At 71.1% G+C, this 447,246-nt stretch carries 431 protein-coding genes, 8 tRNA genes, 3 pseudogenes and 1 riboswitch (2 of these 443 cut by a window edge); of the genes and pseudogenes, 235 read left to right on the forward strand and 207 right to left on the reverse strand.

Annotated features, from left to right (window positions below; all coding sequences use genetic code 11):
- The 4 genes from ACZ3IJ_RS12835 to ACZ3IJ_RS12850 form a co-directional block, all read right to left on the reverse strand.
- A protein-coding gene (locus ACZ3IJ_RS12835) for a tape-measure protein (protein ID WP_467467715.1) crosses the window boundary here: on the reverse strand, positions 1-456 show its 5' end (the start). Its footprint begins 798 nt before the window's first position; only the first 456 of its 1,254 coding nucleotides appear in the window; the start codon lies at positions 454-456; its stop codon lies beyond the left edge, outside the window.
- A complete protein-coding gene (locus ACZ3IJ_RS12840; RefSeq protein WP_467467716.1) occupies positions 453-1,655 on the reverse strand; it encodes a phage tail protein in 1,203 nt (400 codons plus the stop codon). Before ACZ3IJ_RS12840 ends, ACZ3IJ_RS12835 begins: the two co-directional genes overlap by 4 nt.
- Positions 1,656-1,682: 27 nt before the next feature.
- The gene (locus tag ACZ3IJ_RS12845) at positions 1,683-2,822 is read right to left on the reverse strand and encodes a hypothetical protein (protein ID WP_467467717.1); all 1,140 of its coding nucleotides are present in this window, start codon (positions 2,820-2,822) and stop codon (positions 1,683-1,685) included.
- Positions 2,823-2,923: 101 nt separating this feature from the next.
- A complete protein-coding gene (locus tag ACZ3IJ_RS12850) occupies positions 2,924-3,136 on the reverse strand; it encodes a hypothetical protein (RefSeq protein ID WP_467467718.1) in 213 nt (70 codons plus the stop codon).
- A gap of 349 nt (positions 3,137-3,485) precedes the next feature.
- Here ACZ3IJ_RS12850 and ACZ3IJ_RS12855 point away from each other — a divergent pair, with 349 nt between their 5' ends.
- Both ACZ3IJ_RS12855 and ACZ3IJ_RS12860 read left to right on the forward strand, forming a co-directional pair.
- Positions 3,486-4,340 carry a hypothetical protein gene (locus ACZ3IJ_RS12855; RefSeq protein ID WP_467467719.1) on the forward strand — a complete coding sequence of 285 codons (855 nt, stop codon included), beginning with the start codon at positions 3,486-3,488 and terminating at the stop codon, positions 4,338-4,340.
- 62 nt (positions 4,341-4,402) lie between these two features.
- Entirely contained in the window at positions 4,403-4,858 is a 456-nt protein-coding gene (locus ACZ3IJ_RS12860) for a hypothetical protein (protein WP_467467720.1), read from the forward strand.
- Here ACZ3IJ_RS12860 and ACZ3IJ_RS12865 read toward each other — a convergent pair.
- From ACZ3IJ_RS12865 to ACZ3IJ_RS12890, 6 genes are all read right to left on the reverse strand, one after another.
- Positions 4,819-5,109 (reverse strand): hypothetical protein, encoded by a 291-nt coding sequence (locus ACZ3IJ_RS12865; protein ID WP_352188374.1) that lies wholly within the window; start codon positions 5,107-5,109, stop codon positions 4,819-4,821. The two genes, ACZ3IJ_RS12860 and ACZ3IJ_RS12865, sit on opposite strands and share 40 nt — an antisense overlap.
- An 88-nt stretch (positions 5,110-5,197) precedes the next feature.
- The gene (locus tag ACZ3IJ_RS12870) at positions 5,198-5,803 is read right to left on the reverse strand and encodes a phage tail tube protein (protein ID WP_467467721.1); all 606 of its coding nucleotides are present in this window, start codon (positions 5,801-5,803) and stop codon (positions 5,198-5,200) included.
- Positions 5,804-5,996: 193 nt separating this feature from the next.
- The gene (locus ACZ3IJ_RS12875) at positions 5,997-6,404 is read right to left on the reverse strand and encodes a hypothetical protein (protein ID WP_467467722.1); all 408 of its coding nucleotides are present in this window, start codon (positions 6,402-6,404) and stop codon (positions 5,997-5,999) included.
- Positions 6,405-6,970: 566 nt separating this feature from the next.
- Positions 6,971-7,183: a MerR family transcriptional regulator gene (locus tag ACZ3IJ_RS12880; protein ID WP_352188377.1), complete on the reverse strand. Its 213-nt coding sequence runs from the start codon at positions 7,181-7,183 to the stop codon at positions 6,971-6,973.
- On the reverse strand, positions 7,177-7,896 hold the full coding sequence (locus ACZ3IJ_RS12885; protein WP_467467723.1) for a hypothetical protein: 720 nt from the start codon (positions 7,894-7,896) through the stop codon (positions 7,177-7,179). Before ACZ3IJ_RS12885 ends, ACZ3IJ_RS12880 begins: the two co-directional genes overlap by 7 nt.
- Complete coding sequence (locus ACZ3IJ_RS12890; RefSeq protein ID WP_467467724.1) at positions 7,889-8,167, reverse strand: WhiB family transcriptional regulator; 279 nt, start codon at positions 8,165-8,167, stop codon at positions 7,889-7,891. Before ACZ3IJ_RS12890 ends, ACZ3IJ_RS12885 begins: the two co-directional genes overlap by 8 nt.
- Before the next feature lie 251 nt (positions 8,168-8,418).
- Here ACZ3IJ_RS12890 and ACZ3IJ_RS12895 point away from each other — a divergent pair, with 251 nt between their 5' ends.
- The 5 genes from ACZ3IJ_RS12895 to tuf all read left to right on the forward strand — a co-directional run bounded on the left by ACZ3IJ_RS12895 (position 8,419) and on the right by tuf (position 13,826).
- Positions 8,419-8,868, forward strand: a complete 450-nt coding sequence (locus tag ACZ3IJ_RS12895; protein WP_391798971.1) for a helix-turn-helix domain-containing protein — start codon at positions 8,419-8,421, stop codon at positions 8,866-8,868.
- Positions 8,869-9,467: 599 nt separating this feature from the next.
- Positions 9,468-9,839, forward strand: a complete 372-nt coding sequence (gene rpsL / locus ACZ3IJ_RS12900) for a 30S ribosomal protein S12 (RefSeq protein WP_003948652.1) — start codon at positions 9,468-9,470, stop codon at positions 9,837-9,839.
- 2 nt (positions 9,840-9,841) lie between these two features.
- On the forward strand, positions 9,842-10,312 hold the full coding sequence (gene rpsG, locus ACZ3IJ_RS12905) for a 30S ribosomal protein S7 (protein WP_003966970.1): 471 nt from the start codon (positions 9,842-9,844) through the stop codon (positions 10,310-10,312).
- A gap of 39 nt (positions 10,313-10,351) precedes the next feature.
- Positions 10,352-12,481 carry an elongation factor G gene (fusA, locus tag ACZ3IJ_RS12910; protein ID WP_385145122.1) on the forward strand — a complete coding sequence of 710 codons (2,130 nt, stop codon included), beginning with the start codon at positions 10,352-10,354 and terminating at the stop codon, positions 12,479-12,481.
- A 151-nt stretch (positions 12,482-12,632) separates the two neighbouring features.
- Positions 12,633-13,826 (forward strand): elongation factor Tu, encoded by a 1,194-nt coding sequence (gene tuf / locus ACZ3IJ_RS12915; RefSeq protein WP_147980746.1) that lies wholly within the window; start codon positions 12,633-12,635, stop codon positions 13,824-13,826.
- 149 nt (positions 13,827-13,975) lie between these two features.
- Here tuf and ACZ3IJ_RS12920 read toward each other — a convergent pair whose 3' ends face one another.
- The gene (locus tag ACZ3IJ_RS12920; protein WP_467467725.1) at positions 13,976-16,030 is read right to left on the reverse strand and encodes a PIG-L family deacetylase; all 2,055 of its coding nucleotides are present in this window, start codon (positions 16,028-16,030) and stop codon (positions 13,976-13,978) included.
- Between the two features lie 168 nt (positions 16,031-16,198).
- A complete protein-coding gene (locus tag ACZ3IJ_RS12925; protein ID WP_467467726.1) occupies positions 16,199-17,017 on the reverse strand; it encodes an RNA repair domain-containing protein in 819 nt (272 codons plus the stop codon).
- A gap of 487 nt (positions 17,018-17,504) precedes the next feature.
- Between ACZ3IJ_RS12925 and rpsJ the strand changes: the two genes are divergently transcribed.
- The 31 genes from rpsJ (at position 17,505) to truA (ending at position 34,840) form a co-directional block, all read left to right on the forward strand.
- Positions 17,505-17,813: a 30S ribosomal protein S10 gene (gene rpsJ, locus ACZ3IJ_RS12930; RefSeq protein ID WP_003948644.1), complete on the forward strand. Its 309-nt coding sequence runs from the start codon at positions 17,505-17,507 to the stop codon at positions 17,811-17,813.
- Between the two features lie 13 nt (positions 17,814-17,826).
- Positions 17,827-18,471: a 50S ribosomal protein L3 gene (gene rplC, locus ACZ3IJ_RS12935; RefSeq protein WP_361965481.1), complete on the forward strand. Its 645-nt coding sequence runs from the start codon at positions 17,827-17,829 to the stop codon at positions 18,469-18,471.
- Positions 18,472-18,475: 4 nt separating this feature from the next.
- Positions 18,476-19,126, forward strand: coding sequence for a 50S ribosomal protein L4 (gene rplD, locus ACZ3IJ_RS12940; protein WP_352188384.1), 651 nt, complete (start codon positions 18,476-18,478; stop codon positions 19,124-19,126).
- Positions 19,126-19,449, forward strand: coding sequence for a 50S ribosomal protein L23 (gene rplW / locus ACZ3IJ_RS12945; protein ID WP_352188385.1), 324 nt, complete (start codon positions 19,126-19,128; stop codon positions 19,447-19,449). The genes rplD and rplW overlap by 1 nt, the downstream gene beginning before the upstream one ends.
- Positions 19,450-19,488: 39 nt before the next feature.
- Positions 19,489-20,325: a 50S ribosomal protein L2 gene (rplB, locus tag ACZ3IJ_RS12950; RefSeq protein ID WP_046908246.1), complete on the forward strand. Its 837-nt coding sequence runs from the start codon at positions 19,489-19,491 to the stop codon at positions 20,323-20,325.
- 12 nt (positions 20,326-20,337) lie between these two features.
- Positions 20,338-20,619 (forward strand): 30S ribosomal protein S19, encoded by a 282-nt coding sequence (gene rpsS / locus ACZ3IJ_RS12955; RefSeq protein WP_019888752.1) that lies wholly within the window; start codon positions 20,338-20,340, stop codon positions 20,617-20,619.
- Between the two features lie 42 nt (positions 20,620-20,661).
- Positions 20,662-21,009, forward strand: a complete 348-nt coding sequence (rplV, locus tag ACZ3IJ_RS12960) for a 50S ribosomal protein L22 (RefSeq protein ID WP_041662774.1) — start codon at positions 20,662-20,664, stop codon at positions 21,007-21,009.
- Positions 21,009-21,845, forward strand: coding sequence for a 30S ribosomal protein S3 (rpsC, locus tag ACZ3IJ_RS12965; protein ID WP_260229395.1), 837 nt, complete (start codon positions 21,009-21,011; stop codon positions 21,843-21,845). Before rplV ends, rpsC begins: the two co-directional genes overlap by 1 nt.
- A gap of 5 nt (positions 21,846-21,850) precedes the next feature.
- Positions 21,851-22,270, forward strand: coding sequence for a 50S ribosomal protein L16 (gene rplP, locus ACZ3IJ_RS12970; protein ID WP_015035580.1), 420 nt, complete (start codon positions 21,851-21,853; stop codon positions 22,268-22,270).
- Positions 22,270-22,494, forward strand: a complete 225-nt coding sequence (gene rpmC / locus ACZ3IJ_RS12975) for a 50S ribosomal protein L29 (protein WP_361445390.1) — start codon at positions 22,270-22,272, stop codon at positions 22,492-22,494. The genes rplP and rpmC overlap by 1 nt, the downstream gene beginning before the upstream one ends.
- Complete coding sequence (gene rpsQ / locus ACZ3IJ_RS12980) at positions 22,494-22,775, forward strand: 30S ribosomal protein S17 (protein WP_352188389.1); 282 nt, start codon at positions 22,494-22,496, stop codon at positions 22,773-22,775. The genes rpmC and rpsQ overlap by 1 nt, the downstream gene beginning before the upstream one ends.
- Before the next feature lie 103 nt (positions 22,776-22,878).
- Positions 22,879-23,247: a 50S ribosomal protein L14 gene (rplN, locus tag ACZ3IJ_RS12985; RefSeq protein ID WP_003956455.1), complete on the forward strand. Its 369-nt coding sequence runs from the start codon at positions 22,879-22,881 to the stop codon at positions 23,245-23,247.
- A 2-nt stretch (positions 23,248-23,249) separates the two neighbouring features.
- Entirely contained in the window at positions 23,250-23,561 is a 312-nt protein-coding gene (gene rplX, locus ACZ3IJ_RS12990) for a 50S ribosomal protein L24 (RefSeq protein ID WP_015035583.1), read from the forward strand.
- Positions 23,561-24,118 carry a 50S ribosomal protein L5 gene (rplE, locus tag ACZ3IJ_RS12995; protein WP_260229393.1) on the forward strand — a complete coding sequence of 186 codons (558 nt, stop codon included), beginning with the start codon at positions 23,561-23,563 and terminating at the stop codon, positions 24,116-24,118. The genes rplX and rplE overlap by 1 nt, the downstream gene beginning before the upstream one ends.
- Before the next feature lie 5 nt (positions 24,119-24,123).
- Entirely contained in the window at positions 24,124-24,309 is a 186-nt protein-coding gene (locus ACZ3IJ_RS13000; RefSeq protein ID WP_003948630.1) for a type Z 30S ribosomal protein S14, read from the forward strand.
- Between the two features lie 211 nt (positions 24,310-24,520).
- A complete protein-coding gene (gene rpsH / locus ACZ3IJ_RS13005; RefSeq protein ID WP_158989430.1) occupies positions 24,521-24,919 on the forward strand; it encodes a 30S ribosomal protein S8 in 399 nt (132 codons plus the stop codon).
- Between the two features lie 21 nt (positions 24,920-24,940).
- Positions 24,941-25,480 carry a 50S ribosomal protein L6 gene (gene rplF / locus ACZ3IJ_RS13010; protein ID WP_467467727.1) on the forward strand — a complete coding sequence of 180 codons (540 nt, stop codon included), beginning with the start codon at positions 24,941-24,943 and terminating at the stop codon, positions 25,478-25,480.
- Positions 25,481-25,483: 3 nt separating this feature from the next.
- Positions 25,484-25,867, forward strand: a complete 384-nt coding sequence (gene rplR, locus ACZ3IJ_RS13015) for a 50S ribosomal protein L18 (protein WP_352188391.1) — start codon at positions 25,484-25,486, stop codon at positions 25,865-25,867.
- 46 nt (positions 25,868-25,913) lie between these two features.
- Complete coding sequence (gene rpsE, locus ACZ3IJ_RS13020) at positions 25,914-26,516, forward strand: 30S ribosomal protein S5 (RefSeq protein WP_015035588.1); 603 nt, start codon at positions 25,914-25,916, stop codon at positions 26,514-26,516.
- Complete coding sequence (rpmD, locus tag ACZ3IJ_RS13025; protein WP_005313525.1) at positions 26,516-26,698, forward strand: 50S ribosomal protein L30; 183 nt, start codon at positions 26,516-26,518, stop codon at positions 26,696-26,698. The genes rpsE and rpmD overlap by 1 nt, the downstream gene beginning before the upstream one ends.
- Before the next feature lies 1 nt (position 26,699).
- Positions 26,700-27,155: a 50S ribosomal protein L15 gene (gene rplO, locus ACZ3IJ_RS13030; protein ID WP_361445400.1), complete on the forward strand. Its 456-nt coding sequence runs from the start codon at positions 26,700-26,702 to the stop codon at positions 27,153-27,155.
- A 213-nt stretch (positions 27,156-27,368) separates the two neighbouring features.
- A complete protein-coding gene (secY, locus tag ACZ3IJ_RS13035) occupies positions 27,369-28,688 on the forward strand; it encodes a preprotein translocase subunit SecY (RefSeq protein WP_352188393.1) in 1,320 nt (439 codons plus the stop codon).
- Positions 28,688-29,335, forward strand: a complete 648-nt coding sequence (locus ACZ3IJ_RS13040; protein ID WP_467467728.1) for an adenylate kinase — start codon at positions 28,688-28,690, stop codon at positions 29,333-29,335. Before secY ends, ACZ3IJ_RS13040 begins: the two co-directional genes overlap by 1 nt.
- Before the next feature lie 96 nt (positions 29,336-29,431).
- Positions 29,432-30,268, forward strand: a complete 837-nt coding sequence (gene map / locus ACZ3IJ_RS13045) for a type I methionyl aminopeptidase (RefSeq protein ID WP_467467729.1) — start codon at positions 29,432-29,434, stop codon at positions 30,266-30,268.
- A 371-nt stretch (positions 30,269-30,639) separates the two neighbouring features.
- Entirely contained in the window at positions 30,640-30,861 is a 222-nt protein-coding gene (gene infA / locus ACZ3IJ_RS13050) for a translation initiation factor IF-1 (protein ID WP_003956442.1), read from the forward strand.
- A gap of 62 nt (positions 30,862-30,923) precedes the next feature.
- Complete coding sequence (gene rpmJ, locus ACZ3IJ_RS13055; protein ID WP_003956441.1) at positions 30,924-31,037, forward strand: 50S ribosomal protein L36; 114 nt, start codon at positions 30,924-30,926, stop codon at positions 31,035-31,037.
- Between the two features lie 185 nt (positions 31,038-31,222).
- Positions 31,223-31,603: a 30S ribosomal protein S13 gene (rpsM, locus tag ACZ3IJ_RS13060; protein WP_005313488.1), complete on the forward strand. Its 381-nt coding sequence runs from the start codon at positions 31,223-31,225 to the stop codon at positions 31,601-31,603.
- 66 nt (positions 31,604-31,669) lie between these two features.
- Entirely contained in the window at positions 31,670-32,074 is a 405-nt protein-coding gene (gene rpsK, locus ACZ3IJ_RS13065; protein ID WP_003956432.1) for a 30S ribosomal protein S11, read from the forward strand.
- A 149-nt stretch (positions 32,075-32,223) separates the two neighbouring features.
- Positions 32,224-33,246: a DNA-directed RNA polymerase subunit alpha gene (locus tag ACZ3IJ_RS13070; RefSeq protein WP_003966937.1), complete on the forward strand. Its 1,023-nt coding sequence runs from the start codon at positions 32,224-32,226 to the stop codon at positions 33,244-33,246.
- A 162-nt stretch (positions 33,247-33,408) separates the two neighbouring features.
- Positions 33,409-33,906 (forward strand): 50S ribosomal protein L17, encoded by a 498-nt coding sequence (gene rplQ / locus ACZ3IJ_RS13075; protein WP_361965454.1) that lies wholly within the window; start codon positions 33,409-33,411, stop codon positions 33,904-33,906.
- 79 nt (positions 33,907-33,985) lie between these two features.
- Positions 33,986-34,840, forward strand: coding sequence for a tRNA pseudouridine(38-40) synthase TruA (gene truA, locus ACZ3IJ_RS13080; RefSeq protein WP_467467730.1), 855 nt, complete (start codon positions 33,986-33,988; stop codon positions 34,838-34,840).
- 64 nt (positions 34,841-34,904) lie between these two features.
- Here the strand turns inward: truA and ACZ3IJ_RS13085 are convergent, their stop codons facing one another.
- Positions 34,905-35,864, reverse strand: a complete 960-nt coding sequence (locus tag ACZ3IJ_RS13085; protein WP_467467731.1) for a hypothetical protein — start codon at positions 35,862-35,864, stop codon at positions 34,905-34,907.
- 56 nt (positions 35,865-35,920) lie between these two features.
- Here ACZ3IJ_RS13085 and ACZ3IJ_RS13090 point away from each other — a divergent pair, with 56 nt between their 5' ends.
- The 4 genes from ACZ3IJ_RS13090 (at position 35,921) to glmM (ending at position 40,291) form a co-directional block, all read left to right on the forward strand.
- A complete protein-coding gene (locus ACZ3IJ_RS13090; RefSeq protein WP_467467732.1) occupies positions 35,921-37,543 on the forward strand; it encodes an ABC-F family ATP-binding cassette domain-containing protein in 1,623 nt (540 codons plus the stop codon).
- A gap of 219 nt (positions 37,544-37,762) precedes the next feature.
- Positions 37,763-38,206, forward strand: a complete 444-nt coding sequence (gene rplM / locus ACZ3IJ_RS13095; RefSeq protein WP_015035600.1) for a 50S ribosomal protein L13 — start codon at positions 37,763-37,765, stop codon at positions 38,204-38,206.
- A gap of 43 nt (positions 38,207-38,249) precedes the next feature.
- Entirely contained in the window at positions 38,250-38,768 is a 519-nt protein-coding gene (rpsI, locus tag ACZ3IJ_RS13100; protein WP_361859316.1) for a 30S ribosomal protein S9, read from the forward strand.
- A gap of 164 nt (positions 38,769-38,932) precedes the next feature.
- Positions 38,933-40,291, forward strand: coding sequence for a phosphoglucosamine mutase (gene glmM, locus ACZ3IJ_RS13105; protein WP_467467733.1), 1,359 nt, complete (start codon positions 38,933-38,935; stop codon positions 40,289-40,291).
- 12 nt (positions 40,292-40,303) lie between these two features.
- Here the strand turns inward: glmM and ACZ3IJ_RS13110 are convergent, their stop codons facing one another.
- From ACZ3IJ_RS13110 to ACZ3IJ_RS13120, 3 genes are all read right to left on the reverse strand, one after another.
- Positions 40,304-41,263 carry a DUF389 domain-containing protein gene (locus ACZ3IJ_RS13110; RefSeq protein WP_467467734.1) on the reverse strand — a complete coding sequence of 320 codons (960 nt, stop codon included), beginning with the start codon at positions 41,261-41,263 and terminating at the stop codon, positions 40,304-40,306.
- Between the two features lie 2 nt (positions 41,264-41,265).
- A complete protein-coding gene (gene coaA, locus ACZ3IJ_RS13115) occupies positions 41,266-42,261 on the reverse strand; it encodes a type I pantothenate kinase (RefSeq protein WP_467467735.1) in 996 nt (331 codons plus the stop codon).
- A gap of 173 nt (positions 42,262-42,434) precedes the next feature.
- A complete protein-coding gene (locus tag ACZ3IJ_RS13120; RefSeq protein ID WP_467467736.1) occupies positions 42,435-42,578 on the reverse strand; it encodes a hypothetical protein in 144 nt (47 codons plus the stop codon).
- Between the two features lie 329 nt (positions 42,579-42,907).
- Between ACZ3IJ_RS13120 and ACZ3IJ_RS13125 the strand changes: the two genes are divergently transcribed.
- From ACZ3IJ_RS13125 to ACZ3IJ_RS13165, 9 genes are all read left to right on the forward strand, one after another.
- On the forward strand, positions 42,908-43,669 hold the full coding sequence (locus tag ACZ3IJ_RS13125) for a hypothetical protein (RefSeq protein WP_467467737.1): 762 nt from the start codon (positions 42,908-42,910) through the stop codon (positions 43,667-43,669).
- 15 nt (positions 43,670-43,684) lie between these two features.
- Positions 43,685-44,554 carry a hypothetical protein gene (locus ACZ3IJ_RS13130; RefSeq protein ID WP_467467738.1) on the forward strand — a complete coding sequence of 290 codons (870 nt, stop codon included), beginning with the start codon at positions 43,685-43,687 and terminating at the stop codon, positions 44,552-44,554.
- Positions 44,555-44,593: 39 nt separating this feature from the next.
- Positions 44,594-46,441, forward strand: a complete 1,848-nt coding sequence (gene glmS, locus ACZ3IJ_RS13135; RefSeq protein WP_467467739.1) for a glutamine--fructose-6-phosphate transaminase (isomerizing) — start codon at positions 44,594-44,596, stop codon at positions 46,439-46,441.
- Positions 46,442-46,445: 4 nt separating this feature from the next.
- Entirely contained in the window at positions 46,446-46,814 is a 369-nt protein-coding gene (locus ACZ3IJ_RS13140; RefSeq protein ID WP_391798955.1) for a holo-ACP synthase, read from the forward strand.
- Between the two features lie 320 nt (positions 46,815-47,134).
- Entirely contained in the window at positions 47,135-48,562 is a 1,428-nt protein-coding gene (locus tag ACZ3IJ_RS13145; protein WP_467467740.1) for an NAD(P)H-hydrate dehydratase, read from the forward strand.
- 209 nt (positions 48,563-48,771) lie between these two features.
- Positions 48,772-49,920, forward strand: a complete 1,149-nt coding sequence (alr, locus tag ACZ3IJ_RS13150) for an alanine racemase (RefSeq protein ID WP_467467741.1) — start codon at positions 48,772-48,774, stop codon at positions 49,918-49,920.
- 36 nt (positions 49,921-49,956) lie between these two features.
- Entirely contained in the window at positions 49,957-51,129 is a 1,173-nt protein-coding gene (locus ACZ3IJ_RS13155) for an alpha/beta fold hydrolase (protein ID WP_467467742.1), read from the forward strand.
- Positions 51,130-51,139: 10 nt separating this feature from the next.
- Complete coding sequence (gene tsaE, locus ACZ3IJ_RS13160) at positions 51,140-51,631, forward strand: tRNA (adenosine(37)-N6)-threonylcarbamoyltransferase complex ATPase subunit type 1 TsaE (protein WP_391798950.1); 492 nt, start codon at positions 51,140-51,142, stop codon at positions 51,629-51,631.
- A 110-nt stretch (positions 51,632-51,741) separates the two neighbouring features.
- The gene (locus ACZ3IJ_RS13165; RefSeq protein ID WP_467467743.1) at positions 51,742-51,936 is read left to right on the forward strand and encodes a hypothetical protein; all 195 of its coding nucleotides are present in this window, start codon (positions 51,742-51,744) and stop codon (positions 51,934-51,936) included.
- An 83-nt stretch (positions 51,937-52,019) separates the two neighbouring features.
- Here the strand turns inward: ACZ3IJ_RS13165 and ACZ3IJ_RS13170 are convergent, their stop codons facing one another.
- Positions 52,020-52,580 (reverse strand): hypothetical protein, encoded by a 561-nt coding sequence (locus ACZ3IJ_RS13170; RefSeq protein WP_467467744.1) that lies wholly within the window; start codon positions 52,578-52,580, stop codon positions 52,020-52,022.
- A 110-nt stretch (positions 52,581-52,690) separates the two neighbouring features.
- Between ACZ3IJ_RS13170 and tsaB the strand changes: the two genes are divergently transcribed.
- The 8 genes from tsaB (at position 52,691) to ACZ3IJ_RS13210 (ending at position 58,642) form a co-directional block, all read left to right on the forward strand.
- Positions 52,691-53,344 carry a tRNA (adenosine(37)-N6)-threonylcarbamoyltransferase complex dimerization subunit type 1 TsaB gene (gene tsaB, locus ACZ3IJ_RS13175; protein WP_467467745.1) on the forward strand — a complete coding sequence of 218 codons (654 nt, stop codon included), beginning with the start codon at positions 52,691-52,693 and terminating at the stop codon, positions 53,342-53,344.
- Between the two features lie 140 nt (positions 53,345-53,484).
- Positions 53,485-53,964: a ribosomal protein S18-alanine N-acetyltransferase gene (gene rimI / locus ACZ3IJ_RS13180; protein WP_391799040.1), complete on the forward strand. Its 480-nt coding sequence runs from the start codon at positions 53,485-53,487 to the stop codon at positions 53,962-53,964.
- The gene (gene tsaD / locus ACZ3IJ_RS13185; RefSeq protein ID WP_467467746.1) at positions 53,954-55,093 is read left to right on the forward strand and encodes a tRNA (adenosine(37)-N6)-threonylcarbamoyltransferase complex transferase subunit TsaD; all 1,140 of its coding nucleotides are present in this window, start codon (positions 53,954-53,956) and stop codon (positions 55,091-55,093) included. Before rimI ends, tsaD begins: the two co-directional genes overlap by 11 nt.
- Entirely contained in the window at positions 55,090-55,344 is a 255-nt protein-coding gene (locus ACZ3IJ_RS13190; protein ID WP_352188417.1) for a hypothetical protein, read from the forward strand. Before tsaD ends, ACZ3IJ_RS13190 begins: the two co-directional genes overlap by 4 nt.
- A 36-nt stretch (positions 55,345-55,380) precedes the next feature.
- Positions 55,381-56,238: a polysaccharide deacetylase family protein gene (locus ACZ3IJ_RS13195; RefSeq protein ID WP_467467747.1), complete on the forward strand. Its 858-nt coding sequence runs from the start codon at positions 55,381-55,383 to the stop codon at positions 56,236-56,238.
- Between the two features lie 120 nt (positions 56,239-56,358).
- A complete protein-coding gene (locus tag ACZ3IJ_RS13200) occupies positions 56,359-56,715 on the forward strand; it encodes a YciI family protein (RefSeq protein ID WP_385853657.1) in 357 nt (118 codons plus the stop codon).
- Positions 56,716-56,748: 33 nt separating this feature from the next.
- The gene (locus tag ACZ3IJ_RS13205; protein WP_467467748.1) at positions 56,749-58,014 is read left to right on the forward strand and encodes an RNA polymerase sigma factor; all 1,266 of its coding nucleotides are present in this window, start codon (positions 56,749-56,751) and stop codon (positions 58,012-58,014) included.
- A gap of 10 nt (positions 58,015-58,024) precedes the next feature.
- On the forward strand, positions 58,025-58,642 hold the full coding sequence (locus tag ACZ3IJ_RS13210) for a hypothetical protein (RefSeq protein WP_467467749.1): 618 nt from the start codon (positions 58,025-58,027) through the stop codon (positions 58,640-58,642).
- Positions 58,643-58,695: 53 nt separating this feature from the next.
- Here ACZ3IJ_RS13210 and ACZ3IJ_RS13215 read toward each other — a convergent pair whose 3' ends face one another.
- Positions 58,696-59,901: a THUMP-like domain-containing protein gene (locus tag ACZ3IJ_RS13215; protein WP_467468383.1), complete on the reverse strand. Its 1,206-nt coding sequence runs from the start codon at positions 59,899-59,901 to the stop codon at positions 58,696-58,698.
- 109 nt (positions 59,902-60,010) lie between these two features.
- On the opposite strand from ACZ3IJ_RS13215, the gene ACZ3IJ_RS13220 reads away from it, so the two are divergent.
- The 4 genes from ACZ3IJ_RS13220 (at position 60,011) to groL (ending at position 63,510) form a co-directional block, all read left to right on the forward strand.
- A complete protein-coding gene (locus ACZ3IJ_RS13220) occupies positions 60,011-60,934 on the forward strand; it encodes a polysaccharide deacetylase family protein (RefSeq protein ID WP_467467750.1) in 924 nt (307 codons plus the stop codon).
- Positions 60,931-61,188 (forward strand): hypothetical protein, encoded by a 258-nt coding sequence (locus tag ACZ3IJ_RS13225; RefSeq protein ID WP_467467751.1) that lies wholly within the window; start codon positions 60,931-60,933, stop codon positions 61,186-61,188. Before ACZ3IJ_RS13220 ends, ACZ3IJ_RS13225 begins: the two co-directional genes overlap by 4 nt.
- A 267-nt stretch (positions 61,189-61,455) precedes the next feature.
- Positions 61,456-61,764 carry a co-chaperone GroES gene (groES, locus tag ACZ3IJ_RS13230; RefSeq protein WP_057584642.1) on the forward strand — a complete coding sequence of 103 codons (309 nt, stop codon included), beginning with the start codon at positions 61,456-61,458 and terminating at the stop codon, positions 61,762-61,764.
- A 117-nt stretch (positions 61,765-61,881) separates the two neighbouring features.
- A complete protein-coding gene (gene groL, locus ACZ3IJ_RS13235) occupies positions 61,882-63,510 on the forward strand; it encodes a chaperonin GroEL (RefSeq protein ID WP_352188422.1) in 1,629 nt (542 codons plus the stop codon).
- A 162-nt stretch (positions 63,511-63,672) separates the two neighbouring features.
- Here groL and ACZ3IJ_RS13240 read toward each other — a convergent pair whose 3' ends face one another.
- Both ACZ3IJ_RS13240 and ACZ3IJ_RS13245 read right to left on the reverse strand, forming a co-directional pair.
- Positions 63,673-64,386, reverse strand: coding sequence for an ester cyclase (locus ACZ3IJ_RS13240; RefSeq protein ID WP_467467752.1), 714 nt, complete (start codon positions 64,384-64,386; stop codon positions 63,673-63,675).
- 97 nt (positions 64,387-64,483) lie between these two features.
- Complete coding sequence (locus ACZ3IJ_RS13245; RefSeq protein WP_467467753.1) at positions 64,484-65,638, reverse strand: substrate-binding domain-containing protein; 1,155 nt, start codon at positions 65,636-65,638, stop codon at positions 64,484-64,486.
- A 180-nt stretch (positions 65,639-65,818) separates the two neighbouring features.
- Between ACZ3IJ_RS13245 and ACZ3IJ_RS13250 the strand changes: the two genes are divergently transcribed.
- Entirely contained in the window at positions 65,819-67,666 is a 1,848-nt protein-coding gene (locus ACZ3IJ_RS13250) for a DUF2264 domain-containing protein (RefSeq protein ID WP_467467754.1), read from the forward strand.
- Positions 67,667-67,810: 144 nt separating this feature from the next.
- On the opposite strand, the gene ACZ3IJ_RS13255 is transcribed toward ACZ3IJ_RS13250, so the two are convergent.
- Complete coding sequence (locus tag ACZ3IJ_RS13255) at positions 67,811-68,584, reverse strand: SDR family NAD(P)-dependent oxidoreductase (protein ID WP_467467755.1); 774 nt, start codon at positions 68,582-68,584, stop codon at positions 67,811-67,813.
- A gap of 38 nt (positions 68,585-68,622) precedes the next feature.
- Positions 68,623-69,300: an MOSC domain-containing protein gene (locus ACZ3IJ_RS13260; protein WP_467467756.1), complete on the reverse strand. Its 678-nt coding sequence runs from the start codon at positions 69,298-69,300 to the stop codon at positions 68,623-68,625.
- An 81-nt stretch (positions 69,301-69,381) separates the two neighbouring features.
- On the opposite strand from ACZ3IJ_RS13260, the gene ACZ3IJ_RS13265 reads away from it, so the two are divergent.
- Positions 69,382-70,272, forward strand: a complete 891-nt coding sequence (locus ACZ3IJ_RS13265; protein ID WP_467467757.1) for a LysR family transcriptional regulator — start codon at positions 69,382-69,384, stop codon at positions 70,270-70,272.
- A 120-nt stretch (positions 70,273-70,392) separates the two neighbouring features.
- Here the strand turns inward: ACZ3IJ_RS13265 and ACZ3IJ_RS13270 are convergent, their stop codons facing one another.
- On the reverse strand, positions 70,393-70,728 hold the full coding sequence (locus ACZ3IJ_RS13270; RefSeq protein ID WP_467467758.1) for a WhiB family transcriptional regulator: 336 nt from the start codon (positions 70,726-70,728) through the stop codon (positions 70,393-70,395).
- A gap of 451 nt (positions 70,729-71,179) precedes the next feature.
- Between ACZ3IJ_RS13270 and ACZ3IJ_RS13275 the strand changes: the two genes are divergently transcribed.
- The 4 genes from ACZ3IJ_RS13275 to ACZ3IJ_RS13290 all read left to right on the forward strand — a co-directional run bounded on the left by ACZ3IJ_RS13275 (position 71,180) and on the right by ACZ3IJ_RS13290 (position 75,606).
- The gene (locus ACZ3IJ_RS13275) at positions 71,180-71,791 is read left to right on the forward strand and encodes a response regulator transcription factor (RefSeq protein ID WP_003948568.1); all 612 of its coding nucleotides are present in this window, start codon (positions 71,180-71,182) and stop codon (positions 71,789-71,791) included.
- A gap of 340 nt (positions 71,792-72,131) precedes the next feature.
- A complete protein-coding gene (locus ACZ3IJ_RS13280; protein ID WP_467467759.1) occupies positions 72,132-72,734 on the forward strand; it encodes a sigma-70 family RNA polymerase sigma factor in 603 nt (200 codons plus the stop codon).
- Positions 72,735-72,873: 139 nt separating this feature from the next.
- Positions 72,874-74,376, forward strand: a complete 1,503-nt coding sequence (guaB, locus tag ACZ3IJ_RS13285) for an IMP dehydrogenase (protein WP_391798932.1) — start codon at positions 72,874-72,876, stop codon at positions 74,374-74,376.
- A 105-nt stretch (positions 74,377-74,481) separates the two neighbouring features.
- Complete coding sequence (locus ACZ3IJ_RS13290) at positions 74,482-75,606, forward strand: GuaB3 family IMP dehydrogenase-related protein (RefSeq protein WP_361596371.1); 1,125 nt, start codon at positions 74,482-74,484, stop codon at positions 75,604-75,606.
- Between the two features lie 76 nt (positions 75,607-75,682).
- On the opposite strand, the gene ACZ3IJ_RS13295 is transcribed toward ACZ3IJ_RS13290, so the two are convergent.
- Both ACZ3IJ_RS13295 and ACZ3IJ_RS13300 read right to left on the reverse strand, forming a co-directional pair.
- Positions 75,683-76,174 (reverse strand): hypothetical protein, encoded by a 492-nt coding sequence (locus ACZ3IJ_RS13295; protein WP_467467760.1) that lies wholly within the window; start codon positions 76,172-76,174, stop codon positions 75,683-75,685.
- A gap of 90 nt (positions 76,175-76,264) precedes the next feature.
- Positions 76,265-77,506 carry a nucleotide sugar dehydrogenase gene (locus ACZ3IJ_RS13300; RefSeq protein ID WP_467467761.1) on the reverse strand — a complete coding sequence of 414 codons (1,242 nt, stop codon included), beginning with the start codon at positions 77,504-77,506 and terminating at the stop codon, positions 76,265-76,267.
- Positions 77,507-77,731: 225 nt separating this feature from the next.
- Between ACZ3IJ_RS13300 and ACZ3IJ_RS13305 the strand changes: the two genes are divergently transcribed.
- The 6 genes from ACZ3IJ_RS13305 (at position 77,732) to ACZ3IJ_RS13330 (ending at position 90,588) form a co-directional block, all read left to right on the forward strand.
- Entirely contained in the window at positions 77,732-79,438 is a 1,707-nt protein-coding gene (locus tag ACZ3IJ_RS13305; protein ID WP_467467762.1) for a glycerol-3-phosphate dehydrogenase/oxidase, read from the forward strand.
- Positions 79,439-79,727: 289 nt separating this feature from the next.
- Positions 79,728-82,094, forward strand: coding sequence for a serine/threonine-protein kinase (locus ACZ3IJ_RS13310; protein ID WP_467467763.1), 2,367 nt, complete (start codon positions 79,728-79,730; stop codon positions 82,092-82,094).
- A gap of 165 nt (positions 82,095-82,259) precedes the next feature.
- Positions 82,260-85,103 (forward strand): protein kinase, encoded by a 2,844-nt coding sequence (locus ACZ3IJ_RS13315; protein WP_467467764.1) that lies wholly within the window; start codon positions 82,260-82,262, stop codon positions 85,101-85,103.
- 139 nt (positions 85,104-85,242) lie between these two features.
- On the forward strand, positions 85,243-86,931 hold the full coding sequence (locus ACZ3IJ_RS13320) for a serine/threonine-protein kinase (RefSeq protein WP_467467765.1): 1,689 nt from the start codon (positions 85,243-85,245) through the stop codon (positions 86,929-86,931).
- A gap of 155 nt (positions 86,932-87,086) precedes the next feature.
- Positions 87,087-88,715 carry a succinic semialdehyde dehydrogenase gene (locus ACZ3IJ_RS13325; protein ID WP_467467766.1) on the forward strand — a complete coding sequence of 543 codons (1,629 nt, stop codon included), beginning with the start codon at positions 87,087-87,089 and terminating at the stop codon, positions 88,713-88,715.
- 43 nt (positions 88,716-88,758) lie between these two features.
- Positions 88,759-90,588 (forward strand): GMC oxidoreductase, encoded by a 1,830-nt coding sequence (locus tag ACZ3IJ_RS13330; protein WP_467467767.1) that lies wholly within the window; start codon positions 88,759-88,761, stop codon positions 90,586-90,588.
- A gap of 727 nt (positions 90,589-91,315) precedes the next feature.
- On the opposite strand, the gene ACZ3IJ_RS13335 is transcribed toward ACZ3IJ_RS13330, so the two are convergent.
- A complete protein-coding gene (locus ACZ3IJ_RS13335) occupies positions 91,316-91,606 on the reverse strand; it encodes a chorismate mutase (RefSeq protein ID WP_467467768.1) in 291 nt (96 codons plus the stop codon).
- Positions 91,607-91,933: 327 nt separating this feature from the next.
- On the opposite strand from ACZ3IJ_RS13335, the gene guaA reads away from it, so the two are divergent.
- The 4 genes from guaA to ACZ3IJ_RS13355 all read left to right on the forward strand — a co-directional run bounded on the left by guaA (position 91,934) and on the right by ACZ3IJ_RS13355 (position 96,596).
- Complete coding sequence (guaA, locus tag ACZ3IJ_RS13340) at positions 91,934-93,535, forward strand: glutamine-hydrolyzing GMP synthase (RefSeq protein WP_467467769.1); 1,602 nt, start codon at positions 91,934-91,936, stop codon at positions 93,533-93,535.
- 124 nt (positions 93,536-93,659) lie between these two features.
- The gene (locus tag ACZ3IJ_RS13345; protein WP_467467770.1) at positions 93,660-94,448 is read left to right on the forward strand and encodes a class II aldolase/adducin family protein; all 789 of its coding nucleotides are present in this window, start codon (positions 93,660-93,662) and stop codon (positions 94,446-94,448) included.
- A 191-nt stretch (positions 94,449-94,639) separates the two neighbouring features.
- Positions 94,640-95,869 (forward strand): hypothetical protein, encoded by a 1,230-nt coding sequence (locus ACZ3IJ_RS13350; RefSeq protein ID WP_467467772.1) that lies wholly within the window; start codon positions 94,640-94,642, stop codon positions 95,867-95,869.
- An 88-nt stretch (positions 95,870-95,957) separates the two neighbouring features.
- Entirely contained in the window at positions 95,958-96,596 is a 639-nt protein-coding gene (locus tag ACZ3IJ_RS13355) for a DoxX family protein (RefSeq protein ID WP_467467774.1), read from the forward strand.
- A gap of 156 nt (positions 96,597-96,752) precedes the next feature.
- On the opposite strand, the gene ACZ3IJ_RS13360 is transcribed toward ACZ3IJ_RS13355, so the two are convergent.
- The gene (locus ACZ3IJ_RS13360) at positions 96,753-98,105 is read right to left on the reverse strand and encodes a PspC domain-containing protein (protein ID WP_467467776.1); all 1,353 of its coding nucleotides are present in this window, start codon (positions 98,103-98,105) and stop codon (positions 96,753-96,755) included.
- A 171-nt stretch (positions 98,106-98,276) separates the two neighbouring features.
- Between ACZ3IJ_RS13360 and ACZ3IJ_RS13365 the strand changes: the two genes are divergently transcribed.
- Together ACZ3IJ_RS13365 and ACZ3IJ_RS13370 are read left to right on the forward strand one after the other, a co-directional pair.
- Positions 98,277-99,545 carry a PspC domain-containing protein gene (locus ACZ3IJ_RS13365; RefSeq protein WP_467467778.1) on the forward strand — a complete coding sequence of 423 codons (1,269 nt, stop codon included), beginning with the start codon at positions 98,277-98,279 and terminating at the stop codon, positions 99,543-99,545.
- Positions 99,542-100,249, forward strand: a complete 708-nt coding sequence (locus tag ACZ3IJ_RS13370; protein WP_467467780.1) for a LuxR C-terminal-related transcriptional regulator — start codon at positions 99,542-99,544, stop codon at positions 100,247-100,249. Before ACZ3IJ_RS13365 ends, ACZ3IJ_RS13370 begins: the two co-directional genes overlap by 4 nt.
- Positions 100,250-100,402: 153 nt before the next feature.
- On the opposite strand, the gene ACZ3IJ_RS13375 is transcribed toward ACZ3IJ_RS13370, so the two are convergent.
- Positions 100,403-101,488, reverse strand: coding sequence for a C40 family peptidase (locus tag ACZ3IJ_RS13375; protein WP_467467782.1), 1,086 nt, complete (start codon positions 101,486-101,488; stop codon positions 100,403-100,405).
- A 345-nt stretch (positions 101,489-101,833) separates the two neighbouring features.
- Here ACZ3IJ_RS13375 and ACZ3IJ_RS13380 point away from each other — a divergent pair, with 345 nt between their 5' ends.
- Complete coding sequence (locus ACZ3IJ_RS13380; RefSeq protein WP_467467784.1) at positions 101,834-102,187, forward strand: hypothetical protein; 354 nt, start codon at positions 101,834-101,836, stop codon at positions 102,185-102,187.
- 79 nt (positions 102,188-102,266) lie between these two features.
- Here ACZ3IJ_RS13380 and ACZ3IJ_RS13385 read toward each other — a convergent pair whose 3' ends face one another.
- Positions 102,267-103,442, reverse strand: a complete 1,176-nt coding sequence (locus ACZ3IJ_RS13385) for a C40 family peptidase (RefSeq protein ID WP_467467786.1) — start codon at positions 103,440-103,442, stop codon at positions 102,267-102,269.
- Between the two features lie 277 nt (positions 103,443-103,719).
- Between ACZ3IJ_RS13385 and pcrA the strand changes: the two genes are divergently transcribed.
- Positions 103,720-106,176, forward strand: a complete 2,457-nt coding sequence (pcrA, locus tag ACZ3IJ_RS13390) for a DNA helicase PcrA (RefSeq protein ID WP_467467788.1) — start codon at positions 103,720-103,722, stop codon at positions 106,174-106,176.
- Between the two features lie 65 nt (positions 106,177-106,241).
- Here pcrA and ACZ3IJ_RS13395 read toward each other — a convergent pair whose 3' ends face one another.
- Positions 106,242-107,798, reverse strand: a complete 1,557-nt coding sequence (locus ACZ3IJ_RS13395) for a M23 family metallopeptidase (protein ID WP_467467790.1) — start codon at positions 107,796-107,798, stop codon at positions 106,242-106,244.
- A 255-nt stretch (positions 107,799-108,053) separates the two neighbouring features.
- Positions 108,054-108,860 carry an esterase/lipase family protein gene (locus ACZ3IJ_RS13400; protein ID WP_467467792.1) on the reverse strand — a complete coding sequence of 269 codons (807 nt, stop codon included), beginning with the start codon at positions 108,858-108,860 and terminating at the stop codon, positions 108,054-108,056.
- Positions 108,861-109,153: 293 nt separating this feature from the next.
- On the opposite strand from ACZ3IJ_RS13400, the gene ACZ3IJ_RS13405 reads away from it, so the two are divergent.
- Entirely contained in the window at positions 109,154-109,561 is a 408-nt protein-coding gene (locus ACZ3IJ_RS13405) for a cobalamin B12-binding domain-containing protein (protein ID WP_391798907.1), read from the forward strand.
- Between the two features lie 326 nt (positions 109,562-109,887).
- On the opposite strand, the gene ACZ3IJ_RS13410 is transcribed toward ACZ3IJ_RS13405, so the two are convergent.
- Together ACZ3IJ_RS13410 and ACZ3IJ_RS13415 are read right to left on the reverse strand one after the other, a co-directional pair.
- A complete protein-coding gene (locus ACZ3IJ_RS13410) occupies positions 109,888-111,552 on the reverse strand; it encodes a DUF5691 domain-containing protein (protein WP_467468384.1) in 1,665 nt (554 codons plus the stop codon).
- Positions 111,549-112,907, reverse strand: a complete 1,359-nt coding sequence (locus ACZ3IJ_RS13415; RefSeq protein ID WP_467467794.1) for an SWIM zinc finger family protein — start codon at positions 112,905-112,907, stop codon at positions 111,549-111,551. Before ACZ3IJ_RS13415 ends, ACZ3IJ_RS13410 begins: the two co-directional genes overlap by 4 nt.
- 147 nt (positions 112,908-113,054) lie before the next feature.
- Here ACZ3IJ_RS13415 and ACZ3IJ_RS13420 point away from each other — a divergent pair, with 147 nt between their 5' ends.
- The 6 genes from ACZ3IJ_RS13420 to sucD all read left to right on the forward strand — a co-directional run bounded on the left by ACZ3IJ_RS13420 (position 113,055) and on the right by sucD (position 120,850).
- Positions 113,055-113,465 carry a hypothetical protein gene (locus ACZ3IJ_RS13420; RefSeq protein WP_391798904.1) on the forward strand — a complete coding sequence of 137 codons (411 nt, stop codon included), beginning with the start codon at positions 113,055-113,057 and terminating at the stop codon, positions 113,463-113,465.
- Positions 113,466-113,576: 111 nt separating this feature from the next.
- Positions 113,577-114,746: an ATP-binding protein gene (locus ACZ3IJ_RS13425; RefSeq protein ID WP_467467796.1), complete on the forward strand. Its 1,170-nt coding sequence runs from the start codon at positions 113,577-113,579 to the stop codon at positions 114,744-114,746.
- Positions 114,747-114,826: 80 nt separating this feature from the next.
- On the forward strand, positions 114,827-117,196 hold the full coding sequence (locus tag ACZ3IJ_RS13430; RefSeq protein ID WP_467468386.1) for a DUF5682 family protein: 2,370 nt from the start codon (positions 114,827-114,829) through the stop codon (positions 117,194-117,196).
- Positions 117,193-118,389 carry a VWA domain-containing protein gene (locus ACZ3IJ_RS13435; RefSeq protein ID WP_467467798.1) on the forward strand — a complete coding sequence of 399 codons (1,197 nt, stop codon included), beginning with the start codon at positions 117,193-117,195 and terminating at the stop codon, positions 118,387-118,389. Before ACZ3IJ_RS13430 ends, ACZ3IJ_RS13435 begins: the two co-directional genes overlap by 4 nt.
- A gap of 377 nt (positions 118,390-118,766) precedes the next feature.
- Positions 118,767-119,945, forward strand: a complete 1,179-nt coding sequence (gene sucC, locus ACZ3IJ_RS13440) for an ADP-forming succinate--CoA ligase subunit beta (RefSeq protein WP_391798901.1) — start codon at positions 118,767-118,769, stop codon at positions 119,943-119,945.
- A gap of 20 nt (positions 119,946-119,965) precedes the next feature.
- Positions 119,966-120,850, forward strand: coding sequence for a succinate--CoA ligase subunit alpha (gene sucD / locus ACZ3IJ_RS13445; protein WP_260229316.1), 885 nt, complete (start codon positions 119,966-119,968; stop codon positions 120,848-120,850).
- Between the two features lie 123 nt (positions 120,851-120,973).
- Here the strand turns inward: sucD and ACZ3IJ_RS13450 are convergent, their stop codons facing one another.
- Positions 120,974-122,266 (reverse strand): sigma factor-like helix-turn-helix DNA-binding protein, encoded by a 1,293-nt coding sequence (locus ACZ3IJ_RS13450; protein ID WP_467467800.1) that lies wholly within the window; start codon positions 122,264-122,266, stop codon positions 120,974-120,976.
- 116 nt (positions 122,267-122,382) lie between these two features.
- Here ACZ3IJ_RS13450 and ACZ3IJ_RS13455 point away from each other — a divergent pair, with 116 nt between their 5' ends.
- Entirely contained in the window at positions 122,383-123,948 is a 1,566-nt protein-coding gene (locus ACZ3IJ_RS13455; RefSeq protein WP_467467801.1) for a cell division protein PerM, read from the forward strand.
- Positions 123,949-123,955: 7 nt separating this feature from the next.
- Here the strand turns inward: ACZ3IJ_RS13455 and ACZ3IJ_RS13460 are convergent, their stop codons facing one another.
- Complete coding sequence (locus tag ACZ3IJ_RS13460; protein ID WP_467467803.1) at positions 123,956-124,735, reverse strand: hypothetical protein; 780 nt, start codon at positions 124,733-124,735, stop codon at positions 123,956-123,958.
- Between the two features lie 219 nt (positions 124,736-124,954).
- On the opposite strand from ACZ3IJ_RS13460, the gene purN reads away from it, so the two are divergent.
- From purN to ACZ3IJ_RS13475, 3 genes are all read left to right on the forward strand, one after another.
- Positions 124,955-125,569, forward strand: a complete 615-nt coding sequence (purN, locus tag ACZ3IJ_RS13465; RefSeq protein WP_467467805.1) for a phosphoribosylglycinamide formyltransferase — start codon at positions 124,955-124,957, stop codon at positions 125,567-125,569.
- Positions 125,566-127,152, forward strand: a complete 1,587-nt coding sequence (gene purH / locus ACZ3IJ_RS13470) for a bifunctional phosphoribosylaminoimidazolecarboxamide formyltransferase/IMP cyclohydrolase (RefSeq protein WP_467467807.1) — start codon at positions 125,566-125,568, stop codon at positions 127,150-127,152. Before purN ends, purH begins: the two co-directional genes overlap by 4 nt.
- Before the next feature lie 132 nt (positions 127,153-127,284).
- Positions 127,285-128,736, forward strand: coding sequence for a DUF2079 domain-containing protein (locus ACZ3IJ_RS13475; protein WP_467467809.1), 1,452 nt, complete (start codon positions 127,285-127,287; stop codon positions 128,734-128,736).
- A gap of 116 nt (positions 128,737-128,852) precedes the next feature.
- On the opposite strand, the gene ACZ3IJ_RS13480 is transcribed toward ACZ3IJ_RS13475, so the two are convergent.
- On the reverse strand, positions 128,853-129,416 hold the full coding sequence (locus tag ACZ3IJ_RS13480; RefSeq protein ID WP_467467811.1) for a hypothetical protein: 564 nt from the start codon (positions 129,414-129,416) through the stop codon (positions 128,853-128,855).
- Between the two features lie 247 nt (positions 129,417-129,663).
- Between ACZ3IJ_RS13480 and ACZ3IJ_RS13485 the strand changes: the two genes are divergently transcribed.
- The 4 genes from ACZ3IJ_RS13485 (at position 129,664) to ACZ3IJ_RS13500 (ending at position 133,936) form a co-directional block, all read left to right on the forward strand.
- Positions 129,664-130,524 (forward strand): bifunctional methylenetetrahydrofolate dehydrogenase/methenyltetrahydrofolate cyclohydrolase, encoded by an 861-nt coding sequence (locus ACZ3IJ_RS13485; RefSeq protein WP_467467813.1) that lies wholly within the window; start codon positions 129,664-129,666, stop codon positions 130,522-130,524.
- A 167-nt stretch (positions 130,525-130,691) separates the two neighbouring features.
- Positions 130,692-131,201, forward strand: a complete 510-nt coding sequence (locus ACZ3IJ_RS13490) for a DUF3017 domain-containing protein (protein ID WP_467467815.1) — start codon at positions 130,692-130,694, stop codon at positions 131,199-131,201.
- A 258-nt stretch (positions 131,202-131,459) separates the two neighbouring features.
- A complete protein-coding gene (locus ACZ3IJ_RS13495; RefSeq protein ID WP_467467817.1) occupies positions 131,460-132,758 on the forward strand; it encodes a helix-turn-helix domain-containing protein in 1,299 nt (432 codons plus the stop codon).
- Positions 132,759-132,946: 188 nt separating this feature from the next.
- Entirely contained in the window at positions 132,947-133,936 is a 990-nt protein-coding gene (locus ACZ3IJ_RS13500) for a malate dehydrogenase (protein ID WP_467467818.1), read from the forward strand.
- A 154-nt stretch (positions 133,937-134,090) separates the two neighbouring features.
- On the opposite strand, the gene ACZ3IJ_RS13505 is transcribed toward ACZ3IJ_RS13500, so the two are convergent.
- The gene (locus ACZ3IJ_RS13505; RefSeq protein WP_467467820.1) at positions 134,091-134,840 is read right to left on the reverse strand and encodes an isocitrate lyase/PEP mutase family protein; all 750 of its coding nucleotides are present in this window, start codon (positions 134,838-134,840) and stop codon (positions 134,091-134,093) included.
- Entirely contained in the window at positions 134,837-135,349 is a 513-nt protein-coding gene (locus tag ACZ3IJ_RS13510; protein ID WP_467467822.1) for a carboxymuconolactone decarboxylase family protein, read from the reverse strand. The genes ACZ3IJ_RS13505 and ACZ3IJ_RS13510 overlap by 4 nt, the downstream gene beginning before the upstream one ends.
- A 47-nt stretch (positions 135,350-135,396) precedes the next feature.
- On the opposite strand from ACZ3IJ_RS13510, the gene pdxR reads away from it, so the two are divergent.
- Positions 135,397-136,809, forward strand: a complete 1,413-nt coding sequence (pdxR, locus tag ACZ3IJ_RS13515) for a MocR-like pyridoxine biosynthesis transcription factor PdxR (protein ID WP_467467824.1) — start codon at positions 135,397-135,399, stop codon at positions 136,807-136,809.
- Positions 136,810-136,860: 51 nt separating this feature from the next.
- Here the strand turns inward: pdxR and ACZ3IJ_RS13520 are convergent, their stop codons facing one another.
- Complete coding sequence (locus tag ACZ3IJ_RS13520; protein WP_467468388.1) at positions 136,861-137,679, reverse strand: hypothetical protein; 819 nt, start codon at positions 137,677-137,679, stop codon at positions 136,861-136,863.
- 89 nt (positions 137,680-137,768) lie between these two features.
- Between ACZ3IJ_RS13520 and ACZ3IJ_RS13525 the strand changes: the two genes are divergently transcribed.
- Positions 137,769-138,053: a hypothetical protein gene (locus tag ACZ3IJ_RS13525; RefSeq protein WP_467467826.1), complete on the forward strand. Its 285-nt coding sequence runs from the start codon at positions 137,769-137,771 to the stop codon at positions 138,051-138,053.
- Positions 138,054-138,086: 33 nt separating this feature from the next.
- A complete protein-coding gene (locus tag ACZ3IJ_RS13530; RefSeq protein ID WP_467467828.1) occupies positions 138,087-139,271 on the forward strand; it encodes a glutathionylspermidine synthase family protein in 1,185 nt (394 codons plus the stop codon).
- A 15-nt stretch (positions 139,272-139,286) separates the two neighbouring features.
- Here ACZ3IJ_RS13530 and ACZ3IJ_RS13535 read toward each other — a convergent pair whose 3' ends face one another.
- Both ACZ3IJ_RS13535 and rocD read right to left on the reverse strand, forming a co-directional pair.
- The gene (locus ACZ3IJ_RS13535; protein ID WP_467467830.1) at positions 139,287-139,988 is read right to left on the reverse strand and encodes a polysaccharide deacetylase family protein; all 702 of its coding nucleotides are present in this window, start codon (positions 139,986-139,988) and stop codon (positions 139,287-139,289) included.
- A gap of 92 nt (positions 139,989-140,080) precedes the next feature.
- Positions 140,081-141,286, reverse strand: coding sequence for an ornithine--oxo-acid transaminase (gene rocD / locus ACZ3IJ_RS13540; RefSeq protein WP_467467831.1), 1,206 nt, complete (start codon positions 141,284-141,286; stop codon positions 140,081-140,083).
- A 109-nt stretch (positions 141,287-141,395) separates the two neighbouring features.
- Positions 141,396-141,486: riboswitch (ZMP/ZTP riboswitch) on the forward strand.
- A 79-nt stretch (positions 141,487-141,565) separates the two neighbouring features.
- On the opposite strand from rocD, the gene ACZ3IJ_RS13545 reads away from it, so the two are divergent.
- Positions 141,566-142,855, forward strand: a complete 1,290-nt coding sequence (locus ACZ3IJ_RS13545; RefSeq protein WP_467467833.1) for a serine hydroxymethyltransferase — start codon at positions 141,566-141,568, stop codon at positions 142,853-142,855.
- Between the two features lie 69 nt (positions 142,856-142,924).
- On the opposite strand, the gene ACZ3IJ_RS13550 is transcribed toward ACZ3IJ_RS13545, so the two are convergent.
- Together ACZ3IJ_RS13550 and ACZ3IJ_RS13555 are read right to left on the reverse strand one after the other, a co-directional pair.
- A complete protein-coding gene (locus ACZ3IJ_RS13550) occupies positions 142,925-143,707 on the reverse strand; it encodes a hypothetical protein (protein ID WP_467467835.1) in 783 nt (260 codons plus the stop codon).
- Entirely contained in the window at positions 143,670-144,293 is a 624-nt protein-coding gene (locus ACZ3IJ_RS13555) for an RNA polymerase sigma factor (RefSeq protein ID WP_467467837.1), read from the reverse strand. Before ACZ3IJ_RS13555 ends, ACZ3IJ_RS13550 begins: the two co-directional genes overlap by 38 nt.
- A 78-nt stretch (positions 144,294-144,371) precedes the next feature.
- On the opposite strand from ACZ3IJ_RS13555, the gene trpS reads away from it, so the two are divergent.
- Both trpS and ACZ3IJ_RS13565 read left to right on the forward strand, forming a co-directional pair.
- Entirely contained in the window at positions 144,372-145,385 is a 1,014-nt protein-coding gene (trpS, locus tag ACZ3IJ_RS13560) for a tryptophan--tRNA ligase (RefSeq protein WP_352191950.1), read from the forward strand.
- 90 nt (positions 145,386-145,475) lie between these two features.
- Positions 145,476-146,069, forward strand: a complete 594-nt coding sequence (locus tag ACZ3IJ_RS13565; RefSeq protein ID WP_467467839.1) for a 2'-5' RNA ligase family protein — start codon at positions 145,476-145,478, stop codon at positions 146,067-146,069.
- Positions 146,070-146,135: 66 nt separating this feature from the next.
- Here the strand turns inward: ACZ3IJ_RS13565 and ACZ3IJ_RS13570 are convergent, their stop codons facing one another.
- Together ACZ3IJ_RS13570 and ACZ3IJ_RS13575 are read right to left on the reverse strand one after the other, a co-directional pair.
- Positions 146,136-146,891 (reverse strand): decaprenylphospho-beta-D-erythro-pentofuranosid-2-ulose 2-reductase, encoded by a 756-nt coding sequence (locus tag ACZ3IJ_RS13570; protein WP_467467841.1) that lies wholly within the window; start codon positions 146,889-146,891, stop codon positions 146,136-146,138.
- Positions 146,892-147,040: 149 nt separating this feature from the next.
- Positions 147,041-148,405 (reverse strand): FAD-binding protein, encoded by a 1,365-nt coding sequence (locus tag ACZ3IJ_RS13575; RefSeq protein WP_467467843.1) that lies wholly within the window; start codon positions 148,403-148,405, stop codon positions 147,041-147,043.
- 171 nt (positions 148,406-148,576) lie between these two features.
- Between ACZ3IJ_RS13575 and ACZ3IJ_RS13580 the strand changes: the two genes are divergently transcribed.
- From ACZ3IJ_RS13580 to ACZ3IJ_RS13590, 3 genes are read left to right on the forward strand one after another with little or no spacing between them, the layout of a single operon-like run.
- A complete protein-coding gene (locus tag ACZ3IJ_RS13580) occupies positions 148,577-149,137 on the forward strand; it encodes a phosphatase PAP2 family protein (RefSeq protein ID WP_467467845.1) in 561 nt (186 codons plus the stop codon).
- Positions 149,130-150,095 carry a decaprenyl-phosphate phosphoribosyltransferase gene (locus ACZ3IJ_RS13585; protein ID WP_467467847.1) on the forward strand — a complete coding sequence of 322 codons (966 nt, stop codon included), beginning with the start codon at positions 149,130-149,132 and terminating at the stop codon, positions 150,093-150,095. The genes ACZ3IJ_RS13580 and ACZ3IJ_RS13585 overlap by 8 nt, the downstream gene beginning before the upstream one ends.
- 52 nt (positions 150,096-150,147) lie before the next feature.
- The gene (locus tag ACZ3IJ_RS13590) at positions 150,148-151,188 is read left to right on the forward strand and encodes a YihY/virulence factor BrkB family protein (RefSeq protein WP_467467849.1); all 1,041 of its coding nucleotides are present in this window, start codon (positions 150,148-150,150) and stop codon (positions 151,186-151,188) included.
- On the opposite strand, the pseudogene ACZ3IJ_RS13595 reads toward ACZ3IJ_RS13590, so the two are convergent.
- Positions 151,142-152,569: pseudogene (locus ACZ3IJ_RS13595) on the reverse strand (D-alanyl-D-alanine carboxypeptidase); the annotation flags it as partial. The gene ACZ3IJ_RS13590 and the pseudogene ACZ3IJ_RS13595 sit on opposite strands and share 47 nt — an antisense overlap.
- Between ACZ3IJ_RS13595 and ACZ3IJ_RS13600 the strand changes: the two are divergent.
- The 3 genes from ACZ3IJ_RS13600 to ACZ3IJ_RS13610 all read left to right on the forward strand — a co-directional run bounded on the left by ACZ3IJ_RS13600 (position 152,508) and on the right by ACZ3IJ_RS13610 (position 155,918).
- Positions 152,508-152,753, forward strand: coding sequence for an SCO4848 family membrane protein (locus tag ACZ3IJ_RS13600; RefSeq protein WP_467467851.1), 246 nt, complete (start codon positions 152,508-152,510; stop codon positions 152,751-152,753). The pseudogene ACZ3IJ_RS13595 and the gene ACZ3IJ_RS13600 overlap by 62 nt on opposite strands.
- 12 nt (positions 152,754-152,765) lie before the next feature.
- Entirely contained in the window at positions 152,766-154,118 is a 1,353-nt protein-coding gene (locus tag ACZ3IJ_RS13605; RefSeq protein ID WP_467467853.1) for a metallophosphoesterase, read from the forward strand.
- Between the two features lie 243 nt (positions 154,119-154,361).
- Positions 154,362-155,918, forward strand: a complete 1,557-nt coding sequence (locus ACZ3IJ_RS13610; RefSeq protein WP_467467855.1) for an ABC transporter substrate-binding protein — start codon at positions 154,362-154,364, stop codon at positions 155,916-155,918.
- A 214-nt stretch (positions 155,919-156,132) separates the two neighbouring features.
- On the opposite strand, the gene ACZ3IJ_RS13615 is transcribed toward ACZ3IJ_RS13610, so the two are convergent.
- The 3 genes from ACZ3IJ_RS13615 to ACZ3IJ_RS13625 are packed head-to-tail and all read right to left on the reverse strand — an operon-like array spanning position 156,133 to position 157,800.
- Positions 156,133-156,915, reverse strand: coding sequence for a TetR/AcrR family transcriptional regulator (locus ACZ3IJ_RS13615; protein WP_467467857.1), 783 nt, complete (start codon positions 156,913-156,915; stop codon positions 156,133-156,135).
- Between the two features lie 20 nt (positions 156,916-156,935).
- Complete coding sequence (locus ACZ3IJ_RS13620) at positions 156,936-157,358, reverse strand: thiol-disulfide oxidoreductase DCC family protein (protein ID WP_467467859.1); 423 nt, start codon at positions 157,356-157,358, stop codon at positions 156,936-156,938.
- A gap of 10 nt (positions 157,359-157,368) precedes the next feature.
- A complete protein-coding gene (locus ACZ3IJ_RS13625) occupies positions 157,369-157,800 on the reverse strand; it encodes a hypothetical protein (RefSeq protein WP_467467861.1) in 432 nt (143 codons plus the stop codon).
- 179 nt (positions 157,801-157,979) lie between these two features.
- Between ACZ3IJ_RS13625 and ACZ3IJ_RS13630 the strand changes: the two genes are divergently transcribed.
- Entirely contained in the window at positions 157,980-158,765 is a 786-nt protein-coding gene (locus ACZ3IJ_RS13630; protein WP_467468390.1) for an alpha/beta fold hydrolase, read from the forward strand.
- Here ACZ3IJ_RS13630 and ACZ3IJ_RS13635 read toward each other — a convergent pair.
- Together ACZ3IJ_RS13635 and ACZ3IJ_RS13640 are read right to left on the reverse strand one after the other, a co-directional pair.
- Positions 158,737-161,253, reverse strand: coding sequence for a DUF4132 domain-containing protein (locus tag ACZ3IJ_RS13635; RefSeq protein WP_467467863.1), 2,517 nt, complete (start codon positions 161,251-161,253; stop codon positions 158,737-158,739). The genes ACZ3IJ_RS13630 and ACZ3IJ_RS13635 overlap by 29 nt on opposite strands.
- Before the next feature lie 45 nt (positions 161,254-161,298).
- Positions 161,299-162,537, reverse strand: a complete 1,239-nt coding sequence (locus tag ACZ3IJ_RS13640) for an MFS transporter (protein WP_467467865.1) — start codon at positions 162,535-162,537, stop codon at positions 161,299-161,301.
- An 87-nt stretch (positions 162,538-162,624) separates the two neighbouring features.
- Between ACZ3IJ_RS13640 and ACZ3IJ_RS13645 the strand changes: the two genes are divergently transcribed.
- On the forward strand, positions 162,625-163,170 hold the full coding sequence (locus ACZ3IJ_RS13645; protein ID WP_467468392.1) for a MarR family winged helix-turn-helix transcriptional regulator: 546 nt from the start codon (positions 162,625-162,627) through the stop codon (positions 163,168-163,170).
- Positions 163,171-163,257: 87 nt separating this feature from the next.
- On the opposite strand, the gene ACZ3IJ_RS13650 is transcribed toward ACZ3IJ_RS13645, so the two are convergent.
- From ACZ3IJ_RS13650 to ACZ3IJ_RS13675, 6 genes are all read right to left on the reverse strand, one after another.
- Positions 163,258-163,800 carry a hypothetical protein gene (locus ACZ3IJ_RS13650; RefSeq protein WP_467467867.1) on the reverse strand — a complete coding sequence of 181 codons (543 nt, stop codon included), beginning with the start codon at positions 163,798-163,800 and terminating at the stop codon, positions 163,258-163,260.
- Positions 163,801-163,926: 126 nt separating this feature from the next.
- Positions 163,927-164,685: a succinate dehydrogenase iron-sulfur subunit gene (locus ACZ3IJ_RS13655; protein ID WP_391798864.1), complete on the reverse strand. Its 759-nt coding sequence runs from the start codon at positions 164,683-164,685 to the stop codon at positions 163,927-163,929.
- Positions 164,685-166,439, reverse strand: coding sequence for a succinate dehydrogenase flavoprotein subunit (gene sdhA / locus ACZ3IJ_RS13660; RefSeq protein ID WP_467467869.1), 1,755 nt, complete (start codon positions 166,437-166,439; stop codon positions 164,685-164,687). Before sdhA ends, ACZ3IJ_RS13655 begins: the two co-directional genes overlap by 1 nt.
- Before the next feature lie 25 nt (positions 166,440-166,464).
- Complete coding sequence (locus ACZ3IJ_RS13665; protein ID WP_260229269.1) at positions 166,465-166,938, reverse strand: succinate dehydrogenase hydrophobic membrane anchor subunit; 474 nt, start codon at positions 166,936-166,938, stop codon at positions 166,465-166,467.
- A gap of 8 nt (positions 166,939-166,946) precedes the next feature.
- Positions 166,947-167,327, reverse strand: coding sequence for a succinate dehydrogenase, cytochrome b556 subunit (gene sdhC / locus ACZ3IJ_RS13670; RefSeq protein WP_352191932.1), 381 nt, complete (start codon positions 167,325-167,327; stop codon positions 166,947-166,949).
- 172 nt (positions 167,328-167,499) lie between these two features.
- Positions 167,500-168,129 (reverse strand): 2-oxo-4-hydroxy-4-carboxy-5-ureidoimidazoline decarboxylase, encoded by a 630-nt coding sequence (locus ACZ3IJ_RS13675; protein WP_467467870.1) that lies wholly within the window; start codon positions 168,127-168,129, stop codon positions 167,500-167,502.
- 356 nt (positions 168,130-168,485) lie between these two features.
- Between ACZ3IJ_RS13675 and ACZ3IJ_RS13680 the strand changes: the two genes are divergently transcribed.
- The 3 genes from ACZ3IJ_RS13680 to ACZ3IJ_RS13690 all read left to right on the forward strand — a co-directional run bounded on the left by ACZ3IJ_RS13680 (position 168,486) and on the right by ACZ3IJ_RS13690 (position 171,456).
- Positions 168,486-170,099, forward strand: coding sequence for a beta-N-acetylhexosaminidase (locus ACZ3IJ_RS13680; protein ID WP_467467872.1), 1,614 nt, complete (start codon positions 168,486-168,488; stop codon positions 170,097-170,099).
- Between the two features lie 96 nt (positions 170,100-170,195).
- Positions 170,196-170,846 (forward strand): DUF4328 domain-containing protein, encoded by a 651-nt coding sequence (locus ACZ3IJ_RS13685; RefSeq protein ID WP_467467874.1) that lies wholly within the window; start codon positions 170,196-170,198, stop codon positions 170,844-170,846.
- 58 nt (positions 170,847-170,904) lie between these two features.
- Positions 170,905-171,456 carry a hypothetical protein gene (locus tag ACZ3IJ_RS13690; RefSeq protein ID WP_467467876.1) on the forward strand — a complete coding sequence of 184 codons (552 nt, stop codon included), beginning with the start codon at positions 170,905-170,907 and terminating at the stop codon, positions 171,454-171,456.
- A 71-nt stretch (positions 171,457-171,527) separates the two neighbouring features.
- Here the strand turns inward: ACZ3IJ_RS13690 and ACZ3IJ_RS13695 are convergent, their stop codons facing one another.
- A complete protein-coding gene (locus tag ACZ3IJ_RS13695) occupies positions 171,528-172,262 on the reverse strand; it encodes a Clp protease N-terminal domain-containing protein (protein ID WP_467467878.1) in 735 nt (244 codons plus the stop codon).
- A gap of 75 nt (positions 172,263-172,337) precedes the next feature.
- On the opposite strand from ACZ3IJ_RS13695, the gene ACZ3IJ_RS13700 reads away from it, so the two are divergent.
- The 6 genes from ACZ3IJ_RS13700 to ACZ3IJ_RS13725 all read left to right on the forward strand — a co-directional run bounded on the left by ACZ3IJ_RS13700 (position 172,338) and on the right by ACZ3IJ_RS13725 (position 176,646).
- On the forward strand, positions 172,338-173,030 hold the full coding sequence (locus ACZ3IJ_RS13700) for a maleylpyruvate isomerase N-terminal domain-containing protein (protein WP_467467879.1): 693 nt from the start codon (positions 172,338-172,340) through the stop codon (positions 173,028-173,030).
- A 56-nt stretch (positions 173,031-173,086) separates the two neighbouring features.
- Positions 173,087-173,530 carry a hypothetical protein gene (locus tag ACZ3IJ_RS13705; RefSeq protein ID WP_467467881.1) on the forward strand — a complete coding sequence of 148 codons (444 nt, stop codon included), beginning with the start codon at positions 173,087-173,089 and terminating at the stop codon, positions 173,528-173,530.
- Positions 173,531-173,646: 116 nt separating this feature from the next.
- Positions 173,647-174,225: an RNA polymerase sigma factor gene (locus ACZ3IJ_RS13710; protein ID WP_467467883.1), complete on the forward strand. Its 579-nt coding sequence runs from the start codon at positions 173,647-173,649 to the stop codon at positions 174,223-174,225.
- Entirely contained in the window at positions 174,222-174,560 is a 339-nt protein-coding gene (locus ACZ3IJ_RS13715) for a hypothetical protein (protein WP_467467884.1), read from the forward strand. Before ACZ3IJ_RS13710 ends, ACZ3IJ_RS13715 begins: the two co-directional genes overlap by 4 nt.
- A gap of 272 nt (positions 174,561-174,832) precedes the next feature.
- Entirely contained in the window at positions 174,833-175,498 is a 666-nt protein-coding gene (locus ACZ3IJ_RS13720; protein WP_467467886.1) for an RNA polymerase sigma factor, read from the forward strand.
- Positions 175,498-176,646, forward strand: coding sequence for a hypothetical protein (locus ACZ3IJ_RS13725; protein ID WP_467467888.1), 1,149 nt, complete (start codon positions 175,498-175,500; stop codon positions 176,644-176,646). Before ACZ3IJ_RS13720 ends, ACZ3IJ_RS13725 begins: the two co-directional genes overlap by 1 nt.
- Before the next feature lie 162 nt (positions 176,647-176,808).
- Here the strand turns inward: ACZ3IJ_RS13725 and ACZ3IJ_RS13730 are convergent, their stop codons facing one another.
- Entirely contained in the window at positions 176,809-177,654 is an 846-nt protein-coding gene (locus ACZ3IJ_RS13730; protein WP_467467890.1) for a L,D-transpeptidase family protein, read from the reverse strand.
- A gap of 168 nt (positions 177,655-177,822) precedes the next feature.
- Between ACZ3IJ_RS13730 and ACZ3IJ_RS13735 the strand changes: the two genes are divergently transcribed.
- The 3 genes from ACZ3IJ_RS13735 (at position 177,823) to ACZ3IJ_RS13745 (ending at position 181,073) form a co-directional block, all read left to right on the forward strand.
- Entirely contained in the window at positions 177,823-179,403 is a 1,581-nt protein-coding gene (locus ACZ3IJ_RS13735; RefSeq protein WP_467467892.1) for an acyl-CoA mutase large subunit family protein, read from the forward strand.
- A 151-nt stretch (positions 179,404-179,554) separates the two neighbouring features.
- A complete protein-coding gene (gene leuE, locus ACZ3IJ_RS13740; protein WP_467467894.1) occupies positions 179,555-180,211 on the forward strand; it encodes a leucine efflux protein LeuE in 657 nt (218 codons plus the stop codon).
- A 37-nt stretch (positions 180,212-180,248) separates the two neighbouring features.
- Positions 180,249-181,073: a MerR family transcriptional regulator gene (locus ACZ3IJ_RS13745; RefSeq protein WP_391798849.1), complete on the forward strand. Its 825-nt coding sequence runs from the start codon at positions 180,249-180,251 to the stop codon at positions 181,071-181,073.
- A gap of 91 nt (positions 181,074-181,164) precedes the next feature.
- On the opposite strand, the gene ACZ3IJ_RS13750 is transcribed toward ACZ3IJ_RS13745, so the two are convergent.
- Both ACZ3IJ_RS13750 and ACZ3IJ_RS13755 read right to left on the reverse strand, forming a co-directional pair.
- Positions 181,165-182,478, reverse strand: a complete 1,314-nt coding sequence (locus tag ACZ3IJ_RS13750) for an alpha-2,8-polysialyltransferase family protein (protein ID WP_467467896.1) — start codon at positions 182,476-182,478, stop codon at positions 181,165-181,167.
- Entirely contained in the window at positions 182,475-183,467 is a 993-nt protein-coding gene (locus tag ACZ3IJ_RS13755) for a glycosyltransferase family 2 protein (RefSeq protein ID WP_467467898.1), read from the reverse strand. The genes ACZ3IJ_RS13750 and ACZ3IJ_RS13755 overlap by 4 nt, the downstream gene beginning before the upstream one ends.
- A 187-nt stretch (positions 183,468-183,654) precedes the next feature.
- Between ACZ3IJ_RS13755 and ACZ3IJ_RS13760 the strand changes: the two genes are divergently transcribed.
- The 11 genes from ACZ3IJ_RS13760 (at position 183,655) to ACZ3IJ_RS13810 (ending at position 197,070) form a co-directional block, all read left to right on the forward strand.
- Positions 183,655-184,953 carry a DUF6716 putative glycosyltransferase gene (locus ACZ3IJ_RS13760; RefSeq protein ID WP_467467900.1) on the forward strand — a complete coding sequence of 433 codons (1,299 nt, stop codon included), beginning with the start codon at positions 183,655-183,657 and terminating at the stop codon, positions 184,951-184,953.
- A complete protein-coding gene (locus ACZ3IJ_RS13765) occupies positions 184,953-186,158 on the forward strand; it encodes a cytidylyltransferase domain-containing protein (protein WP_467467901.1) in 1,206 nt (401 codons plus the stop codon). The genes ACZ3IJ_RS13760 and ACZ3IJ_RS13765 overlap by 1 nt, the downstream gene beginning before the upstream one ends.
- Positions 186,159-186,172: 14 nt before the next feature.
- Complete coding sequence (locus tag ACZ3IJ_RS13770) at positions 186,173-187,066, forward strand: N-acetylneuraminate synthase family protein (RefSeq protein WP_467467903.1); 894 nt, start codon at positions 186,173-186,175, stop codon at positions 187,064-187,066.
- Between the two features lie 8 nt (positions 187,067-187,074).
- The gene (locus ACZ3IJ_RS13775; protein WP_467468394.1) at positions 187,075-188,415 is read left to right on the forward strand and encodes a hypothetical protein; all 1,341 of its coding nucleotides are present in this window, start codon (positions 187,075-187,077) and stop codon (positions 188,413-188,415) included.
- A gap of 116 nt (positions 188,416-188,531) precedes the next feature.
- Entirely contained in the window at positions 188,532-189,752 is a 1,221-nt protein-coding gene (locus tag ACZ3IJ_RS13780) for an amidohydrolase (protein ID WP_467467905.1), read from the forward strand.
- Between the two features lie 276 nt (positions 189,753-190,028).
- Positions 190,029-191,066 (forward strand): BMP family lipoprotein, encoded by a 1,038-nt coding sequence (locus tag ACZ3IJ_RS13785; protein ID WP_467467906.1) that lies wholly within the window; start codon positions 190,029-190,031, stop codon positions 191,064-191,066.
- 196 nt (positions 191,067-191,262) lie between these two features.
- Complete coding sequence (locus ACZ3IJ_RS13790) at positions 191,263-192,915, forward strand: ABC transporter ATP-binding protein (RefSeq protein ID WP_467468396.1); 1,653 nt, start codon at positions 191,263-191,265, stop codon at positions 192,913-192,915.
- Complete coding sequence (locus tag ACZ3IJ_RS13795; RefSeq protein ID WP_467467908.1) at positions 192,912-194,024, forward strand: ABC transporter permease; 1,113 nt, start codon at positions 192,912-192,914, stop codon at positions 194,022-194,024. Before ACZ3IJ_RS13790 ends, ACZ3IJ_RS13795 begins: the two co-directional genes overlap by 4 nt.
- Entirely contained in the window at positions 194,021-195,310 is a 1,290-nt protein-coding gene (locus tag ACZ3IJ_RS13800) for an ABC transporter permease (protein ID WP_467467910.1), read from the forward strand. Before ACZ3IJ_RS13795 ends, ACZ3IJ_RS13800 begins: the two co-directional genes overlap by 4 nt.
- The gene (locus ACZ3IJ_RS13805) at positions 195,307-195,711 is read left to right on the forward strand and encodes a cytidine deaminase (protein WP_467467912.1); all 405 of its coding nucleotides are present in this window, start codon (positions 195,307-195,309) and stop codon (positions 195,709-195,711) included. Before ACZ3IJ_RS13800 ends, ACZ3IJ_RS13805 begins: the two co-directional genes overlap by 4 nt.
- Positions 195,712-195,792: 81 nt before the next feature.
- Positions 195,793-197,070 carry a thymidine phosphorylase gene (locus tag ACZ3IJ_RS13810; protein ID WP_467467914.1) on the forward strand — a complete coding sequence of 426 codons (1,278 nt, stop codon included), beginning with the start codon at positions 195,793-195,795 and terminating at the stop codon, positions 197,068-197,070.
- Between the two features lie 76 nt (positions 197,071-197,146).
- Here ACZ3IJ_RS13810 and ACZ3IJ_RS13815 read toward each other — a convergent pair whose 3' ends face one another.
- On the reverse strand, positions 197,147-197,794 hold the full coding sequence (locus tag ACZ3IJ_RS13815; RefSeq protein WP_361442860.1) for an HAD family hydrolase: 648 nt from the start codon (positions 197,792-197,794) through the stop codon (positions 197,147-197,149).
- Positions 197,795-197,848: 54 nt separating this feature from the next.
- Here ACZ3IJ_RS13815 and ACZ3IJ_RS13820 point away from each other — a divergent pair, with 54 nt between their 5' ends.
- Positions 197,849-198,127, forward strand: a complete 279-nt coding sequence (locus ACZ3IJ_RS13820; RefSeq protein WP_467467916.1) for an STAS domain-containing protein — start codon at positions 197,849-197,851, stop codon at positions 198,125-198,127.
- A gap of 11 nt (positions 198,128-198,138) precedes the next feature.
- Here the strand turns inward: ACZ3IJ_RS13820 and ACZ3IJ_RS13825 are convergent, their stop codons facing one another.
- From ACZ3IJ_RS13825 to ACZ3IJ_RS13835, 3 genes are all read right to left on the reverse strand, one after another.
- The gene (locus ACZ3IJ_RS13825) at positions 198,139-199,113 is read right to left on the reverse strand and encodes a sigma-70 family RNA polymerase sigma factor (protein ID WP_467467917.1); all 975 of its coding nucleotides are present in this window, start codon (positions 199,111-199,113) and stop codon (positions 198,139-198,141) included.
- Positions 199,114-199,195: 82 nt separating this feature from the next.
- Positions 199,196-199,843 carry a L,D-transpeptidase family protein gene (locus ACZ3IJ_RS13830; RefSeq protein WP_467468398.1) on the reverse strand — a complete coding sequence of 216 codons (648 nt, stop codon included), beginning with the start codon at positions 199,841-199,843 and terminating at the stop codon, positions 199,196-199,198.
- A 125-nt stretch (positions 199,844-199,968) separates the two neighbouring features.
- Positions 199,969-201,231, reverse strand: a complete 1,263-nt coding sequence (locus tag ACZ3IJ_RS13835) for an MFS transporter (protein ID WP_467467919.1) — start codon at positions 201,229-201,231, stop codon at positions 199,969-199,971.
- Positions 201,232-201,293: 62 nt separating this feature from the next.
- Between ACZ3IJ_RS13835 and ACZ3IJ_RS13840 the strand changes: the two genes are divergently transcribed.
- A complete protein-coding gene (locus ACZ3IJ_RS13840) occupies positions 201,294-202,247 on the forward strand; it encodes a LysR family transcriptional regulator (protein ID WP_467467920.1) in 954 nt (317 codons plus the stop codon).
- A gap of 116 nt (positions 202,248-202,363) precedes the next feature.
- Here ACZ3IJ_RS13840 and ACZ3IJ_RS13845 read toward each other — a convergent pair whose 3' ends face one another.
- Positions 202,364-203,140: an alpha/beta hydrolase gene (locus ACZ3IJ_RS13845; protein ID WP_467467922.1), complete on the reverse strand. Its 777-nt coding sequence runs from the start codon at positions 203,138-203,140 to the stop codon at positions 202,364-202,366.
- 115 nt (positions 203,141-203,255) lie between these two features.
- Between ACZ3IJ_RS13845 and ACZ3IJ_RS13850 the strand changes: the two genes are divergently transcribed.
- Together ACZ3IJ_RS13850 and ACZ3IJ_RS13855 are read left to right on the forward strand one after the other, a co-directional pair.
- Positions 203,256-204,410: an adenosine deaminase gene (locus tag ACZ3IJ_RS13850; RefSeq protein WP_467467924.1), complete on the forward strand. Its 1,155-nt coding sequence runs from the start codon at positions 203,256-203,258 to the stop codon at positions 204,408-204,410.
- Between the two features lie 172 nt (positions 204,411-204,582).
- On the forward strand, positions 204,583-204,939 hold the full coding sequence (locus ACZ3IJ_RS13855; protein WP_391798831.1) for a hypothetical protein: 357 nt from the start codon (positions 204,583-204,585) through the stop codon (positions 204,937-204,939).
- A gap of 80 nt (positions 204,940-205,019) precedes the next feature.
- Here the strand turns inward: ACZ3IJ_RS13855 and ACZ3IJ_RS13860 are convergent, their stop codons facing one another.
- The 5 genes from ACZ3IJ_RS13860 to afsQ1 all read right to left on the reverse strand — a co-directional run bounded on the left by ACZ3IJ_RS13860 (position 205,020) and on the right by afsQ1 (position 208,738).
- Positions 205,020-205,220 (reverse strand): PspC domain-containing protein, encoded by a 201-nt coding sequence (locus tag ACZ3IJ_RS13860; protein WP_467467925.1) that lies wholly within the window; start codon positions 205,218-205,220, stop codon positions 205,020-205,022.
- Positions 205,221-205,313: 93 nt separating this feature from the next.
- Positions 205,314-205,895, reverse strand: coding sequence for a VanZ family protein (locus ACZ3IJ_RS13865; protein ID WP_467467927.1), 582 nt, complete (start codon positions 205,893-205,895; stop codon positions 205,314-205,316).
- A gap of 58 nt (positions 205,896-205,953) precedes the next feature.
- Entirely contained in the window at positions 205,954-206,583 is a 630-nt protein-coding gene (locus ACZ3IJ_RS13870; RefSeq protein ID WP_467467928.1) for a hypothetical protein, read from the reverse strand.
- Positions 206,580-208,064 (reverse strand): ATP-binding protein, encoded by a 1,485-nt coding sequence (locus tag ACZ3IJ_RS13875; RefSeq protein WP_467467929.1) that lies wholly within the window; start codon positions 208,062-208,064, stop codon positions 206,580-206,582. Before ACZ3IJ_RS13875 ends, ACZ3IJ_RS13870 begins: the two co-directional genes overlap by 4 nt.
- Complete coding sequence (gene afsQ1, locus ACZ3IJ_RS13880) at positions 208,061-208,738, reverse strand: two-component system response regulator AfsQ1 (protein ID WP_181019089.1); 678 nt, start codon at positions 208,736-208,738, stop codon at positions 208,061-208,063. Before afsQ1 ends, ACZ3IJ_RS13875 begins: the two co-directional genes overlap by 4 nt.
- Positions 208,739-208,898: 160 nt before the next feature.
- Between afsQ1 and ACZ3IJ_RS13885 the strand changes: the two genes are divergently transcribed.
- A complete protein-coding gene (locus ACZ3IJ_RS13885; protein ID WP_467467931.1) occupies positions 208,899-209,624 on the forward strand; it encodes a SigE family RNA polymerase sigma factor in 726 nt (241 codons plus the stop codon).
- Positions 209,625-209,774: 150 nt separating this feature from the next.
- Here ACZ3IJ_RS13885 and ACZ3IJ_RS13890 read toward each other — a convergent pair whose 3' ends face one another.
- Positions 209,775-210,470: a uridine kinase family protein gene (locus ACZ3IJ_RS13890; RefSeq protein WP_467467932.1), complete on the reverse strand. Its 696-nt coding sequence runs from the start codon at positions 210,468-210,470 to the stop codon at positions 209,775-209,777.
- Between the two features lie 54 nt (positions 210,471-210,524).
- Here ACZ3IJ_RS13890 and ACZ3IJ_RS13895 point away from each other — a divergent pair, with 54 nt between their 5' ends.
- Positions 210,525-210,914 (forward strand): hypothetical protein, encoded by a 390-nt coding sequence (locus tag ACZ3IJ_RS13895; protein WP_391798825.1) that lies wholly within the window; start codon positions 210,525-210,527, stop codon positions 210,912-210,914.
- Here ACZ3IJ_RS13895 and ACZ3IJ_RS13900 read toward each other — a convergent pair.
- Positions 210,844-212,397: an MDR family MFS transporter gene (locus ACZ3IJ_RS13900; RefSeq protein ID WP_467467934.1), complete on the reverse strand. Its 1,554-nt coding sequence runs from the start codon at positions 212,395-212,397 to the stop codon at positions 210,844-210,846. The two genes, ACZ3IJ_RS13895 and ACZ3IJ_RS13900, sit on opposite strands and share 71 nt — an antisense overlap.
- Positions 212,398-212,400: 3 nt before the next feature.
- On the reverse strand, positions 212,401-212,988 hold the full coding sequence (locus ACZ3IJ_RS13905; protein WP_467467936.1) for an NADPH-dependent FMN reductase: 588 nt from the start codon (positions 212,986-212,988) through the stop codon (positions 212,401-212,403).
- A gap of 112 nt (positions 212,989-213,100) precedes the next feature.
- Here ACZ3IJ_RS13905 and ACZ3IJ_RS13910 point away from each other — a divergent pair, with 112 nt between their 5' ends.
- Positions 213,101-213,835 carry a TetR/AcrR family transcriptional regulator gene (locus ACZ3IJ_RS13910; RefSeq protein ID WP_467467938.1) on the forward strand — a complete coding sequence of 245 codons (735 nt, stop codon included), beginning with the start codon at positions 213,101-213,103 and terminating at the stop codon, positions 213,833-213,835.
- A gap of 43 nt (positions 213,836-213,878) precedes the next feature.
- On the opposite strand, the gene ACZ3IJ_RS13915 is transcribed toward ACZ3IJ_RS13910, so the two are convergent.
- Genes ACZ3IJ_RS13915 through deoC form a run of 3 tightly spaced genes read right to left on the reverse strand, consistent with a single transcriptional unit; the run spans position 213,879 to position 217,154 of the window.
- Positions 213,879-214,763, reverse strand: coding sequence for an aldehyde dehydrogenase family protein (locus ACZ3IJ_RS13915; RefSeq protein ID WP_467467939.1), 885 nt, complete (start codon positions 214,761-214,763; stop codon positions 213,879-213,881).
- The gene (locus ACZ3IJ_RS13920) at positions 214,756-216,192 is read right to left on the reverse strand and encodes an aldehyde dehydrogenase family protein (RefSeq protein WP_467467941.1); all 1,437 of its coding nucleotides are present in this window, start codon (positions 216,190-216,192) and stop codon (positions 214,756-214,758) included. The genes ACZ3IJ_RS13915 and ACZ3IJ_RS13920 overlap by 8 nt, the downstream gene beginning before the upstream one ends.
- 5 nt (positions 216,193-216,197) lie before the next feature.
- Positions 216,198-217,154 carry a deoxyribose-phosphate aldolase gene (gene deoC / locus ACZ3IJ_RS13925; protein WP_467467943.1) on the reverse strand — a complete coding sequence of 319 codons (957 nt, stop codon included), beginning with the start codon at positions 217,152-217,154 and terminating at the stop codon, positions 216,198-216,200.
- Between the two features lie 231 nt (positions 217,155-217,385).
- Between deoC and ACZ3IJ_RS13930 the strand changes: the two genes are divergently transcribed.
- From ACZ3IJ_RS13930 to ACZ3IJ_RS13940, 3 genes are all read left to right on the forward strand, one after another.
- Positions 217,386-218,516, forward strand: coding sequence for a hypothetical protein (locus ACZ3IJ_RS13930; RefSeq protein WP_467467945.1), 1,131 nt, complete (start codon positions 217,386-217,388; stop codon positions 218,514-218,516).
- 123 nt (positions 218,517-218,639) lie between these two features.
- Positions 218,640-219,263: a class F sortase gene (locus ACZ3IJ_RS13935; protein WP_467467947.1), complete on the forward strand. Its 624-nt coding sequence runs from the start codon at positions 218,640-218,642 to the stop codon at positions 219,261-219,263.
- Positions 219,264-219,297: 34 nt separating this feature from the next.
- Positions 219,298-219,918, forward strand: a complete 621-nt coding sequence (locus ACZ3IJ_RS13940; RefSeq protein ID WP_467467948.1) for a PH domain-containing protein — start codon at positions 219,298-219,300, stop codon at positions 219,916-219,918.
- A 161-nt stretch (positions 219,919-220,079) separates the two neighbouring features.
- Here ACZ3IJ_RS13940 and ACZ3IJ_RS13945 read toward each other — a convergent pair whose 3' ends face one another.
- The 5 genes from ACZ3IJ_RS13945 to pdhA all read right to left on the reverse strand — a co-directional run bounded on the left by ACZ3IJ_RS13945 (position 220,080) and on the right by pdhA (position 226,828).
- Positions 220,080-221,264, reverse strand: a complete 1,185-nt coding sequence (locus tag ACZ3IJ_RS13945; protein ID WP_467467950.1) for a hypothetical protein — start codon at positions 221,262-221,264, stop codon at positions 220,080-220,082.
- Between the two features lie 195 nt (positions 221,265-221,459).
- A complete protein-coding gene (locus ACZ3IJ_RS13950; protein ID WP_467467951.1) occupies positions 221,460-223,127 on the reverse strand; it encodes a phospho-sugar mutase in 1,668 nt (555 codons plus the stop codon).
- Positions 223,128-223,254: 127 nt separating this feature from the next.
- On the reverse strand, positions 223,255-224,640 hold the full coding sequence (locus ACZ3IJ_RS13955; protein ID WP_467467952.1) for a dihydrolipoamide acetyltransferase family protein: 1,386 nt from the start codon (positions 224,638-224,640) through the stop codon (positions 223,255-223,257).
- Positions 224,640-225,668, reverse strand: a complete 1,029-nt coding sequence (locus tag ACZ3IJ_RS13960) for an alpha-ketoacid dehydrogenase subunit beta (RefSeq protein ID WP_467467954.1) — start codon at positions 225,666-225,668, stop codon at positions 224,640-224,642. The genes ACZ3IJ_RS13955 and ACZ3IJ_RS13960 overlap by 1 nt, the downstream gene beginning before the upstream one ends.
- Positions 225,668-226,828: a pyruvate dehydrogenase (acetyl-transferring) E1 component subunit alpha gene (pdhA, locus tag ACZ3IJ_RS13965; RefSeq protein WP_467468400.1), complete on the reverse strand. Its 1,161-nt coding sequence runs from the start codon at positions 226,826-226,828 to the stop codon at positions 225,668-225,670. The genes ACZ3IJ_RS13960 and pdhA overlap by 1 nt, the downstream gene beginning before the upstream one ends.
- Before the next feature lie 177 nt (positions 226,829-227,005).
- Here pdhA and ACZ3IJ_RS13970 point away from each other — a divergent pair, with 177 nt between their 5' ends.
- Entirely contained in the window at positions 227,006-227,530 is a 525-nt protein-coding gene (locus ACZ3IJ_RS13970) for an Lrp/AsnC family transcriptional regulator (RefSeq protein WP_391800093.1), read from the forward strand.
- Positions 227,531-227,788: 258 nt separating this feature from the next.
- On the opposite strand, the gene ACZ3IJ_RS13975 is transcribed toward ACZ3IJ_RS13970, so the two are convergent.
- Together ACZ3IJ_RS13975 and ACZ3IJ_RS13980 are read right to left on the reverse strand one after the other, a co-directional pair.
- A complete protein-coding gene (locus ACZ3IJ_RS13975; protein ID WP_383224243.1) occupies positions 227,789-228,382 on the reverse strand; it encodes a TetR/AcrR family transcriptional regulator in 594 nt (197 codons plus the stop codon).
- A complete protein-coding gene (locus ACZ3IJ_RS13980) occupies positions 228,379-230,022 on the reverse strand; it encodes a 3-hydroxyacyl-CoA dehydrogenase (RefSeq protein ID WP_467467956.1) in 1,644 nt (547 codons plus the stop codon). Before ACZ3IJ_RS13980 ends, ACZ3IJ_RS13975 begins: the two co-directional genes overlap by 4 nt.
- 177 nt (positions 230,023-230,199) lie before the next feature.
- Here ACZ3IJ_RS13980 and paaN point away from each other — a divergent pair, with 177 nt between their 5' ends.
- Positions 230,200-231,894, forward strand: coding sequence for a phenylacetic acid degradation protein PaaN (gene paaN / locus ACZ3IJ_RS13985; protein ID WP_467467958.1), 1,695 nt, complete (start codon positions 230,200-230,202; stop codon positions 231,892-231,894).
- A gap of 113 nt (positions 231,895-232,007) precedes the next feature.
- On the opposite strand, the gene ACZ3IJ_RS13990 is transcribed toward paaN, so the two are convergent.
- The 3 genes from ACZ3IJ_RS13990 to ACZ3IJ_RS14000 all read right to left on the reverse strand — a co-directional run bounded on the left by ACZ3IJ_RS13990 (position 232,008) and on the right by ACZ3IJ_RS14000 (position 234,732).
- The gene (locus ACZ3IJ_RS13990; RefSeq protein WP_467467959.1) at positions 232,008-232,670 is read right to left on the reverse strand and encodes a TrmH family RNA methyltransferase; all 663 of its coding nucleotides are present in this window, start codon (positions 232,668-232,670) and stop codon (positions 232,008-232,010) included.
- On the reverse strand, positions 232,667-233,941 hold the full coding sequence (locus tag ACZ3IJ_RS13995) for an HTTM domain-containing protein (protein WP_467468402.1): 1,275 nt from the start codon (positions 233,939-233,941) through the stop codon (positions 232,667-232,669). Before ACZ3IJ_RS13995 ends, ACZ3IJ_RS13990 begins: the two co-directional genes overlap by 4 nt.
- A 62-nt stretch (positions 233,942-234,003) precedes the next feature.
- The gene (locus tag ACZ3IJ_RS14000; protein WP_467467962.1) at positions 234,004-234,732 is read right to left on the reverse strand and encodes a DUF5819 family protein; all 729 of its coding nucleotides are present in this window, start codon (positions 234,730-234,732) and stop codon (positions 234,004-234,006) included.
- Between the two features lie 113 nt (positions 234,733-234,845).
- Between ACZ3IJ_RS14000 and paaA the strand changes: the two genes are divergently transcribed.
- From paaA to ACZ3IJ_RS14030, 6 genes are all read left to right on the forward strand, one after another.
- On the forward strand, positions 234,846-235,928 hold the full coding sequence (gene paaA, locus ACZ3IJ_RS14005) for a 1,2-phenylacetyl-CoA epoxidase subunit PaaA (RefSeq protein ID WP_467467964.1): 1,083 nt from the start codon (positions 234,846-234,848) through the stop codon (positions 235,926-235,928).
- A complete protein-coding gene (gene paaB, locus ACZ3IJ_RS14010; protein ID WP_331918405.1) occupies positions 235,925-236,212 on the forward strand; it encodes a 1,2-phenylacetyl-CoA epoxidase subunit PaaB in 288 nt (95 codons plus the stop codon). Before paaA ends, paaB begins: the two co-directional genes overlap by 4 nt.
- Entirely contained in the window at positions 236,209-236,964 is a 756-nt protein-coding gene (gene paaC, locus ACZ3IJ_RS14015) for a 1,2-phenylacetyl-CoA epoxidase subunit PaaC (protein WP_467467967.1), read from the forward strand. The genes paaB and paaC overlap by 4 nt, the downstream gene beginning before the upstream one ends.
- Positions 236,958-237,461 (forward strand): 1,2-phenylacetyl-CoA epoxidase subunit PaaD, encoded by a 504-nt coding sequence (gene paaD, locus ACZ3IJ_RS14020; RefSeq protein WP_385852106.1) that lies wholly within the window; start codon positions 236,958-236,960, stop codon positions 237,459-237,461. The genes paaC and paaD overlap by 7 nt, the downstream gene beginning before the upstream one ends.
- Positions 237,462-238,550 (forward strand): 2Fe-2S iron-sulfur cluster-binding protein, encoded by a 1,089-nt coding sequence (locus ACZ3IJ_RS14025; protein ID WP_467467968.1) that lies wholly within the window; start codon positions 237,462-237,464, stop codon positions 238,548-238,550. It abuts the gene before it with no gap.
- 82 nt (positions 238,551-238,632) lie between these two features.
- Positions 238,633-239,766 (forward strand): acyl-CoA dehydrogenase family protein, encoded by a 1,134-nt coding sequence (locus ACZ3IJ_RS14030; RefSeq protein WP_467468404.1) that lies wholly within the window; start codon positions 238,633-238,635, stop codon positions 239,764-239,766.
- Between the two features lie 68 nt (positions 239,767-239,834).
- On the opposite strand, the gene ACZ3IJ_RS14035 is transcribed toward ACZ3IJ_RS14030, so the two are convergent.
- From ACZ3IJ_RS14035 to ACZ3IJ_RS14050, 4 genes are all read right to left on the reverse strand, one after another.
- Positions 239,835-240,179 (reverse strand): rhodanese-like domain-containing protein, encoded by a 345-nt coding sequence (locus ACZ3IJ_RS14035; protein WP_391800083.1) that lies wholly within the window; start codon positions 240,177-240,179, stop codon positions 239,835-239,837.
- 63 nt (positions 240,180-240,242) lie between these two features.
- On the reverse strand, positions 240,243-241,142 hold the full coding sequence (locus ACZ3IJ_RS14040) for a hypothetical protein (RefSeq protein ID WP_467467970.1): 900 nt from the start codon (positions 241,140-241,142) through the stop codon (positions 240,243-240,245).
- Positions 241,143-241,257: 115 nt separating this feature from the next.
- Positions 241,258-242,706 carry a DUF2252 domain-containing protein gene (locus ACZ3IJ_RS14045; RefSeq protein WP_467467971.1) on the reverse strand — a complete coding sequence of 483 codons (1,449 nt, stop codon included), beginning with the start codon at positions 242,704-242,706 and terminating at the stop codon, positions 241,258-241,260.
- Positions 242,707-242,850: 144 nt separating this feature from the next.
- A complete protein-coding gene (locus ACZ3IJ_RS14050; RefSeq protein ID WP_467467973.1) occupies positions 242,851-243,927 on the reverse strand; it encodes an ABC-2 transporter permease in 1,077 nt (358 codons plus the stop codon).
- 107 nt (positions 243,928-244,034) lie between these two features.
- Between ACZ3IJ_RS14050 and ACZ3IJ_RS14055 the strand changes: the two genes are divergently transcribed.
- Positions 244,035-244,484: a MarR family winged helix-turn-helix transcriptional regulator gene (locus ACZ3IJ_RS14055; protein WP_467467974.1), complete on the forward strand. Its 450-nt coding sequence runs from the start codon at positions 244,035-244,037 to the stop codon at positions 244,482-244,484.
- On the opposite strand, the gene ACZ3IJ_RS14060 is transcribed toward ACZ3IJ_RS14055, so the two are convergent.
- From ACZ3IJ_RS14060 to ACZ3IJ_RS14075, 4 genes are all read right to left on the reverse strand, one after another.
- A complete protein-coding gene (locus ACZ3IJ_RS14060) occupies positions 244,481-245,023 on the reverse strand; it encodes a GNAT family N-acetyltransferase (RefSeq protein WP_467467976.1) in 543 nt (180 codons plus the stop codon). The genes ACZ3IJ_RS14055 and ACZ3IJ_RS14060 overlap by 4 nt on opposite strands.
- A 264-nt stretch (positions 245,024-245,287) precedes the next feature.
- On the reverse strand, positions 245,288-245,947 hold the full coding sequence (locus ACZ3IJ_RS14065) for a response regulator (RefSeq protein WP_391800077.1): 660 nt from the start codon (positions 245,945-245,947) through the stop codon (positions 245,288-245,290).
- 39 nt (positions 245,948-245,986) lie between these two features.
- Complete coding sequence (locus ACZ3IJ_RS14070; RefSeq protein ID WP_467467977.1) at positions 245,987-247,726, reverse strand: sensor histidine kinase; 1,740 nt, start codon at positions 247,724-247,726, stop codon at positions 245,987-245,989.
- Between the two features lie 187 nt (positions 247,727-247,913).
- Positions 247,914-248,000 (reverse strand) — tRNA-Leu (locus ACZ3IJ_RS14075).
- A 702-nt stretch (positions 248,001-248,702) separates the two neighbouring features.
- Here ACZ3IJ_RS14075 and ACZ3IJ_RS14080 point away from each other — a divergent pair.
- The 6 genes from ACZ3IJ_RS14080 to pknB all read left to right on the forward strand — a co-directional run bounded on the left by ACZ3IJ_RS14080 (position 248,703) and on the right by pknB (position 256,836).
- Complete coding sequence (locus ACZ3IJ_RS14080; RefSeq protein WP_391800075.1) at positions 248,703-249,557, forward strand: FhaA domain-containing protein; 855 nt, start codon at positions 248,703-248,705, stop codon at positions 249,555-249,557.
- 10 nt (positions 249,558-249,567) lie between these two features.
- A complete protein-coding gene (locus tag ACZ3IJ_RS14085; protein ID WP_391800074.1) occupies positions 249,568-250,089 on the forward strand; it encodes an FHA domain-containing protein FhaB/FipA in 522 nt (173 codons plus the stop codon).
- A 176-nt stretch (positions 250,090-250,265) separates the two neighbouring features.
- A complete protein-coding gene (locus ACZ3IJ_RS14090) occupies positions 250,266-251,777 on the forward strand; it encodes a Stp1/IreP family PP2C-type Ser/Thr phosphatase (RefSeq protein WP_467467979.1) in 1,512 nt (503 codons plus the stop codon).
- A gap of 26 nt (positions 251,778-251,803) precedes the next feature.
- Complete coding sequence (locus ACZ3IJ_RS14095) at positions 251,804-253,234, forward strand: FtsW/RodA/SpoVE family cell cycle protein (protein WP_391800072.1); 1,431 nt, start codon at positions 251,804-251,806, stop codon at positions 253,232-253,234.
- Positions 253,231-254,697, forward strand: a complete 1,467-nt coding sequence (locus tag ACZ3IJ_RS14100; RefSeq protein ID WP_467467982.1) for a peptidoglycan D,D-transpeptidase FtsI family protein — start codon at positions 253,231-253,233, stop codon at positions 254,695-254,697. Before ACZ3IJ_RS14095 ends, ACZ3IJ_RS14100 begins: the two co-directional genes overlap by 4 nt.
- 153 nt (positions 254,698-254,850) lie before the next feature.
- Entirely contained in the window at positions 254,851-256,836 is a 1,986-nt protein-coding gene (pknB, locus tag ACZ3IJ_RS14105; RefSeq protein WP_467467983.1) for a Stk1 family PASTA domain-containing Ser/Thr kinase, read from the forward strand.
- A gap of 99 nt (positions 256,837-256,935) precedes the next feature.
- On the opposite strand, the gene ACZ3IJ_RS14110 is transcribed toward pknB, so the two are convergent.
- Genes ACZ3IJ_RS14110 through ACZ3IJ_RS14135 form a run of 6 tightly spaced genes read right to left on the reverse strand, consistent with a single transcriptional unit; the run spans position 256,936 to position 261,174 of the window.
- A complete protein-coding gene (locus ACZ3IJ_RS14110; RefSeq protein WP_467467985.1) occupies positions 256,936-257,607 on the reverse strand; it encodes a class E sortase in 672 nt (223 codons plus the stop codon).
- A gap of 45 nt (positions 257,608-257,652) precedes the next feature.
- Positions 257,653-258,837: a class E sortase gene (locus ACZ3IJ_RS14115; protein WP_467467987.1), complete on the reverse strand. Its 1,185-nt coding sequence runs from the start codon at positions 258,835-258,837 to the stop codon at positions 257,653-257,655.
- A complete protein-coding gene (locus ACZ3IJ_RS14120) occupies positions 258,834-259,472 on the reverse strand; it encodes an aminodeoxychorismate/anthranilate synthase component II (protein ID WP_383779454.1) in 639 nt (212 codons plus the stop codon). Before ACZ3IJ_RS14120 ends, ACZ3IJ_RS14115 begins: the two co-directional genes overlap by 4 nt.
- The gene (locus tag ACZ3IJ_RS14125) at positions 259,469-259,639 is read right to left on the reverse strand and encodes a hypothetical protein (protein WP_260228500.1); all 171 of its coding nucleotides are present in this window, start codon (positions 259,637-259,639) and stop codon (positions 259,469-259,471) included. Before ACZ3IJ_RS14125 ends, ACZ3IJ_RS14120 begins: the two co-directional genes overlap by 4 nt.
- 55 nt (positions 259,640-259,694) lie before the next feature.
- A complete protein-coding gene (locus ACZ3IJ_RS14130; protein WP_467467989.1) occupies positions 259,695-260,387 on the reverse strand; it encodes a class E sortase in 693 nt (230 codons plus the stop codon).
- A gap of 19 nt (positions 260,388-260,406) precedes the next feature.
- Entirely contained in the window at positions 260,407-261,174 is a 768-nt protein-coding gene (locus ACZ3IJ_RS14135) for a DUF881 domain-containing protein (protein WP_467467991.1), read from the reverse strand.
- 151 nt (positions 261,175-261,325) lie between these two features.
- Between ACZ3IJ_RS14135 and crgA the strand changes: the two genes are divergently transcribed.
- Complete coding sequence (crgA, locus tag ACZ3IJ_RS14140; protein ID WP_137988265.1) at positions 261,326-261,580, forward strand: cell division protein CrgA; 255 nt, start codon at positions 261,326-261,328, stop codon at positions 261,578-261,580.
- Positions 261,581-261,886: 306 nt separating this feature from the next.
- On the opposite strand, the gene ACZ3IJ_RS14145 is transcribed toward crgA, so the two are convergent.
- Entirely contained in the window at positions 261,887-262,753 is an 867-nt protein-coding gene (locus tag ACZ3IJ_RS14145) for a rhomboid family intramembrane serine protease (protein WP_467467993.1), read from the reverse strand.
- 138 nt (positions 262,754-262,891) lie between these two features.
- Positions 262,892-263,419, reverse strand: coding sequence for a peptidylprolyl isomerase (locus ACZ3IJ_RS14150; RefSeq protein ID WP_383166763.1), 528 nt, complete (start codon positions 263,417-263,419; stop codon positions 262,892-262,894).
- A gap of 168 nt (positions 263,420-263,587) precedes the next feature.
- On the opposite strand from ACZ3IJ_RS14150, the gene ACZ3IJ_RS14155 reads away from it, so the two are divergent.
- A complete protein-coding gene (locus ACZ3IJ_RS14155) occupies positions 263,588-264,340 on the forward strand; it encodes a DUF5324 family protein (protein WP_467467995.1) in 753 nt (250 codons plus the stop codon).
- 101 nt (positions 264,341-264,441) lie between these two features.
- On the opposite strand, the gene ACZ3IJ_RS14160 is transcribed toward ACZ3IJ_RS14155, so the two are convergent.
- The gene (locus tag ACZ3IJ_RS14160; protein ID WP_467467997.1) at positions 264,442-264,807 is read right to left on the reverse strand and encodes a DUF6344 domain-containing protein; all 366 of its coding nucleotides are present in this window, start codon (positions 264,805-264,807) and stop codon (positions 264,442-264,444) included.
- 316 nt (positions 264,808-265,123) lie between these two features.
- Positions 265,124-265,196 (reverse strand) — tRNA-Ala (locus ACZ3IJ_RS14165).
- A gap of 129 nt (positions 265,197-265,325) precedes the next feature.
- On the opposite strand from ACZ3IJ_RS14165, the gene ACZ3IJ_RS14170 reads away from it, so the two are divergent.
- Both ACZ3IJ_RS14170 and ACZ3IJ_RS14175 read left to right on the forward strand, forming a co-directional pair.
- A complete protein-coding gene (locus ACZ3IJ_RS14170) occupies positions 265,326-265,874 on the forward strand; it encodes a helix-turn-helix domain-containing protein (protein WP_352187237.1) in 549 nt (182 codons plus the stop codon).
- A gap of 55 nt (positions 265,875-265,929) precedes the next feature.
- Positions 265,930-267,264, forward strand: coding sequence for a serine/threonine protein kinase (locus ACZ3IJ_RS14175; protein ID WP_467467998.1), 1,335 nt, complete (start codon positions 265,930-265,932; stop codon positions 267,262-267,264).
- Positions 267,265-267,325: 61 nt separating this feature from the next.
- On the opposite strand, the gene ACZ3IJ_RS14180 is transcribed toward ACZ3IJ_RS14175, so the two are convergent.
- The 11 genes from ACZ3IJ_RS14180 to dnaA all read right to left on the reverse strand — a co-directional run bounded on the left by ACZ3IJ_RS14180 (position 267,326) and on the right by dnaA (position 281,869).
- Positions 267,326-268,732: a hypothetical protein gene (locus ACZ3IJ_RS14180; protein ID WP_467468000.1), complete on the reverse strand. Its 1,407-nt coding sequence runs from the start codon at positions 268,730-268,732 to the stop codon at positions 267,326-267,328.
- Between the two features lie 324 nt (positions 268,733-269,056).
- Positions 269,057-269,191 carry a DLW-39 family protein gene (locus ACZ3IJ_RS14185; protein ID WP_003958712.1) on the reverse strand — a complete coding sequence of 45 codons (135 nt, stop codon included), beginning with the start codon at positions 269,189-269,191 and terminating at the stop codon, positions 269,057-269,059.
- A gap of 144 nt (positions 269,192-269,335) precedes the next feature.
- Positions 269,336-269,409: transfer RNA gene (locus ACZ3IJ_RS14190), tRNA-Ile, on the reverse strand.
- Positions 269,410-269,505: 96 nt separating this feature from the next.
- The gene (locus tag ACZ3IJ_RS14195) at positions 269,506-270,171 is read right to left on the reverse strand and encodes a DUF3566 domain-containing protein (protein WP_467468002.1); all 666 of its coding nucleotides are present in this window, start codon (positions 270,169-270,171) and stop codon (positions 269,506-269,508) included.
- 3 nt (positions 270,172-270,174) lie between these two features.
- The gene (gyrA, locus tag ACZ3IJ_RS14200) at positions 270,175-272,781 is read right to left on the reverse strand and encodes a DNA gyrase subunit A (protein WP_467468003.1); all 2,607 of its coding nucleotides are present in this window, start codon (positions 272,779-272,781) and stop codon (positions 270,175-270,177) included.
- Positions 272,782-272,822: 41 nt separating this feature from the next.
- Positions 272,823-274,871 (reverse strand): DNA topoisomerase (ATP-hydrolyzing) subunit B, encoded by a 2,049-nt coding sequence (gyrB, locus tag ACZ3IJ_RS14205; protein WP_467468005.1) that lies wholly within the window; start codon positions 274,869-274,871, stop codon positions 272,823-272,825.
- Between the two features lie 486 nt (positions 274,872-275,357).
- Positions 275,358-275,921 carry a DciA family protein gene (locus ACZ3IJ_RS14210; protein WP_467468007.1) on the reverse strand — a complete coding sequence of 188 codons (564 nt, stop codon included), beginning with the start codon at positions 275,919-275,921 and terminating at the stop codon, positions 275,358-275,360.
- Entirely contained in the window at positions 275,918-277,039 is a 1,122-nt protein-coding gene (gene recF, locus ACZ3IJ_RS14215) for a DNA replication/repair protein RecF (RefSeq protein ID WP_391800055.1), read from the reverse strand. Before recF ends, ACZ3IJ_RS14210 begins: the two co-directional genes overlap by 4 nt.
- A 56-nt stretch (positions 277,040-277,095) precedes the next feature.
- Positions 277,096-277,974: a phosphogluconate dehydrogenase (NAD(+)-dependent, decarboxylating) gene (gnd, locus tag ACZ3IJ_RS14220; RefSeq protein ID WP_383224318.1), complete on the reverse strand. Its 879-nt coding sequence runs from the start codon at positions 277,972-277,974 to the stop codon at positions 277,096-277,098.
- A 109-nt stretch (positions 277,975-278,083) separates the two neighbouring features.
- A complete protein-coding gene (gene dnaN, locus ACZ3IJ_RS14225; protein WP_383166701.1) occupies positions 278,084-279,214 on the reverse strand; it encodes a DNA polymerase III subunit beta in 1,131 nt (376 codons plus the stop codon).
- 828 nt (positions 279,215-280,042) lie between these two features.
- Complete coding sequence (dnaA, locus tag ACZ3IJ_RS14230) at positions 280,043-281,869, reverse strand: chromosomal replication initiator protein DnaA (RefSeq protein WP_467468010.1); 1,827 nt, start codon at positions 281,867-281,869, stop codon at positions 280,043-280,045.
- A 384-nt stretch (positions 281,870-282,253) separates the two neighbouring features.
- Here dnaA and rpmH point away from each other — a divergent pair, with 384 nt between their 5' ends.
- The 9 genes from rpmH to ACZ3IJ_RS14275 all read left to right on the forward strand — a co-directional run bounded on the left by rpmH (position 282,254) and on the right by ACZ3IJ_RS14275 (position 289,021).
- On the forward strand, positions 282,254-282,391 hold the full coding sequence (rpmH, locus tag ACZ3IJ_RS14235; RefSeq protein ID WP_060891143.1) for a 50S ribosomal protein L34: 138 nt from the start codon (positions 282,254-282,256) through the stop codon (positions 282,389-282,391).
- A gap of 21 nt (positions 282,392-282,412) precedes the next feature.
- A complete protein-coding gene (gene rnpA, locus ACZ3IJ_RS14240; RefSeq protein ID WP_361670128.1) occupies positions 282,413-282,784 on the forward strand; it encodes a ribonuclease P protein component in 372 nt (123 codons plus the stop codon).
- On the forward strand, positions 282,781-283,107 hold the full coding sequence (yidD, locus tag ACZ3IJ_RS14245) for a membrane protein insertion efficiency factor YidD (protein WP_352187225.1): 327 nt from the start codon (positions 282,781-282,783) through the stop codon (positions 283,105-283,107). Before rnpA ends, yidD begins: the two co-directional genes overlap by 4 nt.
- A gap of 3 nt (positions 283,108-283,110) precedes the next feature.
- The gene (gene yidC, locus ACZ3IJ_RS14250) at positions 283,111-284,412 is read left to right on the forward strand and encodes a membrane protein insertase YidC (RefSeq protein ID WP_467468012.1); all 1,302 of its coding nucleotides are present in this window, start codon (positions 283,111-283,113) and stop codon (positions 284,410-284,412) included.
- A 13-nt stretch (positions 284,413-284,425) separates the two neighbouring features.
- The gene (locus ACZ3IJ_RS14255; RefSeq protein WP_391800052.1) at positions 284,426-284,938 is read left to right on the forward strand and encodes a Jag family protein; all 513 of its coding nucleotides are present in this window, start codon (positions 284,426-284,428) and stop codon (positions 284,936-284,938) included.
- A 115-nt stretch (positions 284,939-285,053) separates the two neighbouring features.
- A complete protein-coding gene (gene rsmG / locus ACZ3IJ_RS14260) occupies positions 285,054-285,770 on the forward strand; it encodes a 16S rRNA (guanine(527)-N(7))-methyltransferase RsmG (protein WP_385852082.1) in 717 nt (238 codons plus the stop codon).
- Between the two features lie 290 nt (positions 285,771-286,060).
- Complete coding sequence (locus tag ACZ3IJ_RS14265; RefSeq protein WP_391800223.1) at positions 286,061-287,137, forward strand: ParA family protein; 1,077 nt, start codon at positions 286,061-286,063, stop codon at positions 287,135-287,137.
- Positions 287,134-288,240, forward strand: coding sequence for a ParB/RepB/Spo0J family partition protein (locus ACZ3IJ_RS14270; RefSeq protein WP_467468016.1), 1,107 nt, complete (start codon positions 287,134-287,136; stop codon positions 288,238-288,240). The genes ACZ3IJ_RS14265 and ACZ3IJ_RS14270 overlap by 4 nt, the downstream gene beginning before the upstream one ends.
- A 163-nt stretch (positions 288,241-288,403) precedes the next feature.
- Entirely contained in the window at positions 288,404-289,021 is a 618-nt protein-coding gene (locus tag ACZ3IJ_RS14275) for a GNAT family N-acetyltransferase (protein WP_352187219.1), read from the forward strand.
- Positions 289,022-289,120: 99 nt separating this feature from the next.
- Here ACZ3IJ_RS14275 and trxA read toward each other — a convergent pair whose 3' ends face one another.
- The 7 genes from trxA to ACZ3IJ_RS14310 form a co-directional block, all read right to left on the reverse strand.
- Entirely contained in the window at positions 289,121-289,456 is a 336-nt protein-coding gene (gene trxA / locus ACZ3IJ_RS14280; protein WP_352187218.1) for a thioredoxin, read from the reverse strand.
- A gap of 47 nt (positions 289,457-289,503) precedes the next feature.
- Positions 289,504-290,478 (reverse strand): thioredoxin-disulfide reductase, encoded by a 975-nt coding sequence (trxB, locus tag ACZ3IJ_RS14285; RefSeq protein WP_467468018.1) that lies wholly within the window; start codon positions 290,476-290,478, stop codon positions 289,504-289,506.
- A gap of 127 nt (positions 290,479-290,605) precedes the next feature.
- The gene (locus ACZ3IJ_RS14290) at positions 290,606-291,535 is read right to left on the reverse strand and encodes an anti-sigma factor (RefSeq protein ID WP_467468019.1); all 930 of its coding nucleotides are present in this window, start codon (positions 291,533-291,535) and stop codon (positions 290,606-290,608) included.
- Entirely contained in the window at positions 291,532-292,236 is a 705-nt protein-coding gene (sigM, locus tag ACZ3IJ_RS14295; protein ID WP_467468021.1) for an RNA polymerase sigma factor SigM, read from the reverse strand. Before sigM ends, ACZ3IJ_RS14290 begins: the two co-directional genes overlap by 4 nt.
- Before the next feature lie 25 nt (positions 292,237-292,261).
- Positions 292,262-293,971, reverse strand: a complete 1,710-nt coding sequence (locus ACZ3IJ_RS14300) for a protein kinase family protein (RefSeq protein WP_467468023.1) — start codon at positions 293,969-293,971, stop codon at positions 292,262-292,264.
- A 118-nt stretch (positions 293,972-294,089) separates the two neighbouring features.
- Positions 294,090-296,300 carry a murein biosynthesis integral membrane protein MurJ gene (gene murJ, locus ACZ3IJ_RS14305; protein WP_467468024.1) on the reverse strand — a complete coding sequence of 737 codons (2,211 nt, stop codon included), beginning with the start codon at positions 296,298-296,300 and terminating at the stop codon, positions 294,090-294,092.
- Between the two features lie 45 nt (positions 296,301-296,345).
- The gene (locus tag ACZ3IJ_RS14310; protein WP_467468026.1) at positions 296,346-298,664 is read right to left on the reverse strand and encodes a DUF6049 family protein; all 2,319 of its coding nucleotides are present in this window, start codon (positions 298,662-298,664) and stop codon (positions 296,346-296,348) included.
- A 183-nt stretch (positions 298,665-298,847) separates the two neighbouring features.
- Between ACZ3IJ_RS14310 and ACZ3IJ_RS14315 the strand changes: the two genes are divergently transcribed.
- Positions 298,848-300,290, forward strand: coding sequence for a CCA tRNA nucleotidyltransferase (locus ACZ3IJ_RS14315; RefSeq protein WP_467468027.1), 1,443 nt, complete (start codon positions 298,848-298,850; stop codon positions 300,288-300,290).
- A 74-nt stretch (positions 300,291-300,364) separates the two neighbouring features.
- Here ACZ3IJ_RS14315 and ACZ3IJ_RS14320 read toward each other — a convergent pair whose 3' ends face one another.
- The 3 genes from ACZ3IJ_RS14320 to ACZ3IJ_RS14330 form a co-directional block, all read right to left on the reverse strand.
- The gene (locus ACZ3IJ_RS14320) at positions 300,365-301,624 is read right to left on the reverse strand and encodes an MFS transporter (protein WP_467468029.1); all 1,260 of its coding nucleotides are present in this window, start codon (positions 301,622-301,624) and stop codon (positions 300,365-300,367) included.
- Between the two features lie 77 nt (positions 301,625-301,701).
- Positions 301,702-302,784 (reverse strand): inositol-3-phosphate synthase, encoded by a 1,083-nt coding sequence (locus tag ACZ3IJ_RS14325; RefSeq protein WP_391800044.1) that lies wholly within the window; start codon positions 302,782-302,784, stop codon positions 301,702-301,704.
- Positions 302,785-302,832: 48 nt separating this feature from the next.
- The gene (locus ACZ3IJ_RS14330; protein ID WP_356887272.1) at positions 302,833-303,522 is read right to left on the reverse strand and encodes a PadR family transcriptional regulator; all 690 of its coding nucleotides are present in this window, start codon (positions 303,520-303,522) and stop codon (positions 302,833-302,835) included.
- A gap of 532 nt (positions 303,523-304,054) precedes the next feature.
- Between ACZ3IJ_RS14330 and ACZ3IJ_RS14335 the strand changes: the two genes are divergently transcribed.
- From ACZ3IJ_RS14335 to ACZ3IJ_RS14345, 3 genes are all read left to right on the forward strand, one after another.
- On the forward strand, positions 304,055-304,228 hold the full coding sequence (locus tag ACZ3IJ_RS14335) for a hypothetical protein (protein WP_467468434.1): 174 nt from the start codon (positions 304,055-304,057) through the stop codon (positions 304,226-304,228).
- On the forward strand, positions 304,225-306,606 hold the full coding sequence (locus ACZ3IJ_RS14340; RefSeq protein ID WP_467468406.1) for a transglycosylase domain-containing protein: 2,382 nt from the start codon (positions 304,225-304,227) through the stop codon (positions 306,604-306,606). The genes ACZ3IJ_RS14335 and ACZ3IJ_RS14340 overlap by 4 nt, the downstream gene beginning before the upstream one ends.
- A 126-nt stretch (positions 306,607-306,732) precedes the next feature.
- Positions 306,733-308,253, forward strand: coding sequence for a glycosyltransferase family 87 protein (locus ACZ3IJ_RS14345; RefSeq protein WP_467468030.1), 1,521 nt, complete (start codon positions 306,733-306,735; stop codon positions 308,251-308,253).
- 15 nt (positions 308,254-308,268) lie between these two features.
- Here the strand turns inward: ACZ3IJ_RS14345 and ACZ3IJ_RS14350 are convergent, their stop codons facing one another.
- The 3 genes from ACZ3IJ_RS14350 to ACZ3IJ_RS14360 form a co-directional block, all read right to left on the reverse strand.
- Complete coding sequence (locus ACZ3IJ_RS14350) at positions 308,269-309,300, reverse strand: alanine racemase (RefSeq protein WP_391800042.1); 1,032 nt, start codon at positions 309,298-309,300, stop codon at positions 308,269-308,271.
- A gap of 97 nt (positions 309,301-309,397) precedes the next feature.
- Positions 309,398-310,516 (reverse strand): lipid II:glycine glycyltransferase FemX, encoded by a 1,119-nt coding sequence (locus tag ACZ3IJ_RS14355; protein ID WP_391800041.1) that lies wholly within the window; start codon positions 310,514-310,516, stop codon positions 309,398-309,400.
- Between the two features lie 126 nt (positions 310,517-310,642).
- On the reverse strand, positions 310,643-310,942 hold the full coding sequence (locus tag ACZ3IJ_RS14360) for a hypothetical protein (protein WP_467468031.1): 300 nt from the start codon (positions 310,940-310,942) through the stop codon (positions 310,643-310,645).
- A 283-nt stretch (positions 310,943-311,225) separates the two neighbouring features.
- On the opposite strand from ACZ3IJ_RS14360, the gene rpsF reads away from it, so the two are divergent.
- The 4 genes from rpsF (at position 311,226) to rplI (ending at position 312,938) form a co-directional block, all read left to right on the forward strand.
- Complete coding sequence (rpsF, locus tag ACZ3IJ_RS14365) at positions 311,226-311,516, forward strand: 30S ribosomal protein S6 (protein WP_004950685.1); 291 nt, start codon at positions 311,226-311,228, stop codon at positions 311,514-311,516.
- 76 nt (positions 311,517-311,592) lie between these two features.
- Entirely contained in the window at positions 311,593-312,177 is a 585-nt protein-coding gene (locus tag ACZ3IJ_RS14370; RefSeq protein ID WP_361435422.1) for a single-stranded DNA-binding protein, read from the forward strand.
- Between the two features lie 59 nt (positions 312,178-312,236).
- Positions 312,237-312,473, forward strand: coding sequence for a 30S ribosomal protein S18 (gene rpsR / locus ACZ3IJ_RS14375; protein WP_005315025.1), 237 nt, complete (start codon positions 312,237-312,239; stop codon positions 312,471-312,473).
- Between the two features lie 18 nt (positions 312,474-312,491).
- On the forward strand, positions 312,492-312,938 hold the full coding sequence (gene rplI, locus ACZ3IJ_RS14380) for a 50S ribosomal protein L9 (protein ID WP_158988579.1): 447 nt from the start codon (positions 312,492-312,494) through the stop codon (positions 312,936-312,938).
- 79 nt (positions 312,939-313,017) lie between these two features.
- On the opposite strand, the gene ACZ3IJ_RS14385 is transcribed toward rplI, so the two are convergent.
- Positions 313,018-314,355, reverse strand: a complete 1,338-nt coding sequence (locus ACZ3IJ_RS14385) for an MATE family efflux transporter (protein ID WP_467468032.1) — start codon at positions 314,353-314,355, stop codon at positions 313,018-313,020.
- Positions 314,356-314,780: 425 nt separating this feature from the next.
- Between ACZ3IJ_RS14385 and dnaB the strand changes: the two genes are divergently transcribed.
- Positions 314,781-316,265: a replicative DNA helicase gene (gene dnaB / locus ACZ3IJ_RS14390; protein WP_352188559.1), complete on the forward strand. Its 1,485-nt coding sequence runs from the start codon at positions 314,781-314,783 to the stop codon at positions 316,263-316,265.
- An 11-nt stretch (positions 316,266-316,276) separates the two neighbouring features.
- Here dnaB and ACZ3IJ_RS14395 read toward each other — a convergent pair whose 3' ends face one another.
- Positions 316,277-316,981 carry a DUF4232 domain-containing protein gene (locus ACZ3IJ_RS14395; RefSeq protein WP_467468033.1) on the reverse strand — a complete coding sequence of 235 codons (705 nt, stop codon included), beginning with the start codon at positions 316,979-316,981 and terminating at the stop codon, positions 316,277-316,279.
- Positions 316,982-317,258: 277 nt separating this feature from the next.
- Here ACZ3IJ_RS14395 and ACZ3IJ_RS14400 point away from each other — a divergent pair, with 277 nt between their 5' ends.
- Entirely contained in the window at positions 317,259-318,641 is a 1,383-nt protein-coding gene (locus tag ACZ3IJ_RS14400) for a serine hydrolase domain-containing protein (RefSeq protein ID WP_467468034.1), read from the forward strand.
- Between the two features lie 36 nt (positions 318,642-318,677).
- On the opposite strand, the gene ACZ3IJ_RS14405 is transcribed toward ACZ3IJ_RS14400, so the two are convergent.
- The 3 genes from ACZ3IJ_RS14405 to ACZ3IJ_RS14415 form a co-directional block, all read right to left on the reverse strand.
- A complete protein-coding gene (locus tag ACZ3IJ_RS14405) occupies positions 318,678-319,133 on the reverse strand; it encodes a MarR family winged helix-turn-helix transcriptional regulator (RefSeq protein WP_467468036.1) in 456 nt (151 codons plus the stop codon).
- 74 nt (positions 319,134-319,207) lie between these two features.
- Positions 319,208-320,071: a GNAT family N-acetyltransferase gene (locus tag ACZ3IJ_RS14410; RefSeq protein ID WP_467468037.1), complete on the reverse strand. Its 864-nt coding sequence runs from the start codon at positions 320,069-320,071 to the stop codon at positions 319,208-319,210.
- A 5-nt stretch (positions 320,072-320,076) separates the two neighbouring features.
- Positions 320,077-320,604, reverse strand: coding sequence for a DUF2269 domain-containing protein (locus tag ACZ3IJ_RS14415; RefSeq protein WP_467468038.1), 528 nt, complete (start codon positions 320,602-320,604; stop codon positions 320,077-320,079).
- Between the two features lie 77 nt (positions 320,605-320,681).
- Between ACZ3IJ_RS14415 and ACZ3IJ_RS14420 the strand changes: the two genes are divergently transcribed.
- Both ACZ3IJ_RS14420 and ACZ3IJ_RS14425 read left to right on the forward strand, forming a co-directional pair.
- Positions 320,682-321,335 (forward strand): HAD family hydrolase, encoded by a 654-nt coding sequence (locus tag ACZ3IJ_RS14420; protein ID WP_467468039.1) that lies wholly within the window; start codon positions 320,682-320,684, stop codon positions 321,333-321,335.
- A 17-nt stretch (positions 321,336-321,352) separates the two neighbouring features.
- The gene (locus ACZ3IJ_RS14425) at positions 321,353-322,660 is read left to right on the forward strand and encodes a globin domain-containing protein (protein WP_467468040.1); all 1,308 of its coding nucleotides are present in this window, start codon (positions 321,353-321,355) and stop codon (positions 322,658-322,660) included.
- A gap of 45 nt (positions 322,661-322,705) precedes the next feature.
- Here the strand turns inward: ACZ3IJ_RS14425 and ACZ3IJ_RS14430 are convergent, their stop codons facing one another.
- The 5 genes from ACZ3IJ_RS14430 to ACZ3IJ_RS14450 all read right to left on the reverse strand — a co-directional run bounded on the left by ACZ3IJ_RS14430 (position 322,706) and on the right by ACZ3IJ_RS14450 (position 326,390).
- Entirely contained in the window at positions 322,706-323,185 is a 480-nt protein-coding gene (locus ACZ3IJ_RS14430) for an NUDIX domain-containing protein (RefSeq protein WP_467468041.1), read from the reverse strand.
- 35 nt (positions 323,186-323,220) lie between these two features.
- Positions 323,221-324,117, reverse strand: coding sequence for a LysR family transcriptional regulator (locus tag ACZ3IJ_RS14435; protein WP_391800028.1), 897 nt, complete (start codon positions 324,115-324,117; stop codon positions 323,221-323,223).
- Positions 324,118-324,342: 225 nt separating this feature from the next.
- On the reverse strand, positions 324,343-325,515 hold the full coding sequence (locus ACZ3IJ_RS14440) for a cystathionine gamma-lyase (RefSeq protein WP_467468042.1): 1,173 nt from the start codon (positions 325,513-325,515) through the stop codon (positions 324,343-324,345).
- The gene (locus tag ACZ3IJ_RS14445; protein WP_467468044.1) at positions 325,512-326,000 is read right to left on the reverse strand and encodes a low molecular weight protein-tyrosine-phosphatase; all 489 of its coding nucleotides are present in this window, start codon (positions 325,998-326,000) and stop codon (positions 325,512-325,514) included. Before ACZ3IJ_RS14445 ends, ACZ3IJ_RS14440 begins: the two co-directional genes overlap by 4 nt.
- A 9-nt stretch (positions 326,001-326,009) precedes the next feature.
- Complete coding sequence (locus tag ACZ3IJ_RS14450; protein ID WP_467468046.1) at positions 326,010-326,390, reverse strand: phage holin family protein; 381 nt, start codon at positions 326,388-326,390, stop codon at positions 326,010-326,012.
- A 51-nt stretch (positions 326,391-326,441) separates the two neighbouring features.
- Between ACZ3IJ_RS14450 and ACZ3IJ_RS14455 the strand changes: the two genes are divergently transcribed.
- From ACZ3IJ_RS14455 to ACZ3IJ_RS14475, 5 genes are all read left to right on the forward strand, one after another.
- The gene (locus tag ACZ3IJ_RS14455) at positions 326,442-326,759 is read left to right on the forward strand and encodes a cupin domain-containing protein (protein WP_355110745.1); all 318 of its coding nucleotides are present in this window, start codon (positions 326,442-326,444) and stop codon (positions 326,757-326,759) included.
- A 184-nt stretch (positions 326,760-326,943) separates the two neighbouring features.
- Positions 326,944-327,162, forward strand: coding sequence for a DUF5326 family protein (locus tag ACZ3IJ_RS14460; protein WP_352188573.1), 219 nt, complete (start codon positions 326,944-326,946; stop codon positions 327,160-327,162).
- 276 nt (positions 327,163-327,438) lie between these two features.
- Positions 327,439-328,209 (forward strand): IclR family transcriptional regulator, encoded by a 771-nt coding sequence (locus ACZ3IJ_RS14465; RefSeq protein WP_467468049.1) that lies wholly within the window; start codon positions 327,439-327,441, stop codon positions 328,207-328,209.
- A gap of 100 nt (positions 328,210-328,309) precedes the next feature.
- On the forward strand, positions 328,310-328,378 hold the full coding sequence (locus tag ACZ3IJ_RS14470; protein ID WP_391800220.1) for a hypothetical protein: 69 nt from the start codon (positions 328,310-328,312) through the stop codon (positions 328,376-328,378).
- The gene (locus ACZ3IJ_RS14475) at positions 328,348-328,782 is read left to right on the forward strand and encodes an SsgA family sporulation/cell division regulator (protein ID WP_467468051.1); all 435 of its coding nucleotides are present in this window, start codon (positions 328,348-328,350) and stop codon (positions 328,780-328,782) included. The genes ACZ3IJ_RS14470 and ACZ3IJ_RS14475 overlap by 31 nt, the downstream gene beginning before the upstream one ends.
- 58 nt (positions 328,783-328,840) lie before the next feature.
- Here the strand turns inward: ACZ3IJ_RS14475 and ACZ3IJ_RS14480 are convergent, their stop codons facing one another.
- Positions 328,841-330,202: a YibE/F family protein gene (locus ACZ3IJ_RS14480; RefSeq protein ID WP_467468052.1), complete on the reverse strand. Its 1,362-nt coding sequence runs from the start codon at positions 330,200-330,202 to the stop codon at positions 328,841-328,843.
- A 211-nt stretch (positions 330,203-330,413) separates the two neighbouring features.
- Here ACZ3IJ_RS14480 and thiC point away from each other — a divergent pair, with 211 nt between their 5' ends.
- Positions 330,414-332,198, forward strand: a complete 1,785-nt coding sequence (gene thiC / locus ACZ3IJ_RS14485; RefSeq protein WP_391800023.1) for a phosphomethylpyrimidine synthase ThiC — start codon at positions 330,414-330,416, stop codon at positions 332,196-332,198.
- A gap of 236 nt (positions 332,199-332,434) precedes the next feature.
- Here thiC and ACZ3IJ_RS14490 read toward each other — a convergent pair whose 3' ends face one another.
- The 3 genes from ACZ3IJ_RS14490 to ACZ3IJ_RS14500 form a co-directional block, all read right to left on the reverse strand.
- Positions 332,435-333,265, reverse strand: coding sequence for a hypothetical protein (locus ACZ3IJ_RS14490; RefSeq protein WP_467468054.1), 831 nt, complete (start codon positions 333,263-333,265; stop codon positions 332,435-332,437).
- A gap of 159 nt (positions 333,266-333,424) precedes the next feature.
- On the reverse strand, positions 333,425-334,840 hold the full coding sequence (locus ACZ3IJ_RS14495; protein ID WP_467468056.1) for a metallophosphoesterase: 1,416 nt from the start codon (positions 334,838-334,840) through the stop codon (positions 333,425-333,427).
- Between the two features lie 308 nt (positions 334,841-335,148).
- On the reverse strand, positions 335,149-336,255 hold the full coding sequence (locus ACZ3IJ_RS14500) for a LacI family DNA-binding transcriptional regulator (protein WP_362467928.1): 1,107 nt from the start codon (positions 336,253-336,255) through the stop codon (positions 335,149-335,151).
- Between the two features lie 378 nt (positions 336,256-336,633).
- Here ACZ3IJ_RS14500 and hisC point away from each other — a divergent pair, with 378 nt between their 5' ends.
- Complete coding sequence (hisC, locus tag ACZ3IJ_RS14505) at positions 336,634-337,749, forward strand: histidinol-phosphate transaminase (protein WP_467468409.1); 1,116 nt, start codon at positions 336,634-336,636, stop codon at positions 337,747-337,749.
- 87 nt (positions 337,750-337,836) lie between these two features.
- On the opposite strand, the gene ACZ3IJ_RS14510 is transcribed toward hisC, so the two are convergent.
- Positions 337,837-338,217, reverse strand: coding sequence for a cyclophilin-like fold protein (locus ACZ3IJ_RS14510; RefSeq protein ID WP_467468059.1), 381 nt, complete (start codon positions 338,215-338,217; stop codon positions 337,837-337,839).
- A gap of 204 nt (positions 338,218-338,421) precedes the next feature.
- Between ACZ3IJ_RS14510 and ACZ3IJ_RS14515 the strand changes: the two genes are divergently transcribed.
- From ACZ3IJ_RS14515 to ACZ3IJ_RS14530, 4 genes are read left to right on the forward strand one after another with little or no spacing between them, the layout of a single operon-like run.
- Complete coding sequence (locus ACZ3IJ_RS14515; RefSeq protein WP_467468061.1) at positions 338,422-339,930, forward strand: cytochrome ubiquinol oxidase subunit I; 1,509 nt, start codon at positions 338,422-338,424, stop codon at positions 339,928-339,930.
- Between the two features lie 18 nt (positions 339,931-339,948).
- Positions 339,949-340,956, forward strand: coding sequence for a cytochrome d ubiquinol oxidase subunit II (gene cydB, locus ACZ3IJ_RS14520; protein WP_467468062.1), 1,008 nt, complete (start codon positions 339,949-339,951; stop codon positions 340,954-340,956).
- Positions 340,957-340,971: 15 nt separating this feature from the next.
- Positions 340,972-344,589, forward strand: a complete 3,618-nt coding sequence (gene cydD, locus ACZ3IJ_RS14525; RefSeq protein WP_467468064.1) for a thiol reductant ABC exporter subunit CydD — start codon at positions 340,972-340,974, stop codon at positions 344,587-344,589.
- Positions 344,590-344,609: 20 nt separating this feature from the next.
- Positions 344,610-346,322 (forward strand): sensor histidine kinase, encoded by a 1,713-nt coding sequence (locus ACZ3IJ_RS14530; protein ID WP_467468066.1) that lies wholly within the window; start codon positions 344,610-344,612, stop codon positions 346,320-346,322.
- Between the two features lie 182 nt (positions 346,323-346,504).
- Here ACZ3IJ_RS14530 and ACZ3IJ_RS14535 read toward each other — a convergent pair whose 3' ends face one another.
- From ACZ3IJ_RS14535 to ACZ3IJ_RS14565, 7 genes are all read right to left on the reverse strand, one after another.
- Positions 346,505-347,362, reverse strand: a complete 858-nt coding sequence (locus ACZ3IJ_RS14535) for a Cof-type HAD-IIB family hydrolase (RefSeq protein WP_467468067.1) — start codon at positions 347,360-347,362, stop codon at positions 346,505-346,507.
- 177 nt (positions 347,363-347,539) lie between these two features.
- Positions 347,540-348,442, reverse strand: coding sequence for an LLM class flavin-dependent oxidoreductase (locus ACZ3IJ_RS14540; RefSeq protein ID WP_467468069.1), 903 nt, complete (start codon positions 348,440-348,442; stop codon positions 347,540-347,542).
- Positions 348,443-348,500: 58 nt separating this feature from the next.
- Entirely contained in the window at positions 348,501-348,953 is a 453-nt protein-coding gene (locus tag ACZ3IJ_RS14545; protein ID WP_467468071.1) for a hypothetical protein, read from the reverse strand.
- Positions 348,954-349,039: 86 nt separating this feature from the next.
- Positions 349,040-349,582, reverse strand: a complete 543-nt coding sequence (locus tag ACZ3IJ_RS14550) for an RNA 2'-phosphotransferase (protein WP_467468410.1) — start codon at positions 349,580-349,582, stop codon at positions 349,040-349,042.
- A 152-nt stretch (positions 349,583-349,734) separates the two neighbouring features.
- Positions 349,735-350,694 carry a MerR family transcriptional regulator gene (locus ACZ3IJ_RS14555; RefSeq protein WP_467468073.1) on the reverse strand — a complete coding sequence of 320 codons (960 nt, stop codon included), beginning with the start codon at positions 350,692-350,694 and terminating at the stop codon, positions 349,735-349,737.
- Positions 350,695-350,794: 100 nt separating this feature from the next.
- On the reverse strand, positions 350,795-352,576 hold the full coding sequence (locus tag ACZ3IJ_RS14560; RefSeq protein ID WP_467468075.1) for an SDR family oxidoreductase: 1,782 nt from the start codon (positions 352,574-352,576) through the stop codon (positions 350,795-350,797).
- Positions 352,573-353,424: a M24 family metallopeptidase gene (locus ACZ3IJ_RS14565; protein ID WP_467468077.1), complete on the reverse strand. Its 852-nt coding sequence runs from the start codon at positions 353,422-353,424 to the stop codon at positions 352,573-352,575. The genes ACZ3IJ_RS14560 and ACZ3IJ_RS14565 overlap by 4 nt, the downstream gene beginning before the upstream one ends.
- 250 nt (positions 353,425-353,674) lie before the next feature.
- Between ACZ3IJ_RS14565 and ACZ3IJ_RS14570 the strand changes: the two genes are divergently transcribed.
- From ACZ3IJ_RS14570 to ACZ3IJ_RS14585, 4 genes are read left to right on the forward strand one after another with little or no spacing between them, the layout of a single operon-like run.
- Positions 353,675-354,637 (forward strand): ABC transporter ATP-binding protein, encoded by a 963-nt coding sequence (locus tag ACZ3IJ_RS14570; protein WP_467468412.1) that lies wholly within the window; start codon positions 353,675-353,677, stop codon positions 354,635-354,637.
- A complete protein-coding gene (locus ACZ3IJ_RS14575) occupies positions 354,634-355,530 on the forward strand; it encodes an ABC transporter permease (protein WP_467468079.1) in 897 nt (298 codons plus the stop codon). Before ACZ3IJ_RS14570 ends, ACZ3IJ_RS14575 begins: the two co-directional genes overlap by 4 nt.
- Complete coding sequence (locus ACZ3IJ_RS14580) at positions 355,527-356,438, forward strand: ABC transporter ATP-binding protein (protein ID WP_352188592.1); 912 nt, start codon at positions 355,527-355,529, stop codon at positions 356,436-356,438. The genes ACZ3IJ_RS14575 and ACZ3IJ_RS14580 overlap by 4 nt, the downstream gene beginning before the upstream one ends.
- Positions 356,439-356,452: 14 nt before the next feature.
- Positions 356,453-357,172: an ABC transporter permease subunit gene (locus tag ACZ3IJ_RS14585; RefSeq protein ID WP_391800008.1), complete on the forward strand. Its 720-nt coding sequence runs from the start codon at positions 356,453-356,455 to the stop codon at positions 357,170-357,172.
- 91 nt (positions 357,173-357,263) lie between these two features.
- Here the strand turns inward: ACZ3IJ_RS14585 and ACZ3IJ_RS14590 are convergent, their stop codons facing one another.
- Both ACZ3IJ_RS14590 and ACZ3IJ_RS14595 read right to left on the reverse strand, forming a co-directional pair.
- Positions 357,264-358,640 (reverse strand): CynX/NimT family MFS transporter, encoded by a 1,377-nt coding sequence (locus tag ACZ3IJ_RS14590; protein ID WP_467468082.1) that lies wholly within the window; start codon positions 358,638-358,640, stop codon positions 357,264-357,266.
- Complete coding sequence (locus ACZ3IJ_RS14595) at positions 358,637-359,317, reverse strand: FadR/GntR family transcriptional regulator (protein ID WP_467468414.1); 681 nt, start codon at positions 359,315-359,317, stop codon at positions 358,637-358,639. Before ACZ3IJ_RS14595 ends, ACZ3IJ_RS14590 begins: the two co-directional genes overlap by 4 nt.
- Before the next feature lie 130 nt (positions 359,318-359,447).
- On the opposite strand from ACZ3IJ_RS14595, the gene lpdA reads away from it, so the two are divergent.
- The 3 genes from lpdA to ACZ3IJ_RS14610 all read left to right on the forward strand — a co-directional run bounded on the left by lpdA (position 359,448) and on the right by ACZ3IJ_RS14610 (position 361,844).
- Positions 359,448-360,851, forward strand: a complete 1,404-nt coding sequence (gene lpdA, locus ACZ3IJ_RS14600; RefSeq protein ID WP_467468084.1) for a dihydrolipoyl dehydrogenase — start codon at positions 359,448-359,450, stop codon at positions 360,849-360,851.
- Positions 360,852-360,955: 104 nt separating this feature from the next.
- The gene (locus ACZ3IJ_RS14605) at positions 360,956-361,573 is read left to right on the forward strand and encodes a rhomboid-like protein (protein ID WP_467468086.1); all 618 of its coding nucleotides are present in this window, start codon (positions 360,956-360,958) and stop codon (positions 361,571-361,573) included.
- 186 nt (positions 361,574-361,759) lie between these two features.
- A tRNA-Ser gene (locus ACZ3IJ_RS14610) sits at positions 361,760-361,844 on the forward strand.
- Positions 361,845-361,852: 8 nt separating this feature from the next.
- Here ACZ3IJ_RS14610 and ACZ3IJ_RS14615 read toward each other — a convergent pair.
- The 9 genes from ACZ3IJ_RS14615 to ACZ3IJ_RS14655 form a co-directional block, all read right to left on the reverse strand.
- Positions 361,853-362,659: an HAD family hydrolase gene (locus ACZ3IJ_RS14615; RefSeq protein WP_467468088.1), complete on the reverse strand. Its 807-nt coding sequence runs from the start codon at positions 362,657-362,659 to the stop codon at positions 361,853-361,855.
- Entirely contained in the window at positions 362,656-363,945 is a 1,290-nt protein-coding gene (serS, locus tag ACZ3IJ_RS14620; RefSeq protein ID WP_467468090.1) for a serine--tRNA ligase, read from the reverse strand. Before serS ends, ACZ3IJ_RS14615 begins: the two co-directional genes overlap by 4 nt.
- Before the next feature lie 562 nt (positions 363,946-364,507).
- Positions 364,508-365,443 (reverse strand): prephenate dehydratase, encoded by a 936-nt coding sequence (gene pheA, locus ACZ3IJ_RS14625; RefSeq protein WP_467468092.1) that lies wholly within the window; start codon positions 365,441-365,443, stop codon positions 364,508-364,510.
- Between the two features lie 27 nt (positions 365,444-365,470).
- Positions 365,471-366,751 carry an iron uptake transporter deferrochelatase/peroxidase subunit gene (gene efeB, locus ACZ3IJ_RS14630; RefSeq protein WP_467468094.1) on the reverse strand — a complete coding sequence of 427 codons (1,281 nt, stop codon included), beginning with the start codon at positions 366,749-366,751 and terminating at the stop codon, positions 365,471-365,473.
- Between the two features lie 5 nt (positions 366,752-366,756).
- Positions 366,757-368,859, reverse strand: coding sequence for a copper resistance CopC/CopD family protein (locus tag ACZ3IJ_RS14635; protein WP_467468096.1), 2,103 nt, complete (start codon positions 368,857-368,859; stop codon positions 366,757-366,759).
- Positions 368,860-368,884: 25 nt separating this feature from the next.
- Positions 368,885-369,361, reverse strand: coding sequence for a copper chaperone PCu(A)C (locus ACZ3IJ_RS14640; protein WP_467468098.1), 477 nt, complete (start codon positions 369,359-369,361; stop codon positions 368,885-368,887).
- On the reverse strand, positions 369,358-370,089 hold the full coding sequence (locus tag ACZ3IJ_RS14645) for an SCO family protein (protein ID WP_467468100.1): 732 nt from the start codon (positions 370,087-370,089) through the stop codon (positions 369,358-369,360). The genes ACZ3IJ_RS14640 and ACZ3IJ_RS14645 overlap by 4 nt, the downstream gene beginning before the upstream one ends.
- Before the next feature lie 30 nt (positions 370,090-370,119).
- Complete coding sequence (locus tag ACZ3IJ_RS14650) at positions 370,120-370,872, reverse strand: YcnI family copper-binding membrane protein (protein ID WP_467468102.1); 753 nt, start codon at positions 370,870-370,872, stop codon at positions 370,120-370,122.
- A gap of 123 nt (positions 370,873-370,995) precedes the next feature.
- On the reverse strand, positions 370,996-371,802 hold the full coding sequence (locus ACZ3IJ_RS14655; RefSeq protein WP_467468104.1) for a hypothetical protein: 807 nt from the start codon (positions 371,800-371,802) through the stop codon (positions 370,996-370,998).
- Between the two features lie 379 nt (positions 371,803-372,181).
- Between ACZ3IJ_RS14655 and ACZ3IJ_RS14660 the strand changes: the two genes are divergently transcribed.
- Positions 372,182-372,628: an ATP-binding protein gene (locus tag ACZ3IJ_RS14660; RefSeq protein ID WP_467468106.1), complete on the forward strand. Its 447-nt coding sequence runs from the start codon at positions 372,182-372,184 to the stop codon at positions 372,626-372,628.
- Between the two features lie 84 nt (positions 372,629-372,712).
- Here ACZ3IJ_RS14660 and ACZ3IJ_RS14665 read toward each other — a convergent pair whose 3' ends face one another.
- Positions 372,713-374,170: an aminopeptidase P family protein gene (locus ACZ3IJ_RS14665; RefSeq protein ID WP_467468108.1), complete on the reverse strand. Its 1,458-nt coding sequence runs from the start codon at positions 374,168-374,170 to the stop codon at positions 372,713-372,715.
- A 140-nt stretch (positions 374,171-374,310) separates the two neighbouring features.
- A complete protein-coding gene (locus ACZ3IJ_RS14670) occupies positions 374,311-375,831 on the reverse strand; it encodes a PP2C family protein-serine/threonine phosphatase (protein ID WP_467468416.1) in 1,521 nt (506 codons plus the stop codon).
- Positions 375,832-376,210: 379 nt separating this feature from the next.
- On the opposite strand from ACZ3IJ_RS14670, the gene ACZ3IJ_RS14675 reads away from it, so the two are divergent.
- A complete protein-coding gene (locus ACZ3IJ_RS14675; protein ID WP_467468110.1) occupies positions 376,211-376,891 on the forward strand; it encodes a bifunctional DNA primase/polymerase in 681 nt (226 codons plus the stop codon).
- Positions 376,892-378,029: 1,138 nt separating this feature from the next.
- Here the strand turns inward: ACZ3IJ_RS14675 and ACZ3IJ_RS14680 are convergent.
- The 3 genes from ACZ3IJ_RS14680 to ACZ3IJ_RS14690 all read right to left on the reverse strand — a co-directional run bounded on the left by ACZ3IJ_RS14680 (position 378,030) and on the right by ACZ3IJ_RS14690 (position 380,720).
- Positions 378,030-379,001, reverse strand: coding sequence for a DUF5926 family protein (locus tag ACZ3IJ_RS14680; protein WP_467468112.1), 972 nt, complete (start codon positions 378,999-379,001; stop codon positions 378,030-378,032).
- A 186-nt stretch (positions 379,002-379,187) separates the two neighbouring features.
- A complete protein-coding gene (locus ACZ3IJ_RS14685) occupies positions 379,188-379,790 on the reverse strand; it encodes an ATP-binding protein (protein WP_467468114.1) in 603 nt (200 codons plus the stop codon).
- A 96-nt stretch (positions 379,791-379,886) separates the two neighbouring features.
- Positions 379,887-380,720, reverse strand: coding sequence for a glycerophosphodiester phosphodiesterase (locus tag ACZ3IJ_RS14690; RefSeq protein ID WP_467468116.1), 834 nt, complete (start codon positions 380,718-380,720; stop codon positions 379,887-379,889).
- Positions 380,721-380,897: 177 nt separating this feature from the next.
- On the opposite strand from ACZ3IJ_RS14690, the gene ACZ3IJ_RS14695 reads away from it, so the two are divergent.
- The 3 genes from ACZ3IJ_RS14695 to ACZ3IJ_RS14705 all read left to right on the forward strand — a co-directional run bounded on the left by ACZ3IJ_RS14695 (position 380,898) and on the right by ACZ3IJ_RS14705 (position 384,938).
- Entirely contained in the window at positions 380,898-382,394 is a 1,497-nt protein-coding gene (locus tag ACZ3IJ_RS14695; protein WP_467468117.1) for a S1C family serine protease, read from the forward strand.
- Between the two features lie 200 nt (positions 382,395-382,594).
- A tRNA-Ser gene (locus tag ACZ3IJ_RS14700) sits at positions 382,595-382,679 on the forward strand.
- 369 nt (positions 382,680-383,048) lie between these two features.
- Positions 383,049-384,938, forward strand: coding sequence for a hypothetical protein (locus tag ACZ3IJ_RS14705; protein WP_467468119.1), 1,890 nt, complete (start codon positions 383,049-383,051; stop codon positions 384,936-384,938).
- A 190-nt stretch (positions 384,939-385,128) separates the two neighbouring features.
- Here ACZ3IJ_RS14705 and ACZ3IJ_RS14710 read toward each other — a convergent pair whose 3' ends face one another.
- From ACZ3IJ_RS14710 to ACZ3IJ_RS14750, 9 genes are all read right to left on the reverse strand, one after another.
- Positions 385,129-385,524 carry a DUF4238 domain-containing protein gene (locus ACZ3IJ_RS14710; RefSeq protein WP_467468121.1) on the reverse strand — a complete coding sequence of 132 codons (396 nt, stop codon included), beginning with the start codon at positions 385,522-385,524 and terminating at the stop codon, positions 385,129-385,131.
- Positions 385,525-385,530: 6 nt separating this feature from the next.
- On the reverse strand, positions 385,531-385,986 hold the full coding sequence (locus ACZ3IJ_RS14715; RefSeq protein WP_467468123.1) for a hypothetical protein: 456 nt from the start codon (positions 385,984-385,986) through the stop codon (positions 385,531-385,533).
- Between the two features lie 344 nt (positions 385,987-386,330).
- Complete coding sequence (locus ACZ3IJ_RS14720; protein ID WP_467468125.1) at positions 386,331-387,062, reverse strand: hypothetical protein; 732 nt, start codon at positions 387,060-387,062, stop codon at positions 386,331-386,333.
- A gap of 144 nt (positions 387,063-387,206) precedes the next feature.
- On the reverse strand, positions 387,207-388,073 hold the full coding sequence (locus tag ACZ3IJ_RS14725; RefSeq protein ID WP_467468127.1) for a GNAT family N-acetyltransferase: 867 nt from the start codon (positions 388,071-388,073) through the stop codon (positions 387,207-387,209).
- An 88-nt stretch (positions 388,074-388,161) separates the two neighbouring features.
- Positions 388,162-388,326, reverse strand: a complete 165-nt coding sequence (locus ACZ3IJ_RS14730; RefSeq protein ID WP_162952559.1) for a hypothetical protein — start codon at positions 388,324-388,326, stop codon at positions 388,162-388,164.
- Positions 388,323-389,447 carry a radical SAM protein gene (locus ACZ3IJ_RS14735; RefSeq protein WP_467468129.1) on the reverse strand — a complete coding sequence of 375 codons (1,125 nt, stop codon included), beginning with the start codon at positions 389,445-389,447 and terminating at the stop codon, positions 388,323-388,325. The genes ACZ3IJ_RS14730 and ACZ3IJ_RS14735 overlap by 4 nt, the downstream gene beginning before the upstream one ends.
- Positions 389,432-389,653 carry a hypothetical protein gene (locus tag ACZ3IJ_RS14740; protein WP_467468131.1) on the reverse strand — a complete coding sequence of 74 codons (222 nt, stop codon included), beginning with the start codon at positions 389,651-389,653 and terminating at the stop codon, positions 389,432-389,434. The genes ACZ3IJ_RS14735 and ACZ3IJ_RS14740 overlap by 16 nt, the downstream gene beginning before the upstream one ends.
- A complete protein-coding gene (locus ACZ3IJ_RS14745) occupies positions 389,641-389,970 on the reverse strand; it encodes a hypothetical protein (RefSeq protein ID WP_382655846.1) in 330 nt (109 codons plus the stop codon). Before ACZ3IJ_RS14745 ends, ACZ3IJ_RS14740 begins: the two co-directional genes overlap by 13 nt.
- Positions 389,970-390,170 carry a hypothetical protein gene (locus ACZ3IJ_RS14750; protein ID WP_184931167.1) on the reverse strand — a complete coding sequence of 67 codons (201 nt, stop codon included), beginning with the start codon at positions 390,168-390,170 and terminating at the stop codon, positions 389,970-389,972. The genes ACZ3IJ_RS14745 and ACZ3IJ_RS14750 overlap by 1 nt, the downstream gene beginning before the upstream one ends.
- 123 nt (positions 390,171-390,293) lie before the next feature.
- On the opposite strand from ACZ3IJ_RS14750, the gene ACZ3IJ_RS14755 reads away from it, so the two are divergent.
- Complete coding sequence (locus ACZ3IJ_RS14755) at positions 390,294-391,640, forward strand: hypothetical protein (protein WP_467468133.1); 1,347 nt, start codon at positions 390,294-390,296, stop codon at positions 391,638-391,640.
- Here ACZ3IJ_RS14755 and ACZ3IJ_RS14760 read toward each other — a convergent pair.
- Entirely contained in the window at positions 391,618-392,151 is a 534-nt protein-coding gene (locus tag ACZ3IJ_RS14760; protein ID WP_467468135.1) for an NUDIX hydrolase, read from the reverse strand. The genes ACZ3IJ_RS14755 and ACZ3IJ_RS14760 overlap by 23 nt on opposite strands.
- 1,152 nt (positions 392,152-393,303) lie before the next feature.
- Entirely contained in the window at positions 393,304-394,230 is a 927-nt protein-coding gene (locus ACZ3IJ_RS14765) for a bifunctional DNA primase/polymerase (protein ID WP_467468137.1), read from the reverse strand.
- Between the two features lie 341 nt (positions 394,231-394,571).
- Here ACZ3IJ_RS14765 and ACZ3IJ_RS14770 point away from each other — a divergent pair, with 341 nt between their 5' ends.
- From ACZ3IJ_RS14770 to ACZ3IJ_RS14805, 8 genes are all read left to right on the forward strand, one after another.
- Positions 394,572-394,880, forward strand: a complete 309-nt coding sequence (locus ACZ3IJ_RS14770; RefSeq protein ID WP_467468139.1) for a hypothetical protein — start codon at positions 394,572-394,574, stop codon at positions 394,878-394,880.
- A gap of 237 nt (positions 394,881-395,117) precedes the next feature.
- A complete protein-coding gene (locus ACZ3IJ_RS14775; protein WP_467468141.1) occupies positions 395,118-396,284 on the forward strand; it encodes an acyl-CoA dehydrogenase family protein in 1,167 nt (388 codons plus the stop codon).
- Complete coding sequence (locus ACZ3IJ_RS14780; RefSeq protein ID WP_467468143.1) at positions 396,281-397,198, forward strand: bifunctional MaoC family dehydratase N-terminal/OB-fold nucleic acid binding domain-containing protein; 918 nt, start codon at positions 396,281-396,283, stop codon at positions 397,196-397,198. The genes ACZ3IJ_RS14775 and ACZ3IJ_RS14780 overlap by 4 nt, the downstream gene beginning before the upstream one ends.
- A 1-nt stretch (position 397,199) precedes the next feature.
- The gene (locus ACZ3IJ_RS14785) at positions 397,200-398,288 is read left to right on the forward strand and encodes an acyl-CoA dehydrogenase family protein (protein ID WP_467468145.1); all 1,089 of its coding nucleotides are present in this window, start codon (positions 397,200-397,202) and stop codon (positions 398,286-398,288) included.
- A complete protein-coding gene (locus tag ACZ3IJ_RS14790) occupies positions 398,285-398,770 on the forward strand; it encodes a MaoC family dehydratase (protein WP_467468147.1) in 486 nt (161 codons plus the stop codon). The genes ACZ3IJ_RS14785 and ACZ3IJ_RS14790 overlap by 4 nt, the downstream gene beginning before the upstream one ends.
- Complete coding sequence (locus ACZ3IJ_RS14795; RefSeq protein WP_467468149.1) at positions 398,767-399,933, forward strand: lipid-transfer protein; 1,167 nt, start codon at positions 398,767-398,769, stop codon at positions 399,931-399,933. Before ACZ3IJ_RS14790 ends, ACZ3IJ_RS14795 begins: the two co-directional genes overlap by 4 nt.
- Positions 399,934-400,083: 150 nt before the next feature.
- Positions 400,084-400,629, forward strand: coding sequence for a SigE family RNA polymerase sigma factor (locus ACZ3IJ_RS14800; protein WP_391799978.1), 546 nt, complete (start codon positions 400,084-400,086; stop codon positions 400,627-400,629).
- Between the two features lie 200 nt (positions 400,630-400,829).
- Positions 400,830-402,482, forward strand: a complete 1,653-nt coding sequence (locus ACZ3IJ_RS14805) for a long-chain fatty acid--CoA ligase (RefSeq protein WP_467468151.1) — start codon at positions 400,830-400,832, stop codon at positions 402,480-402,482.
- A gap of 128 nt (positions 402,483-402,610) precedes the next feature.
- Here the strand turns inward: ACZ3IJ_RS14805 and ACZ3IJ_RS14810 are convergent, their stop codons facing one another.
- Together ACZ3IJ_RS14810 and ACZ3IJ_RS14815 are read right to left on the reverse strand one after the other, a co-directional pair.
- Positions 402,611-406,492: a PAS domain-containing protein gene (locus tag ACZ3IJ_RS14810; protein ID WP_467468153.1), complete on the reverse strand. Its 3,882-nt coding sequence runs from the start codon at positions 406,490-406,492 to the stop codon at positions 402,611-402,613.
- Positions 406,493-406,656: 164 nt separating this feature from the next.
- The gene (locus ACZ3IJ_RS14815; protein WP_467468155.1) at positions 406,657-407,103 is read right to left on the reverse strand and encodes an SSI family serine proteinase inhibitor; all 447 of its coding nucleotides are present in this window, start codon (positions 407,101-407,103) and stop codon (positions 406,657-406,659) included.
- 204 nt (positions 407,104-407,307) lie between these two features.
- Here ACZ3IJ_RS14815 and ACZ3IJ_RS14820 point away from each other — a divergent pair.
- Both ACZ3IJ_RS14820 and ACZ3IJ_RS14825 read left to right on the forward strand, forming a co-directional pair.
- Positions 407,308-407,398, forward strand: a tRNA-Ser gene (locus tag ACZ3IJ_RS14820).
- Positions 407,399-407,764: 366 nt separating this feature from the next.
- Positions 407,765-407,837 (forward strand) — tRNA-Arg (locus ACZ3IJ_RS14825).
- A gap of 98 nt (positions 407,838-407,935) precedes the next feature.
- On the opposite strand, the pseudogene ACZ3IJ_RS14830 reads toward ACZ3IJ_RS14825, so the two are convergent.
- Both ACZ3IJ_RS14830 and ACZ3IJ_RS14835 read right to left on the reverse strand, forming a co-directional pair.
- Positions 407,936-408,115: pseudogene (locus tag ACZ3IJ_RS14830) on the reverse strand (site-specific integrase); the annotation flags it as partial.
- A gap of 718 nt (positions 408,116-408,833) precedes the next feature.
- Positions 408,834-409,193 (reverse strand): hypothetical protein, encoded by a 360-nt coding sequence (locus ACZ3IJ_RS14835; protein WP_467468157.1) that lies wholly within the window; start codon positions 409,191-409,193, stop codon positions 408,834-408,836.
- 343 nt (positions 409,194-409,536) lie between these two features.
- Here ACZ3IJ_RS14835 and ACZ3IJ_RS14840 point away from each other — a divergent pair, with 343 nt between their 5' ends.
- From ACZ3IJ_RS14840 to ACZ3IJ_RS14885, 10 genes are all read left to right on the forward strand, one after another.
- Entirely contained in the window at positions 409,537-409,917 is a 381-nt protein-coding gene (locus ACZ3IJ_RS14840; RefSeq protein WP_467468158.1) for a hypothetical protein, read from the forward strand.
- A gap of 400 nt (positions 409,918-410,317) precedes the next feature.
- Positions 410,318-411,160: a DUF2797 domain-containing protein gene (locus ACZ3IJ_RS14845; protein ID WP_467468418.1), complete on the forward strand. Its 843-nt coding sequence runs from the start codon at positions 410,318-410,320 to the stop codon at positions 411,158-411,160.
- A gap of 144 nt (positions 411,161-411,304) precedes the next feature.
- Entirely contained in the window at positions 411,305-411,640 is a 336-nt protein-coding gene (locus ACZ3IJ_RS14850) for an antibiotic biosynthesis monooxygenase family protein (protein WP_467468160.1), read from the forward strand.
- Positions 411,627-412,520, forward strand: a complete 894-nt coding sequence (locus ACZ3IJ_RS14855; protein WP_467468162.1) for an amidohydrolase family protein — start codon at positions 411,627-411,629, stop codon at positions 412,518-412,520. Before ACZ3IJ_RS14850 ends, ACZ3IJ_RS14855 begins: the two co-directional genes overlap by 14 nt.
- A gap of 40 nt (positions 412,521-412,560) precedes the next feature.
- Positions 412,561-413,298 carry a response regulator transcription factor gene (locus ACZ3IJ_RS14860; protein ID WP_467468164.1) on the forward strand — a complete coding sequence of 246 codons (738 nt, stop codon included), beginning with the start codon at positions 412,561-412,563 and terminating at the stop codon, positions 413,296-413,298.
- A gap of 8 nt (positions 413,299-413,306) precedes the next feature.
- A complete protein-coding gene (locus ACZ3IJ_RS14865; protein ID WP_467468166.1) occupies positions 413,307-414,962 on the forward strand; it encodes a sensor histidine kinase in 1,656 nt (551 codons plus the stop codon).
- A gap of 26 nt (positions 414,963-414,988) precedes the next feature.
- Positions 414,989-416,248: a bifunctional glycosyltransferase family 2/GtrA family protein gene (locus ACZ3IJ_RS14870; RefSeq protein WP_467468168.1), complete on the forward strand. Its 1,260-nt coding sequence runs from the start codon at positions 414,989-414,991 to the stop codon at positions 416,246-416,248.
- Positions 416,245-418,473 carry an ArnT family glycosyltransferase gene (locus ACZ3IJ_RS14875; RefSeq protein ID WP_467468170.1) on the forward strand — a complete coding sequence of 743 codons (2,229 nt, stop codon included), beginning with the start codon at positions 416,245-416,247 and terminating at the stop codon, positions 418,471-418,473. Before ACZ3IJ_RS14870 ends, ACZ3IJ_RS14875 begins: the two co-directional genes overlap by 4 nt.
- A gap of 73 nt (positions 418,474-418,546) precedes the next feature.
- Positions 418,547-420,058, forward strand: coding sequence for an MFS transporter (locus ACZ3IJ_RS14880; protein WP_467468172.1), 1,512 nt, complete (start codon positions 418,547-418,549; stop codon positions 420,056-420,058).
- Between the two features lie 43 nt (positions 420,059-420,101).
- On the forward strand, positions 420,102-420,875 hold the full coding sequence (locus ACZ3IJ_RS14885; protein WP_467468420.1) for a TetR/AcrR family transcriptional regulator C-terminal domain-containing protein: 774 nt from the start codon (positions 420,102-420,104) through the stop codon (positions 420,873-420,875).
- A gap of 259 nt (positions 420,876-421,134) precedes the next feature.
- Here ACZ3IJ_RS14885 and ACZ3IJ_RS14890 read toward each other — a convergent pair whose 3' ends face one another.
- From ACZ3IJ_RS14890 to ACZ3IJ_RS14900, 3 genes are all read right to left on the reverse strand, one after another.
- On the reverse strand, positions 421,135-421,938 hold the full coding sequence (locus ACZ3IJ_RS14890) for a YceI family protein (protein WP_467468174.1): 804 nt from the start codon (positions 421,936-421,938) through the stop codon (positions 421,135-421,137).
- A gap of 110 nt (positions 421,939-422,048) precedes the next feature.
- Positions 422,049-424,382, reverse strand: a complete 2,334-nt coding sequence (locus tag ACZ3IJ_RS14895; RefSeq protein WP_467468422.1) for an MFS transporter — start codon at positions 424,380-424,382, stop codon at positions 422,049-422,051.
- 78 nt (positions 424,383-424,460) lie between these two features.
- Positions 424,461-424,904 (reverse strand): MarR family winged helix-turn-helix transcriptional regulator, encoded by a 444-nt coding sequence (locus ACZ3IJ_RS14900; protein ID WP_361643977.1) that lies wholly within the window; start codon positions 424,902-424,904, stop codon positions 424,461-424,463.
- Between the two features lie 265 nt (positions 424,905-425,169).
- Between ACZ3IJ_RS14900 and ACZ3IJ_RS14905 the strand changes: the two genes are divergently transcribed.
- Complete coding sequence (locus tag ACZ3IJ_RS14905; RefSeq protein WP_352188640.1) at positions 425,170-425,406, forward strand: hypothetical protein; 237 nt, start codon at positions 425,170-425,172, stop codon at positions 425,404-425,406.
- 80 nt (positions 425,407-425,486) lie between these two features.
- Here the strand turns inward: ACZ3IJ_RS14905 and ACZ3IJ_RS14910 are convergent, their stop codons facing one another.
- On the reverse strand, positions 425,487-427,478 hold the full coding sequence (locus ACZ3IJ_RS14910; protein WP_467468177.1) for a calcium-binding protein: 1,992 nt from the start codon (positions 427,476-427,478) through the stop codon (positions 425,487-425,489).
- A 164-nt stretch (positions 427,479-427,642) separates the two neighbouring features.
- On the reverse strand, positions 427,643-428,323 hold the full coding sequence (locus tag ACZ3IJ_RS14915; protein ID WP_467468179.1) for a formylglycine-generating enzyme family protein: 681 nt from the start codon (positions 428,321-428,323) through the stop codon (positions 427,643-427,645).
- A gap of 107 nt (positions 428,324-428,430) precedes the next feature.
- Between ACZ3IJ_RS14915 and ACZ3IJ_RS14920 the strand changes: the two genes are divergently transcribed.
- Entirely contained in the window at positions 428,431-428,769 is a 339-nt protein-coding gene (locus ACZ3IJ_RS14920; RefSeq protein ID WP_467468181.1) for a DoxX family protein, read from the forward strand.
- Positions 428,770-428,785: 16 nt separating this feature from the next.
- Here the strand turns inward: ACZ3IJ_RS14920 and ACZ3IJ_RS14925 are convergent, their stop codons facing one another.
- From ACZ3IJ_RS14925 to ACZ3IJ_RS14935, 3 genes and pseudogenes are all read right to left on the reverse strand, one after another.
- Complete coding sequence (locus tag ACZ3IJ_RS14925; RefSeq protein WP_467468182.1) at positions 428,786-429,160, reverse strand: hypothetical protein; 375 nt, start codon at positions 429,158-429,160, stop codon at positions 428,786-428,788.
- A pseudogene (locus ACZ3IJ_RS14930) lies at positions 429,157-429,261 on the reverse strand (DUF397 domain-containing protein); the annotation flags it as partial. The gene ACZ3IJ_RS14925 and the pseudogene ACZ3IJ_RS14930, both read right to left, overlap by 4 nt.
- Complete coding sequence (locus ACZ3IJ_RS14935; RefSeq protein WP_467468183.1) at positions 429,230-430,177, reverse strand: helix-turn-helix domain-containing protein; 948 nt, start codon at positions 430,175-430,177, stop codon at positions 429,230-429,232. The gene ACZ3IJ_RS14935 and the pseudogene ACZ3IJ_RS14930, both read right to left, overlap by 32 nt.
- Before the next feature lie 118 nt (positions 430,178-430,295).
- Between ACZ3IJ_RS14935 and ACZ3IJ_RS14940 the strand changes: the two genes are divergently transcribed.
- Positions 430,296-430,697: a hypothetical protein gene (locus ACZ3IJ_RS14940; RefSeq protein WP_467468185.1), complete on the forward strand. Its 402-nt coding sequence runs from the start codon at positions 430,296-430,298 to the stop codon at positions 430,695-430,697.
- On the opposite strand, the gene ACZ3IJ_RS14945 is transcribed toward ACZ3IJ_RS14940, so the two are convergent.
- The 10 genes from ACZ3IJ_RS14945 to ACZ3IJ_RS14990 form a co-directional block, all read right to left on the reverse strand.
- Positions 430,678-431,421, reverse strand: coding sequence for a hypothetical protein (locus tag ACZ3IJ_RS14945; protein WP_467468187.1), 744 nt, complete (start codon positions 431,419-431,421; stop codon positions 430,678-430,680). The genes ACZ3IJ_RS14940 and ACZ3IJ_RS14945 overlap by 20 nt on opposite strands.
- A gap of 50 nt (positions 431,422-431,471) precedes the next feature.
- Positions 431,472-432,374 (reverse strand): RNA polymerase sigma factor SigF, encoded by a 903-nt coding sequence (locus ACZ3IJ_RS14950; RefSeq protein WP_391799951.1) that lies wholly within the window; start codon positions 432,372-432,374, stop codon positions 431,472-431,474.
- Between the two features lie 235 nt (positions 432,375-432,609).
- Complete coding sequence (locus ACZ3IJ_RS14955; RefSeq protein ID WP_467468189.1) at positions 432,610-433,485, reverse strand: RNA polymerase sigma factor SigF; 876 nt, start codon at positions 433,483-433,485, stop codon at positions 432,610-432,612.
- 186 nt (positions 433,486-433,671) lie between these two features.
- A complete protein-coding gene (locus tag ACZ3IJ_RS14960; RefSeq protein ID WP_467468191.1) occupies positions 433,672-433,965 on the reverse strand; it encodes a Dabb family protein in 294 nt (97 codons plus the stop codon).
- 23 nt (positions 433,966-433,988) lie between these two features.
- Entirely contained in the window at positions 433,989-434,153 is a 165-nt protein-coding gene (locus tag ACZ3IJ_RS14965) for a hypothetical protein (protein ID WP_175439350.1), read from the reverse strand.
- A gap of 372 nt (positions 434,154-434,525) precedes the next feature.
- Positions 434,526-435,005, reverse strand: a complete 480-nt coding sequence (locus ACZ3IJ_RS14970) for an FG-GAP repeat domain-containing protein (RefSeq protein WP_467468424.1) — start codon at positions 435,003-435,005, stop codon at positions 434,526-434,528.
- A 102-nt stretch (positions 435,006-435,107) separates the two neighbouring features.
- A tRNA-Ser gene (locus ACZ3IJ_RS14975) sits at positions 435,108-435,192 on the reverse strand.
- Between the two features lie 67 nt (positions 435,193-435,259).
- Entirely contained in the window at positions 435,260-435,778 is a 519-nt protein-coding gene (gene tadA / locus ACZ3IJ_RS14980) for a tRNA adenosine(34) deaminase TadA (protein WP_467468193.1), read from the reverse strand.
- Complete coding sequence (locus ACZ3IJ_RS14985; RefSeq protein ID WP_467468195.1) at positions 435,778-436,308, reverse strand: tRNA adenosine deaminase-associated protein; 531 nt, start codon at positions 436,306-436,308, stop codon at positions 435,778-435,780. The genes tadA and ACZ3IJ_RS14985 overlap by 1 nt, the downstream gene beginning before the upstream one ends.
- Positions 436,309-436,535: 227 nt before the next feature.
- The gene (locus tag ACZ3IJ_RS14990; protein WP_467468197.1) at positions 436,536-436,748 is read right to left on the reverse strand and encodes a hypothetical protein; all 213 of its coding nucleotides are present in this window, start codon (positions 436,746-436,748) and stop codon (positions 436,536-436,538) included.
- Positions 436,749-436,834: 86 nt separating this feature from the next.
- Between ACZ3IJ_RS14990 and upp the strand changes: the two genes are divergently transcribed.
- Positions 436,835-437,470 (forward strand): uracil phosphoribosyltransferase, encoded by a 636-nt coding sequence (gene upp, locus ACZ3IJ_RS14995; RefSeq protein WP_361435637.1) that lies wholly within the window; start codon positions 436,835-436,837, stop codon positions 437,468-437,470.
- Positions 437,471-437,498: 28 nt separating this feature from the next.
- On the opposite strand, the gene ACZ3IJ_RS15000 is transcribed toward upp, so the two are convergent.
- Both ACZ3IJ_RS15000 and ACZ3IJ_RS15005 read right to left on the reverse strand, forming a co-directional pair.
- Positions 437,499-438,131, reverse strand: coding sequence for a LytR C-terminal domain-containing protein (locus ACZ3IJ_RS15000; protein ID WP_467468199.1), 633 nt, complete (start codon positions 438,129-438,131; stop codon positions 437,499-437,501).
- A 106-nt stretch (positions 438,132-438,237) separates the two neighbouring features.
- Positions 438,238-438,534: a type II toxin-antitoxin system VapB family antitoxin gene (locus ACZ3IJ_RS15005; RefSeq protein ID WP_260230859.1), complete on the reverse strand. Its 297-nt coding sequence runs from the start codon at positions 438,532-438,534 to the stop codon at positions 438,238-438,240.
- 98 nt (positions 438,535-438,632) lie between these two features.
- Between ACZ3IJ_RS15005 and ACZ3IJ_RS15010 the strand changes: the two genes are divergently transcribed.
- A complete protein-coding gene (locus ACZ3IJ_RS15010; RefSeq protein WP_467468201.1) occupies positions 438,633-440,165 on the forward strand; it encodes a helicase HerA-like domain-containing protein in 1,533 nt (510 codons plus the stop codon).
- 98 nt (positions 440,166-440,263) lie between these two features.
- Here ACZ3IJ_RS15010 and ACZ3IJ_RS15015 read toward each other — a convergent pair whose 3' ends face one another.
- The 5 genes from ACZ3IJ_RS15015 to ACZ3IJ_RS15035 all read right to left on the reverse strand — a co-directional run bounded on the left by ACZ3IJ_RS15015 (position 440,264) and on the right by ACZ3IJ_RS15035 (position 446,984).
- Entirely contained in the window at positions 440,264-441,826 is a 1,563-nt protein-coding gene (locus ACZ3IJ_RS15015) for a M28 family metallopeptidase (protein WP_467468203.1), read from the reverse strand.
- Positions 441,827-441,941: 115 nt separating this feature from the next.
- A complete protein-coding gene (locus ACZ3IJ_RS15020; protein ID WP_467468205.1) occupies positions 441,942-442,544 on the reverse strand; it encodes an HhH-GPD-type base excision DNA repair protein in 603 nt (200 codons plus the stop codon).
- Positions 442,545-442,684: 140 nt separating this feature from the next.
- Positions 442,685-443,830 carry a hypothetical protein gene (locus ACZ3IJ_RS15025; RefSeq protein ID WP_467468207.1) on the reverse strand — a complete coding sequence of 382 codons (1,146 nt, stop codon included), beginning with the start codon at positions 443,828-443,830 and terminating at the stop codon, positions 442,685-442,687.
- 92 nt (positions 443,831-443,922) lie between these two features.
- Positions 443,923-444,483 carry an RBBP9/YdeN family alpha/beta hydrolase gene (locus ACZ3IJ_RS15030; RefSeq protein ID WP_467468209.1) on the reverse strand — a complete coding sequence of 187 codons (561 nt, stop codon included), beginning with the start codon at positions 444,481-444,483 and terminating at the stop codon, positions 443,923-443,925.
- Positions 444,484-444,713: 230 nt separating this feature from the next.
- Positions 444,714-446,984: an ATP-binding cassette domain-containing protein gene (locus tag ACZ3IJ_RS15035; RefSeq protein WP_467468211.1), complete on the reverse strand. Its 2,271-nt coding sequence runs from the start codon at positions 446,982-446,984 to the stop codon at positions 444,714-444,716.
- Positions 446,985-447,083: 99 nt separating this feature from the next.
- On the opposite strand from ACZ3IJ_RS15035, the gene ACZ3IJ_RS15040 reads away from it, so the two are divergent.
- Positions 447,084-447,246, forward strand: partial view of a TetR/AcrR family transcriptional regulator gene (locus ACZ3IJ_RS15040; protein WP_467468213.1) — the start only. The gene runs 638 nt beyond the window's last position; the window shows 163 of its 801 coding nt (coding positions 1-163); its start codon is at positions 447,084-447,086; its stop codon lies beyond the right edge, outside the window.

The following is a 447,246-nucleotide window of genomic DNA, read 5'->3' on the forward strand; positions in this document are numbered from 1 at the left end:
GTTGGCCCGCATCGCGACGTTGGCGGCGGTCATCGCGATCGAGGCGATGGTCATGACGGTGCCGAAGCGGTCCATCAGTTTGGTGATGACGTCGGTGACGGGGATCAGAGGGAGGAGGAGGGCGAGGACGCCCCCGACGACGGAACCGACCCGGCCGGCGGCGGTGCGGGCCTTCGCCGCGGCGTCGCCGATCCGTCTGATGCCGGTGGCCGCCCTGGACTGCTGTACGCGGCGTACGGAGGAGGCGGCCCCGGACGCCTGGGTGCCGAGGGTGCGCAGCGTCGTCCCGACGGTGCGTCCGGCGGAGCCGAGCGAGCCGATTCCGCCGGCCGCCCGCTGGACGCCCTGCTTGAGCTGCTTCAGTGCGTCGCCCGCCTGGCCGGCGCTCTGCCGCAGGGAGTTCATCACCGGGGTGACGCTTCCGAACCGCGGCATGGTGATCGCCGCGGCACTCATCCGCGCGCCTTCGCCAGGTACATCAGCGCGTCGGCCGTCGACTGCGGATCACTGCCACGGGAGGCGTGGTAGTGCTCGATGTGCAGCCCGGCGCCCACGCCGCCGCCCGCCTGCGCCTGTGCGGACATCCGGGCGCGCCGGGCGGTGAGGGCGAGCAGCCGGTCCAGCTTGGAGAGCGGGAGGACGGCCTCGGCCTCGCCGGCCTCGGCGATGATCGCCGGGACACCGCCGGTGCGGGGCATGACGACACCGCCGGTGGCGAGCATGGGGATGGTCGGGATGTTGACGCCGAAGGTCTTGCCGCCGACGACCGGCACCCAGCCGGGGACGCTGACCTTGACCCGGTTCAGGCTGCCGATCATCCGGTTGATCATGCCGATGACGGCGTTGATCGGGCCGGAGACGCCGCTCTTGATGCCGTTGAACGCCCGGGACGCGATGTCCTTGAGGCCGTTCCAGATGGACGACATCTTGTCCTTGACGGCCCGGAAGGCGTTCGGGATCGCCGACTTGATCCAGTTGACCACCGGGGTGATCACAGCCTTGATGCCGTTCCATACGGTGCGGATGACCGTCCTGATGGCGTTCATGACCGTGGTGATGACCGTCTTCCAGATCTTCACGTAGGTCTTGATGACGGTGGCGACGGCCTTGACGACGGTGGTGACGGCCTTCTTGATGCCGTTCCAGACCGTCTTGATCAGGTCGCCGGCCTTCTTCATGATCGGGCCGATGGCCTTCATGACCGAGCTGATCACGGTCTTGATGGCGTCGAACGCCTTCTTCATGACCGTCTGCATGGTCTTCGAGCGCATCGCCATCTCGACGATCTTCTCGATGAGCGGCATGAAGAGCTCGATCAGACGGGCCAGGAAGTTGCCCTTCATGGACTTGTTGAGCTTGTCCTGACCCTTGGCGGCCTTGCCGGCGCCGGACTCGTACTTGCCCAGGCTCCGGCCGGCGGTCTCGGCGGTCTTGCCGGCCTTGGCCATGGACTTCTCGGCCTGGTCCGAGGCGGTCTTGAGGTTCTTCAGCTGGGTGCTGGAACCCTGGGCGTTGGTCTTCAGGTTCTTGAGCTGCCCGGACGCCGACCGCCCGGCGTCGCCTACCTTCTTGACCGAGGTGCCGGCGCCGGATGCCTGTGTCTTGAGACTGCTCAGCGAGGTGGACGCGTTCTTGAGCGACTTGATGAGAGACATGGGTTACCTCCTTTCGGGGTGAGGTGATCAGAGGGCGGCGTCGGCGTTCCGGACGGCCGTCCGGAAGTTGTTGAACGACTGGGCCAGGTTCCCGCCGGCCCTCGCGAGGTCGTTGGCGGCGCTGGCGGCCGACCTCAGATTGCTGGCGTTGGGGAGTTTCTCCGGCTTGAAATGCCTCTGTGCGCCCGCGAGCTTGCCGGTCGCCTTGGCGAGTTCCAGGATCCTGGTGGGGTTGGACTTGTCGACGGCCTTGTTGGCCTTCTCGAGCGCCTTCGTGTCCAGCCGGTGCTCGTTGTACTTCTCCACGCCTTCGGCGATCTTCACGAGCTTCTCGGCGACGGAGGCCATCTTGGTGGGGACGGCCGCGGTGATGGCCGTGTTGACCTTCTCGACCCCTGTCGCGATCTTGGTCAGCGACCGGGCACTCGGCAGTTTGCGGACTTCGGTGTTGAACTTCGCGATCCTCGTGTTGACCGCGCCCAGGGCGTCCTGCAGGGGCCGCAGCCTGGCCGGGTCCGGGAGGTCGGTGAGACTGGACAGGCCCGCCACCGCGCCCGCTTCGCGCCGGTTGACATGATCGCGGGTGTACATGCCGAGGCCACGACCGCTGTCGTTGGTGGCCAGGATCTGGTTGCGGCGCGCGCCGGGAAGGAAGCGGGTGACCAGTTGCTGGAGATCCCGCTGCGTTTCCTTGAGGTTGGTGGCGAGGATGAGAAGGAACGCCGGGACGGCGAGACCGACGAAGGCGCTGATGAGGTAGGGGACCCAGTTCTCGCCCTCCTTGAACTTCTCCCAGGTGGCGGCGAAGCCGTCGAGGCCGGCGGCCTCGGCCCACTCCGTGAGGGCGTCCTTCTTGAGCTCCTTGTGCATGTCGTCGATCTTCGTGATGAAGTTCATCGGCAGCTGGCGCTCGGTGAGGATCTTCGGCTCCGCCTCGATGAGGGCGGCTTTGAACTGGGAGATCCTCGCGATGGGGTCCTCTGGGACGGGCTCCCCCTTCTTCTTCGCCTCCTCGGCCTCCTTCCTCTTCTGCTCCTCCGCCTCTTTCCTCTCCTTCTCGGTCATCTTCTGCATCTCGACGTTCTTGACGTCGACGGTGGCGGTCTCGATGTTGTTCTTGAGTTCGACGACCTTGTCCAGGACGTCCCTGAGTGTCGGCTCTGCCATGGGTGACTCCGCTTCCGGCCGGTGTCGGCCAAGCGCCGAAAAGCCCCCGCCGGCGTGAAGCGTCGGCAGGGGCTCGTGCTGAGGGGGCGGCGGCCGGGCGGCTAGGCGTCGAGATCCCGGCGGGCGTCGCGCCGCGTCGTCGCGAGGGCGTCGTTCCAGCCGGCCGCGTACGCGAGGGTCTCGTACCGGCTGACCTCGGCGTACAGCGTGCCGAGCAACGCTCTCTTGTCGAGGGCGACGGGTCCGTCGAGGAGCTGGCGGAGGCGGTCCTGGAGCGGGATGTGCGGTCGCGATGCCTCGGCCTGCTGAGTCATGGACGCCTGCCTTCCGTTTGCTTGCCCGTGCGTGCGTGGCGGCGCCGCGGAGTGAGGAGCGGGGGCACCACGTGTTCGAACTACTGTGCGAACAGAGTGTGGAACATCTGTTCGATGTTTGTCGAGTGGAAAGCTCTGACGGCGTGTCTCCTTGGCGTGATCCAGGTGGTGTTGGCGCCGGATCGGGCCGCCGCGAGCGGCCGGGTAACCTGGACTGGCGCGTTCTCGGATCCGGACCACTTCGGGGCGCGCCGGGGGCGCGAGGGGCGCGCAGGGGACCCCAGGGGGCTGGAAGGCAGTACGGAAACTGATGGACAGGGAGCCGAGCACCGGTCGCAGGGAACAGGGTGTGGACTGGCTCGACACCAGTCCCGACCTTCCCCACCTGTTCGCACGCCTCTCCGAGCTGGTCCACCTGCACGGCTACGCCCCCGAGGACCTCGTGGTGATCCCCCGGGCCGAGGTCGACCGGCGTGAGACCGCCGCGTTCACCTCGGGCTGGATCGAGGCCGTCTCGGAGGAACTTCCCCGGATACGCAGGGAGTACGAGAAGCGCGTCGCCGACGCCTACGCCCAGGGCCAGCAGGACGCGCGCGGCATCCGCCGGCCCCAGCGGCGCATGGACGACGGGGCGGACGGGGCACGCGTCATCGCGCTCCCGTTCGCCCGCCTGCTCGAACCCCCGGCCGTGGTGGTGGAGGCCGAGGAGCGCGTACGCCGGGACCGGGAGAGGGAGCGGGAGCGACTCGACGGGCGCCCGGATCAGGAACAGAACCCCGAGGTCGAACACGCCACCGCGTCGCAGCACGACGAGGAGCCGCGCCCGCACGCCGAGGAACCGGCCACCGACGCCGACCACCCGTCGAGCGCCCGGGAGACGAGCCCGCACGAGCCGGGCCCTCAGGAGCCGGGCCCGCACGAGCCAGGTCCTCAGGACGCGAGCGCCCGGGAGGCGAGGGCCCGCCGGACGGCGCAGGCGCAGCGGGTACGGAAGGTCGTACGAGGCAAGGGCGGGCGCCCGATAGTGCCGCCGCTCACCGGTGGGCCCGGCCACTCCGGATCGGGCACCGACCGTCGCGGCCCCGAGTCCGCCGACGCCGACACCCGTCCGCGCAAGGGCCGACGGCTCTCGGAACGGGCCAGGGCCCTGGAGGGCGAACTCGCCGAGCGAGCACAGGAAGCGCCCCCGGAGTCCACTCCCTGACGGGAACGGGCTCCGGGGGCCGCGGGGGCGCCGGACGACGCGGTATCAGCCGAAGAGACGCGGTGTCAGCCGAAGAACCGTGCGAGTGCTCCGGGAGACACCACCTCGGCGTCGCCCTCCTCCGTGGACCGTCCGCCCTGCTCCTCCCCGTCCTCGTCCGGCCCACCCGGGCGGGGAACGGGCTTCGGCGGATCTGGCTGGTCGTCGTCCTCGCCGGAGTTGACACACATGAACATCCAGTTGGCGACGGCCAGATGGTCCACCGCCGCGGCCAGGAGGTGGTCGGAGACCGACCACTCGGCGGCCTCCCCGTGGATCTGGCGCTGGACGGCGCCGTCCGCGGGCAGGTGCTTGATCAGTGTGAAGAGGCGGCGGCTGGAGAGCTCGCCGCGGTACCAGTCGAGGAGATCGGTGGCGTAGTAGCGGAGGAGATCCGCCTCAAGGGCCTCGGCGTGTTCGTCGACGAACTCGACGAGGCTCAGTCTTCCCCCAGGCCGAGCCCGGTCTCCTTGCCGTAGGCCTCCAGGATGGCGGCGATGTCCTGCATGGTGATGTCGTGCTGCTCGAAGCGAGCGAACTGCTTCTCACCCATCAGGAGCGCGAGCAGGCCGTCCACGTCGTTGTCGTCGAGCTTGCGCAGCGCCTTGGCGGTCGCGCGGCTGAGTTCGGTGGGAAGGGTGTAGCTCTCGCCGTCCAGCTCGAAGGACCAGCTGCGGCCGGAGACCTCCAGGCGCTGGGCGCGGGCGGCGTTGACGTCGAAACGGGCCATGGTGATGCGTACTCCTTGTTCGAGTGAGTGAAGAGGAGAGGGGTGGGGCGGGACGGCGGTCGGCCGTCCCGCCCCGGGTGGGGATGGGTCAGACCGCCGCGCCGTACTGGCTGTCCTTCATGAGGAAGGAGGCCAGCGGCTTGCCGTTGCCGTTCGACATGGCCGTGAAGGTCACGCCCAGCTGGGACGCGGCCTTGCGGGCCAGCTTGATGTCGTCGGACGCGGTGACCTGGCCGCGCGGGATGATGAAGCGGTACGTCACCGCGGTGGTGCCACCGGCCTTGACGTCGGTGAACTCCAGGCCGAGCGCGCGCACGTCCGCGTACGGACGCTCGGCGATGTCGTACTTGTAGGTCTCGGCCTGCGACGACGGGTCCGCCTCGACCTTGCCGCCGCCCATGAAGAACGGCAGCGTGTCCTCGTTGAACTGGAGCATGGAGAACTTCAGCGAGAGGTCACGGGCCGAGTAGATGTAGTGCACCGGGGAGACCGACTGCCACGAGTCGATGGCCTCCAGCTTGTCCTTCTTCGAGAAGGTGACGCCGTCGCCGGTGGTGAAGCCGAGGTCCGTCCAGCCCGTCCAGTCGGCGGCGGAGTCGCCGGCGCCGAAGGTCGGGACGGCGGTGTCGACCTTGGCGACGTAGAGCTTGCCGACGCCTGCGACGCGGATCTCGGCGGAGTTGTTTCCAGCCATGGTGAGGTTCTCCTTGTGTTGAGAGGGGTGCCGGTCCGGGCGGCGTGCCCGGGTACGGCAAAGGCCCCGCCGGACGGCGAGGCCTGGTCTGTGGGGAGCGCCCGGGGCGCTCGGTGGGGAGGGCCGGAGCGGGAGCCCGGCGCGGAGGGCCGCGGCGGCGAAGCCGGGGCTCCGGGCGCGGCTCCGGCGGCGTCTAGAAGACGCTCAGGGAGAGCTGGATGACGCAGAGGTAGCGGTTGGCGCCCCGGTAGACGTAGTCGGGCAGCCAGCGCGGCCCGTCCATCTCCTCCACGTCCTGGACGAGGTTGACGCCGATCCGCTTGCCCATCGTGGCGAGCAGTGCGCGCCGGGCCGCGTTGGCGAGGACGTGGGCCGCGTTCTTGGTCGGGCCGTACACCTCGAACTCGATGAGCGGCTTGTCGATGTGCAGGTCGCCGATCCAGGCGCCGCCGCGGCGGTTGACCAGGACGGCGCTCTGCGTGCCGTCGAAGCCGGCCGGCGCCTGGACGGCGATCGTGGCGCCGGCCAGGGCCGGGTCTGCCTTGAGGACGTCGACGACCAGCTTCTCGACGTCCGGGAACGCACTCGGGGGAGTGGTCATGACGGTTCTCCTCGGTGGAAGGTGAGGGGCGTGGTGTGGGCCGCGTTGTCGCGTGGGTCGGGTACCGTCCGGGGCGCTCGACGCGGGGAAGGGGGCGAGGCCGCGGAGCGCTCCCGGACGGCGAACGGCGGAGCCTGTGGCCCGTTGTCGGGCACAGCTCCGCCGCTGCACCAACTGTGACAGAGAGCGTGCGCGCACGCAACTAAAACCGGGGGTGGCTCGGACCTTCGATGTCGGCGGGCGTGTGAGCCCCCCTGCCGCGGGCGCGCGCCGGGTGGTCCGGGGGCGCCTCGACCGCCTGGACGGCCCGGCCGTTCCAGGGGGTCGGCGGGGTGCAGGCACCCGCGCCGTCACGGACTCGGTGGCAGGGCCGCGGCCGCACCCTCTGTCTTTCCGCGGAACGGCGGGGGTGCCCGCGGCGTCACGGGCATGGCGAATCGCAGTCGGCGGTTGCGTCCCCTCCTGCGTGACCGGGACGCCGTCGCCGGCTTCGCGCGGGCATGACGAAGCGCCCCGTGCCTCCCTCCTCGGGAGACACGGGGCGCTTCGTCGGGCGGCCTGCCCGCCTATGCGGTACGAGGACGGCGCCGGGCCGCCCTTTCCGCCGCGAAGACGTCCTCCAGGCGGAAGAGCTGGGCCCGGCCCGCCTTGCCGGCGGCCCTCAGGTGGCCCAGCTGGACCCACTTGCGGATCGTCGCCGGCGCGACCCCCGCCTCCTCGGCCGCGAGGGGGCCGGGGATCAGGGCGGGCAGTGTCGGCAGGGTCAGGGACGTCAGCAAGGGGTCTCCTCCATCGCGGCTTCGAGTTCCTCGGTACGGCAGCCGGCCGCGTCGGCCAGCTCGGGCCACTCCGTCTCCGGCCACAGGTGCCGGTACGCGGGATCGTCCTGGCAGCCGCAGTCCTCCGCGGTGCAGGTGCAGGCGGGGTTCACGCAGAGCACCGCGCGCCGGTCGGGGAACGCCCGGAGCGACACCGAGTCGCACCACGGGCAGCGTCCCGAGACCCGGACCACCGTCTCCGTGTCGCCCAGCGTCCGCGCGCACCGCCGTGCCATCCGTCGCAGTTCGTCGCGTACGTGCCGGGCGAGGTCGGGGTGGGTGGCGATCTCGTCGAGCAGCGCGGTCGTCCGCCGCAGTCGCTCCACGACGGCCGCGCGGCCGGGGCGGGGGAGGCCGAGCCGGGCGCGTACCGCCTCCTCCAGCTCCACCACGCCGTCCGTGATGTCGCGGATCGCGTCGGAGACGTGCAGCCGGATCGGCGCGGCGCCGTGGCCGGGAACGGCGAGCCCGTGCCGCTGCTGGAGCAGCAGCGCCTCGCGGCGCTCCTCGCGGATGAGCTCGTCGCGGCCAGGGTGCGGCGCGGCCGGCGGGGCACCGGTGGGGGAGCGGCGTCCGGGCGCGAGCTCTTCGGTGAGCTCGGGGAACTGGCGGGCGAGCGTGGCGGTCCACAGGGCGATGTCGGTGAGGATCCGCTCGACGGCGAGCTCAGCCACGGACGCCTCCGGCGATGACCGGTCCCATGACCTTCGCCGTACGCGACTCGGGTACGGCACGGCCGTTGCGCCACAGGCGGCCGGCGCAGACGCCGTCGAAGTAGCTCTCCGCCGGGGCGACCGTCTCCTCGCACTCGCGGCGTACGGGGCAGTGCCCGCAGGCGCGGAGCGCCGGGGCCGCCTGCTGGACGCGGCGGGCGAAGACGACGGCCGGGGAGAGGTCGGCACACGCGGCGGCGGCCTGCCAGGAAGAGGAATCAGGGAGGAGCAAGGTTTTCTCCAGTCTCCGGGCCAACGGGCGACCCGTGGGGCCGGTGAGGTCCCTGGGGCTCGGGAGGCCGATGAGGTCGGCGGCGAGCCAGCGTTACATGTTGCGTGCGGGCGCGCAACAAGTTTGTGGAGCGTGCCGGGGCAGGTCTTCACCGATTCGACACGATTGCGCGCTCAAAAGCACGTAATTCTGTGCGCGCAAGCACGCTAGAGTGGGGCGCCCGGAGGGTGGGGAGCGAGGGAGCGGTACACATGAGCACTCAAGGGCTCGACGAGTTCGCAGGCTGGGTGGAAGGCCTGATGAGAGCGCGCGGCTACGACATCGACAGCCCGCGCGGCGGAGGAAAGTCGCGGATCGCGGACGAGGCCGGCGTGCACCGTGCCGCCGTGACGCGGCTGCTGCAGCGGCAGAGCATGCCCGACCTGGAGACCATGCGCAGGATCGCCCCGCTTCTCGGGGTCTCCGTCCGCGACATGCTGATCCGCTCGGGCCGGGTCACCCCCGACGAGCTGCCCCTGGCGGCGGACCTGCTGCCACCCGGAGACTGGCAGCCCACCCTGGAGGACTTCGCCCGCTGGCTCGGTGTCCCCGATGAGCGAATGGGTGTGTTCGTCAAGGTCGTCAACCAGTTCCTGGAGCCCGGCGAGGGCGAGGCGGAGCCACGGACCCCGGGCGAACCCCGCCGCGCCGCCCGGGACTGACCCGAGCCCCGACCGATTCAGGCCGAGCCGGGCCCCACCGGCTCGGTCCGGTCCGGGCTCGCGGCGCGCCGGCCGTCGCGACCCCCTCCGCGCCGTCCGCCGTGCCGGGCGTCGCGACCCCCACCTGTCCGGCCCGGCCCCACCGGCCCGGCCCCACCGGCCCGGCCCCACCGGCCCGGCCCGGGCGGGCTCACGGCGCTCCAGGCGTCGCGACCCCCTCCGCGCCGCCCGCCCGACCCGGCTCCGCGGCCTCTCCGGGGCGTCCGGCGGGGCCCGGTTCGAGGTGGGTGGCGCGCTCTGCGTCACGGGCGGGGTACCGACCGTTCCGGTGTTCGTTCTCCCACGTCCGCCCGGCCCCGTACGCGTGGGCATTTGTTTTGACCGGAGTCCATGCGATAGGTACGCTCAGACCTTGTGCCTGGGGTGTGCCTGGGCTCGTGTGCGTGTCCTCAACCGCATGGCGAGTTCATCAACGGCCACCGCAATCTGCGCTTTTTCCGCCCTCGGCGGAGGTCCGCAGTATTCGACACACCCGACCGCGTGGGTCGGTGCGGTGTTCCAGGTTAGTTTTACGACGGCACACAGAAACCGGAGAAGTAGTGCCTACGATCCAGCAGCTGGTCCGGAAGGGCCGGCAGGACAAGGTCGAGAAGAACAAGACGCCCGCACTCGAGGGTTCCCCTCAGCGTCGCGGCGTCTGCACGCGTGTGTTCACGACCACCCCGAAGAAGCCGAACTCGGCCCTCCGTAAGGTCGCGCGTGTGCGTCTGACCTCGGGCATCGAGGTCACGGCCTACATCCCGGGTGAGGGTCACAACCTGCAGGAGCACTCCATCGTGCTCGTGCGCGGTGGCCGTGTGAAGGACCTGCCGGGTGTTCGCTACAAGATCATCCGCGGTTCCCTCGACACGCAGGGCGTCAAGAACCGTAAGCAGGCTCGCAGCCGCTACGGCGCCAAGAAGGAGAAGTAAGAATGCCTCGTAAGGGCCCCGCCCCGAAGCGCCCGGTCATCATCGACCCGGTCTACAGCTCTCCTCTTGTCACCTCGCTGATCAACAAGATCCTGCTGGACGGCAAGCGTTCCACCGCCGAGCGCATCGTCTACGGTGCCATGGAAGGCCTCCGCGAGAAGACCGGCAACGACCCGGTCATCACGCTGAAGCGCGCCCTCGAGAACGTGAAGCCGTCCCTCGAGGTCAAGTCCCGCCGTGTCGGTGGCGCCACCTACCAGGTGCCGATCGAGGTCAAGCCCGGTCGCGCCTCCACCCTGGCTCTGCGCTGGCTCGTGGGTTACTCCCGCGCCCGTCGCGAGAAGACCATGACCGAGCGCCTCATGAACGAGCTCCTCGACGCCTCCAACGGCCTCGGTGCTTCGGTCAAGAAGCGCGAGGACACGCACAAGATGGCCGAGTCCAACAAGGCCTTCGCGCACTACCGCTGGTAGTCGCAACCCACATCGAGACCGAGAGAAGACTGAGCCGATATGGCTACCACTTCGCTTGACCTTGCCAAGGTGCGCAACATCGGCATCATGGCTCACATCGACGCGGGCAAGACGACCACCACCGAGCGGATCCTGTTCTACACCGGCGTCTCGTACAAGATCGGTGAAGTCCACGACGGCGCTGCCACGATGGACTGGATGGAGCAGGAGCAGGAGCGCGGCATCACGATCACGTCCGCCGCGACGACCTGCCACTGGCCGCTCGAGGACGTCGACCACACCATCAACATCATCGACACCCCGGGCCACGTCGACTTCACCGTCGAGGTGGAGCGTTCGCTCCGCGTGCTCGACGGTGCCGTGACGGTGTTCGACGGCGTCGCCGGTGTCGAGCCCCAGTCCGAGACCGTCTGGCGTCAGGCGGACCGCTACGGCGTTCCGCGTATCTGCTTCGTCAACAAGCTCGACCGTACGGGTGCCGAGTTCCACCGCTGCGTCGACATGATCGTGGACCGCCTCGGCGCCGTCCCGATCGTCATGCAGCTCCCCATCGGTTCCGAGATGGACTTCCAGGGTGTTGTGGACCTCGTCCGCATGAAGGCTCTGGTCTGGTCCGCCGAGGCGACCAAGGGCGAGATGTACGACGTCGTCGACATCCCGGCCACGCACACCGAGGCCGCTGAAGAGTGGCGCGGCAAGCTGGTCGAGACCGTCGCCGAGAACGACGAAGAGATCATGGAGCTCTTCCTCGAGGGCCAGGAGCCCACCGAGGAGCAGCTGTACGCCGCGATCCGTCGTATCACCATTGCCTCCGGCAAGGGTGGCGGCGAGAAGACGATCACCCCCGTCTTCTGTGGCACCGCGTTCAAGAACAAGGGTGTTCAGCCCCTGCTCGACGCCGTCGTGCGCTACCTCCCCTCCCCCCTGGACGTCGAGGCCATCGAGGGCCACGACGTCAAGGACGCGGAGCTGGTCGTCAAGCGCAAGCCGTCCGAGGAGGAGCCGCTGTCGGCCCTCGCGTTCAAGATCGCGAGCGACCCGCACCTCGGCAAGCTCACCTTCGTCCGGATCTACTCCGGTCGCCTGGAGGCCGGCACCTCGGTGCTGAACTCCGTCAAGGGCAAGAAGGAGCGCATCGGCAAGATCTACCGCATGCACGCGAACAAGCGTGAGGAGATCGACTCGGTGGGCGCCGGCGACATCGTCGCCGTCATGGGCCTGAAGCAGACCACCACCGGTGAGACGCTGTGCGACGAGAAGAACCCGGTCATCCTGGAGTCCATGGACTTCCCGGCGCCGGTCATTCAGGTCGCGATCGAGCCCAAGTCCAAGGGTGACCAGGAGAAGCTGGGTGTCGCCATCCAGCGTCTCGCGGAGGAGGACCCCTCCTTCCAGGTGCACTCGGACGAGGAGACCGGCCAGACCATCATCGGTGGTATGGGCGAGCTTCACCTCGACATCCTCGTCGACCGTATGCGTCGCGAGTTCAAGGTCGAGGCGAACGTCGGCAAGCCGCAGGTCGCGTACCGCGAGACGATCCGCAAGGCCGTCGAGCGCGTGGACTTCACCCACAAGAAGCAGACCGGTGGTACCGGTCAGTTCGCCAAGGTGCAGATCGCGATCGAGCCCATCGAGGGCGGCGACGCCTCGTACGAGTTCGTGAACAAGGTCACCGGTGGCCGCATCCCGAAGGAGTACATCCCTTCGGTCGACGCCGGTGCGCAGGAGGCCATGCAGTTCGGCATCCTGGCCGGCTACGAGATGACTGGCGTCCGCGTCATCCTTCTCGACGGTGCCTACCACGAGGTCGACTCCTCCGAGCTCGCCTTCAAGATCGCCGGTTCGCAGGCCTTCAAGGAGGCCGCGCGCAAGGCTTCCCCCGTCATCCTTGAGCCGATGATGGCCGTTGAGGTCGTCACGCCCGAGGACTACATGGGTGAGGTCATCGGCGACATCAACTCCCGCCGTGGTCAGATTCAGGCCATGGAGGAGCGCAGCGGCGCTCGCGTCGTGAAGGGCCTCGTGCCCCTCTCGGAGATGTTCGGCTACGTCGGAGACCTCCGCAGCAAGACCTCGGGTCGCGCAAGCTACTCGATGCAGTTCGACTCCTACGCCGAGGTTCCCCGGAACGTCGCCGAGGAGATCATCGCGAAGGCCAAGGGCGAGTAACTCACCCGAGTGCACGCTTTAGGCTTGACACCAGTCGCCGGGGCTACGCCCCCCGAAACCCGAGGGATCGGGCCCCGGCGGATGGCATCCCAGCAAAGATCACCTGGCGCCGATGAAGCAAGGCGTTCAGAACCACTCCAGGAGGACCCCAGTGGCGAAGGCGAAGTTCGAGCGGACTAAGCCGCACGTCAACATCGGCACCATCGGTCACATTGACCACGGTAAGACGACCCTCACGGCCGCCATTACCAAGGTGCTGCACGACGCGTACCCGGACCTGAACGAGGCCTCGGCCTTCGACCAGATCGACAAGGCTCCTGAGGAGCGCCAGCGCGGTATCACCATCTCCATCGCGCACGTCGAGTACCAGACCGAGTCGCGTCACTACGCCCACGTCGACTGCCCCGGTCACGCGGACTACATCAAGAACATGATCACGGGTGCGGCGCAGATGGACGGCGCCATCCTCGTGGTCGCCGCCACCGACGGCCCGATGCCGCAGACCAAGGAGCACGTGCTCCTGGCCCGCCAGGTCGGCGTTCCGTACATCGTCGTCGCCCTGAACAAGGCCGACATGGTGGACGACGAGGAGATCCTGGAGCTCGTCGAGCTCGAGGTCCGTGAGCTCCTCTCCGAGTACGAGTTCCCGGGCGACGACCTGCCGGTCGTCAAGGTCTCGGCGCTCAAGGCGCTCGAGGGCGACAAGGAGTGGGGCCAGTCGGTCCTGAACCTGATGGCCGCCGTCGACGAGGCGATCCCGCAGCCCGAGCGCGACGTCGACAAGCCGTTCCTGATGCCGATCGAGGACGTCTTCACGATCACCGGTCGTGGCACCGTCGTCACCGGTCGTATCGAGCGTGGTGTCCTCAAGGTCAACGAGACCGTCGACATCGTCGGTATCAAGACCGAGAAGGTCACCACCACGGTCACCGGCATCGAGATGTTCCGCAAGCTGCTCGACGAGGGCCAGGCCGGTGAGAACGTCGGTCTGCTCCTCCGTGGCATCAAGCGCGAGGACGTCGAGCGCGGCCAGGTCATCATCAAGCCGGGTTCGGTCACGCCGCACACGAGCTTCGAGGCCCAGGCCTACATCCTGTCGAAGGACGAGGGTGGCCGTCACACCCCGTTCTTCAACAACTACCGCCCGCAGTTCTACTTCCGTACCACGGACGTGACCGGCGTCGTGACCCTCCCCGAGGGCACCGAGATGGTCATGCCGGGCGACAACACCTCCATGACCGTCGAGCTGATCCAGCCCGTCGCCATGGAGGAGGGCCTGAAGTTCGCCATCCGTGAGGGTGGCCGGACCGTGGGCGCCGGCCAGGTCGTCAAGATCAACAAGTAATTGTCGATCGTCTGACCTGTGCCGCTCCTGACGGAGCGTCATGAAAGGGCCCCCGGCCCGCCGTTCGCGGCGGGGCGGGGGCCCTTTTCGTCGTGCCGGGCGGCTGGGCTTCTCCCGGCGTGGGGAGCTCGCCGCGGTGGTGACCCGTGCTATTCGCTCTCGGCGAGTGCGGACCTCTTCGTCGGCCGCCACACCCACGGGTGGGCGTCCGCGCCCAGGCCGACGGCGACCGGTCCGCCCGGGGTCAGCCGCAGGGCCGCCGCCTGGACGGCCGCCGTTCCGCTCGTACGGGTGAAAAGCCGGTCGTCCCGACGCAGCTGGATCCGGCCGCGCAGGTCCCGGCCGAGAAGGACCGGCCCCCGCGCGTCGGCCGCCGCGGTCACGGAGCCGTACCCGTCGAAGGACACGTTCCCCCGCCCCGGCGAGAGTAGCTGCCTGGCGGCGGGCCTTCGGTAGTACACGTCGACACCGGTGCGGCCCCGGGACGGTACGGCGGCGACCGGGTCGCCCGACAGGGGGAGCGGTGCGGCCGGGGCGGAGTCGACCCAGTGCAGGACGGACTCGCGCCCGGCGGCGAGGACGTGGACGCGGCCCCCGGCGTCGACCACGGCGTCCAGACCGTCCTGGATCTCCTCGGTGCCGGGGAGCGTCCGCCACGGGGACCAGGACCCGTCCGCGCCGCGGACGCGCGTCGACACACCTTTGTCCGCGTTCCGTACGAAGAGATGGACCCGGCCGTCGGGGGTGGTCACGGCCACCGGCACACCGATCCGACGGCCGCGGTCGTCGCTCCGTTCCGGATTGCCGAGGCCCCGCCAGGCGAGGAACGGACCGCCGGGGGAGCGCTGCTCCAGCAGGACGACCTCCCGCTTGTTGGGACCGCCGCGGCCGCCGAACGCGGCGAACCGCACGCCGAAGAGCAGAGTCCTGCCGTCAGGCAGGGTGGCCGAGCCGAGCGCCGGCGCGAGCGGCCCGCCGCCGAGGTCCTCCGGCTCGCCCCACAGGCCCGAGTCCTTCTCCGTCTCCCGCCAGCGGACGGCCCGCAGTCCGAGCACCCCGAACGCGTCGAGCCGCCCGTCGGGCCGCGCGCCGATCGCGGGACCGGCGTCCGGCCAGCGGTGGTGCGTGGACCTGACCCAGCCCTTGCGGTTGGTGAGGGGCCGGCCGCCGCCCACGCCGTAGTCGCCGCAGCCGGAGGGGTTGCCGCACTCCCAGCCCGGATCGCCGCCGTACTGGAAGAGGTGGCCGGCCTTCTCCTCGAGGAGCTGCGGGGGGAGGTTCTTGGGCCAGTGGCGGTTGTAGTAGCCGCGGAACGAGGTCACGACGAACGCGGGTATCGTCCCCGGCCCCTTCTGCGCCTCGGCGACCCAGCGGATCAGCGCGGCCCAGGTGAAGCAGGCGACGGCGGTGTGGTCGCCGTGGTCGGAGTAGCCGGGCTGCTCGCTGTCGCGCCGGCGGGTGGCCTCGTTGCTGACCTGGATGTCGGGGTCCGGGTCGAGGGTGTGCACGACGGTCGGCCGGTAGCGGTCGAGGAGCCCGACGAGGACGTCGACCAGCTGGTCGTGGTCGTAGGGGTCGGACCGGTCGACGGGGGAGCCGGTGGAGAGGTGCGTACGGAGTTCGAGCGCCCGGTCGTGCCAGAGGGCGGGCAGGGCGGTGAAGTGCCGCGGGGCGTGCTCGGGCAGGTTGATGAAGATCAGCTCGACGCGGCGTCCGCCGTGCGCGAGCGTGTTGATCTCGGCATGGCGCCCGCCGCGGAGGGTGGCGACGCCCTTCTGCCACGGTACGAACCTGTCGAGCCCGAGGAGGGTCGCGTACGCCTGGCGCAGACCCTGGTGGCGCGAGGAGGAGTACGCGGACCGGTCCGGCGGGGCCTCGGGCATGCCGTCGATCCGGTTGACGCCCTTGTGCTCACCGGCGGTGACGTAGACGGAGACCAGCGGGACACCGGCGTCGAGCAGCCGCTGGGTGTCGGGGTTCATGAAGAACAGGTCGTCGTCCGGGTGCGCGGCGAACTGCATGAGCTGTGCCCGCCGCGTACTGGCGATCGGGACCCCGGGCGCGGGGTCGGCGGCGGCCTCGCCACGGCGCGGGGCGGGCACGGAACACCCGGCGATCGCGGTCGCACCGAAGGCGGCGGCGCCCGCGAGTACAGTCCGCCGCCCGGGCACACCGAAGAGGCCGGCCCTGGATATGTCGTCCACCGCAACGTCCCCCGTACCCCGCACCGGTCCACGCCGGTGCCTGACCACCCCTGTGACGACGGAGGGCCTGGTCGGAGCCGAATCCGCGACTGGCTAGACGGAGTTCGGCCGACGGGGGTTGCGCGGACGTGCGGACTTCGTACGGGGGTACGTGCGGGAGCCGCTGCGTCACGCGTCCCGTTCCGCCCTTGCCTCGCCCGTTCCCAGAGCCACCGTCGTTCTCACCCGCATCGGGCCGTCCTCGCGGCGCGAGAGCAGGACCAGTTCGGCGACCCGGGCGGTCGTGGAGCCGAGGAGGGCCTCGGACGTGGTGGCGAGGGTGTGGGGGTCCTGGCTGCGGCCCAGGGAGAGGTGTGGGGTGAAGCCCCTGGCCTGCCCGCCGCACAGGGGGAACCGGGCCTCCAGGGCATACCGCAGGCGGGCCCACGGCGCTTCACCCGCCGCGCAGGGGTCGAGCCAGACGGTGGCGTCCTCGCGGTGGCCGAACCAGTGGACGCCCTCCAGGCGGGCCCGGAAGGGCGGGGTCTCGCTCAGCGCCTCCGTCACCAGCGGCACCGCCCGCTCGAAGTCGGCCTCCGGGACGAAGCCGAAGAGGACGTTGACGTGCGGAGGCCAGCGGTGGATCTGGCGGTCGTGGGCGCGGCGGATGTGCTGGATCGCCGGCCAGAGCCGGCGGGGAGGGATCCAGGCCACGGCGGTCCGGTTCGTCGAGGGCACGGCGAGGACCTCCCGGGGCGCGGCGGGGGGCGCCTCGGCCGCCACGGTCTCGTCGAGCCGGTCCACGCCCGTCGCGCGGTCCCAGACCAGCTCTCCGTCGGCCTCGAAGAAGATCACGCGGTGCCAGGGGATCTCCCCTCCCGGTACGAAGTCGGGCAGGTCGATCCGCGCGGGATCGGCCCCGCGCTCCGCGATGCCCATCACGAACCGCTCGGGATCGAACCGGGGATCCCACAGCACACGGTGGTAGATCTCGTCACTGGTGTGCACGCCCGGCGACTGCCCCGGCAGCGGCGTCTCAGTCGTCAGGCGGCCGCGGCGGCGGACGTCCGGGCCGCGCTGAGCGGGGGCTCGGAGGGTCGGCGTTTGACTTGGGTCACGTCCGGGGTATTCTCTCCGGCTCGATTGGCCAGGTCCGTGTCCCGTATGGCAGACTGTCGGGGTTGCTCGGTTGAGTGCCGATGCTGCACGCCTCCCGTCGGGAGGACCGGAAGCGAGTCCCACAGTACTCGTCGCCCCTTCTCAGGAGCGGACGTACGGGAATCTTCCGGGAAGTGTCAGCGGGGCGCCGACCAGGCACTCGGTGGGTGTTCCGCCCCCGACTCGCGGTCATGGTGACCGCACCCCCTTGGTTGGGAAATCCTTCGGGATTTCTGCGTAGAGGGAGTGCGACACGCCCGACCGCGTGGGTCGGAGGCGGAGTCATGAGAGCCCCCGAGTCCAGAGCGTTACTACGAGACAGGACTACTGAGTAGCCATGGCGGGACAGAAGATCCGCATCCGGCTCAAGGCCTACGACCACGAGGTCATCGACTCCTCGGCGAAGAAGATCGTCGAGACGGTGACGCGCACTGGTGCGTCGGTCGCGGGCCCGGTGCCGCTGCCCACTGAGAAGAACGTGTACTGCGTCATCAAGTCGCCGCACAAGTACAAGGACTCGCGCGAGCACTTCGAGATGCGCACGCACAAGCGCCTCATCGACATCCTCGACCCCACGCCGAAGACGGTTGACTCGCTGATGCGTCTCGACCTGCCGGCGGGCGTCGACATCGAGATCAAGCTCTGAGGTGACGCGCGAGATGGCTAAGAACATCAAGGGCATCCTGGGCGAGAAGCTCGGCATGACGCAGGTCTGGGACGAGAACAACCGGGTTGTCCCGGTGACCGTCGTCAAGGCCGGCCCCAATGTCGTGACCCAGGTGCGTACGAACGACATCGACGGCTACGAGTCGGTCCAGATCGCCTTCGGCGAGATCGACCCGCGCAAGGTGAACAAGCCCCTCAAGGGTCACTTCGCCAAGGCCGACGTCACCCCGCGCCGTCACCTTGTGGAGCTCCGCACCGCTGACGCCTCCGAGTACACGCTCGGCCAGGAGATCACCGCCGAGGTCTTCGAGGCCGGTGTGAAGGTCGACGTCACCGGTAAGAGCAAGGGCAAGGGCTTCGCCGGTGTCATGAAGCGCCACAACTTCCGTGGTGGCAAGGCCTCCCACGGTGCCCACCGCGTGCACCGCAAGCCCGGTTCGATCGGTGGCTGCGCCACCCCGGGCCGTGTCTTCAAGGGCATGCGCATGGCCGGCCGCATGGGTAACGAGCGCGTGACCACCCAGAACCTGACCGTTCACGCCGTTGACGCGGAGAAGGGCCTGCTCCTGATCAAGGGTGCGGTTCCTGGTCCGAACGGCGGCCTCGTCCTGGTCCGCACCGCGGCCAAGGGGGCCTGAGGATATGAGCACCATTGACATTCTGTCGCCCTCCGGCGACAAGACCGGGACCGTCGAGCTCCCGGCCGAGATCTTCGAGGCCAAGGTCAGCATCCCGCTGATCCACCAGGTCGTCGTCGCGCAGCTGGCCGCCGCCCGTCAGGGCACGCACAAGGTCAAGACGCGTGGCGAGGTCCGCGGTGGTGGCAAGAAGCCGTACCGCCAGAAGGGCACCGGCCGCGCCCGTCAGGGTTCGACCCGCGCCCCGCAGTTCGCCGGTGGTGGCGTCGTGCACGGTCCCGTGCCGCGTGACTACTCGCAGCGGACCCCCAAGAAGATGAAGGCCGCCGCCCTCCGCGGTGCCCTCTCCGACCGGGCGACCCACTCCCGCATCCACGTCGTCTCCGGCGTGGTCGAGGGTGGCATCTCCACCAAGGCCGCCAAGACGCTGTTCGGCAAGATCTCGGAGCGCAAGAACCTGCTCCTGGTCGTCGAGCGCTCCGACGAGGCCGCGTGGCTGTCCGCCCGCAACCTGCCCCAGGTCCACATCCTGGAGCCGGGCCAGCTGAACACGTACGACGTGATGCGATCCGACGACGTGGTCTTCACCCAGGCCGCCCTCGAGTCCTTCGTGTCTGGCCCCAAGGCCGCTGACAACGAAGGGAGCGAGGCCTGATGTCCGAGGCCACGATCACCAGCAAGACCTTCACGGACCCGCGTGACATCCTCGTCAAGCCGGTTGTTTCCGAGAAGAGCTACGCGCTGCTCGACGAGAACAAGTACACGTTCATCGTTGCGCCCGGCGCCAACAAGACCCAGATCAAGCAGGCCGTCGAGGCGGTCTTCTCGGTCAAGGTCACCGGGGTCAACACGATCAACCGTCAGGGCAAGCGCAAGCGCACCCGCACCGGTTTCGGCAAGCGCGCCAACACCAAGCGCGCCATCGTGACCCTTGCCGAGGGCAACCGTATCGACATCTTCGGCGGCCCGACCGCCTGACGGCGGTCGAGTCGTCCGGAATCGGACGAGGACTGAGAAATGGGAATCCGCAAGTACAAGCCGACTACGCCGGGCCGTCGTGGCTCCTCCGTAGCCGACTTCGTCGAGATCACGCGGTCCACGCCGGAGAAGTCGCTGGTCCGCCCGCTGCACAGCAAGGGTGGCCGTAACAACACCGGTCGTGTGACCGTCCGTCACCAGGGCGGTGGCCACAAGCGCGCCTACCGCGTGATCGACTTCCGTCGTCACGACAAGGACGGCGTGCCGGCCAAGGTCGCTCACATCGAGTACGACCCGAACCGCACCGCTCGCATCGCGCTGCTCCACTACGCGGACGGCGAGAAGCGCTACATCATCGCCCCGCGCGGTCTCTCGCAGGGCGACCGGGTTGAGAACGGCCCCACGGCCGACATCAAGCCCGGCAACAACCTGGCCCTCCGCAACATCCCGGTCGGTACCACGATCCACGCGATCGAGCTCCGTCCCGGCGGTGGCGCCAAGTTCGCCCGTTCCGCGGGTGCCTCCGTGCAGCTGCTGGCGAAGGAGGGCACGATGGCCCACCTTCGTATGCCGTCCGGCGAGATCCGTCTCGTCGACGCCCGCTGCCGCGCCACCATTGGTGAGGTCGGCAACGCCGAGCAGTCGAACATCAACTGGGGTAAGGCCGGCCGCAAGCGCTGGCTGGGCGTTCGCCCGACCGTTCGCGGTGTGGCGATGAACCCGGTCGACCACCCGCACGGTGGTGGTGAGGGCAAGACCTCCGGTGGTCGCCACCCGGTCTCCCCGTGGGGTCAGAAGGAGGGTCGTACTCGTTCGCCGAAGAAGGCTTCGAACAAGTACATCGTCCGCCGCCGCAAGACGAACAAGAAGCGCTAGGAGCGGGTTTAGATGCCGCGCAGTCTCAAGAAGGGGCCCTTCGTCGACGACCACCTCGTAAAGAAGGTGGACGCCCAGAACGAAGCCGGCACCAAGAACGTCATCAAGACCTGGTCCCGTCGCTCGATGATCATCCCGGCCATGCTCGGCCACACGATCGCGGTGCACAACGGCAAGACCCACATTCCGGTGTTTGTCACCGAGTCGATGGTCGGCCACAAGCTCGGCGAGTTCTCGCCGACGCGCACCTTCCGGGGTCACGTGAAGGACGACCGGAAGTCGAAGCGCCGCTAGTAGCGGGGTGGAATGACCATGACAGACACTGGAAGGACAACCATGGAAGCCAGGGCCCAGGCGCGGTACATCCGCGTTACGCCCATGAAGGCCCGCCGTGTGGTGGACCTTATCCGTGGCATGGATGCCACGGAGGCTCAGGCGGTCCTGCGTTTCGCCCCGCAGGCCGCGAGCGTGCCGGTCGGCAAGGTGCTGGACAGCGCCATCGCCAACGCCGCGCACAACTACGACCACAGTGACGCCTCTTCGCTGTACATCAGCGAGGCGTTCGTGGATGAGGGCCCGACCCTGAAGCGGTTCCGTCCGCGTGCCCAGGGCCGTGCCTACCGGATCCGTAAGCGGACCAGCCACATCACCGTGGTCGTCAGCAGCAAGGAAGGAACCCGGTAATGGGCCAGAAGGTTAACCCGCATGGGTTCCGGCTCGGCATCACCACGGACTTCAAGTCCCGCTGGTACGCCGACAAGCTGTACAAGGACTACGTCAAGGAAGACGTCGCCATCCGTCGGATGATGACGTCCGGCATGGAGCGCGCCGGCATCTCGAAGGTTGAGATCGAGCGCACCCGTGACCGCGTGCGGGTGGACATCCACACCGCTCGTCCGGGCATCGTCATCGGCCGCCGTGGCGCCGAGGCCGACCGCATCCGCGGCGACCTCGAGAAGCTCACGGGCAAGCAGGTCCAGCTGAACATCCTCGAGGTCAAGAACCCCGAGATGGACGCTCAGCTGGTTGCTCAGGCCGTTGCCGAGCAGCTCTCCTCCCGCGTCTCCTTCCGTCGCGCCATGCGTAAGAGCATGCAGGGCACGATGAAGGCCGGCGCCAAGGGCATCAAGATCCAGTGCGGCGGTCGCCTCGGCGGCGCCGAGATGTCCCGCTCGGAGTTCTACCGCGAGGGCCGTGTGCCCCTGCACACCCTCCGCGCGAACGTCGACTACGGCTTCTTCGAGGCCAAGACGACCTTCGGCCGCATCGGCGTGAAGGTCTGGATCTACAAGGGCGATGTCAAGAACATCGCCGAGGTCCGCGCCGAGAACGCAGCGGCCCGTGCGGGTAACCGCCCGGCCCGTGGCGCCGGTGACCGTCCGGCCGGTGGCCGCGGTGGTCGCGGTGGCGAGCGTGGCGGTCGCGGTCGCAAGCCGCAGCAGGCTCAGGCTGCCGAGGCCCCCAAGGCCGACGCTCCCGCCGCCGCTCCGGCTGCTGAGAGCACCGGAACGGAGGCCTGACCGAAATGCTGATCCCCCGTAGGGTCAAGCACCGCAAGCAGCACCACCCGAAGCGCAGCGGTATGTCCAAGGGTGGTACGCAGGTTGCGTTCGGCGAGTACGGCATTCAGGCCCTCACTCCGGCGTACGTGACCAACCGCCAGATCGAGGCGGCTCGTATCGCGATGACCCGCCACATCAAGCGTGGCGGCAAGGTCTGGATCAACATCTACCCGGACCGCCCGCTGACGAAGAAGCCTGCCGAGACCCGCATGGGTTCCGGTAAGGGTTCGCCGGAGTGGTGGATCGCGAACGTCAAGCCCGGTCGGGTGATGTTCGAGCTGTCCTACCCGAACGAGAAGATCGCGCGCGAGGCCCTGACCCGTGCGGCCCACAAGCTGCCGATGAAGTGCAAGATCGTTAAGCGCGAAGCAGGTGAGCTGTGATGACCGCCGGTACCAAGGCGTCCGAGCTGCGCGAGCTGGGCAACGAGGAGCTTGTCGCCAAGCTCCGCGAGGCCAAGGAAGAGCTGTTCAACCTCCGCTTCCAGGCGGCGACGGGCCAGCTCGAGAACCACGGTCGGCTCAAGTCCGTCCGTAAGGACATCGCCCGGATCTACACCCTGATGCGAGAGCGCGAGCTGGGCATCGAGACGGTGGAGAACGCCTGATGAGCGAGAGCAATGTGACTGAGAAGACCGAGCGCAACGCTCGCAAGGTCCGCGAGGGCCTGGTCGTCAGCGACAAGATGGACAAGACCGTCGTCGTCGCCGTCGAGGACCGCGTCAAGCACGCGCTGTACGGCAAGGTCATCCGCCGTACGAACAAGCTCAAGGCTCACGACGAGCAGAACGCTGCCGGCGTCGGCGACCGCGTCCTCCTGATGGAGACCCGGAAGCTGTCGTCGACGAAGCACTGGCGCGTCGTCGAGATCCTCGAGAAGGCCAAGTAAGCACTTGAAGGGGTAACCCTTCGAGTTCGTTCCGCCAGGCTCGGCAGGGGCCTCCCGCGAGGGAAGCCCCTGCCGGGAACCGGCAGACAATCAGGAGATAGACGTGATCCAGCAGGAGTCGCGACTGCGTGTCGCCGACAACACTGGTGCCAAGGAGATCCTTTGCATCCGTGTTCTCGGTGGTTCCGGTCGCCGCTACGCGGGCATCGGTGACGTCATCGTCGCCACCGTCAAGGACGCGATCCCCGGTGGCAACGTGAAGAAGGGTGACGTCGTCAAGGCGGTCATCGTTCGCACCGTCAAGGAGCGCCGCCGCCAGGACGGCTCGTACATCCGCTTCGACGAGAACGCCGCTGTCATTCTCAAGAACGACGGCGACCCTCGCGGCACCCGTATCTTCGGCCCGGTGGGCCGTGAGCTGCGCGAGAAGAAGTTCATGAAGATCATCTCGCTCGCGCCGGAGGTGCTGTAAGCATGAAGATCAAGAAGGGCGACCTGGTCCAGGTCATCACCGGTAAGGACAAGGGCAAGCAGGGCAAGGTCATCACGGCCTTCCCCCGCGAGAACCGCGTCCTCGTCGAGGGTGTCAACCGGGTCAAGAAGCACACCAAGGCCGGCCCCTCGCAGGCCGGTGGCATCGTCACGACCGAGGCGCCGGTCCACGTCTCCAACGTCCAGCTGGTCGTTGAGAAGGACGGCAAGAAGGTCGTCACGCGCGTCGGTTACCGCTTCGACGACGAGGGCAACAAGATCCGCGTTGCCAAGCGGACGGGTGAGGACATCTGATGGCTACCACCACCACTCCGCGTCTCAAGACGAAGTACCGCGAGGAGATCGCGGGCAAGCTGCGTGAGGAGTTCTCGTACGAGAACGTCATGCAGATCCCCGGCCTCGTCAAGGTCGTGGTCAACATGGGTGTGGGCGACGCCGCCCGCGACTCCAAGCTGATCGAGGGCGCCATCCGCGACCTCACCACGATCACCGGTCAGAAGCCGGCCGTCACCAAGGCCCGCAAGTCCATCGCGCAGTTCAAGCTGCGTGAGGGTCAGCCGATCGGTGCGCACGTCACCCTCCGTGGCGACCGCATGTGGGAGTTCCTGGACCGCACCCTGTCGCTCGCGCTTCCGCGCATCCGCGACTTCCGTGGTCTGTCCCCCAAGCAGTTCGACGGGCGTGGCAACTACACCTTCGGTCTCACGGAGCAGGTCATGTTCCACGAGATCGACCAGGACAAGATCGACCGTGTCCGGGGTATGGACATCACCGTGGTGACCACGGCGACCAACGACGCTGAGGGCCGTGCCCTTCTCCGTCACCTCGGCTTCCCGTTCAAGGAGGCGTAAGCGAGATGGCGAAGAAGGCTCTCATCGCGAAGGCTGCCCGCAAGCCCAAGTTCGGCGTGCGTGGCTACACGCGCTGCCAGCGCTGTGGTCGTCCCCACTCCGTGTACCGCAAGTTCGGCCTGTGCCGCGTGTGCCTTCGTGAGATGGCTCACCGTGGCGAGCTGCCGGGCGTGACCAAGAGCTCCTGGTAATCCCCGTAATCACGGGATAACCGGAGTCTCTCGGTAAGCAGAGGGTTGGCGGAGGCCCACCCCTCCATGGCTTAGGCTAGGAGGGTTGGGCGTCCGCCGCCCGTACGACTTACTACGCCGTAGGTCCCCGCGCCGCACCCGTCCCGCCCCTGTGTGGGGAGAGGGATGGCGCATACAGGAAACCCCGGCGAGAGAGGCCGAAGGCCAATTCATGACCATGACTGATCCCATCGCAGACATGCTCACGCGTCTGCGTAACGCGAACTCGGCGTACCACGACTCCGTGTCGATGCCGCACAGCAAGATCAAGTCTCACATCGCGGAAATCCTCCAGCAGGAGGGCTTCATCACGGGCTGGAAGGTCGAGGACGCCGAGGTCGGCAAGAACCTCGTCCTCGAGCTCAAGTTCGGTCCGAACCGTGAGCGCTCCATCGCGGGCATCAAGCGGATCTCGAAGCCGGGCCTCCGGGTTTACGCGAAGTCCACCAACCTGCCGAAGGTTCTCGGTGGCCTGGGCGTGGCGATCATCTCCACGTCCCACGGTCTCCTGACCGGCCAGCAGGCAGGCAAGAAGGGCGTAGGTGGGGAAGTCCTCGCCTACGTCTGGTAGTCGGGAACGGAGGAATAGCTAATGTCGCGTATTGGCAAGCTGCCTATCCAGGTTCCCGCCGGCGTGGACGTCACCATCGAGGGCCGCTCGGTCACGGTCAAGGGTTCCAAGGGCACCCTGACCCACACCGTTGCCGCGCCGATCGAGATCGTTAGGGGCGAGGACGGCGTTCTCAACGTCACCCGTCCGAACGACGAGCGTCAGAACAAGGCCCTCCACGGCCTGTCCCGCACGCTGGTGGCCAACATGATCACCGGTGTGACCCAGGGTTACGTGAAGGCGCTCGAGATCAGCGGTGTCGGTTACCGCGTTGCCGCGAAGGGCTCCAACCTGGAGTTCCAGCTCGGCTACAGCCACCCGATCCTGGTGGAGGCGCCCGAGGGCATCTCCTTCAAGGTCGAGTCGCCGACCAAGTTCTCGGTCGAGGGCATCGACAAGCAGAAGGTCGGCGAGGTCGCGGCGAACATCCGCAAGCTGCGGAAGCCCGACCCGTACAAGGCCAAGGGCGTCAAGTACGCCGGCGAGGTCATCCGCCGCAAGGTCGGAAAGGCTGGTAAGTAAGCCATGGCATACGGTGTGAAGATCGCCAAGGGCGACGCTTACAAGCGTGCGGCCAAGGCCCGCCGTCACATCCGCATCCGCAAGAACGTGTCGGGTACGGCGGAGCGTCCGCGCCTCGTCGTGACGCGTTCGAACCGCGGTATCACCGCTCAGGTCATCGACGACCTCAAGGGCCACACCCTTGCGTCCGCGTCGAACCTGGACGCGTCGATCCGTGGTGGCGAGGGTGACAAGTCGTCGCAGGCCAAGCAGGTCGGCGCTCTCGTCGCCGAGCGCGCCAAGGCCGCCGGCGTCGAGGCTGTCGTGTTCGACCGTGGTGGCAACAGGTACGCCGGGCGCATTGCCGCTCTGGCTGACGCCGCCCGCGAAGCCGGGCTGAAGTTCTAAGCCCCGGTTCCGGGACTAACGGACGTAACAGAGAGAGGTAAATCCAATGGCTGGACCCCAGCGCCGCGGAAGCGGTGCCGGTGGCGGCGAGCGGCGGGACCGGAAGGGCCGCGACGGTGGCGCTGCCGCCGAGAAGACCGCGTACGTTGAGCGCGTTGTCGCGATCAACCGCGTCGCCAAGGTTGTCAAGGGTGGTCGTCGTTTCTCCTTCACCGCGCTGGTCGTGGTGGGTGACGGTGACGGCACCGTAGGTGTCGGTTACGGCAAGGCCAAGGAAGTTCCCGCGGCCATCGCCAAGGGTGTCGAGGAAGCCAAGAAGAACTTCTTCAAGGTTCCGCGCATCCAGGGCACCATTCCTCACCCGATCCAGGGCGAGAAGGCCGCGGGCGTCGTCCTGCTCAAGCCGGCTTCCCCCGGTACCGGTGTTATCGCCGGTGGCCCGGTGCGTGCCGTGCTCGAGTGCGCCGGCGTTCACGACATCCTGTCGAAGTCGCTCGGCTCCGACAACGCGATCAACATCGTGCACGCGACCGTGGAGGCCCTGAAGGGTCTGCAGCGCCCCGAGGAGATCGCGGCTCGCCGTGGTCTGCCCCTCGAGGACGTCGCCCCCGCGGCTCTGCTTCGTGCGCGTGCGGGAGCGGGTGCGTAATGGCTCGCCTCAAGATCACGCAGACGAAGTCGTACATCGGCAGCAAGCAGAACCACCGCGACACCCTGCGTTCGCTCGGGCTCAAGCGCCTGAACGACGTGGTCGTCAAGGAGGACCGCCCCGAGTTCCGCGGAATGGTGCACACCGTCCGCCACCTCGTGACGGTCGAGGAGGTCGACTGACATGGCGGAGAACAACCCGCTGAAGGTCCACAACCTCCGTCCCGCCCCGGGCGCCAAGACCGCCAAGACCCGTGTGGGTCGTGGTGAGGCGTCGAAGGGTAAGACGGCCGGTCGTGGTACGAAGGGCACCAAGGCCCGTTACCAGGTTCCGGAGCGCTTCGAGGGTGGGCAGATGCCCCTCCACATGCGTCTCCCGAAGCTCAAGGGCTTCAAGAACCCGTTCCGCACCGAGTACCAGGTTGTCAACCTGGACAAGCTGGCCGCGCTCTACCCGCAGGGTGGCGAGGTCACGGTGGCCGATCTGGTCGCCAAGGGTGCGGTTCGTAAGAACCAGCTCGTCAAGGTGCTCGGCGCCGGCGAGGTCTCCGTGGCGCTGCAGGTGACGGTCGACGCCGTCTCCGGCTCCGCCAAGGAGAAGATCGCCGCCGCCGGCGGCACCGTCACCGAGCTCGTCTGAGACGACTCGATGGCTTGAACATCCAACCGGGGATGCCTCCCAAAAGGGGCATCCCCGGTTGGTCGTTCCTAGGGGGGCATGGTCGCCGGTAAGGTGGCGTGCACTGTCTAGGCTCCGTGCGGTATGCCCACACGGATTTCACGACCGTTACCTATTCGTCGAACCTCAAGACCGTCACCTCATGCGCATGGCGCGGGGGTCGCAGGAGGCACCGTGCTCACCGCGTTCGCCCGGGCGTTCAAGACGCCCGACCTGCGCAAGAAGCTGCTCTTCACGCTCGGCATCATCGTGCTGTACCGGCTCGGGGCGCACATCCCCGTCCCCGGTGTCAGCTACCAGGCCGTACAGCAGTGTGTGGACCAGGCGAGCCAGGGCAACAACTCCCTGTTCGGCCTGGTGAACATGTTCAGCGGCGGGGCGCTGCTGCAGATCACCATCTTCGCGCTCGGCATCATGCCGTACATCACGGCGAGCATCATCCTGCAGCTGCTGACCGTCGTGATCCCGCGCCTCGAGGCCCTCAAGAAGGAGGGTCAGTCGGGCACGGCCAAGATCACGCAGTACACGCGTTATCTGACGATCGCGCTCGCCATCCTCCAGGGCACCGGTCTCGTGGCCACGGCCCGCACCGGCGCGCTCTTCAGCGGCTGCACGGTGGCCAACCAGGTCGTCCCCGACCAGTCGATCTTCGTCACCGCCACCATGGTCATCACGATGACCGCCGGTACCGCCGTCGTCATGTGGCTCGGTGAGCTCATCACCGACCGCGGCATCGGTAACGGCATGTCGATCCTGATGTTCATCTCGATCGCCGCCGGCTTCCCGGGCGCCCTGTGGGCCATCAAGGAGAGCGGCAAGCTCGCCAAGGGCTGGATCGAGTTCGGCACCGTCATCCTGATCGGTTTCGTGATGGTGGCCCTGGTCGTCTTCGTCGAGCAGGCCCAGCGCCGCATCCCGGTGCAGTACGCGAAGCGGATGATCGGCCGCAGGTCCTACGGCGGAACGTCCACTTATATCCCTCTCAAGGTGAACCAGGCAGGTGTGATTCCTGTCATCTTCGCCTCGTCGCTGCTCTACATCCCGGCCTTGATCGCGCAGTTCTCGAACTCCACCGCAGGGTGGAAGACCTGGATCGAAGCCCACTTCGTCAAGGGTGACCACCCCTACTACATCGCTACGTACTTCCTCCTGATCGTGTTCTTCGCCTTCTTCTACGTGGCGATCTCGTTCAACCCCGAGGAAGTCGCGGACAACATGAAGAAGTATGGTGGCTTCATCCCGGGTATCCGGGCTGGTCGACCTACTGCCGAGTATCTGAGCTACGTGCTCAACCGGATCACTTGGCCGGGCTCGCTGTATCTGGGTCTGATCGCTCTTGTGCCGACGATGGCGTTGGCAGGCTTCGGCGGTGCCAATGCCAACTTCCCCTTCGGTGGGACGAGCATCCTCATCATCGTGGGTGTGGGGCTGGAGACCGTGAAGCAGATCGAGAGCCAGCTCCAGCAGCGCAATTACGAAGGGTTCCTCCGCTGATGCGAATCGTCCTCGTCGGACCGCCCGGGGCCGGCAAGGGTACGCAGGCTGCGTTCCTTGCCAAGAACCTGGACATTCCGCACATCTCCACGGGCGACCTGTTCCGGGCCAACATCTCGCAGGGCACGGAGCTGGGTCTCAAGGCCAAGGCGTTCATGGACGCCGGCGACCTGGTGCCCGACGAGGTGACCATCGGGATGGCCAAGGACCGGATGGAGCAGCCGGACGCCGTCAACGGCTTCCTGCTGGACGGGTTCCCCCGCAACGTGGCTCAGGCCGAGGCTCTGGACGTGGTCCTGAAGGCCGAGGACATGCAGCTCGACGCGGTGCTGGACCTGGAGGTCCCCGAGGACGAGGTCGTGAAGCGGATCGCGGGCCGCCGCATCTGCCGCAACGACAGCGCGCACGTCTTCCACGTGGAGTACAACGCGCCGAAGGCCGAGGGCGTCTGCGACGAGTGTGGCGGCGAGCTGTACCAGCGCGCGGACGACTCCGAGGAGACGGTCCGCAAGCGCCTGGAGGTCTACCACACGCAGACCGAGCCGATCATCGACTACTACCGGGCGCAGAACCTGGTCGTGACGATCTCGGCGCTCGGCAAGGTGAACGAGGTCACCGCGAAGGCGATGGCCGCGCTCAAGAAGTGACCCTGGTTCGTTCGACACGGCCGCGGTGCCCCTCGGGGGCGCCGCGGCCGTATCGTTGTTCTGTCCCGTGTACTCGTAGGAAAGGCCCCCGTCACGATGGTGCAGATCAAGACCCCCGAGCAGATCGCGAAGATGCGCGAGGCGGGGCTGGTCGTCGCCGCCATCCACGCGGCCACGCGTGAGGCGGCCGTGCCGGGCGCCACGACGAAGGACCTGGACGAGGTCGCGCGGAAGGTGATCGCGGACCACGGCGCGAAGTCGAACTTCCTCGGGTACGGCGGCTTCCCCGCGACGATCTGCACGTCGGTGAACGAGGTCGTGGTCCACGGCATCCCGGACGAGAAGACCGTCCTCAAGGACGGCGACATCATCTCGATCGACGCCGGCGCGATCGTCGACGGCTGGCACGGCGACGCGGCGTACACGGCGTTCGTGGGCTCGGGCCACGCTCCGGAGCTGATCGAGCTCTCGCGGGTGACGGAGGAGTCGATGTGGGCCGGCATCGCCGCGATGAAGAACGGCAACCGGCTGGTGGACGTGTCGCGGGCGATCGAGACGTACATCCGCCGCCAGCCGAAGCCGGGCGGCGGCAAGTACGGCATCGTCGAGGACTACGGCGGCCACGGCATCGGCACCGAGATGCACATGGACCCGCACCTGCTGAACTACGTCTCCCGCAAGCGCGGGAAGGGCCCGAAGCTGGTGCCCGGGTTCTGCCTGGCGATCGAGCCGATGGTCTCGCTCGGCACGCCGCACACGGAGGTCCTGAAGGACGACTGGACGGTCGTCTCCACGGACGGCACCTGGTCCTCCCACTGGGAGCACTCGGTGGCCCTCACCGAGGAAGGCCCCCTGGTCCTCACCTCCCCGGACGGCGGCAGGGCGAAGCTGGCGGAGCTGGGCGTGGTGGCGGCGCCTGACCCGCTGGCGTAGCGCCCGGGGTCCGGGACCGGTGGACGGAGTCCGCCGCAGCGGCCCGAAGCATGTGAGGCGCCCCCGGGCGCCGAGTCCGCGAGGGCTGCGTCGGGGATCGGGTCGGCGGCAGGGCGAAGCCGGCGGAGCTGGGCGTGGTGGCGGCGCCTGACCCGCTGGCGTAGCGCTCGGGGTCCGGGACCGGCTTCGCCCGGACACCGGGGGCGTGGGCGCGGCGTGGTCGGTTGCGTAAGGATCTTCTCCTGTGGGCAGACTTCCCGGATTCGTCTTTTCCAGGGCCCTGACGTAGACTGATGCGTCGGCTCTCGTGTACCCGTGTGTCCGCACACGGATCGAGAGTCGATCAAGGTAGCCGATTCGAAAGGCGAAGCGTGGCCAAGAAGCAAGGTGCCATCGAAATCGAGGGCACCGTGATCGAGTCCCTCCCGAACGCCATGTTCAAGGTGGAGCTCCAGAACGGTCACAAGGTCCTCGCGCACATCTCCGGCAAGATGCGGATGCACTACATCCGAATCCTTCCGGACGACCGGGTCGTCGTGGAGCTCTCTCCGTACGACCTGACGCGTGGCCGGATCGTCTACCGGTACAAGTAGATCTTGCCCGCACCCCGGCTCCGCCGCGGGTGGTGGCACTGACCCGGAGAACCTCACATCCCATGAAGGTCAAGCCGAGCGTCAAGAAGATCTGCGACAAGTGCAAGGTGATCCGCCGTCACGGCCGGGTCATGGTCATCTGCGACAACCTGCGCCACAAGCAGCGCCAGGGCTGACGCACGCCGACCGACCTGCACCCCGCAGTTCTTCGCGCGACGCAAGCAATACGTACATACGCAGAGCCCGCCCAGCCCGCAAGGGTCGGCGGCACCTCCGGCGGGGGCCGGGGACCCGATTCGTACCTCATACGGCGGTCGGGAGCGGCTTTGCGGAAGACCCCCGAACACACAGGAGCCATTGAATGGCACGCGTTTCCGGTGTTGACATCCCGCGCGAAAAGCGTGTGGAGATCGCACTCACCTACGTCTTCGGTATCGGGCGTACCCGGTCCAAGGAGATCCTCGCCTCCACCGGCGTGAACCCGAACACCCGCGTTCGTGACCTGGCCGAAGAGGACCTGGTCAAGATCCGCGAGTACGTGGACGCCAACCTCCAGACCGAGGGTGACCTCCGCCGCGAGATCCAGGGCGACATCCGTCGCAAGATCGAGATCCAGTGCTACCAGGGCATCCGCCACCGTCGTGGCCTGCCCGTGCACGGTCAGCGCACCAGCACGAACGCCCGTACCCGTAAGGGCCCGCGTCGCGCCATCGCCGGTAAGAAGAAGCCGGGCAAGAAGTAGTCCTCAGCGGACGCTTGACCAAGCGGTCTTCGCTGTAGGACCGACCACCTCCCGTAGGAGTTATAGATGCCCCCCAAGGGTCGTCAGGGCGCTGCCAAGAAGGTGCGCCGCAAGGAAAAGAAGAACGTCGCTCACGGCCACGCGCACATCAAGAGCACGTTCAACAACACGATCGTCTCGATCACGGACCCCTCGGGCAACGTGATCTCCTGGGCCTCCGCCGGCCACGTCGGCTTCAAGGGCTCGCGCAAGTCCACCCCGTTCGCCGCGCAGATGGCCGCCGAGTCGGCCGCTCGCCGCGCGCAGGAGCACGGCATGCGCAAGGTCGACGTCTTCGTCAAGGGTCCCGGCTCCGGCCGTGAGACCGCGATCCGCTCCCTCCAGGCCACGGGCCTCGAGGTCGGTTCGATCCAGGACGTCACCCCCACGCCGCACAACGGCTGCCGTCCGCCGAAGCGTCGTCGCGTCTGACGCTCCGCGTCCGATGTACGACCGGCGACGGTTGGTTTGAGGGTTGGGCGGTACGCCTCTTCGGAGGCGTGCCGCCCGTACCCTTGCAGTACGAGCAGTACCCGTCGGGCGTCAAATAGTGGGCGTCCACGAATGAAGGAACACACACCATGCTGATCGCTCAGCGTCCCTCGCTGACCGAAGAGGTCGTCGACGAGTTCCGCTCGCGGTTCGTCATCGAGCCCCTGGAGCCGGGCTTCGGCTACACGCTCGGCAACAGCCTCCGCCGTACGCTCCTCTCCTCGATCCCGGGTGCGGCCGTCACGTCCATCCGCATCGACGGTGTCCTGCACGAGTTCACCACCGTGCCGGGCGTCAAGGAGGACGTCACCGACCTCATCCTGAACATCAAGCAGCTGGTCGTCTCCTCGGAGCACGACGAGCCGGTCGTGATGTACCTGCGCAAGCAGGGTCCCGGCCTGGTCACCGCTGCTGACATCGCCCCGCCGGCCGGTGTCGAGGTGCACAACCCCGACCTGGTGCTCGCCACGCTCAACGGCAAGGGCAAGCTGGAGATGGAGCTGACCGTCGAGCGCGGTCGCGGCTACGTCTCCGCCGTACAGAACAAGCAGGTGGGCCAGGAGATCGGCCGTATCCCGGTCGACTCCATCTACTCGCCGGTGCTCAAGGTCACGTACAAGGTCGAGGCGACCCGTGTCGAGCAGCGCACCGACTTCGACAAGCTGATCGTCGACGTCGAGACCAAGCAGGCCATGCGGCCGCGTGACGCCATGGCGTCCGCTGGTAAGACGCTGGTCGAGCTGTTCGGTCTGGCGCGCGAGCTCAACATCGACGCCGAGGGCATCGACATGGGCCCGTCCCCGACGGACGCCGCCCTCGCCGCCGACCTGGCGCTGCCGATCGAGGAGCTCGAGCTCACCGTTCGTTCGTACAACTGCCTCAAGCGTGAGGGCATCCACTCCGTGGGTGAGCTCGTGGCGCGCTCCGAGGCCGACCTGCTCGACATCCGCAACTTCGGTGCGAAGTCGATCGACGAGGTCAAGGCGAAGCTGGCCGGCATGGGCCTGGCCCTCAAGGACAGCCCGCCCGGATTCGACCCGACCGCCGCCGCCGACGCCTTCGGCGCCGACGACGACGCGGACGCGGGCTTCGTCGAGACCGAGCAGTACTGAGAGCTCGGGGCCGACAGGTCTCGTTCTTGCTGCGGGTCCGCTTCGGCTGATCCGCAGTTCCCCGCGTCCCTCCGGGGCGCGGGGTCTCCGACAGGCGACCGCCTGCTCGGACACTGACACCGGTACCTCACACGGCCGGTGCAGATCACAAGGAGAAACACCATGCCGCGTCCCGCCAAGGGTGCCCGCCTCGGTGGCAGCGCCGCTCACGAGCGTCTGCTGCTCGCCAACCTGGCGAAGTCCCTCTTCGAGCACGGCCGCATCACCACGACCGAGGCCAAGGCCCGCCGCCTGCGTCCGGTCGCCGAGCGCCTGATCACCAAGGCGAAGAAGGGCGACATCCACAACCGTCGCCTGGTGCTGCAGACGATCACGGACAAGGGCGTCGTCCACACGCTCTTCACCGAGATCGCCCCGCGCTACTCCGAGCGCCCGGGTGGCTACACCCGTATCACCAAGATCGGCAACCGTCGTGGCGACAACGCCCCGATGGCTGTGATCGAGCTGGTCGAGGGCGAGATCGCCAAGAAGGCGACCGTCGCCGAGGCCGAGGCCGCCGCCAAGCGCGCCGTCAAGGAGGCCGACGAGGCCGCCAAGGTCGAGGACACCAAGGTCGAGGACGCCGCTGAGGCCCCGGCTGAGGAGTCGAAGGACGCGTAAGCGTTCCGACGATCCTGTGTGCGGGCCCGTACCCCTAGGGGTACGGGCCCGCTCCCGTGATGTTGAGAGGATTGATCGCGTGAGCGACGACGTGCAGGACGGCTTCGTACGGGTACGGCTCGACCTGTCGTACGACGGCAGGGACTTCTCCGGCTGGGCCAAGCAGGCGCAGGGACAGCGGACCGTCCAGGGCGACATCGAGGACGCCCTGAAGACCGTCACCCGCTCCAAGGAGACGTACGAGCTGACCGTCGCCGGCCGCACCGACGCCGGTGTGCACGCGCGCGGCCAGGTCGCCCACGTCGATCTTCCCGTCGAGCTGTGGGCGGAGCACCGGGACAAGCTGCTCAGGCGGCTCGCCGGGCGGCTCTCCCACGACGTACGGGTCTGGCGGCTCACCGAGGCGCCCGCCGGGTTCAACGCTCGCTTCTCCGCCATCTGGCGCCGCTACGCCTACCGCGTCACGGACGACCCCGGCGGTGTCGACCCGCTGCTGCGCGGCCATGTCCTGTGGCACGACTGGACCCTCGACATGGACGCCATGAACGCCGCCGCCGAGCGGCTCGTCGGCGAGCACGACTTCGCCGCGTACTGCAAGAGGCGCGAGGGCGCGACGACCATCCGTACGCTCCAGGAGCTGCGGTGGGAGAGGCGGCCCGGAGGCGTCCTCGAAGCGACCGTGAAGGCGGACGCCTTCTGCCACAACATGGTGCGCTCCCTCGTCGGCGCGCTGCTCTTCGTCGGCGACGGACACCGCCCGGTGGAGTGGCCCGCGAAGGTCCTGGCGGCGGGTGTACGGGATTCGGCCGTGCACGTGGTCAGGCCGCACGGCCTCACCCTCGAAGAGGTCGGCTACCCGGCCGACGAACTGCTGGCCGCCCGCAACCGCGAGGCCAGGAACAAGCGGACCCTGCCGGGCGCCGGCTGCTGCTGATCCGGCCGTACGTCCTCACCGCTTCACCGAAGGCGGGCGCCCAGGCGGCGCCCGCCCCTCGCCGTCACTCCTGGGGCGCGCCCGCCGCCGCGGAGGCCTGGGACCTGCCGCGGGCGTAGATCTGGTTGAAGGCGAAGGTGCCCAGGTCGTCGCTGGCCTGGAAGACGCCCTTGTCGGACGTGGTGACCTTCTTGCCGTCGGTGAAGCCGGCCTGGGTGAAGTACGCGTACCGGCCGATCGAGTTGGCCCGGCGCAGACAGACCGTGGCCCGGCAGAAGTCCTTGACGCCCGCCCCGGCCAGTGGCGCGATGCCGCCGCTCGCCTGGTTCTTCGCCTTCAGGGCGGCCGCCTCGGTGGGGAACACGGCGACGCCGACGGTGATGGCCACCCCGTCCTTCACGTACGTGGCGCGGATCACCCGGTCGCAGCCGTTCTTCTTCAGGACCGCGCCCAGACCGCCCTGCGTGACGCTCGCGCAGTCGGTCGTCGACGAGGTCGCGCCCTTCTTGTAGGCGCGGCCGCTCATCGTCAGCTTCTTGCCCGGGAAGAGGCCCTCGGCGCTCAGTGGCGCCTTGTCCTTCTTCTCGTCCGAGATGTAGTCCTTGGGGTTCGGCGGGGGCGGCGGTGCGACGGAGGAGAACGTCGGGTCGGGCGTGGGAGAGCCGCTGGGGGCGGCCGAGCCGGTCGGGTTCACCGTGCCGTTCTTGGCCGTGTCGTCGCCCTTGCCGCTGTTCACGACCGCCGTGGCGACGACCGCGCCGACCAGGAGGGCCGCGAGCACGCCACCGCCGACCACGAGCAGGCGCTTACGGCGTCGGCCGGCCGCGGAGGCGTCGGCGAGGGCGCCCCAGTCGGGCGTCCCGCCGTCCGAGGCGCCCGGGAAGGGACTCGGCTGTCCCCCGGGGCCCTGCGGCCCGTACTGGTTCCCGTACTGCTGTCCGTACTGCTGCTGTCCCGGCTGCTGCGGCTGCTGCCCGTACGGCTGCTGCGGCTCCTGCGGCCACTGGGGTCCCCCAAAGCTCATGCCGCGCATCCTAAACCGGTTGGGCGCAGGCGGTGCGAGCGGCGACAATGCCCCTCATGGGACATGTCGAGGCCGCGCATCTGGAGTACTACCTTCCCGACGGGAGGGTCCTGCTCGCGGACGCCTCCTTCAGGGTCGGGGAGGGCGCGGTCGTCGCCCTGGTCGGGGCCAACGGAGCGGGGAAGACCACGCTGCTCCGCATGATCGCCGGGGAGCTCCAGCCGCACGGCGGCTCGGTCACCGTGAGTGGCGGGCTCGGTGTGATGCCGCAGTTCGTGGGCTCGGTCCGGGACGAGCGTACGGTCCGTGACCTGCTGGTCTCCGTCGCCCAGCCGCGGATCCGCGAGGCGGCGAAGGCGGTCGACGCGGCGGAGCACCTGATCATGACGGTCGACGACGAGGCCGCGCAGATGAAGTACGCGCAGGCCCTCAGCGACTGGGCGGAGGTCCAGGGGTACGAGGCCGAGACCGTCTGGGACATGTGCACCATGGCGGCGCTGGGCGTCCCGTACGAGAAGGCGCAGTTCCGCGAGGTCCGCACGCTCAGCGGCGGCGAGCAGAAGCGGCTGGTCCTGGAGTCGCTGCTGCGCGGCACCGACGAGGTGCTGCTGCTCGACGAGCCGGACAACTACCTGGACGTCCCCGGAAAGCGGTGGCTGGAGGAGCGGCTGCGGGAGACCCGCAAGACCGTGCTCTTCATCTCCCACGACCGGGAGCTGCTCGCCCGGGCCGCGCAGAAGATCATCGCGGTCGAGCCCGGCCCGGCCGGGTCGGACGTCTGGGTGCACGGTGGCGGCTTCGAGACCTTCCACGACGCCCGGCGGGACCGCTTCGCGCGCTTCGAGGAGCTGAAGCGGCGCTGGGAGGAGAAGCACGCCCAGCTGAAGAAGCTGGTGGTCAACCTGAGGCAGGCGGCGTCGGTCAGCCACGACATGGCCTCGCGGTACGCGGCGGCGCAGACCCGGCTGAGGAAGTTCGAGGAGGCCGGCCCGCCGCCGGAGCCGCCGCGCGAACAGGACATCCGGATGCGGCTGCGCGGCGGCCGGACCGGCGTGCGGGCCGTGACCTGCGAGAACCTCGAGCTGACCGGTCTGATGAAGCCGTTCTCGCTGGAGATCTTCTACGGGGAGCGGGTCGCCGTCCTCGGCTCGAACGGGTCCGGCAAGTCGCACTTCCTGCGTCTGCTGGCCGGGGACACGTCCGTGGCACACACGGGTCTGTGGAAGACGGGCGCGCGGGTGGTTCCCGGCCACTTCGCCCAGACCCACGCGCACCCGGAGCTCCTGGGCCGCTCGCTCGTGGACATCCTCTGGTCGGAGCACGCGAAGGACCGGGGCGCGGCGATGTCGGTCCTGCGGCGGTACGAGCTGGAGGGGCAGGGCGACCAGCCGTTCGAGAAGCTCTCGGGCGGCCAGCAGGCCCGCTTCCAGATCCTGCTCCTGGAGCTGTCCGGCACGACGGCGCTGCTCCTGGACGAGCCGACGGACAACCTGGACCTGGAGTCCGCGGAGGCGCTCCAGGACGGTCTGGAGTCGTACGACGGGACGGTGCTGGCCGTCACGCACGACCGCTGGTTCGCGAAGACCTTCGACCGGTATCTGGTCTTCGGCTCGGACGGGGTCGTCCGGGAGACGCCGGAGCCGGTGTGGGACGAGCGGCGGGTGGAGCGGGCGCGGTAGGGTCCGCGCGTTTTGACCCCTCCGGGGTGGCGCGGGTACTGTTGCGGTTTGTTATGCGTATTGGCTTCGTCGTTCTCGTACGAAGGGCCCATACGCAGGTTCCCTGGAGCAGTTACCAGTGGCTCGCATACGGGCGGTGTCCCGGCAGTGCAGGCCCCAGCTGCATGATCGCTTCAGGTGTGTCTGGACTCCATCCACTGAAGAAGCGAAGGCTACGAAGTGCGTACGTACAGCCCCAAGCCCGGCGATGTGACTCGCCAGTGGCACATCATCGACGCGCAGGACGTTGTCCTGGGCCGTCTGGCGACCACGGCTGCGAACCTCCTGCGAGGCAAGCACAAGCCCGTGTACGCGCCCCACATGGACATGGGCGACTTCGTCATCATCATCAATGCTGACAAGGTCCACCTGTCCGGCAACAAGAAGACCCAGAAGCTGGCGTACCGCCACTCCGGCTTCCCGGGTGGTCTGCGCTCCGTCCGTTACGACGAGCTGCTGGACAAGAACCCCGAGAAGGCCGTCGAGAAGGCCATCAAGGGCATGATCCCCAAGAACACCCTGGGCCGTCAGATGCTCTCGAAGCTGAAGGTCTACGCGGGCGAGAACCACCCGCACGCTGCCCAGCAGCCGGTCCCGTTCGAGATCACCCAGGTCGCGCAGTAGTTCCGGCCACACCCCTAAGAACGAAAGAAATCTGAGGAGAATCGTGGCCGAGACCACTGTTGAGAACCCCATCGAGGGCGAGGAGACCTACGCCGAGGTCACCACCTTCGAGTCCGAGGTCCCCGTCGAGGGTGAGTACACCTCGGAGTCCCTGGCGTCGCGCTTCGGTGACCCGCAGCCGGCCGCCGGCCTGGGTCGTCGCAAGAACGCCATCGCCCGCGTCCGGATCGTCCCGGGCACCGGCAAGTGGAAGATCAACGGGCGTACGCTCGAGGACTACTTCCCGAACAAGGTCCACCAGCAGGAAGTCAACGAGCCCTTCAAGGTGCTCGAGCTCGACAACCGCTACGACGTCATCGCCCGCATCTCGGGTGGCGGCGTCTCCGGCCAGGCCGGCGCCCTGCGCCTCGGTGTGGCCCGTGCGCTGAACGAGGCGGATGTCGAGAACAACCGCCCGGCGCTGAAGAAGGCCGGCTTCCTCTCCCGTGACGACCGTGCGGTCGAGCGCAAGAAGGCCGGTCTCAAGAAGGCCCGTAAGGCCCCGCAGTACAGCAAGCGTTAATCGCCTGCTCGGTCTGCTTTGCACGTACGCCCCGGCGGCACTGCCCGTGCTGCCGGGGCGTACGTCTTTTCCTCCCCCTGGGCCCTTTCGGGCAGCTTTGACGCGAAAACGGGCATCACGCGTTCAGGGGATCGCACTTTTCGGAGCAGTTTCGGAGGACAGCTGTGGGACGACTCTTCGGCACGGACGGTGTGCGCGGTGTGGCGAACGCGGATCTGACGGCGGAGCTCGCGCTCGGCCTGTCGGTCGCGGCGGCGCACGTGCTCGCCGAGGCGGGGACCTTCGAGGGCCATCGGCCGACCGCGGTGGTCGGGCGTGACCCCCGTGCGTCGGGAGAGTTCCTGGAGGCGGCGGTCGTGGCGGGCCTCGCGAGCGCGGGCGTCGACGTCCTGCGCGTCGGCGTCCTGCCCACCCCCGCCGTGGCGTACCTCACGGGAGCGCTCGGCGCCGACCTCGGCGTGATGCTCTCCGCCAGCCACAACGCGATGCCCGACAACGGCATCAAGTTCTTCGCCCGCGGCGGCCACAAGCTCGCCGACGAGCTGGAGGACCGGATCGAGTCCGTCTACGAGGAGCACCGCACCGGCGCCCCGTGGGAGCGGCCGACCGGCGCGGGCGTCGGCCGGGTCAGCGACTACGACGAGGGCTTCGACAAGTACATCGCCCACCTCATCGCCGTACTGCCGAACCGCCTCGACGGGCTCAAGGTCGTCCTCGACGAGGCGCACGGCGCGGCCGCGCGCGTGTCGCCCGAGGCGTTCGCCCGGGCCGGCGCCGAGGTCGTCACCATCGGCGCGGAGCCCGACGGTCTCAACATCAACGACGGCTGCGGCTCCACCCACCTCAGCCTGCTCAAGGAAGCCGTCGTCGAGCACGGCGCGCACTTCGGCATCGCCCACGACGGTGACGCGGACCGCTGCCTGGCCGTCGACGCGGCGGGCAACGAGATCGACGGCGACCAGATCCTCGCCGTGCTCGCGCTCGCCATGCGCGAGGCCGGGACGCTGCGCGGCGACACCGTCGTCGCGACCGTGATGTCCAACCTCGGCTTCAAGCTGGCCATGGAGCGCGAAGGCCTCCAGCTGGTGCAGACGGCGGTCGGCGACCGTTACGTCCTGGAGTCGATGAAGGAGCACGGCTACGCGCTGGGCGGCGAGCAGTCCGGGCACGTCATCGTGCTCGACCACGCCACCACCGGCGACGGCACTCTCACCGGTCTGATGCTGGCGGCGCGGGTCGCGGCCACCGGCAAGTCCCTCGCGGAGCTGGCCGGCGTCATGGAGCGGCTGCCGCAGGTCCTCATCAACGTGCCCGACGTGGACAAGTCCCGGGTGAAGACCTCCGGTGAACTGGCCGCCGCGGTCGGCGACGCCGAGCGGGAGCTGGGCTCCACCGGTCGCGTGCTGCTCCGGCCCTCGGGCACCGAGCCGCTCGTACGCGTGATGGTCGAGGCCGCCGACATCGAGCAGGCGCGGTCCGTGGCCGGCCGGCTGGCCGACGCCGTGAAGTCGGCGCTCGGCTAGGCCGTCTGACGGTCACTTGCCTCGTGGCGCACCCGGCGGCCGGGTCATCCGGCCCCGCTGGGTGCGCCACACCAGTTTCCAGCCGATGAGCGTGAGCACCCCGGCGACGATGATGCCGGTGAGGTTCAGCAGCAACTGCTCGGCGGAGCCCCACATCTGGCCCACTTCGCCGTAGCTGAGGGCGACGGCGGCGTTCGCGGCGGCCGGGACGGTCGTCACCGAGATCGCCACGCCGACCAGCACCCCCGCCTTCGACGAGGTCAGCGAGACCACTCCGGCCACGCCCGCCAGCAGCGCCACGACGAACGAGAACGGGTCGGGCTGGAAGATGAAGCCGGTGTTCGGCCGCGCCGCGTCGAGCATGCCCTCGTTGAACTGGCCGAAGCCGTCCATCACCAGGCTGAACAACGTCGTCGCGACGATCGCTGCGGCGAAGCCGACCACCAGGGCGACCGACGAGCGCCAGACGGCCCTCGGCCTGCGCCGCACCAGGCCGGTACTGATCCCGGCGAGCGGGCCGAACTCCGGACCGACCGCCATGGCTCCCACGATCAGGATCGCGTTGTCCAGGACGACACCGCAGGCAGCGATCATCGTCGCCACGATCATCAGGGCCGCGTAGGTGATGGTGAGGGTGGACTCCTCCTGCGAGGTGTCCGTCAGCTGCTCCCAGATCACCGCGTCCGCCGCTTCGCCCGGCGCCTCCTCCTCGGCTTTCTCGGCGCGGTCGGAGAGCGACAGGTCGATGTTGCCGACGGCGATCGACCCCACCTTGTCGATGTCCAACTCCCGCAAGCCGTGCAGGAGTTCATCGCCGGCCTCGCGGGCCACGTCGCAGAGCACGATGTCGCCGGAGGGATCGCGGGCGACGTCCTTGAGCACCGCGACATGGGTGGTGCCCACCGTCGTGTCGATCAGGTCGAGAACCGCGTCCGTACGGGCGGACGGGGTCATGATCCGCAGATGCAGCATGGTCAGAGCTTACGGAGGCTCAGTCGCTGCACCTTGTGGTCGGGTCCCTTGCGTACGACGAGAGTGGCCCGGCCGCGCGTCGGCGCCACGTTCTCCAGCAGGTTCACCTTGTTGATGGTCCGCCACATCGTGCGGGCGTACTCCAGCGCCTCCTCCTCGGAGACCTGGGTGTAGCGCTGGAAGTACGAGAACGGGTTCTGGAACGCCGTCTCGCGGAGCTTGCGGAAGCGGTTGAGGTACCAGCGCTCGATGTCCTCGGGGCGGGCGTCCACGTAGACCGAGAAGTCGAAGTAGTCGGCGAGACCGACCCGCGTCCGGCCGTCCTTGCCGGGCAGCGCGGGCTGGAGGACGTTGAGCCCCTCGACGATCAGGATGTCGGGGCGGCGCACCACGAGCCGCTCGCCCGGCACGATGTCGTAGATGAGGTGGGAGTAGACGGGGGCGGTGACCTCCTCCTTCCCCGCCTTGATGTCGGCCACGAACCGGGTCAGGGCACGGCGGTCGTACGACTCGGGGAAACCCTTGCGGGACAGCAGCCCGCGCTCCTTCAGCTCCTCCATCGGATAGAGGAAGCCGTCGGTGGTCACCAGCTCCACGCGGGGGTGCTCGGGCCAGCGGGCGAGCAGCGCCTGAAGGAGCCGGGCGACGGTGGACTTGCCGACGGCGACGGAGCCGGCGACCCCTATGACGAAGGGGGTGCCGCGCTGCTCGGCGCGCTCGCCGAGGAACGTGTTGAGCGCGCCGCGCAGCCCGCTGGTGGCCTGGACGTACAGATTGAGCAGCCGGGAGAGCGGCAGATAGATGTCCCGGACCTCGTCGAGGTCGATGACGTCGCCGAGCCCCCGCAGCCGCTCGACCTCGTCGGCGGAGAGCGGCAGCGGTGTCTTGTCGCGCAGCGCGCTCCACTCGTCCCTGGTCAGGTCGACGTAGGGCGTGGCCTCGGGCCGGCGCTGGCCGTTGCCCTTGGAGCCGGTGCTTCGTGGCGGCGAAGTGATCACGGGTCCCATTGTCGTGGGTGCGGGGCGGATGTGGGTGGTGGGCTCGGTCACGCCGGGGTGTGGCGGGCGGGGCGGGGCGAGGCACCGCCCGGACGTCGGAATCCTTGCCTGCGGAACGGCACGGTGTCTCGGTGGGTGGCGGGGCGAGTGGTCAGCGGGCCGACGCGGTGCGGCTACTCCGCCATGGTGAGTGCGAGGTCGACGAATGTGAGGAACAGGCCTCCTGGCAGGATGATGCCGCCGGCGAGTCGGAAGAACCAGGCACCGAACCTGGACGGCTGGGTGAGGCGCAGATCCAGGGTGCGTGCCGCAGTCACGGTCCTCGCCGCGTTGCGGCGGTCGGCAGCCTTCTCGACAGGACCTCGCTCGACTTCCGTGCCGGTAAGTCCCGGCCGGGGCGAGGTATTCGGCTCTCAGCATCATCCGGCGGATCGGCGCCCGCTGGAACGCCCTCGCCCCCGGCGCCTTCTGTCTTCGGGACGGCAAGGTGCCCGACGTCGTGCTGGTCCTCGGTGCAGGTGCCCTGCGGGAGTTCGTGGATGTCGTGAAGTTGCGATCTTGTACCGGTTGGTAATTCGGTGTCGAAGACGATCAGCTCACCCATAGGGTTCGCACAGAATCGCCTTTTTCGATCAGAGAGTTGAACATGAGAACCTCCGTCCTCCGCCGTACCGCCGTCGCCGTCACCGCCGTCTCGCTCGCGATGGGTGTCGCCGCCTGCGGTGGGGCCAAGGATGAGAAGGGCGGAAAGGGCGCCGACGCCGCCAAGCCGTCCGCCACCTCCGCCGCGCCCGCGGCCAAGGCGCTGTCCGCCGCCGAGCTGGAGAAGCTCGTCGTCGAGCAGGCCGACCTCAAGGGCCACAAGGTCGAGAAGGCCAAGGCCGGGGACGTCGTCAAGTCGAGTGACGTCGCCACCGACAAGGCCGCCTGCAAGCCGATCGCCGACGCTATGTCGTTCATCGCGCCCGGCACCCCCGCCGCCACCGTGCAGCGCAAGGCCGTCGAGATCCCGCAGAAGAACGCGACGCAGGACCCGACCGAGGCCGCTCTCGGGGCGCTCGGTGCCCCGGTGACCGCCGTGACCCTCGGGTCGTACGACGGCGCCGGCGCGCAGGACGCCCTCGCCCTGCTGAAGACGGCCGGCACCGAGTGCGCGGGCGGCTTCACGGTCAAGGGCGGCGGCGAGGAGACCAAGGTCTCCAAGGTCGCGCCGGACACCGTCACCGTCGGCGAGGAGTCCGTCGCCTTCACCGTCACCTCCGACATGGAGGGCGAGCCTTTCGTCAGCAAGCTCGTCGTCTTCCGCAAGGGCAACAACCTGGCGGCCTTCTCCACGATCAGCCTCGCCGGCGAGGTCAAGGAGCAGCCGAAGGTCATCATCGACGCGCAGGCCACCAAGCTGGGCTGAGCCCGTTCTGGACTGGTGGAGCAGCTGCCCGGCGGCTCCACCGGTCCGCTCGGCCGAGTTCAGGCGCCCCCCCCGCGCGATGGTGATCTTCGGCGATGCCGTCAGGGCGGGAGTGCCGCGGTCACCGATGAGAGTTGGGCGATGAGAGCCTTCTACCTGCGCCGTTCCGCCGTCGCCGCCGTGTCTCTGATGCTGTTCGTCGCAGCCTGTGACGGCGCCGATGGGGAAAGCCGCACGAAGGACGATGACGCTTCCAAGGCGTGGCCCGCTGCAGCGCCCGCGCCCGAGGCGCCGGCCGTCGCCGAGCTGGAGAGGCTGATCGTCGAGCAGGCCGACCTCAAGGCGTACGAGGTGGAGGACGCAGGGCCTGCCGATTTCGCCTCCGCCCGCCTCTTCTCCACCGCTCCGGACATTTGCAAGCCGATTGCCGACACCATCTCCTTCATACCGCCCGGCAACCCCACCGCGTCCGCGCGACGCAGAGCGGTCGCCCTATCGAAGGACAATCCCACGGCCACTCCCGAAGAGGCCGTTCTCGAGCTCCGTGCTCCGATGACCACCGTGATGCTCGGCTCGTACGAAGGCAACCGTGCGCAGGATCTGCTCGCCTCGCTGAAGAAGGGCGGTGCGGAGTGCGCAGGGGGCTTCACCACGAGCGGCGGTGGTGTGACGACCGGGACCTACAGGGTCGCCGTCGAGCCCGTGACGGCCGGTGAAGAGGCTCTTGCCCTCACCGTCTCCTATGACGGGGAGAGCGAGGAGTACGTGCTTGCCTTCTTCCGCGAGGGCAACGTGCTCGCCGCCTTCTGTACCTTCGGTGACTCCGGTGAGGCCATCGAGCTGTCCAGGACCGTCATCGACGCGCAGGCGGCCAAGCTCGGCTGACTCCGGGCCTCCGGGCGGGTTCGGTCGTAGGCTGCCGACATGTGCGGAATCGTGGGTTACGTCGGCGGGCAGTCGGCGCTTGATGTGGTGATCGCGGGCCTCAAGCGGCTCGAGTACCGGGGCTACGACTCGGCCGGTGTCGCGGTGCTCTCCGACGGGGGACTGGCCGCGGCGAAGAAGGCGGGCAAGCTCGTCAACCTGGACAAGGAGCTGGTGGACCGGCCGCTGCCGAGCGGTTCCACCGGCATCGGACACACCCGCTGGGCCACCCACGGCGGGCCGACCGATGCCAACGCGCACCCGCATCTGGACAACGCGGGGCGCGTGGCCGTCGTCCACAACGGGATCATCGAGAACTTCGCCGCCCTGCGCGCGGAGCTGGAGGAGCGCGGCCACGCACTCGCGTCCGAGACGGACACCGAGGTCGTGGCCCACCTCCTCGCCGAGGAGTTCTCCTCCTGCGGCGACCTGGCGGAGGCGATGCGGCTCGTGTGCCGGCGGCTCGACGGGGCGTTCACCCTGGTGGCCGTGCACGCGGACGAGCCCGACGTGGTGGTGGGCGCGCGCCGCAACTCGCCCCTCGTGGTGGGCGTCGGCGAGGGGGAGTACTTCCTCGCCTCCGACGTCGCTGCCTTCATCGCGCACACCCGCGCCGCGATCGAGCTCGGCCAGGACCAGGTCGTGAAGCTGTCCCGCGAGGGCGTCGAGGTCACCGACTTCGCCGGCACCGCGGCCGACGTCCGGTCGTACCACGTGGACTGGGACGCCTCGGCCGCCGAGAAGGGCGGCTACGACTACTTCATGCTCAAGGAGATCGCCGAGCAGCCGAAGGCCGTCGCCGACACCCTGCTCGGCCGGATCGACGGAGACGGCCGGCTCCGGCTCGACGAGGTGCGCATCCCCGACGTGGTCCTGCGCGAGGCCGACAAGGTCGTGATCATCGCGTGCGGCACCGCCTTCCACGCCGGCATGATCGCGAAGTACGCCATCGAGCACTGGACCAGGATCCCCTGCGAGGTGGAGCTCGCGAGCGAGTTCCGCTACCGCGATCCGATCCTCGGCCAGCGGACGCTCGTCATCGCCATCTCGCAGTCGGGCGAGACGATGGACACGCTCATGGCGCTGCGCCACGCGCGTGAGCAGGGGGCCAAGGTGCTCGCCGTCTGCAACACCAACGGTTCGACCATCCCGCGCGAGTCCGACGCCGTCCTCTACACGCACGCCGGTCCCGAAGTCGCCGTCGCGTCCACCAAGGCCTTTCTGACCCAGCTGGTGGCCTGCTATCTGCTCGCGCTGTACCTCGGGCAGGTGCGCGGGACGAAGTGGGGCGACGAGATCCACGCCGTCGTGCGTGAGCTCGCCCGGATCGCCGACGAGGTGGAGCGCGTCCTGGAGACGATGGAGCCGGTACGGGCCCTGGCCCGCTCCCTCGCGCACAAGGACACCGTCCTCTTCCTCGGCCGGCACGTGGGCTACCCGGTCGCCCTGGAGGGCGCGCTGAAGCTGAAGGAGCTGGCGTACATGCACGCCGAGGGCTTCGCCGCCGGTGAGCTGAAGCACGGCCCGATCGCGCTCATCGAGGAGGACCTGCCGGTGGTGGTGGTCGTGCCGTCGCCCCGCGGGCGCTCCGTCCTGCACGACAAGATCGTCTCCAACATCCAGGAGATCCGGGCACGTGGGGCACGGACGATCGTGATCGCGGAGGAGGGCGACGAGACCGTCGTACCGTACGCCGATCATCTGATCAGCATCCCCGCAACGCCTACGCTGCTACAGCCGCTGGTCTCCACCGTGCCCCTGCAGGTCTTCGCCTGCGAGCTGGCTACGGCACGGGGCAACGAGGTGGACCAGCCGCGGAACCTGGCGAAATCTGTGACCGTGGAGTGAGTGAATGATCATCGGGGTGGGGATCGACGTGGCGGAGATCGACCGCTTCGCCGTGTCGATCGAACGGACGCCGGGGCTGTTGCAGCGCCTCTTCGTCGACGGTGAGCTGCTGCTCCCGAGCGGCGAGCGCCGGGGCCCCGCGTCCCTGGCCGTCCGCTTCGCCGCCAAGGAGGCGTTGGCCAAGGCCCTGGGCGCGCCTGCGGGGCTGCACTGGACGGACGCGGAGGTCTATCTGGAGCCCAGCGGCCAGCCCCGGCTGCGCGTCCGCGGCACGGTGGCGGCCCGGGCGGCGGAACTGGGCGTCCGTCACTGGCACGTCTCGCTGAGCCATGACGCGGGGGTGGCGTCGGCGGTGGTGATCGCCGAGGGGTAGAGCGGGCGAGCGGGCGGTTCGTGTACGGGCCCGGGGGCGCCCGGCCGATGGCAGGGCCCGCGGTGTCCTGGGGCCGGGCCCCGCGGTGTCCTGGGGCCGGGCCCCGCGGTGTCCTGGGGCCGGGCCCCGCGGTGTCCTGGGGCCGGGCCGTCTCCGGAGCGGGACGCCTGAAGCACCGGCACGGCCGGCGCCGACGGGCGGCGCGACAGGCAGCGGTACGGCGACGGGCGACGGCACGGACGGCGTGGAGACCGGCCCGGTGGTCGGCGCCAACCCCTGCCTCCGGGCGGGCGCTTGGCAGGTGCGGCAGACTGCGGGGCATGCGTACCGCTTACCGCGTGGAGACCGTACGGGCCGCCGAGGCCGAGCTGATGGCGACGCTGCCCGAGGGGGCGCTGATGCAACGGGCGGCGGCGGGGCTCGCCGCCGCCTGCTTCTCGCTGCTCGGCCGGGGTCATGTGTACGGAGCGAGGGTCGTCCTGCTCGTCGGCAGCGGGGACAACGGGGGCGACGCGCTGTACGCGGGGGTGCGGCTCGCCCGGCGCGGGGCGGGGGTGACGGCCGTACTGCTCGGCTCGCGGGCCCATGAGGGCGGTCTCGCCGCCCTGCTCGCGGCCGGGGGGCGGGTGGCGGAGGACCCGTTCGAGGCGCTCGCCGTGGCCGACCTCGTCCTCGACGGGATCACCGGGATCGGCGGCCAGGGCGGCCTGCGGCCGGACGCGGTCCCGATCGCCCGGGCGGCGCGCGGCTCGGACGCGGCCGTGGTCGCCGTCGACCTGCCGAGCGGGGTGGACGCGGACTCCGGGCAGGTCGCGGGGGAGGCGCTGCGGGCGGACGCGACGGTGACGTTCGGAGCGTACAAGCCGGGTCTGCTGATCGACCCGGCGCGCGCGTACGCGGGGGCGCTGCGGCTCGTGGACATCGGCCTCGCGGAGAGCCTGCCGTCCGTGCCGGACGTCGAGGCGCTGCAACACGAGGACGTGGCCGGTCTGTTGCCGGTGCCGGGCGCGGAGAGCGACAAGTACCGGCGGGGTGTGGTGGGCGTCGTCGCGGGCTCCGCCCGCTACCCGGGCGCCGCGGTGCTCGCCGTGACCGGCGCGCTGCGGGGCGGCGCGGGCGCGGTGCGGTACGTGGGGCCGGCCGCGGACGCGGTGATCGCGCGTCATCCGGAGACGCTGGTGCACCCGGGGCCGCCGGGGAAGGCGGGGCGGGTGCAGGCGTGGGTCGTCGGGCCGGGCCTCGGCGACGGGCCGGGGGTCGCGGACGTCCTGGCCTCGGACGTGCCGGTCCTGGTCGACGCGGACGGGCTGCGCGAGCTGGACGCGGAGGCGGTACGGGCGCGCACGGCGCCCACCCTGCTCACCCCGCACGCGGGGGAGGCGGCGGCCCTGCTGGGCGCCTCGCGGGAGTCGGTGGAGGCGGAGCGGCTCGGGGCCGTAAGGGAGTTGGCGGCCCGCTTCGGCGCGACGGTGCTGCTGAAAGGGTCGACGACACTGGTGGCGGAGGGCTCCGGTCCGGTACGGGTGAATCCGACGGGCACGTCGTGGCTGGCGACGGCGGGCAGCGGGGACGTGCTGTCCGGTCTCGCCGGTTCGCTGCTCGCGGCTGGCCTGCGCGCCCGGGACGCGGCCTCGGTGGCCGCCTACCTCCACGGCCTGGCGGCCCGTCGTGCCTCGGCCGGCGCCCCGATCGCGGCGTCCGACGTGGCCGAGGCCCTGCCGGCGGCGTGGCGGGACGTGGTGGCGTAGGCCGTGGGCCCGGCCCGCCCGGTCGGATGACCCGACCAGCACCACCCCGACCGGGCCCGGGGCGGCTGCCGACGTGTCCCGTCCGCGCCCGGTCTCGCACGCGCCGCCGCCCCCGGGCGGCTGTCGGCGTACGCCCCGACGCGTGAGGGTGATCGGGGCGACAGCCCGGGAAATCGGTGCGGGGGCCCACACCTGAGAGACTGGGCGCGATGACTGAGACACCGCCGCCCCGCAGAGCCCGCGCCGAGATCGACCTCGGTGCGCTGCGTGCGAACGTCCGCACGCTGCGTGCCCGTGTCGCGCCCCACGCCCAGGTCATGGCCGTGGTCAAGGCCGACGCGTACGGACACGGCGCCGTCCGCTGCGCCCGTGCCGCGCTCGACGCCGGTGCCGCCTGGCTCGGTACCGCCACCCCGCACGAGGCGCTCGCCCTGCGCGCCGCCGGGATCACGGACGTCCCGGTCCTGTGCTGGCTCTGGACCCCCGGCGACCCCTGGGCCGAAGGCATCGAAGCCGGTCTCGACATGACCGTCAGCGGCATGTGGGCACTGCGCGAGGTCGTCGAGGCGGCACGGGAGACCGGGCGGCGGGCCCGTATCCAGCTCAAGGCCGACACCGGCCTGGGGCGCAACGGCTGCCAGCCCGCCGACTGGCCCGAACTCGTCGGCGAGGCGCTCAAGGCGGAGAAGGACGGACACGTCACCGTCACCGGGCTCTGGTCGCACTTCGCGTGCGCCGACGAGCCGGGCCACCCCTCCATCGCCTCCCAGCTCGACGTCTTCCGCACCATGCTCGACTACGCCGAGAAGGCCGGAGTCCGGCCCGAGGTCCGGCACATCGCCAACTCCCCGGCCACCCTCACCCTCCCCGAGACCCACTTCGACCTGGTCCGGCCCGGCATCGCCATGTACGGCGTCTCGCCCAGCCCCGAGCTCGGCACCCCCGCCGACTTCGGGCTGCGGCCGGTGATGACGCTCAAGGCGAGCGTCGCGCTCGTGAAGCAGGTCCCGGCTGGCCACGGCGTCAGCTACGGACACCACTACGTCACCGAGCGCGAGACCCGGCTCGGGCTCGTGCCGATCGGGTACGCCGACGGCATCCCGCGCCACGCCTCCGGCCGTGGTCCCGTCCTGGTCGGCGGCCGGGTGCGCCGGGTCGCCGGACGGGTCGCCATGGACCAGTTCGTGGTGGACCTCGACGGCGACACCGTCGAGCCCGGCACCGAGGCCGTGCTCTTCGGCCCCGGCGACCAGGGTGAGCCGACGGCCCAGGACTGGGCCGAGGCCGCCGACACCATCGCGTACGAGATCGTCACCCGCATCGGCGCGCGCGTCCCGCGCGTCTATGTGAACGGCTGAGCGAACGGGCAGTCTCCGACCGAACAGGGAGCGGCAGTGAGCGAGTCCAGCACCGACAACTGGCGGCGGGCCGGTCTCGCCGGTGCCGCGATAGGCGTCCTCGCCGCCGGCGCGGCGGCCGGGGTGGCCGTGGAGCGGCTCACGGTCGGACGCGGCATGCGGCAGAAGGCGAGGCTCGCCCTCGATACGTCCGCGCCCTACGGCTCCCTGCGCGGGACCCCCGGCAAGGCGGTCGCCGACGACGGCACCGAGCTGTACTACGAGACCGACGCCGTCGAGTCGGACGCGCCGGCGCCGCGCCGCCGCAGACTCTTCGGCCGCAAGGCGCCCGCGCCCGTCACCGTGGTGTTCAGCCACGGCTACTGCCTCGGCCAGGACTCCTGGCACTTCCAGCGGGACGCCCTGCGCGGCCTCGTCCGTACCGTCTACTGGGACCAGCGCAGCCATGGCCGCTCCGGCCGGGGCGTCGCCCAGTCCGGGCCGGACGGCGTGCCGGTCTCCATCGACCAGCTCGGCCGCGACCTCAAGGCGGTCATCGACGCCGCCGCGCCCGAGGGGCCGCTGGTGCTGGTCGGGCACTCCATGGGCGGCATGACGATCATGGCCCTCGCCGACCGCCACCCCGACCTCGTCCGCGAGCGGGTCGTCGGCGTCGCCTTCGTCGGTACCTCGGCGGGGAAGCTGGGCGAGGTGAACTACGGGCTGCCCACGGCCGGGGTCAACGCGGTGCGGCGGGTCCTCCCCGGCGTCCTGAAGGCGCTCGGCGCCCAGGCGGAACTCGTCGAGCGGGGCCGCAGGGCCACGGCCGACCTCTTCGCCGGGCTGATCAAGAAGTACTCCTTCTCGTCCCGGGACGTGGACCCGGCCGTCGCCCGGTTCGCCGAGCGGATGATCGAGTCCACCCCGATCGACGTGGTGGCGGAGTTCTACCCGGCCTTCGCCGAGCACGACAAGGCGGCGGCGCTCACGGCCTTCCTCGACGTGCCCGTGCTCGCGCTCGCCGGCGACCGGGACCTGGTCACCCCCAGCTCGCACACCGAGGCGATCGCCGATCTGCTCCCGGACGCCGAGCTGGTCATCGTGCCCGACGCCGGGCACCTGGTGATGCTGGAGCACCCCGAGGCGGTGACGGACCGGCTCGCGGACCTGCTCGCGAAGGTGGGAGCGGTGCCCGCGACCGCGGCCAGAGCGGGCGCCGGCAGCAGTTAGGTTGGGCCGTATGGAAGAACCGCACTCCGCTGCCACCCTCGACATCGACTCCCCGGAGGAGATGCAGGAGATCGGCCGTCGTCTGGCGAAGCTGCTGCGCCCGGGCGACCTCGTGATGCTCACCGGCGAGCTCGGCGCCGGAAAGACGACGCTCACACGCGGCCTGGGCGAGGGCCTCGGCGTACGTGGCGCCGTCACCTCCCCGACGTTCGTCATCGCCCGCGTCCATCCGTCGCTGGTCGGCGGTCCGGCCCTGGTCCACGTCGACGCGTACCGCCTCGGCGGCGGACTCGACGAGATGGAGGACCTCGACCTGGACGTCTCGCTGCCCGAGTCGGTGGTGGTCGTGGAGTGGGGCGACGGCAAGGTCGAGGACCTCACAGACGACCGCCTCCACGTGCTGATCCACCGCGTGGTGGGCGACACGGACGACGACCGGCGCACGGTCGCGCTGCGCGGGATCGGCGCGCGGTGGGCGGACGAGAACCTCGCGCTGAGCTGAACGTACGTAGGTTCCGACAAGGTGTCGGGAAGATGTTGCGGCGAGCGCACGAGCCGTGGTGACATGGATGCACGAGCTGGTTAGGTGTACCTAACCTACGGGAGGCATGCATGGCGACGCCAGAGCGCGAGAGCGCGGAGGCGCGGATCTCGATGAGTGAGCTGCTGGCGTCCTGTGCCGCGGCGAACGCGGTGTCGACCCCGCCGAGAGAGTCCGACGGTCCGGAGGGCGTCCACCCGGAGGGCGTCCGCCCGGGGAACCGCCCGGACACCGTCGAGCGGGACGTCGAGCGCGAGGCGGCGTAGCCCGTACGAGTGAAGGCGTGCCGACGGGGACGGGTCGTTCCGTCGGCCCGTACCTGCCGGCGGGCCTCCGGGTCCTCGCGTCGCTACGCGACGACCACGACCTTCGCGCCGATCGACGCGAAGGTCCACATCGCGTTGCCGTCCGCTCGCTTCATGCGGATGCCGCCCGTCTTCCGCGACGGGTCGGGCGTCGGGAGCGAGCCGTCGACCGCCGCGCTGAAGCCGACCGACACGTCCTGCACGCTCGCGAACCGCACCACGTGCTCGATCTGCACGCCGTCCGAGCCGGTCACCGCGCCCGAGCGCGAGGTCACCTTGTACGACCCCGGCGCCGGGTGGACCGTGCTCGGCATGACCGAGAAGGTCTGCGTGGCCTGGCCCTTCGCGTCCACCAGCCAGACCCGCCGCTCGCCCAGCGCGTACACGACGCGCGTGCCGGTGCCCGAGTTCGCCGGCACGGCGAGCGGGTCCTTCACGGGCTTCCGCGGGCCACCGGTCGCGGCGGAGGAAGGGGCCGCGGTGGTCCTCGGCTTGGCCGAGACGTCGGCGGGCGCGTTCGCCGACGCCTGGTAGGCGAGGAAGGCGACCGCGGCGATCGCCGCCGCCGTGAGCCCGGCCACGAATCCCGAGCTGCTCCGTGCCACCCTGCCGCCCACCTTTTCTTTCGCACGTACGTATCGGTCGTGACGGTAGCAGTCGCGGGCGACCGGGACGGGGCGCCGTGCGGGCCCGGCGGGAGCCGTAGGCTGTTTGCGTGCTCTTGCTCGCCATGGATACCGCCACGCCCGCCGTCACCGTCGCCCTCCACGACGGCGAATCCGTCGTCGCCGAGTCGCGGCAGGTCGACGCCCGCCGCCACGGGGAGCTGCTGCTGCCCGCCGTCGACCGGGTCCTGAACGAGGCCGGGCTGAAGCTCGACGCGGTCACCGGCCTCGTGGTCGGTGTCGGACCGGGGCCGTACACGGGCCTGCGCGTCGGCCTCGTCACCGCCTCGACCTTCGCCTCCGTCCTCGGCGTGCCCGTGCACGGGCTCTGCACCCTGGACGGGCTCGCGTACGCCTCGGGGATCGAGGAGCCGTTCGTCGTCGCGACGGACGCGCGCCGCAAGGAGGTCTACTGGGCGCGGTACGAGAACTCCCGTACGCGCGTCACCGACGCGGCCGTCGACCGGCCCGCCGAGATCTCCGAGCAGGTCGCCGGACTGCCGGCCGTCGGTGCCGGGGCGCGCCTCTACCCCGAGGTCTTCCCGGACGCCCGCGACCCCGAGCACCAGTCGGCGGGCGCGCTGGCCGCGCTCGCCGCTGAGCGGCTCGCGGCGGGCGCCGACTTCCTCGACCCGCTGCCGATGTACCTGCGCCGCCCCGACGCCCAGGTGCCGAAGAACTACAAGGTGGTCACGCCCAAGTGACCGCCGGACAGCCCGCCGCCGGACAGCCCGTGGGACAGCCCACGGGGTCCGGAGAACCCGCCGGACACTCCGTGGGGTCCGGAGCGCCCGCCGGGCAGCCCGCCGGACCGTCCGCGTCCGGAGTCGCGGCGCTGCGCGAGATGCGCTGGTGGGACCTGGAGCCCGTGCTCGTGCTCGAACACGAGCTGTTTCCCGAGGACGCCTGGTCCGAGGGGATGTTCTGGTCCGAGCTGGCTCACGCCCGTGGCCCGCGCGCCACCCGCCGCTATGTCGTGGCGGAGGCCGGGGGGCGGATCGTCGGCTACGCGGGTCTGGCCGCCGCCGGCGGCCTCGGCGACGTCCAGACGATCGCCGTCGCCCGCGACCAGTGGGGCACCGGGCTCGGCGCGCGGCTGCTCACCGACCTGCTCCACCACGCGACCGCGTTCGAGTGCGAAGAGGTGCTCCTGGAGGTGCGGGTGGACAACACCCGGGCCCAGAAGCTGTACGAGCGCTTCGGCTTCGAGCCCATCGGCTTCCGGCGCGGCTACTACCAGCCGGGCAACGTCGACGCGCTGGTGATGCGACTGACCGTTCAAGCAACTGAGACCGAAACTGGAACTGATTCCGATGGCTGCTGACGAACCGCTCGTACTCGGTATCGAGACCTCCTGCGACGAGACCGGGGTCGGCATCGTCCGGGGCACGACGCTGCTCGCCGACGCCGTCGCCTCCAGCGTCGACACCCACGCCCGCTTCGGTGGCGTCGTGCCCGAGATCGCCTCCCGCGCCCACCTGGAGGCGATGGTCCCGACCATCGAGCGCGCCCTGAAGGACGCCGGGGTCTCCGCCCGCGACCTCGACGGCATCGCCGTGACGGCGGGCCCCGGTCTCGCGGGCGCGCTGCTCGTCGGCGTCTCGGCGGCCAAGGCCTACGCCTACGCGCTGGGCAAGCCGCTGTACGGCGTGAACCACCTGGCCTCGCACATCTGCGTCGACCAGCTGGAGCACGGCCCGCTGCCCGAGCCCACGATGGCGCTCCTCGTCTCCGGCGGGCACTCCTCGCTGCTGCTCGCCCCCGACATCACCGCCGACGTCCGGCCGATGGGCCAGACCATCGACGACGCGGCCGGCGAGGCCTTCGACAAGATCGCGCGCGTCCTCGACCTCGGCTTCCCCGGCGGCCCGGTCATCGACCGGCTGGCACGAGAGGGCGACCCGAACGCGATCGCCTTCCCGCGTGGACTGAGCGGCTCGAGGGACCCGGCGTACGACTTCTCCTTCTCCGGCCTCAAGACGGCGGTCGCCCGCTGGATCGAGGCCAAGCGCGCGGCGGGCGAGGAGGTGCCGGTCCGGGACGTGGCCGCGTCCTTCCAGGAGGCCGTCGTCGACGTGCTCACCCGGAAGGCCGTACGCGCCTGCAAGGACGAGGGCGTCGACCACCTGATGATCGGCGGCGGCGTCGCGGCCAACTCGCGGCTGCGGGCGCTGGCCCAGGAGCGGTGCGAGCGGGCCGGGATCCGGCTGCGGGTGCCGCGGCCCGGGCTGTGCACGGACAACGGCGCGATGGTCGCGGCCCTGGGCGCGGAGATGGTGGCCCGGAACCGGCCGGCCTCCGACCTGGAGCTGTCGGCGGACTCCTCGCTCCCGGTGACGGACCCGCACGTGCCGGGCGCGGACGGCCACGACGACGGACACGACCACGGTCACGGACACACCCACGACCACGACCACGTGCACGAGATGAGCAAGGAGAACCTGTACCCGTGATCCTCACGCTCATGTGGGAGGCCCGGGCCGTCCAGGGCCGGGGTGCCGAGCTCCTGGAGTGGGCGCGGTCGCGGGAGCTTCCGTACGAGCCGCTGCGGCGCGAGACGTTCCGGGCCCCGCAGGACCGCGTCCTCGTGCTGACCTGGTGGGACGCCCCGGCGCCGGACGCCGAGCTGCCCGAGCTGCCGGAGCCCGCGGCGGACCTCATCACCAGGCCGGTGCACCGCTGGCGCTTCGAGTCCGTCGACTGAGGCAACCTCCCGGCCGCGTTCGCCATCATCCACGGCGTGAAACACGGCGTGGACAAGAAGATCGTGACCTGGGCGGCGCTGACCGCCGCCGCGCTCCTCGTGACGGGCTGCGGCGGCTCGGCGGGGGCGGAGACCGCCGGCCCGAGACCGTCCGCGCCGACGACCGCCTCCGCCCCGACCGGGGCTCCGGCTCCCGACCGGGCCGCCGAGACCGCGGCCGCGTACCGGAAGTGGGGCCTGAAGCCCTTCGCCGCCCCGCCCGCGCCGCCCCGGGTCAAGCCGGTCAAGCGGAGCCCGGGCGGTCCCGTCCCCGTCATCAGCGAGATACCGACGAAGGACAGGATCGTCTTCATCACGATCGACGACGGGGCCGAGAAGGACCCGGAGTTCGTGACGATGATGGAGGAGCTCAAGGTCCCGGTGACGATGTTCCTCACCGACTCCGCGATACGCGCCGACTACGCGTACTTCGCCCGCCTGGGCGACCTCGGCCACGGCGTCGCCAACCACACCCTGACCCACCCGAACCTGCGCACCCTCGGCCGGGACGCCCAGAGCCGGGAGATATGCGGCCAGCAGACGAAGCTGGCCGAGGAGTACGGCGCCAAGCCGCGGCTCTTCCGCCCGCCGTACGGCAACTGGAACGAGGACACCCGCGCGGCCGCCGGCTCGTGCGGCGTCGACGCGATCGTGCTGTGGCGCGAGGCGATGCAGATCAAGAACATGCAGTACCAGCGCGCGGACGGGAAGCTGCACCCCGGCGACATCATCCTGGCCCACTTCCGCGGCCCGGCCGAGCTCAAGGGCACGTCGATGACGCGGATGACGGCCAACATGCTCCGCCACATCCAGGAGCAGGGCTTCACGGTCGCCCGCCTGGAGGACTACGTCTAGGAGCACGCCTAGGAGCACGTCTCGAAGTCTTCTCCTCCTCGTGTCGATGCGGGGCGGGCCCGTTCGACGTATGAGTGAGAGGCGGGGAACGGCCCCGCCCGCCACGCAAGGAGAACGACCATGCCCCGCTATCTGACGATGGTCCGCATCGAAGAGGGCGCCTTCGAGATGGAGGACGCCGACCCGGGCTTCGACGAGCGCATGGGCGCGCTCTTCGAGGAGATCACCAAGGCCGGCGTGATGCTGGAGACCGCCGGGCTCAGGCCGACCAAGGAGGGCAAGCGCGTCGTGTGGGAGGGCGGGAAGATCTCCTACACCGACGGACCGTTCACCGAGACCAAGGAGGTCGTCGGCGGCTACTCGATCAGCCAGTGCCGGGACCTGGCCGAGGCCGTCGAATGGTCGAAGCGGTTCCTCGAGGTCCACCCGCCGCAGTGGAAGGTGACGTGCGAGGTGCGCGAGATCGAGGAGATGTGACGCGGCCGGGGCGGGTGGTGCCATGGTTGACCCATGACCGCACCCGCCCCCGGCGCCGTCGAGACCGTCTTCCGGATGGAGTCGCCGCGGATCATCGCCGCCGTCGCGCGGATCGTCCGTGACGTCGGCATCGCCGAGGAGATCGCCCAGGACGCCTTCGTGGCCGCACTCGAGCAGTGGCCGCGGACGGGCGTCCCCGACCGGCCCGCGGCCTGGCTGACGGCCGCGGCCAAGAACCGCGCCGTCGACCTCGTGCGGCGCCGGGAGACGTACGCGCGCAAGCTGGCCGAGGTCGGGCGGGAGCTGACCGAGGAGTCCCACGACCCCGAGCCGTCCGGGCCCGGTGACATCGACGACGACCTGCTGCGGCTGGTCTTCACCGCCTGCCACCCGGTGCTCTCCGCCGAGGCGCGGACCGCCCTGACCCTGCGGCTGGTCGGCGGGCTGCGCACGGACGAGATCGCCCGCGCATTCCTCGTACCGGAGGCGACGGTCGCGCAGCGGATCGTGCGGGCGAAGCGGACGCTGGCGACGGCGGGCGTGGAGTTCGAGGTGCCGTACGGGGAGGAGCGGGCGGCCCGGCTCGGCTCCGTCCTGGACGTCATCTACCTCGTCTTCAACGAGGGGTACGCGGCGACGGCGGGCGACGACCTGCTGCGGCCCGCGCTGTGCGAGGACGCGCTGCGGCTGGCCAGGGTGCTCGCGGGACTGATGCCGAGGGAGGGCGAAGTCCACGGTCTGGCGGCCCTGTTGGAGATCCAGGCATCGCGGACCGCGGCCAGGACCGGACCGGACGGGCGGCCGGTCCTCCTCGCCGACCAGAACCGCGGCCGCTGGGACCGGCGGCTGATCCTGCGCGGCTTCGAGGCGCTCGGGCGGGCCGGCGAGTGCGGTGCCTACGGTCCGTACGCCCTCCAGGCCACGATCGCCGCCTGCCACGCGAAGGCGCCGGCTTACGAGGAGACGGACTGGCGGACGATCGCCGCGCTGTACGAGCGCCTCGCGGTCGTCGCGCCCTCGCCGGTCGTCGAGTTGAACCGCGCGGTCGCCGTCTCGATGGCAGAGGGCCCGGAGGCCGGTCTCGCCCTCGTCGACGAGCTGGCGGAGGAACGGGCCCTGGCGGGATACCACTTGCTGCCGAGCGTCCGCGGAGACCTGCTGGAACGGCTCGGGCGGTCGGACGAGGCACGGGCGGAGTTCGAGCGGGCGGCCTCGCTGACCCGTAACGGACGGGAGCGGGAGCTGCTGCGTGAGCGGGCGGAACGGGCGGCCGGGCGGGGCGCGTCGGAGGCTCGGTAGTCTCGCACGCATGTCCCCACGCGCACCCCTGCCCCCGCCTCCGCCGCCCGCCGAGATACGGAGCTGGCCCGACCGTGCGGCCCGCCTGGCCGACCGGGCGCGGGCGATGGCCGAGCTCAACCGCCATCTGCTGGGCGGGGCGCGGCTGTCGGTCTTCCTGCTCTGGGTGGCGGCCCTCCAGCTCGGCTGGGGGATCTGCGGCGCCGGGTTCATCATGCTGGACGAGTCCCTCGACCCGTTCTCGGGCCTGTTCGCCTTCTTCTTCGTGGCCCTCGGGCTCGGCGGCGTGGTCCCCGCCGTCTTCTTCCTCGCCCGGGGCGTGCGCCGCGACCGGCTGGCGCGGGAACGGCTGGTCCAGTGGGCCGCCCTGGACGGGGACCGCGCGGCCGACGCACGGCTGCGGGAGCCCGTGCTGAGCGTGGTCTGGCTGCTGCTCTCCGTCGCGCTGTGCGGCCTCGGCCTGTGGATCTCGCTGGCCGTGCCGGCGGAGACGACCGGCCCGGGCCGCGGAGGCCACGGCGAGGTCGTGTACTTCGTGGGCGCGGGGCTCGGGCTCTGGATCAGCGGCCTGACCGGTGTCGTGAAGGCGGTCGGGCACTACCGGCTGGCGGTCCGGCTCGCGGCGTAGCGCGCCGGGGCGGGCCGGGCGTCGCGCTCGGGCGGGACTGGTCGCGGCGCGCCCTAACGCCTGTCTTTCGGATCAGGCCGGGCCGCCGGGTGGGCGATCAGCATCGTGGGGGCTCCCGAGACCCGGGTCAGGACGACGGTGGCCGCGTTCGGGCCCTTCGGCTTGACCCGGCGGCGGATCTCCTCGGGTTCGACCGCCGAGCCGCGCTTCTTCACCGTCAGTGTGCCGACCTCCCGCTCCCTCAGCAGCGCCTTCAGCTTCTTGAGGTTGAAGGGCAGTTCGTCGGTGATCTCGTACGCCGTGGCGTACGGCGTGGGGGTGAGGGCGTCCGCCGTGACGTACGCGATCGTCTCGTCGATCAGGCCCCCGCCCAGCTCCTCGGCCACCTCGGCGACCAGATGCGCGCGGATGACCGCGCCGTCCGGCTCGTAGAGGTAGCGGCCGACCGGGCGGACCGCCGGATCGGGCAGGCCGCGGCCGGTCAGGCTCGCGCCGGAGGGGAGGAGCGTGGCGCGGCGGGTGCCGGGGGAGGTGCCGAACCACAGCACGGCCTCCTTCACGTCCCCGCCGTCCGAGATCCACTCGGCCTCGGCCTCCTCCGGCACCGCCTCGTGCGGGATGCCGGGGGCGATCTTCAGCGCCGCGTGCGGGGCCGTACGGGCGGCCTCGACGGCCCAGGAGAGCGGCGGCGAGTACGCCTCGGGGTCGAAGATCCTGCCTCGTCCGCCGCGCCGCGCGGGGTCCACGAAGACGGCGTCGTACGGGCTCGTGTCGATCTCGGTCACGTCCGCGCACCGCACCTCGATCAGGTCGGCGAGTCCGAGCGCGTCGGCGTTGGCGCGGGCGACCTCGGCCGTCAGCGGGTCGCGGTCCACGGCCAGGACCGCGATCCCGGCCCGGGCGAAAGCGAGGGCGTCCCCGCCGATCCCGCCGCACAGGTCGGCCACGGCGCGTACCCCGAGCCCGCGGAGCCGTTCCGCGCGGTACGCCCCGACCGTCGCCCGCGTCGACTGCTCGACGCCGTTGGGGGTGAAGTACATCCGGTAGGCGTCCTCGGCGCCGAACTTGGCCACCGCGCGCTGACGCAGCCGGGCCTGTCCGAGCGCCGCCGAGACCAGCTCCGCGGGATGCTCGCGGCGCAGCCGGGAGGCGACGGCGAGCTCCCGGGCCGGGTCGTAGTCGCGCAGGGCGGCGAGCAGCGTCTGGCCCTCGGGGGAGAGCAGGGCGGTGAAGTCGGCGAGGTCGGTCACCCGTCCCATTGTGGGCCAGCCGGGGGATGGTGGGCGCCGGGCGGCGGTGTCGGCGGCCCTGGGCGTCTCGGCGCTGACAGGATGCGGCGCCATGCAGCTAGTAAGACAAAAAGAACAGATGCGAACGAAGCGGACGCTGCGTCTTCGCCGGTCGATGGGCGCGGCGCTGGTCGTCGCCGCGCTCGGATCCGCCTGTGCGGGCCCGTCCGGCGAGGAGGGGGGAGTCGAGAGCGGACGCAAGGCGCCCGCGCCTCCCGCCGCCGGCCAGCAGCAGGGCCAGGGCGCGGCCGCCGCGCTCGACGCGTACGTCGAGAAGGTCCGCGAGCGGCGTGCCGCCCGGGTGCTCGCCGCCAAGAAGTGGGGCCTCGAACGCCCGCCCCTGGAGGCCCCCGCCCCGCCCGCGGTGAAGCCGAAGATCACCACGCGCAAGGGCTTCGAGACCGACGGCGAGGGACTGCCGCCGGTCTTCACCACCGTGCCGACCAAGCAGAAGGTCGTCTTCCTGACGATCGACGACGGCGCGGAGAAGGACCCCGAGCTGCTGCGGATGATGAGCGAGCTCCGGATCCCCTACAGCGCCTTCCTCAGCGACTACGTCGTCAAGGACGACTACGGGTACTTCAGGAAGATGCGGGACTCCGGTGTCTCCCTGCACAACCACACCCTCAACCACCGCTACCTGCCCGGACTTTCGTACACGGCGCAGAAGCGGGAGATCTGCGGGATGCAGGACGTCATCGAAAAGGAGTTCGGCAAGCGGCCCCCGCTCTTCCGCCCGCCGTACGGCAACTACAACGAGGACACGCTGCGCGCGGCGAAGACGTGCGGGGTGAAGGCGGTCCCGCTCTGGGCCTCGGAGGCGTTCCCGGACCGGATGGAGTGGCGCGAGTGGGACCGGGACCTGCACCCCGGTGACATCGTCCTCACGCACTTCAGGGGCAAGGGGGACTGGAAGGGCTCGATGGCCGACATGGTCCGCCGCGTGATGAAGACGATCACGGCCAAGGGGTACGCGGTCGCGAAGCTCGAGGACTACGTGTGAGACGCGTGCGCCGGCTGGCGGCGGGTCTGGTGCTGGCCGGCGCGCTCGCGGGGATGACGGGGTGTGCCTCGTCCGTGGACCCGATCGAGCGGCTGGGCCGGAAGGCGGCCGTACGGGTCGGGGAGGCGGGGGCCGGGGGCGGAGCGCTCTCGAAGACGGCGGCCCGCGTCCTCCACGGCCTCGGCCGGCTCGACGACGGAGGCCGGCCCGGCGACGTAGGCCGTCCGGCCGACCGGGAAGTGCTCCGCCCCTAGGGTCGTGACGCCGCCTCACCGCACGTGTGTGCGGAACCAACCGGTCCGTCACGCCGTTGCCCGTACCGGGACCGAATCGCCACGCGGCACTGAATTGGCACTCCGCTTGACCGAGTGCTAATCGCAGTCATAGTCTCGGCTCTGGCACTCCCCACTGGAGAGTGCCAACACAGCGACGGGCAGGTCCGGCACCCGCGACGACGGATCCACCTGGTCGCCACCTCAGACAGTTAGCCCCGTGAGATCTCCGAAGGGGGAGGTCGGATCGTGACGACCACCAGCTCCAAGGTTGCCATCAAGCCGCTCGAGGACCGCATTGTGGTCCAGCCGCTCGACGCCGAGCAGACCACCGCCTCTGGCCTGGTCATCCCGGACACCGCGAAGGAGAAGCCCCAGGAGGGTGCTGTCCTCGCCGTCGGTCCGGGCCGCTTCGAGAACGGCGAGCGCCTGCCGCTCGACGTCAAGGTCGGCGATGTCGTGCTGTACAGCAAGTACGGCGGCACCGAGGTGAAGTACAACGGCGAGGAGTTCCTCGTCCTCTCGGCTCGCGACGTGCTCGCGATCATCGAGAAGTAATTCACCGAAGTACCTGAAGCACATGCTTTGAGCTGCGCCCCTGACCCCGCACCGGGCGTCCGGGGCGCAGTTCGGTTTCACCAGTTTTTCGACATCCGAGAGGGCTGAATCGCTCCCATGGCGAAGATCCTGAAGTTCGACGAGGACGCCCGTCGCGCCCTTGAGCGCGGCGTCAACAAGCTTGCCGACACCGTGAAGGTGACGATCGGCCCCAAGGGTCGCAACGTCGTCATCGACAAGAAGTTCGGCGCTCCCACCATCACCAACGACGGTGTCACGATCGCCCGCGAGGTCGAGATCGAGGACCCGTACGAGAACCTCGGCGCCCAGCTGGTGAAGGAGGTGGCGACCAAGACCAACGACATCGCGGGTGACGGCACCACCACCGCCACCGTGCTCGCCCAGGCGCTGGTCCGCGAGGGCCTGAAGAACGTCGCCGCCGGTGCCTCCCCGGCCGCCCTGAAGAAGGGCATCGACGCCGCGGTCAAGGCCGTCTCCGACGAGCTGCTCGCGACCGCCCGTCCGATCGAGGACAAGTCGGACATCGCCGCCGTGGCCGCGCTCTCCGCGCAGGACCAGCAGGTCGGCGAGCTCATCGCCGAGGCGATGGACAAGGTCGGCAAGGACGGTGTCATCACCGTCGAGGAGTCCAACACCTTCGGTCTGGAGCTCGACTTCACCGAGGGCATGGCCTTCGACAAGGGTTACCTGTCCCCGTACATGGTGACCGACCAGGAGCGTATGGAGGCCGTCCTCGACGACCCGTACATCCTGATCCACCAGGGCAAGATCTCCTCGATCCAGGACCTCCTGCCGCTCCTCGAGAAGGTCATCCAGGCCGGCTCCTCCAAGCCGCTGCTGATCATCGCCGAGGACGTCGAGGGCGAGGCCCTGTCGACCCTGGTCGTCAACAAGATCCGTGGCACCTTCAACGCCGTGGCCGTCAAGGCCCCCGGCTTCGGCGACCGCCGCAAGGCGATGCTCGGCGACATGGCCACCCTCACCGGTGCCACCGTCATCGCCGAGGAGGTCGGCCTCAAGCTCGACCAGGCCGGTCTGGACGTGCTGGGCACCGCCCGCCGCGTGACCATCACCAAGGACGACACCACCATCGTCGACGGTGGCGGCAACTCCGAGGACGTCGCGGGCCGCGTCAACCAGATCAAGGCCGAGATCGAGTCCACCGACTCCGACTGGGACCGCGAGAAGCTCCAGGAGCGCCTCGCGAAGCTGGCCGGCGGCGTGTGCGTGATCAAGGTCGGCGCCGCCACTGAGGTGGAGCTGAAGGAGAAGAAGCACCGTCTGGAGGACGCCATCTCCGCGACCCGCGCCGCGGTCGAGGAGGGCATCGTCTCCGGTGGTGGCTCCGCCCTGGTCCACGCCGTCAAGGTCCTGGAGGGCAACCTCGACAAGACCGGCGACGAGGCCACGGGTGTCGCGGTCGTCCGCCGCGCCGCCGTCGAGCCGCTGCGCTGGATCGCCGAGAACGCCGGCCTCGAGGGCTACGTCATCACCTCGAAGGTGGCGGAGCTGGACAAGGGCAACGGCTTCAACGCCGCGACCGGCGAGTACGGCGACCTGGTCAAGGCCGGCGTCATCGACCCGGTGAAGGTGACGCGCTCCGCGCTGGAGAACGCCGCCTCGATCGCCTCCCTCCTCCTCACCACCGAGACCCTCGTGGTAGAGAAGAAGGAAGAGGAGCCGGCGGACGCGGGCCACGGCCACGGTCACGGCCACTCGCACTGACGCGCGCGTAAGCGATCACCGAGGTCCGGTGCCACCCCTCGCGGGGGGGCGCCGGGCCTCGGTGTTTTCCGGGCCGACCGTCCGGCTCCCGACCGTCCGGCTCCCGACCGTCCGGCTCCCGACCGCCCGACCGCCCGACCGCCCGGGGGTCCGCCGCCGGGCCTACGCGTCCGAGGCGTCCACGGCGCCGAGCTGCTCCATGAGGCCGAGCAGGTCGTACTGCCACCAGCCCTCCGCGATCTTGCCGTCCTTCCTGAACTGGTGGATGGTCGTGCCGGTCATCGAGACCTTCGTGCGGGCCGTGGTGGGCATGAGCCCCATGAAGTCGCCCTTGTGCGTCGCCACCCAGGTCCACCGCGTGCACACCCGGTCGCCCTCGGCGATCTGGTCGTTGACGGTGAAGTCGAAGTCGAACGCGCCCCGCCACATCTCCACCTGGCGCCGGATCGCGTCCATGCCGATGGCGTCCTGCTCGTTGGTCGGATCGTGGTCGTGGTAGCCCTCCGCGAGGACCTCGTCGAGCGGCGGGAGCTCGCCGTCGGCGGCGAGGAGTTCGAAGAACCGCTGGGCGTTGCTCTTGTACAGCTGGATGTCCCGCACGATGTCCAGGTCGGTGAAGGTCGGCATCTCGTCGCAGAGCGCCACCATCTCCCGGAAGATGCGGTCCGTCTCGGGGAGCTGCGAGTTGGTCATCGCCACCTCGTAGGAGGGGAACTCCACGATCTCCACGAGATGCTCCGAGTCGGAGCGGTCCTTGCCGATGACGCTGTGGCTGGCTGTCCGCTTGCCCTGGGTCTGCTCGACCCACTTGTCCATGAGCCGGTTCAGATCTTCGAACCGGCTGGTCTTGCAATCGATGATCTGTACGAAAGTCATGACACCTCCCGGACCGGGTGGGACCTTTCCAGTCTAGGTCCGCGGCCGTCCGGGGCTCGGCATCGATCCCTCCGCGATCGAAAACAGATCGAATCGATCAGGCGGGGTGCCCTCCGGGAGCCCCGCAGGACGATCGCACCCGCAGCCGCGGCAGCAGGCTCAGATGCCTCCGCGCCGACTCCTCCTGGCCGGTCTCCGTCAGCCGTTCCACCAGCAGTTCCGTGGCGTGCCTGCCCACCTGGCGCTTGGGCGGGGCGACCGCCGTGAGCGGGGTGTCGGCGAGCGCCGCGACCTCGTCGTCGTACGCGATGAGGGCCAGGTCCTCCGGCACCTTCACGCCCAGCTCCGCCAGCCGCCGGACGATCTCGATCGCGTCCACGTCGTTGTGGACCACCGCCGCACCGGCCCGGCCCGAGGTCACCGCCTCGTGCAGGGCCCGCACCGCGGCCTCGAACCCCGCCGGATCCTGGTCGGCCGGTACGGAGTCGATCACCGGTCCGGGCGCCGTCAGGTCCAGCGTGGCCAGCGCCTCCGTGTAACCGGCGCGCACCGCGAGCGCGGTCGGGCTGTCGCCCCGGGCGACCAGCAGCGGGGTGCCGCGGCCGAGGCCGAGCAGATGGCGCAGGGCGAGCAGGACGCCGTGGGCGTGGTCGGAGACCACCCGGTCCAGGGCGTCCAGCGGACTGCCGGGGTCGGCCCGGCGCTCCAGGAGTACGGCGGGTACGGGGAGTTCGGCGAGCCAGTCCCCGTACGCCGGACGGTCCTCGGGGCCCCGCCAGCCGGGCGCGACGAGCACGCCCTCGGCGCCGGCCGCGAGCAGGCCCTCGGTGCGCGCCCGGTCCTCCTCGGGGCGGTAGTCCGAGATCCGCAGGATCAGCCGGGCACCCGCGTTCGCCGCCGCCTCGTGCGCTCCCCGGATGACCTCGGCGAAGTAGTACGTGGCCGAGGGCGCGAGCAGCCCCAGGACCAGACCCTCGCCCGGGCGACGGGCCCCGACGGCCCGGACAGCACCGGCCGCCCCGACAGCACCGGCCGCACCGCCCGTCCCGCTCGGGGCCGCGTGCCGCGCAGGCCAGGAGACCTGTCCGTGCACCCGGTCGAGCAGCCCCTTGGCGGCCAGCGCCTCGACGTCGCGACGGGCGGTCACGGAGGAGACGCCGAGCCGGTCGGCGAGTTCGGCGACACGGGCCGTACCGTGCTCGCGGACCAGGGCCAGGAGTCGGTCGTGTCGTTCGGCGGCACTCTCGCGCACGGTGCATCCCCTCGCGTTCGGTCGGTCCGGCGGCTCGTCGGACCTGCATCGGAGCCTACGCCAGAATGATCGAACGGAGGAGTTTCGATCATTCGCTCTTATCCCATTGACGTTCGATCGGAGCCCGGCTCATGATTCCGGCGACGACGACCGACGACGACGTCCGCCTCAGGGAGCACCATGCCCACGCCGCCCGAGAACCGTGAGCTCAGTCCGTTCACCGGCTGGACCCGCGCCCACTGGGAGGACACCGCCGACCGCCTCCTGCTGGCCCTGCGACCGTACGCCTCTCCCCGCAACGGTCTCGTCGGCCTGCCCGGTCCCCGGCCCAGCCGGTCCGGCGCCCGCTCCGACGGCCTCGAAGGCCACGCCCGTACGTTCCTGCTCGCCGCTTTCCGTGTCGCCGGCGCCCGCGGAGCGGACCCGCACGACCACCTGGCCCGCTACGCCGAGGGCCTCGCCGCCGGCACGGAGGCGCCGGGCGGGGAGGGGCCCGAATCCTGGCCGCTCCTCACCGACGTGCGCCAGGCGGTCGTCGAATCCGCCTCCGTCGCCCTCGCCCTGCGGCTGACCCGCCCCTGGCTCTGGGACACCCTCGACGACCGCACCCGCGGACACGTCGTCGACTGGCTGCTGCCCGCCCTCGAACCCTCCCCGGTCGACAACAACTGGTGGCTCTTCGGCCTCACCGTCGCCGGTTTTCTCCAGGACGCCGGCATCGAGACGGACCGCGCGGCCGCCACGATCGACCGCGCCTCCGCCACCGTGCACCGCTCCCTCGACCGCATCGAGCGGTGGTACCTGGGAGACGGCTGGTACAGCGACGGCGACAACCGCGCCTTCGACCACTACAACGCCTGGGCCCTGCACTTCTACCCCGTCCTGCACGCCCACCTCTCCGGCGACCGGGACCTCCTCGACCGCTACGGCCCCCGCCTGCGCGCCCATCTCGACGACTACGTCCACCTCTTCGACGCGAACGGCGCCCCCGTCCCGTACGGACGCTCCCTCACCTACCGCTTCGCCGCGGCCGCCGCCCCCTGGCTCGGCACCCTCACCGGCCACACGCCGCTCACCCCCGGAGCCACCCGGCGTCTCGCCTCCGGCTCGCTGCGGTACTTCCTCGACCGGGGCGCGTGCGACGAGCGCGGACTGCTCACGCTCGGCTGGCACGGCCCGTACCCGCCGGTCGTCCAGAGCTACTCGGGACCCGCCTCGCCCTACTGGGCCTCCAAGGGCTTCCTCGGTCTCCTGCTGCCCGCCGGCCACCCGGCCTGGAACGACCCCGAGGAGCCGCTGCCCGCCGAGCGCGCCGACACCGTGCGTCCCGTCGCCCCGGCCGGGCTGCTCATCCACACCACCGCCGCCGACGGGTTCGTGCGCCTGCACAACCACGGCAGCAACCACGTCGCCGGCGACCCGGACGGCGAGGACGACTCCGGCTACGCCCGCTACGCGTACTCCTCCCGCACCGGCCCGACCGCCCCGCCCGACCACGCCGACAACCACTTCGCCCTGGTCGTCGACGGCCGGGTCACCCGGCGCGGCCCGGCGACCCCGGCCGGCACCGGCCCCGGCTGGGCCGCCTCGCTCCACACCCCGCTCCCCGGCATCCGAGTCCTCTCCGCGACCCTGGCCCACGGACGCGCCGAGGTCCGCGCCCATCTGGTGCTCGGCGCCGCCGAGGGAACCCCCGTCCGCCAGACCGGCTGGGCCACCACCCCCGGCGGACCGACGGCCCAACTGCACGCCGTCCACGGCTACCCGGACGCCGCCGGGACCGTCCCGCTCGCCACCGGCGCCACGCTCCAGGGCGGCCCGCACACCCGCACCGCCGCCCTGCACGGCACCACGGGCGGAGCCGGATCCCTCTTCGTCGCCCTCGCCTCCCTCACCGCCGAACCGGACCCGGACCCCGTCACGACCCTCGCCGCCGTCCGGGTCGCCGGCCGTACGATCCACGTGACCTGGCGGGACGGCACCGCGACGGCGATCGAACTGGACCCGAGCGAGGTGCGCGGGGCCTGAGCCCCCGAGGCGGGCGGGGCCGTCCGGCGCCCGCCCCCCGCCAGTCGCCGCCCGGCCCTTGTCGCTCCCCGCCCGGCCCCCGCCAGTCGGCGCCCGGCCCTTGTCGCTCCCCGCCCGGCCCCCGCCACGCGCCGCCTGGCCCCGCTACTTGGGGCCGTAGGTACGTCCGGCCCGGGAGGAGACCCCGCCGAGCAGACCGCGCGGAGTCAGCTTCACCACGCCCATCAGCGCCTTGTAGCGGGGGTCGGGGATGGAGAGCGTCTTCCCGCGGGACAGGTCGTGCAGCGCCGTGGCCACCAGCTTGTCCGCGTCGAGCCACATCCAGCCGGGGATGTTCTCCGTACCCATCCCGGCCCGCTCGTGGAACTCCGTCCGCACGAAGCCCGGACAGAGCGCCATGAGCCGTACGCCGCTGTCCGCCAGGTCGCGTGCCGCGCCCTGGGTGAACTGCACGACCCACGCCTTCGACGCCCCGTACGTGCCCCGCGGGACGAACGCCGCCACCGAGGCCACGTTGACGACCCCGCCCCGGCCGCGGGCGCGCATGGACTCCGCCGCCGCCGACGTCAGCCGGAGCACCGCCTCGCAGTGCACGGTCAGCATCTTCAACTCGTCGGCCATGGAGACCTCCAGGAACCGGCCCTTGTTGCCGAAGCCCGCGTTGTTCACCAGCAGGTCCACCGGCTGCTTCGGATCCGAGAGCCGGGCCTCCACGGCCGCGATCCCCTTCTCCTCGGCCAGGTCCGCGGCCAGGACCTCGGCCTCGATGCCGTGCCGGTCGTGCAGTTCGGTCGCCTGCTCCCGCAGCCGCTTCACATCGCGGGCCACGAGCACGACGTCGTGTCCGTCCGCCGCCAGCCTCCGCGCGAAGGCGGCCCCGATACCCGCCGTCGCGCCTGTAATCAGTGCACTCGTCATGGGCGGCACGTTAGTGCCCCGGGCCTGGACCTCCGCGTTCAGGAGCCGGTGCCGTACTTCTCCGTGTGGGTACGGGCCAGTTCGAGCAGTTCGCCGTCCATCCACGCGGCGGCGGCCAGGGTGCGCGGCAGCAGCGAGCGCTCGGTCGTCACGGCCCGGTGCAGCAGAGAGACCGTGATGTCGTGGTCGGGGCGGCGGACGACCTCGACCGGGTCGCCGACCGTGAACGCGCCCGGCTCGATCACGCGCAGCAGGGCGCCGGGGCCCGCGGCCGACGCCATGAAGCGCCGGACCCACCCCTTCTCCCCGACGAAGCCCGCGAACGTGCGGCAGGGGATGCGGCCACCGGTCACTTCGAGGACCACCTCGGGGCCGACCCGCCAACGCTCGCCGATCAGGGCCCCGTTCACGTCGAGCCCGAGCGTGGTGAGGTTCTCCCCGAAGGAGCCGTTGGCCAGCGGCCGGCCCAGCTCGCGCTCCCAGGCGTCCATGTCCTCGCGGGCGAAGGCGGACACGGCGCGGTCGTTCCCGCCGTGGAAGCGGAGGTCGCACACGCTGTCCCCGGCGAGCCCGCTCGCCCCGACACCGCGCGGGCCCGGCGCCTCGACCCGTACCGGACCCTCCACCGGACGCTTGTCGATGCCGGTCGTCCCGGAGGGCGCGTCCGTGTACTCCACGGCCATGGCACGCCCGACATTCACGCTCAGAACCTTCATAACGGCACCATAAGTCCTGTCCAGATCAAAGCCGCCCAGAGATATTCGCCTCGAAGCCCAAGCATCGCTTATGCTCGAACCATGATCGAGGCCCGCCATCTCCGCGTCCTGCGCGCCGTCGCCGCGACCGGCTCCTTCTCCGCCGCCGCGCGCGAACTCGGCTGCACCCAGCCCGCGGTGAGCCAGCAGATGAAGGCGCTGGAGAGCTCCGCCGGTACGACCCTGCTCATCAGGACCGGCCGCGAGATGCGGCTCACGCAGGCGGGCGAGGCCCTGGTCCGGCACGCCTCGGGCATCCTCGCGGGGCTCACCGCCGCCGAGGAGGAGGTGGCCGCGATCGCGGGGCTGCGCGCCGGCCGCGTCCGGCTGGTCTCCTTCCCCAGCGGCAGCTCGACGCTGGTCCCGACCGCCCTCGCCGCCCTGCGCGCGGCGCACCCGGGCACGCGGGTCTCGCTGGTGGAGGCCGAGCCGCCGCGCTCCGTGGAGATGCTGCGCGAGGGCGACTGCGACGTCGCCCTGGCCTTCCGCTACGGAGCGGGGCCGGCGGAGTGGGACGACCTGATCGTCCGGCCGCTGCTCGCCGACCGCCTGGTCGGCCTCGTGCCCGAGGGGCACCGCCTCGCCGGCGCCGACGCGGTCGGCATCGCCGAGCTGGCCGAGGAGTCCTGGATCGCGGGCTGCCCGCGCTGCAGGCGCCAGCTCGTGGAGGTGTGCGAGGAGGCCGGGTTCACCCCGCGCATCGACTTCGCCACCGACGACTACCCGGCCGTGGTCGGGCTCGTCGGCGCCGGCCTGGGCGTCGCGGTCCTGCCGCAGCTGGCGATCGAGTCCGTACGTCCCAAGGGGGCGCGCACCGTGGTCGTGGAGCCGGCCGTGGAGCGCGAGATCGTCGCCCTCACGCTGCCCGACCTGGCCAAGGTCCCGGCGGTCGCGGCGACCCTCGACGAACTGACCAGGGCGGCCGGACGCTGACGGCCGGCATCCTGCGCCCCCGGGGCGCGTGGTGCGGCCCCGGAGGGCCGGGTGAGGCTCGACCCCGGCCCCTTCAGGGGCAGAAGAAACGTTCCTTCATGTCTTCGGGCGATCCGAGGTTCAGGCGCGCCCTACGCCTGCCGAACCCGTCGCCGTGGCCGAAGCCGTGATCAGGCGGTTGCGGGCCCGTCCCATGAGCTCTTCGCGTTCGTCCTCGGTGAGGCCGCCCCAGACGCCATAGGGCTCGCGTACGGCGAGTGCGTGTGCCGCGCACTCCGCGCGTACCGGGCACCGCATGCAGACCTCTTTCGCCGAGTTCTCGCGCGCACTCCGTGCCGCGCCACGCTCTCCCTCGGGGTGGAAGAACAGGGAACTGTCGACTCCGCGGCAGGCCGCGAGCAGCTGCCAGTCCCAAAGATCGGCGTTGGGTCCCGGAAGGCGGGAGAAATCTGCCATTGCGCTTGTCCCCTTGAAACCGTGTCGAACGGATTGGTGGGCGGGTGGATGGCTGATGTGCCGGGGGCCCTTCGCCCCCCGTGCGTCTCGCGTACCCGCTCCTGCGGGTTCGACCCGACAGTACAACTACTGTCTAAGTAGATGTAAATATGACTCATTGCGAATCTAGCCACAGACACCACAAAAAGGGAAGAAAACCCGCTAAATGGGGCATGGCTTCCAGTGAAGGGCGGATGACCTGCGGCGCTCTCCTCCGCGCACGCTCCCTCACGTAGAGTGCCGAAGGCAGCCGTCCGACCCGTAACTCTTTCGAGTGACCATCGTTGAGAGTGCGGAGGCGGTTGAAGGAACAAGCGCTCGGGCAGGTGTCCGAGGGCGTCAACCGCACAGGTGACGATACGTACCAGCCCTGGAGGCTCTAGGTGACGCGCATCAGCTGCGGAGGGCGGCCATGACATCCGTCCTCGTCTGCGACGACTCCCCGCTTGCCCGAGAGGCTCTTCGCCGCGCGGTCGCGACCGTGCCCGGCGTGGAGCGCGTGACCACCGCGGCCAACGGCGAGGAAGTCCTCCGCCGCTGGGGCGCGGACCGCTCGGACCTGATTCTGATGGACGTACGCATGCCCGGTCTGGGCGGCGTGGAGACCGTCCGCCGACTGCTGTCCGCCGACCCCGGCGCCCGCATCATCATGCTCACCGTCGCGGAGGACCTGGACGGTGTCGCGCTCGCGGTCGCCGCGGGCGCCCGTGGCTACCTGCACAAGGACGCCTCGCGCGCCGAGCTGCGGGCCACGGTCACCCAGGCCCTCGCCGACCCGACCTGGCGGCTCGCCCCGCGCCGGCTGCGGTCGGCCGAGATGGGCGCGGCGCCGACGCTCACCGCTCGTGAGATCCAGGTGCTCGAAGGCATGAGCCACGGCCGGTCCAACGCGGAGATCGGGCGCGAGCTCTTCCTCTCCGAGGACACGGTCAAGACGCACGCCCGCCGGCTCTTCAAGAAGCTGGGCGCATCGGACCGGGCGCACGCCGTCGCCCTCGGCTTCCGGTGGGGCCTGGTCCGCTAGGGCATGGTTCGAAAGTCCCGTCCGGCCGGCCCTTCGGGCGGACGACGCCACTTTCGAAACACGTCCTCGGCGACGACCGGCCGTTTCCCCGTCCGCCGGGTGCGGACGGGGCGGTAGCCCGGGGCCCGTCACAGAGGCTGTCGGGCCTCCGTCGCGGCGGCTTGTGTCACTTCCGCGCGGGATGCCGCATCCTTGAGATGTGGAGTTCCTCGGGGACGAGTCGATCGAGCGGAAGGGGAGGGCGCAGGAGATGAGTTCCGGCGCACCTGCTCATAACGCTTCGGTGCACAACAACGGACGCGGTGCCACGGACGCCGAGGCGTCAAGGCACCATGGAGCGATGCGCGACGACGAGACCATGGGATCCCCCATGCCCGTAGGGCCAGGGGAGATCGGTGCGCTCGTCCACCGCGCCGTCGAGGGCGACGAGCAGGCCACGCACGACCTTCTGGCGCGCGTGCACCCGCTGGCGCTGCGCTACTGCCGTACGCGGCTGAACCGGCTGCCCGGCGACGCCCGCCACTTCGTCGAGGACCTCGCGCAGGAGGTCTGCGTCGCCGTACTGATGGCGCTGCCGCGCTACAAGGACACGGGCAGGCCCTTCGAGGCCTTCGTCTTCGCCATCGCCGGACACAAGGTCGCCGATCTGCAGCGGGCCGCGATGCGGCACCCGGGATCGACGGCCGTGCCCTCCGACGAGATGCCCGAACGGCCCGACGACTCGCTGGGCCCGGAGGAGCGCGCGCTGCTCAGCGACGATGCCGAATGGGCCAAGAGGCTGCTCGCCAACCTCCCGGAGAACCAGCGGGAGCTGCTGGTCCTGCGGGTGGCGGTCGGCCTCACGGCCGAGGAGACGGGCCAGATGCTCGGGATGTCCCCGGGGGCGGTACGTGTGGCGCAGCACCGCGCTCTCAGCCGCCTCCGGGCACTGGCCGAGCAGTAAGGGTCGACGAGGGCTGGTGGCCCTCACGTATACGTACGAACGTCCAAAGCTGCTCTCTGATCTTGATCGTGGAATGAGACACCGTCGAGGCCCGTTAGCATGGACATCCGCACCGATCAAGGCCATTGGGGAAGGTGTCATGACTGTCAACGTCGACGGAGTGCCCGGTAAATTCGCGACACTCGGGCTGACCTACGACGACGTACTGCTGCTGCCGGGAGCATCCGAGGTGCTTCCCAACGCGGTCGACACCTCGTCCCGCATCTCGCGCAACGTCCGAGTCAACATCCCGCTGCTCTCCGCGGCGATGGACAAGGTGACCGAGTCGCGCATGGCGATCGCGATGGCCCGTCTGGGCGGCGTCGGCGTGCTGCACCGGAACCTGTCCGTCGAGGACCAGGTCAACCAGGTCGACCTCGTCAAGCGCTCCGAGTCCGGCATGGTCACGGACCCCATCACCGTCCACCCCGAGGCGACGCTCGCCGAGGCGGACGCGCTGTGCGCCAAGTTCCGCATCAGCGGTGTCCCGGTCACCAACCCGGACGGCAAGCTGCTCGGCATCGTGACCAACCGCGACATGGCCTTCGAGAGCGACCGCAGCCGCCAGGTCCGCGAGGTCATGACCCCGATGCCGCTGGTCACCGGCAAGGTCGGCATCTCCGGCGTCGACGCCATGGAGCTGCTGCGCCGCCACAAGATCGAGAAGCTGCCGCTGGTCGACGACGAGGGTGTGCTCAAGGGCCTCATCACCGTCAAGGACTTCGTCAAGGCGGAGAAGTACCCGAACGCCGCCAAGGACTCCGAGGGTCGTCTGCTCGTCGGTGCCGCCGTGGGCGCCAGCCCCGAGGCGCTGGAGCGCGCCCAGGCGCTCGCCGCCGCCGGCGTGGACTTCCTGGTCGTCGACACCTCGCACGGCCACAACAGCAACGCCCTGAGCTGGATGGCGAAGATCAAGTCGAGCGTGAACGTCGACGTGATCGGCGGCAACGTCGCCACGCGTGACGGCGCGCAGGCGCTGATCGACGCCGGTGTCGACGGCATCAAGGTCGGTGTCGGCCCGGGCTCCATCTGCACCACCCGCGTGGTCGCCGGCATCGGCGTCCCGCAGGTCACCGCCATCTACGAGGCCTCGCTCGCGGCCCGCCCCGCCGGTGTCCCGCTGATCGGCGACGGCGGTCTGCAGTACTCCGGCGACATCGGCAAGGCACTGGCCGCCGGTGCCGACACGGTCATGCTCGGCAGCCTCCTCGCGGGCTGTGAGGAGTCGCCCGGCGAGCTCCTCTTCATCAACGGCAAGCAGTTCAAGTCGTACCGCGGCATGGGCTCGCTCGGTGCCATGCAGTCCCGCGGCCAGGGCCGGTCGTACTCGAAGGACCGCTACTTCCAGGCCGAGGTCGCCTCCGACGACAAGCTCGTGCCCGAGGGCGTCGAGGGCCAGGTCCCGTACCGCGGTCCGCTCTCCAACGTCCTGCACCAGCTCGTCGGCGGCCTCCGTCAGACCATGGGCTATGTGGGCGCGGCCACCGTCGCCGAGATGGAGTCCAAGGGCCGGTTCGTCCGGATCACCTCCGCGGGCCTCAAGGAGAGCCACCCGCACGACATCCAGATGACGGTCGAGGCGCCGAACTACAGCAGGAAGTAACGCAGCGCGACGCGTGGGGCGGTTCCGGCATGTGGCCGGAGCCGCCCCACGCGCGTGTGTCGGGGATACTGGTAGGCGCAGACGTAGAGGGAAAGGCCACACATCGTGACTGAGATCGAGATCGGGCGCGGCAAGCGCGGCCGCAGGGCGTACGCGTTCGACGACATCGCCGTCGTTCCGAGCCGGCGCACCCGGGACCCGAAGGAGGTCTCGATCGCCTGGCAGATCGACGCCTACCGCTTCGAGCTCCCCTTCCTGGCCGCCCCCATGGACTCGGTCGTCTCGCCGCAGACCGCCATCCGCATCGGCGAGCTGGGCGGCCTGGGCGTGCTGAACCTCGAGGGTCTGTGGACCCGGTACGAGGACCCGCAGCCGCTGCTCGACGAGATCGCGGAGATGGACGAGTCCACCGCGACCCGCCGTCTGCAGGAGATCTACGCGGCCCCGATCAAGGAGGAGCTGATCGGGCAGCGCATCAAGGAGGTGCGCGACTCCGGTGTGGTCACCGCCGCCGCGCTCTCCCCGCAGCGCACCGCGCAGTTCTCCAAGGCCGTCGTCGACGCCGGCGTGGACATCTTCGTCATCCGCGGCACGACGGTCTCCGCCGAGCACGTCTCGGGCGCGGCCGAGCCGCTGAACCTCAAGCAGTTCATCTACGAGCTCGACGTCCCGGTCATCGTCGGCGGCTGCGCCACGTACACCGCGGCCCTGCACCTGATGCGCACCGGCGCGGCGGGTGTCCTGGTCGGCTTCGGTGGCGGCGCGGCGCACACCACGCGCAACGTGCTCGGCATCCAGGTCCCGATGGCGACCGCGGTCGCCGACGTGGCCGCGGCCCGTCGTGACTACATGGACGAGTCCGGCGGCCGGTACGTCCACGTGATCGCGGACGGCGGTGTCGGCTGGTCGGGCGACCTGCCGAAGGCGATCGCCTGCGGTGCCGACTCGGTCATGATCGGTTCCCCGCTGGCCCGCGCCACGGACGCGCCGGGCAAGGGGCACCACTGGGGCATGGAGGCCGTCCACGAGGACGTGCCGCGCGGCAAGCTGGTCGACCTGGGCATCGTCGGCACGACCGAGGAGATCCTCACCGGTCCGTCGCACACCCCGGACGGCTCGATGAACTTCTTCGGCGCGCTGCGCCGGGCGATGGCGACGACGGGCTACAGCGAGCTCAAGGAGTTCCAGCGCGTCGAGGTCACGGTCGCGGACTCCCAGCACAAGCGCTGACACCGGGCCGTCCCGTACTCCGCCACACGAAGGGCCCCGCACCACTCGGTGCGGGGCCCCTTCGCGTACGGGGACGTTACTGGGAGGCCTTCTTCGAGCCCGCGAACGCGGCGAACGCGGCCAGGCCGAAGAACAGGAACGTCATGAAGTCCTTGCTCTCGCTCCAGACCCCCGTCACGAGGTCGAACTGCTCGACGAACATGTCCGTCGCCGAGACGTTCAGCTCCTTGCCGAGGATGATCGCGATCGCCAGGAGCTGGCCGGCGTAGACGGCCCCGAGGGACAGTACGGCGCCGACCACCGGCAGTGCGGGGTTACGGCCGCCGACCTTGCCGGCGGCGAAACCGACGAGGAAGCCGACGCCCACGGCGGCGTAGCCGATCTCCCGGTCGACGGCGCCGGCGAGGCCGCCGTAGAGACCCGCGCCGACGAGAGCCGCGACCAGGGCGGCGACGAGGCCGAGGGCCACGTTGTCGCGTGCGGGCGCCGGCGGCGGGGCGGCCGGGTACGGGGTGGGCGCGGCGCCCTCGGCGAACGGGTTGCCGGGCGGCGGAACGGGCTGAGACATGGTGCTGATCCCCCCAGGGACACGGGCGCACGGATGTGCGATCAAGAGCCCGGAGAGTAACAGCCCGCTCCGACACCGCGCCCGTCGGTTTCAGAGGCGGTGGGCCGCGCCCGCCGGGGTGGCGCCGCGGGTGTCGAGGAGGAGCTGTGCCTTGACGGCCAGGCCCTGGAGGTCGTAGGTGCGGTGGTGCTGCAGAAGGACCGTCAGGTCGGCGTGGGCGGCGGCCTCGTAGAGGGAGTCGGCGCGGGGGACCGGGACGTCGCGGACGCGCCAGTCCTGGACGTGCGGGTCGTGGTAGCTGACGACCGCGCCCAGGTCCATCAGGCGGCGCGCGATCTCGTCGGCGGGGGAGCCCTCCCGGTCGGCGAGATCGGGTTTGTACGTGATGCCGAGCAGAAGGACCCGGGCTCCGCGGGCCGACTTGCCGTGCTCGTTGAGCAGGGTCGCGCAGCGCTGGATGACGTACTGCGGCATCCGCTCGTTGACCTGGGTGGCCAGTTCGACCATCCGGAGCGGGCGGTGGGTGCCGAGGCGCTCGACGGGGGCGCCGTGGCCGCCGACGCCGGGGCCGGGGCGGAAGGCCTGGAAGCCGAAGGGCTTGGTCTCGGCGCAGCGGATGACGTCCCACAGGTCGACGCCGAGTTCGTGGCAGAGCACCGCCATCTCGTTGACGAGCGCGATGTTGACGTGCCGGAAGTTGGTCTCCAGGAGCTTGACCGTCTCGGCCTCGCGCGGGCCGCGCGCGCGGACGACCTTGTCGGTGAGCCGGCCGTAGAAGGCGGCGGCGGACTCCGTGCAGGCCGGGGTGAGGCCGCCGATGACCTTGGGCGTGCCGGTGAAGCCGTGTGCCCGGTTTCCGGGGTCCAGCCGGCCGGGGGAGTACGCGAGGTGGAAGTCGCGGCCCGCGCGCAGCCCGGAGCCCTCCTCCAGGGCGTCCCTCAGCACACCTTCGGTGGTGCCGGGGTGGACGGGGGATTCGAGCAGGACGGTCGTGTGGGGCCGCAGCCTCGCGGCGAGGGCGCGCGCGGCGTCGACGACGGCCGTGAGGTCGAGGTTCCGGTCGGGGCCGAGCGCGGTCGGGGCGCAGATGACGGCCGTACGGACCCGGCCGAGTTCGGCCGGGTTGGTGGTCGGTCGGAAGCCCCCCGAGAGCATCCGGCGGATCTCCGACGCGGTGAGCGAGCCGTCGACGGGCGGGCGCCCGGCGGCGAGTTCGGCGACGGGCCGGGCGTCGGTGTCGTAGCCGATGGTGTCGACGCCGGCGGCGATCGCGGCCTGGGCGAGGGGGAGTCCGAGGTGGCCGAGGCCGATGACGGCGAGGTCAGCGGGCATGAAGGTGGGCCGTCCTTCCCAATAGCCGGAGGGGACGAGACGCGCAAGCCCGGTGGACAGAACGGGGCGAGTGCAATGTCAGACTAGGCGTAAATATGACCGATATGCCGCATTGCGTGGTCGAAGGTCGCCGAGTGTTATCCACAGGCGGTGGCTGAAGTCGGAGGGGCGGGACAGAATCAACTCTGTGAGCCCGATCACGCAGGGGGACGACGGGAGGCAGCGGTGAGGACAGCGACACTGGGACCGGCCGAGCGCGCCGAGGCGCTCGCCGGCATGGCCGAGCGTGAACTGGACGTACTGGTCATCGGCGCCGGCGTGGTCGGCGCGGGGACGGCGCTCGACGCGGTCACGAGAGGACTCTCGACCGGCCTCGTGGAGGCCCGCGACTGGGCATCCGGTACCTCCAGCCGCTCCAGCAAGCTGATCCACGGCGGCCTGCGCTATCTGGAGATGCTGGACTTCGCGCTCGTGCGGGAGGCGCTGAAGGAGCGCGGCCTGCTCCTGGAGCGCCTCGCACCGCATCTGGTGAAGCCCGTCCCGTTCCTCTATCCCCTGCAGCACAAGGGCTGGGAGCGGCTCTACGCGGGCTCGGGCGTCGCGTTGTACGACGCGATGTCCCTCTCCTCGGGCCACGGCCGCGGACTGCCGGTCCACCGCCACCTCTCCCGGCGCAACGCGCTGCGGGTGGCCCCCTGTCTGAAGAAGGACGCCCTGGTCGGCGCCCTGCAGTACTACGACGCCCAGATGGACGACGCCCGCTTCGTCACCGCACTGGTCCGTACGGCCGCGAGTTACGGAGCGAAGGTCGCGAGCCGGGCCCGGGTGATCGGATTCCTCCGTGAGGGTGAACGGGTCGTGGGCGCCAGGGTCCAGGACGTCGAGGCGGGCGTGGAGTACGAGATCCGCGCGAAGCAGCTCGTCAACGCGACCGGGGTGTGGACGGACGACACCCAGGCGCTCATCGGCGAGCGCGGCCAGTTCCATGTGCGGGCGTCGAAGGGCATCCACCTGGTCGTGCCCAAGGACCGGATCCACTCGACCACCGGACTGATCCTGCGCACCGAGAAGTCCGTGCTGTTCGTGATCCCGTGGGGACGGCACTGGATCGTCGGCACCACGGACACCGACTGGGACCTGGACAAGGCGCACCCGGCCGCGTCCAGCGCCGACATCGACTACCTCCTCGAGCATGTGAACAGCGTCCTGGCGACGCCGCTCACCAGGGACGACGTCCAGGGCGTGTACGCGGGCCTGCGGCCGCTGCTCGCGGGCGAGTCGGACGCCACGAGCAAGCTCTCGCGCGAACACACCGTCGCGCACCCGGTGCCCGGCCTCGTCGTCGTGGCCGGCGGGAAGTACACGACCTACCGGGTGATGGCCAAGGACGCCGTGGACGAGGCGGTGCACGCACTCGACCAGCGGGTCGCCGCCTGTGTCACCGAGGACGTCCCGCTCCTGGGCGCCGAGGGCTACAAGGCCCTGTGGAACGCCAGGGCGAGGATCGCGGCCCGGACGGGACTCCATGTCGTCCGGGTGGAGCATCTGCTCAACCGGTACGGCTCGATGACCGAGGAGCTCCTGGAGCTCATCGCCGCCGACCCGGGCCTCGCCGAACCCCTGGCGGCCGCGGACGACTATCTGCGCGCCGAGATCGTCTACGCGGCCTCGCACGAGGGCGCCCGGCACCTGGACGACGTCCTGACGCGGCGCACCCGGATCTCCATCGAGACCTTCGACCGGGGGACGCGCAGCGCGCGGGAGTGCGCCGAGTTGATGGCGCCCGTGCTGGGCTGGGACGCCCATCAGATCGAGAAGGAGGTGGAGCACTACGAGAAGCGGGTGGAGGCGGAGCGCGAGTCGCAGCGGCAGCCCGACGACCTGACGGCGGACGCGGCCCGTCTGGGCGCCCCCGACATCGTGCCGATCTGACCCGCCCGGCGGGGTTCGCCGCGGGCCTCGGACGAACTCGGCTTCGGGGAGGGGACGTTGGGAGGCGTCTGCGGCATCCTGTTCGTACGGGTACGGAACCCGAGGGGGGTGCTTCGGCGTCGGGTGCGATGACGGCAGCGCTTTCCCGTGGAGCTCTCTTCTCGGAGTGCGGACCCCGGAGCGGGATCGGTCCCGGGGTGAGAGACAATGGGCTCTCTTCCAGGGCGGGTTACCGCATCGCGCGGGAAGCGGCAGACGCGGGCGAAGATCAGGATCGCAGAGGGGACGCATGTCGGAGGCGGAGCAGTCGCGGGACACGGCGCGGGACCCTCGGCGGGACGCCGGCGCGGGTGCCGGGACCGACGGCGACCGGGGTGTGGTTCCCGCGGCACGTGAGGCGGAGCCGGACGTGAAGTCCGGCGCGGAGCCGGCCGGGGCGGGCACGTCCGGGACCGGCCCGTCCGGTCGGTCCGAGCAGGACGGTTCGTCCGCGTCGGAGAAGGCCGGATCGGACAGGGCCGGGTCCGAGCAGGACGGTTCGTCCGCGGCCGAGAAACCGGCCGGGGCCGACATGGCGCCGGGGGCGGGGCGGTCGGCGGCCTCCGAGCCGTCGGACGCGGCGCCGTCCGACGCCCGGCCGTCCGGAGCCGCGCGTGGCGGTGCCGGGCGGGTCGACGCCGAGCCGTCCGACGCCGAGCCGTCCGACGCCGTGCCGGGGGCGGGGCCGAAGGTCGAGGCTCCCAAGCTCAGGAAGCCCGCCGGCGGCGGGCGTTCCGGGTCGGCGGAGCGCGCCGGGGCGACGGCCGAAGGCCGCCTGCTCGCCGGGCGGTACCGGCTCGACGGCGTCCTCGGACGCGGCGGCATGGGCACCGTGTGGCGCGCGGTCGACGAGACCCTCGGCCGCACCGTCGCCGTCAAGGAGCTGCGCTTCCCCAACAGCATCGACGAGGACGAGAAGCGACGCCTCATCACCCGGACCCTGCGTGAGGCGAAGGCCATCGCCCGGATCCGCAACAACGGCGCCGTGACCGTCTACGACGTCGTCGACGAGGACGACCGGCCGTGGATCGTCATGGAGCTCATCGAGGGCAAGTCCCTCGCCGACGCCGTCCGTGAGGACGGCACGCTCACTCCGCACCGCGCCGCCGAGGTCGGGCTCGCGATCCTCGACGTGCTGCGCTCGGCGCACCGGCAGGGCATCCTGCACCGCGACGTGAAGCCGTCCAACGTGCTGATCGCCGAGGACGGCCGCGTCGTCCTCACCGACTTCGGCATCGCGCAGGTCGAGGGCGACCCCTCGATCACCTCCACCGGCATGCTCGTCGGCGCGCCCTCCTACATCTCGCCCGAGCGGGCGCGTGGCCACAAGCCCGGCCCGGCCGCCGACATGTGGTCGCTGGGCGGACTGCTGTACGCGAGCGTCGAGGGCAGCCCGCCGTACGACAAGGGTTCCGCGATCGCGACGCTCACCGCCGTGATGACCGAGCCCGTCGACCCGCCGAAGAACGCGGGGCCGCTTCTGGAGAAGGTCATCTACGGCCTGCTCGTCAAGGACCCGGACCAGCGGCTCGACGACGCGGGCGCGCGCCTGCTGCTCAGGGCCGTGCTCGACGCCCCCGCGCCCGCACCGGTGGTGGAGCCCGAGCCGTCGCCCGAGGCGACCCGGGTCGTGCCGCTGCCCCCGGTTCCGCCGGAGCCGCCGAAGCGTCCGGCGTCCGCGCCGAAGGAGAAGACCGCGGAGGCGGCCGAACGGATGCGCGGCGCGCTGAAGTCGGTACGGAACGCGGCCGCCTCGGTCCGGTCCGAGCCCAGGCCGCGACCCGAGCCGCCGCAGGGCGGGAACAGGCCGGTGCAGCCGCGTGCCTCGCTCACCGACGTCGTACCGCGCCGCACACTGATCATCATCGCGGGGATCGTGGTCCTCGCCCTCCTCGGCACGATCCTGGCCGTCTCCCTCGGGGGCGGTGAGGACGACAAGGGGGGCAACGCGGGCAAGGGCTCCGGCACGACGGCCTCGGCCGGAGCCACGGGCGGCGACAGCTCCGACCAGGGCAAGGGCGAGAAGCCGGACGACTCCGGTCAGCAGGGCGGCGAGCAACCGACCGGCTCGGGTTCGGACTCCGGCTCGGGTTCGGGTTCGGGCGGGCAGAGCGGCAAGCCCTCGGGGACGCCGAGCGCCGGCACCCCCGGGGCGCAGCTCCCCGCCGGGTACGTCATGGTGACCAACAAGCAGTTCCACTTCGTCATGGCGATGCCGTCCACGTTCAAGCTCAACGGCATAGCGGGCCGGAACTCGGGCGGGATCTTCAACGCCGACGGCGGATACCCGCGCGTCCAGGTCGACTACAACGGCAGCCCGAAGGACGACGCGGCCTCGGCGTGGGCCGCGGCCGTGGCGGGCGTCTCGGCGAGCAGCAACGGCTACCGCCACATCGGCATCAAGTCCGTGGCGTACAAGGGGTACCCGACGGTCGCCGACTGGGAGTTCGAGCGCCACGAGAAGGGCATGCGCGTCCGGATACTGAACCGGGGCTTCAAGGTGGACGCCACGCACGGTTACTCGATCATGGTCAGCTGCAAGGCGGACGAGTGGAACGCCTCCGCGTGCAAGACGCTGCGGGACACCGCGTTCGCCACGTTCAGCCCCAAGGACTGACCTGCGCCACGTATCGTGAGAGGACGTGGACCGTACGCAGCCGAAAAGCATCGTCAACTGTACGGACCAAGACCGGAATTGACGGTTTCGCGCGGTCCGTGCGATTCGTGAGCTGAACGGGATCCGTGCGACCCGGGGGACAGCGCGCTCGGTGGGGGAGGCGTCGTGGACGACTACGCGGGAAGGGTGCTCGCCGACCGCTATCGCCTGCCCGTACCGCCGCAGGACGCGTACGAACTCGTCGAGACCCGCGCCTTCGACACCTACAGCGGTCAGGAGGTCCTGGTTCACCAGGTGCCCCTGCCCGAGGTGATCGACGCCGAGGTGGTCGACGAGGACGGCACGGGATTCACCCCGCACCGGCCCGCCTCCGGCCGGGCGACGCGGCGGCCCGCCGACCCCGCCGTGCGGCGCGCCGTCGAGGCGGCACAGGCAGCCGCCCAGATCCCGGACCACCCCCTGCTGGACCAGGTCTTCGACGTGTTCGCGGAGGCCGGTTCGCTCTGGATAGTGAGCGAACTGATCGCGGCCAGGCCGCTGGCGGCGCTCCTCGCCGAGCGCCCCCTGAGCCCCTACCGTGCCGCGGAGATCGGCTCCGACGTCCTCACCGCCCTGCGGGCGCTGCACGCGCACGGCTGGACCCACCGGAACATCACCCCGCGCACCGTGCTCGTCTGCGACGACGGACGGGTGCTCCTGACCGGGCTCGCGGCGGGCGCGGCGGAGGAGGCCCTGTGCGGCTACGCCCCGGTGCCCCTCGCCGAGGACGACGAGCCGGCCCACACCGGGGGCTACCCGGAGGGCCCCGGGGAGGGCCGCGCGGAGGAGTACGCCGAGGGGTACGAGCCCGGGTACGCGCAGGAGTACGGGGACGAGCGCGGGCGCGCGCAGGGGTACGGGGGCGAGGACGGACCGGGCGGCGCCGCCCGGTCCGGTACGGACGAGGCCGCGGGCGCGCACGAGGCGGGCGGAGCGGCGACACGGCCCGAACTCCCCGCGGGCGGCCCCCTGCCGGTCACGGACGTCCGGGCGGCCCGGGCGGGCGCCATCGCCGCGTACCGGGCGGGCGCCCGCGCCGCGGCGCACATCGGCGAGACCGGAGCCGCCGTCCCCGTACAGCGTCCGGTGCCCGAGCCCGGCCCCGAGGCGGACGCGCGGGCAGCCCACGACCCGGAGCCGCCCGCCGCCCTCCCGACGCCCCCCGCGCCCGTGCCCGCGCAGGGACTCGGACCGGAGCCCCACTGGTGGTCCCAGACCGGCGACGACGAGGACGAGGACGACACCGAGGACGAGTACCCGGCCCCGTACCGCAAGGGGTACGGAGACGAAGGCGGCGGACCGCCCCGCGCGTTGCTCGCCGGTACCTGGAGCGACGGCCCGCACGCCTCGCGCGACGCCTCCGGGCCCGTCCCCGCGGGCGGCGGCAACGCGCTGCCCGCCCTCCCCGCGGGCTACACCCCGGCCCAACGGTCCGAGCGCGCCCCCGTACCCGTACCCGAATCGGCTTCCGCCTCCGGCGGCTGGGACGGAGCGGCCGAAGCGGGCGCGCCCACGGCCGTCTACCGTGGCCCGGCCACCCGGCTCGCCGCCGAACGGGCCCGCCAGGCACGGATCGCCGTCGTCGGCGCGGTCACCGAGCGCTGGGCGCCCGAGCAGGCGGGACCCGTCCACGAGAACTGGCGCCTGGCCCCGCCCATCGGCCCCGCCACCGACCTCTGGGCGCTCGGCGCGCTCCTCTACCGCGCCGTCCAGGGCCACGCCCCGTACCCCGAGGACAGCGCCGCCGAACTCGTCCAGCTGGTCTGCGCCGAGCCCCCGGCCTTCGCCGAGGAGTGCGGTCCGCTGCGCCCGGTCGTCGAGTCCCTGCTGCGCCAGGACCCCACGGAGCGGCCCGACTTCGAGGAGCTGCGCGGCTGGCTGCGCTCGCTCGTCCGGTCCGCCCCCGAGCCCGAGGCGGGGGTGGGGATCGTCCCGCTGCCGTCCGTGGACGCGACGCGGCTGCCCGTCGTACGGCGCCGTGGCGAGCTGGTGCGCAGGCGCCGCGGCGGAGCGGCGGGGGGCCGTCACCGGCACCGCAAGGGCAGGCGCCACGAGGAGCTGCCCACCCCTGAGTCGTCCCGGGCAGAGGTGCGCCATGAGCCCGGGCAGCGGCACCGGTCCGGACCGAGCCACGAGACCGGACAGCGGCAGCCGCGCCGGGAGTTCGCCCAGGACCACTATCACGAGGAGCTGCCTCAGCGTGCTCCCCGTGCGCCGCGCCCGCCCCGCGGGCCCCGCGGCGCGGGCGGAGCCGGCCGTTCCCCGCGCTCCCTCGGCCTGACGCTTCTGCTCCTGGTGCTGCTCCTGCTCGTCGGAGCCGTCGCGTACGCCGTGCTGTTCCTGCCCAAGGACGGTGCGGACGGCGGGAGCCCCGCCGCCCACACCGGTACGCCCACCACCGCGCCGCCGTCCCCGCGGCCCGCCGAGCCGAGCGCCGGGCAGAGCAGCAGGCCCGGCAGCACGCCCGGCACCGCGAGGACGACCCCGCCGGCCGCCACCCCGAGTGCCCCCGCGCTCGCCGCCGGGTACACCCTCCGCAAGGACCCGGAGGGCTTCGAGGTCGGTGTCCCCGAGGAGTGGAGACGCAGCCCGATCAACGACGCCGGACAAGTCCGCTACACCGGAGGCGATTTCACCCTGATCGTCGTCCCCGGCCGGGACACCGTGCAGGCCCACGGTTCCGATCCGATGGCGTACCAGCGCACCAAGGAGCGCGAGCTCCAGCCGTGGCGGGACTCCAGCTGGTCCGGCGCCACCGGGCTGCGGCGCATCGACGTGGGGCAGCAGTCCATGGCGGTCGGCCAGTTCACCTGGCAGGACAGCACGGGCCGCGACGTGTTCGTCCGCAACCTCGCCCTCATCGAGGGCGGCCGGTACCACGTGGTCCAGGTCATCGGTCCGGAGAGCGAACGCGACAAGGTGTCCGAGATCTACGACCAGGCGGTGAAGGTCTACCGCGCGACACGCTGACCGGACCGCGTGGACAGGGCCCGACCGACCAGGCGAACAGGGGCCATTCGGTCACGGTGCGGTTCCTTTGCCAGCCCCGAGGTTCCGTCTTCCGTCCCCCCCTCCGTAACCTGGCATCCGAAGGAACAGGCGGGGGACAGTGGAACATTCTCAGGGTGCGGAAACGGGCGCGGGTCTTCTGCTCGCCGGACGGTACCGGCTGGGCGAGGCGATCGGCCGCGGCGGCATGGGCAAGGTCTGGCGGGCGCACGACGAAGTACTCCACCGGGTGGTGGCGGTCAAGGAGTTGACGGCCGGTCGGTTCGTGGCCGAGGCCGACCGCCTCGTCCTGCACGCCCGTACGCAGAAGGAGGCCCGCGCCGCCGCGCGGATCACCCATCCCGGCGTGGTCACCGTGCACGACGTACTGGAGCACGACGACCGCCCGTGGATCGTCATGCAGTACGTCGACGGACCCTCGCTCGCGGACGCCGCGAAGGAGGCGGGCCCGATCGAGGCCCGCGAGGCGGCCAGGATCGGGCTGCACGTCCTCGGAGCCCTGCGCGCCGCGCACGCGGCCGGCGTGCTGCACCGGGACGTCAAGCCGGGCAACGTCCTGCTGGCCCGCGACGGGCGGGTCCTGATCACCGACTTCGGCATCGCCGCCATCGAGGGCGACTCGACGATCACCCGGACCGGTGAACTCGTCGGCTCCATCGACTACCTGGCGCCGGAGCGGGTGCGCGGTGGCGACCCCGGACCGGCCTCCGACCTCTGGTCGCTGGGCGCGACGCTGTACACGGCGGTGGAGGGGACCTCGCCGTTCCGGCGGACCTCGCCGATCAGCACCATGCAGGCGGTGGTCACGGAGGAGCCGCCGCATCCGGCGAAGGCGGGCGCGCTCGCCCCCGTCATCGTCGCGCTGCTCCGCAAGGACCCGGCGGAGCGGCCGCGCGCCGACGAGGCCGAGCGGATGCTGCTCGACGCCATGGAGGGCCGTGCGCCCCAGGCCGCGCAGGCGTACGTGCCGACACGGCGGGTGGGGCAGGAGGAGCTGGCCTCCGCGACCGCCCCGCTCCACGCACAGGAGTCCCCGACTCCGACGGCCGCTCCGATTCCGACGTCCGTCTCCCCGTCCGGCGGCACCCCCGTCTCCACCTCCGGCGCCGCGCCGGGATCCACCCCCACCGCCGCCCCCGGGTCGGGACTCCCCGCGCCCAAGGGCCGCGGCCGGTGGCGTCAGGCGGTCCTGACGGCCGTTCTCGCCGCCCTCGTGGCCGGTGGAGGCGTCTTCGCCGCCATGAACTACTCCGGCGGGGACGGCAAGGGAGGCGGCAGGGCCGCGGAAACCGGCGGCGGCACGCAGCCCGAGGTGACGAAGGCCGCCGAGGACGCCCTGCCGGCCGGCTGGCACCGGGTCGAGGACCCCAAGGGGTTCAGTCTGGTCGTGCCCAAGGGCTGGAAGCGGCAGACGGAGGGTGACAGCGTCGACTACACGCCGGACAACGGCCGCCACCGCATCCGGATCAGCGCCGACCCCACGCCCGACTTCGAGAACCCGTACATGCACGTGCTGGACCTGGAGAAGACGCTCAAGAAGCGCATGAACTACCAGAAGATCAAGCTCAACCAGAACACCTACCGCGACCAGGTCCGCTCCGCCCGGTGGGAGTTCACCTGGTACGAGAAGCAGGAGTTCCCGGGCCCCCGACACGCCATCGACCAGTTGTACTTCGCGGACGACGGCACCGAGTACGCCATCTACATGGCCTCCCCGGAGTCGAGCTGGGAGACCACCCGGGAGCAGTTCGACATCGTTCTCCAGCACTGGCGGGCGCCGGGCGGCTGACCGGGCGGAGAATCCGCGAGATCGCGCTCGCGGCCGACCGTAAGCCGCTGATCAGGGCTTATGTGCCAGTGATCGCTGGCGCGATTGTGCGCACCCGGTGAAAACGCGTTACCGACGGGTACCCAAAGACCGGAATGCGGCCTACTCTCGCCCTCATGACGGACTTGCAGGCACTCGCCACCCCGGCCGGCACCGCCCCCGGCACGAACCCGCTCGCGCCCTCGCCGGCCGGTGCCCGCACCGCCGCCGACGTGGTCACCCCCGAGGTGGTCGCCCAGCTCACCCGCGGTGTCGCCGGTTCCGGCCGTACCGCGAACCACACCCCCTTCACCGGGGAGAAGCTGGCCGAGCTGCCCGAGTCCACCCCCGAGGACGTCGCGGAGGCCTTCGCCCGCGCCCGCGCGGCCCAGGGCGCCTGGGCCGCGACCCCCGTCAAGGCCCGCGCGGCCGTCCTGCTCCGCTTCCACGACCTGGTGCTCGAGCGGCAGGCGGAGGTCCTCGACCTCATCCAGCTGGAGACCGGCAAGGCACGGCTGCACGCCCACGAGGAGGTCCTCGCCGTCGCGGTCGCCGCCCGCCACTACGGCCGCAAGGCCCCCGCCTACCTGCGCCCCAAGCACCACACCGGCGTCGTTCCGACCCTCACCAAGGTCACCGAGCTGCGTCAGCCGCGCGGTGTCGTCGGCCAGATCGCGCCCTGGAACTACCCCCTCGAGCTGTCGGTCGGCGACGCCCTGCCCGCCTTCGTCGCCGGCAACGCCGTCGTGATGAAGCCGGACACCGAAACCGCGCTCACCGCGCTCTGGGCCCGTGACCTCCTCATCGAGGCCGGTCTGCCCGCCGAGGTCTTCCAGGTCGTCATCGGCGAGGGTCCGGTCGTCGGACCCGAGGTCGTCAAGCACGCCGACTACGTCTCCTTCACCGGCTCCACCCGCACCGGCCGCGAGGTCGCCCAGGGCGCCGCGGCCCGGCTCGTCGGCGTGACCCTGGAGCTCGGCGGCAAGAACGCCATGCTGGTCCTCAAGGACGCCGACATCGAGAAGGCCGCCGCCGGCGCCGTCCGCGCCTGCTTCTCCTCGGCAGGCCAGCTCTGCATCTCCATCGAGCGGCTGTACGTCCACGAGTCGGTCGCCGACGACTTCGTCGCCCGCTTCGCCGCCCGTACGAAGGCGATGCGCCTCGGCAACTCCCTCTCCTACGGCGCCGACATGGGCTCCCTCGTCGGCGAGCGGCAGCTGGAGACGGTCACGAAGCACGTGGAGGAGGCCGTCGCCAAGGGCGCCAAGCTGGTCGCGGGCGGCGTCGCCCGCCCCGACATCGGCCCGCTCTTCTACGAGCCGACCATCCTCGACGGCGTCGAGGCCCCGATGGCCGTCTGCACCGAGGAGACCTTCGGACCGGTCGTCTCGATCTACCGCTTCAAGGACGAGGACGAGGTCGTCGAGCTGGCCAACGCCACCCCGTACGGGCTCAACTCCTCCGTCTGGACGAAGGACTCCCGGCGCGGCCACGCCGTCGCCGCCCGGCTGCGCACCGGCACCGTCAACATCAACGAGGGGTACGCACCGGCGTACGGCAGCGTCCAGGCGCCGATGGGCGGCATGAAGGACTCCGGGCTCGGCCGGCGCCACGGCTCGGAGGGCATCCTCAAGTTCACCGAGGCCCAGACCGTGGCCCAGCAGCGGCTGATCCCGCTCGCGCCCTCCTTCGGGATGGACGACGAGAAGTACGCCGCGTTCATGAGCCTGTCCCTGAAGGCGATGAAGGCCCTGCGCCTGCGCTGACACCCGCCCGCCCGTTCCGCCCCTTTTCCGCACGAGGAGAGCCATGACCGCGGTACCCCCTGCCCAGATTCAGGACGAGGACGACCTGGACGCGGCGTACGACTACGACGTCATCGTCGTCGGCTCCGGGTTCGGCGGCTCGGTCACGGCCCTGCGCCTCACCGAGAAGGGCTACCGGGTCGGCGTCCTGGAAGCGGGCCGCCGCTTCGCCCGTACCGACCTGCCCCGGAACTCCTGGGACCTGAAGAACTTCCTCTGGGCCCCGGCCCTCGGCCTCTACGGCATCCAGCGCATCCACCTGCTGGGCAACGTGATGGTGCTGGCGGGCGCGGGGGTGGGCGGCGGCTCGCTCAACTACGCCAACACCCTCTACGTACCGCCCACGCCGTTCTTCCAGGACCCGCAGTGGAAGGACATCACCGACTGGCAGGAGGAGCTGGCCCCGTACTACGACCAGGCCAAGCGGATGCTGGGCGTACGGCTCAACCCGACCATGACCCCCTCGGACGTCCACCTCAAGGCGACCGCTCAGGCCATGGGCATCGGGGACACCTTCCACATGGCGCCGGTCGGGGTGTTCTTCGGTGACGGGAAGGACGCCGTGGGCGAGGAGGGGGAGGGCGCGTCGCGCACGAAGCCGGGCGCTGAGGTCGCCGACCCGTACTTCGGCGGCGTCGGGCCCTCGCGCACGGCGTGCACCGAGTGCGGCGAGTGCATGACGGGCTGCCGCCACGGTGCCAAGAACACCCTCAACGAGAACTACCTCTACCTCGCCGAGAAGGCCGGTGCCGTCGTCCACCCCATGACCTCGGTCGTCGCGCTCACGGAGGACTCGCGGGGCGGGTACGCGGTCAGGACGCTGCCGACGGACGACAGGAAGAAGGGCAGGGGTCGGACCTTCACGGCGCCGCGGGTCGTCGTAGCGGCCGGCACCTACGGGACGCAGACCCTGCTGCACCGGATGAAGGACACCGGGCTGCTGCCCCGCGTCTCGGCCCGGCTCGGCGAGCTGACCCGTACCAACTCCGAGGCGCTGGTCGGCTCGCAGACCACCGACCGGCGCTACCGCAGGAAGCACGGCGCGGAGAAGGTCGACTTCACGCGCGGCGTCGCGATCACCTCCTCGATCCACCCGGACGAGAACACCCACATCGAGCCGGTCCGCTACGGCAAGGGCTCCAACGCCATGGGCGGCATGACCGTCCTCCAGGTGCCCTACGGCGCCCACCGGGTGCGGAACTGGCTCCTGGAGATGGTCAAGCACCCCACCCTCGCCCTCCGCGCGCTCTCCAACCGCCGCTGGTCCGAGCGGACGATCATCGGTCTCGTCATGCAGTCCCTCGACAACTCGCTGACGACCTACCGCAAGCCGGGCGGCGTAGGAAAGGGCCTGCTCACGGCCCGCCAGGGCCACGGCGCGCCGAACCCGAACCAGATCCCCGAGGCGACCCGCGCCGCGTCGCTGCTCGCCGAGGAGATCAACGGTTTCGCGGGCTCCAACATCGGCGAGCTGATGGGCACCCCGCTCACCGCCCACTTCCTGGGCGGCTGCCCGATCGGCGCGGACGCCGAGTCCGGCGTCATCGACCCGTACCACCGGCTCTTCGGGCACCCGGGCATCTCGGTCGTCGACGGCGCCGCGGTCTCCGCCAACCTCGGCGTCAACCCCTCGCTGACGATCACGGCGCAGGCGGAGCGGGCGATGTCCCTCTGGCCGAACAAGGGCGAGGAGGACCCGCGCCCGGCCCAGGGCGAGGCGTACGTCCGTGTCGCGGCCGTCGCCCCGAAGTCCCCGACGGTCCCGGCGGACGCCTTCGGCGCGTTGAAGCTGCCGTTCCTGGGGATGCCGACGGTCCCGCCGAAGAAGGCGTAGCCGGCTCCCGGCTCCGTTCCGGACATGGAAGAGGCGCTGCACCCCCCTCCGAGTGCAGCGCCTCTCCAGCTTCTGGGTGGTGCTGCATACATGACCTGTGGCCTGAGGGATTGGTTGTAGCCGATCGGCGGATTCTTCGTGTGACGCGCGTCACTCTCCCCGGAGGGTGCCGTTCCCGGGCAGCGCAAGGGCCCCGTGGCGCGATTCCGGTCGCGGCACGGGGCCCTTGGCGTTCGGCACCGGTGTCGGGGCGGCGGCGGTGCCGGGGGGAGCGCGGCGCCCGGGGGTCGCGCCGCGAGGGGTGGAGTGGGGTGGAGGGGACGGGAGGGGTGGGGGTGTTCGTGCTGGACGGATGCCGACGCATCCGGCTGGACCGGTTGCGGTCGGCCCCGGGCGTCCCCGGGGCCGACCGCCCTTTCTGGGTGACCGGGCTGCTGTCCCCTGCCGTCCGGTCACGCGCGCTGGGGCGAGGTCCCACGACGTACTTGCGGTACGTCACACGCCCCAGCGAAGCCACGCGTGGTTTTTTCGGGCCCGCCCCTGGCTGGCACGGACACCGGGACCAACGAAGGGGTCCGGGAGGCGGTCACGCGCCGTACGGGTGAGAGCGGGCCCGAACTCAGGTCCGTCACCCCGCCCGCGGGAGGCACTCTGCGGGAGGCACCCCGCGGGCGGTACCGCGCGGGGTGCCGGCACCGGGGAAGCCCGTGCCGGAGGGGGTGGGGGGTCAGATACGGCCCCGGCAGAGCTCCAGCATCGTCATCGCCAACGCCGTGCCCGGCTTGCCCAGCGCGTCCCTGTAGTGGCCGAGGACCTCCATCTCGCGCGCCAGGTTCACCCGGCGGCCGCCCGAGCCGATCCTGGCCTCCTGGATCACGGCCGAGACGGCCATCCGTTCCTGGATCAGCCCGATGATCCGGTCGTCGAGCGCGTCGATCCGCTCGCGTGCGTCGCCGATGAGCACGGCGGCCTCGTCGGTGCGGGCGCCGGTCTTCTCGGTCCTGGTCACAGTGGTCATGGGTGGAGCTCCTCGTGGTGTCGGGCGCGGCGCCCCGGAGCGGCAGGGCCCGGAAACGACAGAGCGCCCCGGGCCTTGTCGGCCCGGGGCGCCTGGAAAGTCGCTTGTCAGTTGCTCAAGCAGCACGACCATGGCAGCCGGACGGGCCGGTGCCATAGGTAAAGAAGAAGGTCGTGAGCTTGCGCATGCGGACAGTATGGACCCCTCCGCCGCGACCGGGACAACCCGGGTTCGGATGGTGAGACGAAAAGTCAGCCCGGCGCGCCGGTAGAATCGACAAATAGCCCCCTCGGGGGAACCCCTCCCTACCGCCGGAAGGCCGCCGTAGTGTCATCAGCGACTCCCGCTGCCGCGCCCGACGTCACCAACCCGGACGTAGTCCTCGTTGTCGACTTCGGCGCCCAGTACGCCCAGCTCATCGCCCGACGCGTCCGTGAGGCGCGGGTCTACAGCGAGATCGTCCCGTCCACCATGCCGGTGGCCGAGATGCTGGCCAAGAGGCCGAAGGCGATCATCCTCTCCGGCGGCCCGTCCTCCGTCTACGCGGAGGGCGCCCCGCGCCTCGACCGCGCGCTCTTCGAGGCCGGTGTCCCGGTCTTCGGCATGTGCTACGGCTTCCAGCTGATGGCGACCACCCTCGGTGGCACCGTCGACAACACGGGCGCCCGCGAGTACGGCCGTACCCCGCTGCACGTCTCCAGGGCCGGATCGACCCTCTTCGAGGGCACCCCGACCGAGCAGTCCGTATGGATGTCGCACGGCGACGCCTGCTCCGCTGCTCCCGAGGGCTTCGCCGTCACCGCCTCCACGGACGTCGTGCCCGTCGCCGCCTTCGAGAACGACGAGAAGAAGCTCTACGGCGTCCAGTACCACCCCGAGGTGCTGCACTCCACCCACGGTCAGCAGATCCTGGAGCACTTCCTCTACCGGGGCGCCGGCATCGAGCCGACCTGGACCACCGGCAACGTCATCGACGAGCAGGTCGCGGCCATCCGTGAGCAGGTCGGCACCAAGCGCGCCATCTGCGGTCTCTCCGGCGGCGTCGACTCCGCCGTGGCCGCCGCGCTCGTGCAGAAGGCCATCGGCTCGCAGCTCACCTGCGTCTACGTCGACCACGGTCTGATGCGCAAGGACGAGACCGAGCAGGTCGAGAAGGACTTCGTCGCCGCGACCGGCGTCCAGCTGAAGGTCGTCGACGCACAGGAGAGGTTCCTCTCCGCGCTCGCCGGGGTCTCCGACCCCGAGGAGAAGCGGAAGATCATCGGGCGCGAGTTCATCCGTGTCTTCGAGCAGGCGCAGGCCGAGATCGTCGCCGAGTCGGCGGGCGCCGGCGAGGATGTCGCCTTCCTCGTCCAGGGCACGCTCTACCCGGACATCGTCGAGTCCGGCGGCGGCACCGGCACCGCGAACATCAAGTCCCACCACAACGTGGGCGGCCTCCCCGAGGACCTGGAGTTCGAGCTCGTCGAGCCGCTGCGCCAGCTCTTCAAGGACGAGGTCCGCATGGTCGGCCAGGAGCTGGGCCTGCCGGAGGAGATCGTCCAGCGGCAGCCGTTCCCGGGCCCCGGCCTCGGCATCCGTATCGTCGGCGAGGTCACCAAGGAGCGCCTGGACCTGCTGCGCGAGGCCGACGCCATCGCCCGCGAGGAGCTGACGACCGCCGGTCTCGACCGTGAGATCTGGCAGTGCCCGGTCGTGCTGCTCGCCGATGTGCGCTCCGTGGGCGTGCAGGGCGACGGCCGGACGTACGGTCACCCGATCGTCCTGCGTCCGGTCTCCTCCGAGGACGCCATGACGGCGGACTGGACCCGCATGCCGTACGACGTCCTGGCGCGGATCTCGACCCGGATCACCAACGAGGTCGCCGATGTGAACCGTGTGGTGCTCGACGTGACGAGCAAGCCGCCGGGCACCATCGAGTGGGAGTAGTCGCTCCGACAGCCCTGTGAACCGCCGCCCCCGCCGACCGGGGGCGGCGGTTTCGTCGTGGCGGGCGGTCTTCGTCGTGTGATCCCTCTGGTCAGTTGTACGGCCCGGCGTTACCTTCCCGCGCATGAGCGAGACACCGGCCCCCGTACCCGTCGATCAGCTCCATGTCGCGATGCCGCCCGTCCACGGGACCGTCGAGGAGGAGCGGACGTACCGCAAGCGGAGACTCGCGGGCGCGCTCAGACTCTTCGGACAGTTCGGGTACGAGGAAGGGGTCTCCGGTCACGTGACCGCCCGGGACCCCGAACACGCCGACTGCTTCTGGGTGAACCCCTTCGGCGCCCCCTTCGCCGAGCTGACCGCGAGCGACCTCGTCCTGGTCGACGGGGACGGGCAGGTCGTGCGGGGCGCCGCACCGGTGAACCAGGCGGCGTTCGCCGTCCACGCCCAGGTGCACCGGGCCCGGCCGGACGTCGTCGCGGTCGCGCACAGCCACTCCGTCCACGGGCGGGCGCTGGCCGCGCTCGGTGACCTGATCGAGCCGATCACCCAGGAGGCCTGCGGCTTCTACCAGGACCACGCGCTCTACGACGCGTACACCGGTGTCGCCGTCGACCCCGAGGAGGGGCGGCGGATCGCCACCGCGCTCGGGCCGTACAAGGCGATCGTGCTCCGCAACCACGGCCTGCTGACCGTCGGGACCTCGGTCGACGCGGCCGCCTGGTGGTTCATCGCCATGGAGCGGTGCGCCCGGGTGCAGCTGACCGCGCGGGCCGCGGGGAAGCCCGTGCCGATCGGGCACAAGGACGCGATCGCCACCCGCGACCTGATCGGCACCGACCTGGCCGCCTGGATCAACTACCAGCCGCTGTGGCGCAGAATCAGCCGTTCCGAGCCCGAACTGCTGTCGTAGAAGGCCGCCTCGACCGTCGTCAGGACCGTCCCCGATACCGCTCTGCGCTGTCTTTAGCTGCCCTTACGTCAATGTGATGACGGTTCAATCACTCTTGCGCGGGGCGCACGGAGCGACCCGGAGGCTCTTCGGTGCGACACAATTCCCAGTATTCACAGGTCAGTTGACGGAGAGATCGGGAAGTGGGCGCCGTGGCGGTGCAAGAGGCGAGACAGTGCGGTGACCACGCGGGATGCGCGGAGGGCGGGCGCGCGGGTCACCGGCGAGCGGTAGCCGCCTTCCTCGCCCGGCGCGACGAGCTGGCGGCCGGCCAGGGCGTGCCCGCGGCCGTCGCCCATTCGCCGGGCGCCTCGCGGCAGTGGGTCTCCGACGCCCTCGCCCAGTCCGCTCGCGCGGTCGCGGCGCGGGGACGTGCGGCGGACGACGCCTGGCTGCGCCGGGTCCGGTACGCCACGCTCGGCGCCGTCTGGGGCGGGGTGCTCGCCCTGCTCCTCGGACAGGCCCTCACGGCCGTCGGCACGGGATGGACGGGTCCGCGTACGGCGGGATTCCTCGCCGCGCTCGTCCTGGCCGTCCCGCTCACCTTCGCCGCCCACGCCCACCGGGAGCGCGGCGGCGTCCTCGCTCCGCTGATCGGGGAGGACAACCGGCTCTCCACCTCCCGCTCGGTGGCCGCCTGCTGGCTGCTCTTCGCCGTCTACACCGTCCTGTTCCTCGCGCTCCGCCTGGTCACCGGCGCCGACCGGGTCGGTCTCGGCATCGGCCGGGGCGCCGGACTGCTGACCGTCTTCGCGCTCACGGCGGCCGTGGCCGTCGCCGCCCGCCGGATCGTGTGGGCCCGCGTCGTGGGGCAGCGGCTGCAGAAGGTCCGCGCCGACCGGCCCCGCGCCGCCGACCTGCTCTGCGATGACGACGGCCGGGGCAGCCTCACCGACATCGCCCACGTCCTCGTCTCCGCCGCCGTCCTCGTTCTCACCGCCGTACGGCTCGGGCGCGACCCCGACCGGCTGCCCGAGGTGCCGTGGTCCCTCGTGCTCCTCGTCGCCGTGGCGGCGGCCGGATACCTCGCGGCCACGTGCACCGGGGGCGGCCGGCCCGCGATCCTCTCCGTCGTCCGGTCCCGCGAGGCGGGCGACCTCGACGCCGCGATCCGCACCGGTGACGACATCGAGATCCGGGGGGCCGGTTTCGTCCCGGCCGGGGCCGCGGGACCGGACCCGTTGACCCGATTGGTCGTGCGCGTCGGCTCCGTCCACGCGCACGTTCCCCTGGTGCCCGTCCCGGGCGGCTTCGCCAACCCCACGGACACCGTCCTGACCGTTCCGCTCCCGGTCGACGTGGAGCCCGGACGGGTCGAGGTGTCGGTGGTGACGGCCTCCGGCGTGGAGACCAACCGGGTCACGATCGACGTCGTCGACTGAACCTTCCCTGTGTCCTCCACGTATCCACGGGGAGGGGGTCCGGGGACAATCGATTCCGCGGACAGTGGCGTGGAGAGGCAGGCCGACGATGGCACAGCACGGCAAGGGAACGTCAGGGGCGCCCGGGGCCTCCGGCCCCACGGGTCCGGCTCGCTCGAACGGTTCGTACGGGACGCCGGGCGGCGGTCACGGGAGCCACGGCGGTCATGGCGGACGCGGAGGTCACGGCGGCTCGGCCGGTCCTGGCCGGTCCGGCGGGCTCACCGCGTGGAAGGCCGCCGCCTCGCACTACGCGCTGCTGCCGCTGCGCATCTTCCTCGGCGTCACCTTCGTCTACGCCGGGCTCGACAAGCTCACCGACTCCGCCTTCATGTCCGACACCGGCACCGGCTCCATCGGCGAGATGATGCGCGGCGTCCGGGACACCTCGGCCATCCCCGCCCTCGTCGACCTGGCGCTCAAGAGCCCCGTCGGCTTCGGGTACGCCATCGCCTTCGGCGAACTGGCCGTCGGCCTCGGCACCCTGGTGGGCCTCTTCGCCCGGGTGGCCGCGCTCGGCGGAGCCCTGATCTCCCTGAGCCTCTGGCTGACGGTCAGCTGGCAGGTCGACCCGTACTACTACGGCAACGACCTCGCCTATCTCATGTCCTGGCTCCCGCTCGTGCTCGCCGGGGCCGCGTACCTCTCGCTCGACGCCGTCCTCGCCGAACGACGGCGCACCCGATAGGCCACCCAGGTCGCCAGCGCGGCCAGGCCCAGGCCCCCGAAGAGCACCGGGATCACCTCGTACCAGGGCGTCTCCCAGGCGTCCGCGGCGTCTCCCGCGTAGAGGACGGCGAGGGCGATCGCGGTCGCGCCGGCGATCAGGCGGCCGGGCCGGAACTCATGAAGCAGCACGGATGACCTCCACCTGTCCGAGACCGACCTCCAGGGAGAGGTCGACCGTTCCGCCGGGCGTGGTGCCTTCGGCGGGGGGCAGCGTCCGGCGCTCGTCGCGGTCGGGCGCGATGTCGATGTCCTCGGGGCGCTGCTGCGGCAGCTGCACATCGCCCAGGCCCACCTGGGCGCGCAGCTTCACCGTGACGTTCTTCGGCACGATCACCTCCAGCCTGCCCGCGCCGACCTCGGCCTCCGTGCCGACGGTCGTGCCCGCCGGGACCGCGAGCCGTGACAGATCGAGCGTCCCGACGCCGGTGCCCAGCTCGTACCGGGTCTCCACGGCGGCGACCGACGCCGGTCTCCACGTCGTCCGCGCCCACTCCGTGGAGATCTCCTTCGGCAGCGCGGCCGCCACCGCGAGCAGGCCCGCCGTGACCACCGTCAGGAAGATCGTGCCGAACCCGGTCCGGCCGAGGAAGCTGCTGACCACCAGACCGAGGCCGAACACCGCGAGGGCGGCGACCAGACCGATCTGCACGCTCGTGCCGAACGGATGCGTCTCCCAGGACAGTCCCGTCCCGAGGCCGCCCGCGAGCAGCGCCAGGAGGAAGACCACGCCGCCGATGGAGCGCGGCCCGCGCCGGACGGCCGCCGCCTCGGGACGCCGCCCGAACTCCGGGTCGGCCGAACCCCACTGGCTGCCGGGCACCGGGATCTCCCCGTTCGGGAGCCGGCCGTCGGGTCCCACGCCGTGCGGCCCCCAGAGGTAGCCGATGGCGACCTTGCCCGTCGAACCGTCCTTGACGATCGGGTCCTTCCACCACGAGGGGAACTCCACGAGCGGCGGCGCCTTCGTCTCGGGCGGCGCCTCCGCGACCGCGGCCGCCGTCGCCGCGTCCATGCGGCCCTCGGCCTCGCCCGTGGTGACCTGCGCGCGCCGCTGCGACCAGACCGCCGCGCCGCACACCGCTATCGACAGCATCACCGCGAACGCGAGCGTCCCGCCGTTGCGCAGCATCGACAGCAGGGCACCGCACCCCACCAGGGCCATCAGCACGGCCACGAGCGCGGCGCCGTCGACCCGGCCCGCGAGCAGTCTGCGGCCCTCGTTCTCCTCCTCGCCCGCGAGCGGGACGAGCAGCCACGCGAAGCCGTAGAAGATCAGCCCGAGGCCGCCGGTCACGGACAGTACGCCGATCGCGATACGGAAGATCACCGGATCGAGGTCGAAGTGCCGGCCGAGGCCACCACACACACCGGCCACGACCCGGTGCTGCCGCGAGCGGCGCAGGGGCGCGGCGGGGGAAGCCTCCGCCGTCGGCGGGGCCTCGTGCGAAGAAGGCGTCGAACTCGTCATGCGTCCATGGTGACGGCCGCCGTCCCGCCGCGGCACCGGGGCCGACCCTGGCCCGACCCTGATATTCCGGAGGCGGTCCACCCTGAGAACGTCCCGGGGGCCGCCTCCTAGGGGCGATCTCAGGGGTCGACCCTGATGTGCCCGCCCGGCCGCACGTGTGACCATCGGTGCATGCCCGCAGCCGCCCAAGTCACCGAGACCGACGAACCGCCCGTGCGCAAGCTCTACCGGAGCGCCGACGGACGGTGGCTCGGCGGTGTCGCGCGCGGCCTCGCGGGACATCTCGGACTGCCCGTGGTCTGGGTCCGCGTCCTGTTCCTGGTCCTCCTCCTCGCGGACGGCCTGGGCGCTCTGCTGTACGCGGTGTTCTGGATCGTCGTCCCGCTCGGTGTCGGCGGCCGGAGCACGCCCCGCCCCGTCTTCGAGACCACCGCGGACGGCAGACGCCGGCTGCGCAAGCCCGACCGGGGCCAGGTCTTCGCCCTGATCGCGCTGGCGATCGGCGCCGCCGTCTTCGCGGGCAACATCGACTGGGGCAACCGGACGGACCGCTATGTCTGGCCCACGCTCCTCATCGGCGTCGGTGTCGTCCTCGTCTGGCGGCAGGCGGACAACGCCCGCCGTGAGAGCTGGACCGAGCCGGGCCGCCGCCGGCGGACCCTCCAGCTCGCCCGCGGCTTCGCGGGAGTCGCCCTCGTCGGCATGGGGCTCACGGTCTTCATGGTGGTCCGGGGCTCCGCGGCCCAACTGGGCACGGCGCTCACCGCCGCGATAGCCGTGCTCACCGGCATCGCGCTGCTCGCCGGGCCGTGGCTGGTGCGGATGTCGCAGGACCTCTCCGAGGAGCGGACCATGAGGATCCGCGCCCAGGAGCGCGCCGAGGTCGCGGCCCATGTCCACGACTCCGTCCTGCACACGCTCACGCTGATACAGCGCAACGCGGACGAGCCGGGCGAGGTGCGCCGACTGGCCCGCGCGCAGGAGCGGGAGCTGCGGAACTGGCTGTACAGACCGGAGGGCACCGGAAAGGACGAGAGCGAGGAGCCCGAGACGCTCGCCGAGGCGGTGAAGCGGGCAGCCGCCGAGGTCGAGGACAAGCACGGCGTCCCGCTGGAGGTCGTGGTCGTGGGGGACTGCCCGCTCGACGAGAAGCTGGTCGCGCAGATGCAGGCCGCGCGCGAGGCGATGGTCAACGCCGCCAAGTACGGTGGCGAGGGAGGGGCGGTGCAGGTCTACGCGGAGGTCGAGGGCCGTACGGTGTTCGTCTCCGTGCGGGACCGCGGCCCCGGCTTCGACCTCGACGCGGTGCCCGACGACCGGATGGGCGTACGAGAATCGATCATCGGCCGGATGCAGCGCAACGGTGGTTCGGCCCGGCTGCGGTCCGTTCCGGGCGGGGGCACCGAAGTGGAGCTTGAGATGGAGAGGGCGGACGGATGAGCGACGAGACCGGGACCGGGACGACGGCGGCACCGAGCACGGAGCGTCGGGTGCGGGTCGTGCTCGTCGACGACCACCGGATGTTCCGCACGGGGGTGCAGGCCGAGATCGGCCGGACCGACGTCACCGGCGTCGAGGTGGTCGGGGAGGCCGCCGACGTCGACCAGGCGGTCACGGTGATCACCGCGACCCGCCCCGAGGTCGTCCTGCTCGACGTGCACCTGCCGGGCGGGGGCGGGGTGGAGGTGCTGCGCCGCTGCACGAGCCTGATGACGGCGCCCGAGAACCCGGTGCGGTTCCTGGCCCTCTCGGTCTCGGACGCGGCCGAGGACGTGATCGGGGTGATCCGGGGCGGCGCCCGGGGCTACGTCACCAAGACGATCACGGGCACCGACCTGGTCGGCTCGATCTTCCGGGTCCAGGAGGGCGACGCCGTCTTCTCGCCCCGGCTCGCGGGCTTCGTGCTCGACGCCTTCGCCTCCACCGACGCCCCGCCGGTCGACGAGGACCTCGACCGGCTCACCCAGCGCGAGCGCGAGGTCCTGCGGCTGATCGCCCGGGGGTACGCCTACAAGGAGATCGCCAAGCAGCTCTACATCTCGGTGAAGACGGTCGAGTCGCACGTCTCCGCGGTGCTGCGCAAGCTCCAGCTGTCCAACCGGCACGAGCTGACCCGCTGGGCGACGGCCCGCCGGCTGGTCTGAGGCCGAGCCGGGCCCGAGCCGGGCCCGAGCCGAGCGGGCCGAAGGGCGTCACCCGTCGAGGGCCTCACCCGTCGAGGGCCTCACCCGTCGAGGGCCTCGGGCGTCACCAGCCGAAGGGGCCTCACGGGTCGAGGGCCTCACCCGCCCAGGGCGTCACGAGACGCGGGTCGCTCCCGCGAAGGGCATCTCGTCGATCGGCGCTACCCGCACCGGCGCGCCCGGCCGGGGCGCGTGGATCATCTGGCCGCCGCCGATGTAGAGCCCGACATGACTGATCCCCGAATAGAAGAAGACCAGGTCGCCCGGGGCCAGTTCGGATCGGGAGACCCGCTGCCCCGCGTTGATCTGCGTGTACGTCGTCCGGGGCAGTGCCACCCCCGCCGAGCGCCAGGCGGCCTGCGTCAGCCCGGAGCAGTCGTAGGCCGACGGGCCCGTCGCGCCCCACACGTACGGCTTGCCGAGCTGGGCCCGGGCGAAGGAGATCGCCTGCGCGGCACGGCTGCTGGGCGCCGTGACCGGACCGCGGATCCCCGAGGCCCGGTCGGCCCGGCTCCCCGTCGTACCCGTGGAGGAGCCGTCGGCGTCACCCCGCCCCGCCCCGGACGCCGCCGCCTCGTACCGCGCCCGCTCCTCGGCGGTCAGCCGGGCCAGCAGCGAGCGCGCCTCGCCGAGCTTTCCCTGTACCGCGGCCTTCTGGCGTCGCAGATCGGCCTCGTGCCCGCGCAGCTGCGTCAGCCGCTCGTCCGACTCGGCCTTCAGCTGCCTGATCCCGGCCAGCTCCCGCCGTACCGAGGTGACGGTCGCCGCCTGCCGCTGACCGGCCTTCTCGGCCAGCGCGGCACGCTCCAGATACTGCTCCGGGTCGGAGGTGAGCGCGAGCTGCACGGCGGGGTCGAGGCCCCCGGAACGGTACTGCGCGGTGGCGACGGAACCGAGCCCGTCACGCGCGGTGTTGAGCCGGGCGGTCCTCCGCGCGGCCTCGTCCCGCAGCCGGTCGAGGGCGTCCCGTGCCGCGTCCGCCTTCTCCTTCGCGCCGTTGTACCTCTCGGTGGCCACCTCGGCCTCCTGGTACAGCCGGTCGACCTTGGCCTTGACCTGCGCGGGGGTGAGCCGGGGCTCGGCGTGCCCGGAACCCTCGAAGAGGGTCGCCGTCGCCGCTGAGGCGAGGGCGAGCGTGGCGGCGGTGCGTGCCGCCTGGCCACCGAGGGGGGAGTTCCTGGGCTTCCGGTGCGCTGCCACGAGGGCGGGTCACATCCTCTCCCTGTGGGGGTCGTTGCCCACCGGGTCCGGCGATGGACCGCACAGGGGAGACGGCCCACCGCCGGATTCTCGGCGGGGGCGGCCGGCTGCCGCCGGAGGACCGGCGGTGGTGGGGAGCCGGCCACCTGGGGGAGGACGCTAAACCTGCCCGTCACGGGGCGGCGTGGCCTTGACCGCTATTGGCGCCAGTTGTCCCTTCGGGACCGTTCCGCTCCGGCCGCGGCGACGGGTGGGCGCCGCATTCCGGCGCGGGCATGACCGAAGCGCCGGACAAGCTGGACCCGGCCGAACGGGGGTGCTATGTGCCCGGTTAGGCTCCGCCCCATGGACGTACTCATCAATGTCTTCGTCGCCCTGCACATCATCGGAATCGCCTCGCTGCTCGGCGGGTTCCTCACCCAGATGAAGGCGATGGGCGCGGGTACGGCCCGCTTCACGCCCGCCATGCTCCACGGCGCGCTCACCATGCTGGTGACCGGCATCGCCCTGGTCGGCCTCAATCAGGCGGACGACCAGAGCGTCAACAACGTGAAGATCGGCATCAAGATGGCGGTGCTTGTCGTCATCCTCGCCCTCGTGTACGTGAAGCGGGACGAGGAGACGGTCGACAAGGGCCTCTTCGCCGCCGTCGGCGGCCTGACGATCGCGAACATCTTCATCGCGACCCTCTGGACCTGACGGAGCCGGCCGGGCCACCGGGCCCGACGGCACCGGGCCCGGCACCGGGCCCGACGGTGCCGGGCCCGCGAGATCCGGCTCAGGCCGGGCGGACGCCGCCGTAGATCGGCATGTAGTAGATCGACTCCTCACGGACGTTCGCACCCGGCTTCGGCGCGTGGATCATCTTGCCGCCGCCGATGTAGAGACCGACGTGGCTGATGTCGTCGTAGAAGAAGACGAGGTCCCCGGGGAGCAGATCGGCCGTGGCGACCCGGGTGCCCACCTCCACCTGGTCCCAGGTGGTACGGGGCAGGTCGACGCCCGCGGCCCGCCAGGCCGCCTGGGTGAGCCCCGAGCAGTCGTACGAGCTGGGGCCGGTCGCGCCCCACACGTACGGCTTGCCGATCTGGGCGCGGGCGAAGGCCAGGGCCTTCTCCGCCTTCGCCGCGTACGTCGAGTCGCCCGATCCGCCGGTCGATCCACCGGGCACCGGCGTGGTCGGCTGCTGCTCCCTCGCGGCCTCCTCCTGCCGGCGCCGCTCGGCCTCCTCCGCCTCGGCCCTGGCCGCGGCCTCCGCCTTGGCCCGTGCCTCCGCCTTGCGCTGTGCCTCGGCCTCCCGCTTGCGCTCCAGCTCCGCGAGCCGTGCCTTCTCCTCGGCCGTCAGCCTGGCCAGCAGCGTCCGCGCCTCGCCCAGCTTCCGCTGGACGGTCTGCTTGGTCGTACGGAGCGTCGCCTGCGACTCGGTCAGGGTCTCCAGGCTCTTCGTCGCCTTCGCGCGCTGCTTCGCCGCGGCGACCCGCTTGCTCTCGTACTCCGACACCGCGCTGCGCTCGCGCTCGGTGAGCCGGTCCATGAGGTGGGACTGGTCGAAGTACGACTGCGGGCTGTCCGCGAAGATCAGCGCGGCGGTCGGGCCCACGGCCCCCGCCCGGTACTGCGCCGCCGCGTACGAGCCGAGCGCCCGCCGTGACTCGTTGATCTCGTCCGTCCGCTTGGCCACGTCGTCCAGGAGCCCGTCGACCTTGCGACGCTGCTGGTCGGTGGCCTCCTTGGCGCGGTTGTACTCCTGCGTCGCCGTTCCGGCCTGCCGGTAGAGGTCGTCGACCTTCTTCTGGATCTCCTCCACCGTCGGCTTGGCCGGGGCGGCGGGTGAGGCCTGGGCACTCTGCGTGGTCAGCAGCGTGACCCCGGCAAGTGCCGCCGTCGTGACCCCGACGGCGGGGGAGTGCGATCGGGTGGTGCGCGGCTTGCGATGGGACGCCAAGGCCGGCATCTCCTTCCGTGGCCGCCGAGGGGAACGACCGGCGTCAACTGCCGCGGGGCAGGGCCGGCTTCGGCGTGAGCGGCCCGCTCGGCGCGTTTCGCCGTCGGAGCGGACGGGCTGCCTGGGCGAGCACGCTAGCCAACCGGTGAGGGTGCTGTGAAGGCCGATGTTCGATATGCCCGATACTTTTCCGTGACCTAAAGTGGATCGTCACCTTCCGTAATCTCCCTCTCACTTCGGGAGGCGGGGGCGGGCTGTCGGTGCGGCGGCCTAGACTCGTTAGGCGATGAGCAGCCTCTTTGACGACAGCTTCCTGGCGAGCCTCCAGAACCACTCCCCGGAGGAGCCTCCGCCCCCGCCCGAGGACGAGCACCACGTGCACGGCGCCCCGGCCGCGGAGGAGGTCCCGCACGACCTCTTCGGGGGGCGCTTCGACGCGCCGCCGGCCCGGGACGCGTACTACCGCGACGGAGCCGCCCGCCCCGTCGTGGACGCCGCCGCGCTCCTGGACGGGCTGAACGAACAGCAGCGCGCCGCCGTCGTCCACACCGACACCCCGCTGCTCATCGTCGCGGGCGCCGGCTCCGGCAAGACCCGGGTGCTCACCCACCGCATCGCCCACCTGCTGGGCACCCGGCACGTCCACCCCGGCCAGATACTGGCGATCACCTTCACCAACAAGGCCGCGGGCGAGATGAAGGAGCGCGTCGAGCACCTCGTCGGCCCGCGCGCCAACGCCATGTGGGTCATGACGTTCCACAGTGCGTGCGTCCGCATCCTGCGCCGGGAGAGCAAGAAGCTCGGCTTCACGTCCTCCTTCTCGATCTACGACGCCGCCGACTCCAAGCGCCTGATGTCCCTGGTCTGCCGTGACCTGGACCTCGACCCGAAGAAGTTCCCGCCGAAGTCCTTCAGCGCCAAGATCTCGAACCTGAAGAACGAGCTGATCGACGAGGAGACCTTCGCCGACCAGGCCGTCGACGGCTTCGAGAAGACGCTCGCCGAGGCGTACCGGATGTACCAGGCACGGCTGCGCGAGGCCAACGCCCTGGACTTCGACGACATCATCATGACGACGGTCCATCTGCTCCAGGCGTTCCCGGACGTCGCCGAGCACTACCGCCGCCGCTTCCGCCACGTCCTCGTCGACGAGTACCAGGACACCAACCACGCCCAGTACACCCTCGTGCGGGAGCTGGTCGGCACCGGCTACGACGACCTGGACCCGGCCGAGCTGTGCGTCGTCGGTGACGCGGACCAGTCGATCTACGCCTTCCGCGGCGCGACCATCCGCAACATCCTCCAGTTCGAGGAGGACTACCCGAACGCGACGACGATCCTGCTGGAGCAGAACTACCGCTCCACTCAGACGATCCTCTCCGCCGCCAACGCGGTCATCGAGCGCAACGAGTCCCGCCGTCCCAAGAACCTGTGGACCAACGCGGGCGCGGGCGCGCAGATCACCGGCTACGTCGCCGACACCGAGCACGACGAGGCCCAGTTCGTCGCCGACGAGATCGACCGGCTCACGGACGCGGGCGACGCCAAGGCCGGGGACGTCGCCGTCTTCTACCGGACGAACGCCCAGTCCCGTGTCTTCGAAGAGATCTTCATCCGCGTCGGCCTGCCCTACAAGGTCGTCGGCGGCGTGCGCTTCTACGAGCGCAAGGAGGTCCGCGACGTCCTCGCCTACCTGCGCGTCCTCGCCAACCCCGAGGACAACGTGCCGCTGCGCCGCATTCTGAACGTGCCCAAGCGCGGCATCGGCGAGCGCGCCGAGGCGATGATCGACGCCCTCTCGCTCCGGGAGAAGATCACCTTCCCGCAGGCGCTGAAGCGGGTCGACGAGGCGTACGGCATGGCAGCGCGGTCCGCGAACGCGGTCAAGCGCTTCAACGCCCTCATGGAGGAGCTCCGTACGGTCGTCGACTCCGGCGCCGGCCCGGCCGTCGTCCTCGAAGCCGTCCTGGAGCGGACCGGGTACCTCGCCGAGCTGCAGGCCTCCACCGACCCGCAGGACGAGACCCGTATCGAGAACCTCCAGGAACTGGCCGCCGTGGCGCTGGAGTTCGAGCAGGAGCGGGGCGAGGACGAGACCGGCACCCTGGCCGAGTTCCTGGAGAAGGTCGCGCTCGTCGCCGACTCCGACCAGATCCCCGACGAGGACGAGGAGGGGTCGGGCGTCATCACGCTGATGACGCTGCACACCGCCAAGGGCCTCGAATTCCCCGTGGTGTTCCTGACCGGCATGGAGGACGGCGTCTTCCCGCACATGCGCGCGCTGGGCCAGACCAAGGAGCTGGAGGAGGAGCGGCGGCTGGCGTACGTGGGCATCACCCGCGCCCGCGAGCGGCTGTATCTGACCCGCTCCTCGATGCGCAGCGCCTGGGGCCAGCCCTCGTACAACCCGGCCTCGCGCTTCCTGGAGGAGATCCCGGCCTCGTATCTGGAGTGGAAGCGGACCGGTCCCATGGTCAAGCCCGCCGGGCCGACCTCCGGGATCACCTCCTCGCTCTCCTCCTCCCGCGCGCGCTCCGGCCCCTCGGGCTTCGCGACCCGGCGGACCAGCGACAAGCCGGTGATCACGCTCCAGGTCGGCGACCGGGTCACGCACGACCAGTTCGGCCTCGGCACGGTCATGCAGGTGACGGGTGCGGGCGCCGACGCGCAGGCGACGATCGACTTCGGCGACGAGAAGCCCAAGCGGCTGCTGCTGCGGTACGCGCCGGTCGAGAAGCTGTAGCGGTACGTACGCGAGAGGGCCCCGGCTTCGGCCGGGGCCCTCTCGCGTACGTCCGTACGGAATCGTCAGCCGGTCGGGTTGAGACCATGGCTGCGCAGCCACGCCTCGGGGTCGATCGCGGCGCCGCCGCCCGGACGGACCTCGAAGTGGAGGTGCGGGCCGGTGGAGTTGCCCGAGTTGCCCGAGTACGCGATGACGTCGCCGGCCTTGACCTTGCCCGAGCGGATCTTGGTGCTGCTCAGGTGGCAGTACCAGGTCTCGGTGCCGTCCGCGGCGGTCACGATCGCCATGTTGCCGTAGGCGCTGTTCCACTGGGTGCGGACCGTGCCGTCGGTCGCGGCCATCACCTTCGTGCCGTACTGGACGGGGAAGTCGATGCCGGTGTGCACGGACATCCAGTTGACGCCCGCCTGTCCGTAGCTCGCGCTGAGCTGGTGCAGCTTCACCGGCAGCGCGAACTTGGGACGCATCGCCTCCTTGCGGGCGGCCTCCTCCTCGCGCTTCTTCTTCTCCGCGTCCTGGCGCGCCTTGAGGTCGATGCGCTCCTGGGTGCGGCTGGCGCGGTCGCCGAAGTCGCGGGCGTCGGCGCTGAGCGCCGCGAGCTGGGTGTCCAGCTTGTTGTTGGCGGCGACCGGCTTGACCGAGGCGGGGTCGGCTGCGGCGAGCGCCGTCGTGTCGTCCTTCGTGTCGGCACCCGCGTCCGCGAGCCCGCCGACGGAGGCGGCGGCGATCCCGGCGACGCCCATCACACAGGCGGAGGGGACGGCGACGGTCAGCAGCGCGGAGCGCTTGGCGGGCGTACGGCGCCGGCCCCGGCTGCCGCCGGAGGAGCGGCGCACGGGACGGCCGGCGGTGGCGGTCGCGACGGCGGGGGCGGGTTCCGCCTCGGCCGGGGACTCCTCCGGGAACTCGGCGGCCGGTTCCTCGGACTCCGCGGCGGCCTCGTAGTCGTACGCGTAGGTGTAGTCGCCTTCGTGCGACTCCTCGTACGAGGGCTCCTCATGGGGCTGCTCGTACGGCTCCTCGTAGGCCTGCCGGTACGTGTCCTCGTGGGGCGCTTCGTACGGCGCCTCGTACGCGTCGGGCTGCTCGGCCTGCGCCTCGGGCGCGGGGGCGAACTCGTACTCGGGGGTGTACTGCTGGGGCACGACGGGGTCCGCGACCAGGACGTCCTGCTGCGCCGTGGCGTAGTTCCAGGCCGTGGCGTCGTACGTACCCGTCTCGAAGGCGGGGGTCGTCCACTGCCCGGTGGTGTCGTACGAGGCGAAGTGCGCGGTCTCGTACTGACCCGTCTGCTGGGCCTCGGTCCAGGCGGAGGCGTCCCACTGACCGGTGGTGTCGTACTGCGCGCCGGTGTCGTACTGGCCGGTCGTCTCGTACTGACCCGTCGTGGCGTACTGCCCGGTGGTGTCGTACTGGCCCGTGGTGTCGTACTGGCCCGTCGCGCCGTAGGCGCCGGACTCCCACTGGTGGCTGCCGCTCCACTGCGTGGTGTCGTACTGGCCGCTGTGACCGGCGTCGTAGCCGCCCGGAAGGGCGCCGAAGAGCGGGTCCGTTGCGAAGCCGCCGGTGCTGTGGGCGTCGTCTCCGACGTACCCGGCGTGGGGGTGCTGGTCGTTCACCAACTTCTCTCTCGCCTCGGCGGCAGGACCAGTCCGGGGCGGGCCCGTCGAGGGGTGTCCCGGGGTTAAGCAGTGGCGCGACTGTACCCGGCGGTATACGCGACCGACAATCTTCCGAGGGTTTTGGTTCCGCAGGAAACGGGCAATCGGCCGTGTTTCGGCGGCCTCGGGGAAGAGCTTTGGCTTGTGTTCGAGGAACGTTCGAAGAACAGATGCTTTCTGGCGGGTCGTCAGACCCCCTGAAGCCGTGCCGGCTCAGGCGACGGAGGCGGCGCCCGGTTCGGCCTCCGGCGTGGCGCCGGGCTCGTCGACGTCCAGTGCCTCGCAGATCCCCGCCGCGACGGTCGGATGCACCGGCAGGGCGAGATGGCCGATGCCGCTGACCTGAACGTTGTGCACGCGCAGATCCGGGTGGTCGAGGCGGGCCGTCTCCACCGGCACCATCACCTGGTCCAGGTCGCTCCAGAAGCTGACGCAGCGCGTCCGGCAGCCCGGCGCCGGCTCGGCGAGCTCCCGCAGCACCTCGGAGCCGGGGCGCATCTGGCGGATCAGGGGATGAGCGCCGACCCAGGCGGCGGCGGTGGTGCCGGCGTGCGGGGTGCCGAGCATGACCAGCGTCCGCACCCGCGCGTCGCCGCCCAGGCGCTGTACGTAGTAACGGGCGATCAGGCCGCCCAGGCTGTGGCCGACGACGTCGACCTCGGACCGGCCGGTGCGGGCGCAGACCTCTTCGACATGGCGGCCGAGCAGCTCGGCGGCGGCACGCAGGTCGCAGGTGAGCGGAGAGTAGTTGAGCGACTCGACGGGGTGACGTCCGTGCCGGGCCAGGGTGCGCCGCAGCAGGACGAAGACGCTGCGGTTGTCCACGAAGCCGTGGAGGAGGACGACGGGGCGCCCGGCCCCGCCCCCGGTCCCCGGCGCGGTGTCGGGGTCGGCGGCGACCTCGGGGCGCTCGGACACGATGCCGGAGGGGTAGAGGAGCAGATGGCCGGTGAGGATCGCCAGCTCGAGGGCGTTGGCCTTCAGTGCTGTGGTGACCTTGGTGAGCCTGGTGAGCTCCATCGGCTACCTCCGAGCGGCACGCGGGCGCCGAGCGGTAGTCCGGTGAGCCGTACGTCCGGGCCGCCGGCTGACGGCCCGGACGTACGGCTACCCCGTTGCGGCTCCCTTGCGCACGACCCTTGCGGCTGGTGGGCCCAGGAGGAGGGCCCGGGGGTCCGGCGCAGGCGAACAATGTCCCACCGTGTGATTTCCCCCTCGGTGCCCACCGCGAAACAGCGACGTGCGGGATGCTGGCGATAACGTTCGTTCACCTCCCCGGCAATGAAGCGCGGGGGTCGCATGTGGAGGCAGTGATGGGTGTGACCGGTCCGATCCGCGTGGTGGTGGCCAAGCCGGGTCTCGACGGCCACGATCGCGGGGCCAAGGTGATCGCGCGGGCGCTGCGCGACGCCGGCATGGAGGTCATCTACACGGGACTGCACCAGACGCCGGAGCAGATCGTGGACACGGCGATCCAGGAGGACGCCGACGCGATCGGCCTGTCGATCCTCTCGGGCGCGCACAACACGCTGTTCGTGAAGGTCCTGGAGCTTCTGAAGGAGCGCGACGCGGAGGACATCAAGGTCTTCGGCGGCGGCATCATCCCCGAGGCGGACATCGCGCCGCTGAAGGACAAGGGCGTGGCGGAGATCTTCACCCCGGGTGCGACGACGGCGTCCATCGTGGAGTGGGTCAACGCGAACGTCCGCGTCGCCGCATAGGCCCTGCGGGACGGGACGGGCGGGGCAGGGGCGGGGACGGGTCGGCATCGGTCCGCACCTGTCCGCACCGGGCGCACGGGCGGCCCCCCGGCCCCGTGCGTGCCGCCGCCGCGTGCATGCCTGCCTGCCCCCGTGGCATCGGTGGCGCCGGGCGGCGTGCCACGGCCCACGAGCCGAGCCGCGCCCCGCACCGTCACGCCGTGCTGCCCGGTCGGCGTCGTGGTGCCTCCGTGCCGGGGGCTCCCGGCGGCCGGAACCTGTGACGGGCTTTCACTCGAACGGCCCAATCCCGCCCCCTACGGGCCGCCGATCGCACTGCTCGGCGGTTACCCCGGTGGGGTCGCCGGATCCGCCGGCTCCGTGAGCTCCGTCTGCATCCGCGCGCGCAGCCGGAGTGTCGACACCAGACGCTGGAACGCCTCCGACCAGTACCCCCCGGCTCCCGGGGAGGCGTCCTCCGGGTCCGTCGTCAGGGCGGTCAGCGACTCCAGCTGGTCGGCCGCTCCGGGCGAGAGGCAGCGTTCGGCGAGTCCCATCACTCCGCTGAAGCTCCAGGGGTAGCTGCCCGCGTCCCGCGCGATGTCCAGGGCGTCGATCACCGCCCCGCCCAGCGGCTCCGACCAGGGCACCGTGCAGACCCCGAGGAGTTGGAAGGCCTCCGACAGGCCGTGGGCGGCTATGAACGAGGCGACCCAGCGGGCCCTCTCCTCGTGCGGGAGGATCGAGAGCAGCTTCGCCCGCTCCGCCAGGGACGACGTGCCCGGACCGGTCGCCGGCGGGGCGGAGGGTGCGCCGAGCAGCGCCCGGGACCAGTCGGCGTCCCGCTGGCGGACGGCGGCACGGCACCACGCGGCGTGCAGCTCGCCCTCCCAGTCGTCCGTGACCGGCAGCGCGACGATCTCCTCGGGGGTGCGCCCCCCGAACCGATCCGGCCAGCAGGACAGGGGCGCCGACTCCACGATCCGGCCCAGCCACCAGGACCGCTCGCCCCGGCCCGCCGGCGGGACGGCGACGACTCCGTCCCGCTGCATCCCGGCGTCGCACTCGTGCGGCGCCTCGACGGCGATCCTCGCGGGCCCGCCCGTACGGTCCAGGGAGACGCAGGACGACGCGCGGTCGGCCATCCGGTCGGCGAGGGCCGATTCGGGCAGGGCGGAGAGCAGCTCGGCGGCGGTGGACCGCACGTTACGGCTGCGGTCGGAAAGGGCCTCCTCCAGGAACTCCTCGTCCGCGCCGGAGAGTCCGGCCCGCAGCGAGTCCAGGAACATCAGCCGGTCCTCGGCCCGCTCCGCCGTCCAGGTGGAGCGCAGCAGTGCCAGACCGGCGGCGGGGTCCTCGGCCCGTACGGAGGTGAGCAGCGCGACGCGTTCGGCGAACAGGCCCTCCTCCCAGAGCGCCTCGACCGCCTCGCGGTCCCGGACGTCGGGGAGCGCGGTGCTGCCTCCCGCCCCGCGGAGCGCGAACTTCCAGTCCGGGTTGAGCCGGGCCAGCCAGAGCCCGCGCGGCCCGGCGAGGGTCAGCGCCTGCGGCCGCAGGTCCGTACGGGCGCGGGCGGCGTCGAGGAGGGCGGGCAGGGCGGACGCGGGTGCCCTGTAACCGTGTTCGTTGGCCGTGGCGAGCCACTGGGGGAGCAGCTCGGCGAGGTCGGGCGCGGCCCCGCGCCGACCGCCGGACGGGGCGGGGGCGGCGCGGCCCGCGAGCAGCTGGCCGAGTCGGTGGCGGGCGGCCTCGGGCAGAGGACGGCGGTGGTCCTCGGGCGCGGGCTCGGGCGCCGGGGCGGCGGGCCCGGGCCGCAGGCCCGCCCTGCGCCGTACCGTGTGGAGCGCGGCGGCGTCGAGCAGCGCGACGGGAGCGCCGCCGGCGGCCGTCACGGGGAGCGCGGGCGGTCGGCGATCCGTGCCGAGCAGCGCCGAGGTGACGAGTTCTTCCCAGGCGTCCACGGAGGCCTCCAGGTTGTCATCGGGCGTACGGAGTCGGGCGGGCGGAGTCAGTGGAGCGGGACCGTCTCGCCGGGAGCGTCGGCCGACCAGGCGGCGAGCGGCGTGAACCCGCGGTGCCCGCACTCGCCGAAGACGGTCACCGGGCCGCCACCGGAGAGCGCGGCGAGCCGCCACAGGCCCGGCCGCCCGAGCGCGGGCGCGCTGACGGGCAGCGCCGCGCCGTCGTCGGTGGACGGGGCCGCGTCGGCGAGCTGCCAGCCGTGGTCCGTCGGTATCGGTACGACGTCGGAGAGCGTCACCGGCCAGGAGTCCAGCCAGGGGTCCTCCCGCAGGGCGTGGCCGTATGCCGCGAGCGCGTCGCCGACGGTGCCGCCGCGTGGCGGGGCGTCCAGCGGGGCCGGGGCGGCGAACCGCTCTCCCAGCTCCGCCCTGAGCGCTCCGGCACCCGCGTGCGGGACGATCGCGGCGTCGATCACCGCACCCACGGGCAGCGCCAGTTGGGGCGCGCGCCCGACCGCTCCGAAGGAGAGCAGCAGCGCCGTGCGTCCGGTGTCGCGGCCGTGCAGCCAGATGCGCCGCGTCGTCAGCTTGCCGTCACCGGTGTCGTACTGGGCGAGGACGAGCCAGCGGTCCCGTACGGAGGGGCCCTCGGCGGAGGCCGTGAGGCCCACCCGGGTCCGTACCGTCGCCGCGAGCGGAGCGGGGAGCCGGTCCACGGAGAGCCAGGCCCGGTCGAGGAGATGGGTCAGGGCGCACTCCTCGAGCAGCCTGACCGGCCAGCCCTGGCCCGAGCCCGGTATGGCGCCCAACTCCCGCACCCGGCCCGCGAGTCCTGGCGCCTGGGCGTCGACCATGCGGGCCGCCGTCTCCTCCCACAGGCCGTACCCGGACTGCTCCGCCGAGGCCAGGCCGCCGCGGAGCAGGTCGGCGAGCCGCTGCTCCAACTCCTCGGCTCCCGAGGTGATCCGGGCCGAGCGCCGCTCCGCCCTTCGGCGCGCCGCCTCGGGATCGGCGGGGGCGGCCGCGGGCGCGCCGTCCGCGCCCTTCGCGCGGACGGCGGCGCGCTCGCGTCTGCCCTCCAGCCATCCGGACGCCCAGTCGGGCACGTCGGTGTCCGCGACGGCCGCCGTGTCCGACGCCCAGAGCAGGAGCAGCCCCAGGGCGTGCTTGCACGGGAACTTCCGGCTGGGGCAACTGCAGTGGTACGCCGGACCCGTGGTGTCGACGACCGTCCGGTACGGCTTGCTGCCGCTGCCCTTGCACAGCCCCCACACGGCCCCGTCGCCGCTGCCCGTACCCGACCAGGGCCCGGCCACGCCGAGCTTGCTCCCCGCTCTGCGCGAGGCGTCGTCAGGAGCCAGTGCCAGCACCTGATCCGCCGTCCAGCGCACCCCCTGTGTGTTCATGCCCCCGACGGTAGGGGGCCCCACTGACAACGGACTTGACCTGCTCGTTCGAACGCGGGGAGAGCGCAACCGGGTATTTGACTTTGCCTTCCCTTTACGATTGTCTGCCCCCGACCCGTCACACGACCCGCACCAGGGGGACCCCTCATGAAGCGCACCATCCGCACCGCCGTCTCGGCGCTCGCCGTCACCGGTCTCGCGTTCGGCCTCGGCGCCTGCTCGGCCGCGGACAAGGCGGCGGACCAGGTCGACAAGGCCGTGAACGAGACCTTCCAGGTCACCTACGAGGTCTCCGGCAAGGGCATCGAGTCGATCGAGTACCACGGCGGCAGCGGCACGGCGATGGAGCCGAAGCTCGAGAAGGAGACGAAGCCGACGACGCCGTGGAAGAAGACGGTGACGCTGAAGGGGATCATGCCGCCGGCCGTCATGCCGATCGCGCTCGACCCGTCCGACCTCACCTGCAAGGTCATCCACGAGGGCAAGGTCATCAAGGAGGCGAAGGGCCCGGAGGCGATGGCCGGAGGCTGCGTCGCGGTCTCCCCGATCGCCGGCTGAGGCCGCGGGCACAGCCGGTTTCGGCCCCTCCGGACAGCGGCCGGGGCCGACTGTCAGTGCCATGGTGCACGGTGGATCCCACATCAGGTCGAACGATCTGGAGGGGGATCCATGACCGTGTCCGAAACCATCGCGAGCGCCGTGCCCGGCGCCGGCACCGACACCGGGGCGGGCGCCGTCCCGGCCGTCGCAGACCTCGGTTCCGAGGTCCTGCGGCCGCACGCCGAACAGGCCTTCGCGGACGAGCTCAAGGCGCTCGCCGCCGCCGACGACCGTTCGCGGCCCGCCCGTTGGCAGCTCTCGCCGTGGGCCGTCGCCACCTATCTCCTCGGCGGGACGCTCCCGGACGGAACGGTGATCACACCGAAGTACGTCGGGCCGCGCCGCATCGTCGAGGTCGCCGTCACCACACTCGCCACCGACCGGGCGCTGTTGCTGCTCGGCGTGCCCGGCACGGCGAAGACCTGGGTCTCCGAACACCTCGCGGCCGCCGTCAGCGGCGACTCGACGCTCCTGGTCCAGGGCACCGCCGGGACGCCCGAGGAGGCGATCCGGTACGGCTGGAACTACGCCAAACTGCTGGCCCACGGCCCCAGTCGGGACGCCCTCGTGCCGAGCCCCGTCATGCGCGCCATGTCGGAAGGTCTGACCGCCCGCGTCGAGGAGCTCACCCGCATCCCCGCCGACGTGCAGGACACGCTCATCACGATCCTGTCCGAGAAGACCCTGCCGGTGCCGGAGCTGGGCCAGGAGGTCCAGGCGGTACGGGGCTTCAACCTCATCGCCACGGCCAACGACCGGGACCGCGGGGTCAACGACCTCTCCAGCGCGCTGCGCCGCCGTTTCAACACCGTGGTGCTGCCGCTGCCCGCCACGCCGGACGCCGAGGTCGACATCGTCGCCCGCCGCGTCGACCAGCTCGGCCGCTCGCTCGACCTGCCGGCCGTTCCCGAGGGCGTCGAGGAGATCCGCCGGGTGGTCACCGTCTTCCGCGAGCTGCGCGACGGGGTCACGACGGACGGCCGTACCAAGCTCAAGTCCCCTTCGGGGACGCTGTCCACGGCCGAGGCCATCTCCGTCGTGACCGGGGGCCTCGCGCTCTCCGCCCACTTCGGCGACGGCGTGCTGCGCCCGGCCGACGTCGCCGCCGGCATCCTCGGCGCGGTCGTCCGTGACCCGGCCGCGGACCGCGTCATCTGGCAGGAGTACCTGGAGACGGTCGTCCGGGAGAGAGACGGCTGGAAGGACTTCTACCGCGCCTGCCGCGAGGTGAGCGCGTGACGGCGCCCCGGACCACCGATGCTCCCCCGCCGCTGACGCCACCTCAGACCCATGGCGAGGGCGCGGTGTCGGCCGGGGCGATGCCTGGCGGTGCGGCGCCTGCCGTGGCGCCGGCGGCGGCGCCTGCCGAGGCCGTGACGTCCGGTCCGGGACGTTCTCGCGGGAAGGTCGCCCCCGGTGGGGGAACCGGGACCCTGTTCCTCGGGGTGCGGCATCACGGGCCCGGGTCCGCCCGGGCCGTGCGGGGGGCGTTGGAGGCGCGGAGGCCGGCGGTCGTGCTGATCGAGGGACCGCCGGAGGCCGACGCCCTCCTGCCGCTCGCCACCGACGACGGGATGCGGCCGCCGGTCGCCCTCCTCGCCCACGCCGTGGACGACCCCGGCCGCGCCGCGTTCTGGCCCTTCGCGGAGTTCTCGCCCGAGTGGGTGGCGATCCGCTGGGCCCTCGACCACGGCGCCGCCGTCCGCTTCATCGACCTCCCCGCCGCCCACACCCTCGCCGCCGCCGACCCCACCTGGGGCGACGGCGAGGAGGACGAGGCCGACCAGGGGCTGCGGATCGACCCCGTCGCCGAGCTCGCGAGCGCCGCCGGTCACGACGACCCCGAGCGCTGGTGGGAGGACGTGGTCGAGCTGCGCGGCGCCGCCGACCCGGTCGCCCCCTTCGGGGCGCTCGCCGACGCCATGGGCGCCCTGCGCGAGACGTACGGCCACGGCGGTCACGCCCGCGACCTGATCCGCGAGGCGTACATGCGGATCCAGCTCCGGGCCGCCCGCAAGGAGTTCGGGGACGACGCCGTGGCCGTCGTCTGCGGTGCCTGGCACGTGCCCGCGCTGGTGGGGAGGACGACCGCGACCGCCGACCGCGCCCTGCTCAAGGGGCTTCCCAAGGTGAAGACCGAGATGACCTGGGTGCCCTGGACCCACCGCCGTCTCGCCCGCCGCTCCGGATACGGCGCCGGCATCGACGCCCCCGGCTGGTACGGACACCTCTTCGCCACCGCCGACCGTCCGATCGAGCGGTGGATGACCAAGGTCGCCGGCCTCCTCAGGGCGGAGGACACGATGGTCTCCTCCGCCCATGTCATCGAGGCCGTGCGGCTCGCCGAGACCCTCGCGGCCATGCGCGGCAGGCCGCTCGCCGGGCTCGGCGAGACCACCGACGCGGTGCGGGCCGTGATGTGCGACGGCTCCGACGTGAAGCTGGACCTCGTGCGGGACCGCCTCGTCGTCGGCGACGTCCTCGGCGAGGTCCCGGCCGCCGCCCCCGCCGTGCCGCTCCAGCGCGACCTCGCCCGGCTCCAGCGGAGCCTGCGCCTCAAGCCCGAGGCGCAGGAGCGGGAGCTGGAGCTCGACCTGCGCAAGGAGAACGACGCGGCGCGCAGCCGCATGCTGCACCGGCTCACCCTGCTCTCCGTCGCCTGGGGCACACCCGTCGCCGGACGCGGCAGCACCGGCACCTTCCGGGAGAGCTGGCGGCTGCTCTGGGAGCCCGAGCTGCACGTCCGCGTCGCCGAGGCCGGCGTCTGGGGCACCACCGTCGAGTCCGCCGCCACCGCCAAGGCCGAGGCCCGTGCCCTGGAGGCCACGTCCCTCGCCGACGTCACCGCCCTCGCCGAGCAGTGCCTGCTCGGCGGACTCGGCGCCGCCCTGCCCGTCGTCATGACGGCCCTCGCCGACCGCGCCGCGCTCGACACCGACGTCGCCCACCTCGCCCAGGCCCTTCCCGCGCTCGCCCGCTCCCTGCGCTACGGAGACGTACGAGCCACCGACACGGCCGCGCTCGGCGAGGTCGCGGCCGGGCTCGCCGAACGGATCTGCGTCGGCCTGCCGCCCGCCTGCACCGGGCTCGACACGGACGCGGCCGTGGAGATGCGCGGCCATCTCGACGGCGTCCACGGCGCGCTCCAGCTGCTCCCCGACAGCGCGGAGCTGTCGGGCAGATGGGCCGGCGTCCTGCGCGGGCTCGCCGGCCGCGACAGCGTTCCGGGCACCATCCGGGGGCGGGCCGCCCGGCTGCTCCTCGACGAGGGCGGCCTCGACGAGGACGAGGCCGCGCGGCTGATGGGCCTCGCCCTCTCGCCCGGCACCCCGCCCGCCGACGCCGCCGCCTGGATCGAGGGGTTCGTCGGCGGCGCCTCCGGCGGAGGGATGCTCCTCGTCCACGACGAACGGCTGCTCGCGCTGGTCGACACCTGGCTGACGAACGTCACGGCGGACGCCTTCACCGACGTCCTGCCGCTGCTGCGCCGCACGTTCTCGGCGTACGAACCCGGGGTGCGCCGCACCCTGGGCGAGCTGGTCGCCCGCGGCCCGTCCGCCGCATCCGGCCGTACGGAGGCCGGACTGCCCGGCTTCGGCACCGGCCTCGACGACGAGCGGGCCGACGGGGTCCTCCCGGTGCTCGCGCTGATCCTGGGAGACATCGACATGGCGGGAGCGGGCCGATGACCGGAACGACCGGCGGAACGGGGCACGACGAGCGGCTGCGCCGGTGGCGGATGGTCCTCGGCGGCGGCGAGGCCGACGGCACCGGCCGCTCCCTCACCGGTACGGACGCCGCCATGGACGGCGCCCTGACCGCGCTCTACGGAGGAGGCACGAAGAAGACCGGGGCGAGCGGCACCGGGCGCGACCGGTCCGCGGGCCTCGGTGCCTCCGCGCCCTCCGTCGCCCGCTGGCTCGGCGACATCCGGACGTACTTCCCCAGCTCGGTTGTCCAGGTCATGCAGCGCGACGCCATCGACCGCCTCGGGCTCTCCACCCTCCTCCTGGAGCCCGAGATGCTGGAGGCCGTCGAGGCGGACGTCCACCTCGTGGGCACGCTGCTCTCCCTGAACAAGGTCATGCCCGAGACGACCAAGGAGACGGCCCGCGCGGTCGTACGGAAGGTCGTCGACGATCTGGAGAAGCGGCTCGCCACCCGCACCCGGGCCACCCTCACGGGTGCGCTCGACCGCTCGGCCCGGATCAGCAGGCCCCGGCACCGGGACATCGACTGGGACCGCACGATCCGCGCCAACCTCAAGAACTATCTGCCCGAGTACCGCACGGTCGTCCCCGAGCGGCTCGTCGGCTACGGCCGGGCGGCGCAGTCGGTCAAGAAGGACGTCGTCCTCTGTATCGACCAGTCGGGCTCGATGGCGGCCTCCGTCGTCTACGCCTCCGTCTTCGGCGCCGTACTCGCCTCCATGCGGTCGATCGCGACCCGGCTCGTCGTCTTCGACACGGCGGTCGTCGACCTCACCGACCAGCTCGACGACCCCGTCGACGTGCTCTTTGGCACCCAGCTCGGCGGCGGCACCGACATCAACCGCGCCCTCGCCTACTGCCAGTCCCAGATCACCCGGCCGGCCGACACCGTCGTCGTCCTCATCAGCGACCTCTACGAGGGGGGCATCCGCGACGAGATGCTGAAGCGGGTCGCGGCCATGAAGGCGTCCGGCGTCCAGTTCGTCGCCCTCCTCGCGCTCTCCGACGAGGGAGCCCCCGCCTACGACCGCGAGCACGCGGCGGCGCTCGCGGCGCTCGGCGCCCCCGCCATCGCCTGCACCCCGGACCTCTTCCCCGAGGTGATGGCGGCGGCGATCGAGAAGCGGCCGCTGCCCGTGCCGGACTCGGCACGGACACCGCGGAATCCGTAGCCGGTCCACCACCCGACCGGGCGCGTCCGGGCGCACTGAGGCCCATATCACATCGGGGCCCTCGGGACCCTCACCTCGCGTCCGGGCGCGTCGTGAGGGCCGTAGACCCCTGTTCCCACCTGTGCCAGGGACCACCGGGTCACCGTCGGGGACCCCTACGGACCGCCCCGGAACCCCTACGATCTGTGACCCGTATCACCGCTCCGGTGTGACCTGCGATTTAGGGACCCACGGCCTGCGGGGATAACCTGCGAGACGGACATGCCGCGTCCACGGACACCGTGTACGCCTCCCTTGTGACAGCGCAGTCACGTTGCCCTTCGCGGCACGCCCACGCAGACAACGAACCGCGATCATCAGAAAAGGGACGGACGCGCGTGGACCTGTTCGAGTACCAGGCGAGGGACCTCTTCGCCAAGCACGGTGTACCGGTGCTGGCCGGTGAAGTCATCGACACGCCTGAGGCGGCGCGCGAGGCCACCGAGCGTCTTGGCGGCAAGTCGGTCGTCAAGGCGCAGGTGAAGGTCGGCGGCCGCGGCAAGGCCGGCGGCGTGAAGCTGGCCGCCACCCCGGACGAGGCCGTCGCCCGCGCGACGGACATCCTCGGGATGGACATCAAGGGCCACACGGTCCACAAGGTGATGATCGCCGAGCTGTCCCCGGAGATCGAGGCGGAGTACTACGTCTCGTACCTCCTCGACCGCACCAACCGCACCTTCCTCGCGATGGCGTCGGTGCAGGGCGGCATGGACATCGAGGAGGTCGCGGAGAAGACCCCCGAGGCCCTCGCGAAGGTCCCGGTCAACGCCGTCGACGGCGTGAGCATCGAGAAGGCCCGCGAGATCGTGGCCCAGGCGCAGTTCCCGGCCGACGTGGCCGAGGGCGTCGCCGAGGCCCTGGTGACCCTGTGGAAGACCTTCGTCGCCGAGGACGCGCTCCTCGTCGAGGTCAACCCGCTGGTCAAGACCAAGGACGGCCGGATCCTGGCGCTGGACGGCAAGGTGTCCCTGGACGCCAACGCCGACTTCCGTCAGCCCGGTCACGAGGCGCTCGAGGACAAGGACGCAGCCAACCCGCTCGAGGCTGCGGCCAAGGCCAAGGGCCTCAACTACGTCAAGCTGGACGGCGAGGTCGGCATCATCGGCAACGGCGCCGGCCTGGTCATGTCGACCCTGGACGTCGTCGCGTACGCCGGTGAGAACCACGGCGGCGTGAAGCCGGCCAACTTCCTCGACATCGGTGGCGGCGCCTCCGCCGAGGTCATGGCGAACGGCCTGGAGATCATCCTGGGCGACCCGGACGTCAAGTCCGTGTTCGTCAACGTCTTCGGTGGCATCACCGCCTGTGACGAGGTCGCCAACGGCATCGTGCAGGCCCTGGAGCTCCTCGCCTCGAAGGGCGAAGAGGTCACCAAGCCGCTGGTCGTGCGCCTCGACGGCAACAACGCGGAGCTGGGTCGCAAGATCCTGTCGGACGCGAACCACCCGCTCGTGCAGCGCGTGGACACCATGGACGGCGCGGCCGACAAGGCCGCCGAGCTCGCGGCTGCGAAGTAAGGGACGAGGTCAAGCACACCATGGCTATCTTCCTCACCAAGGACAGCAAGGTCATCGTCCAGGGCATGACCGGTGCCACGGGCATGAAGCACACCAAGCTCATGCTGGGTGACGGCACCAACATCGTCGGTGGCGTGAACCCGCGCAAGGCCGGTACGTCCGTCGACTTCGACGGCACCGAGGTCCCGGTCTTCGGCTCCGTCGCCGAGGCGATGGAGAAGACGGGCGCCAACGTCTCCGTCCTCTTCGTCCCGCCGGCCTTCGCCAAGGCCGCCGTGGTCGAGGCGATCGACGCCGAGATCCCGCTCGCGGTCGTCATCACCGAGGGCATCGCCGTCCACGACTCCGCCGCCTTCTGGGCGTACGCGCAGTCGAAGGGCAACAAGACCCGCATCATCGGCCCGAACTGCCCCGGTCTCATCACCCCGGGCCAGTCGAACGCCGGCATCATCCCGGGCGACATCACGAAGCCGGGCCGCATCGGCCTGGTCTCGAAGTCCGGCACGCTGACGTACCAGATGATGTACGAGCTCCGTGACATCGGCTTCTCGTCCGCCGTCGGCATCGGTGGCGACCCGGTCATCGGCACCACGCACATCGACGCCCTCGCCGCGTTCGAGGCCGACCCCGACACCGACCTGATCGTCATGATCGGCGAGATCGGCGGCGACGCCGAGGAGCGTGCGGCGGACTTCATCGCGAAGAACGTCACCAAGCCGGTCGTCGGCTACGTCGCGGGCTTCACCGCGCCCGAGGGCAAGACCATGGGCCACGCCGGCGCCATCGTCTCCGGCTCCTCCGGCACCGCCCAGGCGAAGAAGGAGGCCCTCGAGGCCGCCGGCGTCAAGGTCGGCAAGACGCCGACCGAGACCGCCAAGCTGGCGCGCGCCATCCTGGCCGGCTGAGCACAGCCTCGCGGGCCGAGCAGGCTCCGCACCGCAGAGGCGGGCCCCGCCCCCTCCCGGGAGACCGGGTGGGGGCGGGGCCCGTTCGCGTACCGCGGGGCGGGGATCAGTGCGGGTCGGGAGTCAGTGCGGGTCCGGGATCAGCCGCTCCGGCCCGTTGTGGGGCTGGGAGCGGAGCCGGTCGTGCAGCCTCATGTCCTCGGGCGTCAGCTTCGGCGAGCCGCCGCGCACGGGAACGCCGTTGACCCGCTCGCCGGGGTGGATCAGCGGCAGGTACTGCGTCGGCGCGGTCGCGGCCGTCAGGGCCGTCACCGCGATGAGGGCCGCCGTCACCCCCACCACCGCGCGCGTCCACATCCGGCTGCTCCGCTCGCTGCCGTCCCGTACGGACCGGGCCTCCGCGAGCGTCGCCGTCGGTGTCTCCGCGACCAGCTCGCCCAGCGTCCGCTGCAGGGCGTCGGGGTCGGCGAGCGCGGGCAGGCGCTCGCCGATGGCGGTGCGGGCGTGCATGACGCGGTTGGCGGCGGCGGGGGTGCTCGCCTCCGTCTCGGCCGCCGTGTCGGGCAGGTCGAGGCCGAGACCGTCGTAGAGCAGGACGGTACGGCGGTACGGCGGCGGCAGCTCCAGGAGCGCCCCGAGCAGCTCGCGCCGCGCGGGTTCGGCCGGCGGTGCGTCCGGATGCTTGTGGGCGCGGCGCAGCCGGTGCCAGGGGGACAGCGCGTACTCGTACGCCGCCGCCCGCACCCAGCCCACCGGGTCCCGGTCGACCGCGACCTCGGGCCAGCGCTGCCATGCCTGCTGGAAGGCGCGTTCGACGGCCTCCCGGGCGAGCCGGCGGCGGCCGGTGAGCAGGTACGTCTGGTGGAGGAGTCCCGGCGCCGCGTGGGCGTAGAGCGCGTCGAAGGCCTCCTCCGGGGTGAGGGAGGGCACCACGGGCACCACGGGGGCCACGGGCACCACGGGGGCCACGGGGGCCGGAGCCTCGAGGAGCTGCTCGGCCGGCGGGTGCGGGGGCAGCGGGGGAGTCTCCACCGGTTTCAGTCTCTCCAGGGGCTGCTGGGCGTCGGGGGATCCCGCTCGGACGGCCCGCGGTCCCTTCTGGCCTCCGCCGATGCCGAGGGCGGCTGCCGCGGGGCCCTTGGGCGGCTTCGCCGCACGCTTGGCCGCGGCCCTCGGACGGGTGTGGGCGATCGGGGCGGCCGGCGGCGGATCGGAGGGCGTGTGCTGCTCGTCGTACGCGCCGATCAGCTTCACGTATGCCTCCTGCTTGCGCCCCCGTGGCGAGGTGCGGCCGGTCTCCCAGGACCGGACCGTCGCCCGCGTGACACCCATGGCCTCCGCGACCTGGTCCTCGCTCAAACCTCTGGCCTCGCGCAGTCTGCGCCGCTCCTTGGGAGAGGGGATGCTCCGGTTCATGGGCGACGACCTCCCGCAGGGTTCCGGGCGGAAAAGTACATAAACGTATCTTGAGCGACACAACGGTGTTTTGCCTGTTACGCGAGAAAAGCGCGTGTCGTTGGCAGCATGGGCGCGTGAACCGTCTGACCGAACGGCCGTCCTCGCCGTCAGCCGAGACCGTGGTCCGGAGCGGCCGGTCCGCCGCCCTGGCGGCCGCCTTCGTGCGCGGCGGGGTCGCGGCGGGGCTCGGCCTCGGCGCGCTGGCGGTCCTCGTGACCGGACTGTGGATCAGCTCGCCCTACCCCGACAGCGGCCCCGGAGGGGCTCTGCACACCGCCGCCGGGCTGTGGCTGCTCGCCCACGGCGTGGACCTGGTCCGCACGGGAGCCATGGCCGGAGCGGGCGCGCCCGTGGGCGTGGCGCCCCTGCTGCTCATGGCCTTGCCGGCCTGGCTGCTGCACCGGGCCGCGCGGGACACGACGGAGTCGTGCACCGAGGAGACGACCGGGCCCCGGTCGTCCGCGAGCGCGGCGGTGGCCGCCATGGCCGGCGGATATCTGCTGGTCGCGGTCGGTGTCGTGGTCTACGCGGCGAGCGGTCCGCTGCCCGCGGACCCGGTGGCCGCAGGCCTGTGGCTGCCCGGAACGGTGGCCGCGGCGACGGGTCTGGGTGTCTGGACGGCGGCCGGGCGACCCCTGCCCGAGCAGGACCAGACGGCCGTGGCGCTGCGCGCGGCCGGACCGGCGCTCGTGGCCCTGCTGGGTGGCGGGGCCGTCGTGTTCGCGGCCTCGCTGGTCTGGCACGCGGGCGCGGCGCACACTTCCTTCGCCGGGCTCGCGGGGCCCTCGGGGGAGTGGTCGGGGCGCCTGTCGGTGCTGCTGCTCGCCGCCGCCCTGGTGCCGAACGCGGCGGTCTGGGGTGCGTCGTACGGCCTCGGGCCCGGGTTCGCACTCGGTACGGGCGCGTCCGCGACCCCTCTGGGCCTCGCGGGAGCCGCGGCCGTCCCGCCCTTCCCGCTGCTCGCCGCGCTCCCCGCCGAGGGCCGGGGGAGCTGGCCGCACTGGGCCGCGGCGGCCGTCCCGCTGGTGGCGGCGGTGATCCTCGGGGCGGGTGTGGGCCGCTCGGCGCGGACCTGGACGGCCCGGGACACGGCGCTGACGGCTCTGATCGGCGCCTGGGTGTGCGGGGCGGCGACGGCCCTGCTCGCGGCGGCCGCCGGAGGCCCGCTCGGCACGGGCCGGCTGGCCGAGTTCGGCCCGGTGTGGTGGCAGGCCGGCGCGGCGGCGGTGCTGTGGTGCGCGGCGGTGGGGGTGTCGGTGGCGCTGGGGGTACGGGCGTGGGCCCGGCGCGGCATGAAGCCGGCGCCCGAGCCGAGGGTGACGGAGCCTCCGGGCGCCCTCGTCACGGTGCCGGGCCCCGCTCCGGACCCCGTACCGGCGCCCGTACCCGTGCCCGTGGCAGCCACGCTCCCCGAGGAGGCGGCGCAGGACGACGACGATGCGGGGTTCGAGCCGTACGACTACCTGCCGGCGGCCTGGGAACCGGCCCTGCCCCCGCTCCCCCCGCCGCCATGGGCCCCGTCCCCGTCCGTGTCGCCCGAAGTCCCGTGGCCTGCCCCGTCTCCCGCTCCTTCGCCCGCTCCTGCGCCTGCTCCTGCGCCTGCGCCGAATCCGGCGCAGGCGCCCGAGAGTGACGAGTAGGGCGGGCCTACTTCGGTACGCCGAACGGCTCCCGCAGCGGCTCCGGCAGCAGGTCGTTGCAGGCCAGCTGGCCCGACCTGGTCAGAGCGTCGTCGCGGCAGGTGTAGAAGTCGCGGTAGACCATCTGCATGGTGAAGCCGCCCGCCACGATCAGCAGGGACAGCACCGCGGCGACCAGACCGCTCACGGCGGCCGTGCGCTGCGCGCGGGCCGCGATGCGCGAGGTCCCCGGCTGGACGGGCGGCTGGGGGCCGCTCGCCGAGAGGGGCTGCGGCTGGACGGGTGACGGCCCGGGCGTTCCGGGTGCCTGCGCCTGCGCCTGCGTCTGCCCCTGCGCCTGCCCCTGCGCCTGCGCCTGCGCCTTCGGCTTGGACCGCAGCGCGCTGATCGACCAGTACATGCCCAGCGCGCCGAGCAGCAGCGCCAGCTCCGGGATGTCGAAGATCGCGAAGAAGAAGGCCCACATGCCCGCGAGCAGCGCGTACCGCGCCCGCCGCTGCGTGGGGTCCGTGGGGTCCCACCGGGGCCCCGGCCCCTGGCCCTGGCCGTCGGGGCCGGTGGGCCGTTCCGGGCGCCGGCCGAAGCCGTCGGAGGAGCGGCCGGGCTGGCGGCTGCTCCAGCGGCCCGGGGCCCTGGAGCGGTCGGAGCCGTCGGGGGCCCCGGACGACCCGGACGACGGGTCGTCGTCCGAGCCCTCCGGCCGCCGCGGCTGCCACGGCTGGTCCGGCTGCCCCTCGGGCGGCGGCGCGAACGGGTTGTTGTCGTCCGTGGACTGGCGTTCCGGCATCTGCTGAACGTCTTCCCTCTGTCGTCGCAACTGCTGTCTCAACTACGGGCTGAACTGTCGTCGAACCCCGACGCTACCCCCCGGCCACGCCCCCGTCCCGTGGGGGCCTTCCCGTGTGCCGGTATCGTTGCTGACGGTCGGGCCCTTCGTAGGGTTCCCCGTATCCAGAGGCACGATTCGTTCGTGCGACCGTACAAACACCACGGAAAGAGTGACCCAGTGGCCGCCGCCCGCCTCGTCGTCCTGGTCTCCGGCTCCGGCACCAACCTTCAGGCGCTGCTCGACGCCATCGCCGCCGATCCCGAGGGGTACGGCGCGGAGATCGTCGCCGTCGGCGCCGACCGCACCGGCATCGCGGGTCTGGACCGGGCCGAGCGCGCCGGTCTCCCCACCTTCGTCTGCCGGGTGAAGGACCACGCGACCCGCGAGGAGTGGGACCGCGCCCTGACCGAGGCCACCGCCGCGTACGAGCCCGACCTGGTCGTCTCGGCCGGATTCATGAAGATCGTCGGCAAGGAGTTCCTCGCCCGCTTCGGCGGCCGGGTCGTGAACACCCACCCGGCGCTGCTCCCCAGTTTTCCCGGTGCCCATGGAGTGCGGGACGCACTCGCGTACGGCGCGAAGGTCACCGGATGCACCGTCCACTTCGTCGACGACGGCGTCGACACCGGCCCGATCATCGCCCAGGGCGTGGTCGAAATCCGGGACGAGGACGATGAAGCCGCTCTCCATGAGCGCATCAAGGAAGTCGAGCGCTCGCTGCTCGTCGAGGTCGTGGGGCGTCTGGCCCGGCACGGCTACCGCATTGAGGGACGAAAGGTAACAATCCCGTGACCGCCGAAGGTACGAAGCGCCCCATCCGCCGCGCACTCGTCAGCGTCTACGACAAGACCGGCCTTGAGGAGCTGGCCCGCGGCCTGCACGAGGCGGGTGTCGCCCTCGTCTCCACCGGCTCCACCGCCTCGAAGATCGCCGCGGCCGGTGTCCCGGTCACCAAGGTCGAGGAGCTCACCGGCTTCCCCGAGTGCCTGGACGGCCGGGTCAAGACCCTCCACCCGCGCGTGCACGCCGGCATCCTCGCCGACCTGCGTCTGGAGGACCACCGCAACCAGCTCGCCGAGCTGGGTGTCGAGCCCTTCGACCTGGTGATCGTCAACCTGTACCCGTTCAAGGAGACCGTCGCCTCCGGCGCCACCCCGGACGAGTGCGTCGAGCAGATCGACATCGGCGGCCCGTCGATGGTCCGCGCCGCCGCCAAGAACCACCCCTCCGTGGCGGTCGTCACCAGCCCGGCGCGGTACGCGGACGTCCTCGTGGCGGCCAGGGAGGGCGGCTTCGACCTGACCGCCCGCAAGCGTCTGGCGGCCGAGGCCTTCCAGCACACCGCCGCGTACGACGTGGCGGTCGCCTCCTGGTTCGCCGACGACTACGCCGCGGCGGGCTCGGTGTCCGACAGCGGCTCCGCCGAGGGCGGCTTCCCCGACTTCCTCGGCGCCACCTACGAGCTCTCCAGCGTGCTGCGCTACGGCGAGAACCCGCACCAGGGCGCCGCGCTCTACGTCGACGGCACGGGCGGCCTCGCCGAGGCCGAGCAGCTGCACGGCAAGGAGATGTCGTACAACAACTACACGGACACCGACGCCGCGCGCCGGGCCGCGTACGACCACTCCGAGCCGTGCGTCGCGATCATCAAGCACGCGAACCCCTGCGGCATCGCCGTCGGCGCGGATGTCGCGGAGGCCCACCGCAAGGCGCACGCCTGTGACCCGCTGTCCGCCTTCGGCGGCGTGATCGCGGTCAACCGTCCGGTCTCCGTCGCGATGGCCGAGCAGGTCGCCGAGATCTTCACCGAGGTCGTCGTCGCCCCCGGTTACGAGGACGGCGCCGTCGAGATCCTCGCCAAGAAGAAGAACATCCGCGTGCTGCGCGCCGAGGGCGCCCCGGCGAACCCGGTCGAGGTGAAGCCGATCGACGGCGGCGCGCTCCTCCAGGTCACCGACCGCCTCCAGGCCGAGGGCGACGACCCGGCGAACTGGACGCTGGCGGCGGGCGACGCCCTCTCCGCCGAGGAGCTGGCCGAGCTCGCGTTCGCCTGGAAGGCGTGCCGCGCGGTCAAGTCCAACGCGATCCTGCTGGCGAAGGACGGCGCCTCGGTCGGCGTCGGCATGGGCCAGGTCAACCGCGTCGACTCCGCGAAGCTCGCGGTCGAGCGGGCGGGAGAGGAGCGCGCGCGGGGCTCGTACGCGGCCTCGGACGCGTTCTTCCCGTTCCCCGACGGCCTGGAGATCCTCACGGCGGCCGGCGTGAAGGCGGTCGTGCAGCCCGGCGGCTCGGTGCGCGACGAGCAGGTGGTCGAGGCGGCGACGAAGGCGGGCGTGACGATGTACTTCACGGGCACGCGCCACTTCTTCCACTGACCGGAACGGTACGACGGGCGGCCCGCCGGTACGCGACGTACCGGCGGGCCGCCCGTCTCGGTCTGTGGGGCCGCCCGAACGCTCTGGTCTAATGGGTTGCTCTTCTGTCGGCGGCTGGTGGGTGGGGGCGCGGTGTTGGATGTGCAGAGCGGGGCGGTGGAGACCTCCGCCCCGGAGACCGGCCGCGCCGAGCCGCCGGTGCGCGGGCTCACCGAGGCGCCCGTACGTCCGTACGCCCTGGTGGCGGGCGTGCTGTGCGCGCTCTACTTCCTCTACTCCTGGGTCCAGTACGCGCACTTCCGTACGCCCTCCTGGGACCTCGGGATCTTCAACCAGTCCGTCCGGGCCTACGCCGAGTTCCGGGCGCCGATCGTCGACATCAAGGGCCCCGGCTTCCTCATACTCGGGGACCACTTCAGTCCCGTGACGGCGCTCCTCGCGCCCCTGTACTGGATCTGGTCCTCCCCGCTCGCCCTTCTCTTCGCGCAGGCCGCGCTCTTCGCCGCCTCCGCCGTCGTCGTCGGACGCACCGCCCACCAGGTGCTCGGCAGCCGCGCCGCCGGCCTGGGGCTCACGGTCGCCTACGGGCTGTCCTGGGGCCTGCAGGAGGCGGTCAAGTCCGACTTCCACGAGATCGCCTTCGCCGTCCCGCTCCTCGCGCTGGCCTGCCGCGCCCTGCTCCTCGGGCGCTGGACGGCAGCCGCCGCCTGGTCCGCGCCCCTGGTGCTGGTCAAGGAGGACATGGGGCTCACCGTCGCGATGGTCGGCGCCGTCCTCTTCCTCAAGGGGCAGAAGCGCCTCGGTGCCTCGCTGGCCGCCTTCGGCGCCGCCTTCTTCGCCCTGACGGTGCTGGTCCTGATCCCGGCGGCGAGCCGGGTGGGCCAGTACGACTACTGGGCCAAGATCGAGAAGTCGAGCGAGGGAGCCGACGTCTCCTTCGTCCAGGTGCTGCTCGGCTCGCTGGGCTCCGGAGTGAAGTGGGAGATGATCTTCTTCCTCGTCGGCATCACCGGTTTCCTGGCCCTGCGGTCCCCGCTGATGCTCCTCGTGCTGCCGACGCTCGGCTGGCGCTTCCTCTCCCAGGACCCGAACCACTGGGGGATGGTCTGGCACTACAGCGCGATCCTGATGCCGGTCGTCTTCCTCGCGCTCGTCGACGGCGTCCGCGCCGTGCGGACCTCCCCGCGGGCGTGGCTCGTGGCGTACGGGAAGGTCGTCGTCCCGGTCGTCACGGCGGTCGCGATCGTGGTCGCCCTGGACCTGCCGCTGCGGGAACTGCTGCGCTCGGAGACGTACCGTACGGACGCCCGGACCGTGGAGGCCCGGAAGGCGGTCGACGCGGTGCCGGCGGGGGCGAGCGTGGAGACGAACGTGACGCTGATGGCGCACCTCACCGCGGACCGCAAGGTCTACTGGGTCGGCGGGGCGAAGGGCGTCAGCCCGGACTACCTGGCCCTCGACCTGGCCTCGGGCTGGTCCCAGCCGGTGACGGACCCGGTGCAGCTCGCGTCCCAGCTGCACCCGGAGGCGCGGTACGAGGTGTCGGCGCAGTCGGGCCAGTTCGTCGTGCTCAAGCGGAGCTGAGCGTGAGGTGAGCGTGAGGTGAGCGGGCGGGACCGTGCGGGACGCGCGCGGCCGCCCGTGCCGAAGGGGCCCGGTTCCGTGCGGAACCGGGCCCCTTCGGTGTGCCGACGCGACGATCAGTACTGCGCGCGCTGACGATTGAACCAGGCCGAGCCGTCGCCCTTGCCGACGAAGACCGCGACGAGGATCGCCATCACGGTGTGGGCCAGGCCGATGACGACGAACGGGTAGATGCCGAGGATCGCCGTGATGATGCCGAAGACCAGGGCCGTGATGCGGACGCCGTTGCCGCCGCTGCCGAACTTGGCACCGAGCACGATGGCGAGGACACCCCAGGCGAGGATCAGGACGGTGACGCCCCAGACCGCGCCGACGGACCAGTCGGCCACCTGCTGGAACTGGACATCGTCCTTCAGCGCGGGGTCGTTCTTGGCGGCGCTGACGCCGACCGCGGCGAGCGCGGCGAAGACGGCGCCGAGGATCTGGAGGCCGCCGATGACGAAGAGCATCACGCGGGCCGCCTTCACGCCGCCCGGCATCTCCGTGACGCCCGGGTAGCCGCCGCCGTAGGGCTGCTGGACCGGGGGAGCCTGCGGGTAGCCGTAGCCCGGCTGCTGGCCGTAGCCCGGCTGCTGGCCCTGCTGCTGGCCGTAGGGGTTGTTCGGTTCACCGAAGCTCATCGCGGGATTCCTCCGTTGGTCTGTGCGGGGACAACGCGGCCCGCGACGGAGGAGATTTCACAGCATATGAGCGATTTGCCCCCCGGCACTGCCCGCGGCAGTTCGCGGACATCGTCGTCGTAGCGTCGACTTTTTGTCCAGTCGGTTCGCACGGGTGTTGTGCGAGTGCAACTTTTCCGTCCGCCTCCGCGCGGCCGGTGCCGACGCGAATTGGAACAAGCGAGGGGTCATCCGGGAGGATGGGCCCATGAGCGCCCAGATTCTCGATGGCAAGGCCACCGCAGCCGCGATCAAGACCGATCTGACCGCCCGCGTGGCGGTTCTGAAGGAGAAGGGCGTCACGCCCGGCCTCGGCACGATCCTGGTCGGCGACGACCCGGGCAGCCAGAAGTACGTCGCGGGCAAGCACCGCGACTGCGCGCAGGTCGGCATCGCCTCGATCCAGCGCGAACTGCCCGGGACGGCCACGCAGGAGGAGATCGAGTCCGTCGTACGGGAGCTCAACGAGGACCCCGAGTGCACCGGCTACATCGTGCAGCTCCCGCTGCCGAAGGGCATCGACGAGAACCGCGTCCTGGAGCTGATGGACCCGGCCAAGGACGCCGACGGTCTGCACCCGATGAACCTGGGCCGTCTCGTACTGAACGAGCCGGCGCCCCTGCCCTGCACCCCGAACGGCATCATCACGCTGCTGCGCGGTCACGGCGTGGAGATCAAGGGCGCGGAGGTCGTGGTCGTCGGCCGCGGCGTCACCATCGGCCGCCCGATGCCGCTGCTGCTCACGCGGCGCTCCGAGAACGCGACGGTGACGCAGTGCCACACCGGGACGCGCGACCTGGCGGCGCACCTGCGGCGCGCGGACATCATCATCGCGGCGGCGGGCGTGCCGCACCTGATCAAGCCGGAGGACGTGAAGCCGGGCGCGGCCGTCCTCGACGTCGGCGTCTCGCGCAACGGCGAGGGCAAGATCGTCGGTGACGTGGACCCGGGCGTGAACGAGGTCGCGGCCTGGATCTCCCCGAACCCGGGCGGCGTGGGCCCCATGACCCGCGCGCAGCTGCTCGTCAACGTCGTCGAGGCCGCGGAGCGCGCGGCCGAGGCGCTCTGACGATGACGTCGCGCGTGACGGGGGGCGACACCTCGGGCGCCCCGGATGCCGCGGGCGCCGCGGGCGCGTCCGGCGCGGCTGCTTCTGGTGCTTCTGGCGCGGGTGCCTCGGGAGCCCCGCGTGTCCCGGACGCCTCCGGCGCTCCGGAGGCCGGGGCTCGGGAAACCTTGGAAGCCAAGGACGCCAAGGACGCCTCGGACGCCTCGGCGGGCGAGGGCGTGGAGGGCGGACCGGAGGCCGGGGACGCTTCCGGTACGGCGGCGTCCGGTGACGCGCCCGGACGGTCCCGGCGGCCTCCGGCGCTGACGACCGACACCGCGCGGCCCGAAGGCGGCGGACGCGCCGCGGCGGGCGGGGCTCCGGCGCCCGCACGCCAGTGGCCGCTGCTGACCGTGCTCGGACTCGCCGCGCTGGGACTGCTGGTCGTCGGGACGGACCTCTTCCCGCAGGCGTTCCGGGTCGGGACGATCCTCGTCGGGGTCGCGCTGCTCACCGGCGCCGGACTGCGGCGCGCGCTGCCGTCGGTGGGCATGCTCGCCGTACGGTCGCGGTTCACCGACATGGTCACGTACGGCGTGATGGGCGGGCTCATCGTGCTGCTCGCGCTGATGGTGCAGCCGGCCCCGTGGCTCAAGATCCCGTTCCTGGAGGACATCCTCCATCTGACGATCACCTAGCCGCCTCGACGGCGGAACGGCGCCCGTCCTCTCCCCCGAGGGAGGACGGGCGCCGTTCCTTTTTGAGGATCATGTACGCGCCAACGTGGTTCAAGCGTCGCCGGTGCCCTGTGGCACGGAAGTGACCATTCCGCTACTACGTCACGCTCCGGGGGCGCGCGCTCGACGCGTACGCACCCCTGCGCCCCCGCCCACGAGCTGTCATCCTGGCCCGAGCATCTTCCGGGGGTCGTCCAGGGTGACGAGGGGGAACCGCACATGGCTCGTGGGAAGGCGCCGCCCGACGAACCCGATGCGCGCGTACGCGAGTTCGTGAGCCACCTGCGACGGCTCGTCGACCGCAGCGGGCTCAGCGTCGCCGCCGTCGCCGACCGCACCGGCCACAGCAGGGCCGCCTGGGAGCGGTACCTCGACGGACGGGTGCTCGCGCCCCGGGGCGCCGTCGTCGCGCTCGCCGAGGTGACCGGCACGGACGCCGGCCGGCTCACGGCGATGTGGGAGCGGGCCGAGCGCGCCTGGAGCGGTACCGAAGGGCGCCACGAACCTGCCGCGGACCACCGTCCGCCCTCCCGGAGTCTCTCCGCCCACGGCGCGAACGTCTCCACGGAGACGAGCGGCAGCAGCGGCGGCGATCCGCACGGCGCCGGTACGGAAGCCGGCAGCGGCGCCGGGCCAGGACGCGGCTCCGGTACGGGACCCGGCGCCGGGCCAGGACGCGGCTCCGGTACGGAAGCCGGCAGCGGCGCCGGGCCAGGACGCGGCTCCGGTACGGGACCCGGCGCCGGGCCAGGACGCAGCGCCGGTACGGAACCTGGCAGCGGGGCCGGTCCGGGACGCGGCTCCGGTACGGAACCCGGTAGCGGCGCCGGTACCGGACCCGGCTCCGGTACCGAACTCGGCGCCGGGCCAGGACCCGGCCCGGGTGCGGGGCTCGGCTCCGGCTCCCGCACGGGCCCTGCCCGACCGCGTCGCGCCGCCACCCCCGAGGGGCGGGCGGACGCTCCGCCACCCGCCCCCCTGCCGCCCCGTCGCCGCGCGCTCCTGATCGTCACCGGGGTCCTCGGAGCCGTGCTCGTCATCGCCGCCGCCGTCCTCCTCGCCGACGTCGGATCGGGTGGCCGGGCCGACGGCCGGGCCGGCACCGTCGCGGGTCCCTCCACCGCAGCCCCCGGCACCACTCCGCGCACGCCGCTCCCCGCCGGAGTGAGGTGCACCGGCGCGGGCTGCACCGGGCAGGACCCGGAGACCATGGGGTGCGGCGGCACGTTCGCCACCACCGTCTCCCGGACCCCGGTCGGCGCCGCCGGGCTGCTCGAAGTACGCCACAGCGGGACCTGCGGCGCCGCCTGGGCCCGGATCACCGGAGCCGCGCCCGGCGACACCCTGCGCATCACCGCCGGTGGCTCCGTCGCGGGCCCGGAAGCCCCCGGCCAGGACGCCACCGTGGGCGCCGACCCCGACGCGTACACCCCGATGCTCGCCGTCACGAACGCGGCGGACGCGACCGCGTGCGTGACGCGGACGAGCGGCGCGCGGGTGTGCGCCGGCGGTCGCTGACCCCGGTCGGGTGGCAGTGAGCCGGACCACAAGGGGGTGGGGATTGGACGGGCCCCGGGTCGGATAGCCTGACCGCTGGATATCTCTTCACGTCGAGACATCGGGCCGACCGATCGATCGTCGATCAGGAGAGGTGTCCGACACCAGGGGCAGGGACCCCCACCGCCAGCTGTCTTACGGAGATCGCCATGACCCGCACTCCCGTGAATGTCACCGTCACCGGCGCGGCCGGCCAGATCGGCTACGCGCTGCTCTTCCGCATCGCCTCCGGCCACCTGCTCGGCGCGGACGTGCCGGTCAAGCTGCGCCTCCTCGAGATCCCGCAGGGCGTCAAGGCCGCCGAGGGCACCGCCATGGAGCTCGACGACTGCGCCTTCCCGCTGCTCAAGGGCATCGACATCTTCGACGACCCGAACAAGGGCTTCGAGGGCGCGAACGTGGCCCTGCTCGTGGGCGCCCGCCCGCGTACCAAGGGCATGGAGCGCGGCGACCTGCTCGCCGCCAACGGCGGCATCTTCAAGCCGCAGGGCAAGGCCATCAACGACCACGCCGCGGACGACATCAAGGTCCTCGTCGTCGGCAACCCGGCCAACACCAACGCCCTGATCGCCCAGGCGGCGGCCCCGGACGTCCCGGCCGAGCGCTTCACCGCGATGACCCGCCTGGACCACAACCGCGCGCTCTCGCAGCTCGCGGCCAAGACCGGCGCGTCCGTCGAGGACATCAAGCGCCTCACCATCTGGGGCAACCACTCGGCGACCCAGTACCCGGACATCTTCCACGCGGAGATCGCCGGCAAGAACGCCGCCGAGGTCGTCGCCGACGAGCAGTGGCTGGCCGACACCTTCATCCCGACCGTCGCCAAGCGCGGCGCCGCGATCATCGAGGCCCGTGGCGCGTCCTCGGCCGCCTCGGCCGCCAACGCCGCCATCGACCACGTCCACACGTGGGTCAACGGCACCGCCGCGGGCGACTGGACCTCCATGGGCATCCCGTCGGACGGCTCCTACGGCGTCCCGGAGGGCCTGATCTCCTCCTTCCCCGTCACCTGCAAGGACGGCAAGTACGAGATCGTCCAGGGCCTGGACGTCAACGAGTTCTCCCGCACCCGCATCGATGCCTCGGTGCAGGAACTGGCGGAGGAGCGCGACGCCGTCCGCGAGCTCGGCCTCATCTGAGACCACCGCGCGGCGCGACCGACGCGCTGACGTACCGACGACCGCCCCCGGCCTGCGAGGCCGGGGGCGGTCGTGCGTGAGGCCGCTCGCGGAGACGAGCGGTAACCCGCGGAGGCGTGCCATGACCCGTCGAGGCCTGCCGAGGCCCGGGGAACTACGGGCGCTCCGCCGCCAGTTCCGCGGCCAGCCCGGCGACACCCTTCAGCGTCCGCAGCAACAGCCCGGGCCCGAACGTGATCCGGGTCGCGCCCAGCCGCCCCAGCTCGGCGAACGACGGGCCGTCGGGCAGGGCCAGGACGTTGACCGGCACGTCGATCCCGGCGCGCAGGAGCGGGAGATGCGCCGCGGGCGCCTTGATCGGATAGACGCAGTCCGCGCCCGCCGCCGCGTAGAGCCGCGCCCGTCCGATCGCGTCGTCCACGTCGTTCACTCCGCGCACATACGTGTCCACGCGCGCGTTGACGAAGAGCAGCGGCCCGGCCTCCGCCCGTACCTCCGCCAGCCGGTCGGCCTGTTCCCCGGGGTCCCGCAGCCCGGTCGACCGGTCGCCGTCCTCCAGGTTCACCCCGGCCGCGCCCGCCTCCAGGGCCCGCTCCACGAGCTCCTTGGGCGGCAGCCCGTAGCCGTCCTCCAGGTCGGCCGTGACCGGTACGGAGACGGCGCGGACGATTCTCGCCACCGCCGCGAACATCTCCCCCGCGGGGGTCTGCCCGTCCTCGTACCCGAGGGAGGCGGCGATCCCGGCGCTCGGCGTGGCGAGCGTAGGGAACCCGGCCTCCTCGAAGACCCGGGCGGAGGCGGCGTCCCAGGGGCCGGGGACGATCAGCGGCGCTTCGCGCGTGCGCCCGGTGTGCAGGGCGCGCACGGCCCGGGCGGCGAGCGCCTCGGGGGCCTGCGCGGTCACTTCTTGTACTGCCCGGGCGTGTAGTGGCCGGGCGTCATGCGGGTGGTGACGGCGATCCGGTTCCAGGCGTTGATGATGGTGATGGCGCCGATGACCTGGGAGAGCTCCGTCTCGTCGAAGTGGGCCGCGGCCCGCGCGTACACCTCGTCCGGGACGAAACCGTCGGTCAGGACGGTGACGGCCTCGGTCAGGGCGAGGGCGGCGAGCTCGCGCTCGGTGTAGAAGTGCCGCGACTCCTCCCACGCGGACAGCTGGACGATCCGCTCGACCGACTCGCCGGCCGCGAGCGCGTCCTTGGTGTGCATGTCGAGGCAGAACGCGCAGTGGTTGATCTGCGAGGCGCGGATCTTGATCAGCTCGTAGAGGGTGGGGTCGATGTCCTTCGCCGCGGCCTGCTCGAGCCTGCGCATCGCCCGGTAGAACTCCGGAACCTGCTCCGCCAGGTTGAGGCGGGGGGCGTGCTCGTCGGCGTGGGCGAGGGGGGCGAGGTCCTGCGTCGTGGTGGTCATGGCTCTCACCGTACGAGCGCGATGGCGCAGGAGTATGGTCCATTCGCATGGCAGAAGACCGGGCCACTCTCGGGGTCGACCTCCATCTGGACCTGCGCGGATCCGGCCTGCGCACGGGGCTGATGGACGCGCTGCGGGAGGCGGTGCGCAGCGGGCGTCTGAAGGCGGGCGTACGGCTGCCGTCCTCCCGCTCGCTCGCCGCCGACCTGGGGATCGCGCGCAACACCGTCGCCGACGCCTATGCCGAGCTGGTCGCGGAGGGCTGGCTGACCGCACGGCAGGGGTCCGGGACCCGGGTCGCCCCGCGGGCCGTGCCGCGCCGGCAGGTCACGTCGGGCGTCCGCCCCGCGGCGGTGGCCCGGCGGGAGTCCGCGCGGCCCGCGTACGACCTGAAGCCGGGCTCGCCCGACCTCGCGTCCTTTCCGCGCGCGGAATGGCTCAAGGCCTCCCGGCGCGCCCTGACCGCCGCGCCCAACGAGGCCTTCGGGTACGGCGATCCGCGCGGCCGGATCGAACTGCGCACCGTGCTCGCCGAGTACCTCGCGCGGGCGCGGGGCGTCCACGCGCGGCCCGAACGGATCGTCGTCTGCTCGGGGTTCGTGCACGGACTGATGCTCATGGCGCAGGTGCTGCGGGCGCGGAAGGTGCGGGAGGTGGCGGTCGAGTCGTACGGGCTCGACGTGCACTGGGAGCTGCTGACCGGCGCCGGGCTCGGGCTGCCCGCCCTGCCCTTCGACGAACTCGGCACCCGGACCGAGGGGTTGTCCGGGATGAAGGGCGTGGGGGCGGTGCTGATGACGGCGGCCCACCAGTTCCCCCTGGGCGGGGCGCTCCACCCCGACCGGCGGGCGGCGGCGGTCGACTGGGCGCGGGCCGCGGGCGGGCTCGTCCTGGAGGACGACTACGACGGGGAGTTCCGCTACGACCGGCAGCCCGTGGGCGCGCTCCAGGGCCTCGACCCCGAGCGCGTGGTCTATCTGGGCACCTCCAGCAAGTCCCTGGCGCCCGGGCTGCGGCTGGCGTGGATGGTGCTGCCGGAGAGCCTGGTGGACGAGGTGGTCGCGGCGAAGGGCCACGTGGACTGGGTGTCCAGCTCGCTGGACCAGCTGACCTTCGCGGAGTTCCTGGGCTCGGGAGCGTACGACCGTCATGTACGGGCGATGCGGCTGCGCTACCGGCGGCGCAGGGACGAGCTGGTGGCGGCGGTGGCCGAACGGTCCCCGGAGACGCGGGTGAGCGGCATCGCGGCGGGCCTCCACGCGGTCCTGAGACTCCCGCCGGGCCGGGAGCGGGAGGTGCTGCGGTCCGCTGCCTGGCAGGGCCTCGCCCTCCACGGTCTCGACCGCTTCCGCCACCCGGACGTCCCGCAGACCCAGGACGGCCTGGTGGTCGGCTACGCGACCCCGCCGGACAGCGCCTGGTCCGGCGCGCTGGCGGCCCTGTGCCGCGTCCTGCCGTAGGGCCGCGGGGTCCGGGCCGCTCGGCCGGGTCCGGGTCCGGTGTCGGGCCGCTCAGCGCGGGTCCGGGGTCGGGGGTTCTCCGAAGCGGGCCAGGAGCAGCGCGCCCGCCACCGCCACCGTGAAGCCCAGGATCGCCAGCCACCCGAAGCCCTCGCGCGTACGGTCGCCCAGCCAGATCACGCCGACCAGCGCCGGGCCGATCGTCTCGCCGACGACCGCGCCGGCCGTCGCCGTCGTCACCGAGCCCCGCTGGAGCGCGGAGGTCAGCAGGACGTACGCCGACCCGCCGCCCAGGATCAGCGCGTACACCGCGGGGTTGGCGAGGTCCCAGCTGTCGATCAGCCGGACGGCCACCTCCACCACCCCGAAGCCGAAGCCCGCGCAGAGGCCGAGCGCCAGGGCGCGCGGCCGGCCGGGCAGCCGCCCGGCGGCCGCGCCGAGGCCGAGGACCGCGAACGCCGCCCCGAGCATCGCCCACCGCAGCGCTTCCGACGAACTCTGCTCGCCCTCCGGGCCTGCGGCGAGGGCGAGCATCACGAGCCCTCCGCACACCACGGCCACCGCCGCCCACTCCATCCGGTGGAGCCGGACCTTGAGCAGCCAGGAGGCGGCCACCGCCGTGACCGCCAGGCTCGCCGCGAGCGCCGCCCCCACCACGTAGATCGGCAGCGTCAGCAGGGCGACGATCTGGAGCCCGAAACCGATGCCGTCGAAGGAGAGTCCGAGCAGATATCGCCACTGCCGCATCACCCGCAGCTGCAGGGCCACGTCGACGCCGGCGCCCGTCCCGGGCTCCGCCGCCCGGGCGCCGAGCGCCTGGAACACCGATGCCATGCCGAAGAAGACCGAGGAACCCAGAGCGCAGATCATCCCAAAGAGCACGAATGGACTCTAGTGCGGGGCCGCTCGGCCGCAGGCCTAAACTGTGCGGTCGCGACCACGGGATGGGGAGGCTTTTCATGCGCAGGCTGAGGTCGAGCACGGTCGTGCTCGGCGGTATGGGGGTGCTCGCGGCGACCATCACGTCCTGCGGCTCCGAGCCCGACAGGCGGTGTGTCGACCCGCTGACCCGCGACAAGCTGCCGAGTTACGAGTGCGAGAGCGGCAGCGGCAGCGGCGGCACGGCCCGCGGCTCGTACTACTACGGCGGCAGCGTCAGCGACAACAAGGTCAGCGGCGGCAGCTTCGACAAGACGGCCGTGGACACCGGCGGCTTCGGCTGTTCCGGTTCCGGCGGCGGCTGAGCGTACCGACGACGGACGGACGGACCGAGCGACATGCGGCGGCACACGATCGAACCCCGGCCGGGGTGGCAGAGGACGGTGGAGGAGCAGGGGCTCGTCTACCCCCTGACCCGCTACCCCGACGGCTCCCTGCGCCCGTACTGGGACGAGAGCGCGTACTACTCCTTCACCCTGCCCGAGGTCGAGGCCCTGGAGGAGGTCGTCGAGGAGCTGCACGCGATGTGTCTCGCGGCGGCCGCCCACATCGTCGAGAAGGATCGTTTCGCCGATCTCGGCCTCACCGACCCCCGGCTCGTCTCGCTCGTCGCCGAGTCCTGGCGCCGCCGGGCCGAACTGCCGTCGCTCTACGGCCGGTTCGACCTCCGCTACGACGGCACGGGCCCGGCCAAGATGCTGGAGTACAACGCCGACACGCCGACCTCGCTGGTCGAGGCGGCGAGCCCGCAGTGGTTCTGGATGGAGGAGCGCTTCCCCGGCGCCGACCAGTGGAACTCGCTCCACGAGCGGCTCGTCGACGCCTGGAGGCGGCAGGCGAAGCTGCTGCCGCCGGGCAGCCCGGTGCACTTCGTCCACTCCGACGGGGACGAGCTCGGCGAGGATCTGATGACGGTCGCGTACCTGCGTGAGACCGCCCAGCAGGCCGGGCTCGACACGGAGGCGCTGTCGGTCGAACAGATCGGCTGGGACCGGCTGTCGGGCCGGTTCGTGGACGACCGGCTGCGCTTCGTCCGCAGCTGCTTCAAGCTCTACCCGTGGGAGTGGCTGACGACGGACCGCTTCGGCCCGTACGTCCTCGACACCCTCGACAACGGCGGCGGTACGGGCACGACCTGCTGGATCGAGCCCGCCTGGAAGATGCTGCTCTCCAACAAGGCCCTCCTCGCGATCCTCTGGGAGCTCTACCCGGGCCATCCGAACCTGCTGCCCGCCTACCTCGACGGCCCGCGCGAACTCGCCGCGACCGGCGGCTACGTCGCCAAGCCGCTCCTCGGCCGCGAGGGCGCGGGCGTCACCGTCCACGAGCCGGGCGCGGAGCCGGTCGTCCGTGACGAACCCTGCTGCTACCAGGGGTTGGCCCCGCTCCCGGACTTCGAGGGCAACCGTGTCGTGCTCGGCGCGTGGGTCGTCGAGGACGAGGCGGCGGGGCTCGGCATCCGGGAGTCGGCGGGCCTGATCACGGACGAGTACGCCCGCTTCCTGCCGCACGTCATCCTCTGATCCCGCTCGCGACGCCTACTCGGGTACGTACTCCCTGAGCGGTGCGGGTCGCAGGCCGGCCGCCTCGGCGGCGGCCAGGGCGCGCGTCAGATCCTGCTCCAGCGTCTCGTTGAAGTGCAGCAGGATGATGTCGCCGGCCCTGAGCGCCGGGGCAGGCGGGGTCCACTGCCCCCAGGTGGTGAGGTCGTACGTCCAGGTCACCACGGCCTTCGCCCCGCAGGCGCGGGCGGTGGTGCGGGTGGTCTCGTCGTACGCCCCGTAGGGAGGGCGCAGCAGGCGCGGCCCGTCGCCGAACTCGGCGAGGTGGTGTTCGCGCGCCCCGCAGACCTCCGCCTGCTGCCCGGCCGCGTCGAGCGTGGTCAGGTCCGGGTGGCCGACGGTGTGGTTCTCGACGCGGGAGCGGCCCTGGTCGAGCAGGGTGTGGAAGTAGCCGGAGTCGAAGGAGTAGGCGCCCGGGAGCAGGAAGAGCGAGGCGGGCACCCGGCGGTCGAGGAGGACCTTCGCGGCCGCCGGGTCGTGGAACCAGCCGTCGTCGATGGTGATGAAGACGACCGGGTCGGTGGTCTCGACACGGGAGACGACGGGGACGGGATCGGGCCAGGCCGCCACGGGGGCGGCGTGCGCCGGGCCCCCGAACGCGCCGAGCAGCGTGAGCGGGACGAGGGCGGCGACGGCGCCGCGCAGCGCGCGACGGGGGCGGGGTCTCGGTCTCGGCATGGCCGCATCATTGGCCTAGACCAACTCCGCTGTCAATGCACCGAGTTGTCGCCACCGCCGGCGCGGCCGCCGCCGCCCTCAAGCGGACCGGATCACTCCGAGAGGACCGCCCGCAGCTGCTCGAGACCCCAGTCCAGATCCTCCTTGCCGATCACCAGCGGAGGCGCGATCCGGATCGTCGAACCGTGCGTGTCCTTCACCAGCACCCCCCGCTCCATCAGCCTCTCGGAGATCTCCCGGCCCGTGCCCTTCGACGGCGCGATGTCCACCCCGGCCCACAGACCGCGTCCGCGGACCGCCTCCACCGCGCCCCCGCCCACGAGCAGCCGGAGCTCCGCGTGGAGATGCTCGCCCAGCTCGGCCGCCCGCTGCTGGTACTCGCCCGTCCGCAGCATCGCGATCACCTCCAGGGCCACCGCGCAGGCCAGCGGGTTCCCGCCGAACGTCGACCCGTGCTCACCCGGGCGGAACACCCCGAGCACGTCCCGGTCGGCGACCACCGCCGAGACCGGGACGACACCGCCGCCCAGCGCCTTGCCCAGGACGTACATGTCCGGCACCACGCCCTCGTGCTCGCACGCGAACGTCCGCCCCGTCCGGCCGAGGCCCGACTGGATCTCGTCCGCGATGAAGAGCACGTTGCGCTCGCGGGTCAACTCCCGCACCCCGCGCAGATACCCCGCCGGCGGGACGAGGACCCCCGCCTCGCCCTGGATCGGCTCGATGAGCACCGCCACCGTGTGCGCGGTGACCGCGCGCTCCATCGCCGTCGGATCGCCGTACGGGACGATCTCGAACCCCGGCGTGTACGGCCCGTAGTGGTCGCGGGCCTCGTGGTCCGTGGAGAAGCTGACGATCGTCGTCGTCCGGCCGTGGAAGTTGTTCGCCGCCACCACGATCTTCGCGTGCCCGTCCGGCACGCCCTTCACCTCGTACCCCCACTTCCGGGCGGCCTTCACGGCCGTCTCGACGGCCTCCGCGCCCGTGTTCATGGGCAGGACCATCTCCTTGCCGCACAGCTCCGCGAGCCGGGTGCAGAACTCCGCGAACCGGTCGTGGTGGAACGCCCGGGACGTGAGGGTCACCCGCTCCAGCTGCGCCCGCGCGGCATCGATCAGCCGCCGGTTGCCGTGCCCGAAGTTGAGCGCCGAGTACCCGGCGAGCATGTCGAGGTAGCGGCGCCCCTCGACATCGGTCATCCAGGCCCCGTCCGCCGAGGCGACGACGACGGGAAGGGGGTGGTAGTTGTGCGCGCTGTGCGCCTCCGCGGAAGCGATCGCGTCTTGCGTACTCGACACGGGATCTCCGTTCGTCCTGCGGGCCAGGGGGCGTGTGTGGCTCCCTTTCCTATCGTCGCTCGGATGCCGGACGAAGAAACCTGTGCGACGGCGCGCCCGCTACTCTGGAAACACGCACGGCGACTGGCGTACGGGGAATCGACCCTGGGGGAGCCGTGCGCGGCAGACCACACGAGATGCCGCCCGCCTGGGCATCTTCGGGACCGAACATCCCGCGTGGTGCCGCCCAGCAGGACTGAGCCGTGCCCCGGGATCCACCGCACGCCCGGAGGAACCGCCGTGACCGTCACCCCGCAGGCCGCCGATCTCGCCGCCCGCCACCCCGCCCTGGCCGCAGCCGACCCCGAACTCGCCGCGCTCGTCGTCGCCGAGGAGCTGCTGCAGGCCGAGACCCTCAGGCTGATCCCCAGCGAGAACTACGTCTCCCGGGCCGTCCTCGAAGCGTCCGGGACCGTCCTGCAGAACAAGTACAGCGAGGGCTACCCCGGCCGCCGCTACTACGAGGGCCAGCAGAACATCGACCAGGTCGAGACCCTCGCCGTCGAGCGCGCCAAGGCCGTCTTCGGCGTCGAACACGCCAATGTGCAGCCCTACTCCGGCTCGCCCGCCAACCTCGCCGTCTACCTCGCCTTCGCCGAGCCCGGCGACACCGTGATGGGCATGGCCCTGCCGATGGGCGGCCACCTCACCCACGGCTGGGGCGTCTCCGCCACCGGCAGGTGGTTCCGCGGCGTGCAGTACGGCGTACGCCAGGACACCGGGCTCGTCGACCTCGACCAGGTCCGCGAGCTCGCCCTCAAGGAACGGCCGAAGGTGATCTTCTGCGGTGGCACCGCGCTGCCCCGCACGATCGACTTCGCCGCGTTCGCGGAGATCGCCCACGAGGCCGGATCCGTGCTCGTCGCCGACATCGCCCACATCGCCGGCCTGATCGCGGGCGGCGCCCACCCCTCTCCCGTCCCGCACGCCGACGTCATCTCGACCACCACCCACAAGACCCTGCGCGGTCCGCGCGGCGCCATGCTGATGTCCCGCGAGGAGCACGCCAAGGCCCTCGACAAGGCTGTCTTCCCCGGTCTCCAGGGCGGCCCCCACAACCAGACCACCGCCGCCATCGCCGTCGCCCTGCGCGAGGCGGCGCAGCCCTCCTTCCGCGACTACGCCCACGCGGTCGTCGCCAACGCCGGGGCGCTGGCCGAGGCGCTCCTCGCGCGCGGCTTCGACCTGGTCTCCGGCGGCACCGACAACCACCTGATCCTGATGGACCTCACCCCCAAGGAGGTCCCCGGCAAGGTCGCCGCCAAGGCCCTCGACCGCGCCGGGATCGTCGTCAACTACAACACCGTCCCCTACGACACCCGGAAGCCCTTCGACCCGTCGGGCATCCGCATCGGCACGCCCTCCCTCACCTCCCGCGGTCTCTCCACCGCGCACATGGAGCTGGTCGCCGACTGGATCGACCGCGGCGTCGCCGCCGCCGGATCGGGCGACGAGGACGCCCTGCTCGCCGTCCGCAAGGAGGTCGCCGAACTGATGGCGGCCTTCCCGGCCCCGGGCCTCCCCGCCTGACCCACCGCCGCGTCGTCCTGACCGGCGGGGCGCCCGGCCGGTCAGGAGGAGCCCGGTGACCGTCCCGGCTCAGCCCGCCGACTCGGCCACGGCCCGCGCCCGCTCCAGGGACGGCTCGCCCTCCAGGCGCAGCGTCAGGGCTCCCGCGTTCCTCGTCCAGAGGAGCGTGGGGCCCGCCGTGCGTATGGAGTGCGACCAGGTCCGCCCGCTCGCGTCCGTCATCGGAAAGCGCAGCAGATGCGGCTCGGCGAACCAGTAGCCCTCCGCGCCGTCCGGCAGATCCACCCACTCCGGATGCGACCGCACCTGCTTGGCGAAGCCGGCCTCGAGCCGCGCGGAGAACTCGTCCAGCCGGACCGTCCGGCCGTCCGCCCCGCGCCAGCACAGGCTGATCACCGCCCGCCCCCGCTCCGCCGAGCCCGTCACCGACACCGCGTCCGGGGCACCGAGCGCGCCCGGAACCAGCGGCTCGAACCCGGCCCTCCGCCCGGCCTCCTCCGGCGGAACGGGCGAGGGACATCCCGGCACCGCCGCGCCGGGCGCCGGACGCGCTCCGGGGTCGTACCGGACCTCGACCCCGCCGAAGCCGAACCAGTCCGCCACCGTCGCCCGCACCGGCGGCGAGAGCACCAGCACCACCAGGACCCCGGAGAGCGCCGCGAGCAGAGCCTTCCACCGCCTGCGCAGGGACGCGAGGCGTCGCCGCGGCATCGGCGTCGGCACCCGCTCCTCCAGGAGCTGGGCGAGCACCCGCTCGGCCATGGACTCCCCGTCCACCTCCGGCACCCTCAGCCGGCGGCCCAGCTCCCGCAGCTCATCGGGGAGCCCTTCCCCGCCCCTCGCGTCCTTCATGCCCGTCACCTCCCTCCAGCGCCGGTCCCAGCTTCTTCAGCGCCCGGCTCAGCCGGGACTTCACCGTCCCCCGCGGCCAGCCGAGCGCGGCCGCCGTCTCCGTCTCGTCGAGCTCCAGCAGATACCGGTGGATCACCACCTGCCGGTGGTCCTCGCTCAGTCCGTCGAGCGCCGTGAGCAGCTGACGGCGTCTCTCCTGCTCCTCGGCCGCGACCGCCGGGTCCGCCTCGTCCGGTATCCGCGGCTCGGAGGCCAGCAGCTCCGCCTCCCGCCCCGCGACCGCCCGCTGCCGGCCCGCCGCCCGCACTGTGTTCCTCGTCTCATTGACCACGATCCGCAGCAGCCACGGCCGGAACGCCGACCCCTCCTTGAACCGCCCCAGCGACCGGTACGCCTTGAAGAACGCCTGCTGCACGACGTCCTCCGCCTCCGCGCCCGCGCCGCACGCCACCGCCGCCCTCAGCGCGACCGCCGTGTGCGCGCGGACCAGCGCCGCGTACGCCTCCGCCTCCCCGGCGCGTACGCGTGCGATCACCGCGGCCTCGGCTCCGTCGTCGACGACCCGGCCCCCCTCCAGCGTCCTCACACCTTTGATACACCGGCCGCGGCGGATCGGTTCCCGGTCCGGGATCAGTTCGTTCCGGCACCTGAGAGAATGTGGGACATGGCCTCTGACAGTCCCCGTGTGCTCTCCGGAATCCAGCCCACCGCAGGCTCGTTCCACCTCGGCAACTACCTCGGCGCCGTCCGCCAGTGGGTCGCCCTGCAGGAGTCCCACGACGCCTTCTACATGGTGGTGGACCTGCACGCGATCACGGTCCCGCAGGACCCCGCGGAGCTCCGTGCCAACACCCGGCTCGCCGCCGCGCAGCTGCTCGCCGCCGGCCTCGACCCCGAGCGGTGCACCCTCTTCGTGCAGAGCCACGTCCCCGAGCACGCGCAGCTCGGCTGGGTCATGAACTGCCTGACGGGCTTCGGCGAGGCCTCCCGGATGACGCAGTTCAAGGACAAGTCCGCCAAGCAGGGCGCCGACCGCGCCACCGTCGGACTCTTCACCTACCCGATCCTCCAGGTCGCCGACATCCTGCTCTACCAGGCCAACCAGGTCCCGGTGGGCGAGGACCAGCGCCAGCACATCGAGCTGACCCGCGACCTCGCGGAGCGCTTCAACGGCCGCTTCGGCGAGACGTTCACGATCCCGGCGCCGTACATCCTCAAGGAGACGGCGAAGATCTACGACCTGCAGGACCCGGCGATCAAGATGAGCAAGTCGGCGTCGACGCCGAAGGGTCTGATCAACCTCCTCGACGAGCCGAAGACGACCGCGAAGAAGGTCAAGAGCGCCGTCACCGACACCGAGACGGTCATCCGCTTCGACCCCGAGACCAAGGCCGGCGTCTCCAACCTGCTCACGATCATGTCCACGCTCACCGGGACGAGCATCCCCGACCTGGAGAAGAGCTACGAGGGCAAGATGTACGGCGCACTGAAGACCGACCTGGCGGAGGTCATGGTGGACTTCGTCACGCCGTTCCGGTCCCGTACACAGGAATATCTGGACGACCCGGAGACGCTGGACGCGATCCTGGCCAAGGGCGCGGAGAAGGCCCGCGCGGTCGCCGCGGAGACGCTGGCGCAGACGTACGAGCGGATGGGCTTCCTGCCCGCGAAGCACTGAGTCCAAGGACTCTGGCCTCAGGGGTGGTGCAGGCCGCACACTGGCGGCTGCACCATCACCCGAAATGACACGACTATGGAGGAGAACGACGTGGGGACCGTAACGCTCGGCGTTTCGATCGCGGTCCCGGAGCCCTACGGCAGCCTGCTCCAGGAGCGGCGCGCGGGCTTCGGGGATCCCGCCGCGCACGGCATCCCCACGCACGTCACCCTCGTGCCGCCGACCGAGGTGGACGAGGCGCGGCTGCCCGCGATCCAGGCACACCTCGCCGAGGTCGCCGCGGGCGTCCGCTCCTTCCCCGTGCGCCTCAGCGGCACGGGAACGTTTCGCCCGCTCTCCCCGGTCGTCTACGTGACGCTCGCCGAGGGCGTCTCCGCCTGCGCCTGGCTCCAGGAGCGGCTCCGGGACGAGTCCGGGCCGCTCGTGCGCGAGCTGCAGTTCCCGTACCACCCGCACGTCACCGTCGCGCACGGCATCGACGAGGAGGCGATGGACCGGGCCTACGCCGAGCTGGCCGACTTCGAGGCCGCCTGGACCTGCTCCTCCTTCGCCCTGTACGAGCAGGGCGCGGACGGCGTGTGGCGCAAGCTCCGGGTGTACGAGTTCGGCGACGCGCGCTCCGTCACCGCCGTCCCGTCCCAGGCCTGCGCGCCGCTCGACGAACCGTCCCCGACGGCGGGCTGACCGGGCCCGCCCTCTCCGGCCCCGCCTCCCCGCACCTCCCGGCGCCGCCCGAGCGAGCTGCCGGTGTCAGACCGGCAGCCGCCGGAACACCGGCCTCGGCACGTGCCGCAGCGCCGACATCACCATCCGCAGCGCCCCCGGCACCCACACCGTCTCCGAGCGCCGCCGCAGACCCAGCTCGATCGCCGTCGCGACCGCCTCCGGCGTGGTCGCCAGCGGTGCCTCGTCGAGCCCCGCGGTCATCCGCGACCGTACGAAGCCGGGGCGTACGACCATCACGTGCACCCCGGTCCCGTGCAGCGCGTCCCCGAGCCCCTGGGCGAACGCGTCGAGGCCGGCCTTGGACGAGCCGTAGATGAAGTTCGCGCGGCGGGCGCGCTCGCCGGCCACCGACGACAGCACCACCAGTGAGCCGTGCCCCTGCGCCTGCAGCGCGCCCGCGCAGATCAGCCCCGCCGAGACGGCGCCGGTGTAGTTGGTCTGGGCGACCCGGACGGCGGCGAGCGGATCGGCCTCGTCGTGCGCCTGGTCGCCGAGGATCCCGAAGGCGAGCAGCACCATGTCGATGTCGCCCTCGGTGAAGATCTTGCCGAGCCGCTCCTCGTGCGACGTGGTGTCGAGCGCGTCGAACGGCACCGTCCGCACGTCCGCGCCGAGCGCCCGCAGCGAGTCCGCGGCGGCCGTCAGGGCGGGCGAGGGGCGCCCGGCGAGCCAGACCGTGCGGGTGCGGCGGGCGATCAGCCGGCGGGCCGTGGCGAGCCCGATCTCGGAGGTGCCGCCGAGCAGGAGCAGGGACTGCGGGGCGCCGAAGGCATCCTTCATGACGTTCAAACTCCTCGGAGAGTGCGATGCGGAGGGCGGGGACTGGAGGGCGGGGACTGGGGGAGGGGACTGGGGGGCGGGAGGGCGGAGGCGGAGGTCGTTCGGGGGGTGGATCGGAAGGCGGATCGGAGAGAGGTCCGCGGGGCGGCTCAGAGGGCGAGGCGACGGGAGAGGTCGGAGGTGAAGACGGAGTGCGGGTCGAGCGTGGCCCGCAGCGCGCGGAAGTCGGCGAGCCTCGGATACATCGCGTCCAGCAGCTCGGGCCGCAGCCGCGAGTCCTTCGCCAGGTAGACCCGGCCGCCCGCGTCCGCCACCTCCTCGTCGAGTTCGTCGAGGAAGGCGCCCAGGCCGGAGAGCCGAGTCGGGATGTCGAGCGCGAGCGTCCAGCCGGGCACGGGGAAGGAGAGCCAGCCCGGGTCGCCCGTGCCGAAGCGCTTGAGCACGGCGAGGAACGACGGGCAGCCGCGGCGCGCGATCCGCTTCACGATCCGGCGCAGCGTCTCCTCGTGCCCGTGGCCGACGACGAACTGGTACTGGACGAATCCGCCGCGCCCGTAGATCCGGTTCCAGTGCGGGACGCCGTCCAGGGGGTGGAAGAACGTGGACATCCGCTGGAGTTCGCCGGTGCGGCCGCGGGGCGCCCTGCGGTACCAGAGCTCGTTGAAGAGACCGACGGCCGCGCGGCCGAGCAGCCCCTCGGGGACGAGGGCGGGCACGGCGGGCAGCCGGCCTGGGCGGAAGGCGAAGGGAGCGCGGCGGGCGTGGCGGTCCCGGACGGGGATCGCGTCGTACGGGGCGTGGTCGCCCCGGGTCAGGACGGACCGGCCGGTGGCGGCGCCGCGCGCGAGGAGGTCGATCCAGGCCACCGAGTAGCGGTAGTGGTGGTCGGTGGCGGTGAGCCGGGCCATCAGCTCGTCGAGGTCCGCGGCGCGTTCGGTGTCGACGGACATGAGCGAGGTCTCGACGGGGAGCAGCCGGAGGGTCGCGGAGAGGATCACGCCCGTCAGGCCCATGCCTCCGGTGGTGGCGTCGAAGAGGTCCGTCCCGGGCAGGACGGTGCGGATCTCCCCGTCGGCGGTGAGGAGTTCGAGAGCGACGACATGACGGCCGAAGGAGCCGGAGACGTGGTGGTTCTTGCCGTGGATGTCGGCGCCGATCGCGCCGCCGACCGTGACGTACCGGGTCCCGGGGGTGACGGGGACGAACCAGCCGAGCGGAAGCAGTACTTCCATCAGGCGGTGCAGACTGACGCCGGCGTCGCAGACGACGGTGCCGCCGACTGCGTCGACCGAGCGGATCCGGTCGAGGCCGGTCATGTCGAGGACGGAGCCGCCGGCGTTCTGCGCGGCATCGCCGTAGGCGCGGCCGAGACCGCGTGCGATGGAGCCGCGGGCACCGCAGGCGCGGACGGCTTCGGATGCCTCCTCGTACGTCCGGGGGCGGTGCACGCGCGCGAGGGTGGGAGCGGTGCGACCCCAGCCGGTGAGGGGCTCGTCGTCGGTGTGGGCAGCCATGAAGGCGACCGTATCGCCCGATCTGAGTGTTATGGATGGTTTGCTCTCGGTTCGTCGAAATGGGTGATTAAAGGAGTGTCAGGAAAGATTGCCGTGCGGTGACCGGGCCGCCGGGTCAGAGTCACCCCCGGGCCGACGGAGGAGCCCGTCGAGAACCGGGAGGCGGAGCCGATGCGAAACGCGGACTGGGCCGGGGCCGAGCGGAGACTCCTGGCAGTCCTGCGCGGCTGCGGACGCCGCGCGCCCGTGGCCACGGCCGCCCGTGCGCTGTCGTTCGGCGGAGAGCACGGCGCCCTCTGGCTCGCCGCCGGTCTCGTCGGCGCCGGGCTGGACCGGGACGGGCGATCCGGCTGGCTGCGCGGTACGGCCCTGGTCGTGGGCGCGCACCTGGCGAGCATGGGGGCCAAGCGGGTGGTCCGGCGGCCACGGCCGGGGACGGCGGAGTACGAGCCCCTGGTCCGCACGGCCGGCCGGCACTCCTTCCCCAGCTCCCACGCCGCGTCCGCCGCCGCGGCGGCCGTCGCCTTCGGCGCCCTCCACCCGACGGTCCGCCGACTCGCCGCCCCGGCGGCGGCCGCGATGTGCCTCTCCCGCCTGGTCGTCGGCGTCCACTACCCGACGGACGTGGCGGCGGGCGCCCTCCTGGGCGCGGCGACGGCCGGCCTCGCCCGCCCCTGGCTCCGACCGCCGGCCCCCTCCCTCGCCCCGCTCGCCGGTGGGCGCCGTGGCTGAGCGCTCCGCCGCCGCGGTCCTCGACAACCCCGGCGGCGTACGGGACCACCGGCGCGGGCCCGGGCGCACGCGGCCGTACGCCGTGGCCGCCGGGCTCGTCAGGACCGCCCGGCCCCGGCAGTGGGTCAAGAACGTACTCGTCGTCGCCGCGCCCGTCGCCGCCGGCCAGCTCGTCTCCTGGCACACGGCCGCCCGACTCGCCCTGGTCTTCGCCCTCTTCACGGCCGCCGCGTCCGCCGTCTACCTCGTCAACGACGCCCGTGACGCGGCCGCCGACCGCGCCCACCCCGTGAAGTGCCGCCGCCCGGTGGCCGCCGGGCTCGTCCCCGTACCCCTCGCGTACGCCACCGGCACCCTCCTCGGCGCCGGGGCCGCCGTCGCGAGCGCGGTCCTGTGCAACCCCTTGACCGCCGCGCTCCTCATCGCGTACCTCGTCATGCAGGTCGCCTACTGCCTGCGGCTCAAGCACGTCCTCGTCGTCGACCTCGCCGTCGTCACCACCGGCTTCCTCATGCGGGCCATGGTCGGCGGGGTCGCGCTCGCGATCCCGCTCTCCCGCTGGTTCCTGATCACCACCGGCTTCGGCGCGCTCTTCATGGTCGCCGCCAAGCGCTACTCCGAGGCGGTCCAGATGGAGGACGCCCGCGGCGCGACCCGCGCGCTGCTCACCCAGTACACGACCGGATACCTACGCTTCGTCTGGCAGCTGGCGGCCGGAGTCGCCGTCCTCGGCTACTGCCTCTGGGCCCTGGAGAGCGGTGGCGTCGCCACCGGCAGCCTGCTGCCCTGGCGCCAGCTCTCCATGATCGCCTTCATCCTCGCGGTCCTGCGCTACGCCGTGTTCGCCGACCGCGGCTCCGCAGGTGCCCCCGAGGACGTCGTACTGCACGACCGCCCGCTCGCGATCATCGGCCTGGCCTGGGCGGCGATGTACGGCATGGCGGTCGCGGACCTGTGAGGCCGCCGGAAGTACGCCGTATCGGGACGAGATCAAGGGGTACGCGTACGACATGGACTGGCTGAGCAAGCTCCCCGTCATCGGCCCCTGGGTCACCCGGCTCATGAAGACGCACGCCTGGCGTTCGTACGAGACCCTCGACGCCGCCCACTGGACCCGGCTCGCCGCCGCCATCACCTTCATCAGCTTCCTGGCGCTGTTCCCGCTCATCGCCGTCGCCGCGGCGGTCGGCGCCGCGCTGCTCAGCCAGGAGCAGCTCGACAAGATCGAGGACAAGATCTCCGACCAGGTCCCCGGCATCTCCGACCAGCTGAACATCGGCGGTCTCGTGGACAACGCGGGCACGATCGGGCTCGTCGCCGGCGTCCTGCTGCTCTTCACGGGCATCGGATGGATCGGCTCGATGCGGGACTGTCTGCGCGCGGTGTGGGGGATCGACGACCAGGACGAGGGCAACCCCGTCGTACGCAAGGGCAAGGACGCGCTCGTCCTGCTCGGGCTCGGCGCCGTCGGGCTCTGCTCGCTCGCCGCGTCCTGGCTCGGCTCCACGGCCGTCGGCTGGTCCGCCGACCGCGTCGGGATCTCCGGCGAGGGCGCCACCGGGATCCTGCTCCAGGTGGCCTCCGTCGCCGTCGCCGCCGTGGCGGGCTTCCTCGTCCTGCTGTACCTGCTGACGCTGCTGCCCGGCGTCCATCCGCCGCGCCGCCGCCTGGTGGTGGCGGCGGTGATCGGAGCGATCGGCTTCGAGCTGCTGAAGCTGCTGATCGGCGGCTACATGCGGGAGGTCGCGGGGAAGTCGATGTACGGCGCGTTCGGTGTGCCGGTCGCGCTGCTCCTCTGGATCAACTTCACCGCGAAGCTCCTGCTGTTCTGCTCCGCCTGGACGGCTACGGGGTCACGGTCCGATCCGGACCGCTCGGAGCTTCCGGACGACCGGGATCCTGAACGGCGTCAGGACCCGCAAGGCCGTCAGGACCCTGAACGGCGTCAGGACCCGCAAGGCCGTCAGGACCCTGAACCGCGTCAGGAGCCGCAGGGTCGTCGGTCCGAGGGCGGCGGCGGACCAGCTCCGGCAGCGGCCAGCGACGGTTGACGAGGAAGACGGCGCCCGCCAGCAGCACCAGCAGGCCGCCGACGATCCCGAGCGCGGTTCCGACGCCGCCGACCTTCCCTCCGGCGGAGGCCTTCTGCGCGGCGTCCGGGGCGTTCTTGCCGGGCGCCGGCGACGAGCCGTCGCTCTCGGTTCCGGGGTTCGTCACGGCGGACTTCGGCGGGACCAGCTCGCCCACCGGCTGTACCTTCCCGGCCGCGGCGAAGCCCCAGTCGAGGAGCCGCGCGGTCTCCTTGTAGACCGCGTGCTGCTCCTTGGACGACGGGTTCAGCACTGTCACGAGCAGGACTTTGCCGTTGCGCTCCGCAACGCCGGTGAACGTGGCGCCGGCGTGCGTGGTGTTGCCGTTCTTGACGCCGGCGATGCCCTGGTACGGCGCGACGCCCAGGTCGCCGGTCAGCAGCCGGTTCGTGTTCTGGATCTCGAAGGTCTCGCGCTTCTTCCCCGGCTTCTCCTCGCCCGGGAAGGCGGCGCGGGCGGTCGCCGCGTACTCCCGGAAGTCCGCGTTCTGCATGCCGCTGCGGGCGATCAGCGTCAGGTCGTACGCGGACGAGACCTGGCCCGGGGCGTCGTATCCGTCCGGCGACTCCACGTGGGTGTCGAGCGCCTGGAGTTCCTCGGCGCGGTCGTTCATGTCCTGCACGGTCTTCGCGATGCCGTTGTTCATCGAGGAGAGCACGCGCACGGCGTCGTTGCCCGAGCGAAGGAAGACACCGAGCCAGAGATCGTGGACGGTGTAGGTCGACTTCTCCTTGATCCCCACGAGGCTCGATCCCGCGCCGAGACCGGCCAGGTCCGCGGACGTGACGGTGTGCTTCGTCGTCCGGGGGAACTTGGGCAGCACCGTGTCCGCGAAGAGCATCTTGAGCGTGGAGGCCGGGGCGAGGGGCCAGTGGGCGTTGTGCGAGGCGAGCACCTGACCCGTCTCGGCGTCCGCGACGATCCACGACCGCGCGCTCAGCTCCCTGGGCAGCACCGGCGCCCCGGGCCCGAGCCGCACCTGCGTACCGGGCACGCCGAGCAGCGACCCGCCGAGCGACGACATCTTGGCGGGCGGCTTGGGCTGCTTCTCCTCCTTGTTGTCCGCCGTGTCCGCGTGGGCGGGGACGGCGGCGAGAAGCGGAAGCAGCGCGGCAGCAGTGACCGCCCAAGCGGTCTTCTTCGAAGCAGACACGATCGAAAACGTACAGGCACGGTCCAACGATCCGAACCCCGCCGGGCGGTTCGCCGGGTCACCACCACTCGGGTGCCCGGGTCGCCCCGGGGACGAGGCGCCCGGGGCGGGTGGTGATACTGAGGGTATGAAGCTCAGCCGTCCCGTCTCCTGGTTCCTGCTCGCCTTCGGGGTGTGGAGCTGGTTCATCTGGGTCACTTTCGTCAAGAACCTGTGGAACGACGGGAGCGGTCTCGCCTTCGACGACGCGGGCGACCCGACGGCCTACTTCTGGGTTCATCTGCTGCTCGCCATCACGTCCTTTGTTCTGGGGACGGTGGTCGGCGCCATCGGGTTGCGTGGAGTGCGCGCGTTGCGACGCGGGCACGGATAGGGGTTGGGGCGCGTGCTCGTCTTTCTGCTCGTGTTCGTCGTGATCCTGGGGCTCCTGGCCACGGTTCACCGGTACGTGTGGCGGCGCCTGGTGCGCGATGTCACCGCGCGGGGGAGCGTGGCGCGGCGGCTCGGGACCGTGGCGGCGTTCGCGCTGCCCGCGCTGTCGATCGCCGCCCTGGTCTCCGCACGGGCCGGCGCCCCCTTCTGGCTCCAGCAGGTCGTGGCCTGGCCCGGCTACCTGTGGCTGGCCGTTCTGCTCTACCTGACCCTCGCCCTGGTGGTCGGCGAGGCCGTCCGCCCGCTGCTGCGGCGTGCCCTCGAGCGCCGGGCGGCCGCCCCGAGCCCGTCCCCGGCCCGGGCGGAGGCCCCGGCCCCGGCCACGGTCCCGCCCTCCGCTCCCGCCGCCCCGGCCCACGAGCCCGCCGGGAGCGACGAGCCCGCCGGGAGCGACGGGTCCGCCGGGAGCGACGAGTCCGCCGCCCCCGGCGGCCCGTCCGGGAGCGACGAGACCGCGGGCGTCGCCGGGGCCACCGCCGTCTCCCGGCGGCTGTTCGTCTCGCGTGTCGTGGGCGGGGCCGCCGCGGCCGCCGCCGTGGGCACCGTCGGGTACGGCACGTACGGCGTGCTGCGCGGGCCGCGCGTCAAGCGGGTGACCGTACCGCTGGCCAAGGTGCCCCGGGCCGCGCACGGGTACCGCATCGCCGTCGTCTCCGACATCCACATCGGGCCGATCCTGGGCCGCGCGCACACACAGCGCATCGTGGACGCCATCAACCGCACCCAGCCCGACCTGATCGCCGTGGTCGGCGACCTCGTCGACGGCAGCGTCGAGAACCTCGGCCCCGCCGCCGAGCCCCTCGCGCAGCTCAGGGCCCGGCACGGCTCGTTCTTCGTGACGGGCAACCACGAGTACTTCTCCGGCGCGGACGCCTGGGTCGACCACGTACGCGAACTCGGCCTGCGGCCGCTGCGCAACGCGCGCCAGGAGATCGCGGCCGGATTCGACCTCGCGGGGGTCGACGACATCGCCGGCGAGAGCGAGGGGCAGGGACCGGACTTCGCCGCCGCCCTCGGCGACCGTGACCGCGCCAGGGCCGCCGTCCTCCTCGCGCACCAGCCGGTCGTCATCCACGACGCCGTACGCCACGGCGTGGACCTCCAGCTCTCCGGCCACACCCACGGCGGTCAGCTCTGGCCCGGCAACTACCTCGCCGAGCTCGCCAACCCGACCGTCGCCGGTCTGGAGCGGTACGGCGACACCCAGCTCTACGTCTCGCGCGGCGCGGGCGCCTGGGGCCCTCCGGTGCGGGTCGGCGCGCCCTCCGACATCACCGTCGTGGAGCTGGCCTCCCCGCAGGCATAAGCGTCCCGGCAGGCCCGGAACGGGCATGTCCGGAATAGCGGGACGGTGTAGCGGAAGGGGTCACTCATCGCGCTGGGGCCGATACATGCCGTCGAGTCCCCCGAAGTCGCTCATCACGGACATATACCTGCACTGTGAAGGTTTACTCTTCCACTTGTGAAATCCGTGTGATTGGGTGACGCCATCGCGGCATGGCTGGGTGCCGCCGCGCCAGGGGTGGGCTCGAAAAAAGGAAGCACGGCAATGCGGTCGAAGGTCCGTCTGCGGATCCTCATCACTTGTGGAGTTCTGGTGGCCGCCGGGGTGGGAGGCTGGCAGCTGCTGCCTTCCGACGACGTCCGGACCGACCCGATCTCGGTCGGCACCACGGACGAGGTCACCTCGCTCGACCCGGCCGGGGCGTACGACGCCGGCTCGTGGGCGATGTACAGCAACGTCTACCAGTCGCTGCTCTCCTTCAAGCCCGGCTTCGTCACGCCGGTCCCCGACGCCGCCGAGAGCTGCAAGTTCATCGGCACCCGGCTCACGACGTACCAGTGCGAGCTCCGGGACGACCTGACCTTCCCCGGCGGCCGCAAGGTGACGGGCGAGGACGTCAAGTACTCCTTCGAGCGCATGCTGAACATCAAGGCGGACGTCGGTCCGGCGCCGCTCTTCGCGACTTTGAAGGGCGTCGTGGCCGACGGGCAGAAGGTCACCTTCAACCTGACCGGCCGGGACGCGACCTTCCCGCTGAAGCTCGCCACGGGCGCCGGCTCGATCGTCGACCGTGACCAGTACCCGGCCAAGCAGCTGCGCGAGGGCACCACGGTCCAGGGCACGGGGCCGTACCTCCTCAAGGAGTACAAGCCCGGCGAGAGCGCGCGCCTGGAGCCGAACCCGAACTACCGGGGCGCCGTGGAGAAGCGCGGCGGAACGGTCGTCGTGAAGTACTTCACCGAGTCCGAGCAGCTCGCCGACGCCTGGGAGAGCAAGCAGGTCGACATCGCGCACCGGCAGATGCCGCCGGAGTTCCTGTCGACGGTGAAGGACGGCAAGGACACCGCCCGTATCACCGAGGCGCAGACGGCCGAGATCCGCAATCTCTACTTCAACGTGAAGTCCGGCTCGCCGATGGCGAAGAAGGCGGTCCGGCAGGCCGTCGCCGCGGTGATCGACCGCCCGGCGATCGTCACCGGCGCGTACCACGGCACGGTCGAGCCGCTGTACTCCCTCATCCCGCAGGGCTTCAACGGCCACAGCACCTCGTTCTACGACACGTATCCCGAGCCCTCCAAGAAGAAGGCGAAGAGCCTGCTGGAGGCGGCGGACGTCGAGACGCCGGTGAGCTTCACCCTCGGCTACCGCAAGGACGCCACGTACGGCGCCGAGGCGGCGGAGCTGAAGCGGCAGTTGGAGGCGAGCGGACTGTTCAAGGTCAAGCTGGTCGAGGCGGAGTGGAAGGAGTTCCAGCAGGGGTACGTGAAGGGCGACTACGACGCGTACCCCGTCGGCTGGCTGCCCGACTTCCCGGACTCCGACAGCTTCACCGCCCCGCTGGTCGGCACGGACAACGCGATGCACAACGGCTTCGGCAGCAAGAAGATCGACTCGCTGATCTCCGCGACGCAGCAGTACAGCGACCGGGCGGCGGCGGCCAACGACTTCGAGGACATCCAGGCCGAGGTCGCCGAGGACGTCCCGCTGATCCCGCTCTGGCAGAAGAAGGACTACGTCCTGGCGACGACCGAGGTCGCCGGATCGCAGTACCTGACCGACGGCACGGGCATCTGGCGCCTCTGGGAACTCAGCTGGATCTGACGGGCGCGCGCTCGGACGAAGGCGGCTCGGCCCCTCGGGGCCTGGGCCGCTTTCGGGTTTGCGCGACTTCGGGGCCTGAGCCCCTGGGGCTTGAGCGGCTTCGTGGCGCTGAGCCCCCCGCGGGCTTGAGCGGCTTCGGGGCCTGAGCCCCTGGGGCTTGAGCGGCGCCGGGCCTGAGCGCGCCCTCGGGTCCGAGTCGCGCCCGGGCCGCCCGTCAGTCCTTCGAGGCCTTCGGTCGCTTGGGCTTGCCCGAGGCCGCCATGCCGGCCGCCGTCGGCATGAAGTCGGCGAGGAGGTCGTGGGTCTCGCGGACCAGGGGGCGCAGCAGCCGGAAGCGCGAGAGCGAGATCGCCCGCGCGGTGACCGGTGCGAGGCGCTCGACGAGGCGGCGGCTGTTGGCGCAGCCCTCGGAGCGGTCGTACACCCAGAACAGCACCAGGCCCATCTGCTGGAGCCAGAGCAACTGGGGGAGCGGCTCGGCCAGTTCGGGGTCGACCTTGACGTCGGCCCCGGAGATGACCCGGCGGTGGACCTCGATCGCGGCCTCGCGCGGGCCCTCCGACTCGGGGGAGAAGGGGCTGAGCGGGCTGTCCGGGTCGGCCGCGTTCTTGAAGAACTGGGCCGCGAACTCGTGGTACGGCTCGGCGATGTCGAGCCAGCCGAGGAGGACCCCGCGGATGCGGGCCGTGAGGTCCTTCTCGCCGCCGTCGAGGATGTCCGCGACGGCCGCCTGGTGCTCCTCGGCGATGTGGTAGTAGAAGCCCTGGACCAGGTGCTCCTTGGAGGCGAAGTAGTAGTACGCGTTGCCGACGGAGACCCCGGCCTCCTGGGCGATGGCCCGCATGGTCGTCTTGTCGTAGCCGCGCTCCTTGAAGAGCCGGAGCGCGGTCTCGAGGATGAGCGTGCGGGTCTGTTCGCTCTTGGCGGCCTTGGCCGGGGCCTTGGCCCCGGCGTCGGTTCCGGTCCGCTCGGGCTCGGCGGGCTGCACTTCCTTCACGTCCTTCACAGTGCCCGAGCCTAGCCGGGCGTGCCGGGCACTTCGCAGCGCCCGTCCTCGCAGGCCGGCCCGCCGCCCTTGAGCGACTCGCGCCACTTGGCGGCGGCGAGGACGGTCGCCTTGGCGAAGGGCTGTCCGGCGGGGGTGGCCAGCCAGTGGGCCTTGGGCCGGTGTTCGGCCAGGGCCCAGAGGCAGACGATCCAGGCGGAGGTGGCGCGGTAGACCTGCCCCCGGTCCCCGATCACGGTGATCTCCCTGAGGGTGGATTCGTGGTCGAGGCCCGGGAAGCGGCGCCTGGCCTCCTGAGAGGCGGCCGGGACGAGGTCGAGCGGGACGAGCTTGCGCTGCCGCAGCAGCCAGTGACGCAGATGGACGCAGAGCGGGCAGTCGGCGTCGTACAGCACGGTGAGGCGGTGTACGGGGGTCACGGGCGGCCGGCTCATCCGTCTCTCCTCACGCTCCGGCGACGGGCGGGGCCCAGGGGCCCTTGGCCTGACCGGTCCAGCCCTGCGGCGGCACCGGCGGAACCTGCTCGCGCTCCATCACGCCCCGGCGGCGGATCTTGTTGAGGACGTAGACGTTGCCCAGGTGCATCACACCGAGGACGAGGAGGACCACGCCGAGCTTGACGGACAGGGCCTCGAAGAGCCCCCGGGCGTCTGCGACGGTCTCGTCCTGATTGAGGTAGAGGGCGACGAAGCCGAAGTTGACGAGGTAGAAGCCGACCACCAGGAGGTGGTTGACGGCGTCGGCGAGCTTCTCGTTCCCGTGCAGGACGTCTGCCAGGAAGATCCTTCCGTTGCGGCTGAGCGTGCGGGCGACCCAGACGGTCAGAGCCACGCTGATGAGCAGATAGACGATGTACGCGACGACAGTGAGGTCCATGCCCCACCCTCCCTTGAACGCGTTCAAAAGCTGGCGGTCCTGACTGTAGACCCTCGTTTGAACATGTTCAAGTGAGGGGGGTGTGGGTGGGGAAGGGGCGGCGGACGAGCTGGGAGGTGATCGCAAGTGGGGCCGGAAAATCCGTAGGTGATCGGGGGGCCCGGCACTTAGGGTGATGCCTGATGCTTTCCTATGACGTGGCCGGTGAAGGCCCTTCCACAGTTGTCCTGCTCCACTCCGGCGTCTGCGACCGGAGGATGTGGGACGCGCAGTTCGCGGCGCTGGCCGCCGCCGGGCACCGCGTGGTCCGCTGCGACCTCCGCGGTTTCGGCGAGACCCCGGTCGACCGCCCGCACACCCACTGCGACGACGTCGTGGAGCTCCTCGACGCCCTCGGCGTCGACCGGGCCGCGCTCGTCGGCTCCTCCTTCGGCGGTGAGGTCGCGCTGGAGACCGCCGTTCGCCACTCCGGGCGCGTCTCGGCGCTCGCGCTGCTCTGCTCCGGCATCCCCGACTACAGCCCGAGCGACGAACTGCGCGCCTGGGGCCGGCGCGAGGACGAGCTGCTCGAAGCGGGCGATGTGGACGGGGCGGTCGCGCTCAACGTCGACACCTGGCTCGGCCCGGAGGCCGACGACGAGGCGCGCGAGCGGGTACGGGTGATGCAGCGGCGCGCCTTCGACGTACAACTCGCCGCGTCCGACGAGGTCGGCCCGGTCGACGCCGGTGTGACGTCGGCGGAGCTGGCCGGCACGGACCTGCCGTGCCTGGTCGTCTCGGGGGCCCATGACCTGCCCGATTTCCGGGCGATGTCGGCCCGCCTCGCGACGCTGCTGCCCGGCGCGCGTCACGTCGAACTGGAGTGGGCGGCCCACCTTCCCGCCCTGGAGCGTCCCGAGGAGACCAGCGCGCTCCTCGCCGGCTTCCTGGCGGAGGTCACAGCCCCCGGCGTATCCGTGAGCTGATCGCGCGGTCGGTGATCCCGGCGTCGGCAGCGAGCAGGAACGCCCTCGCGAGGATCACCGACAACGTCCCGCCGTCCTCCTCGAACGGCAGGAAGACCTTCTCCGGGGCGAGCGGCGAGCGGTCCGGCCCGAGGGGGAGCGGAGCGCCCTCCGGCTCCATCAGGACGTTGCCCGAGCCCAGATGGATCCGGTACGCGCGCAACTCGCCCCGGACCCGCAGGAAGCCGTCCGTCAGCTCCGTACGGTCCGCGATCCCGGTGCGCGGCAGCAGCCGGGTCAGCGTCTCCCGGCGGATCCGGGCCGCAGCGGTCAGTTCGCCGAACGAGCGGCTCTCCCCGAACCCGTCGTGCGCCCGCTCCTCGCCGCTGTCCCGCCCATCCGGGTCCGCGCCGACGGACGCCACCGCCACGAACAGGTCGACGTCCCGCAGCGCCTCCGACAGCACGAGCGCCGGAACGTCGGCCGGTGCGACCGTCTCCCAGGCGCCCCTCGCCCCCGCGGAGGCCGCGCGGCGCTCGAAGCCGACCTGGCCGGTGGAGCAGAGCACGGCGACCCCGTCGCCGGACCGGCCGGCGTCGACCAGCTCGACGCAGAGCCGGGCCCGCCAGAACATCCCCTCGTCGGCCGGCAGATCACCGCGGCGCGGCAGCTCCCGCACCATCTCGGAGGAGCCGCCCTCCCCGAAGTACCCCAGGTGGTCACCGGTCCAGCCGCGCTCGGCCATGAGCGCGCGCGCCCGACCGTAGCGCAGGATGTGCCCGGCGAACCGGTGGGAGTACGCACCGGTCGCCACCTCCTCCGGGGTGAGGGGGTAGACCTCGCGGAAGATCTGCCTGAACGGCTGGCGCAGCTCCCGCTCCGTCAGCTCCCCCCGCCACTCGGCCACTTCCTCGGCATCGGCCCGCACGGGATGCCACAGCCGCAGCCGGGACCCGGGCGCGACCGGGGTCGCCGTCCCGTCCGCGCCGGCCAGGGCCCAGCCGCCGCCGGTCCGCTCGGGAACCCCGGCCGTCCAGTGCCCGTCGGCCTCCGGGGCGACCTCCCACAGCAGTGCGCGGGCGGCACGGCCGGTCACCGGATGGTCGATGTAGTACCGCTCCCAGTCCTCCGCGGGCCACGTCGTCCCCGCCGCCAGATGCTCCTCCAGCCGGGCCCGCTCCACGGTCAGCAGCGTTCTGAGCTCCTTCAACGCGGTGCGGAGCGGCGTCAGTCGCTCGCCGTACGCCTCGCGGACCGCCTTCGGCGCCGACTTCAGCACCCGGCCCTGAGGGCCCCGGAACGACAGGGACGCCACGCCGGGCTCCTGCACGCGGAGCACCGCCGTGTACGCCCCGAGAGTCTCCTCCCGCATGCCCCGCCCGTCGAGTCCGTGCGCGGGCACCCCACGCTCGCGCAGCATCGACGGCGTGAGCCCGGCCCGCCCCGAAACGGCCTCCAGGGCCTTGGCGGCCGCCTTGAGCACCGTCCGGTTGCGGACCCTTCCTCTGATCCGCCCGAGCCACTGGACGGCGTCGGCGGCCCGTTCGCCCTCGCACGCGCCGAGGAAGGCGACCCCGGCCGCCGCGATCCTGGCGTTGCGGCACACCCCGCCCGAACCACCCGTGCCCGTACCGGCGTTCAGTACGACCGCCCCGACGGTGGGAACCACCCAGGTGCCGGGCAGTCCCGCCGCCGCCCACAGGGCCCCGCGCACGACCGCCGCGTTCCGCTCGCCGGCCAGCCCCGGTTCGCGGTACACGCCCATGGGGTGGGGCATCACCACCAGATGCTCCGCCTGCCCGGCGGCACCGTCGAGCAGTGCCCTGACGAGCGCGTCACCGCGCTCCACCGTCGCGAGCAGCTCTCCGGCGGCCTTACGCCACTTCCTGGTCGGCCGGGCGGCGTCGAGCGCCGCGCAGTGCTCCAGGAACGCCGCGGCGCCGGCCGCCGCGAGCAGTTCCGGGTGCTCGGACCGCATCCGGGGCCCGTACGCGTCCTCGTCGTTCAGGAGCGCCCACGGCAGCCCGGTGCCGTCGGGAAACCCGGGGCCGATCAGCCGGTCCAGGGTCTCCCGTATCGCGGCGTTCTCCGAGCCCTCCGCCTGGTCGCCCCAGGCCGACAGGGAGGCCTTGCGGGCGGCCCGCAGCAGGGCGCGGTCGCAGTCGCCCGCCTCGCGCGCGGCGGCCAACGGGAGCCGCATCAGCGGACCGTACTCCTGCAGCAGCCGCATCGGATCGACCATGGCCATCACGCCCACGAGCCGTTCGAGCAGCTCCTCCGCCTGGGAGGCCGACCATCCCAGGCGCCGTCCGGCGAGCCAGGAGACGCTCCAGTCGGTGACCTTGTCCGCTCCGCCCCGGCACTGGTTGCGGTGAATCCACAGGGCGGCCCGGCGCAGCTCGTCGGGCGCCAGGTCCTGCAGCAGCTCCTGGACCGCCGCGCCCCCCTGGGTCCGCTGCCGCACTCCCGCCTCGTACAGCCTGACTTCCAGGCTCGTCGTCCCCACCATGCGTACGAAGGTAGGCGACCCCACTGACAGCGTCACCCCGCCGCCTCAGCGGAACCTGCGGACCCCCGGGACCAGCGCCGTCCCCAGGCAGCAGCCGCCCACCACGACCGCGGCGGCGACCAGCGGGACCTCCGGGCCCCAGGCGGAGGCGGCCATGGGGGCCAGGGCGTAGCCGAGCGGCATGGCGGCGAGGGAGAGCAGCCAGTCGTAGGACTTCACGCGGGCCAGCGCGTGGGCCGGGACGGCCCGTTGGACGGCGGTCTCCCAGACCGGGGTGAGGAATCCGAGGCCGGTCTGAGCGAGTCCGTACGCGGCGATGGTCAACGGCGCGGGGGCGGGGAGGGCCAGCAGCAGGAGCGGCAGGGCGTAGACCGCGAGACCGAGGTTGGCCGTCAGGACAGGGCGCCGGGGGCGCAGTCGGTCGGCGAGCAGGGCGCCGGCGAGGAAGCCGACCGCGCCGACCTGGAGGAGCACCACCCAGACGGTGCTGCCGCCGAGATGAGTGACGGCGATGCCCGGGCCGAGGGTCATCAGGACGGCGGCGGCGCCGTTCCAGGCGCTGTGGCCGATGAGGCTGGTCCAGTACCAGTCGCGGGACCTGACCTCCCGCCAGCCCTCCTTGAGGTCCGTGAGGAAGGGGCTGTGCGGGACGGGCACGCGCTCGACCCGGACGGCGAGCAGCAGCAGGGCGCTGAGCGCGAAGGTGGCCGCGTCCAGGACGAACGCCCACCCGGCTCCCGCCGTGACGACCAGGGTGCCTGCGAGGGCGGGCCCGGCGAGGCGGGCGACGCTCCCGGCGACCCCCATGGCGGCGTTGGCGCGGTGCAGGGCCTCGGGGGCCACCGTCCCGGTGATCAGGGGGGAGTTGGTGGGCATCGCGAAGGCGCTCGCGGCGCCGCCGACGACTTCGGCGCCGGCGATGACCCAGAGCGACGGGTCGCCGCTCAGCAGCTGGGCTCCGACGAGGAGTTGGGCCGCGCAGCGGACGAGGTCGGTGGTCAGCGCGACCGTACGGGCGTTGAACCGGTCGCCGACGACTCCGCCGACGGGAAGCAGGAGCAGCTTGGGGACCATCGCGCAGGCCAGGACGATGGCGAGCGCGGAACTCGATCCGGTGGCCTCCCAGACGGCGATGGCCAGGGCGGCGGGGATGGCGGCGTCGCCGAGGAGCGAGAGGACGCGGCCGGTGAAGAGGAGGCGGAAGGAGCGGGTGCGGAGGGGGTGAGGGACGGGTGCGGGTGCGGGCGTGGGCGCGGCGACCGTACCGGAGGAGGCGGTGGGCATGACAGGGAAGGTAGTTCGGTGGCGAATGATTCGTCAACGAAATATTCGGCCTCGAAAAATCATGGAGTGCGACGTACGATCGACACCATGGAGTCGAGCGAGCCCTCAGGGCCCACACCGCGGGACTGGACCGACGAGCACGTGACCCGCTGGCAGCCGGTCCTGCCCGGCCTCGACCCGGTGGTGGAGGGCGCCGTGACCCGGATGAAGAAGCTCTCCGTCCATCTGCGGCGGGTCCGTGAGCAGTCCCTCGTCGACTTCGAGCTGGAGCGGCACGAGTTCGACACCCTCCACAAGCTCGCCGGCCGGGGCGGCACCGCGGCACCCTCCGAACTGGCCCAGGACCTCGATCTCGCCCCCGCCTCGGTCACCGGGCGCCTCGACGCCCTGGAGAAGCGGGGCTTCGTCCGCCGGACGCAGTCCACCACCGACCGCCGCCGGGTCGTCGTCCAGCTCACCGACTCCGGCCGCGAGACCTGGCTCGGCGCGATGGACGTCCTCGGTCACGAGGAGGAGCGGCTGCTCGGCGTCCTCGACGAGAAGGAGCGGGCCGTGCTCAACGACATGCTCCGCCGGATCATGATCGTCGCCGAGGAGCCGGACGGCCTCGCCGACGCTCCTCGTACATCCTGACCCCCCGCCCCCTGACCCCCTGCCCCCTGCCCTCCGGGGAGGCCCCGGGCCGGGCCCCGACCCGGGCCGGGCGCGCCCCCGACGCGATCAGACGCTCAGCGAGCGGGCGAAGTTGATCTGGCCCATCACCCAGTGGATGGTGTCGGGGCCGGTCGCGGGGATCATCGTGGAGTGGTGCCGGCCGCCGCTGGTCACCGTGATCTGGATGAAGCCGGTCGTCTGCTTCTCCTTCATCAGCAGGAACAGCAGACCCAGCAGGCAGAAGATGAAGAAGACGACGGCCAGCACGATCGCGACCGTGGGCATCTTCTCCTCCGTCCGCGACATGTCCATCGCGTTCCACACCGCGCCCTTGAGCGGCATCGCACCGGCCGGCGTGATGATCTGGTCGCCGACGACGGTGATGTCCCCGAGGCTCAACAGCGGTGCCCCGCCGCCGCCCTGACCCATCGGCGCGTGCTGAGGCGGCACCGGTACTCCCGCTGCCAGGGTCGGCTCGTACGAGGGCCCGGGCGCCGCCGGCGGATACCCGTAGCCCGGGGCCTGCTGCGGATACCCGTAGGCGGGCGTCCCCGGCTGGTCGGGTCCCCACTTGTACTCACCGTCCGCGTAAGGGTTCGGCTCGCTCATCAATCCCCGCTCTCCCCGAAGTGTTTCGGACACATGGTTCGGACACATGGTGCGCACATGGAAAACCCGAAGGCCCGTTCCCGCACGCCGCAGCGTACAGAAACGGGCCTCCGGCCGTGGCGACGCTCAGAAGCGACGCGTGATCAGCGCGCGCTTCACTTCCTGGATCGCCTTCGTGACCTCGATGCCACGCGGGCACGCGTCCGTGCAGTTGAACGTCGTGCGGCAACGCCACACGCCGTCCTTGTCGTTCAGGATCTCCAGGCGCTGCTCGCCCGCCTCGTCACGCGAATCGAAGATGAAACGGTGCGCGTTGACGATCGCGGCCGGGCCGAAGTACTGGCCATCGTTCCAGAAGACCGGGCAGGACGACGTGCACGCGGCGCACAGGATGCACTTCGTGGTGTCGTCGAAGCGCTCACGGTCCTCGGCCGACTGCAGACGCTCACGCGTCGGCTCGTTGCCCTTGGTGACCAGGAACGGCATGACGTCCCGGTACGCCTGGAAGAAGGGCTCCATGTCGACCACGAGGTCCTTCATCACCGTGAGGCCCTTGATGGCCTCGACGGTGATCGGCTTCTCGGGGTTGATGTCCTTGATCAGCGTCTTGCAGGCGAGCCTGTTCTTGCCGTTGATCCGCATCGCGTCCGAGCCGCAGATGCCGTGCGCGCAGGAGCGGCGGAAGGTCAGCGACCCGTCCACGTCCCACTTGATCTTGTGAAGGGCGTCGAGGACACGCTCCTTCGGGTCGATCTCGATCTGGAAGTCCTCCCAGACCGACGCGTCCGACACCTCGGGGTTGAAGCGGCGGATCCGCATCGTGACCGTGATGTACGGGGAGGCGGCGGACTCCGCCTCGACCTTGTCCAGTACGGGGGTAGCCATCAGTACTTACGCTCCATCGGCTGGTAGCGGGTCTGGACGACCGGCTTGTAGTCGAGACGGACGGTCTCGGAGCCGTCGTCGCCGACCTCGCGGTACGCCATGGTGTGGCGCATGAAGTTGACGTCGTCGCGGTTGGGGTAGTCCTCGCGGTAGTGACCGCCGCGGGACTCCTTGCGCGCCAGGGCCGAGACGGCCATGACCTCGGCCAGTTCGAGCAGGTTGCCCAGCTCGATGGCCTCCAGGAGGTCCGTGTTGAAGCGCTTGCCCTTGTCCTGGATGGACACGTTCTCGTAGCGCTCGCGCAGCTCGGCGATCTTCTCGACGGCCGTCTTGATCGTCTGCTCCGTACGGAACACCATCACGTTGGCGTCCATCGTCTCCTGGAGCTCACGGCGGATGTCGGCCACCCGCTCGCTGCCCGTGGAGTTGCGCAGCTTCTCGATCTGCGAGACCACGAGGGCCTCCGGGTTCTCCGGCAGCTCGACGAAGTCGTGCTTGGCGGAGTACTCGGCGGCGGCGATGCCGGAGCGCTTGCCGAAGACGTTGATGTCGAGCAGCGAGTTGGTGCCGAGGCGGTTGGCGCCGTGCACCGACACGCAGGCGACCTCGCCGGCCGCGTACAGACCCGGGACGACGGTGGTGTTGTCCGCCAGGACCTCACCCTCGACGTTGGTCGGGATGCCGCCCATGGCGTAGTGCGCGGTGGGCTGGATCGGGATCGGGTCCGTGTACGGCTCGATGCCGAGGTACGTACGGGCGAACTCGGTGATGTCCGGGAGCTTGGCGTCGAGCTGCTCCGGCGGAAGGTGCGTCAGGTCGAGGTAGACGTGGTCGCCCTCGGGACCGCAGCCGCGGCCCTCGCGGATCTCCGTGTAGATGGAGCGCGAGACGACGTCACGGGACGCGAGGTCCTTCATGACCGGCGCGTACTTCTCCATGAAGCGCTCGCCGTCCTTGTTGCGGAGGATGCCGCCCTCACCGCGGGCGCCCTCCGTCAGCAGGATGCCCATGCGCCAGATGCCCGTCGGGTGGAACTGGAAGAACTCCATGTCCTCCAGCGGCAGGCCGCGGCGGAAGCAGGCCGCCTGGCCGTCACCCGTGAGGGTGTGCGCGTTGGAGGTCACCTTGAAGAACTTGCCCGTGCCGCCGGAGGCGTAGATCACGGCCTTGGCCTGGAAGACGTGGATCTCACCGGTGGCCAGCTCGTACGCGACGACGCCGGCGGACTTCTTGACGCCGTCGACCTCGGTGATCAGCTGGTCCAGGACGTAGAACTCGTTGAAGAACTCCACGCCCTCCTTGACGCAGTTCTGGTACAGCGTCTGGAGGATCATGTGGCCGGTGCGGTCCGCGGCGTAGCAGGACCGGCGGACCGGCGCCTCGCCGTGGTTGCGGGAGTGTCCGCCGAAGCGGCGCTGGTCGATGGTGCCGTTCGGGGTCCGGTTGAACGGCAGACCCATCTTCTCCAGGTCGAGGACGGCGTCGATGGCCTCCTTCGCCAGGATCTCGGCGGCGTCCTGGTCGACCAGGTAGTCACCGCCCTTGACCGTGTCGAAGGTGTGCCACTCCCAGTTGTCCTCCTCCACGTTGGCGAGCGCGGCGGCCATGCCGCCCTGCGCCGCGCCCGTGTGGGAGCGGGTGGGGTAGAGCTTCGTCAGGACGGCGGTGCGGCTGCGCTTCGTCGACTCGATGGCGGCGCGCATGCCGGCGCCGCCGGCGCCGACGATGACGGTGTCGTACTTGTGGATCTTCATGACGTGGATTACCTCAGCCCCGTGCCTAGCGGATGTTCGGGTCGAAGGTGAAGATCACCAGCGTGCCCAGAAGGATGGTGAACACCGTGGCGGTGTACAGCAGGCCCTTGAGCCACAGGCGCGTGTTGGCCCGCTCCGCGTAGTCGTTGATGACCGTACGGAGGCCGTTGGCGCCGTGCAGCATGGCGAGCCAGAGCATCAGCAGGTCCCAGACCTGCCAGAACGGGGACGCCCAGCGGCCGGCCACGAAGGCGAAGCCGATCTTGGAGACGCCGCCGTCGAGGAAGAGCTGGATCAGCAGGTGGCCGAGGACCAGGACGACGAGGACGATGCCCGAGAGGCGCATGAAGAGCCACGCGGCCATCTCGAAGTTGCCTCGCGTCGCCCGCGGCGTCTTGCCGGTGCGCTTGCGGGGGGCCTCGATGTACGGGGCCGGGTTGTCCACGTCGTAGGAGGCGCCTTCGACGGGACCGATCGCGGAAGTGGTGTCAGCAGACATGTCTGGCGTCAGCTCCCGAACAGTTCACGTGCGGCGTGGCCGAGGACGGGGTAGATGGAGCCCGCCATCAGCACGACCCAGATGCCTACGACGGTCCAGAGCATCTGCTTCTGGTAGCGCGGGCCCTTGGACCAGAAGTCCACGGCGATGACCCGCAGGCCGTTCAGCGCGTGGAAGAGGATGGCGGCGACCAGGCCGTACTCGAGGAGTGCGACGATCGGCGTCTTGTACGTGGCGACCACGTCGTCGTAGGCCTCGGGAGAGACGCGGACGAGAGCGGTGTCCAGCACGTGTACGAACAGGAAGAAGAAGATGAGGACGCCGGTGACTCGATGAGCCACCCAGGACCACATTCCTTCCCGGCCGCGGTACAGCGTTCCAGCCGGCACGGAAAAACCCTCCGGGAGCGGGGATCAGGGTCGGCCGGCTTCAGTGTCGGTCTGACCCGGCCGGGTACGGTCCACCGGCCCTGGTCATCGTAGCGACGACTTGTCGGTTCGCTCGCGCGGGGTCCATAGGTGTGATCAAAGAGGCACGGACGGGCTATCGTCGCCGCCCGAATCACCGCATTCCGGACGCCTGTACGGGAGTGGGTGCCACGCCGGGCGATGACGCCGCGCCGGGCGGGGTGGCCGCACCGGGCGAAGGGGCGGAGTCCCGGGCGAGCGTCACGCCGATGCGGTGGGCGAGGCGGGCGCGCGCCAGACGGCGCAGCTCGTCGGCGGCGACCACCCGCTCCTCCTCCGGCTCGTTGGCGAGCCGGGACCGGATGCCGGCGAGCACCTGGTCGAGGCGCTCACCGGGCCGGACACCGTCGAGGCTGATCACGAAGGCGTGCCCGAAGCGGCTCTCGTACGCGGCGTGGGCGGCCCGCAGCGCGGTGTGCGCGGCGGGCGGGGCGTCGGGATGGGGCGCGGCGGAGGACTCGGCGGCCAGCGCCTCCTGGCGTTCGGCGACCGACAGGTCGTAACCGGCCTCGTCGGCGGCGGCGAGCAGCGCGTCGAGCGTCGGGTACGGACGGTGCGCGGTCACCCGTTCGGCCCAGCGCGGACTGTGGCAGCAGGAGAGGAGCAGCTCCTCGGCGACCTCGGCGGGGACGGCGTTGAAACACGCGAGCCCGTCGGGCGTGGCGGGCGCGTCGGGCGCGTCGGGGACGCCGGTGGCCGAGGGTGCCGCCGCGGGGGCGCGCACGGCGGGGTGCCGGGGGTCGCCCTGCTGGGCAGGTATCGCGGGGCGCGCGGAGGGCGGGGGGTGCCCGGGCGTCGCGGGCGTCGCGGCGGGTGTCCCGGGCGTCGCTGCGGGTGTCCCGGGCGTCGCTGCGGAGCCCGGGGGCCGGTTCCGGGACGGGGCGCGGGTGTCGCTGGTCAGCGTGGACTCCGGGAAAGGTGGGGTGGGTGTGACGCAACGTTATCGAGGGGGTGCGGGAACTGTCCGACCGATGCACGAATTTCACCCGGAAGGGAGAGTTTCGGAACGTGTCTGTGACGTTCCGGGGTCGAGCTCCTGCCCCGAATGGCCGCACGCGACCTCCTGGGGGAGGATTCCGAATGATGCGGTACGCCATACGAAGGCCCCACGCGGGCCCCACCCTCCTCGCGGCCGCGGTGGCACTGGTCACCGTGACCTCCTGCTCCGACGGCGCGTCCTCCGGCCCCACCTCCGGCGCCGGTACGCCGTCGCAGGTCACCAGCGCCCCGGCGAGCACGCCGCCGCCCAGCCCCACGCCCACCCGGACGTACCCGCTCTCCTCCGCGCCGCTCACGGTCCCCGCCGTCCGCGCGCACGAGGCGGCCAGGGGCCCCGGCTGGCGCCCCACGCCCCAGGCCGGTGTCGTCGTCGCCGCGGGCAGCGAGGGCCTCGCCGACGAGGGCCGGCTGCTCGCGGGAGAGCTCAAGATCGCGTACCGGGGGACCGTCCCGGCCCGCGCGGGCGACGTCGAGCTGGCCCTCGGCGGCAAGGGCGCCCCCGAGTCGTACACGCTCACCACCCGTGACGACCGGGTCAGAATCAGCGGACCGGACCAGGCCGGGGTGTTCTACGGGACCCGCACCCTGAAGCAGTCGGTGAACGGCTCGGGAGCGATGCCCGAGGGCACCGTCACCGACGCGCCCGCCAAGCCGCAGCGCGGCCTGAACCTGGACATCGCGCGCAAGTTCTTCACCGCCGAGTGGATCGAGGCACGCCTCCGCGAGATGGCGGACCTCAAGCTCAACCAGTTCGGTCTGCACTTCTCCGACGACCAGGGCTTCCGGATCGAGTCGGACACCCACCCCGAGATCGTCTCGGCCCAGCACCTCACCAAGGCCGAGGTGCGCCGGATCCTCGCCCTCGCGCAGACCCTGCACATCACCGTCGTGCCCGAGATCGACTCGCCCGGACACCTCGGCGCCGTCCTGCGCGCCCACCCGGACCTCCAGCTGCGCAACGTCCAGGGGGTCCCGCGCCAAGGCGCCATCGACATCTCCAAGCCCGCCTCGGCGCGGCTCGTGGACGAGCTGCTGCGCGAGTACGCGGGGCTGTTCCCGGGCGGCTGGTTCCACGTCGGCGCCGACGAGTACCAGGCGCTGACCGTCCCCTCCCCGGCGGCCTCCTACCCGCAGCTGGCAACGGCCGCGCGCCAGAAGTACGGCCCTCAGGCGGGTGTCCAGGACCTGGCGGAGGGCTGGCTGAACGACCGGGCGGCCGTGGTCCGCTCCCAGGACAAGACCGCGAAGGCCTGGAACGACGGCTTCTTCCGCGGCGGGGTCGTCCAGGCCGACAAGGACATCGAGGTCGAGTACTGGACCGGCAAGGAGATCGGCGCCCGGCCGCCGGCCGAGTATCTGGCCGAGGGCCGCAAGGTCGTGAACCTCAACGACGAGTTCCTGTACTACGTCCTCGGCGAGCCGAACCAGTTCACGTACCCCACCGGCCGCCGCATCTACGAGCAGTGGACCCCGCGGGTGCTGCGCGGCACGACCCCCGTGCCGGCGCGGTACGACGCCCAGATCCTGGGCGGCCGGTTCGCGGTCTGGTGCGACCTGTCCCAGGCGCAGACGCAGGCGCAGGTGGCGGAGGGCATCAGGATGCCGCTGACGGCGACGGCACAGAAGCTGTGGGACGCGCGGACGCCGACGATGACGTGGGAGCGGTTCCGGGCGCTGGCCGCGGAGGTGCGCTGAGCGGGTGGGAGTACGCTCCCCCAGCGCGGTGGCCGCCCGGGCCGCCCCGGTGCCTCGGGGAGGGGCACCGTCCACCCTCGGGGGGTCCGTCCCGTCATGCTCCGTAATCCCGTAGGCCTGTCGTACGCCGTGGCGGCGCTGCTCGCGACGACTGCCACGGCCGACGTGGCTCTCTTCGCCGCGGCGCTCGACGTACGACTGCTGATGGCCGGTGACCTGAACGATCACCCCGACCCCGCGGGCTTCGCGCACCTGGGGCTCGACGTCGCGACGGTCTTCCAGACGCTGAGCCAGCTGGCGCTCGCCGTCGTCTTCGTCATCTGGTTCTTCCGGGTCCGCAAGAACGCCGGGATCTTCATGCCCGACGCGCACCGGGGCGGCCCCGGCTGGGCGATCGGAGCGTGGTTCGTCCCTGTCGCCAACCTCTGGTGGCCACGCACCGTCGCGGTCGGCACGTGGCGGGCGAGTCGCCGGGGCCTGTACGGCGAGGGCGGTGGAAAGGGCGAGTCCTTGGCGCTGCTCAACTGGTGGTGGTGCTTCTGGATCCTGACGAACCTGTCCAGCCTGTTCGCCGGAGCGGTGTACGACGACGCGGACACGGTCGAGGAATTCGCGGCGGGGGCGGGGTTCCTCATGGGCGCGGCCGTCGTGGACGTCGTCGCCGCCGTTCTCGCGATCCTGTTTGTCCGGCGTTTGACCTCTATGCAGCACCACAAGGCCACTGGCATGATTCCGGCCGCGCAGTGACGTAATCGCGCCAAGTGGCGCAGTAAGGGAAGTACTGCGTCCGCAACGGGAGGCCCCGATGAGCCTGCTGGATCTGATCGACCGCGCCGACGAACGGAGTCTGGCGGCCTCCGGGCTCGCCTGCCTGGACCGGTGTCTGCCGCTGCTCGCACCCGACGGCGGCGAGGTCCTGCGGCCCGTCTGGGCCGCGGTGGCCCGCGGTGACGGCGGGGCGTGGGGCGAGGCGGTCGCCAAGGCCCGCGTCGAACTGGACGGTGCCGGTACGGAGGAGGGCGAGGCGGCCGGGCTCGTACGCGAGATGCTGGGCACCGCGCCCGCCGAGTGGGCCGACGGGCCGCTGCGGGTGTGGGCCTCCGGTTGCTCCGTCACCGCGCTCGCCCTGCACGGCCGGTACGACGCCGCCGACGTCACGGACGAGTCGATCGCCCGCTGCCGGGCCGGGGACGGCTCCGGCGCCGGGCCGCTCCTCGCGGGCGAGCTGCGCCGGCAGGAGACCGTCCTCGAATCGGTCGCGCACGGCCCGACGGGTCTGCGCCGGGCCCGCGAACTCTCCACGGAGGGTGGCCGCGTCCTGCGCGCCGTGGTCTCCCGCCGCGCCCGCACGGCCTGAGCCCGGGGCGATCGGAGCGGCCCGCGGGCCCGTACGACGCGCAGGACCCGTGCGCCCGGCCGGAACCGCCGTCACTCCGACGGCTTCACCGCGATCAGTTCGAGCGCCGCGGTGATGTCCGCCTCCGCCTGCGCCTTGTCGAGGCCGAGGCCCGTGAGGGTGCCCTCGCCGTCCTCGAACTCCAGCAGAGCCAGCAGGACGTGCTCGGTGCCGACGTAGTTGTGGCCGAGCCGGAGCGCCTCGCGGAAGGTCAGCTCCAGGACCTTCTTCGCCGCCGCGTCGTACGGGATGAGCCCGGGCACCTCCTCGGCCGCCGGCGGCAGCGTCGGGGTGACCGCCTCGCGCAGCGCCTCGGCCGTCACGCCCTGCGCGTTCAGCCAGTGCATCGCGATGCCCTGGGGCTCCGCGAGCAGTCCGAGGGCCACGTGACCGGTGCCGATCTCGGCGTTGCCCGCGGCCGCGGCCTCGCTCTGGGAGGCCACCACCACGTTCCTGGCCCGGGGGGTGAAGCGGCTGAACCCGGCGTTCGCGTCCATCTTCTCCGCGTCCGGGTCCTTGGGGACGAAGCGCTTCTGGGCCGCCTGGCGGGTGACGCCCATGCTCTTGCCGATGTCGGTCCAGGAGGCGCCGGAGCGCCGGGCCTGGTCGACGAAGTGACCGATCAGATGGTCGGCCACGTCGCCGAGATGGTCTGCCGCGATCACCGCGTTCGACAGCTGGTCGAGCGCGTCGGTGTGGCTCTTCTTGATCGCTTCGATGAGGTCGTCGAGCCGGACGGGAATGGTCTTGCCGACTGGTTTCGTCATAGAGGCAACCCTAGGTTGACAGTCGGATGCTGTCAACCTTCGGTTGACAGTTCGACGCACGTCATGATGATCGCCATGACGACGACGACCGGCCCCGCCGCACCCGGCATCACCGCCGACGACCTCCAGCACGCCGTCCGCCTCTCCCTCACCACTCTGCGCGGCGCCGCGGCCGCGACCGCCGCCGACGACTGGCAGCGCCCCGCCGGCACTCTGACCTGGACCTGCTGGGAGACCGTCGAGCACCTCGCCGACGACCTCTTCGCCTACGCCGCCCAGCTCGGCCTCGACGCCCCGGCGCTCGACACCGAGGTGCCCTTCCTCTGGGAGTCGCGCCGCGAGGGCGGCCCCGCCAACGTCACGTACGCCGATCCCCGCGCCGGGACCACGGGGCTGCTCCAGGTCCTGGAGTCCTGCGGCGCGCTGCTGACCGCCGTGGTCCGCACGGCCCCGGCCGACCGGCGCGCCCACCACGGCTTCGGCCGCTCCGACGCCGAGGGCTTCGCGGCCATGGGCGTCGTCGAGACGCTCGTCCACACGCACGACATCGCCACCGGTCTCGGCGTCCCGTTCCACCCGCCGGCCGGTCTGTGCGGCCAGGTGCTCACCCGGCTCTTCCCCGACGCCCCCGCGGACACGGACCGCTGGCCGACCCTGCTGTGGGTCACCGGCCGGGGCGACCTCCCCGGGCGCGAACGGCGCACGTCCTGGCGCTGGTTCGGCGCACCGCGCACCGAAGGGGAGCAGACCGCCGATCTGACGGTGTGACCAGCACCACCTCCGTCACCAGTGACACTTGCGCCCCACCGGTCGCTTGGTTGGGCATGTACCGGGAAACCGACAACGTGCCGGCCGTGCCGTCCGCCGACGGGATGCGCGCCTACGTGTCCCACGTCGTCGAGCGGCTCACGGCCAGAAGCCGGCTGCCGCTCGACTACTCCGTGGCCAGCCTCCGCCTGGTCGACCTGATCGTCGACGGGCTGCGCCGCGACCACCCCGACCGCGACCGCGTCGACGGCATCCTCCAGGGCCTCGGCGCGTACACCGGCGAGGTCGTCGTCCGCCGGGCCGGCGCGCGCTGGGTGGACCTCGACCAGGAGCAGCGGGAGTTCTTCCGTCAGCCGGTCGGGATACGGATGCCCGACGGGCGGGTCTGGAACCCGCTCGGAAAGGTCGTCAACCGGTTCGAGACGGGCCCGGAGGAATCCGTACAGCGCTTCTATCTATTGCTCCACGGGCGGGCCAGGACGCCCGTGCGCTGCCTGTGAACCAGTGACGTTTCGACGGGTCCGTGCGCTGAACGAAGGGGGACGGCGCGTCGCGCCCTTCCCCGCGAAGGACATGGGCACGGTGTCCGGTGCCGAGTCGGTACGAAGAGGGACGTGTGGGCGCGTACGACGCGGAACTGGGCACTCTCGTCGAGCGGGCGCAGCGCGGGGACGAGCACGCCTTCGCCCGGGTCTACCGTCTCGTCCACCCCGGGCTGCTCGGCTACCTACGGGGCCTGGTCGGCGAGGACGCCGAGGACGTGGCGTCCGAGGCCTGGCTGGAGATCGCCCGTGACCTCGGGCGGTTCCGCGGCGACGGGGCGGGTTTCCGCGGCTGGACCGCGGCGATCGCGCGTCACCGGGCGCTCGACCATCTGCGCCGGCAGCGGCGACGGCCCCGTACCTCCTTAATGGAGCAGGACGTGTGGGAGATGCCCGGCGGTCTCGACACCGCGGACGCCGTCCTGGAGAGGCTGTCGACGCAGGAGGCGCTCGCCCTGGTGCGCACGCTGCCGCGCGACCAGGCCGAGGCCGTGCTGCTGAGAGTGGTCGTCGGCCTGGACGGGCCGGCGACGGCCCGCGTCCTGGGCAAGCGCCCCGGCGCGGTCCGCACGGCGGGTCACCGGGGGTTGAGGAGACTGGCGGGACTGCTCGCCGCCGCGGAGCCGCCGCGAAGGCGGAAGGACGCGACATGACGCGCGAACCGGACGGGCTCGCCGCCGCGCCGAGCGCGGCGCTGCGCGCGAACAGGACGGTGCGGACACGAGCGAGGCCCGGGCGCGCGCGGCCTACCGGGCGGCACGGAGGCCGACGCGAACGTGGCGCGCCGCACCAGACGGCGGGACGACTGGCGTCCGGCGCCGGTACGGGGACGGTGCGCGGTTCCCTGCGGACCACCGCCTTCGGTGTGGCCGCGACGGTGCTGCTCGGCCGGTACGGGCCAGGCGACGTCCAGGGCGAGAAGGCGGCCCGGAGCAGCGGTGTCGACCACGGTGCGAACGGCCCGAGGACGAGAGGCCGGAAGCCCTGAGAACAGGGCGGAGAAAAGAAGACGACCGGGGCCGCCACCCCCCACAGGAGAGGCCCCGGTCGCCGTCCGCCGGAGCCGCAGCACGGCCCCGTACTCCCTTCAGCGCCGTGCATGCGTTTTCTGTCACACCACCGACCATGTCCCAAGTTGGTTGCAGGTTGCACAATCAGTGGACGAACGTGGACGGGGCGCCGGACGAGGACGTAGCGTGCTGATGCGTGCCGGATGGTGCGGCGGTGGTGACCAGCCGTGATGGACGAACAGGGTGTGGGGTGCTGGGGGAGGACGCGGAGCTGACGGCCGCGCTGCTCGCTGCGCAGAACGGGGACGAAGACGCCTTCCGTACTGTGTACCGCGCCGTGCACCCACGGCTTTTCGGCTATCTGCGCTCACTCGTCGGCGACGCCGACGCGGAGGACGTCGCCTCCGAGTCCTGGCTCCAGATAGCCCGCGACCTCGACCGTTTCAGCGGGGACGCCGACCGGTTCCGCGGCTGGGCGGCCCGCATCGCCCGCAACCGGGCGCTCGACCACATCCGGATGCGGGGCAGGCGCCCCGCGAGCAGTGGCGACGAGACCGAACTCACCGACAAGCCCGCCGACTCCGATACCGCGGACGAGGCACTGGAAGCCCTGACCACCGGCGACACCATGCATCTGATCGCCCAACTTCCGCAGGACCAGGCCGAGGCCGTCGTGCTGCGGGTCGTGGTCGGCCTGGACGCCAAGAGCGCCGCCGACACCCTGGGCAAGCGCCCCGGCGCGGTCCGCACCGCCGCGCACCGCGGCCTCAAGCGGCTCGCCGAACTCCTCGGCGCCGACAGCGACGGCGGCCAGGCCTCCCTCGGCGGCGTACCCCCGCAGCGCGGTCGCAGACCGGGGGCTCCGGCCCCCGGTGGTGTGACGCAATCGCGCCCGCGGACGCAGAAGGACATGTGATGGCCGACGAGTACCACCCCTGGCTCGACCAGGACGCCGCGGAGCGGTTGCTGCGCGGTGAGCCGGTCGACGCCGTCGACGATCACGCGCGCGCCGAGGCGATGCGGCTGGCCCAGGCCCTCGCGGCGGCCCGCCCGTCCCCCCTCGCCCCGATGGTGGAGGCGGAACTCCCCGGGGAGGCCGCCGCCCTGGCCGCCTTCCGGCAGGCCAGGGCCGAGCGCGGCCTCGACGCGGCCCCGTCGGACTTCGCCCCCACCGGCGCCGAACTCGGCGCGGTACGGATCGGCAGGTCCCCCTCCGCCCGGCGCTGGGGCCGCTCGCTGCGGTACGGACTGGCCGCCGCGGTCGCCGCCGTGGCGGTCGGCGGGGTCGCCGTCGCCTCCGGCACGGGCCTGCTGCCCTTCACGGCGGACCGCCCGGCTCCCGCCGGTTCCGTGTCGGCGGTGGACACGCCGGCGCCGATCGCCTCGGACGACTCCGCGGAGCGCCCGGACGTCCCGGAGGCATCGGGCTCCGCGGAGCCCGGCGTCACCACGGGTACGCCCTCGGCGCCCCCCACCGTCGACGGAGCCGCGCCGGACACCGCCACGTCGACGCCCGCCCCTCCGGCCACGGCCGGAAGCGGCGGTACGGGAGGCGAGGGCGGCGGGGACGACGCCACCCCGAAGCCGGAGAACAGCACGGGCGGCCCGTCGGACAAGGACGGCGCGGACTTCAGCGCCAAGATCGTCAACGCCTGCAAGGAGTACCGGGCCGGCCGCCTCGACGACACCGCCAAGAGGCGGCTGGAGAAGTCCGCGCGAGGCGGCGAGACCGTACGGCGCTTCTGCGACCGTGTCCTCGGCGGCGGCTCGGCCGGCGGCGACGGTGGCGGGGGCGACGACGACCCGTCCGGCGAGGGCGAACGAGCGGGTTCGGCCGAGCGCACCGACGACTGGGGCGGTGGCGGGAACTCCCGTACCTCCGACTCGGGCACCGGTCACGCCCAGGGGTCCGCTCCCAGCCCGGACCCCGCCCCGGTCCGCATCGACCTCCGCGCCCCGGTACCGGCCGAAACCCTGGCCCCGCGACCGGTCACGGACGCCCGGGACCGCACGGGAAACCTCGTCCCGGTCCTGGTCGGCGACCTCGTGACGAACCAGGTGTGACACTTTTCGGCCCGTCGGCGCAGTACTGAGTGAGCCGACTGGTCATCGGCCGCGCGTGAGCCGAGGTTCCCCCCGTACCTCCGGCTCCGCGCACACGGCGCGGGTGGGACACGTTCCCCCGGTCCCACCCGCGCCTCTCTCACTTCGCCCCGCTTCCGGTGCCTACCAGTGCACGACGACCTTGTCGCCGACCTTCACCTGGTCGAAGAGGGTCGCGAGCTTCGCCCGGTCCCTGACGTTCACGCAGCCGTGCGAGCCGCCGTTGTAGCCGCGGGCCGCGAAGTCCGCCGAGTAGTGCACCGCCTGGCCGCGGCTGAAGTACATCGAGTACGGCATCGGCGTGTGGTAGAGCTTCGACCAGTCGTCGCGGACCTTGCGGTCGACGTTGAAGACGCCCTCGCGGGTCGGGGTGTTCTCCGAACCGAAGCGGACGTCCATCGACGAGACGACCTTGCCGTCGATCATCCAGGCCAGCGTGCGGGTCTCCTTGCTGATGCAGAGCACGCGCCCGGTCATGCAGCGCGGGTCCGGCGTGTCCAGGGCGTTGGACGTGGACGGCTTCAGCTCGTCGGAGGTCGGCTTGCGGGTCATCCCGACCAGCCGCTGCCAGGTGACCTCGTCCACCGAACCGGTCTGCGGCAGCTCCCGCTTCTTCTGGAAGGCCGAGACCCCCTTGCCGGTGATCGAGCCGTAGAAGCCGGTGGGCGCGCGGTCGAAGTAGCCGATCTGCCGCAGCCGCGCCTGGAGCTCCCGCACCTGCTTGCTCTCGTCGCCGTCCTTCATCAGGACCTTGCCGACGGGCTGGGCGGAGGTGGGTGTGGAGCCGGGCGTGGGGGAGGACGGCTTGTCGTCCGTCGTCGGCGTGGCGCTCGGGGAGTCCGAGGCCGGCGCCGGGGTGGTGGGCGCGGCCGAGGAGGAGCTCGACGGCCCGCTCGTCGCGGGTGTGCTGCCACCGCCCGCCGCCTGGGCCGTACAGCCGGTGGCGATCGCCACCACGGCCGCGGCCATGAGTGCTCTGCGTATGACGGACGAACGGCGCATCGGTGCCCCCCCGGGATCAGGTCTGTGTACCTATTGGATGCTTCCCGCGCGCGCTTGGTTGCGCACCCGGCGCATCCGCGGAGCATCCTGGTGAGGAGGTCCCAGCGGACGGCGTTCGATCGGGAGGCACATCAGATGGCGCGCGAGTCGGAGTCCGGGCTGCCGATCGAGCCGGTGTACGGGCCGGGTGCGTTGGAGGGGTGGGATCCGGCGGAGAAGCTGGGTGAGCCGGGTGCGTATCCGTTCACGCGGGGTGTGTATCCGTCGATGTACACGGGTCGCCCATGGACGATGCGGCAGTACGCGGGTTTCGGTACGGCGGTGGAGTCGAACGCCCGGTACAAGCAGCTGATCGCGAACGGTACGACGGGTCTGTCGGTGGCGTTCGATCTGCCGACGCAGATGGGGCATGACTCCGATGCCCCGATCGCGCACGGCGAGGTCGGGAAGGTGGGTGTGGCGGTCGATTCGATCGACGACATGCGGGTGCTGTTCGACGGGATTCCGCTGGACCAGGTGTCGACGTCGATGACGATCAACGCGCCGGCCGCGCTCCTGCTGCTTCTGTACCAGCTGGTGGGGGAGGAGCAGGGGGTGCCGGCGGGGAAGCTGACGGGCACGATCCAGAACGATGTGCTGAAGGAGTACATCGCCCGGGGCACCTACATCTTCCCGCCGAAGCCTTCGCTGCGTCTGATCGCGGACATCTTCAAGTACTGCCGGTCGGAGATTCCGCGGTGGAACACGATCTCGATCTCGGGCTATCACATGGCGGAGGCGGGTGCGTCGCCCGCGCAGGAGATCGCGTTCACGCTCGCGGACGGTATCGAGTACGTCCGCACGGCGGTGGCCGCCGGCATGGACGTCGACGACTTCGCCCCACGCCTTTCGTTCTTCTTCGTCGCGCGGACGACGATTCTGGAGGAGGTGGCGAAGTTCCGGGCGGCGCGGCGGATCTGGGCGCGGGTGATGCGCGAGGAGTTCGGCGCCCGGGACCCCAAGTCGCTGATGCTGCGTTTCCACACCCAGACCGCCGGGGTGCAGCTCACCGCCCAGCAGCCCGAGGTGAACCTGGTCCGGGTCGCCGTACAGGGCCTGGCGGCCGTCCTCGGCGGTACGCAGTCGTTGCACACGAACTCCTTCGACGAGGCGATCGCGCTGCCGACGGACAAGTCGGCGCGGCTCGCGCTGCGGACGCAGCAGGTCCTCGCCTACGAGACGGACGTCACCGCGACGGTGGACCCGTTCGCCGGGTCGTACGTCGTGGAGAGGCTGACGGACGACGTGGAGGCGGCGGCGCTGGAGCTGATGCGGAAGGTCGAGGACCTGGGCGGCGCGGTGAGCGCGATCGAGCGCGGTTTCCAGAAGGGGGAGATCGAGCGGTCGGCGTACCGGATCGCGCAGGAGACCGACAGCGGTGAGCGGGTGGTGGTGGGGGTGAACCGGTTCACGGTGGAGGTGGAGGAGCCGTACGAGCCGCTGCGGGTGGATCCGGCGATCGAGGCGCAGCAGGCGGAGCGGCTGGCCAGGCTGCGTGCGGAGCGGGACCAGGAGGCGGTGGACGCGGCGCTGGCCGGGCTGCGGAAGGCGGCGGAGGGCACGGACAACGTGCTCTACCCGATGAAGGACGCTCTCCGGGCACGGGCCACGGTCGGCGAGGTCTGCGACGCACTCCGCGACATCTGGGGCAGGCACATTCCGACGGACGCGTTCTGAGCCGCGCGTCCTGAGCCCCCGCGCGCCCGGCCGGCGCGTGGAGTGACCCTCCGCGCCTGGTCACCGCGTGTTTCGACCCTCCCCGGCCCCTGATCTTCCGCGATACGAAACACCCGCGCGGAGTGTCGTACCCCCGTGCGACACTCCGTCCATGCTGGGTGTCACCGATCTTCCGACCTATCTCGTGGGCCTCGTCCTCATCATCCTTCTGCCGGGGCCGAACTCGCTCTACGTGCTGTCCGTCGCCGCCCGCAAGGGCACCCGGACCGGGTACAAGGCCGCCGCCGGCGTCTTCACCGGTGACGCGATCCTGATGACGCTGGCCGCGCTCGGCGCGGCCTCGCTGCTCCAGACCACGCCCCTGCTCTTCATGATCGTGAAGTACGCGGGCGCGGGCTACCTGGCGTGGATGGCGTACGGGATGATGCGCTCGGCCTGGGAGATGTGGCGCTCGCGCGGGGAGGCCGCTGTCGAGGAGAACGAGCAGGCCCACGCGGCGCCGGGGGAGAACCCGTACCGGAGGGCGCTGATCATCAGCCTCTTCAACCCGAAGGCGATCCTCTTCCTCATCTCGTTCTTCGTGCAGTTCGTGGACCCCGCGTACGCCTACCCGGCCCTCTCCTTCCTGGTGCTCGGCACGCTGCTGGAGATCGGCAGCTTCCTCTACCTGACGATGCTGATATTCGGCGGGACCCGGCTCGCCACCGCGTTCCGGCGCCGTCGGCGGCTCTCGGCCGGGGCGACGTCCGCCGCGGGCGCGCTCTTCCTCGGCTTCGCCGCGAAGCTCTCCCTCAGCAGCGCCGCTTGACCCTCACACCGTGTGAGGCCGTGTCGTAGGAGTCGTCATGTTCACCATCGGAGACTTCGCCCGGCACGGGCGGGTGTCGGTCCGCATGCTGCGCCACTACGACGCCATCGGACTGCTGCGCCCGGCCCACGTCGACCCGCACAGCGGCTACCGCTTCTACCAGGCGGACCAGCTCGCCCGCCTCAACCGCGTCATCGCGCTCAAGGAGCTCGGCTTCACCCTCGAACAGGTGGGGTCGATCCTCGACGAGCAGGTCGGCGCGGAGGAGCTGCGCGGCATGCTGCGGCTGCGCCAGGCAGAGCTGGAGACGGCCCTGGCGGAGGCGGCGGGTCGGCTGGCCCAGGTCGGCGCGCGGCTCCGAGCCATCGAGAGCGAGGGGCACATGCCCACGCAGGACGTCGTGATCAAGAGCATTCCGCCGGTACGGCTCGCCGAGCTGAGCGGCGTGGCAGGCGGCTTCGGTCCGGGCCAGATCGGCCCGGTCATCCAGCCGCTGTACGAGACGCTGTGCGCGCGCCTGGAGGCGGCTGGCGTCACGGGGTTCGGCCCCGGGATCGCGTACTACGAGGACGCGGGGCGGGGCGACGGCTCGGTCGTCGTCCACGCGGGGATGACGCTCCCCGCGGGCACCGAGGAGGTGGCGGGCGTCGACGTCGTCGTGCTGCCCGGCCTGGACGAGGCGGCGACGGTCGTCCACCGGGGTCCGATGGAGGACCTCCTGCCCACGGTCCAGACCCTGGCCACCTGGATCGACGCCAACGGCTACCGCTCGACCGGCTACTCCCGCGAGCTGTACCTGGAATGCCCGGACGACCGTACGAAGTGGGTGACGGAACTCCAGGAGCCGGTCACCCGCGCCTGACGCGGCAGCGACCGACGGAGAACGGCTGCGACCGGCGGCGACCGACGGAGAAGGGGGCCCGCCCGGACACGCGTCCGGGCGGGCCCCCTTCTCACTTCGCCAGCGCCCGCTTCAGTTTCAGGGCGCGGCGGGCGAGGCGGCGCACCTTGGGATGGCGGGGCACCGGGATGCCGCCCGGGAGGCCCAGGACGGTGAGGCGGCGGCGCTTGAAGTAGTGCCGCGTCCCCTCCGCGAGCGGGCCCGACAGGTGTCGTACCGCCGAGCCCCGCAGGTCCGGACGGATCTTGGGCTGCATCGCGAAGCCGACCGCCGCGACCAGTCCCGCGAGCGCCTCCGCGTCCCAGGGCGTGGCCGGCGCGGTGTCGTCCTCCAGGTCGGGGACGAGCGCGTCCACCAGGGTCGCCGGGATGCGGTTGCTGTTCTGGAACGGCGTCAGCCTCTCCAGGAGCGTCCGCGTGCCGACCCGGGCCACCGGGATCCCGTAGAAGGCGTGCGCCGTCATCAGGGCCGTCGAGAAGCAGCCCACCACCAGCGCGGGGCGCTGCTCCCGGTACACCACCTCGGCCAGCACCGGCCGGTCGAGGACGGTGAGTTCGGCGCCCAGTGCCTCCGCCTCCCGTGCCAGCCGCCGGGTCCAGGCGTCCGGCGCCGTGGGGTGCGGCTTGAAGACGAGCCGCCGGTGGCCGCGCGCGATCGCGCCGCGCACCATGCGTACGTGCAGCTCCTCCTCCTCTGCCGGGGTGAGCAGCGAGAGCGCCGCGAGGTACTGGCCGAGCAGCAGCGCCGGGCCCTCCTCGTCGGCGGCGGGACCGGCCGTGTCCGCCAGTTCGGCGACCACCTTGGTGAAGGCCTCCGTGGGGACCACCTCGGACACGGGGCCGAACTCGCCCAGCAGCAGGGGCGCGAGCCCGGGCACCAGGTCCAGGTGGAGAAGCCGCCGCACCCGCTCGCCGACCAGCGGGTCGATCTTGTTGCGGGTCGGGCCGTAGCTCATCAGCCCGTCGGCGTACACGTCGAGCCGCGCCTCCGGGAACAGCCGGGCGATCGTCAGCGCCGGCGCCACCTGCACCGACTCCAGGGCGATCTCGATCCGGTCGTCGCCGAGGTCCCACAGCCGCCGCAGATGACGTTCGAGCATCGGTACGTCGTCCCCGCGGGGCGACCAGCCGGCCGGGTGGAGCGGCGAGATGGCCTCGTTCCAGGACAGCACCGTGTCGAAGCGGCCGCGCAGCCGCTCGAATCCGGGCATCTCGTCGAGGGCCGGGGTGGTCTCGGGCACCGCCGCGTTGTTGCCGACGAGCAGGAGCCGCCGGTCGGCCGGGCCGAAGCAGCCGCTGTCCAGGGCGGCGGCCAGCGTCGTCGCGCCGTACAGGGTGGACGCGTAGAAGATCTGGGTGGTCCTCACGCGGCGGCCCCCGCGCCCTGGTCGAGGGAGGCCGCGCGGCGCCGGCGCAGCTTGCGCACGACGCCCGCCCGCTCCTCGTCCATCGAGGACAACACCTCGTCGAGCACGTCCTGCGGCATGCGCCGCAGCGCTCCCGCACTCATCGAGCGCAATTTCTTCGCCACCGCCGGTTCGAATCGTTCAATGGAGGAGACGTGGTGCGAAATGAGCGCGCAATAGGTACGGACGGCTTTCGGAAGAAGCCGGTCCGCATCCACGTCGTCGGCCGTTTCCTCGATCACCTGGTCGAAGGCCCGGATGAAATCGAGTTGGCGGATATCGCCGATCTGCGTGAGCGAGGTGGAGACACCGCGCCGGTAGAAGATTCCCAGTGTGCTCACCGCGGCGAAGGAGTCGGCCTCGCGGTGCAGCTTCCAGATCCACGGCCGGTCCTCCGCCGTCCGCAGGCCCGGGGTGAAGTGGAGCAGCCCGCGGTCGAGCAGCCGCCGGTGGTACATCCCCGCCCAGGCGTAGGGATAGTCGACCGAGGTCGTCCGGTGGGCCGGCAGGATCGCGTCCCTGGGGCGCAGCAGCTCGTTACGCCGGGCGATCGGGGCCCGGCGCACGGACCGGCTCCGGTCGGTGTTCACCACGTGGTCGGTGCGGAGGAAGTCGCAGTCCAGCTCGTCCATGGCCGTGACCAGCCGGGACAGGTGCCCCCGCGCGAGCCAGTCGTCGCCGTCGAGGAACGCGAGGTAGCGCCCTCGGGCGGCGTCGAGTCCGGTGTTGCGCGCGGTGGCGAGACCCTCGTTCTTCTCGTGCCGGAGCAGAACGGCCCCCGGGATGTCGCGCGCGGCCCGTTCGAGGATCTCCGGCGTCCCGTCCGTCGAGCAGTCGTCGACGAGAAGGAACTCGAAGTCCTCGCGGGCGTTCGCGCGCAGGCTTGTCAGGGTGTCTGGGGCATATGTCTGCACGTTGTAGAACGGCACGACGACGGAGAGCTTGACCACCCGGCCGACGCTAGGCGCCGCCCCGGCATTCGTTCTGACCGGCAGAGGGATGTTCGGTGAACACGAAGAGGCGGGGGGCTTAACCACCCCCGATCCCGGCCGTTTTCAGCGTGCGGAGAGGCTCTGTTCACCGTTTGTTGTGGCTCAGTTGGGCCAGCACACGAAATGCGTCTCTAGCGTCCTCGACGTGCCATCACGTACCCATGAACGAGTACGCGTCGCCGTACTCGCCGACTCCGACACCCGGTGGAAATGGGGCGCCCTCACCGCGCGCCGCATCACGGCTGCCGAACCCACCGGTTTCGTCCTGCGCGGCCGGGCGACCCCCACCGCGCGACAGCTCGCCGAGACCGGGGTGTCCACCACACCCCCGCGCGAGGTGACGGGCGCGGAGTTCCTTCGTGAGGTACGGGACGGGGAGTACGACCTCGTCGTCCTCTCGCTCGTCGGCGGCACGGTCCGCGCGGTCCTCCAGGGGATCGCCGACCTGGGCCTGGAGCGCCGCCCGGTGATCGTCACCGGCTATGTCGGAGTCGTCTACGAGAAGCTCGCCGACGGTCTCCTGCTGCGCCACGGCGCGGACGTCGTCCTCGCCAACTCCCGTCATGACGCCGAGCGTTTCCGCGCCGTGTACGAAGGGGTGGGCGCCGACGCCTCGTCGGTGGTGGAGGCGGCGCTGCCGTTCCTCGGCGGTGCGCCCTACGCCTCCGAGCCCGGCCGGGACACCCTCGTCTTCGCCGCCCAGCCGTCCGTGCCGGTCACCCGTGCCGACCGCGCCTACCTGCTCCGCAGGCTCGTCGAGCACGCCCGGCTGCATCCGGGGCGGGAGGTGCTGCTCAAGCTCCGCTCCAAGCCGGGCGAGCACACGACGCACCTGGAGGAGCTGCCGTACCAGAAGCTGGTGCGCGACCTGGACACCCCGCCCAACTTCCGTCTGGTGTACGGGCACATGGGCGAGGTGCTGGACCGCACCGACCTGCTGGTCACCGTCTCCTCGACGGCCGCGCTCGAAGCGCTGCACCGGCGGATCCCCACGGCGATCCTCACCGACATGGGCGTGCGCGAGGTCCTCGGCAACCACCACTTCATCGGATCGGGGCTGCTGACCTCCTTCGACCGGCTCGACGCGGACGTCCGCCCGAAGCCGGACGAGGAGTGGCTCGCCCGCCAGGGCGTCGCCGCTGGGGGTCCCCCCACGCCGCAAGGCGTAGGGGGAGGCGGCTACGAGAAGGCCTTCGACGCCGCCCGCGCGCGGGTCGCCGAACTGCTCGACGGGCCGCCGCCGCCCCCGATCACCCCCTACTACACGGCGGAGACGGCTCCGGGGTACCTGCCCGGGATCCTCGCCCGCCACCGCCTCGACGCGACGGCGCCGGCGACCCGCGACAGCGGGCTGCGCCGGATCGTCCGGGAGGCGGCGCGGGGCGCGTACCGCCACGGCGTCCAGCGCGTGGCCCCCGTCATCCGCCGGCTTGGAGAACTCTGATGACCACGACCGTGCTTGCCGTCATCCCGGCGCGGGGCGGTTCCAAAGGCGTCCCCGCCAAGAACCTCGCCCCGGTCGCGGGCGTCCCGCTGGTCTCCCGCGCGGTCCGCGCCTGCCTCGGCGCCCCTCTGGTGACCGATGTCGTCGTCTCCACGGACGACGCGGCGATCGCCTCGGCCGCCCGCGCGGCCGGCGCGGAGGCGATCCACCGCCCGGCGTCGATCGCCGGCGACACGGCCACCAGCGAGTCGGCGGTCCTGCACGCGATGGACGCCTTCGAGGCGACGAGCGGGCGCCGCGCCGACGTGATCCTCCTCGTCCAGTGCACGAGCCCCTTCATCACGGCGGCCGAGGTCAACGGGACCGTCGAGCGGATCGTCGAGGGCGGCGCGGACACGGCCTTCACCGCCGCCCCGACCCACGGCTTCCTCTGGCGGGAGACCTCCGAGACCGGGACCGGCGGGGAGGGCTCCGGTGCCTACGGCGTCAACCACGACAAGGCGCACCGCCCCCGCAGGCAGGACCGCGAGGCCGAGTACCTGGAGACCGGCGCCGTCTACGCGATGGCCGCCGAGGGCTTCCGTACCCACAAGCACCGCTTCTTCGGCCACACCGCGCTCGTCGTCACCGACCCCGCCAGGGTCCTGGAGATCGACGACCCGCACGATCTCGCCCGCGCCCGCGCGCTCGCGCCGCTGCTCGACACCCCCATCACCCCCGGCTTCGACGACATCGACGCCGTGGTCCTCGACTTCGACGGCACGCAGACCGACGACCGGGTCCATCTCGACTCCGAGGGACACGAGTTCGTGTCGGCACACCGGGGCGACGGCCTCGGCATCGCGGCCCTGCGCCGCGCGGGCATGCCGGTCCTGATCCTCTCGACCGAGCAGAACGCCGTCGTCGCCGCCCGCGCCCGCAAGCTGAGGATCCCCGTCCTGCACGGCATCGACCGCAAGGACCTCGCCCTCAAGCAGTGGTGCGAGGAACAGGGCGTCGACCCGCAGCGCGTCCTCTACGCCGGCAACGACGTCAACGACCTCCCGTGCTTCCACCTCGTCGGCTGGCCCGTCGCGGTGGCGAGCGCGCACGACTCCGTACGGGCCGCCGCCCGTGCGGTGACCCTCACCCCCGGTGGCTCCGGAGCCGTCCGCGAGATCGCGGCCTGGCTTCTCGGGCCCGAGCTCCACACCCCCAACTCCTAAGGAACACCAGAACCATGAGCAACCGTCTCCGCACGTTCGGCAGCAAGACCGCGGGCCCCGGCCGGCCCGTCTACGTCACCGGTGAGATCGGCATCAACCACAACGGCGACCTCGAGAACGCGATCGCGCTCATCGACGTGGCCGCCGAGGCCGGCTGCGACGCCGTGAAATTCCAGAAGCGCACGCCCGAGATCTGCACCCCGCGCGACCAGTGGGACATCGAGCGGGACACCCCCTGGGGCCGCATGACCTACATCGACTACCGCCACCGCGTGGAGTTCGGCGAGGACGAGTACCGCGCCATCGACGAGCACTGCAAGAAGCGCGGGATCGACTGGTTCGCCTCCCCGTGGGACACCGAGGCCGTCACCTTCCTGGAGAAGTTCGACGTCCCCGCGCACAAGGTCGCCTCCGCCTCCCTCACGGACGACGAACTGCTCCGCTCGCTGCGCGCCACCGGCCGTACGGTCATCCTCTCGACCGGCATGTCGACGCCGAAGCAGATCCGTCACGCGGTCGAGGTCCTGGGCAGCGACAACATCCTGCTCTGCCACGCCACGTCGACGTACCCGGCCAAGGCCGAGGAGCTCAACCTCAACGTGATCAACACGCTGAAGGAGGAGTACCCGAACGTCCCGATCGGCTACTCCGGCCACGAGACGGGCCTCCAGACCACGCTGGCCGCCGTCGCCCTCGGCGCCTCGTTCGTCGAGCGTCACATCACCCTCGACCGTGCCATGTGGGGCTCCGACCAGGCCGCTTCGGTCGAGCCGCAGGGCCTGCAGCGTCTGGTCCGCGACATCCGCACGATCGAGACCGCGCTCGGTGACGGCATCAAGAAGGTCTACGAGTCGGAGCTCGGCCCGATGAAGAAGCTCCGCCGGGTCCAGGGGTCTGTCGCCGCATGACCGGCCAGCTGGCGTTCGTCGAGAGCCCGGTCCAGCTCCTGAACGTCCTGGAGTGGGCACACGCCCAGTCCCTCGCCGTCGGGGGCACGACCGCCCCCGACGGCCGGGGGGCCGCGATACTCGCGCCCTCCCACGACGGCCCGCCCCGTGACGGGCAGGGCTCCTCGGTCGCCGGCGCGCTCGCCGGTGCCGTCGTGGGGCAGGCCGACGACGGCCCGGGCCTCTCGACCGCCGGCTCCGGCGACAGCCCCGGCCCCCAGGGCCCGGACACCGACGACAGCGCGGTCTCCACGCCCGTGGTGCCCGCACGGGCGGACACCGACGACAGCGCGGTCTCCACGCCCGTGGTGCCCGCACGGTCCGGGCTCACGCTCGTCGTGCTCTCGCCGACCGACCCGATGTCGCGCGGCCAGCTGCGCCGGATGGCCCAGCTGGCCCGCGACGACGGGTTCACCGTGCACTGGCAGGAGGCCCGCGGCTCCCGCGGCTCCCTCGCCCGGACGCTGCGCGAACTCGCCCCGCTGCTGCGGTCGGCCGAGCGCGTGATCGTCGGGGACCCGTTCTCCCGTTACGTGCAGCTGCTGCTCACGCTCTTCGCCCCCAAGCGTCTGACCGTCGTCGACGACGGCACCGCCACCATGGAGTACGCGGCCCAACTGGCCCGTGGTGAGCGCCTGGTCCGCTGGCACCGGCGCGGCAGCCGGGGGGCCCGCGAGCTGGTGCTCGCGCCGGTGACCGCCGCCGCCCGCCGCAAGCTCGCCCCGACCCAGCGCCGTACCGTCGAGATCTTCACCTCGCTCCCGGTCGAGCCGCCGCCCGGCACGACCGTCACCCAGAACACGTTCGCCTGGACCCGGTCACGCTTCGGCCCGCCCCGGCTCACCAAGGGCGCGGACCTCGTCGGCACCTCGCTGGTCGAGACCGGCGTGGTCGACCCCGACCAGTACGCCGCCGTCGTCGCCGAGCTGGCCCGCACCCACGGCGCCACCCGCTACTTCGCCCACCGCCGCGAGGCGACCGAGAAGCTGCACCGGATCGCGGTGGAGACCGGTCTGGAGATCGTCCGGCCCGACCTGCCGCTGGAGCTGATCGCCCGGCGCGGCCCGATCGGCCGTACGGTGGTCAGCTTTCCCTCGACCGTCGTCCACACCCTGCCGCTGGCCCTGGCCGGCACGGGGGTCAAGGTCGCCGTCTGCGAGATCGCACCGGAGTGGCTCAAGGAGAACGCCTCCCCCAGGGCCCATGGTTTCCTGGCCGGAGTCGCGGGCACGGCGGCGCATGAGGTCGACCGGCTGACCGCGCAGGCGGCCCAGGCCGCCCCGACCCCACAACGACTCGAATTCGGGTGAGCTTACCCACAAGGGATGGTCGTCAAGCCTGGTAAACCGAGATTCTTTCCCCTATCGGGCTGAACTTTTCGTGATCAACGGGCAGTTGATCTCTGAAGGGGCCTACCCTTCAAAAGGTGAACCAGTTGAAGTCCCGTGAGCCCGGCTCCGTCGCTCTGCCCGGAACGCTGTCCGCGCCGCTGCGCGCCGAACTGATCGCGTTCCGCCGCGACTTGCACATGCACCCCGAGCTCGGCAACCAGGAGTTCCGGACGACCGCGGCCGTGAAGGCCCGCCTGGAGGCCGCGGGGCTCGCGCCGAAGGTCCTCCCGGCGGGCACGGGCCTGGTGTGCGACATCGGCACCTGGAACCGCACGCGCCCCATGCTGGCGATCCGCGCCGACCTCGACGCGCTGCCGATCCCGGACGTCAAGACCGTCGCGTACCGCTCCACCGTGCCCAACCGGGCCCACGCGTGTGGACACGATGTCCACACCACCACGGTGCTCGGCGCCGGGCTCGTCCTCGCCGAGCTCGACCGGCAGGGGCTGCTCCCCAACGCCGTACGGCTGATCTTCCAGCCCGCCGAGGAGGTCCTGCCCGGCGGCGCCGCCGACGCCATCGAGTACGGCGTCCTGGACGGGGTCGGCCGGATCGTCGCCGTGCACTGCGACCCGAAGGTGGACGCCGGCCGGATCGGTCTGCGCCCCGGCCCCATCACCTCCGCGTGCGACCGCCTCGAAGTCACCCTGGACGGCCCCGGCGGCCACACGGCCCGCCCGCACCTCACGACGGACCTGGTCACGGCCGCCGCCCGGATCGCCGTCGACGTCCCGGCCCTGCTCGCCCGCCGGGTGGACGCCCGCTCGGGCCTCGCGGTCACCTGGGGCCGTATCGAGGCCGGCCACGCCTGCAACGTCATCCCGCAGCACGCCGAGCTCTCCGGCACGGTCCGCTGCCTCGACCTGCCCGCCTGGCGCGACGCCCCCGACCTGATCCACGCGGCGATCGACGAGATCGCGACCCTCCACCGCGCCAAGTCGACGATCAACTACGTCCGCGGAGTCCCCCCGGTCGTCAACGACCCGGTTGTCACCGAGCTGCTCCGGGACGCCATGACCGCCCGCAGGGGAGCGGAGCAGGTCGAGGACACCGAGCAGAGCCTCGGTGGCGAGGACTTCTCCTGGTACCTGGAGCACGTCCCCGGCGCGATGGCCCGGCTGGGCGTCCGTACCCCGGGCGACACGACACGCCGGGACCTGCACGCGGGCGACTTCGACGTGGACGAGCGGGCCATCGCTGTGGGCGTCGAGTTCTTCACCGCGGCGGCCCTGCTGGACGGCGCACCGCGGCTCTGACGCGCCGGAGCACGGTTCATCCGGTCGGCCCAGCGGCCGACGCGCGTTCGGCCCAGCGGTCCGCGCGCCGCCGCGCGGGCCCGGGTCGAACGCGCGCACCAGCGTGTATAACCGGTCGTGCCGGGGCGGACGCCCTCGGTCGTCCTTCTGGCCGGTTCGCGACGATCCGATAACGACTCATGAACGGGTCTTTAACTGACATCTACGCGCGTTACGATCCACGCGAAACCAGCGCCGGAAGAGGCGCTTTCGGTCAGTCTCGAAGGGACCCTCCTCTTGCGCCGGGTATCCAAGATCGTTTCCGCGTCCGCAGTGACCGCGGCCCTTGCTCTCACCGCCACCGCTTGCGGTGAGTCGTCCACCGAGTCCGGATCCGACTCGGACACCATCAAGGTCGGCATGGCGTACGACGTCGGCGGCCGTGGTGACAACTCGTTCAACGACTCCGCCGCCCGTGGCCTCGACAAGGCCAAGGCCGACCTGGGTGTCGAGACCAAGGAGCTCACCGCCAAGACCGGTGAGACCCCGGCCGACCGCGAGCAGCGCCTCACCTCGCTGGCCGAGGGTGGCTTCAACCCGGTCATCGGTGTCGGCTTCGCCTACAAGGACGCCATCGACAAGGTCGCCGCGAAGTTCCCGAAGACCACCTTCGGCCTCGTCGACTCGGTCTCCGACGTGAAGAACGTCGACTCGATCGTCTTCACCGAGGAGCAGGGCTCGTACCTCGCCGGTGTCGCGGCCGCGCTGAAGTCCAAGGACGGCAAGATCGGCTTCATCGGCGGTGTCGACACCCCGCTGATCAAGAAGTTCGCCGCCGGCTTCCAGCAGGGTGTCAAGGACACCAAGCCGGACGCCTCGGTCACCATCCAGTACCTGTCCACCGGTACGGACTTCTCCGGCTTCGGCGCCCCGGACAAGGGCAAGGCCGCCGCCAAGGGCATGCTCGACAAGGGCATCGACGTCATCTACGCCGCTGCGGGCGGCTCGGGTGCCGGTGCCATCGAGGCCGTCGCCGCCAAGCCGGGCACCTGGGCGATCGGCGTCGACTCGGACCAGGCCAAGGACCCGGCCCTGTCCAAGTACGCCGGCTCGATCATGACCTCGATGGTCAAGAACGTCGACACGGGCGTCTTCGAGCTCATCAAGTCCGTCCAGGACGGCAAGCCGTCGACCGGCACGCACGTCTACTCGCTGGCCGAGAACGGCGTCTCGCTGACCACCACCGGTGGCCACCTCGAGGACATCCAGCCCAAGCTGGACGAGGCCAAGAAGAAGATCATCGACGGCCAGATCAAGGTCAACACGACCCTCTGACCTCCGTCGGACAGGGGCCCGGAGAGCGGCTTCGGCCGACACTCCGGGCCCCCTTCACACGTCTGCCCGCGGGCAGTTGAACGATTTTCCAAAAGCTACGCGCGTAGCGTGCGCCGTACAGGGTATTTTTCGCCACCGACAGCGCCTGCGCACCGCCTCATCCCCTCCTCACGCTCCCTGCCTAGGAGAGTGCGTCATCAAAGCCTCCAGCCCCAGCAGTCCCAACGCCGTAGAACTCCGCGGCATCACCAAGCGTTTCCCCGGAGTCGTGGCCAACCACGACATCGACATCACCGTGCGCCGCGGCACCGTGCACGCCCTCGTGGGCGAGAACGGCGCGGGCAAGTCGACCCTGATGAAGATCCTTTACGGCATGCAGAAGCCGGACGAGGGCACCATCACGGTCGACGGCGAGCTGGTGACGTTCAACAGCCCCGGCGATGCCATCACCCGCGGTGTCGGCATGGTGCACCAGCACTTCATGCTGGCGGACAACCTCACCGTCCTCGAGAACGTCGTCCTCGGCTCCGAGAAGCTGTACGGCATCGGCGACAAGGCCCGCGCCAAGATCAAGGAGATCTCCGGCGCGTACGGCCTCGGTGTCCGTCCCGACGTGCTCGTCGAGGACCTCGGTGTGGCCGACCGTCAGCGCGTGGAGATCCTCAAGGTCCTCTACCGCGGTGCCCGCACCCTGATCCTCGACGAGCCGACCGCCGTGCTCGTCCCGCAGGAGGTCGACGCGCTCTTCGACAACCTGCGCGAGCTCAAGGCGGAGGGCCTGACGGTCATCTTCATCTCGCACAAGCTGGGCGAGGTCCTGTCCGTCGCCGACGAGATCACCGTCATCCGCCGCGGCACCACGGTGGGCACCGCCGACCCGAAGCACACCACGACCAAGCAGCTCGCCGAGCTGATGGTCGGCGCCGAGCTGCCCTCGCCGGAGACCCGCGAGTCGACGGTCACGGACGTGCCGATGCTGACGGTCGAGCACCTGACCCTCGTCGACCAGGGCTACACCTCGACGAAGCAGGCCGGGCGGCACACGTCCGCCAGCCTCTTCGTCGACCAGCTCAAGAGCGAGGGCGCGCGTCTCGTCCTCAACGACATCTCGTTCACGATCCACAAGGGCGAAGTCCTCGGCATCGCCGGTGTCGAAGGCAACGGCCAGTCCGAGCTCGTCGACGCACTCATGGGAATGCGCCAGCCCGAGGTCGGCGTCATCACCCTCGACGGCGCCGACATCTCGTCCGCCCCGACGCGCAAGCGGCGAGAGGACGGCATCGGCTGCATCCCCGAGGACCGCCACCGGCACGGTCTGCTCCTGGAGGCCCCCCTCTGGGAGAACCGCATCCTCGGCCACGTCACCGAGAAGCCCAACTCCAAGGGCGCCATCCTCGACCTCAAGGCCGCCCGCAAGGACACCGAGCGGATCGTCCGCGAGTACGACGTCCGTACCCCCGGCATCGAGGTCACCGCGGCCTCCCTCTCCGGCGGCAACCAGCAGAAGCTGATCGTCGGCCGCGAGATGAGCCACGACCCGAAGCTGCTGATCGCCGCCCACCCCACCCGGGGCGTGGACGTCGGCGCGCAGGCGCAGATCTGGGACCAGATCCGCGCGGCGCGCCGGGAGGGCCTCGCGGTCCTGCTGATCTCGGCCGACCTGGACGAGCTGATCGGCCTCTCCGACACCCTGCGCGTGATGTACCGCGGGCGTCTGGTGGCCGACGCCGACCCGGCGACCATCACCCCGGAGGAGTTGGGCTCGGCCATGACCGGCGCCGCCGCCGGCCACCTTGAGCACCCTGAGAGCCCTGAGGGCACCGACGGCCCGGAGGACGAGGCCCGATGAAGAAGTTCGACAAGGAGCGGTTGCTCCTGGGCATCGCGGCCCCCGTGCTCGCGATCGTCGCCGCCTTCCTGATCACCGCCCTGGTGCTCGCGGCGACCGGCAAGGAGCCGTTCAGCGCCTTCGGGATCATGTTCGACTACGGCATCAAGTCGGACAGCCAGGTCTACATCATCAACAAGGCGACGACGTACTACCTGGCGGGCATCGCGGTGGCCATCGGCTTCCGCATGAACCTGTTCAACATCGGTGTCGACGGCCAGTACCGTCTCGCGGCCTTCTTCGCCGCCGCCGTCGGCGGGGCGCTGACCCTGCCGGGCATCGTCCAGATCCCGCTGATCATCATCACCGCGATGATCGTCGGTGCCATGTGGGCCGGCATCGCCGGTGTCCTCAAGACCACGCGGGGCGTCAGCGAGGTCGTCTCGACGATCATGCTGAACTTCATCGCGACGGCGATCATCGGCTACCTGCTGCAGCCCGGCCGCCTCGGCCACCTGGACGCGGCCGGCACCAAGGTCGCGACGACCCCGCTGCCGGAGTCCTCGCGCTTCTTCGAGTTCCCGACCACGCCGACCCCGGTCTACGGCTTCGTCGTCGTCGCGGTCATCGCGGGCCTCGGGTACTGGTTCACGCTCTCCCGCACCCGCTTCGGCTTCGACCTGCGCACCGTCGGCCAGTCCGACACGGCGGCCGCTGCCTCCGGCGTCAACGTCAAGCGGATGGTCGTCACCTCCATGCTGATCTCCGGCGCCATGGCCGGTCTGATCGGTATGCCGACGTTGCTCAACGACAGTTACGAGTTCGGCGGCGACTTCCCCGTCGGCATCGGCTTCACCGGTATCGCCATCGCCCTGCTGGGCCGCAACCACCCGATCGGCATCGCGCTCGCCGCGATCCTCTGGGGCTTCCTCGAGCGCGGCGGCCAGCAGCTGGAGTTCGAGGACTACGACCGGGAGATCGTCGGCGTCATGCAGGGCGTCATCGTCCTCTGCGTCGTCATCGCCTACGAACTCGTCCGCCGCTACGGCCTCAAGCGCCAGCAGCGTCAGGTCGGCGAGAAGCTCGCGGCCCAGGCCCGTTCCAACAACTCGACGGAGGTGTCGGCGTGACCGCCACGGCGACTTCCACCCCGCCGCCCGCCGCGCCCAAGGCGGCCGGTGGCAAGGGCGGCCGCACCCGCCTCTCCCTTCCCTGGATCCTGCTGATCGTCGCGGGCGGGCTCGTCGCCCTCTCCGCCGTCCGGGCCATCACCGGCGCGCAGGACCTCACCTCGGCCGGCCAGATCGGCGCCGCGCTCTCGCTCGCCGTGCCGATCGGCCTCGCCGGTCTCGGCGGTCTGTGGGCCGAGCGCGCGGGCGTGGTCAACATCGGCCTCGAAGGCATGATGATCCTCGGCACCTTCTTCGGTGCCTGGGCCGGCTGGCAGACCAGCCCCTGGCTCGGCATCCTCGCCGGCATCCTGGGCGGCATGCTCGGCGGTCTGCTGCACGCGGTCGCCACGGTCACCTTCGGCGTCGACCACATCATCTCCGGTATCGCGATCAACATCCTGGCGGTCGGCTTCACCACCTACTTCGCCAAGCTGTGGTTCAACACCGGGGAGGCGGCCACGAAGGGCGGCAGCCCCAAGCAGTCCCCGCCGGCCGAGGAGATCACCTCGGTGACGATCCCGGGCCTGTCGGACTGGCTGGCCGACATCGAGAAGCACCACTGGTTCCTGATCTCGGACATCGCCGGCATCCTCGGCGGCCTGGTCACCAACGTCTCGGTGGTCACGATCATCGCCGTCCTGCTGGTGATCGGCACGTTCTTCGTGCTGTGGAAGACCTCGTTCGGTCTGCGCCTGCGTTCCTGCGGTGAGAACCCGATCGCCGCCGAGTCCCTCGGCGTCAACGTCTACAAGTACAAGTACATCGCCGTGATCGTCTCCGGCGGCATGGCCGGTCTCGGCGGTGCCTTCCTGTCGCTGGTCACCTCGCACATCTACAACGAGGGCCAGACCGGTGGCCGTGGCTACATCGGCCTCGCGGCGATGATCTTCGGCAACTGGCGGCCGGGCGGCCTGGCGATGGGCGCGGGCCTGTTCGGCTTCGCCGACGCGCTCCAGCTGCGCAGCGGCGGCGAGTCCGTGCACGCGCTGCTCCTGCTGCTCTTCGCGGTGCTCGTCGCGATCGCGGCCTGGAAGGCGTACAAGAAGCGCTGGATCACCTCCTCGATCGCCATCGTCATCGGCGTCGGCGTGTTCATCTGGTACCTCGGTACGGAGACGGTCCCGGTCGAGTTCGTCAGCGCCACGCCGTACGTGGTGACCCTGCTGGTGCTGTCGCTCTCCGCCCAGCGCCTGCGGATGCCCAAGGCGGACGGCATGCGCTACCGCAAGGGCGAGGGCAAGTGACGCCCAGCGCCCCGGCACCCGACTGGGAGCTGCTGCGGGTGACGGCCCGGGACGCCATGTCCCGTGCCTACGCCCCGTACTCCGGCTTCCCGGTCGGCGCCGCCGCGCTCGTCGACGACGGGCGCGTGGTCTCCGGCTGCAACGTGGAGAACGCCTCGTACGGCATCGGGCTGTGCGCGGAGTGCGGGCTCGTCTCGCAGCTCCAGGCCACCGGCGGCGGCCGGCTGACCCACTTCGTCTGTGTGGACGGCCAGGGCGAGTCCCTGGTGCCCTGTGGGCGGTGCCGGCAGTTGCTGTACGAGTTCGGCGGCCCCGAGCTCCTCCTGGAGACCCCGGCCGGGTTCGTCACCCTCGCCGAGATGCTCCCGCAGGCCTTCGGCCCCGACCACCTCGCGAAGTAAGACCGCGGAGCGGCCCTTCCGGCACGATGGGAAGGGCCGCTCCTCCTTTCCCCCTCTATGCGCGTAGAAAGAGGCACCACCATGGACGTCATCTCCGTCATCCGCACCAAGCGGGACAAGGGCGAGCTGAGCCCGGAGCAGATCGACTGGGTCATCGACGCCTACACCCGCGGCGAGGTCGCCGACGAGCAGATGTCCGCCCTGGCCATGGCCATCCTGCTCAACGGAATGAACCGCACGGAGATCGCCCGCTGGACCGCCGCGATGATCGCGAGCGGCGAGCGCATGGACTTCTCCTCGCTCTCCCGCCCGACCTCCGACAAGCACTCCACGGGCGGTGTCGGCGACAAGATCACCCTGCCGCTCGCCCCGCTGGTCGCCGCCTGCGGCGCGGCCGTGCCGCAGCTGTCCGGCCGGGGCCTCGGCCACACCGGCGGCACGCTGGACAAGCTGGAGTCGATCCCCGGCTGGCGCGCGCTGCTCTCCAACGAGGAGATGCTGCACGTCCTGGACACGACCGGCGCGGTGATCTGCGCGGCGGGCGACGGCCTGGCGCCGGCGGACAAGAAGCTCTACGCGCTGCGCGACGTCACCGGCACGGTGGAGGCCATCCCGCTGATCGCCTCCTCGATCATGTCGAAGAAGATCGCCGAGGGCACGGGCTCGCTGGTCCTGGACGTGAAGGTCGGCTCCGGCGCGTTCATGAAGAACCTCGCGGACGCCCGTGAACTGGCCTCCACGATGGTCGGCCTCGGCACGGACAGCGGTGTGAAGACGGTCGCGCTGCTCACCGACATGTCGACGCCGCTCGGTCTGACCGCCGGCAACGCCCTGGAGGTCCGCGAGTCGGTCGAGGTCCTGGCGGGCGGCGGCCCGGCGGACGTCGTCGAGCTGACGATCGCGCTGGCGCGCGAGATGCTCGACGCGGCCGGGATCACGGACGCGGACCCGGCGAAGGCGCTTGCGGACGGCTCGGCGATGGACGTCTGGCGCCGGATGATCGCGGCGCAGGGCGGCGACCCGGACGCGACCCTCCCGGTCGCCCGCGAGCAGCACGTCGTGACCGCGGCCTCGTCGGGCGTCCTGACCCGCCTCGACGCGTACGACATCGGCATCGCCGCCTGGCGCCTCGGCGCCGGCCGGGCCCGCAAGGAGGACCCGGTCCAGGCGGGCGCGGGCGTGGAGCTCCACGCCAAGCCGGGCGACACGGTCACGGCGGGCCAGCCCCTGCTGACGCTCCACACGGACACGCCGGAGAAGTTCGACTACGCCCTGAAGTCCCTGGACGCCGCCTGGGACATCGCGGCGGAGGGCACGGCGTTCACCCCGAACCCGATCGTCCTGGACCGCATCGCCTGAGGGACATGCCTCTGACACCGTCGGGGGAACGGGGCCGGTGCGCCGCACCGGCCCCGTTCGCCTGCCCGGGCCGCCCTCAGACCCGTGCTTCGCGGAGCAGCCTCGGCAGCTCGCCCATGTCGTCGAAGACCACCGTCCCCACGCCCGCCAGCCGGTCTCCGCGGGTCAGGCCTCCGCAGTAGCCGAAGGCCGCCATCCGCGCCGCGCGGGCCGCCTGGACGCCGTACGGGCTGTCCTCGACCACCGCGCAGCGCTCCGGGCTGACGCCCATGGAAGCCGCCGCGTGGAGGAAGAGATCGGGGGCGGGCTTGCCGCGCGCGACATCGCGAGCGCTGAAGATCCGGCCCTCGAAGCGCTCCAGCAGGCCCACCCGCGTGAGATTCCGGCGGATCGCGGCATGGCTGCCGTTCGACGCCAGACAGAAGGGCACGTCCAGCGCGTCGAGCACGCCCGTGACGCCCTCGACCACCGTCAGCTCCGCGTCCAGGGCCTCGTCGTACAGGTGCCTGTACGCCCGGTGCCAGTCCGGCTCCAGGCGCCGACCGAGCCGCTCCTCCACGATGGCCGTGAGCATCTCGCTGGACGAGCCGACGAAGTGGTCGACGACCTCGGCCTCCGTGAACTCCGCGCCGAGCGCGGCGAAGACCTCGCGATCGACCCGGCAGTAGATCCGTTCGCTGTCCACGAGGACGCCGTCGCAGTCGAAGATCACCAATTCCACCATGGGCCGCAGCCTAGGCGGCCGATGAGTTCCGGCCGTCGCGCGGGTCTCCCTGGTGTGGACACCAGTCGACCGCTCGTACTGACCCTCGCCCCCCGGGCCACCTCCGACGAGGTCGCCCGGCTGTGCGCCGTGCTCGAAGGGGTGCCGCCCACCGACGTGATCTGCGAGGTCGGCGGGCTGACACACACCGACCTCGCCGCCGTGGACGCCCTCGCCAGGCTGAAGCTCACCGCCGGGCGCCTCGGGCACCGGATCGCCTTCCGGGGAGCCGGCGGGGAGCTGCGGCTGCTCCTCGACCTGGTCGGGCTCGCCGACGTCCTTGACGGGGGCTGAGGGGCGGGTGCCTACGCCGGGAGCCGCTCCGGGAGGTCGAAGAGCGGGAACCACCGCTTGGTGTCCAGGAAGAAGTCCATCCCGCCGACCTTGCCGTCCCGCACCTCCAGGACGATCAGGGCCCATGGGCTGTACCCGCCCTCCGGGTCCGGGTGGTAGTGCGCGAACGCCGGGGAGCCGTTCGCCACGGTCGGCACCAGCTTGGAGCCGCGGCAGACGTCGCCGACCCCGAGCATCCAGCCCACGATGTCGTCGTGGCCGCGCAGCCACAGGTCGTACGGCGGCATGGACATCGTCGCGTCTTCGTGGAGGAGCGCGGTGAGCGCCTTCATGTCGTACCCCTCGAAGGCCGCGACATAGCGCTCCAGGAGCTGCTTCTGCTCCTCGTCCAGGGGGTCCGCCGCGTCCGAGACCGTCGGCTCGTTCTCGGCGATGGTGGCGCGCGCCCGCTGCAGCGCGCTGTTGACCGAGGCGACGGAGGTGTCGAGCAGCTCGGCGACCTCGCTCGCCTTCCAGGCCAGCACCTCGCGCAGGATCAGCACGGCCCGCTGCTTCGGCGGCAGGTGCTGCAGGGCGGCGACGAAGGCGAGGCGGACGGTCTCACGGGATACGGCGGTCTCGGCCGGGTCGGCCACGGACGGCAGCACCCGGCCGTCCGGGATCGGCTCCAGCCAGGTGATCTCCGGCCGGGCGTTCAGCTGAGCCTGGGCGACCGGCGTGGCGGCCGTCAGGTCCATGGGCCTGGCCCGCTTGTTCCCCGCGTTGAGCGAGTCCAGGCAGACGTTCGTCGCGATGCGGTAGAGCCAGGAGCGCAGCGACGAGCGCCCTTCGAAGGTGTCGAACGAGCGCCAGGCGCGGACCATCGTGTCCTGCACGGCGTCCTCGGCCTCGAAGGACGAGCCGAGCATCCGGTAGCAGTAACCGGTCAGCTCCGTACGGTACTTCTCCAGCTCGGAGTTCCGGTCCGCGGTTGCCAGGTCACTCATGAACGTCCACCCCAGTCGCCCCTCATCGGCACCGGTGCTGTGCCGATGAGGGGAAGCTACCGCAGCCCACTGACAGCGCGGGTCAGGTTCCGGGCTTCCGTCCGTAGACGTACACGTCGTCACCGTTCCTGAGCAGGTTCCAGTACGCCTTGGCGTCCGCCGGACGCATGTTGACGCACCCGCCCGAACCCGGCGGGTTCCACATGGACTTCGTCGTGGAGTGGAAGGCCTGCCCGCCGTCGAAGAACTGCGAGTACGGCATCGAGACGTGGTAGATCGTCGACCAGTGGTTGATCTTGCGCCAGTAGATCTTCTTGGCGCCGGTGCGGGTCTCGGTCCCGTCCTTGCCCGTACGGACCGGCACCGGGCCGTACTTCAGCTTCTTCCCGTCCTGGATCCAGCTCAGCTGCCGCGTCAGGTCGACACAGGCGATCCGGCCCTTGTTCGTCGGGCACTTGCCGGCCTTGTTCGGGTTCTTCCCGGCCGCCTTCTGCTCCAGCATCGTGTTCATCGTCCGCCAGGTCAGCGGCCCGGCGTACCCCATGGTCGGGGTGATGCCGTGCTTGCGCTGGAACGACTGGATGGCCTTGCAGTCGGCGAGCGACTGCTTGCCGTCCGCCGTCCGGCCGAGGAACTTCTCCACCTGCTTCTGGTACGGCCCGGTCGTCACGTTGCACGACGCCGCCTGAGCCGTGCCCGCGCCGAGGGCCACCGTCAGCGGCACCACCATCGAGGTGATGCCGAGGACGATCCCGGCGCGCTTCCTTATCCCGCGCATGATCACCAACTCCCCCTAGGGTCCTACGACTCATGACGAGCGGGGGAGCGTTCTGGTTGTACGGATCCGGTCTCGATTCAGTGCGCGGTGCGCAGCGAGAGGTGCCGCGCCCGGACCCGCGCGCTGTGGCTGCCGTAGAGCGTGATCGACACGACGCCGAGCACCGCGACGAGACCCAGGAGGACCGTGCCCGCCCAGCCGCCGGAGTGGAAGGCGATCGCGCCGAGCGTGCCGCCCAGGCTGCTGCCGACGTAGTACGCGGACTGGTAGAGCGCCGAGGCCTGCGCGCGGCCCGTCGTCGCGGTCCGGCTCACCGAGGAGGAGGCGACCGCGTGCCCGGCGAAGAAGCCGGCCGTGATCAGGACCAGGCCGAGCAGGACGGCGGCGAGGGCGTCGGAGAGCGAGAGCAGCAGGCCTGCCGCGGTCGTGCCGACGGCCAGGTAGAGCGCCCCGCGCCGGCCGAGCCGGCCGACGAGCCTGCCTGCCGCCGCCGAGGAGACCGTACCGACCAGGTAGACCAGGAAGATCGAGCCGATGACGCCCTGGGGGAGCGAGAACGGGGCCTCGACCAGGCGGTAGCCGATGACGGTGTAGACGGCGCCGAAGACCGTCATGAACAGGGCGCCGATCGCGTACAGGCGCATCAGCAGCGGGTCGGCGAGATGGGTGCGGACCGTCGCCGCGAGCGCCTTCGGGTTGAGCGAACCCGGCGTGAAGTGGCGTGCCTCGGGGATGAGGACGCGGAAGGCGACCGCGCAGGCCACCGCCATCAGACCGACCGCGAGGAGCCCGGCGCGCCAGCCCCACATCTGCGCCACCCAGCCGGTGACGATGCGGCCGCTCATCCCGCCGATCGAGTTGCCCGCGACGAAGAGGCCGATCGCCGCGATCAGCGCCTTGGGCCGTACCTCCTCGGCGAGGAACGCCATCGCGGAGGCCGGCAGGCCCGCGAGCGCCGCGCCCTGGACGGCGCGCAGGGCGACCAGCCACTCCAGGTTCGGGGCGAACGGGACGAGCAGTCCGACGGCGACCGCCACGGAGAGCGAGGCGGTCATCATCTCGCGCCGGCCGAAGCGCTCGGAGAGGGCGCTCATCGGCAGGACGAGGAGGGCCAGGGCGAAGGTCGCGGCGGAGACCGTCCAGGAGGCCGCGGAGGCGGTCGCGCCGAACTCGGCGGAGATCGCGGGGAGGAGGGCCTGGGTGGAGTAGAGGAGCGCGAAGGCGGCGAGGCCGGCGGCGAAGAGCGCGAAGCTCATCCGGCGGTGCCCGGGGGCTCCGGGGGCGAGACGGGTGTCGGCGACCGTGCTGGTGGCGGCCGCCTTGGTACTGGCGGAAGGCATGCCTCGAACGTAGGACGATTCGTTTCATGCGTCCAATGCATGGAACTGTTGTAATCGTTCCCATGGTGCATGAGTACAGGTCACAGGGTCGGCTGTCACCGAGTAGTTACGAAGAAGACATGGGGCTGCTGCTCGCGCCCCGGCTCGCGTACTTCGCGGCGGTGGCCCGTCACGAGCATGTGACCAGGGCCGCGGCCGAGATGGGTGTGCCGCAGTCGACGCTCTCGCGGGCGATGGTGCGCCTCGAACAGGACCTGGGGGTCGCCCTCTTCGCCCGGAAGGGCCGCACGGTCTCGCTCACCCCGGCCGGCCGGACGTTCCTGGCCTCCGCCGAGCGGGCCCTCGCCGAGGTGGAGCGGGCGGCCGACTCCGTACGGGCGGACGCGGACCCGGCGGCGGGGCGGGTGGCGTTCGGGTTCCTGCACACCATGGGCTCCGAGACCGTCCCCGGGCTCATCCGCGCCTTCCGGGTCGACCACCCCAGGGTCCGCTTCACCCTCGTCCAGAACTACGGCGAGGCGATGATCGAGCGGCTGCGCGCAGGCGACCTGGACCTGTGCCTGACCTCTCCCGTCCCGGACGCGCCCGACCTGGTCGCCCGCCGCCTTGACGAGCAGCGCCTGCGGCTCGTCGTCCCCGACGACCACCGGCTCGCCACCCGCAAACGGATCCGCCTCGCGGAGGCGGCCGAGGAGACCTTCGTGACCCTGGAGCCGGGCTACGGGCTGCGGCGCATCACGGACGACCTGTGCGCCGAGGCCGGCTTCACCCCGCGCGTCGCGTTCGAGGGCGAGGAGGCCGAGACCCTGCGGGGCCTGGTCGCGGCCGGCCTGGGCGTCGCGCTGCTGCCGCCGCCCGCCGTCCCGCGCCCCGGCGTCGTCGAACTCACGGTCACGGCCCCGCGTGCGGTCCGCGAGATCGGGGTCGCCTGGCTCGACGGCCACCCGGACACGGCCCCGGTGGCGGCCTTCAAACACTTCCTGCTGAGCAAGCGGGGCAGCCTGCTGCCGGATTAGGCACTCCGCCGGACCGGAGCGGGCCTCCTGCCGGACCCCGGTCTGCACTCCGCCGGACCGGAGCGGGCCTCCTGCCGGACCCCGGTCTGCACTCCTGCCGGACCGGAGCGGGCTCCCTACCGGCGCAGGGCGCGGCCGAAGCCCGCCGCCAGCGGCATCCGCAGTCCCAGCGGCGGCGGAGCCGCGAGCGCGTCCGCGACCGGACGGGCGAAGGAGCGGGCGAAGAGGGAGCCCAGGACGAAGTCGGCGGCCAGGGAGTGGATTTCGTCGTGGTACTGGCGCAGCGCGTGGCCGTCGGAGTGCACCTCGAAGCGGCACGTGTCGCGGTTCGCCTTCTTCGCCCGTTCCGCCAGCCGGTACGACAGCTCCGGATCCGTCCGGGCGTCGTTCGTGCCGTGCACGATCAGGATCCGGCGCCCGACCAGCTGGCGCACGGGCTCGGGCTCGGCCGCCACGTCGTCCTCCGGCAGCCACGGCGCGAGCGCGAGCACCGCGTCGACCGCCGCGTGCCCGGCCGCACGCAGCGCGGCCCGCGCCCCCATCCCGTGGCCGGCCAGACAGACCGGGACGTCGCCGTAGCGCCGTACCGCCTCCGCCACCGCCCAGGAGGCGTCCGAGGCCAACTGGGCGTCCGTGCCGTTCCAGCCGCGCCCCCGGTAGCGCACCACGTGCGCCACCAGGCCCTCCTCGCGCCCGGCCCTGGCCAGCCGGCGGCCCAGCGGAAGCAGCGTCGCGTGGGCCCGGAGCGAGGCGCCCCGCGCGGACGCCACCTCGCCGTCGGGAAGGAGCAGGACCACACCGCCCACCGCCGTACCGGGGTGCGATGCGCCGACGGGCCGTCCGAGCCGGGGTGTCCGGCTGCCGGCAGTCCCTACGAGTGCGGAGTGCGCCATGGCAGAACAGTCTCAGAAGCCGAGGTGTACGCCATCCGTACGCGCGGTCACTGTTACGTATCGACAAGCGAGTTGAGGAGGGGCGCTCTACGCGCGTAGGGGCTAGAGTGCGGAAATGACGAGCCAGACCTCCAACGTCCCCACCGCGGACCAGATCCGCCGCGCCCCGAAGGTGCTCCTCCACGACCACCTCGACGGCGGACTGCGCCCCGGCACGATCATCGAACTCGCCCTCGCGCAGGGCTACGACAACCTCCCCGAGACCGAACCCGACAAGCTCGGCATCTGGTTCCGCGAGGCCGCCGACTCCGGCTCCCTGGAGCGCTATCTGGAGACCTTCGCGCACACCTGCGCCGTCATGCAGACCCGCGAGGCCCTCGTCCGGGTCGCCGCCGAGTGCGCGGTGGACCTCGCGGAGGACGGTGTCGTCTACGCCGAGGTGCGGTACGCCCCCGAGCAGCACCTGGAGGCCGGACTCACCCTGGAGGAGGTCGTCGAGGCGGTCAACGAGGGCTTCCGCGAGGGCGAGCGCCAGGCCAGGGCGAACGGCTACCGCATCCGGGTCGGCGCGCTGCTGACGGCGATGCGGCACGCCGCCCGCGCCCTGGAGATCGCCGAACTCGCCAACCGCTACCGCGACTCCGGCGTCGTCGGCTTCGACATCGCGGGCGCCGAGGCCGGCTACCCGCCCACCCGCCACCTCGACGCCTTCGAGTACCTCAAGCGGGAGAACAACCACTTCACGATCCACGCCGGCGAGGCCTTCGGGCTGCCGTCCATCTGGCAGGCCCTGCAGTGGTGCGGCGCCGACCGGCTGGGCCACGGCGTGCGGATCATCGACGACATCGAGGTCGCCGAGGACGGCTCGGTGCGGCTCGGCCGGCTCGCGGCGTACGTCAGGGACAAGCGCGTCCCGCTGGAGATGTGCCCGACGTCCAACCTCCAGACCGGTGCAGCGGACTCCATCGCGGAACACCCCATCGGCCTGCTCCGCAAGCTGCATTTCCGTGCCACGGTCAATACCGACAACCGGCTGATGAGCGGTACGAGCATGAGCCGTGAATTCGAGCAGCTGGTCGAGGCATTCGACTACACGCTCGACGACATGGCGTGGTTCACGGTCAATGCGATGAAATCAGCGTTCATTCCTTTCGATGAACGTCTGGCCATGATCAATGACGTGATCAAGCCCGGATATGCCGAGCTGAAGTCCGAATGGCTGTTCCGTCAGACCGCTACGACCAGCGAGTCTTCCGCCCAGGCGGGCTGAGGGAGGGTTTCCGAGCGGGATCGGGGCGGCCGGGGAACATCTGCTCGGCCGCCTTTCGGTGTTTGCGGGAGCGTCATCCGGTGGCTAAGTTGCAGAGCCGCTCTGCATTCCCCGAATTTCCTGCTTTCCTCGAAGCTCGAAGATCCCCAAGATCCCCAAGGATGATTTTCTGATGAAGCAGTCTGCCGCCAAGACGCTCGGTGTCGCCGCTCTCGGTGCCGCTTTCGCCGCTGCCGCCGCCGGCACGGCCTCGGCCGCACCGTCGCTGCCCGCCTCCCCGGACGCGGCGCTCGGTCTGGTCACCCAGGCCGTACCGCTGGGGGACGGCCTCACCGAGCTCCCCGACGGCGCCGCCGAGTCCCTCCTCTCCGGCCAGTCGTCGGTCGACCAGGGCGTCAAGACCCTGCCGGCCGCCGCGGGTGCCGCCACCCAGCACCTCCCGCTCGACGCCGCCAACGGCCCGCTGGCCAACACCCCGGTCGGCGGCCTGCTCGGCGGCCTGCCGGTGGGCGCCCTGCCGCTCGGCTGACCCGGACACGCCGCACGCGCGCCGATGGGGCGCCCACCCGGACCGGGTGAGCGCCCCATCGGCGTACGTACGGCCTGCCGTCACCAGGCCGTGCTCGCCGACTTCTCCTGCGGGAGCAGCAGCCAGAGGGCCAGGTACAGCAGGAACTGAGGACCGGGCAGCAGGCACGAGACGAGGAAGACGACCCGCATGGTGGTGGCCGAGGTGCCGAAGCGCCGTGCCAGCGCTGCGCACACTCCGCCGATCATGCGTCCGTCACGGGGGCGGGCAAGTGCGGCCATGGTGGGCTCCTTCGGGAAGAGTCTTCCGGAAGCCGCTCCGTCGGGCTTCCGATGGCTCCATACTCGCCCGGGGCCGAGGGACAAAGCGTCGGTCTACGGGGCGATCCCGACCCTGGGAATCGTCGGGGTAGGGCCCTGAGAACCCTCCTCCCGCAGCAGGGCCGAGCCCCGGCCCGGCCTGGTCCCCGGGGAGGACCGGCGTGGCGCCGCGTCCCTCCCGCGGCGCAGCCGCGCCCGCCCGGCGGGCACCAGCAGCACATGTGCGAGCGCCACCCCCGCGGTGTTCAGGAGCAGCGAGTCCACGTCCACGACCTGACCCGGTACGGCGGTCTGCAGCAGCTCGACGGCGAGCGACACGAGCGCCCCCGCGGCGACCGTCCGGGCCAGGGAGCCCCACGGCGACACATGGAGGCGCCCGTCGGCCATCGGGAGCAGGACGCCGAGCGGCGCCAGGAGCAGCAGCCCCTCGCCGATCCGCCGGGCGGCCTCGACGGGACCGAGCGCGAGATCCGCACGGATCCCGGCGAGCGGGGTCAGGTTCGGCGCGGTCACCCAGGCCACGTCACGTGGTCGGAGCGTGACCCATGCGACGAGCAGCAGATGCGCGAGGAGGAGGACGAACCCCGCCACGCGTACGACCACGGCGGCACTGCCGCCCGAACCTTGACGCTGCACGCCCCCCAAGACGCGTCCCGTCCCGGAATCGGTTCCGCCGCACGGCGGAACACCCGCTTCAGGACGCGGAGGGGCTGGGCCGGCCCGTCGTCGTCGGGGGCGCCGACTCCGGGCGCTCCTTCAGCCCGGTCGTGCACGCCAGCCGCCGCGGCGGATAGTGACCGGGCCCGCCGAGGACCACGCTCGCCTCGCCCGCGCCCGCCGAGCTGTTCGCCAGCGTGCAGACGATCTGCGACAGCGCGGTCGGATTCAGGTCCTCCGGCTGCCGGCTCAGCCGCAGCGTGCCCGCCGGATCGCCGTTGTACCCGCCGGTGACCAGCAGCGGTCCCTTGACGGCCGTCGAGAAGCCGGCCTGCCGCTCGTTCTCCGACGGCTCGGCCAGCAGCTGGGCGAGCAGCGCCGACGCGGTGGCGACCCGGCCCCCGTCCGCCCGCTCCTGGGGCACCGGCGCGCGCCGGTCCACCGGCTCCAGCTGCGACCCGCAGAGCAGGAAGACCCGGACCGGGACCCCCGACGTCTGCGTGGCGGGCTCGTCGCCCGTGACACTGCACGGCACCCGCGAGGGGGCCGGCCCGGCGTCGACGGGCACCGACGTCGTCCTGATCCCGCACCCGGAGGCGACCGCGGTCAGCACGACGGCCGCCGCCACCCCTCCCGTACGCACTCCCGCACGGCGAAGCCGGCTCAACTCTCCTCCACCTCGCCCTGCTCGCTGTCCTGCGGAAGCCGCAGGACGAACACCGCTCCGTCGCCGTCGGGCGAGTTCGCGGCCGTGATCGAACCCCCGTGGATCAGCGCGTTCTCCATGGCGATCGACAGACCCAGACCGCTGCCGTCCGACCGGGGCCGGGACGCGCTCGCCTTGTAGAAGCGGTCGAAGACGTGTGGCAGGACCTCCTCGGGGATGCCCGGGCCGTGGTCGCGCACCTCGATGACCAGCTCGCCGTCCTCCGTGCGGATCGCCACCCGCACCGGCGAACCGCCGTGCTTGAGCGCGTTTCCGATCAGGTTCGCCAGGATCACGTCGAGCCGGCGCGGGTCGAGCCGCGCCATGATCCCGCGCTCGGCGTCCAGTTCCACGGCGTCCAGCCAGGCGCGGGCGTCGATGCAGGCGGTGACCTGGTCGGCGACGTCCACGTCGTCGAGGACGAGCCGCGCGGTGCCCGCGTCGAAGCGGGTCACCTCCATCAGGTTCTCCACCAGGTCGTTCAGCCGCCGGGTCTCGCTCACCACGAGCGCCACGGCCGGCGCGATCATCGGGTCGAGGGAGTCCTGCTCGTCCTCCAGGACCTCCGTCACGGCCGTCAGCGCCGTCAGCGGCGTACGCAGCTCGTGGGACATGTCCGCGACGAAGCGCCGACTGGACTCCTCCCGCGCGCTCATGTCCGCGACCTTCTTCTGCAGGGACTCGGCCGCGCTGTTGAACGTCCGCGACAGATCGGCCAGTTCGTCCGTGCCCGAGACTCGCAGCCGGGTGTCGAGCTTGCCCTCGCCGAGCCGCCTCGCCGCCTCGCCGAGCCGGTGCACGGGCCGCAGCACCGTCGTGGCCGCGGCCTGCGCGAGCAGGGCCGAGCCGACGAGCGCGAGCGCCGTCGCGATCCCCAGCGACCAGGCCAGCGAGTTCAGATCCGCTCGCTCGGCCTCGAGCGACTTGAACATGAAGCCGGTGGGTCCTCCGCCGGTGATCCGCGTCCCGCCGACCAGATACGGCGTCTGCCCGCGCTGGGTCCGCTGCCAGACCAGGTGGTAGGGGCTGGTGTCGCCCTCCCTGACGGGCCGCTCGGTGTCCACCGCGACGCGCAGCGACTCCGGCACGTCGGCCAGGGTGAAGGTGTCCGGGTTCGAGGCCCCGATGATCGGCTTGCCCTTGTCCCGCTCCCCGAGCAGCAGCACGCTGTACCCGGCGCTGCCGCTCGCCATCTGCTCGGCGGTCCGCCGCAGATCCTCCTCGGTGGGACGCAGCGGAAGCGTCGCGGCCCGGTTCTGCATCTCCTGGCGGAAGTCGTTCAGCGCCCCGTCCTGCGTCCTGGTGAGCACCGCCTCGCGGTTGAGCCAGTACGCGATCCCGGACGCGGACACCGCGGCCGTGAGCGCCACGAGGGCGAAGACGACGACCAGCCGCAGACGCAGGCTGGTGAAGCGCAGCCCGGCGAAGATGGTTCTTCTCACGCAGGGACGTCCAGCCGGTAGCCCACGCCGCGCACGGTACGGATCAGGGTCGGCGAGGACGGCACGTCCTCCACCTTTGCGCGCAGCCGCTGCACACAGGCGTCGACCAGACGCGAGTCGCCCAGGTAGTCGTGCTCCCAGACCAGGCGCAGCAACTGCTGGCGCGACAGGGCCTGTCCGGGACGCCGGCTCAGTTCGAGGAGCAGCCGCAGCTCGGTCGGCGTGAGCTGCAGGTCCTCCCCGTTCTTCGTCACCGTCATCGCGGAACGGTCGATGACCAGCGAGCCGAAGGTCGCCGAGTCGGTGGACTCCCGCTCGCCGCGCCGCAGTACGGCCCGGATTCGGGCGTCGAGCACCCGCCCCTGGACCGGCTTGACGACGTAGTCGTCCGCGCCGGACTCCAGTCCGACGACCACGTCGATGTCGTCACTCCGCGCGGTGAGCAGGATGATCGGCAGCTGGTCGGTGCGCCGGATGCGCCGGCACACCTCGAAGCCGTCGATTCCGGGCAGCATGACGTCCAGCACGACCAGGTCCGGACGCTGCTCCTTGAGCAGCTTCAGGCCGTCCTCGCCCGTCGCCGCGGTGGCCACTCGGTGGCCCTGGCGTGACAGCGAGAGTTCGAGGGCCGTGCGGATGGCGTCGTCGTCCTCGATCAGCAACAGGAAAGGCACGGGCGCCATTCTGTCGCATGCGGCCACCTGAGTTCGACTGTGTGGCCGGACCGGTGCCTGTGACAGGTCTGTGACAGTCGGCGGACACCCCGATGAAAGTGCCCGGGCAAGCTTCTTGGCACACGGACAGAAACACACTCCAACCGACGGGGGGCGCACGATGAACGCACTGCACAGCACCACCTCAGGCGCAGTTGTCACGCGCCTCCACGATGTCGTCGTGCGGAGCACGGAGAAGTCCGGCGGTGTGAACGGGCGGGGGTGCGTTCGCAGCGCCGGGCGTCAGCACAAGGCGCCGTACATGGTCGCCGTGGCTGACGGGGGAGCGGGGTACGGGGAGGTCACGGGGGAGCGGCAGTCGGTGTCGGAAGCGGAGTTCACCGCCTACGTCCAGGAACGCCGCGCCTCCCTGTACGCCACCGCCTACCACCTGACCGGCGACCGGTTCGAGGCCGAGGACCTGCTGCAGAGCGCGCTGTTCTCGACGTACCGGGCCTGGGACCGGATCAGTGACAAGGCGGCCGTGGGCGGCTATCTGCGCCGCACCATGACGAACCTGCACATCAGCGCGTGGCGCCGGCGGAAGCTGAACGAGTACCCCACCGAGGAGCTGCCGGAGACGGCGGGCGACACGGACGCGATGCGGGGGACCGAGCTGCGCGCGGTGCTGTGGCAGGCGCTGGCCCGACTGCCCGAGCTCCAGCGGACGATGCTGGTGCTGCGCTACTACGAGGGCCGTACGGATCCGGAGATCGCGGAGATCCTGGACATCAGTGTCGGCACGGTGAAGTCGAGCATCTGGCGCTCCCTGCGCCGGCTGCGCGAGGACGACGTCCTGAGCTTCGGCCGTGACGAGGAGGAGTCCTTCGGCGAGCTGGTGGCCTGAAGGTCGGGGGGAAACGGGGAAAACGGGGGGACGTACGGGGGAACGTACGGGGGAAGCGCGGTCGGACAAGCCGGGGGGTCTTGTTCGACCGCGCGTTTTTTTGCGTTCCCGGCCCCTGGTGGGCCGGGACGTACGAGCCTCCGGTGGGCCTCAGTGCACCGCGGGGGTCCGGTGGCGGCCCGCCGCGGCGGCGGCGAGGCGGCCCAACGCCTCCTGCTTGGCGCAGGGGTGGGCGCCCAGCGCCGTCTGGCGGGCGACGATGGAGCGCTCCGAGCGCATCAGGCGCCAGCCTCGGCGCAGCAGGAACGGGACCGACTTGCGGCCCTCCCGGAGATCACGCAGGAGACGGCGGCGGAACGTCGTCGAGGGGCGGCCCCGCAGACACAGCGCGTCGGCGAGGACCCCGAGGTCCTGGCAGCGCTCCACGATCTCCGCCGCGAAGATCCCCTCCGCCACGAAGAGCGGGGTCCGGCCGATGTCCAGCGCGTCGTGGTCGACGCGCGAGCTGGTGGCGAGGTCGTACACGGGGATGTCCGTACGGCCCGTGCGGCACAGCTCCACGATCGCCTCGACGGCGGCGTCGGCGTCCCAGGAGTACGGGGAGTCCCAGTCGATGTCGGCGCTGCCCGCGACCAGTGGGAGCGTCGGGTCGTCGCCCTCCTTGTAGAAGTCGTCGAGGCGCAGGACCGGGAGGCCGGCGACGGCGGCGAGGGACGACTTGCCGGAGCCAGAGGGGCCCGCGAGCAGGACGACGCGGGTCGGGATCGGTTGGGAACTCACGGGACACCAGTGTGAAGCATTCCCCCGGGCAGGGGACCCCCGAGGGAGGGGGTTGGTATCCAGCATCACACCTCAACTACGCTCGGTGTCTCTGCCGTTACCCAACGTCGAAGGATTCTCATGGCGCGTCACAAGCAATCCAGGACCCCCGGCCGCGGTGCCCTGCTGAAGGCCGGGCTGGCCGCGACGGCGGCGGGAGCGGCGGTGCTCGGCATGGGCGCCACAGCCCAGGCGGCCGCCCCGCTGCCGCTGCCGGTCGACGCCCTCGCCGGCAGCGACGCCGTCGCGGCCCTCGGCGCCACCGGCCACGCGGTGGGCCCGCTGACGAGCCTCCAGCTCGACCCGCTGGCGAACACCGGGGTCGACCCGCTGGACAACGGGATCGGCACCCAGGTCGCCGACTTCAAGCCCGTGGGCACCAACCTGGTGACCGACCACGTCACGAAGGGCGGGGGCCTGGACGATCTGCCGCTGGTCGGCGAGGTGACGGGGCTGCTGCCGGCGAACTGACGGCCCCCTGGCCGGCGGCCCCCGGCGCGGTCCGCAGGGGTACCTCCCGTACGAACCAGGCCGCGGCGAAGGCGAGCGCGGCCAGCACGGCGGTTCCCAGGAGCACCCCGTGCAGCCCGCTCGTCACCGCCGCCGCGAACCCCTCCCGCACCGGCCCGGGAAGCTCCCGCAGCCGGGCCGGGGTCAGCGAGGTGTCAGCGCCGTCGAGCCGGGCCGTGAAGACCGCGCCGAGCATCGCGACACCGAACGAGCCGCCGATGGTGCGGAGGAGCGTGACCGTGCCACTGGCCGCGCCCATGTCGCGCGGCTCCGCGCTGTTCATCGTGATCAGCAGCGTCGACTGCATGACGAAGCCCATGCCCGCCCCGATGACGAGGGTGAGTGCCGAGGCGGCGGCGACCGGGGTCCCGACGTCGAGGGTGAGCAGGACGAGTGCGCCGGCTGTCATCAGCGCGCCGCCGAGGATCGGGTAGAGCCGGTAGCGGCCGGTGCGCGCGATGATCCGGCCGGTCGCCAGCTGGACCGCGAGCATGCCGAGCATCAGCGGCAGCAGGAGCATGCCGCTCGCGGTGGAGGAGCGGCCGCGGGCGAACTGGAGGTACTGCGGCAGGTAGTTCATGGCCGCGAGCATCCCCGCGCCGACGAGGAAGCTGAGGACCTGGGCGAGGGTGAAGTTGCGGCTGCGGAAGAGGCGGGGCGGGATGACCGGCTCCTCGGCCCGCTGCTCGGCCCGCACGAACAGGGCGAGGGCCGCGGCCGAGACGGCGCCCAGGCCCAGAATCTGCGGCGAGGTCCAGGCATAGGTGGTGCCTCCCCAGCTCGCGAGGAGGGTCAGAGCGAGGATCGTGGCGGTGAGCAGCAGTGCGCCCGCCCAGTCGACGCGGGCGCGGATCCGCTCGGTGCGCATCGATATGCCGAACCCCACGATCAGCAGGGCGACGAGGCCGACCGGGACGTTGACGTAGAACGCCCAGCGCCAGTCGAGGTGGTCGGTGAGGAAACCGCCGAGGAGCGGGCCGCCGACGAACGCGACGGGGAGCATCGCCGCGCTGACGGACTGCACCCTGGCGCTGTCGCGCGGAGCCACGAGCACGCCCATGAGGGCGAAAGCGCCGACCATCAGGCCGCCCGCGCCGATGCCCTGGAGCGCCCGGAAGGCGATGAGCTGGTCCATGGTCCGGGCGAGTCCGGAGAGGACGGAGCCGGCGAGGAAGACGGTGACGGAGGCGAGGTAGCTGCCCTTGCGGCCGTACAGATCGCCGATCTTGCCCCAGAGCGGGGTGGCGACGGCGGCGGTCAGCAGGTAGGAGGTGACCACCCAGGAGAGCCGGTCGAGGCCGCCGAGCTCGCCGACGACGGTGGGGAGGGCTGTGCCGATGACGGTGCCGTCGAGGGTGGCGAGGACGATGCCGAGCATGAGCCCGGAGATCCCGAGGTAGGGGATGCGGGTGCGCTCGTCGTCGCGCGTCTGCTGTGTCGTCATGGCTCAGGCCGCGTAGGGCTGCTTGGCGCGGGCCTCGCGCAGGGCGTCGGCCCACCAGGCGAGCCGGTCGAGCATCGAGGCGGCGGCGGCGTCGGAGGCCGGGTCCACTGCCCTGCCGTCCGCGTCGAAGCATGCCCAGACGCCCTGGAGCCCGACCGCCTCGCGGACGGTCACGGCGTGCAGTTCGGCGAAGACCCCGCGTAGGTGCTCGACGGCGCGCAGCCCGGCGGAGAACCCGCCGTACGAGACGAAGCCGACGGGCTTGGCCTGCCACTCCCGGCCGTGCCAGTCGATCGCGTTCTTCAGGGACGCCGGGTAGCTGTGGTTGTACTCGGGGGTGACGACGACGAAGGCGTCGGCGGCGGCCAGGCGGGGCGAGACGGCGGCGAGGAGCGCGCGGTCCGCGGGGTCGGCGGGGGCCTGGCCGAGTTCGGGGAACGTCGTCGGCAGCGGGGTCTCCGCGAGGTCGATCAGGTCGACGGTCATGTCGGCGCGGGCGGTGGCGTGGCCGAGCAGCCAGTTCGCGACGACGGGGCCTAGGCGGCCGTCGCGGGTGGAGCCCTGGACGACGGCGAGGTGGAGCGGGTTCACGGATCCCTCCAGCGTGTGGATGTGTACGGCGTATCTCAGCGGTGTACAACGTACACGCGAGTGTGTACGTCGTCTACTTCGCATACGCTGTACGCGAGAAGAGGGAGGTCGCATGGCGAAAGAGGACGAGGCGCCCAAGCCGTCGCTGTGGGAACGCCTGGACCGGCCCGCGGCAGCCCCGCGGGCCTCCCTGACCCCGCAGCGCATCGCCGCGGTCGCCGTCGAGGTCGCCGACCGGGAGGGCTTCGCCGCCGTCACCATGCGGCGGATCGCGACCGAGCTGGGCGTCGCGCCGATGGCCGCGTACCGGCACGTCTCCGGCAAGGACGACCTGTGGTCGCTGATGGTCGACCAGGTCTCGGGCGAACTGGAGCCGCCGGCGGAGGTGACGGGCTGGCGCGAGACGCTGCGCGCCTACGCCGTGTCGACGCGGGAGACGATGCTGCGGCACCCCTGGCTGGCCCAGCTGCCGGCGCCGCTGTTCGCGCTCACCCCGCAGCGGCTGGCCGCGGCGGAGCGTCAGCTGGTGTCACTGGACGGCCTAGGCCTGGACGTGGACACGATGATGGCCGCGTTCCGGACCGTCGCCGCCTATGTGCAGGGGGCGACCCAGTCGGAGGTCTCCCTCGCCCAGTACATGAAGGAACAGGGCTGGGAGAGCGGTGACGACACCCGCCGGGGGCTCGCGCCGCAGATGTCGTACCTGATGGAGACGGGCCGCTACCCGACGTACCGCGGCTACACCCGGTCCGCGGCGCGCAAGGACGACGCGGGGTGGCAGTTCGAGACCGGCCTCGACTGCGTCCTGGACGGCGTGGCCGGGCTCGTGGAGCGCGGCCGGGCATGAGAAACGGCCCCCGGGACACCCGGGGGCCGTTTCCACGTGGGTCCTAGTACGACGAGCCGCTCGCGCCCAGCGAACCCGTCGGGTGCCAGACGGTCTTCGTCTCCAGGAAGGCCGTCATCCGCTCCGTGCCCGGGGACTCCGTGAAGTCCACCGCGCGCGGGCGCAGGACGCGCTTCAGGTTGTCCGCCGCCGCGACCTCCAGCTCACGGGCCAGGTCCGCGTCCGCGCCCGTCAGGTCGATCGCGTTGACGTCCTGGTGGGCCGCCAGGTGCGGGCCCATCTCCGCGGCCTTGCCGGACAGGATGTTCACGACACCGCCCGGCAGGTCGGAGGTGGCCAGCACCTCGCCCAGCGAGAGCGCCGGCAGCGGCGCCTTCTCCGAGGCGATCACCACGACGGTGTTGCCCGTCGCGATCACCGGTGCGATCACCGAGATCAGCCCGAGGAACGACGAGTCCTGCGGGGCCACGACCGTCACGACGCCCGTCGGCTCCGGGGTCGACAGGTTGAAGTACGGGCCCGCCACCGGGTTCGCCCCGCCCACGATCTGGGCGATCTTGTCGGTCCAGCCCGCGTACCAGACCCAGCGGTCGACGGCCGCGTCCACGACCGCGGCCGCCTTGGACTTCGACAGGCCCTCCGCGTCCGCGACCTCGGACACGAACTGGTCCCGGCGGCCCTCCAGCATCTCGGCGATGCGGTAGAGGATCTGGCCGCGGTTGTACGCCGTCGCGCCCGACCAGCCGCCGAACGCCTTGCGCGCGGCGACGACCGCGTCACGGGCGTCCTTGCGGGAGGAGAGGGGAGCGTTGGCCAGCCACTTGCCCTTGCTGTCCTGCACTTCGTACACCCGGCCGCTCTCGGAACGCGGGAACTTCCCGCCCACGTACAGCTTGTAGGTCTTGAAGACGGAAAGACGGTCAGACATCGAGGTACGCCTCCAGGCCGTGGCGACCGCCCTCGCGGCCGAAGCCCGACTCCTTGTAGCCGCCGAAGGGCGAGGTCGGGTCGAACTTGTTGAACGTGTTGGCCCAGACGACACCCGCGCGGAGCTTGTTGGCCACGGCCAGGATCCGCGAGCCCTTCTCCGTCCAGATGCCGGCCGACAGGCCGTACTGGCTGTTGTTGGCCTTGGCGACGGCCTCGTCCGGCGTACGGAAGCTCAGCACCGACAGGACCGGGCCGAAGATCTCGTCGCGGGCGATGGTGTGCGCCTGCGTGACGCCCGTGAAGAGCGTCGGGGCGAACCAGTAGCCGGCGGCCGGGATCTCGCACGCGGCGGTCCAGCGCTCTGCGCCCTCGGCCTCGCCGCGGTCCACCAGGGAGGTGATGCGGGCCAGCTGCTCGGACGAGTTGATGGCACCGATGTCGGTGTTCTTGTCGAGCGGGTCGCCGAGACGGAGCGTGGAGAGCCGGCGCTTCAGGCTGTCGAGCAGCTCGTCCTGGACCGACTCCTGGACCAGCAGGCGCGAGCCCGCGCAGCAGACCTGGCCCTGGTTGAAGAAGATGCCGTTGACGATGCCCTCGACGGCCTGGTCGATCGGCGCGTCGTCGAAGACGATGTTCGCGCCCTTGCCGCCCAGCTCCAGGGTCACCTTCTTGTGCGTACCGGCGACGGAGCGGGCGATCGACTTGCCGACCGCGGTCGAGCCGGTGAAGGCGACCTTGTTCACGTCCGGATGCTCGACGAGCGCGGCACCCGTGTCCCCGTAACCGGGAAGGATGTTGACGACGCCCTTCGGCAGCCCGGCCTGGCGGCAGATGTCCGCGAAGAACAGGGCGGAGAGCGGGGTCGTCTCGGCGGGCTTCAGGACGACCGTGTTGCCGGTCGCCAGCGCCGGGGCGATCTTCCACGCCAGCATGAGCAGCGGGAAGTTCCACGGGATGACCTGGCCGGCCACGCCGAGCGGGCGCGGGTTCGCGCCGTAGCCCGCGTGGTCGAGCTTGTCCGCCCAGCCCGCGTAGTAGAAGAAGTGCGCGGCGACCAGGGGAAGGTCCGCGTCGCGCGTCTCCTTGATCGGCTTGCCGTTGTCCAGGGTCTCCAGGACGGCCAGCTCACGGCTGCGCTCCTGGATGATCCGGGCGATCCGGAAGAGGTACTTGGCGCGCTCGGAGCCGGGCAGCGCCGACCACTTCTCGAAGGCCTTCCGCGCCGCCTTCACCGCGCGGTCCACGTCCTCGGTGCCCGCCTGGGCGACCTCCGCGAGGACCTCCTCGGTGGAGGGGGAGACGGTCTTGAAGACCTTGCCGTCGGCCGCCTCGACGAACTCGCCGTCGACGAACAGGCCGTAGGAGGGGGCGATGTCGACGACGGACCGGGACTCGGGCGCCGGTGCGTACTCGAATGCAGATGCCATGATGATCAGTCCACCGTCACGTAATCGGGGCCGGAGTAGCGGCCGGTAGCCAGCTTCTGACGCTGCATGAGCAGGTCGTTGAGCAGGCTGGAGGCACCGAAGCGGAACCAGTGGTTGTCCAGCCAGTCCTCGCCGACGGTCTCGTTGACCAGGACCAGGAACTTGATGGCTTCCTTGGTGTTGCGGATGCCGCCGGCCGGCTTCACGCCGATCTGGACGCCGGTCTGCGCGCGGTAGTCCCGCACCGCCTCCAGCATCAGGAGCGTGTTGGCCGGGGTGGCGTTGACCGCGACCTTTCCGGTCGAGGTCTTGATGAAGTCGGCGCCCGCCATCATGCCGAGCCAGGAGGCGCGGCGGATGTTGTCGTACGTCGAGAGCTCGCCGGTCTCGAAGATGACCTTCAGGCGGGCCTCGCCGGAGGCCTCCTTCACGGCCCGGATCTCTTCGAGGACCTTCATGTAGTTCCCGGCGAGGAACGCGCCCCGGTCGATCACCATGTCGATCTCGTCGGCCCCGGCGGCGACGGCGTCGCGGGTGTCCGCCAGCTTCACGTCGAGCGCGGCACGGCCGGCGGGGAAGGCGGTGGCGACGGAGGCGACCTTGACGGCGGAGCCCTTCAGGGCGGCCTTGGCGGTGGCCACCATGTCGGGGTAGACGCAGACCGCGGCGGTCGTCGGGGTCGTACGGTCGGTCGGATCGGGGTTGACGGCCTTGGCGGCTAGCGCCCGGACCTTGCCCGGGGTGTCCGCGCCTTCGAGCGTCGTCAGGTCGATCATGGAAATGGCCAGGTCAATGGCGTAGGCCTTGGCCGTGGTCTTGATCGAGCGGGTGCCGAGGGACGCGGCGCGCGCCTCCAGGCCGACGGCGTCGACGCCGGGCAGCCCGTGGAGGAAGCGGCGCAGCGCACTGTCGGACGCGGTCACGTCGGCGAATGCTGATGCTGCGGATGCAGTGGTGGGCATGGTCACCAGTCGAGCATATCTACGCGCGTAGCGGCCTGTACAGCCCCAGGGTTCCGGAAGGCGATTCGTGGCCGCTGTCACACCGTCGTGACATGGAGCGGACGACTCCTGAATACAAGATCACTAACGTTCTTTCTGCAGCCAGCCAGAACTCACCGGCCCCGACCGAACGAGATGTCAGCGGCATGCGGCTCTTCCTCATCCGACCTGTACTGATTCACAGGAGTCGTTATGCGCACCGCCCTCCGTACCGCCGTCGTCACCGCCCTCCTCGCGGGCGTCGCCGCCGCCCCGGCCCTCACCGCCGGCACGGCCTTCGCCGACGACGCGAAGCCGAAGCAGGCCACCGGGCCGGCGTCGGAGGTCAAGCCCGACATCGACACGAAGCCCGCCATCGACGACGACGGCACTCTCGTTCGTACCGAGACCCTCACCGACGGCACCACCGCCCGGATCTACAAGATCAACGAGCTCCACCACCGTGCCGAGCTCTTCACGGGCGGCTACAAGATAGGCGTCTTCGACGCCAACACCCGCCCGGTGGCCGGCAACAACAACGGTGCCTTCTTCGTGCTCTACCCGGACGGCAGCACCCTCGACTGGACCGGCAACTACCTCCCCGGCGCGGACCTCTGGACGTACGAGCTCGCCGACGGAACCCTCCTCGAACTCGGCAGGTCGAAGGACGGACGGTATGGCCTCCAGCTGATCGAGAACGGCAAGGGCCGCGGCTTCACCTACCTCTACGCGGACCGCTCGGTCTGGACGTACGGCAAGGCCGTGGTCGTCCTCGAGAGCGACGGCGGATTCGCCGCGTACATCCCCGGCTCGAAGGTCCAGGCGGCCCCGAAGCCGGTGAAGAACAACACCCCGGCGCCGGAGCCGACGCCGACCCCCACCGAGGAGGAGTCGGAGTGGCTCGGCGAGTTCTCGGGCTGGCAGGCCCTGGGCCACGGCTACAAGGGGATCGCGCACCGCAAGGGCGGTGACATCACGGCCAAGATCTTCAAGGGGGAGAAGGAGGTCGGCCGGCTGTCCGTCGACCAGGAGGGCAAGACGGTCGACAAGAAGGTCTTCGGCTCCGAGATCGAGGTGACGCTCTCCTGGAACGGCGAGCTGCGCGCGGACTGGCTCGCCGACCGGGAGCAGGGCACGACCACGCAGACGACGAAGACCACGCGGACCACCGCGACCACGCAGACCACCGTCGTCCCCCAGGGCGGCGTCGCCGCCGGAGCCGAGCTCCACACCGGCACGGACCACACCGCGCTGCTCGCCGCCGGTGCGGGCGCCGCGTCCCTGGCCGCCGCGGGCCTCGGCTTCGTCGCCTTCCGCCGCCGCACCGCGGGCGCCCGCGGCTGACCGGCGCACCCACGCCTCCTCACACCTGCCACTGACCCGAGCAGGAGCACCACCCCACCCCTGGCCGGCCGTCGCACCCACACCCCGTGCGACGGCCGGCCGCACCCCGTTCGGAGCCGCCCCGTGAACCGCCGCCGTACCACCCCCGCCCTCCTCGTACTCGCCGCCCTGGCCGCCCTCACCGGCTGCGCCAGCGGCGGAGACGAGACCGCGGCGCACCTGCCCGCGCGCGTGAGCGCGACCAGCACGCCCGCGCCGACGGCGTCCGTCGCACCGCTGCCACGCTCGGAGCCGGTCCGGGTCCTGGTGCCCGCCGCCGGCGTCGACACCGGGCCCACCGGCCCCGTCCTGCGCCTCGGCCTGGCGAAGGACGGCACGGTCGAGGTCCCCTCGGAGGCCGACGCGGAGCGCATCGGCTGGTACGACAAGGGCGTGACGCCCGGCGAGACCGGACCTGCCGTCCTGATCGGCCACTTCGACACCGCCCGGGGCCCCGCCGTACTCAAGGACGTCGCCCGGGTCCGCGTCGGCGACGAGATCACCGTCGCCCGCGCCGACGGCACCGAGGCCGTCTTCCGCGTCCGAGAGCTGGAGCAGGTCGACAAGAAGGCCTTCCCGACGCGGAAGGTCTACGGGGACACGAAGCGGCCCGAGCTGCGACTGATCACCTGCGGCGGAGAGCTGGTCGACGGCCACCGCCCCGACAACATCATTCTCTACGCCGATCTGGTCACCCGAGCCGCCTGAGCCGGGGATCGGGGGCTGAGGCAGAATCGGCTCCATGACGAGCCCCCAGCCGCCCGCCGAGCCGGCCTACGCCGACCGTGTCTTCCGTTCGCCCCTCGGGATCGCGGGCGGTGTCCTGCTGCTCGGTCTGACGCTCTGGTTCTGTGTCGACGCCATGATCAGGGGCGCGGGGCGCACCCCGTGGCTGGCGCTCGCGAGCCTGCTGCTCGTCGTGCCGCTCGTCGTGGCGTTCACGATCCGCCCCGCCGTGTACGCCAACGAGGACCGGCTGCGGATCCGCAACCCCTTCCGGTACATCACGCTGCCCTGGGCCTCCGTCGCGGACGTCCGGGCCGGATACTCCAGCGAGGCGATCACCCAGGACGGCGGCAGGTACCAGCTCTGGTCCGTGCCCGTCTCGCTGCGGCAGCGCAAGCGCGCCGCCCGGCAGCAGGCGCGGGCCGAGCAGGAGGGTCCGCAGGGCCGTGCGGCGGCCGGCGACGCGGGGCGGCTGGCCCCGGCAGACCGGACGATCGCCGACCTGCGGGAGCTCGCCGAGCGCTGCGCGGGCCGTCCGGAGGCGCAGGGGGAGCCGCGCGTGCGCTGGGCGTACGAGATCATCGCGCCGGCGGTGGCGGGGCTGGTCCTGCTCGTCATCCTGCTCGCCATCGGCTGAGACCCCGTCACACGAGCCCGGGCCCCGGCCAGGGCCCTGGGCCCCGGAGTCCGTACGCGCGGACCTCACGGCGCGCAGTGGCCCGTGGGCCCCGGAGTCCGTACGCGCGGACCTCACGGCGCGCAGTGGCCCGTGGGCCCCGGAGTCCGTACGCGCGGACCTCACGGCGCGCCCGCCCACACCAGCAGCATGTACCCGCCGAACCACGCCGAGGAGAGCGCCGCCGCTCCGAGCACCAGGGCGGCGACGTGGCGGCGGGCGCGGCCGACCGCCAGGGCGAGCGGGAGCAGCAGCGGGAAGCCGGGCAGCAGGAACCGGGCGCGCGGGAAGTACACGCCCCCGCTGCCCAGCACCACCAGGAGCAGCACCCCCGAGAAGACCAGCAGCGGCAGCGGCTGCCGGTCGGCGACGCAGAGCGGGAACAGCACGGCGGCGGCGATCATCGCCAGCGAGACCACGACCAGGAAGAGCTGCGGGTCCTGGGCGTAGACGAGCTGTCTGCGCAGCTGTCGCAGCGTCAGCGAACCGCCGTCCCAGGTGTTGCTCCAGGACTTCTGCACCGCGAAGTAGCCGTCCCAGCGCCCGAGCCGGAGCCCCACCCAGCCGACGTAGCCCAGCCAGCCCAGGGGAGCGACGAGGGCGGCGAGGAGCGCGGGCCGGCTGCCGCGCCGCGCAGCGAGCAGCCCGGCCGCGGTCACCGCCGCGCCGACCGCAACCCCCGTCGGCCGGGTCAGCCCCGCCGCGACGGAGAGCCCCGCCGCCCAGGCCCAGCGGCCGTCGAGGGCCGCGTACAGCGCCCAGGCGGCCAGCGCCGTGAACAGCGACTCCGTGTACCCCATCCACTGGACGACGGCGACCGGCAGCGCGCCCCACAGGACCGCGAGGACCGTGCCCACCCGGCGTCCGTACAGCCGGTCGCCGACCGCGAAGATCCCCCAGGCGGCGGCCACCGAGCAGAGCACCGCGAGGACCAGGCCGACGGAGGCGCGCGAGCCGGGGACGACCGCCGCCACCGCCCTGATCAGGGCCGGGTAGAGCGGGAAGAAGGCGGTCGTGCGGTGACCCGGGGGCTCCCCGGGACCCGGGTCGTAGCCGTGGTCCGCGATCCCGAGGTACCAGCGCGAGTCCCAGGACGTCGCCAGCGCCGGCCAGATCCCGTGCCCCCGCATGTGCGCCCACCTGCCCAGGACGAGCAGGCCCAGGAGCCGTACGGCCAGATAGCCGAGGAGCGCGGGGGCGACGTGCCGCAGCGTGCCGCGCACCCGGTCCGGCAGCCCCTCGCCGGGCGGGGCCGGCGGCTTCCGGGAGGCGGGGACGGTCGGTCGGACGGTCAGGACCGGGGGCACGGGGGCGGCTCCAGGATGGCTCGGCGGGACACCGGGTCACCCTGGCCTCAGCCACCTGATCGCGGGACGCGCGTTGGGCCGACCGCCGTACCGATTTCACCCGTACGGGAGGGTCCGGCGGGGTACGCGTGAGGCCCGTACGGAGCCGTTTCCGTACGGGCCTCACGGGAACCGCCGAAGGCGGCGGGGCGGCCGCTACAGGCCGGCCGCCTCCGACAGGTCGCGCTTGATCGCGGCGAGGATCTCGGCGCCCGTCGCGCGCGCCGCCGCCAGCTCGCTCGCGTCGGCGACCGGGACCACGACCTCCAGGTAGCACTTCAGCTTGGGCTCGGTGCCGGACGGCCGGACGATCACCCGGGCCTTGTAGTCGCCCTCCAGGTAGTACCGCAGACCGTCCGTCGGGGGCAGCGACTCCGTGCCCTTCGTCAGGTCCTCGGCCGTGGTGACCGTCAGACCCGCGAGCCGGACCGGCGGCCGCGAGCGCAGCGCGCTCATCGCGTCCGCGATGATGCTCAGGTCCTCGACCCGGACCGACAGCTGGTCCGTGGCGTGCAGCCCGTGGGCCACCGCCAGGTCGTCCAGCAGATCGGTCAGCGTACGGTCCTGCTCCTTGAGCTCCGAGGCCAGCTCGGCGACGAGCAGCGCCGCCGTGATGCCGTCCTTGTCGCGGACGCCCTCGGGGTCGACGCAGTAGCCCAGCGCCTCCTCGTAGCCGTACCGCAGGCCCTCCACACGGGCGATCCACTTGAAGCCGGTCAGCGTCTCCTCGTAGCCGACGCCCGCCGCCTCGGCGATCCGGCCGAGCAGCGAGGACGACACGATCGACTCGGCGAAGACGCTCTTCTTCCCGTTGCGCGAGACGCCCTTGTGCACCAGGTGCGCCGCGAGCAGCGCGCCCACCTCGTCGCCGCGCAGCATCCGCCAGCCGCCCTGGACCGCGGGGTCCGGCACGGCCACGGCGCAGCGGTCGGCGTCCGGGTCGTTGGCGATCACGATGTCGGGGTTCACGGCGCGGGCCGCCTCGAAGGCGAGGTCCATCGCGCCCGGCTCCTCCGGGTTGGGGAAGGCGACCGTCGGGAACGCCGGGTCCGGCTCGGCCTGCTCGGCGACGAGCGCGGGCGGCGGGAAGCCGGCGCGGGCGAACGCGGCCGTGAGGACGTCCTTGCCGACGCCGTGCATGGCGGTGTAGACGGTGCGGACGCCGCGGGGGGAGCCCGGGGTCAGGACGGCGTCCGTACGGGCCAGGTAGGCCTCCAGGACCTCGTCACCGAGGGTCTCCCAGCCGTCGGTCGCGCGGGGGACGTCGGCGAGCGAGCGCACCGCGTCGATCTCGGCGGCGATCCCGGCGTCGGCGGGCGGCACGATCTGCGAGCCGTCGCCGAGGTAGACCTTGTACCCGTTGTCGCGCGGCGGGTTGTGGCTCGCGGTGACCTCGACGCCGGCCACGGCGCCCAGATGCCTTATGGCGAAGGCGAGGACGGGCGTCGGCAGCGGGCGCGGGAGCAGGGCCGCGCGCAGACCGGCACCGGTCATCACGGCGGCGGTGTCGCGCGCGAAGTCGGCCGACTTGTAGCGGGCGTCGTAGCCGATGACGACGAGCCCCCCGGTGTGGCCCTGGGCCTTCAGGTACGCGGCCAGACCGGCGGCGGCCCTGATGACGACCGCCCGGTTCATCCGCATCGGACCGGCGCCCAGCTCGCCGCGGAGGCCCGCGGTGCCGAACTGGAGCGTGCCGCCGAACCGGGCGGCGAGCACGTCGGTCCCACCGGCCTCGATGAGCTCGGCCAGCTCGTCGCGGGTCTCCGGGTCGGGGTCCTCCGCGAGCCATGCCTGGGCTCGGGCGAGGAGGTCGTCCTGCGTCACGGTGTGCCTTTCGGGGGTACGGGGGCGGGGGCGGTGGCGTGGGCCCGGGGGCGCGGGCGGGGGGGGGGGGGGGGGGGGGGGGGGGGGGGGGGGGGGCCCCCCCCCCCCCCCCCCCCGCCCGGTGGGGTCAGAGCGTGCGGAGCAGGACCGTCGGGTGTTCGACGCAGTCGGCGACGTAGCGGAGGAAGCCGCCCGCCGTGCCGCCGTCGCAGACCCGGTGGTCGAAGGTCAGCGAGAGCTGGACGACCTTGCGGACCGCCAGTTCGCCCTCGTGGACCCACGGCTTGGGGATGATCCGGCCCACGCCGAGCATCGCCGCCTCCGGGTGGTTGATGATCGGCGTGGAGCCGTCCACCCCGAACACCCCGTAGTTGTTCAGCGTGAACGTCCCGCCCGTCAGGTCACCCGGCGTCAGCGTCCCCTGCCTGGCGGACTCCGTCAGCCGTGCGAACTCCTCCGTCAGAGACTCCGCCGTCCGCGTGCCCGCGTCCCGGACCACCGGGACGACCAGACCGCGCTCGGTCTGCGCCGCGAACCCGAGGTGCACGGACGGCAGCCGGACGATCTCCCGGGCCGCCATGTCCACCGTGGAGTTGAGCTCCGGGTAGCGCGCGAGGGCGTGCGTGCAGATCCGGGCGAGCAGGGCGAGCAGCGAGATCTTCGGACCGCCCGCCGCGTTCATCGCGGTCCGCGCCGCCATGAGCTCGGTCGCGTCGGCGTCGACCCAGCAGGTCGCGTCCGGGATCTCCGTACGGCTGCGCGAGAGCTTGTCTGCGACGGCTCCACGGACCCCGCGCAGCGGCACCCGCTCACCCATCGCGGTGACGGCGGCCGCAGGCGCCGGCGCCGGGCCGGCCGCGGCCGTCTCGGCGGCGGCCAGGGCCGACTCGACGTCGGCCCGCAGGATCAGCCCGGCCGGGCCGGACCCCCGCACCTCGCGGAGATCGATGCCCTTGTCCCGGGCCAGCTTCCGTACGAGCGGCGAGATCACCGGAACGGGCCCCGCCACGGGGGAGGAAGCCGCGGCCGGAGCGACGGCCGGAGCCACGACCGCGGCAGCGGAAGCGGAAACCGGAGCCGCCGCCGGAGCCACGGCCTTCGCCACCGCGGCGTTCTCGTGACGCACCCGGCGACGCCTCGCCGCCGGCCCCGCCGTGCCGTACCCGACGAGCACGTTGCCCGAGTACTCCGACGACTCGGCGTCCGCCGCGGCGACCGCCGGGGCCGCCGAGGCCCCCGCCTCACCCGACGCACCGGACCCCGCCGTACCGCCGACCGCGACCGTCAGCAGCGGTGCGCCGACCGGCAGTTCCGTGCCCTCCTCGCCGAAGCGGGCGGTGACGACACCGCCGTACGGGCACGGCACCTCCACCATCGCCTTGGCGGTCTCCACCTCGACGACCGGCTGGTCGATGGCGACGACGTCGCCCACGTTCACCAGCCAGCGCACGATCTCCGCCTCGGTCAGCCCCTCACCGAGGTCGGGCAGCTTGAACTCGAGCACCTGCGCCATCAGTTACCCGCCTCCCACTGCAGCCGCGCCACCGCGTCGAGCACCCGGTCCACGCCCGGCAGGTGGTGCCGCTCCAGCATCGGCGGCGGATACGGGATGTCGAACCCCGCGACCCGCAGCACCGGCGCCTCCAGATGGTGGAAGCACCGCTCGCTCACGCGCGCGGCGATCTCCCCGCCCGGCCCGCCGAACCCGGTCGACTCGTGCACGACGACCGCGCGCCCGGTGCGCCGCACCGACGCGCAGACCGTCTCGTCGTCGAACGGCACCAGCGAGCGCAGGTCGACGACCTCCAGGTCCCAGCCCTCCGCCTGCGCGGCCTCCGCCGCCTCCAGACAGACCGGCACGGACGGCCCGTACGTGATCAGCGTCGCGCTGCGGCCGCTGCGCCGCACCACGGCCTTGCCGATCGGCTCCACCGGCGCCGGCGCCTCCGGGCGCCAGTCGGACTTCGACCAGTACAGCCGCTTGGGCTCCAGGAAGACGACCGGGTCGTCGGAGGCGATGGCCGCCCGCAGCAGCCCGTAGGCGTCCTCGACCGTCGCCGGGGTGACGACGTGCAGACCCGGCGTCGCCATGTAGTACGCCTCGGACGAGTCGCTGTGGTGCTCGACGCCGCCGATCCCGCCGCCGTACGGCACACGGATCACCAGCGGCATCGGCATCGCGCCCCGCGTGCGGTTCCGCATCCGGGACACATGGCTGATCAGCTGCTCGAACGCCGGGTAGGCGAAGGCGTCGAACTGCATCTCGACGACCGGCCGCAGCCCGTACATCGCCATGCCGACGGCCGTGCCGAGGATGCCCGCCTCGGCCAGCGGCGTGTCCGTGCAGCGGTCCTCGCCGAACTCCTTCGCGAGGCCGTCCGTGACCCGGAAGACCCCGCCGAGCGTGCCGACGTCCTCGCCCATCACATGGACGGTCGGGTCCTCGGCCATCGCGTCGCGCATGGCCCGCTGGAGGGCCTGCGCCATGGTGGAGGGCTTGGCCGTGGCCTTGTCCGCCGCCGTCTTCTGCGCGGTCGTCATCACGCCTCACCCTCGGCTTCGAGCTCGGCCCGCAGCTGCGCGGCCTGCTCGCGCAGCTGCGCCGTCTGCTCGGCGTAGACGTGCGCGAAGAGATCCATCGGATCGAGGACGGGTTCGGCGTTCATCCGCTCGCGCAGCGCCGCCGCCATCGTCTCGGCGGCCTCGGCCGCCGCCTGCTTACGCGCCTCGTCGATGATCCCGCGCTCGGTCAGCTCCCGCTCCAGGATCACGATCGGGTCGTGGGCACGCCAGGTCTCGACCTCGCCGTCCCCGCGGTAGCGGGTCGCGTCGTCGGCGTTGGTGTGGGCGTCGATCCGGTACGTGACGGCCTCGACCAGCGTCGGTCCGCCGCCGCGCCGCGCGCGTGCCACGGCCTCGGTCAGCACCTGGTGGACGGCGACCGCGTCGTTGCCGTCGACGAGCCGGCCCGGCATGCCGTACCCGACGGCCTTGTGGGCCAGCGAGGGGGCCGCGGTCTGCTTGGCGAGCGGCACCGAGATCGCGAAGCCGTTGTTCTGCACCAGGAAGACCACGGGGGCCTGCCAGACGGCCGCGAAGTTCAGCGCCTCGTGGAAGTCGCCCTCGCTGGTGCCGCCGTCGCCGACCATGGCGAGCGCGACCACGTCGTCGCCCTTGAGCCGGGCGGCGTGGGCCAGCCCGACCGCGTGCGGCAGCTGGGTGGCGAGCGGGGTGCTCAGCGGCGCTATGCGGTGCTCACGGGGGTCGTAGCCGGTGTGCCAGTCACCGCGCAGCAGCGTCAGCGCCTGGACCGGGTCCAGGCCGCGGGCGACGGCCGCGAGGGTGTCGCGGTACGAGGGGAAGAGCCAGTCCCGGTCCTCCAGGGCCAGGGCCGCCGCGACCTCGCAGGCCTCCTGCCCGGTGGTCGACGGGTACACGGCCAGTCGGCCCTGCTTGGTCAGCGCCGTGGCCTGCGCGTTGTACCGACGGCCGCGCACCAGCTCCGCGTAGAGCCGCCGCAGCAGCTCGGGGTCGGCGTCGGCCACCGCGTCCGTGCCGATGACCCGGAAGGGCTCGGCGTCGGGCAGCAGCGGGGCTGGGTCCGTACGCGGCTTCCACGCCGGGGGCGGGGTGGGCCGGTAGGCAGGGGCGGCAGCTGGCGGCTCTTGGACTGTCGAACTGCGCTGTTGCAACGAGTCCACCTCCTCGTGGGAGCGGGCATAAGACCCGAAGGCGGGTGGCGCGGGTGTGGCGCGCCTCACCTACCGATTGTTCGGTCGTGGAGGCATTTTGGCTACAGGCGCCCTCAGCCTGTGGACAATCGGTTCTCCACAGCCTGGGATAGAGACATGTCGTCCATGGATGAGAGGCGGGGGGACATGGCGGATGAACAAATGGCCGACGGCTGGGAGCAGGCCCTGGCCCAGAGTCCGGCCGGAGTGCCGCAGGGCCCGCCGGCCCGGCCGCTCGACGCGATCGACCGCGACATCCTGCGCATCCTGCAGACGGACGGTCGCGCCTCGATACGTTCCGTCGCCGAACGGGTGCACGTCTCCCGGGCCAACGCCTACGCGCGGATCAACCGGCTGATCGACGACGGGGTGATCCGCGGCTTCAGCGCCCGCGTGAACCACGAGCGCGCGGGCCACGGCGCCTCGGCCTACATCACGCTCAAGATCGTCCAGAACTCCTGGCGCACCGTGCGGGAACAGCTCCAGGCCCTGCCGGGCGCCGCGCACATCGCACTGGTCAGCGGAGACTTCGACGTCCTCCTGCTGGTTCACACCCCGGACAACAGGACGCTGCGGGAGCTGGTTCTCACCAAGCTCCAGTCGATCCCCGAGGTGCTCTCCACCCGCACGCTGCTGGTCTTCGAGGAGACGGACCTCGACCCGGACCACTGAGCGCCCGCGCAGGCCCATCACGAGCCCCAGCGCGGGCCCAGCACGGGCCCTCCAGCGGCCCCAGCGGCCCTCGGCGGGCCGGGCAAGTCCGCACGGGGCGAGCGTCCTCAGCAGGGGCCCGGCAGACCTCAGCGGGCCCCTTGAGGTCCCGGCGCCGAGGGGGCCCGAGCCTCCGCCCACAGCGAGGCTCGGCAGGGGCCCGCAAGCGCCCAGGGGCCCCGGGCAACCCCAGGCACCCGCAGCCGCCCCCAGCCGCCCTCAGCGGGCCGTGCGCAGGCCGTCGAAGGCCAGGTGGACCACGGTGTCGGCGAGCTGGTCGCGCTCCGCGTGCGCGCCCGGCAGCGGCCGGTACCACTCCACCAGCGAGTTGATCATTCCGAAGAGCAGCCGGGTGGCGAGCTTGATGTCCACGTCGGCCCGCAGGTCCCCGTCGGCCACGGCCGCCTTCAGCAGATCGGCCACCCGGTGGTCGAACTCGCGGCGGCGCTCCATCGCCCAGCGCTCGGTGTCGGTGTTGCCCCGGACCCGCAGCAGCAGCGTCACGTACGGCAGCTCGGCGATCAGCACCTCGACCGTGCGCCGGGTGACGTACTCGACACGCTCGATGGCCCGACCGCGCCCCGCGCCCGGCTCGTCGAGGATCCCGAACAGCCCGTCTATCGCGCGGCTGACGGCCCGCCGCAGCAGCTCCTCCTTGCCCGCGACATGGTGGTAGATCGAGGACTTGGAGATTCCGGCCGCCTTGGACAGGTGCTCCATGGACGTGCCGTCGTAGCCGCGCTCGTTGAAGACCTGCACGGCGACGGAGAGCAGCGTCTCGGGCGTGTACGTGTCACGCTTCGCGGTCGTCATGCCGTCGCCTCCGCCTCGGCCACGGCCGACTCCACCACGGCGGACCCGACCACGGCCGCCTCCGCGGCGGCACGCTCGGCGGCGGCCCGGCGGCGCAGCGCCTGCGAGGGGGCGTAGCGGCCCGTCGGGTACTCCTCGTGCAGGTTCGAGAGCGTCTCCAGAACCCAGTCGACGCCCAGCTCCTCGCCCCATGCGAGGGGCCCGCGCGGGTAGTTCACGCCGAGCCGCATCGCCGTGTCGATGTCGTCGGCGGCGGCCACCCCGCGCGCGGCGGCGTCGAAGGCGAAGTCGGCGAGCATCGCGACCGTACGGGCGACGATCATGCCGGGGACGTCGCGGATGACGCTGACCTTCTTGCCGACCGCCTGGAAGAGGCCGATCGCCTCCTGCAGGGCGTCGTCCTCCACGGTGGCGGACGGCGCGAGCACGATCCGCTCGCAGGCGGAGAAGTCCAGTGCCAGGTCGATGTGGACGACCGGCATCTCGGCGTCCTCGGCCGCCGTCCCGTCGGCGAGGAAGAGCCGGGTGCCGCTCGGCAGCTCGATCCAGCCCGGGTAGCCGGCCACGGCGTCGTCCCCGCGCTCGACCACGATCGCCGTCTTTTCGATCAACGCCACCAGGGCACGTGCCTGGTACAGGTCGCCCTGGACCGTCACCGAGGCCGGCGCCTCGGCGGGCGGCGCGGTGTGCGGCTCGGGGGACGCCGCGCCGTCCCCGTACGGGAACCAACCGTGCCCCGACTTCCGGCCGAGGCGCTCCGACTCCACCAGGCGCCGCTGGGCGAGGGAGGGCGTGAACTTGGGGTCCTGGTAGAACGAGTCCCAGACGGACCTGGTGACGGCCTCGTTCACGTCCTGGCCGATGAGGTCCGTCAGCTCGAAGGGGCCCATGCGGAACCCTCCGCACTCGCGCAGGGCGGCGTCGATGGTGGCGGGGTCCGCCACGCCCTCCTCGTAGACGCGCAGCGCCTCCGCGTAGAAGGGCCGGGCTATCCGGTTGACGATGAAGCCGGGGGTGTCGGCGCAGCGCACCGGCGTCTTGCCCCAAGCCTGAGCGGTCTCGTACGCGCGCGTGGCGGCCGAGGCGTCGGTGGCGAAGCCGCTGACGACCTCGACGAGCGGCAGCAGCGGCGCCGGGTTGAAGAAGTGCAGTCCGACGAACCGTCCGGGAAGCCGCAGCCCGCCCGCGATCGCCGTGACGGAGAGGGAGGAGGTGTTGGTGGCGAGCAGGGTGTCGTCGCCGACGATCTTCTCCAGCTCGGCGAAGAGCTCCCGCTTGACCGGGAGCAGCTCGACGATCGCCTCGACGACGAGCGCGGCGTCGGCCAGGTCCGTCAGGGCGGCGGCGGCGTGCAGCCGGCCCACGGCCGCGTCGCGTGCCGCGCGGTCCATCCGCCCCTTCTCGACGAGGCGGTCCAGCCGGGCGGCGAGGGCGGCCACGGCCTCCTCGGCCCGGCCGGGGGCGCTGTCGTAGAGCCGTACGGGATGCCCGGCGACCAGCGCGACCTGCGCGATTCCCTGGCCCATGGTCCCCGTGCCGACGACGGCGACGGTACGGCTGCGGTCGAGTGCGTCGGTACCGGATTCCGGCGCGGCGCCCGCCCCGGCGTCCGGCGCCGAGTCGCTCACATTGGCGGTCATACGACTGATCCTCCCCGATGGGTTGTCCACAGCTTCGACAGACCCCCTTGTCCCGACCGATCGTTCGGTTACTCTAACTCTGTCCGTCCTTTGCTGCCCACCCGTCTTCCACGACCACCCGTCGTGGAGCGCCCCGCGCGCCGAATCGATCTAGCTCGACGAGGAGTTGGTCCTGTAATGGCCGCCGCTCAGCTGACCACCGACGCCCTGGCCGAGAAGCACCGGTCCACGCTCGACCAGGCTCTCGACACCATCCGCACCCGTGCCTACTGGTCGCCCCACCCCGAGCACCCCAAGGCGTACGGCGAGAACGGCTCGCTGGACGCCGCCGCCGGCCTCGAGGCGTACAAGGCACTGCTGAACACCCGTTTCGAGCTGGACCAGCCCGGCACGGACGCCTGGACCGGTGACGAGACCTCGCCGTACGGCCCGTCGCTCGGCATCGAGTACCCGCACGCCGACATCGACGTCCTGCTGCCCGCGATGCGCGCCGGCATGGCGGGCTGGCGCGAGGCCGGCGCCGAGGTCCGCGCCCTGGTCTGTCTGGAGATCCTCGCCCGCATCTCGGCCCGTACGCACGAGTTCGCGCATGCCGTCATGCACACCAGCGGCCAGGCCTTCATGATGGCGTTCCAGGCCGGCGGCCCCCACGCCCAGGACCGCGGCCTGGAGGCCGTGGCGTACGCGTACGCGGAGCAGACCCGCACCCCCGGCAGCGCCGACTGGTCCAAGCCCCAGGGCAAGCGGGACCCGCTGGAGCTCTCCAAGGCCTTCACGCCGGTCGCGCGCGGCATCGCCCTCGTCATCGGCTGCAACACCTTCCCGACCTGGAACGGCTACCCGGGCCTCTTCGCCTCCCTCGCCACGGGCAACCCCGTCCTGGTCAAGCCCCACCCGCGCGCCGTCCTCCCGCTGGCGCTCACCGTCCGCGTCGCCCGCGAGGTCCTCGCCGAGGCGGGCTTCGACCCGAACCTGGTCGCGCTGGCCGTCGAGCGGCCCGGCGAGGGCATCGCCAAGACCCTGGCCGTCCGCCCCGAGGTCCGGATCATCGACTACACCGGCTCCACCTCCTTCGGCGACTGGCTGGAGGCCAACGCCCGCCAGGCGCAGGTGTACACGGAGAAGGCCGGCGTCAACACGGTCGTCGTCGACTCCACCGACGACTACAAGGGCATGCTGTCCAACCTGGCGTTCTCGCTGTCGCTGTACAGCGGCCAGATGTGCACCACCCCGCAGAACCTGCTGATCCCCCGCGACGGCATCACCACGGATGCGGGCCCCAAGTCGTACGACGAGGTCGTCACCGACCTCTCGGCGGCGGTCGGCGGTCTGCTCGGCGACGACGCCCGGGCGAACGCGCTGCTCGGCGCCCTGGTCAACCCCGACGTGAAGGCGCGCCTGGAGGCGGCCGCCGGACTCGGCGAGGTGGCCCTGGCCTCCCGCGAGGTGGCGAACCCGGACTTCCCGGACGCCGTGGTCCGCACGCCGGTGATCGTCAAGCTGGACGGTTCGAAGCCGGACCCGGAGGCGGCCTACTTCTCCGAGTGCTTCGGGCCGGTCTCCTTCGCCGTCTCCGTCGACTCGACCGCCGACGCGCTGGAGCTGCTGCGGCGCACGGTCCGTGAGAAGGGCGCGATGACGGTCGGGGCGTACACCACCTCGCCCGAGACCGAGCGCGCCGTCGAGGAGGTCTGTCTGGAGGAGTCGGCCCAGCTCTCGCTGAACCTGACGGGCGGCGTCTACGTCAACCAGACGGCGGCGTTCTCCGACTTCCACGGCTCGGGCGGAAACCCGGCCGCGAACGCTGCCCTGTGCGACACCGCGTTCGTCGCCAACCGCTTCCGGGTGGTGGAGGTCCGCCGCCAGGCGTGACCTCCCGTGCTCGCGGGGGCCCTACGGGGTCTCCGCGGGCCGCAGCGGGTCAGCCGAGGCCCTAGGAGTCTCCTCGGGGCGAAGCCCTACGGGTCTCCGCGGGCCGCCGCCGGTCAGGTGCCGGGAGTGATCTCGGCGTACCGCTGCACCCACGCGTGCATCGCGATCGCCGCCGCGGCGCCCGCGTTGATCGACCGGGTCGAACCGAATTGGGCGATCGAGCAGACCATCTCCGCGTGCTCGCGGGCCTCCTCGGTGAGGCCCGGCCCTTCCTGGCCGAAGAGCAGCACACAGCGGCGCGGCAGCACCGTCCGCTCCAGCGGCACCGCGCCCGGCAGATTGTCGATGCCGATGATCGCCAGACCCTCGGCCGCCGCCCACGCGGTCAGCGACTCGGTGTCCGGGTGGTGGCGCACATGCTGGTAGCGGTCGGTGACCATCGCCCCGCGACGGTTCCAGCGCCGCCGGCCGACGATGTGGATCTCCTTCGCCAGGAAGGCGTTGGCGGTCCGCACCACCGAGCCGATGTTGAAGTCGTGGCCCCAGTTCTCGACCGCGACGTGGAAGTCGTGGCGCCGGGTGTCCAGGTCGGCGACGATCGCCTCCCGCGTCCAGTACCGGTACCGGTCGACGACGTTGCGCCGGTCGCCGTCCGCCAGCAGCTCCGGGTCGTAGCGCTCGCCGTCCGGCCAGGGCCGCGGATGCGGTCCCACACCGACCTCGGGGGCGTACCCGTCGTCGTACTGGATCGGCTCGGACTGTTCGGCGGTGCTCACCCCACGAGGGTACGGGGGGCGGGTTCCTCACCCGAACAGCGCTGCGCGGGCAGCTCTCCTCCCCGGCGGGACAGCAGACGGTCCCGGCCGCGCACCACCCGCGCGCCCAGCCACACCAGGAACGCCGTCGGCAGGAACACCGCGTCCGCGGAGATCATCGCGAGCGAGAACAGGGGCAGTCCGAGGAGCACGGCGATGCCTGCGTGCTCCAGCATCATCGCGACCAGCAGGACGTTCTTGACCTTGCGGTTGAACAGGGCGAAGGGGAACGCGACCTGGATCAGCACGGTGCCGTAGGTCAGTACCAGCACCAGCACACCGCTGGAGCCGAGCAGATCGGACAGGGCGGGCCAGGGCGTGAAGTAGTCCAGCTGGAGCGGGTAGTAGAGCGCGGTGCCGTCCTGCCAGCGCGAGCCCTGGATCTTGTACCAGCCGGCCGTCGCGTAGATCAGACAGACCTCGGCCATGATCACGACGAGGGTCGCGTTGTGGGCGAGGTTGGCGAGGACGTCGAGGAGCGTGCGGGGCTCACCCGGGGCGTTCCGGCACACCCACCACCACAGCGCCTGCGCCAGCCACAGCACCCACAGCATCACCAGGAGCCACAGCGAGCCGGTGACGTCGGCGAAGTACGTGGCGACGAGCAGGAGGCCGCCCAGCACCGTCCACAGCAGCGGTCCGACGACGTCGCGGTGCGCCTCCCGCCCCTGGTCCGCCTCACGCGCCTCGCGGGCCGCCCGGCGGGCGTCGAGGGACCAGACCTGGCCGCAGCGGGTGAGGACGAGGTAGATCGCGGCGAGGTGGAGGACGTTGTCCCCGCCGTCCCCCATGAAGACGGAGCGATTCTGCAGGGACAGCACGCCGGCCATGAAGACCACCGACATGGCGCGGGTACGCCATCCGAGGAGCAGCAGGAGCGCGGAGGCCACGGCGAGGCCGTAGACGATCTCGAACCAGAGGGCGCTGTCGGACCACATCAGGACCGTGAAGGCGTCGTTCTGGGCGATCAGCTGCCGGCCCATCTCCCACGCCCAGGGGCCGTCGGGGCCGTAGAGCTCGTGCCGGTGGGGCAGCTCGCGCAGCAGGAAGAGCAGCCAGGTGAGGGAGAAGCCGATCCGGACGATCGCGGTCTGGTACGGGCCGAGCGCCGAGGCCGTCACCCGCTGGACACCCCGCGCGAGCCGCCGGTCGAACGGCTCCCGCGCGGCGGCGGGGGCCTGGGGGGCCGGGCCTTCGGCGTGCGCGGCGTTCGCGGCGCCTCCGGCCTTCACCGCGTGCGCGGCGCCTCCGGCGCTCTCGTGCCCTCCGGCGTCCGGGTGCGTGAATGATCGGTTCACCTGGCCGCCTCCGTACGGTCGTCACGCGCCCCGCCGGGCAGATCGGCGGCGGTCACCTTCCACCACGGGAGCTCCCGGTGGACGGGTTCCGTGCTGATCTTCTCGGTGCTCCACGACGGTGCGGGAACGCCGCGTGTGGTGGAGCGGAGCTGTATCTGCTCCACGACGCCGCCGAGCCGCCGCTCGTCGAGACGGAGCATGACGATCCGGCGGACGTAGTTCTCGGAGAGCCGGCCCCGCAGGCCGTTGGGGAGATGGTCCTCGGTGTGCGAGTTCAGGTAGAAGTCCCAGGCCCGGCGGAGCTCGTTCTGCTGGGTGTGGCTGGGCACGAGGCTGCCGCGTATCGCCTCGGCGTCCTGGGCGGTCAGATCGATCCAGCCGGTCGTGCGCGGGGTGCCGTCGCCGTCCGCGACGCGGGCGCGGACCTGGACGGCGACGTTCTGCTGCAGCGGGTTGGGGGCGAAGAGCTTCCAGTTCTGCTCGAACTCGGGGTACACCCAGTCGTCGACGGCGGCGCCGTGCTGTTTGGTCAGCGTGTTCGACGGCGCGACGTGCAGGAACACCATCGCGAGGTGGACGCAGGCGAGGACGCCGACGACGGCGAGCGAGACGGCCGCGACGACCTGGAACGGAAGGGAGAGGGCGGCGATCCCGGCGCCTTCCCGTGGACCCGGTTCCGGCACCGGATGCTCCTCGCGCGTGTCCGCGTCGTCGTGCGCTTCCATCCCGCCCCGATCCCGATCGGTCCACCCTCGGTTATCCACAGGGTTGACACCATACGGGCCGCCGACCGACCATTGAAGTCATTCAACCGAACGATCGGTCGGTAGGGAGTGCGATGACCGCAGGGACGGCAGCGACCGCAGTGACCGCGAGCGCGCAGGGCGCGCGGGCGGCCGCGTACGGCGAGCAGGACACGGCGGCGGAAGCGGCGCTCGCCGCCTACGAGGCGGTGTTCGACGCCGCCGTCGCCGCCGACGAGCGCATCGAGCCGCGCGACTGGATGCCCGACGCCTACCGGGCCTCCCTCGTCCGCCAGATAGCGCAGCACGCCCACTCCGAGATCATCGGAATGCAGCCCGAGGCCAACTGGATCACCCGCGCGCCCTCGCTGCGCCGCAAGGCGATCCTGATGGCCAAGGTCCAGGACGAGGCCGGCCACGGCCTGTACCTGTACAGCGCGGCGGAGACCCTCGGCACCGGCCGCGACGAGCTCCTCGACAAGCTCCACGCCGGCCGCCAGAAGTACTCCTCGATCTTCAACTACCCCACGCTGACGTGGGCCGACGTCGGCGCCATCGGCTGGCTCGTGGACGGCGCCGCGATCACCAACCAGGTCCCGCTCTGCCGCTGCTCCTACGGCCCGTACGCCCGCGCGATGGTCCGTATCTGCAAGGAGGAGTCCTTCCACCAGCGCCAGGGGTACGAAGCGCTCCTCGCCCTCTCCCAGGGCACCGAGGCCCAGCACGCCATGGCGCAGGACGCGGTGAACCGCTGGTGGTGGCCCTCGCTGATGATGTTCGGCCCCCCGGACGACGAATCGGCGCACTCCGCCCAGTCCATGGCATGGAAGATCAAGCGGCACTCCAACGACGAGCTGCGCCAGCGCTTCGTCGACATCGCCGTCCCGCAGGCCGAGGCCCTCGGCCTCACCCTCCCCGACCCGGACCTGCGCTGGAACGAGGAGCGCGGGCACTACGACTTCGGCCCCATCGACTGGGCCGAGTTCTGGGACGTCCTCAAGGGCAACGGCCCCTGCAACGAACAGCGCCTCGACCGGCGCCGCCGCGCCCACGAAGAAGGCGCCTGGGTCAGAGAGGCAGCCGCGGCCTACGCCGACAAGCACACGGCAGCCCAGCACACGCACACGAACACGCACACGCACACGCACACGGACACGAACGGGGAGGCACGGGCATGAGCACCGACGGATGGCCGCTGTGGGAGGTGTTCGTGCGCTCACGCCGCGGGCTGTCCCACACGCACGCCGGCAGCCTGCACGCGCCCGACGCCGAGATGGCCCTGCGCAACGCCCGGGACCTCTACACCCGCCGCAACGAAGGCGTCTCGATCTGGGTGGTCCCCTCCGCCGCGATCACCGCCTCCTCGCCCGACGAGAAGGACCCGTTCTTCGAGCCGTCGGCGGACAAGCCCTACCGTCACCCGACCTTCTACGAGATCCCCGAGGGAGTGAAGCACCTGTGAGCGAAGCACCCGCGAGCGCGACCGCCGGCACCACCGACACCGCCGCGATCACCGAAGCAGCCCTCGCCCTCGGCGACGACGCCCTCGTGCTCTCCCACCGCCTGGGGGAGTGGGCGGGCGACGCCCCCGTCCTGGAGGAGGAGGTCGCCCTCGCCAACATCGCGCTCGACCTCCTCGGCCAGGCGCGCATCCTGCTCTCCCTCGTCGGCGACGAGGACGAACTGGCCTACCTCCGCGAAGAGCGGGCCTTCCGCAACAGCCAGCTCGTCGAACAGCCCAACGGCGACTTCGCCCACACCATCGCCCGCCAGCTCTACTTCTCCACCTACCAGCGGCTCCTGTACGGACAGCTGGCCACCGGCGACGGCCCCCTGAGCGGCCTCGCGGCGAAGGCCGTCAAGGAAGTCGCCTACCACCAGGACCACGCCGAGCACTGGACCCTCCGTCTCGGCGACGGCACCGCCGAGAGCCACGCCCGCATGCAGCGCGCGTGTGACGCCCTCTGGCGCTACACCGGCGAACTGTTCCAGCCCCTCGAAGGCCTCGCCGTGGACCTCGAAGCGCTCCGCGGCACCTGGCTCGACTCGATCACAGCCGTCCTCGAACGGGCCACCCTCACCGTCCCCGGCGGACCCGACACCGGCGCCTGGCGCGCCGGAGCCGGCCGACAGGGCCTCCACACCGAGTCCTTCGGCCGCATGCTCGCCGAGATGCAGCACCTGCACCGCAGCCACCCGGGGGCGACATGGTGACCACGACCATGACGGACCTGGAGCGGGAACTGGCCCGGATCGCCGGCGCCGTCCCCGACCCCGAACTGCCCGTCCTCACCCTCGAAGAGCTCGGCGTGCTGCGCGGTGTCCAGGTCCTCGGCCCCGGCCGCGTCGAAGTCGAACTCACCCCGACCTACACCGGCTGCCCCGCGATCGAGGCGATGTCCTCCGACATCGAGCACGCCCTGCACCAACACGGCGTCCCCGACGTCTCCGTCGTCACCGTCCTCGCCCCCGCCTGGTCGACGGACGACATCAGCGACGAAGGCCGACGCAAGCTCGCCGAGTTCGGCATCGCCCCGCCCCGCCCGCAGGGCCCGGCCGGCGGACCCGTCCCCCTCACCCTGGCCATCCGCTGCCCGCACTGCGGCTCCACCGAGACCGAGCTGCTCAGCCGGTTCTCCTCCACGGCCTGCAAGGCACTGCGCCGCTGCACGGCCTGCCGCGAACCGTTCGACCACTTCAAGGAGTTGTAGATGCAGTCCTCACGCTCCGGACGGGCTGAGTTCCATCCGCTCCGGGTGAGCGAGGTCGAGCAGCTCACGGACGACTCGGTGGCCGTCACCTTCGCCGTCCCGCCCGAGCTCCGCGACGCCTACCGCCACACCCCCGGCCAGCACCTCGCCCTGCGCCGCACCGCACGCGACGGCGAGCAGATCCGCCGTACGTACTCGATCTGCGCGCCCGCGGCCCCCACCGGCCAGGACCCCGTCCTGCGCGTCGGCATCCGACTGGTCGACGGCGGCGAGTTCTCCACCTACGCCCTGAAGGAACTGGCCGTCGGCGACACCGTCGACGTCATGGAACCCATGGGCCGCTTCACCCTCACGCCCCGCCCCGGACGCTTCGCCGCCGTCGTCGGCGGCAGCGGCATCACCCCGGTCCTCTCGATGGCCGCCACCCTGCTCACCCAGGAGCCGGACGCCCGCTTCTGCCTCGTACGGAGCGACCGCACCGCGTCCTCCACGATGTTCCTGGACGAGGTCGCCGACCTCAAGGACCGCTTCCCGGACCGCTTCCAGCTCATCACCGTGCTCTCCCGCGAGGAGCAGCAGGCCGGACTCCCGTCCGGGCGGCTCGACCAGGAGCGGCTGACCGGCCTGCTCCCCGCGCTCCTGCCCGTCGACGACATCGACGGCTGGTTCCTGTGCGGCCCGTTCGGCCTCGTCCAGGCCGCCGAAGGCGCCCTGCGCGGCCTCGGCGTCGCCCGCTCCCGGATCCACCAGGAGATCTTCCACGTCGACGACGGCTCGGCGCCCGCCTCGGCACCCACCGCTTCCGCCCCGGCCCACGCCACCCTCACGGCGACCCTGCACGGCCGCTCCGGCAACTGGCCGGTGGAGAAGGGCGAGACGCTGCTCGAAACGGTCCTGCGCGCCCGTGCCGACGCCCCCTACGCCTGCAAGGGCGGAGTCTGCGGCACATGCCGCGCCTTCCTCGTCGAAGGCGAGGTCCGCATGGACCGCAACTTCGCGCTGGAGCCGGAGGAGACCGAGGCCGGATACGTCCTGGCCTGCCAGTCCCACCCCGCCACCGCCGAAGTGGAGCTGGACTTCGACCGCTGACCGTCCCCGCGCACCCATTCCCTTCCCCTAGAACCTGTTCTATCTTGACGATCCGTCAGACAGGCAACGGGAGGGCATGGCCGTGGACTTCACCTTCACCGAAGAACAGCAGGCGGCCGTCGAGGCGGCCAAAGCGGTCTTCTCCGGCGTCACACCCGACGCCGTACCGAGCCCCGCGCTCACCCCCGGAGCCGTCGCCGACGACTTCGACCGACCGCTCTGGTCCCGCCTCGCCACCGCCGACCTCCTCGGCCTCGTCCTCGACCCCGAACACGGCGGCGCAGGCCTCGACACCATCGCCCTCTGCCTCGTCCTGCGCGAATCCGCCCGCGTCCTCGCCCGCGTCCCCCTCCTGGAGACCAGCGCGGTCGCCATGACCATCCAGCGCTACGCCGACCCGCGCACCGCGGCCGAACTCCTCCCCCGCGTCACACGCGGCGAACTCGTCCTCACCGCCGCCTCCAACGGCCGCACGGGCCACGACCCCGCCGAACTCGCCGTCACCGCCCACCGCGACGGCACAGGCTGGATCCTCGACGGCCTCCAGAGCGCCGTCCCCTGGGCCCACGGCGCCGACCGGATCGCCGTCCCCGCCCACACCACCGAAGGACAGACCGTCCTCGCGCTGCTCCCCCGCACCCACCCCGGCCTCACCCTCGCCGAGCAGTACTCCACCAGCGGCGAGCTCCTCGCCGAACTCCGCCTGGACTCCGTACACCTCGACACCGCCGACGTCATCGACACCGACGGCGCCTGGGAATGGCTCCACGGCGTCCTCGCCACCGGCACCTGCGCCCTCGCCCTCGGACTCGGCGAGAACGTCCTCACCATGACCAGCCAGTACACGGGCAAACGCGAACAGTTCGGCCACCCCGTGGCGACCTTCCAGGCCGTCGCCGTCCAAGCGGCAGACCGCTACATCGACCTACGGGCCATGGAGGTCACCCTCTGGCAGGCCGCCTGGCGCATCAGCAGCGAAGCCGGCGGACCACTGCCGCCCGCCGCGGACATCGCCGTCGCCAAGATCTGGGCCTCGGAAGGCGTACGCCGCGTGGTGCAGACCGCCCAGCACCTCCACGGCGGCTTCGGCGCCGACACCGACTACCCCCTGCACCGGTACCACGCCTGGGCCAAGCAGCTCGAACTCGCCCTCGGCCCGGCCGCGGCCCACGAGGAGGCCCTGGGCGACCTCCTCGCCGCCCATCCCCTCGGCTGATCCCGCCCCGGCGAACCCGCGCCCGGGCGTCCGATCCGTCCGGGCGAACCCGCCCGGACGCCCACACCCTAGGCCACGAAGCCCGGGGCGCCCGCCGCCGTCACCACCGGCCGCCCGGCCGCATCCCAGGCGATCATGCCGCCGTCGACGTTCACCGCGTCGATCCCCTGCTGCACCAGATACTGCGTGACCTGCGCCGACCGGCCACCGACCCGGCACATCACATACGCGCGACGCCCGTCGGCAACCGCCTCGGTCACCTCACCGAAACGCGCCACGAAGTCGCTCATCGGCACATGCAGCGCACCCTCGGCGTGACCGGCCACCCACTCGTCGTCCTCACGGACGTCCACCACCAGGGCATCGGCCGGCACGGAAGCCACGTCCACCGAGGGGAGCGGGGCGAAATTCATGGGTCAGGCCTTCTCTCGTACGAACGACTCGACGGAAGTCGAGCACTGTGAAACCTACTGCACCTACCCCACGAGCGAGGCGAGCTCCGCCTCACGCTCGGCGACCTGCGCCAGGAGCTGCTCGGCGATCTCGTCGAGGAGACGGTCGGGATCGTCGGGCGCCATCCGCAGCATCGCGCCGATCGCGCTCTCCTCCAGCTCCCGCGCCACCAGCGTCAGCAGCTCCTTGCGCTGCGTCAGCCAGTCGAGGCGCGCGTACAGCTCCTCGCTCTCGCTGAGCCGCTCCGGCTCGGGGACGGGACCGGCCGCCCACTCCTTGGACAGCTCACGCAGCAGCGCCACGTCACCACGGGCGTAGGCCGCGTTCACCCGGGTGATGAACTCCTCGCGCCGCTTGCGCTCGGCCTCCTCGCGCGCCAGATCCGGGTGGGCCTGCCGGGCCAGCTCGCGGTAGAGCTTCCGGGCCTCCTCACCGGGCCGGACCCGCTTGGGCGGCTGCACCGGCTGCCCGGTCAGCATGGCGGCGGCCTCGGGGGAGAGCCCGTCGGAGTCCATCCAGTCGTGGAAGAGCTCGTCGACGGCCGGCATCGGCATCACGACGGCCCGCGCCTCCTGCGCCCGCCGCAGATCCTCCGGATCCCCGCTCCGAGCGGCCCTCGCCTCGGCGATCTGCGCGTCCAGCTCGTCGAGCCGCGTGTACATGGGGCCCAGCTTCTGGTGGTGCAGCCGGGAGAAGTTGTCGACCTCGACGCGGAACGTCTCCACGGCGATCTCGAACTCGATCAAGGCCTGCTCGGCCACCCGCACGGCCTTCTCCAGCCGCGCCTCGGGCCGCTCGGCACCGCCCGAGTCCGCGCCCGCGCCCTGCGCGGCGCCCGCCGGGTCGTCGCCCGGATCCGAGCCCGCGCCCGGATCCACGTCCTGGTCCTGGTCCACGCCCACGTCCTCGCTCCGGTCCGTCACCACCCCAGCCTACGATCCCCCGGGGGCCCCTCCCCCCCCTCCCTCCCCCGCCCCCGTGCCCCCGTCCCCCCGTGGTCGGCTTCGTCCGGCTACAGGTGCGGGCGCGCCTGTGGCCTCAGATGCCGAGTTCGGCCGCTATCCGGCCGTCGCGTACCGCCGTCACCAGGTCGGTGTGATCCTCCGTGGTGCGGTCGGCGTAGGCGACGGCGAAGGCCGCGACGGCCTCGTCGAACTCCTCGTTCTTGCCGCAGTAGCCCGCTATCAGGCGCGGGTCCGCGCTGTGGGCGTGGGCTCGCGCCAGCAGGGCGCCGGTCATGCGGCCGTAGTCGTCGACCTGGTCGGGGGTGAGCGCGGCCGGGTCGACGCTGCCCTTGCGGTTGCGGAACTGGCGCACCTGGAAAGGGCGCCCCTGGACCGTTGTCCACCCGAGCAGGATGTCGCTCACGACCTGCATCCGCTTCTGCCCGAGGACCACGCGCTGTCCCTCGTGCCCCGCGTCCGGGGCGGTGAAGCCGGCCGCCGGCAGGTGGGGGAGGAGCGCCGAGGGGCGCGCCTCCTTCACCTGGAGGACGAGCGCCTCGCCCCGGTGGTCGAGGAGCAGCACGACGTACGAGCGGGTGCCGACGCTGCCGGTGCCGACGACACGGAAGGCGACGTCGTGCACGGCGTACCGCGCGAGGAGCGGGAGCCGGTCGTGGGAGACGGTGTCCAGGTACGGGCCGAGCGCGGCGGCGACGGCGGCCGCTTCCGCGTCCGGCACGCGGCGCAGCACCGGCGGTGCGTCGACGAACCTGCGGCCGCCGCCGTCGGAGTCGGTGACGGACTCGGTGGACTTGGCGGCGAACCGGGCGCTGGTGTTGTTCCGGGCCTTCTCCGAGACTCTTTCGAGGGTGCCGAGCAGGTCGCGGGCGTCGGTGTGGGAGACGAGCTCCTCGTCGGCTATCGCGTTCCAGGCGTCGAGTGCGGGGAGCTTGGCGAGGAGCCGCATGGTCCGGCGGTAGGCGCCGACGGTGTCGAAGGCGGCGGCCCGGCAGGTGTCCTCGCTGGCGCCGACCTCTCGTCCGGCGAGGACGAGGGAGGTGGCCAGTCGCTTGAGGTCCCATTCCCAGGGGCCGACGACGGTCTCGTCGAAGTCGTTCAGGTCGATGACAAGCCGGCCTCGGGCGTCTCCGTAGAGGCCGAAGTTCGCCGCGTGGGCGTCGCCGCATATCTGGGCGGCGACGCCGGTGACGGGCGAGCCGGCGAGGTCGTGGGCCATGAGCCCGGCGGAGCCCCGCAGGAAGGCGAAAGGGCTCGCGGCCATGCGGCCGACGCGGATGGGCGCGAGGGCGGGCACGCGGTCGCGGCTGGACTCCTCGACGGCACGGACGGCGTCGGGCCGGTCGTCGGCGAGGACGAGGGTGCTGTGAGTGGCGCGTGGGACGCGGGCGCGCAGGGCCTTGCCCTGTTCCTTGGGGGAGTTGGTGGCCCCCGCCGCCGCCCGCCGGGCGAACCCGGGCACGTGCGGTACGCGTCCGCTCTCCGTGCCTCGTTGTCCCGGTACCGCTGTCTGGATCTCGCCCATGGGACGCCTCCCCCGCCTTCGTTCTGTGCTGTGCAACATCAACTGGGCAAGACGGTACCGCCGGGTTCGGTGGCCCGTCTTCCCCTGTGGACAACGACCTGTGGACAACTGCCTCCGGTCGCTGTCCACCAGGCCATGGGCCCCTCAGACTCCGACGGCCTCCTCCATCTCGTCCTCTGTCGCGGCCTCCGGCTCCGCCGCTCCGGGTCCTCCCACCGCCGTGGACGGCGCCGGCTGACGGCGGCGTGCTTCGGCCAGGCCCGCGCTGGCCGTCACGGCCGCTCCGGCGAGGAGCCAGAGGGCGAGGACGAGCAGGTGTCCGCCGAGTGCGTGGCCGTCGAAGTAGACGTGGCTGCGCACGCCCTCGACGAATCCGGCGCCGTTCCAGAAGGCGTGGAGCGCGCCGAAGAAGCCGGGTTGCAGCTCGGGGCGGTAGATCCCGCCGGAGCTGGTGAAGTTGAGCATGACGAACAGGACCATCACGCCGAGGGTGGTCCAGCGCCGCAGAAAGGTGTGGAGTCCGACGCCGATCAGCAGGATGCCGGCCGAGTACAGCCAGGACATGGCCCAGACTCCGCCGAGTCCCTGGTCGACGAGGTGGAACATCGGTCCGGCGAGGACGAGGCCGATGAGGCTCACGACGAGGGACGTTCCGGCGGCGAGCAGGGCGCGGACGCGCAGGGGCAGGACGGCTCCCGCGCCGCCGATGACGGCGACGGAGGCGTACGAGCCGATGCTGAGCGCGACCAGGAGGAAGAAGACACCCTGGCCGGTGGGGTCGCCCTGCGATACGGGTTCGACGTCGGTGACCTTGAGGGGGGCGTCCTGTGCGGCGGCGACTTCGGTGAAGACCTTCTCGACGGCGATGGCGCTGGTGTCGGAGGAGGCGGAGGCGACGAGCAGTTCGGGGTGGGCGCCGGGGAGGTAGGCGCCGAAGGAGGACTGGTCGCGGAGTGCCGAGACGGCCGTCTCCCGGTCGGGGACGGTACGGATGTCGAGTGCCCCGGCCCCCTTGTCGTGGAGGGTCTGGGCGAGTACCTGGGTGGTGGGGCCCGAGCCGACGACGTCGACACGCAGGTCGTGGGGTTGGGGGGCGTGGAACGCCCCGAGGTAGGCGAGGCCCATGCCGACGCACATGAGCAGCGGGGTCAGCAGGTGTCCGAGCACGTGCCGGAGCGCGCTCGTCGACGCCGGTCCCGCGGGGTGGGGTCCTGCGGACACCGCACACCTCCATGGTTGGCTTTTACAACTAAATAACCGTTGTACTATACAACTGAACCGGTGGGAACCAAACCGGTCAGGTGAACCGGTGACCCAGGGAGCGCGACATGACCGACGGCCCGCGCGACACATCCGTCGACATCATCCAGCGGGAGCTGACGGCGTTCTCCCGCCGTGCCCGCGCCGCGGCGGCCCGGCTCCACCCGGATCTGCCGCTCGTCTCCTACACCCTGCTCGCCCATATCGACGACCAGCAGGGCTGTCGCGCCACCGATCTCGCCGCCCACTACCTGCTGGACAAGTCGACGGTCAGCAGGCAGATCGCGGGCCTGGAGAAGCTGGGCCTGGTCGAGCGCCGACCCGACCCGGAGGACCACCGGGTCCACGTCCTGCACCCCACCGAGGCAGGCACCCGCGTCCTCGCCGCCACCCAGGCAAGCCGTCGCGCCGCCTACCAGGAGCGCCTCAAGGACTGGTCCGCCGAGGACCTCGCGCAGTTCGCGGCGTACCTGCTCCGCTACAACGCGGGCCCGGCATCGGCCCGGACCCCGGGCTAGGCCTCCGAGGTGGGCTTCCAGTCGGCGGCGAGGAGCCCGAGCAGCACCTCGTCGAGGAACTCGCCCATCACCCAGGCCGAGGAGCGCAGGACACCCTCGCGGACGAACCCGTTGCGCTCGGCGGAGTGAAGCATCGCGGTGTTGTCCGCGAGCGTCTCGATCTGCAACCGGTGCATGCCGCGCACGACGAATCCGTAGTGGCACAGCACGGAGACCACGTCGGTGCCGTAGCCCTTGCCTCGGGCGGAAGGCAGCAGTCCGAGCCCGATGTGCGCGGACCGGTGATGGGTGTCGATGCCCCACAGGTTCGCCATGCCGACGAGGGTGCCGCCCTCCAGCTCCACCACCGAGAACGAGACGTGTCCCTGGTCCGTGTCGTCCACGACGAGCCGCGGGTCCTTCGAACCGGGCGTGACCGGACGCCACGGCGCGGACTGGGCCCGCGAGGTGCCGGCCACGTCCTCGTAGAGCTCGGTCCGCAGGATCGGGATGTCCTCGTCGTGCCGGGCCCTGAGCCCGACCTTGCTACCCCTCAGCATGCGAGCTTCCTATCCGACCGGGCGGACCTGCGGCAAGCCGATACGAGCGGGCAACGACCGACCGAGGGGCCGGAGTTCGAGCCCGAGGCCGGAGTTCGCCCCAGGGGCCAGAGTTCGCCCCAGGGGCCGGAGTTCGACCCCGAGGCCGGAGTTCGACCCAGGGGCCAGAGTTCGCCCCAGGGGCCGGAGTTCGAGCCACCGCCAGATCCCCGGGGCCCTCGACACCCTGTGCCGTCGGCCCCTCCCCCTCGCCTCCCCGAGGTCCTAAAGCCCCGCGTCGCGCGCCAGCAGGGCCGCCTGTACGCGGTTCTCGCAGCCCAGCTTCGCCAAAATCCGGCTGACGTACGTCTTCACCGTGGCCTCGCTCATGTGCAGCCGGCGCCCCGCGTCCGCGTTGGACAGCCCCTCGCCGAGCAGCGCGAGGACCTCGCGCTCCTTCTCGCTCAGGGCCGCCACGCGCCCCCTGGCCTGCTCGGCACGGGCGACCTCCCGCCCCGACGCCAGCTGCTCGACCACATGACGGGTGGCAGCCGGCGAGAGGTACGCGTCTCCGGCCGCCGCGGCTCGTACCGCGCGGATCAGCTCGGCCGGCGCGGTGTCCTTGAGCAGGAACCCGGCGCCCCCGTGCTCCAGGGCCCGCAGCACGTTCTCCCGCTCGCCGAACGTCGTCAGCACGATCACCCGCGTCGAAGGCGCCGCCCGGCGCAGCTCCGGCAGGGCGGAGAGGCCGTCGAGCACCGGCATCTGGATGTCGAGCAGCACCACGTCGGCCGCGTGCGCCCGCGCCTCCTCGACCGCCTGTCGGCCGTCGGCCGCCTCCGCGACCACCTCGATCTCCTCGTCCGAGGTGAGGATCATCCGGATCCCGGCTCTGATCAGCGGCTCGTCATCGGCGATCACGACCCTGATGCGCTGCCCTGCCACAGCTACTCCCCAACGGCTACCGGTTCGGGCGGGTCAGCGCTAGCGCGTGACCTCGTACGACTTCTTCTCGATCAGCTTGCCGTCCTTGAAGCAGAACCGGAAAACCGGCTCCGCCTCGCTCTCCACCACCTCGGAGGACATCAGCACCAGGCACTTCGATCCCTCGGGCTCCGCGGGCCCCTTGCCGTGCAGGCCGGTGGTGGCGACGGTGTCGCCGGACGGCAGCCGGTCGCGCACGTCCCGCTCGGCGGCGCCGACCTCCACCGCGTCGTACTCGCCCGGGTCGATCATTCCCTTCTCCAGCGACGACACGAGGAAGTAGACGCCGAAGCCCCCCGCCACCAGCAGCAGCACGAGCGCCGCGAACGCTATCCCGCATCCCATCGCGACCCCACGGCCCGTGCTCCTGCCCCCGCGCAACGCCATCGCCAGCTCCCGTTCCGTCAGCGTCCAGTCGGCCTGCCCGACCGGAACGCGACCACGGTCGCCCACGAGAGGCCCCGTCGACTGCTGCCGGAAGTCGTCCTCCGCATCGACCAAAGGCGCTGCTTCCACCGTCCCGTACGGCAGCATCCCGGCGACCCGGAATCCGCCGCCGTCGACCGGCCCCGCGTGCACGATGCCGCCGACGAGCCTGGCCCGCTCGTGCAGCCCGGTCAGCCCCTGCCCGCCGCTGACCACGTCCCCCGGCGCGTGCGCGGCGGCCTCGTTGACGATCTCCACGACGAGGGAGTCCGGCTCGTACCGCACCTCCACGCCGATGAGCGCGCCCGGCGCGTGCTTGTAGGCGTTGGTGAGCGCCTCCTGCACGATCCGGTACGCGGCGTGGTCGGCGGCCGGCGGCAGCGGGCGGACCTCCCCGCGCCGCCGGAGCTCCACGCGGTTCCCGGCGCCCTGAGCGGTCTCCACGAGCTCCTGGATACCGGCGGTCCCCCGCGCCGCCCGGCCCGAGGAGTCACCGGAACGTGCCGGCGGGACGGGGGCGCCGGACGGCGCCGCGACGCCGTCGCGCAGGATGCCGACGACCTCGCGCAGTTCGTGCATGGCGGTCACCGAGGCGTTGCGCAGCACCCCCACGGCCTCCCGCTGCCGGTCGGTCAGCTCCCGGTCGACCTCCAGTGCGCCGGTGTGGACGGCGATCAGCGCGAGCTGGTGCCCGAGGCTGTCGTGCATGTCCTGGGCGATCCGCTGGCGCTCCATGAGCCGGGCCTGCCCGACCACCATCGCGCGTTCCCGCAGCAGTTGGGCGTTGTGCTCCTGCAGGGTGTGCAGAAGGGTCCTGCGCTGGGTCCAGTACCGGTTGGCGAGCCCGGGGGCGAGGGTCGTCGCCAGGTAGTAGAGCGTCGACATGAAGACGACGGTGAGCGTCCGGTGCAGGTCCCAGACCTCGACCACGCTGGCCGCGATGTTCAGCACGTACGCCACGGTGTACGCGATCAGGGCCCGTCCGGCGCCCGCGATGTACCGGCCCGACGACCAGCCGATCAGGATCAGGAGCATCAGGAAGCCCGGCACGAGCGGCGCGAGGGCGCCCGTGACGACGAGCATGGTGACGGGCAGCCTTCGGCGCAGCAGCGACAGGACGGCGGCGGCCAGGCCGACCGCGGCGAGCTGCCACCCTTCTCCGCCGAGCAGCTCCTCGCTGCCGGCGGCGAGCAGCCCGATCACGACGGCGAGCACCAGCTCGCCCGCCGTTCTGCGCCGCGACCAGAACTCGGGTGCGGCGAACCATCCCCATCCGGCGCCGATCCCGGCCCTGATCTTCGAAGTCGCGTCCACGCTCGCACCCTAGGCAGCGGCCGGCCCCGCCCGCGGCTCTCTTTCGTCTCGCCCCGCGACGACGAAGGTCGCATCGCTCACATCGCCGCTCGCCTTCGCCGCCCACATCCCGGGCCGACCGGAGGCAGACGCGCCACGACCGACAACGCGGAAGCCCCGTAGGTCGATGACCTACGGGGCTTCCGTCTGGTGCGCGAGGGGGGAGTTGAACCCCCACGCCCTTGCGGGCACTGGAACCTGAATCCAGCGCGTCTGCCTATTCCGCCACCCGCGCATTGGGTGTGCTCCGGGCTCCCTCACCGCTTTTTTCGGTGCGATCGCCTGGCGACATCTGAAGATTAGCACGTCGCAGACGCTGGATTCACATCCGTTGTTTGGGCCCCTCCCTGAGCGAACAGGGAGACAGGGGGCCGCCGAGTGGGACCGCGACCGACGGCGGCGGGACCGCGCCGGCGGCGGCGGGACCGCGACCGACGGCGGCGGGACCGGGCCGGTCGGCGGGACCGGGCCGGTCGGCGGGACCCGCGACCGACGGCGGCAGGACCCGGGCCGACGGCGGCGGACAAGGCGGACGGCGGCGGGACGAGCGACAGGACGGAGGCGGGGCGGAGGCCGGCAGAGGCGGGACGGACGCGAGACGGACGGAACTGGAGCACAAGCGGTACACAGCCGGAGGAGAAAGAGGCCGGGCACCAGGCACCATGGGACGGAGCCCCGCACGCGGAGACGCGGACGGGACGGAAGAGCACGGGTAACGGGAGGAACGGGGCGGACCGCCCCCGCCGCCCCGCCCCGCTCCTCCAGCTCGCTCCCCGGGTGCGGGACACTGTCCAGGGGCCGCCTCTACGATCCGTGGGGAAAGCCTGTGAGAGGTGACACTCGTCCACAGGGCAGAGAAGGGGAACCAGCCGATTTCCCGACGCGTGGATACGATCAGTAAGCAGTACCAGGACGACAACGACGGAGGAGGTGCCCCATGGGAGTCCTGAAGCGTTTCGAACAGCGGCTCGAAGGCCTGGTCAACGGCACCTTCGCCAAGGTCTTCAAGTCCGAGGTCCAGCCCGTCGAGATCGCGGGCGCTCTCCAGCGCGAGTGCGACAACAACGCGACGATCTGGAACCGCGAGCGGACCGTCGTCCCCAACGACTTCATCGTCGAGCTGAGCACGCCGGACTTCGAGCGCCTCAGCCCGTACTCGGGCCAGCTCGGCGACGAGCTGGCCGGCCTGGTCCGCGACTACGCCAAGCAGCAGCGGTACACCTTCATGGGACCGATCAAGGTCCACCTGGAGAAGGCCGACGATCTCGACACCGGTCTGTACCGGGTGCGCAGCCGCACTCTCGCGTCGAGTTCGTCACAGCAGCAGGCCCCCGCCGCCGCCCCTCAGCCGGGCCGCGCGCCGGGTGGCTACGGCTATCCTCCGGTCGGTGCTCCGCCGATGCCCGCGGCCCCGCCGCCGGGCGCGGGCGGCATGCAGCGGCCCGGGCAGGCGCCCGCCGCCGGCCGCCCCACGGCCGGTGGCCCCGGCCCCATGCCCGCCGCCGGCGCCCAGGTGCGCCGGTGGATCGAGATCAACGGCACCCGCCATCAGATCTCCCGCCCGACTCTGGTCCTTGGCCGCAGCACCGACGCGGACGTGAGGATCGACGATCCCGGCGTCTCCCGCCGGCACTGCGAGATCCGGACCGGAACGCCCTCGACGATCCAGGATCTCGGATCCACCAACGGCATCGTGGTGGACGGGCAGCACACCACCCGCGCTACGCTCCGCGACGGCTCGCGGATCGTCGTGGGCAGCACCACCATCGTTTACCGGCAAGCCGAAGGGTGAAGCGGGGGCAATGTCAGAGCTGACCCTGACGGTCATGCGGCTGGGTTTCCTGGCCGTTCTGTGGCTGTTCGTGATCGTGGCCGTCCAGGTCATTCGGAGCGACCTGTTCGGCACACGTGTCACGCAGCGCGGTTCGCGCCGCCAGGACACCCGGCCGCAGCAGAATCCGCGCCAGGCGGCGACGCCGCCTGCCCAGCGCGGACAGCAGAACACGGGCGGCGGGCGCCAGCGCCGCGGCGCGCCGACCAAACTCGTCGTCTCCGAGGGGACGCTGACCGGCACGACGGTCGCCCTTCAGGGGCAGACCATCACGCTGGGCCGCGCCCACGACTCGACGATCGTGCTGGACGACGACTACGCCTCCAGCAGGCACGCGAGGATCTACCCGGACCGGGACGGCCAGTGGATCGTCGAGGATCTCGGGTCCACCAACGGTACGTATCTCGACCGGACCCGACTCACCACCGCCACGCCGATTCCGCTGGGCGCGCCGATCCGCATCGGCAAGACCGTCATCGAGCTGCGGAAGTAGTGCTACGTCATGTATGAGTGCGAGCGGAGCGAGCCGGCCGCGGCGGTCCCCACGACGGGCCGCGCGGCGGACCGTCAGGTCCGGGCCGCGTACCGGCACGGGCTCCCGACCGGAGGGTGGGCAGTGTGGCTCGAGACCGGCTGTACCCCGAGGCGACGCCGACAGGGCAGGTGCGCATGAGCCTGTCACTGCGGTTCGCCGCCGGGTCGCACAAGGGCATGATCCGCGAGGGCAACGAGGATTCCGGTTACGCCGGGCCCCGGCTGCTCGCCATCGCCGACGGCATGGGCGGCCAGGCCGCCGGTGAGGTCGCCTCCTCCGAGGTGATCTCCACGCTCGTCACCCTCGACGACGACGTGCCCAGCTCCGACATCCTCACCTCGCTCGGTGCCGCGGTGCAGCGGGCCAACGACCAGCTGCGGCTGATGGTCGAGGAGGACCCCCAGCTGGAGGGCATGGGCACCACGCTCACCGCCCTGCTGTGGACGGGGCAGCGTCTCGGTCTCGTGCACGTCGGCGACTCGCGCGCGTACCTGCTGCGCGACGGTGTCCTCACGCAGATCACGCAGGACCACACCTGGGTCCAGCGGCTGGTCGACGAGGGCCGGATCACCGAGGAGGAGGCCACCACCCACCCGCAGCGTTCGCTCCTGATGCGCGCGCTGGGCAGTGGTGACCACGTCGAACCGGATCTGTCGATCCGCGAGGTCCGGGCCGGCGACCGCTATCTGATCTGTTCCGACGGGCTGTCCGGAGTCGTCTCCCACCAGACGATGGAGGACACGCTCGCCAGCTACCAGGGCCCGCAGGAGACCGTGCAGGAGCTGATCCAGCTCGCGCTGCGCGGCGGCGGCCCCGACAACATCACGGTGATCGTCGCGGACGTCCTCGACGTCGACGGCGGCGACACCCTCGCCGGCCGGCTCAGCGACACCCCGGTGATCGTCGGCGCGGTCGCCGAGAACCAGGTGCAGCAGTCCGACGGCGGGGCGATGCAGACGCCGGCCGGCCGGGCCTCCGGTCTCGGCCGCACGGCGCCGCACCAGCAGCAGTCCGGCGGGCACGCGCCGCAGGGCTTCGGCCCGCCCGGCAGCGGTGACGAGCACGGCTACGGCGGGATGCCGCCGCAGGGCTCCTTCGGGGCCTACACCGACGAGAGCTTCGACAAGTACGAGAAGTTCGAGAAGCCGCGCACCGGCCGCAAGTGGCTGAAGCGCAGCTTCTTCCTGATCCTCGCGCTCGCCGTGGTCGGCGGCGGTGTGTACGGCGGCTACCGCTGGACGCAGACGCAGTACTACGTCGGCTCCAACGAGGAGCACGTCGCGCTCTACCGGGGTATCAGCCAGGACCTGGCGTGGGTGTCGCTCTCGGACGTGGAGAAGGACCACCCCGAGATCGAACTCAAGTACCTCCCGCCGTACCAGCGCAAGCAGGTCGAGGAGACCATCGCCGGCGGCAGCCTGGGCAAGGCCCAGACGAAGATCGCCGAGCTGGCCGTGCAGGCCTCGGCCTGCAAGAAGACCGAGCAGCGCCGAGAGGCCGCGGAGAAGTCCGCGGACCAGGCGAGCAAGCCGCCCGCCGAGGGCGCGACCACGCCCGAAGACAAGCCCGCCACAGCCGCTCCCTCCCCGGGCCCCACCCTCACGGAGGACGAGCAGAAGCTGGCCTCGAACTGCGGCAAGCAGTAAGCACCCGTAGGGGGCCTTTCACCACCATGAGCGTTGTCACCAACACGACCACCATCGGCGCGATCGAGGCGCCGAGCCGCCGGAACACCGAACTGGCGTTGCTGGCGTTCGCCGTCGGCATCCCGGTCTTCGCGTACCTGAACGTCGGTCTCGCGATCGACGGGAAGGTGCCGGCGGGGATGGCCGGCTACGGCCTCGGCCTCGGCCTGCTCGCAGGCGTCGCGCACCTCGTGGTGCGCAAGTTCGCCCCGTACGCGGACCCGCTGCTGCTGCCCCTGGCGACCCTGCTGAACGGGATGGGCCTGGTGCTGATCTGGCGCCTGGACCAGTCGCCGCGCATCATCAACCGGTACAAGACGTTCACCCCGGACGCTCCGAGCCAGATGCTGTACTCGGCGATCGCCGTCGCGATGTTCGTGGGCGTGCTGCTGATCCTGAAGGACCACCGGGTCCTCCAGCGCTACACGTACATCTCCATGGTGGCGGCCCTCGTCCTGCTGCTGCTGCCGCTGGTGCCGGGCCTGGGCGCCGACGTCTTCGGCGCCAAGATCTGGATCAGCGTCGCCGGCTTCTCCATCCAGCCCGGTGAGTTCGCCAAGCTCGTCCTCGCCGTCTTCTTCTCCGGCTATCTGATGGTGAAACGGGACGCGCTGGCGCTGGCCAGCCGCCGGTTCATGGGGCTCTACCTGCCCCGTGGCCGTGACCTCGGCCCGATCCTCACCATCTGGGCCGTCAGCCTTCTGATCCTGGTCTTCGAGAACGACCTCGGCACCTCGCTGCTGTTCTTCGGCATGTTCGTGATCATGCTGTACGTGGCGACGGAGCGGACCAGCTGGGTCGTCATGGGTCTGCTGATGTCCACCGCCGGTGCCGTCGTGGTGGGCTCGACCGCCAGCCACGTGCAGTCCCGTGTCGCGGCCTGGCTCGACCCCTTCGAGTGCCTGAAGACGGCTCCCGAGGGATCGAACATGGCGGCGGCCTGCGACCAGATGAGCCAGGTGCTGATGTCCTTCGGCTCCGGTGGCATCCTCGGCACCGGCCTCGGCCAGGGCAACTCCGACCTGATCGGGTTCGCCGCCAACTCCGACTTCATCTTCGCCACCGTCGGCGAGGAGCTCGGCCTGACCGGCGTCATGGTCTTCCTGCTCCTGTACGGCCTGATCATCGAGCGCGGTGTCCGTACCGCCCTCGCGGCCCGCGACCCGTTCGGCAAGCTGCTCGCCATGGGCCTGTCCGGCGCCTTCGCGCTGCAGATCTTCGTCGTCGCGGGCGGTGTGATGGGCCTCATCCCGCTGACCGGTATGACCATGCCGTTCCTCGCGTACGGCGGTTCCTCCGTGATCGCCAACTGGGCCCTGATCGGCATCCTGATCCGGATCAGCGACACGGCGCGCCGCCCGGCGCCCGCCCCCGCCCCGTCCCCCGACGCCGAGATGACCCAGGTGGTCCGTCCGTGAACAAGCCCCTGCGCCGGGTCGCGATCTTCTGCGGCCTGCTGGTCCTCGCCCTGCTGATCCGGGACAACTGGATCCAGTACGTCCGTGCCGACGAGCTGAACGCCCACCCGAAGAACAGGCGCGTCACGATCGAGCGGTACGCGAACGAGCGCGGCAACATCATCGTGGACGGCAAGCCGATCACCGGCTCGGTCGACTCCCAGGACCCGTACTACCGGTTCAAGCGGACCTACACCGACGGCCCCATGTGGGCCCCGGTGACGGGTTACGCCTCGCAGGCCTACGACGCCAACCAGATCGAGAAGATCGAGGACGGGATCCTCACCGGCAACGACGACCGGCTCTTCTTCGACCGCACGCTGTCGATGTTCACGGGCGACAAGAAGAAGGGCGGCAACGTCGTCACGACGCTGAGCGGCGCCGCCCAGAAGGCCGCCTTCGAGGGCCTCGGCGACAAGACGGGCGCGGTCGTCGCCATCGAGCCCAAGACCGGCAAGATCCTCGCGCTCGCCTCCACGCCGTCGTACGACCCCTCGACCTTCGCCGGCTACTCCGGCAAGGACGAGAAGGCCTGGCTGGCGCTGGAGAAGGACAAGAACAAGCCGAAGCTCAACCGCGCGCTCCGCGAGATCTACCCGCCCGGCTCCGTCTTCAAGGTCGTCACGGCGGCCGCGGCGCTGGAGAACGGCAAGGTCAGCGACATCAACGCGCCGACGGACACCCCCGAGCCGTACAAGATCCCGCTCTCCACGCGGAACATGGTCAACCACGCCAACGGGTGTGAGAACGCCAGCCTGAACAGGGCCCTCGAGGTCTCCTGCAACTCGGTCTTCGCCAAGCTCGGTGACGACGTCGGCCGCGACAAGATGGTCGAGATGGCCGAGAAGTTCGGTTTCAACGCCGAGCAGTTCACCCCGGTCCGCTCCGCCGCCTCCGTCTACGACAAGCAGATGGACCGCGGCGGCAACGCGCTCTCCTCCATCGGCCAGTTCAACACCGCGACCACGCCGCTCCAGATGGCGATGGTGGCGTCGGCGGTCGCCAACGACGGCAAGCTGATGAAGCCGTACATGATCGACAAGCTCGAGTCGCCGAACGTCGACGTGATCAAGCAGAACGAGCCCGAGGAGATGAGCCGCCCGGTCTCGCCGGAGACCGCGCAGAAGCTCCAGCAGATGATGGAGAACGTCGTCTCCAACGGCACCGGCGGCAACGCCGACGTGAAGATGGACGGCGTCAGGGTCGGCGGCAAGACGGGCACCGCCCAGCACGGCGAGAAGAACTCCAAGCGCCCCTACGCCTGGTTCATCTCCTACGCCAAGACCGACCAGGGCTCCCCGGTCGCCGTCGCCGTCATCGTCGAGGACTCCGCGGGCACGAACCGTGAGGACATCTCCGGTGGCGGCCTCGCCGCCCCGATCGCCAAGGCCGTGATGAAGGCGGTACTGAAGACCAGGAGCTGAGCTTGCGGCCGGGCACCGCCCAGGTACCGGTCAGGTATCAGGTGCCGGTCGCGGGCGGATCGCCCTCCCGTGGCCGGTAGCCTTTGCGCGAACAGCACACCGCCGGACCACACACGGGTGCGGTCGGGACAGACGGAGAGGGCTGGATCAGTTATGGAAGAGCCGCGTCGCCTCGGCGGCCGGTACGAGCTGGGCTCGGTGCTCGGCCGTGGTGGCATGGCAGAGGTCTACCTCGCCCACGACACCCGGCTCGGCCGCACCGTCGCCGTGAAGACGCTGCGGGCCGACCTCGCCCGCGACCCGTCCTTCCAGGCCCGGTTCCGCCGTGAGGCCCAGTCGGCCGCCTCGCTCAACCACCCGGCGATCGTCGCGGTCTACGACACCGGCGAGGACTACGTCGACGGTGTCTCCATCCCGTACATCGTGATGGAGTACGTCGACGGCTCGACCCTGCGTGAGCTGCTTCACTCCGGGCGCAAGCTGCTGCCCGAGCGCACGCTCGAGATGACGGTCGGCATCCTCCAGGCGCTGGAGTACTCGCACCGCGCCGGGATCGTGCACCGCGACATCAAGCCGGCGAACGTCATGCTGACGCGGACCGGTCAGGTCAAGGTCATGGACTTCGGCATCGCGCGCGCCATGGGCGACGCGGGCATGACCATGACACAGACCGCCGCGGTCATCGGCACGGCCCAGTACCTCTCCCCGGAGCAGGCCAAGGGCGAGCAGGTCGACGCCCGCTCCGACCTGTACTCCACCGGCTGCCTGCTGTACGAGCTGCTGACCGTCCGCCCGCCGTTCGTGGGCGACTCCCCGGTCGCGGTCGCGTACCAGCACGTACGCGAGGAGCCGCAGCCGCCGAGCAACTTCGACCCCGAGATCACGCCCTCGATGGACGCCATCGTCCTCAAGGCACTGGTCAAGGACCCCGACTACCGCTACCAGTCCGCCGACGAGATGCGCGCGGACATCGAGGCCTGCCTCGACGGCCAGCCCGTGGCCGCGGCCGCGGCGATGGGCGCGGCGGCGTACGGCGGCGGGTACGGCAACGGCTACGGCGGCTACGCCCCGGACGACCAGCCGACGACGGCGCTGCGCCAGACCGACCCGGCCGGCCAGACGTCCATGCTGCCGCCGATGAACCCGGACGACGGCGGATACGGCTACGACGACCGTCCGGACCGCCGACGGCAGAAGAAGTCGAACACCTCGACGATCCTGCTGGTCCTCGCGGGCATCCTGGTCCTGGTCGGCGCGATCCTCATCGGCCGCTCGATCTTCGACGGCAAGGACGGCACGGCCCAGGTCGTCGTACCGTCCCTGGTCGGCCAGACCCTCCAGGAGGCCGAGGTCCGGGCGAAGAACGCCCAGGTCAAGGTCACGCAGTCGGGTTCCGAGCGCTGCGACCAGCCCAAGGGCAAGATCTGCAGCCAGACGCCGGTGGCCGACGGCACGGCGAAGATGAGCGTCGACGAGACGATCTCGGTCGTCATCTCCGAGGGCGCCCCGCAGATCGAGGTCCCGGACGTCGTCGAGCAGTCGCAAGAGCGGGCCGAGGAGCGCCTCAAGCAGGACGGCTTCAAGGTCAAGGTCGAGTTCCAGGAGTCCGACGACGAGGTCGGGCGGGTTCTGGAGCAGAGCCCGAAGGGCGGCTCGAAGGCGGAGCAGAACTCCGAGGTCACGATCACGGTGGCGAAGCAGAAGAAGTCGCAGCTTCCGGACGTCACGGGCCGCCTCTTCGACCAGGCCGTCCAGGACCTCAAGACGCTCGGCTTCGAGAACGTCGCCCGTCAGGACGTCGACTCGGACCAGCCGGCCAACACCGTCATCGGCATGAACCCGCAGGGCCCCTCGAACCAGGCCAAGGACGTCCAGATCACGCTGAAGGTCTCCAAGGGCCCGCAGCAGACCCAGACGACGATCCCGACGGGCCTGACGGGCAAGAAGTTCGAGGAAGTGAAGCAGCAGCTGGAGGCCCTGGGCCTGCCGGTGCAGCAGACGGGCTCGGACAAGAACGACGCGATCGTCATGGGCACCAACCCGCCCGAGGGCAGCCCGGTGAACCCCGGTACGACGATCACCGTCTTCACGGCGGGCGGCGGCGGCAACGGCAACAACGGCGGCGGCTTCTTCGACTAGCGGCCGCGCGTACCGCACGCGCCGAGACGGAAGGGCCCCGGCATCCACCAGGATGCCGGGGCCCTTCCCGTTCGCCCGCCGGTGCGCACCGGCGGGCGTTCAGCCGAGTTCCGCGGGCGGGGTCCGCTTCGCGTCGACCTTCTCCGTGCGGACCAGTTCGCCCCACACGATGTAGCGGAAGTCCGAGGTGTACATCGGCGTGCACGTCGTCAGCGTGATGTAGCGGCCCGGCTTCGACCTGCCCGACTCCTTCGGGACCTGCTGGAGGACGTCCACGTTGTACTTCGTCGTCTCCGGAAGGGACTTGTAGACCTTGTAGACGAACCACGTGTCCTTGGACTCGAAGACGATCGGGTCGCCGTCCTTCAGCTTGTGGATGTTGTGGAACTTCGCCCCGTGCCCGTCCCGGTGCGCCGCCAGCGTGAAGTTGCCCTGCTTGTCCTGCGGAAGGGCCGACTTGACCGGGTCCGTGTAGTAGCCGGCGACGCCGTTGTTCAGCGTCTTGCTGTCGGTGCCCTTCTTGACGAGTATCTCGTCCCCGCCCATGGCCGGGACGTGCAGGAAGCCGATGCCGTCCTTGGTGTCCAGGGCGCCGGGCGCCGCCCAGCTGTCGCGGACCTGGTCGCCGTCCTTGTCGGCGGCGCGGTCGGCCAGGACGTTGGTCCACCAGAGCGAGTAGACGACGAAGAGGCCGAGCACCAGGCCCGCGGTGATGAGGAGTTCGCCGAAGACACTGACGACTCCGGCGATCCAGTTGCGCGCACGTGCCACTGCGTCGTCCCGTTCTGAAGTGTGTGGTCGTGGATCCGTAGGGTCTCAGCCTACGAGCGCGTCCGGCTTCCCCTTGCTGCGCGGGCGTTCCTCGACCATCTTGCCCCACACGATCATGCGGTACGTACTGGTGAATTCCGGCGTGCAGGTGGTCAGTGTGATGTACCGCCCGGGCTCCGTGAAGCCCGACTGCTTCGGCACCGGTTCGATGACCGACACGTTGGACGGCGCGGTCTGCGGCAGGATGCTCGCCATCTCGTACGTGTAGTAGGCGTCCTGGGTCTCGACGACGATCGGGTCCCCGGGCTTCAACTGGTTGATGTAGCGGAACGGTTCGCCGTGCGTGTTGCGGTGCCCCGCGACGGCGAAGTTGCCCTCCTTGTCGCCGGGCATCGCCGTCTTCAGCTTGCCCTCGCCGTAGTGGCCGACCATGCCGCGGTCCAGGACCTTGGGCTTGCTGATGCCCTCGGCGACGGGGACGACCACGTCCAGCTTGGGGATGTACATGATCGCGAAGCCCTGCCCCGGCTCGAACGCGCCCGGCGCCGCGCCCGGCTCCCGCCCTTTGGACCAGGAGTCCTCTATCTGTCCCTTGGCCTGGTTCGCCTGCTGTCCGGCCCGTACGTTCGTCCACCACAGCTGGTACGTGACGAAGAGCAGCATGACCACGCCGAAGGTGATGAACAGTTCGCCCACCAGCCGGCTCGCGACGACACCGACGCTGTCCTTCGCCGCCCTGGCCGCCCGTCTGGCCTCGACGCGGGACAGCGGCGCGGCGGGGGCGGTCCCCGCGACGGGTGCGGCGGGCGCGGCGCCCCGACGGCCCTTCCCCTTGCCCTTGGCGGCGCGCCGGCGCTCGGCCCTGCCGGGGCCCGCGGGCGGCGCCACGGCGGGCTCCACGGCCCTCAGAGCCATCGTCTCACCGTGGGGCTCGTGCGACTCGTACGAGGCCTCCGAAGGCTCGTACGGGCCCTCCTGGGCCTCCTGCGGGGGCTCGTAGGGCGCACCCTGCGTCTCGTACGGCACGTCTCGCGTCTCGTACGGCACATCCCGCTGCTCGGCCGCAGGCTGCGGCACCTCGGCGACGCCGTCCGGTATCGCTTCGTACGGATACGGGTACTCGGCGTACGGAGCGGGGTGCGCCGTCGCGTACGGCGTCTCCTCCGGCAGCGATCCCGGTTCCGGTCCCGGCTCGTTCGTCGCCCGGAACCACGGCGACCCCGCCGTCACGCGACGGCCTTGCCCACCACCGGCGCGAGCCCCGCCGACCTGCCGATCGCCCCCCTGTCGCCGCACTGCTCCAGCCAGTTGGCGAGCATGAGGTGGCCGTGCTCGGTGAGCACCGACTCGGGGTGGAACTGCACACCCTCGACGGCCAGGTCACGGTGGCGGAGCCCCATGATGATGCCGTCCTCGGTGCGGGCGGTGACCTCGAGCTCCGGCGGCACGGTCGTGGGCTCGGCGGCCAGCGAGTGGTAGCGCGTCGCCGTGAACGGCGACGGCAGGCCCGCGAAGACGCCCTTGCCCTCGTGCGTGACGAGGGAGGTCTTGCCGTGCAGCAGCTCGGGGGCGCGGTCGACCACGCCGCCGTACGCGACGGCCATCGACTGCATGCCGAGACAGACGCCGAAGACCGGCACCCCGGTACCGGCGCAGTGGCGCACCATGTCGATGCAGACACCGGCCTGTTCGGGTGCGCCGGGACCGGGCGAGAGCAGGACGCCGTCGAAGCCGTCCTGGGCGTGGCTCAGTTCGACCTCGTCGTTGCGCAGCACCTCGCACTCGGCGCCGAGCTGGTAGAGGTACTGAACGAGGTTGAAGACGAAGCTGTCGTAGTTGTCGACGACGAGAATCCGCGCGCTCACTGGCCGTCCACCGTCACATCGTTGAACGGAAGCAGCGGCTCCGCCCAGGGGAACACGTACTGGAAGAGGGTGTAGACGACCCCCAGGACGAGGACGAGCGAGATGATGCCCCGGACCCACGCGTTGCCCGGCAGATGCCGCCAGATCCAGCCGTACATGACGTCCACTGCCCCTTCCGTTCGTTACGGGCACCAGAGTACGGGGCGAAGGAGGCGTGAGGGGTCAGCCCGTCAAAGCCGGTGGCTTGCCCTGCGTCACAGGCTGGGTGGCGTCGAGGTGCGCCCAGGCGATCAGCCGGTGGCTGCTGCCCCACTCCGGCTCGCAGGTGGTGAGCGTCAGATAGCGGCCGGGACCGTCGAAGGCGGCCGCGTCCCTGCGCAGCGGGCGGGGCACGGGGGCGATCACGCCGACGTCGGTGGGGAGGGTCCGGTACGGCGCGCGGGCGATCCGGTACGTGAACCAGGTGGTGCCGTCGGTGAGGACGACCGCGTCACCCGGCCGCAGCCGGGGGAAGTCCTTGAACGGATCTCCGTACGTGCGCCGGTGGCCGGCCACGGAGAAGTTGCCGGTCCCGCCGAGCCGGGCGGTGGCGGTGTAGTGGCCGAGCCCCTTCTTCAGGACGGCGGCTGAGGTGCCCTCCAGGACGGGCCACTCCCAGTCCCCGCCGAGCCGGGGGATGTACATGACGGCGATGCCCCGGCCGTTCGCGTACGGCTTCGGGGGCGGCGCGGCCGTGGCGGCGCCGGGGACGGGCCGCTCCACCCACTCCCGCTCCAGGGTGTCGATCTGCCCGGCGGTCGCGCTCTCCGCCTGGACGCCGGTCCAGTGCAGCAGGTACACGACGAAGAGGACGATCACGGTCCCGACGGTGATGCACAGCTCGCTGAACGTCCTGACGATCAGTCGCACCGCCACCGGCCGGGCCTCCCCGCAGTCAGCTCACAGGCTTCGCGTAGTGGAGATCCACTGTGCCGGAGTAGCCGGGCAGAGTCATCGCCTTGCGCTCGTCGACTTTCCAGCCGAGGCCGTAGGCCTTCACGTACAGCTGGTAGTTCTGCACGGCCGGCGCGTCGGCGAGCGCCTTGGTGAGCTTCTCCTGGTCACCCACGGCGGTGATCTTGTACGGGGGTGAGTAGACCCGGCCCTGGAGGATCAGGGTGTTGCCCACGCAGCGCACGGCGCTGGTCGAGATGAGCCGCTGGTCCATGACCTGGATGCCCCGGGCGCCGCCCTGCCAGAGCGCGTTCACGACGGCCTGGAGGTCCTGCTGGTGGATGACGAGGTCGTTGGCCTGCGGCTCGGGGTAGCCGGGGGCCGCCTGGGCGTTCGGAGGGGCGTCGTTCAGGGTGACCGTGAGGCCCTGACCGGAGATCGCGGTGGTGCCGGCGGCCCGCTCCAGGGCGCGCAGCTCGGCGTCCTCGGCGCGCGTGGAGCCGTCGTCGCGGGCGGCGAGGGCGTCAACCTCGCCGCGCAGGGCGGCGGTGGACTCGTCCAGGCCGGCGTTCTTGTGGCTGCGCTCCTCGATGAGGTCGGAGAGCCGCAGCAGCGAGGCGTCCGTGCGGATGTTCGTACCCTTGGCCGTGTTGAAACTGGTCACGAAGATCAGCCCGGCCAGGGCGAAGACGGCAGCGGTCAGCACCCGGACGGGGCGCCACCTGGTGGGTCGGCCCGGCCCGGGGGAAGAGTCGGCAGAATTGCTCAACGTACCCTGATCCCCTTCGGTGCCGTGGAACCACTACGCTAACGGACGCCCGGGGGACGCAGTGGTCCTCCTACGTCACCCAGCCGTCCCACCCCGGCGCCAGCCACAGTTCCCTGCGCGGTCACGCAGCGCATCGACAGGAGAGTCCCTCGTGCCGAAGTCACGTATCCGCAAGAAGGCCGACTTCACGCCCCCGCCCGCCAAGCAGGCCACCAACATCAAGCTGACCAATCGCAGCTGGGTGGCACCGGTGATGCTGGCGCTGTTCCTGATCGGGCTCGTGTGGATCGTCGTCTTCTACGTCACCGACGGCACGCTGCCGGTGAAGTCCATCAACAACTGGAACATCGTGGTGGGCTTCGGCTTCATCGCGGCCGGGTTCGGCGTCTCCACACAGTGGAAGTAGCCGCCCTGGCGGTGGTCGCGACGGGCTCCCGGCGTGCCCGTCAAGCCTTGCCCTGAACTTATCCACAGCGTTGTGCACAGCACTGGATAACTTACGAAGATCTGTGGATAACCATCGCCCCGGTTGACGCCGGTGTGACTGCGGCACCCTGGCACAGCTTCACCCGCGCCCCCTGATCTTCCTGGGAAATCCCAGCTCAGGAGCGGGGGGCGCGGTCGTTCTCCACGACATGCGCACAGTCCGCCACGCGCTGTGGATAACTCTGGGGAAAGCTTTGCGGTGAAGCTCGTCCACAGCCCTCTGCGCTCAGGTGAGCACTGCCGAGCGGACGAGGATCATCCCCAGGTCGATCAGCAGCACCAGGCCACAGGCTCCGTACTGCATGAGGTTCCGCTGCGCCCGCGGCGCGTGCAGCAGTCCGTAGGTCACCAGGGCGCCGCCGACGAGGCCGCCGATGTGGGCCTCCCAGGAGATCCCCGGCCGGGTGAAGGTCAGCAGCAGCGACAGGGCGACGAAGAGGACCACCGGCCGCATGTCGTAGCGCTGGCGGCGGGTCAGCACGGCCCAGGCGCCGATCAGTCCGAATACGACGCCCGAGGCGCCGAGCGAGGGCTGGTTCGGTGCGGCCAGCAGATAGGCGAGCGCGGAACCGGAGAGTCCGGAGAGCAGGCAGAGCGTGGCGTAGCGGATCCGGCCGAGCTCGGGTTCGACGATGCCGCCGATGACCCAGAGTCCCAGCATGTTGAAGAGGAAGTGCGGGATCTCCTGGTGGAGGAAGGTCGAGGTCAGCAGCCGGTACCACTCGCCGTCCGCGACGCCCACGATCTCGCCGAGCGGCGGGCTGAAGGCGTACCCGATCAGCGACAGCTCGTCCACGAGCCGGTCGCCGACCACCTGGACGGCGATGAAGAGGGCGAGGTTGATCGCGATGAGGATCTTGGTGACCAGACGGCCGTCCGATGCCACGCGGCCGCCGGCGAGCGTACGCGGCTGGTTGGCATCGGGCGCGTGGCCGGTGCCGGAGCCGTTGCGCACACAGTCCGGGCACTGGAAGCCGACGGACGCGGAGACCATGCACTGCGGGCAGATCGGCTTGTCGCACCGGGTGCAGCGGATGCCTGTCTCGACATCCGGATGGCGGTAACAACGCGGCAGGCCGGACTGCGACTCCATGGAGGTCCCTCCCGAGGAGATGGGGGCGGCGAGGCGGCGCCCCGCCTCACCTGTACGGACGGGCGGGGCGGAAAGGTTCCCCGCGTGGGCGGTTCCGCGGGGGGCGGCGGCGGGCGGCCCCGCCGGGGCGGCGACCGGTCAGCGGGTCTCGATGACGACCGACTCCAGGACCACGTCGTCGAGCGGCCGCTTGGTGTTCGGGTTGACGGGCGTCGCGGCGATCGCGTCGACGACCTTCTTGCTCGCCGCGCCGACGACCTCGCCGAAGATCGTGTGCTTACGGTTCAGCCACGTCGTGGCGCCGACCGTGATGAAGAACTGCGAGCCGTTCGTGCCCGGCCCCGCGTTGGCCATGGCCAGCAGGTAGGGGCGGTCGAAGAAGAGCTCGGGGTGGAACTCGTCGGCGAACTCGTACCCCGGCCCGCCGGTACCGTTCCCCAGCGGGTCCCCGCCCTGGATCATGAAGCCCTCGATGACCCGGTGGAAGACGGTGCCGTCGTACAGACGGTCCGCGGCGACCGTGCCGGTGGCCGGATGCGTCCACTCCCGCTCGCCCTGGGCGAGTTCCGTGAAGTTCCTGACCGTCTTCGGGGCGTGGTTCGACAGCAGCCGAATCTCGATGTCGCCCTGGCTGGTCCTGAGAGTGGCGTAGAGCTGCTCGGCCACGGTCCGCCTTCCGTAAGTCTCCACTGACGCGCATCGCATCCTCGCACGGAAGCGTCGTGGCCATGCCCCGGATGCCAGCCCCGCATGCCGTACCGCGTTCCGGCAGGCATGATTTCGAAAAGGGTGGAAAGGCGAAATACCGACACCGCCACCGAGTAGGAGGATGCCGTGACCCGGATGGACAGCGTGCGCGCCGCGACCGATTCGGCCAAGGACAGCGTGCTGCACGCCGCGGAAGTGGTGGCGCCTTATGCCGACACGGCCAAGGAGCAGGCCGCCCAGTACGCCGGCACGGCCAAGGACCAGGCCGCGCGCTATGCGCACGAAGCACGCGTCAAGCTAGCGCCGAAGGTCTCGCAGGCCGCTCAGCAGGCCCGCAAGCAAGCTCGTGTGCAGTACGACTGCCATGTCGCACCGCATGTACCGCCTCGGGTCGACGAGGCCGCGCATCGTGCCGCGGTGGTGACCCGCAAGGCCGCCCGTCAGGCGGCGGACTACACGGTTCCGCGTGTGGAACAAGCGGTCGCCGCCACCGGACCCGTTCTGGACGAGGCCGGTTCACGTTCGGTGGCCGCCTGGGCCGCGCTGCGCGGTCAGGTGACACCGAGGGAGATCGAGAAGCTCGTGCGGAAGCACGAGCGTCGGGCCCGGGCCGGTCGTCTCGCCAAGGGACTCGCTGTCCTCGGCGTGGTGGCCACGGGTCTCTTCGTCGCGTGGAAGTGGTGGGACAAGCAGGCCAACCCGGACTGGCTGGTCGAACCGCCCGCTCCTACCGAGGTCGATGAGGCCGTGCCGGAACCGTCGTCCCGTACGTCGCCGCTGTCGTCCGTCGACGGCAGTGGGGCTCTCGATCCCGAGGTGGAGGCCAAGGAGGCCGAGGCCGACATCGAGACGGATACGGATCGCGACGATCGTCGCTGAACCGCGAGGTCCGCTCGGCGTTCCGGCCGGGCCGTCGGGCCGGTCGTACCGGGTCCGCCGCGGCGTAGCGCGCGGGGAGCAGTGCAACGACTCCTCACGCCCTACGCCGCTGCGGCGAGCGCCCGGTCCGACAGCTCCGTCTGGTCCGCGAGCTCGGTCTCGGCCGACGTGTCGGCGCGCAGGTGGCGTACGGAGGGCGAGGAGTTGTGGGCCTCGGCCCGGATGCGCTGCTTGATCGTGGGCGGCAGGGAGCGCTCGCGGACGGTGGGCCACTGATACGCCGACCTCTGTGTCGGCACGGCCGCGGTCGGGCGTGCCCCGGTGGCGGTGCCCGTGGCCGGCTCCTCGGGCTGCTGGACGGTGGGAGCCTGCGCGGCGGCGGTGGACGCCAGGCCGACGGAGGCGAGCAGGGCGAAGAGTACGGAGATGAAGGCGGTCCAGAACTGCTTGACCTTGGCGGTGGCCATGGCCCCTCACTTTCGTGACGTTACGTTCGTGGTGTTCTCGGATGGTTCATTTCGGATTGCGCGCTTTTCGTACCTTCCTCATGATGGGGACGCGGATCCGGATTTCCCGGAGCTACGCCGCCACCGCGCAGTTCTTCCGATGAACACCACTCGGACGGCTCAGTGGGCCGCCGCGAGCTCCGTGGCGCCGTACGTCGTGGCGCCGCACGTCGCGCACCGGCGACCTTTTTGTCAGGTGCATGACATATACCTGCCCGGGCGGAACGACGAAAGCCCCTCCGAACCGCGCTGACACGGTTCGGAGGGGCTTGTCCGGTGGAGCCTAGGGGAGTCGAACCCCTGACATCTGCCATGCAAAGACAGCGCTCTACCAACTGAGCTAAGGCCCCGGAACGAGAACAGAGTACCGGGTCACCCCCTCTTTCCCGCAAAAGGATTGGGACTCCCGGTGGACGACCACGCTCCGTAAGATGCTGACCGGGGTTCGCAGTGGCGAACCCAAGGGATGGGGAGAAGCAATGGACGCAGTACAGCAGGAAGCCACGGCAAGAGCCCGCGAGCTTCAGCGCAGTTGGTACGGAGAGCCGCTGGGGGCGCTCTTCCGTCGGCTGATCGACGATCTCGGCCTCAATCAGGCCCGGCTCGCGGCTGTACTGGGACTGTCCGCACCGATGCTCTCCCAACTGATGAGCGGCCAGCGGGCCAAGATCGGCAACCCGGCCGTCGTCCAGCGTGTCCAGGCACTGCAGGAGCTCGCCGGTCTGGTCGCCGACGGCAGCGTCAGCGCGGCCGAGGCCACGGACCGGATGGACGAGATCAAGAAGTCCCAGGGCGGCTCCGTCCTCACCGGCACCAGCCAGACCACCACCAGCTCGGGCGCGCCGACCGTGCGCCGCGTGGTCCGCGAGATCCAGTCGCTGCTGCGCTCCGTCGCGGCCGCGGGCGACATCATCGATGCCGCCGACTCTCTCGCCCCCGCCCACCCGGAGCTGGCAGAGTTCCTCCGGGTGTACGGCGCCGGGCGCACAGCCGACGCGGTCGCGCACTACGAGTCGCACCAGAACTGACGCAGAGCAGCCGGTCCGGTCGGACGGACCCGGAACGGGGAGCGGGCGCAGCGCAATGGGTGAGGTCTTCGCTGGTCGGTACGAGCTGATCGACCCGATCGGACGCGGTGGGGTCGGTGCCGTCTGGCGCGCCTGGGACCACCGGCGCCGTCGGTACGTGGCGGCCAAGGTGCTCCAGCAGAGCGATGCCCACACGCTGCTCCGCTTCGTCCGGGAGCAGGCCCTCCGGATCGATCATCCCCATGTCCTCGCGCCGGCCAGCTGGGCCGCCGACGACGACAAGGTGCTGTTCACCATGGATCTGGTGGCCGGCGGGTCTCTGGCGCACGTCATCGGCGACTACGGGCCGCTGCCGCCGCGCTTCGTCTGCACGCTGCTGGACCAGCTGCTCGCCGGATTGGCCGCGGTGCACGCGGAGGGGGTCGTGCACCGCGACATCAAGCCGGCGAACATCCTGCTCGACGTCACCGGAACCGGCCGGCCGCACCTGCGGCTCTCCGATTTCGGCATCTCGATGCGCAAGGGCGAGCCCCGCCTCACCGAGACCAACTACGTGGTGGGGACGCCCGGTTACTTCGCGCCCGAGCAGATGCTGGGCGCGGAGCCGGACTTCCCGGCCGACCTCTTCGCGGTCGGCCTGGTCGCGCTCTATCTGCTCCAGGGCCAGAAGCCGGACTCCCGCGCCCTGATCGAGCACTTCCTCGCGCACGGGACGCCGGGAGCCCCGGAGGGGATCCCCGAGCCGCTGTGGCAGGTGCTCGCGGGCCTGCTCCAGCCCGATCCGCAGGCCCGCTTCAGGACGGCCACGGGCGTACGGAAGGCGCTGACCTCGGCGGTCGAGATGCTGCCCGAGCCCCGCCCGGACGAGGAGTCGGTCGAGGTCTTCGACCAGATCGGCCCGCTGCCCGCCGGATTCGGCCCGAACGGCCCAGTGGCCCCCGAGCCGCAGGCCCAGGCCACCCCCGAGCCCCAGCCTCGCCCGGCCGCCCCCGCACACGTACCCGTACAGCCGCAGGACCAGGCCCGGCAGCAGCCGACGGCACAGCCCGTGCAGCAGCCGCCGAGCCCCTCCGAGACGGGCAGCTTCCATCTGCCCCCGCCGCCTCCTCAGCCGGTCGCCGCCCCCACGCAGCCCCCGGTCCCCGCATCCGCGCACACGGCATCCCCCCATCACGCCGCCGCGCCCGACTTCGCCCAGGCCTCGACGGCCGCGGCCTTCCACCAGCCTTCTACTCGTCAATACACCGCTCAGGCCGGTCAGGTTCCCGCCCAGGTGACACCGTCCGCCCCGGCAAAGCGGCCGGGACCGCCCCCGAAGGTGGCGATCCCGGTGCTCTTCGTCGCGCTGGTCTGCTTCGCCGTCGGCATCTGGGCGCTGACCCAGACCTGAGGCCCGTCCCAGACCTGAGCCCGGCCCAGACCTGAGGCCCGTCACACGGACGTGACGACCCCTACCAGGCCGTCGGCGGGCCGAACTGCGGCGGGCCGCCCTGCGGACCGCCCGGACCGTCCGCACCGCCCAGCGGACCGCCCCGGGCCGCGTCCCGGGCGGCCCTGCGCCGCGCGGCGAGCGTCCACACACCGAGCCCGGCGACGAGGACCGTTCCGGCACCGATGCCGGCCGCCGCGACCAGGGCCATGCTGTCGCTCTTCTCCGCCTGCGGCCCGCTCGCGCCGCTGGCGGCCGCCTCCCTGTCGTCGGCGGTCACCTTGAACGGCCCGGAGTCCCCGTCGTACGCGGGCCCCGCCTTCGCCGTGCCGGTGACGCTCACTCGCAGGGACAGCGGCACCGGCTTGTCCCCGTACGCCTTGGCGACCTCCGGGCTCAGCGTCGCCGACAGGTAGTACCAGCCCGCGAACCGCAGGGCGTTGGTGTAGCTGTTGGAGGACCAGCGGTTCTCGAAGGCGACCGGCCGGTGCGGGTCGAGGGCCAGCGTCGCCGGCTTGCCGTCGTAGCTGACCGTGTCCTGGTCGACGTGGCCGCGCGCCGGGTTGTCGAGCGAGAGCACCAGCGCGTTGCCGATGTACTCGGTGGCACCGGTGGCGCTGCTGCCCAGCTCGGCGGTGGCGAAGATCTGCTGCCCCCAGTCGACGGGCACCCGGTAGAACAGCGTCTCCCCGGGCCTGATGTCCGCGCGCCACTCGCCCTGCTTCAGCGAGACGGCGTCGTGGAACCCCGCGCCGCCCTGCCGCTTCTGCGGGCCGCCGGCGGGCGGCGGGGGCGAGGCGGAGGGCCAGTTCTCCGGCAGCTCCGTGGGGCCGGTCTGCTTGACGCCGGGCTCGGTGACGTAGCGGATCTCCAGCTCCCAGTCGTCGGGCGTGGTGACGGCCTTCGAGGTCCGCTCGACCAGCACGTAGTAGGCGCCGGCCTGCTGGCAGGTGGAGCTGTCGGCCTCGATCGTGCGGTGGGCGTAGGCGGTGATGGGCCGGGTGAACGCGGCGGATTCGAAGGAGGAGTCCTGGTAGCCGCACTGCGCCGCGGAGCCGTCCTGGAGGCTGACCTTGATGCCGTCGCCGTACTCCGCCGTGCCTCCGGCCTTCGGCACGGCGACCACCGACACATACGCGTTCTGCTTGTCGTCGAGGTCGACCCGGTAATAGAGCCTGCCGTCCTTCTTGATGCTGTCCCGGTAGCTCTGGCCGGCCTTCAACTGCCGGGCGTCCAGGCTGGTGGCCGCGCCCTTGATCGGTGTGGCCCCGCCGTCGAAGCCGTACGAGCCCCCGCCCGCGGCCCATGCCGTCCCCGGCAGCGCCGCCCCGGGCAGCAGCGCCGCCGCCGTGAGCACCGCCGTCGCGACGAGCGCCCCGGCCGTCCGCCTCGCCCCCCGTCGCGTCGTCTCCACGCGCTGCGTCCTCACGCGCCTCTCCTCGTGTCCGTCGCTGTCCCGCCCCGTACCCGCCTCACGAGAACACCGCCCCCGCGATCAGTACGACGGCCCCGCCGCCCGCGAGGGTGGCCCCGGTGACGGTCCATCCTGCCCCGCCCGTCCCTCCGCTGTCTGCGCGTACCGAGGCTTCGCCTCGCTTGCCCCGCCGTTCCGCCACGGTCGCCGCACGTTTTGCTATAGCAACGTAGTTATTCGCTGGCGTGAACTCAAGAGGGGGGCGTCACGGCCCCGGAACAGCACGAAGCCCCGGCCGCGCGAACGCGGCCGGGGCTTCGCCCTCAGACTGTCTGCGACTCAGACACCCGAACCTGCGGGCACGGAGTCGGTCGCCTCCGTCCACAGATCCTGCTCGGCGCGATCCGCCTGGATCTGGCGGTACACGAGGAGCCCGCCGATGGCGGCCAGTGCGACCAGGAGAAGCTTCTTCACCGCGCGACCTCGTCTTTCGTTGACGTAGGAGACTTCTGACGCCCACTCTACACACCGACCGATACCGATCGGTGACCTAGGCAGGGCCGGTCGCGCGAAAAGCAATCGGCCCGAACGGGTGAACCGTTCGGGCCGATCTGTCTGTGGGGCTAACAGGATTTGAACCTGTGGCCTCATCCTTATCAGGGATGCGCTCTAACCAACTGAGCTATAGCCCCGCCGCGCTCTGCGGTGTGTGTCCCGCGCGCTGACTCCTGAAGATTAGCGCACGTGGGGGCCAGTCCCAAAATCGGTTCCGGAAGGCCCCCCGCGCCTCACTCGTCCTCGGCCAGCGTCAGCTCCACACCGCCCACGAAACCGGCCGACAGGTTGTAGATGAACGCGCCCAGCGTCGCCAGCGCGGTCATCAGGACCACGTCGATCACGGCGATCACCGAGGTGAACATCAGCACCCGAGGCAGCGAGAGGAACGACTGCAGATCGAAGCCGTTGGACTCGTTCGAGCCCGTCGCCTCGCTGATCGTGCCGCCGACGGTCGAGAAGACGCCCATGGCGTCCATGACCATCCACAGCACCGAGGCCGCCACGACCGTGCAGACGCCCAGCGCGATGGAGAGCAGGAAGCTCACCTTCATCACCGACCACGGATCGGCCTTGGCCACCCGCAGCCGCGCCTTGCGCGTACGGGGCGTGGTGCGGGCCCCCGTACGCGGGCGGCGCACCGCGCCGGTGTTCTGACCGCCGGCGGCCGGCGCCTGAGCGCCGTACGCCTGCGGCGGGTGGTACGGCCCGCTCTGCTGCTGCGCGCCGGCGCGATCGCCGGGCAGCGGCCCGTTGTACGTCTCGTACGAGGGCCCCTGCCCTCGGGTGTCCGTCACCGCAACCCCCTGGGAGTCCGTGGCGGAGCCACGGGCACCGTTCGCTCCGGCACCAGCAGCAGCTCCGGCAGCCGCCGAACCCGCGCCCGTGGCTCCACTCACGCTCTACTCCTCGTGCTCCCCGGCCGAGGGCTCGGTGCCCTCGGCTGCCTCGACCGCGGTCGCGGCCTCGACGCCTTCGCCGACCTCGGCGCCGGCCGCTTCGACCTCTTCGGCCTCGCTGCCCGCCTCGGCGTTCCGCGCGATGCCCACGACGGCATCCCGCTTCCCCAGGTTGATCAGCTGGACGCCCATGGTGTCACGGCCGGTCTCCCTGACTTCGTTGACTCGCGTGCGAATCACACCGCCGGACAGCGTGATGGCGAGGATCTCATCCGTCTCCTCGACCACCAGCGCGCCCACGAGCGAACCACGGTCCTCCACGATCTTGGCGGCCTTGATACCGAGGCCACCGCGACCCTGGACGCGGTACTCGTCGACGTTGGTCCGCTTCGCGTACCCACCGTCGGTGGCGGTGAAGACGAACGTACCGGGCCGGACGACATTCATCGAGAGCAGTTCGTCGCCCTCGCGGAAACTCATCCCCTTGACACCCGACGTCGCGCGTCCCATGGGACGCAGCGCGTCGTCCGTCGCGGTGAACCGGATCGACTGCGCCTTCCGGCTGATGAGCAGCAGATCGTCCTCCGCCGAGACGAGCTCGGCGCCGATCAGCTCGTCGTCGCTGCCGTCCTCCGCCTCGCGGAGGTTGATCGCGATGACACCGCCCGAACGCGGCGAGTCGTAGTCCTTCAGCGCGGTCTTCTTCACCAGACCGGCCTTCGTGGCGAGCACCAGGTACGGCGCGGCCTCGTAGTCGCGGATCGCCAGGATCTCGGCGATCTGCTCGTCCGGCTGGAAGGCCAGCAGGTTGGCGACGTGCTGGCCGCGGGCGTCCCGGCCGGCGTCCGGAAGCTCGTACGCCTTCGCGCGGTAGACCCGGCCCTTGTTGGTGAAGAACAGCAGCCAGTGGTGGGTGGTGGAGACGAAGAAGTGGTCGACGATGTCGTCCTGCTTCAGCTTCGTCCCGCGCACGCCCTTGCCACCGCGCTTCTGCGAGCGGTAGTCCTCGGTCTTGGTCCGCTTCACATAGCCGCCACGCGTGATGGTGACGACGATGTCCTCCTCGGCGATCAGGTCCTCGATGGACATGTCACCGTCGAAGGGCACCAGCTTGGAGCGGCGGTCGTCGCCGAACTTCTCGACGATCAGCGCCAGCTCCTCGCTGACGATCTGCCGCTGACGCTCCTCGGAGGCGAGGATCGCGTTGTACTCGTTGATCTTCGCCTGCAGCTCGTCGTGCTCGGCGACGATCTTCTGGCGCTCCAGGGCGGCGAGCCGGCGCAGCTGCATCTCGAGGATGGCGTTCGCCTGGATCTCGTCGATCTGCAGCAGACCCATCAGGCCCTCGCGCGCGACCTCGACCGTGTCGCTGCGCCGGATGAGCGCGATGACCTCGTCGATCGCGTCCAGCGCCTTGAGCAGACCGCGCAGGATGTGGGCGCGCTCCTCGGCCTTGCGCAGCCGGAAGCGGGTCCGGCGCACGATGACCTCGATCTGGTGCGTCACCCAGTGGCGGATGAACGCGTCCAGCGAGAGCGTGCGCGGCACGCCGTCGACGAGCGCCAGCATGTTCGCGCCGAAGTTCGTCTGCAGATCGGTGTGCTTGTACAGGTTGTTGAGGACGACCTTGGCGACGGCGTCGCGCTTGAGCACGATGACCAGACGCTGTCCGGTGCGGGACGAGGTCTCGTCGCGGACGTCGGCGATGCCGCCGATCTTGCCGTCCTTCACCAGGTCGGCGATCTTCTGCGCGAGGTTGTCCGGGTTGGTCTGGTACGGAAGCTCCGTGACCACCAGGCACTGGCGGTTCTGGATCTCCTCGACCTCGACGACCGCGCGCATCGTGATGGAGCCGCGACCGGTGCGGTACGCCTCCTCGATGCCCTTGCGGCCCACGACCAGCGCACCGGTCGGGAAGTCCGGACCCTTGATCCGCTCGATGAGCGCGTCGAGCAGCTCCTCGTGCGTGGCCTCGGGGTGCTCCAGCGCCCACTGGGCACCGGCCGCGACCTCGCGCAGGTTGTGCGGCGGGATGTTGGTCGCCATACCGACCGCGATCCCGGCCGATCCGTTGACCAGCAGGTTCGGGAAGCGCGCCGGCAGGACCGTCGGCTCCTGGTTCCGGCCGTCGTAGTTGTCCTGGAAGTCGACGGTCTCCTCGTCGATGTCCCGGAGCATCTCCATCGACAGCGGCATCATCTTGCACTCGGTGTACCGCATGGCCGCGGCCGGGTCGTTGCCCGGGGAACCGAAGTTGCCGTTGGAGTCCACCAGCGGCATCCGCATCGACCAGGGCTGGGCGAGTCGGACGAGCGCGTCGTAGATGGAGGAGTCGCCGTGCGGGTGGTACGTACCCATGACGTCGCCGACGACGCGGGCGCACTTGTAGAAGCCCTTCTCGGGCCGGTAGCCGCCGTCGTACATCGCGTACAGCACGCGACGGTGGACGGGCTTGAGGCCGTCACGGACGTCGGGCAGCGCACGCGACACGATGACGGACATCGCGTAGTCGAGGTACGAGCGCTGCATCTCGGTCTCGAGCCCGACGGGCTCGATCCGCAGCACCGGCTCTTCTTCTTCGGTGGTCACAGGGGGGTTCTCGTCGGCCATTGCTGGTCGTCAGTCCTTTCGTACGGTCAGCTGAGACCGACTCAGATGTCGAGGAAGCGAACGTCCTTGGCGTTGCGCTGGATGAACGAACGCCGGGCCTCGACGTCCTCACCCATCAGCACCGAGAACAGGTCGTCCGCCTGGGCCGCGTCGTCCAGCGTCACCTGGCCGAGGACACGGTGGTCCACGTCCATCGTGGTGACACGCAGCTCCTCGGCGTTCATCTCGCCCAGACCCTTGAAGCGCTGGATCGAGTCTTCCTTGATCCGCTTGCCGTTCCGCTTGCCCAGCTCGACCAGCGCGTCGCGCTCACGGTCCGAGTACGCGTACTCGAAGTCGTCCCGGCCCCACTTGATCTTGTAGAGCGGCGGACGGGAGAGGTAGACGTGCCCGGCCTCGACCAGCGGTCGCATGAAGCGGAAGAGGAAGGTCAGCAGCAGGGTGTTGATGTGCTGACCGTCGACGTCGGCGTCCGCCATCAGAATGATCTTGTGATAGCGGAGCTTCTCGATGTCGAAGTCCTCGTGGACTCCGGTGCCGAAGGCCGAGATCAGCGCCTGGACCTCGGTGTTCTGCAGGATCTTGTCGATCCGCGCCTTCTCGACGTTCAGGATCTTGCCGCGGATCGGCAGGATGGCCTGGTACATCGGGTTGCGGCCTGACTTGGCCGAGCCGCCGGCAGAGTCACCCTCGACGATGAAGATCTCGCACTTGGTGGGGTCGTTCGACTGGCAGTCGCTCAGCTTGCCCGGGAGGGACGCCGACTCCAGCAGGCCCTTGCGGCGGGTCAGGTCGCGCGCCTTGCGGGCCGCCACGCGCGCGGTGGCCGCCTGGATCGACTTGCGGATGATGTCCGCCGCCTCGACCGGGTTGCGGTCGAACCAGTCGTTGAGGTGCTCGTGGACGATCTTCTGGACGAAGGTCTTGGCCTCCGTGTTGCCCAGCTTCGTCTTCGTCTGGCCCTCGAACTGTGGCTCGCCCAGCTTGACCGAGATGATCGCCGTCAGACCCTCGCGGATGTCCTCACCCGTGAGGTTGTCGTCCTTCTCGCGCAGCAGCTTCTTCTCCCGCGCGTAGCGGTTCACCAGACCGGTCAGCGCGGCCCGGAAGCCCTCCTCGTGCGTACCGCCCTCGTGCGTGTGGATCGTGTTCGCGAAGGAGTACACACCCTCGCTGTACTGCGAGTTCCACTGCATCGCGATCTCGACCGAGAGCGTGCGCTCCTTGTCCTCGGCCTCGACGTCGATGACGGTCGGGTGGATCAGCTCGCCCTTGCGCGAGTTGAGGTACTTCACGAAGTCGACGATGCCGCCCTCGTAGTGGTACTTCACCGTGCGCGCGGTGGGCTCGGCGGCCGCCTCGGCGTCCGGGTCGTCGGCGCCGACGGTCGCCTTCGCCGACTCGCGCTCGTCGGTGAGGGCGATGGTGAGGCCCTTGTTGAGGAAGGCCATCTCCTGGAAGCGGCGCGAGAGCGTCTCGAAGGAGTACTCGACCGTCTCGAAGATGTCCGGGTCGGACCAGAACGTGACCGAGGTGCCGGTCTCGTCGGTCTCCTCGTGCTGCGCGAGGGGCGCGGTCGGGACGCCCATCTTGTAGTCCTGCGTCCAGCGGTGACCGTCGGTCTTGATCTCCACCGAGACCTTGGTGGAGAGGGCGTTGACGACGGAGACGCCCACGCCGTGCAGACCGCCGGAGACCGCGTAGCCGCCGCCGCCGAACTTGCCGCCCGCGTGGAGGACCGTCAGCACGACCTCGACGGCCGGCTTGCCCTCGGACGGGACGATGCCGACGGGGATACCGCGGCCGTTGTCGACGACGCGCACGCCGCCGTCGGCCAGGATCGTCACGTCGATGGTGTCCGCGTGGCCGGCCAGGGCCTCGTCGACGGAGTTGTCCACGACCTCCTGCACCATGTGGTGCAGGCCGCGCTCACCGGTCGACCCGATGTACATGCCGGGTCGCTTGCGGACCGCGTCCAGACCCTCGAGGACGGTGATCGCGCTGGCGTCGTACGACGCAGCGTTGGCGGACGGAATGTTCTCGTTGGGGTTGCCGGAATCGGCCACGAAGCGCCCTTTCTGGCACAGCACAGGCCGTTCTCCGGGCATACGGGAGCGGCTGCGTCGTTCGACTTGTTCCGCGGGGTGGCGGGATTGTCTACCAGTCTACCGGTAGCGCTGACACGAATGGGGGTTTGCCGGTACCTGAGTCCGCATGTGCCGCCCTGGGCGGGAGCGAGACGACTCCCCATATCCGGGGAGGGGCTCCAGAAGCCCCTGACGGCCACCCAGCGCTTCGGGACGTGACCGGTTGTGGGCAATCGTCCGCAGGGGGTGCATCCCGCTGTGGACAAACGTGCGGCGCCCACCCCGAGCCGCTGTGGACAGACGTTCCGCCGGGCCGTGCCGTCCCCCTCGGACGGAGTCCGAGGGGGGAGTGCGCAGGCGGAGTCCGGGGGCTGGTGCGCAGGCGGAGTCCGGGGGCCTGGTGCGCACAGCGCACAGGACCGGCACCTTTCGCGGGCGCGCACCGCGGGGCCCACCGCTCCGCTGCCCCGCGCCCCGCTGCCCGGCGCCTCAGCCGTACGTATCCCCCGGCCCCACGGACCCCGGCGCCCGCAGCGGTCCGTACCCCTTGCGCGGCGCCCCCGGCCCCAGGACCTTGATCACCCGCACCGTCCCGTGTCCCAGGTCCTCGTTCAGCCGCGCCACCAGCCGAGGCGCCAGCAGCCGCAGCTGCGTCGCCCACGCCGTCGAGTCGCACTGCACGGTGAGCACCCGCTCCTCGGGATCCTCGTCGTACTTCAGCGGCACACAGTGGTTCGCCAGGTCCTCGCCCACGATCTGCGGCCAGCGCCCCATGACCCCGCCCACCGCAGCGGGCGTCTCCCAGCCACGCTCGGTGATGAGCCGGTTGATCGCGGCGCCCAGGCCGATCGGGTCCCGCCCGTCGGCGTGCGCGCCCGAGCGCAGCCCGCCGCCCCGCCGCGCCTGCTTCTTCTGCTGGGCCGCCGCGCCCCGCGCCTTCGCCTGTTCCTTGGCGGCGCGCAGCGCCACCCGGGCGAGGTCCACGCCGGAGGGCTCGGGCGTCCTGGGGGCGGGGCCGCCCTGGCCGGCCTCGGAACTCGTGTTCTCGCTCACAGCCTCTCCACCGCCCCGTCCGCGACCCCGTACCGCGCCCCGGCGAGCACCCCCGGAACGTCGTCGTCCACCGCCGCCGTCACCAGCACCTGCTCGCCCGGGGCCACCAGCTCCGCGAGCCGCTCCCGGCGCCGGGCGTCCAGCTCGGCGAAGACGTCGTCGAGGACGAGCACCGGCTCGTTGCCCTCCGCCCGCAGCAGGTCGTACGAGGCGAGCCGCAGCGCCAGCGCGTACGACCAGGACTCCCCATGGCTCGCGTACCCCTTGGCCGGCAGGTCGCCCAGCTTGAGCACCAGTTCGTCGCGGTGCGGGCCGACGAGCGTCACACCCCGCTCGATCTCCTGCTTGCGCACCTCCGCGAGCGCGGCGATCAGCTGCTCGTACAGCTCTTCCCGGGTGTGCCCGGGGCCCGGCGCGGACGGCCGGTACTCCAGCAGGATCGGTCCTCCGCCGGGCGCCAGCTGCTCGTAGGCCTTGTCGGCCAGCGGCTGCAGCACACCGATCAGATCCAGCCGCTGCGCGAGCAGCTCGGCGCCCGCCCTCGCCAGATGCTGGTCCCAGACGTCGAGCGTCGAGAGGTCCATGCCGCGGCCGCCGTGCCGCCGTGCCATGGCCGCCGACTTCAGCAGCGTGTTGCGCTGCTTGAGGACCCGCTCGTAGTCGGAGCGCACGCCCGCCATGCGCGGCGCGCGCGCCGTGATCAGGTCGTCGAGGAAGCGCCGGCGCTCGCCGGGGTCGCCCTTGACCAGGGCCAGGTCCTCCGGAGCGAACAGCACCGTCCGCACGATCCCCAGTACGTCACGGGGTCTGACCTGCGAGGACCTGTTGATACGGGCGCGGTTGGCACGGCCCGGGTTCAGTTCGAGCTCGACCAGCTGGGAGCGCTCGCCCTGGGTGACCGCGGCCCGGATGATCGCCCGCTCCGCCCCCATCCGCACGAGCGGGGCGTCCGAGGCGACGCGATGGCTGCCGAGGGTGGCGAGATAGCCGACGGCCTCGACCAGATTGGTCTTGCCCTGGCCGTTGGCTCCCACGAAAGCGGTGACGCCCGGGTCGAGCGGGACCTCGACCCGGGCGTAGGAGCGAAAGTCGGCCAGCGACAGATGCGTGACGTGCATGGTGTGCGCCGACCTTCCCCCGGCTGCTGTGCACCGGGAGGTGCACAGCCTGTGGACTACTTCTTGGACTCGACCGCGTGTCCACCGAACTGGTTGCGCAGCGCGGCGATCATCTTCATCTGCGGGGAGTCGTCCTGACGCGAGGCGAACCGCGCGAACAGCGACGCGGTGATCGCCGGCAGCGGCACCGCGTTGTCGATGGCGGCCTCCACGGTCCAGCGGCCCTCGCCGGAGTCCTGTGCGTAACCCCGGAGCTGGTCGAGGTGCTCGTCCTCGTCCAGCGCGTTGACCGCCAGGTCGAGCAGCCAGGAACGGATGACCGTGCCCTCCTGCCAGGAGCGGAAGACCTCGCGGACGTCGGTGACGGAGTCGACCTTCTCCAGGAGCTCCCAGCCCTCGGCGTACGCCTGCATCATCGCGTACTCGATGCCGTTGTGGACCATCTTCGCGAAGTGGCCCGCGCCGACCTTGCCGGCGTGGACGGAGCCGAACTCGCCCTCGGGCTTGAGCGCGTCGAAGACCGGCTGGACCCGCGCCACGTGCTCGGCGTCGCCGCCGTACATCAGCGCGTAGCCGTTCTCCAGGCCCCACACGCCGCCGGAGACACCGCAGTCGACGAAGCCGATGCCCTTGGCGGCGAGCTCCTCGGCGTGCTTCTCGTCGTCGGTCCAGCGGGAGTTCCCGCCGTCCACCACGATGTCGCCGGGGGAGAGCAGGTTCGCCAGCTCGTCGACCGTGGACTGGGTCGCGGCACCGGCCGGGACCATGACCCACACGACCCTCGGACCCTTCAACTTGCCCACAAGCTCTTCCAGGCTGTGGACGTCGGCGAGGTCCGGATTGCGGTCGTATCCGATGACGGTGTGGCCTGCGCGGCGGATGCGCTCACGCATGTTGCCGCCCATCTTGCCGAGACCGACGAGACCGAGCTCCATCAGAGATTCCTTAAGCGTCGTGTGCGGTGTACCCGGGTCCGAGCCTACGCCCGGACCCCCGTGCACACCTGTGGGGTCAGCCGCTCAGTCGACGGCCACCCGAGCACACTCAGCCGCTGAGACGCACCGGCATGATCAGGTACTTGTAGGCCTCGTCGGCCTCCGCGTCGACGGCCGGCTTGCCGCTCAGCAGCGCGGGCTTGGTCGACGTCGTGAAGGAGAGCTGGGCGACCGGGGAGTCGATCGCGCTCAGGCCGTCCAGCAGGAACGTCGGGTTGAAGGCGATCGAGATGTCGTCGCCGTCCAGCTGCGCGTCCACACGCTCCACAGCCTGTGCGTCGTCGCTGGAGCCGGCCTCCAGGATCAGCACGCCCTGCTCGAAGCTGAGCCGGACCGGGGTGTTGCGCTCGGCCACCAGGGCCACTCGCTTGACGGCCTCGACGAACGGCGCGGTCTCGATCACCGCGATCGAGTTGAACTCGGTGGGGAAGAGCGTCCGGTACTTCGGCAGGTCGCCCTCGAGCAGCCGGGTGGTGGTGCGGCGGCCGGCGCCCTCGAAGCCGATCAGGCCCTCGCCCTTGCCGGAGCCCGAGAGCGCGAGGGTGACGGTGTCACCGCTGGTGAGCGCCTTGGCGGTGTCCAGGAGGGTCTTGGCGGGCACCAGGGCGACCGCGGAGGCGTCGGGGGCCTCGGGCTTCCACAGGAACTCGCGGACCGCGAAGCGGTAGCGGTCGGTGGAGGCCAGGGTGACCGTGTCGCCCTCGATCTCGATGCGCACACCGGTGAGCACGGGCAGCGTGTCGTCACGGCCGGCGGCGATGGCGACCTGTGCGGCGGCGGAGGCGAAGACCTCACCGGGCACGGTGCCGGTCGCGGTGGGCATCTCCGGCAGGGCCGGGTACTCCTCCACAGGCAGGGTGTGGAGGGTGAAGCGGGAGGACCCGCAGACCACGGTCGCCCGTACACCGTCTGTGGAAATCTCCACGGGACGGTTGGGGAGGGCGCGGCAGATGTCGGCGAGCAGGCGGCCGGAGACCAGGACGGTGCCGTCCTCCTCGATCTCCGCCTCGACGGAGACACGGGCCGAGACCTCGTAGTCGAAGCTCGAGAAGCTCAGCGCACCGTCCTCGGCCTTCAGCAGAAGGCCCGCGAGTACGGGCGCCGGCGGACGGGCCGGAAGGCTGCGGGCCACCCAGGCCACCGCCTCCGCGAGTACATCGCGCTCCACCCGGATCTTCACCGGAACCGCCTCCTGCTGTTGCTGGCTCTTCGTCGACTGCGGGAACCAGTCTGACGTACGCCGCCGACACTCGGTGCGGCTCGGGGTCAAGTCGCGACAAGAGGGCGATGAGGCTCCGGCGCCGAGTTGTGCACAGGTCCCACTTCGAAGCGGATTCCGGGCTAACTCTAGGTGGGAGTAGTAGTAGGGCCTGTGGAAACCGTGGATAACGCCGTATGCGCAGGTCAACCCCGGTTTTTTGTCCACTGCCCCTGTGGGTGGAACCGGTGGACAACAGGGGTTCTCTGTGGACACCCGAAAGTTCTGCACACCCGATACACAGGCCACGGGGACTTCTCCCCAGCGCTGTCCCCAGCTTTACCCACGTTCCCCACAGCCCAACCGTCCTCCTCGGTGTGACCGCTTTCACTCGACGCGGTGACCCCGGGCGTTTCGTTGCCGAACAGTGGACAGGGGTGTGGAGAACCTGTGGGCAACAGAGCCGTCCTTGTGGGTTGCCAGTGGACAACCAACGAGAGCCCCTGTGGACGAAAGATTCGTCCACAGCCTGTGGATCAAGGTTGCCAACAAATCCACACCCCTCTGACCTGGGATCTTGATCCCCTCCCCGCCCGGCCTGTGGAGAGGATCCGGATAACTCCGCAGTCCCCACCCTGTGGACGGAAGATCATCCCGCAATCTGTGGAGAACGCGCCACCGCTGCCGGGAAATCGAACAGCCCGGCCTGTGCACAGACGTGTGGACCACGCCGGAGACCCCCTCCGGGCATGCGAAGGGGCGCTCCGGGAGGTGTCCCGGAGCGCCCCTGGACGGTGCGGAGCGGCTCTCTCAGCCGTTCTTGATGCGGTTGGTGAGCTCGGTGACCTGGTTGTAGATGGAGCGCCGCTCGGCCATCAGCGCGCGGATCTTGCGGTCCGCGTGCATCACGGTCGTATGGTCGCGGCCGCCGAACTGGGCGCCGATCTTCGGCAGTGACAGATCGGTCAGCTCACGGCACAGGTACATGGCGATCTGCCGGGCCGTCACCAGCACGCGGCTGCGGGAGGATCCGCAGAGGTCCTCCACCGTCAGACCGAAGTAGTCCGCCGTGGCCGCCATGATCGCCGGCGCGGTGATCTCCGGCGACGAGTCCTCGCCGCCGGGGATCAGGTCCTTGAGGACGATCTCGGTCAGCCCCAGGTCGACCGGCTGCCGGTTGAGGCTCGCGAAGGCCGTCACACGGATCAGCGCCCCCTCCAGCTCACGGATGTTCCGCGAGATGCGGGAGGCGATGAACTCCAGTACCTCCGGCGGGGCGTTGAGCTGCTCCTGCACCGCCTTCTTGCGGAGGATCGCGATGCGCGTCTCCAGCTCGGGCGGCTGCACATCGGTGGTCAGGCCCCACTCGAAGCGGTTGCGGAGCCGGTCCTCCAGGGTCATCAGCTGCTTGGGCGGCCGGTCCGAGGAGAGAACGATCTGCTTGTTCGCGTTGTGGAGCGTGTTGAAGGTGTGGAAGAACTCCTCCTGCGTCGACTCCTTGCTCGCCAGGAACTGGATGTCGTCGACCAGCAGGATGTCCACGTCGCGGTAGCGCTTGCGGAAGGTGTCGCCCTTGCCGTCGCGGATCGAGTTGATGAACTCGTTGGTGAACTCCTCGGAGCTCACGTACCGCACGCGCGTACCGGGGTACAGGCTGCGCGCGTAGTGACCGATCGCGTGGAGCAGGTGCGTCTTGCCGAGTCCCGACTCCCCGTAGATGAAGAGCGGGTTGTACGCCTTCGCCGGGGCTTCGGCCACCGCGACGGCGGCGGCGTGCGCGAACCGGTTCGACGAACCGATGACGAAGGTGTCGAAGAGGTACTTGGGGTTCAGACGCGCGTGCTGCTCGTTCGGTCCGCCGGATCCGGCACCCTGCCCGGAGGCCGCGCCGGCGCCTCCGCCGCCGTGACCGGACACGGAGCCACCGTGTCCGCCGGGACCGCCGTGTCCGCCATGTCCGCCATGTCCGCCGGGGCCGCCCGGCCGCGGACCGGTACCGGGGCGCGGCGGGTCGGGCAGCTCGGCCCGCTCCGGCCGCTGGGGCTGGTCGTAGGCGGACGGGCGCTCGTCGTAGCGGGGCTGCTGGGGCTGCTGGGGGCGCGGGCCGGTGTACGGGTCGCGTTCCTGGAAGGACCCGAGGCGCGGCTGCTGCCAGCCGAGGTCCTCCTGGCTGCGCGGCCAGGAGCCCGGCTCGGGGCGCTGCTGCTGGTAGTCCGGGTACGCGGGGCGCGCGGTGGGCAGGCCGTCGTCCGGCAGGGGCCGGTGGCCGTAGCCGTCGTACTTCTCGTACGTCTCCGCCGGCGGCCGCTCGTCGTAGCGGGGCGGCTGCTGCTGGATCGGGGGTGCGGGCGGGGTCGGCTCGCCGACGGAGTCGTCGACGGTGATCGCGATCCGGATCGGGCGGCCGCACTCGTGGCTGAGGGTCTCGCTGATGAGGGGGGCGAGGCGCCCTTCGAGGACGCGCTTGCCCCATTCGTTGGGGACGGCGAGGAGTGCGGTGTCGGCCACGAGTGCGAGAGGCTGGCAGCGCTCGATCCACTGCTTGTCCTTGGGCTCGATGCCCTGCTGGCCTTCTCCGAGGAGCTGCTCGAGCACGCGTGGCCATACTGCGGCAAGATCGGCAGGTACGTCAGCCACAGGGCACGCTTCCTCGTTGGTCCCACGAACGTGTGGTTCTCGGGACGGTGGGTCGATGTCCGTCAGGACAGGTAAGGACAGAACGGAAAAAAGATTGAGAAGAGTCCAGCCACGGTAGTCGCGGCGGATGACCTGGTTCAAGTTGTTGTCCACAGCCTGTGCACAATGGACCCCGGCGATCGGTCGGTTTGACCGGATGGCGTAGCCGCGCGTACCGTAACCAGGTCGAGTTGTCGATGGCTGCTGCCGCCTGCCTCCGATGGGCAAAGATCACGGTCTGTGATCGTGAAGCGGTGCACTCGGGCGTATTGCGAGCTACTCGTGGGCGCACGGTGACAGCCAGGCGATGTCCCGCCATCTACGAATCATTTCTGGAGCCCCCGAGTGAGCAAGCGCACCTTCCAGCCGAACAACCGTCGTCGCGCGAAGACCCACGGCTTCCGCCTGCGCATGCGTACGCGTGCCGGTCGCGCCATCCTGGCGAACCGCCGTTCCAAGGGTCGCTCGAGCCTGTCCGCCTGATCCGCTTAAACAGGTCATGACGTGCTGCCTACCGAGAATCGGCTGAGGCGGCGCGAGGACTTCGCAACCGCGGTACGACGAGGGCGCCGGGCTGGTCGCCCGCTCCTCGTCGTCCACCTACGCAGCGGTGCAACGGACCCGCACGCGCCTGGGGAGAGCGCTCCCCCGACGCGTGCGGGTTTCGTCGTGAGCAAGGCCGTGGGCGGTGCCGTCGTACGCAACCAGGTGAAGCGACGCCTGCGCCATCTCGTCCGCGAACGACTGTCCGAGCTGCCCCCCGGTAGCCTGGTGGTCGTACGGGCGTTGCCCGGAGCCGGTGACGCCGATCACGCACAGCTGGCCCGAGACCTCGACGCCGCGCTTCAGCGGCTCCTCGGAGGGGGCGCGCGATGAAGTACCCGCTGCTGGCTCTCATCAAGCTGTACCAGTGGACGATCAGCCCCCTTCTGGGGCCCGTCTGCCGGTACTACCCGTCGTGTTCCCACTATGGATTCACGGCCATCGACCGGCATGGCGCGATCAAGGGCACGGCCCTGACCGCCTGGCGCATCCTGCGGTGCAATCCGTGGTCGCCCGGCGGCGTGGACCACGTACCCCCGCGCAAGCGTCCTCGCTGGCATGAACTGCTGCGGAACGCACTGCGTGGCGACAAGGGCGGGTCCCCCGCCGAGACGAGCCCGGCCGCAGAGACTTCGCCCAATGCTCAAGGAGCCTGATTAGTGGACACGATTGCCAATTTTTTCAGCTTCATCACCACACCTGTCTCATGGGTGATCGTCCAGTTCCACAAGCTGTACGGGGCGATCTTCGGCCCTGACACGGGCTGGGCCTGGGGCCTGTCGATCGTGTCCCTCGTGGTGCTGATCCGTATCTGCCTGATCCCGCTCTTCGTGAAGCAGATCAAGTCGACGCGGAACATGCAGGCGCTCCAGCCGAAGATGAAGGCGATCCAGGAGCGCTACAAGAGCGACAAGCAGCGTCAGTCCGAAGAGATGATGAAGCTGTACAAGGAGACGGGTACCAACCCGCTCTCCTCGTGCCTTCCCATCCTGGCGCAGTCGCCGTTCTTCTTCGCCCTGTACGCCGTGCTCTCGCACATCGCCGAGGGCAAGACGATCGGTGTCATCAACCAGTCGCTGCTGGACAGCGCCCGTCAGGCGCACATCTTCGGCGCTCCGCTGGCGTCCACCTTCACGGACAGCGCCGCCGAGGTCGCCGCTCTCGACGCGTCGCTGACCTCGGTCCGCATCGTCACCGCGGTCATGATCGTCATGATGTCGGCCTCGCAGTTCTACACGCAGCGCCAGCTGATGATGAAGAACGTCGACCTCTCGGTGAAGACCCCGTACATGCAGCAGCAGAAGATGCTCATGTACATCTTCCCGCTGATCTTCGCCGTCATGGGCATCAACTTCCCCGTCGGTGTCCTCGTCTACTGGCTGACCACCAACGTGTGGACCATGGGCCAGCAGATGTACGTGATCAACCAGAACCCCACCCCGGGCAGCAAGGCCCAGGACGCCTACCTCCAGCGACTGCTGAAGAGCGTCGGGGCGCATGGTGAGGTCCGCGGCCGTCGCCGGAAGAGCGTGGTCAAGGCGATCGTGGCCAAGGGCAGCGACCGCAACGAGAACGAGCGCCGCTTCTTCGCGGGTCTGGCCAAGGCCGGCTTCGCCGCCCAGGCCGACGGCACCGTGATCAAGGGCGACGCCGTCGCCGCCGAGGTCGAGGGCGGTGCCGCGGCCAAGCGTCAGCAGCCCAAGCGTCAGACCAAGGCGCAGCGCCAGGCCGCGGCGCAGCACGCCCAGGCCAAGGACGCCGAGGAGACCGCCGACTCCGGCGAGGTCGCCAAGGAGCCCACCACCTCGCTGGAGAAGAAGCCCCAGGACAAGGCCGAGGACTCGGCGCAGGGCGACAAGCCCACGCGGCCGAGCCGGGCCAACTCCGGCGGCTCCCGCCAGGGCAAGTCCGGTCAGCGCAAGGGCCAGCAGCGCCCGAAGCACCCGTCGTCCAAGAAGTAGAAGGAGACCATCCGTGACGGAAGGCACCACCTCCGCCGCCGCTGAGGGTGGCGACACCCTGACCCGCCTGGAGCAGGAGGGTGAGATCGCGGCCGACTACCTCGAAGGTCTGCTCGACATCGCCGACCTGGACGGCGACATCGACATGGACGTCGAGGCGGACCGGGCCGCGGTCTCGATCGTCAGTGACTCGAGCGCCCGTGACCTGCAGAAGCTCGTGGGCCGTGACGGCGAGGTGCTGGAGGCGCTCCAGGAGCTGACCCGCCTGGCTGTGCACCGGGAGACCGGTGACCGCAGCCGGCTGATGCTCGACATCGCCGGGTTCCGTGCCCAGAAGCGTGCCGAGCTCGCCGAGATCGGTGCCAAGGCCGCGTCCGAGGTGAAGTCGACCGGTGCGCCGGTCAAGCTGGACCCGATGACCCCGTTCGAGCGCAAGGTCGTGCACGACGCGGTCGCCGCCGCCGGTCTGCGCAGCGAGTCCGAGGGCGAGGAGCCGCAGCGCTTCGTCGTCGTACTCCCTGCCTGACCCCCCTCGCAGTGTCGGCCCCGTCTGCTCGCAGGCGGGGCCGATCTTGTCAGCCTGATAGTCAGCCACCACAGTGCGCTCGCACCCACGGGTGCGGTGCGGAAGGACGGTTCCCGTGACGGAGGCAGCGGAGCTCCCCCCTGCGCCCGAACAGGCGCGGACGGTATTCGGCGAGTACTTCCCGGAGGCCGTCCGGTACGCGGAGCTCCTCGCGGATGCGGGCGTCAAGCGGGGGCTGATCGGCCCGCGTGAGGTTCCCCGTCTCTGGGAGCGGCACCTGCTGAACTGTGCCGTGCTCTCCGAGGTGGTGCCTGAGGGCGTCACCGTGTGCGATGTCGGCTCGGGCGCCGGGCTGCCGGGTATCCCGCTGGCGCTGGTACGTCCCGACCTGAAGATCACGCTCCTGGAGCCGCTGCTCCGGCGCACGAACTTCCTCCAGGAGGTCGTCGAGCTGCTGGGTCTGGATCATGTGACGGTGATGCGGGGCCGCGCCGAGGAGGTACTCGGCAACTTCTCTCCGGTGCACGTCGTGACGGCGCGCGCCGTGGCGCCGCTGGACCGGCTTGCCGGCTGGGGCGTCCCGCTGCTCCGTCCGTACGGCGAGATGCTGGCCCTCAAGGGCGACACCGCGGAGGAGGAGATCGACGGCGCCCGCGCCGCGCTCTCCAGGCTGGGTGTGGTGGGCACGTCCGTGCTTCAGGTCGGCGAGGGGATCGTGGACCCGCTGTCGACGGTCGTACGGGTGGAGGTCGGCGAGAGCCCGGGCGGTGTGAGATTCGCCGCGAAGCGGGCCAAGGCCGCCCGCCCGAGCAGGACCCGGCGCCGCCGCTGAGCCGTCAACGTGACGCATTTCGAGCCGTCAACGCTGCGCAACTGATCCGTACAAGCTGCCATACGTACGTATTTCGGAGTGTCGAACGGTCCTGGGTCGGCTGCACGTGCATCGTGTTTCACGTGAAACGTCGCTCACTGCTGCAGGGGATCATCAGCCGCGGCCGCGCGGCTGCCACGCCCCGGGACCGCAAACCCCTCGCGAAACCACTCGCGAGGGGGACGGGATTGTCCACAGAGGTGGATTCATCCACAGAACCACGGGCCTCGCTGGTTCACGACCCCGAAAGCATGGCAGGCTCTGTTCATCGCGAGCCTGAAGCCGAGGAGAGTGAATCCTTGCGGTCCGACGCCAACATCGCGGGACCGATGACCGATCCGGTCCCCGGTCCCCGAACCGAATCGGCGGGGGAGGATGTTTCACGTGAAACACCGCCCCCGATGGACGACACCCCCATCGGTCGTGCTGCCCAATTGGCAGTAGAGGCGCTGGGGCGCGCCGGAGAGGGTCTTCCCCGGCCTGCCCAGACCCGCGTGATGGTGGTGGCCAACCAGAAGGGCGGAGTGGGCAAGACGACCACGACGGTCAATCTTGCTGCTTCCCTGGCGCTGCACGGTGCCCGTGTGCTGGTCATCGACCTGGACCCCCAGGGCAATGCCTCGACAGCCCTCGGTATCGATCACCACGCCGACGTGCCCTCGATCTACGACGTCCTCGTGGAGAGCAAGCCGCTCTCCGACGTGGTGCAGCCGGTGCGGGATGTCGAGGGCCTCTTCTGTGCCCCCGCCACCATCGATCTCGCCGGTGCGGAGATCGAGCTTGTGTCGCTGGTGGCGCGGGAGAGCCGGCTGCAGCGGGCCATCCAGGCGTACGAGCAGCCGCTGGACTACATCCTCATCGACTGCCCGCCCTCGCTCGGCCTGCTCACGGTCAACGCCCTGGTGGCCGGCGCCGAGGTGCTGATCCCGATCCAGTGTGAGTACTACGCACTGGAGGGCCTGGGCCAGCTCCTGCGGAACGTGGACCTGGTGCGTGGGCACCTCAATCCCACGCTGCATGTCTCGACGATTCTGCTCACCATGTATGACGGCCGGACGAGGCTCGCCTCGCAGGTCGCCGACGAGGTGCGCAGTCACTTCGGCGAGGAGGTGCTCCGGACCAGCATCCCGAGGTCCGTCCGCATCTCGGAGGCGCCGAGCTACGGACAGACCGTCCTCACCTACGACCCGGGCTCCAGCGGCTCGCTGTCGTATCTCGAGGCGGCCCGTGAGATCGCGATGCGGGGCGTCGGTATTCACTACGACCCGCAGCACGGCCACATGGGTCACCAGAACAGCCAGCACAGCATGTCGGAGGGGATCCAGTGAGTGAGCGACGTAGAGGGTTGGGGCGTGGGCTCGGTGCGCTGATCCCCGCTGCTCCCCAGGAGCGGCAGGTGCCGGCAGCCGGCGGGGCGGCGGGATCCGCTTCTCCCGTGCCCGTTCCGGCGCTCTCCTCCGAGCGTGGGGTGGCAGCCGCGAAGGTGGCGACGCTGCCGCAGAGTCCGCAGTCCCCGGACAGTGTGGTCCCGGTCGCCGAGGCGCCCGTGGTGGTGGAGCCGGAGGCTCCCGCCGGTGCGCACTTCGCCGAGCTGCCGTTGGACTTCATCACGCCCAACCCGAAGCAGCCTCGTGAGGTGTTCGACGAGGACGCACTCGCGGAGCTGGTCACCTCCATCAAGGAGGTCGGCCTGCTGCAGCCGGTCGTCGTGCGGCAGCTGGGTGCTGAGCGCTACGAACTGATCATGGGTGAGCGCCGTTGGAGGGCGTGCCGTGAGGCAGGCCTGGAGCGTATCCCTGCGATCGTCCGGGCGACGGAGGACGAGAAGCTTCTCCTGGACGCGCTCCTGGAGAACCTTCACCGGGCGCAGTTGAACCCGCTGGAAGAGGCCGCCGCCTACGACCAGCTGCTGAAGGACTTCAACTGCACCCATGACCAGCTGGCCGACCGGATCGGGCGCTCGCGTCCGCAGGTCTCCAACACGCTGCGTCTGCTGCGGCTTTCTCCTCCGGTTCAGCGTCGCGTCGCCGCGGGTGTGCTCTCCGCCGGCCACGCACGCGCGCTGCTCTCCGTGGAGGACCCGGAGACGCAGGACAAGCTGGCGTACCGGATCGTGGCCGAGGGGCTCTCGGTGCGTGCGGTCGAGGAGATCGTGACGCTGATGGGCTCCGAGCCCACCTCCACGACCAAGCCCAAGGGTCCTCGGGCCGGGGCGCGTGTCTCTCCGGCGCTGACGGGTCTGGCCTCGCGGCTCTCTGATCGTTTCGAGACCCGGGTGAAGGTCGATCTGGGTCAGAAGAAGGGCAAGATCGTCGTCGAGTTCGCCTCGATGGAGGATCTGGACCGGATCCTCTCGACCCTGGCGCCCGGCGAGGGACGTGTCATGGATCAGGGGAGCCCCGAGCAGGGCGACGAGGACGTCGAGGGCTGACCTCACCCCCTGCCTCCGCGACTCAGGGCGGGCCGTGATCCGGTGAAAGCCGGAACACGGTCCGCCCTTTGCCTGCGAGCGGTATCGCCCCGAACGCCCCATCGATACGATTCTGGGAGGGCGTATCCGTACTGCGAAGGCCGTGGGAAGCGAGGGAACAGCCGTGGGGCGTCGGCTCGTACCGCTCACTCTGGACAACCTTCCTGACCTCCCCAAGCGATGTCGCTCCTGCGTCTTCTGGGAGCTGGACCCGGTGAGCGGGGAAGCGGCGGTGAAGGCGGGCCGGCCGGAGCTGGAGAAGGAGGCCTGGATCTCGGCTGTGCTGCTGGAGTGGGGATCCTGCGGTCGCGTGGTCTACGTCGACGAGGTGCCTGTCGGCTTCGTTCTGTACGCGCCGCCCGCGTACGTGCCGCGCTCCATGGCCTTCCCCACGAGCCCGGTCTCCGCGGATTCGGTCCAGTTGATGACTGCCTGGATCATGCCGGGGTATCAGGGGCAGGGGCTCGGCCGGATGATGGTGCAGACCGTCGCCAAAGATCTGTTGCGCCGGGGCTTCAAGGCGATCGAGGCCTTCGGGGATGCACGGTGGAAGGAGCCGGCCTGTGTGCTCCCCACGGACCACCTCACGGCGGTGGGCTTCAAGACCGTACGGCCCCACCCGACGTATCCGCGCCTGAGGCTGGAGCTGAGGACGACGCTGTCGTGGAAGGAAGACGTGGAGCTGGCCCTGGACCGGCTCTTGGGCGCCGTCCAGAAGGAACCTGCGCTGCGGCCGCTCTGACCGAGCACCGCCGGTCCGACCGCCTCCCTGGGATCCTCACGACGACGGCCCGCCTCCCTGAGGAGGCGGGCCGTCGGTGTTTCACGTGAAACAGGGGTGTCAGGCAGTGGCCTCGACGAAGCCCTCGAGGTCGCGGAGGAGCGCGGCCTTCGGCTTCGCGCCGACGATCGTCTTCACGACCTCGCCGCCCTGGTACACGTTGAGCGTCGGGATGGACATGACGCCGTACTTGGCGGCCGTGGCCGGGTTCTGGTCGATGTTGAGCTTCACGATCTCGATCTCGCCGTGCTCAGCGGCGATGGCCTCCAGCGACGGGGCGATCTGGCGGCACGGGCCGCACCACTCGGCCCAGAAGTCCACCAGGACAGGCTTGTCACTCTTGAGGACGACCTCATCGAAGTCGGCGTCGGTCACGTTCTTCAGGGTGCCGGCCACGGCAACCTCCCTTTAACTTTGCGGGGTGTGAGTGGTGAAGGTGAGGGTCAGACCGCGGGGGTCTCGGCGAGCTTCTCGCTCTTCTCGCTGTCGGCGAGGGCGGCGAGGAAGCGCTCGGCGTCGAGTGCGGCGGAGCAACCGGTGCCCGCAGCGGTGATCGCCTGACGGTAGGTGTGGTCGACGACGTCACCGGCGCCGAAGACACCGGCGAGGTTGGTCCGGGTCGAGGGGGCGGCCACCTTGAGGTAGCCCTCCTCGTCCAGCTCCAGCTGGCCCTTGAAGAGCTCGGTGCGCGGGTCGTGGCCCACGGCGATGAACAGACCGGTAGCGGCCAGCTCGGTGGTCTCGCCCGTCTTGGTGTTGCGGAGCGTCAGGCCGGAGAGCTTCTGGTCTCCGTGGATCTCGGCCACCTCGCTGTCCCAGGCGAACTTGATCTTCGGGTCGGCGAAGGCACGCTCCTGCATGGCCTTGGAGGCGCGCAGGGAGTCACGGCGGTGGACGATCGTCACGGACTTGGCGAAGCGCGAGAGGAAGGTGGCCTCCTCCATCGCGGTGTCACCGCCGCCGACGACGGCGATGTCCTGGTCCCTGAAGAAGAACCCGTCGCAGGTGGCGCACCAGGAGACTCCGCGGCCGGAGAGCTCGTCCTCCTTGGGGAGACCGAGCTTGCGGTGCTGGGAGCCGGTGGTGACGATGACGGCCTTGGCGCGGTGCACGGTGCCGGCGGTGTCCGTGACGGTCTTGATCTCGCCGGTCAGGTCCACGGCCACGATGTCGTCGGGCACCAGTTCGGCGCCGAAGCGCTCGGCCTGGGCGCGCATGTTGTCCATCAGGTCCGGGCCCATGATGCCGTCACGGAAGCCGGGGAAGTTCTCCACGTCGGTCGTGTTCATCAGAGCGCCACCGGCGGTGACAGCCCCCTCGAAGACCAGCGGCTTCAGCGACGCACGCGCCGTGTAGAGCGCAGCGGTGTAACCCGCGGGCCCGGAGCCGATGATGATCACGTTACGGACGTCGCTCACGGGTTTCTTCCTCGTCTCTGCAGACTGCCTACTGCCTACGGGGCGGTCGTATCGGTGACTCTCACCCCACCCAACGGATCCTACGGGGCAAGCATTCCCGAGAATGCCGCACGGCACGGCTGAGGAGTCAGGAGCGAGGGTAGGTCTGCGTCGACAGAATCTCGGCCTTGGCCGGTCCCGGGTTCTCGGCGCAGGAGGCATCCAGGACGTACGCCTGCACATGCGTGCCCGCGGTGCCCTCGGGCAGGACGAGGAGATAGGCGGGGGTTCCCTGGTATTCGCCCCTCTGGAAGGCGAGCACGGTGTCGGTACGACCGGTGCCGGCCTTGACGCAGTCGGGCAGGGTCTCGTCCGTCCCCCGCTTGGGGGTGTTGCCGCCCTCGGCGCTGAGTGATTCCGGGCTGGTCTTGGGGGCCCTGACGTTGTCCCCCTGGAGCAGCTCCTGGACCTGGGCTTCCACCGGCCGGTCGTTGAACCGGTCGTCGCCGATACTGCTCGCGGCGGTGGAGGTCTTTTTGTCGGCCGATTCACCCCCGGTGAGCGACTGCATTCCTCCCTGGGTGAGGAAGAGCGTCATGCCGAGCGCGGCTGCGCCGAAGACCGCCCCCAGAGCGGCGGCGCGGCGGCGTCGGGCTTTGGAGCGACCAGGGCCTGTGGTGGCCCGGCCCGTGGTGGCGCGAGGGTGTCCGGCGGGCCGATCCGGGGCGGGATCAGACGCCGCCGTGGAGGGCCGGGCGTCGCGCTGATCGCCCGCTGTTTCACGTGAAACATGCGCGCCGATGTCGGGCGTGGTGGCGTCGAGCAGTGCCTCGGCGGCCAGGGCGGCGTCGATACGGCCCGCGATGTCGGCGGGCATACGGGGCGGGCCGGGCAGGGTGCCGAGCAGGCCCCGGATCTCCTCCAGGGAGGTCTGTACGTCCGCGCACAGCGAGCAGCCCTCGATATGCCGACGCACCTCCGCCGTACGGGACGGCGAGAGCAGCCCCTCGGTCAGGTCGGAGATCTCCGATACGTCCGGGTGCTGTGCTGTGTCGGCCCTGCCGGTCGTGGAAGTCACGCGCGCCCACCTCCGCCCTTCACAGCAGCCGGCCCGCTCGGTCCGGTATCCGATGGCCCCGACACCGGTGGGACGGATGTCCCCGGCGTCCGGTTCCTTCCCCGGTCGGGGCCTTCGTTACCCACGGTGTCGGTGCGCAGATGGCTGAGCATGGGGAGCAGCCGGGCGCGCCCGCGCGAACAGCGGCTCTTCACCGTTCCGGTGGGGACGTCCAGGATGCGGGCGGCTTCTGCCACCGGGTAGCCCTGCATGTCCACGAGGACGAGAGCGGCCCGCTGGTCTGCGGGGAGCGTGGCGAGCGCTGCCACCAGTTCCCGGTGGAGGTCCTGGCGCTCGGCCGGGGCCTCGGCAGACTCCGCGGGTTCGAGGAGCTGCTCGAAGCGTGCGGTGTCGTCCATGGGGGAGGTCCTGCGGGATGCGGCCTTACGCACTCGGTCGAGACAGGCGTTCACGGTGATGCGGTGGAGCCAGGTCGTGACGGCCGACTGGCCGCGGAAGGTGTGGGCGGCCCTGAAGGCCGACACCAGGGCGTCCTGGAGGGCGTCAGCGGCCTCCTCGCGGTCGCCCAGCGTCCGCAGCGCCACAGCCCAGAGTCGATCGCGGTGGCGCCGCACGAGCTCACCGAAGGCGTCGGGGTCGCCGGCGACATGGCGCGCCAGGAGTTCCTGGTCGCTGGTGTCGCCGCCTATGGCCTGTTCCAACGGTGAGCCCCCTCCCCCGATGCCGTCAGCTGGTGATCTTGATATCCGTGATCTTGCCGCGGTAGCCGCCGCCGCTGCTGGGCAGGTCGGTCAGCCAGACGAGAACGTAGCGCGTCTTCACGGGCTTGTCGGCCGTGAGTGCGACCTGCGTACCCGAGCCCGAGGCGACGGTCGTGAAGTGCTCGGGTGCCGCCGGCTGGGACGTGGCGTTCTCGGGTGCTGCCCGCAACTGGACGGCGGTCGTGCCCTGGAAGGTGACATCGACCTTCGAGACCTGCTGGACCGTGCCGAGGTCCAGTACGAGGCCCACGCCTTCCTTGAGCCTGCCGAAGTTCGAGTACCCGTAGTAGATGGACGTCTGCCAGGAGGTGGAGGGGTTGCCGTCGAAGGCGTTCTTTATCTCCGACGGGGTCTCGGCGCCGTCGCCCTGGGGGTCGAAGTCCTGGGCTCCGGCGATCGTGACCGGCTTGCCCGTCTCGGGCTCCTTCTCGGCGTCGTCGTTGTTCTGCGGCTGGGTGGTCTGCGGGGTCTCCTTGTTCCTGTCCTGATCGAGGAGACGGTCCGCGATCTGCCAGCTGCCGAGCCCGAGGGCGGCGATGAGCAGCGCCGACACGGCCCACTTCAGAACCCTGCCGGTAGGGCTCTCCAGCGGGGCGGGAGGCGCGATCACGGGCTGGGTCGGCGGGACGCCCGGTCGGGGCTGCGGGCGGCCGTAGGTGCCCTGCTGGTAGGTCGTGCGCTGGTAGTCGGGAGGGGCGGGGAACTCGGGCTCCGGCGGGCGGATGCGGGGCATCGCCGCGACGGCCTTGGCGAGCTCGTCCGGAGTGGTGCAGGGCGGCTCCTGGCGCGAGGCGGTGGCCCCGTCGTTGGCCAGGGCGCGCATCGCGATCTCGGAGAGACCGCGGTGGACCCCTGCCCGCACCTGGTCGGGAGGGAGCAGGCCGACGCCCTTGGGCAAGCCGGAGAGGCCGTAGGCGTCGCTGTCGTACGGCCAGCGCTGGGTCAGCGCCGCGTAGAGCAGGGCGCCGATCGCCTCGGTGTCCGTGCGTTGGGGGCGATCGGCGCTGATGCCCCGCAGCGCGGCGTTCACTGCCAGGCCGCGGATCCGGTACTGACCCGTGGAGCTGCGCAGTACGGCGCTGGGCGTGAGGCGCAGGTGCGCCAGGCCTTCGCGGTGCGCCGCGGCCATGGCCTGCGAGACCTGGCTGACGAGCTGGTAGGCGTCGTGCGGCTCGAGCGGGCCGGCGGCGAGCAGCGCCGTCAGCTCGGTGGAGTCGGGAAGCCACTCGTGCACGACGTACACGAGGTCGTTCTCCTCGACGGCGTCGAGGACCTGGACGAAGCGGGGATCTCCGAGGAGCGCCGAGGAACGGGCCGCCGCGAGGACCGAACGGGCCCGTGGGTGGTCGGCCGGCAGCAGATGCACTCCGACGGCACGCCGAAGTTTCTCGTCGACGGCACGCCAACTGCTGAAACCGTCCAGACGAGTGACGCACTCCTCCAGTCGGTACCGCCTGGCCAACTTGTGGCCGCTGTGCAGCTCGGGAGTCTCGATGGAGGGCTGTTCGCCGTTCTGCCGCTGAGCGGCGTCGTCCTCTACGACCTCGGCGGACTTCTCCACCGTGTCCTGCGCTTCCGCCACCCCGTCGGTCGCGGCCTTCTCCGCCTTGGCGGTCAGCGGGTCGTCACCGCTGTTGTCGGCCACGTCGACGGCAGCCGTGCTACGTTCCGCCACCGTCGTTCCTGCCTCCCCATCCGTTGCGCCACATCCAACAGCCATGCCAATTGTGCCCACAGTCGGCCGCTATGCACGACACGCGGCAGCCGACGATGGTTGTGCGGCAGCTGTCTTCCTATCGTCCCAGGCGTCCACGGACCATACCGACCATGGAGTTCAGCTCCGCGATCCGCATGCGCTTCGCGGCCACGAAGAAGACGCCGAGCAGGACGGCGCCGCCGACGACGAGGGCCACGAGCGAGCCGAAAGCACCCTCGCCGAGAAGCTTCAACAGGCCGAAGCCGACGGCGCCTGCCACGACCGCGGCGGGCAGCGAGGCCAAGCAGAGGCGGGCGTAGGTCCGCATGATGTGGGCGCCGTCCAGGTCGCCGCCCAGCCGGTTGCGCAGCCGCCGCCAGGCGACGCCGACACCGACGGCGTAGGCGAGGCCGTAGGAGGCGGCCATGCCGACGACGGCCCACTGGGCGGGGAGCACGAAGTAACAGGCGGCCGAGGCAGCCGCGTTGACGGCGGCGACGATGACCGTGTTGTAGAACGGCGTCCGGGTGTCCTCGTAGGCGTAGAAGCCGCGCAGGACCACGTACTGGACCGAGTACGGGATGAGGCCGAGGCCGAAGGCCATCAGGATGAATCCCATGCCCTGGGCGGCCTGGACGCCGCTGGAGGCGTAGAGCAGGGTGCACATCGGGACGCCGAGCGCCAGGAAGGCGAAGGCGACCGGGACGATCGCGACGGCGGAGTTCCGCAGGCCCTGCGAGATGTCGTCGCGGACGGCGCCGGGGTCGTCGTCGTGAGCGGCGCGGGAGATGCGGGGCAGCAGGGCGGCCATGACCGAGACGGTGATGATGGCCTGCGGCATGCCCCAGATCAGCTGGGCGTTGGAGTAGGCGAGGAAGCCCGCGCCGTTCTTGCCGGACTCCTCGCCCGCCGCGGTGGCGAGCTGGGTCACGACGAGCACGCCGGCCTGGTTGGCGAGGACGAACAGCACGGTCCACTTGGCGAGCTTGACCGTCTTGCCGAGGCCGTGGCCCTTCCAGTCGAAGCGGGGGCGGAAGCGGAAGCCCGTCTCGCGGAGGTACGGGATCATCGCCAACGCCTGGACGACCAGGCCGAGGAGGGTGCCGATGCCGAGCAGACGGATGCCGTCGTCGGGGATCGTCTGCACGCCCATCTGGGATTCGGCGGAGGTGCCGTAGACCCAGATGAACAGGCCGAACGTGACGATCATGACGATGTTGTTGAGGACCGGCGTCCACATCATCGCGCCGAACTTGCCCCGCGCGTTGAGGATCTGACCCATCACCACATGCACACCCATGAAGAAGATCGTGGGCAGGCAGTAGCGGGCGAAGGTCACGGCGACGCTGTTGGCCGCGGCGTCGTCGGCGATGGTGTTCGACATCAGCCGGATCAGCAGCGGGGCGGCGAAGACGGCGATGACCACGATGGCGCCGAGCGCGACCATGACCAGGGTCAGCAGCCGGTTGGCGTAGGCCTCGCCGCCGTCCTCGTCGTTCTTCATCGAGCGGACGAGCTGCGGCACGAAGACCGAGTTGAGGCCGCCGCCGACGGTGAGGATGTAGATCATCGTCGGCAGGGTGTACGCGATGGTGAAGGTGTCACCGAGCAGGGCGGCGCCCAGCGCTCCGGTGATCACCAGGCTGCGGACGAAGCCGGTGAGCCGGGAAACCAGGGTGCCGGCCGCCATCACCGCACTGGACTTCAGGAGGCCGGAGGCGCGGCCGGACTTCTTCGGTGCGGGAGCGGGCATCGGATTCGGCTCCGGGGCGGGCGGGGGCACCTGGCCGGGCGTCTGCTGATCCCGGTACAGATGGGCGAAGGCGTCCGGCTCGGGCTGCTCGTCGCCGGCCCGCGTCACGAGATCGTCCACCCCGGTGAACTGGACGGTGCGGGCGTCGTCGCCGTACGGCAGATGACGCGAGGGGCCGTCCGGCTCGGGCGCCGGGGTCTGCGCCCATACCCGGGGGTCAGGGGCGTGCTGCGGGGCCGCGGGCTGCTGGTAGAGCGGCTGGGGCTCCTGGTACGTGCCCGGCGGGGGCGGCGGGTGCGCGGCGCGGTCGTAGAGCGCCTCGGTCACCGGGTCCTGCGCCGACAGGTCCTGTGCCTGGAACGGGTCGTGAGCGTACGCGTCCTGGACGTAGGGGTCCTGGGTGTACTGGTTCTGAGCGTACGGGTCCGAGGCGGGCTGCTGCTGCGACGGAGGGCCCGGCGGCCGGCCGGGTCCCGGGGTCGCCGCGGGCGTTCCACCGGACGGCTCGGTGCCGCCCACGCCCTGGCCGCGGTCACCGTCGTACGGCGCGTTCATGGTTACCCCACCTCATCGTCCCCGGCCGACCGGCCACGACATCGCTCAACGGTCCACCTTCTCACCCGCGTCGGACGGGTCGCCGCTTTCGGGACCGGTGTCCGGCGCAGGGTCACTCGGCTGCTCCGGATCGTCGCTCTCCGCAGTCTCCGCTTCGGCGTTCCGTGCCGCCGCGCGCTTGCGCTGGGTGTACATCCGGGCTCCGGCGAGGACGAGGAGCAGCACACCGCCGGCGATGACGAGCATCACGGTCGGAGTGATCTCGGAGACCTTCACGGTGAAGGTCATCTCCTGTCCGTACGGTGTGCCGTCCTTGGTGAACAGCTGGGCCGTCATCGGCACCGGACCGTTGGCGTTGGCCGAGGCGGTGAACTTCACCGACTGGCTGTGCCCAGCGGCGATCTTGACCGGGAGCTCGGCGACGGCGTCGCCGCCGTTGAGCTTCAGTCGGGTCTTGTTGCCGGAGGTCAGCCTCAGGACGAGATCGTCCACGCCCTGAAGCAGCTTGTTCTGGACGGTCACCGGGATGGTGGCGCTGCGGCCGGAGAGCGTGAGGTCCGACTTGTCGACGAGCTGTACCTCGCGCGTGAGGCTCTCGAGGTACTGGTGCACCGTGATCCGGTACAGCGAGGCGGAGGCGGCCTGGCCGCGCCAGGAGGTGGACATCTCGCGGCTGATGGCGTTGCCGAACGGCGTCACCACGCGGTCGGGCAGGGTGAGGATGACCTTGAAGTCGTCCAGGTCGGCACGGGTGCTCTTCATGTCGCGGAAGGCCTCGACCGGGAGCTCCTGCTTGCGCAGCGCACGGGGGTAGCGGGAGGCGCCCGGCACCTTGGTGGCGGCGTCGGGGTCCGGCTTCACGGCTGAGGCAGCGATGAGGTCGAGGGGCTGCGTCCAGCGCTGGGCCGTCAGGCCGCGCAGTGCGGTCGCCATGCTCTGTGCCTGCGAGGTGGTCGGAATCCGCTGGGGAGCGACCACGATGCTGCGCTGCTGCTCGGGCTGTTCCAGGGTGACCGCGAGCGTCTGGGCGAGGAACTCCTGGACGGCGAGGGTCGAGTTCCCTGCGGGGAGCAAGTCGCCCTCGAAGGCCGTCGAGAGGGAGGCGTCGCTCACGACGGCGGTGGTACCGCCCCCGATGGGGCGGGCCGCCGTCGGCGTGTACGAGAGGTCGTCCCGGAAGCTGTCGCTGCGGGCGATCACCTTGTGGGCGCCCGCCGAGGTGGCCACATCCATGATCGAGGGGTCGACGGCCCCGTTCACGGGCCACGAGAAGTCGGTGGACGGCTTCACATGGAGGATGGTCTCCACGGTCGTCCCGGCCAGCTCGGTCGCCGGTTGGAGGTGGCTCAGCGAGCCGGGGACGTCCTTGCCGCGGTGGGCGAGGGAGGCGATGTCCGGGTCCGCGAACGGCAGGGCGACGACCTTGCGGCCCACCACGGCCTTCTGCAGCGAGTCCAGCCACCGCTCGGCGACGGCCTGCTTCGTGCCCGGCACCGTGCCCGTGCCGTCCTTCACCTGGTAGCTCCGCGTCATGGCGTCGACGGTGGCCAGCAGGTCCGGGTCGATGACCCAGGTGACGGGAAGCTCCTTGCCCAGCGTCACCATCTGGTCCAGCCGTCCGCCGGGGGCGAGCTCGGCGGCCAGGTCGTCGTTCTCGAAGACCGGCGTCTGCTGGTCGTCGGAGCCGGTCTCGGCGGAGACGTGAGCCGAGGAGATCAGTGGCCAGAGGTAGGTGAGCTGGGTCTTCTTCTCCGCCGCCTCGGGCTGGTACGGCAGGAAGGTGCGCTCGATCCCGAGGACGCGCTTCCCGGGCTGGGAGGCGGTCTGGCCCGAGAGGGAGACACCCAGCTGGTAGACGCCCTCGTCCTCGAGCCCGAGCTTGTCGACCGGGACGGAGAGCGTGAAGTCCTTGCTGAGTCCGGCCGCGAGGCTGGGGATCTTGACCGTGTACCGGCCGCCGAGCGGGGCGGGGTCACTGCCGGCCCGGAAACCGGTACGGCCCGAGATCTGCTCGATCTGGCTCCGGCTCGTCATCCGGGGGCCGACCCTGACGTCCACCGTGGCATCGGTCACGGTCTGCTTGCCGTTGTTGGTCACCGTCCCGGAGACCGTGACGGTGTCGCCCTCCACCGGCGCGCTCGGCTTGAGCGTGTCGAGAGACACATCGACGGTGCGTGAGCCGGTGGCGTCCTCAGCGGTCACGACCGACGGTTCCATGGCGGTCGCGGCGACGGCCGGCGGTGCCACCGCGCCCTGCAGGAGCCCGGCGAGGAGGGGCGCACCGGCGAGGAGGGACGCCGTGCGCCGCAGCCACCGACGGGCAGGTGAGGGATGGGTCCCCTGGATGTCTGCCGCCTCGGCCACGCGTTCGCCCGTCCTCGTCGTAATCAGTGGTGCAGGTGGTTCCCCATTGCTGTGTCCACGCATGGTAACGAGGCACGCTGGGAGCAAGTGCCGGGGACTGCTCCAGCCGATCTCGACCGGATCGCCGGACCCCCGGGAAAACGGGGACGTCGGCGGGGGCCGGGGCACGTACCCTTTTCTGTTGTGCCGAACGCCAACGAAGACACCCCGACTGCACTGAGCCAGGTGCAACGCCGCGCGGTCAGCGAACTACTGCGCGTGTCCCCTGTCGCCGACGACCTCGCCGTCCGTTTCCAGGATGCAGGTTTCAGCCTCGCGCTGGTCGGCGGCTCGGTGCGGGACGCGTTGCTCGGGCGGCTCGGCAACGATCTCGACTTCACCACCGACGCCCGACCCGAGGACGTCCTGAAGATCGTCCGCCCGTGGGCCGACGCGGTCTGGGAGGTCGGGATCGCCTTCGGCACGGTCGGCTGCCAGAAGAGCGGCTACCAGATCGAGGTGACGACGTACCGCTCCGAGGCGTACGACCGCACCTCGCGCAAGCCCGAGGTCTCCTACGGCGACTCCATCGAGGAGGACCTCGTCCGGCGTGACTTCACCGTCAACGCCATGGCCGTGGCCCTGCCGGAGAAGGAGTTCGTCGACCCGTACGGCGGCCTCGACGACCTTGCCGCGCGGGTGCTGCGCACTCCTGGCACCCCGGAGGAGTCGTTCTCCGACGATCCGCTGCGGATGATGCGCGCGGCGCGCTTCGCCGCCCAGCTCGACTTCGAGGTCGCCCCCGAGGTCGTCACGGCGATGACGGAGATGGCCGGCCGTCTGGAGATCGTCTCCGCGGAACGGGTCCGGGAGGAGCTCAACAAGCTCTTGCTCGCCGCTCACCCCCGCAAGGGGCTCGGTCTGCTCGTCGACACGGGTCTGGCCGCCCATGTGCTGCCGGAGCTGCCGGCGCTGCGGCTCGAGAGTGACGAGCACCACCGGCACAAGGACGTCTACGAGCACTCCCTGACCGTTCTCGACCAGGCGATCGACCTGGAGGAGGACGGTCCGGACCTCGTGCTGCGTCTCGCCGCGCTGCTGCACGACATCGGCAAGCCCCGCACCCGGCGCTTCGAGAAGGACGGTCGGGTCTCGTTCCACCACCACGAGGTGGTCGGGGCGAAGATGACCAAGAAGCGCATGACGGCGCTGAAGTACTCGAACGAGATGATCAAGGACGTTTCGCGCCTGGTGGAGCTGCACCTGCGCTTCCACGGATACGGAACGGGCGAGTGGACCGACTCCGCCGTCCGCCGTTATGTGCGCGACGCGGGGCCTCTGCTCTCGCGGCTGCACAAGCTGACGCGCTCGGACTGCACGACGCGGAACAAGCGCAAGGCCGGCGCCCTCTCGCGTGCCTACGACGGGCTGGAAGAGCGGATCGCTCAGCTCCAGGAGCAGGAGGAGCTGGACGCGATCCGTCCCGACCTGGACGGCAACCAGATCCAGGAGACCCTCGGCATCCGTCCCGGCCCGGCCGTCGGGCAGGCGTACAAGTTCCTGCTGGAGCTGCGTCTGGAGAACGGGCCGATGGAGCATGAGGCTGCTGTCGCGGCGCTCAAGGAGTGGTGGGCGGCTCAGGGCTGAGCCGACGCGATCGATGTTTCACGTGAAACATCGACGCGCGGCATCGACGGAGGGGTGATGTTTCACGTGAAACATCACCCCTCCTTCCGTCGGTTCCACAGCATCAAGGCGATCGACGCATAGACGGCGGCGACCATCAGTACGACAGGGACGGACCGGCCGTCGGGCGGCAGCATCAGCGCCGCGACCGCTGCCGCACCTACGAAAGCGACGTTGAAGAGCGTGTCGTAGAGGGCGAAGACCCGCCCGCGGTAGGCGTCGTCCACGGATGTCTGGACGACGGTGTCCGTCGCGATCTTGGTGCCCTGGGTGACCAGCCCCAGGAGGAAGGCCGCGATCATCAGCGGGGTCTGTGCGAAGGGCATCCCCAGCGCCGGCTCCAGGACGGCCGCTGAGCCCGAGCACACGATCATCCAGCCGAAGGGACCGAACCTCCCGATCGCCCAGGGCGAGATGACGGCGGCCGCGAAGAACCCGGCCCCGGAGAACGCCACGGCCAGACCGAGCAGCGCGAGCCCTTCCGACTCCGTGGAGCTCCAGGCGTAGCGGCAGAGCATCAGCACGGTCACCGTGAGGGCGCCGTAGCAGAAGCGCATCAGGGTCACCGCGGCCAGTGCGCGGGCCGCGGGCCGCCGCTCGGCCAGATGGCGCAGTCCTGCCACCAGTCCATGGGCCGTCGACGCCAGCGCGGCACGGAGCCGGGGCTGGACGAGGTCCGGGTCGGGGCCGAGGAGTTCCCGGGGCATCCGCAGGGAGGCGAGGGCGGAGCAGAGATAGAGGAGGGCGCCGAGCACCACGACGGCTGCGTCGGAGTCCTCGGACAGGATGCGCACTCCGAAGGCCAGTCCGCCTCCCGCGGTCGCGGCCACGGTACCGGCGGTCGGGGAGAGGGAGTTGGCGACGACCAGCCGCTCGTCGTCGACGACCCGTGGCAGTGCGGCCGAGAGACCGGCGAGGACGAAGCGGTTGACGGCCGTCACCGACAACGCGGAGGCGTAGAAGAGCCAGTCGGGCACGGAGGCGAGCATCAGCACCGCCGTACCGCAGGCGAGGAGGGTCCTCAGCAGGTTTCCGTAGAGGAAGACCTGGCGTCGCTGCCAGCGGTCCAGGAGTACGCCCGCGAAGGGCCCGACGAGGGAGTACGGGAGGAGCAGCACGGCCATGGCGGAGGCGATGGCCGCGGGAGAGGTCTCCTTCTCGGGCGAGAACACGACGTACGTGGCCAGTGCCACCTGGTAGACGCCGTCGGCGCACTGGGAGAGCAGACGGACGGCGAGAAGGCGGCGGAAGTTCTTCAGGCGCAGGAGTACGCGCAGATCACGTACGACGGGCATGGCAGCAAGACTCACATACGAAGAGGGCCCCCGGGTGAAACACCGGGGACCCTCGATCGACGAAGTGGATCAGCGCCTCAGCGCTCGACCTCGCCCTTGATGAACTTCTCGACGTTGGCGAACGCCTCGTCGTCGAAGTACTGCACCGGCGGGGACTTCATGAAGTACGAAGAGGCGGAGAGGATCGGGCCACCGATGCCCCGGTCCTTGGCGATCTTCGCGGCGCGCAGCGCGTCGATGATGACACCGGCCGAGTTCGGGGAGTCCCACACCTCGAGCTTGTACTCCAGGTTCAGCGGAACGTCACCGAAGGCGCGACCCTCGAGGCGGACGTACGCCCACTTGCGGTCGTCCAGCCAGGCCACGTAGTCCGACGGGCCGATGTGGACGTTCTTCTCGCCCAGCTCGCGGTCGGGGATCTGCGAGGTGACGGCCTGGGTCTTCGAGATCTTCTTCGACTCGAGGCGGTCGCGCTCGAGCATGTTCTTGAAGTCCATGTTGCCGCCGACGTTGAGCTGCATGGTGCGCTCAAGACGGACACCGCGGTCCTCGAACAGCTTCGCCATCACGCGGTGCGTGATGGTGGCGCCGACCTGGGACTTGATGTCGTCACCGACGATCGGGACACCGGCCTCGGTGAACTTGTCGGCCCACTCCTTGGTGCCGGCGATGAAGACCGGGAGGGCGTTGACGAAGGCGACCTTGGCGTCGATGGCGCACTGCGCGTAGAACTTCGCCGCTTCCTCGGAGCCCACGGGCAGGTAGCAGACGAGCACGTCGACCTGCTTGTCCTTGAGGACCTGGACGACGTCCACGGGAGCCTCGGCGGACTCCTCGATGGTCATGCGGTAGTACTTGCCGAGACCGTCGAAGGTGTGGCCGCGCTGGACCGTGACGCCCGAGTTCGGGACGTCGCAGATCTTGATGGTGTTGTTCTCGCTGGCGCCGATGGCGTCGGAGAGGTCGAGGCCGACCTTCTTCGCGTCGACGTCGAAGGCGGCGACGAACTCCACGTCACCGACGTGGTAGTCGCCGAACTGGACGTGCATCAGGCCGGGCACCTTGGACGCCGGGTCGGCGTCCTTGTAGTACTCGACGCCCTGTACCAGCGAGGCGGCGCAGTTGCCCACGCCGACGATGGCTACGCGAACCGAACCCATTCCGGTTGCTCCCTGTGTGATCGTGGAAGCCCTGCGGGATGCAGGGATTCACTTGGCGGTGTCGTCGGACGGATCCGGCCGGGTACTGCCCCCGTGCCGGGGCAGGCCGCCCGTTTCTCCAGAATCGTTGTCCTGCTGAGCGGCGCCCTCGGGGGCGTCGGGACCGGATCGCTGATCCCGCCCCGCCCGCTCGCTCTCGATGAGCTCGTTCAGCCAGCGCACTTCGCGCTCCACGGACTCCATTCCGTGGCGCTGCAGCTCAAGTGTGTAGTCGTCGAGGCGCTCGCGTGTGCGGGCCAGAGAGGCGCGCATCTTCTCCAGACGCTCCTCCAGCCGGCTGCGGCGGCCTTCCAGTACGCGCATCCGCACCTCGCGCTCGGTCTGGCCGAAGAAGGCGAAGCGGGCGGCGAAGTGCTCGTCCTCCCAGGTGTCCGGGCCGGTGTGGGAGAGGAGCTCCTCGAAGTGCTCCTTACCTTCGGCCGTCAACCGGTAGACGATCTTGGCGCGGCGTCCTGCGAGTGACGCGGCCAGGGCGTCTTCGGGAGCGCTGCCCGGCTCCTCGATCAACCAGCCGTTGGCGACCAGCGTCTTGAGGCAGGGATAGAGGGTCCCGTAGCTGAAGGCCCGGAAGATGCCCAGCGAGGTGTTGAGCCGCTTGCGCAGCTCGTACCCGTGCATGGGCGCCTCGCGGAGCAGGCCGAGAACGGCGAATTCGAGGATTCCCGAGCGCCTGCTCATTCGTCCCCTCCTCCGCTGTCGGGTGCCCTTATGCCGTACTGATGTATCGACTCGATACATCACGACGATAGAACGGCCATCCTGCTGCGACAAGTGGGGCCACGGTGACCGGCGTCACATCGTCAATTCACAGCAATCGACTTGCCTGATTTGGGGTGAACTTCGGCTCTAGGAGGGTTTTGGCCGTGCGTAGTCTGTCCGGCATGCAGACCACCGGGAACCGAGCGACGCCGCAGTGCGTCAGTGATCGGGGTGACCGGCTGCGGTACGGGAGGGCTTCTGGTGAAGCTCGGCCGTGCGCATTTCGGGGGGACCGGAACTCAACTGCCGCTTCCAGGCGTACGCGCCTGCCCGAGGAGTAGTCGTTCGATGAGCGAGCATCGTCGCAAAATGCCGCAGTCGCAGCCGCCGAGTGGCGGCCGCGCGGCGGCCCGGCGCGCCGCCCAGCAGCCCCAGGGCCGCCGGTCGGCCCAGGGACGGGATGTCAGCACCGGCTCCCCTTCGTCTGGGTACGGAGAGGAGACCACCTACGGTGGACGGGCCGAGGCTCGTCGTGCCGCGCAGCGCGGAGGCCGTCGGCGTGCGCCCGACGGCGGCGCGGGCGGCGGCCATGGTGGTGGCCGGCGCGGCGGTGGAGGCGGCGGACAGGGCGGTGGCCCGGGCCGTGGCCGTGGGGGCGGTCGCCCTCCGGGCAGGAAGCGCCTGATCGACTACCCGCGGTACGACAAGTACGGCTGGCGCCGCTGGGTGCCCTCCTGGAAGCTCGTCTCAGGCCTCTGCCTGGCCTTCCTCGGCCTGGTGATGGGCGCGGCGACGATCGCGTACTCCCAGGTGGGGATCCCCAAGGAGGCTCTGGCCGCCAAGGCGCAGAACAACGTCTACTACTGGTCCGACGGCTCGCAGATGGCCGCGACCGGTGGTGAGGTCAACCGACAGATCATCGGGATCGACCAGATCCCGAAGGACATGCAGAACGCGGTGATCTCGGCCGAGAACAAGACGTTCCGAAGCGACTCCGGCGTCGACCCGATGGGCATCGGCCGCGCCGTCTGGAACATGGCCAAGGGCGGCGAGACGCAGGGCGGCTCGACCATCACCCAGCAGTACGTGAAGAACAACCTGCTCAACGACCAGTCGCAGACCCTGTCTCGCAAGGTCAAGGAGCTCTTCATCTCCATCAAGGTCGGCGCCGAGATGGAGAAGCCCGAGATCATGGCGGGCTACCTGAACACCGCGTACTACGGGCGTGGCGCCTACGGCATCCAGGCGGCGGCCCGGACGTACTTCGGCAAGGACGCCAAGCACCTCAACGCGAGCGAGTGCGCGTTCCTCGCCTCGCTCCTCAAGGGCGCGACGTACTACGACCCCGCCGGCTCCACCGAGATCGATCCCCAGGCGACGCCGCAGGCGAACCTGAAGCGGGCCACGGACCGCTGGTCGTGGATCCTCGACGAGATGGTCAAGGACCAGCACATCACCGCGGCGGACCGGGCGAAGTACCCGGCCTTCCCCAAGGTGCAGCCGCCGAAGAAGAACGCCCAGCTGACCGGTCAGGTCGGCTACCTGGTGAGCACGGCCAAGGCCAACTTCATCAACAACCATCCGGGGATGGACGAGAAGAAGCTCGCCGGGGGTGGATACGAGATCTACACGACCTTCGACAAGAAGAAGGTCAAGGCTCTCGAGGACTCCATCAAGAAGGTCTACGACGAGCACATCGACCCGAAGAAGCGGCCGAAGGAGGACACTCACGTCCAGTTCGGCGGTGCCTCGGTCGACCCGAAGACCGGTGAGATCGTCGCCCTCTACGGCGGTACCGACGCCACCAAGCACTTCACCAACAACGCCGACCAGACCGGTGCTCAGGTCGGATCGACGTTCAAGCCGTTCGTGCTGGCCGCGGCCATGGAGTACGGCGTCCGCGACCCCGACGAGGGCAAGGTCCAGGACGCGACGACCCGCACGATCGTCGACCCGAACAAGAGCCGCTACAACGGCAAGAACAAGCTCCGGATCAAGAACTACGACGGCACGGTCTGGCACAACGAGAAGGGCGAGGAGTGGCTGCAGGTCAACGACGATGACGCCAGCTACGGCCCGATGAGCCTGCGCGAGGCGATGATCCGCTCCGCCAACTCGCCCTATGTGCAGCTCGGCATGGACGTCGGCATCGACGAGGTCCGCAAGACGGCCGTCAGGGCCGGTCTGCGGGAAGGCTCGCTGGTCAAGGCCAACGTGCCGTCGTTCTCCCTCGGTATCTCCGACCCGAGCGCCATCCGCATGGCCGGCGCGTACGCGACCTTCGCGAACAACGGCGAGCGCAACGACCCGTTCTCCGTGAAGGAGGTGAAGGAGAAGGGTCAGGTCATCTACAAGCACGAGTCGAAGACCGAGCGGGCCTTCTCCTCGGCGGTCGCCAGCAACGTGACCGATGTCCTGCGCGACGTCGTCGAGAACCCGAAGGGCACCGGCCGCAAGGCCGCGATCCCGGGCCGGGACGTGGCCGGCAAGACCGGTACCACCGACGGCAACAACTCGGCCTGGTTCGTCGGCTACACCCCGAACCTGTCCACCGCGATCGACATGTACCGCTTCGACGACGACGAGAGCAAGGAAGGCCGTAAGTTCCTCTCGATGTTCGGTACGGGCGCCCAGCCCAAGATCCACGGTTCGTCCTTCCCCTCGCAGATCTGGAAGGACTACATGACCGACGCCCTGAAGGGCATGAAGGTCGAGTCGTTCCCGGAGCCGGAGGACCTGGACGCGGAGGCCGTCTTCGGCGGTGGCGCCGCCAGCCCCACCCCGACGCCGACCGAGACCCCGTCGCAGTCGCCGTCCGCGACCATCACCCCCTCGCAGACGCCGTCGCAGACGCCCAGCAAGTCGCCCGGCCCGGACAAGACCTGTGACGTCTGGGACTGGCCGTGCGAGGACAACGGCGGCCAGAACGGCGGCCAGGACGGCGGCCAGGACGGCGGAGCGACGGGTACACCGACGGCCCCGACGACTCCGACGTCACCGACACCGACGGACACCAGCAAACCCGGCAGGGCCAGCGGCGGAAGCGGCTGGCTGGGCGGCTGACAGCCCGCCCACCGGGCACTGTCCGGTAGCGCCCCGAGGGCCGCGGTACCCGGCACGTACGCACACGTACGTCGCCCGGTACGGCGGCCCTCACCGTTTCCCGGGGACGTACGGCAGGATGTCCCCATGCCGAGCCTCCACAAGACGAGTCCGCAGCGGGACCGGCCGCAGAACCCGGCGACGGTGTGTCCCACCCGTCGCGACGAGGTCGCCGCGGCGGGCAGCGAGCTGATCGGCGGGCCGGTCGGCCGTCGGGCCCTGCTCGGCGGCGGGCAGCTCACCCCTGTGCGGGTGATCGCACTGGTGGCCATCGGGATGTTTGCGCTCGGCATGGTGCAGAAGATCCCGTGTTACGACTGGGCCTGGTTCCGGGGCACCACCTCGCAGTACACCCACGCCTGTTACTCCGACATCCCCCATCTCTTCGTCGGACGCGGGTTCGCCGAGGGCCTGGTCCCGTACTTCGACCGGCTGAGCGGCGACATAGAGTTCCTGGAGTACCCGGTCCTCACCGGTCTGTTCATGCAGGTCGCGGCCTGGCTGACGCCCGGTGGCAGCGACCTCGTGCACCGCGAGCAGATGTACTGGATGGTCAACACGGGCATGCTGATGGTCTGCGCCGTCATCATGGCCGTGTGCGTGGCCCGTACGCACCGCCGTCGGCCCTGGGACGCCCTCCTGGTCGCCCTGGCACCCGCGTTCGCGCTCACGGCGACGATCAACTGGGACCTGCTGGCCGTGGCGCTGACCTCGGCCGCCGTCCTGATGTGGTCGCGCGGGCGTCCACTCGCGTTCGGCGCCCTGCTCGGCCTGGCGATCGCGGCGAAGTTCTACCCGTTCCTGATCCTGGGGCCGCTGTTCCTGCTGTGCTGGCGGGCCGGCCGCTGGCGCGAGTTCGGCGCGGCGCTGGTCGGGACGGCCGGTGTGTGGCTCGCCGTGAACCTGCCGGTGATGCTGCTCGCGCCGGAGGGCTGGAAGCAGTTCTACGCCTTCAACGAGGAGCGGAACGTCGACTTCGGGTCCGTCTGGCTGCTGATCAGCCAGCGCACCGGCGAGCAGATCTCCCCCGGCAGCGCCAACACGTACACCATGGTGCTGATGGCCATCGTCGCCGCGGCCCTCGCCGTCCTGGCGCTGACGGCGCCCCGCCGGCCCCGGTTCGTCCAGCTGGCGTTCCTCATCGTGGCCGCGTTCGTGCTGACCAACAAGGTGTACTCGCCGCAGTACGTGCTCTGGCTCATCCCCCTCGCCGCCCTCGCCCGGCCGCGCTGGCGGGACTTCCTGATCTGGCAGGCGTGCGAGGTCATGTACTTCCTGGGCATCTGGATGTACCTGGCCTTCACCACCAGCGGCAACAAGCAGGGACTGCCGACGGACGGCTACCACTTCGCGATCGTGCTGCACCTGGTCGGCACGCTGTACCTGTGCGCGGTGGTCGTGCGCGACATCCTGGCGCCCGAACGGGACGTGGTGCGGCAGGACGGCTCGGACGATCCCTCCGGGGGCGTCCTGGACGGCGCTGAGGACGTTTTCGTACGGGGCAGGGCGGCCCACCCCGCCCGGCACGCGGCCCCGGCCGTGGAGGGGCCGCGTGTGGAGTGGGGAGTACCCGCGGACGGGGCTCCCCGGGACCTGCGGGCGGACTAGGGCCCGTCCTGCGGACTAGCGCTCGACGAGCCGGTCGAACTGCGTCGTCGTGTGCCGCAGATGGGCCACGAGCTCGTCGCCGACCTTCGGCTCCTGGGCGTCGGCCGGCACGAACAGGATCGACACCTGCATGTGCGGCGGCTCGGCGAACCAGCGCTGCTTGCCGGCCCAGACGAACGGAGAAAGGTTCCGGTTGACGGTCGCGAGACCGGCGCGGGCCACGCCCTTGGCGCGTGGCATCACACCGTGCATCGCCTTGGGCGCCTCCAGACCCACTCCGTGGGAGGTGCCGCCGGCGACGACCACCAGCCAGCCGTCGGAGGCGGCCTTCTGCTGCCGGTAGCCGAAGCGGTCGCCCTTGGCGACGCGTGTGACGTCCAGGACCGCCCCGCGGTACTCGGTGGCCTCGTGGTCGCCCAGCCAGAGCCGGGTGCCGATCCGGGCACGGAACCGGGTCTGCGGGAACTGCTGCTGGAGCCGGGCCTGCTCCTCGGCCCGCAGATGGCTGACGAACATGGTCTGCAGCGGCAGCCGTGCGGCCCGCAGCCGGTCCATCCAGCCGATGACCTCCTCGACCGCGTCGGTGCCGTCCGTGCGGTCCAGGGGCAGATGGAGGGCGAAGCCCTCGAGCCGTACGTCCTCGATGGCCGCGTGAAGCCGTCCCAGGTCCTCCTCGAGGACGCCGTGGCGCTTCATCGAGCTCATGCACTCGATGACCACACGTGCGCCCACGAGGGCGTGCACGCCGTCCACGGAGGACACGGAGCGGACCACGCGGTCCGGCAGCGGCACCGGCTCCTCGCCCCGCCGGAACGGGGTGAGGACCAGCAGGTCGCCGCCGAACCAGTCCTTGATCTTCGCGGCCTCGTACGTGGTGCCCACGGCGAGCATGTCCGAGCCGAAGCGCGAGGCCTCGTCGGCCAGCCGCTCGTGGCCGAAGCCGTAGCCGTTGCCCTTGCAGACCGGGATCAGGCCGGGGAACTGGTCGATCACGGACTTCTGGTGCGCCCGCCAGCGAGCGGTGTCGACGTAGAGGGAGAGCGCCATGGCCGGCCCGGAACCTTTCTGGTGGCTGCGGTGTATCAAAGGTGTGTACGAGACTTACGAGATTACGTACGAGATTACGGGCGCGACGCCCGGCCCGTCAGCGACGCGACATGTAGATGTCCAGCGCCTTGTGCAGGAGCTTGTTGAGCGGGAAGTCCCACTCGCCGACGTACTCCACCGCCTCGCCGCCCGTTCCCACCTTGAACTGGATGAGACCGAAGAGGTGGTCGGTCTCGTCGAGCGAGTCCGAGATGCCCCGCAGGTCGTAGACAGTCGCACCCATGGCATAGGCGTCGCGCAGCATCCGCCACTGCATCGCGTTCGAGGGCCTGACCTCGCGGCCGATGTTGTCGGAGGCGCCGTAGGAGTACCAGACGTGCCCGCCGACCACGAGCATCGTGGCCGCCGAGAGGTTCACGCCGTTGTGCCGGGCGAAGTACAGGCGCATGCGGTTGGGGTCCTCGTTGTTGAGGACGGTCCACATGCGCTGGAAGTACGACAGCGGGCGCGGGCGGAAGTGGTCGCGGACGGCCGTGATCTCGTACAGGCGCTGCCACTCGGCGAGGTCCTCGTAGCCGCCCTGGACGACCTCGACACCGGCCTTGTCTGCCTTCTTGATGTTGCGGCGCCACAGCTGGTTGAAGCCCTTGAGGACGTCGTCGAGCGAGCGGTTGGCGAGCGGTACCTGGAAGACGTAGCGCGGCTGGACGTCACCGAAGCCGGCGCCGCCGTCCTCGCCCTGCTGCCAGCCCATCTTCCGCAGCCGGTCGGCGACTTCGAAGGCGCGCGGCTCGATGTGCGAGGCCTCGACGTCCTTCAGGCGCTTCACGTCCGGGTCCTGGATGCCGGACTTGATCGCGGCGGAGTCCCAGCGACGGATGACGACCGGCGGGCCCATCTTCACGGAGAAGGCGCCCTGCTGCTTGAGATGCGCCAGCATCGGCTGCAGCCAGTCGTCGAGGTTCGGGGCGTACCAGTTGATGACCGGGCCCTCGGGCAGGTAGGCCAGGTAGCGCTTGATCTTCGGCAGCTGGCGGTAGAGCACGAGGCCCGCGCCGACGAGTTCGCCGGACTTGTCGAACCAACCCAGGTTCTCCGACCGCCACTCGGTCTTCACATCAGCCCACGCCGGGACCTGGCAGTGGCTCGCCGAGGGCTGGCTCTGGATGAATGCCAGATGCTGCTCACGGCTGATGGTCCTCAGGGTCAGGCTCACGGGGCGCTCCTCGGCAGGTGTGTCCCCATCGGTTCAGGGGCTCCGGCTCTCGCGCCGAAGCCTACTGTGACCGGGGAGCGCCCCGATGGGACGTGTGTCCCTTGGCCGGTGACCGACCCGGATGCCTCAGACGAGGCCCCCGTAGAACATGCCGAGATAGAAGCCCACCGCCGAGGCTCCGAGCCCGACGATCAGGGCGAAGCGCTCCCTCGTCGTCACGGAGATGAACTGGCCGGACGCGCCGGTCACGATGCCGATCAGTCCGGCCCAGGAAGCCAGTACGTGCAGGCTGTGGAACTGCGCGGTGATGAAGGAGAGGACGCCGAGGAAGAGCGTCACCGCCATCAGGGTGTCCTGGAGCGGGTGGGGCCTGCCGTCGGTGGCGAGGAGGGAATGTCCGGGGTCGGGTCGCATTGCCTGTGCCATGGGGCACCTCCTGCGTGGCTGCGGGACGGCGGCGCATCGTAGCGCCGCCGACATCCGTTGTGTACAGATTGCGTCCCCCCACCACCGGATTTCAACCGGAAGCGGATGTGCGGGTACTCTGTACGGTCTGCACCGGTGTCTGCCCTGGTCCGTCTCGGACCTCGACGGTCTCCTCGCTCGCCGAGGGGCTCTGTCAGTGGTGGCCGATACCGTTGCTTACGCATCACGACCCTCCTGCCACGGAACGACCGTGGCCGCTGAGTCCAAAGGAGGTGGGTTCCACATGCGTCACTACGAGGTGATGGTCATCCTCGACCCCGATCTCGAGGAGCGCGCTGTCTCCCCGCTGATCGAGAACTTCCTCTCCGTCGTCCGTGAGGGCAACGGAAAGGTTGAGAAGGTCGACACCTGGGGCCGTCGTCGTCTCGCCTACGAGATCAAGAAGAAGCCCGAGGGCATCTACTCGGTCATCGACCTGCAGGCCGAGCCTGCGGTCGTCAAGGAGCTCGACCGCCAGATGAACCTGAACGAGTCGGTCCTCCGGACCAAGGTCCTCCGCCCCGAGACCCACTGAGCGTCTAGCTCAGAGGTCATCGGGTTCGAGTAGCAGCAGTAGCAGCCAGAAGCAATCCCGCCGAGAGGTTCATCCAATGGCAGGCGAGACCGTCATCACGGTCGTCGGCAATCTTGTCGACGACCCCGAGCTGCGCTTCACCCCGTCCGGTGCGGCGGTCGCGAAGTTCCGTATCGCGTCCACCCCCCGCACCTTCGACCGTCAGACCAATGAGTGGAAGGACGGCGAGAGCCTGTTCCTGACCTGCTCGGTCTGGCGTCAGGCGGCGGAGAACGTCGCCGAGTCGCTCCAGCGAGGCATGCGCGTCGTCGTGCAGGGCCGACTGAAGCAGCGGTCGTACGAGGACCGCGAGGGCGTCAAGCGCACGGTCTACGAGCTGGACGTCGACGAAGTCGGCCCCAGCCTCAAGAACGCCACGGCCAAGGTCACCAAGACCACCGGTCGAGGTGGCCAGGGTGGCTACGGCGGCGGTGGCGGCCAGCAGGGCGGCGGCAGCTGGGGTGGAAACTCCGGCGGTGGCCAGCAGGGTGGTGGCGGTGCTCCCGCCGACGACCCGTGGGCGACCAGCGCGCCGGCCGGTGGCGGCCAGCAGCAGGGCGGCGGAGGCAGCTGGGGTGGAAACTCCAGCGGCGGCGGCTACTCGGACGAGCCCCCCTTCTAGGGCACTCCCCTCGAAGGGCAGCTCGTACCCAAACTTCTTGATCACACAGGAGAAACACCATGGCGAAGCCGCCTGTGCGCAAGCCTAAGAAGAAGGTCTGCGCGTTCTGCAAGGACAAGACCGCGTACGTGGACTACAAGGACACGAACATGCTGCGGAAGTTCATTTCCGACCGCGGCAAGATCCGTGCCCGCCGCGTGACCGGCAACTGCACGCAGCACCAGCGTGACGTCGCCACGGCCGTGAAGAACAGCCGTGAGATGGCGCTGCTGCCCTACACGTCCACCGCGCGATAAGGGAAGGGTGACCGAAAAATGAAGATCATCCTGACCCATGAGGTCTCTGGCCTCGGTGCCGCCGGCGATGTCGTCGACGTCAAGGACGGTTACGCTCGCAACTACCTGGTCCCGCGTGGTTTCGCGATCCGCTGGACCAAGGGTGGCGAGAAGGACGTGGCGCAGATCCGCCGCGCCCGCAAGATCCACGAGATCGCGACCATCGAGCAGGCCAACGAGATCAAGGCCCGCCTCGAAGGCGTGAAGGTGCGTCTGGCCGTTCGCTCCGGCGACGCCGGCCGCCTCTTCGGCTCCGTGACCCCGGCCGACATCGCCACGGCGATCAAGTCCGCGGGTGGCCCCGACGTCGACAAGCGTCGCGTCGAGCTCGGTTCGCCGATCAAGACCCTGGGCTCGCACCAGGTGTCCGTGCGTCTGCACCCCGAGGTTGCCGCGAAGCTCGGCGTCGAGGTCGTCGCCGCGTAACGCTGCTCTCAGCAGTACGGAAGGGCCGCACCCCCAGGGGTGCGGCCCTTCCGCCGTTTTCGCCGTTTCACGTGAAACATCAGCGCGTGGCCCCGGTGACGATCCAGCGTCCGGAGCGAGAACGCAGCCAGAGGGTCAGCATCCGGACCGTCATCATCAACGTCATCGCCCACCACAGTGCGGTGAGCCCACCGCCGAGTGTCGGGACCAGGAGCGCGACCGGGGCGAACACGGCCAGCGTGAGCAGCATGGCCCAGGCCAGATAGGGGCCGTCGCCCGCGCCCATCAGGACCCCGTCGAGAACGAAGACCACACCGGCGATCGGCTGGGAGACCGCGACGACCAGGAGAGCCGGGAGCAGGGTGTCCTGGACCGTGGTGTCGCCGGTGAAGAGCGGGATGAAGAGCGGGCGGGCGAGGATGAGGAGGGCGCCCAGAACGACTCCGGAGACCACGCCCCACTGGACCATACGGCGGCAGACCTGCCGAGCGCCGTCGGCGTCGTCGGCGCCGAGGTACCGGCCGATGATGGCCTGACCGGCGATGGCGATCGCGTCGAGCGCGAAGGCCATCAGGCTCCACAGGGACAGGATGATCTGGTGGGCGGCGACCTCGGCGTCCCCCATGCGGGCCGCGACAGCGGTGGCGATCAACAGGACCGCGCGCAGGGAGAGCGTACGGACGAGGAGCGGGGCGCCCGCCTGGGCGCTGGCACGTATACCGGCCGCGTCCGGTCGGAGGGAGGCGCCGTGGCGCCGCGCTCCACGGACCACCACGACGAGGTAGACGGCGGCCATGGCGCACTGCGCGATGACGGTGCCCCAGGCGGAACCGGCGATGCCCAGGCCGGCGCCGTAGACGAGGGCCACGTTGAGAGCTCCGTTGGCCGCGAAGCCTCCGATGGCCACGTAAAGCGGTGTACGGGTGTCCTGGAGACCGCGCAGGACGCCGGTGGCGGCCAGGACCACGAGCATGGCGGGGATGCCCAGGCTGGAGATGCGCAGATAGGTGATCGCGTACGGAGTGGCCGTGTCCGAGGCGCCGAAGAGGTCGATCAGCCATGGGGCGGCGGGCAAGGTGACGGCGACGACCGCGGCTCCCAGCAGAAGTGCCAGCCAGATGCCGTCCATGCCCTGCCGGATGGCTGCCGTGAGGTCGCCGGCTCCCACCCGGCGGGCGACAGCGGCCGTGGTCGCGTAGGCGAGGAAGACGAAGACGCTGACGGCTGTCGAGAGCAGGGCTGCCGCGATGGCGAGACCGGCGAGCTGCGGAGTGCCGAGGTGTCCGACAATGGCGCTGTCGACCATGAGGAAGAGCGGCTCGGCGACGAGCGCGCCGAAGGCCGGAACGGCAAGCGAGATGATCTCTCGGTCGTGCTGCCGACGGGCGGCCTTGGGGGTCGGGGGAGCCTGGGTCATGGGTCTCAATCTAATCTTCCACAGGTAAGAGATGCAATGGGCTAGGAGTCCTTACATTGTCTTGGTGTGGAGCTTCGGGTGTGCGCCGTTTGTTCTGATCTTGGTCCGGAGTGAAAAGTTTTTCTCCCCCACAGCCCGTGGATCGAAAAGATGCAGGTCAGGCGGGTGTCATGGGCTGGGTTATGAGTTTGTCCACATGGCTGTCCCCCGGTCCGTGCACAGGTTCGGCCGGGTTCTCCACAGCATCTGGTCGTTCACCCACAGGCCCTGTGGATAACCAGATTGGCTGACGGTGCCGACGGGCCTACCGTGGTCCGGCGCACGACGCGCCAGAAGCGGAGTCAAAGCCTCTTGTTTGTCCGAGCCGTGGCGTAAGAAAGAGTGGCACGGCGAGGTCCGCGGAGCGGACGGGAGGAGGTGGCTTGGTGAGCATTCCCGAGCCCTTGGACGACCCCTGGGCCGACAGCGGACCGAGTGACCGGCTTCCCGTCGCACGACCCCGAGGCGAGAGCCGTGGACGCGGCAGGGGCCGCGAGGACCAGCACGACCGCGGCAGCGACAGCGGCCCGTGGGACAGCGGTCTGTCCGGCTTCGAGCGGGTGCCCCCGCAGGATCTCGACGCCGAGCAGTCCGTCCTCGGCGGCATGCTGCTCTCCAAGGACGCCATCGCGGACGTCGTGGAGATCATCAAGGGCCATGACTTCTACAAGCCCGCCCACGAGACGGTCTACGCGGCCATCCTCGACCTGTACGCGAAGGGCGAGCCGGCCGACCCGATCACGGTCGGTGCGGAGCTCACCAAGCGGGGCGAGATCACCCGTGTCGGTGGGGCCTCCTATCTGCACACGCTCGTCCAGTCGGTGCCGACCGCGGCCAACGCGGCGTACTACGCGGAGATCGTCCACGAGCGAGCCGTACTGCGCCGTCTCGTCGAGGCCGGCACCAAGATCACGCAGATGGGCTACGCGGCCGACGGTGACGTCGACGAGATCGTGAACTCGGCCCAGGCCGAGATCTACGCGGTCACCGAGCAGCGCACCACCGAGGACTACCTGCCCCTCGGCGACATCATGGAGGGTGCCCTCGACGAGATCGAGGCGATCGGCTCGCGCAGCGGCGAGATGACCGGCGTCCCGACCGGTTTCACCGATCTCGACCAGCTCACCAACGGTCTGCACCCCGGCCAGATGATCATCATCGCGGCCCGGCCCGCCATGGGTAAGTCGACGCTCGCCCTGGACTTCGCCCGGGCCTGTTCCATCAAGCACAACCTGCCCAGCGTCATCTTCTCCCTCGAAATGGGCCGCAACGAGATCGCGATGCGCCTGCTCTCGGCGGAGGCCCGGGTGGCGCTGCACCACATGCGCTCCGGCACGATGACCGACGAGGACTGGACCCGGCTGGCCCGCCGGATGCCCGATGTCTCCCAGGCTCCGCTCTACATCGACGACTCCCCGAACCTGTCGATGATGGAGATCCGCGCCAAGTGCCGTCGGCTGAAGCAGCGTGCGGGGCTCAAGCTCGTGGTCATCGACTACCTCCAGCTGATGCAGTCCGGCGCCAAGCGGTCCGAGAGCCGTCAGCAGGAAGTCTCGGACATGTCGCGAAACCTCAAGCTCCTGGCGAAGGAGCTCGAACTGCCGGTGATCGCGCTCTCGCAGCTGAACCGTGGCCCCGAACAGCGCACCGACAAGAAGCCGATGGTCTCCGACCTGCGTGAATCGGGATCGATCGAGCAGGACGCGGACATGGTCATCCTGCTCCACCGAGAGGACGCCTACGAGAAGGAGTCCCCGCGCGCGGGCGAGGCGGACATCATCGTGGGCAAGCACCGAAACGGTCCGACGGCGACGATCACGGTGGCGTTCCAGGGTCACTACTCGCGCTTCGTCGATATGGCGCAGACCTGACCGAGGCCCGCTCAGCCGGCGGGGGAGTCGCTGACCTTGCCGACCGGGGTGATCTGGAGGGGGCGGCTCGGGGAGTCCGGGTTGTCGACCGGGAGCGAGCCCGCGGGCCACGTCAGGCTGATGGTCTTCGTCTCGTTCGGCGGGGTCACGAGGATCGTGGAGATGCGGACACCCGAGCCGCCGCTCGTGTTGAGCGGGAACGTGATGTTGAAGGCGGCGGACTCGCCGTCCTTGAGGACGCCGGCGGTGGGCTTGTCGCCGCTGCGGGCCACGGACAGGGTGTCGCCCGTCGCGGTCTTCAGGTCGACGCCGGCGAAGCCGCGGATCGTGCAGTCACGGCCACCGCCGTTCTTGAGCTGAACGGTGACGATGCCCTCCACCTTGTCGGTGGTGTTGTCGACGGCGCTGACCTCCAGCTCGTCGCTGCGGCAGATGCCTGCCGACGTCCCGCCGGAACCCGAGCCCGACGTGCCTCCGTCGGCGCCGCTGCTGCTCTTGCCATCGCCCTTGCCGCTTCCGTCGGCGTCCGTGGACGCGTCGGTGGGGGCGGCCCCGGTGCCGCCGCCCGAAGGAGAAGAAGATGCGGAACCGGCGGGCGTGTTGTTCGCGGGCTTGGCGTCCGTGGTGCCGGCGTCGCCGTTGCAGGCGGTCAGAGCGAGAGCGCTGACCAGCGTGAGGCCGGCGAGGAGCGTCTTGGTGGCGTGCGTCAGCTTCATGTCTTCCCCGTGGAGTGTGGTGGTGATCGCGGCCGGTCGGTGCTTCAGTCCGGCTCGGCAACAGAGAATCCGTTCCAGCGGACCGCGGGCAAGCGGACCTGCGGCATCAGGGACGCTGGAATACCGAGACGGTTTCTGACCTGCTGAAACGCCATGCCCTGGAACGCTGCCGTGGGACGCGTCCGAGGCTTCGCCGGAGTCGAACTCGTCCCCGCCGCACGGGTATCCGACGCGAAATGTGGTCGACGCCCGCGCGGTCACAGCGTTGGATCAGTGCATGACCTCACCTCTCGAAGCTCTGCTTCCCAGTACCGAACGGGCGCTGCTGCACCGTGTCGCAGTCGCCCAGTCCGAGGGTCGTACTCCCTCTTTCGTCGGGGCTGTGGCCCGTGACGGGGGGATGGTGTGGACCGGTGCGCGCAGTTGCGTCGACGGGCACGATCCGGACGCAGACACGCAGTACCGGATCGGCTCGCTCACCAAGGTGTTCACCGCCGTGCTGGTGATGCGGCTGCGTGACGAGGGCATCCTGGATCTGAACGACCCTCTGGAGAAGCATCTTCCGGGTACAGGCGTGGGCGAGACGACCATCGCCCAACTCCTCGCCCACACAGGAGGTCTCGCGGCGGAGAGCCCCGCTCCCTGGTGGGAGCGGACGCCCGCGGCGGTCAGGCCCAAGCTGGCCGATGTGCTCGGTGAGGAGCCACTGCTCCACCCGGTGGGGCGTCACTTCCACTACTCCAACCCCGGCTACACGCTGCTCGGTTCGCTGGTCGAAACGGTGCGCGGGGTCTCCTGGGAGGAGGCTCTTCGGGGCGAGATCCTGGAGCCGCTGGGGCTCACTCGGACGAGCGTGCAGCCGGTCGCTCCCCACGCCGGCGGCTGGGCCGTGCACCCGTGGGCCGACGTGATGCTGCCCGAACCGTCCGAGGATCTGGGACTGATGGCGCCGGCCGGACAGCTCTGGTCGACGGCCGAGGACCTCTGCCGCTTCGCGGTGTTCCTCGCGCGGGGCGACGACCGGGTGCTCGGCGCGGCCTCGGTCGAGGAGATGCGCACCCCGGCGTCGGCGCCGGGTGCCGGTGACTGGGAGGGCGGCTACGGGCTCGGTGTCCAGCTGCTGCGCAAGGACGGCCGGACGCTGATCGGTCACACGGGTTCGCTGCCGGGCTTCGTCGCCTGTCTGTGGGTGTGCATCGAGGACGGTGTCGCGGCGGTCACTCTCGCCAATGCCACGTCCGGGCCGCTGATGGCGTCCGTGGCGGCCGATCTCGTACGGATCGTGGCGGAGGCCGAGCCCCGGTTTCCCGAGCCGTGGAGGCCGATGCCCGAGGCCGAGGTCGATCGGGAGCTGCTGGAGCTTGCCGGGCCCTGGTACTGGGGCACGTACGCGTTCGGGCTACGCCTCGGTGCGGACCGGGGTGTGACCCTCGAACCGCTGAGCGGTGTCGGACGGCGGGCGTCCTTCCGGGCGCTGCCGGAGGGCGGCTGGATCGGCCTGAACGGCTACTACCTGGGAGAGACGCTCCGCCCGGTCCGTCGTCCGGACGGATCCGTGAGCCATCTCGATCTGGGGTCGTTCGTCTTCACCCGGGAGCCGTACGAGCAGAGCGACGCAGTTCCGGGCGGAGTGGACGAGGCGGGCTGGCGCGGCCTCTGAGCGGCTGTTTCACGTGAAACAGGACGCCGAGGGCGGCTAGGGCGTGGGGGCGCCTTCGACGACGCGGACCAGGGGCGCCAGCTCCGGGTTCTTGGCCGCTTCGTCGAGGGCTTCGCGGAGCGCTCGGTCATTGGTGGGCCGGGCCTCTGTGAGGAGTTCCATCCCTGCCTCGGTGACGTCGGTGTAGATGCCGCGTCGATCGGTGGCGCAGAGATAGCGGGTCAGCAGCCCCCGGTCCTCCAGACGGGTCACGAGCCGTGTGGTGGCACTCTGGCTGAGGACGACGGCGTCGGCGACCTGCTTCATCTGGAGATGCCCGCCGGGACCGCTGTGCTGGCGGCTGAGCACATCGAGGAGGGAGTACTCGCGAACGCTCAGCCCGTGCTCCGACTCCAGAGCGCGCTCGATGTGCGACTCGATCCTGCCGTGCAGCAACGAGAGGGCACACCAGCCCTGGGAGAGGGCGGTGAGTGCGGGGGCGGTCGCGGTCATGGTCTCTCCTCGGTCCGGAGCGGCTTCTCCCAGAGTAGACGATGCGCGCAAAAGCCCGCGTGTGCAATTACTGGTTATCCCGCCGCCACACTCAGGGGCGCGAACCGACGGCTCCAGTCGCCCGGAAGGTCGGGCCGGGAGCGCATCATGACCGCGTTGAACGCGATCGGGGCGAGGCCGCACGCCTTGAGCCAGGTCAGCAGCGCCTCGTGTCGTACGTCGACGTCCGTGCGCAGGGGGCGGTCGGTGGCAGCGGCCAGGGCGACGACGAGGGCCTGTGCGGTGGCCGTGTTCCGAGCGATCAGCGGGCCGACCACATGGGTGTCCATATTGGGCCAGGCTGCTGCGAAGCCGGTGATCTCGCCGTTCTCCTCGGCGACACGAAGGTGGTCCGCGAAGGCCGGCAGCCGGGTGATCATGTGGGTGCGGTCCAGGCCGAAGACCTCGGTGTCCAGCCGGAGCACGTCCGGGAGGTCCTCGGCCGTGGCGGCGCGGGTCGCGATCTCCGGGATCGGCTCCGTCGCGGTGAAGTGGCCGCGGAGCATCTCCGCACGGCCCGTCTGGGCGAAGCCCAGCTGCTCGTAGAGCGGCTGGCCGTTCGGGGTGGCGTGGAGCGTGAGTGGGGTGTCTCCGGCCTCCGCCACCAGGTGTCGCATGAGGCGGATGCCCACTCCCCGGCGGGCGTACCGCTCGGCGACGAGCACCATGCCGATCGCCGAGAGCTCGGGCCCGTACGAGGTGACGACGCTCGACGCGATCAGCCCCTTGCCGTCGGGGTCGTCGATGCCGTAGCCGGTCCCCGCGGTCAGCAGGAGGTTCCACTTGTGCTCCTCGCGCGGCCAGCCACGGTCCTCCGAGAGGTCGGCACAGGCGGTGAGGTCTGCTGAGGTGAGGACACGGATGGGGAGCTGGTCGAGCGGGGCAAGCGACGTCGGCATGAGGCTCAGGCTCTCTGACGCGGTGATCGTTCGTCCACCGCTTTACGGGAACTGGTCCGTGCCCGCCGGCGACGGCCCCTGCGGGTCAGGCCCCAGGGCTTCAGCACCGAGATGGCGGTCATGAAGAGATAGGCCGTCGTCGACACCGTCGGCGCCGACACCAGGCTGGGATCGGGCACCCCGGCAGCGGCCGCGTGCTCGATCTGCGGGCGCAGGGCGAACACGGTCGCGGCCGCGGTGGCGAGGGTGATCCAGAACTTGATCCAGATCCAGCGATGGCGCGCCAGCCCCCAAGGAGTCCCGAGCGAGAGCACGAGCCCGGTCACCAGCGTCACCACCGCGACGGGAGCGAGCAGCCAGTCCGCAAAGACCTTCATCGCGCGATACGAGGCCTCCGTGAGGGAGGAGTCGCCCGTCGTGTAGGCCGCGATGCCGAGCGTGAGCAGTCCCACACTGAGCCCGAGCCACGCCACGGAGACGGCGACATGGACGACGAGGAGAGCCCGCCGAGCGGGGCGCTGGAGATGTTTCACGTGAAACACCGTGGCGCCCGGCGCCCTCACTCCGCGTCTGACGGGAGGAGTAACCACACGTACTAGCCTCGGCGTACATGACCACTTCTCCGGGCGCGGGCAGGCTCCACCTCTTCGATCTCGACGGCACCCTGATCAAGGGCTCGGCGGCCGCGGTGGAGATCTCGCGGCAGCTCGGCGTCAGCGAGGAGATCGCCGCTCTGGAGCGCAGGTTTCTGCTGGACGGGATGGCGCCCGACGAGTTCGCGGTCCAGGCCCATGCCCTCTGGTCCGCTCTGACGCAGGAGCAGGTCACGGCCGCCTTCGAGGGGGCTCCCTGGCTGGCAGGCATTCGTGAGGTCTGGGCCGACATCCATGCTCAGGGAGGGCGCTGCGCCGTCATCTCGCTCTCGCCGGACTTCTTCGTGGAGCGTCTCCTCGACTGGGGGGCTGACGCGACCCATGGCTCCCGATGGCCGGCGGTTCCGTTCACCGCGCCCATCCACCGTCCGGGCATCCTCAACGCCGCCGCGAAGGTGCGCATCGCGCGCCGACTCTGCGCCGAGTACGGCTTGGGCCTGGAGGACTGCGTGGCCTATGGCGACTCGATGTCCGACGCGGAGCTCTTCGCCGCCGTGCCGCTCACCGTGGCGGTGAACGCCGATCACCACCTTGCCGGGCTGTCGCGTCACGCCTACGCCGGGGGCGATCTGCGTGAGGCCTACGACCTGATCCGAAAGAGCGAAGCCTAGCCCGCACCGCGAGGCTAATGCCCGAGAATTCCACTTTCTGTCCGAACCGGGGGTCGAACCTGTCAAGCTGCGGCGACAAGAGCCGCATGCGTGAGGCGAGGCACACGATGGAAGAGGCCGTGCACGACGACGGCGAAGAGCCGCCCCGGATAACTCCGGGCCCGGCTCCGGAGAGACCGCCTTCTCCGGACAGACCGTCCCCCGACGAAACGTCCCCCCACACCCCGTCCCCCGACGCGATCCTCATACGCCGCACCCTGGCCGAGATCGCTCCGGTCGCCGACAAGGTGACCTCGTACTTCTACGCCTTGCTCTTCGTCCGCCACCCCGAGACGCGCGCGATGTTCCCCGCGGCGATGGACGCCCAGCGCGACCGCCTCCTCAAGGCGCTGCTGACGGCGGCCGAGCACATGGACGACGCGGCCGTACTCACGGATTACCTCCAGAACCTGGGCCGTGGCCACCGCAAGTACGGAACCCGGCCGACGCACTACCCGGCCGTCGGCGAGGCGCTGATCGGTGCGCTGGTCCGGTACGCCACCCTGACCTGGAACGAGGAGACCGAGGCCGCCTGGGTGCGGACGTACACGACGATCTCGCAGATCATGATCGACGCGGCGGCCGAGAACGAGCTGCACGCGCCCGCCTGGTGGCAGGCCGAGGTCGTCTCCCACGATCTGCGGACCCCGGACATCGCGGTGATCACGCTACGGCCCGACCAGCCGTACACCTTCCTCGCCGGCCAGTACACGACGCTGGAGACGCCGTGGTGGCCGCGGGTGTGGCGGCACTACTCCTTCGCCTCGGCTCCCCGCCCCGACGGGCTGCTCACCCTGCACGTCAAGGCCGTCCCGGCCGGCTGGGTGTCGAACGCCCTGGTGCACCACGCGCGCCCCGGCGACGTCCTGCGTCTCGGCCCGCCCGCGGGGTCGATGACGGTCGACCACTCCACGGACAACGGGCTGCTGTGCCTCGGCGGCGGCACCGGGATCGCGCCCATCAAGGCGCTGGTCGAGGACGTTGCGGAGCACGGGGACCGACGCCCCGTGGAGGTGTTCTACGGCGCGCGCAGCGGACACGACCTGTATGACATCGACACGATGATGCGGCTCCAGAAGACCTACCCCTGGCTGTCCGTGCGGCCGGTCACCGAGGATCAGGCACAGCTGCCGGACGCCGTGCGCCAGTACGGTCCGTGGACCGAGTACGAGGCCTATTTGTCGGGCCCGCCCGGCATGATCCGGCGTGGGGTCGACGCCCTGCGGGGGGCCGGTATCCCCGCAGAGCGGATCCGCCACGACCTGCTGACCGAGCTGGCGTCCTAGCCCGGGGGCTCGCTCAGGGCCCCAGGAACGCGCTCCTCGGCCCGGTCAGCCCAGGTCAGGGGCGTGCATCGCGCGGACGCCCTCGATGTTGCCGTCCAGGTAGTGACGCAGGGACAAGGGCACGAGATGGACGGCGGCGATGCCGACCCGGCTGAAGGGCACCCGGACGATCTCGTACTCGCCGCAGGGCTCCTCGATCTCGGGCCCGTGCCTCAGCGACGGGTCCATCGACTCGAGCCGGCAGACGAAGAAGTGCTGGACCTTCACTCCCGAGACTCCGCCGTCGACGATGTGCTCGACGGTGTCGACGAAGCAGGGGACCACATCGGTGACCTTGGCGCCGAGCTCCTCGTGCACCTCGCGGTGCAGGGCTTCGACGACGGTGGTGTCCGAGGGCTCGACCCCGCCGCCGGGCGTCACCCAGTAGGGATCCACCCCCGGCTTCGTGCGCTTGATGAGGATCAGGTCGTTTCCATCGAGCAGGATGGCGCGTGCGGTGCGCTTGACCACAGGACGTTCGGTCATGGGAAGAAAATGGCCCGCAACAGGTGTCCTGAAACTCACCAGTCGCCGGAGGCTCGCAGGAGCCACTCGTGAGCCCGCGCGATGTGCGGCAGCGCGAGGGTCCCGGTGCGGACGACGAGGAAGTACGTACGCAGCGGCGGCACGGGCGGATCGAGCAGTGCCACGAGGCGGCCCTGGTCCAGGGCCTCCTCGCACAGATAGCGGGGCAGGACGGCAAGGCCCGCCCCTGAGGCCGTGGATTCCAGCACGGCCCGCAGGTCGGGCGCCACGACGGTGGCGGTCGCGGCGGGCTTGGTCTCGAAGACCGCCGCCCAGTAGCGGGCGACGAACGGCAGCGACTCGTGCACCTCGACCACCGGCAGCTGCTCCAGGACCACGGCACCCCTGCGCAGGAGCAGGTCGGGCGCCAGCCGGGCGGCCCAGCGCGGGGCGGCGACCAGCACATGTTCCTCGTCGCAGAGCGGAGTGGAGTGGAACAGCCCTCCGCGCGGGCGGGCGGTGGCGACGGCCAGATCGTGGTGGCCCGCGGCGAGCCCGTCGAGGATCTCCTCGGTCGTGGCGGGGAACCCGGCTCGCACGGCGAGCCCCTGGGCGACCAGCGGGGTGAGGGCGGGTAACACCCGCGCGGAGGTGAACTCGGGGGGCCCGGCGAGATGGAGGGTGCGGACGCCGTTCTCCTCGTCCAGGCCGGTCTCGGCGATCTCCACGAGGGCGTCAAGGTGCGGGGCGGCGCGGTGGGCGAGCTCGTCGCCGATGGTGGTGGGAGTGACCCCACGAGCCTGTCTGAGGAAGAGCGGCCGGCCCAGCTGACGTTCCAGGGTGCGGATCTGGCTGGTCACCGCGGGCTGGGAGAGACCGAGAAGGGCCGCGGCACGGGTGAAGGAACCGGCCCGGTGCACCGCGACGAAGGTGCGCAGTAGGGCGAGATCCATGTCCGCCCCCTCCCGGCCGTGGCGGCCTCGACTCAGGCGGTCGGCTGACTACGCCTCAGGACCGTCCAACTATAAATAAGTCGATAGGTCTCTGTCGCTACCGTGATTGGACACTGACGCAGAGTCAACTAGCCTTGTGCAGGCGGTTCTCCGCGCGTGGAACCAGGGGCGTTCCGAGCCATGAGGGGGGAGGCTCGGAGCGCCCCGGTTCTGTGCGGGGCGCACTCAGCCGGCCGTGGCCGCTTCCGCCACGTCGAGGGCGTGCAGGACGTCGGCGACCAGGTCTTCCGGGTCCTCCGCTCCGACGGAGAAGCGGATGAAACCCTCGGGCACGGCGTCGCCGCCCCACCGACCGCGCCGCTCGGCCGTCGAGCGCACGCCGCCGAAGCTGGTCGCGTCGTCGACGAGCCGCAGTGCGCCGAGGAACCGCTCCGCACGCTCCCGGTCGGCCAGGACGAAGGAGACCACGGGCCCGAAGCGCCTCATCTGCGTCGCCGCGACCGCATGGGACGGGTCGCCCGGCAGCCCGGGATAACGCAGCCCGGTCACCTCTCCCCGCTTGCTCAGCGCCTCCGCGAGAGCGAGCGCCGAGGCGCACTGCCGGTCGATGCGGAGCTGGAGCGTGGCCAGGGAACGATGGGCGAGCCACGCCTCCATCGGGCCGGGGATGGCCCCGACGATCTTGCGCCAGCGCCGGACGTCCGCCGCGAGCCCCGGGTCGAGGCAGCTGACGTGGCCGAGGAGGACGTCGCCGTGGCCGGTCATGCCCTTGGTGTCGCTGGCGACGGAGAAGTCCGCGCCGAGCTCCAGGGGCCGCTGGCCGAGGGGAGTGGCCAGGGTGTTGTCGACGGCGACCAGCGCCCCGGCTTCGTGGGCGGCCCGCGCCAGACGGCGGATGTCGCAGACGTCGAGCCCGGGGTTGGAGGGCGTCTCGATCCACAGCAGCCGCGCACCCTCCAGTACGGACAGCTGGGCGTCGCCGCCGGTGGGCGCGGTGCGGACCTCGATCCCGTACGCCCTGAGCTGTTCGTGCACCAGGGGCAGCGCCTGGTAGCCGTCGTCCGGCAGGACGACCACGTCGCCCGCCCTCAGCTGGGAGAAGAGGACGGCGGAGATGGCGGCCATGCCCGAGGCGAAGACGAGCGTCTCGACGCCCGGCTCCCCCGGCGCCTCCAGCTCCCCGATGGCGCGTTCCAGGTGCGTCCAGGTGGGGTTCTCGTCCCGGCCGTACGTGTAGGGGCCGGTGGGGTCGCCCGGCAGATGGAAGTGGGCGGCGAAGACCGGCCCTGGCAGGGTCGGTTCGTGCTTCACCGGTTCGGGGAGTCCCGCCCGCACCGCCCGTGTCCCGTCACCGACGGCACCGAGGCCTTCGGTGCCCCCGCCCGTGTCCGTGCTCATGCCGCCCGACCCTCCACACTCTCGCTCACCGCGGCCAGCAGTCCCTCGCTCGCCGCCTCCACCATCTCAAGACACTCCTCGAAGCCTTCCGACCCCCCGTAGTACGGGTCGGGCACGTCGAGGCCGCCGCCGGCCGGGTCGTACGAGCGCAGCAGCCGTACCTTCGCCGCGTCCTCCGGGGTCGGCGCGAGCGCGCGCAGGTCCCGTAGATGTCCCTCGTCGAGGGCGATCACCAGATCGAGGGCCGGGAACCACGAGGCGCGGAACTGGCGGGCGGTGTGGCCGGAGGCGTAGCCGTGCTCCTCGAGGACGGCGACCGTGCGCGGGTCGGCGGCGTCACCCTCGTGCCAGCCGCCGGTGCCCGCGCTGTCCACCTCGACCGCGCCCGCCAGACCGGCCTCCTCCACGCGGGCGCGGAAGACGGACTCGGCCATCGGCGAACGGCAGATGTTGCCGGTACAGACGAAGCAGACGCGGTACGTCATCGTCCGCACTCAGTCCCCGTCGGGGAGGACGACGTTGAGCGCCCAGGAGACGATCGAGATGATCAGACCGCCGAGGATTGCGGTCCAGAAGCCGTCGACGTGGAAGTCCAGCCCGACGGTGTCGGCCAGCCAGGAGGTGAGCAGGAGCATCAGGGCGTTGATCACCAGGGTGATCAGCCCGAGGGTGAGGATGAACAGGGGAAGCGAGATCAGCTTGACGACCGGCTTCACCAGGAAGTTCACCAGGCCGAAAACCAGGGCGACGAGTATGAGCGTCCAGGCCTTGTCGGCGGTGCTGTCGCCGGTCAGCTCGATGTCGGGCGACAGCAGCCAGACGGCCACGCCCAGGGCACCCGCGTTCGCGAGTGTCTTGACTACGAAATTCATCATGTGTCTGATCGTGGCAGACATGATCGGGCCAACGGCAGGGGCAGACGACCGATGAAAGCATTCCGACTGGACGAACTGGAGGCGGAGCGCGCCGCCAACGACGGTGCGTACCTCCAGTTCCTGCGGGAGCGGAACATGTCCGTCGGCCTGTACGCCCTCGACGCGGGCTCGCTTGACCCTCAGCAGCCGCACGGTCAGGACGAGGTGTACTTCGTCGTGAGCGGGCGGGCCGCCATCACGGTCGGTATGGAGACGACGCAGGTGGCGCGGGGCAGCGTGGTCTATGTGCCGGCGGGTGTCGCCCACAAGTTCCACCACATCACCGAGGACCTGCGGGTCATGGTGGTGTTCTCGCCGCCGGAGAGCTGAGTCGCCGGAGAGCCCGGCCGGGGAAGGCCCGGGTCGCCGCCGCCGAGGGCCGGACTCCCCTAGGGGGCGGATCAGGGGAGAGCAAGGGCTCCGAGGCCCCCGCGGGCACAGGTGTCACGCCTAGCATCGAGAGTGTCCGGCGCAGAGTGCGCGGGACGGATTCTTCGGAGATGAGGGAAGCGCGATGGCGGTACGAGAGATTCTCGCGGGGATGCCCTGGTGGGTGAAGTGGGTCGCCATACCGGTCATCGCCCTGTTCGTCTTCGGCGGCCTGATCACCAGCATCGCGACGGTCGTGATCGGCCTGCTCTTCAAGGCGCTGATCTTCGTCGCTCTCGTCGGCGGACTGATCTACGTCGTACGGAAGTTCATGTCCTCGTCGTCGTCGCGCGAGGACTGGTAGAACACGCTACCGAGCGGTAAACGCAGGCCGCGGGTGTGTTAGCCCGGGCGAGGGAAGCGGCCCGAGAATCCAGGCTCGGGCCTGAGAGCTGCCATTAGAGTGCAGATCTCTGCCGCCCCGGGGAAAGCCGGCGTAGACCTCCGCATCGTTCTGCGGTGGCCCACCCGTCCCGGGCGGGTCCGCCATGGACCCCACCGGTTCCCAGGCCGCGGCGGGCGCGGGGGCGGCCCCCGCGGGCGGGTGTACGGCACCCGTCGTCACGCCTGGGGGTGACCTTTGGCCACGGCCACGCAGTCCGCCGCTCCTACCCTGATCGGCTCGGTGCAGCGGGCGCTGAGACTACTGGAGGCCGTGGGCTCCCACGAGGACGGAGCCCCCGCCAAACAACTCGCGCGTGAGGCAGGACTTCCGCTGCCCACCGCGTACCACCTGCTCCGCACCCTGACGCATGAGGGCTATCTCCGCCGCGAGAAGGGTGTGTTCGTCTTCGGCGACGCGGCAGGTCGACTGGCCGGTGGCGGAGTTCTGCAGAATCGTCGCACCAAGATCGAAGACTCCCTCGCGCGCTGGCGGGACGAAATCGGGGTCCCCGTCTACTTCGCGATCTACCGCGAGGGTGAGATCGAGCTCGTCGCCGTCTCCGACACCCCGTCCGCCCCTGCCGTGGACGAATGGGCCGACTTCCGCGAGACGGGTCATGCCCATGCGATCGGTCAGTGTCTGCTCAGTCAACTGGATCTGAAATCTCGTCAAGACCACCTCGATCGCCATCCGGTGGATTCCATCACTCCGTACACGGTGCGTAACCGCCGTGCCCTTTTGGATCGTTTGGGCGGTATGGGGCGAATGGAGCCCCTGGTGGAGCGTCAGGAATATGCACTAGGCACGGTCTGTGCCGCAATCCCCATCACCGCGGGCTCCACAGCGGCCACGATGGCCATTTCCCTCCCCCTCCATCAGGAAGAACGGTTGCTCCCCGCAGTCAACCGACTACGGAACGAAATCGGAGGGCTCTTCAGCTCCTTCGCTTTCTCTATCAGTATCTGAAAAATCACTCCTTGTGATCTGCTAGTGCGTGCAGCACGATTGCGTCAAGCAGGCCAGGGGGGATCATTCCTGGCCGTTTTGCTAACAGCTTTCAGCTGCTGTGTTTACACACGTGCTTCATCTACAGCGGGGTACATCATGCGAGAGTCGGTGCAGGCCGAGGTCCTGATGAGCTTCCTCGTATCCGAGGAGCTCTCCTTCAGGATTCCGGTGGAGCTGCGATACGAGACCCGGGATCCCTACGCGGTGCGGATGACGTTCCACCTCCCCGGAGACGCCCCGGTGACCTGGGCGTTCGGCCGGGAGCTGCTGCTCGACGGCATCAACGGACCGAGCGGCGACGGCGATGTGCACATCGCGCCCACCGAACCCGAGGCCCTCTCGGACGTCGCCATCCGGCTCCAGGTCGGCAGCGACCGCGCCCTGTTCCGCGCCAGCGCTCCGCCCCTTGTCGCGTTCCTCGACCGTACGGACAGGCTCGTTCCACTGGGCCAGGAACGGACATTGGGTGACTTCGAGGACAATCTGGAGGCGGCGCTCGGCCGGATCCTCGCGGAGGAGAACGCCGGCTGAACCGGCGCCTGTCTGAACCGGCGCCTGTCTGAACCGGCGCCCGGCTGAACCGGCGTACTCACTTGGCGCGACGGCGGCGGCCACCCTTCGCCACGGGCTTCCCCGTGCCGCCCGGCCGGTCGGCCGAGACCACCAGGGCGGCGAGAGCCGTGGTGAGCGGCACCGAGGCGACCAGCCCGATCGACCCGACCAGTGTGCGGACGATCTCCTCGGCGACCAGTTCGCTGTTGGCCACGGTCCCCATGCTGCTCTGAGCGATGGAGAAGAGCAGCAGCAGGGGCAGGGCCGCACCCGCGTACGCCAGCACCAGGGTGTTCACCACGGACGCGATGTGGTCGCGACCGATCCGGATCCCGGCCCGGTACAGAGCGCGCGGCCCCATACGGGGATCGGCCTGGTGCAGCTCCCACACGGCCGAGGTCTGTGTCACCGTCACGTCGTCGAGCACACCGAGCGAACCGATGATGATGCCCGCGAGGAGCAGGCCCGACATGTCGATCTCCGGGTAGAGACCGTGGATCAGCCCGGTGTTGTCGTCGGTGTTCCCCGACAGCGACGCCCAGTCGATGAAGTACGAGCCGAGCAGCCCGATCAGCAGCAGCGAGATCAGCGTCCCCAGCACCGCGACCGATGTGCGGGCCGACAGTCCGTGGCACATGTAGAGAGCGATCAGCATGATCGCGCTCGACCCGACCACCGCCACCACCAGGGGATTCGACCCCTGCAGAATCGCCGGCAGGATGAAGAAGGTCAGCACCATGAAGCTGATCGCCAGCGCGATCAGAGCCATCACGCCGCGCATCCGTCCGACGAGCACCACGGCGAGGGCGAAGATCCCGGCGAGGACCGCCAGCGGAATCTTGCGGTCCACGTCCGTCACCGAATACTGCAGATCGCGCGGGGCGTCGGGCGCGTACGCCACCACCACGCCCTGTCCCTCGTCCAGTTGACGCGGCGCGTCCGGCTGCACGATCTCGGTGAAGGTACGGCCCTTGTCCGGACCGCTCGTGACCTCGATCGTCGCCCTCTCGCACTGCCCCTGCTGCGCGTTGAGCGCCTCACGCCCCTGGGGCGCGGAGGGGTCCTCGGTCGGCGGCACCTGACCGGCGTTCACGTCCTGGCAGTCGACCTGCTCGACCGTGGTCACCTGGCCCTGGTAGGTCTGCCGGTCGAAGCCGACGCCGGTGCGTTCGTGCTCGGGGGCCCCGCCGGGCCACAGGACGACGAGCCCGACCACGACGGCCGTGGCGAACGGGATCAGGACGGCGGCGATGACTCTGCGCAGATGCCGGGAGACGGGTGCGGCCGGTCCGTGGCTGTGGGTGTGGCCGTGCCCGTGACCGGCGTCGCCGGGTCCGTGACCGACGTCACCGTGCCCGTCGTGGCCGTCGGGTTCCGGGGTCTGCTGCGAGGAAGTCACCGACCGATCATCGCAAGAACGGCGGGGGCCCACTGTTCAGCACGGCCGGGTTGACGCTAGCGTGGTGCCACCTTTGCACACGCGGGAGCTCGGAGCACCGGGCTGAGAGGGCGCTGATCACCGTACGCGCGTACCGATGTACGTACGGGAGGAGGCTGCGCCGACCGCCGAACCTGTTACCGGGTAATGCCGGCGTAGGGAGATCGGTCTCATGACCATTCAGGATGCACGCACGCCTGCCACCAGCGAGAACGCGGCCCAGGACGAGCGCAAGCCGGGCTGGCACAAGGGATACGTCGAGGGCTCGCGCCCCGACCTCCGGGTGCCCGTCCGCCAGGTGCACCTCACCAACGGCAAGGACGTGACGCTGTACGACACGTCCGGTCCGTACACCGACCCCACCATCGACACCGACGTACGGCGGGGCCTTCCGCCGCTGCGCGAGAACTGGATCATCGCGCGGGGTGACACGGAGGAGTACGCGGGCCGCCCGGTCCGCCCCGAGGACGACGGCATCAAGCACACGTCGCCGCGCGGTGGCCTGAAGAACCTCGACGCGGTCTTCCCCGGCCGTCCGCGCCAGCCCCGCCGGGGCCGCGACGGCCAGGCGGTGACCCAGCTCGCGTACGCCCGCCGGGGCGAGATCACCCCGGAGATGGAGTACGTCGCGATCCGCGAGAACGTCTCGCCCGAGGTCGTACGGGAGGAGATCGCGGCAGGTCGGGCCGTCCTCCCGGCCAACGTCAACCACCCGGAGATCGAGCCGATGATCATCGGCAAGCGGTTCCTGGTGAAGGTCAACGCCAACATCGGCAACTCCGCCGTCACCTCCTCCATCGAGGAGGAGGTGGAGAAGATGACCTGGGCGACCAAGTGGGGCGCCGACACGGTCATGGACCTCTCCACCGGTCGCAACATCCACACCACGCGCGAGTGGGTGCTGCGCAACTCTCCCGTGCCGATCGGCACCGTGCCGCTCTACCAGGCCCTGGAGAAGGTCGACGGCAAGGCCGAGGAGCTGACCTGGGAGATCTACAAGGACACGGTCATCGAGCAGGCCGAGCAGGGCGTCGACTACATGACGGTCCACGCCGGCGTGCTGCTGCCGTACGTGCCGCTGACGGCCCGTCGCAAGACCGGCATCGTCTCGCGCGGGGGCTCGATCATGGCCGCCTGGTGTCTGGCGCACCACAAGGAGAACTTCCTCTACACGAACTTCGAGGAGCTCTGCGAGATCCTGGCGACGTACGACGTCACGTACTCGCTGGGCGACGGCCTGCGGCCCGGCTCGATCGCCGATGCCAACGACGAGGCGCAGTTCGCCGAGCTGCGCACCCTCGGCGAGCTGAACACGATCGCCAAGCGCCACAACGTGCAGACGATGATCGAGGGCCCGGGTCACGTCCCGATGCACAAGATCAAGGAGAACATCGACCTCCAGCAGGAGATCTGCGAGGAGGCGCCGTTCTACACGCTCGGCCCGCTCACCACGGACGTCGCCCCGGCGTACGACCACATCACCTCGGGCATCGGCGCCGCGATGATCGCCTGGTGGGGCACGGCGATGCTCTGCTACGTCACGCCCAAGGAGCACCTGGGCCTGCCCAACCGCGACGACGTGAAGACCGGTGTCATCACGTACAAGATCGCGGCCCACGCGGCCGACCTGGCCAAGGGGCACCCGGGGGCGCAGGAGTGGGACGACGCGCTGTCGGACGCGCGGTTCGAGTTCCGCTGGGAGGACCAGTTCAACCTGGCGCTCGACCCGGACACGGCCCGCGAGTTCCACGACGAGACGCTGCCGGCGGAGCCGGCGAAGACCGCGCACTTCTGCTCGATGTGCGGTCCGAAGTTCTGCTCGATGAAGATCTCGCAGGACATCCGCCGGGAGCACGGCGGCGACCTCAAGTCGGACGAGATCGCGGCCGGCATGGAGGAGAAGTCCAAGGAGTTCGCGGCCGCGGGCAACCGGGTGTACCTGCCGCTGGCTGAGTAGGCGAGGCCTTTCGTACGTACGTCCTGTCGGGTCGCATGAAGCGGCGGGTGTGGACCGCATGGCCGGGGGGCTGTGTGGCTCGCGCCCGCCGCGGCGTCTGTGGCGGCGCGGTCCCGCACCCGGCCGGTCCGCCTCTGCGCCGGACGACGGTCTGCCCGGGGCAGTGTGCCCGGGTCAGTGTGCCCGGGGTTCGGTTGCTCGGCGCCGGTCTGCCCGGGCCCGTCTGGCCCGTCCGGCTACTCGGGGCCGTGGTCCGGAGGGCCGAAGTCCGGGCTGGAGAAGTCGGGGCTGCTGAACGTCGGACGGGTGCCCGGAGAACCCTCGTTCGGGCTGCTGAAGTCCGGGCCGCTGTAACCGATCTTCGGTATGCGATCGGTGCGGGGCGGTGTGGGGGGCGGCGCCGCCGGGAGGGGATCCGGGGCGGCCAGGGCGTCGCGCAGGAACGGCACGATGCCCCGGTCCACCAGCGCGCGGCGCCAGGCCTGGCGGGCGCGGGACAGTTCGTCGTCCGGTTCGGCCGGCGGCGGATCGCTCGCGGCCACCTGCGTGGACCGGTTGCCCAGCGCCGTGAGCAGCAGCCCGACCGCGGCGCAGAAGAGACCGGCGGCGGCGACCGCGCCGAAGAACCACCCCGCGGTCAGCAGCGTGTCGGCGAAGGCGAGCGTGGGCGCCAGCACCTTCAGTACGGCACCGACCAGCAGGAAAATCACCGCCGCCGTGCCGGCGAGAACCGGGGCGAGGACCGTCACGATCGCGACGATGCCGGCACCTGGTCCGGCGCTCGGCCCCTGGCCCTCCGCCGCCAGGACGGCGTCCACCACACTCGAACCGCTCGGTGAGCGACTCTCTTCGCGGACCTTCACGAAGTGGTCGTACTCGACCGCGGCCGCTGCGGTGATCAGCGCCGTCGCGTTCAGTGCCATCGTGCGCAGCTGTTCGGCCGTGAGCCGCTTCCCGGTCTCGGCGAGATCCGGATGGTCGTGCGCGTTGCGCAGTGCGTCGTCGAGGAGTCGCACGTACTCGGCACGGTCCTCGGTCAGCAGGTGCGGAGCCACGTTCATGTGCATCCCCCGATGCTCCGTTGGGCCTGGCCGGCCGCGAGGAACGGCCGGTTGGGCGGAAACGGAGGAGAGCCTGCTACGGATGATCCGATGGTATTGCGGTTATGGCACAGGGTGACAGGGGGTTTCCCGAAATCGCCTTCCCCGGATGCGGAGTGTTATGCCTCAGCTCTGCAGGGGGAGTTGGACGACCAGCAGCTTTCCGGCCATGGTCACTCCGCCGTCCATGGCGATCGCGAGACCGTCCGCGTACACGTGCGGACCGTCGACGACCGGGTCCGAACCGCCCTCGGCGTCCTCGGTGCCGACCTGGCCCAGGAGGTACGGGATGGGACTGTGACCGTGCACGACACGGCCGCCGCCGTACGTGGCGAGGAGCTCCTGGACGGCCTCGGGGCCCGCGTCGTCGCGGAAGGCGAAGCGCTTGGTGAACTTGCGGAAGAGGTCCCAGACCTCGTCCGCGTCGTTCCGGTTGATGATCTCGTGGACGGTCTCGTTGACGTCCTCGATGGTGGAGCCGTAGTCGAGGTAGGCGGTGGTGTCGGAGTGCATCAGCAGATGCCCGTCCTCCTCCACCACGGCGTCGAGTCGGGACATCCACTGGAGGTGGACGTCCTGGAGGCGGTCCATGTCGTGCTTCTGGCCGCCGTTGAGCAGCCAGGCCGCCTGGAAGGTGGCGGTGCCCGCGCCGGAGTTGACGGGGGTGTCCCCGAAGCGCTTGGCGCCGATGAGGAGCAGCTCGTGGTTGCCCATCAGGGCCTTGCAGTAGCCGCCGGCGGCCGCGGCCTCGGCGGAGAGCCGCATGACGAGGTCGATGACCCCGATGCCGTCGGGGCCCCGGTCGGTGAAGTCGCCGAGGAACCACAGGCGCGCGTTGCCCGCGGCCCAGGCGCCGTTCTCGTCGATGAGGCGCCGCTCGTGCAGGGCCGCGACGAGCTCGTCCAGGTATCCGTGGACGTCACCGACCACCCAGAGGGGGCCGGGGCCGTCGCCGTTCGGGGCGGGCGCGGGGGCCGCGTCCGGGTCCACGTGGACCTGGACGGTGTCGCCCCGGTTGATGACCGGAAGGTCGCGTTCGGTGGGGGTGTAGCCCTCGGGGAGCTGGTCGTCCGGAAAGGCGTTCCCGGGGTGGCCCGGGGTCGCGGCCGCGGGGGTGACCAGGGTGGTCAGGGCGGAGAGCGCGGAGGAGGGCCGGCCGAGGAGGAGCGTGGGGTCGGCGACGGTGACGCGGGCGGGGGGTACCGGCTCGGACGGTACGACCGCTTCGATCGGCTCGACGTACTCGACGGGTTCCGCGGGCTCGACGAAGTCGGCGCGCTTCGCGAACTCGACCCGTTCGAAGGAGCCCCCGTGCGCGACGGGTTCGCCCTGCGCGCGCGTTTCGAGGGGCGCGCCCTGCGCGACGGGTTCGCCGTGCGCACCCGGGTCGACGGGTGCGCCGGGCTCGTACGGCACGACGGGGTGCCCGGACGGAGGCTCCGGGGCCTGACCCTGCACGGGTACCCGGGCGTACGGCGGTACGCGGAAATCACGCAATGTCGCCGTGCGCACCACGGGTTCCTGCCCGGCCCCCTGAGTCATCGACCCCTCCACCACCGTCGCGATGCCCTGCACATCGCGGACCGGCCTGGTCGGGGTGGTCCGCGGTGTCGTGCGCCCATCATAGGAATGAGGGTCCGCCTGTGTGACGCACCAGGGGTGGTGAATCCGGGTCCACTCCGGGTTCACCGGTTGTTTCGCCCGAATTGAGAAGGTCCAGTCCAGGGTTGGGGCAGGGCCGAGGCCTGGTTTGTGTCCGGCTTCGGGTCCGTGCCCCCTCCGCACCCGCTTCGTACCCGACCCCCACCCGACCCGGCGTGGGCCGGGTTTCGGCGCGTACGTGTTCTTCTTCAGTCCTTCGAGGGCGACCGGGGAGGACTCACCGTCGTCCGCGGAGAACGCCTCTGGGAGGACGTCCGCACGATGAGTTCGGTCGGTATCACCTGCTCGACCGGTCCGTCGGTGTCGATCCCCTCGATGGCGTCGATGAGGAGCTGGACGACGGCCGTGCCGATCCGGCGCGGTTTGAGCGAAAGGGTCGTGATGGGCGGTTCGGTGGTGGCGTAGACGGTCGACTCGCTGCAGCAGACCAGCAGCAGATCTTCCGGTACGCGCAGTCCGTAGCGGCGGGCCGCCGCCAGGAGATCGGTTCCGTTCGGGTCGAAGAGTCCGTAGACGGCGTCGGGACGGTCGGGGCGGGCGAGCAGCCGGTCGGCCGCGACGGCGCCCGCGCACGGGTCGTGCGCCGGGTAGGCCTCGTAGACGGGGTCCTGCCCGACCCGCTCGCACCAGTTGAGGTACGCGGTGGTGGACAGGCGGGTGTACGTGTCGGTGGTGGTTCCGGTGAGAAGGCCGATCCGGCGGGCGCCGGCGGCGGCGAGGTGGTCGAGGAGGTCGAGTACGGCGGCTTCGTGGTCGTTGTCGACCCAGGCGGTCACCGGGAGGGTGCCGGCGGGGCGCCCGTCGGAGACGACGGGCAGGCCCTGACGGACGAGCTCGGTGACGACCGGGTCGTGGTCGGAGGGGTCGATGACGACGGTGCCGTCGAGGGCGACGTTCGACCAGACGTCATGGCGGGAGGTTGCGGGCAGGATGACCAGGGCATAGCCACGGGCGAGCGCGGCCGATGTGGCGGCTCTGGCCATCTCCGCGAAGTACGCGAATTCGGTGAAGGTGAAAGGTTCATCCCCGTAGGTCGTCACGGTCAGGCCGATGAGGCCGGACTTGCCGGTACGGAGCGTGCGGGCCGCCGCGGATGGGCGATAGCCCAGCCGGTCGGCGACCTCGCGGACGTGGCGGCGGGTGGCGTCCGGGAGCCGGCCCTTGCCGTTGAGCGCGTCGGAGACAGTCGTGATGGAGACCCCGGCGGCGGCGGCCACATCCCGGATGCCCGCTCGCCCCTGCCGGCTTCCCCGGGTCTGTGCCCGGCTCACCTGGTGCTTCCCTGCTGCTGTCATGGCGAGCCGATAGTAGGGCGAGGCCGGGTGGTTGGGACGCTCGCATATGCACCCGTTGACAGGCACGTTTTTGCATGATCAAGAAATGTCAAATGCCTTGGAATTCAAGCGAGTTAGTGCCTCTCGGGTGTGATCTGCGGTTGCCGACCCGCATGAGCCTGCCAAGGAGTCCATGTCTCGAAGAGGTCTCAACTCACCTCTACGAGGGACGCGCGCCACGGCGCTCGCCACCGGCGCGCGCCACCCGGCCCCGCGCTCCCCCACTCGTCCACAGGTTCCCCACTCCGTTGTCCACAGCCCATTCGCAGCGGAGGCGAATCCTCATAAGGTGAGGAGTATTGGTGGTACGGACGGTCGAGGAGGACCACAGTGAGCGCAGTGAGCGAGACCGGCGGAGACGGCGCGGTCGGCGGGACGGCCGCGGGCAGCCCCAGGCTGCGTGCCGTTCTGGACGGCATTCCCACCTACAAGCCGGGCAAGCCCGCCGCCGCGGGTGGTGCGGTCGCCTTCAAGCTGTCCTCCAACGAGAACCCGTATCCGCCCCTGCCGGGTGTGATGGAGAGCGCGCTGTCCGCGGCCGCCGCCTTCAACCGCTATCCCGACATGGCCTGCACGGGCCTGATGAACGAGCTCGCGGACCGCTTCGGGGTCCCGGTCTCGCACCTGGCCACCGGTACGGGGTCGGTCGGCGTGGCGCAGTCGCTGCTGCAGGCGACCTCGGGCCCGGGTGACGAGGTCATCTACGCCTGGCGGTCCTTCGAGGCGTACCCGATCATCACGCAGATCAGCGGTGCCACCTCCGTGCAGGTGCCGCTGACCGACGGCGAGGTGCACGACCTCGACGCGATGGCCGAGGCGATCACCGACCGGACGCGGCTGATCTTCGTCTGCAATCCGAACAACCCCACGGGCACGGCGGTGCGCCGCGCCGAGCTGGAGCGCTTCCTGGACCGGGTGCCCTCCGACGTCCTGGTGGTGATCGACGAGGCGTACCGCGAGTTCGTCCGTGACACCGACATCCCCGACGGCATCGAGCTGTACCGCGACCGGCCGAACGTCGCCGTGCTGCGGACGTTCTCCAAGGCGTACGGCCTGGCCGGGCTCCGGGTCGGTTTCGCGATCGCCCATGAGCCGGTCGCGGCGGCGCTGCGCAAGACGGCGGTGCCGTTCGGTGTGAGTCAGCTCGCGCAGGACGCGGCGGTGGCCTCGCTGCGGGCCGAGGACGAACTGCTCGGGCGGGTCGGCTCGTTGGTGGGCGAGCGCGAGCGGGTCCACGCGGGGCTCGTGGCCCAGGGCTGGACCGTTCCGGACACTCAGGCGAACTTCGTCTGGCTGCGGCTCGGTGAGCGGACGCTGGACTTCGCGGCGGAGTGCGAGCGGCACGGCGTGGTGGTGCGGCCGTTCGCGGGCGAGGGCGTGCGCGTCACGATCGGTGAGTGCGAGGCCAACGACCTGTTCCTGAAGGCGGCGGAGGGCTTCCGTAACGGAGGCTGATCGACGGACGCCGATCGGTGGAGGCTGATCGGCGGACGCCGATCGATGGACGGTGACCGGCGGACGCTGATCGGCGCGCCCGGGAGGTCAGATCTCCACGTGCTCGACGCGGATCGGGTCACCGTCCCTGACGGTGGCCAGGACGCGCGCGTCGCCGTCCAGCGAGCCCAGCACGTTGCAGGGGCTCGCGAGCCGGCATTCGGAGCCCCGGGATATCGGGGTGGGGCCGTAGGGGAGTGCGAGGGCGTCACCCTCGGTCCAGAAGGCGACCGTGCCCGGCTCCACCACCTGCCGCGCGCCGGCCTCGACGGCGGTGGAGACCGGAGTGTCGAAATACACCTCCTCGCCCCAGGTCCGGGCGGTGGAGGAGATCGGCAGAGCCCCCACGAGCGCCTTGCTCGTGGGGGTTTCTTCGAGGGTCGCCGTGGTGTGTCCGGCGGGCCAGGAGATACGGATCTGAAGGGTCATAGCCAGGATTCAACAATATGTTGAAGGCTCTGGGAAGGGGTGACCTTCGGTAGGGGGACCCCCGGTCTTACGTACGGATTTCGTATGAGCCATAATGCTTGTGAATGTGAACGCGTTCACAAGCGTGTCCCGTTCATCCCTGGATTGGTGGGATTAAAGGGGCAAACTGCCGATGTGATCACGGCAAGGTAAGGAGAAGACGACGTGGACCTAGCTCTGGCGCCAGAGACCTTGGCGCGATGGCAGTTCGGCATCACCACCGTCTACCACTTTCTCTTCGTCCCCCTGACGATCTCCCTCGCCGCCCTCACCGCCGGTCTCCAGACCGCGTGGGTGCGCACGGAGAACGAGAAGTACCTGAAGGCGACGAAGTTCTGGGGCAAGCTGTTCCTGATCAACATCGCCATGGGTGTCGTCACCGGCATCGTGCAGGAGTTCCAGTTCGGCATGAACTGGTCCGACTACTCGCGCTTCGTCGGCGATGTCTTCGGGGCGCCGCTGGCCTTCGAGGCGCTGATCGCCTTCTTCTTCGAGTCCACGTTCATCGGCCTGTGGATCTTCGGCTGGGACAAGCTGCCGAAGAAGATCCACCTGGCCTGCATGTGGATGGTGTCGATCGGCACGATTCTCTCGGCGTACTTCATCCTGGCGGCCAACTCCTGGATGCAGCACCCGGTCGGCTACCGGATCAACGAGGAGCGCGGCCGGGCCGAGCTCACCGACTTCTGGCTGGTGCTGACCCAGAACACCGCGCTCACGCAGTTCTTCCACACCATGACGGCCGCCTTCCTGGTGGGAGGCGCGTTCATGGTCGGGATCTCCGCCTTCCACCTGGCGCGCAAGAAGCACGTCCCGGTGATGCGGACCTCGCTGCGGCTCGGCCTGATCACCCTGATCATCGCCGGACTCGGCACCGCCATCAGCGGCGACCTGCTCGGCAAGGTCATGTTCAAGCAGCAGCCGATGAAGATGGCCGCCGCCGAGGCCCTCTGGGACGGCGAAGCGCCCGCGCCGTTCTCGATCTTCGCGTACGGCGATGTCGACAAGGGCCACAACAAGGTGGCCATAGAGATCCCGGGACTGCTGTCCTTCCTGGCCAACGACGACTTCAGCTCGTACGTCCCGGGCATCAACGACATCAACAAGGCCGAGCAGGAGAAGTTCGGACCCGGCGACTACCGGCCCAACATCCCCGTCGCGTACTGGGGCTTCCGCTGGATGATCGGCTTCGGTATGGCCTCGCTGGCCATCGGCATGGTGGGCCTCTGGCTGACCCGGAAGAAGTTCATGCTGGCGCCCGGGATGCGGACCGGTGAGGACGAGGTGCCGAATCTGGTCCTGTTCAAGCGGAAGGCGCTCAGCCCCCGCCTGGGCAGGTGGTACTGGATCATCGCGCTCTGGACCATGGCGTTCCCGCTGATCGCCAACTCATGGGGCTGGATCTTCACCGAGATGGGACGCCAGCCGTGGGTCGTCTACGGCGTGCTGCGCACCAGGGACGCGGTCTCCCCCGGCACCTCCCAGGGCGAGGTCCTCACCTCGATGATCGTCTTCACGCTGCTCTACGCGGTGCTCGCCGTGATCGAGGTCAAGCTGCTGGTGAAGTACGTCAAGGCCGGACCGCCGGAGCTCAGCGAGTCCGACCTCAACCCTCCCACCAAGATCGGCGGGGACGACCGCGACCCCGACCGGCCCATGGCCTTCTCGTACTGAGGCTCAGGAGATCGAGGCATGGAACTCCACAACGTCTGGTTCGTACTCATCGCCGTCCTCTGGATCGGCTACTTCTTCCTCGAGGGCTTCGACTTCGGGGTCGGCGTCCTGACCAAGCTGCTCGCCCGTGGCCGCACCGAGAAGCGGGTCCTGATCAACACCATCGGTCCCGTCTGGGACGGCAACGAGGTGTGGCTGCTCACGGCCGGCGGCGCGACCTTCGCGGCGTTCCCCGAGTGGTACGCGACGCTCTTCTCCGGCTTCTACCTGCCGCTGCTGATCATCCTGGTCTGTCTGATCATCCGTGGCGTCGCCTTCGAGTACCGCGCGAAGCGGCCAGAGGAGAACTGGCAGCGCAACTGGGAGGAGGCCATCTTCTGGACCTCCCTGATCCCCGCCGTGCTGTGGGGTGTCGCCTTCGGCAACATCGTGCGGGGCGTGAAGATCGACAGCGAGATGGAGTACGTCGGCACCTTCGGGGACCTGCTCAACCCGTACGCGCTCCTCGGCGGCCTGGTCACTCTCGCCCTCTTCACCTTCCACGGGACGGTCTTCGCCGCGCTCAAGACGGTGGGGGACATCCGGGCCCGTGCCCGGGCGCTCGCTCTGAAGCTGGGTCTCCTGACGGCTGTCCTCGCGCTGGGCTTCCTTGTCTGGACGCAGGCGGACAAGGGCGACGGCTGGAGCCTGGGCGCCATGCTCGTCGCCGTGGCGTCGCTGGTCGGCGCCATCGTGGCGATCAAGGTGGGGCGTGAAGGCTGGTCGTTCGCACTGTCGGGTGTCACGATCGCCGCGGCGGTGGCGATGCTCTTCTTCACCCTGTTCCCGAACGTCATGCCGTCTTCGCTCAACCCCGAGTGGAGTCTTACCGTGACGAATGCTTCGTCGAGCCCGTACACCCTGAAGATCATGACCTGGTGCGCCGCGATCGCCGCTCCGCTCGTGATGCTCTACCAGGGCTGGACCTACTGGGTGTTCCGCAAGCGCATCGGTACGCAGCACATCGCCGGCGACGCCGCTCACTAGGGGGAGATGTTTCACGTGAAACCGATCGATCCGCGTCTGCTCCGGTACGCCAGGGCCACCCGCTTCTTCCTCGGAGCGGTCGTGGTGCTCGGCCTGGCCGGGGCGGCGCTGGTCGTCGCCCAGGCGATGCTCATCGCCGACGTGGTCGTGGGCGCCTTCCAGAAGGGCCTCTCGGTTTCCGGCCTGACCGCGCCCCTGCTCCTGCTCGCCGGAGTCGCGGCGGGGCGGGGGCTGGTCTCCTGGCTGACCGAGCTGGCGGCCCACCGGGCGAGCGCCGCGGTCAAGTCCGAACTGCGGAGGCGGCTGCTCGACCGGGCGGCCGCACTCGGCCCGGGATGGCTCAGCGGCCAGAAGGCCGGCTCGCTGGCTGCTCTCGCCACCCGCGGAGTGGACGCGCTCGACGACTACTTCGCGCGCTATCTTCCGCAGCTGGGGCTCGCGGTGGTGGTGCCGGTGGCGGTCCTGGCCAGGATCGTCACAGAGGACTGGGTCTCGGCCGCGGTGATCGTCGTGACCCTGCCGCTGATCCCGCTCTTCATGATCCTCATCGGCTGGTACACCCAGGCCCGGATGGACCGTCAGTGGAAGCTGCTGTCCCGGCTCTCGGGCCACTTCCTCGACGTGGTGGCCGGGCTGCCGACGCTCAAGGTGTTCGGACGGGCCAAGGCCCAGGCCGATTCGATTCGCGCGATCACGTCGGAGTACCGGCGGGCGACGATGAAGACCCTGCGCATCGCCTTCCTCTCCTCCTTCGCCCTGGAGCTGCTGTCGACGCTCTCGGTGGCGCTGGTCGCGGTCGGGATCGGCATGCGGCTGGTCCACGGCGACCTCGACCTGTACACGGGTCTGGTCATCCTGATCCTGGCGCCCGAGGCCTATCTGCCGATCCGGCAGGTGGGGGCGCAGTACCACGCGGCGGCGGAGGGGCTGGCGGCCGCGGAGGAGATCTTCGAGGTCCTGGAGAGCCCGGCGCCGCAGAACGGCAGCGACGCGATGCCTACGTCGCCCCGGATCGAGCTGGCGGACGTGACCGTCCGGCACGCGGGCCGGTCCGAACCCTCGCTGGACGCGGCCTCGCTCGTCGTCGAGCCCGGAGAGACCGTCGCTCTCGTGGGGCCGAGCGGGGTCGGCAAGTCCACGCTGCTCGACGTGGTGCTGGGGTTCGCGACCCCGGACGAGAGCGGCTCGGTCCGCGTCGGGGGCGCCGAACTCGGCACGCTCGACATGGAGGAGTGGCGCTCGCGGATCGCCTGGGTGCCGCAGCGGCCCTATCTGTTCGCGGGGACGATCGCCGAGAACGTCCGTCTGGCGCGCCCCGACGCCTCCGAAGAGGCGGTACGGGAGGCCCTGCGCGACGCCGGCGCGGACGGGTTCGTCCGCGCCCTCCCGGCCGGCGCCGACACCGTGCTCGGCGAGGACGGCGCGGGTCTCTCGGCGGGCCAGCGCCAGAGACTCGCCCTGGCCCGCGCGTTCCTGGCGGACCGGCCCGTGCTGCTTCTGGACGAGCCCACGGCCGCGCTGGACGGCGCGACCGAGGCGGGCGTGGTCGAGACGGTCCGCCGCCTCGCCGCCGGCCGTACGGTCCTCCTCGTCGTCCACAGGCCGGCACTGCTCGCGGTCGCGGACCGCGTGGTGGAGCTCGCCCCGGCGACCGCCCCTGAGGAGCGGCCCGCCGGGCCCCTCGACCGCTCGTCCTGGGCCTCCGCCGTGCCCGCACCTGCCGCGACGGAACCGGCCGCACCTGCCGCGACGGAACCGGCCGCACCTGTCGAGGCAGCGGCAGCGGCGGCAGACATCCCCGGGACGGAAGAGGGACGATCGGCCTTCGGGCGCGTCCGCGCCATGGCCGGGGAGCTGCGGGGGCGGATGGGTCTCGCCCTGCTGCTCGCGAGCCTGGCGCTCGGATCCGCCGTAGGACTCATGGCGGTTTCCGGGTGGCTCATCTCCCGGGCCTCCGAACAGCCCCCGGTGCTCTATCTGATGGTCGCCGTCACGGCCACGCGGGCCTTCGGCATCGGCCGGGCCGTGTTCCGGTACGCCGAGCGGATCGTGTCCCACGACGCGGTGCTGCGGATGCTCGCCGAACTCCGGGTCGCCGTCTACCGGCGCCTGGAGCGCATCGCCCCCGCCGGGCTCCGCCGCACCCGTCGCGGCGACCTGCTCTCCCGGCTCGTCCAGGACGTCGACGCGCTCCAGGACTACTGGCTGCGCTGGCTGCTGCCCGCGGGCGCCGCGCTCGTCGTGGGGGCCGGTTCCGTGGGGTTCACGGCCTGGCTGCTCCCCGAGGCCGGTGCCGTGCTCGCCCTGGGGCTGCTCACCGCGGGTGTGGCCGTGCCGCTGCTGAGCGGGCTGCTGGCCCGCCGCGCCGAGCGGCAGCTCGCCCCCGCCCGCGGCGCCCTCACCGCCACCGTCGTCGATCTGCTGCGCGGCTGTGCCGAACTGACGGTGTCCGGGGCGCTGAGGGACCGTACCGAGCGGGCCGGAGCGGCCGACCGTACGCTCACCGCCATCGCCCGCCGGCAGGCGGCCGCCACCGCGCTCGGGGCCGGGCTCTCCGCGCTCGTCTGCGGTCTGACCGTCGCCGCGGCCGCGCTCGTCGGGGTCCAGGCCGTCCGGGACGGCCGCCTGGAGGGCGTGGCGCTGGCCGTCGTCGTCCTGACCCCGCTCGCCGCCTTCGAGGCCGTCACCGGCCTCCCGCTCGCCGTCCAGTACCGCCAGCGGATCAAGCGCAGCGCCGAGCGGGTGTACGAGGTCCTCGACGCCCCCGTACCCGTGCACGAGCCCGCGCGGCCCGCCACACCGCCGGGCAGCCCCTTCCCGCTGGAGGTCGTCGGCCTCTCGGCGCGGTACGCGGGCCAGGAGCGGGCGGCGCTCGGCGACTTCGCGCTCACTCTGGAGGCCGGGCGACGGGTCGCCGTCGTCGGCAGCTCCGGTTCCGGCAAGACCACACTCGCCCAGGTGCTGCTCCGGTTCCTGGACGCCGACACCGGCTCGTACCGGATCGGCGGGGTGGAGGCGGCCGAGCTCGACGGCGACGACGTCCGTCGTCTCGTCGGTCTCTGCGCCCAGGACGCCCACATCTTCGACAGCACCCTCCGCGAGAACCTGCGCCTGGCGCGGACCGGCGCGAGCGACGACGACCTGCGTGCGGCGCTGGACCGAGCCCGGCTCCTCGACTGGGTGGACGGGCTGCCCGACGGGCTCGACACCCTGGTCGGCGAGCACGGTTCGCGGCTTTCGGGGGGCCAGCGGCAGCGGCTCGCACTCGCCCGGGCCCTTCTCGCCGACTTCCCGGTCCTCGTCCTGGACGAGCCGGCGGAACATCTGGACCTCGCCACGGCGGACGCCCTCACCGACGATCTGCTGCTCGCCACCGAGGGACGCACCACCGTCCTCATCACCCACCGGCTGCACGGCCTCGACGCCGTCGACGAGGTCGTGGTCCTGGACGAGGGGCGGACGGTGCAGCGCGGGCCCTACGCGGAGCTGGCAGGGGCCGACGGCCCGCTGCGGCGGATGCTCGAGCAGGAGCGCGCGACCGATCTCCTGCTCACCCCGGGACAGGCTTCGGGCGGGACCCCGGGCGAGGCTTCCGGGCATACCGCAGGGCACCCGACTTTTCTTGGCAAATAGGACTTACTAGGCTCAAGGTCATGACCGCCGCCGTGCCTGATCTCCCGGACCCCCTGGAAGCCGCCACCCAGGCCACCCGCAGCCTCCAGGGCCTGTCCACGGAGCTCACCGCGCGTGTGCCCCAGCTCCTGGAGGCGATGCGCTCCGTCGGCACCGGGCTCGAACTGCACTCCACCCTCGACCGCATCTGTGAGACGGCGGCCGAACTCGCCGGCTCCCGCTACGCGGCCATCGGCGTCGTCGACGAGGAGGGCGAGGGCCTCTCCGACTTCGTCACCTACGGGGTCGACGACGAGGTCGCCCGCCGGATCGGACGCCGCCCCGACGGTCACGCCGGGCTGCTCGGCGCACTCATCCGCGACCCCCGGACCATCCGGCTCGCCGATCTGTCCGCCGACCCCCGCTCCGCCGGATTCCCGCCCGGCCACCCGCCGATGCGGAGCTTCCTCGGGGTCCCGATCCGGGTCCAGGGCGAGATCTTCGGCAACCTCTACCTCGCCGAGAAGAACGGCGGCGGCGAGTTCAACGACTACGACGTCCACATGGTCCGCGTCCTCGCCACGGAGGCGGGCATCGCCATCGGCAACGCCCGCCTCTACGAGGCCGCCCGCCAGCGCGAGCGCTGGATCGACGGTTCGGTGGCCGTCACCACCGCCCTGCTCTCGGGCGGCGACGCGGACGACGCGCTCTCGGTGGTCGCCGAACAGGCCCGCAGACTGGCGGACGCGGCCGCCGGGATCGTGCTCCTGCCCGCCGAGGAAGGCGGGCTCGAGATCGTCGCCGTCTCCTCGGAACCGGTGTCCCCCGCGCTGGGCACGGTGATCCCGCCCGAGAGCGCCGTGGTGGACCGGCTACTCGAAGGCGAAGCCGTCTTCGTCGACGACGCCTCGGCCGACCCGCGCATGGTCAGCCGCCTCGCCGCCCGGTACGGCCCCAGCATGCTGCTGCCCCTGCACAGCGGCGGCAGAGTGCTCGGCGCGCTCGCCACGCCACGCGCGCGTGGCGGCAGGCCGTTCACCGAGGCGGAGCGGACGCTCGCCACCCAGTTCGCCTCGCAGGCGGCGCTCGCGCTGATGATGGCCGAGGCGCAGCGCGATCGGGAGCGGCTGGCTGTCTACGAGGACCGCGACCGGATCGCGCGTGACCTGCACGACCTGGTCATCCAGCGGCTCTTCGCCACCGGGATGATGCTGGAGAGCGCCCAGCGGAGGTCGGTCGTGCCCGCGGTGCGCGACGGCGTCGGCAAGGCCGTCGACGAACTGGACGTGACCATCCAGGAGATCCGTACGGCGATCTTCGCGCTCCAGCAGGGGCCCGCCGAGGCGCCCTCCGGGCTGCGCACCCGCGTGCTGCGGGAGATCAACATGGCCGCCGTGCCCCTCGGCTTCAAACCAGCGCACCGCTTCCTCGGGGCGATCGACTCGGCGGTCGGCGAACTCACCGGCAAGAACCTCATCGCCGCGCTGCGCGAGGCGTTGTCCAACGCCTTCCGGCACGCGCGGGCGACCCGGATCGAGGTCGTGGTCGACGCGGGCGTCGAACTCCCGGACGGCGCCGCCGGGGTGCGGCTCTCGGTCGCGGACGACGGCGTCGGCATCCCGGAGGGCGGGCGGCGCAGCGGACTGCGCAACCTGGCCCGGCGCGCGGAGTCGCTGGGCGGTTCGAGCTGGTGCGACCCGGGCATCGGCGAGGACGGCGGCGGCACGACGGTGGTGTGGCAGGCCCCGTTGTAGGGCCGCCCGTCCGGGTAGGCCTACGGTCCACCTGGGCCTACGGTCCCCCTGGGCCGACCGTCCACCTGGGCCGACCGTCCCCGTGGGGCCTACCGTCCCTGTACGGCCGAGACCGTCCCCGTACGGCTGTCGGCCTGCCCGAGGCCCGCCCGCCGGCCCGGGCCGGATCCGCCACCCGGGCGTCAGTCGTCGATCGTGCCCGCGAGGACGCGCTCGATCACGACGGCCACACCGTCCTCGTTGTTGCCGACCGTGCGGCGGGATGCGGCGGCGATCACCTCCGGGTGCGCGTTGCCCATCGCGTACGAACGGCCTGCCCAGCTGAGCATCTCGATGTCGTTCGGCATGTCCCCGAAGGCCACGACCTCATCGGCGGAGATCCCGCGCTCGGCGCAGCACAGCGCCAGCGTGGACGCCTTGGAGACCCCGAGGCCGCTGATCTCCAGCAGCGCCGTCGGGCTGGACCGGGTGAAGGAGGCCAGCGCGCCGGCGGACGCGCGGGCCGTCGCGAGGAAGTCGTCGGGTTCGAGGTCCGGGTGCTGGGCCAGGAGCTTGAGCACCGGGGCGGCGGCTCCCGGCTCCTCCTCGAAGAGCAGCTTCTCGGCGGAGGCGACGGTGGCACCCGGGTCGAGGAAGAACGGCGGGTACTGCGGCTCGTAGTGGATCCCGGTGGTGAGCTCGACCGCGAACGAGGTGCCGGGCGCGGCGGCACGCAGCGTGGACACGACGTCGAGGGCGACGTCGCGTGCCAGCGGACGCACTTCCAGGAACGTTCCTCCGGAGTGGAGGTCGACGACGGCCGCGCCGTTGGCACAGATCGCCTGGCCGTGCCCGTGGACGTGGTCGCTGACGACGTCCATCCAGCGGGCCGGGCGGCCGGTGACGAAGAAGACCTCGATGCCGGCCCGCTCGGCGGCGGCGAGCGCGGCGATCGTGCGCTCCGACACGGACTTGTCGTCCCGCAACAGCGTGCCGTCGAGGTCGGTGGCGATCAGTCGGGGGGCCGGGGCTGCGCGGCGCGCGGAGTGGGGTGAGGTCACCGATCCATTCTTCCGTACTTGGTGCACGTGCGTGCGAGGGGGCGCACATCTGAGAGGGGCATTCAACGCCCCGACGTGCGCCCCCGCCACTGGTCCGCGCTTCTGGTACCCGCCCCTGCGCTCCTGGGACCGCCCCTGCGCTTCTGGTACCCGCCCCTGCGCCCCGACTCCTCGGCGTCAGGAGAGCTGAGCGGCGGCCTCGGTGGCGATCTGCTCGAAGACGCGCTGGTCGGCTGCGAAGTCCGAGTCGGGGATCGGCCAGTGGATCACGAGCTCGGTGAAGCCGAGCGCCTGGTGGCGGCCCGCGAAGTCGACGAACGCGTCCACGGACTCCAGGGGCCGGCCGCGGTCCGGCGTGAAGCCGGTGAGCAGGATCTTGTCCAGGTCGTCCACGTTCCGGCCGGTCTCCGCGCACGCCTTGCCGAGCTTCTCGACCTGGCCGCGGATCGCCTCGACGGACTGCTCCGGTGTGCCCTCCTCGTACAGCTTCGGGTCACCGGTCGTCACCCAGGCCTGGCCGTACCGGGCAGCGAGCTTCAGCCCGCGCGGGCCGGTCGCGGCGACCGCGAAGGGAAGCCTCGGGCGCTGGACGCAGCCAGGGATGTTGCGGGCCTCTTCCGCCGCGTAGTGCGTGCCCGGCTGGGTCACCGCGTCCTCGGAGAGCAGCCGGTCGAGCAGCGGCAGGAACTCGCCGAACCGGTCGGCCCGCTCCTTCGGAGTCCAGGCCTCCTGTCCGAGCACGGTGGCGTCGAAGCCGTTTCCGCCGGCTCCGATGCCCAGCGTGATCCGGCCGCCGGAGATGTCGTCGAGGGAGATGAGCTCCTTGGCGAGCGTCACCGGGTGGCGGAAGTTCGGCGAGGTGACCAGGGTGCCCAGACGGAGCCGCTCGGTGGCCGTGGCGGCGGCGGTGAGGGTGGGCAGGGCGCCGAACCAGGGGCCGTCGCGGAAGGTCCGCCAGGACAGGTGGTCGTAGGTGTAGCCGGCGTGGAAGCCCAGCTCCTCGGCGCGCTGCCAGCGCTCGCGGCCGCCGTCGTGCCAGCGGTGGACGGGAAGGATCACGGTGCTCAGGCGCAGGGTCATGCACACGAGCCTACGGCGGCCGGCGGGAAGCGCGCAGGGCGCGGGAGGCGGTCTCGCGTCAGCGGACCCGGCCGCTCAGCCAGGGGGTCAGCCTGTCGTCCAGGATGAGTTCCGTGTACGTCTCGTCACCGGGCAGCGGCACGATCAGACGCCAGCCGGGCGGGAAGAACCTGCCCTTCACGTGGGCGAGCCCGCCGTGGACCGAGCGCACGAAGGCGGGGACGTGGTCGCGGGGGACGTCCTCGAAGTCCACGCCGTCGACGGTGATCTTCGCGTTGTCCTCGGGGAAGAGGCGGACGGTGACCGCCGGGGAGCCGCCGAGCTCGACGAAGGCCTCGTGCGGGAGCGAGCCGTCCGGGTCGAGGACGGTGAAGACACCGGCGGAGGTGCGCCGGGAGGTCTGGTCGGCACCGATGTCGTCGGTGACGGTCATCTCCAGGCCGTACTCACGGGCGATCTCGCGGATCGCGGTGACGGCCGACTCGGTGGTGGGCAGATGAGGGTGCGCCATGGGAACGATCATGCCTCAGCGGGGGCCCGGTCCGGGTGTCCCGGCGGGCCTGGTCCGGGTTCACCGCGGGGCCCGGCCCGGACGCCTCAGCGGGGAAGGCGGAGGAACTCCGGGGGAACCGCGTCGGTCAGCCAGACGCCGTTGGCACTGACGTGGAACACATGGCCGGCCCGGTGCATCGCTCCCGCGTCGACGCCGAGGACGACCGGGCGGCCGCGGCGGGCGCCGACGCGGGTGGCGGTCTCCCGGTCGGGGGAGAGGTGGACGTGGTGCCGGGCCATGGGGCGCAGGCCCTCGGTCCGGATGGCGTCCAGCCGGGCGGCGACCGTACCGTGGTAGAGGTACGCGGGCGGCTCGGCGGGCGGCAGGTCGAGATCGACCTCGACGGTGTGGCCCTGGCTGGCGCGGATCCGCGTTCCCTCGATCGCGAAGCGCTTCTTGTCGTTGGAGTCGACGACGTGGTCCAACTCGGCGCGGGTGATCGGGAAGCCGTTGGCGGCGGTCGCGCGCAGGAGGTCGTCGATCTCGGTCCAGCCGTGCGCGTCGAGGGTCAGCCCGATCCGCTCGGGCTGGTGCCGCAGGTGTTTCGAGAGGTACTTCGACACCTTCACGGTACGTCTCTCGTCGATCGGTCTGTTCATGACGCAAGGATGCCGGAGCGCGGATCTGTCGACCAACGAATTCGCCGGGGATGTTTGATCCACAGCGAACTGTAGTTATCCACAGGGGAATTGGCGATTCTGTGGACAACGAGTCTTTCCTGTCAAGGCATTTGGGCTACTCAGCCACTTTCGGGGCGATTTGAGGCAAGGGTATCCAATGTCCTTGTCTGTACTTCACGTTCGGCGGCCGCCGCGATGAAGGCCGCCGCGTTCTCGGCGCCAACAAGACGCTGTACGGCTCGAATCGTGCCGGACGGGAGGGCCACCGGACGGGGCTCTTCGTCGCGCACCGGCGGGGGCTCGGGTGACAGGTGGTGCTGGAGGTGCCGCGTGGCGAACATGCGCATGGCCCGGGCGAGTTCGGCGTCCACCGTCTGCTGGGCGAGCGGTCGCAGCCGCCGTACCATCGCCGCCGCCTCGACCGCGTCGGAGTCCGTCGGCGGCCGGTGCTCCAGATAGCGCGCGAAGACGTGCTCGGTCGTGAACTCCAGGAAACGGGAGGCGATGTGCTCGACCTGGACGCGAAGTTCCCGCAGGTGCCCGGAGATCGCGGGGAGCGGGACGCCCGCCTCGTACAACTCGGCCGCGACCGCCAGCTCTTGGGGGCTCGGGACGAGGAACTCGTCCTCTCGGTCCGGGATCCGTTCCAGGACACCGAGGTCGATCGCCTCGCGGATCGCGTCCTCGTCGGGCTTGCCGCCGAAGGTGGCGTCCAGATCCGCACGGGAGATCCGGTCGGCCTCCTCGTCCGTCCACGGGCCGTCGACCTCGGCGACCAGGCCGAGTACGCCGCCGAGACCGCGCCCGGCGTCCCAGGCCTCCAGGAGCTCCTTGATCGAGGCCAGGGTGTAGCCCCGGTCCAGCAGGTCCGCGATCTGCCGCAGCCGGGCCAGATGTGTGTCCCCGTACACGTTGGACCTGCCCCGGCGCTCGGGCCGGGGCAGCAGGCCCCGGTCCTGGTAGGCACGGATCGTCCGGACCGTGGCGCCGCTGTGGTGGGCCAGATCCTCGATCCGGTACTCCACCGGGGAGGCGTGTGCCGAGGCGGCCCCGCCTCCCTGTGCTGTCTGCTCCGACAAACCCACTCCCACGCTCGATCCTGCTACCCGATCGCGGTCCTGCGCGGGGAGCTCTCCCGCGAGGGATGGTACGACCGCCGGCCGGCGCCCGCACCGGCCCTCATGCCGGCGGCTCCAGCCGGGCTATCGCGCGCAGCGCCTTCGGGGCGAAGCGGGACAGGAGGTGCGCGCCGCGTGCCTCGGGGGTCACGGGGACGACGGCCTGATCCCGGACGACGGCTCGCAGGATGGCTTCCGCCACCTTCTCCGGCGGGTAGTTGCGCAGGCCGTAGAGTCGGGAGGCCTTCTTCTGGCGGCGCCTCTCCTCCTCCTCGCCGGCACCGGCGAACCGGGCCGTCGCGGTGATGTTCGTGTTCACGATCCCGGGGCAGATCGCCGACACCCCGATGCCCCGGTCCGCCAGCTCGGCGCGCAGGCACTCGCTCAGCATGAGCACAGCCGCCTTCGACGTGCTGTACGCGGGCAGGGCGCGCGAGGGCTGGAAGGCCGCGGCGGAGGCGGTGTTGACGATGTGGCCGCCCTGGCCGCGCTCGGCCATCTGCCCGCCGAAGATCCGGCAGCCGTGGATGACGCCCCACAGGTTGACGTCGAGGACCTTCTTCCAGTCCTCGCTGGTCGTGGCGAAGAACGAGCCCGAGAGGCCTATCCCCGCGTTGTTCACGAGGACGTCGACGATTCCGTACTCGCTCGCGACCTTCGCCGCGAGCTTCTCCATGGCCTGTTCGTCACTGACGTCGACGGTCTCGCCCCAGGCTTCGGGGGCGCCGATGAGCCGGGCCATCTCCGCCGTGCGCGCCGCGCCCTCGCCATCCCGGTCGACGGCGACGACCCTCGCGCCGGCCTCGGCGAAGGCGAACGCGGTGGCCCGACCGATACCGCTGGCCGCGCCCGTGACCAGCACCAGCTGGCCGCCGAACCGCTCGGCGTACACGGGATCGGCGGTGCTCTTCGCGGCCGTGCTCGGCGCCTTGGTGGTCGGGTCCTCGTTCGCCCGGACGAACTCGGTTATCCAGGCGGCCAGTTGGTCCGGACGGGTGCGCGGGACCCAGTGCTTGGCCGGCAGGGAGCGCCGGGTCAGGTCCGGGACCCACGCGGCGAGGTCGTCGTAGAGCCGCTCGGACAGGAACGCGTCGCCGGTGGGCGTGATCAGCTGCACGGGCGCGTGGGCGTACGCGTCGGCGCGCGGCCGGCTCAGCCGGGAGCGGACGTTGTCCCGGTAGAGCCAGGCGCCGTGCGCGGCGTCCTCGGGCAGCGAGGGCGTCGGATAGTCGCCACTCGGGACCTTCTCGACCCGCTCCAGAAGCTTGGGCCACCGCTTGCCGAGCGGTCCGCGCCAGGCCAGCTCGGGCAGGGCGGGGGTGTGCAGCATGTACACGTACCACGACTTGGCGCCCTGGCCGAGGAGCTGGCCGACCCTGCGCGGGGTGGGGCGGGCCATGCGCTGCTTGATCCAGTGCCCGAAGTGGTCGAGGGACGGGCCGGACACGGAGGTGAAGGAGGCGATGCGGCCTTCGGTGCGCGGGACGGTCACGAACTCCCAGGACTGGACCGAGCCCCAGTCGTGTCCGACCAGGTGCACGGGCCGGTCCGGGCTCACCGCGTCCACCACGGCCAGGAAGTCGTCCGTCAGCTTCTCCAGCGTGAAACCGCCGCGCAGCGGAGCGGGCGCCGTGGACCGTCCGTGACCCCGGACGTCGTACAGCACGACGTGGAACCGCTCGGCGAGCCGGTGGGCCACCTCCGACCAGACCTCCTTGGAGTCGGGGTAGCCGTGCACGAGCAGGACGGTCGGCCGGGCGGAGTCGCCCAGCTCGGCGACGCACAGCTCGATCCCGCCCGTACGGACCCAGCGCTCCCGCGCCCCGTTCAGTGCCGCCGTCATGCCGCCGCCCCCTCTTCGTTCCAGCGCCGCACGTGCGGCAGGTCGTCGTCCAGCCAGAAAGCGCTCTGCTCGGGATCCTTCGAGTCGGTGACGACGAGGATCTCCTCGAACTTCGCTCCCGTACCCCGGAATCCGAGGTGCGGCTCGACCGCCCAGAGCCCTGCCCGGGGCGGGTGGTCGGAGAACGTGTACGGCGACCAGAGCGGCGACCAGCCGTCTCGGTGGCCGTGGATCGCGTCGCTCGCGAGGCCCTTCAGCGACTGGGTGCCGAAGCCGAAGAGGGTGGGGGACCAGCGGCGCTCCCTGACCCGGTCGATCTTGTGGGCGATCACTCCGAAGGGATACGCGCGGTGCCGATTGGCGTATCCCTGGCGGACCATGAGCCGGTCCACGTCCTCGTAGATCTCCCGCAGCGACCGGCGCTCGCGCACCTCGGCCAGGATCAGATCGCGGTGGGCCCGGAGGTCGGCGAGGAGCTTGTCGTGGACCGGGTTCAGGCCCAGACAGCCGGAGTAGCCGATGTCCGAGGTGTAGCCCTTGTACACGGGGGCCATGTCGAGGATGAACGGCATACCCGCTTCGAGCCGCCGCTTCGTGGGGAAGAACTGCAGCGGGATCTTGAAGTCGACGAAGGCCGTGCGATCGCCGAACCAGGCGAACGGCCGGTGGAACCAGTCCCTGACCCCCCGCTCGTACAGCCAGTCGCGCTGCATCCTCGCGGCCTCGCGCTCGGTCACGCCCGGCCTGAGCTGCCCCGCGACGGCCTCCGCGCACTCGTACGAGAGACGCTGCACTTCCCGGAACCCGCGCAGCTCCGCGGTCAGTTCGCTTGTCACTGCTGAGGCCATGCCACCCGTCCGTCCCATGAACATCCGTGTGTGCGCTACGTGCTCGTAACTTGACACTGATGAATGTGACAATGCCCGGCGGCTACGTCAAGAGGTGTGCAGGACGCCTGTGGAAAACTCGGCGGGGGCGCTCGCGGAAAGACTTTGGTCTCGACTTCCCCTAAGGATCTGTACGCCTGGAGTCGTACAAGGATCGAGCCGTTGGGCTGACGACTCCTGTGGTGCGCGCCACTACCGTCGAACCGTGACTGTGATCGCCACCGAAAGCCTCAGCAAGCGGTTCCCCCGGGTGACCGCTCTCGACCGGCTCTCCCTGGACATCGGGCCCGGTGTGACCGGACTGGTGGGTGCCAACGGAGCCGGCAAGTCCACGATGATCAAAATCCTCCTGGGCCTGTCCCCCGCCACGGAGGGCAGCGCCCACGTGCTCGGTCTGGACGTCGCCACCTCCGGCGCGCAGATCCGTGAACGGGTGGGGTACATGCCCGAACACGACTGCCTCCCGCCGGACGTCTCGGCGACCGAGTTCGTCGTCCACATGGCGCGGATGTCGGGCCTGCCCGCCACCGCCGCCCGCGAGCGGACGGCCGACACCCTGCGCCACGTCGGTCTGTACGAGGAGCGGTACCGCCCCATCGGCGGCTACTCGACCGGTATGAAGCAGCGGGTGAAGCTGGCCCAGGCGCTGGTCCACGACCCGCAGCTGGTCCTCCTCGACGAGCCGACCAACGGCCTCGACCCGGTCGGCCGCGACGAGATGCTCGGCCTGATCCGCCGGATCTGGACCGACTTCGGCATCTCCGTGCTCGTCACCTCCCACCTCCTCGGCGAGCTGGAGCGGACCTGCGACCATGTCGTCGTCATCGACGGCGGCCGGCTGCTGCGCTCCAGCTCCACCAGCGACTTCACCCAGATCACCACGACCCTCGCGGTCGAGGTCACCGACTCCGACTCCCACCCCGACGGCTCCCAGGCGCTGCGCACCGCGCTCGCCGCCGCGGGCGTCACCCTCCACGAGGGGGTCGAGGACGGGCTGCCCGGCGCAGGCCACATCCTCCTGGTGGAGGCCGTGGGCGAGGAGACGTACGACCTCGTCCGCGACACCGTCGCCGACCTCGGCCTCGGTCTCGTACGGATGGAGCAGCGGCGGCACCACATCGCCGAGGTCTTCCGCCCCGACGCCCAGCAGCAGGAGGAGGTGCCGGCGCGATGAGCTCCCAGGCCCCCGAGACCACGCAGATCCACAACATCGGCTACCGCGACTACGACGGGCCGCGCCTCGGCCGCGCCTACGCGCGCCGCGCGCTCTTCTCCCAGTCGCTGCGCGGAGCGTACGGACTGGGCCGCAGCGCGAAGTCCAAGGTGCTGCCGATGCTGCTGTTCGCGGTGATGTGCGTGCCCGCGCTGATCATCGTCGCCGTCGCGGTCGTCACCAAGTCGTCGAAGCTGCCGATCGAGTACACCCAGTACGCGATCTTCCTCCAGATGGTGATCGCCATCTTCCTGGCCTCGCAGGCACCACAGTCGGTCTCCCGCGACCTGCGGTTCCGCACGATGCCGCTCTACTTCGCCCGTCCCATCGAGCGCGTGGACTACGTGGTCGCCAAGTACGGCGCGATGGCCTCCGCGATGTTCATCCTCACCGTCTCCCCGCTGCTGATCCTCTGGATCGGCTCGCTGCTCGCCAAGATGGACTTCGCCGAGCAGACGCAGATGCTGGGCCAGGGCCTCGTCTCCGTGACGCTGCTCTCGCTGCTCTTCGGCGGCATCGGCCTCGTCATGGCCGCACTCACCCCGCGCCGCGGCTTCGGCGTCGCCGCCGTCATCGCCGTCCTGGTGATCTCCTACGGAGCGGTCTCCACCCTCCAGGGCATCGCCTACGGCACGGACAACGTCGGCGCCGTCAAGTGGATCGGCCTGTTCTCGCCGATCACCCTCATCGGCGGAGTGCAGGACGCCTTCCTCGGCGCGCCCACCGCCGCCCCCGGCGGGGAGGCCGCCGCGCCCGGCACCGCGGTCGGCGTGATCTATCTGCTGGTCGTCCTCGCGCTGATCGCCGGCTCGTACGGAGTCCTGATGCGCCGCTACCGAAAGGTCGGGCTGTGACAACGCTCAACATCGACCACACCTCGCGGTGGTTCGGCAACGTCGTGGCCGTGAACGACGTCACGATGACGATCGGCCCGGGCGTCACCGGCCTCCTCGGCCCCAACGGCGCCGGGAAGTCCACCCTCATCAACATGATGGGCGGCTTCCTCGCCCCCTCCACGGGCACGGTCACCCTCGACGGCGCGGCGATCTGGCGCAACGAGTCCGTCTACCGGCAGATCGGCGTCGTGCCCGAGCGGGAGGCGATGTACGACTTCCTCACCGGGCGTGAGTTCGTCGTCGCCAACGCCGAGTTGCAGGGCCTTGGCGACAAGGAGGCCCAGGCCGCGCTCGCCACGGTCGAGATGGAGTACGCGCAGGACCGCAAGATCGCGACGTACAGCAAGGGCATGCGCCAGCGCGTGAAGATGGCCTCCGCCCTCGTCCACGACCCGTCGGTGCTCCTGCTGGACGAGCCGTTCAACGGCATGGACCCGCGTCAGCGGATGCAGCTGATGGACCTGCTGCGCCGCATGGGCTCCGCGGGGCGCACGGTGCTCTTCTCCTCGCACATCCTGGAGGAGGTCGAGCAGCTCGCCTCGCACATCGAGGTGATCGTGGCCGGGCGGCACGCCGCCTCCGGCGACTTCCGCAAGATCCGCCGCCTGATGACGGACCGGCCGCACCGCTATCTCGTACGGTCCAGCGACGACCGGGCGCTCGCGGCCGCGCTGATCGCCGACCCGTCCACCTCCGGAATCGAGGTCGACCTCGCGGAAGGCGCCCTGCGCATCCAGGCGGTGGACTTCGGCCGCTTCACGGAGCTGCTGCCCCGGGTCGCCCGGGCGCAGGGGATCCGGCTGCTGACGGTCTCGCCCTCGGACGAGTCCCTCGAATCGGTCTTCTCGTACCTCGTAGCGGCCTGAAAGGAGCCTGACCGATGTACAACCCCACAGTCGCCCGGCTCACCTACCGGGCCCTCCTCGGCCGCCGGCGGGCGCTGATCCTCTTCCTGCTGCCCGCGCTCCTGCTGGCGATCGCCGCGGCGGTACGGGTGTTCAACGGCGCCGACGACCAGGTCGCGGCCGACGTCCTCGGCGGCTTCGCGCTCGCCACGATGGTGCCGCTGATCGGTGTCATCGCCGGAACGGGCGCGATCGGCCCGGAGATCGACGACGGCTCGATCGTCTATCTGCTGTCCAAGCCGGTGAAGCGGCCGTCGATCATCTTCACCAAGCTGATCGTCGCGATCGCCGTGACGATGGTCTTCTCGGCGGTGCCGACCTTCGTCGCCGGCATGATCCTCAACGGCAACGGCCAGCAGGTGGCGGTGGCGTACACCGTCGCGGCGCTGGTCGCCTCCATCGCGTACAGCGCGCTCTTTCTGCTGCTGGGCACGGTCAGCCGCCATGCGGTCGTCATCGGGCTGGTCTACGCGCTGGTCTGGGAGGCCCTGTTCGGCTCGCTGATCTCCGGAGCGAAGACGCTGAGCGTGCAGCAGTGGTCGCTCGCGGTCGCCCAGAAGGTCAGCGGCGAGGGTCTGATCACCTCGGACGTCGGTCTGGCGACGGCGGTTTCGCTGCTGATCGGCGTGACGGTCCTGGCGACCTGGTACGCGGGCCAGAAGCTGCGGACGCTGAAGCTGGCGGGCGAGGAGTAGGACGAGCGGAGCAGGAGCAAGCGGCGCACCGGAGCCCCTGAGGGGCCCCGGTGCGCCGTTTAGCGGGGACCCGTTCGCGGCCTTCGGTGGGTCAGACCTTGCGGTCCCCGGCCGCGAGGAGGCCCACCACCAGGGCGGTCGCGCAGACTCCCAGGACCAGGACGATCGGCACCGTCCACGAGCCGGTCGCCTGGTGCACCGCGCCGGCGACCAGCGGCCCGGCCGCCGCCAGCAGATAGCCGACGGTCTGAGCCATCCCCGAGAGCCGGGACGCGGTCACCGCGTCGCCGGTCCGCAGCACGATCAGGGTGAGGGCGAGTCCGACGCCTCCGCCCTGTCCGACGCCGAGGAGCGCGGACCACAGCCAGGCGCCCTGCACGGGCGCGACCAGCAGCCCCGCGTAACCCGCCGCGACCAGCGTCGTGACCAGGACGACCAGCGGGCGCTGACTCCGCATCCGGCCCGCGAGCAGCGGCACCGCGAAGGCCCCCGCCACCTGGGTCAGGGTGTTGAAGGCGAACATGACACCGGCCGTGGACCGGCTCATGCCGTGGTCCGTGAAGATCGTCGGCATCCAGGCGATCAGGACGTACGTCCACAGGGACTGCAGGCCCATGAAGAGGGTCACCTGCCAGGCGAGCGCCGAGCGCCAGACGCTCCGCGCGGGCGCCGCCGCCACCCCGGATCGGGCCCCAGGCCCGCCGTACGGCCGACCGCCCTGTCCGCCCTGTCCCGCCTGTCCGCCCTGTCCCGCCCGTCCCGCCCGTCCCGTACGGCCTTTGGCGAGCAGCGCCTGCGGCAGCCAGGCCACCGCGGCGAGCGCCGCCAGCAGCGACCAGAAGGCGAGCGAGGCCTCCCAGCTTCCGCCGAAGGCATCCTCCAGCGGCACCGAGGCCGCCGCGACCACCGTCGCGCCCGCGATCATCGCGCCCGTGTAGAGCGAGGTCATCGGCGCGGCACGGTCGGGGAAGTCACGCTTGATGAGGCCCGGCATCAACACGTTGAGCAGGGCGATGGCCGTACCGACCAGGACACCGCCGCCGTACAGCGCGTACACCGACGGCAGGACGCGCACCAGGATGCCGGCGCCGAGCAGCACGAGCGCCGCGAGCAGGACCGGTTCGACACCGAAGCGCCGCCCCAGCCACGGCGCGACCAGCGCGCCCGCCCCCAGGAAGAGGACGGGCACGGAGGTCACCAGCGAACTGGCCGTGGACGACAGGCCGTACTGCCCCGCGATCTCCCCCACCAGGGGAGCCACACTCGCCAGCGCGGCCCGCATGTTGAGCGAGGCGAGCACGATCGCGGTCATGAGCAGCAGCGGGTGGGCGAGCCGTGCGCGGCGCCCCGCGGTCGCCGGGGCGGCGGTGGCCAGGGCCTCGGTGACCTCGGTCGCCCTGGGGACCACGGTCGTCCCGGTGTCCCCGCTCGGCGCGCCGAGGACCGGGTGTTCGGACTCCGGCCTCACCGCGACTCCTCCGTCAGAGCGGTCACCGTCTCCATCGGGACGCGCAGCAGCTCGCGGGCCTGTGCCTCCGCCGCGTCCGCGTCCCCCGACTCGATCGCCGCGATCAGCGCCTCGTGCGCGTCGATGTCGACGGGCGGCATCTCCCGGTCGCCGAGTGCCTCGACGAGCACCTCGTGCACCTGGGTGGAGAAGAAGCGGTACACCTCGCCGAAAGCCGTGTTGTGCGTGGCCGCGACGACGGCCAGGTGGAAGGCCAGGTCCGCGTCCGCGTCGCGGTCGCCCTCCTCGCGGAGGGTCGTGAGGGCGGCCCGCAGCCGCAGCAGGTCGTGGGTGTCCCGCCGTACCGCCGCGAGGCGCGCCGCCTCCGCCTCCAGCGCGACCCGCAGCTCCAGGACGTCCCGCGCGCCGGCATGGCGCACCCCGCGCAGGACGGCCGCGGGGTCGGCGGTCGAGCGGACGAACGTGCCGTAGCCCTGGCGCGAGGCGAGGAGGCCCGCGTGGACCAGGACCCGGACCGCCTCACGGACGGTGTTCCGGCCGACGCCGAGCTGTCCGGCGAGCTCGTGCTCGGTGGGGATGCGGTCGCCGACCTCCCACTCGCCCTGCGCGAGCTGCTCCCGCAGCTGCTCGACCACCGAATCCACCAGCGAGGTACGCCCCGCCGCCTTGAGCGCCATCATCACTCCACCTCGATCGGCCCGGTTGCCCAGTCATCCTACAACTGGCTCTCGGGGCCCTCCGGGAAGCGCCGGACTACTGTGGCTCCGTACGGGACACGAACACCCTCACCACCCTCGGGAGTCAGTCATGTCAGACCGCTTCGACGTCGTCGTACTCGGAGCTGGCCCCGGCGGCTACGTCGCCGCCATCCGCGCCGCCCAGCTGGGCAAGCGGGTCGCGGTCGTCGAAGAGAAGTACTGGGGCGGTGTCTGCCTGAACGTCGGCTGCATCCCCACCAAGGCGCTGCTGCGCAACGCCGAACTCGCCCACATCTTCAACCACGAGGCCAAGACCTTCGGCATCAAGGTCGACGGCACGGTCTCCTTCGACTACGGCGAGGCGTTCAGCCGCAGCCGGACGGTGGCGGACGGCCGGGTCAAGGGCGTCCACTTCCTCATGAAGAAGAACGGCATCACGGAGCTCGACGGCCGCGGCACGTTCGTCGACGCGAACACGATGCAGGTCGCCAAGTCCGACGGCACCACGCAGACGATCACCTTCGACAACTGCATCATCGCCACCGGCGCCACCCCGCGCCTGCTGCCGGGCACCGCCCGCAGCGAGCGCGTCGTGACGTACGAGGAGCAGATCCTCGCCGAGGACGTGCCGCAGTCGATCATCATCGCCGGCGCCGGCGCGATCGGCGTCGAGTTCGCCTACGTCCTGCACAACTACGGCGTGAAGGTCACCATCGTCGAGTTCCTCGACCGGATCGCGCCGCTGGAGGACGCGGACGTCTCCAAGGAGCTGGCCAAGCAGTACCGCAAGCTCGGCATCGACGTCCTCACCTCCACCCGCGTCGAGGCGATCGACGAGTCCGGCCCGCAGGTCCGCGTCACCGTCACCGGCAAGGACGGCGCGCAGAAGGTCCTGGAGGCCGACAAGGTCCTGCAGGCCATCGGCTTCGCCCCGAACATCTCCGGCTTCGGCCTGGAGTCCACCGGCGTGGCACTCACCGAGCGCGGCGCCATCGAGGTCGACGGCCGCTGCCGCACCAACGTGCCGCACATCTACGCCATCGGCGACGTGACCGCGAAGCTGATGCTCGCGCACACCGCCGAGTCCATGGGTGTCGTCGCCGCCGAGACCATCGGGGACGCCGAGACGATGGAGCTCGACTACCCGATGATCCCGCGCGCCACCTACTGCCAGCCGCAGATCGCCAGCTTCGGCTGGACCGAGGCGCAGGCGCGGGAGAAGGGGTACGACGTCAAGGTCGCGAAGTTCCCGTTCACCGCGAACGGCAAGGCGCACGGCCTCGGCGACTCCACCGGCTTCGTGAAGATCATCGCCGACGCGCAGTACGGCGAGATCATCGGCGCCCACCTGATCGGTCCCGACGTCACCGAGCTGCTGCCCGAGCTGACGCTGGCCCAGCAGTGGGACCTGACGGTCCACGAGGTCGCGCGGAACGTCCACGCGCACCCGACGCTGGGCGAGGCCGTGAAGGAAGCGATCCACGGTCTTGCCGGACACATGATCAATTTCTGAGAACTCTCCCGGCGCAGGGTGATAGGCACGGGAACGTGCCGAGTGAAACCCTCCCCGGTGGTGCGACGCCGGGTGGCGAACCGTCCCGACCGATCAGGTCGTGGGTGCGTTCGTCACCCGGTACGCATGTGTGGCTGCTCGTCATCGCGATCACCAGCATCGTCATCGCGCTGTCGTCCGACGGTGTGGAGCACTACCTGCTCCACCGCAACAGCAGCAACCTCTACCAGCTCTCCCACCACCCGATCCGGGCGCTGCTCGGCAGTGCGTTCTGGATCGAGGACCCGGCGGACTTCCTGCTGTACGCGCTGCTGTTCGAGGTCTTCCACGCGCCCGTCGAGCGCTGGCTCGGCACACTGCGCTGGCTCGTCACGGTCGCCACGGCGCACATCGCGGCCACGCTCATCAGCCAGAAGGTGGTCCTGGAGGCGATCCAGGACCACGACGTGCCGCGCAGCATGGCGCATGTGGTCGACATCGGGGTCAGCTACGGGATCGCGGCGTCGGTCGGGATCCTGACGTACCGGATCCCGTGGCCGTGGCGGTGGCTCTATCTGGCGGGAGCGGTGACCTTCTTCGCCGTACCGCTCTTCACGAGCCACACGTACACGGATCTGGGGCACGCGATCTCGCTCGCCATCGGGCTGGCCTGCTGGCCGCTGACGTGGGGCGTGCCGGTGGGAAAACCGGTGGCCTCCGAACCTCCCCCGCGCGCACACTAGTTGTGCGGGAGATGCCCGCCATGAGGCCGCAGGGCCGGCCACGAGACCGGGGAGGAGCACGACGATGACCGACACCAGTTCGAGCCGGAGTTCGAGTCCGTCGAGCTCCCTGCAGGGCGGCGCCCCCTAGCGCCGCCGGGGCGGCCGCTTCGAGCGCGCGGGTTCTCCGCGCGAGGCCGCCCACCCGGAGGATTGGCCGAGCGGTAAGGCACTGGCTTGCTAAGCCATGGTCGGGGTCACCCCCGCGCGCGTTCGATTCGCGCATCCTCCGCGCACCGTCTACGCCCGCAGCAGACGCTCCAGGACCACCGCGATGCCGTCGTCCTCGTTCGAGGCCGTCACCTCGTCCGCGACCGCCTTCAGGGAGTCGTGCGCGTTCGCCATCGCCACACCCCGCGCCGCCCAGCCGAACATCGGGATGTCGTTCGGCATGTCGCCGAAGGCGATCGTCTCCGCCGCCTTCACACCGAGCCTGCGCGCCGCGAGCGAGAGGCCGGTGGCCTTGCTCAGGCCGAGCGGCAGGATCTCCACGATCCCCGGCCCCGCCATGACCACGTCCACCAGACTGCCGGCCGTGAGCCGTGCGGCGCCCGCCAGCTCGTCGTCCGACAGCGTGGGGTGCTGGATGTAGAGCTTGTTCAGCGGGGCGGACCACAGCTCCGCCGGGTCCTTGAAGGGCACGTACGGCAGCGGTCCCTCCTGCACCCGGTAGTCGGGGCTGACCAGCACCTCGCCGTCCAGACCGTCCCTGCTCGCCGCCAGGGCCAGCGGCCCCACCTCGGCCTCGATCTTCGACAGCGCGAGACCGGCCAGCTGCCGGTCCAGGGTCACCGAGGTCAGCAGCCGGTGCTCGCCGGCGTGGTAGACCTGCGCGCCCTGACCGCACACCGCGAGCCCCTCGTAGCCGAGGTCGTCGAGGATGTGCCGCGTCCAGGGCACGGAGCGGCCGGTGACGACGATGTGCGCCGCCCCCGCCGCCACCGCGGCGGCGAGAGCGTCACGCGTCCGTTCCGAGACGGACTCGTCGGCGCGCAGCAGCGTGCCGTCGAGGTCCGTCGCGACGAGCTTGTACGGGAAGGAGCTCACCGGGAGATCGGCTCCAGGACCTCGCGGCCGCCCAGGTACGGCCGGAGGGCCTCGGGCACCCGCACCGAACCGTCCGGGAGCTGGTGGTTCTCGAGGATCGCCACGATCGTGCGCGGTACGGCGCACAGGGTGCCGTTCAGCGTCGCCAGAGGCTGGACGACCTTCTTGCCGCCCCGCTCGTCGCGCATCCGCACGGACAGGCGGCGCGCCTGGAAGCCGTCGCAGTTCGACGCGGAGGTCAGCTCGCGGTACTTGCCCTGCGTCGGGATCCAGGCCTCGCAGTCGAACTTGCGCGACGCGGAGGAGCCGAGGTCGCCGGTGGCCACGTCGATGACCTGGAAGGGCAGCTCAAGGCTGGTCAGCCACTGCTTCTCCCACTCCAGGAGCCGCTTGTGCTCGTTCTCGGCGTCCTCAGGGGCGACGTACGAGAACATCTCGACCTTGTCGAACTGGTGGACCCGGAAGATGCCCCGGGTGTCCTTGCCGTACGTGCCGGCCTCGCGGCGGAAGCACGGCGAGAAGCCGGCGTAGCGCAGCGGGAGCTTGTCCGCGTCGATGATCTCGTCCATGTGGTACGCGGCGAGCGGCACCTCGGACGTACCGACGAGGTAGAAGTCGTCCTTCTCCAGGTGGTACACGTTCTCCGCGGCCTGGCCGAGGAAGCCGGTGCCCTCCATGGCGCGCGGGCGGACCAGCGCCGGCGTCAGCATCGGGATGAAGCCGGCCTCGGTCGCCTGCGCGATCGCCGCGTTGACGAGGGCGAGCTCCAGCAGGGCGCCGACGCCCGTCAGATAGTAGAAACGCGAGCCGGAGACCTTGGCGCCCCGCTCGACGTCGATGGCGCCGAGCGCCTCGCCCAGCTCCAGGTGGTCCTTGGGCTCGAAGCCCTCGGCCGCGAAGTCGCGGATCGTGCCGTGCGTCTCCAGGACGACGAAGTCCTCCTCGCCGCCGACGGGCACGTCCGTGTGGACGATGTTGCCGAGCCGGAGCAGGAGCGCGCGGGCCGTCTCGTCGGCCTCGTTCTGCTCGGCCTCGGCGGCCTTGACGTCGGTCTTGAGCTGCTCCGCCTTCTGCAGGAGCTCGGCGCGCTCCTCGGGGGAGGCCTTGGGGATCAGCTTGCCGAGCGCCTTCTGCTCGGATCGGAGCTCGTCGAAGCGGACGCCGGACGACCTGCGCCGCTCATCGGCGGAGAGCAGGGCGTCGACGAGCTCGACGTCCTCTCCACGGGCGCGCTGGGAGGCGCGAACACGGTCGGGGTCCTCACGGAGCAGGCGAAGGTCAATCACCCCACCAGGCTACCGGTGCGTGCTCGCCCCACCCCACCCGATATAGCCGTGCGTGTCGCTATGCCCGAATTGCCGGTATTGGGAAATGCTCCCCCTATTCGTCAATAAACAGGACAGGGGGCCCCGAAAAGGGGCGGACCGGTACGCGCCGCTGACCGAACCGCCCTGTGGGGGCACGGACTTCTCCACAGCGGATGCCGACCCGGCAGAGTTTTCCACAGGCTGTGCGGAACTTCTGTGGATGGTGAACGAATTCCTGGGCGCAATCATGATCAAACCACCCCCCGGCACTCTTCCGGGTGGGAATTCCTCGTTCTCACTCGCTCTAAAGAGTTGATCAACGGAATGGGGATGACGGCGGGCGAGCTGCGCCCTGTGGGTGACCGGGAGCCGACCAGAGCGATTTGTCGACCTCACTCCCCAGCCATATCGACTTGTCCCCAGGCTGGGCGTACAGCCTGTGGATAACTATGTGCGCCGAAGGAAAATATGCAGGTAGCACTGATGGTTCGCACCTGTGGACGACCGCCTCCGGTGACGGAGGCGGTGGGGCACGATCAGGTCAGGCCCGACCGTCCTGGGCCCTCGCCAGCCAATCGGAGGCCGCCATGAACTCCGCGTCCGACGTGCCGCGCCGCAGCGCTCGTACGTCCGCCGCCGCCACGCCCGCACGCGGGTACGAACCGAGGAACCGCACCTTCGGGCAGATCCGCTTCAGACCCATGAGCGCCTCGCCCACGCGCCGGTCCGAGACATGGCCCTCGGCGTCCACGGCGAAGCAGTAGTTGCCGATCCCCGCGCCCGTCGGACGGGACTGGATCAGCATCAGGTTCACCCCGCGCACCGCGAATTCCTGCAGCAGCTCGAGGAGGGCACCCGGATGGTCATCACCCAGCCACAGCACCAGCGACGTCTTGTCCGCGCCCGTCGGCGCCGCGGGCCGGGCCGGACGGCCCACCAGGACGAACCGGGTCTCGGCGTTCTCGGCATCGTGGATCTCGGTGACCAGGGCCTCCAGGCCGTAGGTCGCCGCCGCGAACTCGCCGGCGAAGGCGGCGTCGAACCGGCCCTCCTGCACCAGCCTGGCCCCGTCCGCGTTCGAGGCCGCCGACTCCCACAGGGCCTCGGGCAGGTGGCCGCGCAGCCAGTTCCGCACCTGCGGCTGCGCCACGGGGTGACCGGTGACCGTCTTGATCTCGGACAGTGCGGTGCCCGGCCGGACGAGCAGGGCGAAGGCGATCGGCAGGACCACCTCGCGATAGATCATCAGCGGTTCGCCGGAGGCCAGCTCGTCCAGCGTCGCGGTGACGCCACCCTCCACCGAGTTCTCGATCGGTACGAGAGCGGCGGCCGCCTCTCCGTTGCGCACGGCGTCCAGCGCGGCGGGGACGGAGACCATCGGGACGAGCTCCCTGGTCGCGGCCTCGGGCAGCGTACGCAGCGCGGCCTCCGTGAACGTGCCTTCGGGGCCGAGATACGTATACCGGGTGGCTGACATACGGTCACCCTAATAGGCGCCCGGCTTTCAGGACTCCAGAAGCCGCTGGCCCACGTACTCGCCCTCCGCCGCCCCGCCCGGCACGGCGAAGAGCCCGCTCGCCTCGTGCCGGAGGAAAGGGGAGAGCGCGTCGCCCCGGTCGAGCTTGCGCTGGACGGGCACGAAGCCCCTGAGCGGGTCTGCCTGCCAGCAGATGAAGAGCAGCCCGGCGTCGGGGGTGCCGTCGGGCGCGATGCCGTCGTGGAAGGAGAACGGGCGGCGCAGCATGGCGGCTCCGCCGTTCTGTTCGGGGGCGGAGATCCGGGAGTGGGCGTTGTCCGGGATGACGAGCTTGCCGTCGGGCCCGGTCCTGTCGAGGTCGAGTTCGGTGGTCTCGGTCCCTCCGGTGAGCGGGGCGCCGTCGGACTTGCGGCGGCCGATGACCTTCTCCTGCTTGTCGAGGGGGAGCTTCTCCCAGTCGTCGAGCAGCATGCGGATCCGGCGGACGACCGCGTACGAGCCCCCGGCCATCCACTCCTGGGCTCCGGACGCACCGGTGCCGCCCCCGGCGGGGACGAAGATCCGCTGGTCGAAGTCGGGGTCGGACGGCTTGGGGTTGCCGGTTCCGTCCACCTGGCCCATCAGATTGCGGGCGGTCATCGGCCGGGCCGTGGCGCCCGCGGACCGGTTGAAGCCGTTCATCTGCCAGCGGACGGTGGCGGCCGCGCCGGCGTCCTTCTGCAGCGCGCGCAGTGCGTGGAAGGCGACCAGCGCGTCGTCGGCGCCGATCTGCACCCAGAGGTCCCCCTCGGACCGCTTGGGGTCGAGGGCGTCGGCGGAGAAGGCGGGCAGAGCGTCGAGCTGCGCGGGGCGGCGGGTGGTGAGTCCCGTACGGCCGAAGAAGGAGTGACCGAAGCCGAAGGTGACCGTCAGGGAGGAGGGTCCGGCGTCCAGGGCGATGCCGGTGTCGTCGGTCGACGGCTCGCCCGCCATCAGTGCCTTGGCCGTCGCCGACCAGCGGCGCAGCAGCGCGGCGGCCTCCTTGCGGCCTGCTCCGGGCGTGAGGTCGAAGGCGACCAGATGGCCCCGCGCCTGAAGCGGAGTGGTGATCCCCGCCTGATGTTTCCCGTGAAACATCGCCCGGGTCGAGCCGACCGTCGCCAGTGCCGTCCCGTCACCGGCGGACGAAGCGGACGTGCCGGAGTCGGCGACCGCCGCGTACACCCCGGTACCGCCCGCCGCGCCGAGCGCGAGGCCGGCCGCGCCCGCCGCGCCGACCGTGCCGAGAAGCCGCCGCCGGGAGAGTTCAAGGTTGTCGTCGTTGCTCACGTCGGTCAGCCGATCTTCACGTTCTTGTCGATGGTGGTCTGGTCGATGTCGGAGGTACGGACGGTCACCTGGATCTGCCAGTCCCCGGCCATCGGGATCTGCACTCCGTTGGCGCTCCAGTGTCCGGCCTGGATCCGCTCGGGTACGACGGGCAGGGGGCCGACGTCCTTCGCCTTCAGCGTGAAGGCGACCTTGATCTCGGGGAGGTCCAGGGGGCGGCCGTCGGGGTCGTCGACGAAGAGGTGCAGGACGTTGGCGCCGGTCCGGCCGGGGTCGAGGCTGAGTCGTACGGTCCCCTTGCCGGCGGCGCCTCCGGTGTCGAAGGGCAGCCGGATGTCGACAGGCCGCTCCGGGACGGCGGTCGAGCCGGCGGCGGACTGCGAGCGTCCCGCCTCCTCCTCGGTGCGGCCGGGTTCGGTCGAGGTCAGGACGGTCGTCACGGCGAGCAGGACGACGGCGACGACCGCTTCGGTCAGGACGGAGCGTCGCAGGCCGGTGCGCTCGGGGTCGGCGTCCCGGTCCCGCTTCGTGCGGGCGGTGGCCACGGCGGCGCGCTGCCGCGCGAGCTGGGCGGCCCGCTCGGGGTCGACGGCCGCGTCTTCCCGGCCGTTGGCTCCCTGAGCGGCCACGCCGACGGCGGCCGGCTCCGTGCCGGCCTCGGCCACGCTGGCGTCCTCGGGCCGGTCGGCGTCCTCCGCCCCGGGGGCGCCCTCGGCCTCGGACACCTCGGACGACTTGGACACCTTGGACACCTGGGACACCTGGGACGCCTGGGACGCCTCGGACACCTGGGACGCCTCGAACTCCTCCTCCGACTCCTCCTCGGACTCCTCCTCCGACTCCCCGGACCCCTCCGACACCGTCGGGTCGCCGAGGCGCTGGGTCCAGCGTCGGGACACCCAGGCGATGCCGACCAGGACGGCCACGAGCCCGATCTTGGCCAGGAGCAGCCGGCCGTAGGACGTGCCCGTCAGAGCGGTCCAGGAGCCGACCTGACGCCACGACTGGTAGAGCCCGGTGGCCGCGAGGACGACGACCGAGCCGAAGGCGATCTTCGAGAAGCGTTCCACCGCCGCCCGCTCGATGCCGGGCGCCCGGTAGAGCGACACGAGCAGGGCGGTCAGTCCGCCGAGCCAGGACGCCACGGCGAGCAGGTGCAGCACGTCGACGGGCATCGCGATCGCCGGCTGGATGCCGGTGGAGGCGTGCTCGGCGAGAGCCCAGGTGCCGGCGATTCCGGCGGCGACCACGGTGCCGCCGATCGCGAGCCCGAAGGTGAGGTCCTTCTTCTCCTTCTCGTCGGTCCGCTTGGTGTACGTCCCGAAGAGCACGGCGATGAAGAGCGCGGCGGCGCCGAGCAGCAGCAGCCGGGAGATGAGCGCGGCGCCCGTCTTCGTCTCCAGGACGGAGCCCAGTCCGCCGAGGTCGAAGGCGTCGGCGAGTTCGCCCGAGCCGGTGTACGGGTTGCGGAGCAGCAGCATGGCCAGGGTGGCCGCGGTGAGGGTGAGCCACCCCCTGACGACGAGCCGCTGGAGGGCCTGGACGCTCGCGCCGCGCGGCCAGCAGGCCAGGACGAAGGCGCCGCCGCCGACGAGGACGACGAAACCGGCGTAGGAGAGGTAGCGGGCGATGCCGTAGAGCGCGCCGACGAGTCCGCCGCCCACCTCCTGGTCGGGGAGGGCGACGGAGGTCTGGGAGGGGGCGCCGATGGAGAAGGTGAAGGCGCCCGCGATGGGGTGGCTGTCGGCAGAGACGGTCCGCCAGGCGACGGTGTAGGTGCCCTCGGGCAGCCCGGCGCGGAGTCCCACCCCGTATCTGACGACCGAGCCGCTGCACAGGTCGCGTATCTCTGAGGTGTCCACGCGCTTCCCCGACGGGTCGAGGACCCGGATCGAGTCGTCGCTCATGGCGACCTGCTCGGAGAAGGTGAGGTTGACGTCCTTGGGGGCGGTGGCGACCACCGCCCCGTCCTGCGGGTCGCTGCCGGTGAGCGCGGCATGCGCGGACGCGGGCGCCGCTGCGGCGAGCAGGGTGCCGAGAAGCGTGGCCGCGACGAGCAGCAGCCGAACCAGGGCGGTTCCGAGGCGCGGGGCGGTGGTGGTGGGCATGTGTGTTGTCAGTCCCTCAAGTAGCTCAGTGCTGCTTCGGGTTGTGGGTGGCGGCCTCGACGGGAAGGTCGACCTTGATCGGGTCGGACTTCTCGAAGTGCAGCTCGATGCTGACCTTCTCGCCCTGCCTGGGCTTGGTCTTCAGCGCCATGAACATGATGTGGCTGCCACCACGTTCGAGCTTCAGCTCGCCGTTCGCAGGGATGTCGAAGGACTTCACCTGCTGCATCTTCTGGTTCTTCGTCTCGTGGATCTGGACGTCGTCCGAGATCGGGCTCGTGACGGAGGTCAGCTTGTCCGCGGCGCCGCCGTCGTTCTCGATGGTCAGGAAGCCGCCGGCCATGTCCATCACCGGCTGCGGCATGAACGCGCCGCTGACCTTCAGTTCTGGCGTGCCGTCGGCTCCGGCGGCCCCGGCGGAACTGTCGGTCGAGCACCCGGTCAGCGCCAGCCCGGAGGTGAGGGCGAGGGCGGCGATCAGGGTGGTGGTGCGGCGGTTCACGGGTTCTCCCCCTTGATGAGCTTCGGCAGGTCCTCGGCGTAGTCCTCGACCCTCGTGTCCTCGCCGTACAGGACGTAGCCCTGGTCGGTCGTGGGCGAGAAGGCGATCACCTGGGCTCCGTGCATGGAGACGACCGAGCCGTCCTTCTCCTTCTTCGGCGGGTCGATGCCGATGCCGATCTGGCGGGCGCCCGCCTGGATCGTGGTGAAGTCGCCGGTGAGCCCGACGAAGGACGGGTCCCCGGCGGCGGGCAGCCACTTGCCCAGCTCGGCCGGGGTGTCCCGCTCGGGGTCGGTGGTGACGAACACGACCTGGAGCTTGTCCTGGTCGGCCTTGGGGAGCTGCTTCTTGGCGATGGCGATGTTGCTCATCGTCAGCGGGCAGACGTCGGGGCAGTGCGTGTAGCCGAAGTAGATCAGCGTCGGCTTGCCCTTGGTCTGCGCGCGGAGGTCGAACGGCTTGCCCTCGGTGTCCGTGAGGACGAGGTCGGGCTTGGTGAAGGGGCGGTCGAGGACGGTCGCTGCCTTGGCGTTGTCGCTGCCGCCGGAGACCTCGGCGACCGTTCCGCTGCCGGAGCCGGTGGTCTTGTCGTCTCCGCCGCCGAGGCCGACCGCGACCGTCACCGCGAGGGCGGCGACGATCGCGGAGGCGGCGACGATCAGGGGTGCGCGGCGGCTGGGCCGGGGCCGCGCGTCGGTGCTGGGATCGTTCGTCTTCTGGACGGACATGGAACTCGTTCTCTCGTGGTTCTCTTCGGTTCAGGCCGAGCGGCGGCGGCCGGCGAGCAGGCCGAAGGCGACGCCCGCGACGCCGACGAGGATGCCGACGACGCCGAGGACACGGGCCGTGGTGTCGCTGCCGGCGGAGTCGGCGGCGCTCTCGGTGTGGGCCTTGTCGCCCTTGGCCTCGTCCTTGGCCTTGTCGTCGTGGCCGGCCTTGTCGTCCGCCTTCGCGCCACCGCCGTGGTGGTCGTCGCTCGCCGCGGAGAGCTTCAGCACGGGCGCGGGGTTCTGGAGTTCGGCGCCGTCCTTGGGCTCCTCGATCCAGCGGACGACCTCGTCGTTGTCGTACGTCTGGATCGCCTTGATGACGAGCTGGTCGGTGTCCTCCGGCAGCTGGCCGAGCGAGAGCGGGAACTGCTGGAACTGGCCGGGGCCGATCTTCGCGCCGCCCTCGGCGGTCCAGGTGACCTTGGTGACGGCCTCGTTGATGGACTTGCCGTGCAGCTCGAGCGGCTTGGCGAGCTTGGACTTGGTGACCTCGGACTTCCAGCCCGGGACGGGCTGCGGCATCACCGAGGCGAGGGGGTGGTCGGCCGGGAAGCTGACCTCGACCTTGATGGTGGAGGCGTTGTCGCGCTCGTTCGGGACCTTGACGTTGACCGTCGCGTAGCCGCCCTTGGCCGCCTCGCCCTGCGGCTGGACGCCGACGTGCGCGAAGGCGGTGCCGGAGAGCAGCACGACGGAGGAGAGGGCGATGCCACCGGTGAGGGCGATACGGGAAACGTTCATGGGTGAGGACACTCCAGCTCGTGAGAAGGGTCGGGGTTCCGGCACGCCGACGGCCGGAAGGGTGATCCGGGTGGTGCGGGCGTACGAAGGGCCGCGGGTCCGCTCTTTGCCGAGCGGTCCGCGTCAGGCTGCGAGGACGCAGTCGGCGGCCGGGGGGCCGCGCCGGACGACCGTGTGCTGGAGTGCCTCGGCGCCGGTGGGCGGCGAGGTGTCGTCCGCGGTACGGGCGGTGCGGAGCGCACCGGCGGCCGGAAGCCCGGGGAGGCCGGCGAGCAGGGCCCGTACGAGAGTCAGCGCGGCGCGCAGGGAGCGGACGAGGGCGCATTCGGCGAGCTCGGTCGCGCCGTGGGTGGAGAGCCGGACGAGCCGGCCCAGGGCGAGGTCGCCGTGGCGCAGGAGCCAGCCGGTGGCAAGTGCGGCCAGGAGGTGGCCGAGCACCATCGGCAGGTCGGGCAGGAGGTCGACGCCGGCCGCTCCGGCCGCTCCGGTCGCCAGGTGGGCGCCGTGGGCGGCGTGCGCGGTGGTGGCGTCGGCCGGGTCGAGGCCGGCGTCGCTGATGATGCGGGTGGCGTCGGCGGCGCTCAGGGACGTCGCCCCGGCACCGCAGACGATCTTGGCGGCCATCCGGATCAGCGCGTCCTCGGTGACCGGGCCGAGGGAGCCGGCCGCGAGCGGACGCTGTCCGAGCCCGAACAGGACGTGCAGGCCGAGCTGTCCGCCGGCCAGCGCGGTGACGATGGCGGGGAGCGAGCGCTCCCGCCCGGCGAACAGCACGGTGACGCCGAAGATCGCCAGGAAGCCGACGGCCACGGTCCACAGGGCGATGCCCGCGCACGCGGCGAGGGCGTGCCCGAGCCCGGACAGCACGACGCAGACCGCGGTGAAGACCGCGGCCCTCAGCATGCGTGGCGCGAGCGCGGGGGCAGACATGGCGGGCCCATCATCGCACCAGCCCCACGGCTCACATGAGGCAGGTCCGGAAGATCACCTTTGGTGCCTTCGGGCCGACTTCGGACGGGGTGCCGGGTTGTACCTCGGGTGGGCCTCGGGCGCGGCTCGGGTGCGCCTTGGGTGCGCCTTGAGCGGGGCGTTGGGCGGGGCCTTCGGCGGGGCTTGGGCGGGGCGTTGGGCGGGGCTTGGGCGGGGCGTTGGGCGGGGCTCCGGACCGGCATACACCGCCGCGCGGCGCGTCCACATCCGCCGAACGAGGGCTCTTGTGGTTGCGAGGGGCTTACGGACCCCTTAGGGCGGCAATAGGTAACGGTATGTCGCGCCGCAGCATGTCGAGCCGCAGCCAGGAGGCTGAAGCATGAGCATCTGGTGGTCCCTCCATCTGAGGCGCGAGGCCGCGAGCGTCCCGCTCGCCCGGCGGCTGCTGCTCGGCACGATGGAGACGGCGGGGGTCGACCCCGACGTCTCCTACGAACTGTCGGTCGCGCTGACCGAGGCGTGCGCCAACGCCGTGGAGCACGGCGGGGACTGCGGTTCCGGCCCGTCCTCGGCGGAGTACCGGGTCACGGCCTATCTGGACGGCGAGACCTGCCGTATCGAGGTGGCCGACTCGGGGCCGGGTTTCTCCGCGGCCGGGTTCCCGGTGGCCTCCGCCGCCGCGGATGCCGAGAACGGGCGGGGCCTGCGGCTCATCGAGGAGTTGGCGGACCACGTCCACTTCGGCCGCACGGGCCGGGGCGGGGCGCTGGTCAGCTTCGACAAGATCGTGAAGTGGCGGACCGACGCGCCGCTCGCGCTGACCTGACCCCGCCCGGTGTGACCTGACGCGGTGTACGAAAAGGCCCCCGCCGACCGTGACGGTCCGCGGGAGCCTTCGTCGTGCGGCGGGTCAGGCCTTGAGGTCGGCCATCCACGCCTCGACCTCGTCGGCCTGGCGCGGCAGCGCGGCGGAGAGGTTCCGGTTGCCGTCCTCCGTGACGAGGATGTCGTCCTCGATCCGGACGCCGATGCCCCGGTACTCCTCCGGCACGGTCAGGTCGTCGGCCTGGAAGTAGAGCCCCGGCTCGACGGTCAGGCACATGCCCGGCTCCAGGGTGGTGTCGACGTACGCCTCCGTGCGCGCGGCGGCGCAGTCGTGGACGTCCATGCCGAGCATGTGACCGGTGCCGTGCAGCGTCCAGCGGCGCTGGAGACCCAGCTCCAGGACACGGTCGACGGGGCCCTCGACCAGGCCCCACTCGACCAGCTTCTCGGCGAGCACGCGCTGGGCGGCGTCGTGGAAGTCGCGGTAGGCGGCGCCGGGCTTCACCGCGGCGATGCCCGCCTCCTGCGCCTCGTACACGGCGTCGTAGATCTTGCGCTGGAGCTCGCTGTACCGGCCGTTGATCGGCAGGGTGCGGGTCACGTCCGCGGTGTAGAGCTCGACCGTCTCGACGCCGGCGTCGAGGAGCAGCAGCTCGCCGGAGCGGACGGCGCCGTCGTTACGGACCCAGTGCAGGGTCGTGGCGTGCGGGCCGGCGGCGCAGATGGAGCCGTAGCCGACGTCGTTGCCCTCGACGCGGGCGCGCAGGAAGAAGGTGCCTTCGATGTAGCGCTCGCTGGTGGCCTCGGCCTTGTCGAGGACCTTGACGACGTCCTCGAAGCCGCGCGCGGTGGAGTCGCAGGCCTTCTGGAGCTCGGCGATCTCGAAGGCGTCCTTGACGAGTCGGGCCTCCGAGAGGAAGACGCGCAGCTCCTCGTCGCGCTCGGCGGTGACCTTGTCGGTCAGCGCGGCCTCGATGCCGGCGTCGTGGCCGCGGACGGCGCGGACCGGCCCGGTGGCCTCCTTGAGCGCGGCGGCCAGCTCGCGGACGTCCTTGGCCGGGATGCCGAGGAGCTTCTCGGCCTCGGTCAGGGAGTGGCGGCGGCCGACCCAGAGCTCACCCTGGCCGTCGAGCCAGAACTCGCCGTTCTCGCGGTCGGAGCGCGGCAGCAGGTAGACCGTCGCCTTGTGGCCGCTCTTCGTGGGCTCCAGGACGAGGACGCCGTCCTGCGACTGGTCGCCGGTGAGGTAGGCGTACTCGGTCGACGCGCGGAAGCTGTACTCGGTGTCGTTCGAGCGCGTCTTCAGGTTGCCCGCGGGAATGACGAGCCGCTCACCCGGGAAGCGCGCGGAGAGCGCGGCGCGGCGGTCGGCCGTGTGCCCCGCCTGGGCGATCGGCTCCAGGCCGTGCAGCTCGGTGTCGGCCCAGCCGGACTTCATGTTCTCGGCGAGCTCGTCGGATACGCCCTGGTACAGGCCGTTCTTGCGCTGCTTGATCGGCTCTTCGGTCTCGTCCGGGGTTTCCGGGGTGAGCTCGTCTGCCACGGGGGTCTCCTTTGGTACGACACTGAACCCCCTCCATCGTACGGTCGTACGGAAGGGGGCACAGGGCCGGAAGACCCATTACCGCTGAGTCACCTGCGGGCTACGCGGCGCTCATCCGAAGCGGGCCGCGAGCGGGCCCCTCATTCGAAGCGGGCCGCGAGCAGGACGACGTCCTCTCCGTCGACGGCGTGGTCGAGCCCTTCGGGCAGCAGCGTCCGCAGGACGTGGTCGGCGATGGCCCCGGGATCCGTACGGTCCGCCTTCGGGACGCTCGCGGCGGCCGCGTGCAGCCGTGCGAACGCCCGGTCCATGGGGTCGCCGGTCCTGCGGAGCAGGCCGTCGGTGTAGAGCAGCACCGTTTCTCCGGGGGCGGGGGCGATCTCGATGCTCGGCGCCTCCCAGCAGGCGAGCATCCCCAGCGGCGCCGACAGGGAGGTCTCGACGAACTCGGTGCGGTGGTCGCCGATGATCAGCGGCGGGGTGTGTCCGGCCCCGGCGAGGACGAGTCTGCGCTGCTGCGGCTCGGAGTAGGCGAAGAGCGCGGTGGCCGAGCGGGCGGGCTCGGTGAGGCGGAGCAGAAGCTCCAGGTCGGATAGGACGGCGACGGGGTCCTCGCCCTCCATGACCGCGTACGCCCGCAGCGAGGCGCGCAGCCGGCCCATGGCGGCGAGCGCGCTGGGACCGGTCCCGGAGACGGAGCCGACGGCGAGGCCGAGTGCGCCCTCGGGCAGGGGCAGCGCGTCGTACCAGTCGCCGCCGCCCTGGGGGCCGGTGCGGTGGCGGACGGCGAGCTGGACGCCGGGCACCCGGGGGAGGCGGCTGGGCAGCAACTCCTCGGTGACGGTGGCGACCTGGGCGCGGGCCCGCTCCAGCTCCAGGAGGCGGGCGAGGTGCTCGGTGGCGTGGCTGCTGTAGAGACCGACGAGGTGGCGCCGGCGCTCGGTCGGTTCGGCGGGTTCGTCGTAGAGCCAGACGACGGCGCCGAGCTTACCGGCGGCCTCGGTGGCGAGGGGGAGTGCGTAGCTGGCGGCGTACCCGAGCCGGGCGGCGACCTCGCGGTGGCGGGGGTCGAGTTCCGCCTCCCCGAGCAGGTCGGGCACGGCGATCGGATCGGGGAAGCCGGGCACGCCTTCGGGGAGGCCGTCGAGGATGCGGCCGTACGAGGTGGCGCTGCGCGGCACGGTCTCGATGGTGCCGAGATCGGCGTGCGCGAGTCCGAGGCCGATGGTGGAGGTGGGGCCGAGGCCGTCGCCCGGTTCGAGGACGGCCATGCCGCGACGGGCGCCGACGAGGGCGGCTCCGGCGCGCAGCACCTCGCGCAGCGCTTCGTCCAGGGAACCGGTCTTGATCAGGCGTTCGGTGAGTTCGTGAAGGGTGGTGAGGTCGGAGACCCAGCCGGCCAGCCGGTCCTGGATCATCGCGTCGGGGATGGCGGGGAGGGCCGACGCGGACGGGTGTGCGGGCGGAACGGGCGCGGTAGTGTGCGCGGGCGAGGGAACCGTGGAATCGATTCCAGCCACTTTCGGCAGGTGTGGGGCGCTCATGTCGGACGGCTTTCCGACGGGTGCGTTTCGCTCAATAGCATCGCAAACCCCCATGTCAATCTGCGCCGCTAGCAATGCATCCACATGTACACGCACAAGAGGAGCGATGTCCAGCATTGTCCCCACGGGACTTGTGGTGTCCGTGAGGTTTGGCAGAAGGGTTGAAGTGCAGGCCAAGTTGGCTGAAAATTGCCCCCTCGGTGCACCTTTTGGGGTCGACTGGCGTCGTTTGAAAGCGCGTTGATTTGAACGTGACGGGTACGTAATCGGTGATGGCCAGGGGCAGTTGGAACCGCCCCGGAACCTGGCAGGGTGCCTGGGCGTCCTCACCGCCGCAGGCCGCGCCCCTTCGATGGACGACGAGCCTCAGCTCGGCCCCTCCCGCCCCACCACGGGGCGGTGAACCGCCGACCTTGTACGCGCTGATACGCACAGTGAAGTGATCTGCACATGGTGTGATGTGGATTCGGCGTTCAACGGAAAGGAACGAGCGCTCATGCGCGAGATCCTCGGAAGGCGACGCAGGTTCCGGTTCCGGCGCAGGGAAAGGACCGTCCAGCTCGACGCGGCGCTCGTCTGCGCCGGCGAGTGGGGCTGGCCCGTACTGCCCGGCGTGGGGCTGAAGGCGACGACCCGTACGTCCAGAGGGCCAGGCTGCGCCTGTCCCGACCCGGAGTGTGTCGTCCCCGGCGCGCACCCCTTCGACCCCGGACTGCTCGCGGCGACCACCGACGAGCGCATGATCCGCTGGTGGTGGACCCGGCGCCCGGACGCCCCGGTGGTCCTGGCCACGGGTGGCGCCGCGCCGTGCGCGGTGAGCCTGCCGGCCGTCGCGGGAGCGCGTGCCCTGGTCGAGCTCGACGCGATGGGCATGCGGCTCGGGCCGGTGGTGGCCACGCCCACGCGCTGGTCGCTGCTGGTCGCCCCGTACGGCTTGGAACAGCTCGGCGAACTCCTCTACGCGAAGGACAGCGTGCCCAGTTCGCTGCGGTTCCACGGTGAGGGCGGCTACCTGTTGCTGCCGCCCTCGGTCGCCGGGACGGGGCAGGTGCGCTGGGAGCGTGCGCCGCTGGAGGGTTCGGCCCGGCCCTGGCTGCCGGACGTGGAAGCGGTCGTGGACGCGCTGGTCGAGGCGAGCACCGGAGCCCCGGGCGGCGGCAGCAGGCTCGCGTACTGACGCCGGGCACGTGTCGGTGCGGGTGGCCGGGCGGGTGACGGGCGCGGACCGACCCCGAGGGGCGCGGAGCGGGGGCCGGATGCGCGTGCTCGGGGTCTGCCTCACCCGTACGGGTGTGAGGCCGCCCGACTTGTACGGGAAATGGGCGCGCGGCGCGCTGTGCGCCACCGATCCGCCGATATCTTCGGCCCACCGCTCACGTTGATCACGTAGGCGGGTTCCTCCACGCAGTACACGCAGTACACGCAGTACACGCAGTACACGCAGCACACGCCCTTCACACGTCACAGCCAGCCGGGCAGGTGGGTCCCATGAATCTCCGCATGATCGGGCTCGGGGCCGTCGTGGTGTGTGCCACGCTCCTGCCGCTGGTCGCCCTCGCCGGTGAGGCCGTCGGCCCGGGCCCGGACGGGGACGCCAAGCCCCGCGCGGAGGAGGCCGGAGGGCGGGCCGACGACGGACTGCTGCCGGGCCTCGGCCTCGGCGCACAGGAGGCCCCTCCGGCCCCCGCGCCGCCCGAGCCCTCCTCCCCCTCGGCCGCGCGGGCCCCGTCGGGCGTACCCGGCCGCGCCTCGCACTGCGGTCCCGATCTGACGTCCCCGGACGGGATCGAGGCGCAGACGTGCGTGCTGACGGAGGGCCCCGACACCTGGGCGCGTACGTACTACCGCAACGCGGGCGGCCAGCAGCTCGACTCTCTGCTCACCCTTATGGGCCCCGGGGGGCGGACCGTACAAGTGCGTTGCGCTGTTCCGGCACAGGATGAACCGGGGGCGTGCGAGACGCCGCGCGAGCCCTCACGGGGCGCCGCTTCCGCATATTCGGCCGTGGCGGAATTCGCCGGTTCGGGAGAGGGCGGAAGTACGCCGCTGCTGCTGCGAGCGGGGAGCAACATGGCCTCGACGGGGGGCAGTTGAGCCTCGGGACGGGATCCGTCCGGGCATGAGAAGACCCGATCGCTGGCGACGGGGGATGCACCAGCGACCGGGCTTCTAGAACGGTAACAAGAGATCTGCGGTTCGCAAATTCGATCTCGGTTATTCGGACAGGGATTTACCTGGCCGCACGAGGAGTTGTGGCGGATGTCACCGACTGGTTGGTCTGTCAGTCCCCACCGTCACCACCGGCACCAGGGGTGTCAGCTCAGAGTGACCTGACGGTTGGTGAGCCCGCCGCGGGCGCGACGCTCCTCCGGGGTGAGCGGGGCGTCGGTGGCGAGCGCCGCCGCGAGCCGCTCGGCGAACTCGGCGGCCGGCTTCTCGCAGTCCTCGGCGCGCATCGTGGTCGGCAGGTCCCAGACCGGGACCATCAGGCCGTGGGCCCGGAAGGAGCCGACGAGACGGGTGTCGTCGCCGAGGGAGGACGTACCGGCGGCGTGCAACCGGGCGAGCGCGTCGAGGAGCTTCTCCTCGGGGTGCGGCATGACCCAGCGCAGGTGGTTCTTCTCCGGGGTCTCGCACCAGTACGCCGCGTCCACGCCGGTGAGCTTGACGGTCGGGATGGCGGCGGCGTTGGCGCGCTCCAGGGAGGCGCTGACCTCGGGGTTGGAGTTCTCGGAGGAGGACTCCGGAACCCAGAATTCGAAGCCCGTGTGCACGACCGGCGCGAAATCGCCGTTCGGGTCGAGCAGATCCTGCAGACGCGGGCCCTCGGCCGGAACGCGACGGCCGGAGACCGGCGTGCCCGGCTCGGTCTCCAGGGCGCGCTGGAGGGTGTCGGCGAGATCGCGGGCGAGGTCGCCGGAGGAGGAGTCGTTCTGCAGGGCGAGGAGCACCGAGCCGTCGTCACGGCGGAGCGCGGGCCAGGCCATGGGCAGTACGGTCGCGAGCGTCACGGACGGCACGCCCTCGGGCAGCCCGTCCTTGAGGGTGAGCGGAACGGTGGCGGCGGGCACCAGCTCGCGCAGCGCGACCCAGTCGCACTCGCCGGGCAGCCCCTCGAAGGGGCGCTGGACCAGCTCGGTCACGGCGTGCGCGGCGGCCCGGCCGTGACACGCCTTGTAGCGGCGGCCCGATCCGCAGGGGCACGGCTCGCGCGCACCGACGACCGGGATCTCCCCGTTCGTGACCTGTGCCTTGACGGCCTTCGTCTGGGGGCGCTTCTTGGCCATGGTGTGGCTTCTCCCGATAGCGGCAGTGCGTGTGGTGCAGGCCGCGCTCGGTGCACGGCTCTGTGTCGGGCGAGCCTAGCCGTACGGAAGCACCGAGGGCCTCAGGCGGACACGTTCACCGCGCGGGGTCCGCGTGTGGCCCGCCCGGGGCGCGGTCGCGGTGCCGCCGGGGACCCGGGGACCGGGTCAGTCCAGGTCGTCGTAAGCGTCCAGGAACTCGAAGCCCTGGCCGCCGCCGACCCGCGCCGCGAAGTCCTCGCGGCGATGGCCTTCGGTCACGACCACCCAGACCGTCACCTCGCCGGCCGCGTTGTCCCGTACGCCCCAGTCCTGGGCCAGCGCACTGATGATGTTCAGCCCGCGGCCGCCGCGCGCGGTGACCGAGGGCGTCGACGGAACAGGCCGCGTCGGGCCACCGCCGTCCGTCACCTCGACCGTCAGACCACCCGACGGATCGACGCGCCAGGCCGCACGGACGTCCCCGTCGCCCACCTCCGCCCGCCCCAGCGGCCTGCCGTGCCGGCAGGCGTTGCTGAGCAGCTCGGAAAGGATCAGTACCGCATCGTCGACGACCGATTCGGACATCCCGCTGCGGCTCAACTGCTCCCGCATACGGTGTCTCGCCTCACCCACGCCCGCAGGGCCATGGGGTACGGCCATGCTCGACGACGTGGGCACCTCCTGTGCCACCACAAACGCCACCCCCGAGACCTCCTTTGCCCCACGCCACGGTGTGGATGCCCCGATGGCCTGGACCGGAAACCGCCTCATGAGCGTGCGGTGACGCACTCGTGACGATCGAGTACGGACCGAACGCGCCGGTGCACTCCCTGTTAGCCGTGTGACGGGTGGGAAGGAGGGAAACGAGTGGGGAGGCAAATGGGATCAAAGGCGACCCAACTGGGACAGCACCTGCTTGGGTCGGTTGGTGATGATCGCGTCCACGCCGAGCCGCTCGCAGAGTTCGACGTCCTCCGGTTCGTCCACCGTCCATACGTGGACCTGGTGACCGGCCTTCTGGAGGCGAAGGATCACGGCGGGGTGGTGGCGGACGATCCGGATGGACGGTCCGGCGATCCGCGCGCCCGCGGGCAGCCTTCCGTCCCGCAGTCGGGGGGTGACGAACTGTGCCAGTGAGACGGTGGGCAGGGTCGGCGCGGCGGTCGCGATCCGGGAGAGCGAGCGCGCCGAGAAGCTCATGACCCGTACGGGAGAGTCCTCGGGGGCCTCCGGCTCCGCGAGGCCGAAGCGCTTGAGCAGGTGGAGCAGCCGCTCCTCGACCTGGCCGGCCCAGCGGGTGGGGTGCTTGGTCTCGATGGCCAGCTCTATGCGGCGCCCGGCGTCGGAGACGAGCTCCAGGAGGCGTTCGAGGGTGAGTACGGAGGTGAGTCCGGAGTCCTTCCAGTCCGGGCTCTCGCCCGCCTCGTCCCGGCCTCTCCAGGTGCCGAAGTCCAGGGCGGCGAGGTCCGCGAGCTCCAGGGCGGAGACGGCGCCGCGGCCGTTGGAGGTGCGGTCGACGCGGCGGTCGTGGACGCAGACGAGGTGGCCGTCGGCGGTGAGCCGGACGTCGCACTCGAGGGCGTCGGCGCCGTCCTCGATGGCCTTCACGTAGGCGGCGAGGGTGTGCTCCGGGGCGTCTTCGGAGGCTCCGCGGTGCGCCACCACCTGGACAGGGGCGGGGTTCGGGTGCGGCCGGGGGTGCTGCCGTGCGTGGGTCACCGCGTCATGGTGCCATTGGCGGGGCGGACGTATCGGACCGCGTCCGTTCTGTCCGTATATAAAGAATGGGGTGCGGATGCACAGCTCCGTCTTACAGTGGCCTGACGGCCTGTGGGAAAAGCTGTTCGCAGCACCCTAGAGATGGCATCCACCCGTGCAGTGAACGAGGAGAGAGCTGTGAGCACCGAGAACGAGGGCACCGAGGTTCCGGCGGACCCGAGTGCCCCGTCCGCCCCTCCCGCCCCTCCCATGCCCCCCGTCGCCCCGCCCGCCGCTCCCGAGCCGGCGGCGGAGAGTGCCCAGAGCGCGGCGGACACCCAGGCGCACACCCAGCCCCAGCCGCGTGTGCACCCCGAGGCAGAGACCTCCGCGCACCCCGAGCCCCGGCCCCATGCGCACTCCGAGGCCCAGACCCAGGCGCACGCGCATGTCCAGCCCCCCGCCCAGGCCGCCCCCGCGGCCGGGGCCGGTGGCTGGCCGCCGCCTCCGCCGGCCGTGCCGGCCTGGGGCGCGCCCGTTCCGCCCGCCCCGCAGGCTCCCCGCAAGCGGACCGGCGGCCTGGTCGCGGCGGTCCTCGTCGCGGCGCTGGTGGCCGGTGGCGTCGGCGGCGGCATCGGTTACTGGGCTGCCGAGCGCGGCGACGAGTCGATCAGCTCGACGACGGTCGCCGCCGGCGACTCCCCGGCGTCCTTCAAGCGCGACCCGGGCACGGTCGCGGCGGTGGCGGGCAAGGCGCTGCCGAGCGTCGTCACCATCCAGGCGAAGTCCGGCGGCGCCGGCGGTGAGAGCGAGGGCGCGGGCGGTACGGGCACCGGCTTCGTCTACGACAAGGAAGGCCACATCGTCACCAACAACCACGTGGTGGCGTCGGCGGCGGAGGGCGGCACGCTCTCGGCGACCTTCTCGAACGGCAAGACGTACGACGCGGAGGTCGTGGGCCGCGCGGAGGGCTACGACGTGGCCGTCCTGAAGCTGAAGAAGGCGCCGGAGGGGCTGACTCCGCTCGCGCTCGGCGACTCCGACAAGGTCGCGGTGGGCGACTCGACGATCGCCATCGGCGCGCCCTTCGGTCTGTCGAACACGGTGACGACGGGCATCATCAGCGCCAAGAATCGCCCGGTGGCCTCGGGAGACGGGTCGGGCGGCGGCAATTCGTACATGAGCGCCCTGCAGACGGACGCCTCGATCAACCCGGGCAACTCCGGCGGCCCGCTGCTGGACGCGAACGGCTCGGTGATCGGCATCAACTCGGCGATCCAGTCGACCGGCAACGGCCTCGGCCAGACCCAGGCGGGCTCGATCGGCCTCGGCTTCGCCATCCCGGTCAACCAGGCCAAGAACGTGGCCGAGCAGCTGATCAAGACGGGCAAGCCGGTCTACCCGGTGATCGGCGCGACGGTGAACATGACGGAGAAGGGCGAGGGCGCCACGATCGCCGACGAGGGCGCGGGCGGTACGCCGGCCGTCGTCCCGAACGGTCCGGCGGCGCAGGCGGGCCTGAAGCCCGGCGATGTGATCACGGGCTTCGGCGACCGCCAGATCGACAGCGGCCCGACGCTGATCAGCGAGATCTGGACGCACAAGTCGGGCGACTCGATCAAGCTGACCTACCAGCGCGACGGCAAGGAGGCGACCACCACGGTCACCCTCGGCGAACGCACGGGCGACAACTGACCCGCTGAGCCGCCCCCGCGCCGTCCTGAACAGGACCGGGCGCGGGGGCACTTGCTCCAGGACCCGCTCGGCCGCGGACCGACGGACGACCGTGCCGCGCTCTCGCGGAGGCCCCGTGGGCCCGCACCGCCCGTCCATCCCCGCCGGATCCCGCCACCCGGTAGGCTGTAGCCGCTCCGCAGCAGGTGAGGCGGGGCGTGGGTGGGTTGCCCGAGCGGCCTAAGGGAACGGTCTTGAAAACCGTCGTGGCGCGAGTCACCGTGGGTTCAAATCCCACACCCACCGCAGCCGGTCAGAGAACGTGCTGACCAGAAGGGGTGTCCCGACCAGGGGCACCCCTTTGTCATGAGGGCCTGTCTCACCCTGACCCGCCCGTGTACTGCTTTGGATCATGGTGTGTGGACCAGGCGTGGACCACCCACCCGAGCTAAGCCTTCTCGTGTCACGGGAAGCCATGCCAACGTTTGTGTTGCCAAACCCGAGGCGGTTCGGATGGTAGCGATGGGATGCTGCTCGTGTGGGCAGATGGAGTACCGAGGTCAGATGGCCATGCAGGCTGCGGTTTTGCCAGCCCGAGCCGTGTATTTGATCAGGGAAGGTAGCTCAGAGGGCTTCCGGCGAGCGATCCAAGAGGCAAGTACCCGGTGGGGTGGCTTGACCGAGCCGATCATTGAGGTGCTAACGGACGGGACCGTGCAGCCGGGATACCGCCAGGTTGTAGAGCTGTCAGGGGCCGTCGGAGCCGTGAACGTCGATCTCTCTGACGAGCAGGCTAAGCATGCTGCCACGCAGCTAGACCTAGATTGTGTACCTCTTGCTCGGGTGGACCGCGATGGCGCCACTCGCTTCACCTGCCACCCCAGCCACACCGCGCGCAGCCAACCTGGTTGGACGCATGTGCTGGCAAGAGAAGGAGGCAGTCTTTGGGAGGCCGTTGCCGCCGGCGATCTGAATGATGAGGCTTTCGCCGAGATGCAGCGTTCCTCTCTGCCGGTTCGTCGGCCTCGCAGCAGTGATGAGATCGGCCGTGCCCAGCTCGACATCGTGGGTACGCTTCTGCAGCAGACTGCAGCCCAGGCTGGCGAATACCAGGTCAGAGGGGTTCCTGGAGAAACACCCGCCGTGATCTGGGTGACCACTCCTGACGACTTTGATGACTGCCTCGCCTTCTGGAACGTTCGGGCCTTGCGACCCCTGACGTTCAATCACGCTCCAATGATCCTTTTGCCTGTTGACGATGTGCAGCACTGGATCGGCTTCGAGAACCAGCTTGCCCGAGTTCTGGGCCGACCGGCCGAGTTCTCTCCCGATGCGATCCTTGTCAGCGGTGGAGTGGAGCAAGACCGGTTGGAGGCTGTAGCACAGGTCCTAGGGCTGGAGCCCACCGAAGACCAGTTGAAGGTGGGGCATAGGTGGCCCACTCCCGAGCAACGGCAGGCCCCGTTCACATGCCGGTTTAATCTGGAGGTGCAGCAATTCGTCGCCTTGGAACGTGAACATGGTCAGGTCTCGCCGGTAGACATCCACGTATTCGCCACTGGTAGTAGAGTGCGTTTCCCTTCCTCGGTGACCTTCGACGGTGCTGGAGGCGCGCTTCTACGTTTCTTTGGGAGGCCGTTTGACGGGCTCCCCCGACGCTCCTCCGTGGCTACGCTTGTGCACCAGCACGCCACCTGGAGCCGGGACAGCATCCAACTTAGGGCCGTCGCCCAGAATTCATATCACTTTGATTTGCTTGTGCCTTCGCTTCGTCAGGCGCGTGAACAGGTGCTGGATGATGTGACTGATCGGCATCGGCCGTCTGACAAAGGGCGAATGGGTATTGCCCTCCAAGAGACCAGTGATCTTTCCGTTCTGCTGGAACCTGGAATGTTCGAAGCGTTGGTATCCCTGATGACGCCTCGATCGAAAACGCTGACAAAAGAACTGAAAGCCTTGGTCGCGCAGGGGAGTATCGACGATAGCTTGGCTGAACTGGCCGTGCGCTGGGGTAGTCGAACAGAGCGCCGCTATCTCCCAGCCCAGCAATTGGAGAACGTACCTAGCCCGATGCGTGTCGTAGTTGCTGAGAGGCTGTGTGCTCTAGGCTGGGCAGAGCGGGGGCTGAAGGTTGTGTGTCCGCGCTGCGGTCTGGGCAACTTTGTTCTCATGAGCGACGCGGGCTCAGTGGCTTCTTGTCCAGGATGTTCTGCTTCGGCGACCTACACTGCAGACCCGTCAACACTCTCGATCTTTTACCGGCTCGACTCCCTTGTCGACCGTGCCGTCGACCAGGGGGTGTTCCCCCACTTGATGGTGATTGCGGCCCTGGCGAAGGCCGAACCGTTGTCTTCTTTCCTTCCCGGGGCAGACCTGTATTTCCCTGGACAGTCTAAGTCTGTCGAGGTCGACGTCTTTGGTATCTGCGGCGGAAAAGTGATGGCCGGTGAGATCAAGACGAGCGCCTCAGAGTTCACTGAGGAGCAAGTGCGACGCGATATCGACCTCAGCGTTCGTCTGCGCGCGGGATGTTCATATCCTGGCAGCGGTCGACGTAGTGCCTGAGCGGACTCGTGAATTTGCGCGGAGCCTCTGCGGGAAAGCTGGGATTGAGCTGCGTGTCCTGGACAGGCAGGATCTCCGCCCCGGCGTCGCCTAACGGCACGCCAACGCCTGCAGCCCCGCTGACTACGGCTGTCGAGGCTGATGGATGGCGGGATGTTAGAGCAGTCGGGCTTACTTGGTCGTGGAAGCCTTAGGTGTTTCTGGATCCTGGCGCCGGCCAACCGTCCGGCATGAGGAAGTCTCGCGGACCGCTGGAGGGATTCGTCTCACGGTCTGACGGTTCCGGGATTACCAAACGGTCAAGTGGCCGATCGTCAGGGTGATGGAAGATCGCACGGTGGGCGTTGAGTGCGACCATCTGATTGATCTGGTTTGCCATGAACGCGGTGGGCTCTATTTCGTAGTCGTCGACATCCAACGTGTTGTTGATGACGAGTGCCACGCGACGATCAAGTGGAACCAAGAAGCTCTCTGCCGTCGCCAGCCCGACACCCTCGTACGGGCTGGCCCCATCACGTGGATTAAGGACGATTGGGTCATCGGCTGTGTGATGAGGGCCTTGCGTGAGAATCGGATTAGCCCCCAAGGGAGGCTAAAAGAAGTGCCGTGCAGTACGAGGTATGAGATTGCTCATCAGCCTCAGGTGACTGTTCGGGTGCTGGGTGACGTGGTAGGAATCGAAGTCGGTCATCTCCTCCCACCAGTCTTCCACTTCCTCGTCCGTTACCTCTCGCCCTTCGACCTTCTCCAGGGCTTCACGAGCTTGGGGTTTTCCACCTATAGCAACCTGCATCTTCAGGATGAGGTCGGCGATCTCGTCGCCACGCTGCCGAACCCGTGGTACCCGTACGTGCTGGGTGGCTGCCCACGCTGCGATTGCCCTGCGCTGCTCGTCGGTCGGTGGCGCCACCGCCTGCGACGGCCCCCGCCCGCTCGCGCCGCAAAAGCCCGAGAAGCGGGCGGCCAGACCCGCGAAGAACCCTGCCAGTCGCCCGACGGCGAGCGCGGCCAGGAGGAGCGGGACGCATGCCAAGTCCGCACCGATCACCGTGGATTGCCGTTCAACCAGCTGTGGCTGGGGCGGCCGGCCTCCACGGCTTTACCCACCTGTTCGGGCCGGGGCCCGCGTCGGGCAAGTCCAGGGGGCCACTCGTTCAAATTCCGGGCAGGGGCAAAGCCTGCCCGAGTTGCCGGGCCAGCGTACGGCCCCCTGAACATGCCCGACCCCAACCCGAACAGGACACCGGCCAAAGCCGCTCCGGCCGGCCGCGTGGAAACCCGCGCCTGCATGAGCGAACGGCCAGAGCGTGGGCGGTGGTTGGCGCGTGAAGGCTCCGACACTCAGGGCGGGCGCCGGGAGCACGGGGGACGGGTGCGTGCCGGAGCCCGGAACTATCCGCAGGGACCGGAGAAGCCACGCTGCCTTCCGGACGCTTTCGCGACCCACGTTCGCCAAACGTGGCGCGTGTTCGGCACCTCAGGGCGATCGAGAAGCCGGAGGACATAGCCAGCGTGAAGGCGTGCCCATGGGTTGTCCGAGGCGGCGGCCGTGCCGAGCCTGTGGCGGAGATCCTCACCGTCGACTGCTCGTGCGACGCGAACGTACTCGCGGTCCTTGCAGCGATAGGCCCGCTGGACGACGATCTCGACGAGGTCGATGAGCTTCGCCCTGGTCGGCTGATCATGGTCGGCAACGGCCATGCGGCGGATGAGCGACTGTTTAGTGCCCCACGCCTTTGCATGCTCTGTCCACTCGCGGGGGAACCGCGCTTCCCACTCCAGGAAGAGAAGCGCATAGGGCAGACTCGGCCCGCGGGCGCCCTCGCCCACCCACAGTCCTTCGGGCAGGGAATGGCTACACATGTCTGCGTACACCTCGCGCGCCCGCTTGAAGGCCGGCTCCTGATACTGCTCCTCCGGCCCCAGCGGCCTCGTGAGATGCCACAGCTCGTTCGATCGATCGAGAGCAGCCCAGGCATTCCTCCGGGCCCCATCCAGATGCGCGAGTGCCGCCTGTCGCTCAGCGGGATCGTCGGCTATGAGGCCGAACGCCCAGCCCAATCGTGCGCGCCAGGCGTCGGCCTCGTCGCTGCCTGAGCCTGCCCCGGCCGCCCCGTTCGTCATGACGGAGATCATCTCTCAGGCCGCGACGACGTACATCACGTACGCCTACAACACACGGATCGATGGTGACGAGGCGCGGTGATGAGTGGATCACCCGAAAGGCACTGGACAGGTTGTGACCTCGCGGCGTCCTGGAACCGGCGGTTACGCCGCTGTGGTGTGGGTGAAGCCGAGGGAGGTCAGTCCTTCGGCCTGGCACAGCCGGTCAGAGGGGCCGTCGACCTCGGTCTGGAGGAGCTGGTAGGCGGCGCCATGGGCCTGGCCCCAGTGCATCGCGGCCCGCCACAAGACGCGACCTAGTCCCCGGCCTCGGGCCTCGGGCAGGACAGCGAAGTACTGGGGCATGAGCTGGGGGCGGCCGATTGCATCGGGGCGCACTTCCATGGGGCCGATCGCGCCCACGATGCGGTTTTCGATGGCGGCGGCGAGGACCGGGCCGCACTGGCCGGTCTGCATCTGCGTGTGGAGGAAGGCCAGGCCATCGCCCGCCATGGCCTCGGCGAACGGGGCGAAGGTGTTCTGCACAGTGGCCAGCCAGTCGGTCACGGGGCGGACCGGACCGCCGGGATCGGGGCAGGGGCCGGCAGCGAAGTCCTTCAGCTGGATGCGGGTACCGCGCGGGTGCGTGGTCTCGGGGCCGAGGGGGCGTACGACCCGGGCGTTGACCACGTCGTGCGCGGCGGCGAGCTTGGCGGCCAGCTCGGCGGCCTCATCCACGATGGTGTCGCGGAGCCCGTAGGCGAAGACCTTCACAGTGCCGCGTCCGCGCCGGGTGAGAGTGGGGATGAGGGTGTGCTCGGGCTGGTGAACCACGTCTTCGCGGAGGACTTTCTCGTCCTTCTCGCCGCCCCAGCGCCGGTCCTTGTCGTAGGGCAGGAAGTCTCCGGTGTCGGCCGCTCGCAGGGTGTCCTCGAAGATGCCGACGGTCAGGGCATCGGGGTGTACGGGACCGAGAGTCGGCACGATCGGCGCGGTCAGTTGGGGCCGGAGCCAGTCCCAGCGGAAGAACATGAGCGGCACCCTAATGGTGGGACGGGCAGGGCTCAGGCCCCGACGCGAGTGCGCCGGGGCCTGAACGGAGTTGACCGGATCGTGTCGGTCAGTGGGGGTTGTCGTCACCGGCGTCGCAGGAGCACTCCGCGCTCTCCACGATCACGTCGAGGTCCTGGACTGCGGTGATCGACGCGGTCGCGACGGGCGGGGCCGCGCGGCGGGCCGAGGCCGGCGGGCCGGGGAGGATGGTCACCGGTACGGGCGGGGTCATGAGGCGTTCTCCTTGTCTCCGTGCTGGCAGTAGCTGTGCAGCGGCGCCTTCGCCTCCTGGTAGTGCTTGGCCAGGGGGCGGCAGACCCGGCAGGTGCCGGACAGGGCGCAGCCCTCGCACCCACCGGTGCGAAGCATGAGGTGGTCGGCGATGGCGCCGAGCCGGGTGAGGCCGTCGATGCCCTCGGCCATCAGGTCGATCTGGTCGTCGCGGCCGACCTTGCAGATCGAGACCTTGGCGTGCGGGTCGGCGTGGAAGAAGGTGTGTCCCGCGTTGCAGCCGGCGAACGGCTTGCGCTGCCGCAGGTGGGCGGCGGACTGGGCGAGCAGCGGCTCTCCGCCGCCGTAGATCGTGGGCGTCATGTTCGTGTACGCGTGGTTCTCGACGTCCCACTCATCGGCGAGGGCGGCCATCTCGTCGGCCTCGGAGGCGTTGTCCTCGGTCACCACGACGTTGATCCGCAGCGGCAGCCCCGCCTCACGAGCGGCGTCCATGCCGCGCCGGAACGCCTTCCACGCCCCGCGGCGCTGGGTGAGCGTGTCGAAGGACTCCTCGCTCGCTCCGTACATGCTGACCACCAGGCGGTACGGCGGGCAGTCGCGGAAGAGATTGAGGAGGTCCGGCCGCCAGAGCAGCGAGCCGTTGGTGGAGATGGTGAGCATCATCCCGGCCTGCCAGGCGTACCGGTAGGCGCCCTGGAAGTGGGGATCCATGGTGGGCTCGCCGCCGGTGATCTGGAGCCAGAGGACACCGGCCTCGCGCATGATGTCCAGCAGCCGCACCTTGTCCTCCCAAGCGAGCCCGGAGAAGGGGCGCTCGCCGAGGTAGCAGTGCTTGCAGCCGAAGTTGCAGCCGAGGTTGATCTCCCAGGAGGCCCGGCAGTAGCCGTACGGGGACGGCTCACGCACCAGCACTGTGCCCTGCGTGGGCTGACCGCCCAGGCCCAGGCCCCACACGTCGGCGGCGGTCTGCACCGCCCAGTCGGGCAGCGGCTCACCGTCGGTGGCGGCCTGGCGCAGGCCCTCGTAGTGGTCGGCGGAGATTCGGGCGCCGGCCCTTGCTCCTGGCTTGAGGAGAAGGTGCCCGTCGAGGAACGGGGAGGCGATCAGAGCGTGGGCCATCGGTGGCCCTCCTTCCGGATCACGGAGCGGGACAGCGAGTGGGACTCCTGGCGACCGGCGCGGCAGTGGATCTCGCCCAGGCCGTTGCAGGTGCCGCAGGTCTTGCCGGACGAGTCGGCGCCGCTGCCACCGCAGTCCCCGCACTGTTCGTTGCGAGGCGAGCGAGGGCGCCGGGTCTTGTGCGGGCTCGCGATCAGTTGGGGCACGAGACCTCCTCCAGGGCGTCTTCCCAGGTGTGCTGCTCGGCGTGGTCGGTGAACAGACAGCAGCCCTCACCGTCAGGACCCGGGGCGGCCACCGGGCAGTCCGGCAGTACGACAAGTTCCGCCTCGTCCACCGCGTGCCAGCGGAGCCACAGCGCGGTCCCGTACGCGCCGGCGTCGGTGAGGAGACCGAAGTGCTCACCTTCGTCGTGCGCGGACAGCTGGCACTGCACGGCCCTGTCGATGTACGGGGCGGCCGACTTCTCCCGTGCTTCCCGTGCCAGGTCGAGGGGCACCCGGCGCCAGTGCGCGCAACGCATCACGACACCATCCGGAAGGACGCGACGGCATTCCGGGCCTGCTGCGAGCACCGGGGGCAGACGCAGGGCGGGTAGCGGCCCGGGTTCTCCGGGACCACCGGGTCCTCACCCACACGTACCTCCGTGAGAGGCCCCCACGTCTGGCCGGAGTCGCGGGAGACCCGCAGCGTCATCCGTACGTCGTCCTGTCCGTTCGCCATGGCCAGGAGCATCGCGATCCGCAGACCCGGCCAGAAAGGCCAAGCGGATTACCCAACTTGGGTAACATCACCCTCGGTTGACCAAGTGCAGCGATCCGTAGTCCTCATGCCGGAGCGTGCCCGATGCCCGAGCCATCTCGCTCGAAGGAACTCCCGGTCAGCCTGCTCACGGACCCAGTGATGATCGAGGCATGCCAGGCCAGAGACTTCGGCCGCATCTTTCAGCTGGTCAAGGCACGAGCAGGCATCTATCCGTCGATGGTCGCGCGCCGCTGCGACCTGACCCCGAGCCGCGTGGGCGAGGTGATTGCCGGACGGCGGCAGTTGCTGCACATGGACGTGATCGAACGGATCTCGGATGGACTGCGCATCCCCGGACACATGCTCGGACTTGCCCGACGCTCCTGGGAGACGCCGCCCAGCCTGACGGTCACGCCCCGTGAACCGGTTGAGGTGCCGACCTCGGCCGTCGAACCACTGGCCGCCGGACTACCGGGGGCGGATGTCGACAGCATTCTCGCCCTGGCGGCCGAGCGGGATCTCAGCCCGTCGACACTGGACGCGCTGCACTCGTCGATCGCGGACTACTGGCGCCGGGACGACGAGCACGGCGGCGAGACCTTACGGCCGGCGGTCGTCGGCCAGCTCCGCTACGTCGTCGACCTCCTCAAGGAACAGCGTCCGGCTCCCTTACGGGACGGCCTGCACAGCATCGCGGCCGAGCTGGCCCGGCTCACCGGATGGACCTATTTCGACGCCCGCCAGTACAACCAGGCACGCGCCTACTTCACCGAATCCCTCGGCCTGGCCAAGGCCATCGACGACCGCCAGTTCATGGCCAACGTCCTCGCCTGCATGAGCCTTCAGGCTACCTACCAGGACAAGCCCGGTGACGCCCTCGCACTCGTCACGGCCGCCCAGGACCAGGCCCGAGCTGCCACGGGGACGACACCGCGCGTGTTGGCCATGCTCGCGATGCGCGAAGCCTTCGCCCACGCCACCCTCGGCAACCACGGCGCCACCCACACCGCGATCTCGGAAGCCCACACCCAGTTCGGACGGATCAGCACCAGCGATCCGGACCCGGCCTGGGTCGCCTACTTCGACGAACCGAAGCTGATCGTGGACACCGGCATCGCGCACGGCCGTTTGGGCGAAGCCGCCCTCGCCGAACCCCTCATCGCGGACGCTCTCCGCCGAGAACACCAGTCGAACCACCGGGGCCGCGCCTTCCACGCCTTCTGGCTCGCCCGGACCCAGCTCCAGCGCGGCAAACTCGACGAGGCGTGCCACACGGCCATGGACGCCCTGGCCCCGGCAGCGGCCGTCAGCTCGCAACGAGTCGCCGGCCACTTGCGGGAGTTCTACGAGCAGCTGGAGCCCTTCCGCCGGGAGCCGGCCGCGGTGGCATTCGAGGCCCGGCTCCGGGAGGTACTGCCCCGCCAGGTCAGCGGATCGCCTCGTCCATGAGGACGTAGAGCAGCCCGACGAGGGAGCCGCTGCTGACGATCTCGCGCCGGTCGATCATGCCCCGCACGTCGGCCAGCGGAATCCACTCGATCCGGTCTGACTCGTTCTTCTCGGTCGGCGGACCCTCGTACGTCGCCCCGTCGGCCCGGAAGACGTGGTGCTGGGAGTCGGTGATGCCGTTGGCCGGCTCGGCGTAGATCAGCGGCTTGATGGGACCGGGCCGCCAGCCGGTCTCCTCCAATACCTCACGGGCTGCCGCGTCTGCAGGTGTTTCGCCCTCCTCGACCAGGCCCATGGGCAGCTCCCACGCCCACGCGTCCGTGATGAAGCGATGCCGCCACATCATCAGCACCTCGCGCTGCTCGTTGACCACGGCGGCCACGGCCAGGTGCCGGAGCTTGACAACGTGGTGCTCCCAGCGGTTCCCGTCCGGCGTCTCGACGTCGGTGAGCCACAGGTTCACCCAGCTGTTCTCGTAGATCGGACGTTCCCCGTGGATCTTCCACTGCATCGCTGCGGCCCCTCTCGATCGACCTCCAGCATCGCAGAGCAGCGGCTAGCTAGGGCCAACTAGGACTAGGTTCGACCAGGATTTACGTCAGACTGACGAGTATGGGTGTGCTTCCCTGCCGTGAGTGGGGCCGCGCCCTTGACCAGAGCAGTGGATGGTCCACAATTCGTGCCGTGCCCCGGAGACGAAGTCACCCTCGGATGCGAGCCAAAGCGCCTCGCTGTGGCCGCCGTACCGCGAAGGGGACTCCTTGTCGGCTGCCGCAGGCAATCGGCCAGGGGTGCCGTCACCATGCAACGGCTGCTGAGCGCGAAGCTGTCGCCGAGGCCGAGCGGGAAAGAGCGGCCAAGGCTGAAAAGGCGGCACGCAGACAAGGATGGGCGGCGATCATCGGCTTGTCCTCCCTGACACTAGCCATGCTGTGGGGGATGGCTTCATGCAGCCTGTCGGCCTGGGATGAGCAGGAACGAGAGGCTGCATGCGAGCCGCATCGGCAGAAGGCATTGGCTCTGGATGCTGAGGCCCGAGACGTGGAAGTACCCCTGGTTCTGAGCTTCGACCAGAGCCTCTTGCGACTCCAGTTGACACGGTCCCTGCCTCGATCGCTGGGCGGCGTGAGTGCGACAACTGCTACTGAGGGAGAGATAACCGCGGCGTATGAGCGGAAGCGTGAGCTCGCAGGCGAGGCAGCGAAGATAGTTCTTGATCACCAAGATTGCCTCCCCGGCTTTGTGGAGGCAGCGCAGCGCATCGAGAGTTCTCCCACGGTGGTTACCCGCGTCGAGATGCCTGCGCCGGCCCATTGCAGCGATGGGTGGCCCTCCGGTTCGATTGGTAGACAAGGGGCGTGCTCCCATCACGGGGGCGTGGTCGCGGGATCGTCGTGGGCCACCCTGCGCTTCGACTGAACCAAGAGGCAGCACGGTTCGGCGGTCATGATGCCGCAGTGGACCAGGCGTGGACCGCCGGAAGCGGCGAAGGGCCCTGAGGGCGGGGAACGAGCAGGTCAGGCGCGCCAGAGACGCTTCCCGCAGCACTCTCTTGAAAACCGTCGTGGCGCGAGTCACCGTGGGTTCAAATCCCACACCCACCGCAGCAGATCAGGGAACGTACTGATCAGAAGGGGCACCCCGGTCTCGGGGTGCCCCTTCGTCATGGGCGGGTGTCGCTCCGTGAGGCGGTGGCGTTCGGGGGGTCTGCCGACTGGGCGTTCTGGGTGAGGCGGGCCGCCGAGAGGATCGTCGTGCGGGCCTCGTGTTCGGTCAGGCCCGTGTGGACCGCCGCCGTGATGAGGGCTTCGGCGAGGGCGTCGCCGAGGCCGTTCTCGTACGCCCGGCAGGCCGCCCAGAACAGGCGCGTGTTGCGCTGGCCCTGGTGGGCGGTGCGGACGAAGTGGATCAGGCCGCGGCCGTGGCGTGGGCTCGGCGGTGTGTGGTGGGGGCACGAGGGCGTGGTGGGGGGCGCGATCAGGTCGAGGAGGGCGCGCGGGCAGGGCGCGGGATCGAGGTGCTCGCTGCCCGGAGCCAGCCGGTACGCGCCCCTGGCGGTGACCGAGCCCGGCCCCACCAGGTAGCCGCCGGCACCGCGGATGTCGATGCCGGGGGCGAGGCGGCTCGCCGAGTTCGGGACGACGACGTCCGGCGGGCCGGTCAGCCACAGGTGGCGGCCGCCGGACGGAGTGAGGACGGTGACCGTGGGCGGCAGCGTGAACAGGTGCTGGAGCGCGAGGTGGCGCAGCTCGGTCGTGGCGGTCGTGGCGGCGTCGCCGTGCAGGACGTCGAGGTCGACGCCGATGAGGTGGTGGGGCGGGCGCCCGCAGGCGATGCCGTAGCCGGTGGCCCAGGGGGCGGCGGCGAAGAGTGCCCGTACCGCCCCGGGGTCGCTGGTCGCGTCGTGCACGCCGTGCCCGGGTCGGCCGCACTCGCCGTGGCAGGCGACGGGGTGCGGTTCGTGCCGGTGGGGTGAGCGCAGGGCGGGGAGCTTGGAGGCCGACAGGGGGATGACGGGGAGCCCGCGCTCTGCCGCGGACAGGGCGTGGGCCAGGGCCAGGGTGGCGGAGCGCCGGTCGGAGGTGGCCATGACCTCAGTTTCGTACACCCGTTCGAAAAAAGATAGAGGGGAGGATTGGCTGAAAATCTGCCGGAACGCTTCCCTCGTTGCGAGGGTGCGGCCCCGGCGGCGAAATCCGGCCCCCACCCCTGTGAGCTGCGCCTTCGGGTCTGGGGAGGGGGTTTATCGACTTGTCCTCACGCTTGAGGGGGAATCGGCTGCTGAGGGGTGGTTCGCCGGGGATCGCGTGGGCAACTCTGGAGTCGCGACGTCGAGCACGACGACCGAGGCGGTCGGCCAACTACCTTGGAATCAGCCGTACTTCAGTGCTTCGGCACGACAGCTTCAGCTCAGCTCACGGAGGAAATGACATGGCAAGCATCCGTACCGCCCGCGTTCTCGCCGCTGCCGCCGCGCTGCCCTTGGCCGCCGCTCTCTTCGGCGGCGTCGCGCAGGCCGACAACGGCGGATTCGCGGACGACGGATCGAACACGAGCGTCGCCTCCATCATCGGCAGCGGCGTGGGCGGCGACAACTTCGGCAACTCGACCACCACGCAGCAGGTGGCCACCGGCTCCGGTGCCTCCAATCAGAACAACACCGCGAGCGTGAACGGCTCCGGGCTCACCGCCATCGACCAGTCGAACGCCACGGTCGACTTCCACCCCTGGTGGTTCTAGCCGTCAGCCGGGGTCCGGCCCGACGGGGGGAACGACCGCGGGGGGACGGCCGCGGGGGGGCGACCGCGGGGGGACGGCCGCGGGGTGAACAGCGGCCCGTGCGACGGCGCTCAGGCGTCGGCGTACGGGCCGCCGCGCGTTTCCGGGCGCGCGCTCGCCTCGTCCGTGACCTTGACACGGCTCCCGTATCTGACGGACAGTCAGAAAACGTAGCCGTACCCCCGGGAGGCCGTCGCCGTGCACCTCGCCCCGACCGAGCGGCAGCTGCGGCTGCGCACCGAACTCCGCGCGTACTTCCGCGACGTGATGCCCGACGGTCCGCCGCCCGCCGGCGACACCGCCGCGCAGCGCGCGCTGCTCCGCCGCATCGGCGGCGACGGAATGCTGGGGCTCGGCTGGCCCACGGAGTACGGCGGCCAGGGCCGCGGCCCCGACGAGCAGTTCGTCTTCTTCGACGAGGCCTACCGGGCCGGTGCCCCCGTCTCGATGGTCACGCTCAACACCGTCGGCCCGACCCTGATGAAGTACGGGACCGAGGAGCAGAAGGCGTACTTCCTCCCCCGCATCCTGCGCGGCGAGACCGTCTTCGCCATCGGCTACAGCGAGCCGGAGGCCGGCACCGACCTGGCCTCGCTCCGTACGAAGGCGGTGCGGGACGGCGACGCCTGGCTGATCGACGGGCAGAAGATCTTCACCTCGAACGCCCAGAACGCCGACTGGATCTGGCTTGCCTGCCGCACCGACCCCGAGGCGCCCAAGCACCGTGGCATCTCCATCGTGCTCGTCCCCACCGACTCCCCCGGCTTCTCCTGGACGCCGATCGAGACGGTCGGTGGACTGACGACGACCGCGACGTACTACGACTCCCTCCGCGTCCCCGCCGGGAACCTCGTCGGGGAGGAGAACGGCGGCTGGGGTCTGATCACCAACCAGCTCAACCACGAACGCGTGGCCCTCGCCGCCATCGGCATGCAGGCCGAGGACTTCTATGAGGCCGCCCTCCGCCGGGCACGTACACCCGATCCGGTGACGGGGCGGCGTCGCATTGACGAGCCGTGGATACGGATTCGGGCCGCCGAGGCGCATGCCCGGCTGGCGGCGACGAGCCTGCTCAACTGGCGTCTGGTGGGGGATGTGGGGGCGGGCCGGCTGGCTCCGGGAGACGCCAGCGGCGTGAAGTTCGCGGGAACCGAATCGGCGGTGGAGGTGTACCGAATATGTCAGGAGATCGCGGGCGGAGCGGGTCTCGTGCGAGCGGGATCGCCAGGGGAGTTCGACGGCGGTGAGCTCGAGCGGATGAACCGCGCCGCGCAGATCAACACCTTCGGGGGAGGGGTGAGCGAGGTGCAGCGCGAGATCGTCGCGACGATGCGACTCGGCATGAAGGGCAGGGGGCGGCGGTGACGGACGGTCTGTACGAGCGGCTGAAGGGGTACGAAGGCCGGCCCGCCGCCACCGCGGGCGCCGGCAAGGACCTGGTCAACGAGCCGATGATCAGGCACTGGTGCGAGGCGATGGGGGACGCCGACCCGGCGTACCGGGGGCCGGACGCCGTCGCGCCGCCCACCATGCTGCAGGCCTGGACGATGGGCGGGCTCTCCGGCCACACGGACCGGGCGGGGGCGTACGACGAGCTGCTCAGGCTCCTGGACGACGCCGGGTTCACCGCCGTGGTCGCCACCGACTGCGAGCAGGAGTACCCGCGGCCGCTGCGACCGGGGGACGCGATCACCTTCGACGCCGTGATCGAGTCGGTGTCGGAGCGCAAGACCACCAGGCTCGGGACGGGACACTTCGTCACCACCCGGATGGACATCCGCGCAGGCGGCGAGCTCGCGGGCACCCACCGCTTCCGGATCCTCAAGTACGCGCCGGCGGCGCCGCGGCCGAAGGGGAGCGGCGCGCCCGCCGCCAGGAGGCCCCGACCGGTGGTCAACCGGGACAACGCCGGGTTCTGGGAGGGCGTCGCCGCGCACCGGCTGCTCATCCAGCGCTGCGCGGGCTGCGCTGCGCTCCGCCTCCCCTGGCTGCCCGGGTGCAACGCCTGCGGCTCGCCGGAGTGGGACACCGTCGAGGCGGCCGGCGAGGGGACCGTCTTCTCGTACGTGGTGATGCACCACCCGCCCTTCCCGGCCTTCGACCCCCCGTACGCGGTCGCTCTGATCGAACTGACCGAAGGAGTACGGATGATCAGCAACGTGGTCGGCGTGCCGTACGACAAGGTCCGGATCGGGATGCCGGTCCGGCTGGAGTTCCTCCGCGTGGACGAGGAGCTGGAGCTGCCCGTCTTCCGGGCGCAGGACGGCGGGGAGGGCTGAGATGGACTTCACGCCCACGGAGGAGCAGAGCGCGGCGCAGGAGCTGGCGGCGAGGATCTTCGGCGACCTCGCCACGCACGAGCGGCTCACGGCGGCCGGCACGGGCACGGACGCCGAGCTGTGGAAGGCCCTGTGCGCGGCCGGGCTGCCCGGAGCGGTCGAGGAGATCGGACTGCTCGGCCTGGTGCTGCTCGCCGAGGAGCAGGGGCGTACGACGGCGCAGGTGCCGTTCGCGGCGAGCGGGGTGTTCGGCCTCCTCGCCGTCGCCCGCCACGGCACCGAGGAGCAGCGGGAGCGGCTGCTGCCCGGGCTCCGCGACGGCACGAGCGTGGCGACCGGCGCCTTCCCGCCCGCCGGGCAGGTACGGGCCGACGCGGACGGCCGGCTGACGGGGACGGTGGAGTGGGTGCCCTGGCTCAGGGACGCCACACACGTCCTCGTACCGGACCAGGACGGGGCGCTCCGGCTCGTGCCCATGGCAGGGGCGTCCGGGGAGGCATCCACAGCGGCCTTCACAGCTGCCTCCACAGCGCCGGCCTCGGCGGCCTCCGTCGTGCCGGTGGAGCTCACGGCTCCCTGGGCCGCCGGCCGGCTCGTCCTCGACGGCGCGCGGGGCGAGCGGATCGGGGGCGCGGGCGCGCTCGCCGATGTGCTGGCCACGGCCCGGATCGTGTTCGCCGGGCTGCAGGCCGGTGTCTGTGCCGGCTCGCTGGCCCGGGCCGTGGCGTACACCTCGGTACGGGAGCAGTTCGGCCGTCCGCTCTCCACCCGTCAAGCCGTCCAGCTCCGGGCCGCCGACGCCCATATGGACACCGAGGCGATCCGGGTGACCGTCTACGAGGCGGCCTGGCGCCTCGACGAGGGGCTGCCGGCCGCCGAGCACGCCCTGACCGCCGCCTGGTGGGCGTCGGAGGCGGGAAAGCGCGTCGTCCACGCGGGCCAGCACCTGCACGGCGGCATGGGGGCCGACCTCGACCACCCTGTTCACCGCCACTTCCTCTGGGGCAGACAGCTCGACGCGTACCTCGGCTGCGGTACCGAACTCCTCGCCGAACTGGGCGACCTGATCGCGAACGGAGAGCGCTCATGAAGGCCGGGGACACGCTCGCGCCGCTGGAGATCCCGATCACCCGCACGCTGATCGTCGCCGGGGCGGTCGCCTCCCGGGACTACCAGGACGTGCACCACGACGCGGAGTACGCGAGGGCGAAGGGCTCCCCCGACATCTTCATGAACATCCTGACGACGAACGGCCTGGTGGGGCGGTACATCACCGACCGCCTGGGCCCGGGGGCGGTCCTGCGCAAGGTGGCGATACGGCTCGGCGCACCCAACTACCCGGGGGACACCATGACGTTGACGGGCACGGTCACGGAGGTCGACGGCGCCACGGCCCAGGTGCGGGTGGTCGGTGCCAACGGGCTCGGCCACCACGTGACGGGCACGGTGACGGTGAGCCTCCCGGCGCCGGAGTCGACTCCGGCGCCGGAGCCGGTGGCGGCGCCGAAGTCGACTCCGGCCGGCCCTTCCGCGCCGGCGGCAACCCCCGAGGCCGGGGAGGCGGGAGCATGAGCATCCAGAGGGCCGATCGGCTCGGAGGGCGTGCCGCCGTCGCCGGGATCGGGGCGACCGAGTTCTCCAAGGACTCCGGCCGCAGCGAGCTCAAGCTCGCCGTGGAGGCGGTGCACGCGGCGCTCGACGACGCCGGGCTGACCCCCGCCGACGTCGACGGCATGGTCACTTTCACGATGGACACGAGCCCGGAGATCACCGTCGCCCAGGCGGCCGGCGTCGGCGAGCTGTCATTCTTCTCCCGCATCCACTACGGGGGAGGGGCCGCCTGCGCCACCGTCCAGCAGGCGGCGCTCGCCGTGGCGGCCGGGGTCGCCGACGTCGTCGTCTGCTACCGGGCGTTCAACGAACGCTCCGGGCGCCGTTTCGGCTCGGGGGTCCAGCAGCGCGAGCCTTCCGCCGAGGGCGCCGCGCTCGGCTGGCAGCTGCCCTTCGGGCTGCTCACCCCGGCCTCCTGGGTCGCCATGACCGCCCAGCGGTATCTGCACACCTACGGGCTGACCCCGGACGCCTTCGGCCATGTCGCCGTCACCGACCGCCGGTACGCCGCCACCAACCCCGCCGCGTACTTCCACGGCAAACCGATCACCCTCGCCGACCACGCCGCCTCGCGCTGGATCGTCGAGCCCCTCCGGCTCCTCGACTGCTGCCAGGAGACCGACGGCGGACAGGCGATCGTCGTCACCTCCGTCGAGCGCGCCAGGGACCTGCGCCATCCGCCCGCGGTGATCGTCGCCGCCGCCCAGGGAGCCGGACGCGCCCAGGAGGCCATGACCAGCTTCTACCGCGACGACCTCACCGGCCTTCCCGAGATGGGCGTGGTGGCGAGACAGCTCTGGCAGACCTCCGGGCTGGCCCCCGGGGACATCGACGTCTCCATCCTGTACGACCACTTCACCCCCTTCGTCCTCATGCAGCTGGAGGAGTTCGGGTTCTGCGGCCCCGGCGAGGCGGCCGACTTCGTCGCGGCGGACGCGCTGCCGATCAACACCCACGGAGGCCAGCTGGGGGAGGCGTATCTGCACGGGATGAACGGGATCGCGGAGGCTGTACGGCAGGTGCGGGGCACGTCCGTGAACCAGATACCCGGCGCGGCGAGGACGCTGGTCACGGCGGGCACCGGAGTCCCCACGTCCGGTTTGATCCTGGGCGCGGACGGCTGAGGCGCCGGCCGGGCCCGACCCTGACTCCAGGCTCATCCCGCCTCCACCTTCAGGAGGTCCAGCCGTCCCCACCCCTACAACCTGAGGGGGAGTGCGGTTCGGGACCTGGGGCCGATCCGCCGCCCACGTACCCGCTCTTAGCGTGGAGTCATGACTCCGCCACCTTCCGGCCCCGTCTGTGTCGGCGCCTCCACGGCCGCCGGCTACCCGTCGTTCTCGTCCTACGTACGGGCTCGCGGGCCCGTGCTGCTGCGCACCGCGCGCTCGCTCACCGCGAACCCCGCGGACGCCGAGGACCTGCTGCAGACCGCGCTGACCAAGACGTTCGTCGCCTGGGATCGGATCGAGGACCACCGCGCCCTGGACGGCTATGTGCGGCGCGCGCTGCTGAACACCCGCACGTCCCAGTGGCGCAAGCGCAAGGTCGACGAGTTCGCCTGCGAGGAGCTTCCGGAGCCGGCCGTGCTGCCCGAGCCGGACCCGGCCGAGCGGCAGGTGCTGCACGATGCCATGTGGCGCGCGGTGATGAAGCTCCCGGACCGCCAGCGGGCGATGGTCGTCCTGCGGTACTACGAGGACCTCAGTGAGGCGCAGACGGCCGAGGTGCTGGGCGTCTCGATCGGTACGGTCAAGAGTGCGGTGTCGCGGGCGCTCGGCAAGCTCCGCGAGGACCCGGAGCTCTCCCCCGTACGCTGACGCGCCCCTGTACGCCTGACGCGCCCCATGCCCCGGCGCCCCTGTCCGCTCCCCGCTTCCGCTCCCCGTTGTTCCTCCCGCTTCCGCCTCTGCCAGCGATCACTGGCAATTTCCGTACTCCCGGGTAGTGACATACCGAGCGGTACGTGCGCAGAATCTCCACACCCTTACTGCCACGTAGCGCCCACCGGGAGGACGCCGTGCTGAGCACCATGCAGGACGTACAGCTGACCGTGACCCGCATCCTGAACCACGGGATGACGATCCACGGAAAGTCCCTGATCACCACCTGGACCGGGGAGCCCGAGCCGCACCGCCAGACCTTCGCGGAGACGGGCGCCCGCGCGACCCAGCTGGCGAACGCCCTGCGCGACGAGCTCGGAGTCACCGGCGACCAGCGCGTCGCGACGCTCATGTGGAACAACGCGCAGCACGTCGAGGCGTACTTCGCGATCCCCTCCATGGGCGCGGTCCTGCACACCCTCAACCTGCGGCTTCCCCCCGAGCAGCTGGCGTTCATCGTGAACCACGCCGACGACCGGGTGGTCATCGTCAACGGTTCGCTGCTTCCCCTCCTCGTGCCGCTCCTGCCCCACCTGCCGACGATCGAGCACATCGTGGTCTCCGGCCCCGGCGACCGTTCGGCGCTGGAAGGAGTGGCGCCCCGGGTGCACGACTACGAGGAGCTGATCGCGGGCCGCCCCACCACCTTCGACTGGCCCGAGCTCGACGAGCGTGCCGCCGCCGCCATGTGCTACACCTCCGGCACCACGGGCGACCCCAAGGGCGTCGTGTACTCCCACCGTTCGATCTACCTGCACTCCATGCAGGTCAACATGGCCGAGTCGATGGGTCTCACGGCCGCCGACACGACCCTCGTCGTCGTCCCGCAGTTCCACGTCAACGCATGGGGCCTGCCGCACGCCACGTTCATGACCGGTATCAACATGCTGATGCCGGACCGTTTCCTCCAGCCCGCCCCGCTCGCCGAGATGATCGAGCGCGAGAAGCCCTCCCACGCCGCAGCCGTCCCCACCATCTGGCAGGGCCTGCTCGCCGAGGTCACCGCCAACCCCCGCGACCTCTCCTCCATGAAGCAGGTCACCATCGGCGGCGCGGCCTGCCCGCCCTCGCTCATGGAGGCCTACGACCGGCTCGGCGTCCGCCTCTGCCACGCCTGGGGCATGACGGAGACCTCCCCGCTGGGCACCATGGCCCACCCGCCGGCCGGTCTGACCCCCGAGGAGGAGTGGTCGTACCGCGTCACGCAGGGCCGCTTCCCGGCGGGCGTCGAGGGCCGCCTCGTCGGCCCCGGTGGCGAGATCCTGCCTTGGGACGGCGAGTCGGCGGGCGAGCTGGAGGTGCGCGGCACCTGGATCGCGGGCTCGTACTTCGGTGGTGTCGACGGCGAACCGGTGCGCCCCGCCGACAAGTTCAGTGAGGACGGCTGGCTGAAGACGGGGGACGTCGGCGTCATCAGCCCGGACGGCTACCTCACCCTCACCGACCGCGCCAAGGACGTCATCAAGTCCGGCGGCGAGTGGATCTCGAGCGTCGAGCTGGAGAACGCCATCATGGCGCACCCGGAGGTCGCCGAGGCCGCCGTCGTCGCCGTACCGGACGAGAAGTGGGGCGAGCGTCCGCTCGCGACCGTCGTCCTGAAGGACGGCGCCACGGCGGACTACGAGTCTCTGAAGGACTTCCTCGCCACCGAGGGCGGGATCGCCAAGTGGCAGCTCCCGGAGCGCTGGGCGATCGTGCAGGCGGTGCCGAAGACGAGCGTGGGCAAGTTCGACAAGAAGGTGATCCGCAGGCAGTACGCGGAGGGCGAGCTGGACGTCACGCAGCTGTAGTCCGCGCGAGCGGACGCAAGGGACGCGAGGGACGCGAGGGACGCGAGGGACGCGAGGAGGGGGAGCGGTGCAGGCGCACCGCTCCCCCTCCTTTTCGCCCGTAGAGGCCTTCTCCGTCCGTACGGACCTCAGTTGGTCCCTATCTTCGCGAGCAGGTCGACGATCCGGGCCTGCACCTCGTTGCTGTTCGAGCGCTCCGCCAGGAAGAGGACCGTCTCGCCGGACGACAGCGTCGGCAGCTCGGCCTCGTCGAGGTCGGCCGAGGTGTAGACGACGAGCGGGGTGCGGTTCAACTGCCCGTTCGCGCGCAGCCAGTCGATGATCCCGGCGCGCCGGCGGCGTACCTGCATCAGGTCCATCACCACGAGGTTCGGCCGGATCTGCGTGGCCAGCGTGACCGCCTCGGTGTCGGCCGAGGCCCGCGCCACCTGCATTCCGCGTCGCTCCAGGGTCGCGGCGAGCGCCTGCGCGATGTGCTCGTTCTCCTCGATGAGCAGCACGCGCGACGGGTGCTGTTCGCTGTCGCGGGGCGCCAGCGCCTTGAGGAGTACGGCGGGATCGGCGCCGTACGCAGCCTCCCGGGTCGCCTGCCCGAGCCCGGCCGCCAGCAGGACGGGCACCTCGGCGGCGACGGCCGCCTGGCGGAGCGACTGGAGCGCGGTACGGGTGATGGGCCCGGTCAGCGGGTCGACGAAGAGCGCGGCCGGGAAGGCGGCGATCTGGGCGTCGACCTCCTCGCGGGAGTGGACGATCACCGGCCGGTAGCCGCGGTCGCTCAGCGCCTGCTGGGTGGAGACGTCCGGCGCGGGCCAGACGAGCAGCCTGCGCGGGTTGTCCAGGGGCTCCGGGGGCAGCTCGTCGTCGAGGGGCCGCGGCACGGGCTGGTGCGCGACCTCGACCGCGCCGCCGGGACCGTCGAGCGGCTCCGGGCCCTCGTCGGCGCCCTCGGCGGGCGCTCCTATGGCGTACGAGCGGCCTTCGGGTGCCGCGGGGGCCAGCTTGGGCTGCGGGTGCGGCTTTGCCGCGGGCTCGGCGGGTGCCGTCGGCGCCGCCGTCACGGCGGCGGGAGCGGGGCGGTCGCCCTCGGGCGGGGTGGCGAGCTTGCGCCGCCGCCCGGAGCCGTTGCTCCCGGCGGGCGGCGGGGTCTGCCCGCTCTGAGCGTTCTGCGTGTTCTGCGCGCTCGGCTGCCCGGCGTTCTGCTGGGCGGCGAGCTGCTGGGCGAAGGGGACGCCCTGCCCGAGCGTCCGCACGCTGAACGCCCGTCCGCCCTGCGTCCCGTCCCTCGGCTCCTTGGGCGCGGCGGCCGCGGCCGCCGCTGCCGCTGCCGGGGTCACGGCCGGGGACGGCGCGGGAGCGGCGGCGGGCGCGGGGATCTCGGGCGGCAGCGGTACGGATCCGGTGCCGGTACCGCTCCGCGTCTCCTGCGGCCCGCTCGTGTTCCGGCGGCGACCGGTCGGTTCGGGCAGGGGGTGCGGCTGCGGCGGAGTGTGTTCGGCGTCCGGCACGGACCGTACGGCGTCGTGCCGACCCTCGTCGGTGCCGGGCATCGGCATCGGAAGGGGCATCGGCATGGGCATCGGTGTTGCCATGGGCATGGCCATGGGCGCCGGCTGCGGCTGTGCCACCTGCGGCGCGAGGACAGCCTGCGGCTGCTCGCTCCCCGCCTCCGGTGGGCGGTCCGCGTCGGCAGGAGGGAGCGCGAACGGCGTACGCGGCCCGGCCTCGGCGGCCGCGGTCCGCTCCTGCGCCGCGAGCGCCCGGCGCGCGCGGCGCCCGGTGGGCTGCGGCGCGCCCGTGTCCTCGCCGCCCGCCACGGGCGCCGCGGTCAGGGCCCGGGCCTGCGCGGGAGCCTCGGCGGGGGCGCCCTGGGCGGGTACGGGCACACCCTGCGGGGGCACGGCGGCCCCCAGCGCGGCACGGCCCTGCGCGCCTTCGGCGGCGGTCACCACGGAGCCCTCGGCGGGCCGGCCGCGACGACGCCCGGTCGGCTCGGCGACGACGGGGGTCCCGTGAGTCCCAGGCGTCCCGTGGGTCCCATAGATGCCGGGGACTCCGGGGGCCCCGGTGCCGCCCTCGGCCGCGCCGCCCGCCGGCGTACCGCCCACCGTCATTCCGCCCGCCGTCCCCGCGTTCTGGGTGGGGATCAGCTCGGCGGGAGCGGCCGGAACCTGCTCCGTACGGCCTCGGCGGCGGCCGGTCGGTTCGACGGCACCGGCGTCACCTGCCTCGGCGGCCACCGGGCTCTCCAGGAAGGCGTCGGTGGAGGCCCGCCGGGCGCGCCGCCGTCCGCCGCCGTTCGTGTCGGAGGCCTGCGCGGGCAGGGCGAGCGCGGCCCCGTCGGACGACGCGACCTCCAGCTCGGAGGAGGTGGCGGAGGCGGCGGGGGGCGCCGGTGCGGCGGGGGGCGCGGGCGGGGGCGTGACCGTCCCCTTCCCCGCGCCGAGCGGCACCTCGAGGACGTACGCGCTGCCGCTCATCCCCGGCACCTCGTGCGTCTGCACCACACCGCCGTGCGCGGCCACGATGCCGCGGACGATGGGCTGGTGGACGGGGTCCCCGCCGGCGTACGGTCCGCGGACCTCGATCCGTACGACGTCACCGCGCTGCGCCGCGGCCACCACGATCGTGGAGTCCGCGTACCCGGCGCCCGGCACGACGCGGGCCTTGCCGGTGGAGTCGACGCCCGCGACGTCGGCCACGAGATGGGCGAGCGCGGTCGCGAGCCGACCCGCGTCCACCTCGGCCTCGATCGGCGGCGCGTGCACGGCGAACTGCGCGCGGCCGGGCCCGATGAGCTCCACGGCCCCGTCGACGCCGGCCGTGACGACCGCGTCGAGCAGGACGACGGACTTGCCGAGCGTCTCCGTCCCGGAGTCCAGCCGCTGGTAGCCGAGGACGTTGTCGACGAGGGTGGTCATCCGGGCGTACCCGGCGGCCAGGTGGTGCAGGAGCTGGTTGGCCTCGGGCCAGAGCTGTCCGGCGTCGTCCGCGGCCAGGGTGGAGAGCTCGTTCCGCAGCTCCTCCAGCGGCCCGCGAAGCGACTCGCCGAGAACGGCCGTCAGCTGCTCGTGCCTGGCTGCCAGCGCCTCGTACCGCTCCTTGTCCGCCGCCGCCCGCTCCTCGTGGTTCTTCTTCAGCTCGGCGAGCTCGGCCGCGTGCTGCTCGGCGAGCGTCGCGACCTCGGTCGCCCGCTCCTCTGCGAGCTGCTCGTACGGCCTGCGGTCGGTGAAGGTCATCACCGCGCCGACGAGCTGGTCCCCGTCCCGAACGGGCGCGGTCGTGAGGTCGACCGGCACCGGGGAGTCGTTCTTCGCCCAGAGCACCTGGCCGCGGACGCGGTGCTTGCGACCCGACTTGAGGGTGTCGGCGAGCGGCGACTCCTCGTACGGGAAGGGCTCGCCGTCCGCGCGGGAGTGCAGGATCAGCGGGTGCAGGTCCTTGCCGCCGAGGTCGCTGGCACGGTAGCCGAGGATCTGCGCGGCGGCGGGGTTGACGAGGACGACCCGCCCGTCGGTGTCCGTACCCACGACACCCTCGGCGGCGGCGCGCAGGATCATCTCGGTCTGGCGCTGCGAGCGGGCCAGCTCGGCCTCGGTGTCGAGCGTGCCGGTGAGGTCGCGGACGACGAGCATGAGCAGCTCGTCACCGGTGTAGGCGGTGTACGAGTCGTAGGCCTCGCGGCCGTCCTCCAGGCTGGCGCTGGTCACCTCGACGGCGAACTCGCCGCCGTCCGTCCGGCGCGCGATCATCCGCGTCGGTTTCGTACGGCCCTGTTCGTCGGTGCCCTCGGGGCGCCGCATGGAGCCGGGGATCAGGCGCGAGTCGAAGCCGGGCAGGAGGTCGAGCAGCCCGCGCCCGACGAGAGCGGTGCCGGGGGTCTCGAACATGCCGAGGGCGATGGTGTTGGCGTTGACGACCGTGCCGTTGCAGTTGACGAGCACGAGACCGTCGGGAAGGGCGTCAAGTATGGCTGCGAGGCGAGCAGCGCCTCGGGATGGCCTGCTGCTCACGACGACGCTTCCTCCCTGACCCACTGCACCTTGCCCCGGCTGGCCGGCCCCATCTTGCCCTCCGGACCGCAGCCTGTCACTGAGAGGGAGTCTAAAGGCAGGCCCGCCGGTCTCGGGGTGCGGTCGCGTGCCCCCGGCAACATCCCGACGGCATCCTCACCTCATCACCGCACGTGGGGCAGTACGGGCTCCAGGTTCTCCCACCGCTCGATCTCGCATCCGTCGGCCCGGGAGAAGCGGGCGTCGACGGTGCGGCCGCGCCACTGGCCGGTGATGCGGGCCGTGGCGGGGCCGCCGTGCTGGAGGGAGCAGATCCGGTCCTCGGCGACGGGCGCGAAGGGGTTCTTCCCCGCCTTGGCGTGCCCGTCGAGGCGAGCACAGGCGCGCGCTGCGGCCGGGTGTGTCCCGCCGGGCTTGTCGCCGCACTCGAGCTCGAAGGTGCCGTCGGCGTTCCGGTGGCCGCTCTTGGTGATCGTCACGGTGAGCGTGTCGGGCGAGGCCGAGGGCGAGGAGAGCAACGGCAGGGACGGCAGCGGCCCGAGCCCGCCTCCGAGACCGGCGGCGGTGGTCGTGGTGGCGGCGAGGGTGGCGAGGACGAGGCTGCGCAGCATGCGAACTCCAGGGAGGCGGATGGGGCCGTGGGGCGCGGGCCCGTCTCTCTAACGCTCCCTACTGCCGTTCGTTGCGCAACCGGGGTGCGCCGAGGGGCTTTGCTCTCCGCCCCGGAGGGCTAGTACGGTGAGAAGCGATTGGTGACACCGAGCCTGCCTGTGTCATCATCTGCACGCACCACTCACGCCCGCGTGACGGTGCATGGAGGCGTCGCCTAGTCCGGTCTATGGCGCCGCACTGCTAATGCGGTTTGGGCCTTAAAGCCCATCGAGGGTTCAAATCCCTCCGCCTCCGCCCCACCCGAAGCCCCGGCCCCACAGGCCGGGGCTTCGCCCGTTCTCGGACGTGGGTCGCCGCGGGACCCGGGCGCCGCAGTGGTCGGGACGGTCGACCGTCCGGAGCTCCGGGAGCCGCGGGCGGGACGTCGGCCGATCGGAACCAGGCCCGCGCACCGGTGCGCGCCCGTTCAGGCATCCGGATCGGCGATCCGCCGCGGAACGGGACCCCCCGCTTGGCGGTACCGCGAGGCCGGCGGAAACCCTCAGGATGGTGTTTCCGCAGGTCAGAAGGGGTCTGGCTAATGGATTTCGCGCTACGGCGCAGGTCATGTAATGTTGTCCACGCAACGCCGACCGGCAAGAAAAAAGCCGAGAAGCACAAGCACTCGTAGCTTAACGGATAGAGCATCTGACTACGGATCAGAAGGTTGCAGGTTCGAATCCTGCCGAGTGCACAGCAGGCAAGAGGCCCGGACGAGAGTCCGGGCCTCTTGCGTTTCCTGGCCGTACAGCAGTGGAGTACAGCAACCGCAATGATCGCTGCTGTGCGCGGTCAGCCGGTGGTCCCGCCCATGGCGTCGGACAGCCGGCCGATCGCGGCGCGTACGGCTTCCTCGCTCGCCTCGGCGTAGACCTCCATCGGCATGGCGATCTGCGAGTGCCGCAGGATGCGCTGTGCCACCTTCGGGTGGACTCCGAGCGCGACCAGGAGCGAGCCGCACGTGTGCCGGGTCCTGTCGTTGCCGACCTCCGCCGTGACCTCGACGGAGAGGTCCACTCCGTACTTGGCTTCCGGCTCAGCGACCACAACCCCAGCAGAAGCCTTGAGTTCTCCGGAGTACGTGAGCTTGACCGTCCCTCCCGCTTCGGCCTTGAACCAAGAACGCGCGGCCCTTAGGCGGGATGGACCCACGGGCATGAGCCAAGCCCGCCCGGCCGCGGTTCCTTCTCCGACAGGAGCCGGGGTGGCTGAGGACGGCAGCGGGTTATCTTCACCGGGTGATTGCTGGAGAGCGAGTGAGCTGCGCGTTCTGTATGGGGACCACCGACGTCGGCCGTTCTGGTGATGGCGTCATGCTGGAGATCACTCGGGCCGGGGAGCAGAGCGTGCAGTTCCTCTGGGCCCACATGAGCTGCATGGACGAGCGGCTTCACGAGCAGATCACCCGAGGCCCATGGCTCGACGCATAGCCGCGTGAACCTGCCCTGCCCCGGTCGAGGGGGGGGCGCGGATGGGGGGCGCGCGGTCGGTTCTGGCAGGGCGTCTCCTGGCCATCGACGAAGCCCGATCGTCGGTTGGGTCCCGGACGAGTCTCCGGGCCGCCCCCGTACAGGTCGGGGATGCCACCATTTCCTTCAGAGCTGGAACCCTCGGAAGCCGACCGCGCGGTGGAGACCCTAGAGGCCGTCACTGACAACGGGCCTGCTCGTGGCGAGCCATCCACGTTGCTCTACAGCGGTGGTTGCCTGGCAGGCAGCGGCAGCGGCCAGCTGACGCAGGCCACCATCGCGCTGCGGTCCTCGGTGAGGAAGAGCAGGGTGAAGCGCGTCCGGTTCTCAGGATCGATCAGCGCTGCGCGCACAGGCCGGCCGTGCTCCCTGATGAGCTGCACTGCTCGCTCCAGGCCAGGAGGTTCGTACCCGCGCATCCGCATGCGCTCAAGCCGGCGGCCGAAGACTCCGGAATGCGCGCCAGTGGGTTGTATCCGCTCCTCGACCGAGTAGGGGGCGCCGCCGCGGAGGGCGGCCAGAGCTCTCACGGACGCTTCGTCATCACCGGTCAACAGCGATTCCAGTACATGCCGTTCCATGCTCACCCCCATGGTTCATCCCGGTATGGATCGTGCGTTCGGCAGCCGGGTATCGCTGGGTTTGTGCTCCGCCGCGCGACTCCCGCCCGTGCAGTGTGGCCTGTTTGGGGCTGGACCGGGGTGGGTGGGGTGTCGACCATGGCGCGCAGGCGCGGGTGTCGTCGGCGGGGGAGGGCCTGTGGTGGGTACGGGTGGCGTGGGGGATCCGGACGGGTCGCGGCCCTGGGAGCGGGCGCGGGCGCAGGGGAGGCCGCCCGCCGGAGGCGGTGGGCCCGGTGGTGGGGGGCCCGGTGGTGGGGGGACCGGTGGGCGTGGGGCGCGGCCGGGGGAGATGCCGCAGGCCGTGAAGAGCCTCCGGGTGCTGCTGATGGTGCTCGGCGGCATGCAGGCCGTCCTCGGTGTCGCACTGTTGACCAACAGCGTCGCCATCGCCAACTCCATCTGGGGTGAGGAGGAGACCCTCCTCCAGGACCGCGGCGGGATCGTCGTCTTCGCCGGCGTGCTCGTCTTCGCCGTTGCCGCCTGGGGCATCGGTACCGCCCTGAAGTTCCCCACCCGTCACCCCAACGTGCGGATTTCGGCCGCCGTCTACGGGTGGACCGCCCTCCCCTTCGCCTACCTGTTCTACGGCCTGATGCCCATCCTCGGGGTGGTCTGGCTCGTGCCGGCCATCCTTGCCGTCGTCCGGCCGAACCAGCCCGAGACCCGCGCCTGGTTCCGGTGATCGGAGAACGCATCGGCGACCACGTCGTCGTACGGCTCCTGGGCAGCGGTGGCATGGGGTCCGTCTGGGTCCGTCTATCTCGCGCGGTCGCCGTCCGGCAGGCCCGTCGCGATCAAGGTGGTCCGGGCCGAGTACGCCGACGACCCGCGGTTCCGGGAGCGCTTCCGCCGACCACGGTCCGCGCGTCCTCGACTTCGGCATCGCCCGCGCGCTGGAGGAAACCCGCCTCACCACCGACGGCGTGGTCGGCGGCACCCCCGGGTTCCTCGCCCCCGAGCAGGCCCGGGGCCAGGAGATCACCGGAGCCGCCGACGACTCCGCGCTCGGTGCCGTCCTCGTCGCCGCCGCGGTTGTCAGTGGCCCGGAGCAGACTGGTTCCGTGACGTGGCGGTGTGTCGGGATGCGGTGGAGCGGCGGTGTGCCCGGGCTGCGCTGGGACGGTGGGCGGGTGTCCGTGCTCGCGTACGGGCAGGAGGTCGCCTTCCGGGCCGTCGGGCCGCGGCTCTGTCCGGGCGCCCGCGGGAACGCCTGCCCGCTCGACGCGACCGTGCCCGCCCGCGCCACCGGCGGGCAGTGCCCCGAGTGCGCGCGGCTCGACCGGGTCCACTCGGTCGCCGCCGACACGATCGCCGACGACCCCCGGACGTACCGCGTGTATCTCGCCTGGTTCGGGCCCGGGATGACCAAGGTCGGGATCACGGCCGAGGAGCGCGGTGACGCCCGGCTCCTGGAACAGGGGGCCGTCGCCTTCGGCTGGCTCGGGCGCGGGCCGCTCATGGCCGCCCGCCGGACCGAGGAGCTGCTGCGGCACTCCCTGAAGGTGCCGGACCGGATCCCGTACGCCCGTAAGCGCGCCGTACGGCACGGTCTGCCCGGACCCGAGGCGCGCCGGCGTGAGATCGAGGAGCTGTACGGGCGGGCCACCGGGCTCGCCGGCTGGGCCGAGACTCTGGAGCGGGTGGAGTTCGAGGCGTACGACCACGCGGGGGCCTTCGGGCTCGACGGCCTGCCCCCGCTCTCCGGGACCGTGACCGAACTCGTCGACGGCGGTGTCGTCGCCGGGCGCCTCCTCGCCGCCGCCGGGCCCGACCTGCACCTTCGCGACTCGGCGGGGCGCTGCCTCGCCGTCGACACCCGCGTCGTCCGCGGATGGGGGCTCGTCTCCGCGGACCCGGGGCACCCCGTCACCGTGCCCGTGAGGAAGGCCGACACCGACGTCCAGGACGAGTTGTTCCCTCTGTAGCCCGGCGAACGCCTCGTGGCTCCCGCAGCGCCGCCTCGCCCCCGTTGCCCCCGTAGCCCCCGTAGCGCCCCTTGCGTAAAGACTTGGATCCCCTTCGGCGGCCCTTATGGACACACCCGCCCGGCCCGGCGGAGGGTGATCCACATGACCCCGAACCTGGTGGCGGGCCTCGAACCGCCCTACTACACCGCTGTCTTCACCTCGATCCGTCCCGACGACCCCGAGGGCTACGCCGAGACCGGCGCCCGTATGGAGGAGATCGTCAGCGGGCTTCCCGGCTTCCTCGGTTACGAGGCCGCCCGCACCCCGGGCGGCCTCGGCATCACCGTCGCGTACTTCCGCGACCTCGCGTCCCTCGACGCCTGGCGGGACAATGCCGAGCACCAGGCCGCGAAGCGTCGCGGCCGGGAACAGTGGTACGAGAGTTACAGCGTCCACATCGGCAAGGTCGAGCGGAGTTACGGTTTTGAGCGCGGCTGACCCGACGCGGCGGCTCGCCCGGCGGCTCGGGATCCCCGGGCTCGTCGACGTCCACACCCACTTCATGCCCCAGAACGTCCTCGACAAGGTGTGGGCCTACTTCGACGCCGTCGGCCCGCTGACCGGTGTGGAGTGGCCCATCACCTACCGCGAGGAGGAGGACCGGCGGGTCGCCCTCCTCCGTGAGTTCGGGGTCCTCGCCTTCACCTCGATGCTCTATCCGCACAAGGCCGGCATGGCCGAGTGGCTCAACAGCTGGGCCGCCGGCTTCGCCGCCCGTACGCCCGACTGTCTGCACACCGCCACGCTCTTCCCGGAGCCGGGAGCCACCGGCTATGTCCGGCACGCCCTCGACTCCGGAGCCCGGGTCTTCAAGGTGCACCTCCAGGTCGGCGGGTTCGATCCGAACGATCCGCACCTCGAAGACAGTTGGGGCCTCCTCGCCGAGGCAGGCACGCCCGTCGTCGTCCACTGCGGTTCCGGGCCGACCCCCGGCAAGTTCACCGGTCCCGCGCCGGTCGGGCGGGTGCTCGCCCGCCATCCCCGGCTGCGGCTGATCGTCGCCCACATGGGCATGCCCGAGTACGCCGACTTCCTCGGCCTCGCCGAGCGGTACGAAGGCGTCCATCTGGACACCACCATGGCGTTCACCGATTTCAGCGAACGCCTCGCGCCGTTCCCCGCCGCCGAGCTCCCCCGGCTGCGCGCGCTCGGGGACCGGATCCTCCTGGGCTCCGACTTCCCGAACATCCCCTACCCGTACGTCCACCAGCTCGACGCCCTCGAACGGCTCGGCCTCGGGGAAGACTGGCTGCGCCGCGTCCTGTACGAGAACGGGGCCGCGCTCTTCCCCGAGGTTTCTCAGGGAATTCACAGGTAAGGGAAAGGGAGCTCTCAGTACCCCGGGCCAGCGTGGCGTCATGACTGCCACGAAGCCCCGCGGGCGCACCGACATGCTCCGGCCCGACGGCTCCGCCGTCCGCGTCCTCGTCGTGGACGACGAGGCCTCGCTCGCCGAACTGCTCTCGATGGCCCTGCGGTACGAGGGCTGGCAGGTGCACAGCGCCGGAGACGGGGCCGGGGCGCTGCGCGCGGCACGGGAGTTCCGGCCGGACGCGGTGATCCTCGACGTGATGCTGCCCGACATGGACGGGCTGTCCGTGCTCGGCCGGCTGCGCCGCGAGCAGCCGGAGGTGCCGGTGCTGTTCCTGACCGCCAAGGACGCGGTGGAGGACCGGATCGCCGGGCTCACGGCGGGCGGTGACGACTACGTCACCAAGCCGTTCAGCCTGGAGGAGGTCGTGGCGCGGCTGCGCGGGCTGATCCGGCGGTCGGGCGCGGCGCAGGCGCGGAGCGAGTCGCTGCTCGTCGTCGGGGACCTGACCCTGGACGAGGACAGCCACGAGGTCACGCGCGGCGGCGAGTCGATCCATCTCACCGCGACCGAGTTCGAGCTGCTGCGCTACCTCATGCGCAATCCGCGCCGGGTGCTCAGCAAGGCGCAGATCCTGGACCGGGTGTGGTCGTACGACTTCGGCGGCCAGGCGAACGTCGTCGAGCTGTACATCTCCTACCTGCGCCGGAAGATCGACGTCGGGCGGCCCCCCATGATCCACACCCGGCGCGGGGCGGGCTATCTCATCAAGCCGGGGGAGTAGACCGACCCATGCGAGGCCCCCGCCCCGAGCCGAGCGGCCCCGGCCCCGAGCCGGCCGGCCCCCGCCCCGAGCCGAGCGGCCCCGGCCCCGAGCCGGCCGGCCGCCGTTCCTCCCGTAGCCGGCTGCGAGGCCCCCGCTCGTGGTCGTTGCGGACGCGGCTCGTCGTCTCCGCCGTCACGCTCATCGCGGTCGTGGCCACGGTGATCGGGGCGGTGACGACGATCGCGTTCCGGTCCTACCTCTACGACCAGGCCGACGGGCAGCTCCAGGGTGTCGCCAACCGGGCCGCCGGGCCGCCGCAGGAGATGCCGGGGCCCGTCCCCGGAGGAGGCTTCGAGGCGCTCGGATTCCTCACCGGTCCCGGAGCGCCGCTCGGCACGGTCGGCGCCTCGGTCGTGGACGGCGAGCTGCGGGACGCCGCCGTCTCCGAGGAGGAGGAGCAGGGGACGTACGGTCCGAAGTACCGTGCGCGGGATCTGGACGCGGCCCGGCGAGCCGCCCTCGCCGCCGCCCCGCGCGACGGCGCCCCGCACACCGTCGAGCTGCCGGGCATGGGCGACTACCGGGTCGAGTACGCCTCCGGGAGCCGAGGGGACTATCTCGTCGGGATCCCGCTCTCCGACGTCCAGGACACCCTCTCCACCCTGGTCCTCGTCGAGGTGAGCGTCACCGGCGCCGGCCTCGTCGCCGCCTCGCTGGCGGGCTCGGCGCTCGTCGGGATCGCCCTCCGCCCGCTGCGCCGGGTCGCCGCCACCGCCACCCAGGTCTCCGAACTGCCGCTGCACAGCGGCGAACCGGCCCTCCACCACCGGGTCCCCGAGGCCGATCCGCGCACCGAGGTGGGACAGGTCGGCGCGGCCATCAACCGGATGCTCGACCACGTCCACTCCGCGCTCCACTCCCGTCAGCAGAGCGAGACGCGGGTACGGCAGTTCGTCGCGGACGCCAGCCACGAGCTGCGGACGCCGCTGGCCTCGATCCGGGGGTACGCGGAGCTGACGCGGCGGGGCGGGGAGGAGTGCGGGCCCGACACCCGGCACGCGCTCGGACGGATCGAGTCCGAGGCGACCCGGATGACGGGCCTCGTCGAGGACCTGCTGCTGCTCGCCCGGCTGGACGCCGGACGCCCGCTCTCGTACGAGAGCACCGATCTCTCACCGCTCGTGGTGGACGCGCTCTCGGACGCCCGCGCGGCGGGCCCCGCGCACCACTGGCGGCTCGAACTCCCCGACTCCGCAGTGTCGGTCCGGGCGGACTCCGCGCGCCTCCATCAGGTGCTGGTCAACCTGCTCGCCAACGCCCGCACCCACACCCCGCCGGGCACGCGCGTCACCGCACGCGTACGGACGGAGGGCGTCCGGGCCCAAGGAGCTCCCGGCCCTCTCCGCGCCCTCGTCGAGATCGTGGACGACGGCCCCGGCATCCCGGTCGAGCTGCTGCCCGTCGTCTTCGAGCGCTTCGCCCGCGGGGACGCCTCCCGCACCCGCCGTGCCGGCGGCAGCAGCACCGGGCTCGGGCTGGCCATCGTGCGGGCCGTGACGGTCGCGCACGGCGGTGAGGTGACCGTCCGGAGCCGGCCGGGAGAGACCGTCTTCACGGTGGCCCTCCCGGTGGAGAACCGGCACGACTCACAGGCGGGGCACAGGCTGATCACACAGCCGTGACAGCCACCCTGGCGAGGGTCTGTGCCATGCGAACCCAAACGATCGCGGGCACGCTCCCCGCCCGGGACCACCTGCCCGTGGGGACGGCCGGGAGGCCCGTCCTCGATGTGGTGATCCCCGTCTACAACGAGGAGAAGGACCTGGAGCCGTGCGTACTGCGGCTCCACGACCACCTCTCCCGCACCTTCCCGTACGGCTTCCGCGTCACGGTCGCCGACAACGCCTCCACCGACCGGACCCCCGAGGTGGCGGCCGCTCTGGCGGCGAAGCTGCCCGAGGTGCGTTCGGTACGGCTGGAGCAGAAGGGCCGGGGCCGGGCGCTGCGCACCGTCTGGTCGCACTCGGACGCGCCCGTCCTCGCCTACATGGACGTGGACCTCTCCACCGACCTCAACGCTCTCCTTCCGCTCGTCGCGCCGCTCATCTCGGGCCACTCCGACCTCGCGATCGGCTCGCGGCTCTCCCGCTCCTCGCGGGTCGTGCGCGGGCCGAAGCGGGAGTTCATCTCGCGGGCGTACAACCTGATCCTGCGCGGTTCGCTCGCCGCCCGGTTCTCCGACGCGCAGTGCGGGTTCAAGGCCATACGCGGTGACGTCGCCGAGCGGCTGCTGCCGATGGTCGAGGACACCGGCTGGTTCTTCGACACCGAGATGCTGGTCCTCGCCGAGCGCGCGGGCCTGCGCATCCACGAGGTGCCCGTCGACTGGGTCGACGATCCGGACTCCACCGTCCACATCGTGCGGACCGCGACCGATGACCTGAAGGGCGTCTGGCGCGTGGGCCGGGCGCTCGCCACCGGCTCGCTCCCGCTCGACCGGCTCGCCCGCCCCTTCGGGGACGATCCGCGCGACCGGCGGCTGGCGGGCGTGCCCGGCGGGCTGGCCCGGCAGCTCCTCGGCTTCTGCGTGGTGGGCGCGCTCTCCACCCTCTTCTACGTGGCGCTGTACTCGGCCTTCCGGCTCGGCATGGGCTCCCAGCCGGCCAACGCCGCCGCCCTCCTGGTCTCCGCCGTGGCCAACACGGCGGCCAACCGGCGCCTCACCTTCGGCGTGCGCGGCCGGGACCGTGCCGTACGCCACCAGGCGCAGGGGCTCGTCGTCTTCGGCATCGGTCTCGCCCTGACCAGCGGCTCGCTCGCGGCGCTGGGCGCGGCGACGGGCCGGGCCGACCACTCCACCGAACTCGCGGTCCTGATCGTGGCCAACCTCGCCGCGACCGTCGTGCGGTTCCTCCTCTTCCGGCTCTGGGTCTTCCCGGACACCTCGCTCTCCAGGGACACACGATGACCGCGAACACGAACACGAACACGAACACGAACGCGAGCACGACCACGGGCACGACCAAGGGCACGACCACGACCACGGGCACGACTCCTCACGACCCTGCTCTCCCACCGGCCGCGAACGCCGCGTCGCCGCCTCCCGGCGGCCGTCTCGCCCGCGTGTGGCGCGGGCGGGCCGAGGACTCTCCGTGGGTGCGTCCCGCCTTCCTCGCCCTCCTCGCCGTCACCACCGCGCTCTACGCCTGGAACCTGAGCGCCTCCGGCTACGCCAACTCCTTCTACTCCGCCGCCGTCCAGGCCGGCAGCGAGAGCTGGAAGGCCTTCTTCTTCGGCTCGCTCGACGCCGCCAACGCCATCACCGTCGACAAGCCGCCGGCCGCCCTCTGGCCGATGGCGCTGTCCGTGCGCCTCTTCGGGCTCGGGTCGTGGCAGATCCTGCTCCCCGAGGTGCTGATGGGGGTGGCGACCGTCGGGGTGCTCTACGCGGCGGTACGGCGCCGCTTCGGCGCGGGCGCCGGGCTGATCGCGGGTGCGGTGCTCGCGCTCACGCCGGTCGCGGCGCTGATGTTCCGCTTCAACAACCCGGACGCGTTGCTCGCGCTGCTGATGACGGTCGCCGTGTACTGCGTGCTGCGGGCGCTGGAGGGTGCGAGCGCCGGCGCGAGGTGGCTGGTGTGGGCCGGGGTCGCGTTCGGCGTCGCGTTCCTCGCCAAGACGCTCCAGGCGTTCCTGATCCTGCCGCCGCTGGCGCTCGTGTACGCGGTGTGCGCGCCGGCCGGGTTCGGTCGCCGGTTGGGGCAACTGGCGCTCGGCGGACTCGCGATGGTGGTCTCGGCCGGCTGGTGGGTGGCCCTGGTCGAGCTCTGGCCGACGTCCTCGCGCCCGTACATCGGCGGGTCGCAGAACAACAGCTTCCTCGAGCTCACCTTCGGCTACAACGGCCTCGGCCGGATCAACGGCAACGAGACCGGCAGCGTCGGTGGCGGCGGGGGTGGCGGTGGCCGGGGCGGGGGCTGGGGCGAGACCGGCATCGGGCGGATGTTCGGCGACGCCGTCGGCGGCCAGATCTCCTGGCTGCTGCCCGCCGCGCTGATCCTGCTCGTGGCCGGTCTGGTGGTCACCTGGCGAGCGTCCCGTACGGACACGGCCCGTGCCGCGTTCCTGGTCTGGGGCGGTTCGCTGCTGATCACGCTGGCCGTGTTCAGCTTCATGGCCGGCATCTTCCACGAGTACTACACGGTGGCCCTGGCCCCGTACGTCGCGGCGCTCGTGGGTATGGGCGCGGGGGTCCTCTGGGAGGAGCGCGGCCGGTTCCCCGCCTCGGCGGCGCTCGCGGTGACGGTCGCGGCGACGGCGGTCTGGGCGTACGTGCTGCTGGGCCGGACGCCCGACTGGCTGCCGTGGCTGCGCTGGACGGTCCTGACCGCCGGCTCGGCCGCCGCGCTCGGGCTGCTGCTCGCGGGCCGGCTCGACCGGCGGATCGGGCTCGGGATCGTGGGGCTCGGTCTGGCGGCGGGGCTCGCGGGTCCGTTCGCGTACACGCTGGAGACGCTGGGCACGGGCCACCAGGGCTCGATCGTGACGGCGGGCCCGGCGGGCGGCGCGATGGGCGGCCGGCCGGGCGGCGGCATGCGGATGCCGGACGGCCAGGGCCAGGGCCAGTGGCCGGGCCAGGGTCAGGGCGGCAGGGGCCCTGGCGGCCAGGACGGCCAGCTGCCCGTCGGCCCCGGCGGCCAGGGACAGGCTCCCACCGGCCAGACACCCGGCCAGGGCCGGCCCCCCACCGGCCAGATGCCCGGCGGCACCCCGCCCCAGGGCATGGAGCGCGGCGGCATGGGCGGTGGCGGCGGGATGGGCGGCCTGCTCAACGGCGCGACCGTCGGTGCCGAGGCCAAGGCGGCGCTCCTCGACGGCGCCGACGGCTACACCTGGGTCGCGGCGGCCATCGGCGCCCAGAACGCGGCCAGTTACCAGCTCGCCACCGGAGAGCCGGTGATGGCGATCGGCGGCTTCAACGGCAGCGATCCGTCCCCGACGCTGGCGCAGTTCAAGCAGTACGTCGCCCAGGGCAAGATCCACTACTTCGTCGGCGGAGGCGGAGGCGGCATGGGCGGCGTGCCGGGCGGCGGAGCGGGCAGCGGCTCGGAGATCTCCGCCTGGGTCACGGACACCTTCGAACAGGTCACCGTCGACGGCTCCACCTTCTACGACCTGACCCGCCAGAAGTAATCGCTATACAGCGTAAGGGAGACCCTTGTACGGTGTACGAGACCCAGTCCCGTACACCGTACAAGGGGGAACCATGACGGCGACGACCGCCGCCTCCTCGCCCACCACCACCGGTGGGCACCCGCAGCGCTGGCTGATCCTCGGCGTCATCTGTCTCGCCCAGCTCACCGTGCTGCTCGACAACACCGTCCTGAGCGTCGCGATCCCCTCGCTGACCTCCGAACTCCACGCGTCCACCACCGACATCCAGTGGATGATCAACGCGTACTCGCTCGTCCAGTCCGGTCTGCTGCTCACCGCGGGCAACGCCGCCGACCGCTACGGCCGCAAGAAGCTCCTCGCCGTCGGCCTCGCGCTCTTCGGTCTCGGCTCGCTCGCCGCCGGACTCGCCGGCTCCACCGGACAGCTCATCGCGGCCCGGGCCGGCATGGGTGTCGGAGGCGCGCTGCTCATGACCACCACGCTCGCCGTCGTCATGCAGATCTTCGACGACTCGGAGCGGGTCAAGGCCATCGCGCTCTGGTCCACCGTCAGCTCGCTCGGCTTCGCCGGCGGCCCGCTGATCGGCGGAGCCATCCTGAACCACTTCTGGTGGGGAATGATCTTCCTCATCAACATCCCGGTGGCGCTGATCGGCCTGGTCGCCGTCGTGAAGCTCGTACCGGAGTCGAAGAACCCGCAGGGCGAGCGCCCCGACCTGCTCGGCGCGCTGCTCTCCACGATCGGCATGACCGCCGTCGTCTACGCGATCATCACCGGGCCCGAGCACGGCTGGACCTCCGCCGAGGTGCTGGTCCCGGCCGCCGTCGGTGCCGCCGTCCTGGGCGCCTTCGCGCTGTGGGAGCTGCACACCCCGTACCCGATGCTCGACATGCACTTCTTCCGCAACCAGAAGTTCATCGGCGCCATCGGCGGTTCGCTGCTCGTCGTCTTCGGCATGGGCGGTTCGCTCTTCCTCCTCACCCAGCACCTGCAGTTCGTCCTCGGGTACGAGCCGCTGGAGGCCGGTCTGCGGATGGCGCCGCTCGCGCTGACGATCGTGGGTCTCAACCTGACCGGTCTGGGCCCGAAGCTCGTGATGAGGATCGGCACCCCGGTGGCCGTCCTCATCGGCATGACGCTGGTCGCCGGCGGTCTGACCTCGATCGCCGTGCTCGGCGGCGGCACGGACGGCAGCTACGGGGGCATGCTCCTCGGCCTGGTCCTGATGGGTGCGGGCATCGCCGTCTCGTCCCCCGCCATGGCCAACGCGATCATGAGCGCGATCCCGCCGGAGAAGGCGGGCGTGGGCGCCGGAATCAACGGCACGCTCGCCGAGTTCGGAAACGGCCTCGGCGTCGCCGTCCTCGGCGCCGTGCTCAACGCCCGGTTCGCCGCCCTGGTCGCCGTCACCGCGACCTCGCTGCCCGCGGCCCTCGCGGCGGCCGGAAGCGAGGCCGAACGGGCGGAGATCTCCGACGCCTTCGCCTCCGGCCTCCAGACCAGCCAGCTGGTCGGCGCGGTCGCCGTCTTCGCGGGCGGTCTGGTCGCGGCGGCGCTGCTGCGCAGGGCGGAGCGGTCCGAGAAGAAGGGCGCTGCTGCATAGCATGGTGAAGGACCGCTGACAGGTGAGCGCACGGAGGAACGCGATGGTCAAGGCCGCCGATCGGGCCAAGAACCCGGCGGGTTCCAGCGTGTGGCTCGAACAGCGGGCCCCGCGCAGCGGAGGCGGGCCGGCCGGCCTCGACCGCGAACGGATCGTGGCGACCTCGATCCGGATGCTGGACCAGGACGGTCTGGCCGGTCTCTCGATGCGCAAGCTCGCGACCGAGCTCGGCGTCACGGCGATGTCGCTCTACTGGTACGTGGACACCAAGGACGACATCATCGAGTACGCCGTCGACTCGGTCTACGGCGAGATCGACCTCGCCGCGGTCGACGCCGCCGGGGGGTGGCAGGACCGGGTCCGCGTCCTCGCCCTGGACTACCGGCGGATGCTGGTGCGCCACCCGTGGATGTCGCCGAGCGCGGGCCGGTACCTGAACATCGGCCCGTACGCGATCGCCGTGGGCGCCAAGATCCAGGAGGCGATCGGGGACACCGGTCTGCCGATGCAGCGGCAGCCGAGCGCGATGTCGGCGGTCTTCCAGTTCGTGTACGGCTACGGGACGATCGAGTCGCAGTTCGAGCGCCGGGCGTCCGAGGCGGGCATGTCCCAGGACGACTTCTACGGCGAGTCGATCAAGGCCTTCCGGGACGATCCGCAGTTCACGGAGGTGCTCGAACCGATCGCGGAGATCCTCGACGAACGCGCCTCGCACGGCAGCGTCAGCGACATCTGGGAACGGGACTTCGCGTACGCCCTCGACATCCTGGTCGCCGGCATCGAGGTCATGGTCGCCCGCGAGGGCGGCACGCCCTAGCCGCGGGTGTCGCCACGGGTACGGGCGGGGGGGGGGGGGCGGGGGGGGCCCCCCCCCCCCCCCCCCCCCCCGGGGGGGGCGGGCCCCCCCCCCCCCCCCCCGGGGCCGGGGGCCCCCCCCCCTCCCCCGGGGGGCGCCGGGCGGGCCGCGGGGGCCCCCCCGGGGGGGCCCCCCCCCCGGGGGGGGGGGGGCCCCGGGGGGGGGGGGGGGGGGGGGCGCCGGGCCCCCCCCCCCCCCGCCCGCACCTCGGAGGCGGTGCTCAGCCCTCCCGTACCGCCTGGATGTCCAGGGTCACCCGGAGCGTCGCGCCGATCGCCGCGATGCCCGCCGCGACCACCTGGTTGTAGGTCATCGCGAAGTCCTCGCGCCGCAGTTCGGTCTCGGCGCGGAACGCCGCCCGCATCCCGCCCCACGGGTCCGCGCCCGTCCCCAGGTAGGTGAGGTCCAGTGGGACCTCCCGCGTGACGCCCCGCAGCGTCAGCTCGCCGTCCACGGTCCACCGGTCGGGGCCCGCGGCCCGCAGGGCCGTGGAGCGGTAGGTGAGTTCAGGGAAGCGGTCCACGTCGAGGAAGTCCTCGGACCGCAGGTGCTTGTCCCGCAGGCCGTTGCCGGTGTCGATGGACCCGGCCGCGACGACGGCCTCCACGCGCGAGGCCGGGAGGTCGGGCGCGATCTCGATCCGGGCGGTGAACTCGGTGAAGCGGCCGTGCACGCTGGAGATGCCCAGGTGCTGGGCCACCGCGCCGACCGAGGAGTGCGCCGCGTCCACGGTCCAGGTGCCCGGCGGCGGCAGTTCGGTACCGCCCGTGCGGGCGAGGACGACCGTCCCCACGTCGGCCCGGCCCGTCCCGCCGACCAGCGCCGTACGCGCGTCCGGCGCGTAGCCGAGCGCGGTCACGACCACCGTGTACGCCCCCGGCGCCAGCGAGCCCTCCGCCCGCGCGATGCCGTCCCCGTCCGCCGCCGCCCGCAGGACCTGCGCGCCCGAAGCGTCGGTCACGGTCACCACCGCGTGCTCGACCGGCCATCCGTCGCGGGTCCGTACCTGTGCGTGCAGTCCCATCCGAATCCTCAACCCTCAGTACGAAGAACAGCGGGGCGGCAGGCCGTCCCCATGACTCCTGCCGCCCCGGACCCGGTCGCGCCTCCGCTCGGAGCGCGGCCGGGAGTCGGTCACTCGCCCGGGTGGGCGAGTTCGATGTCGTGGCCGTCGACCCCGGCGCCGGTCACGGTCAGCCGTCCCGCGACCGGCGGGTAGCCGGTCGCGATGAGCGTGTACTCGCCGGTGTCCAGGTCAGCGAAGGCGTACGCGCCCTCGGCGTCCGTGGTCGCCGAGGCCTTCACGTTCCCGGCGGCGTCGACCAGGGTCACCCGCGCGTCGGCCAGCGGCCGGTGGTCCAGCCCCGCGCGGACCGTGCCGTGGACGACCGCTCCGGCCACGAGGGCCACGTCGAGCCGGGTCGTGCCCTGGCCGCCGATCTCGACGGGCAGCGCCTGCGGGCGGTACCCGGCGGCGGTGACCGCGACCGTGACCGCGCCCGGCACCAGCTCGCCGAAGACGAAGCCGCCGTCCGCGCCGGACTTGCCGGTGGCCAGCACCTCGCCCCGTACGTCCGTGATCACGACCATCGCCCCGTCCACGGGCGCGCCGCCCTCGGCGGAGGTCACCGCGCCGGTGAGCCCGCTGGTGCCGGTCAGGAGCACGTCGTGGCCGAGCGGTCCGTCGTGGACGACGACCGTGGAGGCCTGCGGCTGGAAGCCGTCGGCGGAGGCGATGAGGACGTACGAGCCGGCCGACGGCGCGTCGAGGGCGTACCGGCCCTCGCCGTCGACGACCGCGCGGCCGAGCTGCTGTCCGCCGAGCGAGATCAGCGTGAGCGTCGCGCCGGCGAGGTCGGTGCCCTCGGCGGTGCGGACGGTGCCGCCGACGGTCAGGCCGGTGGAGACGGCGACGACCGTGTCGGCCGCCGGCTCCTCGGTGGTGACCGGGGCGTCGTCGGCCTTGGGGGCCGAACCGCTCTTCAGGGCGACCTCCTTGATGAACAGCGTCACCAGGAAGGCGAGCAGGGCGAAGGGGGCCGAGTAGAGGAAGACGTCGCCCACGCCGTGGCCGTACGCGTCCTCCATGACGGTACGGATCGGGGCCGGCAGCTTGTCCATGTCGGGGATGCCGCCGCCCGTGCCGCCGCCGCTCATGCCCGCGGCCTTCGGGCCGAGCGCGGCCATGCCGTCCTGGACGTAGTTCGTGACCCGGTGGGCCAGGATCGCGCCGAGCGCCGAGACGCCGATCGCGCCGCCGAGCGAGCGGAAGAAGGTGACGACGGAGGAGGCGGAGCCGAGGTCGGCCGGGGCCACCTGGTTCTGCGTGCAGAGCACCAGGTTCTGCATCATCATGCCGAGGCCGAGACCCATGACGCCCATGAAGAGGGCGATGTGCCAGTACTCCGTGTCGTAGCGGATCGTGCCGAGCAGGCCGAGTCCGCCGGTGGTCAGGGCGCCGCCGCTGACCAGCCAGGCCTTCCAGCGGCCGGTCTTGGTGATGACCATGCCGGAGACGGTCGAGGAGACGAACAGACCGGCGATCATCGGGATCGTGAGGACGCCGGACATCGTCGGCGACTCGTTGCGGGCCAGCTGGAAGTACTGGCTGAAGAAGACCGTGCCGGCGAACATCGCGACGCCCACGAAGAGCGAGGCGACCGAGGCGAGGGTGATGGTGCGGTTGCGGAAGAGGCGCAGCGGGATGATCGGCTCGCTCGCCCGGGACTCGACGAGGACGAAGAGCGCGCCGAGGACCACGGAGCCGCCGACCATCGCGGCCGTCTGCCAGGACATCCAGTCGTACTTGTCGCCCGCGAAGGTCACCCAGATCAGGAGGAGGGAGACGGCGGCGCTGATGACGAAGGCGCCGGCCCAGTCGACCTTGACCTTGCGCTTCACGACGGGGAGCTTCAGCGTCTTCTGCAGGACGAGGAGCGCGATCAGCGCGAAGGGCACGCCGACGTAGAAGCACCAGCGCCAGCCGAGCCAGTCGGTGTCGGTGATGACGCCGCCGAGCAGCGGGCCGCCGACGGTGGCGACGGCGAAGGTGGCACCGAGGTAGCCGCTGTACCGGCCGCGCTCACGCGGGGCGATCATGGCGGCCAGGATGATCTGGGAGAGGGCGGTCAGACCGCCGACGCCGATGCCCTGGACGACGCGGCAGGCGATGAGCATGCCGGTGTTCTGGGAGAGACCGGCGACGACCGAGCCGGCGACGTAGATGACCAGGGCTATCTGGACGAGCAGCTTCTTGGAGAAGAGGTCCGCGAGCTTGCCCCAGAGCGGGGTGGTCGCGGTCATCGACAGAAGTGCGGCCGTGACGACCCAGGTGTAGGCGGACTGGCCGCCGCCCAGGTCCGTGATGATCTGCGGGAGGGCGTTGGAGACGATCGTCGACGACAGGATGGCGACGAACATGCCGAGCAGCAGCCCGGAGAGCGCCTCCATGATCTGCCGGTGCGACATGGGCGCACCGGCAGCGGCGTGGCCGCCCGCCTGCGTTGGCGGGGCGGGTGTGGTCGTGGCCATGAACGTCCTTTGCTGTTACGCGTGGTGGGCCCGGCAGTCCCCGAAGGAGTCGCGGAGGCGGGCGAGCAGGTGGGTGAGGAGTTCGACGTCGTCGTCGGACCAGTCCGCGAGGTTGCGGGTGAGCATCGCGGTCAGCCGGCGGTCCAGCTCGTCGAGCTTCTCCCTGCCCTCGTCGGTGAGGTGCAGGATGCGGGAGCGCCTGTCGGCCGGGTCCGGAAGCCGCTCGACCCAGCCGCGGTCGACGGCGTGGGAGACGTGGCGACTGCTGACCGACATGTCGACGGCCATCCGCTCCGAGATCCGGCTCATCCTCATGTCCCCGTCGTGTTTGAGCAGGGCGAGGACGATGGCTGATCCGCTGGGGCAGTCGGCGGGCAGTGAGCGGGCCATCCCGCGCTTGACCGCGCCGATGGCGCTGACCTGCCGGGCGAGGTTCTCGTACCGGTTCGGCTTGTCCACTGTGACCCCATGACCCGATGCATCTTGTTGCTTAGGGCAACCATAGAGATGGATGGTTGCTTCAGGCAAACTAAATCGGTCAAACGGCGCTAAAGAATCGGCAAAGGGGGAGCGGAGGCCGGGAGGAGGCCGGGAGGAGGCCTGCGGGGGATCGGTGCCAGTCACGTGCAGCCCGTGAAGTCCCGTGCCGGACCGGTGCCGGACCGGTGCTCGGCCCGCGCCGGGGCTTGGGGCCGGAAGCCGGGGTTCGCTAGGGTCCTGGCTCATGGCACACAACCCCCAAGCTCCGTACGGTCAGGGCCCCGGCCCCGAGGGCAACTACGACCCCGCCGGCAGCACCCAGATGTTCCGCGCCTTCGTCGACGAGGGCGCCCCGCAGGGCGGCGGCGGCCGCCAGGCGGCGCCGGCCCCCCAGTCCTCCGGCCCCCGCGTGGGCCTCATCGTCGGCGTGATCGCGGCGATCGTCGTCGTGGCCGCGGTGGCCTGGCTGGCCCTGGGCTGAGCCCGGACCCCGTACGGCGGAGACGCGAACCGGCACCGCTGCCCCGGGGCAGCGGTGCCGGTTCCGTCCGGGCCCTCCCGTTACGGACAGCTGTTGCGGAAGTCGCCGGTGTCGGTGGAGCAGGTGTCGAAGCCGGTTCCGCCGTAGGCGGCGTCGTTGCCGGTGACGGCGTCGCGGGTGTCGAGGTTGTCGTTTCCGGCGTCGCCGTTGAGGCGATCGTTGCCGCTCTGGCCGATGAGCCGGTCGGTTCCGTTGCCGCCGTTGACCAGGTCGTTGCCGGGTCCGGCGTACACGGTGTCGTTGCCGCCTCCGCCGTTGACGGTGTCGCTGCCGCTCAGGGCGCAGATGACGTCGTTGCCGAAGGTGCCGTTCAGCGTCTCGTAGCCGCTCGTGCCGATGATCGTGCAGCCGCGGGCGTTGTCGACCGTGGTGGCGGCGTTGGCGTTGTTGTTCCCCGGCGCCGGGTCGGTCTCGAGGGCCGCGGTCGCCACCCAGTCGGTCAGGGTGCCGGTGGCGCGGGGTTCGGCGACCACGGTGACGGTGGCCGACGCGCCCGGGGCGAGGTTGCCCAGCGGGCAGGTCATCGTGGTGGGGTTGACGGTGCAGGGGCCGCCCTGGCTGGGCGTGGCCGACAGCAGGGTCCCGGAACCGCCGGTGAGCGTGTCGGAGACCGATGCCGCCGTGGCCGTCGCCGTGGTGCTGTTGTTGGTCACCCGGATCGTGTACGTGGCCTGGTCGCCGATGCTGATCGTGCCGGGCCCGGTCTTCGTCACCGAGACGTCCACGCTCGGCGGCGTCGGCGCACCTCCGCCTCCTTCGTACCGGGCGACCGCGAAGTCGCTGTCCGGCCCCCCGGTGCCCGCCGCGACGATCTTGCCGTCGGACTGCAGCGCCACCGCGTTGGCGATGTCGGAGCCGTCGAACGAGGTGGTCACCCGGCCGCCGGTCCCGAAACCGGGGTCGAGCGCGCCGTCGGGGTTGTAGCGGATCAGCCCGAAGTCGTCACCGGTGGTGCCACCCCTGCCCGCGACGAGGATCCGGCCGTCGGCCTGCACGACCCCGTCCCTGGCCGCTCCGCCGGTGGTGGTCACCCTGCCGTCACCGCTGAAGCTCGTGTCCGGGCTCCCGTCGGCGAGATACCGTGCCACTGCCGCGTCCGCGTCGGTGTTGCCGATGGCGACGACCCTGCCGTCGGCCTGGACGACGACCTCCTCGGCTCCCTCGTACGCGCCGAAGTCGGTCCGCACCATGCCGTCGCCGCTGAACCCGGTGTCCAGGCTGCCGTCGGCGTTGTACCGGATCAGCATGAAGTCGAAGCGGGTGCTACCCACCTCGCCGCCGACGACGACCTTGCCGTCGGACTGCAACGCGAGGGACCGGCCCGTCCCGCCGGCTTCCGGACTCGTCGGGTCCGGGTCCGTGGCGACCACGCCGTCGCCGTCGAAGGAGGCGTCAGGGGTGCCGTCCGCGAGGAGACGGGCCACCGCGAACCGCCCGCCCGCATAGCCGGCGGCGACGATCCTGCCGTCCGGACGCACCGCCACGTCCTGCCCTCCCGCGGGCTGGCCGAACGCGGTGAGGAGCGTGACGCCGCCGTCGCCGAACGTCGTGTCCAGGCTGCCTGTCGCGGTGTAGCGGACCACCGCGAAACTGCAGCACGTCTCGAAGTCCGTCGACGCGCTCCCGACCACGACGATCTTGCCGTCGGCCTGCACCGCGGCCGCCTCGGCGGTCTCGATGAAGCCCCGGTCGGTGGACACCTTTCCGCCGTCGCCGAAGGTGGAGTCCAGGCTGCCGTCCGCGAGATGGCGGACCAGCGCGTAGTTTCCGACGGAGTCGGGCGCGTCGGTACCGACGACGACGATCTTGCCGTCGCCCTGCACCAGCACGTCGTTGCCGGACTCCTCACCCCCGGCGGCCGTGAGGACGGTGCCGTCGCCCCCGAAGCCGGGGTCCAGATCTCCCGGGGCGGCCAGCGCCGCTCCGGGAACGGCGAGCACCAGCGCCAGACTCGCGGCGGCCGCGAGTCCTCCGCGCGCCAGGGCTCTGCGCAGACCGGTGAATGTGGACATGAGGGAGACCTCCCGGATCGGGCCGTCCTGCGTGACGGTCCACAGACTCCGGCCCCGCCCTTCGCCCACCGGTCGACGGCTCGGCCGCGCTGAGCTGCATGGACGGTGTGATCCACTCACCTGGGTGAGGACCGGGCCGGGCCTCCCGCACCGGCGTGCTCCGGTCAGCGCGCGACGGACCGGGCGAGGCGGAATCCGACGTCGTCGACGCGGAACGTGGGGTGGCTGCGGCGCCTCACCGAGGCCCGGCAGCTCCAGTGCTCGTCGAACCATCCGCCGCCGCGCAGGACGCGGTAACCGCCGTAGACCTCGGCGTCGTAGACGTCCCAGCACCACTCCCAGACGTTGCCCAGCATGTCGTGGAACCCCCACGCGTTGGGCCGCCTGCCGCCCACCTCGTGGATCCGCTCCCCGGAGTTGCCGCGGTGCCAGGCGACCTCGTCGAGGGGCCCGTACCGGGGTCCCGCCGTCCCGGCCCGGCAGGCGTGCTCCCACTCCGCCTCGGTCGGCAGCCGGTAGCCGTCGGCCGAGGTGTCCCACGTGACGTCGTCCCCGCCGTCGTCCGACGGGATCAGATAGGCGGGCGTGAACCCCTCCAGCTCGGACAGGCCGTTGCAGAACCGGGCCGCGTCCCACCAGGACACCCCTTCGACGGGCAGCTGCCCACCGCGGACGGCGCCGGGACACTCGTCGGCGACCCGCGCGTACAGGGTCTGCGTGACCGGGTACGCCGCGATCAGACAGGGGGCGACCCGGACCGTCCAACTGCGCTGTGTCCGACGGTCCGAGAGCGCCACGGGCCCCGCCGGGACCGCGATCATCGCGTGCTCCGCACTGGCATCCATGAACGCGACCCTATTTCTCCGCCCGCACCGGTCACACGGGGGCGGCGCGCTCCGTCAGTGGGGTGTACGAGCGAGCAGCGCCCGCCCCCCGAACCGAGGAGCCCGAGATGTCCACCACCCACATCGTCGTCACCGCCGTCGCCGCGTTCATGGTCGGCTTCTCGGCGTTCTCGATCTTCGTCAAGGCCCCGTGGGTGACCCAGCCGCTGACCGAGTACGGCGTCCCCCGGTCCTGGTGGACCCGGCTCGGCCTCGCGAAGGCGGCCGGCGCGGTGGGCCTCGTCGTCGGCCTGTGGATCCCGGCGATCGGCCTCGCGGCCGGCATCGGCGTGGCCCTGTACTTCACCGGGGCCCTCGTCACCGTGATCCGCGCCCGCTCGTACGCGCACGTGGTCTGGCCGGTGATGTACGCGGCCCCGGCGGTCGCCGCGCTCTTCCTCGCCTGAGCCCGGCGGCGTACCGCTACGGCTCGATCCAGCGCCGCAGCGCGTCGACGGTGGTCTCCGGCGAGGTGTTGAAACAGAGCCGGATCCCGGGCACGGCCTCGGTGAGGACGTTCACGAGCCGTTCGAAGAGCAGGGTGTGCTCGGGCATCATGCGCACCCCGCCACCGATCATCGCCAGCCCGAACGCGTCGCGCTCGAGCAGCTCCCGGACAGCCTCCTCGGCGCTGTCCGGGGAGGGGTCCACCAGACAGGTCACCACGTCGAACCCGGCCTCGCGCAGCGCGGCGTTCCCGGCGGCGATGCGCGCGGTGAGCGACGCCTCGTCGATGCCGTCGGGCAGGCTGCTGTAGTCGAGAGAGCGGGGGTGCAGCCCGATGGAGAGGACCTTCACAGGGCCCCCACGAAGGAGTCCCACGCCGTACGGCCGAACACGAGAGCGGGCCCCTCGGGAACCTTGCTGTCACGCACGGGGACGAGGCCGGGGAATCCGGGGGCGACTTCGAGGCAATCGCCGCCGTTCGCGCCGCTGTAGCTGCTCTTCACCCAGGTCGCCGCAGTCAGATCGTGCATCTGCATGGTGCCCGTACCCTTCCATCAAGTCGCTGATCAGAGCGGCAGATTCGCGGGACGACAGCGAGTCAGCCCTGAGCACATCATAGGTCCGGGCGTGCCGCCCATAGAGGGTCGGATCGTCGCTGAGATGGCCTCTGTCGAGCGACTCCGAGTACACCCACTCGTGCCCGCCGGGCAGCTGGATCAGCGACATGGAGGCGTCGGGGCGGTCGATCTCGGGTCGGCTCGACGGCGCGACCTGGATCCGGATGTTGGCCAGTTGGCCCACGGCCAGCAGATGCGCGCACTGGTCGCGCATGACGAGGGGGCCTCCCACCACGTTGCGCAGACAGCTCTCGTCCAGAACCGCGATATACATCGGGCCGTCCGCGGCGAGGAAGCGCCGCTGGCGGCTCAACCTCGCTCGCACGCGCTCGGCCACCTCCTCGGCGGAGGTGAGCCGCCGGGCGAACAGGGCGGTCGCGTACTCCGGAGTCTGCAGCAGGCCCGGCATCACCTGGGTCTGGTACGCCCTGACGGCCAGGGCTTCCGCGTCCATCCGGGCCCGCCGTTCGAACCAGTCCGGGTGTTCCACGGTCGGATACCAGTCGATCCGGCGCCACAGCCTCAGTAACACCCCACCCGTCTCCAGCAGTTCGTCGCACGCCTTCGCGAGCGTGTCCTGCGGGACCCGCGTCCCCGCCTCCACCCGCGCCACGTGCGAGCGGTCGCAGGGGATCTGGCGGGCCAGGGCGTCCTGGGTGAGGCTCGACGCCTCCCGGTAGTGCCGTAGGACCTCGCCGAAGACTCCGGCCGTCGTCGCGGCCCTACCCCCGGTGGCGTTACGTCGGCTCACTCCGTCCCCCCTTGTGACAGTGGGCCCTTGGCACGCGTCGAGCGTTGTGGCCGCCCTCTCCATTGAGCAACGCTGTAGCCACTGAGAGTAGTCGCCCGATCGGGTGAGGAGCTGTGGAATGGCAGGGCAGATGGAGTGCGGAGGGTTCGTCTACGACCCCGCCGCCCGCAAGATCGGCGAGTACCGGGGCGAGGCGGGGCCGTACGCGATGCTGCGGCCCGTCGGGGGCGGGCGGGAGTGGCAGGCCGATCCGGAGCGGCTGCGGCCCGCCACGGCCGCCGAGCGGATGAGCGCGGGTGTGCGGGCCGCGAACGAGCGTGCGGAGGCGGAGTACGGGCTGAGCCGGCCGCCCGTGCCCGTGCCGGGCTGTGCGGAGTGCGCCGAGCTCGCCGCGCGGCGGACGGCGGCACGTGCGCGGTTCGACTGGAGCGCCGAGACCGATGCCGACGTGCTGCTGCGCCGGCACCGTGCCGGGGATCACGTCCCTGACGATCCCCCCGTCACTTCCATGTCGCCGTGACCTTCCGGGTGTCGACGTGCATGCCGAGCGGGACCCGCCACGACTCCACGCAGACCGTGTACGTCTGCGTCCTGGTCGCCCCCGCGGCGATCGGCGCGGGGAGCGGCTGGGTGGATTCGATCGTCGCCCAGTCGACGCCCAGGGCGCCGATGATGTGGGTGGCGAAGGTGACCGTGCCCGAAGTGGCCGCCCTGCCGCCCGTGTTGCGGAAGGTGACCGTCACGCGCTCGCACCAGCGCCTGTCGGCGTCCGCGAGGACCGGGGCGGAGAGGGTGAGCGCGGCGGGGCCGGCAGGGGGCGCCGGTGGTGGCGGGGAGGTCGTCGTGCTCGGGGGCGGGGCGGTCGCGGTGCGCGGCGGGGTCGTGCCCGGCCGGGCGGGTGTCGTCCCGGGGCGCGAGGTTCCGGGAGCCGCTCCCGTACCCGGGCCCGGATCTCCGTCCGTGCCCGTGTCCCCGTCCGTACCGCCGGTGGACGGCGCCGGTGTCGGGCCTGGGGTCGTGCCCGGCGGGCGGGGTGAGGGGGATGACGTGCTCGACGTCGTACCGCTCGCCGAAGGGGAGTCCAGGGGGATCAGCGTGACCGCCCCCGATGGCCGCACCGCGTCCTTCGGGGTGGAGCCCGCGCCGACCGCCGCGTAGCCCTCGCCCTCGCCTCCGCCGCACGCGGTCAGCGCTCCGCCGAGGCAGAGCGCGACCACCGTCAGAAGTGACTTCTGTCGCCGCATGGCGTCAGTGTTGCTGACGCCGTGTCAGTTGTGAACCGGAACGGCGAACTTCAGTCGGCGATCAGGCCCTGGCGAAGCTGCGCCAGCGTCCTCGTCAGGAGCCGCGAGACGTGCATCTGTGAGATGCCGACCTCCTCGCCGATCTGCGACTGCGTCATGTTGGCGAAGAAGCGCAGCATGATGATCTGCCGTTCCCGGGGCGGGAGTTTGGCGAGCAGCGGCTTCAGCGACTCGCGGTACTCGACGCCTTCGAGCGCCGTGTCCTCGTACCCGAGCCGGTCCGCGAGCGAGCCCTCGCCGCCGTCGTCCTCCGGGGAGGGGGAGTCGAGCGAGGAGGCGGTGTACGCGTTGCCGACCGCGAGGCCGTCGACGACGTCCTCCTCCGACACGCCCAGTACGGCCGCGAGTTCGGGGACGGTGGGCGAGCGGTCGAGCTTCTGGGCGAGCTCGTCGCTGGCCTTCGTCAGGGCGAGCCGCAGCTCCTGGAGCCGGCGGGGGACGCGCACCGACCACGAGGTGTCGCGGAAGAAGCGCTTGATCTCGCCGACGACCGTCGGCATCGCGAACGTCGGGAACTCCACGCCCCGTTCGCAGTCGAACCGGTCGATGGCCTTGATCAGACCGATCGTCCCGACCTGGACGATGTCCTCCATCGGCTCGTTGCGGGAGCGGAACCGGGCCGCCGCGTACCGCACGAGCGGCAGGTTGAGCTCGATGAGGGTGTCGCGCACGTACGTCCGCTCCGGGCTGTCCGCGGCGGCGCCGGCGTCGTCCAGGGCGCGCAGTCGCAGGAAGAGGGAGCGGGAGAGCGTGCGGGTGTCGATGGCTTCCGGCGTGACGACGATCGGCGCGGCGGGCTCGGCACTCTCGGCCGTCGGCTGGACCGGCATCGGTACAGGCGTCTGCGCGGGCGTGAGCGTGAGCACCTTCGAGCTGCCCTGTTCTGCGGACATGCCACCCCCTTGAGGTCGCGGACGGTCGCGGCGGCCACGACCATCGGAGGAACGCAGCCTCCACCTGAATACCGGAGGCGGGGCTGCGCCAAACGCGGTTCCAGCAGAATGTCACATGTCGGCAACACGCTGTAGTGACTTGTCGACAAGGCGGGGGTGAATATCCGCAGGAAACAAGGGGTGTACGGCATTTGGGCCGTCGTGGAACTGCTCCGAACCGGTATACCCGTTTCGGTTACGCCTCGATCCTGTTTGCGGATCTCAATCGGGCGAAGCTCCGGGCGAGGAGCCTTGACACGTGCATCTGCGAGACGCCGAGTTCCTGGCTGATCTGGGACTGCGTCAGATTGCTGTAGTAGCGGAGCATCAGGATCCGTTGCTCGCGCTCGGGCAGCTGGACGAGCAGATGCCGTACGAGATCCCGGTGTTCGACCCCGGCGAGCGCGGGGTCCTCGTAACCGAGCCGGTCGAGCAGTCCGGGCAGTCCGTCGCCCTCCTGGGCCGCCTCCAGGGAGGTGGCGTGGTACGAGCGCCCGGCCTCGATGCAGGCAAGTACCTCGTCCTCGCCGATCTTCAGGCGCTCTGCGATCTCGGCGGTGGTCGGGGAGCGGCCGTGGGCCGTGGTGAGGTCCTCGGTGGCGCCGTTGACCTGCACCCAGAGCTCGTGGAGGCGGCGCGGCACGTGCACGGTGCGGACGTTGTCGCGGAAGTACCGCTTGATCTCGCCGACGACGGTGGGCATGGCGAACGTCGGGAACTGCACGCCGCGGTCCGGGTCGAAACGGTCGATGGCGTTGATCAGGCCGATGGTTCCGACCTGGACGACGTCCTCCATCGGCTCGTTGCGGGAGCGGAACCGGGCCGCCGCGTACCGCACGAGCGGGAGGTTGGCCTCGATCAGCGCCCCGCGGACGCGGTCGTGTTCCGGGCTGCCCGGCTCAAGCCCCTTGAGCTGCCCGAAGAGCACCTGGGTGAGCGCGCGGGTGTCGGCTCCCCGGGTGCTCGGGGGGCGGCCGCCCTGCGGCCGGTTGCTCTGGGGGCGGGGGCGCGGGGTGTCCGGGTCGCCGGCCTCGTTCTGGGGCGGGACCTGAGGCGCTGTACTGGCCGGCACGTTCACGCCACCCCTTTTGCTGGTCAACTACGGTCAACTCATCCGTCAAAAGCGGTCATAGCATCACAAGACATGTCCACTGTGTGCAAGCACCGCATAACCACGTGTTGACGGCGTCGGGGCGGACGCGGACAGCAGGAAGGCCCCCCGCCGCGACGGCGGGGGGCCTTCCGGAACCGAACGTCTCTAGAACGCGTAGTCCGCGATCACCCACGTGGCGATCTCGCGCCAGAGCGCGACTCCGGCCTGGTGGGCGGGGTGGTCCAGGTAGCGCTGGAGCGCATCCGTGTCCTCGACCGCCGAGTTGATCGCGAAGTCGTACGCGATCGGCCGCTCGGAGGTGTTCCAGCCGCACTCCCAGAAGCCCAGCTCCGGGATCTCCTTCTCCAGTCCGTCGAACGCCTCTGCGGCGGCGACGGCACGCGGGTCGTCCTTCGTGATGCCCTCGTTGAGCTTGAACAGGACCAGATGGCGGATCACAGCAGGACTCCTCGTCGGTGGTTCTAGTTGACGAGTTCGGTCATGAACTCGCCGACGCCCTGTGCGGCGGACGATATGCCCTCGAACCCTACCTGGACGAGATCGGCCGCCCTGTCCGGGGAATTGATGATCGTGTACAGCACAAAGACCACGAGCGCGTAGAGCGCGACCTTCTTCGCTTGCGCCATCTGCCGCGCCCTCCCCTGTCTGCTGCCCCTGCGTGGACGCGTGAGTCTAACGGAGCCGTCTCAGCCACTTCACCGGGCCTTTATGGACCAAGGGCCCGGTGATCGGGGTCCTTTGCCGCCCCCCGGAAGGGTGACGGCAGAGCAGTATGGATGTCGAGCCCGGCGGATCTGGCAGGAGTCCGCAGGGGTCGAGGAACCGGCCCTCACTGCGGGGTCCGCGCCGCGAGCTTCCCCCCTGACAGCGGCGCTGACTTGCAGGACCGGTTCGCATCGGGGGGAGCGGCTTGTCCCCCCGATGCCGCTCCCCCCGTCCGACGATGAGGCCCCGGCCGCGCACACAGGCGCGACCGGGGCCTTTCGTGCGGAGAGCCGTCAGCTCATGTGGTGGTACGTGCTCCCCCGGTGGACGTCCGAAGCCGCGCGGGCCTTGAAGGGCCTGTGCCGGTCGCCGGTGCCCGAGTACAGGTAGACGGTCCTCGAGCCCGGGTGCGTGGCGAAGAGGTCGGCCCTGCCGTCGTGGTCGACGTCGCCCGCACCGATGACCTGGGAGTATCCCTGCCAGCCTCCGCCGATCACCGTGCGCTGCGTGAAGGTGCCGTCGCCCTTGCCGAGATAGAGCCGGAGGACGCCCTCCTTGTCGCGGGCGACGAGGTCCCCGGCGGGGCCGTCGGCGAGCTCTCCGACGGCGGCCAGCCGATGTCCAGCGCACGGGTCCCGTAGATCTCGCTCACCGTGACGACCATGTCCCCGGACGGGTCGGCCCTGCCCTCGACCGTGCCGTAGAGCGTGTAGCGCGTCGCGCCGCCGCCCCCCCTTCGGAGTCCAGCGGCCCCGAGGGTGACGGCGAGACAGACGGGGGTCGAAGCGCCAAGAAGGCGGTTGTACGGCAACGCGTCATGGCCGGAAACGAGATGAAGGGCCGGTCCCTTTCGGGACCGACCCTTCATCTACCAGCGGTAGCGGAGGGATTTGAACCCTCGGTGACTTGCGCCACACTCGCTTTCGAGGCGAGCTCCTTCGGCCGCTCGGACACGCTACCGAGAGAGAGCTTAGCCCAAAGAGGCTCTGCGATGAAATCCGTATCGCCTCGCAGGTCGGAGGCGGGTTCAGCGGGTCCTGAAGAAGGCCGTGAGCTGCGCTGAGCACTCCTCGCCGAGGACGCCCCGGATCACCTCGGGACGGTGGTTCAGCCGCCTGTCGCGTACGAGATCCCAGAGTGAACCGGACGCGCCCGCCTTCTCGTCGGGCGCGCCGAACACCAGCCGGTCGACCCTGGACTGCACGAGCGCGCCGGCGCACATGACACAGGGCTCCAGGGTCACGACGAGCGTGCAGCCGGTCAGCCGCCACTCCCCGGTCCGCGCCGCGGCCCGGCGCAGGGCCAGGACCTCGGCGTGGGCGGTCGGGTCGCCGGTCGCCTCGCGCTCGTTGTGCCCGAGGGCGAGGACCGTGCCCTCGGCGGACAGCACGACCGCGCCGACCGGCACGTCACCGGCCGACGCGGCCTTCTCGGCCTCGGCGAGGGCGAGCCGCATGGACTCCCGCCAGGGATCCCGTACGGGATCGGGTACTGCCTCGGGGTCGGGAACGGGCACAGGATCGGGATCGGGTACTGCTTCGGTCACTAGCGCACGGTCTCCAGAACCTCCGCGGCGCCCAGCGCGTCCGCGATCTCGGCGAGCGCGTCGCTGTCGAGCTCCTGCAGCTGGCTCTCGGACATGCCGAGGTCCGCGAGGAGCAGCCGGTCGCCGACCGGTGCGGCGGGCACCGCGTCGACGGACGCACCCGCCTCGTCCTCGTCGTCGTCGCGGTCCAGGGGCTCGCCGTCCTCCGTACCGTCGAGGTCCAGGTCGTCCAGCGTGTCGTCGTCGTCCAGGTCGTCCCCGAGGATCTCCTTGGTGAGGATCTCCCCGTACGAGGAGCGGGCGGCGGCCGCCCCGTCCGACACGTAGATGCGAGGGTCGTCCTCGCCCTCGATGCGCAGGACGCCGAACCAGGCGTCCTCCTGTTCGATGAAGACGATCACCGTGTCGTCGTCGATCGAGGCCTCGCGGGCCAGATCGATCAGATCCGACAGGGTCTCCACGTCGTCGAGCTCTGTGTCGCTCGCTTCCCACCCGTCTTCGGTGCGCGCGAGCAGTGCGGCGAAGTACACCGTGACTCTCCCACTGATCAGAGGTGAACGATCCGGCGGCGCGCTTCCGATGCCCCGCCCAATCGGCATCGTGGCAGAAACAGCGGCTTCAGGAGAGGTCTTCGGCTCTTGCGTCGTGCATCAGTCTGATCCTGACGCCCATCGGGCGGGTGCGCAGACCCGGCGCACGGACCGGCGCACGGACCGGCGCACGGGAGGCGCACGGCGCGGGCCCGGCGCCGTGGCCCTCACCAGCGAAAGGTCCTCATCCGCATCTGCTGGCGCATCCGCGCCGCCCGCGCGCGCCGGGGCTGCACACGGTCACGGAGTGCCTTGGCCTCATGCAGCTCGCGCAGGAACTGGGCGCGGCGCCTGCGGCGCTCCGCGTCCGTCTCCGGCGGCTTCCCGCCGTCCTCGTTCCTGGCGTCCCCCGACTGCGCCGGGTCTGCCGGGTCGGGCATGGGCCACACCACCCCACGACTGGGTCCTGTGCCCCCACCTTCCCTCCAGGGCATGGGTTGATGCCAGTGCGGGCTACTGTGTGACCATGCGTCTCCACGTCGTCGATCACCCGCTGGTCGCCCACAAGCTCACCACGCTGCGCGACAAGCGCACGGACTCCCCGACCTTCCGCCGGCTCGCCGACGAGCTGGTCACCCTGCTCGCCTACGAGGCCACCAGGGACGTGCGGACCGAGCAGGTCGACATCGAGACCCCCGTCACGCCGACGACCGGTGTGAAGCTGTCGTACCCGCGGCCGCTGGTGGTCCCGATCCTCCGCGCCGGCCTCGGCATGCTCGACGGCATGGTCCGGCTCCTCCCGACCGCCGAGGTGGGCTTCCTCGGCATGATCCGCAACGAGGAGACGCTGGAGGCGTCGACCTACGCGACGCGGATGCCGGAGGACCTCTCGGGCCGCCAGGTGTACGTCCTGGACCCGATGCTGGCGACCGGCGGCACGCTCGTCGCCGCGATCAGGGAGCTGATCAAGCGCGGCGCGGACGATGTCACCGCGGTCGTGCTGCTCGCCGCCCCCGAGGGCGTCGAGATCATGGAGCGCGAGCTGGCGGGCACGCCGGTGACCGTCGTGACGGCCTCGGTCGACGAGCGCCTCAACGAGCACGGGTACATCGTCCCGGGCCTCGGCGACGCGGGCGACCGCATGTACGGTACGGCCGACTAGCCGGCCGTACCGGGCGGAAGATACCGGTTCAGCACTTCCCGGCGGGCGGGGCCTTGGGCTTGTTCAGAGCGACCAGGGCCGCGTCCGCCGTCGCTTTGGGGTCCAGGTTCTTGAAGGCCGTCCCGATGATGAGGTCCACGTCCGCGGTCGCGCGGGTGTCCGTCTTCGTCGTGACGCCCTTCAGCTGGGTGCCGAGGACGGGGAACGCGCCCTTGGCCGCCCCGGGAGCACCGAGCAGGACCCCGGCGCCGACGACCTTCTTGTCGTACGCGGCGGGGGCGTTGCCGATCTTGCCGATGAGGAAGCCGCGCTTCTTGAGCTCGTCGGCGGTCGACTTCGCCAGCCCGCTGCGCGGGGTCGCGTTGTAGACGTTCACCGTGATCTGGGCGGGTTTGGGCAGCGCGGCGACGGCCGCGGTCGTCGGCTTGGGTGCGGGCTTGCAGTCGGTGCGGTGACCGGCCGTCGTCTTCGTGTCCTCGTCACCGCCGGAGAACACGTCGACGAGCTGCACGGTCCCCCACCCGGCCGCGCCGAGCACGACCACGGCGGCCGCGGCCGCGAGGACGATCCTGCGACGGTTCCGGGGGCGGCGCATACGGGGGTACTTGTCACCCGTGATGCGGTATTTTCCGCCCATTCCGGGGGGAGTGAGCATGCTCATGGACGCAGCGTAATGCCGTCCGTCGAGGTTGGATACTTGACGATCATGTGATCGCGTCCGGATGGACGGGCAGAGCCCCCGAAAGGGTCAGAACGGCGCGTCGCCGCTAGTCCATCTCCAGCACGCGGGCGTGCAGCACCTGGCGCTGCTGGAGCGCGGCGCGCACCGCGCGGTGCAGCCCGTCCTCGAGGTAGAGGTCGCCCCGCCACTTCACGACGTGCGCGAAGAGGTCGCCGTAGAACGTGGAGTCCTCCGCGAGCAGCGTCTCCAGGTCCAGCTGGCCCTTCGTGGTGACCAACTGGTCGAGGCGGACCGGGCGCGGGGCGACGTCCGCCCACTGCCGGGTGCTTTCCCGGCCGTGGTCGGGGTACGGCCGGCCTTGTCCGATGCGCTTGAAGATCACACGGAAAGCCTACCGGGCAAGCGGCTCCCGGCGCAGCCACGCGGGGCCGGTGCGATGCTGGGGCAAACCGCCACGATTCCGGAACTAGAGGTCCTGTCATGAGCGTGAGCGAGCAGTCTCCGGCCGGCGAGATCGCGGCGGGGTACGCCTTCTCCGGGCCGGCGCTGGAGCTCGGCGCGCTGCTGTGGGACGGGGAATGTCACCCGGACGCGGGTATCCGCCTCCCGCTGCCGATGCTCAACCGGCACGGCCTGGTCGCCGGTGCGACGGGCACCGGAAAGACGAAGACCCTGCAGCTCGTCGCCGAGCAGCTGTCCGCGAACGGCGTGCCGGTCTTCCTCGCCGACATCAAGGGGGACGTGTCGGGCATCTCGGCGCCGGGCGTGGAGTCCGAGAGGACCAGGGAGCGGGCGGGGCAGGTCGGGCAGGAGTGGAAGGCGACGGGCTTCCCCTGCGAGTTCTACGGGCTCGGCGGCATCGGCGCGGGCATTCCCGTACGGGCCACGGTGACGAGCTTCGGGCCCGTGCTGCTGTCGAAGGTGCTCCAGCTCAACCAGACGCAGGAGCAGTCGCTCGGGCTGATCTTCCACTACGCGGACCAGAAGGGTCTGGAGCTGGTGGACCTCAAGGATCTGCGGGCGGTGGTGGCCTTCCTCGTGTCGGACGTGGGGAAGCCCGAGCTGAAGGGGATCGGCGGACTCTCGACCGCGACGGCCGGGGTGATCCTGCGCTCCATCACGGCGTTCGAGCAGCAGGGGGCGGCCGGGTTCTTCGGGGAGCCGGAGTTCGACACGGGCGAGTTCCTGCGGACGGCGGCGGACGGGCGCGGCACGGTGTCCGTACTGGAGCTGCCGGCGGTGCAGGACAAGCCGCAGCTGTTCTCCACGTTCCTGATGTGGATGCTGGCGGACCTGTACGAGGATCTGCCGGAGGTCGGGGATCTGGAGAAGCCGAAGCTGGTGTTCTTCTTCGACGAGGCGCACCTGCTCTTCAAAGGCGCGTCGAAGGCGTTCCTGGAGTCCATCACGATGACCGTGCGGCTGATCCGCTCGAAGGGCGTGGGCGTCTTCTTCGTGACGCAGACCCCGAAGGACGTGCCGGGTGACGTGCTCGCGCAGCTGGGGAACCGGGTGCAGCACGCGCTGCGGGCGTTCACCCCGGACGACGCCAAGGCGCTGAAGGCGACGGTGCGGACGTTCCCGAACTCGGCGTACGACCTGGAGGAGGTCCTGACGGGGCTCGGCACGGGCGAGGCGGTGGTCACCGTACTGGGCGAGACGGGTGCGCCGACCCCGGTGGCGGCGACACGGCTGCGGGCGCCGGAGTCCCTGATGGGCCCGATCGCGGCGGACGCGCTGGAGGCTGCGGTCAAGGGGTCGCCGCTGTGGGGGCGGTACGCGGAGGCGGTGGACCGGGAGTCGGCGTACGAGCGCCTCTCGGCGCGGCAGGAGCGGCAGGAGCAGCAGGCGCAGAGACCGAAGCCGCCGGCGCGGGCGCCGAAGGAGGACGAGTCGCTGGTCGAGCAGGTCGTGGACAGCGGGATGTTCAAGTCGCTGGCGCGGTCGATCGGGACGCAGTTGGGGCGGGAGATCTCCCGGTCGCTCTTCGGCACGGCACGGCGGAGGAGATAGGGGAGAGGCGGAGAAGCGGAGGGGCGGGGTGGGATGTCTCCCGCCCCGCCCCTCGTGCCTTGGTGCCCGGACTCGGTGCTACCCGGGGCCTCTGCGTGCTACTCCGTGACCTCGTGGTCGTGGCCGTCGTGGAGGCCGCCGCCGCTGCCCGCGTCGCCCTCCGTCGGGACGCTGACGACCGGGCGCTTCAGAGAGCTGATGTCGTGGGCGTAGGTGCCCACGGCGTTGGCGATGATGTCGATGTTGGCGTCGAAGGCCTTCATGTTGACGTTCGACAGGTTGTCGCCGGCCGCGTGGTAGTTCACGTCGTACGCGACACCCGCCGTTCCGCCGAACTTGGCCGCCTGCGCCGCCGTCTTGATGCCCTCGGCGCCGGTGAAGGTGCCGCCGGAGGGGATGCCGATCTCGATGAACGGGCCGTAGTCCGAGCGGCCCGTGAAGTCGGTGCCCTCGTGCGGCAGGCCGCGCCGGTCCATGAAGTCGGTGATGTCCCGCTCCAGTTGGGCGGAGCCCTCGGGGCCGGCGCCCGCGCCGACGTTGTCGGAGTTGTCGCCGTCGTAGACGAACAGGCCGTAGTTCGGCGAGGCGATCATGTCGAAGTTGAGGTAGAGCTTGACTTCCTTCTTGTCCAGCTCGCTCATGTTCGCGACGTAGTGCTCGGAGCCGAGCAGCCCGTTCTCCTCCGCGGACCACCAGGCGAAGCGGACCTTGTTGCGGACCTTGTCCTTCGACTCGGCGAGCTCCAGGGCGGCCTGGAGCAGACCGGCGGAGCCCGAGCCGTTGTCGTTGATGCCGGGGCCGGCGGTCACGGAGTCCAGGTGCGCGCCGAGCATCACGGTGTTGGCGGCGTTGCCGCGCTTCGTCTCCGCGATGACGTTGTTGGTGGAACGCTTCTCCTGGAGCTGACGGATCTCGAAGGAGATGTTCACCGCGCCCTTGGCCAGGTCCGCGGCGAGCTTCTCGCCCTCGGCCTGGGTGACGCCCCCCGTCGGGATCTTGCCGGCGGCCGGGTCGCCGAGGGTGCCGGAGAGGGCGCCTTCGGTGTTGTTGTAGATGATCGCGCCGACGGCGCCCGCCGCCGCGGCGTTCTCCTGCTTGACGGCGAAGGTGCAGCCGCCGCGCTTGACCAGCGCGATCTTGCCGGTGAACGTGCCCGACGCGAAGTCGGCCGGCTCACAGCCGGTCGTGCCGTCCGCGTCGACCGGGACGGCGGCGAGGTCGGCCTTGATGCCGCCGACGGGGGTCGACTTCGTGTACGTCATCGCCGAGATCGCGATGTCGCGCGGCGCGGGCGAGACGACGGACGCCTTCTCGGCCAGCGTCTGGGTGTAGATGAAGTCGAACTTCTGGTACGAGACGTTGTAGCCGGCCTTCTTCAGCTGCTGGTAGACGTACGCAGCCGAGGCGTCGTGTCCGAGCGAGCCGGCCGCGCGGTGGCCGCCGGCCGAGTCGGCTATCGCCTGGAACTTCTGCAGGTGCCTGTAGGCGTCCTTGCCGGACGTCTCGCGGACCAGCTTCTTCGCCAGCTGCGCCGCGTCCCGCGCGGGCTTGGCCCCGGGGTCCGCGACGGCGGTGGCGGGGGAGGCGCTGGCCAGCAGGAGCGGGGTCGCGAGTGCGGCTGCGGCCAGGGTGGCCGCGGCTCTGCGAGAGGATGCGTTCACAGAGGTCCTTCCCGATTCGGACGAGGTAGAGGGGAAGCTAGCGATCTCTGACGGCTCCTGTGAACAGCTCCGGCACAATTCATGTCGGATTTAGCAGGATTGACATCCGGAGCGTTCAATTCCCGGATGATTTCTGTGCCTTCGCCGCCTTTGCGGAGGCCTTCGCCTCCTGCTTGAAGGCACGAACTTTCGCCAGCGACTCCGGACCGGTGATGTCCGCCGCGGAACGGTACGAGCCCTGCTCGCCGTACGCCCCCGCCGCCTCCCGCCACCCGGTGGGCCGGACGCCGTACCGCTTGCCGAGCAGGGCCAGGAAGATCTGCGCCTTCTGCACCCCGAAACCGGGCAGCGCCTTCAGCCGCGCGAGCAGCTCCGCCCCGCTCTCCGCGTCCGCCCAGACGGCCTCGGCGTCACCGCCGTACTCGTCGACGAGGAACTGGCAGAGCTGCTGGATCCGCTTGGCCATCGACCCCGGATAGCGGTGCACGGCGGGCTTCGCGGAGAGCAACGCGCCGAACGCCTCGGGGTCGTACGCGGCGATCTGCCCCGCGTCGAGATCGTCCGTGCCGAGCCGCTGCGCGATCGTGTACGGCCCGGAGAACGCCCACTCCATGGGCACCTGCTGGTCGAGCAGCATGCCGACGAGCGCGGCGAGCGGGGAGCGGCCGAGCAGCTCGTCGGCCTCGGGCTGCTGGGCGAGGTGGATCTCGGTGGTCATGCTCCGATGATCGCGCCCGAGGGCCCACCCCGCACGGCCTGACACCCGATCCGGTCACGCGCCCGGGCCGGGGTACGCACGCTCCGGCACCCCGCGTCACAGGCGTTCGGCACTCGTGTCCCACGCCGTCGGCACCCGTGTCAGGGGTTCCGGTCGGCCTTCCGCGAGAGCGTCCACACGTAGTACCAGGCGTTCTCGCGGAGCGTGCGCGGGCTGTTGTCGGCCCCCGCCTGGAACGCTCCCCACAGCCCGCCGGCAGCCCCGCCCACGACGGCCGTCAGCGCCGACTGGAGGGCGGGACCGTAGACGGCGACCAGGCTGGCGGTGACTGTGCCGACGACCGCGCCGGTCACGGCGACGGCCCGCTTGCGGCGGACCTGGTTCATCTGGGCCTGCATGCCCCGGACCCCGTCCTGCATCCGGAGGCCGATCTTCATCAGGGCCTTCTGCCGCCCGTCCGCGTCGAGTGCGCTGTCGACGTCGGCCAGCTCCATCCGCAGCCATCCGCGATGGGCCCGGTAGGCGTCGAACTCCCCAACGGTGATCTTGCTGAACTCCTCCAGGGAGACGCCGTCGATGAAGGGCAGTTCCAGTTCCTCGACCACCGGGATCACGAGCTGGCTGACGACGGCGGGTGTGTGGCTCTGGGCGACGACCCGGCGGCCGGTGGCCGCGAAGTCGAGCAGGCCCGGCACGTCGGAGTCCGTGACCGGCCCGGAGTGATGCTCGTAGGTGGGGTCGACCGGCTCCCCCGCGTAGCCGTAGCGCGTGGTGTGGCGGGACACCGCGTACGTGGGGAGGTACCAGGCGCAGCCCGCGCGCAGCAACGGCTCGGTCTGCAGGAGCCAGCGCCCCAGCCGGTCCGGGTCCGGGCAGTTCATGTACAGGTCTTCCGTCGTGCTCGTCCCGGTGGGCAGGACGCCGGTGCGCTCCTCCTCCTCCGTCTGGGGGATGGACAAGTCGCGGTGCGAGAGCTGCCTGAGGTGGTGGCGGGTGCCCGCCCCGTTGTGGGAGAGCAGCAGGGTGTCCGAGACCAGCACGGCCCGCTTGGTCAGGTCGGCGAAGTCGTCGGACCCGACGCCGATGCCGACGTGGAAGCGCGAGGCGGCGAAGCGCTTCTCGTCCACGAGCCTGCGCCGCCGTCGGTGGAAGAGATGCGCGCCGTACGCCTGGGCGACCAGCCGGGGGTCCTTGCGGGTCTCGGCCGACAGCCCTCTGAAGAAGCCTCGCATCTGCCCGGCGACGACGGTGTTCTCGACTGCTCCTGCCCTGCTGAGCCACCTCATGGGTCGTCACCCTAGGCTGCGCCGACGGGGCCGCGGGCGGACTCCGTCACGGTTCGCCCGGGAGGGCGACGGCCTGGGCCCCGAGGCCTCGTCTACCGGGGCCCGAGCCGGGTCGCCGGGTCTTCGCACCAGCGCAGTACCGACGGCCACTCCCCGTACCCGGAGTCCGGGGTGAGGTGCTCGCCGCCGGGGATCACGTCCATGTCGAGGCCGAGGGGGGTGCCGTAGGGGACGTCGGCGCCCTCGGGGCAGTAGGGGTCCCCGGCCGCGTAGACGAGCCGCGTCGGTGCATCGAGCCGTACGGAGCCGAGGTCGAGCCCTGCGGCGAACGCGGCTATCTCCGGGATCGAGGCCGTGACGGCGGGGGAGGGCGGGGCGACGAGCAGGACCCGGTCGACGTCGGGCGAGGCGGCGCGCAGCCAGAGCAGGACGGAGAGACTGTGCGCGATGACGACGAACTCGCCCTCGGCGGGCCGGTGGAGGTGCGCGCGCAGCGCCGCCGTCCAGTCCTCCAGTACGGGTGCGTCCGGCTCGGGCAGCTGCGGGTAGCGCACCTCGTGCCCGCGCTCGGCGAGCCGGCCGGCGAGCCAGTGGTGCCAGTGGCCGGGCGGACGGTGGTTCTGGAAGCCGTGCAGGATGAGGAAGGTCGCCATGGGCGTGATGGTGCGCCGAGGCCGGTGGCCGGGTCCAGATCGTTTCAGGGTGTGGACGGGGGCCGGGGGCCGGAGGCGCGGGATGGCGAGGCCGAGGGGGCCGGGCGCGGGGGCACCCGGGCGCGGGGAGGCCGGGGCGCGGAGGCACCCGGGCGCGGGGAGGCCGGGGCGCGGAGGCACCCGGGCGCGGGAGGTGTATCGGTGTCGGCCCCCCGCGCCCGCGGCCTGGCTCAGGCGCCCACGTACTCCCGCAGGTGGCGCGCCGTCAGCGTGTCGCCCTTCTCGACCAGCTCGGACGGCGTGCCCTCGAAGACGATCCGGCCGCCGTCGTGGCCCGCGCCGGGACCGAGGTCGATCAGCCAGTCGGCGTGCGCCATGACCGCCTGGTGGTGCTCGATGACCACGACCGTGTTGCCCGCCTCGACGAGCCGGTCCAGAAGGGCGAGGAGCTGGTCGACGTCGGCCAGGTGGAGGCCGGTCGTCGGCTCGTCGAGGACGTAGACCGCGCCCTTCTCGGCCATGTGGATCGCCAGCTTCAGGCGCTGGCGCTCGCCGCCCGAGAGGGTGTTGAGGGGCTGGCCGAGACGGAGGTAGCCGAGGCCGACGTCCTTCAGCCGGCCGAGGATCGTCCGGGCCTGGCCCTTCGCCGTGAAGAAGTCGTACGCCTCCTCGACGGACATCGACAGGACCTCGTGGATGTTCCTGCCGTCGAGCGTGTAGGCGAGCACCTCGCGCGTGAAGCGCTTCCCCTCGCACTCCTCGCAGACGGAGGCGACGCCCGCCATCATCGCGAGGTCGGTGTAGACGAGTCCGAGGCCGTTGCACTTCGGGCAGGCGCCCTCCGAGTTGGCGCTGAAGAGCGCCGCCTTGACCCCGTTGGCCTTGGCGAAGGCGGTACGGATCGGGTTCAGCAGTCCGGTGTACGTCGCCGGGTTCGAGCGGCGCGAGCCGCGGATCGGGGACTGGTCGGCGACGACCACCCCGTCCCGGCCCGGCAGGTTGCCGTGGACGAGGGACGACTTTCCGGAGCCGGCGACGCCCGTGACGACGGTCAGGACGCCGGTCGGGATCTCGACGCTCACGTTCCGGAGGTTGTGCTGCGAGGCGCCCATGATGGAGAGCGCGCCGGTGCGGGGGCGTACCTCGGGGCGGAGCTTCGCCCGGTGCGCGAGGTGCTCGCCGGTCAGTGTCCCGGAGGCGCGCAGGCCCGGCACGTCGCCGGAGTAGCAGATCTCGCCGCCGTTCGACCCGGCGCGCGGGCCGAGGTCGACGACGTGGTCGGCGATCTCGATGACCTCCGGCTTGTGCTCCACGACGAGGACGGTGTTGCCCTTGTCGCGCAGCCGCAGCAGCAGGTCGTTCATGCGGCGGATGTCGTGCGGGTGCAGGCCGGTGGTGGGCTCGTCGAAGACGTACGTCACGTCGGTGAGGGAGGAGCCGAGGTGGCGCACCATCTTCACGCGCTGCGCCTCGCCGCCCGAGAGCGTGCCGGAGGCCCGGTCCAGGCTGAGGTAGCCGAGCCCGATCTCGACGAGGGAGTCGAGCAGTTCGCGCAGGCCGGCCAGGAGCGGGGCGACGGAGGGGTCCTCGATCCGGCGTACGAACGCGGCGAGGTCGCTGATCTGCATCGCCGAGCACTCGGCGATGTTCACCCCGTCGATACGGGAGGAGAGCGCGGCCCGCGTCAGGCGGGTGCCCTCGCACTCCGGGCAGGTGCGGAAGACGACGGCCCGGTCCACGAAGGCGCGGATGTGGGCCTGCATGGCGTCCCGGTCCTTGGAGAGGACGGTCCGCTGGAGCTTCACCACGAGACCCTCGTAGGTGAAGTTGTTGCTGCCGACCTTCACCTTGCACGAGGGACGGTGGAGGAAGTCCTCCCACTCCTGCCCGGTGAATTCGGCCAGCTTCTTGTCGGGGTCGTAGAAGCCGGACTGGGCCATGATCTGCCACATCCAGGAGTCGACGGCGTACCCCGGAACGGTGATCGCGCCCTCGTTGAGGGACCTGCTGCGGTCCACGAGCTCGTCGACGTCGATGTCGGAGATCTGGCCGACGCCCTCGCAGCGCGGGCACATGCCCTCGGGCAGGTTGAAGCTGAAGGCGCCGGAGGTGCCGACGTGCGGGGTGCCGAGACGGCTGAAGACGATGCGCAGCATCGTGTACGCGTCGGTCGCCGTGCCCACCGTGGAGCGGGAGTTGGCGCCCATCCGCTCCTGGTCGACGACGATCGCGGCGCTGAGGTTGTGCAGTCCGTCCACGTCCGGGCGGCCGAGCGCCGGCATGAAGGACTGGAGGAAGGCGCTGTAGGTCTCGTTGATCAGGCGCTGCGACTCGGCGGCGATGGTGCCGAAGACGAGCGAGGACTTCCCGGAGCCGGAGACGCCGGTGAAGACGGTGAGGCGGCGCTTGGGGAGGTCGACGTCGACGTTCCTGAGGTTGTTCTCGCGGGCCCCGCGGACCTGGATGACGTGGTGGTTGTCCGCTGCGGCGGGGGTGGTCATGGCTGCGCCCTCCGATGGTGGTCCCAGTACCCGAGCCACGTTACTCTATACAGCGTACAAAGTATTGGGAAATAGGTCTGACCTGCGAGAATGGGTGTCATGGTGAAGGAGCGGAGCAGCGGCGCGGGGGATCCCGCGCGGACCCTCGAACTGCTGTGGCGGGATGGTTCCCCGCCGCTCGCCGGAGGCCGGCGCGGCCCCCGGCAGGGGCTGACCGTCGACGGGGTCGTCGACGCGGCGATCGCCCTGGCCGACGAGGGCG

This window comes from Streptomyces sp. NPDC013317 (genome assembly GCF_055563155.1).

Coding starts and splice junctions, on each gene's coding strand:
- ACZ3IJ_RS12840 (WP_467467716.1), bottom strand. CDS start 1,655: ATGTCTCTCATCAAGTCGCTCAAGAACGCGTCCACCTCGCTGAGCAGT.
- ACZ3IJ_RS12845 (WP_467467717.1), bottom strand. CDS start 2,822: ATGGCAGAGCCGACACTCAGGGACGTCCTGGACAAGGTCGTCGAACTC.
- ACZ3IJ_RS12850 (WP_467467718.1), bottom strand. CDS start 3,136: ATGACTCAGCAGGCCGAGGCATCGCGACCGCACATCCCGCTCCAGGAC.
- ACZ3IJ_RS12865 (WP_352188374.1), bottom strand. CDS start 5,109: ATGGCCCGTTTCGACGTCAACGCCGCCCGCGCCCAGCGCCTGGAGGTC.
- ACZ3IJ_RS12870 (WP_467467721.1), bottom strand. CDS start 5,803: ATGGCTGGAAACAACTCCGCCGAGATCCGCGTCGCAGGCGTCGGCAAG.
- ACZ3IJ_RS12875 (WP_467467722.1), bottom strand. CDS start 6,404: ATGACCACTCCCCCGAGTGCGTTCCCGGACGTCGAGAAGCTGGTCGTC.
- ACZ3IJ_RS12895 (WP_391798971.1), top strand. CDS start 8,419: ATGAGCACTCAAGGGCTCGACGAGTTCGCAGGCTGGGTGGAAGGCCTG.
- rpsG (WP_003966970.1), top strand. CDS start 9,842: ATGCCTCGTAAGGGCCCCGCCCCGAAGCGCCCGGTCATCATCGACCCG.
- fusA (WP_385145122.1), top strand. CDS start 10,352: ATGGCTACCACTTCGCTTGACCTTGCCAAGGTGCGCAACATCGGCATC.
- rpsJ (WP_003948644.1), top strand. CDS start 17,505: ATGGCGGGACAGAAGATCCGCATCCGGCTCAAGGCCTACGACCACGAG.
- rplC (WP_361965481.1), top strand. CDS start 17,827: ATGGCTAAGAACATCAAGGGCATCCTGGGCGAGAAGCTCGGCATGACG.
- rplD (WP_352188384.1), top strand. CDS start 18,476: ATGAGCACCATTGACATTCTGTCGCCCTCCGGCGACAAGACCGGGACC.
- rplW (WP_352188385.1), top strand. CDS start 19,126: ATGTCCGAGGCCACGATCACCAGCAAGACCTTCACGGACCCGCGTGAC.
- rplB (WP_046908246.1), top strand. CDS start 19,489: ATGGGAATCCGCAAGTACAAGCCGACTACGCCGGGCCGTCGTGGCTCC.
- rpsS (WP_019888752.1), top strand. CDS start 20,338: ATGCCGCGCAGTCTCAAGAAGGGGCCCTTCGTCGACGACCACCTCGTA.
- rplV (WP_041662774.1), top strand. CDS start 20,662: ATGGAAGCCAGGGCCCAGGCGCGGTACATCCGCGTTACGCCCATGAAG.
- rpsC (WP_260229395.1), top strand. CDS start 21,009: ATGGGCCAGAAGGTTAACCCGCATGGGTTCCGGCTCGGCATCACCACG.
- rplP (WP_015035580.1), top strand. CDS start 21,851: ATGCTGATCCCCCGTAGGGTCAAGCACCGCAAGCAGCACCACCCGAAG.
- rpmC (WP_361445390.1), top strand. CDS start 22,270: ATGACCGCCGGTACCAAGGCGTCCGAGCTGCGCGAGCTGGGCAACGAG.
- rpsQ (WP_352188389.1), top strand. CDS start 22,494: ATGAGCGAGAGCAATGTGACTGAGAAGACCGAGCGCAACGCTCGCAAG.
- rplX (WP_015035583.1), top strand. CDS start 23,250: ATGAAGATCAAGAAGGGCGACCTGGTCCAGGTCATCACCGGTAAGGAC.
- rplE (WP_260229393.1), top strand. CDS start 23,561: ATGGCTACCACCACCACTCCGCGTCTCAAGACGAAGTACCGCGAGGAG.
- ACZ3IJ_RS13000 (WP_003948630.1), top strand. CDS start 24,124: ATGGCGAAGAAGGCTCTCATCGCGAAGGCTGCCCGCAAGCCCAAGTTC.
- rpsH (WP_158989430.1), top strand. CDS start 24,521: ATGACCATGACTGATCCCATCGCAGACATGCTCACGCGTCTGCGTAAC.
- rplF (WP_467467727.1), top strand. CDS start 24,941: ATGTCGCGTATTGGCAAGCTGCCTATCCAGGTTCCCGCCGGCGTGGAC.
- rplR (WP_352188391.1), top strand. CDS start 25,484: ATGGCATACGGTGTGAAGATCGCCAAGGGCGACGCTTACAAGCGTGCG.
- rpsE (WP_015035588.1), top strand. CDS start 25,914: ATGGCTGGACCCCAGCGCCGCGGAAGCGGTGCCGGTGGCGGCGAGCGG.
- rpmD (WP_005313525.1), top strand. CDS start 26,516: ATGGCTCGCCTCAAGATCACGCAGACGAAGTCGTACATCGGCAGCAAG.
- rplO (WP_361445400.1), top strand. CDS start 26,700: ATGGCGGAGAACAACCCGCTGAAGGTCCACAACCTCCGTCCCGCCCCG.
- ACZ3IJ_RS13040 (WP_467467728.1), top strand. CDS start 28,688: ATGCGAATCGTCCTCGTCGGACCGCCCGGGGCCGGCAAGGGTACGCAG.
- map (WP_467467729.1), top strand. CDS start 29,432: ATGGTGCAGATCAAGACCCCCGAGCAGATCGCGAAGATGCGCGAGGCG.
- rpmJ (WP_003956441.1), top strand. CDS start 30,924: ATGAAGGTCAAGCCGAGCGTCAAGAAGATCTGCGACAAGTGCAAGGTG.
- rpsM (WP_005313488.1), top strand. CDS start 31,223: ATGGCACGCGTTTCCGGTGTTGACATCCCGCGCGAAAAGCGTGTGGAG.
- rpsK (WP_003956432.1), top strand. CDS start 31,670: ATGCCCCCCAAGGGTCGTCAGGGCGCTGCCAAGAAGGTGCGCCGCAAG.
- ACZ3IJ_RS13070 (WP_003966937.1), top strand. CDS start 32,224: ATGCTGATCGCTCAGCGTCCCTCGCTGACCGAAGAGGTCGTCGACGAG.
- rplQ (WP_361965454.1), top strand. CDS start 33,409: ATGCCGCGTCCCGCCAAGGGTGCCCGCCTCGGTGGCAGCGCCGCTCAC.
- ACZ3IJ_RS13085 (WP_467467731.1), bottom strand. CDS start 35,864: ATGAGCTTTGGGGGACCCCAGTGGCCGCAGGAGCCGCAGCAGCCGTAC.
- ACZ3IJ_RS13090 (WP_467467732.1), top strand. CDS start 35,921: ATGGGACATGTCGAGGCCGCGCATCTGGAGTACTACCTTCCCGACGGG.
- ACZ3IJ_RS13110 (WP_467467734.1), bottom strand. CDS start 41,263: ATGCTGCATCTGCGGATCATGACCCCGTCCGCCCGTACGGACGCGGTT.
- ACZ3IJ_RS13125 (WP_467467737.1), top strand. CDS start 42,908: ATGAGAACCTCCGTCCTCCGCCGTACCGCCGTCGCCGTCACCGCCGTC.
- glmS (WP_467467739.1), top strand. CDS start 44,594: ATGTGCGGAATCGTGGGTTACGTCGGCGGGCAGTCGGCGCTTGATGTG.
- ACZ3IJ_RS13140 (WP_391798955.1), top strand. CDS start 46,446: ATGATCATCGGGGTGGGGATCGACGTGGCGGAGATCGACCGCTTCGCC.
- ACZ3IJ_RS13145 (WP_467467740.1), top strand. CDS start 47,135: ATGCGTACCGCTTACCGCGTGGAGACCGTACGGGCCGCCGAGGCCGAG.
- alr (WP_467467741.1), top strand. CDS start 48,772: ATGACTGAGACACCGCCGCCCCGCAGAGCCCGCGCCGAGATCGACCTC.
- tsaE (WP_391798950.1), top strand. CDS start 51,140: ATGGAAGAACCGCACTCCGCTGCCACCCTCGACATCGACTCCCCGGAG.
- ACZ3IJ_RS13165 (WP_467467743.1), top strand. CDS start 51,742: ATGGCGACGCCAGAGCGCGAGAGCGCGGAGGCGCGGATCTCGATGAGT.
- rimI (WP_391799040.1), top strand. CDS start 53,485: ATGCGCTGGTGGGACCTGGAGCCCGTGCTCGTGCTCGAACACGAGCTG.
- tsaD (WP_467467746.1), top strand. CDS start 53,954: ATGGCTGCTGACGAACCGCTCGTACTCGGTATCGAGACCTCCTGCGAC.
- ACZ3IJ_RS13200 (WP_385853657.1), top strand. CDS start 56,359: ATGCCCCGCTATCTGACGATGGTCCGCATCGAAGAGGGCGCCTTCGAG.
- ACZ3IJ_RS13205 (WP_467467748.1), top strand. CDS start 56,749: ATGACCGCACCCGCCCCCGGCGCCGTCGAGACCGTCTTCCGGATGGAG.
- ACZ3IJ_RS13210 (WP_467467749.1), top strand. CDS start 58,025: ATGTCCCCACGCGCACCCCTGCCCCCGCCTCCGCCGCCCGCCGAGATA.
- ACZ3IJ_RS13215 (WP_467468383.1), bottom strand. CDS start 59,901: ATGGGACGGGTGACCGACCTCGCCGACTTCACCGCCCTGCTCTCCCCC.
- ACZ3IJ_RS13220 (WP_467467750.1), top strand. CDS start 60,011: ATGCGAACGAAGCGGACGCTGCGTCTTCGCCGGTCGATGGGCGCGGCG.
- groL (WP_352188422.1), top strand. CDS start 61,882: ATGGCGAAGATCCTGAAGTTCGACGAGGACGCCCGTCGCGCCCTTGAG.
- ACZ3IJ_RS13240 (WP_467467752.1), bottom strand. CDS start 64,386: ATGACTTTCGTACAGATCATCGATTGCAAGACCAGCCGGTTCGAAGAT.
- ACZ3IJ_RS13250 (WP_467467754.1), top strand. CDS start 65,819: ATGCCCACGCCGCCCGAGAACCGTGAGCTCAGTCCGTTCACCGGCTGG.
- ACZ3IJ_RS13255 (WP_467467755.1), bottom strand. CDS start 68,584: ATGACGAGTGCACTGATTACAGGCGCGACGGCGGGTATCGGGGCCGCC.
- ACZ3IJ_RS13260 (WP_467467756.1), bottom strand. CDS start 69,300: ATGAAGGTTCTGAGCGTGAATGTCGGGCGTGCCATGGCCGTGGAGTAC.
- ACZ3IJ_RS13265 (WP_467467757.1), top strand. CDS start 69,382: ATGATCGAGGCCCGCCATCTCCGCGTCCTGCGCGCCGTCGCCGCGACC.
- ACZ3IJ_RS13270 (WP_467467758.1), bottom strand. CDS start 70,728: ATGGCAGATTTCTCCCGCCTTCCGGGACCCAACGCCGATCTTTGGGAC.
- ACZ3IJ_RS13275 (WP_003948568.1), top strand. CDS start 71,180: ATGACATCCGTCCTCGTCTGCGACGACTCCCCGCTTGCCCGAGAGGCT.
- ACZ3IJ_RS13280 (WP_467467759.1), top strand. CDS start 72,132: ATGCGCGACGACGAGACCATGGGATCCCCCATGCCCGTAGGGCCAGGG.
- guaB (WP_391798932.1), top strand. CDS start 72,874: ATGACTGTCAACGTCGACGGAGTGCCCGGTAAATTCGCGACACTCGGG.
- ACZ3IJ_RS13295 (WP_467467760.1), bottom strand. CDS start 76,174: ATGTCTCAGCCCGTTCCGCCGCCCGGCAACCCGTTCGCCGAGGGCGCC.
- ACZ3IJ_RS13300 (WP_467467761.1), bottom strand. CDS start 77,506: ATGCCCGCTGACCTCGCCGTCATCGGCCTCGGCCACCTCGGACTCCCC.
- ACZ3IJ_RS13310 (WP_467467763.1), top strand. CDS start 79,728: ATGTCGGAGGCGGAGCAGTCGCGGGACACGGCGCGGGACCCTCGGCGG.
- ACZ3IJ_RS13325 (WP_467467766.1), top strand. CDS start 87,087: ATGACGGACTTGCAGGCACTCGCCACCCCGGCCGGCACCGCCCCCGGC.
- ACZ3IJ_RS13330 (WP_467467767.1), top strand. CDS start 88,759: ATGACCGCGGTACCCCCTGCCCAGATTCAGGACGAGGACGACCTGGAC.
- ACZ3IJ_RS13335 (WP_467467768.1), bottom strand. CDS start 91,606: ATGACCACTGTGACCAGGACCGAGAAGACCGGCGCCCGCACCGACGAG.
- ACZ3IJ_RS13345 (WP_467467770.1), top strand. CDS start 93,660: ATGAGCGAGACACCGGCCCCCGTACCCGTCGATCAGCTCCATGTCGCG.
- ACZ3IJ_RS13355 (WP_467467774.1), top strand. CDS start 95,958: ATGGCACAGCACGGCAAGGGAACGTCAGGGGCGCCCGGGGCCTCCGGC.
- ACZ3IJ_RS13360 (WP_467467776.1), bottom strand. CDS start 98,105: ATGACGAGTTCGACGCCTTCTTCGCACGAGGCCCCGCCGACGGCGGAG.
- ACZ3IJ_RS13365 (WP_467467778.1), top strand. CDS start 98,277: ATGCCCGCAGCCGCCCAAGTCACCGAGACCGACGAACCGCCCGTGCGC.
- ACZ3IJ_RS13370 (WP_467467780.1), top strand. CDS start 99,542: ATGAGCGACGAGACCGGGACCGGGACGACGGCGGCACCGAGCACGGAG.
- ACZ3IJ_RS13380 (WP_467467784.1), top strand. CDS start 101,834: ATGGACGTACTCATCAATGTCTTCGTCGCCCTGCACATCATCGGAATC.
- ACZ3IJ_RS13385 (WP_467467786.1), bottom strand. CDS start 103,442: ATGCCGGCCTTGGCGTCCCATCGCAAGCCGCGCACCACCCGATCGCAC.
- pcrA (WP_467467788.1), top strand. CDS start 103,720: ATGAGCAGCCTCTTTGACGACAGCTTCCTGGCGAGCCTCCAGAACCAC.
- ACZ3IJ_RS13400 (WP_467467792.1), bottom strand. CDS start 108,860: ATGGAGCTCACCAGGCTCACCAAGGTCACCACAGCACTGAAGGCCAAC.
- ACZ3IJ_RS13405 (WP_391798907.1), top strand. CDS start 109,154: ATGGGTGTGACCGGTCCGATCCGCGTGGTGGTGGCCAAGCCGGGTCTC.
- ACZ3IJ_RS13415 (WP_467467794.1), bottom strand. CDS start 112,907: ATGAACACACAGGGGGTGCGCTGGACGGCGGATCAGGTGCTGGCACTG.
- ACZ3IJ_RS13420 (WP_391798904.1), top strand. CDS start 113,055: ATGAAGCGCACCATCCGCACCGCCGTCTCGGCGCTCGCCGTCACCGGT.
- ACZ3IJ_RS13425 (WP_467467796.1), top strand. CDS start 113,577: ATGACCGTGTCCGAAACCATCGCGAGCGCCGTGCCCGGCGCCGGCACC.
- ACZ3IJ_RS13430 (WP_467468386.1), top strand. CDS start 114,827: ATGCCTGGCGGTGCGGCGCCTGCCGTGGCGCCGGCGGCGGCGCCTGCC.
- ACZ3IJ_RS13435 (WP_467467798.1), top strand. CDS start 117,193: ATGACCGGAACGACCGGCGGAACGGGGCACGACGAGCGGCTGCGCCGG.
- sucD (WP_260229316.1), top strand. CDS start 119,966: ATGGCTATCTTCCTCACCAAGGACAGCAAGGTCATCGTCCAGGGCATG.
- ACZ3IJ_RS13450 (WP_467467800.1), bottom strand. CDS start 122,266: ATGAACCGGAGCATCCCCTCTCCCAAGGAGCGGCGCAGACTGCGCGAG.
- ACZ3IJ_RS13460 (WP_467467803.1), bottom strand. CDS start 124,735: ATGCCGGAACGCCAGTCCACGGACGACAACAACCCGTTCGCGCCGCCG.
- ACZ3IJ_RS13480 (WP_467467811.1), bottom strand. CDS start 129,416: ATGAGCTTCGGTGAACCGAACAACCCCTACGGCCAGCAGCAGGGCCAG.
- ACZ3IJ_RS13485 (WP_467467813.1), top strand. CDS start 129,664: ATGAGCGCCCAGATTCTCGATGGCAAGGCCACCGCAGCCGCGATCAAG.
- ACZ3IJ_RS13495 (WP_467467817.1), top strand. CDS start 131,460: ATGGCTCGTGGGAAGGCGCCGCCCGACGAACCCGATGCGCGCGTACGC.
- ACZ3IJ_RS13500 (WP_467467818.1), top strand. CDS start 132,947: ATGACCCGCACTCCCGTGAATGTCACCGTCACCGGCGCGGCCGGCCAG.
- ACZ3IJ_RS13510 (WP_467467822.1), bottom strand. CDS start 135,349: ATGACCACCACGACGCAGGACCTCGCCCCCCTCGCCCACGCCGACGAG.
- pdxR (WP_467467824.1), top strand. CDS start 135,397: ATGGCAGAAGACCGGGCCACTCTCGGGGTCGACCTCCATCTGGACCTG.
- ACZ3IJ_RS13520 (WP_467468388.1), bottom strand. CDS start 137,679: ATGATCTGCGCTCTGGGTTCCTCGGTCTTCTTCGGCATGGCATCGGTG.
- ACZ3IJ_RS13525 (WP_467467826.1), top strand. CDS start 137,769: ATGCGCAGGCTGAGGTCGAGCACGGTCGTGCTCGGCGGTATGGGGGTG.
- ACZ3IJ_RS13530 (WP_467467828.1), top strand. CDS start 138,087: ATGCGGCGGCACACGATCGAACCCCGGCCGGGGTGGCAGAGGACGGTG.
- ACZ3IJ_RS13535 (WP_467467830.1), bottom strand. CDS start 139,988: ATGCCGAGACCGAGACCCCGCCCCCGTCGCGCGCTGCGCGGCGCCGTC.
- ACZ3IJ_RS13550 (WP_467467835.1), bottom strand. CDS start 143,707: ATGAAGGACGCGAGGGGCGGGGAAGGGCTCCCCGATGAGCTGCGGGAG.
- trpS (WP_352191950.1), top strand. CDS start 144,372: ATGGCCTCTGACAGTCCCCGTGTGCTCTCCGGAATCCAGCCCACCGCA.
- ACZ3IJ_RS13570 (WP_467467841.1), bottom strand. CDS start 146,891: ATGAAGGATGCCTTCGGCGCCCCGCAGTCCCTGCTCCTGCTCGGCGGC.
- ACZ3IJ_RS13575 (WP_467467843.1), bottom strand. CDS start 148,405: ATGGCTGCCCACACCGACGACGAGCCCCTCACCGGCTGGGGTCGCACC.
- ACZ3IJ_RS13580 (WP_467467845.1), top strand. CDS start 148,577: ATGCGAAACGCGGACTGGGCCGGGGCCGAGCGGAGACTCCTGGCAGTC.
- ACZ3IJ_RS13590 (WP_467467849.1), top strand. CDS start 150,148: ATGGACTGGCTGAGCAAGCTCCCCGTCATCGGCCCCTGGGTCACCCGG.
- ACZ3IJ_RS13600 (WP_467467851.1), top strand. CDS start 152,508: ATGAAGCTCAGCCGTCCCGTCTCCTGGTTCCTGCTCGCCTTCGGGGTG.
- ACZ3IJ_RS13610 (WP_467467855.1), top strand. CDS start 154,362: ATGCGGTCGAAGGTCCGTCTGCGGATCCTCATCACTTGTGGAGTTCTG.
- ACZ3IJ_RS13620 (WP_467467859.1), bottom strand. CDS start 157,358: ATGAGCCGGCCGCCCGTGACCCCCGTACACCGCCTCACCGTGCTGTAC.
- ACZ3IJ_RS13625 (WP_467467861.1), bottom strand. CDS start 157,800: ATGGACCTCACTGTCGTCGCGTACATCGTCTATCTGCTCATCAGCGTG.
- ACZ3IJ_RS13635 (WP_467467863.1), bottom strand. CDS start 161,253: ATGGTGGGGACGACGAGCCTGGAAGTCAGGCTGTACGAGGCGGGAGTG.
- ACZ3IJ_RS13640 (WP_467467865.1), bottom strand. CDS start 162,537: ATGCCCACCGCCTCCTCCGGTACGGTCGCCGCGCCCACGCCCGCACCC.
- ACZ3IJ_RS13645 (WP_467468392.1), top strand. CDS start 162,625: ATGGAGTCGAGCGAGCCCTCAGGGCCCACACCGCGGGACTGGACCGAC.
- ACZ3IJ_RS13650 (WP_467467867.1), bottom strand. CDS start 163,800: ATGAGCGAGCCGAACCCTTACGCGGACGGTGAGTACAAGTGGGGACCC.
- ACZ3IJ_RS13655 (WP_391798864.1), bottom strand. CDS start 164,685: ATGGCTACCCCCGTACTGGACAAGGTCGAGGCGGAGTCCGCCGCCTCC.
- sdhA (WP_467467869.1), bottom strand. CDS start 166,439: ATGAAGATCCACAAGTACGACACCGTCATCGTCGGCGCCGGCGGCGCC.
- ACZ3IJ_RS13665 (WP_260229269.1), bottom strand. CDS start 166,938: ATGTCTGCTGACACCACTTCCGCGATCGGTCCCGTCGAAGGCGCCTCC.
- ACZ3IJ_RS13680 (WP_467467872.1), top strand. CDS start 168,486: ATGATGCGGTACGCCATACGAAGGCCCCACGCGGGCCCCACCCTCCTC.
- ACZ3IJ_RS13685 (WP_467467874.1), top strand. CDS start 170,196: ATGCTCCGTAATCCCGTAGGCCTGTCGTACGCCGTGGCGGCGCTGCTC.
- ACZ3IJ_RS13690 (WP_467467876.1), top strand. CDS start 170,905: ATGAGCCTGCTGGATCTGATCGACCGCGCCGACGAACGGAGTCTGGCG.
- ACZ3IJ_RS13695 (WP_467467878.1), bottom strand. CDS start 172,262: ATGACGAAACCAGTCGGCAAGACCATTCCCGTCCGGCTCGACGACCTC.
- ACZ3IJ_RS13700 (WP_467467879.1), top strand. CDS start 172,338: ATGACGACGACGACCGGCCCCGCCGCACCCGGCATCACCGCCGACGAC.
- ACZ3IJ_RS13705 (WP_467467881.1), top strand. CDS start 173,087: ATGTACCGGGAAACCGACAACGTGCCGGCCGTGCCGTCCGCCGACGGG.
- ACZ3IJ_RS13715 (WP_467467884.1), top strand. CDS start 174,222: ATGACGCGCGAACCGGACGGGCTCGCCGCCGCGCCGAGCGCGGCGCTG.
- ACZ3IJ_RS13725 (WP_467467888.1), top strand. CDS start 175,498: ATGGCCGACGAGTACCACCCCTGGCTCGACCAGGACGCCGCGGAGCGG.
- ACZ3IJ_RS13730 (WP_467467890.1), bottom strand. CDS start 177,654: ATGGCCGCGGCCGTGGTGGCGATCGCCACCGGCTGTACGGCCCAGGCG.
- ACZ3IJ_RS13735 (WP_467467892.1), top strand. CDS start 177,823: ATGGCGCGCGAGTCGGAGTCCGGGCTGCCGATCGAGCCGGTGTACGGG.
- leuE (WP_467467894.1), top strand. CDS start 179,555: ATGCTGGGTGTCACCGATCTTCCGACCTATCTCGTGGGCCTCGTCCTC.
- ACZ3IJ_RS13745 (WP_391798849.1), top strand. CDS start 180,249: ATGTTCACCATCGGAGACTTCGCCCGGCACGGGCGGGTGTCGGTCCGC.
- ACZ3IJ_RS13765 (WP_467467901.1), top strand. CDS start 184,953: ATGACCACGACCGTGCTTGCCGTCATCCCGGCGCGGGGCGGTTCCAAA.
- ACZ3IJ_RS13770 (WP_467467903.1), top strand. CDS start 186,173: ATGAGCAACCGTCTCCGCACGTTCGGCAGCAAGACCGCGGGCCCCGGC.
- ACZ3IJ_RS13795 (WP_467467908.1), top strand. CDS start 192,912: ATGAAGAAGTTCGACAAGGAGCGGTTGCTCCTGGGCATCGCGGCCCCC.
- ACZ3IJ_RS13810 (WP_467467914.1), top strand. CDS start 195,793: ATGGACGTCATCTCCGTCATCCGCACCAAGCGGGACAAGGGCGAGCTG.
- ACZ3IJ_RS13815 (WP_361442860.1), bottom strand. CDS start 197,794: ATGGTGGAATTGGTGATCTTCGACTGCGACGGCGTCCTCGTGGACAGC.
- ACZ3IJ_RS13825 (WP_467467917.1), bottom strand. CDS start 199,113: ATGAGTGACCTGGCAACCGCGGACCGGAACTCCGAGCTGGAGAAGTAC.
- ACZ3IJ_RS13830 (WP_467468398.1), bottom strand. CDS start 199,843: ATGGTGGTGCCGCTGACGGTGGCCCTCGGCGCGGGCACGGCTCAGGCG.
- ACZ3IJ_RS13835 (WP_467467919.1), bottom strand. CDS start 201,231: ATGCCTTCCGCCAGTACCAAGGCGGCCGCCACCAGCACGGTCGCCGAC.
- ACZ3IJ_RS13840 (WP_467467920.1), top strand. CDS start 201,294: ATGGTGCATGAGTACAGGTCACAGGGTCGGCTGTCACCGAGTAGTTAC.
- ACZ3IJ_RS13845 (WP_467467922.1), bottom strand. CDS start 203,140: ATGGCGCACTCCGCACTCGTAGGGACTGCCGGCAGCCGGACACCCCGG.
- ACZ3IJ_RS13850 (WP_467467924.1), top strand. CDS start 203,256: ATGACGAGCCAGACCTCCAACGTCCCCACCGCGGACCAGATCCGCCGC.
- ACZ3IJ_RS13855 (WP_391798831.1), top strand. CDS start 204,583: ATGAAGCAGTCTGCCGCCAAGACGCTCGGTGTCGCCGCTCTCGGTGCC.
- ACZ3IJ_RS13860 (WP_467467925.1), bottom strand. CDS start 205,220: ATGGCCGCACTTGCCCGCCCCCGTGACGGACGCATGATCGGCGGAGTG.
- ACZ3IJ_RS13885 (WP_467467931.1), top strand. CDS start 208,899: ATGAACGCACTGCACAGCACCACCTCAGGCGCAGTTGTCACGCGCCTC.
- ACZ3IJ_RS13890 (WP_467467932.1), bottom strand. CDS start 210,470: ATGCTGGATACCAACCCCCTCCCTCGGGGGTCCCCTGCCCGGGGGAAT.
- ACZ3IJ_RS13895 (WP_391798825.1), top strand. CDS start 210,525: ATGGCGCGTCACAAGCAATCCAGGACCCCCGGCCGCGGTGCCCTGCTG.
- ACZ3IJ_RS13900 (WP_467467934.1), bottom strand. CDS start 212,397: ATGACGACACAGCAGACGCGCGACGACGAGCGCACCCGCATCCCCTAC.
- ACZ3IJ_RS13910 (WP_467467938.1), top strand. CDS start 213,101: ATGGCGAAAGAGGACGAGGCGCCCAAGCCGTCGCTGTGGGAACGCCTG.
- ACZ3IJ_RS13915 (WP_467467939.1), bottom strand. CDS start 214,763: ATGTCTGACCGTCTTTCCGTCTTCAAGACCTACAAGCTGTACGTGGGC.
- ACZ3IJ_RS13920 (WP_467467941.1), bottom strand. CDS start 216,192: ATGGCATCTGCATTCGAGTACGCACCGGCGCCCGAGTCCCGGTCCGTC.
- deoC (WP_467467943.1), bottom strand. CDS start 217,154: ATGCCCACCACTGCATCCGCAGCATCAGCATTCGCCGACGTGACCGCG.
- ACZ3IJ_RS13930 (WP_467467945.1), top strand. CDS start 217,386: ATGCGCACCGCCCTCCGTACCGCCGTCGTCACCGCCCTCCTCGCGGGC.
- ACZ3IJ_RS13940 (WP_467467948.1), top strand. CDS start 219,298: ATGACGAGCCCCCAGCCGCCCGCCGAGCCGGCCTACGCCGACCGTGTC.
- ACZ3IJ_RS13955 (WP_467467952.1), bottom strand. CDS start 224,640: ATGGCGCAGGTGCTCGAGTTCAAGCTGCCCGACCTCGGTGAGGGGCTG.
- ACZ3IJ_RS13960 (WP_467467954.1), bottom strand. CDS start 225,668: ATGACGACCGCGCAGAAGACGGCGGCGGACAAGGCCACGGCCAAGCCC.
- ACZ3IJ_RS13970 (WP_391800093.1), top strand. CDS start 227,006: ATGGCGGATGAACAAATGGCCGACGGCTGGGAGCAGGCCCTGGCCCAG.
- ACZ3IJ_RS13975 (WP_383224243.1), bottom strand. CDS start 228,382: ATGACGACCGCGAAGCGTGACACGTACACGCCCGAGACGCTGCTCTCC.
- ACZ3IJ_RS13980 (WP_467467956.1), bottom strand. CDS start 230,022: ATGACCGCCAATGTGAGCGACTCGGCGCCGGACGCCGGGGCGGGCGCC.
- paaN (WP_467467958.1), top strand. CDS start 230,200: ATGGCCGCCGCTCAGCTGACCACCGACGCCCTGGCCGAGAAGCACCGG.
- ACZ3IJ_RS14000 (WP_467467962.1), bottom strand. CDS start 234,732: ATGGAAGCGCACGACGACGCGGACACGCGCGAGGAGCATCCGGTGCCG.
- paaA (WP_467467964.1), top strand. CDS start 234,846: ATGACCGCAGGGACGGCAGCGACCGCAGTGACCGCGAGCGCGCAGGGC.
- paaB (WP_331918405.1), top strand. CDS start 235,925: ATGAGCACCGACGGATGGCCGCTGTGGGAGGTGTTCGTGCGCTCACGC.
- paaD (WP_385852106.1), top strand. CDS start 236,958: ATGGTGACCACGACCATGACGGACCTGGAGCGGGAACTGGCCCGGATC.
- ACZ3IJ_RS14025 (WP_467467968.1), top strand. CDS start 237,462: ATGCAGTCCTCACGCTCCGGACGGGCTGAGTTCCATCCGCTCCGGGTG.
- ACZ3IJ_RS14035 (WP_391800083.1), bottom strand. CDS start 240,179: ATGAATTTCGCCCCGCTCCCCTCGGTGGACGTGGCTTCCGTGCCGGCC.
- ACZ3IJ_RS14045 (WP_467467971.1), bottom strand. CDS start 242,706: ATGGGCGAGATCCAGACAGCGGTACCGGGACAACGAGGCACGGAGAGC.
- ACZ3IJ_RS14055 (WP_467467974.1), top strand. CDS start 244,035: ATGACCGACGGCCCGCGCGACACATCCGTCGACATCATCCAGCGGGAG.
- ACZ3IJ_RS14060 (WP_467467976.1), bottom strand. CDS start 245,023: ATGCTGAGGGGTAGCAAGGTCGGGCTCAGGGCCCGGCACGACGAGGAC.
- ACZ3IJ_RS14080 (WP_391800075.1), top strand. CDS start 248,703: ATGGGAGTCCTGAAGCGTTTCGAACAGCGGCTCGAAGGCCTGGTCAAC.
- ACZ3IJ_RS14085 (WP_391800074.1), top strand. CDS start 249,568: ATGTCAGAGCTGACCCTGACGGTCATGCGGCTGGGTTTCCTGGCCGTT.
- ACZ3IJ_RS14090 (WP_467467979.1), top strand. CDS start 250,266: ATGAGCCTGTCACTGCGGTTCGCCGCCGGGTCGCACAAGGGCATGATC.
- ACZ3IJ_RS14095 (WP_391800072.1), top strand. CDS start 251,804: ATGAGCGTTGTCACCAACACGACCACCATCGGCGCGATCGAGGCGCCG.
- pknB (WP_467467983.1), top strand. CDS start 254,851: ATGGAAGAGCCGCGTCGCCTCGGCGGCCGGTACGAGCTGGGCTCGGTG.
- ACZ3IJ_RS14145 (WP_467467993.1), bottom strand. CDS start 262,753: ATGGAGTCGCAGTCCGGCCTGCCGCGTTGTTACCGCCATCCGGATGTC.
- ACZ3IJ_RS14160 (WP_467467997.1), bottom strand. CDS start 264,807: ATGGCCACCGCCAAGGTCAAGCAGTTCTGGACCGCCTTCATCTCCGTA.
- ACZ3IJ_RS14170 (WP_352187237.1), top strand. CDS start 265,326: ATGGACGCAGTACAGCAGGAAGCCACGGCAAGAGCCCGCGAGCTTCAG.
- ACZ3IJ_RS14175 (WP_467467998.1), top strand. CDS start 265,930: ATGGGTGAGGTCTTCGCTGGTCGGTACGAGCTGATCGACCCGATCGGA.
- gyrA (WP_467468003.1), bottom strand. CDS start 272,781: ATGGCCGACGAGAACCCCCCTGTGACCACCGAAGAAGAAGAGCCGGTG.
- recF (WP_391800055.1), bottom strand. CDS start 277,039: ATGCACGTCACGCATCTGTCGCTGGCCGACTTTCGCTCCTACGCCCGG.
- gnd (WP_383224318.1), bottom strand. CDS start 277,974: ATGGAGCTCGGTCTCGTCGGTCTCGGCAAGATGGGCGGCAACATGCGT.
- yidD (WP_352187225.1), top strand. CDS start 282,781: ATGAAGTACCCGCTGCTGGCTCTCATCAAGCTGTACCAGTGGACGATC.
- ACZ3IJ_RS14265 (WP_391800223.1), top strand. CDS start 286,061: ATGGCAGGCTCTGTTCATCGCGAGCCTGAAGCCGAGGAGAGTGAATCC.
- murJ (WP_467468024.1), bottom strand. CDS start 296,300: ATGAACGCGCCGTACGACGGTGACCGCGGCCAGGGCGTGGGCGGCACC.
- ACZ3IJ_RS14320 (WP_467468029.1), bottom strand. CDS start 301,624: ATGCCCGTCGTACGTGATCTGCGCGTACTCCTGCGCCTGAAGAACTTC.
- ACZ3IJ_RS14325 (WP_391800044.1), bottom strand. CDS start 302,784: ATGGGTTCGGTTCGCGTAGCCATCGTCGGCGTGGGCAACTGCGCCGCC.
- ACZ3IJ_RS14330 (WP_356887272.1), bottom strand. CDS start 303,522: ATGAGCAGGCGCTCGGGAATCCTCGAATTCGCCGTTCTCGGCCTGCTC.
- ACZ3IJ_RS14345 (WP_467468030.1), top strand. CDS start 306,733: ATGCCGAGCCTCCACAAGACGAGTCCGCAGCGGGACCGGCCGCAGAAC.
- ACZ3IJ_RS14350 (WP_391800042.1), bottom strand. CDS start 309,300: ATGGCGCTCTCCCTCTACGTCGACACCGCTCGCTGGCGGGCGCACCAG.
- ACZ3IJ_RS14360 (WP_467468031.1), bottom strand. CDS start 310,942: ATGGCACAGGCAATGCGACCCGACCCCGGACATTCCCTCCTCGCCACC.
- rpsF (WP_004950685.1), top strand. CDS start 311,226: ATGCGTCACTACGAGGTGATGGTCATCCTCGACCCCGATCTCGAGGAG.
- ACZ3IJ_RS14370 (WP_361435422.1), top strand. CDS start 311,593: ATGGCAGGCGAGACCGTCATCACGGTCGTCGGCAATCTTGTCGACGAC.
- rpsR (WP_005315025.1), top strand. CDS start 312,237: ATGGCGAAGCCGCCTGTGCGCAAGCCTAAGAAGAAGGTCTGCGCGTTC.
- rplI (WP_158988579.1), top strand. CDS start 312,492: ATGAAGATCATCCTGACCCATGAGGTCTCTGGCCTCGGTGCCGCCGGC.
- ACZ3IJ_RS14385 (WP_467468032.1), bottom strand. CDS start 314,355: ATGACCCAGGCTCCCCCGACCCCCAAGGCCGCCCGTCGGCAGCACGAC.
- ACZ3IJ_RS14395 (WP_467468033.1), bottom strand. CDS start 316,981: ATGAAGCTGACGCACGCCACCAAGACGCTCCTCGCCGGCCTCACGCTG.
- ACZ3IJ_RS14400 (WP_467468034.1), top strand. CDS start 317,259: ATGACCTCACCTCTCGAAGCTCTGCTTCCCAGTACCGAACGGGCGCTG.
- ACZ3IJ_RS14405 (WP_467468036.1), bottom strand. CDS start 319,133: ATGACCGCGACCGCCCCCGCACTCACCGCCCTCTCCCAGGGCTGGTGT.
- ACZ3IJ_RS14410 (WP_467468037.1), bottom strand. CDS start 320,071: ATGCCGACGTCGCTTGCCCCGCTCGACCAGCTCCCCATCCGTGTCCTC.
- ACZ3IJ_RS14420 (WP_467468039.1), top strand. CDS start 320,682: ATGACCACTTCTCCGGGCGCGGGCAGGCTCCACCTCTTCGATCTCGAC.
- ACZ3IJ_RS14425 (WP_467468040.1), top strand. CDS start 321,353: ATGCCCGAGAATTCCACTTTCTGTCCGAACCGGGGGTCGAACCTGTCA.
- ACZ3IJ_RS14430 (WP_467468041.1), bottom strand. CDS start 323,185: ATGACCGAACGTCCTGTGGTCAAGCGCACCGCACGCGCCATCCTGCTC.
- ACZ3IJ_RS14435 (WP_391800028.1), bottom strand. CDS start 324,117: ATGGATCTCGCCCTACTGCGCACCTTCGTCGCGGTGCACCGGGCCGGT.
- ACZ3IJ_RS14440 (WP_467468042.1), bottom strand. CDS start 325,515: ATGAGCACGGACACGGGCGGGGGCACCGAAGGCCTCGGTGCCGTCGGT.
- ACZ3IJ_RS14445 (WP_467468044.1), bottom strand. CDS start 326,000: ATGACGTACCGCGTCTGCTTCGTCTGTACCGGCAACATCTGCCGTTCG.
- ACZ3IJ_RS14450 (WP_467468046.1), bottom strand. CDS start 326,390: ATGATGAATTTCGTAGTCAAGACACTCGCGAACGCGGGTGCCCTGGGC.
- ACZ3IJ_RS14455 (WP_355110745.1), top strand. CDS start 326,442: ATGAAAGCATTCCGACTGGACGAACTGGAGGCGGAGCGCGCCGCCAAC.
- ACZ3IJ_RS14460 (WP_352188573.1), top strand. CDS start 326,944: ATGGCGGTACGAGAGATTCTCGCGGGGATGCCCTGGTGGGTGAAGTGG.
- ACZ3IJ_RS14475 (WP_467468051.1), top strand. CDS start 328,348: ATGCGAGAGTCGGTGCAGGCCGAGGTCCTGATGAGCTTCCTCGTATCC.
- thiC (WP_391800023.1), top strand. CDS start 330,414: ATGACCATTCAGGATGCACGCACGCCTGCCACCAGCGAGAACGCGGCC.
- ACZ3IJ_RS14490 (WP_467468054.1), bottom strand. CDS start 333,265: ATGCACATGAACGTGGCTCCGCACCTGCTGACCGAGGACCGTGCCGAG.
- ACZ3IJ_RS14495 (WP_467468056.1), bottom strand. CDS start 334,840: ATGACTCAGGGGGCCGGGCAGGAACCCGTGGTGCGCACGGCGACATTG.
- ACZ3IJ_RS14500 (WP_362467928.1), bottom strand. CDS start 336,255: ATGACAGCAGCAGGGAAGCACCAGGTGAGCCGGGCACAGACCCGGGGA.
- ACZ3IJ_RS14510 (WP_467468059.1), bottom strand. CDS start 338,217: ATGACCCTTCAGATCCGTATCTCCTGGCCCGCCGGACACACCACGGCG.
- cydB (WP_467468062.1), top strand. CDS start 339,949: ATGGAACTCCACAACGTCTGGTTCGTACTCATCGCCGTCCTCTGGATC.
- ACZ3IJ_RS14530 (WP_467468066.1), top strand. CDS start 344,610: ATGACCGCCGCCGTGCCTGATCTCCCGGACCCCCTGGAAGCCGCCACC.
- ACZ3IJ_RS14540 (WP_467468069.1), bottom strand. CDS start 348,442: ATGACCCTGCGCCTGAGCACCGTGATCCTTCCCGTCCACCGCTGGCAC.
- ACZ3IJ_RS14545 (WP_467468071.1), bottom strand. CDS start 348,953: ATGGCGCACCCTCATCTGCCCACCACCGAGTCGGCCGTCACCGCGATC.
- ACZ3IJ_RS14560 (WP_467468075.1), bottom strand. CDS start 352,576: ATGACGGCGGCACTGAACGGGGCGCGGGAGCGCTGGGTCCGTACGGGC.
- ACZ3IJ_RS14565 (WP_467468077.1), bottom strand. CDS start 353,424: ATGGCCTCAGCAGTGACAAGCGAACTGACCGCGGAGCTGCGCGGGTTC.
- ACZ3IJ_RS14575 (WP_467468079.1), top strand. CDS start 354,634: ATGAGCTCCCAGGCCCCCGAGACCACGCAGATCCACAACATCGGCTAC.
- ACZ3IJ_RS14585 (WP_391800008.1), top strand. CDS start 356,453: ATGTACAACCCCACAGTCGCCCGGCTCACCTACCGGGCCCTCCTCGGC.
- ACZ3IJ_RS14595 (WP_467468414.1), bottom strand. CDS start 359,317: ATGGCGCTCAAGGCGGCGGGGCGTACCTCGCTGGTGGATTCGGTGGTC.
- lpdA (WP_467468084.1), top strand. CDS start 359,448: ATGTCAGACCGCTTCGACGTCGTCGTACTCGGAGCTGGCCCCGGCGGC.
- pheA (WP_467468092.1), bottom strand. CDS start 365,443: ATGTCAGCCACCCGGTATACGTATCTCGGCCCCGAAGGCACGTTCACG.
- ACZ3IJ_RS14635 (WP_467468096.1), bottom strand. CDS start 368,859: ATGCCCACCACCACCGCCCCGCGCCTCGGAACCGCCCTGGTTCGGCTG.
- ACZ3IJ_RS14645 (WP_467468100.1), bottom strand. CDS start 370,089: ATGTCCGTCCAGAAGACGAACGATCCCAGCACCGACGCGCGGCCCCGG.
- ACZ3IJ_RS14650 (WP_467468102.1), bottom strand. CDS start 370,872: ATGAACGTTTCCCGTATCGCCCTCACCGGTGGCATCGCCCTCTCCTCC.
- ACZ3IJ_RS14655 (WP_467468104.1), bottom strand. CDS start 371,802: ATGTCTGCCCCCGCGCTCGCGCCACGCATGCTGAGGGCCGCGGTCTTC.
- ACZ3IJ_RS14660 (WP_467468106.1), top strand. CDS start 372,182: ATGAGCATCTGGTGGTCCCTCCATCTGAGGCGCGAGGCCGCGAGCGTC.
- ACZ3IJ_RS14670 (WP_467468416.1), bottom strand. CDS start 375,831: ATGCTGGACATCGCTCCTCTTGTGCGTGTACATGTGGATGCATTGCTA.
- ACZ3IJ_RS14675 (WP_467468110.1), top strand. CDS start 376,211: ATGCGCGAGATCCTCGGAAGGCGACGCAGGTTCCGGTTCCGGCGCAGG.
- ACZ3IJ_RS14680 (WP_467468112.1), bottom strand. CDS start 379,001: ATGGCCAAGAAGCGCCCCCAGACGAAGGCCGTCAAGGCACAGGTCACG.
- ACZ3IJ_RS14720 (WP_467468125.1), bottom strand. CDS start 387,062: ATGACGAACGGGGCGGCCGGGGCAGGCTCAGGCAGCGACGAGGCCGAC.
- ACZ3IJ_RS14725 (WP_467468127.1), bottom strand. CDS start 388,073: ATGTTCTTCCGCTGGGACTGGCTCCGGCCCCAACTGACCGCGCCGATC.
- ACZ3IJ_RS14730 (WP_162952559.1), bottom strand. CDS start 388,326: ATGACCCCGCCCGTACCGGTGACCATCCTCCCCGGCCCGCCGGCCTCG.
- ACZ3IJ_RS14735 (WP_467468129.1), bottom strand. CDS start 389,447: ATGGCCCACGCTCTGATCGCCTCCCCGTTCCTCGACGGGCACCTTCTC.
- ACZ3IJ_RS14745 (WP_382655846.1), bottom strand. CDS start 389,970: ATGCGTTGCGCGCACTGGCGCCGGGTGCCCCTCGACCTGGCACGGGAA.
- ACZ3IJ_RS14750 (WP_184931167.1), bottom strand. CDS start 390,170: ATGGCGAACGGACAGGACGACGTACGGATGACGCTGCGGGTCTCCCGC.
- ACZ3IJ_RS14755 (WP_467468133.1), top strand. CDS start 390,294: ATGCCCGAGCCATCTCGCTCGAAGGAACTCCCGGTCAGCCTGCTCACG.
- ACZ3IJ_RS14760 (WP_467468135.1), bottom strand. CDS start 392,151: ATGCAGTGGAAGATCCACGGGGAACGTCCGATCTACGAGAACAGCTGG.
- ACZ3IJ_RS14765 (WP_467468137.1), bottom strand. CDS start 394,230: ATGGCCACCTCCGACCGGCGCTCCGCCACCCTGGCCCTGGCCCACGCC.
- ACZ3IJ_RS14770 (WP_467468139.1), top strand. CDS start 394,572: ATGGCAAGCATCCGTACCGCCCGCGTTCTCGCCGCTGCCGCCGCGCTG.
- ACZ3IJ_RS14785 (WP_467468145.1), top strand. CDS start 397,200: ATGGACTTCACGCCCACGGAGGAGCAGAGCGCGGCGCAGGAGCTGGCG.
- ACZ3IJ_RS14790 (WP_467468147.1), top strand. CDS start 398,285: ATGAAGGCCGGGGACACGCTCGCGCCGCTGGAGATCCCGATCACCCGC.
- ACZ3IJ_RS14795 (WP_467468149.1), top strand. CDS start 398,767: ATGAGCATCCAGAGGGCCGATCGGCTCGGAGGGCGTGCCGCCGTCGCC.
- ACZ3IJ_RS14800 (WP_391799978.1), top strand. CDS start 400,084: ATGACTCCGCCACCTTCCGGCCCCGTCTGTGTCGGCGCCTCCACGGCC.
- ACZ3IJ_RS14815 (WP_467468155.1), bottom strand. CDS start 407,103: ATGCTGCGCAGCCTCGTCCTCGCCACCCTCGCCGCCACCACGACCACC.
- ACZ3IJ_RS14835 (WP_467468157.1), bottom strand. CDS start 409,193: ATGGAACGGCATGTACTGGAATCGCTGTTGACCGGTGATGACGAAGCG.
- ACZ3IJ_RS14845 (WP_467468418.1), top strand. CDS start 410,318: ATGCGGTGGAGCGGCGGTGTGCCCGGGCTGCGCTGGGACGGTGGGCGG.
- ACZ3IJ_RS14850 (WP_467468160.1), top strand. CDS start 411,305: ATGACCCCGAACCTGGTGGCGGGCCTCGAACCGCCCTACTACACCGCT.
- ACZ3IJ_RS14860 (WP_467468164.1), top strand. CDS start 412,561: ATGACTGCCACGAAGCCCCGCGGGCGCACCGACATGCTCCGGCCCGAC.
- ACZ3IJ_RS14865 (WP_467468166.1), top strand. CDS start 413,307: ATGCGAGGCCCCCGCCCCGAGCCGAGCGGCCCCGGCCCCGAGCCGGCC.
- ACZ3IJ_RS14870 (WP_467468168.1), top strand. CDS start 414,989: ATGCGAACCCAAACGATCGCGGGCACGCTCCCCGCCCGGGACCACCTG.
- ACZ3IJ_RS14875 (WP_467468170.1), top strand. CDS start 416,245: ATGACCGCGAACACGAACACGAACACGAACACGAACGCGAGCACGACC.
- ACZ3IJ_RS14880 (WP_467468172.1), top strand. CDS start 418,547: ATGACGGCGACGACCGCCGCCTCCTCGCCCACCACCACCGGTGGGCAC.
- ACZ3IJ_RS14885 (WP_467468420.1), top strand. CDS start 420,102: ATGGTCAAGGCCGCCGATCGGGCCAAGAACCCGGCGGGTTCCAGCGTG.
- ACZ3IJ_RS14890 (WP_467468174.1), bottom strand. CDS start 421,938: ATGGGACTGCACGCACAGGTACGGACCCGCGACGGATGGCCGGTCGAG.
- ACZ3IJ_RS14895 (WP_467468422.1), bottom strand. CDS start 424,382: ATGTCGCACCGGCAGATCATGGAGGCGCTCTCCGGGCTGCTGCTCGGC.
- ACZ3IJ_RS14905 (WP_352188640.1), top strand. CDS start 425,170: ATGGCACACAACCCCCAAGCTCCGTACGGTCAGGGCCCCGGCCCCGAG.
- ACZ3IJ_RS14910 (WP_467468177.1), bottom strand. CDS start 427,478: ATGTCCACATTCACCGGTCTGCGCAGAGCCCTGGCGCGCGGAGGACTC.
- ACZ3IJ_RS14915 (WP_467468179.1), bottom strand. CDS start 428,323: ATGGATGCCAGTGCGGAGCACGCGATGATCGCGGTCCCGGCGGGGCCC.
- ACZ3IJ_RS14920 (WP_467468181.1), top strand. CDS start 428,431: ATGTCCACCACCCACATCGTCGTCACCGCCGTCGCCGCGTTCATGGTC.
- ACZ3IJ_RS14940 (WP_467468185.1), top strand. CDS start 430,296: ATGGCAGGGCAGATGGAGTGCGGAGGGTTCGTCTACGACCCCGCCGCC.
- ACZ3IJ_RS14945 (WP_467468187.1), bottom strand. CDS start 431,421: ATGCGGCGACAGAAGTCACTTCTGACGGTGGTCGCGCTCTGCCTCGGC.
- ACZ3IJ_RS14950 (WP_391799951.1), bottom strand. CDS start 432,374: ATGTCCGCAGAACAGGGCAGCTCGAAGGTGCTCACGCTCACGCCCGCG.
- ACZ3IJ_RS14965 (WP_175439350.1), bottom strand. CDS start 434,153: ATGGCGCAAGCGAAGAAGGTCGCGCTCTACGCGCTCGTGGTCTTTGTG.
- ACZ3IJ_RS14990 (WP_467468197.1), bottom strand. CDS start 436,748: ATGCCCGACCCGGCAGACCCGGCGCAGTCGGGGGACGCCAGGAACGAG.
- upp (WP_361435637.1), top strand. CDS start 436,835: ATGCGTCTCCACGTCGTCGATCACCCGCTGGTCGCCCACAAGCTCACC.
- ACZ3IJ_RS15000 (WP_467468199.1), bottom strand. CDS start 438,131: ATGAGCATGCTCACTCCCCCCGGAATGGGCGGAAAATACCGCATCACG.
- ACZ3IJ_RS15010 (WP_467468201.1), top strand. CDS start 438,633: ATGAGCGTGAGCGAGCAGTCTCCGGCCGGCGAGATCGCGGCGGGGTAC.
- ACZ3IJ_RS15020 (WP_467468205.1), bottom strand. CDS start 442,544: ATGACCACCGAGATCCACCTCGCCCAGCAGCCCGAGGCCGACGAGCTG.
- ACZ3IJ_RS15025 (WP_467468207.1), bottom strand. CDS start 443,830: ATGAGGTGGCTCAGCAGGGCAGGAGCAGTCGAGAACACCGTCGTCGCC.
- ACZ3IJ_RS15030 (WP_467468209.1), bottom strand. CDS start 444,483: ATGGCGACCTTCCTCATCCTGCACGGCTTCCAGAACCACCGTCCGCCC.
- ACZ3IJ_RS15035 (WP_467468211.1), bottom strand. CDS start 446,984: ATGACCACCCCCGCCGCAGCGGACAACCACCACGTCATCCAGGTCCGC.